General features: G+C 66.8%; 383 protein-coding genes, 6 tRNA genes and 4 pseudogenes (2 of these 393 running past the window's edge). 182 read left to right on the top strand and 211 right to left on the bottom strand.

The annotated features are described in order from the left end of the window. Positions 1-1,581, top strand: partial view of a protein kinase gene (locus LZC94_04950; protein ID WXB16626.1) — the 3' portion only. It extends 768 nt beyond the left edge of the window; 1,581 of the gene's 2,349 nt are visible here — the last part of the coding sequence; its start codon lies beyond the left edge, outside the window; the stop codon is at positions 1,579-1,581. Next, positions 1,572-2,318, top strand: a complete 747-nt coding sequence (locus LZC94_04955; GenBank protein ID WXB16627.1) for a hypothetical protein — start codon at positions 1,572-1,574, stop codon at positions 2,316-2,318. Before LZC94_04950 ends, LZC94_04955 begins: the two co-directional genes overlap by 10 nt. A 50-nt stretch (positions 2,319-2,368) precedes the next feature. Here LZC94_04955 and LZC94_04960 read toward each other — a convergent pair whose 3' ends face one another. Genes LZC94_04960 through LZC94_04970 form a run of 3 tightly spaced genes read right to left on the bottom strand, consistent with a single transcriptional unit; the run spans position 2,369 to position 6,568 of the window. Next, positions 2,369-3,235 carry a S1-like domain-containing RNA-binding protein gene (locus tag LZC94_04960; GenBank protein ID WXB16628.1) on the bottom strand — a complete coding sequence of 289 codons (867 nt, stop codon included), beginning with the start codon at positions 3,233-3,235 and terminating at the stop codon, positions 2,369-2,371. A gap of 10 nt (positions 3,236-3,245) precedes the next feature. Beyond that, positions 3,246-5,135: a HAMP domain-containing histidine kinase gene (locus LZC94_04965; GenBank protein WXB16629.1), complete on the bottom strand. Its 1,890-nt coding sequence runs from the start codon at positions 5,133-5,135 to the stop codon at positions 3,246-3,248. Beyond that, on the bottom strand, positions 5,132-6,568 hold the full coding sequence (locus LZC94_04970; GenBank protein WXB16630.1) for a HAMP domain-containing histidine kinase: 1,437 nt from the start codon (positions 6,566-6,568) through the stop codon (positions 5,132-5,134). Before LZC94_04970 ends, LZC94_04965 begins: the two co-directional genes overlap by 4 nt. A gap of 765 nt (positions 6,569-7,333) precedes the next feature. Between LZC94_04970 and LZC94_04975 the strand changes: the two genes are divergently transcribed. After that, positions 7,334-7,999 (top strand): hypothetical protein, encoded by a 666-nt coding sequence (locus LZC94_04975; GenBank protein ID WXB16631.1) that lies wholly within the window; start codon positions 7,334-7,336, stop codon positions 7,997-7,999. A gap of 906 nt (positions 8,000-8,905) precedes the next feature. Here the strand turns inward: LZC94_04975 and LZC94_04980 are convergent. Then, positions 8,906-10,099: an acetyl-CoA C-acetyltransferase gene (locus LZC94_04980; GenBank protein ID WXB16632.1), complete on the bottom strand. Its 1,194-nt coding sequence runs from the start codon at positions 10,097-10,099 to the stop codon at positions 8,906-8,908. A 59-nt stretch (positions 10,100-10,158) separates the two neighbouring features. Next, complete coding sequence (locus tag LZC94_04985) at positions 10,159-11,007, bottom strand: MaoC family protein (protein WXB16633.1); 849 nt, start codon at positions 11,005-11,007, stop codon at positions 10,159-10,161. A gap of 78 nt (positions 11,008-11,085) precedes the next feature. Between LZC94_04985 and LZC94_04990 the strand changes: the two genes are divergently transcribed. The 4 genes from LZC94_04990 (at position 11,086) to LZC94_05005 (ending at position 14,833) form a co-directional block, all read left to right on the top strand. Continuing rightward, positions 11,086-11,865: a flagellar biosynthetic protein FliR gene (locus tag LZC94_04990; protein WXB16634.1), complete on the top strand. Its 780-nt coding sequence runs from the start codon at positions 11,086-11,088 to the stop codon at positions 11,863-11,865. A 26-nt stretch (positions 11,866-11,891) separates the two neighbouring features. Further along, complete coding sequence (locus LZC94_04995; protein ID WXB16635.1) at positions 11,892-12,572, top strand: hypothetical protein; 681 nt, start codon at positions 11,892-11,894, stop codon at positions 12,570-12,572. A 108-nt stretch (positions 12,573-12,680) separates the two neighbouring features. Beyond that, positions 12,681-13,736 (top strand): cytochrome c, encoded by a 1,056-nt coding sequence (locus LZC94_05000; GenBank protein WXB16636.1) that lies wholly within the window; start codon positions 12,681-12,683, stop codon positions 13,734-13,736. A gap of 11 nt (positions 13,737-13,747) precedes the next feature. After that, the gene (locus tag LZC94_05005) at positions 13,748-14,833 is read left to right on the top strand and encodes a hypothetical protein (GenBank protein WXB16637.1); all 1,086 of its coding nucleotides are present in this window, start codon (positions 13,748-13,750) and stop codon (positions 14,831-14,833) included. A 34-nt stretch (positions 14,834-14,867) separates the two neighbouring features. Here the strand turns inward: LZC94_05005 and LZC94_05010 are convergent, their stop codons facing one another. After that, a complete protein-coding gene (locus tag LZC94_05010; protein ID WXB16638.1) occupies positions 14,868-15,809 on the bottom strand; it encodes a LysR family transcriptional regulator in 942 nt (313 codons plus the stop codon). Positions 15,810-15,913: 104 nt separating this feature from the next. Here LZC94_05010 and LZC94_05015 point away from each other — a divergent pair, with 104 nt between their 5' ends. After that, positions 15,914-16,786, top strand: coding sequence for an NmrA family NAD(P)-binding protein (locus LZC94_05015; protein ID WXB16639.1), 873 nt, complete (start codon positions 15,914-15,916; stop codon positions 16,784-16,786). Positions 16,787-16,927: 141 nt separating this feature from the next. Here the strand turns inward: LZC94_05015 and LZC94_05020 are convergent, their stop codons facing one another. Together LZC94_05020 and LZC94_05025 are read right to left on the bottom strand one after the other, a co-directional pair. Next, on the bottom strand, positions 16,928-17,317 hold the full coding sequence (locus LZC94_05020) for a Rid family detoxifying hydrolase (GenBank protein ID WXB16640.1): 390 nt from the start codon (positions 17,315-17,317) through the stop codon (positions 16,928-16,930). Between the two features lie 103 nt (positions 17,318-17,420). After that, positions 17,421-18,311 (bottom strand): LysR family transcriptional regulator, encoded by an 891-nt coding sequence (locus LZC94_05025; protein ID WXB16641.1) that lies wholly within the window; start codon positions 18,309-18,311, stop codon positions 17,421-17,423. Positions 18,312-18,386: 75 nt separating this feature from the next. Here LZC94_05025 and LZC94_05030 point away from each other — a divergent pair, with 75 nt between their 5' ends. The 3 genes from LZC94_05030 to LZC94_05040 all read left to right on the top strand — a co-directional run bounded on the left by LZC94_05030 (position 18,387) and on the right by LZC94_05040 (position 21,859). Next, complete coding sequence (locus tag LZC94_05030; protein ID WXB16642.1) at positions 18,387-19,334, top strand: VOC family protein; 948 nt, start codon at positions 18,387-18,389, stop codon at positions 19,332-19,334. Positions 19,335-19,426: 92 nt separating this feature from the next. Next, complete coding sequence (locus tag LZC94_05035) at positions 19,427-19,930, top strand: ester cyclase (GenBank protein ID WXB16643.1); 504 nt, start codon at positions 19,427-19,429, stop codon at positions 19,928-19,930. Positions 19,931-20,125: 195 nt separating this feature from the next. After that, complete coding sequence (locus LZC94_05040) at positions 20,126-21,859, top strand: hypothetical protein (protein WXB16644.1); 1,734 nt, start codon at positions 20,126-20,128, stop codon at positions 21,857-21,859. Positions 21,860-21,882: 23 nt separating this feature from the next. On the opposite strand, the gene LZC94_05045 is transcribed toward LZC94_05040, so the two are convergent. From LZC94_05045 to LZC94_05055, 3 genes and pseudogenes are all read right to left on the bottom strand, one after another. After that, the gene (locus tag LZC94_05045) at positions 21,883-23,331 is read right to left on the bottom strand and encodes an anthranilate synthase component I family protein (GenBank protein WXB16645.1); all 1,449 of its coding nucleotides are present in this window, start codon (positions 23,329-23,331) and stop codon (positions 21,883-21,885) included. Then, entirely contained in the window at positions 23,328-24,230 is a 903-nt protein-coding gene (locus LZC94_05050) for a 3-keto-5-aminohexanoate cleavage protein (protein WXB20346.1), read from the bottom strand. Before LZC94_05050 ends, LZC94_05045 begins: the two co-directional genes overlap by 4 nt. Positions 24,231-24,239: 9 nt before the next feature. Beyond that, a pseudogene (locus LZC94_05055) lies at positions 24,240-24,638 on the bottom strand (hotdog fold thioesterase). A gap of 214 nt (positions 24,639-24,852) precedes the next feature. On the opposite strand from LZC94_05055, the gene uppS reads away from it, so the two are divergent. Both uppS and LZC94_05065 read left to right on the top strand, forming a co-directional pair. Further along, entirely contained in the window at positions 24,853-25,659 is an 807-nt protein-coding gene (gene uppS, locus LZC94_05060; protein WXB16646.1) for a polyprenyl diphosphate synthase, read from the top strand. A 12-nt stretch (positions 25,660-25,671) separates the two neighbouring features. Then, positions 25,672-26,499 carry a phosphatidate cytidylyltransferase gene (locus LZC94_05065; protein ID WXB16647.1) on the top strand — a complete coding sequence of 276 codons (828 nt, stop codon included), beginning with the start codon at positions 25,672-25,674 and terminating at the stop codon, positions 26,497-26,499. A gap of 123 nt (positions 26,500-26,622) precedes the next feature. Here LZC94_05065 and rpsD read toward each other — a convergent pair whose 3' ends face one another. Further along, positions 26,623-27,234 (bottom strand): 30S ribosomal protein S4, encoded by a 612-nt coding sequence (rpsD, locus tag LZC94_05070; GenBank protein ID WXB16648.1) that lies wholly within the window; start codon positions 27,232-27,234, stop codon positions 26,623-26,625. Between the two features lie 91 nt (positions 27,235-27,325). Continuing rightward, entirely contained in the window at positions 27,326-27,772 is a 447-nt protein-coding gene (locus tag LZC94_05075) for a hypothetical protein (GenBank protein ID WXB16649.1), read from the bottom strand. 601 nt (positions 27,773-28,373) lie between these two features. Between LZC94_05075 and LZC94_05080 the strand changes: the two genes are divergently transcribed. Next, positions 28,374-29,645, top strand: a complete 1,272-nt coding sequence (locus LZC94_05080) for a Glu/Leu/Phe/Val dehydrogenase (GenBank protein ID WXB16650.1) — start codon at positions 28,374-28,376, stop codon at positions 29,643-29,645. A gap of 494 nt (positions 29,646-30,139) precedes the next feature. On the opposite strand, the gene LZC94_05085 is transcribed toward LZC94_05080, so the two are convergent. Further along, positions 30,140-30,526, bottom strand: coding sequence for a type II toxin-antitoxin system VapC family toxin (locus LZC94_05085; GenBank protein ID WXB16651.1), 387 nt, complete (start codon positions 30,524-30,526; stop codon positions 30,140-30,142). Next, positions 30,523-30,753, bottom strand: a complete 231-nt coding sequence (locus LZC94_05090; protein ID WXB16652.1) for a type II toxin-antitoxin system Phd/YefM family antitoxin — start codon at positions 30,751-30,753, stop codon at positions 30,523-30,525. The genes LZC94_05085 and LZC94_05090 overlap by 4 nt, the downstream gene beginning before the upstream one ends. A 121-nt stretch (positions 30,754-30,874) precedes the next feature. Here LZC94_05090 and LZC94_05095 point away from each other — a divergent pair, with 121 nt between their 5' ends. Further along, positions 30,875-31,630, top strand: a complete 756-nt coding sequence (locus tag LZC94_05095; protein ID WXB16653.1) for an alpha/beta fold hydrolase — start codon at positions 30,875-30,877, stop codon at positions 31,628-31,630. Positions 31,631-31,635: 5 nt separating this feature from the next. On the opposite strand, the gene LZC94_05100 is transcribed toward LZC94_05095, so the two are convergent. The 6 genes from LZC94_05100 to LZC94_05125 all read right to left on the bottom strand — a co-directional run bounded on the left by LZC94_05100 (position 31,636) and on the right by LZC94_05125 (position 37,939). Further along, entirely contained in the window at positions 31,636-32,136 is a 501-nt protein-coding gene (locus tag LZC94_05100; protein WXB16654.1) for a DUF3943 domain-containing protein, read from the bottom strand. A 328-nt stretch (positions 32,137-32,464) separates the two neighbouring features. Then, positions 32,465-33,958 (bottom strand): hypothetical protein, encoded by a 1,494-nt coding sequence (locus LZC94_05105; GenBank protein ID WXB16655.1) that lies wholly within the window; start codon positions 33,956-33,958, stop codon positions 32,465-32,467. A gap of 38 nt (positions 33,959-33,996) precedes the next feature. Beyond that, positions 33,997-35,316: a Stp1/IreP family PP2C-type Ser/Thr phosphatase gene (locus tag LZC94_05110; protein WXB16656.1), complete on the bottom strand. Its 1,320-nt coding sequence runs from the start codon at positions 35,314-35,316 to the stop codon at positions 33,997-33,999. 171 nt (positions 35,317-35,487) lie between these two features. Continuing rightward, on the bottom strand, positions 35,488-36,240 hold the full coding sequence (locus tag LZC94_05115; GenBank protein WXB16657.1) for an RES family NAD+ phosphorylase: 753 nt from the start codon (positions 36,238-36,240) through the stop codon (positions 35,488-35,490). Positions 36,241-36,330: 90 nt separating this feature from the next. Next, a complete protein-coding gene (locus LZC94_05120; GenBank protein WXB16658.1) occupies positions 36,331-36,699 on the bottom strand; it encodes a DUF2384 domain-containing protein in 369 nt (122 codons plus the stop codon). Between the two features lie 100 nt (positions 36,700-36,799). After that, a complete protein-coding gene (locus tag LZC94_05125) occupies positions 36,800-37,939 on the bottom strand; it encodes a low temperature requirement protein A (GenBank protein WXB16659.1) in 1,140 nt (379 codons plus the stop codon). A 433-nt stretch (positions 37,940-38,372) separates the two neighbouring features. On the opposite strand from LZC94_05125, the gene LZC94_05130 reads away from it, so the two are divergent. Together LZC94_05130 and LZC94_05135 are read left to right on the top strand one after the other, a co-directional pair. Then, entirely contained in the window at positions 38,373-38,867 is a 495-nt protein-coding gene (locus LZC94_05130; protein WXB16660.1) for a CAP domain-containing protein, read from the top strand. A gap of 420 nt (positions 38,868-39,287) precedes the next feature. Further along, on the top strand, positions 39,288-40,916 hold the full coding sequence (locus LZC94_05135) for a PrsW family intramembrane metalloprotease (protein WXB16661.1): 1,629 nt from the start codon (positions 39,288-39,290) through the stop codon (positions 40,914-40,916). 24 nt (positions 40,917-40,940) lie between these two features. On the opposite strand, the gene LZC94_05140 is transcribed toward LZC94_05135, so the two are convergent. After that, positions 40,941-41,510, bottom strand: a complete 570-nt coding sequence (locus LZC94_05140) for a hypothetical protein (protein WXB16662.1) — start codon at positions 41,508-41,510, stop codon at positions 40,941-40,943. 224 nt (positions 41,511-41,734) lie between these two features. Further along, a complete protein-coding gene (locus tag LZC94_05145) occupies positions 41,735-43,120 on the bottom strand; it encodes a sigma-54 dependent transcriptional regulator (protein ID WXB16663.1) in 1,386 nt (461 codons plus the stop codon). 57 nt (positions 43,121-43,177) lie between these two features. On the opposite strand from LZC94_05145, the gene LZC94_05150 reads away from it, so the two are divergent. Both LZC94_05150 and LZC94_05155 read left to right on the top strand, forming a co-directional pair. After that, a complete protein-coding gene (locus LZC94_05150) occupies positions 43,178-45,364 on the top strand; it encodes a hypothetical protein (protein WXB16664.1) in 2,187 nt (728 codons plus the stop codon). 10 nt (positions 45,365-45,374) lie between these two features. Beyond that, positions 45,375-46,283: a DUF58 domain-containing protein gene (locus LZC94_05155; protein WXB16665.1), complete on the top strand. Its 909-nt coding sequence runs from the start codon at positions 45,375-45,377 to the stop codon at positions 46,281-46,283. A gap of 61 nt (positions 46,284-46,344) precedes the next feature. Here LZC94_05155 and LZC94_05160 read toward each other — a convergent pair whose 3' ends face one another. Continuing rightward, positions 46,345-47,760: a cyclic nucleotide-binding domain-containing protein gene (locus LZC94_05160; GenBank protein ID WXB16666.1), complete on the bottom strand. Its 1,416-nt coding sequence runs from the start codon at positions 47,758-47,760 to the stop codon at positions 46,345-46,347. 12 nt (positions 47,761-47,772) lie between these two features. Continuing rightward, a complete protein-coding gene (locus LZC94_05165; GenBank protein ID WXB16667.1) occupies positions 47,773-49,218 on the bottom strand; it encodes a cyclic nucleotide-binding domain-containing protein in 1,446 nt (481 codons plus the stop codon). A gap of 946 nt (positions 49,219-50,164) precedes the next feature. Here LZC94_05165 and LZC94_05170 point away from each other — a divergent pair. The 5 genes from LZC94_05170 to LZC94_05190 all read left to right on the top strand — a co-directional run bounded on the left by LZC94_05170 (position 50,165) and on the right by LZC94_05190 (position 56,350). Then, entirely contained in the window at positions 50,165-51,091 is a 927-nt protein-coding gene (locus LZC94_05170; GenBank protein ID WXB16668.1) for a hypothetical protein, read from the top strand. Further along, the gene (locus tag LZC94_05175) at positions 51,078-53,459 is read left to right on the top strand and encodes a SufS family cysteine desulfurase (GenBank protein ID WXB16669.1); all 2,382 of its coding nucleotides are present in this window, start codon (positions 51,078-51,080) and stop codon (positions 53,457-53,459) included. Before LZC94_05170 ends, LZC94_05175 begins: the two co-directional genes overlap by 14 nt. A gap of 605 nt (positions 53,460-54,064) precedes the next feature. Beyond that, on the top strand, positions 54,065-54,394 hold the full coding sequence (locus tag LZC94_05180) for a rhodanese-like domain-containing protein (protein ID WXB16670.1): 330 nt from the start codon (positions 54,065-54,067) through the stop codon (positions 54,392-54,394). 169 nt (positions 54,395-54,563) lie between these two features. Next, positions 54,564-55,661, top strand: a complete 1,098-nt coding sequence (locus tag LZC94_05185; protein WXB16671.1) for a TIGR03364 family FAD-dependent oxidoreductase — start codon at positions 54,564-54,566, stop codon at positions 55,659-55,661. After that, positions 55,658-56,350, top strand: a complete 693-nt coding sequence (locus LZC94_05190) for a phosphonatase-like hydrolase (protein ID WXB16672.1) — start codon at positions 55,658-55,660, stop codon at positions 56,348-56,350. The genes LZC94_05185 and LZC94_05190 overlap by 4 nt, the downstream gene beginning before the upstream one ends. Here LZC94_05190 and LZC94_05195 read toward each other — a convergent pair. After that, on the bottom strand, positions 56,313-57,680 hold the full coding sequence (locus tag LZC94_05195) for an MFS transporter (protein WXB16673.1): 1,368 nt from the start codon (positions 57,678-57,680) through the stop codon (positions 56,313-56,315). The genes LZC94_05190 and LZC94_05195 overlap by 38 nt on opposite strands. A gap of 206 nt (positions 57,681-57,886) precedes the next feature. Here LZC94_05195 and LZC94_05200 point away from each other — a divergent pair, with 206 nt between their 5' ends. After that, entirely contained in the window at positions 57,887-59,809 is a 1,923-nt protein-coding gene (locus LZC94_05200) for a phospholipase C, phosphocholine-specific (GenBank protein ID WXB16674.1), read from the top strand. A 48-nt stretch (positions 59,810-59,857) separates the two neighbouring features. Here LZC94_05200 and LZC94_05205 read toward each other — a convergent pair whose 3' ends face one another. The 5 genes from LZC94_05205 to LZC94_05225 all read right to left on the bottom strand — a co-directional run bounded on the left by LZC94_05205 (position 59,858) and on the right by LZC94_05225 (position 66,212). After that, positions 59,858-61,438, bottom strand: a complete 1,581-nt coding sequence (locus LZC94_05205; GenBank protein WXB16675.1) for a hypothetical protein — start codon at positions 61,436-61,438, stop codon at positions 59,858-59,860. A 205-nt stretch (positions 61,439-61,643) separates the two neighbouring features. Further along, on the bottom strand, positions 61,644-62,801 hold the full coding sequence (locus LZC94_05210) for a formimidoylglutamate deiminase (GenBank protein WXB16676.1): 1,158 nt from the start codon (positions 62,799-62,801) through the stop codon (positions 61,644-61,646). Beyond that, positions 62,798-63,358, bottom strand: coding sequence for a hypothetical protein (locus tag LZC94_05215; protein WXB16677.1), 561 nt, complete (start codon positions 63,356-63,358; stop codon positions 62,798-62,800). Before LZC94_05215 ends, LZC94_05210 begins: the two co-directional genes overlap by 4 nt. 12 nt (positions 63,359-63,370) lie before the next feature. Then, positions 63,371-65,344: a BatA and WFA domain-containing protein gene (locus LZC94_05220; protein WXB16678.1), complete on the bottom strand. Its 1,974-nt coding sequence runs from the start codon at positions 65,342-65,344 to the stop codon at positions 63,371-63,373. Between the two features lie 46 nt (positions 65,345-65,390). Continuing rightward, complete coding sequence (locus LZC94_05225; protein WXB16679.1) at positions 65,391-66,212, bottom strand: NAD(P)-dependent oxidoreductase; 822 nt, start codon at positions 66,210-66,212, stop codon at positions 65,391-65,393. 233 nt (positions 66,213-66,445) lie between these two features. Between LZC94_05225 and uvrB the strand changes: the two genes are divergently transcribed. Beyond that, positions 66,446-68,608, top strand: coding sequence for an excinuclease ABC subunit UvrB (gene uvrB, locus LZC94_05230; protein ID WXB16680.1), 2,163 nt, complete (start codon positions 66,446-66,448; stop codon positions 68,606-68,608). Positions 68,609-68,838: 230 nt separating this feature from the next. Here the strand turns inward: uvrB and LZC94_05235 are convergent, their stop codons facing one another. From LZC94_05235 to LZC94_05245, 3 genes are all read right to left on the bottom strand, one after another. Next, positions 68,839-69,978 (bottom strand): NTP transferase domain-containing protein, encoded by a 1,140-nt coding sequence (locus LZC94_05235; protein WXB16681.1) that lies wholly within the window; start codon positions 69,976-69,978, stop codon positions 68,839-68,841. 60 nt (positions 69,979-70,038) lie between these two features. After that, positions 70,039-70,845 (bottom strand): undecaprenyl-diphosphate phosphatase, encoded by an 807-nt coding sequence (locus LZC94_05240; GenBank protein ID WXB16682.1) that lies wholly within the window; start codon positions 70,843-70,845, stop codon positions 70,039-70,041. A gap of 91 nt (positions 70,846-70,936) precedes the next feature. After that, positions 70,937-71,563, bottom strand: coding sequence for a hypothetical protein (locus LZC94_05245; protein WXB16683.1), 627 nt, complete (start codon positions 71,561-71,563; stop codon positions 70,937-70,939). An 82-nt stretch (positions 71,564-71,645) separates the two neighbouring features. Here LZC94_05245 and LZC94_05250 point away from each other — a divergent pair, with 82 nt between their 5' ends. The 3 genes from LZC94_05250 to LZC94_05260 all read left to right on the top strand — a co-directional run bounded on the left by LZC94_05250 (position 71,646) and on the right by LZC94_05260 (position 75,340). Beyond that, on the top strand, positions 71,646-72,578 hold the full coding sequence (locus tag LZC94_05250) for a LysR substrate-binding domain-containing protein (protein WXB16684.1): 933 nt from the start codon (positions 71,646-71,648) through the stop codon (positions 72,576-72,578). 41 nt (positions 72,579-72,619) lie between these two features. Further along, positions 72,620-74,461 (top strand): NADH-quinone oxidoreductase subunit H, encoded by a 1,842-nt coding sequence (locus tag LZC94_05255; GenBank protein ID WXB16685.1) that lies wholly within the window; start codon positions 72,620-72,622, stop codon positions 74,459-74,461. A 117-nt stretch (positions 74,462-74,578) separates the two neighbouring features. Then, positions 74,579-75,340: a HAMP domain-containing histidine kinase gene (locus tag LZC94_05260; protein ID WXB16686.1), complete on the top strand. Its 762-nt coding sequence runs from the start codon at positions 74,579-74,581 to the stop codon at positions 75,338-75,340. Between the two features lie 81 nt (positions 75,341-75,421). Here the strand turns inward: LZC94_05260 and atpG are convergent, their stop codons facing one another. The 8 genes from atpG to LZC94_05300 all read right to left on the bottom strand — a co-directional run bounded on the left by atpG (position 75,422) and on the right by LZC94_05300 (position 86,740). Then, positions 75,422-76,366, bottom strand: a complete 945-nt coding sequence (gene atpG, locus LZC94_05265) for an ATP synthase F1 subunit gamma (GenBank protein WXB16687.1) — start codon at positions 76,364-76,366, stop codon at positions 75,422-75,424. After that, on the bottom strand, positions 76,366-78,024 hold the full coding sequence (gene atpA / locus LZC94_05270; GenBank protein WXB16688.1) for a F0F1 ATP synthase subunit alpha: 1,659 nt from the start codon (positions 78,022-78,024) through the stop codon (positions 76,366-76,368). Before atpA ends, atpG begins: the two co-directional genes overlap by 1 nt. 32 nt (positions 78,025-78,056) lie before the next feature. Continuing rightward, positions 78,057-78,650, bottom strand: a complete 594-nt coding sequence (atpH, locus tag LZC94_05275; protein WXB16689.1) for an ATP synthase F1 subunit delta — start codon at positions 78,648-78,650, stop codon at positions 78,057-78,059. Continuing rightward, the gene (locus tag LZC94_05280; GenBank protein WXB16690.1) at positions 78,651-79,499 is read right to left on the bottom strand and encodes an ATP synthase F0 subunit B; all 849 of its coding nucleotides are present in this window, start codon (positions 79,497-79,499) and stop codon (positions 78,651-78,653) included. A 5-nt stretch (positions 79,500-79,504) separates the two neighbouring features. After that, complete coding sequence (locus LZC94_05285; protein ID WXB16691.1) at positions 79,505-79,999, bottom strand: H(+)-transporting ATPase; 495 nt, start codon at positions 79,997-79,999, stop codon at positions 79,505-79,507. Positions 80,000-80,184: 185 nt separating this feature from the next. After that, a complete protein-coding gene (locus LZC94_05290) occupies positions 80,185-80,853 on the bottom strand; it encodes a peroxiredoxin (GenBank protein WXB16692.1) in 669 nt (222 codons plus the stop codon). 207 nt (positions 80,854-81,060) lie between these two features. Beyond that, positions 81,061-85,677 carry a sigma 54-interacting transcriptional regulator gene (locus LZC94_05295; GenBank protein ID WXB16693.1) on the bottom strand — a complete coding sequence of 1,539 codons (4,617 nt, stop codon included), beginning with the start codon at positions 85,675-85,677 and terminating at the stop codon, positions 81,061-81,063. Positions 85,678-85,819: 142 nt separating this feature from the next. Then, complete coding sequence (locus tag LZC94_05300) at positions 85,820-86,740, bottom strand: hypothetical protein (protein ID WXB16694.1); 921 nt, start codon at positions 86,738-86,740, stop codon at positions 85,820-85,822. A 479-nt stretch (positions 86,741-87,219) separates the two neighbouring features. On the opposite strand from LZC94_05300, the gene LZC94_05305 reads away from it, so the two are divergent. Beyond that, positions 87,220-88,242 carry an alpha/beta hydrolase gene (locus LZC94_05305; GenBank protein WXB16695.1) on the top strand — a complete coding sequence of 341 codons (1,023 nt, stop codon included), beginning with the start codon at positions 87,220-87,222 and terminating at the stop codon, positions 88,240-88,242. A gap of 180 nt (positions 88,243-88,422) precedes the next feature. Here LZC94_05305 and LZC94_05310 read toward each other — a convergent pair whose 3' ends face one another. The 16 genes and pseudogenes from LZC94_05310 to LZC94_05385 all read right to left on the bottom strand — a co-directional run bounded on the left by LZC94_05310 (position 88,423) and on the right by LZC94_05385 (position 110,605). Continuing rightward, positions 88,423-89,358 (bottom strand): glyoxylate/hydroxypyruvate reductase A, encoded by a 936-nt coding sequence (locus LZC94_05310; GenBank protein WXB16696.1) that lies wholly within the window; start codon positions 89,356-89,358, stop codon positions 88,423-88,425. 100 nt (positions 89,359-89,458) lie between these two features. Then, positions 89,459-92,572 (bottom strand): D-alanyl-D-alanine carboxypeptidase family protein, encoded by a 3,114-nt coding sequence (locus LZC94_05315; GenBank protein ID WXB16697.1) that lies wholly within the window; start codon positions 92,570-92,572, stop codon positions 89,459-89,461. A gap of 19 nt (positions 92,573-92,591) precedes the next feature. Further along, entirely contained in the window at positions 92,592-95,543 is a 2,952-nt protein-coding gene (locus tag LZC94_05320) for a hypothetical protein (GenBank protein ID WXB20387.1), read from the bottom strand. Beyond that, entirely contained in the window at positions 95,501-96,445 is a 945-nt protein-coding gene (locus LZC94_05325; GenBank protein ID WXB16698.1) for a hypothetical protein, read from the bottom strand. The genes LZC94_05320 and LZC94_05325 overlap by 43 nt, the downstream gene beginning before the upstream one ends. Before the next feature lie 3 nt (positions 96,446-96,448). Next, on the bottom strand, positions 96,449-97,672 hold the full coding sequence (locus LZC94_05330; GenBank protein ID WXB16699.1) for a hypothetical protein: 1,224 nt from the start codon (positions 97,670-97,672) through the stop codon (positions 96,449-96,451). Beyond that, a complete protein-coding gene (locus LZC94_05335) occupies positions 97,660-98,721 on the bottom strand; it encodes a hypothetical protein (protein ID WXB16700.1) in 1,062 nt (353 codons plus the stop codon). Before LZC94_05335 ends, LZC94_05330 begins: the two co-directional genes overlap by 13 nt. Positions 98,722-98,734: 13 nt before the next feature. After that, on the bottom strand, positions 98,735-100,684 hold the full coding sequence (locus LZC94_05340; GenBank protein ID WXB16701.1) for a hypothetical protein: 1,950 nt from the start codon (positions 100,682-100,684) through the stop codon (positions 98,735-98,737). Further along, positions 100,681-102,084 (bottom strand): S8 family serine peptidase, encoded by a 1,404-nt coding sequence (locus LZC94_05345; GenBank protein ID WXB16702.1) that lies wholly within the window; start codon positions 102,082-102,084, stop codon positions 100,681-100,683. The genes LZC94_05340 and LZC94_05345 overlap by 4 nt, the downstream gene beginning before the upstream one ends. Continuing rightward, positions 102,081-103,064 (bottom strand): hypothetical protein, encoded by a 984-nt coding sequence (locus LZC94_05350; GenBank protein WXB16703.1) that lies wholly within the window; start codon positions 103,062-103,064, stop codon positions 102,081-102,083. The genes LZC94_05345 and LZC94_05350 overlap by 4 nt, the downstream gene beginning before the upstream one ends. Beyond that, positions 103,057-103,341 carry a hypothetical protein gene (locus LZC94_05355; GenBank protein WXB16704.1) on the bottom strand — a complete coding sequence of 95 codons (285 nt, stop codon included), beginning with the start codon at positions 103,339-103,341 and terminating at the stop codon, positions 103,057-103,059. The genes LZC94_05350 and LZC94_05355 overlap by 8 nt, the downstream gene beginning before the upstream one ends. Positions 103,342-103,344: 3 nt before the next feature. Continuing rightward, entirely contained in the window at positions 103,345-104,655 is a 1,311-nt protein-coding gene (locus tag LZC94_05360; protein ID WXB16705.1) for a hypothetical protein, read from the bottom strand. A gap of 7 nt (positions 104,656-104,662) precedes the next feature. Beyond that, positions 104,663-106,720: a hypothetical protein gene (locus LZC94_05365; protein WXB16706.1), complete on the bottom strand. Its 2,058-nt coding sequence runs from the start codon at positions 106,718-106,720 to the stop codon at positions 104,663-104,665. Between the two features lie 186 nt (positions 106,721-106,906). Then, positions 106,907-107,164: a hypothetical protein gene (locus tag LZC94_05370; GenBank protein WXB16707.1), complete on the bottom strand. Its 258-nt coding sequence runs from the start codon at positions 107,162-107,164 to the stop codon at positions 106,907-106,909. A gap of 193 nt (positions 107,165-107,357) precedes the next feature. Then, positions 107,358-107,906: pseudogene (locus tag LZC94_05375) on the bottom strand (response regulator transcription factor). Positions 107,907-108,100: 194 nt separating this feature from the next. Beyond that, complete coding sequence (locus tag LZC94_05380; protein WXB16708.1) at positions 108,101-108,430, bottom strand: hypothetical protein; 330 nt, start codon at positions 108,428-108,430, stop codon at positions 108,101-108,103. 111 nt (positions 108,431-108,541) lie between these two features. Further along, positions 108,542-110,605 (bottom strand): serine protein kinase, encoded by a 2,064-nt coding sequence (locus tag LZC94_05385; protein WXB16709.1) that lies wholly within the window; start codon positions 110,603-110,605, stop codon positions 108,542-108,544. Between the two features lie 422 nt (positions 110,606-111,027). Here LZC94_05385 and LZC94_05390 point away from each other — a divergent pair, with 422 nt between their 5' ends. Genes LZC94_05390 through folK form a run of 3 tightly spaced genes read left to right on the top strand, consistent with a single transcriptional unit; the run spans position 111,028 to position 113,707 of the window. After that, on the top strand, positions 111,028-112,521 hold the full coding sequence (locus LZC94_05390) for a hypothetical protein (protein ID WXB16710.1): 1,494 nt from the start codon (positions 111,028-111,030) through the stop codon (positions 112,519-112,521). A 27-nt stretch (positions 112,522-112,548) separates the two neighbouring features. Beyond that, positions 112,549-113,214, top strand: coding sequence for a hypothetical protein (locus LZC94_05395; protein ID WXB16711.1), 666 nt, complete (start codon positions 112,549-112,551; stop codon positions 113,212-113,214). 1 nt (position 113,215) lies between these two features. Then, positions 113,216-113,707, top strand: a complete 492-nt coding sequence (gene folK / locus LZC94_05400; GenBank protein ID WXB16712.1) for a 2-amino-4-hydroxy-6-hydroxymethyldihydropteridine diphosphokinase — start codon at positions 113,216-113,218, stop codon at positions 113,705-113,707. A gap of 127 nt (positions 113,708-113,834) precedes the next feature. Here folK and LZC94_05405 read toward each other — a convergent pair whose 3' ends face one another. From LZC94_05405 to LZC94_05425, 5 genes are all read right to left on the bottom strand, one after another. Beyond that, positions 113,835-115,781 carry a sigma 54-interacting transcriptional regulator gene (locus LZC94_05405; protein WXB16713.1) on the bottom strand — a complete coding sequence of 649 codons (1,947 nt, stop codon included), beginning with the start codon at positions 115,779-115,781 and terminating at the stop codon, positions 113,835-113,837. A 66-nt stretch (positions 115,782-115,847) separates the two neighbouring features. Continuing rightward, positions 115,848-117,593: a hypothetical protein gene (locus tag LZC94_05410; protein WXB16714.1), complete on the bottom strand. Its 1,746-nt coding sequence runs from the start codon at positions 117,591-117,593 to the stop codon at positions 115,848-115,850. 38 nt (positions 117,594-117,631) lie between these two features. After that, positions 117,632-118,891 (bottom strand): FAD-binding oxidoreductase, encoded by a 1,260-nt coding sequence (locus LZC94_05415; protein ID WXB16715.1) that lies wholly within the window; start codon positions 118,889-118,891, stop codon positions 117,632-117,634. Continuing rightward, complete coding sequence (locus tag LZC94_05420) at positions 118,888-119,748, bottom strand: 3'(2'),5'-bisphosphate nucleotidase CysQ (protein ID WXB16716.1); 861 nt, start codon at positions 119,746-119,748, stop codon at positions 118,888-118,890. Before LZC94_05420 ends, LZC94_05415 begins: the two co-directional genes overlap by 4 nt. Then, positions 119,748-120,707: an aldo/keto reductase gene (locus LZC94_05425; protein ID WXB16717.1), complete on the bottom strand. Its 960-nt coding sequence runs from the start codon at positions 120,705-120,707 to the stop codon at positions 119,748-119,750. Before LZC94_05425 ends, LZC94_05420 begins: the two co-directional genes overlap by 1 nt. A 194-nt stretch (positions 120,708-120,901) precedes the next feature. Here LZC94_05425 and LZC94_05430 point away from each other — a divergent pair, with 194 nt between their 5' ends. Then, a complete protein-coding gene (locus tag LZC94_05430; protein ID WXB16718.1) occupies positions 120,902-122,095 on the top strand; it encodes an ester cyclase in 1,194 nt (397 codons plus the stop codon). 126 nt (positions 122,096-122,221) lie between these two features. On the opposite strand, the gene LZC94_05435 is transcribed toward LZC94_05430, so the two are convergent. After that, positions 122,222-122,932 carry an SDR family oxidoreductase gene (locus LZC94_05435; GenBank protein WXB16719.1) on the bottom strand — a complete coding sequence of 237 codons (711 nt, stop codon included), beginning with the start codon at positions 122,930-122,932 and terminating at the stop codon, positions 122,222-122,224. Positions 122,933-122,983: 51 nt separating this feature from the next. Between LZC94_05435 and LZC94_05440 the strand changes: the two genes are divergently transcribed. Next, positions 122,984-124,042, top strand: a complete 1,059-nt coding sequence (locus tag LZC94_05440) for an AraC family transcriptional regulator (GenBank protein ID WXB16720.1) — start codon at positions 122,984-122,986, stop codon at positions 124,040-124,042. Here LZC94_05440 and LZC94_05445 read toward each other — a convergent pair. The 5 genes from LZC94_05445 to LZC94_05465 all read right to left on the bottom strand — a co-directional run bounded on the left by LZC94_05445 (position 124,018) and on the right by LZC94_05465 (position 129,083). Continuing rightward, the gene (locus tag LZC94_05445) at positions 124,018-126,090 is read right to left on the bottom strand and encodes a hypothetical protein (GenBank protein WXB16721.1); all 2,073 of its coding nucleotides are present in this window, start codon (positions 126,088-126,090) and stop codon (positions 124,018-124,020) included. The genes LZC94_05440 and LZC94_05445 overlap by 25 nt on opposite strands. A gap of 250 nt (positions 126,091-126,340) precedes the next feature. Continuing rightward, a complete protein-coding gene (locus LZC94_05450; protein WXB16722.1) occupies positions 126,341-126,760 on the bottom strand; it encodes a hypothetical protein in 420 nt (139 codons plus the stop codon). Between the two features lie 45 nt (positions 126,761-126,805). Beyond that, entirely contained in the window at positions 126,806-127,756 is a 951-nt protein-coding gene (locus LZC94_05455; protein WXB16723.1) for a DUF4097 domain-containing protein, read from the bottom strand. Further along, entirely contained in the window at positions 127,756-128,505 is a 750-nt protein-coding gene (locus LZC94_05460; protein ID WXB16724.1) for a zf-HC2 domain-containing protein, read from the bottom strand. The genes LZC94_05455 and LZC94_05460 overlap by 1 nt, the downstream gene beginning before the upstream one ends. Then, on the bottom strand, positions 128,502-129,083 hold the full coding sequence (locus LZC94_05465) for an RNA polymerase sigma factor (protein ID WXB16725.1): 582 nt from the start codon (positions 129,081-129,083) through the stop codon (positions 128,502-128,504). The genes LZC94_05460 and LZC94_05465 overlap by 4 nt, the downstream gene beginning before the upstream one ends. A gap of 290 nt (positions 129,084-129,373) precedes the next feature. On the opposite strand from LZC94_05465, the gene LZC94_05470 reads away from it, so the two are divergent. The 3 genes from LZC94_05470 (at position 129,374) to LZC94_05480 (ending at position 132,273) form a co-directional block, all read left to right on the top strand. Further along, the gene (locus LZC94_05470; GenBank protein ID WXB16726.1) at positions 129,374-129,967 is read left to right on the top strand and encodes a tRNA (guanine-N7)-methyltransferase; all 594 of its coding nucleotides are present in this window, start codon (positions 129,374-129,376) and stop codon (positions 129,965-129,967) included. A gap of 186 nt (positions 129,968-130,153) precedes the next feature. Continuing rightward, positions 130,154-130,792: a hypothetical protein gene (locus LZC94_05475; protein WXB16727.1), complete on the top strand. Its 639-nt coding sequence runs from the start codon at positions 130,154-130,156 to the stop codon at positions 130,790-130,792. A 17-nt stretch (positions 130,793-130,809) separates the two neighbouring features. After that, positions 130,810-132,273 carry a hypothetical protein gene (locus tag LZC94_05480; protein WXB16728.1) on the top strand — a complete coding sequence of 488 codons (1,464 nt, stop codon included), beginning with the start codon at positions 130,810-130,812 and terminating at the stop codon, positions 132,271-132,273. 279 nt (positions 132,274-132,552) lie between these two features. Here LZC94_05480 and speA read toward each other — a convergent pair whose 3' ends face one another. The 5 genes from speA to LZC94_05505 all read right to left on the bottom strand — a co-directional run bounded on the left by speA (position 132,553) and on the right by LZC94_05505 (position 138,566). After that, the gene (gene speA / locus LZC94_05485; GenBank protein WXB20347.1) at positions 132,553-134,484 is read right to left on the bottom strand and encodes a biosynthetic arginine decarboxylase; all 1,932 of its coding nucleotides are present in this window, start codon (positions 134,482-134,484) and stop codon (positions 132,553-132,555) included. A 316-nt stretch (positions 134,485-134,800) separates the two neighbouring features. Further along, positions 134,801-135,364 (bottom strand): hypothetical protein, encoded by a 564-nt coding sequence (locus LZC94_05490; GenBank protein ID WXB16729.1) that lies wholly within the window; start codon positions 135,362-135,364, stop codon positions 134,801-134,803. Beyond that, positions 135,361-136,473 carry an AAA family ATPase gene (locus tag LZC94_05495; GenBank protein ID WXB16730.1) on the bottom strand — a complete coding sequence of 371 codons (1,113 nt, stop codon included), beginning with the start codon at positions 136,471-136,473 and terminating at the stop codon, positions 135,361-135,363. The genes LZC94_05490 and LZC94_05495 overlap by 4 nt, the downstream gene beginning before the upstream one ends. A 96-nt stretch (positions 136,474-136,569) precedes the next feature. After that, a complete protein-coding gene (locus tag LZC94_05500; GenBank protein ID WXB16731.1) occupies positions 136,570-138,252 on the bottom strand; it encodes a protein kinase in 1,683 nt (560 codons plus the stop codon). Between the two features lie 128 nt (positions 138,253-138,380). After that, the gene (locus LZC94_05505; GenBank protein ID WXB16732.1) at positions 138,381-138,566 is read right to left on the bottom strand and encodes a YdcH family protein; all 186 of its coding nucleotides are present in this window, start codon (positions 138,564-138,566) and stop codon (positions 138,381-138,383) included. A 189-nt stretch (positions 138,567-138,755) separates the two neighbouring features. Between LZC94_05505 and LZC94_05510 the strand changes: the two genes are divergently transcribed. After that, a complete protein-coding gene (locus LZC94_05510) occupies positions 138,756-139,970 on the top strand; it encodes a hypothetical protein (protein WXB16733.1) in 1,215 nt (404 codons plus the stop codon). A 3-nt stretch (positions 139,971-139,973) separates the two neighbouring features. Here LZC94_05510 and LZC94_05515 read toward each other — a convergent pair whose 3' ends face one another. The 4 genes from LZC94_05515 to LZC94_05530 all read right to left on the bottom strand — a co-directional run bounded on the left by LZC94_05515 (position 139,974) and on the right by LZC94_05530 (position 143,601). Next, entirely contained in the window at positions 139,974-140,489 is a 516-nt protein-coding gene (locus tag LZC94_05515) for a barstar family protein (GenBank protein WXB16734.1), read from the bottom strand. A 13-nt stretch (positions 140,490-140,502) separates the two neighbouring features. Further along, the gene (locus LZC94_05520; protein ID WXB20348.1) at positions 140,503-140,757 is read right to left on the bottom strand and encodes a hypothetical protein; all 255 of its coding nucleotides are present in this window, start codon (positions 140,755-140,757) and stop codon (positions 140,503-140,505) included. 515 nt (positions 140,758-141,272) lie between these two features. Then, complete coding sequence (locus LZC94_05525) at positions 141,273-142,286, bottom strand: HINT domain-containing protein (protein WXB16735.1); 1,014 nt, start codon at positions 142,284-142,286, stop codon at positions 141,273-141,275. Between the two features lie 352 nt (positions 142,287-142,638). Further along, the gene (locus tag LZC94_05530) at positions 142,639-143,601 is read right to left on the bottom strand and encodes a DUF1003 domain-containing protein (GenBank protein ID WXB16736.1); all 963 of its coding nucleotides are present in this window, start codon (positions 143,599-143,601) and stop codon (positions 142,639-142,641) included. Positions 143,602-143,657: 56 nt separating this feature from the next. On the opposite strand from LZC94_05530, the gene LZC94_05535 reads away from it, so the two are divergent. From LZC94_05535 to LZC94_05545, 3 genes are all read left to right on the top strand, one after another. Beyond that, positions 143,658-145,076: an MFS transporter gene (locus LZC94_05535; GenBank protein WXB16737.1), complete on the top strand. Its 1,419-nt coding sequence runs from the start codon at positions 143,658-143,660 to the stop codon at positions 145,074-145,076. A gap of 130 nt (positions 145,077-145,206) precedes the next feature. Next, positions 145,207-146,013, top strand: coding sequence for a hypothetical protein (locus LZC94_05540; protein ID WXB16738.1), 807 nt, complete (start codon positions 145,207-145,209; stop codon positions 146,011-146,013). A 366-nt stretch (positions 146,014-146,379) separates the two neighbouring features. Beyond that, positions 146,380-147,243, top strand: a complete 864-nt coding sequence (locus LZC94_05545; GenBank protein ID WXB16739.1) for a hypothetical protein — start codon at positions 146,380-146,382, stop codon at positions 147,241-147,243. An 11-nt stretch (positions 147,244-147,254) separates the two neighbouring features. Here the strand turns inward: LZC94_05545 and LZC94_05550 are convergent, their stop codons facing one another. From LZC94_05550 to LZC94_05565, 4 genes are read right to left on the bottom strand one after another with little or no spacing between them, the layout of a single operon-like run. Next, positions 147,255-147,542: a hypothetical protein gene (locus tag LZC94_05550; protein ID WXB16740.1), complete on the bottom strand. Its 288-nt coding sequence runs from the start codon at positions 147,540-147,542 to the stop codon at positions 147,255-147,257. Between the two features lie 18 nt (positions 147,543-147,560). Next, entirely contained in the window at positions 147,561-148,769 is a 1,209-nt protein-coding gene (locus tag LZC94_05555) for a hypothetical protein (protein ID WXB16741.1), read from the bottom strand. Continuing rightward, positions 148,766-149,557, bottom strand: a complete 792-nt coding sequence (locus tag LZC94_05560) for a CpsD/CapB family tyrosine-protein kinase (GenBank protein WXB16742.1) — start codon at positions 149,555-149,557, stop codon at positions 148,766-148,768. The genes LZC94_05555 and LZC94_05560 overlap by 4 nt, the downstream gene beginning before the upstream one ends. Continuing rightward, complete coding sequence (locus tag LZC94_05565; GenBank protein ID WXB16743.1) at positions 149,551-151,275, bottom strand: hypothetical protein; 1,725 nt, start codon at positions 151,273-151,275, stop codon at positions 149,551-149,553. The genes LZC94_05560 and LZC94_05565 overlap by 7 nt, the downstream gene beginning before the upstream one ends. Before the next feature lie 291 nt (positions 151,276-151,566). Between LZC94_05565 and LZC94_05570 the strand changes: the two genes are divergently transcribed. From LZC94_05570 to LZC94_05580, 3 genes are all read left to right on the top strand, one after another. Then, the gene (locus tag LZC94_05570) at positions 151,567-152,517 is read left to right on the top strand and encodes an SDR family oxidoreductase (protein ID WXB16744.1); all 951 of its coding nucleotides are present in this window, start codon (positions 151,567-151,569) and stop codon (positions 152,515-152,517) included. Positions 152,518-152,579: 62 nt separating this feature from the next. Further along, the gene (locus LZC94_05575) at positions 152,580-152,801 is read left to right on the top strand and encodes a hypothetical protein (GenBank protein WXB16745.1); all 222 of its coding nucleotides are present in this window, start codon (positions 152,580-152,582) and stop codon (positions 152,799-152,801) included. Continuing rightward, a complete protein-coding gene (locus LZC94_05580; protein WXB16746.1) occupies positions 152,798-153,103 on the top strand; it encodes a type II toxin-antitoxin system RelE/ParE family toxin in 306 nt (101 codons plus the stop codon). The genes LZC94_05575 and LZC94_05580 overlap by 4 nt, the downstream gene beginning before the upstream one ends. Before the next feature lie 10 nt (positions 153,104-153,113). Here LZC94_05580 and LZC94_05585 read toward each other — a convergent pair whose 3' ends face one another. The 3 genes from LZC94_05585 to LZC94_05595 form a co-directional block, all read right to left on the bottom strand. Continuing rightward, a complete protein-coding gene (locus LZC94_05585; protein ID WXB16747.1) occupies positions 153,114-154,421 on the bottom strand; it encodes an inositol-3-phosphate synthase in 1,308 nt (435 codons plus the stop codon). Between the two features lie 127 nt (positions 154,422-154,548). Further along, entirely contained in the window at positions 154,549-156,138 is a 1,590-nt protein-coding gene (locus LZC94_05590) for a DHA2 family efflux MFS transporter permease subunit (protein ID WXB16748.1), read from the bottom strand. A 17-nt stretch (positions 156,139-156,155) separates the two neighbouring features. Then, positions 156,156-157,289, bottom strand: a complete 1,134-nt coding sequence (locus LZC94_05595; GenBank protein WXB16749.1) for an HlyD family secretion protein — start codon at positions 157,287-157,289, stop codon at positions 156,156-156,158. Positions 157,290-157,618: 329 nt separating this feature from the next. On the opposite strand from LZC94_05595, the gene LZC94_05600 reads away from it, so the two are divergent. Together LZC94_05600 and LZC94_05605 are read left to right on the top strand one after the other, a co-directional pair. Continuing rightward, entirely contained in the window at positions 157,619-158,206 is a 588-nt protein-coding gene (locus LZC94_05600; protein WXB16750.1) for a TetR/AcrR family transcriptional regulator, read from the top strand. 250 nt (positions 158,207-158,456) lie between these two features. Continuing rightward, positions 158,457-160,031 (top strand): YifB family Mg chelatase-like AAA ATPase, encoded by a 1,575-nt coding sequence (locus LZC94_05605; protein ID WXB16751.1) that lies wholly within the window; start codon positions 158,457-158,459, stop codon positions 160,029-160,031. Between the two features lie 4 nt (positions 160,032-160,035). Here the strand turns inward: LZC94_05605 and LZC94_05610 are convergent, their stop codons facing one another. Beyond that, complete coding sequence (locus tag LZC94_05610; protein ID WXB16752.1) at positions 160,036-161,598, bottom strand: DUF1906 domain-containing protein; 1,563 nt, start codon at positions 161,596-161,598, stop codon at positions 160,036-160,038. Positions 161,599-161,777: 179 nt separating this feature from the next. On the opposite strand from LZC94_05610, the gene LZC94_05615 reads away from it, so the two are divergent. Continuing rightward, a complete protein-coding gene (locus LZC94_05615) occupies positions 161,778-161,969 on the top strand; it encodes a hypothetical protein (GenBank protein ID WXB16753.1) in 192 nt (63 codons plus the stop codon). 283 nt (positions 161,970-162,252) lie between these two features. On the opposite strand, the gene LZC94_05620 is transcribed toward LZC94_05615, so the two are convergent. The 5 genes from LZC94_05620 to LZC94_05640 all read right to left on the bottom strand — a co-directional run bounded on the left by LZC94_05620 (position 162,253) and on the right by LZC94_05640 (position 170,971). Continuing rightward, positions 162,253-162,999 (bottom strand): helix-turn-helix transcriptional regulator, encoded by a 747-nt coding sequence (locus LZC94_05620; GenBank protein WXB16754.1) that lies wholly within the window; start codon positions 162,997-162,999, stop codon positions 162,253-162,255. 190 nt (positions 163,000-163,189) lie between these two features. Further along, the gene (gene recA, locus LZC94_05625; protein WXB20349.1) at positions 163,190-164,212 is read right to left on the bottom strand and encodes a recombinase RecA; all 1,023 of its coding nucleotides are present in this window, start codon (positions 164,210-164,212) and stop codon (positions 163,190-163,192) included. Positions 164,213-165,045: 833 nt separating this feature from the next. Continuing rightward, the gene (locus LZC94_05630) at positions 165,046-166,164 is read right to left on the bottom strand and encodes a hypothetical protein (protein ID WXB16755.1); all 1,119 of its coding nucleotides are present in this window, start codon (positions 166,162-166,164) and stop codon (positions 165,046-165,048) included. A 598-nt stretch (positions 166,165-166,762) separates the two neighbouring features. Further along, positions 166,763-169,348 carry a DUF4855 domain-containing protein gene (locus LZC94_05635; GenBank protein ID WXB16756.1) on the bottom strand — a complete coding sequence of 862 codons (2,586 nt, stop codon included), beginning with the start codon at positions 169,346-169,348 and terminating at the stop codon, positions 166,763-166,765. A 12-nt stretch (positions 169,349-169,360) separates the two neighbouring features. Then, on the bottom strand, positions 169,361-170,971 hold the full coding sequence (locus LZC94_05640) for a lipopolysaccharide biosynthesis protein (protein WXB16757.1): 1,611 nt from the start codon (positions 170,969-170,971) through the stop codon (positions 169,361-169,363). 39 nt (positions 170,972-171,010) lie between these two features. Here LZC94_05640 and LZC94_05645 point away from each other — a divergent pair, with 39 nt between their 5' ends. Then, positions 171,011-172,210: a hypothetical protein gene (locus LZC94_05645; GenBank protein ID WXB16758.1), complete on the top strand. Its 1,200-nt coding sequence runs from the start codon at positions 171,011-171,013 to the stop codon at positions 172,208-172,210. Here the strand turns inward: LZC94_05645 and LZC94_05650 are convergent. Beyond that, on the bottom strand, positions 172,200-173,084 hold the full coding sequence (locus LZC94_05650) for a hypothetical protein (GenBank protein ID WXB16759.1): 885 nt from the start codon (positions 173,082-173,084) through the stop codon (positions 172,200-172,202). The two genes, LZC94_05645 and LZC94_05650, sit on opposite strands and share 11 nt — an antisense overlap. Positions 173,085-173,414: 330 nt before the next feature. Between LZC94_05650 and LZC94_05655 the strand changes: the two genes are divergently transcribed. After that, positions 173,415-173,777 carry a TraR/DksA C4-type zinc finger protein gene (locus LZC94_05655; protein WXB16760.1) on the top strand — a complete coding sequence of 121 codons (363 nt, stop codon included), beginning with the start codon at positions 173,415-173,417 and terminating at the stop codon, positions 173,775-173,777. A 74-nt stretch (positions 173,778-173,851) separates the two neighbouring features. Here LZC94_05655 and LZC94_05660 read toward each other — a convergent pair whose 3' ends face one another. The 4 genes from LZC94_05660 to LZC94_05675 form a co-directional block, all read right to left on the bottom strand. Next, on the bottom strand, positions 173,852-174,577 hold the full coding sequence (locus LZC94_05660) for an amino acid racemase (GenBank protein ID WXB16761.1): 726 nt from the start codon (positions 174,575-174,577) through the stop codon (positions 173,852-173,854). Positions 174,578-174,652: 75 nt separating this feature from the next. Further along, positions 174,653-175,420, bottom strand: coding sequence for an AAC(3) family N-acetyltransferase (locus tag LZC94_05665; GenBank protein ID WXB16762.1), 768 nt, complete (start codon positions 175,418-175,420; stop codon positions 174,653-174,655). A 5-nt stretch (positions 175,421-175,425) separates the two neighbouring features. Then, complete coding sequence (locus tag LZC94_05670) at positions 175,426-176,916, bottom strand: DUF362 domain-containing protein (protein ID WXB16763.1); 1,491 nt, start codon at positions 176,914-176,916, stop codon at positions 175,426-175,428. 192 nt (positions 176,917-177,108) lie between these two features. Continuing rightward, positions 177,109-178,476 carry a sulfatase-like hydrolase/transferase gene (locus LZC94_05675; protein ID WXB16764.1) on the bottom strand — a complete coding sequence of 456 codons (1,368 nt, stop codon included), beginning with the start codon at positions 178,474-178,476 and terminating at the stop codon, positions 177,109-177,111. A gap of 150 nt (positions 178,477-178,626) precedes the next feature. Between LZC94_05675 and LZC94_05680 the strand changes: the two genes are divergently transcribed. Then, the gene (locus LZC94_05680) at positions 178,627-179,094 is read left to right on the top strand and encodes a DoxX family protein (GenBank protein ID WXB16765.1); all 468 of its coding nucleotides are present in this window, start codon (positions 178,627-178,629) and stop codon (positions 179,092-179,094) included. A gap of 115 nt (positions 179,095-179,209) precedes the next feature. After that, the gene (locus LZC94_05685; GenBank protein WXB16766.1) at positions 179,210-180,805 is read left to right on the top strand and encodes a hypothetical protein; all 1,596 of its coding nucleotides are present in this window, start codon (positions 179,210-179,212) and stop codon (positions 180,803-180,805) included. Here LZC94_05685 and LZC94_05690 read toward each other — a convergent pair. From LZC94_05690 to LZC94_05705, 4 genes are read right to left on the bottom strand one after another with little or no spacing between them, the layout of a single operon-like run. Continuing rightward, complete coding sequence (locus LZC94_05690) at positions 180,795-182,042, bottom strand: 2-hydroxychromene-2-carboxylate isomerase (GenBank protein ID WXB16767.1); 1,248 nt, start codon at positions 182,040-182,042, stop codon at positions 180,795-180,797. The genes LZC94_05685 and LZC94_05690 overlap by 11 nt on opposite strands. A 41-nt stretch (positions 182,043-182,083) precedes the next feature. After that, positions 182,084-182,833 (bottom strand): hypothetical protein, encoded by a 750-nt coding sequence (locus tag LZC94_05695; GenBank protein WXB16768.1) that lies wholly within the window; start codon positions 182,831-182,833, stop codon positions 182,084-182,086. 20 nt (positions 182,834-182,853) lie between these two features. After that, positions 182,854-183,987 (bottom strand): metallophosphoesterase, encoded by a 1,134-nt coding sequence (locus LZC94_05700; protein ID WXB16769.1) that lies wholly within the window; start codon positions 183,985-183,987, stop codon positions 182,854-182,856. Between the two features lie 12 nt (positions 183,988-183,999). Continuing rightward, positions 184,000-185,415: a cytochrome-c peroxidase gene (locus tag LZC94_05705; GenBank protein WXB16770.1), complete on the bottom strand. Its 1,416-nt coding sequence runs from the start codon at positions 185,413-185,415 to the stop codon at positions 184,000-184,002. Positions 185,416-185,525: 110 nt separating this feature from the next. On the opposite strand from LZC94_05705, the gene LZC94_05710 reads away from it, so the two are divergent. After that, on the top strand, positions 185,526-186,503 hold the full coding sequence (locus LZC94_05710; GenBank protein ID WXB16771.1) for a hydrogen peroxide-inducible genes activator: 978 nt from the start codon (positions 185,526-185,528) through the stop codon (positions 186,501-186,503). Here the strand turns inward: LZC94_05710 and uvrA (LZC94_05715) are convergent. Beyond that, positions 186,463-189,468: an excinuclease ABC subunit UvrA gene (gene uvrA / locus LZC94_05715; protein ID WXB16772.1), complete on the bottom strand. Its 3,006-nt coding sequence runs from the start codon at positions 189,466-189,468 to the stop codon at positions 186,463-186,465. The genes LZC94_05710 and uvrA (LZC94_05715) overlap by 41 nt on opposite strands. A gap of 121 nt (positions 189,469-189,589) precedes the next feature. After that, positions 189,590-190,522, bottom strand: a complete 933-nt coding sequence (locus LZC94_05720) for a DMT family transporter (GenBank protein WXB16773.1) — start codon at positions 190,520-190,522, stop codon at positions 189,590-189,592. 267 nt (positions 190,523-190,789) lie between these two features. Between LZC94_05720 and LZC94_05725 the strand changes: the two genes are divergently transcribed. Together LZC94_05725 and LZC94_05730 are read left to right on the top strand one after the other, a co-directional pair. Beyond that, positions 190,790-191,725 (top strand): diguanylate cyclase, encoded by a 936-nt coding sequence (locus LZC94_05725; GenBank protein ID WXB16774.1) that lies wholly within the window; start codon positions 190,790-190,792, stop codon positions 191,723-191,725. 35 nt (positions 191,726-191,760) lie between these two features. Continuing rightward, on the top strand, positions 191,761-195,987 hold the full coding sequence (locus tag LZC94_05730) for a zinc-ribbon domain-containing protein (protein ID WXB16775.1): 4,227 nt from the start codon (positions 191,761-191,763) through the stop codon (positions 195,985-195,987). Positions 195,988-196,026: 39 nt separating this feature from the next. On the opposite strand, the gene rsmA is transcribed toward LZC94_05730, so the two are convergent. Together rsmA and LZC94_05740 are read right to left on the bottom strand one after the other, a co-directional pair. Continuing rightward, a complete protein-coding gene (gene rsmA, locus LZC94_05735) occupies positions 196,027-196,878 on the bottom strand; it encodes a 16S rRNA (adenine(1518)-N(6)/adenine(1519)-N(6))-dimethyltransferase RsmA (GenBank protein WXB16776.1) in 852 nt (283 codons plus the stop codon). After that, positions 196,875-198,449: a DUF58 domain-containing protein gene (locus LZC94_05740; protein ID WXB16777.1), complete on the bottom strand. Its 1,575-nt coding sequence runs from the start codon at positions 198,447-198,449 to the stop codon at positions 196,875-196,877. Before LZC94_05740 ends, rsmA begins: the two co-directional genes overlap by 4 nt. Positions 198,450-198,593: 144 nt before the next feature. On the opposite strand from LZC94_05740, the gene LZC94_05745 reads away from it, so the two are divergent. The 14 genes from LZC94_05745 (at position 198,594) to LZC94_05810 (ending at position 216,660) form a co-directional block, all read left to right on the top strand. Then, positions 198,594-199,643, top strand: a complete 1,050-nt coding sequence (locus LZC94_05745) for a trypsin-like serine protease (protein WXB16778.1) — start codon at positions 198,594-198,596, stop codon at positions 199,641-199,643. 162 nt (positions 199,644-199,805) lie between these two features. After that, positions 199,806-200,948, top strand: a complete 1,143-nt coding sequence (locus tag LZC94_05750) for an acyl-CoA dehydrogenase (GenBank protein WXB16779.1) — start codon at positions 199,806-199,808, stop codon at positions 200,946-200,948. A gap of 1,052 nt (positions 200,949-202,000) precedes the next feature. Beyond that, the gene (gene mraZ / locus LZC94_05755) at positions 202,001-202,444 is read left to right on the top strand and encodes a division/cell wall cluster transcriptional repressor MraZ (GenBank protein WXB16780.1); all 444 of its coding nucleotides are present in this window, start codon (positions 202,001-202,003) and stop codon (positions 202,442-202,444) included. 152 nt (positions 202,445-202,596) lie between these two features. Further along, positions 202,597-203,526, top strand: coding sequence for a 16S rRNA (cytosine(1402)-N(4))-methyltransferase RsmH (gene rsmH, locus LZC94_05760; GenBank protein WXB20350.1), 930 nt, complete (start codon positions 202,597-202,599; stop codon positions 203,524-203,526). After that, on the top strand, positions 203,523-203,948 hold the full coding sequence (locus LZC94_05765) for a hypothetical protein (GenBank protein WXB16781.1): 426 nt from the start codon (positions 203,523-203,525) through the stop codon (positions 203,946-203,948). The genes rsmH and LZC94_05765 overlap by 4 nt, the downstream gene beginning before the upstream one ends. 41 nt (positions 203,949-203,989) lie before the next feature. After that, on the top strand, positions 203,990-206,098 hold the full coding sequence (locus LZC94_05770) for a transpeptidase family protein (GenBank protein ID WXB16782.1): 2,109 nt from the start codon (positions 203,990-203,992) through the stop codon (positions 206,096-206,098). Beyond that, positions 206,095-207,687, top strand: coding sequence for a UDP-N-acetylmuramoyl-L-alanyl-D-glutamate--2,6-diaminopimelate ligase (locus LZC94_05775; protein WXB16783.1), 1,593 nt, complete (start codon positions 206,095-206,097; stop codon positions 207,685-207,687). The genes LZC94_05770 and LZC94_05775 overlap by 4 nt, the downstream gene beginning before the upstream one ends. 2 nt (positions 207,688-207,689) lie before the next feature. Continuing rightward, positions 207,690-209,264, top strand: coding sequence for a UDP-N-acetylmuramoyl-tripeptide--D-alanyl-D-alanine ligase (locus tag LZC94_05780; protein WXB16784.1), 1,575 nt, complete (start codon positions 207,690-207,692; stop codon positions 209,262-209,264). After that, positions 209,261-210,409, top strand: a complete 1,149-nt coding sequence (mraY, locus tag LZC94_05785) for a phospho-N-acetylmuramoyl-pentapeptide-transferase (protein ID WXB16785.1) — start codon at positions 209,261-209,263, stop codon at positions 210,407-210,409. The genes LZC94_05780 and mraY overlap by 4 nt, the downstream gene beginning before the upstream one ends. 10 nt (positions 210,410-210,419) lie before the next feature. Further along, on the top strand, positions 210,420-211,793 hold the full coding sequence (gene murD, locus LZC94_05790) for a UDP-N-acetylmuramoyl-L-alanine--D-glutamate ligase (GenBank protein WXB16786.1): 1,374 nt from the start codon (positions 210,420-210,422) through the stop codon (positions 211,791-211,793). Beyond that, the gene (gene ftsW / locus LZC94_05795) at positions 211,790-213,010 is read left to right on the top strand and encodes a putative lipid II flippase FtsW (protein WXB16787.1); all 1,221 of its coding nucleotides are present in this window, start codon (positions 211,790-211,792) and stop codon (positions 213,008-213,010) included. The genes murD and ftsW overlap by 4 nt, the downstream gene beginning before the upstream one ends. Then, positions 213,000-214,232, top strand: a complete 1,233-nt coding sequence (gene murG / locus LZC94_05800; GenBank protein ID WXB16788.1) for an undecaprenyldiphospho-muramoylpentapeptide beta-N-acetylglucosaminyltransferase — start codon at positions 213,000-213,002, stop codon at positions 214,230-214,232. The genes ftsW and murG overlap by 11 nt, the downstream gene beginning before the upstream one ends. Before the next feature lie 3 nt (positions 214,233-214,235). Next, positions 214,236-215,657 carry a UDP-N-acetylmuramate--L-alanine ligase gene (murC, locus tag LZC94_05805; GenBank protein ID WXB16789.1) on the top strand — a complete coding sequence of 474 codons (1,422 nt, stop codon included), beginning with the start codon at positions 214,236-214,238 and terminating at the stop codon, positions 215,655-215,657. Between the two features lie 58 nt (positions 215,658-215,715). Beyond that, the gene (locus LZC94_05810) at positions 215,716-216,660 is read left to right on the top strand and encodes an FtsQ-type POTRA domain-containing protein (protein WXB16790.1); all 945 of its coding nucleotides are present in this window, start codon (positions 215,716-215,718) and stop codon (positions 216,658-216,660) included. Between the two features lie 21 nt (positions 216,661-216,681). On the opposite strand, the gene LZC94_05815 is transcribed toward LZC94_05810, so the two are convergent. Continuing rightward, on the bottom strand, positions 216,682-217,089 hold the full coding sequence (locus LZC94_05815; GenBank protein ID WXB16791.1) for a hypothetical protein: 408 nt from the start codon (positions 217,087-217,089) through the stop codon (positions 216,682-216,684). Positions 217,090-217,236: 147 nt separating this feature from the next. Here LZC94_05815 and ftsA point away from each other — a divergent pair, with 147 nt between their 5' ends. Together ftsA and ftsZ are read left to right on the top strand one after the other, a co-directional pair. After that, a complete protein-coding gene (gene ftsA / locus LZC94_05820) occupies positions 217,237-218,541 on the top strand; it encodes a cell division protein FtsA (GenBank protein ID WXB16792.1) in 1,305 nt (434 codons plus the stop codon). A gap of 190 nt (positions 218,542-218,731) precedes the next feature. Then, positions 218,732-220,045, top strand: a complete 1,314-nt coding sequence (gene ftsZ / locus LZC94_05825; protein WXB16793.1) for a cell division protein FtsZ — start codon at positions 218,732-218,734, stop codon at positions 220,043-220,045. Positions 220,046-220,097: 52 nt separating this feature from the next. Here ftsZ and LZC94_05830 read toward each other — a convergent pair whose 3' ends face one another. After that, positions 220,098-221,039 carry a glycosyltransferase gene (locus tag LZC94_05830; protein ID WXB16794.1) on the bottom strand — a complete coding sequence of 314 codons (942 nt, stop codon included), beginning with the start codon at positions 221,037-221,039 and terminating at the stop codon, positions 220,098-220,100. A 35-nt stretch (positions 221,040-221,074) separates the two neighbouring features. Here LZC94_05830 and LZC94_05835 point away from each other — a divergent pair, with 35 nt between their 5' ends. The 9 genes from LZC94_05835 to LZC94_05875 all read left to right on the top strand — a co-directional run bounded on the left by LZC94_05835 (position 221,075) and on the right by LZC94_05875 (position 230,142). Further along, positions 221,075-223,087 carry a 3-isopropylmalate dehydratase gene (locus LZC94_05835; GenBank protein WXB16795.1) on the top strand — a complete coding sequence of 671 codons (2,013 nt, stop codon included), beginning with the start codon at positions 221,075-221,077 and terminating at the stop codon, positions 223,085-223,087. 38 nt (positions 223,088-223,125) lie between these two features. Continuing rightward, on the top strand, positions 223,126-224,694 hold the full coding sequence (locus LZC94_05840) for a serine/threonine protein kinase (protein WXB16796.1): 1,569 nt from the start codon (positions 223,126-223,128) through the stop codon (positions 224,692-224,694). A gap of 50 nt (positions 224,695-224,744) precedes the next feature. Next, the gene (locus LZC94_05845; protein ID WXB16797.1) at positions 224,745-225,440 is read left to right on the top strand and encodes a peptidylprolyl isomerase; all 696 of its coding nucleotides are present in this window, start codon (positions 224,745-224,747) and stop codon (positions 225,438-225,440) included. A gap of 100 nt (positions 225,441-225,540) precedes the next feature. Then, entirely contained in the window at positions 225,541-226,227 is a 687-nt protein-coding gene (locus tag LZC94_05850; protein ID WXB16798.1) for a hypothetical protein, read from the top strand. Further along, positions 226,224-226,493 (top strand): DUF1844 domain-containing protein, encoded by a 270-nt coding sequence (locus tag LZC94_05855; protein ID WXB16799.1) that lies wholly within the window; start codon positions 226,224-226,226, stop codon positions 226,491-226,493. Before LZC94_05850 ends, LZC94_05855 begins: the two co-directional genes overlap by 4 nt. 299 nt (positions 226,494-226,792) lie before the next feature. After that, complete coding sequence (locus tag LZC94_05860) at positions 226,793-227,977, top strand: trypsin-like peptidase domain-containing protein (GenBank protein WXB16800.1); 1,185 nt, start codon at positions 226,793-226,795, stop codon at positions 227,975-227,977. 121 nt (positions 227,978-228,098) lie between these two features. Then, positions 228,099-228,950 carry a sigma-70 family RNA polymerase sigma factor gene (locus tag LZC94_05865; protein WXB16801.1) on the top strand — a complete coding sequence of 284 codons (852 nt, stop codon included), beginning with the start codon at positions 228,099-228,101 and terminating at the stop codon, positions 228,948-228,950. Continuing rightward, positions 228,947-229,615, top strand: a complete 669-nt coding sequence (locus LZC94_05870) for a hypothetical protein (protein ID WXB16802.1) — start codon at positions 228,947-228,949, stop codon at positions 229,613-229,615. The genes LZC94_05865 and LZC94_05870 overlap by 4 nt, the downstream gene beginning before the upstream one ends. Continuing rightward, entirely contained in the window at positions 229,612-230,142 is a 531-nt protein-coding gene (locus LZC94_05875) for a hypothetical protein (GenBank protein ID WXB16803.1), read from the top strand. Before LZC94_05870 ends, LZC94_05875 begins: the two co-directional genes overlap by 4 nt. A gap of 63 nt (positions 230,143-230,205) precedes the next feature. Here the strand turns inward: LZC94_05875 and LZC94_05880 are convergent, their stop codons facing one another. From LZC94_05880 to LZC94_05915, 8 genes are all read right to left on the bottom strand, one after another. Continuing rightward, entirely contained in the window at positions 230,206-231,192 is a 987-nt protein-coding gene (locus LZC94_05880; protein WXB16804.1) for a hypothetical protein, read from the bottom strand. Between the two features lie 107 nt (positions 231,193-231,299). Next, positions 231,300-231,620 carry an exodeoxyribonuclease VII small subunit gene (gene xseB, locus LZC94_05885; GenBank protein WXB16805.1) on the bottom strand — a complete coding sequence of 107 codons (321 nt, stop codon included), beginning with the start codon at positions 231,618-231,620 and terminating at the stop codon, positions 231,300-231,302. Then, the gene (locus LZC94_05890) at positions 231,617-233,758 is read right to left on the bottom strand and encodes a HEAT repeat domain-containing protein (protein WXB16806.1); all 2,142 of its coding nucleotides are present in this window, start codon (positions 233,756-233,758) and stop codon (positions 231,617-231,619) included. Before LZC94_05890 ends, xseB begins: the two co-directional genes overlap by 4 nt. Before the next feature lie 218 nt (positions 233,759-233,976). Next, complete coding sequence (locus LZC94_05895; GenBank protein ID WXB16807.1) at positions 233,977-235,191, bottom strand: thrombospondin type 3 repeat-containing protein; 1,215 nt, start codon at positions 235,189-235,191, stop codon at positions 233,977-233,979. Between the two features lie 13 nt (positions 235,192-235,204). Then, on the bottom strand, positions 235,205-237,331 hold the full coding sequence (locus LZC94_05900) for an ATP-grasp domain-containing protein (protein WXB16808.1): 2,127 nt from the start codon (positions 237,329-237,331) through the stop codon (positions 235,205-235,207). 85 nt (positions 237,332-237,416) lie between these two features. Next, positions 237,417-238,073 (bottom strand): GTP cyclohydrolase II, encoded by a 657-nt coding sequence (gene ribA, locus LZC94_05905; GenBank protein WXB16809.1) that lies wholly within the window; start codon positions 238,071-238,073, stop codon positions 237,417-237,419. 233 nt (positions 238,074-238,306) lie between these two features. Further along, positions 238,307-239,386, bottom strand: coding sequence for a DNA polymerase III subunit delta (gene holA, locus LZC94_05910; protein ID WXB16810.1), 1,080 nt, complete (start codon positions 239,384-239,386; stop codon positions 238,307-238,309). Continuing rightward, positions 239,383-240,204, bottom strand: coding sequence for a hypothetical protein (locus tag LZC94_05915; protein WXB16811.1), 822 nt, complete (start codon positions 240,202-240,204; stop codon positions 239,383-239,385). Before LZC94_05915 ends, holA begins: the two co-directional genes overlap by 4 nt. Before the next feature lie 58 nt (positions 240,205-240,262). Here LZC94_05915 and LZC94_05920 point away from each other — a divergent pair, with 58 nt between their 5' ends. The 3 genes from LZC94_05920 to LZC94_05930 are packed head-to-tail and all read left to right on the top strand — an operon-like array spanning position 240,263 to position 244,579. Further along, the gene (locus tag LZC94_05920) at positions 240,263-241,279 is read left to right on the top strand and encodes a bifunctional riboflavin kinase/FAD synthetase (GenBank protein WXB16812.1); all 1,017 of its coding nucleotides are present in this window, start codon (positions 240,263-240,265) and stop codon (positions 241,277-241,279) included. Between the two features lie 37 nt (positions 241,280-241,316). Further along, a complete protein-coding gene (locus LZC94_05925) occupies positions 241,317-242,579 on the top strand; it encodes a DUF4912 domain-containing protein (GenBank protein ID WXB16813.1) in 1,263 nt (420 codons plus the stop codon). A gap of 38 nt (positions 242,580-242,617) precedes the next feature. Further along, the gene (locus LZC94_05930) at positions 242,618-244,579 is read left to right on the top strand and encodes a zinc-ribbon domain-containing transport protein (GenBank protein WXB16814.1); all 1,962 of its coding nucleotides are present in this window, start codon (positions 242,618-242,620) and stop codon (positions 244,577-244,579) included. Between the two features lie 301 nt (positions 244,580-244,880). On the opposite strand, the gene LZC94_05935 is transcribed toward LZC94_05930, so the two are convergent. From LZC94_05935 to LZC94_05945, 3 genes are all read right to left on the bottom strand, one after another. Further along, complete coding sequence (locus tag LZC94_05935; protein WXB16815.1) at positions 244,881-245,021, bottom strand: hypothetical protein; 141 nt, start codon at positions 245,019-245,021, stop codon at positions 244,881-244,883. A gap of 272 nt (positions 245,022-245,293) precedes the next feature. Further along, positions 245,294-246,994, bottom strand: coding sequence for an acyl-CoA dehydrogenase family protein (locus tag LZC94_05940; protein WXB16816.1), 1,701 nt, complete (start codon positions 246,992-246,994; stop codon positions 245,294-245,296). Positions 246,995-247,039: 45 nt separating this feature from the next. Next, a complete protein-coding gene (locus LZC94_05945) occupies positions 247,040-248,782 on the bottom strand; it encodes an HDIG domain-containing protein (protein WXB16817.1) in 1,743 nt (580 codons plus the stop codon). Positions 248,783-249,014: 232 nt separating this feature from the next. Between LZC94_05945 and folP the strand changes: the two genes are divergently transcribed. Genes folP through LZC94_05960 form a run of 3 tightly spaced genes read left to right on the top strand, consistent with a single transcriptional unit; the run spans position 249,015 to position 251,930 of the window. Further along, positions 249,015-249,857 (top strand): dihydropteroate synthase, encoded by an 843-nt coding sequence (gene folP, locus LZC94_05950; protein WXB16818.1) that lies wholly within the window; start codon positions 249,015-249,017, stop codon positions 249,855-249,857. Further along, positions 249,850-250,995, top strand: a complete 1,146-nt coding sequence (gene cdaA / locus LZC94_05955; GenBank protein ID WXB16819.1) for a diadenylate cyclase CdaA — start codon at positions 249,850-249,852, stop codon at positions 250,993-250,995. The genes folP and cdaA overlap by 8 nt, the downstream gene beginning before the upstream one ends. A gap of 2 nt (positions 250,996-250,997) precedes the next feature. Continuing rightward, positions 250,998-251,930 (top strand): YbbR-like domain-containing protein, encoded by a 933-nt coding sequence (locus LZC94_05960; protein WXB16820.1) that lies wholly within the window; start codon positions 250,998-251,000, stop codon positions 251,928-251,930. Positions 251,931-252,333: 403 nt separating this feature from the next. Here the strand turns inward: LZC94_05960 and LZC94_05965 are convergent, their stop codons facing one another. Further along, entirely contained in the window at positions 252,334-252,801 is a 468-nt protein-coding gene (locus tag LZC94_05965; protein ID WXB16821.1) for a hypothetical protein, read from the bottom strand. A 247-nt stretch (positions 252,802-253,048) separates the two neighbouring features. Here LZC94_05965 and LZC94_05970 point away from each other — a divergent pair, with 247 nt between their 5' ends. Continuing rightward, positions 253,049-253,660, top strand: a complete 612-nt coding sequence (locus LZC94_05970) for a response regulator (protein ID WXB16822.1) — start codon at positions 253,049-253,051, stop codon at positions 253,658-253,660. Between the two features lie 106 nt (positions 253,661-253,766). Here the strand turns inward: LZC94_05970 and LZC94_05975 are convergent, their stop codons facing one another. The 3 genes from LZC94_05975 to LZC94_05985 form a co-directional block, all read right to left on the bottom strand. Beyond that, positions 253,767-255,614 carry a serine/threonine protein kinase gene (locus LZC94_05975; GenBank protein ID WXB16823.1) on the bottom strand — a complete coding sequence of 616 codons (1,848 nt, stop codon included), beginning with the start codon at positions 255,612-255,614 and terminating at the stop codon, positions 253,767-253,769. Between the two features lie 41 nt (positions 255,615-255,655). Continuing rightward, positions 255,656-256,741: a hypothetical protein gene (locus tag LZC94_05980; GenBank protein ID WXB16824.1), complete on the bottom strand. Its 1,086-nt coding sequence runs from the start codon at positions 256,739-256,741 to the stop codon at positions 255,656-255,658. A gap of 202 nt (positions 256,742-256,943) precedes the next feature. After that, the gene (locus tag LZC94_05985) at positions 256,944-258,281 is read right to left on the bottom strand and encodes a sigma 54-interacting transcriptional regulator (protein WXB16825.1); all 1,338 of its coding nucleotides are present in this window, start codon (positions 258,279-258,281) and stop codon (positions 256,944-256,946) included. 469 nt (positions 258,282-258,750) lie between these two features. Between LZC94_05985 and LZC94_05990 the strand changes: the two genes are divergently transcribed. Further along, positions 258,751-259,035, top strand: a complete 285-nt coding sequence (locus tag LZC94_05990; GenBank protein ID WXB16826.1) for a hypothetical protein — start codon at positions 258,751-258,753, stop codon at positions 259,033-259,035. Between the two features lie 7 nt (positions 259,036-259,042). Here LZC94_05990 and LZC94_05995 read toward each other — a convergent pair whose 3' ends face one another. The 12 genes from LZC94_05995 to LZC94_06050 form a co-directional block, all read right to left on the bottom strand. Next, complete coding sequence (locus LZC94_05995) at positions 259,043-259,717, bottom strand: ABC transporter ATP-binding protein (protein WXB20351.1); 675 nt, start codon at positions 259,715-259,717, stop codon at positions 259,043-259,045. Between the two features lie 67 nt (positions 259,718-259,784). Next, complete coding sequence (locus LZC94_06000) at positions 259,785-262,058, bottom strand: ABC transporter permease (GenBank protein WXB16827.1); 2,274 nt, start codon at positions 262,056-262,058, stop codon at positions 259,785-259,787. Between the two features lie 6 nt (positions 262,059-262,064). Then, positions 262,065-263,711 (bottom strand): lysine--tRNA ligase, encoded by a 1,647-nt coding sequence (locus LZC94_06005; GenBank protein WXB16828.1) that lies wholly within the window; start codon positions 263,709-263,711, stop codon positions 262,065-262,067. Positions 263,712-263,867: 156 nt separating this feature from the next. Further along, a protein-coding gene (gene prfB / locus LZC94_06010; GenBank protein WXB16829.1) for a peptide chain release factor 2 occupies positions 263,868-265,014 on the bottom strand; the annotation gives its coding sequence in 2 pieces (ribosomal slippage) (positions 263,868-264,944 and positions 264,946-265,014; 1,146 coding nt in all). An 87-nt stretch (positions 265,015-265,101) separates the two neighbouring features. Then, positions 265,102-267,114, bottom strand: a complete 2,013-nt coding sequence (locus tag LZC94_06015; protein WXB16830.1) for an ATP-binding protein — start codon at positions 267,112-267,114, stop codon at positions 265,102-265,104. Between the two features lie 418 nt (positions 267,115-267,532). Further along, on the bottom strand, positions 267,533-270,424 hold the full coding sequence (locus tag LZC94_06020) for a hypothetical protein (GenBank protein WXB16831.1): 2,892 nt from the start codon (positions 270,422-270,424) through the stop codon (positions 267,533-267,535). Positions 270,425-271,882: 1,458 nt separating this feature from the next. Then, a complete protein-coding gene (locus tag LZC94_06025; protein WXB16832.1) occupies positions 271,883-272,938 on the bottom strand; it encodes a hemin-degrading factor in 1,056 nt (351 codons plus the stop codon). Continuing rightward, the gene (locus tag LZC94_06030; GenBank protein ID WXB16833.1) at positions 272,935-273,813 is read right to left on the bottom strand and encodes a heme ABC transporter ATP-binding protein; all 879 of its coding nucleotides are present in this window, start codon (positions 273,811-273,813) and stop codon (positions 272,935-272,937) included. The genes LZC94_06025 and LZC94_06030 overlap by 4 nt, the downstream gene beginning before the upstream one ends. Further along, positions 273,810-275,324: a hypothetical protein gene (locus tag LZC94_06035; protein ID WXB16834.1), complete on the bottom strand. Its 1,515-nt coding sequence runs from the start codon at positions 275,322-275,324 to the stop codon at positions 273,810-273,812. The genes LZC94_06030 and LZC94_06035 overlap by 4 nt, the downstream gene beginning before the upstream one ends. Before the next feature lie 15 nt (positions 275,325-275,339). Next, positions 275,340-276,122, bottom strand: coding sequence for an HmuY family protein (locus LZC94_06040; protein ID WXB16835.1), 783 nt, complete (start codon positions 276,120-276,122; stop codon positions 275,340-275,342). Positions 276,123-276,127: 5 nt separating this feature from the next. Continuing rightward, entirely contained in the window at positions 276,128-277,258 is a 1,131-nt protein-coding gene (locus LZC94_06045) for an HmuY family protein (protein WXB16836.1), read from the bottom strand. Further along, entirely contained in the window at positions 277,239-279,095 is a 1,857-nt protein-coding gene (locus LZC94_06050; protein ID WXB16837.1) for a TonB-dependent receptor, read from the bottom strand. Before LZC94_06050 ends, LZC94_06045 begins: the two co-directional genes overlap by 20 nt. 37 nt (positions 279,096-279,132) lie before the next feature. On the opposite strand from LZC94_06050, the gene LZC94_06055 reads away from it, so the two are divergent. Together LZC94_06055 and LZC94_06060 are read left to right on the top strand one after the other, a co-directional pair. Then, positions 279,133-279,333, top strand: coding sequence for a hypothetical protein (locus LZC94_06055; GenBank protein WXB16838.1), 201 nt, complete (start codon positions 279,133-279,135; stop codon positions 279,331-279,333). Positions 279,334-279,463: 130 nt separating this feature from the next. Next, the gene (locus LZC94_06060; GenBank protein WXB16839.1) at positions 279,464-280,414 is read left to right on the top strand and encodes an NADPH:quinone reductase; all 951 of its coding nucleotides are present in this window, start codon (positions 279,464-279,466) and stop codon (positions 280,412-280,414) included. On the opposite strand, the gene LZC94_06065 is transcribed toward LZC94_06060, so the two are convergent. Both LZC94_06065 and LZC94_06070 read right to left on the bottom strand, forming a co-directional pair. Next, on the bottom strand, positions 280,401-281,792 hold the full coding sequence (locus LZC94_06065; GenBank protein WXB16840.1) for an L-serine ammonia-lyase: 1,392 nt from the start codon (positions 281,790-281,792) through the stop codon (positions 280,401-280,403). The genes LZC94_06060 and LZC94_06065 overlap by 14 nt on opposite strands. Before the next feature lie 83 nt (positions 281,793-281,875). Beyond that, the gene (locus tag LZC94_06070) at positions 281,876-282,121 is read right to left on the bottom strand and encodes a hypothetical protein (GenBank protein ID WXB16841.1); all 246 of its coding nucleotides are present in this window, start codon (positions 282,119-282,121) and stop codon (positions 281,876-281,878) included. 102 nt (positions 282,122-282,223) lie between these two features. On the opposite strand from LZC94_06070, the gene LZC94_06075 reads away from it, so the two are divergent. Next, entirely contained in the window at positions 282,224-282,985 is a 762-nt protein-coding gene (locus LZC94_06075; protein WXB16842.1) for a M15 family metallopeptidase, read from the top strand. Between the two features lie 128 nt (positions 282,986-283,113). Here the strand turns inward: LZC94_06075 and LZC94_06080 are convergent, their stop codons facing one another. The 4 genes from LZC94_06080 to serS form a co-directional block, all read right to left on the bottom strand. Next, positions 283,114-283,665, bottom strand: coding sequence for a hypothetical protein (locus LZC94_06080; GenBank protein ID WXB16843.1), 552 nt, complete (start codon positions 283,663-283,665; stop codon positions 283,114-283,116). Beyond that, entirely contained in the window at positions 283,662-283,919 is a 258-nt protein-coding gene (locus tag LZC94_06085) for a hypothetical protein (protein WXB16844.1), read from the bottom strand. Before LZC94_06085 ends, LZC94_06080 begins: the two co-directional genes overlap by 4 nt. Before the next feature lie 197 nt (positions 283,920-284,116). Next, positions 284,117-284,188: transfer RNA gene (locus LZC94_06090), tRNA-Cys, on the bottom strand. Between the two features lie 114 nt (positions 284,189-284,302). Beyond that, the gene (serS, locus tag LZC94_06095; protein WXB16845.1) at positions 284,303-285,577 is read right to left on the bottom strand and encodes a serine--tRNA ligase; all 1,275 of its coding nucleotides are present in this window, start codon (positions 285,575-285,577) and stop codon (positions 284,303-284,305) included. Between the two features lie 64 nt (positions 285,578-285,641). On the opposite strand from serS, the gene LZC94_06100 reads away from it, so the two are divergent. Then, on the top strand, positions 285,642-286,715 hold the full coding sequence (locus tag LZC94_06100) for a trypsin-like serine protease (protein WXB16846.1): 1,074 nt from the start codon (positions 285,642-285,644) through the stop codon (positions 286,713-286,715). A gap of 166 nt (positions 286,716-286,881) precedes the next feature. Beyond that, the gene (locus LZC94_06105) at positions 286,882-287,802 is read left to right on the top strand and encodes a fibro-slime domain-containing protein (protein ID WXB16847.1); all 921 of its coding nucleotides are present in this window, start codon (positions 286,882-286,884) and stop codon (positions 287,800-287,802) included. 93 nt (positions 287,803-287,895) lie between these two features. On the opposite strand, the gene LZC94_06110 is transcribed toward LZC94_06105, so the two are convergent. Further along, positions 287,896-288,696 (bottom strand): helix-turn-helix transcriptional regulator, encoded by an 801-nt coding sequence (locus LZC94_06110; GenBank protein ID WXB16848.1) that lies wholly within the window; start codon positions 288,694-288,696, stop codon positions 287,896-287,898. A gap of 407 nt (positions 288,697-289,103) precedes the next feature. Between LZC94_06110 and LZC94_06115 the strand changes: the two are divergent. Then, positions 289,104-290,357, top strand: a pseudogene (locus LZC94_06115) (cation:proton antiporter). Between the two features lie 893 nt (positions 290,358-291,250). On the opposite strand, the gene LZC94_06120 reads toward LZC94_06115, so the two are convergent. From LZC94_06120 to LZC94_06140, 5 genes are read right to left on the bottom strand one after another with little or no spacing between them, the layout of a single operon-like run. Then, positions 291,251-292,375 carry an ABC transporter permease gene (locus tag LZC94_06120; GenBank protein ID WXB16849.1) on the bottom strand — a complete coding sequence of 375 codons (1,125 nt, stop codon included), beginning with the start codon at positions 292,373-292,375 and terminating at the stop codon, positions 291,251-291,253. After that, complete coding sequence (locus LZC94_06125; protein ID WXB16850.1) at positions 292,372-293,502, bottom strand: ABC transporter permease; 1,131 nt, start codon at positions 293,500-293,502, stop codon at positions 292,372-292,374. Before LZC94_06125 ends, LZC94_06120 begins: the two co-directional genes overlap by 4 nt. Then, a complete protein-coding gene (locus LZC94_06130) occupies positions 293,499-294,422 on the bottom strand; it encodes an ABC transporter ATP-binding protein (protein WXB16851.1) in 924 nt (307 codons plus the stop codon). The genes LZC94_06125 and LZC94_06130 overlap by 4 nt, the downstream gene beginning before the upstream one ends. Continuing rightward, complete coding sequence (locus tag LZC94_06135) at positions 294,419-295,357, bottom strand: ABC transporter ATP-binding protein (GenBank protein WXB16852.1); 939 nt, start codon at positions 295,355-295,357, stop codon at positions 294,419-294,421. The genes LZC94_06130 and LZC94_06135 overlap by 4 nt, the downstream gene beginning before the upstream one ends. Then, on the bottom strand, positions 295,354-296,385 hold the full coding sequence (locus tag LZC94_06140) for an HlyD family efflux transporter periplasmic adaptor subunit (GenBank protein ID WXB20352.1): 1,032 nt from the start codon (positions 296,383-296,385) through the stop codon (positions 295,354-295,356). Before LZC94_06140 ends, LZC94_06135 begins: the two co-directional genes overlap by 4 nt. Before the next feature lie 107 nt (positions 296,386-296,492). Between LZC94_06140 and LZC94_06145 the strand changes: the two genes are divergently transcribed. From LZC94_06145 to rpoC, 16 genes are all read left to right on the top strand, one after another. Continuing rightward, positions 296,493-297,320 (top strand): TetR family transcriptional regulator, encoded by an 828-nt coding sequence (locus tag LZC94_06145; GenBank protein ID WXB16853.1) that lies wholly within the window; start codon positions 296,493-296,495, stop codon positions 297,318-297,320. Positions 297,321-297,572: 252 nt separating this feature from the next. After that, positions 297,573-297,644, top strand: a tRNA-Thr gene (locus tag LZC94_06150). An 81-nt stretch (positions 297,645-297,725) separates the two neighbouring features. Continuing rightward, positions 297,726-297,807, top strand: a tRNA-Tyr gene (locus LZC94_06155). A 51-nt stretch (positions 297,808-297,858) separates the two neighbouring features. After that, a tRNA-Gly gene (locus LZC94_06160) sits at positions 297,859-297,934 on the top strand. Positions 297,935-298,060: 126 nt separating this feature from the next. Continuing rightward, positions 298,061-298,132: transfer RNA gene (locus tag LZC94_06165), tRNA-Thr, on the top strand. 37 nt (positions 298,133-298,169) lie between these two features. Next, complete coding sequence (gene tuf / locus LZC94_06170; protein WXB16854.1) at positions 298,170-299,360, top strand: elongation factor Tu; 1,191 nt, start codon at positions 298,170-298,172, stop codon at positions 299,358-299,360. A gap of 19 nt (positions 299,361-299,379) precedes the next feature. Continuing rightward, entirely contained in the window at positions 299,380-299,532 is a 153-nt protein-coding gene (rpmG, locus tag LZC94_06175) for a 50S ribosomal protein L33 (GenBank protein ID WXB16855.1), read from the top strand. Between the two features lie 66 nt (positions 299,533-299,598). Next, a tRNA-Trp gene (locus LZC94_06180) sits at positions 299,599-299,674 on the top strand. 130 nt (positions 299,675-299,804) lie between these two features. After that, positions 299,805-300,419: a preprotein translocase subunit SecE gene (gene secE / locus LZC94_06185; GenBank protein WXB16856.1), complete on the top strand. Its 615-nt coding sequence runs from the start codon at positions 299,805-299,807 to the stop codon at positions 300,417-300,419. Between the two features lie 97 nt (positions 300,420-300,516). Beyond that, entirely contained in the window at positions 300,517-301,050 is a 534-nt protein-coding gene (nusG, locus tag LZC94_06190; protein ID WXB16857.1) for a transcription termination/antitermination protein NusG, read from the top strand. Between the two features lie 215 nt (positions 301,051-301,265). Continuing rightward, the gene (rplK, locus tag LZC94_06195; protein ID WXB16858.1) at positions 301,266-301,703 is read left to right on the top strand and encodes a 50S ribosomal protein L11; all 438 of its coding nucleotides are present in this window, start codon (positions 301,266-301,268) and stop codon (positions 301,701-301,703) included. A 73-nt stretch (positions 301,704-301,776) separates the two neighbouring features. Further along, positions 301,777-302,487: a 50S ribosomal protein L1 gene (gene rplA / locus LZC94_06200; protein ID WXB16859.1), complete on the top strand. Its 711-nt coding sequence runs from the start codon at positions 301,777-301,779 to the stop codon at positions 302,485-302,487. Between the two features lie 2 nt (positions 302,488-302,489). After that, positions 302,490-303,062 (top strand): 50S ribosomal protein L10, encoded by a 573-nt coding sequence (gene rplJ / locus LZC94_06205; GenBank protein WXB16860.1) that lies wholly within the window; start codon positions 302,490-302,492, stop codon positions 303,060-303,062. A 95-nt stretch (positions 303,063-303,157) separates the two neighbouring features. After that, entirely contained in the window at positions 303,158-303,544 is a 387-nt protein-coding gene (gene rplL, locus LZC94_06210; protein WXB16861.1) for a 50S ribosomal protein L7/L12, read from the top strand. Positions 303,545-303,795: 251 nt separating this feature from the next. After that, a complete protein-coding gene (gene rpoB / locus LZC94_06215; GenBank protein WXB16862.1) occupies positions 303,796-307,935 on the top strand; it encodes a DNA-directed RNA polymerase subunit beta in 4,140 nt (1,379 codons plus the stop codon). A 160-nt stretch (positions 307,936-308,095) separates the two neighbouring features. After that, entirely contained in the window at positions 308,096-312,349 is a 4,254-nt protein-coding gene (gene rpoC / locus LZC94_06220; GenBank protein ID WXB16863.1) for a DNA-directed RNA polymerase subunit beta', read from the top strand. A gap of 201 nt (positions 312,350-312,550) precedes the next feature. Here the strand turns inward: rpoC and LZC94_06225 are convergent, their stop codons facing one another. Together LZC94_06225 and LZC94_06230 are read right to left on the bottom strand one after the other, a co-directional pair. Continuing rightward, positions 312,551-313,105, bottom strand: a complete 555-nt coding sequence (locus LZC94_06225; protein WXB16864.1) for a hypothetical protein — start codon at positions 313,103-313,105, stop codon at positions 312,551-312,553. A 132-nt stretch (positions 313,106-313,237) separates the two neighbouring features. Beyond that, positions 313,238-314,119 carry a hypothetical protein gene (locus LZC94_06230; protein ID WXB16865.1) on the bottom strand — a complete coding sequence of 294 codons (882 nt, stop codon included), beginning with the start codon at positions 314,117-314,119 and terminating at the stop codon, positions 313,238-313,240. Between LZC94_06230 and LZC94_06235 the strand changes: the two genes are divergently transcribed. Further along, positions 314,093-314,389: a hypothetical protein gene (locus LZC94_06235; protein WXB16866.1), complete on the top strand. Its 297-nt coding sequence runs from the start codon at positions 314,093-314,095 to the stop codon at positions 314,387-314,389. The two genes, LZC94_06230 and LZC94_06235, sit on opposite strands and share 27 nt — an antisense overlap. A gap of 86 nt (positions 314,390-314,475) precedes the next feature. On the opposite strand, the gene LZC94_06240 is transcribed toward LZC94_06235, so the two are convergent. Both LZC94_06240 and LZC94_06245 read right to left on the bottom strand, forming a co-directional pair. Further along, entirely contained in the window at positions 314,476-315,165 is a 690-nt protein-coding gene (locus tag LZC94_06240; GenBank protein WXB16867.1) for a TetR/AcrR family transcriptional regulator, read from the bottom strand. A gap of 312 nt (positions 315,166-315,477) precedes the next feature. Continuing rightward, the gene (locus LZC94_06245) at positions 315,478-316,335 is read right to left on the bottom strand and encodes an N-acyl homoserine lactonase family protein (GenBank protein WXB16868.1); all 858 of its coding nucleotides are present in this window, start codon (positions 316,333-316,335) and stop codon (positions 315,478-315,480) included. A 261-nt stretch (positions 316,336-316,596) separates the two neighbouring features. Between LZC94_06245 and LZC94_06250 the strand changes: the two genes are divergently transcribed. Genes LZC94_06250 through LZC94_06265 form a run of 4 tightly spaced genes read left to right on the top strand, consistent with a single transcriptional unit; the run spans position 316,597 to position 320,625 of the window. After that, entirely contained in the window at positions 316,597-317,139 is a 543-nt protein-coding gene (locus LZC94_06250; protein ID WXB16869.1) for a hypothetical protein, read from the top strand. Between the two features lie 5 nt (positions 317,140-317,144). Further along, the gene (locus tag LZC94_06255) at positions 317,145-318,989 is read left to right on the top strand and encodes an OmpA family protein (protein ID WXB16870.1); all 1,845 of its coding nucleotides are present in this window, start codon (positions 317,145-317,147) and stop codon (positions 318,987-318,989) included. Continuing rightward, on the top strand, positions 318,989-319,513 hold the full coding sequence (locus tag LZC94_06260; GenBank protein WXB16871.1) for a GTP-binding protein: 525 nt from the start codon (positions 318,989-318,991) through the stop codon (positions 319,511-319,513). Before LZC94_06255 ends, LZC94_06260 begins: the two co-directional genes overlap by 1 nt. Further along, the gene (locus LZC94_06265) at positions 319,510-320,625 is read left to right on the top strand and encodes a HAMP domain-containing histidine kinase (protein WXB16872.1); all 1,116 of its coding nucleotides are present in this window, start codon (positions 319,510-319,512) and stop codon (positions 320,623-320,625) included. The genes LZC94_06260 and LZC94_06265 overlap by 4 nt, the downstream gene beginning before the upstream one ends. A 13-nt stretch (positions 320,626-320,638) precedes the next feature. On the opposite strand, the gene LZC94_06270 is transcribed toward LZC94_06265, so the two are convergent. From LZC94_06270 to LZC94_06325, 12 genes are all read right to left on the bottom strand, one after another. Next, positions 320,639-321,613 (bottom strand): nitronate monooxygenase, encoded by a 975-nt coding sequence (locus LZC94_06270; GenBank protein ID WXB16873.1) that lies wholly within the window; start codon positions 321,611-321,613, stop codon positions 320,639-320,641. 37 nt (positions 321,614-321,650) lie between these two features. Beyond that, entirely contained in the window at positions 321,651-323,069 is a 1,419-nt protein-coding gene (locus tag LZC94_06275) for an MATE family efflux transporter (GenBank protein WXB16874.1), read from the bottom strand. Next, entirely contained in the window at positions 323,066-325,399 is a 2,334-nt protein-coding gene (locus LZC94_06280; GenBank protein ID WXB20353.1) for a M20/M25/M40 family metallo-hydrolase, read from the bottom strand. The genes LZC94_06275 and LZC94_06280 overlap by 4 nt, the downstream gene beginning before the upstream one ends. Further along, positions 325,399-326,031 (bottom strand): GNAT family N-acetyltransferase, encoded by a 633-nt coding sequence (locus LZC94_06285; protein WXB16875.1) that lies wholly within the window; start codon positions 326,029-326,031, stop codon positions 325,399-325,401. The genes LZC94_06280 and LZC94_06285 overlap by 1 nt, the downstream gene beginning before the upstream one ends. Positions 326,032-326,063: 32 nt before the next feature. Continuing rightward, on the bottom strand, positions 326,064-327,473 hold the full coding sequence (locus tag LZC94_06290; protein WXB16876.1) for a hypothetical protein: 1,410 nt from the start codon (positions 327,471-327,473) through the stop codon (positions 326,064-326,066). 7 nt (positions 327,474-327,480) lie between these two features. Then, positions 327,481-328,560 (bottom strand): hypothetical protein, encoded by a 1,080-nt coding sequence (locus LZC94_06295; protein ID WXB16877.1) that lies wholly within the window; start codon positions 328,558-328,560, stop codon positions 327,481-327,483. Positions 328,561-328,936: 376 nt separating this feature from the next. Next, positions 328,937-330,166 (bottom strand): hypothetical protein, encoded by a 1,230-nt coding sequence (locus LZC94_06300; GenBank protein ID WXB16878.1) that lies wholly within the window; start codon positions 330,164-330,166, stop codon positions 328,937-328,939. A 41-nt stretch (positions 330,167-330,207) separates the two neighbouring features. After that, entirely contained in the window at positions 330,208-331,077 is an 870-nt protein-coding gene (locus LZC94_06305; GenBank protein ID WXB16879.1) for a DUF3865 domain-containing protein, read from the bottom strand. Positions 331,078-331,140: 63 nt separating this feature from the next. Next, complete coding sequence (locus LZC94_06310; GenBank protein ID WXB16880.1) at positions 331,141-332,676, bottom strand: B12-binding domain-containing radical SAM protein; 1,536 nt, start codon at positions 332,674-332,676, stop codon at positions 331,141-331,143. A 122-nt stretch (positions 332,677-332,798) separates the two neighbouring features. Further along, positions 332,799-333,155 (bottom strand): (2Fe-2S) ferredoxin domain-containing protein, encoded by a 357-nt coding sequence (locus LZC94_06315; protein WXB16881.1) that lies wholly within the window; start codon positions 333,153-333,155, stop codon positions 332,799-332,801. A 19-nt stretch (positions 333,156-333,174) separates the two neighbouring features. Beyond that, positions 333,175-335,739 (bottom strand): carbohydrate binding family 9 domain-containing protein, encoded by a 2,565-nt coding sequence (locus LZC94_06320; protein ID WXB16882.1) that lies wholly within the window; start codon positions 335,737-335,739, stop codon positions 333,175-333,177. A gap of 301 nt (positions 335,740-336,040) precedes the next feature. Then, positions 336,041-337,906: a sigma 54-interacting transcriptional regulator gene (locus tag LZC94_06325; GenBank protein ID WXB16883.1), complete on the bottom strand. Its 1,866-nt coding sequence runs from the start codon at positions 337,904-337,906 to the stop codon at positions 336,041-336,043. Between the two features lie 132 nt (positions 337,907-338,038). Between LZC94_06325 and LZC94_06330 the strand changes: the two genes are divergently transcribed. After that, positions 338,039-339,280, top strand: coding sequence for a serine/threonine protein kinase (locus LZC94_06330; GenBank protein WXB16884.1), 1,242 nt, complete (start codon positions 338,039-338,041; stop codon positions 339,278-339,280). Here the strand turns inward: LZC94_06330 and LZC94_06335 are convergent. The 9 genes from LZC94_06335 to LZC94_06375 form a co-directional block, all read right to left on the bottom strand. After that, positions 339,242-341,332 (bottom strand): prolyl oligopeptidase family serine peptidase, encoded by a 2,091-nt coding sequence (locus tag LZC94_06335; protein WXB16885.1) that lies wholly within the window; start codon positions 341,330-341,332, stop codon positions 339,242-339,244. The two genes, LZC94_06330 and LZC94_06335, sit on opposite strands and share 39 nt — an antisense overlap. Before the next feature lie 241 nt (positions 341,333-341,573). Beyond that, positions 341,574-342,446, bottom strand: coding sequence for a trypsin-like peptidase domain-containing protein (locus tag LZC94_06340; GenBank protein ID WXB16886.1), 873 nt, complete (start codon positions 342,444-342,446; stop codon positions 341,574-341,576). 50 nt (positions 342,447-342,496) lie between these two features. After that, positions 342,497-343,402: a M12 family metallopeptidase gene (locus LZC94_06345; GenBank protein WXB16887.1), complete on the bottom strand. Its 906-nt coding sequence runs from the start codon at positions 343,400-343,402 to the stop codon at positions 342,497-342,499. An 88-nt stretch (positions 343,403-343,490) separates the two neighbouring features. Next, complete coding sequence (locus tag LZC94_06350; protein ID WXB16888.1) at positions 343,491-344,399, bottom strand: hypothetical protein; 909 nt, start codon at positions 344,397-344,399, stop codon at positions 343,491-343,493. Positions 344,400-345,085: 686 nt separating this feature from the next. Continuing rightward, on the bottom strand, positions 345,086-345,772 hold the full coding sequence (locus LZC94_06355) for a hypothetical protein (protein WXB16889.1): 687 nt from the start codon (positions 345,770-345,772) through the stop codon (positions 345,086-345,088). Beyond that, positions 345,769-346,356 (bottom strand): hypothetical protein, encoded by a 588-nt coding sequence (locus LZC94_06360; protein WXB16890.1) that lies wholly within the window; start codon positions 346,354-346,356, stop codon positions 345,769-345,771. The genes LZC94_06355 and LZC94_06360 overlap by 4 nt, the downstream gene beginning before the upstream one ends. A 421-nt stretch (positions 346,357-346,777) precedes the next feature. Continuing rightward, positions 346,778-347,113 carry a hypothetical protein gene (locus LZC94_06365; GenBank protein ID WXB16891.1) on the bottom strand — a complete coding sequence of 112 codons (336 nt, stop codon included), beginning with the start codon at positions 347,111-347,113 and terminating at the stop codon, positions 346,778-346,780. 55 nt (positions 347,114-347,168) lie between these two features. Continuing rightward, positions 347,169-347,696, bottom strand: a complete 528-nt coding sequence (locus LZC94_06370) for a hypothetical protein (GenBank protein ID WXB16892.1) — start codon at positions 347,694-347,696, stop codon at positions 347,169-347,171. A gap of 74 nt (positions 347,697-347,770) precedes the next feature. Next, complete coding sequence (locus LZC94_06375; GenBank protein WXB16893.1) at positions 347,771-348,283, bottom strand: TrmH family RNA methyltransferase; 513 nt, start codon at positions 348,281-348,283, stop codon at positions 347,771-347,773. 217 nt (positions 348,284-348,500) lie between these two features. On the opposite strand from LZC94_06375, the gene rpsL reads away from it, so the two are divergent. The 11 genes from rpsL (at position 348,501) to LZC94_06430 (ending at position 362,192) form a co-directional block, all read left to right on the top strand. Beyond that, the gene (gene rpsL / locus LZC94_06380) at positions 348,501-348,899 is read left to right on the top strand and encodes a 30S ribosomal protein S12 (protein ID WXB16894.1); all 399 of its coding nucleotides are present in this window, start codon (positions 348,501-348,503) and stop codon (positions 348,897-348,899) included. A gap of 12 nt (positions 348,900-348,911) precedes the next feature. Next, positions 348,912-349,382: a 30S ribosomal protein S7 gene (gene rpsG, locus LZC94_06385; GenBank protein ID WXB16895.1), complete on the top strand. Its 471-nt coding sequence runs from the start codon at positions 348,912-348,914 to the stop codon at positions 349,380-349,382. Positions 349,383-349,865: 483 nt separating this feature from the next. Further along, on the top strand, positions 349,866-351,935 hold the full coding sequence (gene fusA / locus LZC94_06390) for an elongation factor G (GenBank protein ID WXB16896.1): 2,070 nt from the start codon (positions 349,866-349,868) through the stop codon (positions 351,933-351,935). A gap of 69 nt (positions 351,936-352,004) precedes the next feature. Beyond that, on the top strand, positions 352,005-353,195 hold the full coding sequence (gene tuf, locus LZC94_06395) for an elongation factor Tu (GenBank protein WXB16897.1): 1,191 nt from the start codon (positions 352,005-352,007) through the stop codon (positions 353,193-353,195). 17 nt (positions 353,196-353,212) lie between these two features. Next, the gene (locus tag LZC94_06400) at positions 353,213-353,485 is read left to right on the top strand and encodes a hypothetical protein (protein WXB16898.1); all 273 of its coding nucleotides are present in this window, start codon (positions 353,213-353,215) and stop codon (positions 353,483-353,485) included. A gap of 101 nt (positions 353,486-353,586) precedes the next feature. After that, positions 353,587-353,898, top strand: coding sequence for a 30S ribosomal protein S10 (gene rpsJ / locus LZC94_06405; GenBank protein WXB16899.1), 312 nt, complete (start codon positions 353,587-353,589; stop codon positions 353,896-353,898). Between the two features lie 17 nt (positions 353,899-353,915). After that, entirely contained in the window at positions 353,916-354,572 is a 657-nt protein-coding gene (gene rplD / locus LZC94_06410; protein WXB16900.1) for a 50S ribosomal protein L4, read from the top strand. Then, on the top strand, positions 354,569-354,859 hold the full coding sequence (locus tag LZC94_06415; GenBank protein ID WXB16901.1) for a 50S ribosomal protein L23: 291 nt from the start codon (positions 354,569-354,571) through the stop codon (positions 354,857-354,859). Before rplD ends, LZC94_06415 begins: the two co-directional genes overlap by 4 nt. Positions 354,860-354,862: 3 nt before the next feature. Next, on the top strand, positions 354,863-355,696 hold the full coding sequence (gene rplB / locus LZC94_06420; GenBank protein ID WXB16902.1) for a 50S ribosomal protein L2: 834 nt from the start codon (positions 354,863-354,865) through the stop codon (positions 355,694-355,696). Between the two features lie 19 nt (positions 355,697-355,715). Further along, complete coding sequence (rpsS, locus tag LZC94_06425; protein ID WXB16903.1) at positions 355,716-356,024, top strand: 30S ribosomal protein S19; 309 nt, start codon at positions 355,716-355,718, stop codon at positions 356,022-356,024. Positions 356,025-356,108: 84 nt separating this feature from the next. Beyond that, positions 356,109-362,192: an MG2 domain-containing protein gene (locus LZC94_06430; protein ID WXB16904.1), complete on the top strand. Its 6,084-nt coding sequence runs from the start codon at positions 356,109-356,111 to the stop codon at positions 362,190-362,192. Between the two features lie 4 nt (positions 362,193-362,196). Here LZC94_06430 and LZC94_06435 read toward each other — a convergent pair whose 3' ends face one another. Together LZC94_06435 and LZC94_06440 are read right to left on the bottom strand one after the other, a co-directional pair. Continuing rightward, complete coding sequence (locus LZC94_06435) at positions 362,197-362,481, bottom strand: hypothetical protein (protein ID WXB16905.1); 285 nt, start codon at positions 362,479-362,481, stop codon at positions 362,197-362,199. Positions 362,482-362,489: 8 nt separating this feature from the next. Then, complete coding sequence (locus tag LZC94_06440) at positions 362,490-364,076, bottom strand: DUF4331 domain-containing protein (GenBank protein ID WXB16906.1); 1,587 nt, start codon at positions 364,074-364,076, stop codon at positions 362,490-362,492. A gap of 147 nt (positions 364,077-364,223) precedes the next feature. On the opposite strand from LZC94_06440, the gene LZC94_06445 reads away from it, so the two are divergent. The 25 genes from LZC94_06445 to rpsK all read left to right on the top strand — a co-directional run bounded on the left by LZC94_06445 (position 364,224) and on the right by rpsK (position 378,627). Next, positions 364,224-364,808 (top strand): hypothetical protein, encoded by a 585-nt coding sequence (locus tag LZC94_06445; protein WXB16907.1) that lies wholly within the window; start codon positions 364,224-364,226, stop codon positions 364,806-364,808. A gap of 12 nt (positions 364,809-364,820) precedes the next feature. Then, the gene (locus LZC94_06450; GenBank protein ID WXB16908.1) at positions 364,821-366,050 is read left to right on the top strand and encodes a hypothetical protein; all 1,230 of its coding nucleotides are present in this window, start codon (positions 364,821-364,823) and stop codon (positions 366,048-366,050) included. Then, a complete protein-coding gene (locus LZC94_06455) occupies positions 366,047-367,270 on the top strand; it encodes a HupE/UreJ family protein (GenBank protein WXB16909.1) in 1,224 nt (407 codons plus the stop codon). Before LZC94_06450 ends, LZC94_06455 begins: the two co-directional genes overlap by 4 nt. Positions 367,271-367,342: 72 nt before the next feature. Beyond that, the gene (locus LZC94_06460; protein ID WXB16910.1) at positions 367,343-368,689 is read left to right on the top strand and encodes a CAP domain-containing protein; all 1,347 of its coding nucleotides are present in this window, start codon (positions 367,343-367,345) and stop codon (positions 368,687-368,689) included. 418 nt (positions 368,690-369,107) lie between these two features. Next, the gene (gene rplV / locus LZC94_06465; protein ID WXB16911.1) at positions 369,108-369,452 is read left to right on the top strand and encodes a 50S ribosomal protein L22; all 345 of its coding nucleotides are present in this window, start codon (positions 369,108-369,110) and stop codon (positions 369,450-369,452) included. A 46-nt stretch (positions 369,453-369,498) separates the two neighbouring features. Then, entirely contained in the window at positions 369,499-370,191 is a 693-nt protein-coding gene (gene rpsC, locus LZC94_06470) for a 30S ribosomal protein S3 (protein WXB16912.1), read from the top strand. Positions 370,192-370,214: 23 nt separating this feature from the next. After that, positions 370,215-370,628 carry a 50S ribosomal protein L16 gene (gene rplP, locus LZC94_06475; protein WXB16913.1) on the top strand — a complete coding sequence of 138 codons (414 nt, stop codon included), beginning with the start codon at positions 370,215-370,217 and terminating at the stop codon, positions 370,626-370,628. Positions 370,629-370,633: 5 nt separating this feature from the next. Next, positions 370,634-370,855, top strand: a complete 222-nt coding sequence (gene rpmC, locus LZC94_06480) for a 50S ribosomal protein L29 (protein ID WXB20354.1) — start codon at positions 370,634-370,636, stop codon at positions 370,853-370,855. A gap of 3 nt (positions 370,856-370,858) precedes the next feature. Then, the gene (gene rpsQ, locus LZC94_06485; GenBank protein ID WXB16914.1) at positions 370,859-371,188 is read left to right on the top strand and encodes a 30S ribosomal protein S17; all 330 of its coding nucleotides are present in this window, start codon (positions 370,859-370,861) and stop codon (positions 371,186-371,188) included. Positions 371,189-371,208: 20 nt separating this feature from the next. Continuing rightward, positions 371,209-371,577 (top strand): 50S ribosomal protein L14, encoded by a 369-nt coding sequence (gene rplN / locus LZC94_06490; protein ID WXB16915.1) that lies wholly within the window; start codon positions 371,209-371,211, stop codon positions 371,575-371,577. Further along, positions 371,577-371,912, top strand: a complete 336-nt coding sequence (rplX, locus tag LZC94_06495; GenBank protein ID WXB16916.1) for a 50S ribosomal protein L24 — start codon at positions 371,577-371,579, stop codon at positions 371,910-371,912. The genes rplN and rplX overlap by 1 nt, the downstream gene beginning before the upstream one ends. Next, entirely contained in the window at positions 371,912-372,550 is a 639-nt protein-coding gene (gene rplE, locus LZC94_06500) for a 50S ribosomal protein L5 (GenBank protein ID WXB16917.1), read from the top strand. Before rplX ends, rplE begins: the two co-directional genes overlap by 1 nt. Before the next feature lie 15 nt (positions 372,551-372,565). Then, positions 372,566-372,751 (top strand): type Z 30S ribosomal protein S14, encoded by a 186-nt coding sequence (locus LZC94_06505; protein WXB16918.1) that lies wholly within the window; start codon positions 372,566-372,568, stop codon positions 372,749-372,751. A 4-nt stretch (positions 372,752-372,755) separates the two neighbouring features. Further along, positions 372,756-373,160 (top strand): 30S ribosomal protein S8, encoded by a 405-nt coding sequence (gene rpsH / locus LZC94_06510; GenBank protein ID WXB16919.1) that lies wholly within the window; start codon positions 372,756-372,758, stop codon positions 373,158-373,160. Then, complete coding sequence (gene rplF, locus LZC94_06515) at positions 373,160-373,768, top strand: 50S ribosomal protein L6 (protein WXB16920.1); 609 nt, start codon at positions 373,160-373,162, stop codon at positions 373,766-373,768. The genes rpsH and rplF overlap by 1 nt, the downstream gene beginning before the upstream one ends. A 13-nt stretch (positions 373,769-373,781) precedes the next feature. Beyond that, on the top strand, positions 373,782-374,135 hold the full coding sequence (gene rplR / locus LZC94_06520; protein WXB16921.1) for a 50S ribosomal protein L18: 354 nt from the start codon (positions 373,782-373,784) through the stop codon (positions 374,133-374,135). Positions 374,136-374,150: 15 nt separating this feature from the next. Further along, positions 374,151-374,702 (top strand): 30S ribosomal protein S5, encoded by a 552-nt coding sequence (gene rpsE, locus LZC94_06525; GenBank protein ID WXB16922.1) that lies wholly within the window; start codon positions 374,151-374,153, stop codon positions 374,700-374,702. An 11-nt stretch (positions 374,703-374,713) separates the two neighbouring features. Continuing rightward, on the top strand, positions 374,714-374,902 hold the full coding sequence (rpmD, locus tag LZC94_06530) for a 50S ribosomal protein L30 (protein WXB16923.1): 189 nt from the start codon (positions 374,714-374,716) through the stop codon (positions 374,900-374,902). Then, positions 374,895-375,359, top strand: a complete 465-nt coding sequence (rplO, locus tag LZC94_06535) for a 50S ribosomal protein L15 (GenBank protein WXB16924.1) — start codon at positions 374,895-374,897, stop codon at positions 375,357-375,359. Before rpmD ends, rplO begins: the two co-directional genes overlap by 8 nt. Before the next feature lie 23 nt (positions 375,360-375,382). Next, positions 375,383-376,726 (top strand): preprotein translocase subunit SecY, encoded by a 1,344-nt coding sequence (gene secY / locus LZC94_06540; GenBank protein WXB16925.1) that lies wholly within the window; start codon positions 375,383-375,385, stop codon positions 376,724-376,726. Positions 376,727-376,728: 2 nt separating this feature from the next. After that, positions 376,729-377,379: an adenylate kinase gene (locus LZC94_06545; GenBank protein ID WXB16926.1), complete on the top strand. Its 651-nt coding sequence runs from the start codon at positions 376,729-376,731 to the stop codon at positions 377,377-377,379. After that, the gene (infA, locus tag LZC94_06550) at positions 377,376-377,618 is read left to right on the top strand and encodes a translation initiation factor IF-1 (GenBank protein ID WXB16927.1); all 243 of its coding nucleotides are present in this window, start codon (positions 377,376-377,378) and stop codon (positions 377,616-377,618) included. Before LZC94_06545 ends, infA begins: the two co-directional genes overlap by 4 nt. A 43-nt stretch (positions 377,619-377,661) precedes the next feature. Then, positions 377,662-377,775: a 50S ribosomal protein L36 gene (rpmJ, locus tag LZC94_06555; GenBank protein ID WXB16928.1), complete on the top strand. Its 114-nt coding sequence runs from the start codon at positions 377,662-377,664 to the stop codon at positions 377,773-377,775. 9 nt (positions 377,776-377,784) lie between these two features. Further along, positions 377,785-378,162, top strand: coding sequence for a 30S ribosomal protein S13 (gene rpsM, locus LZC94_06560; protein WXB16929.1), 378 nt, complete (start codon positions 377,785-377,787; stop codon positions 378,160-378,162). Between the two features lie 39 nt (positions 378,163-378,201). Continuing rightward, positions 378,202-378,627: a 30S ribosomal protein S11 gene (gene rpsK / locus LZC94_06565; protein WXB16930.1), complete on the top strand. Its 426-nt coding sequence runs from the start codon at positions 378,202-378,204 to the stop codon at positions 378,625-378,627. A 406-nt stretch (positions 378,628-379,033) separates the two neighbouring features. Here rpsK and LZC94_06570 read toward each other — a convergent pair whose 3' ends face one another. The 4 genes from LZC94_06570 to LZC94_06585 form a co-directional block, all read right to left on the bottom strand. Further along, complete coding sequence (locus LZC94_06570) at positions 379,034-380,071, bottom strand: hypothetical protein (protein WXB16931.1); 1,038 nt, start codon at positions 380,069-380,071, stop codon at positions 379,034-379,036. Positions 380,072-380,157: 86 nt separating this feature from the next. After that, positions 380,158-380,412: a hypothetical protein gene (locus LZC94_06575; protein ID WXB16932.1), complete on the bottom strand. Its 255-nt coding sequence runs from the start codon at positions 380,410-380,412 to the stop codon at positions 380,158-380,160. An 87-nt stretch (positions 380,413-380,499) separates the two neighbouring features. Further along, entirely contained in the window at positions 380,500-381,813 is a 1,314-nt protein-coding gene (locus LZC94_06580; protein WXB16933.1) for a cytochrome c3 family protein, read from the bottom strand. Next, the gene (locus tag LZC94_06585; protein ID WXB16934.1) at positions 381,810-383,348 is read right to left on the bottom strand and encodes a hypothetical protein; all 1,539 of its coding nucleotides are present in this window, start codon (positions 383,346-383,348) and stop codon (positions 381,810-381,812) included. The genes LZC94_06580 and LZC94_06585 overlap by 4 nt, the downstream gene beginning before the upstream one ends. A 272-nt stretch (positions 383,349-383,620) precedes the next feature. On the opposite strand from LZC94_06585, the gene LZC94_06590 reads away from it, so the two are divergent. Together LZC94_06590 and LZC94_06595 are read left to right on the top strand one after the other, a co-directional pair. Then, positions 383,621-385,258, top strand: coding sequence for a serine/threonine protein kinase (locus LZC94_06590; GenBank protein ID WXB16935.1), 1,638 nt, complete (start codon positions 383,621-383,623; stop codon positions 385,256-385,258). Between the two features lie 77 nt (positions 385,259-385,335). Next, complete coding sequence (locus LZC94_06595; protein WXB16936.1) at positions 385,336-386,373, top strand: enoyl-[acyl-carrier-protein] reductase; 1,038 nt, start codon at positions 385,336-385,338, stop codon at positions 386,371-386,373. A 22-nt stretch (positions 386,374-386,395) separates the two neighbouring features. Here the strand turns inward: LZC94_06595 and LZC94_06600 are convergent, their stop codons facing one another. Beyond that, on the bottom strand, positions 386,396-387,688 hold the full coding sequence (locus tag LZC94_06600) for a M18 family aminopeptidase (protein WXB16937.1): 1,293 nt from the start codon (positions 387,686-387,688) through the stop codon (positions 386,396-386,398). Positions 387,689-387,837: 149 nt separating this feature from the next. Here LZC94_06600 and LZC94_06605 point away from each other — a divergent pair, with 149 nt between their 5' ends. The 3 genes from LZC94_06605 to LZC94_06615 are packed head-to-tail and all read left to right on the top strand — an operon-like array spanning position 387,838 to position 392,462. Then, a complete protein-coding gene (locus LZC94_06605; GenBank protein WXB16938.1) occupies positions 387,838-390,537 on the top strand; it encodes an SDR family NAD(P)-dependent oxidoreductase in 2,700 nt (899 codons plus the stop codon). A gap of 34 nt (positions 390,538-390,571) precedes the next feature. Next, positions 390,572-391,747 carry a lipid-transfer protein gene (locus tag LZC94_06610; protein WXB16939.1) on the top strand — a complete coding sequence of 392 codons (1,176 nt, stop codon included), beginning with the start codon at positions 390,572-390,574 and terminating at the stop codon, positions 391,745-391,747. A 4-nt stretch (positions 391,748-391,751) separates the two neighbouring features. After that, positions 391,752-392,462 (top strand): enoyl-CoA hydratase/isomerase family protein, encoded by a 711-nt coding sequence (locus tag LZC94_06615; protein ID WXB16940.1) that lies wholly within the window; start codon positions 391,752-391,754, stop codon positions 392,460-392,462. Positions 392,463-392,648: 186 nt separating this feature from the next. Here LZC94_06615 and LZC94_06620 read toward each other — a convergent pair whose 3' ends face one another. Genes LZC94_06620 through LZC94_06635 form a run of 4 tightly spaced genes read right to left on the bottom strand, consistent with a single transcriptional unit; the run spans position 392,649 to position 399,727 of the window. Beyond that, the gene (locus LZC94_06620) at positions 392,649-394,982 is read right to left on the bottom strand and encodes a heparinase II/III family protein (GenBank protein ID WXB16941.1); all 2,334 of its coding nucleotides are present in this window, start codon (positions 394,980-394,982) and stop codon (positions 392,649-392,651) included. Continuing rightward, positions 394,979-396,385, bottom strand: a complete 1,407-nt coding sequence (locus LZC94_06625) for an O-antigen ligase family protein (GenBank protein WXB16942.1) — start codon at positions 396,383-396,385, stop codon at positions 394,979-394,981. The genes LZC94_06620 and LZC94_06625 overlap by 4 nt, the downstream gene beginning before the upstream one ends. A gap of 12 nt (positions 396,386-396,397) precedes the next feature. After that, a complete protein-coding gene (locus tag LZC94_06630) occupies positions 396,398-397,471 on the bottom strand; it encodes a glycosyltransferase family 2 protein (GenBank protein WXB16943.1) in 1,074 nt (357 codons plus the stop codon). Positions 397,472-397,501: 30 nt separating this feature from the next. Next, positions 397,502-399,727 carry a hypothetical protein gene (locus LZC94_06635; GenBank protein ID WXB16944.1) on the bottom strand — a complete coding sequence of 742 codons (2,226 nt, stop codon included), beginning with the start codon at positions 399,725-399,727 and terminating at the stop codon, positions 397,502-397,504. Positions 399,728-399,969: 242 nt separating this feature from the next. Here LZC94_06635 and LZC94_06640 point away from each other — a divergent pair, with 242 nt between their 5' ends. From LZC94_06640 to LZC94_06655, 4 genes are all read left to right on the top strand, one after another. After that, entirely contained in the window at positions 399,970-401,346 is a 1,377-nt protein-coding gene (locus LZC94_06640) for a glycosyltransferase (protein WXB16945.1), read from the top strand. A gap of 27 nt (positions 401,347-401,373) precedes the next feature. Then, complete coding sequence (locus LZC94_06645; protein ID WXB16946.1) at positions 401,374-402,981, top strand: hypothetical protein; 1,608 nt, start codon at positions 401,374-401,376, stop codon at positions 402,979-402,981. 168 nt (positions 402,982-403,149) lie between these two features. Beyond that, positions 403,150-403,686, top strand: a complete 537-nt coding sequence (locus LZC94_06650; GenBank protein ID WXB16947.1) for a polysaccharide biosynthesis/export family protein — start codon at positions 403,150-403,152, stop codon at positions 403,684-403,686. 127 nt (positions 403,687-403,813) lie between these two features. Then, positions 403,814-405,124, top strand: a complete 1,311-nt coding sequence (locus LZC94_06655) for a TIGR03013 family PEP-CTERM/XrtA system glycosyltransferase (protein WXB16948.1) — start codon at positions 403,814-403,816, stop codon at positions 405,122-405,124. Positions 405,125-405,303: 179 nt separating this feature from the next. Here LZC94_06655 and LZC94_06660 read toward each other — a convergent pair whose 3' ends face one another. Then, on the bottom strand, positions 405,304-407,724 hold the full coding sequence (locus LZC94_06660; GenBank protein WXB16949.1) for an RNA-binding transcriptional accessory protein: 2,421 nt from the start codon (positions 407,722-407,724) through the stop codon (positions 405,304-405,306). Between the two features lie 311 nt (positions 407,725-408,035). On the opposite strand from LZC94_06660, the gene LZC94_06665 reads away from it, so the two are divergent. Continuing rightward, a complete protein-coding gene (locus LZC94_06665) occupies positions 408,036-408,632 on the top strand; it encodes a GNAT family N-acetyltransferase (protein ID WXB16950.1) in 597 nt (198 codons plus the stop codon). Here the strand turns inward: LZC94_06665 and LZC94_06670 are convergent. Then, positions 408,629-409,555: a PhzF family phenazine biosynthesis protein gene (locus LZC94_06670; GenBank protein ID WXB16951.1), complete on the bottom strand. Its 927-nt coding sequence runs from the start codon at positions 409,553-409,555 to the stop codon at positions 408,629-408,631. The two genes, LZC94_06665 and LZC94_06670, sit on opposite strands and share 4 nt — an antisense overlap. Before the next feature lie 186 nt (positions 409,556-409,741). Between LZC94_06670 and LZC94_06675 the strand changes: the two genes are divergently transcribed. After that, the gene (locus tag LZC94_06675) at positions 409,742-410,488 is read left to right on the top strand and encodes an N-acetylmuramoyl-L-alanine amidase (GenBank protein ID WXB16952.1); all 747 of its coding nucleotides are present in this window, start codon (positions 409,742-409,744) and stop codon (positions 410,486-410,488) included. 403 nt (positions 410,489-410,891) lie between these two features. Further along, a complete protein-coding gene (locus LZC94_06680; GenBank protein WXB16953.1) occupies positions 410,892-411,572 on the top strand; it encodes a hypothetical protein in 681 nt (226 codons plus the stop codon). 67 nt (positions 411,573-411,639) lie between these two features. Here LZC94_06680 and LZC94_06685 read toward each other — a convergent pair whose 3' ends face one another. Together LZC94_06685 and LZC94_06690 are read right to left on the bottom strand one after the other, a co-directional pair. Continuing rightward, the gene (locus tag LZC94_06685) at positions 411,640-412,242 is read right to left on the bottom strand and encodes a molybdenum cofactor guanylyltransferase (GenBank protein WXB16954.1); all 603 of its coding nucleotides are present in this window, start codon (positions 412,240-412,242) and stop codon (positions 411,640-411,642) included. After that, entirely contained in the window at positions 412,239-412,733 is a 495-nt protein-coding gene (locus LZC94_06690) for a nitrate reductase associated protein (GenBank protein ID WXB16955.1), read from the bottom strand. The genes LZC94_06685 and LZC94_06690 overlap by 4 nt, the downstream gene beginning before the upstream one ends. Before the next feature lie 23 nt (positions 412,734-412,756). Between LZC94_06690 and LZC94_06695 the strand changes: the two genes are divergently transcribed. From LZC94_06695 to LZC94_06710, 4 genes are read left to right on the top strand one after another with little or no spacing between them, the layout of a single operon-like run. After that, positions 412,757-413,410 carry a TetR/AcrR family transcriptional regulator gene (locus tag LZC94_06695; GenBank protein ID WXB16956.1) on the top strand — a complete coding sequence of 218 codons (654 nt, stop codon included), beginning with the start codon at positions 412,757-412,759 and terminating at the stop codon, positions 413,408-413,410. Positions 413,411-413,432: 22 nt separating this feature from the next. After that, positions 413,433-415,715, top strand: a complete 2,283-nt coding sequence (locus LZC94_06700; protein ID WXB16957.1) for a molybdopterin-dependent oxidoreductase — start codon at positions 413,433-413,435, stop codon at positions 415,713-415,715. Between the two features lie 9 nt (positions 415,716-415,724). After that, entirely contained in the window at positions 415,725-416,393 is a 669-nt protein-coding gene (locus LZC94_06705) for a DUF4412 domain-containing protein (GenBank protein ID WXB16958.1), read from the top strand. Continuing rightward, the gene (locus LZC94_06710) at positions 416,390-417,454 is read left to right on the top strand and encodes an esterase-like activity of phytase family protein (GenBank protein ID WXB16959.1); all 1,065 of its coding nucleotides are present in this window, start codon (positions 416,390-416,392) and stop codon (positions 417,452-417,454) included. The genes LZC94_06705 and LZC94_06710 overlap by 4 nt, the downstream gene beginning before the upstream one ends. On the opposite strand, the gene LZC94_06715 is transcribed toward LZC94_06710, so the two are convergent. The 4 genes from LZC94_06715 to LZC94_06730 form a co-directional block, all read right to left on the bottom strand. Beyond that, positions 417,451-417,756 carry a type II toxin-antitoxin system RelE/ParE family toxin gene (locus LZC94_06715; GenBank protein WXB16960.1) on the bottom strand — a complete coding sequence of 102 codons (306 nt, stop codon included), beginning with the start codon at positions 417,754-417,756 and terminating at the stop codon, positions 417,451-417,453. The genes LZC94_06710 and LZC94_06715 overlap by 4 nt on opposite strands. After that, positions 417,753-417,938, bottom strand: a complete 186-nt coding sequence (locus tag LZC94_06720; GenBank protein WXB16961.1) for a hypothetical protein — start codon at positions 417,936-417,938, stop codon at positions 417,753-417,755. The genes LZC94_06715 and LZC94_06720 overlap by 4 nt, the downstream gene beginning before the upstream one ends. Positions 417,939-418,001: 63 nt before the next feature. Next, the gene (locus LZC94_06725; GenBank protein ID WXB16962.1) at positions 418,002-418,799 is read right to left on the bottom strand and encodes a 5'-methylthioadenosine/S-adenosylhomocysteine nucleosidase; all 798 of its coding nucleotides are present in this window, start codon (positions 418,797-418,799) and stop codon (positions 418,002-418,004) included. A gap of 65 nt (positions 418,800-418,864) precedes the next feature. Further along, positions 418,865-419,500 carry a flavodoxin family protein gene (locus tag LZC94_06730; protein WXB16963.1) on the bottom strand — a complete coding sequence of 212 codons (636 nt, stop codon included), beginning with the start codon at positions 419,498-419,500 and terminating at the stop codon, positions 418,865-418,867. Positions 419,501-419,559: 59 nt separating this feature from the next. Here LZC94_06730 and LZC94_06735 point away from each other — a divergent pair, with 59 nt between their 5' ends. Then, a complete protein-coding gene (locus LZC94_06735) occupies positions 419,560-419,928 on the top strand; it encodes a helix-turn-helix transcriptional regulator (protein ID WXB16964.1) in 369 nt (122 codons plus the stop codon). Here LZC94_06735 and LZC94_06740 read toward each other — a convergent pair. Beyond that, positions 419,925-420,431 (bottom strand): NlpC/P60 family protein, encoded by a 507-nt coding sequence (locus tag LZC94_06740; protein ID WXB16965.1) that lies wholly within the window; start codon positions 420,429-420,431, stop codon positions 419,925-419,927. The genes LZC94_06735 and LZC94_06740 overlap by 4 nt on opposite strands. Before the next feature lie 143 nt (positions 420,432-420,574). On the opposite strand from LZC94_06740, the gene LZC94_06745 reads away from it, so the two are divergent. Together LZC94_06745 and LZC94_06750 are read left to right on the top strand one after the other, a co-directional pair. Then, complete coding sequence (locus tag LZC94_06745) at positions 420,575-420,913, top strand: hypothetical protein (GenBank protein ID WXB16966.1); 339 nt, start codon at positions 420,575-420,577, stop codon at positions 420,911-420,913. Next, the gene (locus tag LZC94_06750) at positions 420,877-422,187 is read left to right on the top strand and encodes an MFS transporter (protein WXB16967.1); all 1,311 of its coding nucleotides are present in this window, start codon (positions 420,877-420,879) and stop codon (positions 422,185-422,187) included. The genes LZC94_06745 and LZC94_06750 overlap by 37 nt, the downstream gene beginning before the upstream one ends. 142 nt (positions 422,188-422,329) lie before the next feature. Here LZC94_06750 and LZC94_06755 read toward each other — a convergent pair. The 5 genes and pseudogenes from LZC94_06755 to LZC94_06775 all read right to left on the bottom strand — a co-directional run bounded on the left by LZC94_06755 (position 422,330) and on the right by LZC94_06775 (position 429,041). Further along, positions 422,330-422,965 (bottom strand): annotated as a pseudogene (locus LZC94_06755) (hypothetical protein). 95 nt (positions 422,966-423,060) lie between these two features. Continuing rightward, a complete protein-coding gene (locus tag LZC94_06760; protein ID WXB16968.1) occupies positions 423,061-425,013 on the bottom strand; it encodes a glycoside hydrolase family 3 protein in 1,953 nt (650 codons plus the stop codon). 308 nt (positions 425,014-425,321) lie between these two features. Continuing rightward, a complete protein-coding gene (locus tag LZC94_06765) occupies positions 425,322-426,110 on the bottom strand; it encodes a crotonase/enoyl-CoA hydratase family protein (protein ID WXB16969.1) in 789 nt (262 codons plus the stop codon). 382 nt (positions 426,111-426,492) lie between these two features. Beyond that, entirely contained in the window at positions 426,493-427,800 is a 1,308-nt protein-coding gene (locus tag LZC94_06770; protein WXB16970.1) for a hypothetical protein, read from the bottom strand. A 113-nt stretch (positions 427,801-427,913) separates the two neighbouring features. Beyond that, on the bottom strand, positions 427,914-429,041 hold the full coding sequence (locus LZC94_06775; GenBank protein WXB16971.1) for a glycosyltransferase: 1,128 nt from the start codon (positions 429,039-429,041) through the stop codon (positions 427,914-427,916). A gap of 30 nt (positions 429,042-429,071) precedes the next feature. Between LZC94_06775 and LZC94_06780 the strand changes: the two genes are divergently transcribed. Together LZC94_06780 and LZC94_06785 are read left to right on the top strand one after the other, a co-directional pair. Next, positions 429,072-430,244: a glycosyltransferase gene (locus LZC94_06780; GenBank protein ID WXB16972.1), complete on the top strand. Its 1,173-nt coding sequence runs from the start codon at positions 429,072-429,074 to the stop codon at positions 430,242-430,244. A gap of 350 nt (positions 430,245-430,594) precedes the next feature. Beyond that, on the top strand, positions 430,595-431,734 hold the full coding sequence (locus LZC94_06785; GenBank protein ID WXB16973.1) for a hypothetical protein: 1,140 nt from the start codon (positions 430,595-430,597) through the stop codon (positions 431,732-431,734). Between the two features lie 335 nt (positions 431,735-432,069). Here the strand turns inward: LZC94_06785 and rplS are convergent, their stop codons facing one another. Next, positions 432,070-432,426: a 50S ribosomal protein L19 gene (rplS, locus tag LZC94_06790; GenBank protein ID WXB16974.1), complete on the bottom strand. Its 357-nt coding sequence runs from the start codon at positions 432,424-432,426 to the stop codon at positions 432,070-432,072. A gap of 205 nt (positions 432,427-432,631) precedes the next feature. On the opposite strand from rplS, the gene LZC94_06795 reads away from it, so the two are divergent. From LZC94_06795 to uvrA (LZC94_06810), 4 genes are all read left to right on the top strand, one after another. Then, positions 432,632-433,138, top strand: coding sequence for a peroxiredoxin (locus LZC94_06795; protein WXB16975.1), 507 nt, complete (start codon positions 432,632-432,634; stop codon positions 433,136-433,138). Positions 433,139-433,243: 105 nt separating this feature from the next. Continuing rightward, complete coding sequence (locus LZC94_06800; protein ID WXB16976.1) at positions 433,244-433,894, top strand: RlmE family RNA methyltransferase; 651 nt, start codon at positions 433,244-433,246, stop codon at positions 433,892-433,894. 13 nt (positions 433,895-433,907) lie between these two features. Next, complete coding sequence (locus LZC94_06805; protein WXB16977.1) at positions 433,908-437,864, top strand: protein kinase; 3,957 nt, start codon at positions 433,908-433,910, stop codon at positions 437,862-437,864. Between the two features lie 2 nt (positions 437,865-437,866). After that, the gene (uvrA, locus tag LZC94_06810; protein WXB16978.1) at positions 437,867-440,776 is read left to right on the top strand and encodes an excinuclease ABC subunit UvrA; all 2,910 of its coding nucleotides are present in this window, start codon (positions 437,867-437,869) and stop codon (positions 440,774-440,776) included. Positions 440,777-440,884: 108 nt separating this feature from the next. Here the strand turns inward: uvrA (LZC94_06810) and LZC94_06815 are convergent, their stop codons facing one another. Then, positions 440,885-441,457, bottom strand: a complete 573-nt coding sequence (locus LZC94_06815; GenBank protein WXB16979.1) for a hypothetical protein — start codon at positions 441,455-441,457, stop codon at positions 440,885-440,887. Positions 441,458-442,299: 842 nt separating this feature from the next. Here LZC94_06815 and LZC94_06820 point away from each other — a divergent pair. Beyond that, entirely contained in the window at positions 442,300-442,470 is a 171-nt protein-coding gene (locus tag LZC94_06820; protein WXB16980.1) for a hypothetical protein, read from the top strand. 101 nt (positions 442,471-442,571) lie between these two features. Here the strand turns inward: LZC94_06820 and LZC94_06825 are convergent, their stop codons facing one another. From LZC94_06825 to LZC94_06850, 6 genes are all read right to left on the bottom strand, one after another. Beyond that, a complete protein-coding gene (locus LZC94_06825) occupies positions 442,572-443,054 on the bottom strand; it encodes a hypothetical protein (GenBank protein ID WXB16981.1) in 483 nt (160 codons plus the stop codon). 144 nt (positions 443,055-443,198) lie between these two features. Beyond that, positions 443,199-444,221, bottom strand: coding sequence for a trypsin-like serine protease (locus LZC94_06830; GenBank protein ID WXB16982.1), 1,023 nt, complete (start codon positions 444,219-444,221; stop codon positions 443,199-443,201). A 190-nt stretch (positions 444,222-444,411) separates the two neighbouring features. Beyond that, positions 444,412-445,266, bottom strand: coding sequence for an ester cyclase (locus tag LZC94_06835; protein ID WXB16983.1), 855 nt, complete (start codon positions 445,264-445,266; stop codon positions 444,412-444,414). Next, the gene (locus tag LZC94_06840; GenBank protein ID WXB16984.1) at positions 445,184-445,426 is read right to left on the bottom strand and encodes a hypothetical protein; all 243 of its coding nucleotides are present in this window, start codon (positions 445,424-445,426) and stop codon (positions 445,184-445,186) included. Before LZC94_06840 ends, LZC94_06835 begins: the two co-directional genes overlap by 83 nt. 450 nt (positions 445,427-445,876) lie before the next feature. Beyond that, positions 445,877-446,740, bottom strand: a complete 864-nt coding sequence (locus tag LZC94_06845) for a hypothetical protein (GenBank protein WXB16985.1) — start codon at positions 446,738-446,740, stop codon at positions 445,877-445,879. 670 nt (positions 446,741-447,410) lie between these two features. Further along, positions 447,411-448,919, bottom strand: coding sequence for a serine/threonine protein kinase (locus tag LZC94_06850; GenBank protein WXB16986.1), 1,509 nt, complete (start codon positions 448,917-448,919; stop codon positions 447,411-447,413). Between the two features lie 11 nt (positions 448,920-448,930). On the opposite strand from LZC94_06850, the gene LZC94_06855 reads away from it, so the two are divergent. Next, positions 448,931-449,197: a hypothetical protein gene (locus LZC94_06855; GenBank protein ID WXB16987.1), complete on the top strand. Its 267-nt coding sequence runs from the start codon at positions 448,931-448,933 to the stop codon at positions 449,195-449,197. A 171-nt stretch (positions 449,198-449,368) separates the two neighbouring features. On the opposite strand, the gene LZC94_06860 is transcribed toward LZC94_06855, so the two are convergent. Beyond that, a complete protein-coding gene (locus LZC94_06860; protein WXB16988.1) occupies positions 449,369-449,779 on the bottom strand; it encodes a hypothetical protein in 411 nt (136 codons plus the stop codon). Positions 449,780-449,808: 29 nt separating this feature from the next. Between LZC94_06860 and LZC94_06865 the strand changes: the two genes are divergently transcribed. Further along, positions 449,809-450,732, top strand: coding sequence for a DUF4919 domain-containing protein (locus LZC94_06865; GenBank protein WXB16989.1), 924 nt, complete (start codon positions 449,809-449,811; stop codon positions 450,730-450,732). Here the strand turns inward: LZC94_06865 and LZC94_06870 are convergent. Both LZC94_06870 and LZC94_06875 read right to left on the bottom strand, forming a co-directional pair. Then, positions 450,729-451,238 carry a hypothetical protein gene (locus LZC94_06870; GenBank protein WXB16990.1) on the bottom strand — a complete coding sequence of 170 codons (510 nt, stop codon included), beginning with the start codon at positions 451,236-451,238 and terminating at the stop codon, positions 450,729-450,731. The two genes, LZC94_06865 and LZC94_06870, sit on opposite strands and share 4 nt — an antisense overlap. A 512-nt stretch (positions 451,239-451,750) precedes the next feature. Then, positions 451,751-452,899 carry an acyl-CoA dehydrogenase family protein gene (locus LZC94_06875; protein ID WXB16991.1) on the bottom strand — a complete coding sequence of 383 codons (1,149 nt, stop codon included), beginning with the start codon at positions 452,897-452,899 and terminating at the stop codon, positions 451,751-451,753. A gap of 505 nt (positions 452,900-453,404) precedes the next feature. Between LZC94_06875 and LZC94_06880 the strand changes: the two genes are divergently transcribed. Next, positions 453,405-453,863, top strand: coding sequence for a hypothetical protein (locus tag LZC94_06880; GenBank protein WXB16992.1), 459 nt, complete (start codon positions 453,405-453,407; stop codon positions 453,861-453,863). A gap of 192 nt (positions 453,864-454,055) precedes the next feature. Here LZC94_06880 and LZC94_06885 read toward each other — a convergent pair whose 3' ends face one another. From LZC94_06885 to LZC94_06900, 4 genes are read right to left on the bottom strand one after another with little or no spacing between them, the layout of a single operon-like run. After that, entirely contained in the window at positions 454,056-454,388 is a 333-nt protein-coding gene (locus tag LZC94_06885) for a hypothetical protein (protein WXB16993.1), read from the bottom strand. Next, positions 454,385-455,215, bottom strand: coding sequence for a cytochrome c biogenesis protein (locus tag LZC94_06890; protein ID WXB16994.1), 831 nt, complete (start codon positions 455,213-455,215; stop codon positions 454,385-454,387). Before LZC94_06890 ends, LZC94_06885 begins: the two co-directional genes overlap by 4 nt. Positions 455,216-455,229: 14 nt before the next feature. Next, a complete protein-coding gene (locus tag LZC94_06895) occupies positions 455,230-455,814 on the bottom strand; it encodes a hypothetical protein (GenBank protein ID WXB16995.1) in 585 nt (194 codons plus the stop codon). Then, positions 455,814-460,487, bottom strand: coding sequence for a DEAD/DEAH box helicase (locus LZC94_06900; protein ID WXB16996.1), 4,674 nt, complete (start codon positions 460,485-460,487; stop codon positions 455,814-455,816). The genes LZC94_06895 and LZC94_06900 overlap by 1 nt, the downstream gene beginning before the upstream one ends. A 23-nt stretch (positions 460,488-460,510) precedes the next feature. Between LZC94_06900 and LZC94_06905 the strand changes: the two genes are divergently transcribed. Continuing rightward, positions 460,511-461,038: an OsmC family protein gene (locus LZC94_06905; GenBank protein WXB16997.1), complete on the top strand. Its 528-nt coding sequence runs from the start codon at positions 460,511-460,513 to the stop codon at positions 461,036-461,038. Positions 461,039-461,091: 53 nt separating this feature from the next. On the opposite strand, the gene fmt is transcribed toward LZC94_06905, so the two are convergent. Further along, a protein-coding gene (gene fmt / locus LZC94_06910) for a methionyl-tRNA formyltransferase (protein ID WXB16998.1) crosses the window boundary here: on the bottom strand, positions 461,092-461,373 show its 3' end. The gene runs 663 nt beyond the window's last position; the window shows 282 of its 945 coding nt (coding positions 664-945); the start codon falls outside the window, past its right edge; the stop codon is at positions 461,092-461,094.

Genomic DNA, 461,373 nt, shown 5'->3' on the forward strand with positions numbered 1-461,373 from the left:
GCCATCGCCACCTTGCTCTATCAAATGCTGGCCGGGCGCACGCCCTTCGAGGGCGAGCAGGCCGTCGGCATCTTGATCCAGCAGATCCACGATGCGCCGTCGCCGCTCAAGTCGCACCCGCTCGCGGCGTCCGTGCCCGACCCGCTCGCGGACGTGATCATGCAGAACCTCGCGAAGGACCGCAACGCCCGCGCCCCCGACGCGCGCGCGTTCGGCCGCGCGCTCCTCGACGTGATGCGCGTCTCGGGATCGTCGCCGCGCATCTCCGGGGCGTCGTTTCCATCGGTTCCCTCGCTCGACGTTCCGATGCTCCCGGGCGCGGCCACCACGCGCTGGACTCCGCCGGTCGCCATCCAGGCGCAGCTCGCGCTCGCGGCCGAAAATTTTCTGCGCGAGAAAGAGCCCACGCCGGCGCCGCTCGCGGCCACCATCGACGATCCCGAGAGCGCCCAGCCCGTGCGCGTGCCGGCGGTCACGCCCTCGGCGCCCGCGACCTTGGCGTCGACCGTGCGCATCCCGCCGCCGCCCTCGTTTCCGCCCGCGGAGCCCTGGCGAGGGTCGTCGCCGTCCACCATCGAATCACCGAGCGCCCCGCCCTCGAAGCCGCGATCCAGCGTCGAGGTGACCTTGAACGACGCGGACGGGTCCCGCCCGCCCGCGAGCGAAGCGTCCCGCCCGCAGCGCCGGCTCGTCCGGTTCTTCGCGCTGTTCTTCATCCTCTTTCTCGTGGGCAGCGGCGCGGCGGCGCTCGCCGCGTACCACCTCGGCTACCTCTCGCCCCGCGCGGGCGCGACCAACTTGGACGACATCCTGGTGCGCGCGCGCATGGCGCTGGCCGACGGCCGCTGGGACTCGCCCCCGGGCGACAACGTCTTGGATCTCACCACCGAGGGCTTGGTCCTCTGGCCCGGCGAGCCGCGGCTGCTCGACATTCGCGCGCGCGCCAGCGAGGAGCTGATGAAGCTCGCCATCGCCGCCAAGGCCTCGGGCGACGTGCAGCAAGCGGTCCGCGACGCGCGCCTCGCCACCCGGTTCGACCCCAGCGACGCCAGCAAGCGCGCCCTGGTGCACGAGTACGAGAGCGACATCGCGCAAGGCACGGGCACCGATCCGCTGCTCCACCTGGCCGACGCCGGCTCGGGATCGCCCATCGCCAAAGGCCCGCGCGCCTTCCTGGAGACGTCGCCGCCCAAGCCCCGCATCGGCCAGCAGGTCGATTTCGCGGCCAAGGTCGGCGGCGACAACGGAAAGAACGTGACCGACGCGCGCTTCGTCGTGGCGGGCAATGGTCTGGGCACCGGCGCGCGCCTCACGGCGGTGGTCGACGGCGGCGTGTATCGGGCGGGGTTCACCTTCCTCGAGGCGGGGCGCTTCGAGGTGACGTTCTCGGCCAAAATCGATGGTTCGACCGTCCGCGGCGCGCGGCTCGTCATCGTCGAGGGCGCGAAGACCGAGGCGCCGACGGCGAAGGGGGCGCCGCCGGCAGCCAGCAGCGAGGCTTCGGCCCCGCCCGCGGCCTCCACGACCGGGCCCGCCCCCAGCGCAGCTCCCGCGCCGAGTGGTAGCGCCAAATGGCTTTGAAACGAATCGCGGTCTTCACGTCGAGCGTCCTCGCATCGTGTCTCCTCGGCGGGATCGCGCACGCCGAGAACACGCGGGTCGTGAACACGACCTCCGAAGGGATCTTCGACCGGCCTCACACCATCGCCGAGATCGAGGCGGGGATCATCACGCTCCCCAACGCCCCCATCTCCTCCTCGCAGCGCGGCGGGGAGACCCCCTTTGGGACCATCGGAAAAGGCGACGCGACGGTGCTCGTGGGCCTGCACCTGCTCTACCGTGCCTCGAAGGAGTTCGCGTTCGGCGCCGGTTTTCTCCTGGGTCCGCAGCCGACCTCCGACTCGCAATACGGCGGCGCCATCGGGCTCAAACGCTCCCACGCGCGCAGCTACCTGCTCCTCGGGACCGAGCTCCGGTACATCCCCATTCGCTCCAAGACCTTGGAGGGCTGGTTGGGCCTCACGGCCGGCGGCGTCATCATCGCCGATCGCTTCTCCACCGAGACGCCCGAAAAAGTACCGGCCATCCTCGGCACCCCCGATGTCACCGTCCGCACCGAGGGCTTCACCATCGGCGCCGAGCTCGGCGGCAGCTGGATGTTCGCCGATCGCTGGGCGCTGGGCGCCATCTTGCGCACGGACCGCTGGATCCTCCCCAATTCCCAACAATGCACCGCCATCGGCGATTGTGGCACCCTCACGGGGACGGTGTCGTCGGTCCAATTTGGATTGACGATTGGATATCGAATACCGCTTTGAGCGTCCAATCGATCCGCGGCGCGCGGCGCGCGAGCCGCGGCCGACACCGATTAGCGGCGCGAGCCGGCGGCAATTCGCAAAAAGCCATCGCGATCGATGGCCACCGATCGCTCTTTGAGCAGCCGTCCGGCCGCGCGCTTGAAGGCCTTTTTGCTCAGCCCGAAGGCCGCGCGGATCTCCTCCGGGGACGATTTGTCGCCGATGCGCCGATCCGGATTGCGCATCAGCGAATCGAGGATTCGTCGGGCGTCGCCCTCCAGCTCTTCGTGCGCGTGCCCGCGCAGCGATAATTCGATTTTGCCGTCGGGCAAAACGTTGCTCACCCGAAAGCGGCGCGCCTCGCCGCGGGTGAGCGCGTGGGGTTCGCCCGCCGGCACCAAGCCCACGAAGGAGCGCTCCACGATGACGAAGGTGCCAATCTGCGGATCGTGGCGCCAGGCTTCGCCGTCTACCCACTCGTCGAGCTCGAATCGCCCCTTGTCGCGCAGCATTTCGCTCACGCGCATGGTGCCGGCGAAGCGCTTGCCCTCGTCGAGGTAGAGGCCTATGGGGTGGCGCGCGCCCACGGCGAGCTCGGTGGTCTGCTCCGCGAAGGGGACCAGCAGCTCTTTGGCCAGGCCCCAATCGACGAAGGCCCCGAAGTTCGTGAGCGCCTTCACCTCGAGAAACGCCACCTCGCCGAGCTCGAGCTTGGGCATCCGCCGGGTGGCGAGGGGGCGGCCCTCCGAGTCGAGGTAGACGAAGACCTCCACCGTGTCGCCCGTCTCGGCGCCCTCGGGGATCTCGCTCCCCAGCAGGAGCAACGTCGGCGCATCGCGCCGTTTGTCGTCGGGATCGACCGCCAGAAAGGCGCCGGGCGAGCCAAAGCGGCGGATGGGTAGGGTGACGGTGCGGCCGAGCAGATCCTCCACGGGCATGGCGCGCAGTCTACGATATGCGCGCCGAAATGGCGCTCGGACGCGCCGATGCCGGATCGGAAATGGTGGGCAGTATGATCTGGAACACCATGCCCCCGCCCTCCATGGTCGCCACGTCGATGGTGCCGTTGTGGACCTCGATGATCGAGCGCGCCAGCGACAATCCCAGGCCCAGCGCGCCATGCCTGCGCGCCTTGTCCGCGTACTTGAAGGCCTCGAAGATCTTTTCGCGTTCTTCTTCCGGCAGCGCCCGCCCGGGGGTCTCCACGTCGATGTACAGCCGATCGCCGCGGAAGGTGGCGCGCACCAGCACCGAGCCCTCCTCGTGCGTGAAGCGGACGGCGCTGGTGATGATGCCCGTGAGCGCCTGCACGATGCGCAGCGAATCGAGCTGCAGCTTGGGGATGCCGGGCTGCACCTCGCCGATGACCTGCACGCTGCTGTCGGCCATGAGATCGCGCGCGTCGAGCACCGCGCTCATGACCACGTCATCGACCACCGTCCACTCGGGGGTGACCAGAAAGGCACCCGCCTCGACCCGGGCCGCGTCGAGGATGGTTTGAATCAAATGGAGCAGCTCGCGCCCGCGCTGCTCGATGATGGCGAGGCTCTCGCGCTGCCCGTCGGTCAATTGGGCGCGCGACGCCAAGGTGGCAAATCCCAAAATGGCATTGAGCGGCGCCTTCAAATCGTGGCTCATCGAGGCCAGAAAGAGCCCGCGCATCCGCTCCGTGGCCTCGCGCGCGTGCGTGGCTTGCTCGTGCGCCGCGGCAAATTCTCGAAAGATGTCGCCAAGTTGATCGATGGAGTCCATCATGGCGCCCACCGAGACGAAGCGCGCCATGCGCACCATGCGCGTCCCGCGAATGATGTCCGCCACACCGGTGGTGCGCACGCTATGCGTGACCAGGCGCAGGTCCTCGCAGAACCGGGTGCCCACCCGCCAGGCGAGCAGCGCGGCCAGCACCACCCCGGTGGTGGCGAGGAGGGCATAGATGAACGTGATGGTATCGAGGCGGGCGGCGTCGAAGTGCACCGCCGCGTAGGTGTCGGCCAGGGGCACCACCACGGTGCTCTCCTCGTCGGGCCGCACGCCCAAGGCCGACGGCGACACGGGGTTCGCCGTGAGCTCGGTGCGGTAGCCGAGGGTCTCGGCGGCCATGATCGCCTGCTCCCGTCCGCGATCCGTCCCGCGGACCTGGTCGAAGACGCCGCGCGCGATCTCGTTGGCGATGCTGGCGCGGGCCTGGCTCTCGAAGGCCCGCGTATGGGCATAGACCAGCAGCGATGCGCCGAGCGCCACGAAGGCCACGGGCCCCGCCACGGCCGCCAAGAGACGGGTTCGCGCCCGCATGGCGGTGCGCGGGTTGGCGGCGACCAGGAACACGGCGTCTTGTGCCGCGCTCTCGGGCGCGCTCTCCAGCACCCGGGCCACGATGCTGCGCAGGCGCACATACAGCGGCAGCGCGCCCGCCATGATGATGGTCGTGTAGAGCAGGATGAGCGCGACCTGGTTGTACAAGTCGTTCGTGAAAGGCCGGTAGCTCGGCAGGAGGGTGGCGGTGGACGCCGCCAAGGACACGAACACCTGCGAGGTGGCGATGCGCGCCGGCAAGGCGTAAATCGCCAGCAGATCCTCGGGCGGGATGGGGCTCGTCCCCTGCGCCAGCGCGCGCAACGTGGGCGTGAGCCGGCGCGTCATGATGAGCGTAATGAGCGCGCTGCAGATGGCCGACACGCCAAAGACCCAGGCCGCCGTGGGGAGGGTGGCCATGAGCACGTGCTGGTCCAGCAAAAGGAGACGGGGCGCGAAGGCGAGGGCCACCAGATCGCTGAAGGCCGCCACCAGGAGCTGCATCCCCAGCAACCGCGGCACGAAGCGGAGGATGGAGCGCGTCATGCGAGCCTCGCGCGCGGCGCCTTGAGGGGCAGGAGCACATTGAAGGTGGACCCCCGCCCTAGCTGGCTCTCGACATAGATGGCCCCACCGTGCAGCAGCACCAGCCTCCGTGCGATGGCCAACCCCAACCCCGTCCCGCGTTTGCGGCGATGCTCGTCGCCCGCTTGCCGGTAGTCCTCGAAGATGAGCGCGCGCTCGGTGTCGCCGATGCCTGGTCCCGTGTCGCGAACACTCACCTTGGCGTAAGCGCCTTGCAGCGCCACACCGACGACCACTTCACCCTTTTGGGTAAACTTGATCGCATTGGCCACCAAGTTGGTGAGAATTTGACGCACCCGCTTCGGATCGGCCTCGATGACGAGACGCGATGCGCCCTCGCGTCCCACCACGATGGGGCGCCCTTGCAGGATGCCCGCCGCCTCGCGAAGCACTTCGCTGGCGAGGAGCACCAGATCCACCGGATCGCGCGAGAGCCGCAATTGCCCGCTCTCCAGGGCCGAAAATTCCAGAATGTCGTTGATCAACTCCAGCAAGTGCGCGCCCGACGCGCGGATCTGTTCCACCTCTTCGAGGGCATCGGGCGAGAGCGGTCCATCGACCCCCTGAACGAGAATATCGGCAAATCCCAAAATGGCATTGAGCGGACTGCGGAGCTCGTGGCTCACGGCCGCCAGAAACGCGGCCCGATCGCGGTCCGCCGCGCGCGCCCGCGCCAACGCAGCGCGGTAGCCTTTTTCGGCCTCCACGAAGCGCGCCACTAGCTGATTGAACGCGCTGGTGAGGGCGCCCACTTCATCGAGCGAGCGCACGGGCACGGGCTCGCCCGAGGGTTCGCTCGGCACCTGGATCATGGCCCGGACCCGCTCGGTCAAAAATTCGACATCGATGTTCGCTTCACGCGCCACGGCATACGCAAATGCTGCGGCCACGCCGACCAGTAAGACGGTGAGCGCAATCAGCGCCGCGACCAGCGCGGGGCCTGCTTCGGATTGATCGGGCGCCCGCACGAACGCGAGCACGAACCCCTCGTCGGAGGTGTGCCCGAGCTGCTGCACGGCAAATCGCGTGCGACCCAGCGAGGTTGTCGCCTCGCCCCTTTTCGCAGTGATGAACTTTCGAATCATCGGGGCGGGCGGTGGCCCCAGGCTGGCGTCGCAGAGGATGCCCCCTTCGGTCTCGACGATGAGAATTTCCGCCTGCGTTCTGCGGGCAGCGAGCTGGATCGCCTCCATGCGGCCGGAGTGCGTGAGCCATGGCAAGCGGGCCCCGAGGGTCTTTGCGAGGAGCTCCGCGCGCTCGGCCGCAAGGTCGTCGCTTTCACGACCGAGGTGGTCCAATCCCGTCAATCCAATGGCGATCGCAACGGCCAAGCTGACGAAAATGACGATTGCAGGGGCGAGCGGATGCAGCGGCCAGAGCCGACGAAAGCTCACGCCGGCCGACGTATACGTGGGGAGCGAGCCTCGTGAACCGATCGACACTTGGGGCCTGATCATACCGCGGTCGGGGTACTTTGTGCCTACGAGCTCGGAAGGGTACCTGCTCGTTGCCTCTTACACGTCACGAAAGGGTCGCGCGCATGCGATACGGGGCCCGTATTCATGCTCACCGCTCGAGGCGGCGGGACCTCCAATGCCAAGGGCTCGCATCCGCAGAAAAATCCGTGCTCCGACGTTTCGAACCGCGAACTGCTCCGACGCAAAAAAAAGTGCTCCACGATATCGAGTTGATCTGGCCATCTTGAATCAGAGAGTTACCCTCGAGGGAGACCACGCGTCGCTCCCGTGGGTCGGACCCCGATGGACGGTCCACGAAAAGAGGTCCTTCGCCCCGTGCCAGGACCCGTCAAGCTTTATCCGGTCACCGAGCTTTGACCGTGCGAACTGCACGCCTGCACAACCCGAGAGGCATCCGTGAACGGTTCCGCTAGCGCGCCCCAGATTTCTGAATGTTTACACCTAAAGATTCTCGGTCGAATTTTCGACGCGAATCTTGGCCGTTTTCGTGCGACTGTGCGCGGCCCGCAGGTGTTTGTTTCGGGGCTCGATCGCGCGGGCAACGGTCGAGAATATTTCCAGGCGGTTTCAGTTTCCTTCGCAAATTTGACGACGCAGCGCGTCTCCGATTTTTAATGGCCGTTGTCCCTTTACGGCGCTACGTCTTGGACAGATAACATCATCGAAGTACCGAAGTTCCCGATGCGCAAACTATCCCGACTCTTCGCCACCAAGGAAGCCTCCCGAGGCGCGGCACCGCGTCGTCGGCGCAAGGTCGCCCTTGCGGGCGCTGCCGAAAGCAGCGCCAAGTTGAGGGCCGCGGCTCCGGTCGATGTCGATGCGAGCCTCGCGGACGACGGCGTCGATGGCGCAGACGGCGTACAGGCGTTGGAGCTCGAAGAGCGGATCCTCGCCGAGCGCGCGCGCTACGCGGGCCATGCGTTGCCAAACCTGGCGGGCTTCGCGGCCACCCCGCGCCCCCTCGATTCGGGAATAGATGTGACCCAGCAAGGGTTGTTGGACACGAACGGCAGCGACGACGCCGGCGAGGCAGGGGACGCAGGAGACCTTGCGCCGCCGTCGCGTCTATCCCCCATCCCCTTCGACTCGGGTATCTACGTGAGCTCTCGCTTTACCAACGCCGACCCGAATCTCGTCCGTCAAGTGACGCTCGTGGTCTACGAGTGGCACAACGTGGAGCCTGGCACGCTATCCTGGGTCTTCCCGAGCGTCCAAGCCGCCCTCGCCGCCGCCCGAGCCATGCGAAACGCCGTCAAATGGGCCATCGTCGCCGGCCGCCGCACCGCCAAGGTCGACGTCGACAGCGAACGCGCCAGCGGCTTCGTGTTGGCGGAGCAAGCGGGCTAAGGTCTGTTTTCGCCTTCCCACGCGCTATGTGGCGAATTGGGGGCTAGGACGTAACGGCCCGGCGGGCCCTTGCGACGTGACGCGCTGCGGCTGCAGAGGCGTTGCGCGCTTGCAGCGGGCTTGGTGGTTCGGCGTTGACTCGATGCATCCGTGCGGATGCTCGTCGAGTGATGTCGCGGCGCGTGTGCTCTGTGAGCGAAGCATCCGCCTGGACGCTAGCGCGAGGTGTTGTGGGGTATGTCGTTTCGGCGCGGGAGCGAAGAAGAAACCGCCAGGGCGCGAGGAGCGCCAGGATTTACCGGGTTTGGTACGCCTTCTCGCGCGAACCCACCCGAACGGGGAGCCCAGGGGAGTTTCGGAAGGCCGCCGCCTGACGGCGAGACCCGATCGGAAACCGTAAGGACGCAAGGAACGCCAGGGTTACGGGTTTAGTCCGCCCTCCAGCGTGAACCCACTGGAACGGGGAGCCCAGGGACTCTTCCCCCTTGCGGCCCTTGCGCCCTTGCGGTTTTCCTCCCTCGGACGGCCGCCGCCCTACGGCAAGAGCCCCCATTCGGAAACCGCAAGGACGCAAGGAACGCCAGGTTACAGGTTTAGTCGGCCCTCCAGCGTGAACCCACCGGAAGGAGGGCGCAGGGACCTTCTCTTTTTGCGGCCCTTGCGCCCTTGCGGTTTTCCTCTCTCAGACAGCCGCCGCCCTACGGCAAGAGCCCCGATTCGGAAACCGCAAGGACGCAAGGAACGCCAGGGGTACGCCTTTTTGATACGCCTCCGGCGCGAACCCACCGGACGGAGGGCGCAGGGACTCTCCCCCTTGCACCCTCGCGCCCTTGCGGTTTTCCTCTCTCGGACGCCCGACGCCCTACGGCAAGAGCCCCGATTCGAAAATCGGTGCCCGCGCGCGCGTTAGACGCGCTCCAAAATGACGGCCATGCCCTGTCCCCCACCGATGCAAGCACTGCCCGCGGCGAAGCGGCCATGCCGGCGTGCAAGCTCGTAGACGAGGTGGGTGGTGATGCGGGCGCCGCTGGCGCCCAAGGGGTGGCCGAGGGAGATGGCCCCGCCATTGACGTTGGTCTTCTTGCGGTCGAGGCCGAGCTCTTTTTCGACGGCCAAATACTGCGGTGCGAAGGCTTCGTTGACCTCGACCAGGTCCAGATCGGAGAGCTTCAAGTCGGTGCGGGCGAGCGCCCTTTGGAGGGCAGGGACGGGGCCGATGCCCATGATTTCGGGCTCCACCCCGGCGACGCCCCACCCGATCAGACGGGCCAGCGGTGTGAGGCCCCGCTGCTGGGCGAATTCTTCGGTGGTGAGCACCAAGGCTGCGGCCCCATCGCAGATGCCGGAAGCATTGCCGGCCGTAACGACGCCGTCTTTTTTGAAGACGGGGCCGAGCTTGGCCAGCGCCTCGCGCGTGGTCTGCGGACGCGGGTGCTCGTCGACCTCGAAGGTGATCGTGCCCTTCTTCTGTTTGATCTCGATGGGCGTGATCTCGTCCTTGAAGCGACCGGCTTCGTGCGCGGCGGCCCAGCGTTGCTGGCTGGTGAGCGCGAAATCATCGCATGCCTCGCGGTTGATACCGTATTTGGTGGCCAGGTTTTCGGCTGTGACGGCCATCGGCAGGTTGCAGTAGCTGTCGGTGAGACAGGTCCACAAAGAGTCTTCGAGCGGGGGCGCCTTGCCGAAGGCGAAACCCTCGCGCGCGCCGCGGATCACGTGGGGTGCCTGCGTCATGTTCTCGGTTCCACCGACCAGGACCGCGCTCGCGTCGCCTAGCAGAATCTGCTCGGCGCCGCTGACGATGGCTTGAAAGCCCGACCCGCAGAGCCGATTGACGGTGAGCGCCGGCGTGGTGATCGGGGTGCCCGCCTTGAGCCCCACGTGGCGGGCGCAATAGATCGCATCCGCGCTCGACTGCAGCACATTGCCGATCACCACGTGATCGATGGCGTCCGCCGGTACGCGCGATTGCGCAAGAGCTGCTTTTGCCGCCACGACGCCGAGATCATTGGCGCTGATTCCCTTGAGCGCGCCTTGCATGGTCCCGAACGCAGTGCGCTTGGCGCCCACGATGACGATCGATTTGGATAGCTTGGCCATGGATTCCTCTTCTTCGTTCTTCTTCTCGGATCGCGAGGGTATCGCGTCTTGGATTTTTCTCAGGCCGCGAACTCGGCCCACGCATTGGAGAGCACGGTCTCGTCGCGCTCTTTGACGGACACGCTGAGCGCAATCTTACCGGGCGAGACCAGCCACCCCTCGGTGACCAGCGTATCGCCGGGCCAAACGGCGCGCCGGAACTGGGCTCCGAACGCGGTCAGCTTGGTGGCGTCGCCGCCCAGCGCGCCCTTGGCGGCGTGCCGGACCATGTACCCGAAGGTGCAAAGCCCGTGCAAAATAGGCCCCTTGTCGAAGCCGACGTTCTTGGCGAACTCCGGATCGGCGTGGAGCGGGTTGAAGTCGCCGGAGAGCCGGTAAAGCAGCGCCTGCTCCTGCGACGTGGTCTGCTCGATCCGAAAATCGGCCTCGCGATCCTTGGGGACCGCGACCGGTACGGCCTCCTTTGGCGGAGCCGTGCCACCAAAGCCGCCCGCCTCACGAATGAGGAGGCTCGACGTGGTTTGGCAGACGACCTCCTCTTGTTCGTTCTTCGATTCCATGTCGACGATCACCGACGCGAATTTGCGCATGTCGTAGATGCCGCGCACCGTCGCCGTGGTGTACAGGGTCCCCGACGCGTCGAAGGGACGGAGGATCTGCACCTTCTCGGAGCCGTGCACGACCATGGCCATGTTGCCGCCCGTCTTCGCGAGCTGGTCGAGCATGGGCTTGAACTTCGGCACCACCGCGAAGCTCGGGTAAACCTTGGGCCCGCGTCCCTCGTAGAGGTAGTCCAGCTCGTCCTTCGTCGAACCGATGCCGAGCGCGTACAAAACGGTGTCCTCCCAGCTGTAGATCCGCTTTTCAGGGGAGGAGGGCTTTCCGACGAGGCTAAGGTCGAGCGTCATGGCCCGAGAGGATCGGTTCTCCGCTCGCATCGGTCAAGGCTTGCCGGCCCGGGCGCGAATACGCGAGAGTCTTTTGTCGTGAGCGCCTCGGGTTTCCTCTTCGGCCATGCCGCGTTCGCACCGCCCACGAGCGTGGCAGGTTTGCTCGGCGCCGTGATCCAAGCCTTCACGGGCGCAGGCGTCGATCTCCCCGCCTTGGGCCTCGCATGGGCACGCGTGCTCCCGACCGTCCTGATCGTGCCCGCCTTTGGCTTGCGTGCGCTTCCGACACCGCTGCGCGCCATCCTCGGGGCAATGCTTGCATTATGCATCTTTCCTGCGGTCGTCGCAGACGCTGGCGCGCACGCACGCGAACCATGGCCGCTCCTGCTCCTCGAAAATTTTCTGCACGGCCTGCCCGTCGCGCTTGCCGCCGCCATCCCCTTGTGGGCGGCCACCATGGCCGGAAACCTGGTCGACACCCTTCGCGGCGCCCGCGACGCTTGGAACGCGGACACCGTGGAGGGAAAAGCGAGCCACCTCGGCATCGCCTTTGCGCTGCTCGCCTCCACGCTTTTTCTTCAGAGCGGCGGCCCCTCGCGCATCGCCCTGGCCCTCGCGACCACCGACTTTCCCGCGCACCCGCTGCTCGCGGCCGTGCGCGATCTCTCCGCCGGCATCACCTTGGCCGTGGCCCTCGGCGGGCCTCTCCTCGCGGCCTCCATCGTGCTCGAGGTGGCGGTGGCCTTGGTCGCGCGCGCATCCTTTCCCGCCCAGATTTATGCCGTGTTTCCACCCTTACGGGCGCTCGGATTGCTCGTGGTGATGGCGCTCGTCTTCGAGCGCATCGCGTTCGTCCTGGCGCGCGCCATCCGCTGAACGCGCAAACGCGATAGTCTGGAGCGATGTACGCGGGACATTTTGCCATTGGCGTGGCCCTCTCGTCGCGATTTCGCGATGTACCCGCATGGATTCCCCTATTTGGCGTGGCATGGCTCGACTTGGTCCATGCGGTGCTGGTGGCGGTTGGCGTCGAACGGGTGACTTCGGGGCTGCCCGCCAACGGTTACTTGCATATGAAACTCGATTTCATCGATTGGGACCATTCGCTCGCGATGGCCATCGTGTGGTCGATGTTGGCGGGCCTCGCCATTTGGCGCGGTAAGTCCATTTGGGCGCTGTCGGCGGTGGTCGGGACGGTGGCGGTCTTCTCGCATTTTCTCGCGGACGCGCTGGTGCACGATCCGGATCTGGCATTGTGGCCTCATTCACCGATCCACGTGGGCTTTGGTCTGTGGAGCTCGCTGCCCGTGGCCTCGTGGTTTCTCGAGGTCGGGTTCGTTGTTGCTTTGGCCTGGTACGGTGCGCGCGTTCATCCTCGAAAATGGGATGCGCTCCAATATCCATTGGCGCTGATGTTCTTTCTTGCTCTTCAATTGACACCATGGTGGTCGCTCATCCAATTGGCGGGGAGCTCACCCTTGACGAGCTCGCCAATCGTTCATGGCGTTTTCTTATTGGTGGGCTTTATTTTACCGGCCGGGCTGATGTCCTGGCTCCTCCGGCGTCCACCGGTTATTCCGTAATGAAGCACATCGATTTGATGTGAAGTGTTAACCCGTATTAATAAAGAATGAATCGCTCGAGCATTGACCTCGAGCGCATCCTGTATCTAAGTGACAGCCGGAGGCGAAATGCGGCAGACGATTTGGTCCTTGATCTTTGCGGCGGCAGCGACGCCGGCGCTTTTGGTGGGTGCGTGTGGAGGTGACGATACGTCGGTACGGCCGGCGACGGACGGCGGCCTCCCGGATACGAGCACGAAGCCCGACGCGGCGGTGGATCCGCTCGCGCGCGGCAAATACATCGTCGATACGCTCGCCTCGTGCGGCGATTGCCACACCCCGCGCAAGAGCGATGGCTCGCCGGACATGACGAAGTATTTGGCGGGCAACAGCTGCTTCATCGGCACCGACAAGAGCGGCGATGCGGGTGGTCCCGGGCCGGGTTGTCTGAGCGCCCCCAACTTGACGAATCACGCGGACGGGTTGAAGAACGTCACCGTCGATCAAGAAATCAAGGACATGTTTCAACACGGCAAGCGCCCGGACGGCAAATTCCTCAATTCGCCGATGCCGTATTGGGTTTACGCCAACATGACCGATGCCGACGCCAACGCCGTCGTCGCCTATCTGCGGACGGTCCCCGGGGTCGCGAACCGGCCCACCCCGAACCAACCTCCGTGGACCAACGTGCCCGCGCCCACGCCCCCGATCGATTTGAACACGGTGCCGGCGCCCGAAAAAGAAGGCAATCCCGACTACGAGAGCCAGATGCGCGGTCGCTACCTGGCGGCGGTCGCGTCGGCGTGCATCGAGTGCCACACCCCCGAGAAGGAGGGCGCGCCGCCCGGGCAAGTCGACCGCTCGAAATGGTTCGCGGGCAAGCGCGCGTACGACTCCAAGTCCCTCGGGCTGCCTCAAGACAAATTCCCGGCGCAGATCTTCTCCGCCAACCTCACGTCCGACCTGTCGACGGGGCTCGGTGGCTATTCGCTCGAGCAGATCGTCCGGGTGATCAAGCAAGGGCAGGACAAAGATGGCAAAGGCATTTGTCCCCCGATGCCCGCGGGGCCGCGCGGCTCGTACGTCAATATGTCGGATGACGACGCGAGGGATATCGCGCGGTACTTGAAGTCGCTGCCGCCCATCGTCAACGCGCGCACCGACTGCGTCGCCCCCGGCCCGTGAGGATCCTCCGTATGCGCGTCCTTCCGAGAGCCCCGCTCGCGGCGACGGTCGTCGTCGCGGCGGCCGCCGTTTTTTCCGCGTGCGGCTCGTCCTCGTCCGACCCGGGGCCCCCCGTTTCGGCCGACGCCGGCCCGCAAGCCGACGTCGTGACCTTGCCGGATGCTTCCCCGGGGCCCCAGCCGCAGCACCTCTCCGAGGCGGGGCTCTACGCGAATTTGGCCACGAAGCAAACGTCGCCCGAGGCGCTCGCGTACGTGCCGTCGTATGCGCTCTGGTCCGATGCGGCGGACAAGAAGCGTTGGATCGTCCTTCCGGCCGGCGCGAAGATCGATACGTCCGACATGGATCACTGGCAGTTCCCGATTGGGACGAAGCTCTTCAAAGAGTTCGCCCGGGGCGGGCGCCGGCTCGAGACACGGCTGATCGAGCGCATCGCCAACACCGGCAAGACCGAGACCGACTACCGCGCCTCGACCTTCGTCTGGCGCGACGACGATTCGGACGCCGATCTCGTCACGGAGGGCGCTACCAATGTGCGGGGAACCGATCACGACGTCCCCACGCGGGTGCAGTGCTTCACCTGCCACAGCGGTGAGCCTGGCAAGATCCTCGGCTTTTCGGCCGTGCAGCTCGCCCGCACGACCGCGGGGACCGATCCTGCGTCCGCCGTGACCTTGAAGTGGCTCGCCGAGCAGGGAAAGCTGACCCATCCCCCTGCGCCCGGCGCCGACTTCTCCGCGCCGGGCGACGCCACGACGGCTGGAGCGCTGGGCTACCTCCACGCCAACTGCGGCAATTGCCACAACGAAAATGGTGGGGCCTGGCGCTACACGAAGATGGTCTTGCGCCTGTCGGGCACGGAGCGCGCGCCGAACAAGACGGAGCTCTACAAGACCACCGTCGGCGTTGCCATGGACCGCCGCGAGAACTCACCGTACCCGAACCGCATCGAGGCCGGTCATCCCGACAAGAGCGCGCTCCTGTACCGCATGTCCAAACGCGACGGCACGCCCGAGGCGATGCCGCCGCTCGCCAGCAAAAAAACGGACGCAACGGGCACCGCAACCGTGACGTCCTGGATCCAGGGCTTGAAGTAATCCGGACGCGAGCTCGTGCGCTCGAGCGAGCGCGTCAAATCCCCTTTGAAACCTCGATGATTCGCGCACGCAACCACGCGTGCGCGAGGTCCATGCGTTTGTGCTCGTGCCAGAGCATGGTCATGGTGAAGCCCGGGAGCTCCAGCGGTGGCTTGACCATCACCAAGTTCAAGCTGGGGACGAAGGTCTTGGCGACGCGCTCGGCCAGGGTGAGCACCACGTCTGTTTCTTGGACGACATAGGGGGCCACGAGGAAGTGCGGAATTTCGATGGCCACCCGGCGGCGCCGGCCGACTTTTTGGAGGGCCGTGTCGACGATGGAGCCGCGGTCGCCGCGCGGGGAGATGAGGGCGTGCGGCAAGGACGCGAAGGTGTCGAGATCGAGGCGGCGGCGCGCGCTGGGGTGACCCTTGCGCATGACGCATACGAAGCGCTCGCGAAAGAGGCTCTGTACGATGAGGCCGCGGGCGCCGTCGAGGCGGTGGTCGGGCACCTCGAGGAGCGGTAGGCCGAGCACCGTGTCCACCTTGCCCTCGGCGAGCGCCCCGGGGATGGAGGCGGGGCCGGGGACGACGCGAAGGTCGATGCCCGGCGCCTCCGACCAAATGCGCGGCGCGAGCTTCGGCAGGAGCACGAACTCCATGTAGTCGGCGGTGGCCAGGGTGAAGCGATCCCTCGCCTTGGCCGGCTCGAACGGGGACGGCGTGGCCACGAGGGCGGCGATGCTGGCCAGCGCTTGCTCCAAGGGCTCGAGCATCGCTTGCGCGCGCGGCGAGGGGACCATGCCTTTGCCCGTCCGCACCAACAAAGGATCGCGCAGGTGGGCGCGCAGGCGCGCGAGCGCATGGCTGGTGGCCGACTGCGTGAGGCCTAGACGCTCGGCGGCGCGCGTGACGTGGCGCTCGACCAAGAGCGCGTGCAGCGCGCGCACCAAGTTCAAATCCAGGCTCGCGAAGGCGCCGTCCGAAAGATGCATGCCATGCATGTAGACTATGTACTCCATCGATTGGATACATATTTTGTCGCCACCTAGATTCTCCTCGTCCCGAGCGCCGACGCGCCGGGCAGGAGGTTTCCGACATGTTCGTGGTCGCAGGAGTGACGGGGAATACGGGCGCGGTGGTGGCCGATACGCTGCTCGCGCGCGGCAAGAAGGTGCGCGTGGTGGTGCGCGATGCCTCGAAGGGCGAGCGATTCCAGGCGCGCGGCGCCGAGGTGGCCGTCGTCTCGGTCGACGACGATGTGGCGCTGGCGAAGGCGCTCTCGGGGGCCGAAGGCGCTTACCTTCTCTCGCCGCCGGACCTCACGGCCGACGACTTCCTCGCGAGCCGGAGGATCGTCGCGGACGCGGCGGCGCGCGCGATCGACGCGAGCCAGGTGCCGCACGTGGTGTTCCTCTCCTCGCTGGGCGCGCATCTTCCCGAGCGGACCGGTGTGGTGCGCTCGCTGCACTACGCCGAGCAGCGCTTGGCGCGCACCCCGGCCAAGCTCACCTTCCTTCGCCCGAGCTACTTCTTCGAAAATTGGATCGGTCCGCTCACGGCGGCGGCCTCCAGCGGCAAGCTCCCGACCTTCATCGAGGTCGACCGGGCCATCAGCATGATTTCGTCGCGCGACATCGGCGTCTTCGCGGCGCAGGCGCTGCTCGAGGGGCCCGCGGCGGAGCGCATCTCCGTGATCAACCTGGAGGCGCCGCGCGACTATACGCCGCGCGACATCGCCAACGCGGCCGCGCGCGCGCTGGAGCGCCCGGTGGAGCCCGAGTTCGTGCCCGAGCCGGCCATCGAAGGAGCGTTCCGCAGCTTTGGCCGCTCGGCGGACGTCGCGCGCCTGATGCGCGAGCTCCTCATCGCCACCAACGACGGAACCATGCGCTTCGAGAACGCGGGCGAGCGTTCTTGGCGCGGCACCACGGACGCCGATACGGCCGTGCGCGGGCTGCTCGCGAAGTAGCGTCCTACGGATCGCGCGAAATCGGGGCGAGCGACGTCTCGTCGCGCGAAATCGGATGGAGTGACGTCTCGTCGCGCGAATCGGGGCGAGCGACGTCTGGTCGCGCGACGTTTCGTCGAGCAGCCCGGGGTGAGGGCGAGATCAGGAGCGCTTGGCGATCAGCTCGATTTCGACGCGCGCGCCCAGCGGTAGAGCGGCCACGCCGATGGTGGTGCGGGCCGGGAAGGGCTCGCTGAATTGCTGGGCATAGACTTCGTTCATGGCGGCGAAGTCGGCCATGTTGGTGAGGTAAACGTTGCACTTGACGACGTGCTCCGGGCCGAGCCCTCCGGCCTTGAGCACCTCGAAGAGATTGGCGAAGGTCTGGCGCGTTTGATCGCCAATCGAGCCCTCGATGAGGCGGCCGGTCGCGGGATCGATCGGCGTCTGCCCCGACAGATAGACGTAGGGATCCGTGTCGACGGCGTGCGAATACGGACCGGCTTTGACGGCGTTGGGCGAGTTGATGGCTTTGCGTGTCATGTTGCGCATGCTCACACCGCGGGGCCCTTGGCCGCAACGGTCAAGATGCCGCCGCCGGGTGGGCCACCCGCGCGCGCCTCGCCGCGCCGAAGGGGTCACCCGGGTCCGCGGCTTACGTCCGACCGAACCGTTCGACGACGAAGTCCACGAAGGTGCGTAGCCTCGGCGAGACGGGCTTCTGCGGCGGGTAAAGGATGTGCATGGGAACCTCGGGCAGCCGATGATCGGGCAGCACGCGCACCAGTTTGCCGCTCGCGAGATCGTCCTCCACTTGAAACTCGGGCTGCAAGATGATCCCCATCCCGCGCAGCGCGGCGATGCGCAGCCCCTCGCCGCTGTTGATCTTGAGGCTGCACCGAATCTTGATGGGATGAACCTGGCCGCCCGCATCCACGATGGGCCACTCGCGGCCCCAATCGCCATACGGATGGCCCAGGCACGCGTGGCCCCGCAAATCCTCCGGGCGCTTGGGCGCGCCGCGCGCGGCCAGGTAGCTCGGCGACGCGGCCAGAAAGAAGCGCACGCTTCGAAGGCGCCGCGCCACCAGATGCGAGGGCGCGAGCGGGCCCAGGCGCACGGCCGCGTCGTATTCGTTCTCCACGATATCGGCGAAGCGGTCGCTCAAGAGGAGCTCGACCCGCACCTCGGGGTAACGCGTAAAGTAATCGGCCAGGGCGGGCGCCAGGCGGTGTGCGCCGAAGGAGGTGGTGGTCGTGACACGAAGGAGGCCGCGCGGGGCCGCGCGCAGCTCGTCGGCGCTTCGGTCCATCGCGTCGATCTCGGCCAGGACGCGGGTGCATCGCTCGTAATACAAGCGCCCGAACGCCGTGAGCGTCTGCTTTCGCGTCGTTCGCTGCAAGAGCTGCGCGCCGGCTCTCTCCTCGAGCGCGCGGACATGGCGGCCCACCATCGCCGGGGTGAGCTGAAACTCGCGCGCCGCCTCCGCAAAGCTCCCCCGATCCACCGCGCGCACGAAGAGGGTCATGCCCAAGAGTCGGTCCATTCGATCATCAGGGTATCGAATATCGATACCGTCGGGCCAATTATCCCATCCGGTGCAGGGATCTACGGTGGTGGCATGTTCTTCACCCCAACACCTGCGCACCTGGCGCTCGGCCTCGCCTTCGTGCTGGGCGCGTGCGCGCGGACCGATTCCGCGCCGGCCTCCCACTCGTCCAGCTCGTCCAACCCGCCGATCGCCGCAGGTTCTTCCGGAGCGACCATGAAACCCAACCCCGTTCACGAGATGCGCGTCGCGCTCACGGTCGACGCGTACGATGCGGCCTTTCGTTTTTACCGCGATGGTCTGAAGTTCAAGGTGCTCGAGTCGTGGGAGCGACCCGACGGAAAGGGCGTCATCCTCGATGCGCACCGCGCCACGTTGGAGATCGTGTCCACGGCGCAGGCCGACACCATCGATCGTCTGGAGGTCGGCAAGCGCATCGCGGGCCCCGTGCGGCTCGGGCTGGACGTGGAGAGCACGGAGGCCATGGCGCAGGCCTTCGTCGCCGCCGGCGGAGAGCGGATCGCCGGGCCGGTGGCGACGCCTTGGTCGCCCAAGACGTTTCGGCTGCGGGCGCCCGATGGAATGCAGTACACCCTGTTTACCGACCAGGGGGCGAAGTCGGGCGGCGAGCCCGCGCGGCAGCTGCGGATGGCGCTCACGGTGGAGAAGTTCGAGGAGGCGCTCCGCTTCTACCGCGACACCTTCGGTCTGCCGGTGATCACGTCGTGGAGCGAGCCCTCGGGCAGCGGCGCCATCTTCGATGCGGGGCACGCGACCCTCGAGCTGCTCTCGAAGGACATGGCCGAGTCGGTGGACCGCATCGAGGTCGGCCGGCGTGTTGCGGGACCGGTGCGCGTGGCGCTCGACGTGAAGGACTCTGCGGCCGTGGGAGAGCTGCTCACCAACGGCGGCGCGCAGCTCCTCGGCGGCCCCGTGCTGACGCCGTGGAAGGACAAGAACGTTCGCGTTCGCGCGCCCGACGGGATGCAGTACACGCTGTTTACGAAGCACGCGCCATAACGCGCGACCGCCCGATGGCCGCGACGGCCACGTTGGACACGATGGCGGCGATTGACACGATGGAGGCGACGCCCGCGCGATAAGATGCGCGCATGGAAACCGAGGAACGAACCGCGACGCTCCGCGCGCGTCGTGAGGCGCTCGTGCGCGCGCACATGCAGGACGAGAACACGCGCGACTTCGACAAGGTGCTCGCGACCTTCCCGCACCCGCACTACGAGATCATCGCGACGGGCGCGGTCTACGATGGTCGCGACGAGGTCCGCGCCTACTACCGCGACTCGCGCACGGCCTTCCCCGATCAGCGCAACGAGCTGATCTCGCTGCGCCACACGGACGACGCCGTCGTCGTGGAGTTCTGGTTGCGCGGCACCCACCAGGGACCCTTTCGCGCCTTGCCGCCGACGGGGCAGACCATCGAGGTGCGCATGACGGCGTTCTTCATCTTCGAGGGCGAGCGCTTGATGGTCGAGCGGGTCTATTTCGATTCGTTGACCTTGCTCAAGCAGCTGCTACGCGGCGTGAGCCCGAAGAACCCGGCGAGCTTGCTCCTCTTGATCCGCACCTTGCTCGGCGTGGCGCGTGGGCTGCGCTGAGCGCCCGTCGCGGCGCGCGGTCACCCTCTCGGCGCGGCTTGGACCTCGAGGTGCCCGCCGGGGCATGGCGCGGCATCGATGTGCCTTGGAATACAGCGCTCCGCGCGCGGTGTGAGCCGAACGAGGCAGCGTGAGCCGAACGAGGTAGCTCGTGGCCCTTTGCGGGAAAGCAGCAGCAACCGAAGGAGCACCTCCATGCGAAGGGCCACGATTGCCATCTTGTTCTTGTTGGGCTGCTCGGGCGCGCACGACGACTCCGCATCGTCGGAAGACCGTGAACCGAGCCGGCTCGCACGTTCGTTGCAGAACGGCGCGCGCGACACGTTGCAGAGCGACGCGCGCGACACGTTGCAGAGCGGCGCACGCGACACGTTGCAGAGCGGCGCAACCTCCGACGAGGTCGCGAATCCAACGCTGACGTTGCAGCTGATCGATCGCGATGGGAACCCGCCGACGTCGTCGTTCGTCGCGGTCACCGATTTGAACACGGCGCGAAATGTGTTCGAGCGCAATGTGTCCGGCGGCACCCTCGAAATCCCATTGCCCGAGGGCCGCTACGGCGTGGCCGTGTTCATCACCACACCGGGACCGGGCGGCGCCAAGTCGGGCACGTACGCCAATCTTCCGAGCCTCGCGATCCACGCGAACACGGCGCGCACCCTCGACGCGCGGCTCGGCAAGCGCGTATCGGTGTCCCTCGACGAGCCCTCGGCCAAGCAAAAGAGCGCCACCGTGTTCTTGGCGCAGCCGACCGCGCGTGGAAACGTGCAATTTCCAAGCTTTCCGTCGCCCCTCGACAGCTTGGACAAGGACGCCATCTACGCCGTCCCCTCCGAGCCGGCCAAGGGGTTCGCCTTTTACGTGCAGACCGTGTGGACCCGGGGCGGCCAAGAAGAGAGCCCGTACGTCTATCATCTGCTCTCGAGCACGGCCGATCGCGTCCCCGAGCAGCCCGCCTACCGCGTTCGCAAATTCGAGCTGGCGCGCGTGCGCGTCAACCTCGCGGCGCAAGGCGTCGATTGGAAGGACGAAATCGCGTACGCCCTGTCGACGCCCGTGCTCGAGCTCACGGGGCTGCGCGTGTCCATGGGCGACGGCGCGCGCGTGACCTTCCCCGGGACGCGCACGGATTATTTTACGCCGGGCGCCTGGAGCTTCGCCGTGCACCAAGGCGCTTCCGGGGTGGCGTCGACCTCCGTCGCGGAAGCGGTGTACGCAAGGCCGGGCGAGTACCGGCAAACGTGGAACACCGCGCCGCTGGGGCCATCGTTCCCTGGAGCGAGCCCCTATTACGCACCGGTCGTGCGCGAGGGCGACATCTTGAACGTGAGCATCCCCATGTATTCGGAGGCGGAGCCCGGGCACATCAACGACCCGTACGTGACGGTCACCGGCTCGATGATCCTGCGGCGCGGAGACGAGGTGATCGCGCAGAGCGACGACGTCGGTAGCTTATTTCGCAAGGGGAGCCCGGTGACCGTGCCCCCCGAGCGCGCCACCTACGAGCTCACGTCGCACGGCGTTCGAAATGTGCCGTGGTCGCTCTATGCCACCGAGCAAACCGTCACCTGGCGTTTCGCGTCGGAGCACACGAGCGCGCGCGCGGCGCTGCCGCTCATGGCCGTTCGGTACGCGCCCAAGCTCGATGCTTACGGACGCGCGCCCGCCGGGCGACGCGCGACCTTCGACATTCGGGTCGAGCACAACGCGGGAGCCTCCGCCAAGGTGGCGACCTTGCGGATCTTCGTTTCGCACGACGACGGCGCGCGATGGGAGCCGGCGGACGTCTGGCGGTGCGCCGATGGGTGGCGCGCTTCCGTGCGCCACCCGGCCGACGCCGACTTCGTCTCCTTGCGCGCCGAGGCCGTGGACCTCGATGGCAACGCGGTCGAGCAGACGCTCATCCGCGCGCACGGCTTGAGTCACTGAGTCATGAACCGCGCCGGCGCAGCTCAGTCCACGCCCTGCGGCGCGGCCTCGATGGCCGCCAGGACGGCCTGCGCCTTGTTGCGGGTCTCGGTGGCTTCGGCGTAGGGCATGCTGGCTTCGACGATGCCGGCGCCTGCGGTGACGTCGAAGTGATCGCCGCGGCATACGGCGGTGCGGATGGCGATGGCAAAGTCGAAGTCGCCGCTGCGCGTCAGGTAGCCCACCGCGCCGCCGTAGATGCCGCGCGGGCGCGTCTCCAGCTCGCGGATGATCTGCATCGCGCGCAGCTTGGGCGCGCCCGAGAGCGTGCCGGCGGGAAACGCCGCGCGAAACGCCTCGAGCGGCGGGACGCGCGCGGGATCGACGCGCCCTTCCACCTCGCTCACGATGTGCATCACGTGCGAGTAGCGCTCGATTTCCATGTTTCGCAGGAGGCGTACGCTGCCCACCTCCGCCACCCTCCCCACGTCGTTGCGGCCCAAGTCGATCAGCATCACGTGCTCGGCGCGCTCTTTGGGATCGCCCATCAGCTCCGCCTCGCGCGCCGCGTCTTCCTCCGGCGTGCGGCCGCGCGGCCGGGTCCCGGCGATGGGGCGCACCGTCATGACGCCGCCCTCCAGGCGCACCAGGGTCTCCGGGCTCGCGCCTGCGATTTGCGTGCGGGTGGTCTCGCCCGGCGCCGGGGGAAAATCGAGGAAATACATATACGGCGACGGGTTGAGCACCCGCATGGCCCGGTACGCATCGAATGGATCGCGCCCCACGCGCGGCACTCGGAAATTGCGCGCCAGCACGATTTGGAACGCGTCGCCCGCGGCGATGTACTCCTTCGCGCGGCGCACGATGCGCTCGTAGTCCGCGTCGTTCATGCTCGCGTCGAACTTGGGCAGGCGCGTGCGATCGGGGAGCGCGATGCGCCGGAGGCTCGCCGGGCCGATGGACGCGCGCACCGCGCCCGTCTGCGCCAGATCGTGCTCGGCGCGATCCACCTCGTCCTGCGTGTAGGCGGCGATGGTGAAGGTCTGCGCGAAGTTGTCGAACACCACCACCGTGCTCCCGCCCATGAAGCGCGCGAGCGGGGGTTGAGCACCGGGCCACCGCTCGACCTTGTCGATGGCGTGCACCAAGTCCCAGCCGAAGTACCCGACGTGCGCGCCCGCGAGCCTCTCGGTCGGGGTGGTGACGGACGGATCGCTCTGAAAGATGGCCCGGGCGAGCGAGATGGGATCGCCGCCCGCGAGCGGACCTTTAATAGGCGCATCGCCGCTCAGACGCCATTCGCCGTCGGCGAGCAAGGTTGCCTCGTAGCGCGGCCTGTACCCGAGCACGGACAGGCGCCCCCAGCGCTCGCCCGCCACGACGCTCTCGAGGAGAAACGATGCGCTCCCCTCGGCGGCCTGGCGCAAGAGCCCATACGCGCGCACCGGGGTCAGCCCGTCGGCGACCAAGGTCTTCGTGACGAACCCGCTCATGTTGCTCCGCCGGCCTGCGCGGCCTTGGCCCCGACCCCGAGGAGCTTGCGCGCCGTGGCCGGATCGGCCGGGGTGCGCCCGATCGAGCGCGCGTACTGCGCGGCGCGAAGCACCAGCGGCGCGCTCCCCTCGGACAGGACGCCCTTCGACAGGTAAATGTTGTCCTCCAGGCCCACGCGCGCGTGCCCGCCCAGGCGCATGGCCAGCTCGGTCATCGGCTGCTGATGCCGGCCCACGGCCGCGACCGCCCACGACGCTTCGGCTGGAACCAAGCTTCGCATGAACCGCACGTGCTCCTCGCGCGCGCCGATGGCGCCTGGAACGCCCAGGACGAACTGGAAGTGCAGCGGCCCGGTGAGCGTTCCTTCCTTCACCAAAAGGAGAGCTTCCTCGATATGCCCAACCTCGTAGCACTCGAGCTCCGGCACGCTCCCCGCCTTGCGGATGCGCGCGGCCAGGTCTCGGATTTCGCGGCGCGTGTTGACGAAGACGTCATCGCCGAAGTTGATGGTGCCGCAGTTGAGGGTGGCCATTTCCGGCCGGCAGGCGAGGGGGCCCGAGCGCTCCTCGATCGACATGCCCACGGCGCCGCCGGTGGTTACTTGTATGATACAATCCGTCTTGGCCCGGATGGCCTCGATGGCGGCGGCGAAGCGGTCGGCCGATTGGGTGGAGGAGCCATCGTCGTTGCGCACATGGAGGTGAATCACCGCGGCGCCGGCCTCGCGGCAGCGGGCCGCCTCGTCGGCGATTTCCTGCGGGGTGATGGGCAAATACGGCGTTTGCGCCCGGGTGACCTCGGCGCCCACGATGGCGGCCGTCAGCACGATTTCGGGCGGCGGGGCAGGGGTGACGATCGGATCGGCATCCGGGGCGGGGCCCGCGGGGAGGGCCGGCATGTACAGCTCGCGCGGCCGGCGCTGGAGCGGCTTGGGGACCACGCAGGTGCCGGTGGCGCGGCATACGACCACCTGGGGCTCCAGCATGTCCGCCGCGCTGGGCGCGAAGCCCGACTCGCGCAGATTGGCGATGACCTTGCGCGCCTCGAAGCGGATTTGGCGGCTGCTGTTCCCGACCGACAGGAGCTCGCCCGTGGCCTCGATGAAGTCGCCGGCAAAGACCGGCGCCAGGAATTCGACCGAATCGTACGCGCGAAAGAGCCCTTCATCGCCGTCGAGGCGAATGAGAAGCTCGGTGGCGACGTCCCCAAAGAGCGCGAGCATCCTGGCCCCATCGACCAGCTCGCCGGCATAGTGCGCGTCATGCGAAGACATCCGAAGGCGCAGCGTGACCTTCAACCCAACCATGGCTCCTTAGTATCATGCCCTGCGCCGCCGACCCATCTCGTATGCCGCGTAAGCCAGGACTTCGTTGCCCGCGGGGTCACCTCGTGATACCTAGCGCATCCTTCCCGCTTTTCTCGTTCGCGTTCGCCCTCGCGTTTCTCCTCTCGTTTGCCGTAGCGTTAGTCGTCGCCTTCGCCGCGTTTCCGCGCCGATTGCGCAGTTTCTGGTACGCTTCATGACGCTTGTCGAAGCACGAAATCTACCATCCCACGTCGGCATCATCATGGATGGCAATGGCCGTTGGGCGCACCAGCGCAATCTCAGTCGGGTGCGCGGCCACAAGGAGGGCTCCCACGCTGCCCGCCGGGTCATCCGTGCCGCCCGTCGCCTCGGGCTTCGGGCGTTGACATTGTACGCTTTCAGCGAGCAGAACTGGGGCCGTCCCGAGGACGAAGTGGACGCGCTCATGGAGCTCCTGCGGGAGTTTCTGCTGTCCGAGCGGGAGGAAATCCTCGAGAACGGCATCCGCCTCAACGCCATCGGTAACCTGGGCCGCCTGCCCGCGATCGTCCGGGCCGTGCTCGAGCCGCTGCGCCGCGAGAGCTCGGACAACGAGGCGATGACCTTGACCTTGGCCCTCAGCTACGGCGGTCGCGAAGAGATCGTGCATGCTGCACGCGAGCTCGCCCGCTCGGTGGCCGCTGGGACCTTGAAGCCCGAGGACGTGACGGAGCAAGCGCTCCACGGCTTGATGCCGAGCCTCGCGGTGGGCGATCCGGATCTGATCATCCGCACCTCGGGCGAGCACCGCATCTCGAACTTCCTCCTCTACGGCCTGGCCTACTCGGAGCTTCACTTCGCCGACGTGCTCTGGCCCGATTTTTCGGCCGAAGATTTCTACGCCGCCATCGCGAGCTACCAAGCGCGCGAGCGCCGCTATGGGCTCACCGGTGGGCAAATCGAATCGCAGCAGCATGCGCTGGCAAACGGCGTCTCCCTGCGAACCGCGGATCGGGTGGAGGCGGCGCGCATCGCCGTCTAGAACGAAGGAGCGATGGCCGTAACCAAGTCGAACCTGGCCATGCGCCTCCTGACCGCGGCGGTCGCCGTCCCGGTCATTCTGTACCTCCTCTACGGGTGTCCGCCGATCGCCTTCTACTGCCTCGCGTTCCCGGCGGCGGTGATCGGGAGCCACGAACTGTTCGCGATGACTCACCCGGGCGATCGCGTCTCGCAGATCCTCGGCGTGCTCCTCTCGGCGGCGTCCTCGCTGCTCGTCTACTTTTGCGGCCACGATCCGCGGGTGCTCCTGACCTTGCTCGTGGCGATCCCGCTCCTCGGTCCGCTCCTCACCTTGATCCGCGTGGGCGACATCTCGAGCGCGGCGCTCCGGGCGTGCGCGATGGGCTTCGGTCCCATCTTCGTGGCGGTGCCCATGACGATGCTCGCGATGCTCCGCCGCGACATGGGCGACGACGGTCCGGGCTATGTGCTCGTCACGCTCATGTTCGCGTGGCTCGCCGACACCGGTGGCTATTTCGCGGGGCGCTTCCTGGGGAAGCACAAACTCTACGAGCTGGTCTCGCCGAAGAAGACGATCGAAGGCTCCATCGGCGGTCTGCTCGGCTCCGTGGCGGGCGCGCTGCTCGCGAGCCTCTGGTACCTGCCCGCCTTTCCGCTCGCGCACTCGGTCCCGCTGGCGCTCGTCGCCAGCGCCTTCGGTCAAGCGGGGGACTTGGGCGAATCGCTCCTCAAGCGATCCACGGGGGTCAAAGACTCGGGGTCCCTCGTCCCGGGCCACGGCGGCATCCTCGACCGCATCGATGCGCTGCTTCTGACGAGCACCATCGTGTACGTGTACACGATGTGGGTACAGCGCTAGCTCCCTTCAGCCCGTACACATACACGCTCCCGTACACGTACCCGATCCCGCTCGACGTCGCGGTTGCGGGGGCAGAGATCGGGAACGGGGACGTGTACGGAAAGGCGTACGGGCGGAGTCGAGCTACATCTTCTGCGAGTAGAACTCGACGACCAGCTGCACGCGCAGCGGGAAGAGGACGGCGCCCTCGTCCGGCAGGGTGGAGACGGTGGCCTGGCGCTTGGTGCGATCGACCTCGAGCCACGGGGTCTGGAAGCTGTCGGCGATCGGGAAGGCCGCCTCGACCTGCGCAACGACCTTCTTGCGATCGCGAACGGTGACCACGTCGCCCTTGAGCACGCGGTACGAGGCGATGTCGACGCGCTTGCCGTTGACGAGGATGTGGCCGTGGTTGACGAGCTGGCGGGCCGACGGGATCGTGCGCGCGAAGCCGGCGCGGAACACGACGTTGTCGAGGCGGCGCTCGAGGAGCTCGATGAGCTTCGGGCCCGTGTTACCGGAGGTCGTCTTGGCCTCGTGCATCAGGTGGCGAAGCTGGCGCTCGCTGACGCCGTAGTTCATGCGAACCTTCTGCTTCTCCATCAAGCGCACGGCGTACTCGGAGAGCTTCTTGCGCGCCTGACCGTGTTGCCCCGGGGGATAGGGTCGGCGTTCGGTTTTCTTCGGCGAAAGCCCCGGCAGCTCGGTGCCGAGCTTGCGCATGATCTTCACGCGCGGACCCGTATAACGACTCATGTTTCAGATACCTCCAACCATAGTTTCGACGGTGCAATCCGGCAGAGACCGCCGGAACTAGAAATTGCGGCTGCGCAAAATACACCTTTGCTCAGGAAAGGAGAGCACTTTTGGCGCGGACAACGTCGTCCACGAGCGCTTTTTCCAAACGAGCGACCTCGGCCTGGCTGGGCATCCGGATTTCGTGCATCCCTTCGACGAGCTGAACAAGACTTCGGTAGTCGGGCGCTTGAGCTTTCCAGTTGGCCACGGGGAATGTCTCGTAAAAACCGGAGGTTAGACGTGAAGGCGTCAGGATGGAAATGCGCCCCACGGGGTGCCAGAGCTGCAGATGCCAGAACCCACGCGTCACGAAATACTGGAATTTGCGGCCGCCAAAGAGCCGGACCTCCCATTCTTCGAGCATGAGGGCCAAATCGCGTTCGCGCGGATCATGAGGAGGGGGCGGCCAATGCGGTGCCTCCAAGCGTTCGCGGCTGCCTTCGTCCAGGGAGATCGAGAACGGGCGCTCCAAGACCACGGTCGTGCGGTTGCTCATTTTCCTCCGAACATGAAATTGAAAATCATATTCATGATCTGGAATGCATCTGAGCGATGATGCGGTTTGCTGTCAAGGCAAATGGGATAAGCGTGAAGCTCGGCTCACTTCGTTCTTGCGTTTCGCGCCCAACCGTGTCGCACCGACCGCTCGCGTCGACTGCGTCGACTGTGTCGGGTCGCGCCGGTCACGTCGATCGCGTCAGCCGCGTCGAGCTGCGTCGCGATCGGATCGTAGGTCGAGCGCGTTACCCCGACCGCATCGTGCGTCGAGCGCGTTACACCGGTGAGGCGTGCGTCGTGCTGCATTGCGCACCGACCGCGGCGCGCGGTTCACGCGCGCGGCGCCGGATTCATGTCTGGCGGTTTCGCGTCTGCTTCTTATTGTTGAAACATACGTCGGACGAATGCACGACATGACGATCCCGCTGGCGAAAGCGGAGAAGCGCGCCTAGAACGTGCCGCGACACTCCTCGAAACATTTCTGAAACCTACGGCCTGAACGCGATTGAGGCGACGCGATGCGTCGAAAACGAACGATGACCACAGCAGCTGATACGGATTCCAAAGTTGTTCCCGCTCCCCCGCCATCACGCTCGCAATTGCCCGCGTCGAAGAAGGAATACGACTTCTTTGGCGCCGTCCAGGACTACCTCGACGAGGCAGCGGCCGTCGCGAAGTTGGAGCTGTTCGTTCGAACGATCCTGAGCCAGCCGAAGAACGAGATCATCGTCAACTTCCCCGTTCGCATGGACAACGGTGAGGTCCGACTCTTCAAGGGATACCGCGTTCAGCACAACAACCTGCTTGGCCCGTTCAAGGGCGGCATGCGCTTCCACCCCGAGGTCAGCCTCGACGACGTGAAGGCGCTCGCGGCGATGATGACCTGGAAGAGCGCGCTGATGCGCATTCCGTTCGGCGGCGGCAAGGGCGGCATCAAGGTCGACCCGCAGAGCGTCACCCCGCACGAGCTCCAGAAGATCACGCGCCGCTTCACGCACGCTTTGGGCATGAACATCGGCCCCGACTACGACATCCCCGCGCCCGACGTCGGCACCAACAGCCAGACCATGGCGTGGATGATGGACACGTACTCGAACATGATCGGCAGCTACCAGAAGCAGAGCGTCAAGGGCGTGGTGACCGGCAAGCCGGTGGCCAGCGGCGGTACGCTCGGACGCACCAAGGCCACCGCGCAGGGCATGGTGTTCTGCCTCATCGAGTGGGCGAAGGAGCACAACTTCACGCTCGAGGGCAAGACGATGACCGTGCAGGGCTTCGGCAACGTCGGCTCGCACACGGCGGTCATCCTGTCGCGCCTGGGCGTGTCGACGGTCGCGGTCGGCGATCACACGGGCTACCTGTTCAACCCCGAGGGCTTCAACGCGCACAAGCTGCAGGACTACGTGGCGCACCACGGCTCCATCGCGGGCTACCCGGGCGGCAAGCCGATCTCGCGCGAAGAGTTCTTCAGCATGAAGACGGACATCTTCGCCCCGTGCGCGCTCGAGAACCAGATCAAGGATCCCGAGGCGCGTCAGCTTCAGTGCAGCATCATCATCGAAGGCGCCAACGGCCCCACGAACCCCTCGGCCGAGAAGATCCTGGAGGAGCGCAACATCGTGATCCTCCCCGACGTCCTCGCCAACTCGGGCGGCGTGACCGTCAGCTACTACGAGTGGGTGCAGAACAAGCGCTCCGAGAGCTGGACCGAGGAAGAGGTCGACGAGAAGCTCGAGCTCGCCATGCAGCGCGCCTACCGCGAGGTGAGCGACTACGCCCGCAACAAGAAGGTGAGCTACCGCATCGCGGCCTACGCCATCGCGCTGTCCCGCATCGAAGCCGTCTACAAGGAACGCGAGATCTTCCCGTAGTCGACGCGGGGCAATTCGCGGGAGCGAATTGCAGGGAGCGACGACCGCAGGGGAGGGCGCGGCGCGGAGCCTCGAAGGCTCATCTCCTGCGCGGCGCGCATGGCGTGAGAATCAACGTCATGGGATAGCGCTCTAGGGGCGAAGGACTTCGACGTCGTAGGCTGCGAATGCAGGATCGACGGTGACGATGGGGAGTCCTTCGCACTGGGCCGCGCGCATGGCGTGAGAATCAACGTCATGGGAAAGCGTTCTAGGGGCGAAGGACTTCGACGTCGTAGGCTGCGAATGCAGGATCGACGGTGACGATGGGGAGTCCTTCGCACTGGGCCGCGCGCATGGCGTGAGAATCAACGTCATGGGAAAGCGCTCTAGGGCAATGCTGTTCGCTTAGGATTCTCTCACTCTCGTACCCGTACACGTTTCCCGTTCCCCTTCCCGATCTTCTCTCCCCGAAACCTTCGGGAACGGGAACGGGTTAAGTGAACGGCATCGCTCTAGGGGCGAAGGACTTCGACGTCGTAGGCTGCGAATGCAGGATCGACGGTGACGATGGGGAGTCCTTCGCACTGGGCTTGTGCGATGAGCAGTCGATCGAATGGATCGGCGTGGTGGTGAGGTAGGGTGCTGACGTGCAGCGCGTGGGCGTGATGAACCGGTAGGCCGAGGGTGCCGCTCGATCGCATGCGGCTCGGAACGTACTCGGCCGGTGGGAGCGGTAGCGGGAGCTTGCCCAGCGCATACTTGATCGAGATTTCCCAGGCGCTTGCGGCGGAGAGCAGGAGCTCGTTGGCCGGGTCCGAGAAACGTTCGATCATGGAAGCGAGGCGCTTGCGGTTGCTCTGCAGCCAGAGCCAACAGTGCGTATCCAGGAGATACTTCATCGCGAAAACGCCGCGAGGACGTCTTGCGGCAGCGGTGCATCGAAATCGTCCGGAACATCGAAGACGCCCTCGTCGATGCCGAAGATGCGCTGCGGAGTCTCGCGATAGGGGACGATTTTGGCGATGGGCCGTCCACCTCGTGCGATCACGATTTCTTCTCCAGCGCTCACGCGCTGCAAGAGGCGCGAAAGGTGCGTTTTCGCCTCGTGAACGTTGACTTCCTTCATGGCTCCATCTTGACTTAGTCCACTGCTTAGTCAACATTTGGGCGTGTACGTCACCACTCGATTGGGCCGTTGGTTTTACGATGAGCGTGGCGCGGCGCGGCGGCCGAATGATCCGGCCATCGTGTTGCTGCATGGGTTGCTCTTCGATGGGGCCATGTGGGACGAGCAAGTGGGGCCCCTTGCAGAGCTGGGGCGCGTGGTGGTGATTGACGCGCCAGGGCACGGCAAGAGTGAGGTCCCGCCGCCATTTTCGCTCGATGATCATGCGCGGGCGCTGGTGGATGCGCTCGATGCGCTCGGGATCTTCAAGGCGTTGCTCATCGGGCTCTCGTGGGGAGGCATGATCGCCATGCGCGCGGCGCTCGATAACCCCATGCGCATCGTGGCGCTGGGGTTGCTCGATACCAGCGCGGAGACCGAGGGGCGCGTGCAGCGGATCAAGAACCGTGTGCTCAACGGCATGTACCGCAACGTGGGGATGCCGCCGGCGCTCTTTGCGACCCAGGTGGCGCCGCTGCTCTTTGGACAGAAGACCTTGCGCGAGCGGCCGGAGTTGGTGGAGCGGGCGTACACCCACTTGAGCGGGTTTCCGCGGCTCGGTGTGAGCCGTGCGGTGAAGGCCGTGTCGGTGGAGCGGCCGAGCATCCTCGACAAAGTGCGGGCCATCAGCTGTCCGACCCTCATTTTGTGCGGCCGGGAGGACACGGCGACGCCGCCCGCGCGCTCGGAGGCCATCGCCAACCGCGTGCCGCGCGCCACGTTGAAGTACATCGACAACGCGGGCCACTCGAGCACCATCGAGCAGCCGGCCGCCGTGACGGCCGCGTTGGTGCCCTTCGTGCGCGAGCACCTCGCGAACGCGCAGCCCAGCGCGTAAGCTCGTCAGCAGGGGCTCGCCATCGCGTGGCGTTCGAGCTCTCCGAAGGGATCGACCAGCGCCGAGAGGATCGAGCGCGCGAGCGGGGATTGGAGGGACTGCGCGCCGCGGAAGGCGAGGTAGCGCGCTTCGCCGATCAGCGCTCCGCCGAGGGGCGTGTAGACGAGATCGAGCGCCGAGGGGCGCACGCCGTTTCCTTCGAAGAGGTACTCCCAGGTCACGGTGCCGCCGATGGCGAAGGCGAGGGAGCCCGCCCAGCCGAAATGGCAGGTGCGCGCGCGGAGATAAAGCTCGCTGCCCATCAAGCCATGGCCGACGACATTGATGGCCAAAGGATCGCCGTCCCACCGGAAGAACGGCTTGTCCGAGTCGAAGATGGGCGGCTTGGTAAAGGTATCGCGGTACCGCTCGAAGATGTGCTCCGGTTTGCCGTCCGCAAAAGGCTCGGGATACAGGTACACCTCCGCGAAGCGCACCCCGATGAGCAACGCGCTGGCGTGCGCCAAAGGCGGCCCCCATCGTGCGCGTTCCTCCACACGCACCGGCGCCTGCGCCGCGCCCGACGCAATGCTCGGCGCCGCCGCGCCTGACGCAATGCTCGGCGCCGCCGCGCCTGACGCAATGCTCGGCGCCGCCGCGCCCGACGCAACGCTCGGCGCTGCTGCGCCTGACGCAACGCTCGGCGCCGCTGCGCCCGACGCAACGCTCGGCGCCGCCGCGCCTGACGCAATGCTCGGCGCCGCCGCGCTCGACGCAACGGCCAACGGTGCCGTCGCGCCATGTGGCGGCGTCAAAAGTTGGGCGCTGAGGACGAGTGCGAGCGCCGAGCCCATTTCAGAAGCGGCCCGTGATCCCCACGCCATAGGCGGGAACGGCGCCCGTGGGGGTGGCGGAGCTGCCGATGACGCCGCCCATGGGGCTGAGGCTCCGCGCGAACGAGGGCGCATGCCCCGCCGTTTCGCGGGCCATGTTGCGGGTGAGGAACCATGCGAGGGTTCCGCCCACCACGGTGCCCGCGCCGGTGATGAGCGCAAAGGCGCGTGCCTTGTTTTCGCTCACGTTCTCGAAGAGCAGCGGGCTCGCCGAGGCGGCGGCCGCGAGCGCGCCCACCCCCAGCCCGAGATCGATCAGCATGACCCGCGACGGTGAGACGCGCACCAGCGCGGCCACCACGCCCGCGCCCACCACGCCGACGGCGCTGCCGATGCCCGCGCCGTAGTTGGGGGTGACGTCGGGCTTCGTGCCGCGGTAGGCGAGCTCGCCCAGGCCGCCCAAGAACAGACCGGCGGCGCCGCCGGAGACCGTGAGCATCGCGTCGCCTTCGTCGGCCTTGCCGCGGGTGAGCGCGATGGTCGCGAGGCTCAACCCAATGAGGCCCCCGCCCGCCCCCCACGTGTAGCGATCGGAGAACGGCTGCACGTCGCGCCCGTTGGCGATGAGCAGGCCCGCGGCCGCGCCCCACCACGCGCCACCCGCGAGGTACCAGGCGTCGCCCGTTCCAATGTCCCACTCGTCGCTCACCAAGAGCGCGCTCCCGATGCCCACGCCCGTGCCCAGCGCGAGCAGCGGATAGAGCACGCGCGGATCGTCGCTGCCGCTCGCGCGCTGCACGCTGAACGCCACGTATGCGCCAAAGAGCGCGCCGTTCACGGCCAGCACCGCGCGGCCTTGCGATCGCAAGGTGGGGGTCAGCCGCGCGCGCGCCGACTCGTCCACGCGCTCGCGTTCGCGCTCGAGCGCCGCCGCGTGCGCCGCCGCCGCGGGCGAGAGCAGATCGCGCAGCATGACCAGACCGCGCACCGCCACGTCTTGGCCCTTCACGGTGTCGACGCGCACGCGCAGCTCGCGCGATTTGGGCGCCACCGCCACGATGCGCACGATGAACGTGTTGTCGCCCGTGTACTCGAGGCGCGGGCTCACCACCCAGGTGCCGGCCTCGGGGCCCGCGGCGCCCGCGTGCGCGGCCCGGTGAATCAAGTCGCTGTCGCGCAGCTTTCCGGGCACCGGGCCCGTGTCGGTGACGTGCAACGTGTAGCCGAGATCCTGCGCGGCGTCGCGCAAGGTGGCGTCGAGCTCTTGCGCCCGCGCATACACGCCTTGCTCCGACTCCTGCGGCGCGTGCAGCGGCAACGACGAGGGCTGATCGCCGGCCGGCGTCATCGTGGGCCACATCACCACGGAGCCGCCCGAGCTCACCGCGCCGGTCGCACCCGGCGAACCCCCCGGACCCGGGGGCGGCTCGGCGGCTTCGGCCGAAGATTCACCCGCCGCGAAGGCGAGCGCCAACGCAATCGCAAGGGCGGACGGCAGCCGAGTTCGAAGAGGCATGCGGGACGGAGCGACGCTATCGGCCCGTGCTCCAGCCGTCAACGTACCGGAAATGGCGAGGTGGGATGCTCCACGACGGCGAAGATATCGGCCGTGATGTCCTCGGCCGACAGCTCCTCGCGCGCGTGGCGGAGCTCGCTGCTCGTTTGATCGAGTCGATCCGCGAGCACGCCCAAAAACTGCCAGAGGAGCTTGACCGCGAGCTCGTGCTCCTTGCGCAAGATCTCGAAGAAGTCCATGCGCCGGATGGCAATGAGCTCCGCCGGCCCGCCCGCCGCGGTGACCGTCGCCGAGCGGGGCACGCTGCGAATGAGCGCCATCTCGCCCACGTGCTCACCCGGCCCCAAGTGGGTCAGCGTGGCCTCGCCGCGCGAGACGCGCACGCGCCCTTCGAGCACGATGAACAGCTCGTCGCCGCGGTCGCCCTCTTGGATGACCACATCGCCCTCGACATACGAGCGAACCTCCACCGCTTGCATCACGCGCAAAAGCTCGCGCTCGGTGAGCCGCGCAAAGAGCGGCATGCGCGCCAAGACGTCGCGCTTGAGGGCGAGGCGGCGGGCTCGCTCGTCGTCGCTGGCGCCTTCTTCGCCGAGCTTGACGATGATGAGGGTGATGTTGTCCTTGCCGCCGCGCTCATTGGCCAAGTCGACCAGCGCTTTGGCGGCGACGTCGCCCTCCTTCTTCAGGTGCTCCGAGAGCTCTTGGACGCTCTGCAGGTACCCGGTGAGCCCATCGCTCGCGAGCACGAAGGTGTCGCTCGGGAGCAGCTCGACCACCAAGGTGTCGACCTCCACCCGCTCGTAGACGCCCACCGCGCGGGTGATGGCGTTTTTATGCGCGACTTTCTCGATCTGCTCGCGCGAGAGCTTGCCGCGTTTGATGAGCTCGTTGTGCACCGTATGGTCTTCGGTGACCTGGTGCACCTCGTCGCCGCGCATCATGTAGATGCGGCTGTCGCCCACGTGGGCGATGAAGGCTTGGTGCCCGAGCACGATGATGGCGCTCAGGGTGGTGCCCATCCCGCGCTTGTCGGTGTCGCCCTGCGCTTCCTCGTGGATCTTGGCGCAGGCGCGCTGCACCGCGTGCTCGAGCAAGGCGATAATGTCTTTTTGCGTCACCTTTTGCGCGCCGGTGGCGCCGGAGACGTAGTCCTCGATCAGGTCTTTCTCGCGCTTGATCTCCTCGTGCAGGGTGCGCACGGCGATGGCGCTGGCTACCTCGCCGGCGGCGTGCCCGCCCATGCCATCGGCCACGACGAAGAGCGCGAGCTTCTTGTCGACGAGGAAGTTGTCCTCGTTGTGCTCGCGGACCCTCCCGACATCGGTGGCGGCGAAGAAGCGTATCGAGTCGATCATCCTTTATGCCATCATGCCATGGATCGAGGCGCCCGCACCACGGCACGGGCGAGCTGGCTCATCCCAGGAATTCGAGATGGATTGAAAAACATCCGGCCATTTGGAATGCCCGCTAGGGTCGCTGGCGACCTCGTGGGGGTGCAGCCGCTCCCCGCAAGCCGCCACCCACGGCTACGCGCAGACGGGAAATGCACCATCGACTTCGAAGTCGGTGCGCGGAAAAACGAGGGACTCGCCGGCCTTGGTGAGCGGGTGGGCGATGGTCTTCCGGGCGACTTCGACTTTGTCGCGGCTGGTCGTGCATGTCCAAGTTTGATATTTGGTCTGCGCCGGCTTCTTGCTCGCGAACACCGGGTCGAAGAGCCCCACATTGACCCCGCGCATCGGGCTCGACTCCGTGCGCTCGGTGGTGGTGCGCGCGGACGCGAAGAGAAACGCCTGCACGCCGGCGGCCCGCATGTCGCGCCCCAGCGGCTGGGCCGTGGCATACGACGTCTTGGACGAAATGAGATGTTGATGCGCCTGAAAGGGCGGCTTCAAAAGATCGACGCCGCGCTCGGCCGCGATGTTGGCGAGGAAGGTGGTGAGCTCGATGCTCACGATCCCCAGATCGGCGCTCGTCCCCTCGAGAAAGAGCAGCCGGTAATAGGCCACTTCGGCAAAGCAGGTTTCGACGTCCCCCGATCCGTACCACATGCCTCGCTCGGCCCGCGTTCCGAAGCGGGAGCCCCAGCGCAAGGGCGGATGGCGAAAGGGGGTATAAAGCAGATAATGCAGCCCCCGAAAATCCGCTCCATTCGGTACGGGCGGTTTCACCGTATCGATGAGCTCTTCCAAGAGTTGCTGCTCGGCGTCGGAGTCGACGAGCTTGCGGGTCGATGTGACATGCTGCGACTCGACCGCGCGATAAGCATCCAGTACCAATCGACCAAGGTGCTTCGGACCTTGGCATGCTACCCATAAGCGTCCTGGCTTTGCAGGTGCATCCTTTCGAAGACTCACGCAAAAGCGAGGCTACACGTGGCCGCGCATCGCGTCGAGATAAGTGGCAACTTCCACCAACCCTTCCACCGTCATGACCCTCTCGGCGGGTATCCCGCCCACGTGGGCATTGGGAGCATGAAACCAGGCTTGAACTTTCCGCTCATCACCCCCCACGAGCGAATCGAGCCCGCGGAAGACGCGCACCAAGAGCAGCGCCAGCTCGCCTTCTTTTTTGTGCGGCGAAATCATGGTGCTGGTGAGGAGCCTCGACACCGTGGCCTCGCTCACACCCAGGATGCGTGCAAGATCACGTTGGGAGAGGCCGAGGGCCTCCGCGACGCGGAGAACCGCCTTCGTAAGAACGATCCCCTCCTCGGGGCTGGGCGCGACTTGGTTCATTTCACATGAAAACCTAACCCACAAGTTTTTCACGTGCAAAATGAATTGATGCGCTCTCGAGGGTGACACGGGTCGAGAGGCCTGAAATCGCGTTCAGTGGTCATGATTTGGTCCTCCCCGTAAAGAACACCAAAGTTGCGAGAATTGCTGCGGAAATGTGGATTGGCGCCGGTGAGAAGGAGACGGCAAGAACCGCCAGCGCGCTCACCGGAAAGGCGTAACTCGCCGGGCCCGTCCGCAGGTGGCGGATGATGAGGAGCCACACGGCGAGCAAGTAAATCGCCACCGGCACGGTGAGGGCCAGGGCAGCGGCGACCGGGCCGAGGGAGGTCTTCCCCGTATCGAAATCGATCGCCACCTCGATGCCGGCGCCCACCATGGCGGCCGCCGCGAAGATCACGATGTGCCCGAAGCCAAAGGCAATGGCGCGCCCGAAGCTCGTGAGCACGTGGTGCGCCGGGTGATCGAAATACAGCGACCACATGGAAAAGACGATGACGAGGCCCGCCGCCGCGAGCCCGATCATGGGGAGCACATGCCCGGAGTGGCCTCCCGCGGCATCGCCGATGGCGGCGGTCGATGCGGTTATGACCTCACCGAGCACGATGATGTTGAAGAGCCCATAGCGCTCGGTGATGTGATGGCGATGCCACGGGGTCTGTCCCGCGTTTTCGGCCACCACGGGCACGGCCCCTTCGCCCAGTGCGAGCACGGCAAACGCCGCCAGCGCCATGGGGCCGTGCGGGATCCACAACCAGAGCAGCCAGCCGATCTGCACGAGGACGATGCCGATCGCATACCGCATGGCGGTGGGGCGAAGCTCGGGGCAACTCTTGGCGACCCGCAGCCACTGCGAGACCATGGCCAGCCGCATGATGACGTAGCCCATGACGGGCACCGTAAAGTCGAGCGCCTCGAACGCGGCCGGCACGCCCGCGGCGAGGACGAGCACCCCACCGATTTGGACGAGGGTGGTGAATCGGAACATCCCATCGTCGGTGTCGAACGCGGACGCGAACCAAGTGAAATTCAGCCACGCCCAGAAGATGGCGTAAAACACCAAGGCGTAACCGAGCAGGCCATGCCCGATGTGCGGCGCAACATGGTGCGCGGCATCCCCCGAGAGCGCATGATGCAGCTGCGCGGCCGCTTGCGCGACGGCGACCACGAAGCAGAGATCGAACAGCAGCTCGAGCGCGCTGGCGATCCTTCCTTCCTCGTGGGGATCGCGCGCGCTCATGGGCCGGTACCATGGGCGCAATGCGTTGAACGTCGGCCGCCCCGAGTGCGTCATGCTTGCTCGCTCCTAGCTGGTGTTGGTTTGCTCGTGCCCGCGTTTTTGCGGTCTTTGCTGCTATTTTCTGCTCGTTCGGCAACGATACCCCGAGGCGGCCGAATCCGCGCAATCGGGGTTCGAGGCCCCAAAACGCGGGGAATCACCCCCGTGGCGCAGGGCGCAAAGTCCGCTCGGTCGCGCGCGTTTTTTCCTCGATGTCGATTCGGTTCAGTTCTTGCGGACGGCGCCCGATATGAAACCGAATCTTCGAAGCAAGAAGCACCCGAAGGTCGGAGCAAACATGACACTCTGTGTGCTCCTGTGTTTGCCACTTTACGTGGCCTGCAGTGGAAGCGAGGACGGCAATCCTGGCGATCGTGAAGGAGGCAAGACGCCTGTGACCGACGACAACGGCACGCGCAGCGATGCCGGGATCGGTGGAAGCGCGGGCGGGCGAGACGGCGGCGGTGGTGGAAATGGCAAAGACAGCGGCACGAACCCGCCGCCGACGCAACCTCCGCCTCCAACGGGCAGCGATGCGACGAGCATCTGCGTCGACAAGATCAACGCCTACCGCGCAACCTTGGGCCTCCCGCCCTACGCGCGCTGGAGCGACAAAGAGGTATGCGCCAGCGGCCAAGCCAAGAGCGACTCCGAAACGAGCAAGCCGCACGGCGCCTTTGGCAAATGCAGCGAGTGGGCACAAAACGAGTGTCCAGGCTGGCCTGGCCCGGCCGAAAAGATGATCCCCGGTTGCCTCGAGATGATGTGGGGCGAAGGCCCGGGCGGTGGCCACTACGACAACATGAGCAGCAAAAAATACACGAAGGTCGCGTGCGGCTTCTACACGATGCCCAACGGCAAAGTCTGGGCGGTGCAAGACTTCCAATGACGCTCGCCGCAACCGGCGGTTAGCCCCGGGCCCTCCCGCGCGCATCGAGGAGGGCCTTCATTTGCGGAACCCGCCGGTCGCGAAAGGCTTCGGGCAACCCGGGGATCGTCGACGATCGCCTCGGCGGGATCGATACGATGCGTTCGATGAAGCTCCTTCGCGTGCCGGTCGCGCATGCAGAAGCGAAAGATGCGCTCGTCGAGCTTCAATCGGGGGGCACGGTCACGGTCTCATGATCAAAATGGGAGCACTGGCCGGCCCGTGCAACTTGTGCAGCGGAAAGGATGAGTCTGCTGTCCTGCCGGCATGATGTCGAACGGGGGTGGTGGCGTTCGAAAAGAGGCTTGCGGTCATGAAGACGCTGCGAGGGCGTCGTGGCCGGTCGAACGGCAACACGCAGAGTGCTATTTCCGCCTGTGCATGTTGAAGAGGCTCTTCGTTTCGAGATCGGGGCACGAGCGGTTGCTGGTCCCCGCGTTGGCGGCCTTCATCGTGACCCTCGCGGTAGGCTTTGCCATCGGCTCGTATGCGAGCCTCCACGCCTCTTCGGAGGAAGAGCGCGCGTCGTCGCTGACGGCCAGCGGTAAGTTTGCGGCGGCCGAGGCCATTTACGTGCAGCTCCTGCACGAGCGGCCGAACATGGCCATCGTGCTCGCCTTCTTGGACAATCATGCGCGCGCCATCACCGACCGCATCCGCCGGAGGCTGCAGTCGCAGTCGTTCGACGATCCCATGCAGAAGAGCGAAGGGGCGATCCTCGACGAGGAGGCCATCGACGCCATGCTGGCGCATGATCTGCCGCCCGATGTGTCGCTCCTCGGGCGCTTCTGGCGCGGGGTGGAGAAGGACGCGGTGTCTCGGGCCGTGCGCGATCAGGTGCTGGCGGGCGCGAAGCGTGAGCCGCCGCTGCCTTGGCACAATCATCTGCTCGGTCGCGAGGCGGAGCAGTCGGGCGCGCTGCTCGATGCGGCGGGGTACTACGAGCGCGAGGGCATGACCTTTCCGGAGCGGGCGTCCGATGTGGATGGTGCGCTCAACCTTTGGATGAACGTGGATGCGTGGGACCACGTGCGGGGGCGGTTGCAAGATGCACGCGTCTGGGCGGCCGCCGGCAACCTCACCAAGTATCGGTTCGCCGTGCACGAGCGCGATTGGAAGGCGGCCGTGTGGGAGCTCACGCTCAGCTGGAAGAAGCGATGGCATGGCGCGGGCCTCTGGATGAGCGCCGTTTCGGCGCTCGCGTGGGCCTTCATGTGCGCTCGGTTGGGGAAGCTGGGCGAGCGCCCGAAGTTTCGGATCCCGCTCTACGTGGTGGCCTTCGGGCTCGGCGTCGCCAGCGTGATCCCGACCATGTTCCTCATCGCGGTGGAGGAGTCGCGCCTCAAGCTGATCGAAACCGGTGACGTCGTGCGCGATATGCTCTTTTACGTCTTTGGCGTGGGGCTGCGCGAGGAAGCGTCCAAGGCGCTTTTGTTTCTGCCGCTCGTTCCCATCTTGCGAAGATGGGGGGACAAGCTGGACGTGCTGGTCGCCGGCGCCATGGTGGGCCTCGGGTTCGCGGCGGAGGAGAACATCGACTACGTGGCGCAGGGCGCGCTCCATAGCGGGCTCGCGCGCTTTCTGACCGCCAACTTCCTCCATATGGCGATGACGGGGATCTTCGCCACCGCGCTCTACGAGTTCCTCTCCGACCGCGAACGCTACGCCGCGCACTTCCTCCGCGTCTCCCTGTTCGTGGTGGGGCTGCACGGCGCGTACGACTTTTTTCTTTCGCACGAGGAGCTCGGCGGCTCCTACTTCGCGATGACCGTCTTCCTCTTTCTCACCAAGCCGTTCCTCGACGCCGTCGACGCCGCCCGCCGCCGCGCCGACAAGGGGATCTCGGTGCTGCAAGCCTTCGTCTTGGCCATCGCCGTGGTGACGGGGGTGACCTTCGTCTATGCGACCCACGCCGTGGGGCCGCAGCAGGCCGCGCTCATGATGACGCAGGGCCTGGTCGGCGTCGCCATTTTGCTGTTCTTCTTCGTGCGCTCGCTGCGGGCGATGTAGCTTCTCTCCCCCGCAGGCTCGCGCTCAACGGTGCTCGCAGTAGGTCGTGGCGCCCGTGAACACGTCCGGGTAGGTCTTGCATCGGGTGCCGCCCTGGCGCTGGTAGCGCTCCTCGTCGGCGAGATGGTTCAGCGCGCGGCCCAGGTCGCGCACGCCCTCCCACGTCTTGCGTTGGTACTCGGCCTGCGCGCGCTCGCGCGCCTCCTCGATGGCGCTCTCCTCCCTCGCGAACCGCTCCTGCACGTGTTGGTTGTGCGATTGGAGGAGGTACCGCTCGTAGTTCTTGGGGTCGTCGCACTCCGTGGGGTGCAGATCGCACGTGGTCACGACGGCGTTTACGTCGGCGGCGAAGTAGCGCCGGGATAGCTCGGCCTCGAACAGCCGCTGGAAGAGGGTTTGGCACTGCTCGTCGGTGCGCCCCTCGCAGAACTTGTCGCGGAATTTGTCGCGGAAGTCGGGCTCGGCGAGCTTTCGCGCGACCAAACCGCAGGTTGGACCGAACTTCGTTTCGTCGCCGCAGCTGCTGAACAAGATCTGCTGGGTGGCGCGTTCGCGAGCGACCGTGCGTTGAAAGTTGGCCTGGTCGTCGATCATTTGACTGCGGCAACCCATCGACAGTGTGGTGAAAACGAAGACGCCAAGCGTGAAGAAAGAATTACGAAAGGACATGGTGAGCACGAAGAATTGCAGCCCTCGTGCCGCGCGCCGTCTCGGCCATCCGCCACGGCATCACCGTGCTCCAGCGCTTCTCGATCCGCGACACGTCTCGCAACGCGCGACTACGACCACGTAGCGATCATCCGCACCGCGGCGCGATGTCACCCTTCGTCGTCGCTATCGCCTTTGTCGCCGCGCAGGCCGAGCGCGCGCGACTTCTTGTAAAGGTGGCTTCGCTCCAGATCGAGCGCGCGCGCCGTCGCGGCCATCTGACCGCCGTGGTGGGCGATGGCCTCGGACAAGATCGTCCGCTCGGCCTCTTCGACGAGCACCCGGAAGGGCGTCCCGGGGCGATAGAGGCCGGCGGTCTTCGGCGAGCCGCCGCCGGGGAGGCACGTTCGGACGTCGTCCCCCACGATGACGTCGTCCGGGGTGAGGATCACCAGGCGCTCGATCAAATTGCGGAGCTCGCGAACGTTGCCGGGGAAGCTGTACGCCGAGAGGACCCCGAGCGCATCGTCCGTCATGCGCATGTCGCGCCGATCGTTGGTGCGCGCCGCGAGCTCCAGAAAGTGACGGGCCAAGAGCGGAATGTCTTCACGCCGCGCACGAAGAGGAGGAAGGGCCAGCGGAACGACGTTCAGCCGATCGTAGAGATCGGGCCGGAACTCGCCCTTGTCGCAGGCGGCGACCAGGTCGCGGTTGGTGGCGGCGACCACGCGCGTGTCGACCTTGATGGTCTCGTTGCCGCCGATGCGCTCGATCTCGCGCTCCTGCAGCACCCGCAGGAGCTTGGCCTGCATGGGCAGCGGCATATCCCCCACCTCGTCGAGGAAGAGGGTGCCGCCGCTGGCGCGCTCGAACTTCCCGCGGCGCTGCTTGGTGGCGCCCGTGAAGGCGCCGGCCTCGTGGCCAAAGAGCTCGCTCTCGATGAGCTCACTGGGCAAAGCCGCGCAATTGAGCTTCTCGAGCGGCCCCTTGGCGCGCGGCGACATTTGATGGATGGCCCGGGCGACCAGCTCCTTGCCGGTGCCCCGCTCCCCGGTGACCAGCACGCTCGCATGGCTCCGCGCCGCGCGGCCGATCTGCTCCATGAGCTTCTTGATGGCGGGGCTCTCGCCGACCAGATCGGAGCCGGCGCCGCTCGCCAGGCGCAGGGCCCGGGCCTCGGCCTCCGCGCGATCGAGGCGCAGGGCGGTTTCGACCGCGATGAGCAGCGCATCGGTGTTGATGGGCTTCTCCAGGAAATTGAGCGCGCCCAAACGGGTGGCCCGGACCGCGGTGTCGATGGTCGCGTGGCCGCTCATCATGATGACCGGGATCTCCACCTTGGCGGTGCGAAGGCGCTGCAGGAGCTCCAGGCCGTCGCCGTCCGGCAGCATGACATCGAAGAGGCAGAGGTCGTAGCTGCGCTTCTTCAGCTTTTCGTCGGCGACGCGGACCCCGCCCGCGACATCGACAGCATAGCCTTCCAGTGAGAGGGCTTTTTGTAGGGTGGTCAGGATGGAAGGCTCGTCGTCCACGACGAGAAGGTGCCCGCGCGCCATCGTTTTAAACAGTGTACACTCGTCGCGATGCGAAGAGCGCTCATCGTTGGCACAGGCTTGCTTCTGTCCGCTCTGCTCGTGGGCTGTGGCGCCGGTTCGGGTGAAGGTGCCCGTTCACCCCAGGGGGAGCGCGTCACGGCACCCGGCCTGGCGGTCACCGACGAGGCTTTTGCCGGCGCCGTGCGCGATTTGCTGAAGAGCGAGCCCGCCTCCAAAGAGCGAGGCATGCGCCTGGCCGGGGTCGAAGCGCGGCAAATGGCGCGCGCCGCCGCGCGATTTCGAGCCCATGCCCCGGCCCGGGGCGTCTCCGCGCTCGCCGGCGGGCTCTATCTGGTGCGGACCGGTGAGCTGACCGTCGGCATTTTGGGCCCGCACGGCAAGGAGGCCATCGGCTCCGCGGCCAAAGAGTACGCCAACCGAGGGGACGAAGGGCGAGCCCTGGCCCTGTACTCGCTGTTGTTCCGCATCGCGCCGGACAACGAGAAGAAGGAGGTGCAGGCCCACCTCGATGCCCTCGGAGCCTGGATCCGCGACGCCGGCGCCAAATACGGCCCGGTTCGCAATGCGCACGAGCTGCAGGCCATTGCCGCCGGCCGTCGCTTGCTCGAGCCGACCGAGGCGGCGCATCAAGAGGCGTCGACGCGCACGGTGCAGTGGGTGCAAGCCGCGCTCTCGCTCCGAAACTCGCTCCGTGACAAGCGGGTCCCGCCCTCGCGCGAAGAGGGGATGGAGGCCTTTGGCGCCTTGCAGACCGGCGGGCGGACCTTGGTGGCGCTTCACCTGCTCGCCGCCGACGCCAAAGGGGCGCTCGCGGCGCTCGACCGCGCCTCGGCCCGCGAGCTGGTGAGGCCCGATCTGTTGGTGGCCCTCGAACGGGTGGCCGAGAGGCCCGACGGCGTGCGCTGGCTCGATGTGCTGCACGCGCTTCGTCCACCGTCGTCGCGCGAAAATCACGAAGACGAGGCGATGTTCGAGGACCACGAGCTCTTTCGCGCCGCCTCGTGGGTGGTGGCCATGGAGGCTTACCGTCTCGAGCCGTCGCTCCCGGAGGCCGCGGGCGCCGTGGCCTCCGGCCTTCAAGAGTACGGCATGGCCGAGGCGAGCGCCGCGGTGGTGGTCGAGGCCGCGCGCGCCCACCCCGAGCCGCGCACCCTCGGCGGCGCGCTCGCGATCGTGATGCGGGCGATGGCCCTGGAGGCGGAGGGCGAAGACGTATCGGCGGCTCGCCGCACCTACAAAGCCTCGGCGCCCCTTTTGGCGCTGGCCGATGCGGCCAAGTCGCGGACGGATCCGAGCCCGGGCCAAGTGCGCGCCATGATGGGCGAGTTCGAGCTGCGCGAGGGGCGGGTGCCCGAAGCGCGCGATTTGCTCCGGCAGGCGTCGCAAGCCGATAAATCGGGCGGCGTGCTGGCCACGTTGGCGCGCATCGAGCGCTTCGATGGGCAGCTCCAGGTGGCGGCCTCGCACTTGAAGGAGGCGCTCGCGACCCCCGATGTGGGGCGCGATCTGGCCCTCAAAGGTGACATTCAGCTGATGCTCGGCGACATCGCGCTGGAGCAAGGAAATGCCACGGCCGCCCGCGCCGCCTACACCGATGCGCTCAAGGAGCTGGCGCGCGCCCGCACGCAAGGCGAGCCGGAAGATCGGGCGCGGGTGGAGCGGGTGCTGGCGCGCGTGCTGGATCGCTTTGGCGCGGCGCAGCCTGCGCGCAAGGCGCTCGAGCGCGCGTACGACAACGCGCCGCGCGACAAGCAGCAGGTCTCGGCGACCTTGGGGCTCGTGGTGGGGCAGGCGCTGGTGCACAGCGATCTCCCGCGGGCGCGCGAGGGGTTGCGGCGCGCGCTGGGGGCCGATCTCGATCAGGAGGACGTGGTGTACCTGGCGCTTTGGGTTCGCTTGCTCGAGCGGCAGCTCAAGGTGCAGCCCGATGGCTCGGCGGAGAAGGTGTTCTCCTCGATCTTCGACGATGGCCGCTGGATCGGGCGCTTGGCGGCCTTCGGCGGCGGGCGCATCAAGGCCGAGGAGCTGATCGGCAGCGCCAAAACACCGGCGCAAAAGACGGAGGCGCTCTTCTATGCCGCCATGGATCGACGGGTCACCGGCGATCAGCGCGGCGCGGAGGCGGGCTTGCGCCAGGTGCTGAAGACCGGCGGCATCGATCTGATGGAGGTGGCGCTCACGCGCGACATCTTGAACAGCGGTCGCGCGCCCCTCGGGCCGCTGCCGGAGGTCGTGCTTCCGTAAAGGCCACGCCGTGTCCAGCGCCCAAGGGATCCGTCAAAAGCTCGACTGGGGAAAGATCGCCCCGCTTCGCCTGCGTTCGCGCCTGGTGGCCGAAGGCGTGTACGCAGGAGGGCACAGGAGCGCCCGGCGCGGCGCGGGGGTGGAGTTCGGCGGGCATCGGGCCTACACACCGGGCGACGATCTGCGGTGGCTCGATCGGCGCTCGCTGCTGCTCCACGATCGGCTCCTGGTTCGGCAGTTCGAGACGGAGACGGATCGCGCGCTTCGGTTGGTGGTCGATCGCACCGCCTCCATGGGCTACCGCGGCTCGCGCGCCCCGGGCGCAAAGCTGGCGTGGAGCGCGCTGGTGGCGGCCGCGCTGGGGCGCGTGGCGATCGAGAGCGGAGATCCGGTGGGGCTCACCTTGTTCGGCGGGCTCGATGGGATGCGCAATTTGCCGGTGTCGGGCGGGCGCGAGTCGTTCGAGCGCCTCATCGCCACCTTGGAGCTGCTGGACGCGCAAGGCGACGCGCTGGCCGACGCGCGCATGCTGGATCGCGCCCTCGGCGGCATCGCACGCGCGGCCCGGCGCGGCTCGGTGATCGTCTTTTTGAGCGATCTGCTCGACCTGCCGGAGGGCGCGATGGAGCTGGTGGCGGGCATGGCGGCGCGCGGCCGGGTGCTGGTCGTCGTGCAAACGCTCGATCCCGACGAGGCCACGCTCCCCTTCGAAGGAACCGTGCGCCTTCGCGGTCTCGAGGGCGGCACCGTGGTCGAGACGGACGTGGAAACGACCCGCCAAGCCTACTTGGCCGCCCTCGGGGAGCTCGGCGAACGCTGGGAGCGCGGCTTGCTCGCCCGCGGAGGGCGCTTCGTGCGCGCCCTCACCACGGACGATCCGGTGCGCGTGGTGCGCTCCATCATCGAAGCCGCGCACTGAGCGACATGCGCGCGCCGCCCGCGCGAACCGCCTGCGTTCGCGTGTTGCGCGTTGCGTGTGCTCAACGCCCGAGCTGGACGTTCTCCAGGATGCCGAGCGCGTCGGGGATGAGCACCGCCACCGAATAGTAGGCGCTGACGAGGTACGACTGGATGCCCTTGGCGTCGAGCCCCATGAAGCGCACGTTCAGGCTCGGCTGGTACTCGTCGGGCAGCCCCGTTTGGTGCAGGCCGATGACGCCTTGGTCCTTGTCGCCCGTGCGCATGGCCAAGATGGACGTCGTGCCATCTTCGCCGATGGGGATCTTGTTGCACGGTAGAATGGGCACGCCGCGCCAGGCGCGCACGGAGCGCCCTTCGACCTCGACCTGGGTCGGGTAGATCCTGCGCTTGTTGCACTCCCGCCCGAAGGCGGCGATGGCGAGGGGGTGGGCGAGGAAGAACCGCGTTTTTCGGCGGCGCGAGAGCAGATCGTCCATGTCGTCGGGGGTGACGGGCCCGCTGCGCGTATGGAGGCGCTGGGAGAGATCGGCGTTGTACAGCAAGCCGATTTCACGGTTGTTGATCAGCTCGTGCTCCTGGCGCTCGCGCAGCTCCTCGACGGTGAGCCGGAGCTGCTGATCGAGCTGGTTCATCGGCCCGTTGTACAAATCGGAGACACGGGAGTGGAGCCGGAGCACGGTCTGCGCTACGTGCAGCTCGTATTCACGTGGCGCGAGCTCGTAGTCGACGAACGTACCCGGCAGGATGGGCTCCCCCACGTGACCGGCGGCGAGATCGATGGCGGCCTGGCCGTGCTTGTCCTGCCGCTGGGCGAGGCGGAGCTTGTACTGCTCCACGTGCGCCCGCAACGCATCCGAACGCCCGAGCAGCTCGTCGAAGACGCGCTGCGGGAGCTCCAACACCGTACATGGAGTGAGCGCCTTGACGGTGAAGTCCCAGCTGTCCTTCGACTCCACCACCGCGCGATCGCCGAAGTAGTCGCCGTCGGCGAGCACGCCGAGCACGCTCTCCGTACCGTATTTTCCCGGACCGAGCTTGTTCGCTTTGCCGTGCGCCAGGAGATACACGTGCTCCGCCGGCTTGCCCAGCTCCACGATCACCTCGCCGGCCTTGTACTCCTTCTGAACGAAGCGGCTGGCCAAGGTGGAGAGCACCTCGTCGTCCTCGACCCCGCGCAGGAGCGGCAGCTCGCGGAGCTCCTGGGGAATGACCTGCACCTTGGTGGCGGTGCTGGTGAAGGTCACGCGCCCATCGCCCACGGCAAACGTCAAACGACGGTTGACGCGGTAGGTGCCGCCGCGGGTCTCCACCCAGGGCAGCATGTGCAAGAGCCACCGCGAGGTGATCCCTTGCATCTGGGGCGCGGACTTGGTCGTGTTGGCCAGCTTGTGGGCGGCGGCCGTGCCCAAGGCCGTCTGCGACGGTGTTCCGGGCGCCCCCGTGGTGGGGTCGAAGCCTTCCACTGTGTTTGCCATGGAAGGTCTCCGCTAGTCCTGAACGCGACCGATTTGAATGTTCTCGAGGACACCGAGGGCGTCGGGGATGAGCACGGCCGCGGAGTAGTACGCGCTGACCAAGTACGAGATGATGGCCTTCTCGTTGATGCCCATGAAACGAACCGACAGGCCCGGTTGGTACTCGTCGGGGATGCCCGTTTGATGAAGGCCGATGACCCCTTGGTTCTTCTCGCCGGTGCGCATCAAAAGAATGGAGCTGGTGCGGGTCTCCGAGATGGGGAGCTTGTTGCACGGGAAGATGGGGATGCCGCGCCACGCGGGGACTTGGTGACCATTGACGTCCACGCTCTGCGGGTAGAGGCCGACCCGGCTGCACTCGTGACCGAACGCCGCGATGGTGCGCGGGTGCGCAAGGAAAAACTCCGGATCTTTCCAGACGGTGGCGAGAAGATTGTCGAGGTCGTCCGGGGTGGGCGGGCCCCCGAGGGTCTGGATGCGTTGCGAGAGATCGGCGTTGTGCAGCAGGCCGAACTCGCGGTTGTTGATCATCTCGTCTTCTTGGCGCTCGCGCAGGGCCTCGATCGTCAGCCGCAGCTGCTGCTCGACCTGGTCCATCGGCTCGTTGTACAGGTCGGCCACGCGGGTGTGCACTTGGAGCACGGTCTGCGCCACGCTCAACTCGTACTCGCGGGGGGCGACCTCGTAATCGACGTAGGTGGCAGGCAACACCGGCTCGCCCGAGTGGCCCGCGGCCAGCTCGATGGCGTGCTGTCCCAGCTCGTCTTGCGGGCGGCGCCGGAGCTCCTTGAACGCCTCGACGTGGCTGCGCAGCGAGGGCGTCTGGTTGATCAGCTCTTCGAAGGTCTTTTGCGGGAGGGTCAGCGCAATGACGGGGGTCGCCGCCGTGAGGGTGAAGGCCCAGGTGTCGTGTTCGTCCACGAGTATGCGGTCACCGATGTAGTCGCCGTCGGCGAGCACGCCGAGCACGGTTTCTGCGCCATATTTTCCGGCGCCGATCTTGTTCACTTTACCGTGCGCGATGAGGAAAAGATGCTCGGCGGCCTGGCCCAACTTCGCCAGATCTTCACCCGGCTTGAACTCGCGCTGCACGAACCGGCTGGCCAGCGCGGCGAGCACCTCGTCGTCGTCGAAGCCGCGCAGGAGCGGCAGCTCGTGGAGCTCCTGCGGAATGACCTGCACTTTTGCGCCGGTGCTCGTGAAGGTGACCCGCCCATCGCCCACGGCGTAGCTCAAACGGCGGTTGACGCGGTACACACCGCCGGCCGTCTGGATCCAAGGGAGTTGCCGCAAAAGCCAGCGCGACGTGATGCCCTGCATCTGCGGCACGGACTTGGTCGTCGTGGCCAGCTTTCGCGCGGCCGCCGTACCGAGGCTCGTTTGCGAGGGGGACCCGCCGTTCGCGCCGTGCGCGCCATTCGCACCGTTGGAGCCGTTACCCGGTTTGACAATGTTCATCGTCCTTCACCTTTCGTTCCGAATCGAACCGATATGCGCGGCCGACGTATCCATTTCCAAAGGGGCGCGGAGATACCGCTGCCCCCGCTCGCAATATCTACTTCGGACGGTCGTGACGAACGCCGCCCCTGCTCGTTCCTCGGCGAACGAGCCATTTGAACAGCCTCCCCGTAGCGCGATGACCGCCGACGAACCGCGCGCACTCTATCTTGGTAATTGCGATTAGGGCTATAGGAAAACGACCGCGCAGCGTCGTTCATCGAACGGGAACACGCGAGTCGCGCGCGTGACCAAGGCGTCACGCCACTGCGTCAAAATCTCGCATGTTTTTCGCGCTCGCAGGGCCCGTCGGAGGTTTGGTTGGGGTGTGAACGTTGTTGAAATGACAGTAACCGTCGTGGTGGCGAGCCGCTGCTGCCGGGCGACCCAGTCATGACGAGTCGAGTCGTGCGGAATACTCATTAACGATAACGATCACCGTGTGTATACCGTCGCCAAAGTGGTCCTCGCCGCTGCGCGCATCGGCGGCATCGCGTCGAATGGCGCCCCGCCGGCGCGATCGAATCGCGTGGACGCCGACGCGGTGTTGCCATGAACGGAGCACCGGCCGCATGACGGAACGTGCGTGTTGGCGATCATGCTCCGAAGTCGAAGCGACAACATGCGTCTAGCCCTTCGTACGGAAAGCAAAAAGGCAAGAGGAGACGGAGTAGCTGATCCACCCCGTTCCACCCCCCGGGGATCCGCTTGATTGGTCGCGCGTCCGCTCCATCGGAGGAAAGAGACGCGCGGGCGGGTTCCAGCCGCTTCGGCACCTCCTGTCGCATTGCAGATCGGGGGAGGCGCCCATAGAGTCGCGATGCGCTCACCTTCGGGCGCGTGTCCCGACTTCGGGTCCAACGGCCGCTCGGCCGGATGGATACAGCCTCCCTTGGAGCAAGCTCACATGACGACGAACGCCCCTCAGACTCTTGGCGCGACGGCCGCGCGACAACTTGCGAACACCACAAAGACCCCGCCGCAATGGGTGGGGGTTACTCCGCGGTGGCTAGTCAGCCTCCTGCCGTGGACGCCGGTGGAAGCCGGCACCTACCGTGTCAACCAGGTCAAAGAAGGCGGCGACGCGCACCAAGCGGGCATCGGCATCGAGTGCAGCCCCAGCGACGCCGACGACTTGCCCACCGCCCTCGTGGACTACGAGGAGCTGCCGCGTGAATACACCCTGAGCACCGTCACCACGACGATCCAGGTCCAGACGCGCATCTCGGACCTGTACCGCAGCCCGATGGACCAAGTTCGCGAGCAGCTCGGCGTCCTCATCGAACGGGTGAAGGAGCGCCAGGAGAGTGAGCTCATTAACAACCCGAACTACGGTCTGCTCAACAGCGCCGCCCCCAACATGAGGGTCGTGACGCGCGCCGGCGCCCCCACCCCCGACGATCTCGACGAGCTCATCGCCAAGGTCTGGAAGGAGCCCGCCTTTTTCCTCGCGCACCCGCGGGCCATCGCGGCCTTCGGGCGCGAGTGCACGCGCCGCGGTGTTCCGCCGGCAACCGTCAGCCTCTTTGGCTCGCCGTTCATCACGTGGCGCGGCATCCCCATCATCCCGTCGGACAAGCTCGGGATCACGGACAACAAGACCAGCATCCTGCTCCTGCGCACCGGCGAGAAGAAGCGCGGCGTCGTGGGCTTGTTCCAGCCCGGCCTCCCCGGCGAGGTGAGCCCGAGCCTGTCGGTCCGTCTGACGCACATCAATCAGCGGGGCGCGGCTTCCTACCTCGTTTCGCTGTATTGCTCGGCGGCGGTCCTCACCGAAGACGCCCTCGGCGTTCTCGAAAACGTGGCTGTCGACCGTTACCATGAGTACAAGTAACCGCGGCGCCGACCTCGTGCCCGCCGCAGGTGCCGGCGGTGCCTCGGTCGATACGTCCGAAGGCGATCTCGCCGTCTCCGTGGCGCGCGAGATCGAGCGTCTCGCGAACCAATTCTTTTCGCATGGCCCCCTGGGTGCTGCCGGCCCGGCGGTGAACGCGGCGGAGCCCGCGCTGGCCACGGCGCAACTCGCACCCGCCGCGCCGCCCGCGCCCATTGCGCCTCCGAGGGTCGGTCCGCACGCCATGAACGTCGGCGGCGGCGGCCTTTCACCGGGCTCCGGAAACCTTCCGCCCGTGCCGGGGTTCGTGCATCGACCCCCGCTGGCGGCATCGCCCCCGCCCACCGAGCGCGAGTTCCGCGCGGTGCCAACGTTGCTCGCAGAGAACGTGGGCACGCCAGGCCCCGTCGAGCTCGCGAGCTTGGGCGCGCAGAGCCCCAAGGGTCCCCAGGAGCCGGCCACACCGTATTTTCTCCAGCTCGCGGGGCTTCCCGCGTCGTCCAGCGCCATCACGCCCAACGCTCCGGTGCCGGGTGCTTCCGCGCCCAGCGCGCCCGTTCCGGTGTCCTCGAAGCTGGGGGTGGGCGATGCGTTCTTCGTCCCTGCGGTGCCGGCGCTGGCGTCCGGTGTCGGAGCGGGCGAGCCTCGCGCGGTCGCCACCACCGAGGTGCCGGCCGTGGCCAGCGCGCAGGGGATCGACGCGCCCTCCGCGTCGGTTCCTCCTTATTACCTGCAGCACGCGGGGCTCCCTGCGTCGGCGGCGGCCGCGCCCACGGCGAGCGCGAAGGCTCCCGCCGCTCCGGCGGTTTCGGCGCCTGCGGTCCCGAGCGCGGGCGCGCCGGATCTGTCGGGCGTGACGTTCGACATTCCGTTCCAGGTGGGGGAGACGTTCTTCGTTCCGACCGTTTCCACCGTGCCGTCGGTTCCATCGGCGCCGTCCGTGCCATCCGTTCCGTTCGCTCCCGAGGCATCGGCGGTCCCTGCGGTTCCGACCTCGTTCGCTTCGGCGCTGGCCGGTGCCGATCCTCTGACGGCCGAGGTCCTGGCGCCATCCGTTCCCAAGGGTGCCACGCCCGGGCAGCGGTACGAGTTCAGCCCCGAGGTGGTGGCGCAGCCTCGCGCTCCGGCGGCGCCCGGGCTCTTCGATGCGAACGTCGTCAAGCGCGACTTTCCCATCCTCGAGGAGCGCGTGCATGGCCGCCGTCTGGTCTGGCTCGACAACGCGGCCACCACGCAAAAGCCGCAGGCGGTCATCGACCGGCTCGCGTACTACTACGAGCACGAGAACTCGAACGTGCACCGCGCAGCGCACGCCTTGGCCGCACGGGCGACCGACGCGTACGAGGCGGCGCGCGACAAGGTCCGCCGCTTCTTGAACGCGCCCTCGCCGAAGAACATCATCTTCGTGCGCGGCGCGACCGAGGGCATCAACCTGGTGGCGCAGAGCTGGGGGCGGCGGAACATCGCGGCCGGCGACGAGATCGTCATCACCTGGCTCGAGCACCACGCCAACATCGTTCCCTGGCAGCAGCTCTGCGCCGAGAAGGGCGCGCGTTTGCGCGTGGCGCCCGTGAATGACCGCGGCGAGGTCATTCTCGAGGAGTACGAGCGGCTGCTCGGTCCCAAGACGCGCTTGGTGTCGTTCACGCAGGTCTCCAACGCGCTCGGCACCATCACGCCCGCGCGCGAGATGGTGGACATGGCGCACCGTTACGGTGCGCGGGTTCACGTGGACGGCGCCCAAGCGGTCTCGCACATGCCGGTCGACGTGCAGCAGCTCGGGTGCGAGTTCTACACGTTCTCCGGTCACAAGATCTTCGCGCCCACCGGCATCGGCGTCGTCTACGGCTCGACCGACGAGCTGGAGATCATGCCGCCCTGGCAAGGCGGCGGCAACATGATCGCCGATGTCACCTTCGAGAAGACCACCTACGGGCCGCCCCCGAGCCGCTTCGAGGCCGGCACCGGAAACATCGCCGACGCCGTGGGCCTCGGGGCTGCGCTCGACTATGTCAGCTCCCTCGGCCTGGTGAACATCCAGCGCTACGAGCACGAGCTGCGCCTCTACGCCGAAGAGCGCCTCGCGCGCGTGCCGGGGCTGCGCATGATCGGCACCTCGCCGGAGAAGGCGGGCGTGCTCTCCTTCGTGCTCGACGGCCTTCGCACCGAGGACGTCGGCGGCCTGCTCGATCAGGAGGGCATCGCCGTGCGCTCCGGTCACCACTGCGCCCAGCCGATCCTCAGGCGCTTCGGCGTCGAGAGCACGGTGCGCGCATCGCTCGCTCCGTACAACACCTACGAGGACATCGACGCGCTCGTCGCCGCCTTGCTGCGGCTTCAAGCGGGGCGCTCTTCGCGCGGCATCTGACGAAGCGTTGCCCTTCGGGGTGAAACGCTTCGCCGCGGCCAGCTCCGGGCTCCAGGTTTCCAGGACGTCGTTCCTGGGGTCTGGGGCCTTCGTCGTTTGTGGAGCCTTCGTCGTTTGTGGAGCCTTCGTCGTTTGTGGAGCCTTCAGCGTTTGTGGAGCCTTCAGCGTTTGTGGAGCCTTCAGCGTTTGTGGAGCCTTCAGCGTTTGTGGAGCCTTCGTCGTTTGTGGAGCCTTCGTCGTTTGTGGAGCCTTCGTCGTTTGTGGAGCCTTCGTCGTTTGTGGAGCCTTCGTCGTTTGTGGAGCCTTCAGCGTTTGTGGAGCCTTCGTCGTTTCAAGAGACGGGGCGTCGAGCAACGGCGTCGCCATAACGGTCTCTTCCTTAGGCGTCCGAGGGCCGAAAGCGCGTAGGCCGGCGGTTTTATAGGGAAAAGGGCCGGATGATGATTTTTTGACGCGATCCGTTATAGCGACGATGCGGTCATTCTGCGGAACGAACTCGGCGGCTGGCGCACGCGGCGGCTGCGCTCCATGTGCTCGTCTTGCATGGGGAAAAAAGATGGATGATGTCCGCTTGAAGGTCTGAAGATGTTCGTTATAGTAGACGTATGGTTCGTTCTGTTAGTCCGCAGCAAGCCAACGAGCTCATTTCCCGCGGTGAAGTCGAAGTCATCGACGTTCGCGACGCAAACGAGTGGTCCACGGGACATCTTGCCGGCGCGCGTCTCGTTCCGCTCGATCAGTTCCGAGCGAACCCCAAGGCGGCGCTTCCGCGTGACGGTGTGCTCTTCGTGTGCGCGGCGGGCGTGCGCAGCCAAACGGCAGCTCGGGTTGCTGCGTCCTTGGGATTCACCAAGATCTACAATCTGAACAGCGGAACGCGCGGCTGGGCAAAGGCCGGTTTGCCGCTGGTTCAGGATCTGAGCGTCGCCGTCTGACGGACGAGGGGATTCGCCGCGGCGTGCGCGCATAGGGTTGCGAGGGCCGAGGTAAGGCGCGCGCGTAGCAGCCATCGTCTCGATGGGCACGGTGCCACGAAAAAGTCACGCGTAGGTCGCGTCCTTGTGCGCCGCATGCCCCGGCGCACGGCGTAAGAACGCCTCGAACATGAATATCGTCGTCGTGGGCGGCGGCATCGTGGGCACGATGCACGCTTTCTTTGCGGTGCAGCGCGGATTTCGCGTGACCCATATCGAGCGGGAAGACGAAGCGCGCGGCGCATCGGTGCGCAACTTCGGGCTCGTGTGGATCAGCGGACGCGCGCCCGGCGGTGATTTGGAGCTGGCGCTGCGGGCTCGTCACCTCTGGGAGAAGGTCGCGGCCGATGTGCCCGACGTGGGCTTCCGACCCAATGGTTCGCTGACGGTGGCGCGCACCAGCGCCGAGGTCGCCGTGCTCGAAGAAGTGGCGCGCGCGCCAGAGGCCGATCGACGCGGCGTGAGGCTGCTCGATCGCCGGGAGGCGCAGCGGGTGAATCCTGCGCTGCACGGCGAGTTCTCGGCCGCGCTCCACTGCGTTCAAGATGGCGCCGTCGAGCCTCGCAAGGCGGTGCGAGCCATCCAGACCTGGCTGCGCCGCCGCGAGACATACACGTGGCTGCCGGGCCGCGAGGTGGTCGCTGTCTCCGATCATGCCGCCACCGACGATCGCGGCGAGACGCATCGTGGGGATCGGGTGGTGCTGACCACCGGCGCTTGGCACCGCGGCATGCTGGCCCGGCACACGGCCGGCGTTCGCCGCGTTCGGCTGCAGATGCTGGAGACGGAGCCTTACGGCGAAACGCTGACCACCTCGTTTGCCGACGGCGACTCCCTTCGCTACTACCCGGCCTTCGACGTTCCCGCCCTGAAGGGCCTCGGCGCCCAGGCGCTCATCGCGCGCCAGCACCATATGCAGCTCCTGGTCGTGCAGCGGCTCGATGGCTCGCTCACCATCGGCGATACCCACGCCTACGACGAGCCGTTCGACTTCGACCTGGACGAGCAGCCCTACGCGCACTTGCTGGCGACCGCGGAGCAGATCCTGGGCCGCCGGCTTCCGCCCGTGCGCCGTCGCTGGGCTGGCGTCTACAGCCAACTGCGACCCGGCGCCTCCGGCCTTTACCATCGCACCACGGTGGCGCCGGGCGTCGTTCTCGTGACCGGCCCGGGCGGGCGCGGCATGACGTGCTCGCCCGCCATCGCCGAAGAGACGTTGGCGCCGTGACCATCAAACGAAAGTGGCAATTGGCCTGCCTCGATATGGCCGGTACGACCGTTCGTGACGATGGTCTCGTCGAAGAGGCCTTCACCGCCGCCATCGCGGCGGAAGAGGGCATGGCCCCGGGCTCGCCGGGCTACGAGGAGGCGCTGCGGTTCGTGCGCGACACGATGGGGCAGAGCAAGATCGACGTCTTTCGTGCCCTCTTGGCCGATGAACCCAAGGCGCAGGCGGCCAACCTTCGCTTCGAGGACGCGTACGCGGCGCTCGTCCGCGCCGGGCGCATCGCGCCCATCGAGGGCGCGGTCGAGGCCATCGAGCAGCTGCGCGAGGCGGGGATCCAGGTGGCGCTGACCACCGGCTTTGCGCGCCCCACGCAGGATGCCATCCTCGATGCGCTCGGCTGGCGCAAGCTCGTGAGCCTCGCCTTGTGCCCCGGCGACGCGGGACGAGGGCGTCCCTATCCCGATATGATCCTCACGGCGATCCTTCGCCTGGGCGTCTCGGACGTTCGCGCGGTCGCCGTCGCGGGCGATACGCCGTCCGACATTCGGAGCGGATCGTGCGCGGGGGCGAGCGTGGTGGCGGGCGTGCTCACCGGGGCGAGCAAGCGCGACGCGCTGCTCTCCGCGGGCGCGACCCACGTGCTCGATGCGATCACGGCGCTGCCCGGGCTCCTTCGCGCGGCGCCGTAGCCGTCGCCGCGCCGGTAGGCGCCGGGGTGGCGCGCCGCCCGAAGGCATACGGGACGAGCGCCAGCGAGCACGCGAACGCCAGCCCGATGAACAGATGAAAGACGCGGTCCCACCCGTAGTGGGTCGCCACCAGCGCGGTGATCGTGCCTTGCGCGATGGCGCCCACCGAGCCGATGCCGTTGATCACGCCCGAGGTGGAGCCCGACGCGGAGGGCCCCCCGAGCTCCTGCGCCATGGCCCCCGAGATGAGCGCATCGGGGCCGAACAGCATGAACCCGACGATGGCCATGGCGCCGAAGTTCACGGCGATCCCCCACGCGGCCACCTTCGTGTAGAGCACCAAGGCGAGGCCGAGGCCGAACGTCATCACCAGGATCAAGTGCCTGCGCCGATGATAGAGCCGATCGAAGAGCAGCCCGCTGCCAATGGTCCCGACGATCCCGCCCGCCTCGAACGAAATGGAGGAGTAACCGGCTTGCCCGGTGGAATATCCAAGTTGCTTCTCCAGGTAAAACGGTAGCCAGAAGAGCAGGCTGTATCGTATCAGCTTGAATCCAAAATAGATGAAGCCGAGATACCACACTTCCATCTGACGCAAGACATGGCGCGGACTCGGCGCGCGGTCGGCGGCGCCGCCGGCGGCGCCAGCGCGGGTGGCTCCGCGGCCGGTGGCGCTCGCGTTCGCGCTGGCATTCGCGTTTGCGTGGTGCGCGTCGACGCCATGCGCGTTTGCCTGGCGGGCCTCGGGCAATCGAAGCAGCACCCATGCACCGACCACGGTCATCCAGAGCGCGGGCACCCAAAACGCCATTCGCCACCCCCAGCGGACGAGCAGCGCCGTGGCGATGGCGGTGGCTGCAATGCCGCCCACTTGGTAGCAGGTGGACCACCATCCCATGACTTTGCCGCGCTCCGAGGACGACCACCACGGGGTCATGGCTTTGATCGTTCCGGGCCATCCGGTCGATTGCGCGAATCCATTGGCGGTGAAGGCCAACGCAAACCACGTCGTCGCGTTGGAGAAGCCAAAGGCCGCGACGGCCGCCGCCGAGGCCATCATCCCGAACCCCACCAGCCGGCGAGGCCCGATCCGATCGCAGAGCACCCCGGAGGCGAACATTCCCAGCGAATAGGCCACCAAATAACCGGTATCGATGTTTCCGAGCGCGGTGGTGCCGAGATGGTACTGCGACGCCATGCTGGCCTTGGAGACCGCGAATTGTTTTCGACCGATGTAGTACGATGCATACGCCAGCCAACTGAGCGCAAAAACACCGACTCGAACGCGGCGCGCGCCGCGGGACGAAAGATGGCTCGCCGCGTGGACCATGGGCGCATCGAACACCACGCCGGTGTCATCGAAGCAGCGGATCCGTCACACCGAGGTGGCTCTTGCGTCGGTTCGGTGTCGAGGATCGCTCGCGCTCGAAAACTCCGCGTGAACGTAGCTCGTTCTTCGCTCTTACGACGGTAATTTGATATTCACGCTCGCACTCACGATCAACTGCGTCCTTCATTCAACGGGAGACACGTGCGATGGATCGCCGACGATTTCTGAAGCTCACCGCCGCTTCCGCCGGCGGCGCCGCGGCCATGAACCTCTTGCCGAAGCACCTGCGAAAGGCTCTGGCTGCCCAGGTGCAGTCCCTTCGCTCGTTCGATGCCATCGAGCATGTCGTGATTTTCATGCAAGAGAATCGGTCGTTCGACCATTACTTCGGCACCCTGCGCGGCGCGCGCGGGTTCTCCGATCGAAGCGCCTTGCAATTGCAATCGGGAAAGTCGGTTTTTTACCAGCCGAATGGTTCGTCGACCCTGCTGCCGTTTCGAACCACCGAGCAGTACATGAACGGCACACCGCACGCGTGGGGCGACGCGCACGGCGCGTGGAATGGTGGATTGTGCGACGATTGGGTCAAGCACAAGACTTTGCTCACCATGGCGCACTACGAGCGCAGCGATCTCGAATTCTATTATGCGCTGGCCGATCATTTCACGATTTGCGACGCTTACCACTGCTCGGTGATGAGCTCGACGAACCCCAATCGCCTCTATTTGTGGAGCGGTACGATCGATCCGCGGGGCACGGGCGGCGGGCCGGTCACCAACAACGACGAGTCGAAGGCGCGCACGTGGACGACCTATCCGGAGCGGTTGGAGGCCGCCGGCGTCAGCTGGAAGGTGTACCAGGAGAAGGACAACTTCGACGACAACGCGCTGGCGTGGTTCAAACAGTACCGCGAGGCGAAGCCCGGTAATCCGCTTTACGATCGCGGCATGGCCGTGGTGGACGACCTGGTGGGGGCCTTCAAGGCGGACATTCAAGCGAACAAGCTGCCCAAGGTCTCGTGGCTGGTGGCGCGAACGGCGTGGAGCGAGCACTCGACCAACGGCCCGGTCCGCGGGATCGCGCTCACCAGCCGGTTGCTCGACGCGCTGGCCGCCTCGCCCGACGTCTGGGCCAAGACCGTGTTCATTCTGACGTACGACGAGAACGATGGGTTCTTCGATCACGTGCCCGCGCCCATTCCCCCCGACGGCACGGCGGATGAATTCGTGAACGGCGAAGCCATCGGCCTGGGCGCGCGCGTTCCCTGTCTGGTGGTCTCGCCGTTCAGCCGCGGCGGGTTCGTGTGCTCCGAGACGTTCGACCACACGTCCATTTTGCGGTTCTTGGAGGTGGTGACGGGGGTGAAGGAGCCCAACATCTCGGCCTGGCGCCGCGCGGTCTGCGGCGATCTGACGCGCACCCTCGATCTGGCGAGCCCCGTGGTGGGCTGGCCCTCGGCGCTGAAGCCCATCCCCGACTCCGCGCCGGGGCGCGTGGTGACCGTTCGGCCTCCGAAGAACCAGCGCATGCCCGTCCAGGAGCGCGGTACGCGGCCCGCGCGGGCGCTCCCGTACCAGCCCAACGCCACCCTGCGCGCCGACGTGGCGGGCGGGAAGGTGTGGATCGATATGTCCAATGCCGGCGCCTCCACCGTGCACTTTTCGGCTTATGCGAACAGGTACCGCACGGACGGGCCCTGGCAATACGACGTGGCACGAACGCCCATCTCGGATTCGTTCAACGCCCGCGCGTTCGGGGGCGGCAAATACGATCTCTCCGTGTATGGTCCGAACCGATTCCTCCGAAGGTTCGCGGGCGATCTGGGGGCCGCGGGGAAGACCTTCGCGGTCGCCTCGCACGTGACCACCGAGCAAGGAGGGACCGTGGAGCTGACCTTCACCAACGAAGGCAGCTCCCAGGTGACCGTCACCGTCACCGCCAACAACTACCGGACCGACGGCCCGTGGACCTTCGCGGTGGCGCCCGGCCAGAGCCTCTCCGATACATGGCGCGTCGGCATTTACGGGAGCGGTTGGTACGATCTGACGGTCACCCTCTCCTCCGACCCGAGCTTCGTTCAGCGGCTGGTCGGCCACGTCGAGACGGGCGCCGTGAGCGTGAGCGGGTAGCTCGCGGTGCTGGGGCTGCCGCGCCTTTCTAGGATGGGGCGCGGCGGCTCACCCATTTCGAGACTCCACGGGAAGAAGGTATTCGCGCGCTTGGCCGGGGGCGAGGCTTCGATGAAGTTGGAACAGAGCGAAGAGCGCTCCCGCGAGGACCAATAAGCTCACGAGGAACGCAGCCCTCGGAGGGATGGCGTGCGTGCGCTCGGCCAGGCGCACGAGCCACCAATAAACGGTGTTGTAATCGGATGACGCGAGCACTTGCGCGTGGGTCAGCGCGGCGCCGTCCTCGAACGAGGGAAATCGCGCGCCGCTCCACACCGCCTCCACCGCACGAACCGTCCATGGGAGCCGGAGGCAGAGCGGGGTGCACCCGCAGACCCATGGCGTGCAGGTGCCTGCGCTGGCCTCGTTCATGACCGCGAATCGGTAGTTCTCCGCGCCCGCCGCCACCATGACGGAGAGCATCTGGACGAACCCGGAGAAGGCGAGCCATGGATAGAGCCGCACGCCGTTCGCGAACACGGCCGCGAACAAGGGGGCCAGCAGCACCAGCGGCGCCACCAGGAAACGGGGCCCCCAGGCGAACCCCGCGTCCCAAACCGTATACGTACCGAAGAACAGGAGGCTCGCGCACCACGCGCAAAGGGCATAACCGCCCGCGCGGCGCGTGATCCCGCGCAAGGGCGTTTCGAGGAGCGCGGCGAGGATCACCAGCGAAGGACAATACCAAAGCAGCCCCCGGTGAGGGCTGAAGAGCAGGGCTGTTATGCGCGGCAGCATGTCGTGCGTATCGAACAACGACATATGGAGCTCGCGAAATGCGATGCCGTAACCCGTCTCCAGAGGGTCGCCAAAGCGATACGTGTTGTAGAGCAGGAGCAGCGCGACCACGGCCCCCAGGAGGGCGGCCGATGGGACGAGGCAGCGTATCCAGGGTTGAAAGCGGTCTTCACCGCGCACGCGGCGCATCGTTTGCAAAGTTCTCCACGTGCGCACGGTCTCCACGGCGATCGCCACGCCCAAGACGCCGAGGACGGGGCCCGTCGCCAAACGGGTGGCGATGGCGGTGGAGGCCCCGGCGGCCGCCCAGAACAATCCGCGCGGATCGGCCGCGTGAATGCGGACCAAGCCGTGAAGGACCATGACCCACGCGAGCGCGACCAGGTTTTCTTCTTGTCCCGTGCGGGAGTAGTGCCATAAGGGCGTGCAGAGCCCCATCACCATCGTGGTGAAGAGCGCGATGCGCGGCGCGAACTCCATACGGAGCAGCAACGTAAAGAGCAGAAGCAATGTGAGCGCGGAGATGGCGGGGGTAATGACCAATGCGATGGCGAGCTTCGCCGCCCGATCCGGCGATGCGTGCAGGAGAAGCACGCGCGAGGTGGCGATGGCGGGGAGCATCAAGACGGATTGGAGCGGTCCGTAATACGAGAATCGACGGCCTTGCGTGCCCTGCGCGCCCTCGCGGGGGCCTGCGATGTATTGGAGATCGCCGCCGTGTCCTTCGAACCACGACACCGCAGTTTGATAGCGCTGTCCTCCATCCGAGATCTCGAAGCTGCCGGAGGACGTGATCATGAATACGACGTAAAAGGCACAGAAGATCCGTGCCGCGACGGAGCGGGTGATCATGACGTTCACTCGGGCCGGCGAGCCCATAGGGTGTGGACGTAATTCGCCTTTCGGGCGTGGAGCCTTCTCGAGTGAATTGGCGCCTACCCGATCCTTCCGTCACTCTGCGGGCGTATTTTTCTAAAGACGCGCGCCAATCCGCGGAGGCGGCGGCGCCGTCCACGGTGGGTTGCCAGGTTCGACCTGCGGCTACGGCGTCGCGCGGCTACGGCGTTGCGGCGCGCGGTGCAGGCTCGAGGCGCTCGACCAGGGCGGGGCCTCCACCGAAGACGATGGCGTCGAGGACGTGCTCGTCGGACACCAGCTCGAGCGAGGGGTGGTCGCGACGCAAGACGACGTCTCCGCCCGGATCCGGGAAGCCGCACGCCGCGGCGCCTTCGAGCGAAGCTTCGCGCCAGAGTTGCTCCGCGGGCGAGACGCCGTCGGGCGAGAAGGTGACCCGGCTCTGGGTGCGCAGGCGCTCGAGCGTCTCGAGCGAGCGCATATCCTCGAAGGGATCGGTCATCACATGGCTGTCGACCCCCGTGCAGAGCCGCACCTGCGCTGCGCGCAAGGCCGAAATGGACGGGAGGCCGTCGCCGAGATCGCGCTCGGTGGTCGCGCAGATGCAGGCGAAGGAGCGCTGCGCGCCGAGGAGCTTTGCTTCGGTGTCGGTCAGGTGGGTGGCGTGCACGGCGACGAACTCGGGCGAGAGAACCCCGAGGTGGTCCAAGAGCTCGATGGGGCGCCGCCCGGTTTCGGCCACGCACTCGTCGATCTCGCGCGTCTGCTCCGCTACGTGCATGTGAAAGGGGAGGCGGTGGCGCCTGGCGTATTCGGCGAGCGGGCCGAGCCACGAGGGCGGCACCGCGCGCACCGAGTGGGGCGCCAGGCCGACGCGCACGTCGGGATCGTTCTTGTATTTTGCACGCAATGCGTCGACGTCGGAGAGAACGGCGTCGACGCTCGGATCGCAGAAGCGCGCCTGGAACGGCTCGGCGGGCTTGCCGGCACCGGCGCGATGGTACGCGACCCGCAGCAGCGCGATGCGGAGCCCTTCGGCCTTGGCGGCCTCGATGACCGTGTCCGAGAGCAAGGTGCGCTGGGCGTACGGTGTGCCGTCGGGCTGATGGTGCACGTAGTGGAACTCGCCCACCGTGCGGACGCCGGAGAGGCGCAGCTCGCGAAAGGCCACGCGGCTGATTCGGGCGATCGACTCGGGGGTGAGCGCGTTCGCCAGCTGGTACATGGTGCCGCGCCACGTCCAAAAGTCGTCCTCGCCTCGGAGGCCGCGGCGTTGGGCGCCGCCGCGCATGCCGCGTTGAAAGGCGTGGGAGTGAGCGGTCGCGAGGGCGGGGAAGGTGAGAAGGAGCGGGGTGGTCATGGGCGCGTCTCGTCGAGGTTGGCGCGGGTGACGTATTGGCCTCGGGGCCAGTGGCGGTAGTAGTCGGCGCGCAGGATGGGGCCTCCGTCGCCCGCGTCGACGTCTTGCCCGAAGGTGCCGATCACGCGGACGAGGGAGCCCGCGCCCAGCGCCTGGGTGCCCATGTCGTCCTCGGGCTTGAGCCGCACCAGCGCGTGCACCGCCCCGAAGTCGCGATCGGTGACCGTGACCCGGCATGTGTCGTCCGAGCCGGCGCGCTCGCAGCGGTTCTTGGGCTCCAAGCGGCGAACGGTGACCGTGACATAGGTCGCGCCGCCCGCGCCGGGCGCGCGCGCGGTGACCACGCCAAAGAGCGAGCTTTTGTGCTTCCGCCAGCCCCCGGGATCGCGCGCGTACGAGAGGGGATCGTAGTCGCGCACCCCGGCCGCGGCCGACTCTTCCTCGGCCAGCGGAGCGTACGTGGCGGAGTGGCCATAAGGGCCCGCGCTCGCGCAGCCGCTTAGAATGACGGCGGCGGCGATCATCCGCGGTGGAGGTGCGCACCTCGAGACGAGCATGCCGTCAGTATCTCACGGTTCCACCGGCGCCGCGGTGGACGAAAAGACGCGCAGCCCCAGCTCGCACGCCGTGAGAAAGAGGAGGACCAGCGCCACGGCCCACGACACGTCGACCTGCGCGTGGGTGTCGCCGAAGTCGCGCCCGAGGGCGCTCTTGGCCACCGCGCGCGGACGGAAATCGAGCTCGCGCACGTCGGGGGTCGCCACGCGGATCTCGTGCTTTCCATCGCCTCCCGCCACCTGGTACGTGCCGATGAGCGGGGGGCTCGCGCGCCACGTGTTTCCCTCGCGCTGCACCTCGATGGGGCCCTTGGGCCCGCGGATGGTTACGTGCGAGACGCCCGCGAACACCCAGGGCACGCCGACCCCGCCGCGCCTCGGGGACGCGTGCACGCGCGCCCGCTCGACCCACACGTCGAGCAGCGAGAGGAAGCCGGGGCGCAAGGTCAGGTCGCTGCTGTCCACGCTGAAGGGCAAGGTGACGACCCACGCTTCGCCTCGTCCAGAGGAGCGCTCGGCCACCAGGGGCGCGCCATCCTTCCACGTGAGCAGCTTGCCGAGCGACCCCACGTCCTCGAGGTCGAGCACCGCGCGGCGGCTCGCGTCGAGATCGAGCAAGGTCGTCGACGCCTCTTCGAGGCCGCCGCGCGCGCTCCCCGGATCGGCGCCTGCGACATTCGGGGGCACCGCCTCCCAGCGTACGGCGTGCGCCAGAACGGGCTCGAGCGACGCGCCCAGGGGCGCGACGGCCGCGCGCGGACCGAGCGCGAGGAGCACCACGCCGCCGTTGCCCATGAAGTCGCCCAGCGCCCGCCGCTGCTCGGGGGTGAGGCCGGGGGGATCGTCGAGCACGATGCCCACGAAGGCCGCCAGATCCTCCGCCCGCTCGGGGAACACCGGGATGGGGCGCACGCCAATCTCGAGCTTGAGCGCCGCGAGCGCCTGCTCGATGAGCGGCGCGCCGCCCGTGGCCGCCGATTCGGCCGCCGTATCGCCGATGACCGCGATGGCGCCCGGTCCGCTCTCGGTCATTACCGTGGCCACGTCGTCGCTCGCGATGGCGTCGGTGCCCGTCAGGTGCGCGTGCAGCTCGCCGGCGGGCTCCGCGGGGAGCATCAACACGGCGTCGCCGGGCGTCGTCTGGGGCGCGGCGACCTTGGCCACCACCTTGTCGCCGTCCGTCAGGGTGACCTCGCGGCCCGCCGCGCCCGAAGCTTGGCTGCACGCGACCCGCGCCCGCACCCGCAGGCCCGCGCGATCGGCCGAGACCAGCGCGCAATCGTTGCCCGAGGCGCGGAGCTCCGGGAGCGCGACCCACACGGGCATGTCGCTCCCTTCACCGAGCGGCGGCCGGTCCGAGTGCCCGTCGGCCAGATCGCTCAGCACCACCACGCGCTTGTCGACCTGCGGCAGCTGCCCCACCAAGGCGCGCGCCATGGCGACGGCGCCCTCCAGATCCGTGGCGCGATCGCTCTCCGCGAGCCCGTCGAGCGCCGCCTGCGCCGCGCGCAAATCCGTGGTCGCCGCCAAGGCCACGCGCGCCGGCTCGCCCGCGGCCACGATGGCCACCGCGTCGCCTTCGCGCGCCGAGGCCAGGAGCTCGCGCGCACCTTGCCGCGCGCGCTCGAACCGCGAGGTGCCGCGCTGCGGATCGCCCTCGGCGCTGGCGCGCATGCTCATCGAGTCGTCGAGCACGATGGCCAGCGCGACCGACGCGCCGCTCGAGCGCGAGAGTGAGAGGCGCGAGCAGCGCACCAGCGGCGAGGCGCCCAAGAGCGCGAGGGCCAGCACGGACAGCGCGCGGGTGGCGAAGAGCGCCCGGTCCTCCAGGCTCGAGCGCCTTCGCGCCCGCGGCGGCGCCGGCGGGACCAGGTGCGCGGCCGCGAAGGGGCGATCGTCGGCGCGTTTGCGTCGCAGGCGGTGCGCCAAGTAGGGCGCGACCACCAGGACACCGACGAAGAGGGCGAGGGCGGCGACGAACGACACGAGGCCACGGACACTAGCGTGTTTCGCCCGAAGGGCGAAGCGTCGGTCACAAGTCCCGGTAGTACTTCTCGAGGGCGAAGAGGTCTTCGGGGCCGAGCCCTTCTTCTACGGCCTGCTCCACGGCTCGCAGCGCTTCCCGCAGGACGGGCAAGGGGAGCCCCACCTCTTGCTGGAGGTCCACGTTGAGGAGCGCGTCCTTCAAGGTGAAGTCGAGGGTGAACTCGGGCGAGTAGTCCTTCGCCAGCAGCTTGTCCTTCTTGGCCACGTAGAAGGGGGACGCGAAGGCGCCGAGCGAGAGCGCTTCGATGATGGTGCGCCGCGCGATGCCGGCGCGCTCCCCCAGCACCAGCATGCTCGCGTACGCTACCAGCTGGTGCAGCCCCACGCCGCCCACGAGCATCTTGAGCGCTTGCCCGTGCCCGACGTCGCCGGCGTGCACGACCCGCTTGCACATGGTGAGGATCACGGGCTGCGCGCGCGACACATCGTTCAAGCGCCCGCCGGCGAAGGCGATGAGATCGCCGCGCTCGGCCAGGCCGACCGACCCGGTGACCGGGGCGTCCACGAAGCGCCCGCCCGCGTCCTTCACCATGGCCGCCGCCCTCAGCGCACCTGCACGCCCGATGGTGGACATGTCGACCACCACCGCGTCCTTCTCCATCCCCGAAAGCACGCCATCAGGGCGACTCAGCACGCTGAGCAGCGCGGCCTCGTCGCGGAGCATGGTGACGATGATGCGTGCGTTCGCAACACATTCGGCGGGGGTGGATCGGACTTTTCCCCCCAACGCGGTCAGGGTGTGCGCCCGCTCGTGGTGGCGGTTCCAGACCTGCAGCGGGAAACCTTTTCGCGCAACGTTTGCCGCCATGGGGGTGCCCATGGCGCCCGTGCCCAGGAATGCCACGGGGGCGGCGATGGCGGGCAACGCCGAGGTTCGGGGCGGCGGAGGCGGCCTTGACGGGGGCGTCGTAGGCGGCGGAGAGCCGCCGGCAGCAGGGGGGGCACCGGGTGGACGGGATGGCGGTGTCGGCGGGCTACTCATCTGGGGCGAGCTTATCGTGACTTGCGCGAAGCAAGGCGGCGTTCAATGATGCGGGATCCATGTCCGGAGTATTCCAACTTGCTACACCTTTCGAGCCAAAAGGCGACCAACCCGCCGCCATCGCAGAACTGGTGGAGGGCGTACGGCGAGGTGAACGGCACCAGGTGCTTCTGGGGATCACGGGATCCGGCAAGACCTTCACCATCGCCAACGTCATCGCGCAAAGTCAAAAACCGGCGCTGATCCTGGCGCCAAACAAGACATTGGCCGCGCAGCTCTATGGCGAGATGAAGGAGCTCTTCCCGAACAACGCGGTCGAATACTTCGTTAGTTATTACGATTATTACCAACCCGAGGCGTACGTCCCGTCGAGCGACACCTACATCGACAAGGACGCCATCGTGAACGACGCCATCGACCGCATGCGCCACTCGGCCACGCGGGCGCTGCTCTCGCGGCGCGATGTGATCATCGTGGCGTCGGTGAGCTGTATCTACGGCATCGGCAGCGCCGAGACGTACCACGGGCTGCTCATCGACTTGAAGACGGGCGAGGAGTTCCGGCGCGACACCTTGCTGCGCATGCTGGTCGACATTCAATACGAGCGCAACGACGTCGACTTTCACCGAAGCACGTTTCGTGTGCGCGGCGACATCGTGGAGGTCTTTCCGGCATACGAGCAGGACACGGCCATCCGCGTGGAGTTCTTCGGCGACACCATCGAGGCCATCCGCGAGGTCGACCCGCTGCGCGGCAAGATCAAGGGCTCGCTCGATCGCTACGCCATCTACCCGGGCTCGCACTACGTGACGCCGCAGGAGCAGATGCGCCGCGCCATCTCCAGCATCCGCGACGAGCTCCGCGGCCGGCTGGAGTTCTTCGACAAGGAGGGGCGCTTTCTGGAGAAGCAGCGGCTCGAGCAGCGAACGCAGTACGACATCGAGATGATGGAGCAGATGGGCTTCTGCACCGGCATCGAGAACTATTCGCGGCACCTCTCCGGCCGCAGCGCGGGCGATCCGCCGCCGACGTTGCTCGATTACTTCCGCGAGAGCTTCCTCATCGTCGTGGACGAGTCGCACCAAACGGTGCCCCAGCTCTCGGCCATGTACCGCGGTGACCGCGCGCGCAAAGAGACTCTGTCGGAGTACGGCTTTCGTCTGCCGAGCGCCCTCGACAACCGGCCGCTCAAATTCGAGGAGTTCGAAGAGCGCGTGCGCCAGGCCATTTACGTCTCGGCCACCCCCGGCGAATACGAAATACAGAAGACGCAGGGCGTGGTGGTGCAGCAGGTCATCCGCCCCACCGGCCTCACCGATCCGCAGGTCGAGGTGCGGCCGGTATCGGGCCAAGTCGACGATCTGCTCACGGAGATCCGCGAGCGCGCGGCCAAGAACGAGCGCGTCCTCTGCACGACCTTGACCAAGCGCATGGCCGAGGATTTGACCGACTACTACCGCGAGCTCAAGGTGCGTATTCGGTATTTGCACTCCGATATCGATACGCTCGAGCGGATCGATATCCTCCGGGATCTGCGGCTGGGCGAGTTCGATGTTTTGGTCGGCATCAACCTTTTGCGCGAGGGGCTCGACCTGCCGGAGGTGAGCCTGGTCGCCATCTTCGACGCCGACAAGGAGGGCTTTCTGCGCAGCCCGCGCTCGCTCATTCAGACCATCGGGCGCGCGGCGCGCAACGTGAATGGCCGGGTCATCATGTACGCCGACCACGTCACGCCGGCCATGAAGCAAGCCTTGGAGGAGACGAGCCGCCGCCGGGCGATCCAAGAGGCGTACAACGAGGAGCACGGCATCACGCCGCAGACGGTCGTGCGCGCGGTGATGAACGTGAACCCCGCGGCCGGCACCATCGACTACTTGAACGTGCCCAAGCTGGGGCGCGGCGGGAAAGCCGAGAGCGCGGCCGAGGCCGACGATTTGGCCGAAAAGATCGCGCAGCTGCGGCTGGACATGTTCGCCGCCGCGGAGAACCTGGAGTTCGAGACGGCCGCGCGCCTGCGCGACGAGCTCAAACGCCTCGAGGGTTTGGCCGGCACCAACGCCGACGCCCCGCCCGCCAGCGGTGTCTCCTATGAACCCTACGCCAACAAGCGCGGCAAGCGAACCGCGCGCGGCGCCGCCAAAGGCGGAAAGCCAGGCGAAAAGGGGAGGAGCAGCACCGCCGCCCCCAGCGCCTCCAAGCGCCCCGCGCGCAAGTACCGCTGATCGGTCGCCTCTCGCCCGTACCCGTGTACCGATGATCGGCGCCCTCTCGCGCGTACCCGTTCCCGTACCCGTTCCCGATCGTCGTCCCCGAGCTTTCGGGAGCGGGAACGGGTACGTGTACGTGTACCGGTGATCGGCCCCCCTCTCGCGCGTACCCGTTCCCGATCGTCGTCCCCGAGCTTTCGGGAGCGGGAACGGGAACGGGTACGTGTACGGGCGAAAAGGTGACGCTAGATTCGGCCCTTGTCTCCGCGGGAGCGCAGGGTTTCGACCACGGTGCGCACGTCTTGGGCGCGCTCGCGCGGGATGACGAGGAAGGCGTCGTCGGTCTCGACCAGGACGAGATCGTTCACGCCGACCAGCGCGTAGACCTTCTTCTCGCCTCGGGCGTCCGTTCGGAGATCGCGCACCAAGTTGCGGTGGGCGTCGACGGCGATGGCGCCCTCGGGGAGCGCATTGCCCTCGGCGTCTTTGGTGGCCAGCTCCCAGGCGCTCTCCCAGCTGCCGACGTCGTTCCAGCCGAAATCGCCGTGGGTGACCGCCAGATCCGACGCTTTTTCCATGACGCCATGGTCGATGGAAATGCTGGGCAAGTTGGGGAACACCTCGGCCAGCGCTGCCACCTCGCGGCCCTCCTTGGCGGCGAGGTCGAGCCGGTCGAGGCCCTCGGCCAGCGCCGGCAGGTGCGCCTCGATGGCCTTGCGCATGGCGCTGGCGCGGAAGAAGAACATGCCCGCGTTCCAGAGGTGCTTTTTGCCATTCACGTACTCTTCGGCGCGCGCGCGGTTCGGCTTCTCGACGAAGCGCACCACCGAGGAGAGCCCGGGCCCCAGATCGCCGCCGATCTCGATGTAGCCGTAGCCCGTCTCCGGGCGCGTGGGGACGATGCCGATGGTGCTGATGTGCCCCCGTCGGGCGCCGTCGAGCGCGCACGCCAAGGTCGCGCGAAACGCGGGCTCGTCGACGATGAAGTGATCGCTCGGCAGCACCGCGATGAGCGCCTCCGGATCGCGCCGGGCGATCGTCGCCGCGGCCCAGCCGATGCACGGCGCGGTGTTGCGCGGCACGGGCTCCGCCAGGATTTGTGCGCGCGGCACGTCCGGAACCGCGGCCGCCGTGGCCTCGATCAAATGCGCACCAGTTGCAATATACACGCGATCGGGGGTGATGAGCGGCGCGAGCCGCCGCACCGTGGCCGCGAGCAGCGACTCGTTCGCGTGTGCCGCGTTGGCCGCGCTCGACGCATTCGACGCGCTCGAGCCGCCGCCCGCCAGGTGGAGCAGCTGCTTGGGCCGATGGTTTCGCGACGCGGGCCAGAATCGGGTTCCCGCACCGCCTGCCATGATCACCGCATAGATATTCGACGCCATAGCGGCGCTTTTAGCACAGGCTCGCCCGGCGCCTAGAGCAGGGGCTACCAGGGCTGGAGGCTAAGGGCGCGCGTAGCCCCAGGCGACGGTCGCGACGGCGAGCGGCACCAGATAGACGGTGAAATACGCGAGCTTACCGCCGACGAGCACGCGCCGCAGCGCGAGGAGCGCGAGGATGCCCACGCCAAAGGACACGAGGGTGCCGAGGAGGAGCGCGCCCCCTCCGCCCGCGCTGTCGAAACCATGGCGGCCCTCGAGCACGATCGCTCCGAACACGGCCGGGAGCGACATGAGGAACGACAGCTCGAACGCGCGATCGGCGCGCACCCCCAGCCACAAGAGGCTGGCGATGGTCATGGCGCTCCGGCTCAGACCCGGCAAGACCGCCGCGCCTTGCGCGAAGCCCACGAGCACCGCCCCGAGGGGGCTCGGCACCAGCTCCTGACCGCGGGGCGCGACGTGCGTGGAGCCGACCGCCACCGCCGAGAGGAGCAGGCACACCCCCACGATGGTCGGGGAGCTCGACCACTCTTCGACCGGCTTCTTCAAGGTGAGCGCCACCAGCGCGGTGGGGATGCTGGCGAGGATGACCACGAACGCATCGCGGCCGCCGGGTGTTTCGCGCATCAACGAGGGTTGAAGGAGACCGCGCACCCCTTCGCGAACCGCCGCCGCGACCCGCTTGCGCAGCACCAGCAAGGTGGCGGCGAACGTTCCGAGGTGCAGAACGACGGTCGTGGCCAAGTCGGCTTCGCCCCCGAAGAGGAGCTGCGCCAGCGCAAGGTGGCCATCGCTCGAGATCGGGAGAAACTCCGTGATCCCCTGAACGACGCCGAGGAGGATGGCCAGGGCGACGGGAAGATGCATCGGCGACCGTCCCTATCACAGATGACGGGGACTTGCCTCCCGGAGGCGCGCGCCTCGACGTGCCCGACGTTCCGCGCAGAGGCGCGCGGCTTCAGCGGCGGACGAGCTCGATCCCGAGATCGTTGCGGATGAAGATCTCGATGTAGCCCGGCAGATACGGATCGGCGGCCTGCTTCCGGAACGGCGCGAGCAACGCGTCGTCGGGGGCATCGGTGAGGTGGACGATGAACCAGGTGTTGAGCGGGCGATCTTCCTCGCCGATCACGCCGTGCACCACGTGGAAGATGGGCTGCTCGGCGGTCACCCGCAAGGTCTGCCCGTCTCGATCGGGGTACTCGGCGGCGCCGATGAAGGTGACCTTCTGCTCCACGTGATTGAGCCGCGTCTGCTCGATCACCAATGTGTACTTCTCGGGCATGGTCCAGAGGCGCTGTTGCGACTTGCGCACGAAGATGTCGGCGCCGTCGGGGGCTTGGTGATCGTCCCACGCATCGGCGCTCCCTTCGGCGACGACATAGGGGATGTACAGGTCCGGCCGCCGTGCCTTGCGCGTCTCCATCGTCCACAGCATGGTGCGCGTGAAGAGCAGCGGCTTTCCAAGGCGGTAGCGCTCGGAGAGCACGCGGTTCACGTCGAGCGCGGGGAGCTCGTAGCGGGTGTTGCGGGGGTCGGCCCAGGCCTCGGCGAAGGCCTTTTCATGAAAGAGGGTGTTCATCACGCACGAGAACCTAAGCGCCCCCCGGCGCCCGGGAAATCGCGCGGACTTGAACGCATCGTTCCATCGGTGAAACGATGGGGCGATGACCCTCGCCCCTTCGGCCTTGGACCTCAACGCGCTGCACTACTTCGTGCAGATCGTCGATCGACGGAGCTACACCGCGGCCGCGCGTGCCTTGGGCTTGCCCAAATCGACCCTGAGCCGGCGCATCGGTGAGCTGGAAGCCACCTTGGGCGCGCGCTTGATCCAGCGGACGTCGCGAAAGTTCGTGGTGACGGAGGTCGGCCTGGATGTGTACCGCCACGCGCAAGCCATGCTGGAGGAGGCCCGCGCCGTGGAGCACGCCGTGAAGCAGCGGCTGGCCGAGCCCGCGGGCGTGGTCCGGTTGTCGTGCGCCCAGGGCGTCGCGCAGTTTGCGCTCTCGCGGCTCCTGCCGCGCTTCATGGAGCGGTTTCCGAAGATCGACGTGGTCCTGCACACCACGAACCGCCGGGTCGACTTGGTGGAGGAGGGCTTCGATCTGGCGGTGCGTGCGCACGCGCTGCCGCTGCCCGACTCCAGCTTGGTCCAGCGGCCGCTGGCGCACGTCACGTGGGCGCTCTTCGCCGCGCCTGCTTATGTGGAGCGGGCCGGCACCCCGGCCGCACCCGCCGACCTTCGGACGCACGCGGTCATCGTGCAAGGACGCGATCCGCTCTGGCGGCTGCAGCACGCGCACCACCCCACCGTGACCTTGCCGCTCGCGCCGCGGCTGCAGAGCGACAGTATGGGGGTGGTGAAGGACTTGGTCCTCGCCGGCTCGGGCATCGCGGCGCTGCCGGCGTACACCTGCCGGCTCGAGCTCGCGGGCGGCGCCGTGCAGCGCGTGCTCCACGAGTGGACGGCCGGCCAAGCCACCTTGACCTTGCTCTCGCCCTCGCGCCGGGGGCAGCTGCCGTCCGTGCGCGCCTTCGCGGATTTTCTGATGGCGGAGTTTCCAGCCGTCGTGTCGTTCGCAGGAATTTCGACCGATTGAGCAGGGTCAATTATACGACATAAGAACACCTCGACCCACGCATGCCCAACCGATCCATCCTTGCGCTGCTTTTTTCGCTGTTGTGCGTCTTTGCGCTCGCGCTTCTCGGCTGCGATTCCGAGCAGGCGCCGCAGCTCATTTCGGTGACCGAGCTCACCCCGCGCGAGGCGGAGGTGGGCGATCGACTCGAGATCAATGGCTCGGGTTTTCCGCAGGGAAAGCCGGCGCGCGTCACCTTTCGGGGCGCGCTCTATCGACCGGGCGAGCGCCCCGCGCACGGCGCGGTGGTGGACGCCGAGGGGCTGGTGGTCGGGCGCGATGTCATCGAGATCCTCTACACGGAGGCGCTCGACGCGGAGTTTTGCGGCATCGGGGAGCGCCGGCGCCATACGACCTTCGAGGGCGATGTGGAGGTCTCGTTTGCGGCCGCCGCCCCGGGTGCGCCGCCGGTGACCACGGTGCTTCACCAGGTCACGCTCGACCTTCGCCCGCCGGAGGACTCGCCGCAGGTGCTGGCGGAGCGCGCGGAAGAAGGGGAGCGCACCTTGGCCGCGCTCGGCATTCACCCGGGCGAGCCGCTGCCCGAGCGCGGCATTCTGGTGAAGTCGGTCGACGCGGGCTCGCGGGCCGAGGAGGCGGGCATCCTGGCCGAGGATGTACTGGTGGCCTTTGCGGGCGTTCGCATCGGCAAGCTGGCCGACGTGCTGGTGCCGGGGAGCGTGCGCGACATCGAGGTGACCCTTCGCCGCGGGGCCACCGCACGCGAGGAAAGGCGCACCATCCGAACCCTGGGCATCGACCGCACCGTGCCCACGGACATCTTCGGCGCGGCGTTCATCGCCATCGTGGCGGCCTTCGTGGTGCTCCTGTTCTTTACGCCGTCGCTGGGGCCGGTCCTCTGGCTCGAGAAGCGCTTTGCCATGGCGCGGCGCGCGTCGGGCGCGGCCCAGGTGCGCAGCGCCGCGCGGTCCAAGGATCGCGCGATGATCGCCATCGTGACCTCGCTCTTCCTCGCGCTGCTCTCGTTGGTTCAGCGCTCGCTCGTCGCGGAGCTGGACGCGCCCGCGGTGGCCGTCGTTCTCGCGATCTCGATGGCGGCGCTGGCCTTGGCGAGCGGCTCGCTCCCCGCGACGCGGGTCGGGCACGGTCCGCCGCGCGCGCCCGGGCGCCTTCGTGGGGTGCTCTCGGTGGTGACGTTCGAGCTCCCGGTCATGCTCGCGCTGGTGGGCGCCGTGAGCGCGGCCGGCTCCCTTCGTCTGCGCGACATCGTCGCGGTGCAGGGCGGCTGGCCGTGGGAGTGGCTGGCCTTTCGTTCGCCGCCGCATTTTCTGTTGTTCCTCGCGTTCTTCGCGGCCGCGTGCAAAGAGCGGCTCGCGGGGGCGGGGAGCGCGGGCAGCGCAGGGGCGGGGAGCGTTGCGAGCGGCTTGCGTAGCCTCGCGGCCGCCGAGCACTTTCATCTGCTCGCGCTCGCGGGCCTGTGCGTCACGCTCTTCTTGGGCGGCTGGACGCTCCCCGTGCTCGCGCCGGGCGTGCAGCACGCGGAGGCGATTTGGGCCGCGGCCGGGAGCGTGCTCTTTCTGGCCAAGGTGCATGGCTTGGTTCACCTCTTCGAGCGTGGACGGCGTGCGCTGGTGGGGGTCGATGCGCAGCTCCTGGTGCGCGTGTATTGGCGGTGGGTGCTTCCGATGACGGCTCTGGCGCTGGGGGCGAGCTTGGTGTGGGGCTATCTCCGGATCCATCCGGAGATTCAGGCGTTGGTGGCCGCCATCGACGTGGTGCTGATGGCGCTCCTCCTCTTGCGCGTGGCGCTGCGCACGGTGCGCGTGGTGCGGCATGGCGAGCTAAAAGGTGCGCCTGAGCCTCACCTCAATCCGTTTCTTTGAGACTTGCGCAATCAATCGCACGGTGGGGGCTAAACTTTTGATCAGATCGAGCCGTCATTCTTTGTAGAGGGACCCGCGCATGCAGCACGGGGCCTCGCCTACGAGCTCGGGAGGACGATGGCTGCCAAATCTCTTTCCGCCACGCGCACCGTGACCGGTCCTGGTTCGACGTCACGCACCTTCGGAGACATCGCGCCGGTGTTGGTCCATGACTTCAAGGGACCGCTGTCGGCCGTTGCGCTCAACCTCGATTTCGTGCTGGAGCAGCTCCCGCCGGATTCCTCGTTCGACAGCGTTCGTGGCGCGCTCTCCGAGTGCCGCCACGCCAGCGATCGCATCTTCCGGGTGATCGCGAACCTGATCGACGTCTCGCGGTGGGAGGAGGGGAGACTCGCCCTCCGATGCGGCTCCGTCGTGCTCCCCGAGCTGTTCCGCCGGGTGGTGGCCTCGCACGAGGTGGAGCTCGCGCAAAGCAAGGTCGACATGCGCATCGAGGTCCGGGACGATCTCCCCGCCATCGACGCCGACGCCGATCTGCTCGCGCGCGTGCTGCACAACCTGATCGACAACGCCCTGCGCAACGCGAAGCCGCACGGAACCATCGTGCTCTCCGCCCACGTCAGCGCCACCCGCGACGTCATCGAGCTCGGCATCAAAAACGACGGCCCGCCCGTCCCCCACGCCACCCGCGCCGCGCTCTTCGTCCGTGCCGTGGGCACCACGGAGGCGGACGGCCTCGGGCTCAATCGGGGGCTCGGTCTTTACTTCTGCAAGCTCGCGCTCGAAGCCCTGGGCGCCACCATCGCGCTCTCGGAAGAGCCGGGCTTTCCCGTCGCCTTCGTGATCCGCTACCCGATGCCAGTGCGGCCTTCGCGCTGACAAAATGAAAACGCCGGCTCGCGCCGGCGTGGATTGCCTAGGTGGGCGTTTGGGCGTTGGGGTCGAGCGCGACCGGGGTCGCTACTCTTTCAGCGCCTCGGCGCCGCCGATGATCTCCATCAGCTCCTTGGTGATGGCCGCCTGGCGCGCGCGGTTGTACTGCAGCGACAAGCGCGCGATCACGTCCTTGGCGTTGCGGGTGGCGGCGTCCATCGCGGTCATCTGCGCGCCGAAGAAGCCGGCCTGGCTCTCCAAGAGCGCGCGGTAGATCGAGATGTCGATGTACATCGGCACCAGCCGCTCGAGCAGCGCGCGCGGGTTGGGCTCGTAGAGGAACTCCGACTTGAGCGCGTCTTTGCCGCTGTCGCCCTTGCCGTTGTCGCTCTTGCCGTTGCCTGGGATCGGCAGCAGCTGCTCCACCGTCACCTTTTGCGAGATGGCGCTCTTGAACTCGTTGTACACGAGGTACACCGCGTCGCACTCGCCGCTCTCGAAGCGGGAGACGACGAAGTGCGAGACCTGCCGCGCCTTCTCGATGTTGAGACCATCGTAGAGGTGCGGAAAGTCTTGAACGATGGTGCCGCCGCGGCGGTTGATGTACTCGCGCCCTTTGCGGCCGATGGTCGCGAACTCCACCTCGGCGGTGCGCTCGCCGGCCTTGCGCTCTTTCCACTCACGCTCGCTCGCCTTGTTAACGTTGGCGTTGAAGCCACCGCACAGGCCGCGATCGCCGGTCATGACGATGTAGAGGACCTTGTTCTCCTGCCGGATGGCCAGGAGCGGGTGAAAGAGCTCGTCCGGATTGTGCGGATCGACCCTGGCCGCGTCGTCCTCGGCCTTCTCACGCATCGATTGCGCGACGCTCTGGAGCACGTCCTGTGTCTTGAGCGCGTAGGGCCGCAGCGCCAAAATGCGCTGCTGGGCGCGATTCAGGCGCGCACCGGCCACCATCTTCATGGCGCGCGTGATCTTTTGCGTCGCCTTGACGGAGGTGATGCGCTTTCGAATGGCCTTTAGGCTGGGCATTACTTGCTGCCTTTACCGAAAGCCTTCCCGAACTTGTCGAGCGCCTTCTTGAGGTCTTCCTCGATCTCCTTGTCGAGGGCCTTCTTCGTACGGATTCGCTCGAAGATGTCCGCGTGGTTCGCCTCGATGAAGGAGTAGAGCTCCGACTCGTACGACCCCAGGCGGTCCTTCGGCAGACCGTCCACATAGCCCTTGGTGGCCGCGTAGATCAGCACGATCTGCTTCTCGACCGGCAGCGGCACATACTGACCTTGCTTGAGCACCTCGGTCAGACGCACGCCGCGCTCGAGCATGTCGCGGGTGACCTTGTCCAGATCGCTCGCGAACTGGCTGAAGGCCGCCTTCTCGCGGTACTGCGCGAGGTCGAGCTTCAAGGTACCGGCGACGCTCTTCATCGCCTTGATCTGCGCGTTGCCACCGACGCGGCTCACGGAGATACCGACGTTGATGGCCGGGCGGACGCCGGAGTAGAAGAGGTCCGTCTCGAGGAAGATCTGGCCGTCGGTGATGGAGATGACGTTCGTCGGAATGTAGGCCGACACGTCACCGCCCTGCGTCTCGATGATCGGGAGCGCCGTGAGCGAGCCGCCGGAGTGCGGGTTCTTGAGGACCGTGTGGCCCGCGCCCTTCTCCTTGGCTTCCTTCTCCGCCTCGCCCTTGCCCTCGCCGCCGCGGTGGATGTGCGTTCCCGGCGGGACCGCCTTCCAGTCCGTGGTGCCGCTCGGCACCACCGCGAACTCCTCGGCCATCTTGGCCGCGCGCTCAAGCAGGCGGGAGTGGATGTAGAAGACGTCGCCCGGGTAAGCCTCGCGTCCCGGCGGACGGCGGAGGAGCAGCGACAGCTGGCGGTAGGCCACGGCTTGCTTCGACAGGTCGTCGTAGATGCAGAGCGCGTGGCGGCCGGTGTCGCGGAAGTACTCGGCCATCGTCACGCCGGTGTACGGCGCGATGAACTGCAGCGGCGCCGACTCGCTCGCGCCGGCCACGACCACCGTGGTGTACTCCATGGCGCCGAACTGGGTCAGCTTGTCGACGACGGCGGCCACCGTGGACTGCTTCTGCCCGACGGCGACATAGAAGCAGTAAACGCCCAGGCCCTTCTGGTTGATGATCGTGTCGATGGCGACGGCGGTCTTGCCCGTCTGGCGGTCACCGATGATGAGCTCGCGCTGGCCGCGGCCGATGGGGACCATGGCGTCGATGGCCTTGATGCCCGTCTGCAGCGGCTCCTTGACCGGCTGGCGCGCCAAGATGCCGGGCGCCTTCACCTCGACGCGGCGGCGGTGCGGCGACTCGATGGGGCCCTTGCCGTCGAGCGGCTGGCCGAGCGAGTTGACGACGCGGCCGACCAGCGCCTCGCCCACCGGCACCTCCATGATGCGGCCGGTGCGCTTGACGATCGAGCCTTCCTTGATGGTGCTCGTGTCGCCGAAGATGGCGGAGCCCACGTTGTCCGATTCGAGATTGAGCACCAGGCCCATCAAGTTCCCGGGGAACTCGAGCAGCTCACCGGCCATCGAGCCCTCGAGGCCGTAGATGCGCGCGATACCGTCACCCACGCTGAGAACCGTGCCGGTCTCCATCGTGTGCGCGGCGCGCTCGTAGTTCTGGATTTGCTTTTTGATGATCTGCGAAATCTCTTCGGCGCGAAGCTGCATGGTATTCGTCTCTTTGGGGTGCGGGCGGTCAACTAGACTGCTGCGGCGGGAGCTTGTGCGCCTTCGCCTCGCGAGTCGCGGGAGTCTGAGGCGATGAGCGCAAGTTTCATTTCTTGGAGTTGCGTGCGGACCGAGCCGTCGATCACGGTGTCGCCGATGCGCGCGATCACGCCGGCGATGATCGAGGGATCCTCGCGCCGCTCGAGCACGACGCGCTTGCCGGTCATCTTCTCGAGCTCGGCTTGCAGCTTGCCGTAGTACGCCTCGCTGAGGCGCACGGCGGTGGTCACCACGGCGCGAACGAGGCCGCGCTCGAGATCCGTCTTCTCTTTGAGCTGCTGCGCGATGTCGGGGATGACCCGCATGCGGCGGCGGTCGTTCAAGAGCAGCAGCGTGTTCTTCGCCGTCTGCCCGAGACCGAGCTGGGTGGCGATGTCGAGCAGGATGGCCCGCTTGGCATCGTACGAGACCAGCGGGTTCTCCAGCGCATTGCGGAGCTCCGCGCTCGCTTGGTAGTTCTGCGCGAAGAAGACGATCTCCTCGACCAAGGCGCCGAGGTTCCCCGTCTCACGGCCAATCTCGAGGATGGCCGTCGCATAGCGGCGTGCAACGTTGGTATTGACCATCTACTCCGAGCCTCCCGTGGGCAGGCTGGTGTTGGGGGGAAAAGGAACGGGCGCGTTGGCGCCGTTCGGGTTGGGAGAGGTAACGGCGCGGGGCGGTACGCTGGCCGGGCGCGGAAGGACCGGCGGACGGGCCGAGCCCCCGCCTGCACCGCTGGGGCCGCGCGTTCCAGACGCGGGCGACGTCGGCTTGTCCTTGGCGTTGCGCGCGGCGAGATCCTGCAGGAACTCCTCGGCCAGGCGCTCGTGATCCGAGGCGGTGATGCGGGCGCGGACCAACTCTTCGGCCGCCGTCATCGCCATTTCCACCGTCTCGCGCGACAAGTCTTGCTTGAGCTGCGCGATCTCGCTGGCGAGCAGCGCCTTGGCGTCGCGCTCCATGCGGCCGGCTGCCGCCTCGGCCTCGCGCAGGATGCGCTCCTTGTCGGCGTTTCCGGCGATGACGAGGGCCTTTTGTGCCTCGTCCTTCTCGGCCTCGAGGTTCTCGAGGTTCTTCTGGTACTTCTTGGCGCGCTCTTTGGCCTCGCGCTTGATGCGCTGCGCTTCGTCGATCTTCTGCTTGATGTCCTCGCGGCGGCGCGAGAGCGCCTTGGCGATGGGCTCGCGGCCGAACCGCCAGAAGACCCACACCAGGATCGCGAAGTTGATCAGGTTCGCAATGAGCGGCGGCTGCTTGGGGTTGCCGAACGTAAACCAGTTGATGTCGCCCGGGCCGTGATGACCCTCATGGGCGCCCTGGCCGTGGCCTCCGCCCTCGCCATGCTCGGCTTCGTCGCCGCCGGCCGTGTGCGCGCCGTGGCCGGACTCAGCCGCACCGTGCCCTTGCTGTTGACCGTGTTGCTCGTGCTGCATGGCGCTCATCCTTCGACCTCCCGCCCGAGCACGCGGGTCGCAATGTCACGCGCCAGAACCTTGGACTGGTCGCGGAGGGCGGCGCGGACCTGCGTCGCCTCGTTCTCGGCTTGCTTGCGGCCTTCCTCGAGGGTCTTGGCCGTGCTGGCCCGAACGCGGGCCAAAATTTCGTTCTCCGACTTGATCGCCTCGGCGCGGAGCTTCTCGCGATCCAGGTTTCCGGCCGCGCGGGCCGCCTGCATTTCGCTCTCGTACTTGGCCTGCGCCTCGGCAGACTTCTGGTCCTCCCGGTGGCCTTCTTGAATCGCCCCCTCGATCCGGACCTCACGCGCTTCGAAGAGCTTGAGCATCGGGTCGAACAGGAGCGGCTTCAGCACCGCCATGAGGATCAAAAACAGGACGACTTGCCCCAACATAGTGAGGTCGAAATCCACGTCGACCGCGCCCTGCGCCGCGCGCATGAGGCTCGAGTCGACCGCGCCCATCATCACGAGTGACATAGATCCGTCCCTAGGTCCTTCCAGAGTCCGACCGAAACGCCTTGGGTTTCCGAAGAGGGCCACAAAACCCAGGAAAAACCGGAGCGATTCGGCGGGGAATTTCGCTTGAAAAAGCAGGGAGCCACTACCACTACGGCAGGCGTCTGTCTACGTCTTCCTGCCTGGGCTGCGTGGCCCCCGGCCTTCTACCCGAGGTCTTGTTGGATCTCCTGGGCGTGCTTGGTCACGTCCACGGTGCGGTAGATTTTTTTCACGTTCCCATCCGCGCCGATGACGAACGTTTGGCGGGCGGTGAAGCCCTTGAACGGGACACCAAAGGACTTGGCGATGCTGCCGTCGGGGTCGCTAACCAGAAGGAAGGGGAGCTTGTGGTGCTCGGCGAACTTCTTGTGCGAGGCCTCGTCGTCGGCCGAAATGCCAATGAGAACCACATTTTTCTTGCCGAGCTGAACCCAGGCATCGCGGAAGGAGCACGCTTCCTTGGTGCAGCCGGGGGTCTCGTCCTTCGGGTAGAAGTACACGACCACGGATTTGCCCTTGAGGGCCGCCAGGTGAAGGTTGGTGCCGTCGTGGGCCTTGGCCGAGAAGTCGGGCGCGGGCTTGCCCACCTCGAGCTCGGCGGCGCTGCCGGCAGCAGCGGCCACGGGGGCCGGTGCGGCCTCGGCGGGCTTGGCGGCGGGTGAGTTGGCGGCAGGGGTCGCGGCGGCGGGGCTGGCAGCCGCCGGCTCGGTGGCGGCCGTGGTCGTGTTGGCGCCGGCGCCGGCGGGCGGGGTGGCGTCTCGGCTGCAGCCGAAGAGCGCGACGGAGAGAACGGCTGCGAGGGATGCGAGACCGCGAGCAGATGTGCACGCCATGAGGAGCCTCCTTAAAATGTGGGCAAGATGTAGCACCGAGGTGAAGGTCGGGTGCGCAAAAGCGCCGACCTCGGGCCGGACCACAGGTCCGGCGCCGGTACTGCCCAGTACGCGCGCAAAGGTCCCCGGTTCCGCGCGATTCCGCGATTCTACGCGCCGACGCACGATTCGACGCGTTCCTACGCGGCGATACGCGGCCATCCGTGACTAGATGATCCCGAACTCTTTCAAGCGGCGATAGAACGTGCGGCGCGGGACCCCGACCAAGCGGGCCGCCTGCACGCGGTTCCAATTGCACTCGGCGAGGGCATCGAGGATGCGTTGGCGCTCGGTGTCCTTGAACTCGGCCTTGGTGCGCGCGACCAAGCGCGGTTGGCTGGCCGATGTCGGCACGGTGGATGTCCGGGCCACGCTGGAAGGATCGGGGAGCTCGAAGTCCTCGAGCTGCAGCTCCTTGGCGTCGCTCATGAGCCATGCGTTCAGCAGCACGTGCTCCAGCTGGCGAACGTTGCCCGGCCAGTCGTACGCGGAGAGGCGGCGGAGCGCCTCGCGGCCGACCGATTTTCGCTCGCGCCGGTGGCGGGCGGCGAACAGGGAGAGGAAGTGGTCGATGAGCGGAAGGATGTCGTCGATGCGCTCCCGGAGCGGGGGAATGCGGACCTCCACGACGTGCAGCCGGTAGTACAGGTCTTCGCGGAAGGTGCCGTCGGTCACCATCTGCGCCAGATCGCGGTTGGTGGCCGCGATGACCCGCACATCGCACGGCTCCTCTTTTTCGCCGCCTACCGGGCGCACGGAGCGCTCCTGCAGCACCCGCAAAAGGCCCGCCTGCATCTTGAACGGGATGTCGCCGATCTCGTCGAGCAAGATGGTCCCGTGCTCGGCCTCGCGAAAGAGCCCTTTGCGATCGCGATCGGCCCCCGTGAAGGCGCCGCGCACATGGCCAAAGAGCTCGCTCTCGAGGAGGTTCGCGGGGATGGCGCCGCAGTTGACCCCGATGAACGTCCTCTTGGCGCGCGCGCCCGACGCATGGATGGCCTTCGCGACCACTTCTTTGCCGGTGCCGCTCTCGCCCGTCACCAGCACGGGGACGTCGGTGTCCTTGATGCGCTCGATGACCGCGTACACCTTGCGCATGGCGGCGCTGGTGCCGACCAAGCCCGCGTACCCGAAGTGGCTTCGAATCTGCGCGCGCACCTCTTTCAAGTTGCGGCGGGTGAGCTCCAGCTGCTCGGTGCGGCGCCCGAGCAGCTCCGACACCTTGGCGTGCGCCTCCTCGAGCTCGCGGTTGGTGCGCGCCAGCTCCTCGGCGCGCTGCCGGTTTTCGGCGATGAGGCGCGTGTTGGCGATGGCGATGGCTGCTTGATCGGCGAAGGCGGCCAGGGTGGGCAGCTCGTCGTTGAAGCGCGCGCCCGGCCGGAGCCGGGTCTCGAGGTAGAGCGCGCCGATGGTCTTGCGCGGCGCTTCGGCCCGAGCGCCGCCAGGGGTCTCCGGCGCGAGCTCGCCGCCGTTTTGCCCCGCTTGCCCCATTTGAAGCGCGGCGATGGGCACGCACGCGATCGACTGGATCATGAGCTGGTGCACGCTCACGGCTTGCGCCAGCCGCGCGTCGTCGCGCGCGCTGATGGCGATGACCGGCTCCCCCGTCTGCACCACCTTTTCGGCCACCGAGTGCGAGAACTGCGCGTGCGGATCGTCGCCCTTGCGGTCGCGCGACGTGTGCGTGGTGAGCTCGCCGTGCTCGTTGGCCAGAACGACGAACCCCCGCTCGGCCCCGAGCAGCGCCATCGCATGATCGGTCACCTTGGCGAGCAGCCGGCCGATGTCGTGGATGCTGGCCAGCTCGCGCGTGATCTCCAAGATGCGCACCAGGCGGTCCTCGGCCAGGAGCGGCCTTCCGATCCACGAGGTGGTGCGCGGCGTGGCTTGCGACGTGGTGGTGGACTCCTGCACCTCCATCGCCCCCGCCGCGTGGGCCGGGGGCTCCACCATGGCGGGTAGCCGTACCTGCAGCTCCGCGATCCGGGTGCTGGGGACGGCGGTGGTGCTCCCATGCGCTTGCTGGAGCGCGCGCCTTCGCGGATCGTTCCAGAAGACCTCGCGCAGATCGCGCGGCAGCTTGGCCGCCGTCTCCTCCAAGATGGCCAGCGCCGACTCGATGTCGCGCCGCGCCAGCGCCTTGTTGCCCTGGGCGGCCGAGAGCCGCGCGCGCGCCTCCAAGCTGCGCCACTGCCACTCGCGCCGCCCCGCCTGCGCGGCTTGTTCGTGCGCGCGATCCAGCGCTTGCCGCGCGGAGCCCTCCTCGCCGGAGAGCAAGGCGATGGTGCCGGCCACGATGCCCGCCAGGGCCTCGTGCTCGCCGAACCCCGACTCGCCGAGCCCCGCGCGCACCTTGTCGAGGTGCAGCGCGAGCTCTGCGGTGTCGGCGCCCGGCGCGTCGGCGCGCGCGAGCAAGCCTTCGAGCCGCGACTCGGCGGCGTCGCGGTGGCTGCCGGTCGCGTCCCAGGCCCGCGCCGACTCCTCGTAGAGGGCCGACGCGCGCGGTACGTCGCCCGTGCGGGCCGCGAGCTCCGCCTCCAGCCCCAGCAAGGTGGCCAGGTGAATGGGCGAGAGCGACGCGCGCTCCTCGGCCAACGAGTCGATCGAGGCGCGCGCCCGGGCGTAGCGGCCCAAGTACGAATCGAGGTTCGCCAGATGCAAGAGCGCGCCCCGCACCGCCAAGAGGCCCCCCGCGCGCCGGCCCATGTCGACGGCCGCCTCGAGGTGGGTGAGCGCGAGCGCGAGATCGCCCTCGGCCCGCGCGAGCCCCGCCAGGTTCAAGCGGGTGAGCGCCACGGTGCCCGCGTCGCGCGCGGCCTCGGCGGCGGCCAGCGACTGCTCGTACGATTCGCGCGCCTTGGCGTTTTGCCCTGCGCGCTGGTGCACGATGGCGACGGCGCCGAGCGCCACCGCCTCCAGCCGCCGATCGCCGATGTCGCGCGCCACGTCGAGCGCGCGCGCGAGCGCCTCGCGGCCCGCGGCGTCGTCGCCGGTGAAGGCGAGCGCGATCCCGTGCACGCACAGCGCGTCGGCCGAGAGCGCGTCGTCGTCGGCGCCCGCGGTGACCGCCTCGGCCGCGAGCTCGGCGGCCGCCGGGTAAGCGCCCAGCCGCAAGTGCGCCCGCGCGCGCGCCACCTTCCACGCGCGCGCCAGATCGCCGTCCTCCGGATCGGGGAGCTCGCCGTGCACGAGGTCGAGCTTCGCCGCCGCGCCGGCCGGATCGCCGCGACCGAGCGATGCGCGCGCGTACGCCACCGCCAGGCGAACCCGCTCGCCCGCGTCGCGCCCTTCGCCGAGCTGCCCCAGCTCCTTCTCCGCCTCGTCGATGCGCCCCGTGTCGAGGAACCGCTCGCCGCGCGCGAAGCGATCCCCGCGCGCCAAGGAGGGCGGCGGCGCGGCCGGCGCTCTGCGCTCGTGGTGCAACATGGCGTCGATCTCGTCGGCCGAGACGATGGGCCGGCCCGCGAGCGCGCGGATGGCCGCGCGAAGCGGCCCGGGAGCACGGTGCGCTTTGCCGATCAAGTGGCTCACTAGCGCCTTGGGCAGCGAGGGCATGGCCCGGAGCACCAGCTCCTCGGCGGCGCGCGGCTCCAGGTGCGGGACCTCGAACAGCCGCGTCTCGCCATCGCAGAGGAGCGCCACGTCGTCCAGCGCGCCCACGCCGACCATGCGCGCGCCCTGGCGCGAGGCCCGGAGCAGCGCGGCGCGCGCCTCGCTGTTGAGCAGCGCCACGTCGTCCACGATCACCACCGCGGAGGCCATCTCCGACTCGGGCACCGCGCCCAGCTCGAGCTCGACCACCTCGGCCAGGGAGAGCCCCCCGCGCGGCGGATCGATGCGGGCCACCGTGCGGCCCTCGATGCCCAAGGTCCACGCGAGCCGCAGGGCCAGGGTCGTGCGCCCCGAGCCCCGCGAGCCGGCGATGGCGAGCGCGTCGCCGGGGAGGAGCGCGGCGACCTCCTGGCTCAGCGACTGCGCCACCCCCTCGATGCCGACCACCGGCCAGCTCTCGTCGTCGTTGCCGCTCGCGCCATTGCCCTCGCCGAACTGCGAGGGCGCCAGCCGCGCCGCGTGACGCAAGGCGCTCGCCAGCTCGTCGACGCTCGGGTAGCGCGCGTCGGGATCCTCGGCCATCGCGCGCGCGGCGATCGCACCCAGCGCCTCGCGGTCCAGATCCCAGGGCGCGCGGGCGCGCTTGAGCACCTCGGCCATGGTGGCGCCCAAGGAGTACACTTCGGCGCGCACGGTCAGCGGCTCGCCGCGAAAGAGCTCCGGCGCTGCAAAGTGCGGCGTGAGGCCCTCGGCTTGCGTCCCCGCGCGGGCGCGCCAGGAGACCGACAGCCCGAGGTCGACCCACGTGGCCTTTCCCGCAGGGTCGACGATGATGTTCGCCGGCTTGATGTCGCCGTGCAAAAGCCCCGCGCGGTGAATCACCGTCAGCTTCTGGCTCGCGTGGGCGATGGCCAGCAGAAGCTCGCGCGGATCGCGTGTCTCGATCGCATCCTCCAAGCTCTCGCCGGGGACGAGCTCTCGCACCATGTAACGCCTCCCATTCTCCGGCAGCGCGCCAAAGGCCATGACCCGCGGCACCCCGAGCCCCTGCAGGCCCGATAGCGCCATCGCCTCGCGAACCAACGCCAAGCGCTCGTCCACGCCTGCGCCGGTGGCGAGCGCTTTCAGTGCGAGCATGCGACCGGTGACCCGATCGCGCACCGCCCAAACTTCTCCTCCTCCCCCCTTCCCCAGTGGATGCTTGGCTTCGTATCTCGGTGGAAGTGCAACCATATCGAATAACGCCCGTTTATGACATGGAAGGAACCGGCCGGTCAGACCTCTTGCCCGGTTTCGTACCGGCCGTGCCACGTTTCGGCACCAGCCGTGCCAGGTTTGGTACCGGCGGGCAGCCTCGCGCGCCGCGAAAAGGCGGCTAGGGCTTGGTGGACTTCTTTTCCAGCGCCTTCTCGAGGCCGTAGTTGGCACTCAGCCCAAAGAAAATGCCGGTTGTGGAGATGCCGACGTTCAGCCTCGTCTGCAGCTCCTTGATCGGTTTGACACGCAAGGCCACCTGCGGCGCCACATACGGCCAAAAATTGAACAGCGAGCCCCCGCCGAACCAGGTGGGCTCCTCGTAGTGATTGACCTTCGCCTTGTCCGAGTTGGAGTGGGACCTTCGGTCGCAGGGCTTGTCGTTGCCGCCGTCGGCCTCCGTGATGCACGGCGAGAAGCGGCGGCCCGAGTCGGGGTCTTTGTACGGGCCGTTCGGATCGTCGTAGACCCAGCTGTTCTCCAGCGAGCCAAAGACGGTGCTGATGCCCACGCCGATGCCGTATTCGAAGTCGACGTTCGGGTGCAGCTTCTTCGACCAGAGGAAGTCCGCCGTGAGGTTGACCACCTTGATGCTCGAATTGATGTTCGACCAATTGTTGGCGGTAGCGGGCTTCCCCTTCTCGAGAAAAAGAACGTCCCCGCCGCTGCCATATTCGGCATACGAAATGGCCAGGACGCGCGACAGTCCATCCTTCCGAATATCGAACTCGATTCCAACGCTGTTCGAATAAAACGTCTGCCCTTTATCGATGAACCAATTGAGGACGAACTGGGGAAGAACGTTCCCGCGGTAGCGCGCGCCGATGAAGTAATACGTCTTGCTCGGATCCTCGTAGACGTCGGTGCTCCGGCTCTCCTCGGACGGCGGAGGGACGACGGGCGCCGCCGAAGCACCGGTCGCCGAGGCGGCGGAGGCCGCGGGTGTCGCGGGTGTCGTTGGGGCCGTGGATGTCGCGGGGGCAGCGGTCGACGAGGCTCCCGGTGTCGTCGGGGCAGCGGCCCCGGATGTCGCTGGGGGCACGGTCGCAGGGGTTGCGGTTGCGGGGGGCGCGGCAGCGGTGGAGCTCGAGGATTTGGAGGAGCTCGAGGAGCCGGGAGACTTGGTGGCGGACGTTGGCGCCGCGGTGGGGGCTTTCGGTGGCGGGACACGCTGAGCGTGGCTGGTCGCGGAAAAAAACGTTGCGCTGGAAGCAAGAGCCAATGCGTTGATGAAAGAACGACGCAGGCGATGAGCTCTCATGAGGCCTCGTGGGGTCACTGGCATCGAACCCCGAGCCTACACCACCAAGACACAGCGCGGCACGCTCTCCGGCGCCATGGGATGGGCCGATTGCAGGGCCGAGCGAGCTTTCGAGCGAGCGCGTACTACATCCGCCGCACAGGGCTTACTTGGGCCGCAATCTGCGTGACGCTGCGCATAAAGGGCCATCGGATTTTCGCTCCAGCCGAATCGGATGGTAAGCTGAAGGACATCGGAAGGGTGGGAGGAGTAAGTCGCACTTGATTCTCCACGGACGTGTCACCGAGCAGGCGATTGATCGCAACCAGATCGGCACGTTTCACAAAGAGCTGGTGGTTACCTCGGGGCGCGTCCCCCTCGCCATGGTGCGAAAGCGCTGGGCCGCCAACGATGGAGGCACCCGCTCCCCCGTGCTGCTCGTGCACGGCTTCGGGCAAAACCGCTACGCGTGGCACCTCCCGTCGCGCAGCTTGGCCAACCACCTGGCGCGCGCGGGCTTCGACGTCTTCAACGTCGATTTGCGCGGGCACGGCCGCACGCGCCAGCTCACGCGCGTCGGCTCCGCGGGCATCGACGACTACGTGCGCGAGGACATCCCGGCGGCGGTGGAGGAAGCGTCCCGCATCAGCGGCAACCGGCGCGTCTTCTTGGTGGGGCACTCGCTCGGAGGGCTCGTCTCGTACGCGGCGGCGCCCGAGCTCTCGGGGCTGATCGCGGGCGTGGTCAGCATCGGCAGCCCGTATCACTTTACGAACGGCTCGTGGTCGCTCTCGGCGCTCGCCCTGTTCGTGAAGGCCCTCGCGGCGGTGGGCGTCCGCCCGTGGAACCTGCCGATGACCATCCGCCCCATCGGCTCCCTGATGCGCACCTTTCGCCGGGTCGCGGAGAGCCCGTTCTACCCCATTCCGGTGCGCGGCTGGCACGCGGGCGCCCTCGAGCCCCACGTGCTCGACGAGCACCTGCGTCTCGCCTTCGATCGGGCCATGCTTCACGATTTGATCAACATGTTCGAGTGGGCGAACGACCGGCGCTTCGGCGGCTCCGCCCTCGACTACTCCGAGCGCTTCGAGAAGCACGACTCGCCGCTCTTGATCATCTCGGGCCAGCGCGACGATCTCGCGCCGCCCGCCAGCGTTCGCCCCGCCTTTCTGCGGAGCCGCTCCCGCGACAAGACCTACCGCGCCCTCCCGTTCGGCCACATCGATCTGCTCATGGGCCGCGACGCGCCGCTCAGCACCTGGTCGCTGGTGCACGCGTGGCTCGACAAGCGCGCCGCCGCGTAAGCTCCCGCGCGCCGCGGGCGTAAGCTCCCGCGCGCCGCGGGCGGCCGTGGGGTCGTGACGTCGCGGTTTTTGGATGTGCGCCGCGCCCACGGGTGCCAGCCCCTTCCTAGTGGCATATCGATATAGGCCATCGTCCATCATCGGATGAACCGCTATTTCGTTATGCGAATGCCTCGTACGTCAACGCCCGACGAGGTTGGTGAGCGGGCGGCCGGCGCGGAAGGCGAGGATCGTCTCGACGGCCCGCTCGGCGGCGGTCGCGGGATCGGTGGGGCCCGCGACATGGGGGAACACGTCGATGCGCGGGTGCGCCCACGATGGGTGATGCTCGGGGAGCGGCTCCGTCGCGTGCACGTCGAGCACCGCGTGCCGGAGGTGGCCGCTGTCGAGCAGCGCCAAGAGGTCGCGCTCCACCAGATGCGCGCCGCGCGCAACGTTGATGACGACGGCGCCTTGCGGCAGCTGCGACAGGGTTTCGCGGCAAAGGATGCCGCGGGTGGTGGGGGTGAGCGGCAGCAGGTTGACCAAAATGTCGGCGCGCTCGAGCAGGGCGCGAAGGCCGTCGTCGCCCGTTCGAACCTCGATGTCCGGCACGTCGTGGTGGGTGCGGCTCCATCCGTGAACCTGAAATCCCACGGCGCGGAGCGCGTGCGCGGCCGCCGTGCCCAAGGTGCCCAAGCCCAGCACGCCCACCACGCGGTCCGAGACCAGCGGCTGCCGGCGGGGAGCCCACCGCTTCTCGCCCTGCGCGCGCCGGTAAACGTCATGTTGGCGGTGGGCTGCGAGCACATGGGCCAGGACGGCTTCCACCATGGCGGCCGTCAGGTTGGCATCGACCAGGCGCGTGACCAGGGCGTGGGGCGGCAAATCGGGATCGGTGAGGAGATGGTCGACGCCCGCCCAAAGCGAGACCACCAGCCGAAGCCCGGGAAATGCCTTGAGCGCGCCCGGGAAGGGCCCATCGCTGACCACGATGTCGACGGCGCTCGGATCGGTGATGACGTTCGCGGCCTCGATGCGCTCCTCGGGGAGGCCCGAGGCGAGGATGGGGACCACGACGGTCAGGTTCTTGTCGGCGACGACGGCGATGGTTCCGCGACCGGGAGAAGAGCTCATCGATCCGGGACGTTAGGGCCAGTGCCGCCTGCTCCGAAAGGGCCGGCGCGCGCGATCGCAGAAGGCCAATGAGCGGCCGCGGCCTTTGAAGGGCGCGATTTCAGCTCGCGGGCGGGTTGTGCTCCCAGTGCCAAGGCTCGCGGTTGTACGGGAAATACCCGTAGGTCGACGCATTGCAGACGAGCCACTGGAACCACGGTCGCTGGCGCTGCCATGCCACGTTGGTGGCGTTGGAGCTGGTGGCGCGAAAGCCCGTGGCGCTTCCCAGATAGAGATCGGCCGCGCGGCCGGTGTGGTGCGGGCTCGCCCCGGGCGGTGCCACCGTTTGACGGCCGATGCGCACGGCGAGCTCCACGGGATCGAGGGTGCCGGTGGAGGGCACGGGCTGGTGTTCGGCGGCGGCGGCCGCGCGCATGCGGGCCGGATCGCAGCCGGCGGGCGAGATCCCCGCGTTGGCGAGCTCGGTGCGGAATCGGGTGAGCCAGGTGCCGGCGGCGTAAGGCGGGGGTGTGCTGGCGAGGGCGGTGTTGGTCGCGTCGACCACGGTCGAGAGGGCGGTCCAGTTGGTGCAGCCAAAGGCGTCGAAGACCCCGCGCAGGCGCGTGCGCCAAATGCCGGTTTGGCTCGCGTAGTCGCGGTAGCCCGAGAGCAGCTTGAGGTAATGGTCCGCCGACGTGATCACGCCGGCTGCGATGGCCGCCAGCCGCATGCGAACGAGCGCGTCGCTCGCGGCATCCGTGAGATCGGCGTGGGCCGCGCCTCCGTACACGTGCGCGGTCGGTACGTGCACCAAATGGCCGGCGGCGCCGCGCACCCGTCGTTCGGTGGCCGTGCAGGTGCCGCATTGGATGTTCGCGCCCGAGATGCTGCACGCCACATCGAGGCCGTAGCTCGCCTCGCCCTCGTAGCCGTCGTCCTCGTCGTGACCGTTCTCGTAGCCGTAAGAGCGCGCTCGCGCAGGCGTGGACTCCTCGGGCGGTACGAACCAGTCGTCGGAGGCCGACGTCGCGGAGGCGGGTGCCGCCGTGGGGCGCGGCGGTGGAGGCGCGTTGCCCCCGGGTTTCTGCGGCGGATTGGTGAGCCAGTCGTTGTTTGCCACGCAAACGGGGCGGGTGCTCGCGGCGGGCGCGGGCGAGGCGCCGGGCGCGTTGGCCGCGATGTCGTCGAGGAGGGGCGGGGTGTAGCGCGCGGGAATGTCGCCGTGGCGCACCGAGGTGCGCTCCACCCGAAAGCGCGCACCGAGCGATGCCGCCGCGCCGCTCGAGGCGACGGCGAGGTCGATGGCGTCCTTGAGCCTTCGTGAGGACACCTCTGTGGTGATGAGCCGCCATACGCCGCTCCGGAATGTCCACGAGCCGGGGCTGCGGTACACCCACCTCCGGCTCTGCGCCGGACCCTCCGCGGCCCACTCCCCCGCGGGGTGCGCGGCCGACGGTCCGCTGCATCCTGTGTAGAATGCACGCAATCCGCTGGATGCGGCGCGCGGGGACGCGAGGCGGGCGAGCGCCCAGGTGCGGATGGGGGCTTCGCCGCCGTACATCGAGTCGAAGCACACCACCTCGTCGGGATCGACGCCGGCGCGCAAGAGCGCGCTCAACCCGGCGCCGCCGCCCGAGTGGGCCATCAAGGTGCACCGCCCTTGCCGCAGCGTCGATCCCGGCGGCAAGCGCAGCACGCTCGACGCCAGGTGCGCGAGCCCCGCGTCGACCAGGGCTTGAAAGGCGCGCGTGTCCGGCAAATTGTCGAAGAGCCACGTGCTGCCGCGGGTGTAGCGCCCCCGCGGTACCAGCGCCAACGTGGGGCGCGCCGTACGCACATTGGCGTTGCCGGATGCATCGACCATCAGCACCCCGGCCGCGCGCGCCTTGTCGGCCAGAAACGTCGCCGATGGCGTGCCATAGCCGTGCAGGTGAACGACGATGTCGATGGTGGCGTTGGCCGCGGTCCCGGCGGGAACGTTCCAGCGCAGCTCGACATTGTCACCCGGATCGCCGCCCAGCGGGGCATGGCGCATCGCCCCGCGTCCGCCGCCGGGCACCGGTCCGCTCGCCGCGCGCGCCGTCGTCTCCCTCCCCCGCACGGGGAGGTTCGGCGCGGGGGATCCGGAGACCGCGGCGCGCGGCGCACCGATTCCGAGCGGATCGTCCTCGAACGAGGCCATGTGCGCCGTGATGTTACGCAAATCCGAGATCCCTGGCTTGATGAGATCCATGGCGCCGCGAAAGATGGGCCGGTACGCGCGGATGTAGTGGGCGAACCGAATGGCGTTGGTGCGTGCTTGCGCATATTCGTTTGCGCGCGGATGGGTGTGCAGGGCCCACTGCTCGATGGAGATGGGCTGTCCATTCACGAGGAAGGCCGGCTCGCGGCGGTGTCCATCGGCGGAGCGGAGGAAGGTGCGAAAGCTCGCCTCGCCCATGTTCCAGAGCATGTAGCCGAGCTCCTCGCCCACCGTGGGGAGCTCGGGGAACGTCATGCGTAGAAAGCGCGCGAACACCGCGTCGACCAAGAGGAGTGACAAGGCGTAGAAGCGCACCGAGGGCTGCACCGCATACGTGCCGCCGCTGGAGGTCACCGTCAGCTCCGCGTTCACGCGCGCCGCGATGTCCTCGGCCAGGACCCCTCCGCGCACCAGCTCCGCCACCCGCGCGGCGAAGTGGGTTTCTTGGGCGGCGGCGCCCGAATCGGTCTCGTCGAGGACGTTGTCGCCGTGCGGATCGGGCCTTCGCGTCACCGTGAGCCAATCGACGCCGAGCTGCCGGTAGTAGATCGAGCTTCGCAAGAGCGTTCGGGCGTTGGCCGCGGTGCTGGCCTGGGTGACCGCTTGGGCGCCGGTGGTCATCCGCGTGCTGCCCTCCTTCGCCCACTTGGCGAGGAGCACCTCGGGCATCGCGCGCGCATGAAACGCCGCGCGGATCACGGCCTCCAGCTTGTCGCGCGTGATGCCGTGGTACGGGTTGGCGTCGACGTCGACCCCCGTCTCCCGCCGCACCAGCTCCCGGCTCGCGTGCGCGGGGTTGTCGGCATTGGCGATGGTGCCCGTGAGGCGCGTCACCGCTTGCGCGCACGCATCGATGGCCGCCGTGAGGAGAGGAGGCGGATCGAGGAGGGACAGACCGTAGGTGAAGCTGGGGGTGTGCGGGTGCATGTCCAATGCCGCGGCCCCGCATCCGCATCCGTTGGTCCGCTCGCCCGGAACGTCGTTCATGGTCATGATGGCTCTCCCTCGCGGCTCATGCTTGCGCGCCCTTCGAACCGCCGGGCCCTGCGGTCGATTGGCCGGCCGGCGCGTTGGCTACAGGGTTGGCGGTGTTTTGCTGAATCTGGGCGATGACCCCCGTTTGCGCGAATCGCTCGAGCGGGAAGTAATCGCTCTTGAACTTGAGATTGACCTCGGCGGTGAGGTCGGTGTTGACCTGAATCTCGTCGGTGCTGTTCTTCTTGGTGGTCGACACGTACGCGATGCTGGTGCGCTGGCTGGCGCGCGGCCCTCCGAACAGGCTCCCGAGGCCGCCGCCAAAGCCGGTTTGGTTCTCGTGGTGGAAGTCGAACTCCGTGGCCGAGCCCGATTGTCCGGTGTCCTTCGCTTGAAGGTGAAAGCCCATCTTGGCGGCGATCGTCCCGCTGGTGATGACGATGCGGTTGATGCCCATGAGCATCATGGTCGAGAGCATCTGCAGTCGGCTCTCGGCCAACCTGCGGCGCGCGGCCGGCACGAACTTGGACTCGGCGCTGTCGTCGTCGAGCGCGGCGTTCTCGGGCATGCCGAGCATGCGCTGAAAGTCCGGCCGCGCGACATCCGTGTCCCGCGCCTTGACGCGCGGTCCGCCCTCGCCCTGCAAATCGAGCTGAAAGTGCTCGGGGAACGACTGCGCCAGGTAGTCGCGGGCCTGGTTGTCCGTGATGTTGTCGGCCATGAACTGGTCGACCGTCTTGGCCACGTTGGCCAGCAGCTTTCCGTAAGCTTCCATCTGCTGGATGGAGGCATCGACCACGGCGTTGAAGGTGCCTTTGATCAGGTCCGCGACGAAGACGGGGAACTGAATGGCGTTGAGCGTGTCCTTGGTGATCGTGGCGCCGGCGCCGGCGGCGCGGGTGTGGAACTCGTCGGAGGGCGGGGGAGGTGGCGGCGGCTGGCGCGATGCGGTGGCTTTGGTGGCGGCCGCGGATGCCGTGGGGGCAGCGGGGGCGCCGGATATTCGCAGGACGGGGACTTGGTCGAGCTTCTTCGCTTGGGCAAATTGGTCGCGTAGGAGGGCGGCGTTGTAGGAGGAGACTTTGACCAAGTTGTGTGCGAGCGCGCGCTGCTCGGGGGGCGATAGCTTCGAGAAGGAGGGCGCGGCGAGCAGCATGTCCTTGACCTGCGCTCGTACCAGCGACATCACCGCGGGCGATGGGCGGATCCCGTTGGGATCGGGCGGGCCGCCAAAGGGGCCCGGGAGGACTTCGGGCTTGTTCATTGGTGGCTCATGGGGTGGGGTCCTCGGGTGCGGGGTCAGGGTCGGGATCGGGTGCGGGGTCGGGTGCGGGGCTGGGGTTGGGGAAGGGCTGGGGCTGGGGCTGGGCGAAGCGGTCGCGGGTGCGGGGCTGGGGGATGCGGGGGGCGCCGTTTGGGGAGAGGGGCGCGTGGGGGGAGTCGGTGCTGTCGGTGGTGCGGGCGGTGGGGGGAGCTCGCCGAGCGGGCGTTGCGGAGGGGGCGGTGCTGCGGCGGTTCGACGGGAGCGCGGTGAGCGGTACCCCACGGCGGCGGCGGGCGCCGTGGCCGCGGGGCCGTCGGATGGCGGGGCGGGGTTGCCCGTCACCGATGTATTTTCCTCGGGGACGGCGGTCGCCGATTGAATGCGCTGGATCCCCTGGCGATCGACGAAGCGCTCCAGCGGAAAGTAGTCGCTCTTGAAGCGGAGCTCGACCTCGCTCGTCAGATCGGCGTCGACATTCATTTCGTTCGTCTGCTGGCTGCGGTTCGAGGTGACATAGGCCACCGATGTCGAGAGCGATGCCGACCAAGGCCCGAATCCAAAGCTCCCCGACGCGGCCACGCGCACGTCCAGATCGGTGGCGTGCTGCTCGGCCAGGCGATCCGTCGTGTCGATGTGAAAGCCCATGGTGGCCTTGATGCGACCGCCCGTGACCACGATGCGCTGCAGCCCCATGAGCACCATGGTGGCCAGCATGCGGTGCCGCGTTTGGGCGAGCCTGCGCCGGGCGGCCGGCACCAGGGTCGACTCGATGGAGTCCTCGTCGAGCGAGACCTCGGCGAGGCCCAGCTCACCCTGGAAATTCGGCGGCGGGCGCTCGTCGGAACCCTCGCGCGGCGCGGCCACCGCCGTGTCGCCCGAGCGTCGAACCGTGATGTGCTCGGGGTAGGTCGCCGCGAGCCAGTCGCGCGCCTGGTTGTCCGAGATGTTGTCGGCCATGAATTGGTCGACCGTCTTGGCCACGTTCGCCAGCAGCTGCCCGAACGCTTCCATCTGCTGAATGGACGCGTTCACCACCGCGTTGAACGTGCCTCGAATCAAATCGGCGACGAACGTCGGAAAGGAGAGGGCCTGCAAGGTCTCCCGCGTCACCCGCCCGATGTTGTTCGCCGCGCTCGGCTCGAATGCCGCCTGCTTCACGACGCCCGCTGTCCCCGCCCGTTTCGTTGGCCCGGTTTGCCCCGTTGGCCCATTTTGCGCCGTTTGCCGGGTTTGCGCCGTCGGCTCGATGGGTCCCATTTCGTGCTCACGCACCCGCAGCATCGGCCGCTGCCCGATCTGCAGCGCATGGTAAAAATCGTCTCGCACGAGCTCCGCCGCGTAGCTCGCGACGTGCCCGAGATCGCGCCGCAGCTCCGCGCGAAGCGGTAAATCCAGCTTCAAGAACGCCGGGCTCGCGTGGAGCAGCGCGTCGACCTGCGCCCCCACCAGCGCCCTCGTCGCCTCGCTCGGAAGCACCGCGTGGTGCGAAGGTTGGGACCGATATGGCCCCGGGAGCACCGCCTCCACGACCTCCGCCGGCGATCCCGCCGCCCGCCTCGGCGCCGCCCGCCTCGGCGCCGTTTGCCGTGCCGCCGTTTGCCGTGACGCCACCGGCCTCGGCGCCGCCGCCCGCGCGCCGCTTGCCGGTCGCCCCGGCGCCTGCTCCCGCACCGCCGGGGCCATCACGCCGCCCCCAAAGGCGCCACGCCGCTGTCGGCCAGCCACGCGGCGCACGCTTGCACGAGCGGATCGTTCGCCTCGAACGAAGGCCGCACAGCGAGCCTCCCCGCGGCCACGAGGACGCGCTGCCCCGCCAGCCCGCGCCGCTGCGCCGCACCGAGGCTTCCCCCCTCGGTGCCCACGATGGCTTGCACCACCGCGCCCACGCTTCGCGCACCGAAGTACGACAGCACGCCTTGGAGCTCCAAGATCGCGATGGCCCGCGCCAGCACATCGTGGATCCGCTGCGACACGCGCATGGCATCGGCGCCCGCATGTTGCCCGAGCCCCTCGAGCAGCCGCTCCGCCGCCACCCCCAAGGGCGCAAAGGCACCCGCGCTCGGCGCGGGCCTCGCCACGCGCATCCGCTCGGAGAGGCGCAAGACCTCGGTGCACACCGCGGCCATCGCCGGCTGAAACCCATGGTTCCCGGAGCCATCCAGCGACGCCCGCCCGCCTTGTCCAAACATCCGCGCATACACGGCCTCGCGCGACGCGCGGCTCGGAAATCCCCGCGCATCGAACGCGAACTTGTCGAGCTCCTCGGCCGCGCGATCGTCCTTTAGCGCGAGCTCGCCCCGCGCCTCGACCAGGGCCTCCACCGCCACGATCACGCCCGCGCCATCCAGCTGCGAAAAAAGATAGAGCGCGCCGATGTGGGTCAGCGCCGCGGGGGTCAGCTCGCCGGAGACCACCGGCGGCAAATCGATCGACAGCGGGTGACGATCGCGCTCCACATGGGGTCGCGCAGGCGCCGTCTGCATCCCCGGCGCCGTGGGTAGCGCCGGCGCCGCGGGTAGCGCCGGCGTCGACCTGGCAAACGCAGGGTGCGGCAAGCCACACGCCCTCGCGAGCGCGAAGCCCGCGTGCGAGACCACGGTACGGAGCGGGATCGCGAGCGAAGTCATGGATCAGCGAGGGGAGGAGCCAATCGGTGGAAGGGGAGGGAGCGCCGGCGGAGGTGGCGGCGGCGCGCCGGGGGCTTGCGGCGCGGCGGCACCGGCGGGGGTGTTGCCTTGGATTTTCGCCCGCAGATCGGGCTGAATCATCTCGGCCATCTTGTCGAGCGGGAACGTCTCGCTGCGGAAGCGCAGGTTGACCTCACCCGCCAGGTTGTTGCGCGACTCGACGGACGACGTCGACATAGCGTTCGTGTCGTGGGCGCTCTGCACCGTGAACTCGGTGGTGTTGTCGCTCGACGTGTAGCCCGAGAACCAGCCGAAGATGCCCGGGTGCGAGCGGGTGTTGGTGGTGCTCGTCAGGTTGGTATCGACGTGGGTGGCGCGCCGGCGGGTGGAGATGTCCTTGGCCTTGAAGTCGAACATGACGCTCGCCTTGAGCGAGCCGTCGGTCACGATGAGCCGGTTCACGCCCATCAGCACCATGGTGGCGAGCATCTGCTGGCGATCCATGGCCAGCCTCCGCCGCGCCGCCGGCACCAGCTGATTCTCGATGGTCTCGCCGTCCACCGAGCCCATACCCCCCATGGGCGATGGCAGCCCCAAGTCCGCGAAGAAGTTGGGCATGGTGCTCTCGTCCACGCCTTGCTTGGGCACGACGCTGGGCCTGTCGCTGCCGAGATCGAGCTCCAGGTGGTTCGGGTACTGATCGACCAGGTAATCGCGCGCCTGATTCTCCGTGACGTTGTCCTTCATGTACTCGTCCACCGACTTGGCCACGTTCTTCACCAGGTCCGCGTACGCCTGCATCTGCTTGATCGACGAGTCCACGATGGCGGCGAACACGCCGTGCACCAGATCGGAGACGAACTTGGGAAAGTCGACCTGCCGAACCGCGTCGGCGAAGGCGGAGACGGCCTCGCGGGTGGCGGCGGCGCCCGAGTCCTTCATGTCCTGGCTGGCCGTGTCCGTGCGAACGGGCGCCGGCTGCTGCTGCACGGTGCGCGAGGGGGCCCCCGCGAGGCCGCTCGAAAACTGCGCCACGTTGGGGGTCGAGTCGCCGCGCTCGCCCGCCGCGATGTACGTGGCGATCTTCACCATGTTGTGCGCGAGCTCTTTGCGCTGCTCCGGCGGGAGCTTTCGGAAGGCGTCGGTCGACGTGAGGAGCCCCTGGATGCGCGCGCGCGCGATCGCCAGGACCTCGGGGTTCGGTGCTCTCGGGGCTAGCTGTCCCACGGTGAGGCCTCGTCGGGGTGATGCAGCTCGTGGCGCGGTCGGGTGCGGCTCGGCGCGCGCTCGGGCTGGGTGGCAAGGGCCGCGGGCCGTAGGTAGAGCGCGACCCGGGCGGGAACATCGTGGCGCGCCCACACGCTGAGCACCGTGAAGTCGCCGGCGCTGGGGAACCCCTCGGGGGTGAAGGCCGAGAGCCAGCGATCGAGCGTGCGGAGGGAGCGCGGTCTTTCGGTCATCAAGAGGCGCAGAAGCGAGAGCATCTGCGGCGGAGGATCGTCGATGGCCTCCAGCATCACGTCGAGCCGCATCTCCACCCCGCCGCGCACGGGCCGCAAGGTGAGCTGCGCGGTGTTCGGAGGGAGGGTAAAGCGCGCGCCCAGGAGAAATGCCGTGGCGCTGACCATCGAGCCATGTTGATGCCCCAGGCCGAGCTCGTGCATCAGCGGCTTCAAGTCGCCCAGCGCCAGCGGCTGCTCGATGTCGAAGGTGATTTGCTGCGTCCCGGCCGTGCGTCCGCAGCGCACCATGGTGAAGGTCGGACGGAGCCCCGGGAGGGCGCTCATGGCCATCCGCCCCAGCCGGTGAAGTGCGGGCACCAGCGAATCGATGAGCGAACCGGTCAGGTTGAAGCCCACGACCGACTCGGCCACCCCGAAGCGATCGAAGCTCGAGCCAAAGGTCCCGCCGCCCCGCTCGGGACGGTAATCGCGCGCCACCGCCGGCTCCACCCGGCCTTCGAGCCATTTGCGCGCATCGCGCCCGAGGTGCTGGTCGATCACGCGGCGGGCCGCGAGGATGGATGTCTCGACCCGATCGCGCGGCGAAGCGTGGACACCGCCGGGTCGAAAGAGGAGGGAGAGCGCGCCGGGCGCGTTCTCTGCGAAGTGCGGGGTGATCGCCTCGCCCGAGGCCATGGGATCGCTCGCATCGTCACCGTCGAAGGATTGAGCGACGACGTCGCCGACGACGGGGTTGGGGTCGACCGTCTCCAGATGTTTCGCCGCCGCCGAGAGCAAACGACGAACGCGCAACGTGGAATCGTCCGCGGGCATGATGTCCTCCCGCTCAGTTCACGAGCAGGTGCTGGAGTTGATCGAGGCTCGGGGTCTGCCCCGCGGAGATCATGCTGCGGATCTGGTTGAGGGCGCCGTTCGAGCTGGCCGATGCGCCGCCCATGGTGGGCAGGCTGGGCACGTTGACCATGTCCACGTTCTGCGACAGCTGGTCGAGCGAGCTGTCGGTCACGCCGTTGACGGTGAGCCAGTAGCGCGCGTTGCCCAGCAAGATATCCTTGTCCGGCCCCAGCGCCTCGAACACGTCTTTGTCGGCCGATTTCCAGACCTGCGGGTTGCGCGCGATGACGTCGACGATCTTCTTCCCCGCGTCCGCCATCGTGCGGTACTTGACGATGTTGGGCGTCACCCGCAGCTCCTGCTGGCAGACCCGCTCCACCACGTGCCACACGTTGGACGCACCAAAGGCCTGCTGCACCTGCGTCATGCCGAGGATGTTCAGCGCCTGCTTGATATGCTGATTCAAGCGCCGCGCGACGGTGTGGGCCGATCCCCAGCCATAGAGCGACAGGTTGGCCGCGAGCTCGCGCCCCGACTTGCGAACGTGCTCGCTGGTGATGGCGCCCGGCCGCGCGCCGCCCGGCCCTCCGTTGCCCTGGCCCCATGTCTGCGCCAGATCGCGAACCCGCTCGTACTCGGCCACCGTGGAGGCAAACCGCATCAACAACGTATCGAACTGCGTATTGGGCTGCACCGTCTTGGGCACGTCGGCGCCCTTCATCCCAAAGAGCCGCGCAAAGTGAAAGGCGCGCTTGGCCGCGCTGATGCGCTGGTATTCGTTGAACCGGTAATCGTCGAGCGCCTGGCCGGCGTCGTCGTAGACGATGGGGATGAGCCCATCGTCGTAGAGATCCGAGATCATATCGAGCACCGGGATCAGCTTGGCCATCTCGAGCTGGTAGGCGGCGTACATCATGCCGCAGGCCTGAATGTTCTCCGGGACGATCTCCGTGTCCGTGTCGGTCTCCAGGCTCGGCAGATCGAGATCCTCGTAACCCACCGCGCCCGACGCATAGTCGAGGATGGCGCTCTGCACGCGGGCTGGAAAATTGGGGTCGCCGAGCGGGACGCGGTCGATCGTCTTCAGCACCTCCTCGCCCACGAACGAGAAGAGCTGGTAGCTGATCTGGGTCCCCGAGCCGTTGGTGGAGGCCGCGGCGGCGCTGGTGCCGTGGCCGTGGCCATTGGTGGAGGTCGCGTTCTTCTGCATGACCGCGGCGATGGCTTGATAGACCTGCTCACCGGTAAAGTGCGTGCCCGTCGGCGAGGTCCTTTGGATGAGCAGGTTCTCCGTGATCTTCTGGACGAAGAGCGGAATGGACCCGCTGTTCGGATCGAATTGCCCCGAGCGGAGCAAGCTGCCGATGACGGCGCCGACCAGCTCGGGGTGTTTGTCGGTCTCCGTGCCGCGGAGCTCGAGGACGGCTTTGATCCCGTTCACATAGGCCGTCTGTTTTTCGGGCTTGGTGGCAAGGTCCCGAGGGATGTTGCGAAGATCGAATGTGAAAACGATGGCCATGACGGAATCCTTTCTCGGCGGTTGATTCGAGTCGGGTGGGCTCGTAGGTCTCGATGGGCCTTCCGCGCCTCGGTCGGGCGTGAGGAGCGAATCGACTGCCGCGCGCAACCCGTCCGCGCCCGACGCGTCGAAGGCATGAAGAAGCACCACGGCCGCGTGTTCACCGCTGCCGCGCAAGGCCACCTCGCGCAGCGCCTCTCGGCGCACATCGTCGGGCTCCGACCCGACCATGGTCGCGTAGATGTGCGCGAGAACCACCGCCTGCCCGTTGCGGCGCTCGTCCGCGTCGAGGGGGCTGCCGTGGGACTGCGCGACGTCGCGCAAGCTCGGATCGCTGCCGAGCCCCGGCAAGAGGTGGGCGATCCGGTCGTGCGTGCGCGGATCGAGCCCCGGGAACAGCTTGGAAAAGACGTCCGGCTTCACCCGCGCACCTCCCCCCAAGGCTCCCCCGGCCGCCGCGCGCGCGCGGCGTTTCGCTTGCCCGGATCGCGCGCCAGCTCGTCGCGCAGCAAGGCGAAGGCGGCGCCGACATCGAGGACGCCGTGCCCGATCGCATCGTCGGGGCCGTCTTTGGGGCGCGCTTGTGCGCTGGTGGTGAGCAGCCGCCGGATGTCGCGCCCGTCCAAATCGACGCCGCGGCTCCGCGCGTAGGCAACCAGCCGCGCGGCGGCGCCGCTCACGAAGGGGGCAGCGTGCGATGTCCCCGAGCTGCAGCGGTATCCGTGCAGGTCGAGCGAGTAAATGCGGTCGCCCGGCGCCGCCAGCGCGCAGTGCTTGCCGCGCGTGGAGAACGCGCACGGGCGCAGCTCGCCGTCGACGGCGCCCACGGCGATCACATCGGGGTGCGCGGCCGGGTAGAGTCGCTCGCTGTCCCCGGTGTTGCCCATGGCCGCCACCAGGATGACGCCGAGGGAGACGGCGTAGTCGATCACCTCGCGGTGCGGCGGCGGCGCGTCGGGATCGAGGCTTCGCTCGCCGGTGCCGAAGCTCATGTTGATCACCTTGGCGCCGAGATCGCAGGCGACCTTGAGGCCACAATCGATGTCCGACAATCCGCCGATGCCGACGGGTCGCGTGGCGTGCGGGCCCATGGCCGCCGCGAGGACGCGCAGCGGCAAGATCAGGGAGCGGCCTGCGATCCCGCGCGGAACCCGAAACCCTTGCGCGCCGATCACACCGGCCACGTGGGAGCCATGGCCCACTTCGTCGCGGGGGTTGAAGTCGTGTCCGCGGCTGTTGCCGATCAGCTCGAGATCGCCGACGCGTCCCCAGCCGAGATCCACGGTGTCGTAGCCTGCGAGGAGCTTTCGCTGCAGCTCCGGGTGCCCCATGGCCACCCCGCTGTCGACGATCGCGACGATGACCCGCTCATCTCCGTAGGGGAGCGCGCGGTGGGCGCGCACCAGCTCGTGTCCGGGCACCGGTGTGCAAGGCGTCGTGAGCGCCATCGGCGCCGGCGTTCGTCCGAGCGTCTCGGGGCGCGCAAACTCGACGGCGCGAAGGTCGCGCAGCGCGGCGAGCGCGTCGCGCACGTGCGAGCCGTCGCGCAGGCGAATCCGTACGGTGCGCGAGAGGCCGTGCAGGTGCTCCCGATCGTCGTACCCGGCGTTCTGCGCGCCGACGCGTCCCAGCGCCCCGCGCGCCGGAAATGCGCTGGTTACGCGAAACGCGCCCGCCCACTTCGAGAGCGCCCGATCGATGGGGCCACCGTCGACCCGCTCGGCCGCGCGGTTCGCGCCCACCAGCTGATCGACGTGCGCCGGGATGTGCGCAGGCATCTCGCCCGCGCGCAAGGTGACTTGCAGTCCGAGGGCCAAGGTCATGATGCACCTCCGCCCCAGTAGTCGTCGTCCGGCGTGGCGATGCCGTTGGTTTCGTGGGAGGTGCTGGCTTCGTACGAGCCGGTCGCCTCGTGGGCGTCGCTCGTTTCGTGAGGGCCTGCGCTCGGGTCGGTCTCGAAGCTCACGTCGAAGGCGCGCACATCCTCGTCGCTGAAGGCGATCTCCAACGTCCCGGCGGCCGGCGCATCCGGCGGCACCTGGAGGACGATCTCCGTATCCGTGGCATGCGCGATATCGACGGGCCGATCCCCAAAGCGCGCCCGCTGCACATCGGGAAAGAAGGTCCCGCCAATGCGCACCTGCCGCGGAGGCACCGCCACGTTCCCAGGCGGTGCGACCCTCGGCGCCGCGGGCGGCGGCGCCTTCGGTGCGATCGGAGGCGCGACCCTCGGCACCACCGGCGCGGCAACCTTCGGCGCCGCGGGCACCGCAGGCGGCGCAACCTTCGGCGCCGTAGGCGCAACGCTCGGCCCCACCTGCACCCGATTCACGGTTGGCCGCGCCCGTCGAAGCGCATCCTGCAGACGCATCGACGGCACCGAGGCCCAGCGCGAAACGGTGGAGGCCCCCGCGGCCCGCTGCAGCCGATCGAGCTGCGCCGTCGTCCGAACCCCCAGCCCCTCGAGCCTTCGCACCTCCTCGGGAGCGAGCCCCATCTCCTCCAGCGAGGGGCTCTTCGTCGCCGCCATCGACACCGTGTTCTCCTCGATCATCGGTTTGGTGATGGTCGTGAACCCGAGGCGGAGCGTGCTCGCCCCCGTCTCGTTCGCGGCCGCCGGTCGAAAGCGCACGGTCCCCGCGCTGTCGAGATCCGCGAAGACGTGAAAGTCGATGGCAAAGTCCTTCAACGCATAGGTGAGCGGCCGATTGACGGCCTTCAAGCGCAGCGCATCTTGCACGCGATCGAGCTGCACCAGGATCGACTGAATGAAGTCTTCGACATTGAAGAAGCTCTCACCCATCGTCCACCTCGAGGCGGGCGGCCGGGCGCGGCGCGCGGTGCACCTCCGGCATCAGCTCGATGTGGAGGTGCGCCGTGTGCACGGGCGGAAGGAACCCGCTGACCCAGCGCGTATGCGGGACGCCTGCGCGCACCACCAGCTCTCCGTGCTCGTCGCCGAACGTCGCCTCCAGTGGAATGGTCATGTCCACCTCGGTCACCACGATCCCCGAAGGCTCCGGAGGGTCCACGGCGCCGAGAAGGGCGAGCAAGGTCTCGTCGAGGGTCGGTGTCGCCATGGCCTACCTGCTCTCCCCCCAGAGGTCATCGCCCCATGACTGGGCTCGGGGCGTGGCCGGTGCGGGCGCGCCCGGCGCGGGCGCGGGGGCCAAGGATGGAGGCGTCGTCACCGCGGGAGGCGGCGGCGCGCCCGCGCCGGGTTGCGGTCCCTGGGCTTGGGGCGATGAGGGCGAAGCTTGGGCAGGTGCAGGTACTTTGGCTCGGGAGTTGATGAGTTGAATGGCGGCCGAGTCGGCGAATCGCTCGAGCGGAAAGGTCTCGCTCCGGAATCGCACGACCACATTCCCGACGAGATCCGCGCGCACGTTGAGCGCGCTCTGCGCGTTCACGCTGGCGGTGTTCACCATGATGCCTTGCGCGCTGAACGGATTGCGCCCCGCCGTCCCCGAGAGGTTCATCCCCGAGGTCTTCTGCTGGTCGAAGCGCATCTGCGTCGTTTCGCTGGCGTCCACGTGGAACTGGAGCTTGGCGGAGATCTCGCCGTCGCTGACCACGACCCGGTTGATCCCCATGAGCACCATGGTCGCCAGGGTCTGCTGGCGCTGCTCGGCCAGCATCCGCCGCGTCGCGGGGACGACCTTCTGCTCCACCGTGTCATCGTCGAGCGCGCCCAGCGAGTCGAGCCCGAGCCCCTTGAAGAACGACGGGATCTCGCCGCCGTCGCCGGCCCCGCCGTCGCGCACGCGCAGCCTCGGCGAAGTCCCCTGCGTGTCGCGCTGAAAGACGCCCTCGAAGCGGTCGGCCAGGTAATCGCGCGCCGTGCCATCGGTCACGTTGTCGCTCATGAACTGATCGACCGTGAGCGCCGCGTTCTTCAGCAGCTGCGCGTACGCCTCCATCTGCTGAATCGAGGCATCGACGATGGCCTGAAAGGTCCCTTGAATGAGCGACGCCACGAAGCTCGGGAAATCGATCGCGCTCAAGGTCGCCTTCGTCACGTCGCCGACCCGCCCCGTCGCACCGACGGACCCACCGGGGGCCGCCGCGGGGACTCCACCCGCCACCGGCGCTCCACCCGCGGGCGCACCGCCCGGCGCACCCGTGGGCGCTTGGGCCGGAGCCTGGCCGCCGCCATCGCGGCGAAGGCTCGAGAGATCCGGCGCGAGCTGCCGCGCCGCGGCGCTGCGCCCGTGCGGCGCGCCGAGGTATCCCGCGATTTTGGCGAACGACTCCGCCAGCTCACGCTGCGCCTCGGGCTCGAGCTGCGCGAACGCCGACGACGCGCGCAGCGCACCGTTCACGTTGGCCGCGTTTGCCACGCTCGCCATGTCGTCCGTGCCATCGACGTTTCGCGAAAAAGGATCCGTGATCATGCGCGCCTCACCGCGCCGCATCGGCCAAGCTGCGATCCTCGATCAACGACGCGAGCTTGCGCCCGAGCCCCGTGCGCCCGGCGTGCCTTCGGATCGCCTCGAGCATCTGCGCCAAGGTGAGCACCGGCGTGGGCGAGGCCGTCCCCGCTGCACGAAGCGCGCGCGTGAGCGCCGCCTTGGTGTCCGGATCGAGCTGCCCCGACGCGGCGAGCCCCGCATCCCGCTGAAACGACGCCAGATCCGGCGCACCCAGCACGGCCAGCGCCCGATCCAGCTGCGCCCCCGTGTGCACGGGCGCCAGCCGTTCGGTGAGCCAATCGCACGCCGAAGGCACCCCCATTTGAATGCCGAGCACGATGGCGACGGCCACCGCCCGCTCGCTGACGAGCCCCAGACCATGGAGGATGCGCCACATCGGCGCGAGCACCGTGGTCGCGACCAGCTCGTTCTGCACGGCCACGAACGGCGCATGCGCCCCCGAGGCCTCGAACCGCGCGATCCACGCGGCGTCGGTGAGCGGCTTGCCTCCGACATCGGCCATCCGCGCATCGGGGGTGCGCGCGTTGGTCACCGCGAGCAGCGCATCGGCCGCGTCCCCGAAGAAGTGCGCGAACGCCGCGGCATCCGCCGTCTTCATGTGCGCGAGCAACCTGCCGAGGGCGCCCGAGCGGGAATCGAACGCACCGAGCCCGAACCGAAGCGCACCATCCGGCGCGCGCCGCGCGATCGTGTACAGCGCGTGACCATCGAATGTCGCGGCCACCCGCCCGAGCGCATTCCGAAGCTGCGCACCCGTCGGTGGCGGCGCCGCCGCCACGGCCCATGACGGCGCGGGCACCGGCGCCCCAACCGCCGAAGGCGCCCCAATCGCCGAAGGCGCCCCAATCGCCGAAGGCGCCCCAACCGCCGAAGGCGCCCCGTTCATCGGCGCTCCATTCACGCCCGCCCCATTCATCGCCGGCGCTCCATGGGCGCCTGGCGCCCCATTCATCGCCGGAGCCGTAGGGGCCGCAAAGCTCGCCGCGTGGGCCGGGCGTTCATCGGCCTCGTCGCCATAAGCCGCCCCTTCGTCATCCGCGTCCGCGAGCTCCGCCGGCTCGGCGCGCACCGGCCGATCGTCGTCGCCGAATCCATCATCGTAATCGAACGACGACGCCAGCTCGCTCGCCGCCGCGCCATCCTGGTATGCCCCATTCGAATACGCGCCATTCGGATCGCCCCCATCCGGATACCCATCGCCTTCGTCGTACGCCGCCGCCGCCGATGTCGCCGCTGCTGCCGGTGCGGCCGCCGGCGCATCGTCCCGATCGAAGCCATCGGCATCCAGCTCCAAGGCGACCATGCCGCGCGCGAGCTCCTCCTCGTCCTCGTGCCACGCGGGCGCCGCTTCCTGGTGCGCCGCTTCTTGCCAACCCCGCGCCGCGCCCCCCGACCACGCCCGCGCCGCGCCCCCCGACCACGCCTGCGCCGCGCCCCCCGACCACGCCCGCGCCGCGCCCCCCGACCACGAAGCGTCGCTCGCATCCGAATACGCGGGCGCCGGGCGCTGCCCCTCGTGGCGCACCAGCCGATCGAGCGCCATCCCAAACGATCGCGAGAGCCCCTGCACGGAGAAGTCGCTGGCGACGGCCACCGAAGGCGCCTGCGTCACCAAGGCGGGGACCGGCTGCGCGAGCACCGGGTTTCGACCCGATTCATCGTCGTAGGCGATGGCCGTAAAGAAGATCTCACGCGGCCTCGGCCGCGCCTCCAAAAAGGCGCGCAGGGTGGCGGTCGGCACGATGTACGTCGCGCCTTCGCCGCTCACGTGGGTCAAGCCGAAGTGCCGGCTGGCGAAGAAGTCGTGCGCGGTCCTCCGCGACGCGTTCGCGGGATCGAACAACGCGCGATCCGTCGCCAGGATCACCTCCACGAACGGCTTGCGCGTGGTGATCGTGAACGACAGATTCGGTGCCTCGCGATCCAATCGTTTCCGGTTGGATGCGATGGTGGGCGTGTCTCCGCCGGCCGGAGAAACGTCCATGCCATGGGACCAGCGCCTTTCGCGCGCCATCACGCTCGTCATCGAGACCTCCCTCGCCGCCGACTGTTCGCGGAGCGTTCCTAAGGTGAACGCACGCGACGAGCGATCGTCAACGTGGAGGGCACATCATTCGACTCGATGAAAGAGCCTCACGAACCCGCCCCCGCCCTTCACGAACCCGCATCATGACCGCCGCGCGATGACGCCGCGCGAGCCTCCGCTCTCCTTTCACGAACCCGCATCATCGACCGCCACCCGAGGATGCCCCGAGCGCGCATCGGCCGTCGCCGCATGCACGATGTCATCCACGTCATCGAGACAGCGCACCAGCGCCGCGCGGTACGCCAGGAGCGAGCGCTCCTTCCGCAGACACACCTCCAGCCGCAACTTCAAGCGCGCGAGCGCATGGAGCAGCGCCTCGCCGCGTTCACCCGGCTCACGCGCGGAATCGCCGTACGCGTCAGCCGATTGCGTCCTCTCGTTCATCGGTTCGTTCCCCCCCGTCCGCCCCGTGCCCGTCGTTCACCCCGTGCTCGCCATTCACCCCATTCGCCCCGTGCCCGCCATTCGCCCCATCCGCGCCCCCCGCCACGGATCCCGATTCGCTTCGTGACGAAATCACATATCCGACCCCCCGCACCGTACGCAGCTGCGCCCCCGCCTTTCCCAGCTTCGAGCGAAGATGATTCACGTGCGCGACCACCGCGTTGCTCACCGGCGCCCGCTGCCCCCAAACCAAGCTGGCGAGCTCCGTCAAGGTCACCGCCCGATCGCGGCGGCGCGCCAGGTGCGTCAGCAGCGCGAGCTCCCGCTCCGTGAGCGGAATCGCCTCTCCGAAGGCCCGCGCTTGCCGCCGCTCGATCTCGATGGCCCCGATGCGGATCACGTCCTCGCCCTCGGCCGCCGACTGCCAGCGGCGCACCAGCGCCTGCACGCGCAGCAGCAGCTCGTCGAGATCGAACGGCTTTCGCACCACGTCGTCGGCGCCCGACTCGAAGATGGTGCGCAATCGATCGCGCGTTGGGCTGGTCGACATCACCATCAGCCCCGGCACCCCACACTTTCGAAGCCCCATGCATAGCTCGCGACCCTCGCGCGCCCGCTGCGGCCAATCGAGCAGCACCACCTCCGGGCGAACCGCGCGCGTCTGCTCCAGCGCCCGCTCTCCCCGCGTGGTCCGAACCGCGTGCCCCTCGTCCGACAGCGCCGCTTGGAGAAGCGACGCCATCTCCGCATCGTCTTCGACGACTAGAACTCGAGCCCCCACAGAACCCGAGAATACACGACCGCGGAAGATGCGAAACGTACACCAATTGGGTGACAGATCGTCACCCAGGCAACGTCAGCGCCGCGCCGGGCCGCCGAAGGTGAGGCGCGCAGACCCCACGCGCATCTCACCGGATGAGCGGCAACTCCTCGGTACTACTTCTTTTTTGCGCGATCGTTCGGCTGCGAATCCCGCGTCTCGCGACCGTCGCGCGCATCGCGTTGAAGTCGCGCCACCTCTTCCTCGAGGCGCCGCACGGTGCGCTTCAAATCCTTCACCTCGTCCTCGGTGGCCAGCGCCATCGCCTTGGCGATGCGCTCCGCCTGCTCTTGGGTGAAGCTCTGCACCTTGCCGGGCATGCTCATGGCGGCCATCACGGCCTTCATGACCCGCTCGTCCTGCATCAGCTTCATGACGCGGGGGTCGCCCATCAACTTCATGCCCTGCTTCATCAGGGTCTTTCGCAAGCTAGCCATGTTCGTCATCGAATCTCACCGCCATGCTCCATCTCGTTCACCCCATCTCGCGATCGAGAGGGCGGACCGAGAGTGAGCACGGCGGTATATCTGGAAGAGGGCGTGCTGGAAACGGCCTAATTAATCCTTCGCGTCCCCGCGGGCGAAAATCGAGGCCACGTAGTTGAGCACGTCGGTGGCGCTCACCTCGTTGTAGCCGAAATTCTTGATGAGGCGCGATTTGATGATGTCGATCTTCTCCTGCGTATCCTTGTCGACGACGGCGGCGACCAGGGTCTTCAGCTTGATCGAGTCCTTCTGATCCTCGAACAGTTTGAGCTCGAGGGCCCGGCGCAGACGGTCGTTGGTCGACCATTGGAACTTCTTCCCCTCGACCGCGAGGGCGCCGATGAAGTTCATGATCTCCCGGCGGAAGTCGTCCTTTCGATTCTCCGCGATGTCGACCTTCTCCTCGATCGACCGCATCAAACGCTCATCGGGCTCCTCGTCCTGTCCCGTGTAGCGGTTCTTGACCTTCTCCTTGAGCGTGTACGCCTTGATGTTGTCGATGTAGTTCGCGGCCAGCTTCGCGATCGCGTCCTCGTCGGCGCTGATGGCGCGCTGCACCTCGTTCTTCACGATCTCCTCGTACTCGCGCTTCACCATGCTGATGATCTCGCCGTAGCGCTTTCGCTGCTCGTCGTTGGTGATGAGCGAGTGGTGACGCAGGCCCTTCTCGAGCTCGTTCATCACCATGAACGGGTTGATCGTGCCCTCGCCGGAGTCGTTCACCAGCGCGTTGGAGATCTTGTCCTGCACGTAGCGCGGGCTGATGCCCTCCATGCCTTCGCGCTTCGACTCCTTGCGCAGCTCCTTCACCGTGTCCTGCGTGTAGCCCGGGAGCACGCGGCCGTCGTACAGCTTCATCTTCTGCACGAGCGACAGATTGTGCTTCTTCGGGTCCTCCAGGCGGGTCAAGACCGCCCACATGGCTGCGACCTCCAAGGTGTGCGGCGCGATGTGCTTGTTCTTGATCTTCTTGGTGCTGAAGTCCTTCTCGTAGATCTTGATCTCTTCGTTGAGCTTCGTGATGTACGGTATGTCGATCTTGATGGTTCGATCGCGCAAGGCTTCCATGAACTCGTTGTTCAGGAGCTTCTTGTACTCGGCCTCGTTCGTGTGCCCGAGGATCACCTCGTCGATGTCCGTCTGCGCGAACTTCTTCGGCTTGATCTTGTGCTCTTGCGAGGCGCCGAGCAGATCGTAGAGGAAGGCCACGTCGAGCTTGAGCACCTCGATGAACTCGACGATGCCGCGGTTGGCGATGTTGAACTCACCGTCGAAGTTGAACGCGCGGGGATCCGAGTCGGAGCCGTACTCGGCGATCTTGCGGTAGTTGATGTCGCCCGTGAGCTCGGTGGAGTCCTGGTTCTTCTCGTCCTTCGGCTGGAAGGTGCCGATGCCCACGCGGTCCTTCTCCGAGAGCACCAGGCGGCGCACGCGAATGTGATTCGCGATCATCTTCGCCCAGTTGCCCTCGTACTTCGCGATCAAGTGCTTGAACACGAAGCGGCTGGCCGGGTCGAGATCTCCTTCGCAGCGCACCTTGAATTGGTCGTTCGAGAGTCCCAGCTCGTTGATGACCCGCGCGCGCCACTCCGGCGGAATGAGGCGCAGAGGCTCCTCGTTCATCGGGCTCGGGAACGCATCGGCGTCGGCGCCTGCCAGGCCGGTGCCGGCGAGGTTCACCCAGTCGAACGAGTAGAGCGCGCCGTCCACCGTGCGCGAGTAGGCCTCGAGGCCCTGCTTGAGCAGCCGGGCGATGGTGCTCTTCGACGAGCCGACCGGGCCGTGGAGCAGGATGACGCGCTTCTCGGGACCGTAGCCTTCCGACGCGGCCTTGAGCACGTGCACCAGCCGCATGAGCGGGATGTCGAGCCCGTAGATGGCGTTGGCGCCGTTATTCAGCTCGTCCTTGAAGAAGTTGTACCGAACGAGCTTCTTCTTGTTGTCGATGTACTCTTCCGTGCCGTAGCTGATGATCATGTCGTAAACGCGCTGATACGCGTTCCGCGTGACCTGCGGCCTTTGCCGTACGACTTCCAAGTACTCCTCGAACGACCCCTCCCAATGGAGCTCACGGTACAGGGCGTAGTCCTGCATCGCTGCGATTCGCTCAGTCATCGACGTGCGTGTTTCGGGCATCCGAATCTCCTCTGGTCTTTGTCGCTCGTGTCGGCTGTATCGCTCGTGCCGTTCGTATCGTGCGCTGTTTCTGCTCGTATGCTCGTAGCTCGTATCAGCAGCTTGGACGGTTACAGGATAACACGGCGGGGAACGAACGGCCTGGACGTTGCTGGGCTTCTACCAAGGTCGCACCTTGCGGGATGGAAAGCACCCTCCCGTTTGTTGAGCGTGCGGCAGCTCGGCATCTTTCAGGATCTCTGATGGATCGATGAATCAAATGGCGCGCTCGTCCTGATTGCTGCCACCAAAGACGAGTTGTGCCATGGCGTTAATTTCAGGGTGCTGCATAAAGAGTCAGAACATGGGAAAATACTTGGGTCCGGGCGAACCGTAACGCCACGTGGTAAGCGGGTAAGCCTGGGAAATCTCGGGAGAGAGCCATGAAGGTCGGTTGGTTCCGCATCGCGAGTGGATCGATTGCACCGCTTGCGCTGCTCCTCGTGGGCTGTGCTGAACGGTACGAAGAAGCCGAGTACCCGCGTCAGCCTGCGCAAGCTGCGACCGAGCCGATTCACACATCGTCGACGGGCGCGACCCTGGAGGGCACGGCCCCCGGCAAGCGCGACCCCAATGAGATCGCCATTGGCGTCGACGAAAGAGCGTACGCCGACACCGATCCCACCGCGCTCACGGAGTTTCGCGCCACCTTGGAACCTTACGGGACCTGGAGCGACGATCCGAGCTACGGGACCGTCTGGGTGCCATCCATCGCCACCGTGGGGCCCGACTTCGCACCCTATGTCTCCGCCGGTCACTGGGTGTACGACGACGATTGGATCTGGGTCTCCGACTATTCGTGGGGCTGGGCGCCCTTTCACTATGGGCGCTGGGTGAACATCCCCGGGCGTGGATGGGCTTGGATCCCCGGTCGCACGTACCGCGGTGCGTGGGTCACGTGGCGCGTGGGGTACGGACCGTACGATTACGTCGGCTGGTCGGCCATGCCGCCTACATGGTATTGGCGAGGCGGCTACGCCGTGGGCTTCTACGTCGCTCCACCACCAACGTATTATTACTGCCCGCACCGCGATATTTTCAGCCCCGCCGTCGGAACGCGCATCGTCCCGCCGGCGCGCATCCCGGCCATCGCCGCCGCCACCAAGCCGTACATGCCGGCCGATCCGGCGGTCGCCAACGGGCGCGTGGTGACCGTTCCGGGGGCCAGCGCGGACGCGAGCGGCCGTACGCCGGCGCAGCCCGGGGTTGGCGGGATGGGTCGAAGTGGCGGATATGGTCCGCCGCCCTCGGCGCTTGGCATTCCGGAGAGCGCGGTGGTGCATCCCGGTAGCCGTGACAGCGGGCTAGACCGCGCGCGCGCCATGGCGGTTCCGTCCACCGCGGTCGCCGTGGGTGCGCGGCCTCCGCAGGGATTTGCGCACGTCGAGGGGCCGAGCGGCGCGGGGCGCGTGGTGACGGGGCCGCAGCTGCTGCCCTCCATGCCCGATGGGCGAGGCGCCCGCATGGGTCCCAACGGGCCCGTCGCGAGCGGGCCGATTCGGCTCCCGGATCATGGCGGGGGGCCCATCTACGTCGGTCCGCACGGGCGCGCGATTCCGCCCAGCCCGGGCAGCCCCCCGTACATCGGTCCGAACGCCTATGCGCTCCCGCCGAGCGCGGGCTCGCACTACGTCCCCCCGCGTTCACCCTACGCGCTCCCGCCGTTTCCCTCGTCGGGGCCGACGTTTCCCTCGTCCGCGATCCGGCCGGGTGTCGTCATCAGCAACCCCTACCAGGCGCCGACGTACGTGCCCCCGGCCCCGCCCGTTTTTCATACCCCGCCGTCCATGCCCATGTTCCAGGGCGGCGGCGGAATGCACATGGGCGGCTCGCCGAGCGTCGGCGCAGGGCCGGGACAAGTCATCACCCGGCCCTAACGATTTCTCGATAACCTGGAGCTTCGGATGGTTCGAAATCACAGCGTGACGTCTCCTTTGCCCCTTCGCCCCCGTCTTGCGCTTGCGCGCCTCGCGCGCCCCGCGTTGTGCGCCGTCGCGCTGGCCAGCGCGGCCTGTGTCGTCGACGACGATCGCGATCACCAACCTTATTCGTATGGCTACTGGGGCGATCCGTCGTACGGCGACGGCGCGAACCCCGGCAAGAATGGCTCGAGCACGCCGCTCTTGGTGGAGGTGGACACCGATCAAACGCTCAACGCGAAGCCCGGCGAGGGCGTGGGGATTTACTCCGAGTACTCCTCCGGCGGCCACTGGTACATCTGGTGGACGTGCGACACCAACCGTGACCGGGCGCACCGCCCCTGTCGGATCGAGGTCGGCGTGCACGCCGAATCGGGCAAGCTGTCCAATGTGCGGGGCGCCAAGCTGCTCGCCTCCGATACGGTGGTGGCCAACAGCAACGGCACCGACGCGAGCGCGAGCACCACGACCACGACCAACGTGGCCGGCATCCTGTTCGACACCGATCCCGGCGCCATCATTACGCTCACGGCCTTCGTCGATGGACGACTCGAGCCTGCGTATCTGTTCTTCGTGCAGGCCGGCCAGGTGAACGGCGGCTACCCGGGGCGGCTCACGGATCCTTTGCGCCTCCAAGGATCGAAGCCTTGACATGACGCGGGTCGTCCTTGGCTTGGGCGCGAACCTGGGCGATCGCCGAGCGACCCTGAGCGAGGCCGCGCGCCGCATCGCCTCGAACATTGCGCCTATCGAGGCCGCCTCGTGGGTCTACGAGACCGCGCCGGTGGGACCGCCGCAGCCGCACTACCTCAACGCCGCGGTCCTTCTCCGATGGCCCGACGATGATCTTCGCGGCTTGCTCGCGCGCTTGCTGGAGGTCGAGCTCTCCCTCGGCCGCGTGCGCGCGGAGCGCTGGGGACCGCGCACCATCGATGTCGACATTCTCTGGGCCGACGAGGTGGCCCTCGCATCGCCTGAGCTGACGGTGCCGCACCCCCGCCTGCACGAGCGCGCCTTCGCCGTTCTCCCGCTGCTCGACGTGGCCCCCGACGCACCTTACCGCGTCCCACCGACGCCCCCGGGCGAAGTCGAACGCTTCGCGCCCCCGAGCGACTGGTTCATCGTGCCCGCCGTCGCGCAATAACGCGCAGGCCCTTCACGCTCCCTCTCTCCCGTACACGTTCCCGTTCCCGTTCTTCACTCTGGAAAGACTCGGGAACGTGTACCGGCACGGGAACGTGAACGGGCGCGGAAACGCGTACGGGAACGGCCTATAGCCCGAACGAACGCAGCTTCTTGTGAAGCCCTTCGCGCGTGATCCCCAGCGCCTTGGCGGCGGCGGTTTTGTTGTTCTGGTGCTCGCGCAGCGCCTCGATGAGCAGCCAGCGCTCCAGCTGGTCCATCATCTCTTTGAGGGTGCCCTTGGTCGGCCGCACGCGCTCGATCACGCCTTCGACTTGGCGCAGGCGCGGAGAGAGGAGCTCGGGGGTCACGAAGCCGCCCGGATCGATTTGAATGACCAAGCGCTGCACTTCGTTTTGCAGCTCGCGCACATTGCCCGGCCAGTCGTAGCTCTGGAAGAGCTCCATGGCCTGTTGCGAGAAGCCCGCGGCGGCCTTGCCCATCTCGGCGGAGAAGCGCTGGAGGAAGTGTGTGGCCAGGAGCGGAATGTCCTCCCGGCGCTCGCGCAGCGGGGGAACGCGGATGGGGAAGACCTTGAGGCGGTAGTAAAGGTCCTCGCGGAAGCGCCCCTCGGAGACTTCCTTCTCCAGGTTGCGGTTGGTCGCGGCCACGATGCGTACATTGATGCGGCGCTCTTGCGTCGCGCCGATGGGGCGAATTTCGCCCTCCTGCAGCACGCGGAGGAGCTTCGACTGGAGCGACAGCGGCATCTCCGTCACTTCGTCCAAAAACAAGGTGCCGCCGTCGGCGATCTCGAAGAGCCCCTTCTTCTCCTCGTGCGCTCCCGTAAAGGCGCCCTTCTTGTGCCCAAAGAGCTCGCTCTCGAGCAGGTTCTCCGGCATCGCTGCGCAGTTTTGGCCGACGAAGAGCTTGTCCCGCCTCCGCGAGCGGTAGTGCACCGCCGCCGCGATCAGCTCCTTGCCGGTGCCGGTCTCGCCCTCGATGAGCACCGTCACCCGCGTATCGACGACCTTGTCGAGCTGCTGGAGCAGCACGCGCATCGCCCCCGCCTGGCCGATGATCTCCTGCTGTCCTCCGCGCCCGCCCGTGCGTCGCGTCTCCTCGCGGCCCTTGAGGAACGCGTTCTCCTTCTTGAGCCGCTCCTCGGCCGCGCGCAGCCGCTTCACCAGGCGCGCGTTGGCCACCGCCAGCGACGCGTTGTGCGCGAGCAGGCCCACGATCTCCAGATCGCCGCTGGTGAAGACCCCCGCGCTCTCGCGGTTGTCCATCTGCAGCACGCCCAGGATCTCCTCGCCCTTCCAGAGCGGCACGCCCAAGGTCGAGCGGATGCGCGCCCCGATGAGCGACTCCGTCTGCCCCACCTCGTTGGTGGCGTCGGCGGCCAGCACCGCGGCGCGCTCGCTCACCACCTTGCGAAACACGCTTCGGGTGATGGGGATCGGCCCGCTGCCCGCGCCCTCTTGCCCGCGCAGCCGCGTGATCACCGGCACATAACCGGCGCTCCCGGCGCGCGCGCCCTCTTCGTCGTCGTCGCGCAGGATGATGGTGGTATGCGTGGCCCGCGGCACGAGCTCGAACACCGCGTCGCAGATGGCCAGGAGCACCTCGGTCAGCTCGCCGGCGGCGCCGATGCGGGTCTGCGCTTGGTAGAGCGCATCGAGGCGAGGGCCGTGGCGCTCGACGTGGCTCCCCGCCGCCGTCATCTCCTCGATGCGCCGCACGGCGACCACCCGCGCGTCGTCCGGATCGTCCTCCAAGACGACACCGAGCGAGACCGCGTGATCGCCGCTCCCCAGCTCGATCACGTCGCCGGTGGCCAGGGTCGTCTCGTAGTTGTTGCCGGCGTCGAGCGCGAGGCGCTCCGCCTGACGCACGATGGCGGTGCCGTTGGTGGAGCGCTGATCCGTGAGGACGTAATGATCGGCGGCGTAGACGATTTTGGCGTGCTGACCCGACACCAGCCCGTCGGCCAGGACCAGATCGTTGTCGTCGGCACGCCCGATGCGGAGCACATCCGCCGAGGACTCGAGGTGCTTGCCTGCCGACGCTCCGCTTTTGACCTCGAGCCTAATCATTCGAGTCTTCAGTCTTCCGCGACAACCGCGTACGCCTGCAGCTTTACAACAAAATGCTCCGCCGCGTCACGGCAAGGCGCGTGCACGGAGGCGGTTTGCCACTTTAACGACCGCGTCGTCGCCGGAAATCAGATCTTTGTTGCCGCTCGCCACGTCGCTCGCCACGATTTTATCCAGGACATCGGCCGCGGCCGTGTCCCCCTTGGGCGAGAGGTAGTCGATGGCCTCGACCAAGGCCAGCCGAGATTGGGCGTCCTTGATCTTGTCGACCTTGTCCAAGAGCGCCTTCTTCGTGTCGTCGCGGCCATACGTTGCAGCCATTCGCGCCGATTTAATGGCCTTCATGCGCCCGGCGGGGGTGGATGCCACCGGCTCATCGAACACCGCCACGTAACAGCTCGCGGTGTTCCCACATTTTTCCGTGATGTTGGCGGCACCCGTGAAGAGCTCCTTCTCCTGCGCCGTCCAATACTTGGTCACCATTTCGCCGACCGACCGCACCCGCGGCTTATCCATCAGCTTGAGGCCCGCCTCGAGCCCTTTGGCCTGCATCGAGGAGCCCTCGTCGCCCTTGGAGCCCGAGACCTCGCGAAGCACCCAATCGGTCAGCGCCGGATCGTAGAAGGCCGAGCTCACCTGCACGAGCACCGGGCGCGCAAACGGTTCATCGCTGGTCTTCAGCTTCGAGCCTGCCGACAGCTTCCGATAGGAGCCCATGAACGCATCCTTGATGCGCGCATCGGGCGGGAAGCGGGTGAGGCATTGTGTAATGACCGTGCGGTTCGTGTCGTTGTCGGCTTTGTCCAGCGCGGTGAGCAATGCGTCACGGCCGGCGGGGCGAGAGATCCACGAGATGGCGTCGGCCAGGATCGAGGGGCCGAGCTTCTCCGGGATCTCGCTCGCGAGCTTGCCAAGCTCCGCATCCGTCCCTTGCAAGGCGCCGAGGAGGGTCTTCTCCGCGTCCGCGGGGATGACCATCAAGGCCGCGTTCACGGTGGGCCGCAGATCGCCCTTGGTGGGGGTGAGCAGCACCTTCACCAGCGGCTTGACGGCCGGCGCGTACTTCAGCTCCTTGATCAGTTGGACGGAGGTCTTCTGCCAGAATTGAAGCTGATCGAGCACCGCGTCGCGGTTGTTCACGTCGACGGGGGCGCTCAGCTTTTCGGTCGCCTTGGGGCCGTAGCTCGGGTGTTTGACGTCGAGCACCGCGTCGTGGAGGTCGGCGATCAAGTTGAACGACTTCGACTTCGACTGCGACGGTTGGAACTTGGCAAAGCAGGTCCAGAGCGCGTCGATGACCGCCGAATCGGTCATCTTTCCTTGGGAGGCGAGGCCGCTCGTCCACTGCGAGGCGAACTTCACGTCCTCCTCGTTCTTGCCCGGCTCGTAGTCGTTGAAGGCCTTGGCCATGGCGGGGGCCGCGCGCGGCTCGCGCATGTCGGCGAGGGACTTGATGAGCTCCCGCCGGGTTTTGTCATCGAGGTTGCCGGCCGTGTAGACCTTGGTCATCGGCTCCACGATGACGCCGAGGAGCTCGATCACCTCGGGGGCTTCGCGGTTCTTGTTGGTCTTCGTCATCGTGTCTTCGAAGAACTGCGCCAGCCGCTTGACCGCCGCCGAACGCTGCGCCGGATCATCGAGCCGCTTCACCCACGTCTTGGGGTCGTTCTCGTCTGCACACGCCATGAGCGTCGTCGCGGCGCCCACACACACCGTCGCGATCCCCAACCCCTGGGTGGCCCCCCACGCCATGCGCGCGATTTGAGCCGAAAGCCCCCAGACCAGCCCGATGCTTCTCGATTTGTTGCTCACTTGTACCTCTCTCGCCAAGTGCAGCGTTTTTCTCGAACCTAACCGATGATCATCGCTTCGGACAAGAGTTTGCCCTCGCGAAAGCGGCGCAGGTTCCAGCGTTCGAACATGTTTTGGTCGACCACGGAGGGCGGCGCGCCTTCGCCTCCGCGGGCGCGGCCCACCTTGGACACGCCGGGGCGGTTTGCATTTGCCGCTCGGTCGATGATGTATTCGGCAATGAGCTTGCCCATGATGGGCGCCATCATGAAGCCGTGGCCCATGAAGCCCGACGCCTGGTAGAAATTTTCTACCTCGTCGACGTCGCCCACGATGGGGTTCGCGTCCGGCGTAATGTCGTAACAGCCGGACCACTGCCGCAGCACCTTCACGTGCCCGAGGATGGGACACGTGCGCACCAGCGATCGCGCATAGCGCCCGAGGAAGGCGTGCGAGCTGTCTTGGTTGATGCCGTGCGGGACGTGCTCCTGCCCCACGCCGCCCACGATTTCGCCGCGCGTCGATTGGCTGAAATAGAGGCCGTCGGTGAGATCGGCCACCAGCGGTTTGAGCCAGGGCTTCAGCGGCTCGGTTGAACAAATCTCGTGGCGGTGCGGTCGGTTCGGGAGCTCCACGCCCAGGAGGCGCGCGATCTCGGGCGACCATGCGCCGGCCGCGTTCACGACCTTGTGGGTGCGGATGATGTGCTCGTCGCGGGCCGCCGGGCCCTTGCCCGAGCGCGGCAGCGCGCGCGTGACCACGCCGTCGATGCGCGAGCCCTTGGTGCGAAAGCCCGTGACCTCGCGGAAGGTCTCCACCGTGACCCCGAGCTTGCGGGCCCCTTGCGCGAAGCCCCACACGAAGGGCCACGGGAAGACCACGCCGTCGTCGGGGTTGTAGCTGGCGGCGGTGATGCCGTCGATGTCGAGCTCGGGCACGATGCCCTGCGCCTCTTTGGGCGAGAGCATGCGCGTGGCGAGGCCGCACTCGGACTGCAGCTTGACGCTCGCCTCGAGGGCGCGCCGCTTGTCCTCGGTGCGCGTGAGAAAGAGGTAGCCGCCTTGGCGCAGCCACACGTTGATCTTCATCTCGCTGGCGAAGTCCTGGCACATGCGGATGCTCTCGAGCATGAGCCGGATGTTCGCTTCGCTCGACCACTGGGCGCGCACGCCGCCGCCGTTTCGGCCGCTGGCGCCCCCGCAGAGGTAACCCTTGTCGAGCACCACCACGTCGGTCACGCCGCGGCGCGCGAGGTGGTACGCGATGGCCAGGCCCATGATGCCTGCGCCGATGATGACGACTTCGGCGTGGTCTTTCATCCGCTGTTTCCTTTTCGTTCGGCCCGCACGCGCGCCAGCGCGGTGAGCAAGGGCTCGTGGAGGTGCCCGTTGGACATGAGAAGCCCGCTGCTGTTCAGCAGCGACGGCGCGCGGTAGTCGATGGGATCGCCGTACGCGTCCGTGGTCGTTCCCCCCGCGGCGCGCACGATGGCCTCCGGCGCGCACGTGTCCCAGCGCCACCCGGCGTTCCCCAGGTGCGCATAAAGCTCGGCCTCGCCCGAGGCGATGGCCACCGCCTTGATGCCCGCGCTCCCCAGCGGCGAGACGTTGCCCACGCCCAAGTGCTCGGCCACCTCCACCAGTTCCTCCGAGGGCCGCGATCGCGAGGCCACCAGCCGCGCCGCGGCCATGGTCGCGATTTGGCTGACGCCAAGGGGTCTTCGGGTTCCATCGGCGAGCTGCTCGAAGGCGGCGATCCCATCGCCGCCGGCCCAGCGCCGATCCGTGGCCGGCGCGTGGATGACGCCGAGCTTCGCGCGTCCGTTCTCGGCGAGGCCGATCATCACGGCGAACTCGCCGTTCTTTTTCACGAAGTCGCGGGTGCCGTCGAGCGGGTCCACGAAGAAGACGGACGATGCATCGCGCCATCCTGCATAGGTCGCGGGATCGCTCTCCTCGGCCACCACCGGCACGCCGGGGAAGGCCTTTGCGAGCTCCTCGCAGATGATGCCGTTGGCCTCGCGATCGGCCACCGTGACCGGATCGTGGGCCGCTTTGTAGTCGACCGCGAAATCCGTCGCGTACACGCGCGCGATGGCCTTGGAGGCACGGGCGGCGATCCGGAGAAGCTCCTCGACGATTTGCAGGTTGGTTGCGGTTCGTTCGTCTTCGCTCATCACATCATGATTCCGACTTTGGCCAGGGTTCGCGGAAGGACGGCCATATCCGCGTCGGGAAGGTAGATGGGGCCACCGCCCGTTTCGCGCACGAGTTCTACTAGCTGATCCACGGTTCGAGGGCCGAGGATCGCGCACGATACCAGGTGGTTGGCCAGCACGAAGCGAATCGCGGCCGCGCGGAGCGAGCGCACGTTCCCTTTGACGAGGAAGCGCATGGCATCGAGCTGAGCAACGCGCCTTGCGAGCTCGTGCTTTTCCCAGCGCCTTTCCCGATGGTCCCCGGGCAAAAATGTCCGATCCTGGGTCCACGCATCGGAGAGCAGTCCGTAGGCGAGGGGAGAATGGGCGAGCACGCCGGCGCCGTACACCATGATTTCACCGGCCACGCGGTGCAGATCGGCCGAGTGAACGAGGTTGTACGACATGGAGATGACCTCGGCGCCCCGATCGAGCGCGGTCATCGCCGCCTCGGACTCGCCGGCGGACACGCCGATGTGGCCGATTTTTCCGTCGCGCTTCAAGGTCACCAGGGTGTCGAGGGCCTCGCCTGCGAGGAGGCACTCGACGCTGGGGTTGTGGAGCAAGTAGACGTCGAGGCGCTCGCGCCCGAGCCGCTTGAGCGAGCGCTCGACCGAATCGACCAGATAGGCGCGGTCGAAGCGCTTTCGGGGCGGGATGGTGCTGCGGTCGGTCCCGCCTTTGGTGACGACGACGAGGTCTCTGCTTTTGTAGGACCCCAGCGATTTCAAGGCCTTACCTAGCAGATGCTCCATGTGCCCGCCGCCGTAGGAGTCGGCGGTGTCGATCAAGGTGATCCCCACGTCGATGGCGCGGTGAATCACCCGCTCCGCGTCCGTGGGCTCCACGGGGCCGTAGGCTTCGCCCGCCAGGCCCCAGGTGCCGATTCCCATCTCCGAGACGAATAGCCCGGTCTTTCCAAGCGCCCGTTTTCGCACGATTAGCCCATCTCACACTTCCGTTCGACTTTCCAATCCGGGTTGAAGGTCCAGCCCACACCGGAAGGCTGGGTGCGGTAAACCCGGGCCGGGGGGCTTGACGGGAGGCTAGAAAACGAGCGATTTGAGCCCCCACCGGGAAAAGAGAACGGGACCAACTTAGAAACGAGGGGAGACCTTCGGGAGGCTGAACGATGCGAAAAGGACATGTGGCGCTGATTTTCGGGTTTCTCGTGAGCGCGTGCGGTGGGGGTGAGGAGGCAGCGCCGCCCCCGCAGACGCCGCCGCCCGCACCCGCCCCGGCGCCCGCGCCGGAGGCCCCCAAGGCCGAAGCCCCCAAGCCGGAAGTGAAGCCGGGTCTGGGCGAGCTCGAAGCCGCGACCAACAAGGCACTGGTCGAGGCGCTCAACGCCCACGACGCGAAGAAGGTCGCTTCGCTCTACGCGGAAGATGCCGTCATCACCATACCGGGCGTCTGGATCAACCACGGCCAGACGCAGGGCCGCGCGGACATCGAGAAGAGCACGCAGGCGTTCTTCGACGCCTTCAAGGACGTGAAGTTCTGGGTGAGCCGCGCGTGGGTGAAGCAGGACGTGGCTGCGCTCGAGTTCGGCTGGAGCGGAACGCACTCGGGTGACTACCTGGGCGTGAAGGCGAGCGACAAGCCGGCCGGCGCCGTCGGCGTGAGCCTCGTCACGTACGACAACGATGGGCACATCAAGCAAGAGAACCGCTACTCGGATCTCAACACGGTGTTCACCCAGATCGGCCTCGTGAAGGGCAAGGCCCGTCCGGTGCCGACCGCCGCGGCGTCGACCGAGGTGGTCATCGCCAAGGGCACGCCGGAAGAGGACAAGAACCTGGCGACGGTCAAGGGCCTCAACGGCGCCTTCGAGTCGAAGAAGGAAGCCGACTTCCTGACGCCGCTCGCGGACGACGTGGACTGGACCGACTACTCGCAGCCCGAGTCCACCAAGGGCAAGGACTCGGCGAAGAAGTTCTTCCAGGGCTTCGTGAAGACGTTCCCGGACGCGAAGAGCGATCAGACGGCCGCCTTCGGCGTGGGCGACTTCGTCATCCAGGAGACGAGCTTCGTCGGCACGCAGAAGGGCGCGCTCGGCCCCATCAAGGCGACGAACAAGCAGGTGAACCTGCACTCCGTCGACGTGATCCAGTTCAAGGACGGCAAGATCACCAAGGGCTGGTCGTTCGGCAACAGCATCGAGCTCGTGGGCCAGCTCGGCGTCTTCAAGCCGCCGGCACCGGCCGCCGCCAAGCCCGGCGCGGGCGCGAAGCCGGCCGACAAGGCCGCGAACGGCGCCGTCGGTGCCAAGGGCTCGAGCGCACCGGCTGCCGCGCCGAAGGCACCGGCCGCCCCCAAGAAGTAAGCGCGTTCGAAGCACGCAAAGCGGCGCCGTCTCACCCCCGTGGGCGGCGCCGGTTTCGTTTTGTGGCGCGAGCTGCCCGGCGTTTTTTGGGCGCGCGGCGCCTGGCGAGCTTGGGCGCCCGGGCGGCTAGGACGCGAGGAGGCCGCCGTCGAGCACGAGGGTGTGCCCGGTGACGTACGGGTTGGTCATGAGAAAGACGATCCCCTCGGCGATGTCCTCCGGCTGTCCGAAGTGGCGCGCGGGCAGCGACTCGGCGAAGGCGCGGATGGTCTCGCGCTGGTGCGTGTGGATGCGCGTGTCGACCACGCCGGGCATCACCACGTTCACGCGCACGGGGGCGAGCTCCAACGCCAGGGTCTTGCCGAAGCTCACCACCGACGCCGCCTCGGCCGCCAAGAGCGACATCCGCGGGATCGGCTTGGCCGCCGACGCGCCCGAGAGGAACGTGATCGAGCCACGCTCCTGCAAATGAGGGACGGCCGCCCGCGTGACATTCACGAAGCCTCGAAGCTTGTCGAAGCTGCGTTCGACCTGCTCCGGGGTGAGCTTCGTGATGTCCCCGGCGCGCGCGAGCTCGTCGGCCACCGCGGTGAGCACCAGATGATCGAGGGTACCGAGCCCGCCAAAGACGCGAAGGGCAGCCTCCGGATCCAGCATGTCCAACGCCACCGCGCGCGCCTCGCCCCCCACGCTCGTCGCGGCCTCGTCCACCTTGGCCTGCGAGCGACTCAGGAGGATCACCTTGGCGCCCCGCGCGGCCGCCGCCTTGGCCGTCGCCAGTCCGATCCCCGAGCTTCCTCCGACGATGGCCACCGTTCGATTCGTCAATTCGGTCATGCACGGACTTTGAGGGTGGCGCGCCGGACATTCCATGACACTTTATGCCAAATGCATGACCGTTCATCCGACGCGCCGCTGCCCCCCGATCCGCTGAGCGAGGTGCTCCAGGATTTGCGCCTCTCGGGCGTGGCGTATGGGCGATGCGAGCTGACCCGTCCATGGGGCATCGACTTTCCGCCCCAGCGCTCGGCGCGCTTTCACTTCGTGGCGAGCGGCGAGTGCTGGCTGCGCCCGCCGGCCTCTGCGCTGCCCACCGCGGGCGGCGGCGGCGCCAAGCGCGGACGCATCCGGCTCGGCCCCGGCGATGTGGCGCTCCTTCCGCTGGGCGCCGGGCACGAGCTCACCGACACCAGCCGGGGCGGCGGCACGAAGAGCATCGACGACCTTCCGCTCGAGGAGATCGGCGACCGGACGTACGTATTGCGCGAGGGCGGCGGTGGGGCGGAGACGCTCCTTTTCTGCGGCAGCGTCAACTTCGAAGAGCCGGCGGTGCACCCGCTGCTGGAGCTGATGCCCAAGGTGCTCTTGGTGCGCGACGCCGCGAAGAGCGACGCGACCCTCCCCGTGCTGCTCGAGACGATGGCGAGCGAAGTGCGCACCTTGCGCGTGGGCGCCGCCACTGTGCTCACGCGCCTGACGGAGGTGGTCATCACCCGGGTGATCCGCGCCTGGGTAGAGGGCCGCAGCGAGGACGCCACCGGCTGGCTCGCCGCCATCCGCGATCCGAAGATCGGGCTGGCGCTGGCGGCCATTCACCGGCACCCGGGCCGCCCGTGGTCGGTGGAGTCGCTCGCGGACGTGGCGCAGACGTCGCGCTCGATGTTCTCCGAGCGGTTCACCGCGGTGGTCGGCACCTCGCCCGCGCGCTACCTGGCGCGCTGGCGGATGCACGTGGCGAGCGGCTGGCTGCGCAGCGAGCGGCTCACGGTGTCGGAGGCCGCGTCACGTCTCGGCTACGACTCCGAGGCGTCGTTCAGCCGCGCGTTCAAGCGCGTCCTCGGGGTACCGCCGAGCGAGCTTCGCCGCATCGGGCGCGAAGATCGCGCGGGCGTCGCGCGCACGCTCCACGCGCGCGCCGAGCATCACGGCGAAGCAAATGCCCAATAGTGGTAGGCCGCAAAGGGCTGCGCGGCGCTGATTTCGACGGGGGTCTCGGCCTTCACTGCGTCCGGCGGGATCTCCAGCACCGTCTCCGTCCAGCTCGCGCTGGCCGCGAGGGTGACGGGCGGGAGCTCGCGCCCGGAGACCCGCACGCGCAGCACGTTGGCCGCCGCGCTCTCGAGCCGCGCCACCACCCGAACCTTGGCGCCGTCGCGCAGGTGCAGGACGAAGCGCTCCACGCGGCGGCCCGTGCGTCCTCCGTCGACGACGGTGGCCGGCCGTTCGCTCTCGGCCACGGCGTCCGAGCGAACGAGGTTCTGCCCGTCGCGCGCGCCCGCGAGATCGTAGGCGTGCTCCGCCTCGCTCGCGACGTCGGCCACGTCGAGCGCGTCCATGCGCTGCGCGTCGTCGAGCCCCGAGGTCCACGGCCGCTCGCCCGATCCGAGCAGCCGCCAATCGGCGAGGTAGGCGCGCATGGTGGTGCCGCCCAGCACCGTGGAGTCGAGGACCACCGCCTCGGTGAGCATCGCGCCCAGGACCGGATCGCACGCCATCCACTCGGGGTAGACGATGAAGTGCGTGGGGAGCCGCTTGGGATCGAGGGCGGCGAGCCGCTCGTAGTGCTCGAACCGTGAGCCGGGGCCGGCCACCCAATGACGGCCCTCTCCTGGCGTGGTGAGGCCGACCACGTCGAAGGTGGGCCGCTCGCTGAAATACGCGATGGCGCCCGTATCGTTGAGGCCAATGCGAACATCGCGCGGCAGGTTGGCCTTGGCCCAGCGCCCGAGCTTCACTTGCTGCCGATCGATGCCGCTCGCGCAATTGGCGATGTCGTCCAAGGTGCCGGAGAGCTTCGACGCAAAGAGCCCCACGAAGGTCCCGCCCAGGATGGGGGTGACGATGCGCCATCGGGGGCGAATGCGCGCGAGCCCATCGCCCGCGAGGCGCGCCAAGCACGCGAGCCCCACGAACCACCCGCTGGCAAACGGCCAGAGGTAACGAAGCCGGTTCCACAAAAACGACACGTAAAAACATGGAATGGCGATGCCCACCGCCAAGAGCACGATGAGCAGCGCGCGCCATCGCTGCTGCTCGCGCCACCCCAAAAAGGCGATGGACGCGAGCCCGAGGAGCCCCACCACCGCGCCCCCAGCCGGGATGAACTCGGCCGACCAAATCTTTCCGTTCAGGAGCGTGTCGTACAGGAGCTTGACGTTGTACTCCACCGCACCCCAGAGGGCGCCCCCGCCGTAATACGGATTGCCGACGAGCAGCTTCACGTGCGCCGTGGACGTGAGCACGCTCCCCGACACCAGCCGCAACCCCAGCGCCACGAACCCCGGCACCGCCAGGGGGAGCAGCGCCCGGGCCCGCGCTCCGAGGCCCGGCCCCGACGGAAAGACGAGCAGGGTCGCGGTCGCGATCAGCGTGTAGAAGGCGCCCTCGGGTCGCAGCAAAAAGGCCGCCCACGCGAAGGCGACCAGCTCCCCGAGATGCCGGCGCCTCCGCGCATCGGTAGATGGATCCCTGTCGCGGGCCACCTCCGGCCAGTCCGCGCACAGGCGGATGGTCCGGGCGATGGCCCACGCGAACGGCACCGCCTCCATGCCGCTGGCGGCGCACCATACGAGGCCGCCAAAGGCCGGAACCATGGCCGCCGCCGAAATGGCCGCGGCCTGTCCGGCCAGCGGACGCGTAAGCCGGTAGACCTCGCGGGCGAGCATGGCCAGCGCGGCGAACGACAGGAGCCACGCCGGCCAGAGGATGGCCAGATCGCGGAACCCGAGCAGGTAAAATGGCGCGAGGAGCAGGGGCCAGAGCAGGCTCGTGGCCCCGGTGGAGATGGGCTCGCCCGGCTGAAACCGCAGCGGGTGCCCTTCGGCGAAGGAGCGCGCGTATTGAAAGTGGATGAACGAGTCATCCAAGGTCGCGCCCGGGTGGCCGAGCTTCGCCAGAACGCCGCCGATGGCCCAGTATGCGAGGCACGCGGTCACCAGCACCGCCGGCGCGATCGACGGCCACGAAGATGCCGCGCGTGCCCTCCATACCGCCATCTGCCCTTCCCATCCGTGTGCGTCCCGGTCCATGTCTGGGGCGGCACACTAATACGGCGTGGCCGCTTCGCGCAGCAGCCGTACGGTGTGGCAGTTCGCGCAGCGGCCGCGGCGACGTCGCCGCTTGGCGCAGCGGCGGTGGCGACGTCGGCGGTGACGGGCTCACGTGGCGCCCGAGGCGCGCAGGGTGGCGCCGCAGGGGACGAGCACGTCGCGATCAGCCGCCCGCGTGACGCCGGAGGTGACGGATTTAGGTGGTGCTCGATGCGCGCAGGGTGACCCCGTCGGGGACGACCACGTCGAGGTCGACCACCGGCGCGTGGCGATCGGGCCAATCGCCGTCGGTGGTCGGACAGGAGCCGGAGCGCGCGCCGGTGGTCGTCGGGGCCACGCAGACCACGACCCCTCGGCCTTGTGTGATGGCGCGCAGCACGAACAGGGCGTGCTCGCCGGGCTCGCGGGCGCGGGCGCGGACCTCGATTTGGTCACGCGCGGTCGAACGAAGATGCACCTTCCCGTGGCTCGTTCGAACGTCGAGCAATTGGGCGCGTCCGTGCCACTCGTTCTCCTGTGGCGAGTTGCGGCACAGATCGCCGGTGCTGCCGGAGCAGGTGGCGATGGTGCTCAAGACGGCCGTCAAAGCTTGCAGGTGCAACGTCACTAGATTCATGGAGGCATCCCAGGGGGCTGTGTGGTCTCGCGTCGAATCGTCGTACTATTTTCCGGGCTGGTTTGGCTGGGGTTGGGGTTGAGGTGGAGACGGTGGCTTTGGTGGTGCGGGCGGCGCGGGCGGCGCTGGGGGTGGCGCGGGCGAAGATGCCCCGCGCGGCGCGATGTGGATATCGCCGCTGAAGGTCTGAACGCGGACGACGGCGCCGCCGCTTCCGGCTTTGAACTCGAGCGATCCGTTTCCCGTTCGCACGCCGCCGAGCTGGCTCGAGATGGAGCCGCGGAAGCTTCGAAGCTCGAAATTCCCATTGGTGGACGCGGGCACCAGGAACGACACGTCGCCGCTATGGCTGCGCACATCGAACGAGCCTTGGCCGGCGAGCTGGCCGTCGAAGGTCAAGTCGCCCGACGTGCTCCGCATGTCCACGTGCTGAAAGGTGCCGCCGCTCAAGGTGCACTCGCCGCTCACGCTCTCGATCGACGCGGTCCCTCGCGCGCCGCGCACGCGAATGTCGCCGTTGATGGTGCGCACGGTGGTCTGCGCGCTGGTGGTGTCGATGCTCACGCTGCCGCTGGCCGTTCGGGCCGAAATGGACGTGGGCGCGCCCGACACCGCAATATCGCCCGAGGCCGTGTCCACCCGCACCGCGCCCGTCACGTCGCGGATCGTGATGTCGATGTTCGTGCCGCGCACCTCCAGCGCGCTGGCGGCCGGAACACGCACCTCCAAGGTGGCCGATCGCGCTCGAATCTGCGTGCGATCGCCTTGAACCGAGAACTGCGTGTCCCCATCGGCCGAGGACTTGACGTCGACCTCCGAGCGCCCCCAGCCGATCACCTTGACCGAGCCGCTGATTGTCTCGATGGTCACGACCCCGTGGGTGGCCGCCGGGCGTGTATCGAGCGGCTCGTCGGGCCTCGCCTGCGCCACGGGCGCTGCCAGGCTGGCGCACGCGAGCGAAGCCAGTGCGAGGACGATGGAAAGCTTGGTGCGCATCAGATCCTCGCCGCCAGATCGATGACGTCGCTCTCGACGTGGATCTTCTGCTGGTAAATGTCCGCGAGCTGCGACCTCAAATCGAGGTTGTCCGGCTGCGCCATCAGCGCGCCACGCATGGTGTCGATGGCGGCATCCAGAATGTTCAAATTCTGCTCGACCTCCCGCGCCGCGGCCGGTGGTAGCGCATTCTTGCCGTTCACGAAGTCCGCCTCCAATGCCGCGAGGGCGGCGAGATAGGGTTGCTCCTCGAGGTTGGCAACGGGTTGCTCCTTCTTCGGCGTCCCGTCTTGCTTCGTCGCGCTGTCTTGCGCTTGCGGCAGAGGCAGATCGCTCGGCGCGGTGCTTGGAGCGAGGGCCACGCCCGTACCCGCAGGAGCCCACGGTCGCGTCGCCGCGAGCGCCAGCACGGCCGCCGCCGCGAGCGCGAAGCCCGCCCCCACCGCGACCCGGCGGCCCACCGCGACCCGTCGGCCTTTGGGCTCGCGCACCCGCTGCACGGTGGCATCGGGCCCCGCTGCGCCAAGGCGTGCTTCGATGGCACGCCACACGTCGGGACCCGGCACGATGGTGCGCGGCAACTCGGCCACGCGCGCCGCCAGCGCGCGCTCCCCCGCCAAGAACTGCGCACATTGGGGGCACGCGCGCGCGTGCGCGTCGATGGCGCGGGCCTGCTCGGGCGCGAGCTCACCGTCCGCCAGCTCTTGCAGCTCGATTTCCGTGTAGGCCGTGCACGTGGGATCGCTCATCGCAGCCCCTCCTTCAACAGCGTGCGGGCCCGGTGCAGGTGCGCCTTGGACGTGCCCTCCGCGATGCCGAGCAAATCGCCAATCTCGCGGTGCTGATACCCCTCCACGTCGTGCAGCACGAACACGGTGCGGGGGCCCTCGGGCAGCTTGGCGAGGGCGCGCTCCAGATCGAGCCCCACATCGTCGCGGCGGGCGCCCGACGCGGATCCGAGCACCGCATCGTCCCCCGTCGGCATGATGCGCCGTGTGCGCCGGGCCGTCGCGCGGCGCTCTTCGAGCACCACATTGACAGCCACATGGCGCAACCAGGTGGCAAAGGCGCTCTCGCCGCGAAAGCTCTTCAACCGCTCCCACGCCCGCACGAACGTATCTTGCGTGAGCTGCTCGGCGAGGGCCGCATCGGCCACCAGGCGCAGGCACAGCGCGTGGACCCGCCCGACGTGGGTCCGATAGAGCTGCTCGAACGCGCCCACATCGCCCGCGCAGGCTGCGTGCACCAAAGGGTCGCCCGATTCGTGGAGCGCGCCGGCGAAGAAGGTCCCCCATCGGGGTAAAGCGGGTAAGGCAAACTCGGTCATCGGAGGTTCGGTTCCTAGATGCCGCTCAGAGCGCGCGGGTTTAGGCGAAGTTCCACGGCCGGTACCGCGGCGGGCGATTTTCTCAAGGAACAGGTCGCTTGCGAAGCCGATTTGCTTCGGAGTAAGGGGCGTGCGGGAGGACGTCTCCCGACGGGGATAGCCTCCGTTTCCACCCTCGTTCCGCCCATAACCCGGACCGCCGTTCAAACATGCCCATGTCCGAGCCCCGCCGACCTCGCCCGTATGCCGATGCCCCCCGATTGTCGCCTGCAGCACCGAACGATTCGGAGGTGGGGGGCACGAGCCGCGAAGACGGGCCCGTCGATGTCCGGTCGTTGGTTCAAGGCGAGTGGCTCGAGCTGGAGATTGGCCCCGGTCGCGGAGGCTTCGTCTTCGAGCGCGCCGCCGCCGCGCCCGCGGGGCTCATCGGTCTGGAGGTGCGGCGAAAGTGGGCCACCATCGTCGATCAGCGCCTGGCGAAGGCGGGGCTTGGCGCGCGCGCCCGCGTCTTTGCCGAGGACGCAGGCTTGGCGCTGCCGCGCCTCGGCCCCGATGGCTCGATCCGCCGTATCTTTCTGCACTTCCCCGATCCCTGGTGGAAGAAGCGCCACGCCAAGCGGCTCGTCATCGTCAAACAAGGCTTCGTGGCCGAGATGGCGCGCCTGCTCGAGCCGGGCGGTGAGCTCTTCGTCCAAACCGACGTGGAGGAGCGCGCCGCGCTCTACGAGGCCGAAATCCGCGCATGTCCGCTCTTCGTCCCCTTTGGCGACGAAGGTGGGAGCCCGGCCCTCGCCAACAATCCGTACAACGCGGAGAGCCCGCGCGAAAAGCGGGCCATCGTGGATGGTCTTCCCGTCCATCGCTTGCGCTTCCGTCGCGTTTGAAGCTCGGCGGATGGTTCGTCTTTGACTCGGCGGATGGCTCGTCTTTGACTCGGCGGATGGTTCGTTTTTGACTCGGCCATTGACGCGCGTTGTTGCGCGGGTTGATTCGACGCGTCTGCCTCTTTTAATGCGTTTCACGCTCCCCGTGGGCTCGACGCGACGGGGTCGCGGGGGTACGACCAGAGGATGCGACGTTCCATTCTTGCGCCGTTGGCGTGCATCATCTTCGGTGTGGGCTGCGCATCGGCGGGTTCCGGGGGTGCTCCGAACGCGGCCGGGCAGAACGCGGCGGGAACACCGCGCGAGGGGCTCCTCCTTTGGGTGGCGAACGGCGATGCGATCACGGCGGAAGTTCGCGACGGCGAGCTTTTCGGCGCCGCGGTGCGCTTGCAGCTATCGCGCGCCGGCGAGCCCCGCGAAGATGCGATGCGCGGCGAGATCGGGGCGCTCGAGCCCGGGCAGAGGGCGCAGCTTCAAGGTTCGGTGTTCGAGCGACCCGTGAGCGTGGTGTTCGAGCAGGGGAGGGCAAGCGGTGTTTTCGACAATGCGCCCTTCAACCTTTCGCTCGAGGAGGCACCGAAGGGGGTGACGCACGCGCGCGGGCTCGTGGGCGGCGAGCTCTCGGACTACGCGTGGGGCGCCGATCAGTGGAGCGGTCACGTGGGCCGCTGCGGCTACGAGCTGCGGGGGGGCGGAGGCTCCTTCGAGGGCTACCGCAGCTGCGGCGGGGGGCGCGAGCGCGTGCGCCTCGAGATCGGAAGTCGGCTCTCGGCTTGGGGCCCGATCGAACGGGCCACCGTTCTTGCGCTCCTTTTGCGCTCATAGCTCGCTGGGGGTGGGGGGTGAGCCGGCTCGTCGTCCACGTGTCGAGGCTCGTGGGCTCCTGGCTCGCGGTTTCGTTCGCGTTCGTGTTTGCGCTCGCGATGGCAGGTTGCGTCGACTTTACGCCGCCCCTCGTTCCGCCGGGGCGTGGCGGTCCACCGTGGACGGAGCTCACCTCGCAGCACTTCATCCTTTTGACGGATCTCAAGGGGTCCGAGGCGCGCCGCACTTTGTCGGAGTTCGAGACGTATTACCGCGTGCTCGTCGACCACGCCCTCACCACCGATCCGTTCGCGGGTCCACGCATCCAAATCGTCTTGCTGGAGCGCGCCATCGATTTTCGTCGCTTCAGCGGTGAGGGCATCCAAGGCTTTTCGCTGGGCAAGCTCCCCAACGATCCGGAGCCGGTGCCCACCTTGGCGCTCTACGGCGACTTCACGGAGTCGACGCGCACCGTCTTTCTGCACGAGCTGACGCACCATGTGCTGCAGCAGAATTTCCGCGCCCGGCCCGTGTGGCTCGACGAGGGCCTCGCCCTTTACTACTCGACCCTCGTCCTCGACGGCGACATCGTCTCCGTGGGCCTCCCGGTTCCGACCCTGCCGCTCTACGGCATGCTGGCGCGGACCGAGGGGGCGCGGATGGGACGGCGTTTGGTTCCGGTCACCGTGACGGGGCAGCTTCGGGTGCGCATGCCGCCCGCGTCGCAGCTGATTCGCATGGACCGCGAGGCCTTCTACGACGCCCGCACCCCGTCGCACCACGATCGCATGCGCACCGAAACCGGCAACTACGCGGCGGCCTGGGCGCTCGTCCACATGCTGCACCACGGCCCCGCCCCTTACCGTGCGCGCTACGGCGCCTTTTTGAGCGGCATCCGGCAAGGCTTATCGATGCCGGAAGCTTGGGCCCGAGCCTTCCGCGATGTGCCCGCCGCCGAGCTCGATCGCGCCCTCCTCGAGTACGTCTCGGCCCCCTCCGCGCCCTACGAGGAGCGCATTTATCGGGTGCTCCCGCCCAAGGGCGCGGTCGAGCGTCAGCGGTCCATGTCCAACGCCGAGGTGCTCCTCTTGTGGGCGCGCCTTCGCGATTGGAGCGCCCCACTCGGAAGCGAAGATGCGCGCAAGGACATCGACGCGGCGGTCGCCAGCGATCCCCGCTCCCCGGAGCCTCTCTTTTGGCGCGCGTTGTACCGCGCCCGCGCGTCACAGTTTGGCAGCGCGGAGCGGGACTTTTCCGCCGTTCTCATGCGCGAGCCCAACGATCCGCGCTACCTCCTCGGCTACGGTCTGGCGCTCGACGCCGAGCTCGAAAAGCTACAAAAGGCGGCCGGCGCGTCTCAGTCTCCGTCCGAGCCACGCCGCGCCCAGCGCGCCAGGCAGCTCGCCGACGTGGTCGAGCGCCTGCGGCAGACCGCGACGAGCCGCTACCAGCGCGACTTCGTGTCGGCGCATGAGCCCAAGGGGCAAGATCTTTCGTTTTGAGCCTAGGACTAGGGCTCTTCTCCGTGGAGAACCTGCGGCAAACCGCGACGCGCCACTACCCGCGCGCGTTCGTCTCGGCGCATCGTCACCGGAGGACATTCGTCCCCGGTCGGAGCCTTCGCCTCTGGGCGGGCATTCGTCCTCGGTCGGAGCCTTTCGCCTCTGGGCATTGGTCGCCGGTCGGAGCCTTCGCCTCCTGCGGGCATTGGTCCCCGAGCGAAGCCTTCGTCTCCCCCCACCCAGGCCACCCTGGGGGGAGGGAGGTGAAAGATGATGCGGCTAGGGGAAGCTGAGGTACGTCTGGTCGGCGAGGCCGCGTTCGAAGTCGGCGAGCAGCCGCATGCCCTCGGTGGGGCGAAGACGGTCTTGCTTGATCGCGGCATCGACCTGGGCCTTCAGCTTGGCGACCATTTCGCGGGCCTCGTATTGGGTCATGCTGAGGACTTCGCGGATGCTGTTCCCCTCGATGGTCTCCTCGAGGTAGTAGCCGCACTCCTCGTCGTCATCGAGGAAGACGTGGACCTCGTTTACGCGGCCGAATAGGTTGTGAATGTCGCCCATGATGTCCTGATATGCACCGGTCAGGAACACCCCGAGGAAGTACGGCTTGTCGTCCAAGGTGTGGAGCGGCAATGTGTCGCGCACATCGCTTAGGTCGATGAACTTGGAGACCTTGCCGTCCGAGTCGCACGTGATGTCGACCAGGGTGCTCTGCTGCGTCGGTCGCTCGTTCAGCCGGTGAATCGGGACGATGGGGAACAATCCGCCGAGGGCCCAGTGGTCCAGGAGCGACTGAAAGACCGAGAAGTTGCAAATGTGCTGGTCGACCAGCTGCTTGCCGAGCTCGGTGATATCGTCCGGCACCTCGCTCGCATCGAGCTGGGAGGCGAGCTTTTGCATCCGCTCGGCGGTCTGCCAGAAGAGCGTCTCGACCCGCGCCTTCACATCGAGGTTGAGCAGCCCCAGCTCGAACATCTTCTGGGACTCCTCCTTGACCTGCAGAATGTCGTGGCACGACTCGCTGAGGTTCTCCAGCGCCAGGTTTTCGAGGGTGTACAGCAGGTTTTTGACCAGCTTGTGATCGTCGTGGGCGCGCTCCAGCGGTCCCGGGGCTACCTTTTCGATGGAGCCAAAGGCCTGGATGACCAGCACCGAGTGGTGCGCCACCGTGGCGCGGCCCGATTCGGTCACGATGTCCGGGTGCGGGACCTTCTCGTCGTCGCACACGTCCATGATGTTGTAGACGATGTCGCGCGCGTACTCCTCGACGGAGTAGTTCATCGACGAGTGGAACGTGGAGCGCGAGCCGTCGTAGTCGATGGCCAGGCCTCCGCCCACGTCGAGGTACTCGATGGGGTGGCCCATCTTGCGCAGCTTCGCGTAGTGCCGCGCGGCCTCGCGAACGGCGCGCTTGATGATCAAAATATCCGGGATCTGCGAGCCCACGTGGAAGTGAAGCAGCTTGAACGCCGACGTTTTACCGGCTTGCTTCATCATCTCCGTGGCGGCCAGGATCTCGGCCGTCGAGAGCCCGAACTTCGCGTTCTCACCGCCCGATTCAGCCCACCGTCCACCGCCCTTGGTGCTCAGGCGCACGCGCAGCCCGATGAGCGGGTCGACGTTCATCTCGGCCGAAATGCGCAAAATGGATCGCACCTCCGAGAGCTTCTCGGCGATGAGAATGACCTTCTTGCCGAGCTTTCGGCCCAGCATGGCCATGCGGATGTACGCATCGTCCTTGTAACCGTTGCAGACGATGAGCGAGTCGTTGTCGGTGTGGACGGACAACCCCGCAAAAATCTCCGGCTTGGAGCCGACCTCGATCCCATGGTGAAACGACCGGCCGGCGTCGAGGATCTCCTCGACCACCTCGCGCAGCTGGTTCACCTTGATCGGAAACACGCCGCGGTAGACGCCGCGGTATTTGTTCTCGGCCACCGCCGAGGCGAAGGCCAGATTCAGGGTGCGCACACGGTGGTGCAGAAGGTCCTGAAAACGGATGAGCAGCGGTGTGCGCAAGCCTTGCTCGCGCGCGTCCCTGACCACGTCGGCCAATGCAATTTTGCGGCCCCGCTCCTGGAGCGGCGCCACGGTCATGTTCCCTTCGTCGTTGACGTCGAAGTAGCCCGCGCCCCATCGGTCGATGAGGTAAAGCTCCTTCGCATCGTCATTGCTCCAGACGTCGGGTGGCGGCGGGGACTCTCGCGACACGTCGTTCAATGGCTACTCCTCTGGGCGCTGGGGCGTTATCTTTACGGCGCTGAACTTCTTTGCTCGCGCGGAGGCCGCCGATTGCAAGTCGCCTTCAACTATTCGCGGTTACTACGCTACGCGGGCCAGCCGTTCAAGAACTGAATGCCCCTCCGGCTGCGCTTTTTATCTGTCACGAACGCGTGGCGACGCCATGGCGGTGTCTTCATTGCAACGGCCCTCCCGCCAACCGCCGCGCTCCTTTCCGCGCGGAAAGGTCCGAGGTGCCGGCGCGGCTCCCTCACCAGGTGCGGGGACCCGTCTTTTTCGCACCTTTTCAGCTCCTGTTGGCCATGTACCACGCTCGAACTGTGTCCTCGAAATCGCGCAACTCGACGCAAGTATCGCGCAAGCTCCGCCAGGCGCCCGAGATTTTGCGCATCGCCTTCTTTCGGCCGCGGCCTGGACCATCCCCGCCCAGCTCCTTCAGCAGCAGGGCCGCCCAAAGCTCTTTCGGGTCGCATTCCGCGCGCACCGTCGTAAACGGCACGCTCAAGGTGTCCTTGTAGAGTGCAAGCATCCAGACTTCGATTTCCTGTATGGCAACGCAGGCGACCAGCCTGCCTGGATGTTCAGCCTGCCGTGCGAGCGCCTTCGCCGTGTTGCTCGCGCGATCGCAGTCCCGGTCCACGACCAGAAGAAACAAGTCGATCATCGGATTGTTCCGGATGATGTCTGCGATCATCGTTGGATCGAGGGCATCGCTCGAGCCCCGCAAACGCGGCTCCGGGAGGACGTCGATGCGGGCTCGGATTTCCAGGTCTTGGAACATGGCTTCGACCACCGGTTTGACGATGTAGCGATCGAGCTCTTGGTCCTCTGGAATGACGAGGACCTTCATAGTGCCCGCTCCAGCCAACCGGTGGAGACGAGATGCTCGAGGTCCTTGGCGTCGCGGAGCGTCGCGAAGTGCGGCAGGTCCTTCAGGCGTGAGCAGACCGTGGTCCCTTCGGCCTGGTCCCGCCCGAAGGCGATGACGTTTCCGAGCGCCTCGGGGGAGAGGTGCGCCAGCAAGGTCGGGGAGTGGGTGGTGGCCACGACCTGGATATTTCGCTCCGCGGTTACCCGTTCGAGGAGCTCGGCGAGCAGCCGGATGCGCGATGGATGGAGGCCGACATCAGGTTCCTCCAATACCACCAGGGATCCTTCCGGGCAGGTGAGCAACGCCACGAGCTCTCCCAGGAAGCGGAGGGTTCCATCGGAGGCGCTTCGGGCCGAGATCGTTCGGCCGCTGCGCTCGACGAGGAGCATCATGACTTCGCGCAGCCGGGTGCGATCGAACTCGATGCGCTCGATCTCGGGCGCGCAGAGCTCGGATAGCCATTCGACGATGTCCTCGAGACGTCCCGGGGTGCGGCCCAAGGCTTCGAGCACCGGCGAGATGTTCTCTCCGGATGTGCCAAGGTGCGCGCCGTTTTCGGGCCGGTAGTCGCGCATGAGGGACGGTTGAATGTCCAGGAAAACGGCCTGGCGAAGGGCCGTACGAACCTCGCTCTCCGTCTGTCCGAGGAGCTGTCGCAAACCTCCCCCGTGGCTGTGAAACCGAGCGACGACATCGCCACCTTCATCGACATTGGAAGGCTCGAAGAGGCCTTCGCCGGCGATCTGGACCCCTTCGCCCGTGTCGACGATGAGGTAGTACTCGAGCTCGCGGGAACCGAACGACCATTTTGCCACCAGCGTGAAACGGCTGGACCCTTGGCGTGCCGCCTCCACGATGCCACCCCGAATGGGGGGCCAAATCTGACGCTGTCCTTCCCAGCGGCCGCCGAGGACATGGTCCACGGGATAACCGAGGGCGCACCCCTGCAAGAACCGTAGGGCGTCGAGCGCGTTGCTCTTCCCGCTGGCATTGGGCCCGACGAGCAAGGTCAATGGCGCAAACGGAAGCCGGCTTCGCGACCCCTTTCCGAAGCTTTTCCAGTCGCACAGTTCGAGTGAGCTCAACATGTCGCTGTTTCTCTTAAAGAAACATACGCTCCCTCGTCTCGAACCGCTCGCGCCGTGTGGCTGCTCCCAACGCGTACCGGCGCCTCATTTCAGGCCTCAAAGCGCAAACCGATGCCGCACGGCACCCGCCGCCGGCACCTGGATCGTCGCCGATTGCGTCTTGCCGCCTAGAGCGGTGCAAGCGACTTCGTGCGCCCCCGCCGGTAGCTCGATGGCCGAGAGGGGCGTCGGTCCGAACGCCTTGCCGTCGATGGCCACGGTGCACGTGCCCCCCGCCGCGGCGACGTCGAGCTTACCGGTCGCGGGCGCCGCGGCGCGCGCGAAACCGGAGGCGCGCGCGGGGACGCCGGCGGGCTGGGGCGACTCGGACACGACAGCCGGTGTCGATGGGGCGCCTACGCCCGCGGCCGGCGATTCGGATACCGTTGCGGTGGGAGGTGGCGCGCCCCGCTTCGCGTGGTTCGCGTAGAACGCTGCGCCGAAGAGGACCACCAGCATGGCGGTTCCCGCGGTGCCCGCAAAGGCCCATGGGAACGCGCGACCGATGCCCGGAAGGGAGCTCGTGACGGTGTGCGAGGCGGCGGGCATGCTGAGGTGTGCGCCGCCGAACTCCTTCTCGTTTCGATCGTTCCGATCCGTGCGATCGCTCGCGGGGCCCTCGCCCCCCGGCTCGATGGCCTCGGCCAGCTGCCGGCCGTAGAGGAGGGCTTCTTTTTGGGAGACCAGCTTCTCGGCGAACAGCGTGTGCATGAAGTGCGCGAGCCCGATGGGGCTCACCACCAGCTGTTCGCTCCGCACGAAATCTTCGAGCGCCGCCTGCAGCGCACGCGCCGTGGGAAAGCGGCCTTCCCGGTCGCGGCAGAGGGCGCGCATCACGATGGCCTCGAGCGCCGGTGGGTAGCCGGCGACGAGATCGGACGGCCTTGGGTAATCGCGCTCGCAGATGGCCCGGAGCGTTTCGTATTCGCTCGACGTCTTGAAGAGGCGGTGTCCGGTGGTGAGCTCGAACAGGATCACGCCGGTCGAGAAAATGTCGCTCCGTGCATCGAGCGGCTCGCCGCGTGCTTGCTCCGGTGACATGTAGGGAACCTTCCCTCGAAGCTTCCCGGTGGTGTCGGCGTGCAGCGCGCGCTCGCTCTTGGCGATTCCGAAGTCGATGATTTTGATGTCGCCCGAAAATGTGACCAGCACGTTTTGAGGGGAGACATCGCAGTGCACGATGTTGAGCGCCGTTCCATCGAGGTCGCGCTTTTCGTGCGCATAGGAGAGCCCCGCGCAGATCCCGAGCACGATGCGGAGCGCGTGCTCGCGGGAAAATTCGCGGGGCTTTCCTGGCTCTCCTGAAGGAGCGCTCGTTCGACGCATCTGGCGGGCGATGGAGCGAATGTCCTCGCCGTGGACGTGCTCCATGGCGATGAAATAGGTTCCATCGACCTGACCGAGGTCGAAAACGTGGACGATGTTCGGGTGCGAGAGCGTGGCCACGACCCGCGCCTCGTGCAGAAGCATCTCGATGAACGCGCGATCCTGGTTCAGTCGCGGCAGGATCCGCTTGATGACGACGAGTTTCTCGAACCCCGCAACGCTCCTCTGGAGGGCCAGAAAGAGCTCGGCCATGCCGCCGGTGGCGAGCTTGCGAAGCAGTGTGTACTTCCCAAAACGTTGCGGGCGCCCAAAACTTGCAGCCGCATCTCCACCGGGCGCCGCGCGCACAGACGACGCTGCACCGGGCGAGGGTGTAGGCGAGAGCTGCGATTCTGGTGGCAAGGGCGTTTTCAACGTGTGTGGTCTCCTCAAGCCAACGGAGCCGACGAGACACAAGCTTTCAAGCGACGCACAACGTTAATCTGCAACCCTCGCCCCGGTCAATTCAGGGCTGATGTCGGCAAATTCGTGGGCTACTGCGACTACTCAGGGCGGAGCGAGGCGAGTCGATCCTTGTTGGCTAGCCGAAGCTTCTTGAGCCGTGACGCCTGCTCCTGCTCCATGGGGGTCATATGAAAACCCCTGCGCTCGAGCTTGTGGATCTGATGCTCGAGGTCGCGCGTTTGTGCTTCCAAATCGCTCACGGAGCTCTGAACCATTCGCTTCATGGGTCCTCCTGGCGGTGATTCTAAAACGCTAAGACAATCTCGCGCGACGTCAACAGACGACGGCGGTCGCGCTTTGCGTCATCATCACCGTAGTAACTGGATGACGCGGACCACCCGACCTGTATTCCCATGCAAACACTGCTGATTTCCCGAGCTCCCACACGCAGCATGCTGCAGCTGGCGTCTGCCTTGCTGAGTCCTTTTTTTCTCGTTTCTTTTCTGTTTCTTACGCTGCTGGCCTCGTTCGGGTGCAGCGCCCACGCGCCAACCCCCGCAAAAGAGGCCGTTTCGCCGCCGCTTCGTGTTCGCGTCCCCACCCAAGTCGTCACGCCCACCCTCGATGGCTCGGAAAAAGAGCTGTTCGAGCGCGGCGAGCGCGCCCTCCTCGGCCAGCGATGGCGCGAGGCCGCCGATATCTTCGAGACCTTGATCCGGCTACCGCCCGAGGACGCTTTGCACCCCGCCGTGCTCTTCGATCTGGGGAGCGCCTACGAGGGCCTCGAGGTGCGCGATCGCGCCCGCGACTCGTTCTCCGAGCTCGCGCGGCGCTTTCCGCGTGACAAGCTGGCGCGCCCCGCGCTGCTCCGCGGGCTCGCGCTCTCCGTCTACCTCGAAGAGTGGAAGGCCCTCGGCGATGGCGCGGAGGTCCTGCTCGCACGCGACGATCTCGATCCGGTCGACCGTATGACCGGTCTCGGGGCACGCGGTCTCGCCCGCATCGAACAAGGCGACGATGCGCGCGCGATGATCGATGTGCAGAACGGTCTCGACCTGGTCGAAGAACACCGCTACGGCATGACCGGCCGCCTCCCCACCGCCGCATCGCAGCTCAAATTCGCGCTCGGCGAAATCCGCCGCGTCCGATCCGAGCGGGTTCAATTCGTCAATCCGCTTCCGAGCGGTGAGCTTCCAAGCGCGGCCGCCGTCTCCCCGGACTTCCTCTCCAAGATGGAAGCGCGCTGCCAAGGGTTGCTCGACGCGCAAGCCGCCTACGGCGATGCCATGCGATCCATCGATGCCCACTGGATCGCCATGAGCGGCTACCGGGTGGGCGAGATGTACCGAAGGCTCCACCACGATTTGATGCTCATCCCGCCGACCTTGCTGACCAAGACGGACAAGCAAAAGTCGATCTTCTACGCCATCATGCACCTTCGCTACCGCGTGCTCCTCGAGAAGGGGCTCGAGATGACGAAGCGCACATTGGTCATCGGGGAAAAACAGCTCGACTCCTCCGCTTGGGTGCGCCGCGCCGAGGAGATGAAGCGTCAGATCGAGCAGGCCCTCGAGGAGGAGAAGGCGGTGTTTGCGGGGTTCCCGTTCACCGAGGCCGAGGTGCAGGGGGCGCTGGACATCATGAAGAAGAAGGCAGAGAAGCAGCGGGCGAGCGGGAAGGTGCGTTAGCCGCTACGAAGCATCCCGAAGCTCCAGCACCGGGATCGCGGGGGCGTGGCGCGTGAGCTTGGCGCGCAGCTCGGGAGCTCGTTCGGCCGTGGTCTGCAGGATGATGTGGAAAGGGGTGGGCGGGCTGAGATCGTCGCCTTGCTCCCAGGCCTCGGCCGCCTCGGTGAGGATCTGGAGAAGGGTGTCGAGCTCGCCGGCATCCGCATCCGCCAAGACATCCGCCGCGTCGAAGACGACGAGCACGAAGCCGCTCGCACGGAGCCAATCGAGATCGCGCATGCAGTCGAGGAACGCGTCCCAGTTTTCGCCGAAGTACGTGGGGAACTGCAGCAACGCGCCGAACTGGTCGAAGACGCCTTGGCGGGTTCGCATGCGCTTTCCGCGCAAGGTGCCGATGAAGGTGCGCGCGGCCGCGGTCTCGCCACGAAGCTTCCAGATCGCGGTGCTCACGGTGTCGGGGGGCGCGATCCACTGGGCGATGGATGGCGGACCTGGCTTCAGCAAGTCGGATGTACTCATTGCATGTAGTGCATCACATTTTGGTGAAGGTGCTGTAGTGGTCGTTGGTGTACCACTTTCGGCCATCGCTTCCGATGACGACCCGTTCGGCGCCTCGGTTGACGCCCTTCTTGTGCGGATGAATATCGTACTCGGTATAGGTCACCGGGTTGCCACTCCCGTCGGTCGTCGGTAGCACGCCCCCGTTGTTCTTGAACTTGGTCCCGCCAACCGTGTTCGAGTTGTAATACGTAAACTTTCCGTGCTTCGTCGTGCCGCTCGTGTTCATGCCCGCCGCAGCGCTCACCGCGGCGGGAGGTATCGTTACGGCTGCTGCGCCGGGCGGTGATGTGACGGGCAGCACCGGTCCCGTCGTTCCGCCGCCCGATCCACCTGCGCCGGATCCGCCTGCACCCGCGCCGGAACCGCCCGCGCCGCTGCCCGATCCGCCTGCGCCGGTTCCACCACCGGAACCGCCCGCGCTGCTGCCCGATCCGCCCGCACCGGCTCCACCACCGGAACCGCCCGCGCCGCTGCCGGCTCCACCACCGGAACCGCCCGAGCCTCCACCCGCGCTGCCGCCGGAACCGCCCGCGCCGCTGCCGGCTCCACCACCGGAACCGCCCGAGCCTCCACCCGCGCTGCCTCCGGAACCGCCCGCGCCGGAGCCGGAGCCACCTGCGCCGCTGCCGGCTCCACCGCCGGAACCGCCCGAGCCCCCACCCGCGCTGCCGCCGGAACCGCCGGAGCCACCGCCGCCGCCCACGGTGGAACCGCCACCCCCGCCCGATCCACCCCCGCCACCTACGACAGAGCCACCGCCGCCGGAGCCGCCGGCCCCGCCGCCCACAGTGGAACCGCCCCCCGCCGAGCCACCGCCGCCGGAGCCGCCGCCCCCACCGCCCACGGTGGAACCGCCCCCCGCCGAGCCGCCGCCCCCACCACCGCCAGTGGAACCGCCACCACCAGTGGAACCGCCCCCGCCCCCCCAGTGGAACCGCCCCCGCCAGTGGAACCGCCCGAGCCGCCACCGCCGGTGGAGCCGCCCCCGCCGCCACCCCCGCACGACTGATTGTGCACCCAGACCGCCGTGCGCCCCACGAAGTACGTGTGATCGCCCTCGACCTCGAGGTTGTAGACGGCCGCCTCCTGCGCAACGGGCACCAATTTCGTCACGCGAACTTCGCGCGCTTCGGCATCGACGAGCGTCTCGCCGATGGCGAGATCTTCGGCGCGGAGCCACCCGCGCTCTTGCGAAAAGTACAGGTGCTCCGGGGTGGAGCGAACGCTCTCGCGCGCACCGTCGACCGTCTCGACGTGGACGTCGAGCAACGATGGGGCGCCGCGGAGGAAGGTCTGCACGATGGGCCGCGCCCGCGTGACGTTGTCGTTCTCGCCGCGTGCAAGAACGAGCTCGCCCGCCTTCAGGCTCTCGATCGGCCGCGCACCCGACGGCGTGGCCACCAGGGTCCCCGCCACGAAACATGCACCCGGCGCGCTGCACCCGCGCCCGTCGCACACGGTGCCGTCGCCGCCGCCTCCTCCGCCCGCGCCACCACCACCTCCGCCCGAGGGAGGCAACCCCGCACCCCCTTTGAGCGTCGCCTCCGCCACGCGGACGGTGCCGCTCGTACTCTGGGCGAGCAGTCGAAGGCCGCCGGCCACCGCGAGCACGATGGCAAATAAAATCAGCGCATATTCGACCGTCGTGACGCCGCGTCGATCCTGGAAAAGGCGCGCGAATCCACGAACGAAATTGGAAAAGACCCCCACGTTGCGGCGATGCGTTGCCGCCGTCGACGGTTTCTCGTTTGGCATGTCTCGATGGTCCTCTTTAGCATTTTACGGAACCGAAATGACACCGATTACCTTCGGCCAAACACATTGTTTCCTGTTGGACACACCGCCCGCACGGGATCGGCTCCGTCCATGACGAAATGCGCCCTCACATCGAGGCTTGTTCGCAATTGTCGATTACGACGATGGGGTGGCTCCCCTGAACGCCACGATTGCCATGAACCCCGTCGCCACCGGTGAAATGTCCCACCGGACCAGCCCCCGCAGGAGAAACGTCCGCCAGAGAAATGCTCGCCGTAAGCAAATACCGAATGGCTGAATGGGCTGAATAGCCGAATGACGGAATAACCGAACCGCCGAACCGCCAATCAAGCTAGCCGTCGCGCGTCCCTTCGGGGCTCGGCACTTTGGAGCGCGCATCGCTTGGATCGGCAACCCACGAACCGCCCGGTGGGTTGGGTGCGTTCTTGTTGGGAAGCTCGGCGCGAATGCGCTCGCTGCGGGCGAGGCGCTCCAGATATTCGAGGCGTTTCGCGGTTTCGCTGCGGAAGACGCTGAGCTCGCGGATAAGTCGCTCGATGCCCAACTCGTTCTTCAAGTTGACGCGATAATCGGTTTCGGCCTGTTTGCGGTCTTTCAGGGTTTGCCGATTTTGGCTCATGACGATGAGCGGCCCTTGCAGCGCAACGAGAATGGCCAGGAACAAGTTGTAGAATTGAAAGGGGTATTCATCGAATGGCCTGCCCGGCAGGCTGGGGGAGTTGAACACCGCCCACCCGATGGTGAGGAACATCAGAAAGAGGATGAACGCCCAGCTTCCATTGAGGTCGGCCACCTTGTCGGCCAGCCTCTCGCCCCAGGTCAGGTTCTCCTCGATCTCCTTCACCACGTCCTTGGCCGCGCGCTGACCCAAGAGCTCATTGGTCTCGCGCAGCCGCGCCGCCATGTCGCTCAAGATCGCGATGGCGGCGTTTTTGGACTTCATCAGGTGCTCGCCCAGGTGCTCGCGCGTGAGCTCCAGCAGCACCGCGTCCTCGATGGCCTCCACGCTCGCCGAGCGCGGCTTGTCGTCGAAGAGGGCGAGCTCTCCGAAGTACTCGCCAAAGCCATAGTCCTTGAGCACGATGCGCGGTGCGTCGGCCGATTCGGCTGGAAGGAAGATTTGGACCTGCCCCGAGAGGACGATGAACATGCTCGAGCCGCGATCGCCTTTGGCGAACACGACCTTGCCGCGTTCGTAGCTCCGTTCGGTCAGTCGCTGGGCCAGTCCTTCGCGGTCCCCATCGGAGAGCCCCTCGAAAAGGGGAATTTGGGCCAGCAGCTCGGCATGCAGCATCGGGACGTAGGGTCGCGCGAGCGGGGAGGGACGCGCAAGAGGTAGTATGCCACCCGATGCCATCCTGGGTGACCGAGCTCGCGCCCATTGCGATCCTTCTCGCGGTCATCGGGGTCGTCTCGCTCCGCTTGCCACGGGTGGATTTGGCGGGCGAAGGTGGCGCGCACGCGGGCCTTCGGCACTCGCCTGCCTTCGTGCGCCGGCGGTTCCTCAATTGGTTCCCGGTTGGGCTGACATACGCGTTCCTCTACATGGGCCGGTACAACCTGACCGTCTGCAAGAACGCGCTTGGACAGGTCATGTCCAAGGAAGACTTCGGTACGATCTTCTCGATCGGTACCGTGGTCTACGGCTTTGCCTTTGTACTGAACGGCCCGCTAACCGACAAATGGGGCGGGCGGCGCACCATCCTTTTGTCCGCCGTGGGGGCCGCGCTCGCGAACCTCGGCATGGGCTGGGTCCTCCTCTCCGGGCGACGCCATGACTTACCCGGTGTTTTCGCGCCGCTGTATGCGCTCAACATGTACTTCCAGAGCTTTGGCGCGGTGTCGATCGTCAAGGTGAACGCCGCCTGGTTCCATGTGCGGGAGCGCGGGACCTTCGGGGGCGTCTTTGGCATCCTGATCTCGCTCGGCATCTATTTCGCGTACGACTGGGGCCAGTTCATCGTCGACCACGCGGAGCTGCACTGGGTCTTCTTCGTTCCAGCGCTCTTGCTGCTGGCGTGTGCGGTCTTCGATGCTGCGTGGGTGCGCGATACCCCGGGCCAGGCCGGGCACCTCGATTTCGATACCGCCGACAGCTCCTCGGGCGATACCGGCCCCGCGCTCACCGTGTTCGAGGTGGGGAGGCGGATGCTCCGGCACCCCGTCATCATGACCATCGCCCTGGTGGAGTTTTGCAGCGGCTACCTGCGCAACGCGATCATGCAGTGGTATCCGATCATGGCCAAGGAGACCGGCATCGCGAAGACCTTCATCCCCGCTCACTGGGGCATGATGACCTGCATCGCCGGCATCCTCGGCGGCGTCTTCGCCGGCCTGATCTCGGACCGCATCTTTCACTCGCGCCGCGGTCCGGTCTCCGCCGTGCTCTACGGCGCCATGCTGGCCGGCACCGCCGCGATGTTTGCCGCGCTCGCGACCCCGCTCCTCGGATGGCTGGTGGTCTTTCTCTCCCTTTGCATCATCGGCGTGCACGGGATGCTTTCGGGCACGGCCAGCATGGACTTCGGCGGCAAAAAGAACGTGGGCGTGGCGGTCGGATTGATCGATGGCTTCGTCTACCTGGGCACCGCCGTGCAAGCCTATGTGCTCGGTCGCGTGCTCCCCAAGGGCCAGGACGCGCGCAGCCCCGAGACCTGGTGGCAGTGGCCGCTGGTGATGGTGCCCGCTGCGCTCGCAGGCTTTCTGCTCGCGACCCGCGTGTGGAATGCGAAACCCAAGCCGCGCGAGTTTGCCGCGCAAGATGGGTAGACCCTCGACGGATGGGTAGCGCAAGCGCACGTGCGCGCGATATGGTGGGGGCATGTCTCGCGCGGGACGACGCGGAAGGATCGCGGTCCATCTCGTTAAGTTCGTTGGTTGGGTCGGGCTCGTTGGGCCCATGGGGCTCATCGCGGTGGGTGCCTGTGGTGGCGATACGTTCACCAACGATCCGGCGCTCGGCGGCGATGGGGGAGGGGATGCGGGCGCCGCGGGCGATGCTCGAGGCACGGGCGACGCACGGGACGAAGGGTGCGCGCCGGGCCTCTCGAAGGGCGCCTTCTGCTCCAACTTCGACGATCCCACCATGCAGTTCCAGCGGGATGGGTGGACCGGCTACTACCAACCGCCCCAGAGCACGCCCTCGCTCACGGTCTCTCGCGCGACCACCACCGGCGCCACGTCGGGGGCCAACGTTCTCTTCGTCGCCAACAACGACGCGCAAGGCGCGTACGTGTGGATCAAGCGCCCCAACAAGCCGAAGCACGTTCGATTCGCGTTCGATCTTCGCAGCCTCATCTTGGGCAGCCGCCCGCTCGTGCCCGCAGGCGTCGCCATCTGCGCGTCGCGCGACTCGTCGAATTGTTACGTGCTCCAGCTCCGCTTTGGGACGGGGAGCGATCGCCTCAAGCCCGTCTTCTTCGAGGAGCGCTCGGACACGGGCTCCGCGCAGCGTCAGCTCCCAGGGGTGGACACGGGGGTCATCGAGGGCACGTGGTCGCGCGTGGTGCTGGAGGCGCACCTCGAAGGCGACGCCAAGGTGCTGGTGACATTTGGCTCGAAGCATACGTTCGGCATTCGGCCCCCGAGCGATATCGTCGATCGCATCGACCACGTCGAGCTCAGTCTGGGCGCCGTGGAGGCGTCCCCGAACGATGACTACCGGCTCCTTTACGATACGGTGACATTCGATCCGGAGCCGCTGTAAACGGCGTCGCGGGTATCGCGACGAGCGGCGTTGCGCGCGAGACGAATGGCGCTGCGGTGTCGAAACGAGTGGCGCTGCGGTGTCGAAACGAGTGGCGCTGCGGTGTCGAAACGAGTGGCGCTGCGGTGTCGAAACGAGTGGCGCTGCGGTGTCGAAACGAGTGGCGCTGCGGTGTCGAAACGAGTGGCGCTGCGGTGTCGAAACGAGTGGCACTGCGGTGTCGTGACCGTCGTGTCGCGGGTGTTGCGACCTTGCGACGACCTGTCCGGGACAGGGCATGAGCTGTCCGGGACAGGGGCGGTGCGGCGAATTTACGGAGATTTTCGCATCGAATGGTCGGCACGCCGCGTGTTCTTGCGGGCGGGCATGGAACCTCACACCGCCCCCGAAGCACTTCGCATTGCCATTTTGCTGATGGTCGTCGTGGCCTTCCTCTCGCCGCGCACGGTCTTCGCGCAGTCGTTCTTCTCCCCCAACGATCCGGACATCGATCCCGATCGCCTCGAGCGGATGGAGTTCGGACGCCGCGGCTCGAGCTGGTTTTCGGTCGCAGGATACACGCAAAATCGCGACGGCCAGACGCGCGACGTCGGTGCCATTGCTTCCCTGGAGCTGCCGCTCGACCGGCTCGCGTTCCACCAGGCCGCGCGCCCGCTCGTGAAGGGCGCGCTGGCAACGGCTCCCTCCGTGCCGACCGGCACGTTCTCGGCGACGAGCCTGCCCGTCACACGCGACGTCGCACGCAGCGCGGTCACCGCCGCATGGCACGCCGCCGGCCTCGGCGCAAACGACGCCAAGGTCGATGCGCTCGCGTCCCGGGCGCGCTGGAGCGCCTTGTTTCCCGAGACGCGCTTGCGCATGGCGCGGCAGATCGATGAAACCGCGCGCATCGACTCGAACGCCGCTGGCCCGCGCACCACCGACAGCGCAGGCGCCAACCTATGGCTCGAGGCGCGCCTCGCGTGGCGGCTCGACAAGATCCTCTACGCGGACGACGAGCCAGCCTTCGAGCGCATGCGGTTCGAGCGCCACGACGCCCGCACGCGCTTGGCGGCGCGTGTTCTCACCTTGCTCGGGCAATGGCAGCGCGCATGGGTGGACGCACGCCTCTCCGCGCCCGACTCCTCCGAGTCGCTCGAGACGGGCTTGCGCCTGAGCGACGCCGAAGCGGCGCTCGACGTGATCACGGGCTCGTGGTTCGGACGCTGGCGCGCGTCCTTGGACAAATGAAGATGCTGCGGCTACGCCCGTCGATCGCTCTCGCGCCGATCGGGCGCGAAGGCCTGGGACAGCGCGGAGGCCAGCTCGTCGGGGTTGGCCGCGCGCCGGTCGGCCGACTTTCGGCGCTCGGAGACGAGGGCGCGGAGCTCTTCGATGCTCCGTGCGGTGCGGCCAACGCGGCGGTGCATCAATTCGTGCGTGCCGCACACGACGACCGGCTCGCCGCCGGCAAGACGCAAAGAGGTGAGCGCACGCGCATCGCGCTCACCGCATACCGCGCACGTAGAACCGGTTCCGAAGGCTTGCATCCCTCGACCCTCCCCCATTCAGGGGGCGTGGGCCAACTTCGTGGCGCTCGCCGCGGCGCGCGCGCGGGCGGGGGGCGGAATTTCGTAATCGAAATAGAGAGATGGCGAGCCGGTCTGGCCATCCATGGCCGCGCGCGCCACGTTGTACATCTCGCGCGCGGTGGCGTAGTGGAGCTGCCAGCGGATGCCGTCGTTGTAGTGCTCGCGCAGCGCGGTGTGCAGCGCGGCCATGTTCTCGCCGAGCACCGCCTCCGCGTTGCCCTCGGGCGCGCCGTGGGTGTGCACCTTGACGAAGACCCAATCGGGCCGTCCGGCGATGGTCACGTTCTGCCGCACCCAGTGGTGAAGGCGGGCGGGGGTCGGCGGATCTTTTGCGTCGAGCGCGCCCCCTTCGATGCGGACCTTCGCCTTGCCCGGCCGCCGGGTGATCGCCAGCGGGCCCTGAATCATGAGCAGCCGATCGCGGCGCACCATGCCCACGTGCGCCAGCTCGCCGTCCTCGTAAGCGCGGCGCCGTCGAATGTCGCCGCGCGGGTAGTAGATGGAGTTGACGATGTGGGGCTGGCAGGGATCCGGCGCGCTGGGGAATGTCAGATCGGCGTAGCACCCGAGCTCGTAGAGGAGCTCCATCTCGTCGTCCACGCCGCACCAGCGTCCATCGGCGCGCGCGTTGGCCAGGCACCAATTGCCGTGGATGAAGGCCCACGCCGGTTGCCCTCGATACTGCGCGATCACGCCGTGGCTCCCCAGATCGCGCAAGGTCTGTTGCAAGGCCGCGCGCAGGGTTTCGCGTGTGTCGCCATCGTGGTGGAGATGAACCTCGACCTCGCCGAGCCCCAGCTCGCACATCTCGGCCAGAGGCTCGATGAAGCGCGGATCGTACTGCTCGCCCGGGAAAAAATAGGAGTGACGCGGCGGCCGCCCGTTCGCGTCGGCGAAGCGGCGCGCCAACTCCGGGTACCGCCGGCGCCACCGCACCACCCGCTCGAGACCTTGCTCGAACGAGACGTTCCCGTGCAAAGGTTCATAATGATCGCAGACGGCAAAGACGAGGTGCCGCAGTCCGTCCGGCTGTCTGGGGATCTGGAGAGGGACCTGGAGAGGCACCTGGAGACGGCGGAGCGAGGCGCGCGCCCTTTGTACCGCCCACCCCGGGACCCAACGATGCAGCTCTTTCGCTTTGAGCGCTTGGAGTGCTCTCAGCTTGGTCCGCACGCGCGCGATCACAGGGGTGCAATGCTCTTTCGACTACCGCCGTTGTTCTTCACGTGCTGGGCATCCCAGAGCACGACGCCCACCGCTTTGCGCGGTCCGAGCTGCTTCACGCCCTCGCGCACGTCCACGCCACGGGAGACGGCGCTCTGCGCGACCACGATGACCCCGTCGACCGCGTTCTCGACCACGTTCGCGTCGCCCGAGCCGAGGATGCTCGGCCCATCGACCACCACGTAGTCGTAACCGCGGCCCAGGAAGCCGACCACGTTCTGGAAGTGGGTGGAGTGCAAGGTCTCCGGGAAGGTGTGCGCGCCCGTCTCCTCGGCCAGCACGTGGAGCGATGGCCCCAGGGCGACCACGGTCCACGGGTCCATGCTGCCGCGCATCTTGCGCGCGAGCTGCGTGGAGAATCCGTGCCCTTCGGGGACGCGAAAGCCCAGGATCTTGGCGATGGTCGGCCGCTGGAAGTTGGCCTCCATGAGCAGAACACGCGCACGCTGCGATTCGCTCAGGACGAGCGCCAGCTGCGTGGAGAAGGTGCTCTTGCCCTCGCCGTCGCGCGGGCTGGTGACGCCGAAGACCCACATGCCGTCGGAGCGGCGTTGCTCGAGCCGGTGGCGGATGACGCGAAGCGCGGCGGCCGCCTCGGGGGCCGTCTCGCCGAGCATGATCAGAACGTGTGTATCGGGCGGGGTCGCCCAAGCTGGAACGATGCGAACCGGCGACTCTGCGCCGTGCACCGCCTGAGCAATTTCATTTCGCGACAAGACCAAGGTTCGGGGGGGATCGTCAATCAGCATGAGTTACCTCCTCCGTTCGAGACATCCGCCGGAATCGAGGAGTTCCTCGGGGCCGGCGTGTCCGAACGGACTGAGTTTCTTGGAGGTGGTTCGGGTGAGTTCGTGGAGTTCGTGGAATTCGTGGAGTTGGAAGAGTTGGCCGCGTTGGCGGGTGATGGTGGAAGTTTGGGGATGGTGCCGAGTACCGGGATGAGCCGCAGCAGCTCGACGTCGTGGGCATCGATGAGCGTATCGTTGGTCGCTACACGTGCAAACGCGTAGCCAACGGCCACGAACATGGTCAGACCGAGGCCAAGCAAGGCGGCGTTGGTTCGGCCACCGCGCGCGGGGCGCGTCGGACGATAAGCGGGGTCGATAATCTCCATCTGCGCATCGCCGGTGGCCTCCGCGGCGCTTGCGCGAAGACTAGCGCGATCCATCCGTCGCGCCAGATCGTCGTGCGAGGATTTCGCGTCGCTCGTTGCACGAAGCAACCGTTGCCACTCGGTCTCGAGGAGCACGAGTGGGTTCATCGGCTCTTGCGACGGCACGGGCTTGGCGCTGGTGTCGGCCGCGGGCGCCGCCGCGTTGTTCGCGCCGCGCTTGGCCACTTCCGCCTGGCGCTGCGCGATCTGGCGTTGAACGTCCTCGAGTCGCTTCTGCAGATCGGGGGCGACTTGAGCGTTGTCGACTTGGCTCTTGTCGCCGCCATGCTTTGCAGCCTCGAGCTGCGCCTCGGCGGTTTGAAGCGTCTTGCCCGCCGCATCGACCTGCGCCCGTGCGGCGATGACATCGGGGTGCTGCTCGGTGAAGTGCGTAATCTTGTCGGCCAAGTCGGCTTGCGCCTGCGCGGCCCGCCGTGCGGCTTCGTCGCGCGCCTTGGCCAAATTTGCCACGCTGTCGTTCACCGCAGGCGCCGCACCTTGCGTCTGGCGCGCGCGGACCTCGTTGTCGAGCCGCGCCTTCTGCCGGTAGAGCGACGCGAGCTGCGGATCGGTGGAGTGCTGCGCGGCCACGATGCCGGGCATGAGCGGCGGCGCCTGGCCAAACGGGGCGCCGGCACCCTGGCCGCTAAAGTTACCTTGCCGCGTCTCGGCGGCGAACTCCGGGTGGATGGAAAGGAATGTGGCCAGCTGCCGGTTGGCGGCTTCCAGCGCCTCCTCGGCGCGTTTCTCCTCGACGGCGAGGAACTCGGCCTGCTGCTTCGACGTGCTCAAATTTCCTTTTCGAAACTCCTCCATCGTCGACTCGGCGAGCTTCTGCGTGACCGAGCGCGTGCGGTCCGGGTCCGCGTCCTCGAAGGAGATGACGAACGTCTCGCTGTCGCGCCCGCGGAACCCGACGTGCAGCCGCATCTCTTCGACCGCGTCGATCATGCCTTTCGACTCGACCGTCTTCGGGTAGAGATTGAACTCGCGGATGACGGGCTCGAGGCGCGTACGCGTCAGCAGGGTATCTTTCAACTTCGGCGCGAGCTTCATGGCGCGCTCGGAGGGCGACTCGTCACGGTCATCTGTCTTGATGGCCGGTCGGACGAGGACCACACATTCCGATCGATAGATGCGCGTCAGATTCATGGCGACGGCGATCGAGATGCCTGCACCTAAAACGAACAAGGCGAGGGCGCTCTTCCAGTAGTGCGTGGCGCGCTTCGCGATGACACGCGCGCGCTCCATGCGCTCACGCGGGGTAAGCTCACGCGGCGCAATGGCTGCGAACTGGCCGGAAGCCGCAGACACGCGAAAGGCTTGCTTAAGGGCTCCGAAGAGTCCGGACGGATCTTCGGGAGGGGGATTGGGCATGCATGTGTAGATGCTGGATTCGGCGCCGCGGATCTCGTCTTTTTTCGCGATAAAAGGGCGTGATATCGTGCTCTGCCTGATGGTTGCGCTTCGAAAATTCGGAAGGTTTTACGGCTGAGCCGTGCCGAAAACCGCAGAAAATTCGTGATGGAAACGTAACCACGGTCATCCAAATGGCGCCGCAAAAAGAGCAAGCGGACCCAAGTATACCGGGAGCCACGGAAAAAAATGCCAACTTATCTGGTCACCGGAGGAGCCGGCTTCATTGGCTCATCAATCGCTGAAGCCCTGCTCGCACGCGGGGAGACCGTCCGCGTGCTGGACGACTTCTCGTCGGGGCGCCGTGTCAATTTGGAAACTCTTCCCAATAAGGGCGGCAAGCTCGAAGTCACCGAGGGAACCATCCTCGACCCCGACACGGTGACGCGCTGCATGCGTGGGGTCGACGTGGTTTTTCATGAGGCCGCCATTCCCTCCGTGGTTCGCTCGGTCGAAGATCCCCAGCGGACGACTTTGGCCAATGTGCAGGGCACCACCGTCGTGCTGGACATAGCCCGCAAGGAAAAGGTCAAGCGCGTCATCTATGCGGCGAGCTCGTCGGCCTACGGCAACACGAAAACGTTGCCCAAGGTGGAGACGATGACGCCGTCCCCGCTCTCGCCGTACGCCATCGCCAAGCACGCAGGCGAGCAGATGATGCGGGTCTTCGCGAGCCTGTACGGGATCGAAACGTTGAGCCTCCGTTACTTCAACGTGTTCGGCCCGCGGCAGGATCGCAAGAGTCAGTACGCGGCCGTCATTCCGAACTTCATCAGCGCGGCGCTCTCGGGCCAGCGCCCCATCGTCTTTGGCGATGGCGAGCAGACCCGCGACTTCTGCTTCATCGACAACGTCGTGCGCGCCAACCTCCTCGCCGCCGACAGCCCCAACCCGCTCAGGGGCGAGGTCGTGAACATCGCCTGCGGCGAGCGCACCTCGCTCAACGCGCTCGTCAAATACGTCGCCGAAGAAGTCGGCGTCCGTCTCGACATCGACTACCGCCCCGAGCGCGCCGGCGACGTCCGCGACTCCCTCGCCGACACCTCGGCGGCCCGCGCGCTCATCGGCTACGAGCCACTCGTCGACATCCGCGAGGGCCTGCGCCGCACCATCGCGGCGTTCCGTGCGACCCAGGCGTAGGTGTCTTCTCCTCCGGGGGGAGACAAGTCCTGGAAACGTGGTAGTCTCGAGGGACGATGACGATGGTCGTTCGCGGGCGTATTCGAGCGGGGCGGGTGGAGCTCGAAGAGCAGCTGCCGGAAGGGGCGGAGGTCGTCGTGATTTCGGCGGATGAAGCGGACGAGCGGGACGTGTTCGTCCTGAGCGCTGCGGATGCGGCCGAGTTGGACGCGCGTGCCGAAGCCGACGACGATGCCTTCGAGTCGGTCGAGGAACTCATGCGGCGTCTGCAGTCGCACCAATGAAAGGGCCTCTCGGCGTGCGCATCGAAAAGCGCGCGTCGCGAGAGGCCGAGCGAATCGATCGGTGGTGGCGGGAGAATCGGCCTGCCGCGCCTACCATGTTCGTGGATGAATTAAAAGGCGCCTTGGGGGTGATCGTATCGGCGCCGACCATCGCCCCGCGAGCTGTGGGGGCGCGCCGGGAAGGCGTGCGCCGGTTCGTGTTACAGCGCACGCGGTATGCCTTGTACTACGTCGTTGTCGACGACGTGCTTTCGGTCCTCGCGATCTGGCACTGCTCGCGAGGATCCGAACCGACCTTGTGACGAGCGGTCTCTACTCGTCGTGCTCCGCCAAGTGCGTCAGCGGTTGCTCGCCGGCCATGACGCGAAGGGTGTTCTTCAAGCGCAGGTGTTGCAAGAACAGATCGTGCTCTTGCACGTGCCCGCGCTCGACGTGGGGGCTCTTGAAGTAGAACGACAGCCACTCCTGCACGCCGCTGCGGCCTGCGCGGCCCGCGAGGTCGAGGAGGAGCGCCAGATCGAGCACCACCGGGGCGGCGAGGATCGAGTCGCGGCAGAGGAAGTCGATCTTCATCTGCATCGGGTAGCCCATCCAGCCCGTGATATCGATGTTGTCCCAGCCCTCTTTCTCGTCGCCGCGCGGAGGGTAGTAGTGGATGCGAATACGGTGGAAGAGATCCCCGTAAAGCTCGGGGTACACCTCGGGCTGCAGGATCGTATCGAGCACGCCCGACTTGGTGACCTCCTTCGCCTTGAAGCTCTCCGGATCGTCGAGCACCTCGCCGTCGCGGTTGCCGAGGAGGTTCGTCGAGAACCAGCCGCGCACGCCCAAGGAGCGCGCCTTCAGGCCGGGGGCGAGCACGGTCTTGACCAAGGTCTGCCCCGTCTTGAAGTCCTTGCCGGCGATGGGGACGTTGCGGTCGCGCGCCAGATCCTCCAGGGCCGGGAAGTCGGCCGAGAGGTTCGGGGCGCCGTTGGCGTAGGGGACGCCTTCTTGAATGGCGGCGTAGGCGTAGAGCTGCGAGGGCGAGATGGCCGGATCGTTGGCGCGCAGGCCCGCCTCGAAGGCTTCGATGGAGCGATGGCAGTCGGCCGGCTCCAGGTAGATCTCGGTCGACCCACACCACACCATGACCGCGCGATCGGCCTTCGACTCCGCGATGGCGTTGCGGATGTCTTGGCGGAGCTCCTCGGCGAGCTCGAACTTGGTCTTCGCCGTCTTCACGTTGGGACCATCGAGCCGCTTCACGTAGTCGCGGCTGAAGGCGGCCTTCATCGGCTTGATCGAGTGAAGGAAGTCCTTGTGCGTCTCCAGATCGTGGCGGCGAAGGACCTCCGCGCGGGAAGCCGCTTCGAAGGCGTCGTCGGGGAACACGTCCCACCCGGCGAAGGTGAGGCTCTCCAGCGGCGCGAGGGGGACGAAGTCACGAATCAGCGGGTTGCGATTCGCCGAGCGCGGACCGATGCGGATGGTCTGCATCTGCGTGACCGATCCGATAGGGCGCGCGGTGCCGCGTCGGACCGCCTCCACCCCCGCGAAGAACGTGGTCGCAACCGCGCCCATGCCCGGCGTTAGAACGAGTAATTTGCCCTTGGAGTCTTGGATCGGCCGCTGCGTCATATTGGTTGGTCTGCGTTTGTGGGAAGGTTTGTTGCTTCGAACAGGGCCTCGTGCGAAGTGCGCGCGCCCTTTCGAGCGGATCGGCGGCGGAGCCTATCCTATCTTTCCCTGCTGTCCAACGGACCCGTCAGTGGCCCGCGGATACCTTTGCACCCTTGGGTGGCTTGCCGAGCAGGAGGATAAGCGGCAGAAAGACCACGAGCAGCGCCGCAGTTGCCCAGAACGTATCGGAGAAGGACAGCACCGCCGCCTGCTTGTTCACGGTGGCGTCGAGCAGCCCCAGCGCCTTTTGCCGCGCTTCCTCGAGGACCATGCCCTTGCCCATCAGCATGCGGGTCAACTGGTCGACCCGCTCGGTGGTGAAGGTGTCGCTCGGAATCACGTGCTCGACCAACATGGCGCGGTGGTATTGCTGCCTTCGGCTGAGCATCGTGCTCAGGAGCGCCACGCCGATGCTTCCGCCGAGTTGACGCGTCAAGTTGAAGAAGCCGGTGGCGGTGCCGATGTCCTTCGTCGGCACGGGGCCGAGGGTCGCCGTGTTGAGCGGCATGAACATGAACACCGTGCCGAACGAGCGCAGGATCAGCGGCCAGAAAAGGTCGTGTCCACCGGTGTCTGGGGTCAGGCTCGCCAGCCAGAGCACCGCGCCGATGAGGACCATCGACCCACCCGCGAGCGCGATCCGCGGATCCACTTTGCCGAGGATCTTCGAAATGATGACCATGGCGACCGCCGACGCGATGGCGCCCGGCAAGAGCAGCATGCCCGTCTGTTGCGACGAGTACTGCATGATGCTCTGCGCAAAGATGGGGATCGCGAAGAGCGCACCGTAGAGGGTCATGCCGAGCACGATGGAGAGCAGGCTCCCCGACCAGAGCGACCGATACCGCAGCACCCGCAGATCGACCACCGGGTGGTCGGAGCGAAGCGAGCGCACGGTGAAGGCCACGAGCCCCACGACCGCCATCACCATCCCGAAGACGATGGCGCTCGACTCGAACCAGTCTTCGTCGTTGCCCTCCTCGAGCACGGCCTGGAGCGCGCCCAGCCCGATGGCGAGCAAGCCGATGGCCGTCCAGTCGATCTTCGACGTGACCCGATCTTCGGCCCGGTCCGGCGGCAAGAAGTACATGGTCAGCGCCACCGCCACGGCCCCCACGGGCACGTTGACGAAGAAGATCCAGCGCCAATCGACGTTGGTCACTAGATAGCCGCCGAGGGTGGGGCCGATGGCGGGCCCCGAGATGACGATCAAGCCGAAGACCGACTGCGCGAGCATCTGTTCCTCTTTGGGGAACGTCTCGAACAGGATGGCTTGCGCCTTCGCCATCAAGCCTCCGCCCGTGAGCCCTTGGAGGATGCGGGCGGCGATGAGCATCGGCAGGGTGGTGGAGAACCCGCAAAGGACGGACGCGAAGGTGAAGCCCAGGAGCGAGAAGAGAAAATACTGCTTCTTCCCGAAGCGGTGCCCGAGCCACGCCGTGAGCGGCAGGATGATGACGTTGGCGATGGCGTAGCTCGAGACCACCCAGCTCACTTGGCTGAGGGTGGCGCCGAGCGTGGCCTGCATGTCGCTCAGCGCGACGTTGACGATGCTGGTGTCGATGAGCTCCAGGAGCGCGCCCAGCGAAACCGCCGCAGCGACGCCCCACTTGTTCACGGTGCGGGCGGGCGCAACCTGCGTCAGCGGACCCGCGTTCGAAACGGCGGCGGTCATGTTCTTCCCCTCGATGCTTACTTGCGGGTGTCGACGGTGACGTCGACGCTCATGCCAGGACGGAGCACGATGCCATCGGGCGCCGCGTGCAGCTTGATGCGAACCGGCAGGCGCTGGACGATCTTGGTGAAGTTGCCCGTCGCGTTGTCGGGCGGGAGCAGGGTGAAGCGCGAGCCGGTCGCGCCCGAGAGGCTCTCGACCTCGCCCTCGAGCTCGCGCCCGGGGAAGGCGTCGACCTTGAAGTGCGCGGGCTGCCCCACGTGCATGTTGGTGACCTGCGTCTCTTTGAAGTTGCCCGTGAGGTAAATCTCCGGGGTCACCAGCTGCACGATGGTCTGACCGAGGGCGACGTTCTGGCCCTCGTTGATGGTCTTCTTCGACACCACGCCGTCGTGCGGCGCGAGGATCTTCGTATAGGAGAAGTCGAGCGCGGCCAGATCGCGCTGGGCTTGCGCCATCTGCACCTGAGCGTGCGCTTGCGCGGCCTTCGCGCGCGCCTGGCGAACGAGCACGGGGACGTTGTTGGCTTGCTTCGCCTTGGCGTCGGCCTCGGCGACCTTGCTTCGCGTCTGCGTGACCGTGAGCTTCTCGGTGGTGAGCCGCGAGCGCGCGGCGTCGAGATCGGCGCTGGCGCGGTTGAAGGCGGTGTCGGCTTGGTCGAACACGGATTTGGCGACCGCGCCGCTGTCGAAGAGGGCCTTGGCGCGATCGCGATCGAGCTTGGCCTGCGCCAGCGCCGCCTCGGCCGATTGAACCTGCGCCTCGCGCTCCTTGATTTGATCCTGCGTGGTGGCCACGCCGGCCCGCGCGGTCTGCAGGCTGGCGTCGGCGAACGACTTGTTTCCGATGGCGTTGCTCTCGGCCACCACCGCGTCGGCGTCGGCGGCGTCGGCCGATGCGATCGCGGAGGCGAGGGTGGCCTCGGCTTGCGCCAAGCGCGCCTTGGTGGGCGCGTCGTCCAGCTCGGCGAGCACGTCGCCCGCGTGCACCTTCTGGTTTTCGACGAAGAGGATGTGCGCGACCGTCCCCGCCGTTCGTGCAGGCACGGCCACGATGTTGGCGTCGATCTGCGCGTTGTCCGTCGTCTCCAGCCCGCGGTGCGCCAGGTACCAGCCGGCGGCGCCGGCGACGGCCAGGGCGGCGGCTCCCATGACGAAGAAACGACGTCGCTGGGGTTGTTCGGCGGCTGCCAGCGGTGTTGCGGCCGGCGTTGCGTCGGTTAGGGTTGAGCTTTGGAGATCGTTGTCGAGGCTTGCAGAGCTGGTTGTCATCGCGACTTTTCCATTTGGCAACTGGACGTTGCCATAGTGAGGTCGCGGGGTTGCGTTGGCAACTCTTGGTTGCCATATTTTTGGGATAGAAAGGGATACCGACACGATCGCTAGACCGGGGGTAACCAATGACGGACGAAAACCGACATACCGACGAAGTTCGACCTCGACTCCGAAACGCGAGCCGCAACACGCGGCGAACCGAAGGGGTGCGCCTGCAGGGCCGCAGCGCGGAAATTGTCGAGCTCGTATTGGAAAATACGGCGGAGGAGTTTGGCCGGAGTGGTTACGCCGGTCTGCGTGTGGATGAAATCGCAGCGCGGTCCGGCGTGAACAAGACAACGATCTATCGTCGCTGGCCGACGAAGGATGATCTCGTCTTGGCCGCGCTCCATTGGATCAGCCCCTACAAGCATCCACCGAACACGGGCTCGATGCGGGAAGATCTTCTCGCGATGCTGCGCGGTATGGCGGAGGCCGCCTCTACACCGAAGGGCCTCGCCATCTATCGCGCGATCCAAATCGAGCGCGCGCAGCCCGCCTTCGAGCCGCTCCTGGCGCGGCTCAAGGTCGAACTGCTCGCCAGCCGTCAGGCCATCTTCGACCGCGCCATGGAACGCGGAGAGCTCCCCTCGTGGACCGACGGTGCGTTGGTGGGCGAGGTTTGCTTTGCCGCAGCGTTCCTGCGCATCGTGACAGTTGGACAAAAGTTGGATGAGTCGTTCATGCAGGCTCTGGTCGATCTGATCATTGCAGGCGCAAAGAACGTGACGCCTCGTCCCAAAGACGGCGCTTAGGCGCGCGTGAACGCTTCGAGCTTTGTGTGTGCTCGAAGGCGTTCGGGGGGCGGGTCGGAGCGTTTCGACTCGGAGCGTGCGCGAAGCGTTTCGGGGTGGGGGCGTTCGACGCGAAGCGTGAGGGCGCGCGAAGGTGCGCGAGGGGTGTCCCGGACGGGAGGTGAAACTGTCCCGGACACCTGCCGCGGTGCGAATTTGTGAATGATTTCACGTAGGGGAAGCCGGCACGGTGCTCGCTCTTCGGAGGGGCATGCTTGCGACCACGCTCAGTGCCACATTGATTGGACTTCAAGCCCAGCTCGTACGGGTCGAGGTGGAGGTGACGCGCGGGGTGCCCTCCTTCGAGTTGGTGGGCCTCGCGGAGGCGACGGTTCGCGAGAGCCGCGTTCGCGTCAAGAGCGCCTTGGCGCACTTGGGCGTGGACCTCTCCGAGTACCGCATCGTCATGAACCTCGCCCCAGCCGATCTGCCCAAGACCGGCAGCGCCTTCGATCTGGCCATCGCGGTCGCCACCTTGGGCGCCCTCGGCGTGGTCGACGAAGAGTCGTTCGCCGACACCTTGCTCCTCGGCGAGCTCTCGCTCGCGGGCACCGTGCAGTCCATCCGCGGAGCCCTCGCGCTGCTGATTGGCGTTCGATCGTGCGGCGTGACGAAGGTCATCGTCCCCGCGTGCAACGAAGGCGAGGCGGGGCTCGTTCCGGGCATCGAGGTGCGCGCGGCCAGGACACTTCAGCACGTGGTCGCGGGCCTATGCGGCGACGAGATCCTCCCCTTGGCCAGACCGGCGTGGGACGAAACGCAGCCCCAAGCGCCCGACGATTTGAGCGACGTTCGCGGTCAGCTCCACGCGCGCCGCGCCCTGGAGATCGCGGCCGCGGGCGGACACAATTTGCTCATGGTCGGGAGCCCGGGCGCAGGCAAGACCATGCTCGCGCGCCGGTTGCCGAGCGTCTTGCCCGCGCTGTCGGTCGACGAAGCGCTGGAGGTCACGGCCATCCATAGCGTCGCCCGTGCGATGGGCGATTTCGGTTTGCTCGGGCAAGCGCGCGGACCGCTCTCCTCGATGCGCCCCTTTCGAGCGCCGCACCATACGGTCAGCGAGGTCGGCATGGTGGGCGGCGGCGGCGAGGTGCGGCCGGGGGAGGTGAGCCTCGCCCATCACGGCGTGCTGTTTCTCGACGAGCTACCCGAGTTTCGTCGCGCGGCGCTGGAAGCGCTTCGGCAGCCGTTGGAAGACGGTGTGGTGAGCATCACACGCGCCCATGCCACGGCCACGTACCCTGCGCGTCCGCTGGTGGTCGCCGCGATGAACGCATGCCCCTGCGGCTACTATGGCGATGGGACGAGCCGCTGCTCCTGCACCCTCGAACGCATCCGCACCTATCGCGGGCGCGTGAGCGGCCCGCTGCTCGATCGCATGGACGTGCAAGTGGCCCTGCCGCCCGTGCACGTGCCGTCGTTGACCTCCGCCAAGCCGGGCGAATCGTCGACGGTCGTGGCGGCCCGGGTGCGCGCGGCGAGGGCCGTTCAATCCGAGCGCATGCTCCGAGGCGAAACGAGCATGCCCACCAACGCGACCCTTCATGCATCGGAGCTCGCGCGGGTGGCGGGTACATCGGCCGAGAGCATCTCCCTCTTGACCAAGGCGGCCACCAAGTACGGTCTCTCGGCGCGCGCCTACGGGAAGATCCTTCGCGTGGCGCGCACCGTCGCCGATCTCGCGGGGGCCACGGCGGTATCGCGCGAGCACATCTTGGAAGCGATCCAGCTACGCCTTCTGGATCGCTTCCACGTGGCGAATCACGTCGATACGAGCGCGGCGTGAGCCGTCAATTGCATCGGCGCAGCCCGCGGGCGCTGGGATCGGCGTCGAAGGAGTCGGGGGTGTTGAGATCGACGCCGGGGACCCATCCCCAGTTCGCGTTGTCATCGCCTTGGGTGTGGTACCAGGTGGTGTTGCCGCCGTTGTGGCGCTCGCCGGTGCCCCAGCAATCGAACCAGCTGTAGCCGGTGCGCAAACGGTTCACGACGCTGCTCCCGTAGTTGGTCGACGCGTGCATCGCGGCGCCGCTCGTGTTGGTGCAATAGAGCTTGCCGTCGCCGTGCACGGAGCAGTCGGCGGACTGGCCGCCGCATTGACGAAGGCCGTGGGCGCTGGGGTTGGCGTCGAAGGAGTCGGGGGTGCTGAGATCGACGCCGGGGACCCATCCCCAATTGCCATTGTCGTCACCGAGGGTGTGGTACCAGGTGGTGTTGCCGCCGTTGTGGCGCTCGCCGGTACCCCAGCAGTCGAACCAGCTGTAGCCGGTGCGCAGATGGTTGACGACGGAGCTCGAGTAGTTGAGCGACGCGCGCATCGCGGCGCCCTGGGTGTTCTTGCAATAGAGCTTGCCGTCGCCGCGCACCGAGCAATCCGAGGAGGGAGGCGGCGGTCCACCGCATTGACGAAGGCCGTGGGCGCTGGGGTTGGCATCGAAGGAGTCGGGGGTGCTGAGGTTGACGCCGGGGACCCATCCCCAATTGCCATTGTCGTCGCCGAGGGTGTGGTACCAGGTGGTGTTGCCGCCGTTGTGGCGCTCGCCGGTGCCCCAGCAATCGAACCAGCTGTAGCCAGTTCGCAGATGATTGACGACGCTGCTCGAGGCGCTCATGCCCGATCGGATCGCGGCGCCGGGCGTGTTGTTGCAATAGAGCTTGCCGTCACCGCGCACCGCGCAGTCGCCTCCTCCCGTGGGGGGCTGCGGAGTGCCCCCGCCGGAGCCGTGCCACTGTCCGAAGTCGTTGGCCACTGCATAATTGAGGTCGCAGCAGTTGGGGTTGCCCGCGGCCGTGATGCCATTCTGGACTTGGCGCAGTTGGGCGCGTGCATCCCACTGACCGCCGGACCATGCGTAGGTCTGCCAGCCGAAGGCAATCTTGCCGGCATCGAACAGGCGCTTGATGACGTAGTAACCACCGTAGGCGCCAATGCGACCTCGCCCGAGGACGGCGGCGGCGCCGTCGAAATACGAATTGATGACCCCTTGCTGATCGGCGCGCGCATCGAAGTCGACGGCGAAGTAAATCGGCCGGCCCGCGGGGATGCCGAGGCCGTTCGCCTGGCGGAGCGCTTCGTTGGCATCGCGGACGCCACCGTTGTAGCCGTCCAGGGCATCTCCGGTGTCGAACTCCCAGACCGTCACCACGTCGAGGCCTGCGTTGGCGAGCGCGGAGAGCTCGCCGCCCGAGAGCACCTTCCCATTGGGCAGCCAACTGAAATAGCGCGCTGCGAAGGTGTAGCCCTCGCCCCTGAGACCTCCGGGCGAAGGTCTGGCCCACGCATAGTCGACCCCCTTCTGGAGGTATTCGACCCCATCGCTGGATACGCCGAGCGACTCTGGGTCATCGCTCACGGCGCAGCCACCCATCGCGCATGCCGTGAGGAATAGTAGTAATCCTAGGAGAACATGAATCGGGCGCCTGGACATGGTTCGGTCCTCGATTTCGAGTTGTACGAGTGGAGGCTAGCGAATGAACGAGCTTCGTGCGCCGTACGTGAGAGACTTCCACCCAGCGCTCGATAAGGATTCAAGTGTCCACCGATGCGATTGCGTGGAATGCAACTTCCATTATCATGTCGATCGGTAGAGTCCAATGGCAAATGCTTAAAATATCGATATCGTGGCGTAGCGGTATCAAAATCGGCACGGGTCGTAATGCACGCGCAGCGATTGCCTATCGCGAGCAAACATCGCTCACGGCTGCGCAAACCCTGCTCGAGTGAAACCTGACGCGATCGAGCGTGCACCCGCTCAGGTCCAGGTCGCGAATCTCGTCGCGAATCCATCGCGAATGCCCGCGAATTCGATTACGAAAATGTGATGCGGGGTCGCTCGGTGTGGGTGCGTGCGCCTGCACGGAACTGCTGCGTCGAGCGCGCGACGAGAAAACGATAAACGAAGGATAAGGCGCGCCTCGATCGTACCGATTGCGCCGCGACCGCCGCGGGCGTGTTCGCGGCATCGGGCGCGGCGCGCCGTATTCGTGTCTTTTGGTTCGAAAATTCTTTATTGGCCTGATTGGATTTGCGGTTCGATATCGTTTTGCGGCTCGTCGCTCATTCGGGGCAGCACGCGCTGTTTTTGCGCTGCGGCGGCGGACTGCGGCGATTTCGGATACTGCACGTCATTGGCCGGCTCCATGGGCGGCGGCATGGATGGTCCGAAGCTTTCGCGCAAACGGAAGCGATTGCGCCGCGGACGGCCAGCGGCGGCGGGCGTTTCGCCGGGGGAGGGGGTGGTTGGCTCCGGCGGGAGCTGCGCGGCCAGAACGGCGGTGCCGGGGGCGATGCGGGCGCCGGGGCCCGCGTGAACGGTGACGTTGTCGAGTCGAAGCACATCGCCGCAGACGTTGCAGACCACCTCCGCTTGCGTGGCTTCCCCGCAAGGGACATGGCGAAGCTTGACGGGGGCTCCTTCGGGCTCGCTGGTCCAGGCGTCGCCCCATCGCAGGAGGCTGAGGACGACGGGAAAGAGGTCGGCGCCTTTGGTGGTCGGACGATACTCGTAACGCACGGGGTGATCGCGGTACGGCGCGCGCTCGAGAATGCCCTTTGCGACCAATGCCTCCAGCCGCGCCGTGAGGGTGTTGGTGGCAATACCGAGATCTTTGCAGAGGCCATCGAAGCGGCGCAGTCCAAAGAACACGTCGCGCAGGATCAACGGTGTCCACGAGGGTTCGAGCTGCTCCAGGGTGCGCGCGATGGAGCAATGAAATTTCGCAAAAGGATGCGGAGCGATGGTCGAATGTTTCATGTCGTAGCCGCCTATCGGTGTTGCAGTCAATTCGGTGGCGCGCGGGAGATCGTTTCCCGACGAGAGCGTCGCAATCGGAGAGGTCGAAGCCATCCCATGCATCGGTGCGTGCACGGAACGAATCTGGCGCTCGAGAGAATGAAGGAACGAGCGAGGACCCGCGACGCCGGATCCTCGCTCGTACCGCGCGCTACGCGTCGGCGGTGCGGCGCCCTGGCTTGCTCGGCCCGGTGGCGACGATCGCCTGCCGCAACGTGCTCCGAAGATCGGGGCTCTCGAGCAAGGCCTCGCGCGATCGCTCGCGCCCGTTGCCGAGCGCCGTGCCCGCGAACGACAAATGACTGCCGCTTTTGTCGACGACCCCGCGCGCGACGCCCAGATCGAGCAGCTCCGAGATGGGATCCACGCCGTGGCCCCAGCGGATTTCGAACTCCGCCTCGGCGAACGGGGGCGCGCATTTGTTCTTCTTCACCGAGACCCGCGTTTTGCCGCCGATGATCTCGTCGTTGACCTTCACTTGCCCGATGCGGCGGACGTCGAGGCGCATGGATGCATAGAACTTGAGCGCATTGCCGCCGGTGGTCGTTTCGGGCGAGCCGAAGGTGGTGCCGATTTTGTGCCGCAGCTGGTTGATGAACATCAAGGTGGTGCCCGTGCGGTGGGTGACCGCGGTGAGCTTTCGGAGGGCTTGGCTCATGAGGCGCGCTTGCAGCCCCATGTGCTGATCGCCCATGTCCCCTTCGATCTCCGCCTTGGGCGTGAGCGCCGCGACGGAATCGATCACGATGAGATCGACCGAGCCAGAGCGCACGAGCGCCTCCACGATCTCGAGCGCCTGCTCCCCCGTATCCGGCTGCGAGACGAGCAGCCCCTCGGTCTCCACCCCGATGCCGCGCGCATAGACCACGTCGAGCGCGTGCTCGGCGTCGATGAACGCGCAGACGCCGCCCGCTCTCTGCGCTTCGGCGATGGCGTGCAGGGCCAAGGTGGTCTTTCCGCTGGACTCGGGCCCGAAGATTTCGACGACGCGGCCGCGCGGGTAACCTCCCACGCCGGTGGCGAGATCGAGCGCCAGAGACCCGGTGCTGATGGTGGCCACGGGCTCGGGCTCGTATTCGTCGCCCAGGGCCATGAGGGTGCCCTTTCCGAATTGTTTCTCCATCGAATGCACGACGCTCTTCAGCGTCTTCAGTTTGTCTGCAATCAGCTGCATCATGGTCGTCTGCCTTTGGTGCGCCCCATGGATCGCTCCCGTCGCGCCGTGGGGTAGCGCACGCGCGGGCGAGGTCGTTGGCTCGACGCGCGTAAGACCGCGCCATCGATGCCGCATGCCTCGCCCTCATAGCGAGCGGCGTACCCGGGCTTTCGACGCGAATTTCTCGAAGAATTGACGATGACTGGGGTGTCCCGGACAGAAAAGCGGGTGTCTCGGACACGCCCCGCCGGTGCTCGATTTACTGGGACATCGAAACGGGGGCGCGCGTCGTGAGCCGGGGGAGCGGATGGATCGCCGGCTGGGTCTCCGCGCCCCCTGGGCACCGCAGGGCTATGTGCCGCGATCGCGCGGTCTTCGCCGAGACGCTTCGCGGTTCGTTGCCCAGCGCTTCAGCACCACATCGTACGAGCAACCGGACGATCCGGTACTTCTCGTGTACGGTGCTACCCACGCGCGCCTCGGCCCCTTGGGTGAGCGGCTCGTCCGAAAACGACGGATGCGTCTCTTCGCGAAGGGCATCCGGCGGGCCGGTCGTTACGGGCGGCTCGTGGCTCAAGAACGACTCCTCCGCGCGCCGCGTGGCTGGTGCTTCATCTGGTCTTCGCTCACCGTGCCACCCGCAGAAGTGCTCGAGGAGTTTGCCTGCTCCTCGAGTGAAATCGACGAAATTTCGACTCAGCCGTTTCGATGCTGAAGATCGTTCAGGATTCCGCTGCCCTCGCGCTCCGGCGTGAGTACGAGGCGAGAGAGATGTCGATTTGTCTTCGTGGCACGGCAGCGAGCGTTCGCCTGGCGCAGCGGCATCACCGTGCGCGAACGGGGGCGACGATTTACCGCGAAAACGAAGCGATGAACGGTGTGGCGGCGGCGCCGGTGAGCTGGAATTTGCCGGCTTTGAGGGAGGTGTCGAAGGTGCCGGTCAGGATGGGATTGCCGGAAGGGTCGGCGGTGAGCGCGGAGGTTCGCGCGGCAGGGCCATGCAGGCCGTTGGCCCAGATGGTCGAGCCGTCGGTTGCGAGCCGGGAGACGAAGGTGGCGCAGTCGTTTCCGGGGAGATCGAGGCAGCTCCCTTCCGTGGTCTCTCCGGCGATGAGGATGGTGCGGGCGCGGGACGTGATGTGCCGTGCGCGGATTCCGTCGAGCTTTCGCACCCACAAGGGGTTGCCGCTCGCATCGAGGTTGGCGACGAAAGGGCGCTCGTCGGCGTCGCCCGTGACCGGTGCGGTCGCGAAGGCGCCTGCTCCAGCGACCAGCAAGGTGCCGTCTGGCGCAAAGGCCATGTCGTAGGCGAACTCCAGTTGATTGCCGGTGCCGTAGTAGCGGCGGTTGAATGCGACGGTGCCGTCGGCCGCGAGCTGTGTGAGGAACGAGCGGGAGCCGGTGGCCCACTGCGTATAGACATAGGTGCGCTGATCGGGCGCGGTCAGCACCTTGACGTCCTCGCGATCGGAGCCGCCCGGCAGCGCCGTTGCCCACTGGGTGCGGCCCGCGGCATCGAGGTGCGCGGCCCACCCGCCGATTTGGCCGGTGATGATCTTGCCGCCAAAGTCGATGCGGCCATCCATGTAGCCCACCAAGGTGGTCTCACCCCGCTGGTCGGTGGTGGCATCGGCGACGGTGACGATATCTTCTCCGGGCGTGCCGGCGAGCACCCGCGACCAGACGTCGGCCGTGGCGTTTGAGGTGAGGCGGGCTGCGAACACGCCGGGGCCTTGCAAGGAGCTGCGGCCGAAGACGAGTGAGCCCGCGAAGTGGCCGGTCACCACCGGATCGCCCGAGGGCGAGATGGCGAGCGCCTTCATCGTTTGCGCGGCCGAATCGCCGAAGCGCCGCGCCCAGAGGGGCTCGCCGCACGCGCCCCAGGAGGCCACGAAGAGGTCGGAGTCGCCGGCGCTGGTGAGCGGACCCGTTCCGAAGTCGATGGTCCCTTTGAAATCGCCGGCAGCCACGATCCGGCCACGTTGGGTCGTCGCGATGCCGGCCAAATGAAGATCCGATCCGCTCGCGGCGAGGACGCGCGCGAAACGGGCCGTGCCGCTTGCTCCGTGCGCACAGTGAGGCGCTGTGGTCGGATCCTCCGCGCGCTCCGAGGATAAGGCGTTCGTCTCCTCGGCGTTGGCGCCATCCAAAGACTCCCCCGCTCCGCAACCAACGAGCAGGCTGATGACGCTCGCTGAAATAAGTGAATGGCGACGCATTCGATAGACTCCTTTCGGTACGCTCCCGAATGGCTTCGAACGGTGAACGTTGGCGTACATTTCGCCATCGCTGGGATAAAAACCCGAGCTCGGTTCTACCCGAAGACGGTCTCGAGCGGTTTATCGAAACGAGCACAAGACCGATGGAGGGAGCACCGCAGTGCGTAGCAAGGACCGAACCTGCCGCATCCGTGCGGAGGAAGCCCCCCATCGCGCCTCGTGTTCATCATGCGCGCGCGGTGCACCATACCGGGTTGCCCGCCCAACGCAGTGCTGCCCGCCCAACGCAGTGCTCCCGCGTCAACGCAGTGTTGCCAGCGTCAACGCGGCGCGTTCATTGGCGATTCAGCTACCGCACATCGATTTCGCTCAACATGGTCCAACGGTCCGCACCGCTGTGGGCCGGTACCGAGATGCGCACGCGGCGCGCGGGGACCGGTGGGGTGGAGCGAACGCGGTAGCCGCGCGCGCCCTCGAGAACCACGGCGCTCGCGGCTTTGGCTTCGCCGAGCAACGAGAAGGTGCCGCCGTCGCCGGCGACCTCGATGCGCACGGTGGCCGGAGGGTCGATCCCGTAGCTGCCGAGCGATTGGCTCCAGACCGTGACCTCCTGGAGCGGGGTCGCGCCGGTGAGGTTGACGTCGACTTGGACGTTGGTGGCGGCGGACCATCCGGATAGAAGCGCGGGGATGAACGATGTTGCGACGGTGCCGTCGGTGAGCTTCCGCCCATTGTCCATGTAGTCGGGCGCGACCTCGGGGCTCGGAAACGTGCGGATTGTGTAGGGAACGTTGGCCATGGACATGCCGTCGGCCTCGATTTGCACCTCGTTCAACATGACCCAACCCTTCGCCTCGGTGAACACCGTGACATAGCGGGTTCGAATGGGCCCCGGCGGCGCGACATCGATGTAGCCGTCGAGATTCGTGCAGAATGCAAACGCATCGGCCGGCGTGCAATGGGGCCCGTGCTTGCCCGTGACCACCGGCTCGCTGCCGGCAAGCGCTGCGAAATCAGGGGGAAGCGCGCCGATGCCGTTGGGGGCCACGCGCGCCGCGTCGATTGCGAGGAGGAGGGCCGGGTTGAGCGGCCAGTTGACAGCGGCGTCGCTCCCGCCGTGTGTCCAGATCTTGGCCCGCGTGAACGCGCGGACTTGCCCGAGATCGAAGACGACCGCCAGCTCGCCGGGATCGCCCCGCCACCCGATGTTGCGCCCGGAGTTCCACCCGCCCTCGGAGACGAGGCCGTCCGTCAGCTTGGGGCGCGTCCCCGGGGCGCTGTCCGGCAGCATGGAGGCGGGCGGTCCGGGGCGGGTGACATACTCGGCGCCGCGGGCGAGCGGTGCGTCGCTTTGCGGCGGAAAGTCCGAGTCGAGCGCGATATGCGCGTTCATGGGGGCGCGCGCTGCGGGCGAGCTCTTGGCGGTGACCAGATCGAGCGCCAGCTCCGCGATCGGCGCCAAACCCGCCGACGCGAGGGGGATCGTCAGCGATTGCCAGCGCGTCGTGCCGCTCACACGATCGGGCGCCGTGCGCAGCGCCCACCCTGCGGGCTCCCAGCTGCTCGAGCCGGCGCGCCGGACGCGCACATGGGCGGTGCCGAGCCAGGTGCCGGATGCGGGCGGCTCGTCCAAGTCGATATGCAGAGCCCTCACGTCGAGCGGGCGCGCGAGGCGGGCTTGCGCCGAGGTGGTGCGGCCGTCTTGGCTCGCCGTCCAGGCAAAGGTCGACGCGGGATCGGGATCGGCGAGGGTGGCCCCGCGCACGTAGGCGGCCAGGTCTTCGTACGCCGCGTGCGCGTCCGGATCGGTGGTCGATTTTTCGACGATGTCGTCGCCTAAAAAGTAGACGGTGGCGCCCTGCTGGTAGCCGCGTCGCGCGCGGGCGCCGTCGGCGAGGTACTGCCTCAGCATGGTTCGCTCGGCGGGGATGCTCGTTGTTCCGCGCACCTCCACCTCGACGCCCAGGCCCTTGGTGCGCGCAAAGTCCGCGGCCGCCGCCAAACGGCTGCGCGTGACCCGGCCACCGTCGATCCACGAGCGGAATGCGTAGCTCGGTTGCAGAATGGCCACGTCGAAGCCGAGGCCCCGCCAGGCGTCCCAACCCGGCGCCGCGTAGTAGGGGATGAAGAGCATGCGCAGCCCTTCGCCGTGAACCGCACGGGTCACGGACGGGAGGCTCACCGCGTCCTCGTGGACGATGTCCTCGCGCATGAAATACAGCCCCCACGATTCCACGTGGGCGTAGTGGCGCGCGCGAAATCGCTCCCGCACCTGGGCCGCGTACCATTTGGCGACGCGGGCGCGGTCCTCGCTTCGTGCCAGATTTTCACGCGTCCCATCGCCGTCGACGTCGCCGAAGTCGGTGACCTCGGGGTTCATCCACGGCATGGCAAGGGCGATCCGGCGCGGGCCCGGAGGTGCGCCCATGATGCGGCCTTCGTCGCTCGTCGCGGCCGCGGTGGCGGAAATGGCATCGTCGAGGGCGCCGATTTCACCGCGTGCGCCCGAGTCGCGGGGGCCCAACCACGCATCGAGCAACGCTTCCCAATCGGCTTGGGTGCTCGCCCCGTAATCGAGCGCCACGCCGCTCGGCGCCTTGAAGGCGAGAAAGACGAAGGCGTCGAAGAGCCACTGCCCCGCGCGCGGCCTTCCGTCTTTTTGCCACGCCACATAGGGAACGAAGTCGCTGCTCCGGCGGTCCTGCGCCCTTTTGTAGACGAGGGCGAGGTGGTGGAATCCCGCGGCCTCGGGCGAGGGATAACCGAGATCGGCGCCGGCGTCGGCGGCCCATGGATGGGGGCCGCCATCGGCGCCCGGCGCGGCCGCCGGATCCGTCGTGCTCTCGGATTGGGTGCACGCGCACGAAAGGCCGGCACACAAAAAGCCGACGACAAAAAGAGCGGAACGCGCGAGCGCGTAGCTTTTTTCAAACATGGCGTAATTGAATTAGCGTGACGTATTGCGGCGGCGTGAAACGAGCGAAACGAGCATGGCGCGATCCGCACCTTTCAATTCACCCGTGACGATGAGGAATACAATATACGCAATGGCCACCGCCAGCGCGACGAACGGCGTGAGGAGCAAACCGAAACGGGGTAGGGCGAGGCCCGCGACGTATGCGAGCGCCACGCCCCCCGCGGCACGCGCGAAGGTGGCCAGCGGGATGAACGTGCCCGAGTAGCGCCGCACGGCTAGCGACATGGCCACCAGGCCCACGCTCAACGTGGCGCTCGTCGACCAGGCGGTGGCGCGAAGCTGCGCTTCGCCGTAGGTCGCGCCCGAGCTGGCGACCCAAACGGCGCCCGTGAGAAAGACCAATAAGACGAAGCTCAATGTGGCCGAGAGGCGCTCTTTGCCAAGGCTCGCCAGCACCGTGGTGCCAATGCCAAATAACGTGAAGGCGCCTTGGCCCAACACCAAGATGCGCAACGTCGATGCTCCGCGCTCCGCCACCACCGCGCCGCCCGCGACCCCCAGCACCGAGGCCGGGATCACCACGATGACGGCGACCACCAGCCCGCACGCCAGCGCGGCGATGCGCGCGCCGCGCTGCACGTAGCGGTGGACGGCCTCGCGGTCGTTCTCCGCGTGCGCGCGCGCCACCATGGGAAAGAGCACCTGCGCGACGCTCAAGACGAGCTGGTACGGCAAGAACGCAAAGAGCTGGCAAAAGCGGTACACGCCGACCCACTCGTCCGCGCTTCGTGCGGCGCCTTCGCCGGTGAGCCCGCTCGCGAGGGCGCCCGAGGAGACGAAGCGGCCGAGCACCGCGATGTCCGCTTGCATCAAGCCATTGGCAAAGAGCTGCGCCAGGGCGAGCGGCAAGAGCTGCGCGAGGTAGGCCGTGGGGCGGGGGATCGCCGCGACGGGCGGCGCGTGCGGATCGGGGGCGCGGCCGGTGCCGCTCCAGACCAGCGCCAGGGGAAGGATGAGGAGCGTCGCCAGAACGAAGCCGGTGACCGAGCCTTCCACCCCCGCACCTCCGTAGCGCTGGAAGAGCAGCCCCACGCCGATGAGCCCCAGGGTGCGAAGGGTGGCGAAGATGGTGTCGAGGGCGGCCTGGCGCGTGAAGAGCGCCCGCCCGTTGAGGGAGCCGACCAGCGGCGCGTAGACGCCGTAGATGGCGACCACGCACGCGAGGATGCGCAAGGGCGTGACGATGTGGGGCGAGCCTTGGAACGAGGCATAGGCGGGGGCGAGGAGCGCGAACAGGATCGCCAGAACGAGGGCCAGCGGCGCATGGACGCGCAAGGTGGCGCGGAAGGCTTGCTCGCGATGCTCACCGCCGCCGGCGACCGCGCGGCTCACCCCTTGAATGGAGCTGGTGACGGTGACGTTGTTGATGATGTTCGCCGGCGCCAGCACCCGCGATAGAGCTCCGTAGCCCGCCATGCCGATGGCTTGCTTCAGCGCGATCTGCTGCACGAATCCGAGCAGGACGAAGTAGGCTTTGGCCCCCAGAACCGCGAGACCGCCGCGTCCAACCGCGCGGGCGGTGCTCTGTCCAGGCTGAGCAGCCTGCTCTGCTTGCTCCGAATCGTTTTCAGCGGTCGCCACGGGACGGTGTTCTACACGGGTGTGATAGAGGACGGAACCATGGTGAAGGTCTCGTCTCGTCCAGGTTCCGCCCTTCCGCTCGCTCTTCTCGCGCTTCTTCCCATGTTGGGGGCGGGCGCGGGCGGCTTTGGCTGCAGCAAGAACGAAAAGCCCGAGGAGCGCGGCGCGCCACCGCCCCCGGTGGTGGAGACGGCCAAGCCCGGCGCCTGTGCAGCCGGCGGCGGCACGGTGGACGATCCCGTGCAGGGCGAGTTCTTCGTGCGCACCGCGGGGAGCTACTGCCTCGAGCCGCAAGGCGACACCAAGACGTACGGCGATCGCGGCAAGCTCACCATGGACCAAGTGTGCACGACCGCGGTGGACGGGGAGTGCGAGGTCTACAAGTCGTACGGTCTGAAGCGCGCGGTCATCGTGCGCTATGTCGACGGCGGCGGCGGGGGTGGAAGCGTGGAGGTGATCCTGTCGACCTTCGGCGATCCGGGCGGCGCCTACGGCATGTTCTCCAAACGGGTCATCGCCGACGCCGATCCCGCCGATCCCAGGGCGCCGCGCGCGATCGCAGCCGGCGGCGCCGGCGCCCTCGGCAACGGGCGCGGCTACGTGTGGAAGGGGCCGTACTTGGCCGAGCTCACGTACTTGAACGAGCAGGAGTCGCCCGAGCAGATCGCCAAGTCGAGCGCCTCCGTGCTCACGGCCATCGCCGAGGGCTTGGGCGGAAAGCTCCCGGGATCGCCCGACAAGCCGGCGGCGGCCAAGGCGCTGCCCACGGCCAACTTGGTGCCCAACGGCATTCAATATTTCCCCAAGGAGATGCTGGGGGTCGCGCGGCTCGGCGCGGGCGCGGTGGGGTACTACAAAGAGGGCGCCAAGCGGTACCGCGTGGTCTCGCTGGTGCGCGACGACGCCGACATGGCCAAGGACGCGATGAAGCTCCTGCGCCAGCGCCCGGGCACCCTCCCCGTGGCGCAGCTCGCGGACGAGGCGCTGCACCTGGTCGTGCAGGATTCACCGGATCGTCCGAAGAGCGAGTACGTGGTGGCCCGCAAGGGAGCGAGCATCCTCGGCATCGGCGACGAAGATCTGGCGCTCAAGCCGGGCGAGCCCGCCGAGAAACAAGCCGAGGTGCGCCTCACCAAGGACGAGAAGGTCACGCGCGTGCGCGGCTGGCTCGTGGCGGCGGCCGGTGCTGGCGGCGCGCCGGCGGCCGGTGCGGCCGACGCGGGCAAGCCTACTCGTTGAGCGCGCGCCGCTCGAAGCAGCTGTCGGGCAGACCGCGCTTGCGGCGGAGCAGCGCGCTCTGCGCGATGAAGCGGGTGGTCACCGGATCGTGGTAGCCGCTGGCCATCGGGAGCGAATCATCGACCTCCCGGTGGTAGCGCACCACGCGCAGCATCATCAGATCGCGCACCCACTTGCCCACCAGCGAGGCCATGCCCACCAAGAGGTGCGTCTCGTCGGCGTCGCGCACGAACGCGATGCGGCCCACCCCCGGAAATTGATACTCGCTGCGCGCGCGGCCCTCGCACAGGATGGCGTGAAGGCGCCCGCCGAGCGGCCCGAAGTGCTCGCTGTAGCGGTTGTACCCCCCGACCTTGCCGCACGCGGCGACGACGTCGGCGTCCACGCTGGCGCGCGCGGAGAGCACCAGCCGCTCCATGGCATGAAGATCGACCACGAACCGCGACAGCCCTTTTTCGATGGCGCGGTTGATGGCGTCGTTGCAGATGAGCGCCACCTCCACGCGGACGATCGCGACCCCTCTCTTCGCGAGCCGATCCAGATCGCGACGCACCTTCGTCACCATTTCGTCTTCGGCGATGAAGGCTTCGCCCTCGCGTCCCCAGCACTGGCGCTCGTGCGCGCTCGGGCAATGCGCGCGCAGCGACGAGCGCGGATCGAGCGAGAGCGCCTCGAAGAGCGCATCGGGGTGGGCGAGGTCGTGCCCTCGGCCGGTGCGCTCGGCCAGCGCACGCGCCCACGCTTCACCAAGCGCAGAATCGCCGTAGGCGACCAGACCTTTCGAGTCTCCGAGCCTGGCCGAGAACGCGCGGCCAGGCCGTCCGAACGCGACCTTGACCCCGTCGTCCGCGCATTTGGCGGTGACGGCGGTCACGATGAGTGGGCCCAAGCGAGGGCCGAGTCCGTTTTCGTCGACTGCCACCAAGTAGCTCATGCCGCGTGGCGGCGAGGTTACCAGGTGCAACGCGATGATTGAACCGCCAGGCGGGCCATACGTCGCAGCGCGTTTTCTCCTGTTGGCAAAATCCGGCCCCAGCCTCGGTCCACTAGGGGTTGACGAAAAATGGCTACGTGCTTACCGTCTCCCGCCCTCGAATTCGGGACATGCCTTAGAATTGTGAAAACCCGAGCCCAAAGTGAACGGAACTGCGTACGGAATGCGGTGCCGTCCATGGAGGTTGCGTAGCGAAGCGGAGCAACCGAAGTGAATAAGACCCAGCTCAAGAAGTTCAAAACGCTCCTCACGGAAAAGCGCGACGAGATCATCAAGAAGGCCAAGCAGACGTTGGAGGAGGACATGACCCTCGACGCCAACGATCTGCCGGACGAGATGGATCTCGCCTCCAGTGAGTACCTTCAATCCTTCACCTTCCGCCTCCGCGGCCGAGAAAAGGCCTTCCTAGACAAGATCAACAAGGCGCTGGCGAAGATCGAGGACGGCAGCTTCGGCGTGTGCGAAGAGTGCGGGGAGGAGATCTCGCTCAAGCGCCTGGAGGCGCGTCCCGAGACGAACCTCTGCATCCGCTGCAAAGAAGATCAAGAGCGCATGGAGAAGGACTACTCCTAGTCGATCGTCGCGATGGCCCGCGAGAGCGGCGCTCGTTCGAGATCACACCGTGATCCGAGCCCGCTCTCGCCGTCTCAACCCCGAAGGCCCCCGTACCAGCGGGGCAGCTCCACGTTCCCCACCGCGACCTGAAAGGCCGCACCGGCGAGCAGCCGCGTGGAGTCGAGGACCGGCAGCGGGGAGGCGTCCTGCGGGACCAGCAGCGGGATCTCCGTGCAGACCAGCGCCACTGTGTCGCAGCCTTGCTCGGCGAGCCGCCGGATGATGCCCACGAAGGCGTCGCGCGCGCGGTCCGTGAAGACGCCCTCGACGAGCTCCTCGAAGATGGTCGTGTGGACGACGTCGCGATCGCGGTCGTTCGGGATCGCCGAATCGATGCCCTCGCGGGCGAAGGCGGCCGGGTACATGGGATCGCCCATCGTGTAGCGGGTGCCGAGGATCCCGACCTTGCGCCGCCCATCGCGTCGCGCCGTTTGGGCCACGACATCGGCGATGTGAAGACCGGGCAAGGCGAGCGCCTCGCCGGGATGGCCGAGCGCGATGTGCGCCGTGTTGTCGGGGCACACGAAGAACTCGGCGCCCGCGCGGTGCAGCCTTCGGACGCTCTCGGCCAAGATTTGCCGGATGGACGCGTGATCGCCCGCATCCCAGGCGGGCATGCTTCGCCCCATGGCGATGCAGTCGAGCGTGACGTCGGGGTGTTGATGCGGGCCGAGGGCGCTGAAGCCATGCTGGCAAAACGTGCGCAGGCACAGCGCCGCGCCTTCGACGCTATGGGCCAAAATGCCGAGGTGTTTCATGGACGGTGCAGGTGCGGTAGGCATATTTGACATCGTCAATCGTATCGTTGACGGCGTCAAATGAATTTGCGGCGTCTACGGCACCGGGATGCTCGCCCAGGCCGAGTCGCACTCTTCGCAGCCGGCGCCACGCGGGTGCAGGAACGCGCACGGGTCCTTTTGCAACGCGGTGATGGCGGCGTGCACGACATCGGTTGAACGCGCGAGCCGCGCGATGGCGTGGCCCACACGGCCTTCGCGCTGGAGCGCGCGGCGGCGCAGCTCGCCGTCGATGCGGTTGAAGTTTTGGCAGCAGTGATCCGTCTCGTCGTAGTCGACGCGCACGGGCTGGCCGCCCTCGAGCACCGTGCAGTACTTGCGGGCGCGGTAGGGGACGCGGGCCATGGACTCGGCGAGGTGAATGGTGGTGTTCGCCGAGTGATCGACGCCCAGCAAGAGCACGAAGCCGCCGAGCGCCGCCACCCTTCCCACGGGACTGTCGATGCCATGCGGAGGCTCGATGGGGTGCGGCGCGACGAAGGCAGGCGCAAGAGGCCCTATGGCCGCGAACGACGCCGGGTTATCGCTTCGAAGCACCCCGGGCAGGCGCCAGAACGTATCGGCCACCACGCCCATGTTGGCGCGGCACGAGGCGGCGCGGGGATCGAACGGGACGTCGTCGTCGTCGCTCATGGCCGGCATGACCAAGGTTCCGTCGGGGCCGAGCACCGCGCGGAGCGCGTCGATGAGCTCGCGCGGGCCGCCTTGCTCCGAGCCCACCGCCTTGAACGACGTGTGCACGATCGCGATTGACGCTGCCGGGAGCCCCAGCGCGCGCAGCTGTTCCAGCCATGCCGTCGGCATAGGTTCTAATCGACCTCGGGTCTCGCGCGACCGCGTTCGGTGGCGCCCCGAATTTGATAGGGCTGGCCCCGCATCCTTTGCCAGGCCGCGTGCCCGCGCCAGGCGAGGTACGAGCGGTTGAAGCCGACCACCTGGCGTTTGTCGAAGTAGGGGTTCTGAATGTTGCCCAGCTCGGCGAGCAAGAGGACCAGCTCTCCGATGCTCACCGGGCAGCCCTCGAGCCGCACATAGGGCTTGTGGCGGAACTCGCGCAGCTTGTTCGCCATCTTCAGCATGCGCCCGTAAACGTCTTTGTGCTTCACCGAGTAGGGATCGATGGTCGAGCGATCCTTGTAGAGGTTCTCGATCCGCACCACGTCGTTGCCCAGCTTGCCCTCCCACTGGCAGCAGTCGCCCACGAAGATGACCTTCTCGCCGTACTGGATGTCGAGCGGCCCTTTGTAGTTGCCGAACACCATGTGCAGGCGCGGGAGCTTCTGATCGCACTTCTCGTCGTAGAGGCGCAGCACCTCGATGACCTCTTCCATGACCCCGGGGCACCCTCCCCAGCAATAGCCGTCGTCGCCGTGGCCGGGCGGCGGGCCCGAGTAGCCGAAGATGTTGGTGCCTTCGAAGTACTTCTCGACCCGCACCAGGCCGACCTGAAAGCCCTTGGCGCGCTCCTTCATCTCCTCGAGGGTCACGTCGCCCGAGAGCTTCGCCTCGAGGGGGCCGAAGCCGCGCTCGTACGCCAGGCGGATATGCTCGACCTCCATGGGGTCGACGCCGATGATGCGGCAGCAGACGGCGTCGAGAGCGACCTGGTTGTTCCCCATGACGATGAGCCCCAGCTCACGGGGGATGGGGGTGAGCATCCGGCCCTCGCCGGCGATGATGGCGTCGACCGCGCAGAACTGCGGCTGGATGATGTACTGAAGGTCGGCCACCTTTCGATTGAGCGCATGATCGTGGTCGATGAGACGGTGGCGATCGTCTTGGATCCCGATGTAGTTCTTCATCGAGAAGGTGACGGTGGTCCACGGGTGCGCCTTGAACTTGGGGCAGTTGACGAAGAAGTCGGCCTTGGCCACGGGCTCCGGCGTAAAGACGTAGTCGCGCAGCCTCCCTTCGTGCCGCAAGGGGATCTCCACCTGCGGCTCCTCCTCGAAGCAGTAGCGCTTGACCCCGACCCGCTCGATGACCTCGTTGTACTTCGCCTCCTGGTACATGTAGCGGGTCGGGATGGTGATGCCGCAGCGCTCGCCCACCGCCAGCTCCGTCATCGCCCCATCGTCGCGATCCTGAAGCGCGCGGAGCACGCCCTCCGCGAACTCCGGGCGCGTGTGCGCGTGCTCGAAGAGCTCACCCGCCGCCACCAAATTCGGTTTGACGAGCGTGCGTCCAAAGGGACGGAGCCCGAGCTCCTCGAGACCTTCGCGCACGATGGCGCGGATCATAGGGACGTCGTACCGGTTCGCGCGGCGAAGGATGACGCGTGCGTCGTGGTTCGGGTGCATCCCCGAATCGTAGCTCTCCAGGGGCCGATGGCGATAAAATATGAGGCGAGCCTCGGATTACGGGACACCCCGGTCGGGCCAGCGCCCTAACTCCACTTGCCTACATGGGGCGGGGATGAACGAATATCGACGAACGCGGTCGATGAGACGCAAAAGGCTTGAATCGAATCGAGTCGATTCGAGCTACGGGGGTCAGTCTTTATGGCGGATGCCGCCGATGGGGGCCAAATCGGCAATCCCGTGGGAGGCTTCTTTGTAACGGGTCATCATATCGCGCGTCATTGCGCGGTCTTTGCCGAAGAGGTCCTTCTCTTCGCGGGGATCGCTCGCGAGGTCGAAGAGCTCGAAGCTCTGGTCGTTGCCGTGGGCGATGAGCTTCCAGTCGTCGTGGCGGAAGGAGCGGCGGCGCTGATTGAACTCGTCCTCCGGGAGATCGCACACGATGTCGTGCGAAGGGGCGGGCGGGGCCCCGAGGAGCTCCGCGGCGAAGCTCTTTCCGTGCAGGGCGGGCTCCAAGGGCTTTGCGCCGAGCAGATCCATCATGGTGGGCGTGAGATCGAGGTGGCTGCGGGTGGACGCGATGCGCCGCGCCGGTTGCCCGGGGAGGAACACCATCAACGGTACGTGGACCAGCTCTTCGTACACCTCGTGGGCGTGTTTGATGCGCCCGTGCTCCCCGAACGCCTCTCCATGGTCGGCGCTGACGATGATGGCCGTGCGCGCGGCCCATGGCTTTTGGGCGACCTCGTCGAGGAGCTTGCCGATCCAGAGATCGGTGTAGAACACCTCTTCGTCGTAGAGATCGCGCGGGCGGGTGCCCCAGTGCGGCGACTCCTCGTGGCCTTGGTATTTGTCGTGCGGGTCCATGTAGTGGAACCACGCGAAGAACGGGCGGGTGCCATCGCCGATGGTGGGGGATCCGAGCAGCTCGAGGGCCAGTGGGGTGAGCTTCTGGCTCGTCACGTGGGGATCGGTGTTGTAGTCGAAGGTGATTTTGGGCACGAGCCGCCATGCGGCAAAGCCGCGATCGATGCCGGCGTAGCCTTTGTCGAGGTAGGCGTGCGCTTGTCCGGCCACGCACGGGATGGACTCCTTCGCCAGCGACTCGCACATGAACGGTGGGTTGTCGCGGTACCGCGTGAAGAACACGCCCGTGCGCGCGAGCTCCGAGGGGTAGCGGCCGCTCAAAAAGCCGACCAAGCTCTTCGACGTGAACGACGAAGTGGCGTACGCCTGCGTGTACACCGTGGATCGGCCCGCGAGCTCCGTCAGGCGTGGGGCGATGGGGCGCTTGTAGCCCATCCACGGCATGTCCGCGCGCAGGCTGTCCACTGTGATGAGGAGCACGTTGAACGGCGGGCGCGGCGCGCCGGTTGCCGATGCTGCCGATGCGTCGGCGATCGGCGCTTCGGAGCGTGCCGCCGGTTGGGTGGCGGCGGCGCCGGAGGCTGCGGGGGGCGGCGGGCTGGCATCGCTTCGGGAGCAGGAGCACGCAAGGGACACCAGGGTGGCAAGGACTAGGTAGGAGCCAGCGGACGCGGCAACGAATCGAGAACGCACGTGCTGCTCCCTAGCACGAATGTCACAAAGCCATGAAATCCCGGTGTCCTACATGGGGTGCAGGGAGCCAACGCGGGCTCGAAAAAAAATGTCGGCGCCTTGTCGATCCCCGTCCGTGTCGGGCGACGCCTGCATGAAGGAGACACGAACATGAACCACGTCGCGGAAGTCGAATCGGTCGAAGCTGTCGTTGCAACCAAAGGTCGCGTCAAGTCGTTCACCCGCTATCTGCCCGCCACGGCCCGCGTGGTCCTGGGCCTTCTACTCGGGGTGACGGGGGTAAACTTCTTTTTGCAGTTCATACCACAACCGGCCACCATGCCTGACGACGTCGTGGCGTTCAGCGTTGGTTTGATGAAATCGGGTTATATCTTTCCGCTCATCGGCATTACGCAAACGGTCGTGGCGGCGCTGCTCTTGGCCAATCGATTCGTGCCACTGGCACTTGCCCTCGTCGCACCGGTGATCGTCAACATCGTTGGGCTCCACTCCTCCATCGATCCGTCGGGTTTACCGATGGCCATCTTCGTGCTGGTGCTCGAGGTTTACTTGGCTTGGACATACCGCAGCGCGTTCCGTCCCATGTTGGCGGCGCGCGTCACCGCGGGCGCGCAGTAATCCGTAATTCGAAATGAAGACCTTGGGTGGTGCGCGCACAGTCTTCCGCGTATGGTGCGCGCAAAGAGGTCTTGCGATGAAATACCGATTGATGACAACTCGACAACGTCGAGATATGCAACGACGGTCGATCTTTTTTGCCCTCTCGACCGCGGCAACCATCGCGTTGTCGGCATGCAGTGACCAGACCGGCGGGAGCGCATCGTCCGTCGCGTCGAATCTGCGCGCGGGCGACAACGATGTGCCGGAAATGGGGCTCGAGCAGCTCGGACGAGAAGGTCTCGAAGGTCGAGAAGGAGTTGCCGGAGAAGGCGCCCGCCCCGATTTCGAAGCGCGAAGGAGCTGCACCCCGGGCGACGATTTGGAGAATGCGCCGCCGGTGGTGGACGTCGACGGCTTGCGCGCGGTGCCCATCGACATTCGGCGGCTCGACGCCACCGTGGTGCTCGACGCCAAGACGCGCACGGCGGCCGTGGAGGTCACCTTGCAGTTCCGAATGGGCGCGACGAGCGGTTATCCCATCTTCGATTTGCGCCAGGATATCGGCGAGGCGTTTCTGAATGGCACCCGTTTGGACCCTGCGAAGCTCGGCCAGCACGATTTCGGCGGAGGCGCCGGCGCCTCGCTTCGCGTCATCGAGAAACGCCTTCCGGCCTGTAGTCGCAACGAGCTTACGCTCGTGTACGCGCTGAACAAACCCTCGGCCGCCAACTCGAAGGCCATCGGCTGGGCGGCCGACTCGTCGCGCGTCACCTGGGACTTCTGGCTCAGCGATCTGTACGCCGGTCGCTATTTGGAGCAGTGGTTCCCCGCCAATCTCATTTATGACAAATTTGCATTCGATTTGGATTTGAAGCTGGAAAACTCGGAGCTCCCGCACTCGGTGGTGACCAACGGCGAGGCCTTGAAGGTGGGCGATGCGCACTGGCTCATCGCGTACCCCAAACGGTTTACGGCCATCTCGCCCATGCTGGTGCTCACCCCCAACGACGCCGTCAGCACCTACGACACCACCTTGGAGCTGGCGAGCGGCCGATCGCTCGAGCTCGCCCTGGTCAAAGAAAACGGCATCACCGCGGATCTTCCGGCGCTCGCGGCGCAGATCAAAGGGTGGGTCGACGAATTCACCGCGTCCACTGGCGAGTATGCGCACGGCGATCGCCTCACGGTTTACGTGTGGAACAACTCCAGTCGATCCATGGAGTACGACGGCGCCACCACGAGCAACCTCCGCTCCCTCGAGCACGAGCTCTTTCACAGCTGGTACGCGCGCGGGGTCAAGCCCGCGGGGCAGAACGACGGCTGGATCGACGAGGCTTGGACCGTCTACAACACCGACGGCGTGGTGGCGTTCGAGGTGAAGGCGCTCGATCCCCAGGCGCCGCCCGTTCTGCTCGCGTCGGCGAACCCATGGAACCGCATCACCGCGGGCGCCTCGTATGGCGCGGGGCAAAAGCTCTTTGCGGGGTTGGCGGCCGAAATGGGGCTCGATCCCTTGCGCCGGGCGATGAAGCGCTTTTACGGGCGCCATGCGCTGGACGTGATCACCACGCAGGAGCTCGAGCGGTTCCTCTATTGCACGTCGAGGAACGAGGCCGTCCCCGCCGCGTTCCATCGCTTCGTGTACGGCCGCTCGGACGCGGCGCCGGCCCCCGATCCCAGGGTCTGCCGGCGCGGGCGCGGAGCCGACGAGCTCGCGGCTACGCCGTGAGCGCGCGCTCCACGAGCGGCAGTCGATCCTGGCCCCAGTAGAGATCTTTTCCATCGACGACCCAGGTCGGCGCGCCGAAGACCCCACGGTCGACGGCGCGCTGGGTCGCCGATAGGAGCTCCTGCTTGATCTCGGGGGCGCTGATGCGTGCCAGCACCTCGCCCGCGCCTTCGCCGATGAGATCGCGGAGCACCTCGTCGCTGGAGATGTCGCGATCCTCGGCCCAGTACGCGCGGAAGGTCTTTTCGCGGAACTCACGGCGGCGCGCCTCGGGCAGGACGAGGTAGACGCGCAGCGCCTTCACCGTGACCATCGGGAAGCGGGTGGGGAAGTTGAACGGGACGCCCCAGTAATCGGCCCAGCGCTGCATGTCTTGGAGCGCGTGCCGCCGTTTGGATTCGCTGAATGTGTCGATGGGGGCGTCGGCTTGGCCGATGCTCTTGAACAGGCCTCCCAGCAGCATCGGGTGCCAGGTGAGCGTGGCGCCGGTGCGGGCGGCCAGCGCATCGGCTTGCGTCGAGCCCAAGTAGGCGAACGGCGAGGAGAAGTCCCAATACAAATCGAGCGTGTGCGCCATCTGCGCGGTCCTTTCGTACGTGCGCGGTGCGAAGCCTTTGCCCTCGACCAGGTCCATGCGATCCTGGCCCCAGTACATCCGTTCGCGGCGCTGCGAAGAAGAAGAAGAGCCGCTCGCCGCGAGCGGATCATCGGTCACCACGTACGAGGGCGCGCCGAAGATGCCGCGCCCGACGGCGCGCTCCGTGCGGGCGCGAAGATCGTCTTTGACCTTGGGCTCCAGCATGCGCGCCAGCACCGCGGCCGGATCGTGGCCCGCGGCGCGGAGCACGTCGCGCAAGGTCTCGGGGTTGGACACTTGCCGCCCGTGCACCCAATAGGCGCGAAAGAACCCGTGCACCACGGCCGGATCGATGCCGGTCACCAAGGTCGCGCGCAGCGCCTCCACCGTGCGCATCGGGTGCAGCACGGGCACCTCCAGCGGCACGTCGTACAGCTTTGCCCAGCGCAGCATATCGAGCGCGTTGTGCTGCGCTTTGGCGGGCGAGAGCTCGTCCATACTATTTTGGGGCGTGCCGTTGGCCTTGAACACGCCCCCGAGCAGCATCGGCTCGTAGGTGAGCTCCGCGCCCATCCGCTGGGCGAGCGCCTCCACCTGCGTCGAGCCGAGGTACGCGTACGGACAGGAGTAGTCGAACCAGAATTGGAGGGAGCGCGGCACGGGGCAAGGATGCCACGTGTCCTCGCCCCCGGCGAAGAAGATCAGTGGCGGCCGTAGTCGAGCGCTTTTCCTTTTCGCTGCGCGTAAATGTACGCTTCCATCGCGCGCATGCGCGGATCGTCCGCGGACATCGGCTTGGCCCGCACGGGGTGCTCGAGGCACCAGTTGATCATATCGCGCAAGAGCGCGACACGGCCGAGTTGCGCTTGGAACTTCGGATAGGTCTCGGGGTGGGTGTTGGCGGCGTGCGGATGGCACATGTCGCACGAAACGGCGATGGTGCTCCCGAGCTCGTCCGCGTTGTGGAAGACGCGCGAGCCCGCGGTGGCGAGCCGCTCGGATTCGGCCTTCCAGAGCGCCACGTCTTGCTCGGTGACCCGGCCGTACGTCTGCGCTTGCCCGGTGAGCACCGGCGCGGGGGTGACGAGCTTCGAGTTGTCGGCGGCCGGCACCAGCTTGTGCCGCTCCTTCTCCTCCGCCTCCCAGTTGCTGTTCGGGTTCTTGCGGAGCCACTGCGCCATGAGCGCGCCGGCGATGGCCGTCCCCGGTGTGCCCTCGGGCACCACGGTGGTGGTCTTGCCGTCACAGAGCAGCACTTCGATCCCGCCCTGCCCCGACGCGGTCTTTTCGCCCTGCGCCGGCGCAGGCGAGGTCGAGCCCGCAGACGCGGGCGGCTTCTCCGAGGCCGACTTGGGAGGTTCTTGGGCCGAGCCGCCGCACGACCAGACGCCGAGGGACAAGAGCGCCGCGAGCGCCGGCCGTGCCATGATGAAACGGTTTTTCAGGGACATGTCTGCGATCTCCTGGCGGCTCAAAAGCTGGTGAGGACGGCGTTGGCCGGTTTGTCTTTGTTCCCGCGGCTCGTCAGGTAGCTGGCGCGCACGGTGACCGGGTTGCGGTTCCAGAGGTTGTAGACTTTGTCGGCGAGGCCCGCGGCCAGCACCTGCACCGAGCCATCGCCGCAGCCATCTTGCGGATTGAAGGGATCCGGGCGCCCCATCTGAACGGTGAGCTCCGGCAAACCCTCCGGCGCGTACGGCCACGGCCACGCCGTGGAGAGAAAGCCGTGGAAGGAGATGTTGCCGATGCGGTTGGTGAGCACTTGGTGCGTGTGCCCGTGGAAGACGGTGACGTTCTGGAACTTGCGCAAGAGGGCTTGCACCTGCTCGGCGTCGTCCGTCCAGAAGTTCCACGGCTTGTACAGCTTGTAGAGCGGGGAGTGCGAGAACACGATGAGCGGCGTGGTGGCCGGGACCTTCGCCAAGTCCTTCTGCAGCCACGCGCGGCCCTCGTCGCCCACGCTGAAGGGGCTCTGCACGCCGTTGTCGAGCCCCGCCACCGTCTTCATGCGATCCATGGGCGAGAGCTTGCGCGCGGTCCAGAAGTCCTTCTCGACCACGCTGTTGAGCACCACGCAGTGCACGCCTTTGTGATCGAACGAGTACTGCGGCGGGCCGAAGAGCTCGCGCCACTTCTCGCCCAGATCGAAGTACCAATCGTGCTCGCCCACCATGATGCGCATCGGCGCCTTCAGATTCTTCAGGATCTGCGCCCCCAGCTCGAGCTCCTTCGGCTGCCCGAGCTGCGCCAGGTCGCCGCCGTAGAAGACGAAGTCCGGCTGCGGATCCATGGCGTTCACGTCGTCCACCGCGCGCAGGAGCGCGTTGACGAAGCGGTCGTTCAGCTTTCGCTCGTAGAGGTGCGAATCGGAGATGTACGCGAAGCGGAAGCCGCCTTTTTGGCCGCCCGTCTGCCCATAGGCCACCTTCACCGGCTGAAAGGAGTGGGGCGTGACGAGCCCCTGGCCCAAGGCCGCGCCGGCGGCGGCGGCCGAGACCTTGAGGAACATGCGCCGATCGAGCTTGCCGAGGCTTCGAATCAGGCTCTCGCGCTCCTCCATGTACTTCGTTTCGACGCTCTTGAATCCGGATCGTTTCGTCGTCATGGGGCGCCTCGCTTACTTTTGGGGCTCGAAGGGGAGTCGTTTTCGATTCGCGAGCGCATCGTCGCGGAAGGGGCGGTTCTTCCTGGAGACGGCGCGCTGGCGCTCCATTTCGCTGGCGTTCTGCTCGGCGAAACGCTTGTCGGTCAAGGTGAACAAGAACGCCACGAGCTGGTCGACCTCGCGCTCGGAGAGGGCCAAGGGCTCGATGCCTCCATCGAGGTACGGGTTGGCCTCGCCGCCTTTGTTGTAGTGATCGACCACGTCCCAGAGCGTCTGCATGGACCCGTCGTGCATGTACGGCGACGTGATGCCCACGTTGCGCACCTGCGACGTCTTGAAGCCTCCGATGTCCGAGCGGTTGCGGGTGACCACGAAGCGACCGAGCTCGCTCAGATCGGTCTCGAGCGCCATCTGGTCCATCGTCTCTTTGGTGTTGCTCTTCTCGAGCGACGCCAGCGCCCGGTTGGCGAGCTTTCCGAAATCCTGGTGCCGCGCCGATACACCGATGTTGTGAAATTTGTTGTTGGTGCCAATCGGGCTATTGGAGCTGAGTTGATGGCACGTCGCGCAGCGCGCTTTGCCGTTGTAGAGCGCGAAGCCCGATTTGGCGTCGTCGGAGATGGCGGACGCGTCGCCCAGGCTGAATCGATCGAACGGCGAATCGAGGAACACCAGGGTTCGCTCGAAGGTGGCGATCGCGCGGCCGATGTCCTCGTAGCTGACGGGCCGCCCGTATGCGGCCGCGAAGTCGCGTTGGTATTCGGGGATGGCGCCCACCGCTTTGGCGACCGCGGCCCCATCGGGCTGCCCCATCTCGATGGGGTTCACGATGGGCAGACGCGCTTGCTCCTCGAGGGTGGCGGCGCGGCCGTCGAGGAACAGAGACGTGAAGAACATGGCGTTCATCGACGTGGGCGCGTTGCGGCGCCCGAGCTTGCCGTCGATGCCCTCGGAGGTGGGGCGCCGATCGGTGAAGCCGCGGCTCACGTCATGACAGGTGGCGCACGAGACGGTGCCGTCGCGCGAGAGGCGCGGATCGAAGTAGAGCTTTTTTCCAAGGGCGATGCGCTTGGCATCGATGGCGTTATCGGTCGGGACCAGCACGCGCCAGAACGCTTCGTTGACCCCGGCGGGCGCGTTCGCGTCCGGCTCCTTTGGAAAGAGCGACGCGACGCGCGAGAGCTGTTCATTGGACGGCATGGCGCCGTGCGGTCCGTTTCCAAGCACGATGGGCGGTGCTTGCGCGGCGGCGGACGTAGGTTGTGCGGGTTGCGCGGGCGCGGGCGGCGGAGCCGGTTTGGCGCGATCGGGCTGAGCGGCAACGGCAAAAGCCGTCGTCGCCATGAGGAGCGTCACGGCAACGAAGCTCGCGCGCGGCCCTTTGTGCCACCGGCCGGCGCTGGGATTCTCGATGAATATTCGTCGCATGGCGACCACCTCCAGAAACGGACTTTCGGCGGAAACGCGTAAAGCATCCAATCGAACACGGTTATGATCTGATAGTCTTTTCTTATCGGGCTGGGGTCGGAGACGACGCGATGGACTTATCCGGGCTGACCTTGACGCAATTGCGCTATCTGCTCGCGGTGGACGAGCATCGCTCGTTCCGTGGTGCGGCCGAGAGCTGCCATGTATCCCAACCGGCGCTGAGCATGCAGATCCGCCGGCTCGAGGAAATCCTGGGTGTGCGCTTGTTCGACCGGGAGACCTCGCCGGTGGTGACCACCGATGTGGGCACCCGGGTGGTGACCCAAGCGCGCCTGGTGCTGCGCGAGTGTGCGCGGTTCCCCGACGTGGCGCAATCGTTCGATATGGTGTCGGGATCGTATCGTTTGGGGGTGATCCCGACATTGGCCCGTACCTTGATCCCGCGCTTGGTCACGTCATTTACGAAAGCTTATCCGCGCGTACATTTGGTTATCGAGGAGCTACCGACCGATTTGCTCGTTCGTCGTTTGCTCGAAGATACGATGGATGGCGGCCTCGCCGTGACGCCGCTCGGTATTCCGGCGATTCACGAGCGCCACTTGGGCTTCGAGCGATTCTTCGTTTACCTTTCACCCAAGCATGCGCTGACGAAGCTGACCGAAATTCGGCAGAGCGATCTCGTCGAGTACAAGCCTTGGCTGCTCTCGGAGGAGCACTGCTTTCGCACGCAGATCCTTCATTTGTGCAGCGTGGACATGCGCCCGGAGCCCGCCGATGGCGGCATTCGCTTCGAGGCGGGGAGCTTGGACACCTTGGTCGACATCGTCGACACCGGACATGGGCTTACGCTGTTGCCCGAGCTGGTCGCCGCGCGGATCGCGCCAGAGCGCAAATCGCAACTTCGTCCTTTTGCGCCACCGGTGCCGGTGCGGCGAATCAGCTTGATTCACTCGCGGCAGCAGGAGCGCCGTCCGCTCACGGACGCCTTGCTCTCCACGCTGAGCGAGCGGCTCCCCGCGTCACTGCGGCGGCGCGCGACCGATGCGGTCATTCCGCCGACTCTGCCCGCGCCGCGCCGAAAGCGGTAGGCGCGGAGGCGCGCTCCAGCACCTCGCGCAAGTAGTGGCTCGTGTGGGCGATCCCGCTCTTGGCGACTTGCTCGGGCGTGCCCACGGCCACGATCTGGCCGCCGCCTTCGCCGCCCTCGGGGCCGAGATCGACCACCCAATCCGCGCACGCCACCACGTCGAGGTTGTGCTCGATGATGACGATGGTGTTCCCCTGATCGCGCAGATCGAGCAGGGCGGTGAGCAGCACCTCGATGTCCGAGAAGTGAAGGCCGGTGGTCGGCTCGTCGAGCACGTACAAAGTGCGCCCGGTGGCCTTGCGCGCCAGCTCGCGCGCGAGCTTGACCCTCTGGGCTTCGCCGCCGGAGAGGGTGGTGGCCGATTGGCCGAGGGTCAAATAGCCGAGGCCCACCTTGCGCAGGGCCTCGAGGCGCTCGGACACGCGCGGGATGGCGTCGAACGTCTGGCTCGCCTGCTCGACGGTGAGCTCGAGCGCGTCGGCGATCGAGAGGCCGCGGTAGTGGATCTCCAGGGTCTCGCGGTTGTACCGCTTGCCGCCGCAGGTGTCGCAGGTGACGAAGATGTCGGGCAGAAAGTGCATCTCCACCCGCAAAAGCCCGTCGCCTTGGCACGCTTCGCAGCGGCCGCCTTTGACATTGAACGAGAAGCGCCCCGGCTTGTAGCCGCGCGCGCGGGCGTCGGGGAGGCCGGCGTAGAGATCGCGCAGCTGGGCGAACACGCCGGTGTAGGTGGCGGGGTTGGAGCGCGGGGTGCGGCCGAGCGGCGCTTGGTCGATGGAGATGACTTTGTCGATGTGCTCGAGGCCTTCGACGCCGTCGCACTCGCCCACCGGCGCGGTGGCCAGATAGAGCTTGCTGCGCGCGGCGGGCAGCAGGGTGTCGACGATGAGGCTCGATTTGCCGCTGCCGGAGACGCCGGTGATGCACGTAAAGAGGCCGATGGGGATCTCGGCCGTGACATTTCGAAGGTTGTGCGCGCGGGCGCCCACCACGCGGACCTCGCCCTTGCCGGGCTTCTGGCGGTTGCGCAAAATGGGGAGGCTTCGCGCGCCGGAGAGGTAAGGGCCGGTGAGGGATTTGGGGTCGGCCATGACCTCGGCCGGTGTGCCTTGGCTGATGACGGTGCCGCCGTGCACGCCGGCGCCGGGGCCCATGTCGACCACGTGATCGGCGGCGAGGATGGCCTCGCGATCGTGCTCCACCACGAGCACGGTGTTTCCGAGATCGCGCAGGCGCGCTTGGGCGTCGATGAGCCGGGCGTTGTCGCGCGCGTGGAGGCCCACGGAAGGTTCGTCGAGCACGTACATCACGCCCACGAGCGCCGCGCCGATTTGCGTGGCCAGGCGGATGCGCTGCCCTTCGCCGCTCGACAAGGTCTGCGCGCTTCGATCGAGCGACAGATAGTCGAGGCCCACGTCGACGAGGAAGCCGAGGCGGGCGGTGACCGCGTTGATGAGCGGATCGGCGATGGCGCGCTCGCGGGCGGCCAGGGCATCGCCGCCCATCTCGGGCTCGAGGGCGCTGAGGCGCTCGAGGAAGGTGCCGAGGTGGCGGAGCGGCATGGTGCCGAGCTCGGAGATGTCCTTGCCTCCGAGCTTGACGGCGAGCGCCTCGGGCCGAAGACGCCGGCCATGGCACGCGTCGCAGGTGCGGGTGGCGAGGAAGCGCCCGAGCTCGTCCTCGCCGATGGCGCCCTCGCTGGCGTCGGGATCGTCGTCGCCGAACTCGTCGCCGCTGGCGCCGTCGGTGGCCTGCATGGTGGCGGTGAGGCGCGGGACGATGCCCTCGTAGTGGGCGGAGGACTTCTTCTTTCCGCGTTTGGGCTTGGCGGCGCGCTCGCGCTCGCGCTCGGATGGTGGCGGCGGCGGCGGTTGCGATGCGGAGGTGGACGCGGATGCCGAGGCCGCGAGCATCTCGCTGTTGCCGAAGAGGATGGCCTTGCGCTGCGCCTCTTTGAGCTTGGACCACGGCTGGTCGGGATCGACGCTGAGCACTTCCACCGCGCGCGCCACCTCGGTGGCCAGGGCGACGGATCCGCGGCGGCCCCACGCGAGGACCACGCCCTCGCGCAAGGTGCGTTTGGGATCGCCGATGACCCGCTCGGGGTCGACCACCACGCGCGCGCCCAAGCCGTCGCACGCGGGGCAGGCTCCGTGCGGGCCATTGAAGGAGAAGATGCGGGGCTCGATGGGCGGGAGGGAGATGCCGCAGTCGATGCACGCAAAGCGCTCGGAGAGCCAGAAGGGCTCCTGACCTTCGACCGCCACCAAGAGCCGGCCCTCGCCCAGCTTGAGCGCGAGCTCCACGCTGTCGGTGAGGCGGCCTTTGAGGCCGTCCTTGAGGACGATGCGATCGACCACCACGTCCAGATCGTGCGCCTTGCGGCCGTCGAGCTGGATCTCGTCGCCCAAGTCCACCACCGAGTCGTCGATGCGGACGCGGACGAAGCCCTCGCGCCGGAGCCTCTCGAGCTCGAGTTTCAGCTCACCGCGGCGCGCGCGGCAGATGGGGGCGAGGATGGAGAGCCGGGTGCCGTCGGCCAAGGACAGCACATGGTCGACGATCTGCTGGACGGTCTGCGCCTCGATGCGCTTGCCGCAGTTGGGACAGTGGGGAACGCCGACCCGCGCAAAGAGGAGGCGCAGGTAGTCGGCGATCTCGGTCACCGTGCCCACGGTGGATCGCGGCGACTTGGCGAGGGGGCGCTGTTCGATGGCGATGGCGGGGGAGAGGCCGTCGATGCGCTGCACATCGGGCTTGGCGAGCTGCTCGAGGAACTGCCGCGCGTACGCGCTGAGCGACTCCACGTACCTTCGCTGGCCCTCGGCATAAATCGTATCGAACGCGAGCGATGACTTGCCCGATCCGCTCGGCCCCGTGAACACCACGAGCTTGCCGCGCGGGAGCGACAGCGAAACGTTCTTCAAATTGTGCTGTCGGGCACCGACAACAACGAGACGATCCATCAATTCTCCCCTGCCTAGCACGAACTGTCGCGCAAGATGGGCCGGCGGTGGGGCCTTTTTACCCCTTTCCAGACTTTTTCTTCGTTTTTTTTCGTTTGGCTTCGTCGGGGCGGGAAATTTCTCAGGCCCGCAGGCGCTGCTCGCGAAGGCTTACGATGCTCACGAAAACGCCTCCTGCGATGACCAGGAGCATGCCGACGAAGGTGAGGGCGTCCGGCCATTGGGCGAGGGCCACTGCACCCAAGAGCGATCCGATGACGACCTGCAGGTAGCCGAACGGGCTCACCCGCGCCGCGAACTCCAGTGCGTACGCACGGGTCATCGCGAGCTGCGCGAAGCCGGCGCACAGCCCGGCCGCCAGCATGATGGCGAGATCGTGGGCGGCGGGGACGGTGAGCTTGGGGATGGACAGCACGAACATGACCGCGGCAGCGGTGAGCGAGAAGTGCGCGGCGATGGCCTCGGGGCCCACGCGATCGCTGACCTGGCGCAGCATGATCATCGCGAGGCTGGCGAAGAAGGAGCCCCCGATGGCGGCCACCGCGGGCAAGAGCATCCTGCCGTTGGCGACCTCGTGGCCAAAGAAGATGGCCGGGCGGACGATGCAGACGACCCCGGCCAAGGAGAGGGGGATGGCCACCGCCACCCGCCGTCCCGAGCGCTCGCCGAGCATGAGGGGAGCCAAGACGGCGATGATGACGGGGCCGAGGTTCGCCAGGGTGATGGCGTCGCCGAGCGCGAGATCCGGTGAGCCGGTCGCATAGAAGGTGCAGAGGAGCGAGGCGGTGCCAAAGAGGCTGCGCAGCCACATTTGCCGGCTGCCTTTGCCCTCGGGCAGCACGGGCACCCCGCGCATTTTTCCAACGCCGATGGCGACCATCGCCCCAACGCCGGCGCGCGCCGTGGCCACCATGGTCCACGGCACACGGTGGCTGGCCAGGTGCGCGAAAAAGTACATGCCTGCGAAAAGGGATGCGCTGAGCGCCATCCATCCGTACGCCGCCAAGCTTCGGGTGCGGGGGGAGCCTGCGGGCTCGGCGGATGTGCCTGTCACCGCGTGGGTGGCATCGGCAGGAATCGTAGGAGCGGCAGCAGCGGCAGAATCGGTGCTCGGGCGTCGCTCGGGAATGTCGAGGTCGGAGCGTTCGGGAAGCTCAGGGAGGTCGGAAAGCTCGGGAAGCGAATGCGAAATACGGATTGCGCCTGCACTCGTTGGCGACGCGGACGATGATGGCATCGAAAAATTGGCTCCGGGCATGTCCTAGGGCCGATTCGAGGAATTGTAAGAAGACGAGGGCTCCTGTGATAGCCTGGTGAGCGCATGCCCGAAGACGACTCAAAGGGCGGGTCGAGGGTCCGGAAAGCTCACCTTCGGACCAAGCCTCTGGAGGACAGCAACTCGTTTCGCGAGGCGCTTCAAGCCGAGCTGCGAAAGCACGCGCGCCCCACCTTGATGGTCGTTGCCGGGCCCGACGTGGGGATGCGCCTTCGACTGGATCGCTCGGTCGAGGTCGGGCGCGATCCGCAGGCGAGCTTACCGCTGCGCGACGAGAGCGTCTCCTGGCGCCACGTGCGCATCGAGGATCGCGGGGCGGGCGAGTGGGCGGTGGTGGATCTGTCGAGCACCAACGGCACCTTGCTCAACAGCGTGCGGGTGAGCGACTCGTCGCTCAAGCCGGGCGATCGCATCTTCGTGGGCAAGACGATCCTGGAGTTTCAAGAGCAGGACGCGATCCGCGAAGGCTTCAACGCCGAGGTCGAGCGTCTCTTGAGCGAGGACGAGCTGAGCGGGCTGTGGGTCAAGCGCCGCTTCGACGCGCAGCTGGCCACCACGGTGTCGGCGGTCGACATCGGGAGCGTGGCGATGGTGAGCTGCATCGTGATGGATCTCGATGGCGTCAAAGGCATCAACGACACGCACGGCCACGACATGGGCGCGTACGTGATTGGTGAGTCCGGTCACGTCATCGGTCGTGTGATCGGAAACCGCGGCTTTGCCACGCGCTTCGGCGGGGACGAGTTCGCGGCCGCGCTGCCCGGCGTCTCCAAAGACGAAGCGCTGCGCATCGCCGATGACATCCGGGTGGCGATTCGGGCTCACGTGTTCCAGCGCAACGGTGTGGTGGTGCATCCGGGCATCAGCTTGGGTGTGGCATCGCTTCCGGAAGACGCAGGCGACGCCGAGTCGCTCTTTCGAGCTGCCGACCAAGCGATGTATCGCGCGAAGCGTGGAGGAAAGAACCGCGTCGCGATATAGAGCACCGTACGGATCGTCCACCGGTGGGAGCCGGAATGCTCAGAGTCGAGTGCGAGAAGTGCAACACGTCGTACCAAGTCGACGAGCGGCGGGTCCCCGAAACGGGCCTGCCGATGCGATGCACGAAGTGCAACCATACATTTACCGTATCGGGCGATAAAGCCGCCGCCGCGCGATTGCGTCGCGCAGGAAAAAATACGCTCATCGCGTTTGGCACCGTCGACGAGCACGGTCGCGTGACCCTGACATCCTCGCCGCCACGCAACACGCCGCTCCTCGATCGCAGCACGCCGCTGTTGGAGGCGAAGAGGGATGCGGCCGTTGGTCGGGGGTCGGAGTTGCCGGCGGCGGGGAGGGGGTCGGAGTTGCCGCCGGTGGGGAGGGGGTCGGAGTTGCCGCCGGTGGGGAGGGGGTCGGAGTTGCCGGCGGTGGGTCGGGGGTCGGAGTTGCCGCCGGCGGGGAGGGGGTCGGAGTTGCCGCCGGTGGCGGTTGCGCCAGAGCTGCATGCGATGCGTGCGCAGGCCGAGAGTGTGGCGGAAGTTGGGCCGCTCGATCGCGAGTGGTTCGAGAGGGATCAGCCGGTGGTGCCGCCGCCGGGGCCCTCCGAGGAGGAGATCCTTCACGAGCTGGATTGGGACGTCGAACCGGCGATTCCGCAGATCCTGACCGAGACGCAGAAGAAAGAAGAGCAGGAGCGGGTGTCGCCCGCCATGCCGGCTTCTGCGGTGCCGGTCGGGCCTGCGGGTAATGAGGTGCACGTTTCTTCGGCGGGCGAGGTGGTGACGTCTGCGGAGATGCGGGTGCCCGATGCGGTGCACGTTACTCCGGAAAAACTGCGTCCTTTTGCTCCGGCGCAGAAGCCTGATGAGGTACAGCCGACCGAAGTCTCGGAGGGTGACTTGGTGGCCGCTTCGGAAGAGGTGGACGAAGCCGAGTTGATGACCGCGGACGATGCGGAGATCGCGGGCCAAGCGGAGATCGCAGGCGCCACCGCGGATGCAGAAATTGCGAACGCTGCGGACGATGCGTGGACTGCGGCGGAGGATGCGCGAAGCGCAAGCGCCGCGGACGATGCAGAGGTCGCAAGCGCTGCGGAGGATGCGCGGAGCGAAAGCGTCGCCGACGATGCTGCGGTCGCAAGCGCACCAGGCGATGCATGGAGTGCGGCGGCGGATGTGCGAGGCGTAAGCGCCAAGGCTGATACAGAAATTGCGAACGTTGGGGACGATGCGTGGACCGCGGCGGAGGATGCGCGAAGCGCAAGCGCCGCGGACGATGCAGAGGTCGCAAGCGCTGCGGATGATGCGTGGAGCGAAAGCGTCGCCGACGATGCGGTCGCGCGCACAGCGGACGATGCGGGGATCGCACGCACGACGGACGATGCGAGGACTTCGCGCACGGCGGACGATGCGGGGATCGCGCGCACGGCCGATGATGCGAGGACGGCGCGCACGGCCGATGATGCGAGGACTTCGCGCACGGCGGACGATGCGGAGCGCGTAGACGCCGCAAACGAAACGGAGTTGGTGAGCGCCGCCGACGACGCGGATACCGCAGACGACGCGGAGAGCGCAGGCGTCGTGGACGATGCGGAGGTCGCAAGCCGCGCAAGCCGTACGACGAAGCCGCCGGCCGCAAAGCCGCCGCGCATCGAGAATGAACCGCGACCCGACGAGGCCGTAGCGGCCCGCACGCCCGAGTTGCAGCAGGCGATGGCGCCGTCGCACGAAGCGTTGCGGAGCGAAATTCGCAAAGAGCTGGAGGCCAACCCCGTCGTCGCCCGCGCGAAAGCGATCGCCGTGGCCCAGTCGAGCCCTGCGCTGTCGCCGAAGGTGCCCGCGCAACCGGAGCCCGAGCGCACCGATGCCCCTACCCCCGTGAACGTACCGGCGGTCGCACGCAGCGATGGCGCGACCGCGGAGAAGATCGTACCCAAGAAGCGCTCGAAGGCCCTATGGCTCGCAGCCGCCGTGGTGCTGGCGGGCGGCGCGCTCGAGGCGACGCCTTATGGAGCCTTCGGGCGCGTGCCCATCGGCGATCGATTGCACGCGGACGAGTACGCGCGGCTCGCGGCCGAGGCCGCGGAGAAGGCTCGAAGCAAGATGGCCGCCGACGTGTTTCCCGACACGACGAAGGCCATCGAGGCGCTCGCCCGCGCGCAAGCCGAGACACCGCGCGCGCCCGGGTTCGCGACCTACCGCGCGATTACGGAGTCGGCGGCCCGCCTACGGTTCACGGGCGGCGGCCCGCGCGACGTGGAGGACGCGCAGCGCGCCCTCGCCGCCGATCCGGCGCGCGCGAGCGACGAGGACGCGCTCGTCCTGCGCGGCGAGATCGAGCTGGGAACGAAGCACCCGCAAGCGGCCGCCGACGCATTTCGAGGTGCGCTGGGCAAGCGCCCGAGCGCGCGCGCGCACTTTGGATTGGCGCGGGCCCATCGGCAGGCGGACGACCTCGAGGCGTCGGCCAAAGAAGTGGAGGCCACGTTGTCGGCGTCGCCCCGGCACGCGGGCGCCCGCGTCCTTCGCGCAAACCTGCTATGGGAGCGCACGCGCAACGAAGCGGCGGTGAGCGAGGACCTCGCCGCCATTTTGGAGGGGCCCTCCAAGGAGGTGGCCTCGCCGCGCGAGCTGGCCAGCGCCTGGGCCCTGCGCGGCCGGATCGAGCTCGAGCGCCATCGCACATCGGAGGCGCGCACCGCCTTCGAGGAGGCGCGAAAGCGCGAGCCCCGGGAGCCGTCCACCTTGGTGGGGCAGGGGGAGCTCCTGCTCCGCGAAGGTCGCTACACGGAGGCGCTCGCGCGCTTCGATGCGGCCATGGAGATCGAGCCCGCGGCCACCTCGAGCCTCGGGAGCGCCAAGGCCAAGCTCTTTCTCGAGCGCCCGGCCGACGCCAAAACGCAGCTCGCCACCTTGGAGAAGGATCACCCGAGGGACGCGCGCATCACCCACTGGCTCGCCCGGACCGAAGAAGCGCTGGGCAACCCCGATCTCGCCGAGCGCAAGTACGCCGAGGCCATCGCCCGCGCGCGCTCGAACGACCGCGACGCCATCGCTTCGTACGCCGATTGGGCGATGCTCCTCGCCCGCCGCGGACGCGCCAAAGATGCGGATCAAAAGCTGGAGGAGGCGCGCGGAAAGTTCCCCGGCGCCACCTCGCTCGCGCGCGCCTTCGGCGATCTCGCCGCGCTCGAAGGGCTCTACGAGGCCGCCCTCGCGCACTACCAAGCCGCCCTCGGGCAAGAGCCCGCCGATGTGCTCACGCGCTTTCGCAAGGCCTCGACCTTGCGGCGCATGGGAACCGCAGATCAAGCGTCCGCGGAGCTCGACAAGGTGGCCGAAGCCGACAAGGACTACCCCGGCCTCGCCCTCGAGCGCGCCTTCTTGGCCGCCCAGTCGGGCGATCCCGATCGCGGCGCCGCGCTCCTTCGCGATATTTTGGGCAGAACGCCGGACGATCCCGATGTGCAGCGCCGCATCGGCGCGGCCTACGCGACCATCGGACGCCCGGCCGAGGCCGTGACCCTCTTGCGCGGCGCCCTCGCCAAACCAAACGCCAGCGCGGGCGCCAACTACGACTTGGCGCGCGCCCTCTTCCTGCTTCAAGGAGGCCCCGCCGAGATCGAAGCCCCGCGCCTCTTCAAGAAGGCCGTGGAGCTCGACCCGCACCGCGCCGCGTACCACGCCGGCGTCGCCTGGGTCGCCAACGAGGGAACCTCCGCGCAGCCCGACGTGGCGAAAGAGCACATCGAGAAAGCGCTGGCCCTCGATGCATACCTGGCCGACGGCTATTGGCAGCGCGGCGTGCTCGAACGAAAGCTGGGGCTGCTCACCGAGTCCATCCGCGACTTGAAGCGCGCCCTCGAGCTTTACCCGACCTACGCCGCCGTCCATGCCGCGCTGGCGGAGGCCTTCGAGCAGAAGAACGACGCGCCCTCCGCGCAAGCGTCGTGGCAGAAGGCGCTCAGCTTGAATCCGCAGCGGCCGTATTGGAAATACCGGTACGGGCGCCTCTTGCTCGCGCGCGGCAGCGCGGGCGAGGCAGCGAAGCACATGGTCTTCGCGGTCACCGAGGCGAAGAAGGTCGATCCGCTCCCGGCCTGGAGCATGCACGCCGAGCTGACGTGCGCGCAAGCCTTGCAAAAGGCCGGACGCTCGGCCGAGGCCATCGAGCACTACCGGCGCTTCTTGGATCTCTCGCCGCAGACGTCCTCCGATCGCACCGTCGTGCACGCGGCCCTCGCATCGCTCGGCGCCAAGTAGCCGAGCCCCTGCGATCTCCAGCCGTTCGCAGCGAGAACGCTACGCCGCGTCGGTCGCGTCGAACGCCGAGGTCATGCGCGCGAACGCCGCGACGTCGAGCGTCTCGCCGCGCGCGCCCAGATCGATGCCGGCCGACTCCGCCGCGCGCGCGATGCGCTCGCTCCCGAGGGAGCTCCACGCGTTGCGCAAGGTCTTTCGGCGCGCAGAGAAGGCGCCCTTGACCAGCGCACGAAAGGTGTCGGTCTCCGCGGCATGGGGAGGGCGGCAGGGCACGAGCTCCACCACCGTGCTCGTGACCTCCGGCGCCGGGTGGAAGCAACCGCGGCCCACGTGAAGCACCCGGTGCACGTCGAAGGCGGCGCGCGTGAAGACGGTGAGCGCCCCGTACTCCTTGGTGGACGGCAACGCCAAGAGGCGATCGGCCACCTCGCGCTGCACCATGAAGACGGCCCGATCGAGGAAGGCCGCGCTCTGCACCGCCCGCTCGAGCAGCGCCCCCGTGATCTGGTACGGAAGGTTTCCGCAGAGGACGCGCGCCTCGCCCTCGCGCGCCGTTTGGAAGACGCTCTCCAGATCGACGGTCTTGGCGTCCGCCTCGCGGATGGCGAGCGCGCCTTGCTCGACGGCGCCGGCCAGAAGGTTCGCCAGCACCGGCACCAGATCGCGATCGCGCTCGACGGCGACCACATGCCGCGAACGCGCGATCAGCTCGCCCGTGAGCGCGCCCAGCCCGGCCCCCAGCTCCACCACCACCGCGCGCCCCACCTCGGCATCGGGCACGGCGGCGCGCGCGATGGCCTGCACGGCGTGGGCGTCGACCAGAAAGTTTTGCCCGAAGCTCTTCTTGGGCGCGAGCCCCGCTTCGCGCAGCAAGGTGCGAGAGTCTTTCATCCTGCGATCCGCCGTTCCGTGACCCTCGGGCGCACCCCCAAGCGCCGCAGGATCTTCTCCGCGCGGGTCCGGGCGGCGACCGCCCGAAGCCACACGGCCTCGTCCACCACCTCGCGAACGCGGGTCGGCGTCACGCCCGCCTCGGGCGGCGTTACGGCGCGCTCGAAGGGGGGAAGCGACCAGCGCACGTCCACGTGCCGCGCCCGCAGACGCCGGATGACGCCGAGGATGTCGCTGGTCGGCGCGGGGGCGGGCGAAAAGATGTACAGCACGCTCGCCCGCGCCTTCTTGTCGTTGAAGATCATGTCCAGCGCGCCCGCCATGGTCGCATGCGTCTTGTCGCGCTCCCCTTCGACCCGCGGGGGCACCTCGATGCCAAACGCCGCGACGTAGTGCCGCAGCTGCTGCTCGCGCGACGTGGTGGCAAAGGGAACGCGCGGCGCGAACGGCGCGCGCGCCCGCAGCGCCTGGGCGCGCGTGGCCAAGAGATCCAGGTTCGACTTGGGGATGTCGTGCAGCCCCCGCGGATCGAGCGGCCGCGCGTGCTCCGACACCCGCTGCGCGATCTCCCACTCGTCGAGCTCGCACCGATCGACGTCGATCATGCTCGCGGCGCTCGCCAGCGCCGCGGCGATCTTCACCGCGTGCGAGGCCCCGGCGGCGGGCGTGAGCCAGGTTCGCGGGCGCGAGGCCAGCACCGCCAGGCCCACCCGATCGCCGCGCGCGAGGTGCCGTGCGGCCAGCGCGGAGACCTCGTCGACCATGTCGTCCAGCGGGGCGCGGCCTTCGGGGCCGGCCCAGAGCTCCACGGAGGCGTCCAGCATGAGCCACACCACGTCGCGCTCCTCGCGCTCCATGTCGCGCACGATGAGCCGGCCCCGCCGGGCGCTGGCCTTCCAGGCGATGCGCTTGAACGGATCGCCCGGCACGTGCTCGCGCAGCTCGCGGATCTCGTCGCCTTCGCCCAGCGCGGGCGCGGCCCGGCCAGCTTCGGCCGCCCGCCGCGAACGTCCGCCGCGCGGGGAGGTGACCAGCGCGTGCAAGGCGCGCGGGAAGACCTCGACGCCAAAGGGGTTGGCGAACATCAGCGGCACCTCGTACAGCGCTTCGCCGCCCGCGGGGATGCCCCGCACCTCGAGCGCCATCCCATGCACGCCCCAGCGCCCGACCCGCTTGGCGAGCACCGAGACTTGGACCTCCAGGCGCGAGTTGGGGAGCAAGTCCACCGTCTCCGGCTCGACCTTGGCCTCCAGCATGCTCGATGCAATGGCGCGCAGCGAGATCCCGCGCATCTCGTCGCCGCTGCGGTTGCGCAGCTCGGCGCCGAAGGTGACCGTCTCCCCGCGCGCCACCCGGAGCACGCGCTTCGACGTGCTCCACACCATCTCGAACCCGGCGGCCCGAAGCCGGGTGACCGCCGACAGCGCAAACGCGCGCCCGACCGCCACCGCCAGGATCATCGCCCCGCCAAAGGCCACCACCGCCCCCAAGCGCAAGGCCACCCCCATCGACGCGACGGCGGCGCCGGCCAGCGCCACATGGAAGGTTGCTCGGGTGGGGTGCAGCCGCACGGCGCGGAGCGTAGCATCGATCGGGGGTGTCCCGGACAGCCCGAGGACAGGCTGGGACGGGGAAAGGACGCGAAAGACGCGCTCGCCTCTCGGGAAATGGAGGGGTCTTGGCCGTGGCACGGCCATCGCTAACTCCCGCGCACCATGCTCCTTCGCCCCACCGCCCTTCCTCTTCTCGTCCGGTACCTTCTACTGGCGACGCTCGCCACGGCGTGCGGCAGCAACGACGTGCGCGCCTCCGCCATCCGAGCCGCCGACGCGGGCACCCGCACCCTCGATCACGCGCTGGACGCCTTCTCCCCTGCGGCCGGCGCCCCGGATCGCGATCGCGATCCCGCCGCCTTGGCCCTCGATGCGGCCGGCCAAACCCTCTGCACGGCCGCCGCCATCGCCTCGAACCTCCTTCTCACCGCCCGCCGCTGCGTGATGGTCGACGCCGTCGCATGCACGGAGGTCCGCGCGCCGTCCACCCTCACCGCGTACGGGGGCGACGATCCCGCCGCGCACCACGTCCTTGCGCGTGGACGCGAGGTGATCGTGGCCAGCGGCGCCCCCTCGTGCGACGCGGAGCTTGCCCTGGTGGTGCTCGACCGCGATCTGGCCGATCGCACACCGCTGCCCGTGCGGACCGAGGCCGTGGAAAAAGGCGAGCGGATCCGCACGGTCTCCTTTGGCCAGCGCGCGCTCGAAGGGTACCCCGACGAAGCACCCGGCAAACTCGTCCGCGAGCATGTGCCGGTGGTCGATGTTTCTCCGACGCAATTTCATGTGTCGGAGGCTGCTTGCCAGGTGGGCGGAGGTCCCGCCCTCGACGAGGGCACCGGCGAGGTCCTGGGGATCGTGACGCAAAGCGGCACCATGTGCACCGGTCCCGACGCCCACAACATCTATGCGCGGGTCGATGTTCATCGCGCGCTCATCGACCGCGCGATCGCGCGCGCCAAACAGCTGCGCAGCGAGGAGCGCGAAACGGCGGACGGGGGCTTACCGAAGCCGAAAAATCCGAAGAAAACAAGACCGCCGACCGATGTCGGGCAACCTTGCCACTCCGCGGCCGACTGCGCGACGGGCCTCTGCGTGCGCGAGGACGACGGCGGCTACTGCTCGCGCTCCTGCGGCAGCGGCGACCGTTGCAACGGGGGCTACCATTGCAAGGACGTGACGAGCATCAAGGCTTGCATCGCAGCACCGTGACCCGCGTTCGCGCGCAGATCGTTCGCGCTCGACATGAGGGCCGAAGCCCACAAGAGCGGTCCTCGCGAAAGCCCGACGGAGTCCGGCTTACGGTTTGGGGTCGAAGATCCCAACCGTCATCTAGCCGGGGGGAAGATGCAGTGGTATGGGAGGGCCGCCATCATGGATTTCTCTTTCTCCGAGCACCACGCTTTGCTTCGTCAGTCGGTCCGTGACTTCGTGCAGGCGGAGGTTCGTCCGCGCGCGCGCGAGTGGGACCGAGAGGAAAGGTTTCCCCACGAAATCATTCCGAAACTTGCCGAGATGGGTCTGCTCGGCATCCGCATCCCAGAGGAGTACGGCGGCTCGGGCATGGACACCGTGAGCTACGCCATCTGCGTGGAGGAGACTGCACGCATCGATGGGTCGCTGGCCCTCACGGTGGCCTCACACAACGGCCTGGGCACCGGGCACATTCTCAACTTCGGCTCCGAGGAGCAAAAGCAGCGCTATCTGCCGAAGGCGGCGCGGGGCGAGTGGCTCGCCGCGTGGGCGCTCACCGAGCCGGGGAGCGGAAGCGATTCGGCCTCCCTCCGAACCACCGCGCGCCGCGATGGCAACGACTGGGTCATCAACGGCACGAAGATGTTCATCACCCAGGGCAGCGTGGGTGGCTTCTGCGTCGTGCTCGCCCGCACCAACCCCGACGCCGCCAAGCAAAAGGGCATCACCGCCTTCATCGTGGATCGAGGCACCAAGGGGTTCTCGGCGTCCAAGCACCTCGAAAAGCTCGGCTGCCGTTCGAGCGATACGGTCGAGCTCACATTCGAGGAGGTGCGTGTCCCGGATTCGCAGCGGGTCGGTGAGGTCGACTGCGGATTTTCGGACACGATGCAAATTCTCGACCGCGGCCGTGTTTCGATTGCCGCCATGGCGCTCGGCCTTGGTTATGGGGCGCTCGACATGGCGATTGCGTATGCCAAGGATCGGAAACAATTCGGCAATCCCATCTCCGATTTTCAGGCAATCAAATGGATGCTCGCCGATAGCAAGACCGAGCTCGATGCCGCCTCGCTCCTGACCTATCGCGCCGCATGGCTCGCCGATCAAAAGCGCCCCTACAGCAAAGAGGCCTCCATGGCCAAATTGTTTGCAAGCGAGGCGGCGACCCGCGCCTGCAATCGCTCCCTCCAGATTCACGGCGGATACGGCTATACGCGTGAATTCGACGTCGAGCGCCATCTCCGCGACGCCAAAATCTGCGAAATCGGCGAGGGCACGAGCGAAGTGCAACGCATGGTGATTGCGAAGCATTTGCTCGTGTAATTCCGATTCCACGGTCCATCGAGCCATCGAATGAACGAGGCGTCGCGTCCACGCGGCGCCTCGTTTCGTTTGTGACATTTGCCACTTCGTGATGGGGTGAGGCGCCTTCGGCGCGATTCCTCGTTTGTTCGTGAATTTCGAACGGGTTCGCGCAAGGCACGGTGCGCCTTCGTCGCGTGGAAGGCGAGCTGCTTCGGCGCCTGGCACGAGGTGCGCTTTCGGCGCGATTCCTCGATTGTTCGTAAATTTCGAACGGGTTCGAGGAAGGCACGGTGCGCGTTTGTCGCGATGCTTCGTCGCGTGGAAGGCGAGCTGCTTCGGCGATGGCACGAGGTGCGCTTTCGGCGCGATTCCTCGATTGTTCGTAAATTTCGAACGGGTTCGAGGAAGGCACGGTGCGCCTTGGTCGCGATGCTTCGTCGTGTGGAAGGCGAGCTGCTTCGGCGCCTGGCACGAGGTGCGCTTTCGGCGCGATTCCTCGATTGTTCGTAAATTTCGAACGGGGTTCGAGGAAGGCACGGTGCGCCTTGGTCGCGATGCTTCGTCGTGTGGAAGGCGAGCTGCTCGGCGACGGCACGAGGTGCGCCTTCGGGTGGCGGCTCGTTTCGTTTGGGACATGCGCGATGCGCGGTGATGTCGCGCCCGCGTGACACGGGCTGTGTGCGGACGAATTGGCGTTCATGCGCGCGGCGCGCGTTGGTGTGCCGCGTGCGCCGTTTGTGTCCATGTCGCGACGTGAGCGCGTGCCGTCGCGACCATCGCGCATGGTTGCGTTCGTGCGCTGCCGCGAGCGTGCATCGTTACAGTCTCGGCGAAGTCACAAGTTCTCCAGATGAAGTCACAAGTTATCCACAACCTGTGGACTGTTCATCTGTCCATCGACCGTACGGAGGACCCGTTAAGCCCGTGTGAAACTGGAGCTCAACATGCGGTGATTTATTGACAGTCCGGCGTCGTCTCCATACGGTGGCGTTTGCACGTGGGAAGAAGTGGCAAGAAGTGCCAAGCCTTCCCTCTCCTCGTCCAAGGGTGATCGTTTTGAGGCGCGCCGGATGTTTCGCGGTCGTTATGAGCACAGCATCGACGCGAAGGGTCGAACGAGCCTTCCGGCTCGGTACCGCGATCACCTCGCTGCGCTCGGAGAGCGACGCATCGTGCTGACCAGCGCGCTCGATCCCTGCTTGGTCGCCTATGCGATGCCGGAGTGGACGGCCTTCGAGGAGAAGATTTCGAAGCTGCCGCAGTTCGACCGCGCGGTTCAAAAATTGAAGCGCATTTATGTGTCGGGCGCGGTCGAGTGCGAGGTCGACGATTCGGGCCGCATTTTGGTGCCGCCCACCTTGCGCGAGCACGCCTCGCTCCAGAAGGACGTGCTCTGGGCCGGTGCGGGCAAGTACGCGGAACTTTGGGACAAGGCCGCGTGGAAGCAGGCGTTCGAAACCACCGAAGACGAGCGGCGCGATATCAGCGCGCGGCTCGCGGAGCTCGGGCTATGAGCGGTCCCGGCCGAGCTGGAATCGGCGCTGGCGCCGAAACGATCGATCCGCAACTCTCACTCCCGGGGCTGGTCGAGCAGAACGTCGAGTGGGTTTGGGCGGAGGACGAAGGAGAGGTCAACGTCGTGGAACACTTCGTCCATGCCACCGTCATGCGTGACGAAGTGGCGCAGGTCCTCGCCCCCCGCAACGGTGGCATTTACGTGGACGTCACCCTTGGCGGCGGCGGCCATGCGGAGGCCATCCTCGAGGGCGCGCCCGGCGCCCGGGTGATCGGCTTCGATCGCGACCCCGAAGCCATTCGCGCCACGGAGACCCGCTTGGAGCGTTTCGAGGACCGCATCGAGATCGTGCGCTCCAATTTCGGCCGGGTGCGCGAGGAGCTCGAGGCCATGGGGCTCGCCCGGGTCGATGGGGTGTGCGCCGATCTGGGGGTGAGCTCGCCCCAGCTGGACGATCCCCTGCGAGGGATGAGCTTCCGCAGCGAAGGCCCGCTCGACATGCGGATGGATCCCGAGGACGAGGAGACGGCGCTCGATCTCATCGCGCGCCTCAAAGACGACGAGCTGGCCGACGTGATCTACCGCTACGGCGACGAACGGCGCTCGCGTCGCATCGCCCGCAGCATCAAGCGCGCGCTCGACGAAGGGGATCTGGCGACCACCCTCGATCTGCGCCGCGCGATCGTTCGGGCGGTGGGCCCGGTGCGCGTGGGCGGGGTCGACCCGGCGACGCGAACGTTTCAAGCGCTGCGCATCGCCGTCAACCGCGAGCTCGACGAGCTGTCCGAGCTCTTGGCCTCGCTGAGCGAGCTTCTCGTTCCGGGCGGGGTGGCGGCGGTCATCAGCTTCCATTCGTTGGAAGATCGCCTGGTGAAGAAGGCGTTCTCGGTACGGGATGCTTGGGAGCCCATCTGGAAGAAGCCGCTCATGGCCAGCGAGGAAGAGCGCGCCGCCAACCCGCGCGCGCGAAGCGCCAAGCTTCGCGCCGCGCGCCGCATTTCCCCGGCTGCGGGTGGACCCGTGAGCAGGAGCCGCCCGGCGGGCGAGGGGGGGCCGACCTCCGAGGAGGTGGCGCGGTGACCTTCGCCACGATCGTTGCAGCGCTCACCGGGCGCGATGCGCGCGGCGCCTCGCCAAAGCAGCGGGTGGCGGCTTTCGTCACCGTGTGGACCCTCGCCATCGTGGCGACCGTGCTGGCGTTCATCCTGCATCTCGCGCTGCGCGGCCGCACCGTGGCCCTGGGCTACGAGCTGGGTCGCGCGCGGGCCGAGCAGGCGCGCCTGCGCGAGGTCAAACGCGTGCTCGAGGTGGAGGCGGCCAGCTACAAAACGCCGGAGCGCGTGGACATCGTGGCTCGGACCTTGCTCGGCATGGAGCCCCCCACCGCGGATCGCATGATCGTGCTCCCCGCGTTGCAGGAGCGGGCACCCTCTTCCACGCCCAATAACGGCGGCGCCGATGCCGGGGCATCCGGCCCGGGGACGGTCGTGGCCAGCGAATGAAGAACCTCGATCCCGCACGCGCACGTTGGATTCGCCGACGCATGGGGATGCTGGTCGGCCTGATCGGCCTCGCCCTGGGCGGTTTGGTCGCAGGCGCCTACCGCGTGCAGGTCGAAGACGGACCGCTCTGGAAAGAAATGGCGGAAAAGCAGCGCCAACGCCGCCTTCACATCGAGCCCAAGCGCGGCACCATCTACGACCGCAACGGGACGGCGTTGGCCGTGAGCGTCGAGGTGCCGAGCCTCAGCGCCGACGTGGTGGAGATGCTGCGCGGCGTGGAGGCGCCCGACGCACAAGACGCCGCCTTGCGCGACATCTCCTCCCGCCTGGCCGCGGGGCTGAACCTCAAGGCCGACGAGCTGTATGCCAAGCTGCTTCCCAAGAAGCGCTTCACCTGGATCAAGCGGCGCATCACCGGCGACGAGGCGGCCTTCATCCGCGAGCTGGGCGACGCCAAGCGGCAATCGCACCCGGTGCGCGGGCTCAACATCGAGGGGGAAGGGCATCGTTATTACCCGGGCCGCGAGGTCGCCGGGCCCATGCTCGGCTTCGTAGCCCCCGACGGCTTTGGCAAAGAGGGCATCGAGCTGAGCATCGACGAAGAGCTTCGCGGGCGCACGGAGGAGGTCAGCGGCCTGCGCGATCGCAGCGGACGCCTTCTCTTCTCGAACGGCGCCAAAGGTGGCGACGCCCTCACCGGTCGCGACGTGCACCTCACCATCGACGAGGGCATCCAGCACGTGGCCGAGCGCGAGCTGGGCGCCGCGCAGGGAACGTACGAGACCAAGGGCGGCGCGCTGGTGGCCGTGGATCCCAACACGGGCGAGATCCTCGCGCTGGCATCGACCCCCGGCTACAACCCCAACGACTACGGCGAGTCCGAGGGTGACGCACGGCGCAATCGCGCGGTCACCGATCGGTTCGAGCCGGGCTCCGTCATGAAGGTTTTCACCATCGCTGGAGCGCTGGCGGCGGGAACCTTGAAGCCCACCGAGTCCATCTACTGCGAGCACGGCTCGTTGAAGATCGGGCCGGTCACCATCCACGACACCCATCAGAACGACTGGCTCACCCCCACGCAAATCATGGCGAAGAGCTCCAACATCGGCGCCGCCAAGATCGCGTTCAACATGGGCGAGGCGGGCCTTTATTCGACGTATCGGCGCTTTGGCTTTGGCGAGCCGACCGGCTTGCCGCTGCCCGGCGAGGCCTCGGGCGTGCTCCGACCGCGCGGCCGGCCGTGGTTCGAGGTGGAAACCGCCAACGCCTCGTTCGGTCAGGGCGTGAGCACCACCACGGTTCAATTGGCCATGGCCATGGCCGCCATCGCCAACGGCGGACGCTTGCTCGAGCCCGTGCTCGTTCGAAAAGTGACGGATGCGCGCGGTGAGCTGGTGCGCGAGGGGGTTACCCACGTCCGGCGGGAGGTGATACCTCCCGGGGTCGCACGTATGATCACCGAGATGTTGACCGCGGTAACCGAAGACGGCGGAACCGGCGAAGAAGCGAGCATCGCCGGGTTCCGCGTGGCCGGAAAGACGTCGACCGCGCAGAAGGTCGACCCGGCCACCGGCAAAATGTCGATGCAGCTGTTCACCTCTTCGTTCGTCGGCTTCGTCCCCGCCGATCGGCCGCGCCTGGTGATTGCCATCATGCTCGACGAGCCGATCCTCGGGCACCTGGGCGGCTCGCTGGCCGGCCCCGTCTTCCGCCGTACCGCCGAAGCAGCGCTACGCTATCTGGGCGTGACCCCTAACTCCGCCAGCGCCAAGCTGACCAATGTGAGCCGCGAAGGCGATCCGGCCGACACCTTCATGGCCGCAATGAAGGCCGGTGCCGCCGGCGCCTCCAACCCGCCCGGCGCGTCCGGCGCCGCCAACGCGTCCGGCGCCCCGCAAGGCGATCCCGCCGCTCCAGGCGGGGGAGCCGCCCCCGAACCCGCGGTCCCCACGATCCCGAATGGCGCCATTCCGGTGCGCGTCCCCGACACGACGGGTATGGCCGCGCGCGACGCCGTCAAGTCGATGCTCGCCGCGGGGCTCGTTCCACAAATCGAGGGCCATGGGCGCATGATTCGCCAAAGCCCGGCGCCCGGCGTCACGGCGGCCAAGGGGAGCGCGGTTCGTTTGGTGTTCGAGCCGGCCTCATGATCCCGGTGCACGATCGCTCGGACGAAGGCTTGCGCCTCGCCGAAATGGCCCGCGAAATCCCTGGGCAGGTCGACATCGTCGGCGATCCCGAGGTGCGCGTCTACGGCGTGCGCCATGACTCGCGCCGGGTCGAGCCGGGGGATCTCTTCGTGGCGCGCCACGGTGCGCACGCCGACGGCACCCGCTTCATCCCGCAGGCCGAAGAGCGCGGCGCCGCCGCCATCATGGTCGAGCGCAGGCACGTGGACGCGGACGCGGGCAGCATCGCCAATGTCCCGCACATCCTCGTCGACGATGCGGCCGACGCCTTGGCCTTCGCCTCCGCCGCCGTGTACGGCCACCCCACGTTTACCCTCGACGTCGTCGGCATCACGGGCACCAACGGCAAGACCACCACGAGCCACCTCGTTCGCGCGGCCATCGACGGCGTCTGCGGCCGGGAGGGGCAGCCCGCCTGCGGCATGATCGGCACCGTGGGGCACATCTTCGGCGACACCAAAATCGTGGCGGAGCACACCACCCCCGAGGCCGACGAGCTGGCGCGCGTCATGGCCGGGATGCGCCGGATGGGGGCGACCTATGTGGCGATGGAGGTCTCGTCGGTGGCGCTCTCCCTCGGCCGCGTCCGCGCGGTGCGCTTTCGCGTGGCCGCCTTCACCAACTTTACGCAGGATCACCTCGACTTTCACGGGACGATGGAGGCGTACGCCGCCGCCAAAGAGAGCCTGTTTCTCGAAATGGGCCCCGGCAGCGCCGTCGTGCACGTGGACGATCCGCTCGGCCAACGCATCGCCCAGAAGGTCCGCGCGCCGCTCTTGCGCGTGAGCGCCCGCGCGGACGCCACCGTGCACGAGGCGGAGATCGCGCCGCTCGAGGCCACCCTCTCCGCGCGCGGCATCGACGCGCTCCTTCGCACCCCGCGCGGGACGCACCGGGTGCGCTCGCGGCTGGTCGGGCGCCACAACCTGGAGAACATCGTGGTCGCCGTGGGCGTTGCCTGCGCGCTGCAGCTCGACATGGAGCGCGCGTGCGCCGCCATCGGCGAGGAGTGCGGCGTCCCCGGCCGCCTGGAGCGCTGCGACGGCGAGGCCGACGATGTAACTGTGCTCGTCGACTACGCGCACACCCCCGACGCCCTTGCCCGCGTGCTGGAGAGCGTGCGCGTGGTCAGCCAGGGCCGCCGGCTTCTGTGCGTCTTTGGCTGCGGCGGCGATCGCGATCCGGTCAAACGCGGACCCATGGGCAAAGCCGCCGCCGAGGGCTCGGACGTGCCCATCATCACCAGCGACAACCCGCGCACCGAGGATCCGGCGGACATCGCCCGCCCGGTCGAGGACGCGGTGCGCGCCACCGGCCTCGCCCGCGCCGAGAATTTGCACGCGATCGGGGAGGGGGCGCGCGGCTACCTGGTGGAGCTGGATCGCGCGGTGGCCATTCGCGCCGCGGTGCTGGGGGCCCGCCCGGGCGACATCGTGATCATCGCCGGCAAAGGGCACGAAGATTACCAGGTGATCGGGACCGAAAAGCGCCCCTTCGACGATCGCATCGAGGCGCGCCGAGCTCTCGCCGAACGGCGCGGAGGTGTGTGATCGTGGCTACGCCCATTCCGAAGAATCGGATCGCGCGAACCAGCTCGGCGATCGCCGCCGCGACGGGCGGCACCCTCGTTCGAGGTGACGGCGCGCGCGCCCACACGAGCATCACCACCGATAGCCGCGAGGTCGCCCAGGGCGGGATGTTCCTCGCGCTGCGCGGCGAGAACTTCGACGGTCACGCGTTCGTCGCCGCCGCGGCACGGGCCGGTGCGACCTTGCTGATCGTGGAGCGCGCCGCGCGGGTCCTGGAGAGCGCCGAAGCGGCGGCGATCGCCGATGCGGACGTGGTCGAGGTCGACGACACCTTGGTGGCCTGGGGCGCCCTTGCGCGCGATCACCTGCAGCGCTGGCGCGCGGCCACCTCGGGAAAGCTCGTGGCCATCACGGGCAGCGCGGGCAAGACCACGACCAAAGCGCTCCTGGCCGCCCTCCTCGGCGAAATGGGCGAGACCTTGGCCACGGTTGGAAACCTCAACAACCGCATCGGCGTCCCCGCGACCCTCTTTTGCGTCGAGCCGCACCATCGCTTCGTCGCCCTCGAAGTCGGCACCAGCGTGCCCGGTGAAATCGCGGCGCTCGGCGCGATCTCCGCGCCCGATGCGGCCATCCTCACCAATGTGGGCCTCGCCCACGCCGAGCACCTCGGCGGCACCCGCGCCGATGTAGGCCGCGAAAAAGGCGCCCTCTACGCGGCCCTGCCGGAAGATGGTTGCGCCGTGGTCAACCTCGACGACGACGAAGTCCTTCGCCAAGCAAGCCGCTCGCGCGCGCGCACCACCGTGCACTTCGGCCGGGCGGAGGGCGCCGGCTACCGCCTCTTGCAGCGCCGCCGCCCCACGGAGACCGGCGCGCGCCTGGTCTTCACCCGCCCCGCGGGCGAGCACCTCGAGCTCGACTTTCCGCTCGCCGGCGAGGCGGCCGCCATCGACTTCCTCGCCGCGCTGGCCGCCGCGGAGTTCCTCGCCGGCCGCCCGCTCGAGCCCGACGTGCTCGCCCGCGCCCTCGGCAAGCTGGCGCCCGTGGCCGGGCGCGCCCAGATTCATCTGCTCCCATCGGGGACCACCGTCATCGACGACAGCTACAACGCGAACCCCTCGAGCATGATGGCCGCGCTCGATCTGGCCTCGGAGCTCGCGCGCCCGGCGGCCACCGCGCGCTCGGGCCCCGCGCGCCGCCGCATCGTCGCCGTGCTCGGCGAAATGCGCGAGCTCGGAAGCGCCTCGTACGAGGCCCACGCGGAGCTCGGCGATCACCTCGCCCGCGTCCGGGTCGACCTGGCCATCGGCTGCGGGGGCGCCATCGACCTCACCTTGGCGCGCGCCTCCCAAGCCGGGGTGGTCGTTCTCCCGGGCGCCAACACCGACGAGGCCCTGGCGCTCGCCCGCGCGCACATCGAGGTGGGCGACGTCGTCCTCGTCAAAGGCTCGCGCGGTGTGCGCACCGAGCGGGTGGTCGCAGGCCTGCTCGCCGGCGGCGACGCGAAGGCGTCGAAGAAGCCCGAAAAGCCAGAAAAGCCAGAAAAGCCAGAAAAGCAAGAGAAGGCAGCGAAGGCGGAGAAGAAGACGCCGTGATCCTCGAATTTCTCTTCCCCCTGCGCCACGACGCCCCCTGGCTCTCCTGGCTCAACGTCCTTCGCTACGTTCCGTTCCGCATCATCGCGGCCGCGGCCTCGGCCATGTTCATCTCGTTCTTCCTCTCCCCGTGGTTCATCCGGGAGCTGCAGCGGAAGCAAATCGGCCAGGTCGTGCGCGCCGATGGCCCCGAGAGCCACCATGTGAAGTCCGGCACGCCCACCATGGGCGGCGCCCTCATTCTTCTATCGGTGCTCCTGCCCACCATCCTCTGGTGCGACTTGAGCAACGTCTTCGTCTGGGCCACCACCGCGGTCACCGCCGGCTACGGCGTCATCGGCTACCTCGACGACTACCTCAAGATCAAAGCGAAGAACTCCCGCGGCGTTCCCGGTCGCTACAAAATGCTGGGTCAGCTTTTGATCGCGGGCGCGGTCATGACCTACGTCTTCTTCGCCGAGCGCCATGTGCCCCCGGATTGGTGGGAGATCCGCACCCGGCTGGCGGTGCCGTTCGTGGCCTTTGCCAAGCACCCGATCACCCTCCCCATCGCCCTCTACATCCCGTTCGCCGTTCTGGTGGTGGTCGCCATGTCGAACGCCGTGAACCTCACGGACGGCCTCGATGGATTGGCCATCGGCCCGGTCATCATCAACGGCGCGACCTACCTGCTCTGGTGCTATTTGGCGGGCGCCACCTTCGGTATCGCCAATGTCTCGCAGCGCTTCATCGTGGCGCGCTACCTCGATATCCCGGGCATCGCCAGCGTGGGCGAATTGTCGGTTTATTGCGGTGCCGTGGTCGGGGCTGGTATTGGATTCCTTTGGTACAACACCTATCCGGCCCAGGTGTTCATGGGCGACGTGGGCTCGCTCGCCTTGGGCGGCGGTCTGGGCATGTGCGCCGTCTTCACCAAGAACGAGCTCCTCTCGATCATTCTCGGGGGAATCTTCTTCTTGGAGGCGGTGAGCGTCATCGTGCAGGTCACGAGTTTTCGCCTCACTGGAAAGCGCATCTTTCTGATGGCGCCCATCCACCACCACTACGAAAAGAAGGGGTGGCCAGAGCCAAAGATCATCGTGCGGTTCTGGATCATTTCCATTTTGCTCGCGCTTATTTCGCTTTCCAGCCTGAAGCTGCGATAACTCGTTCGCTGTGCTCGATTTATCCGGAAAGCATGTCGCCATCTTGGGATTGGGGGTGAGCGGTTGCGCCGCCGCCCGCCTTTGCCTCGCGCGCGGCGCGGGGGTCACCGCCTTCGACGCCAAGTCGTGGGAGCAGCTCTCGGACGATGCCCGGGGCCTCAAGACGAAAGGGGTCCGCGTCTTGGCCGGCGGCCACCCGTCCGCGGCGCTCAAGCACGTCGACCTGGTGGTCACGTCCCCGGGGTTTCCCTCGTTTCCCGAGCTCGAGAGCTCCGGGGTGCGCGTCATCGCCGAGATCGAGCTGGCGGTGCAGGCGCTTCCGCCGAGCATCCCCATCGTGGCCGTCGGCGGCACCAACGGCAAGAGCACCACCACCTCGCTCATCGGCGCCCTCTTCGAGGCCCACGGCAAGCACCCCTTCGTCGGCGGAAACTTCGGCGAGCCCGTGAGCGACTACGTGGGGCACCCGTTCGACGTGATGGTGCTGGAGGTGTCGAGCTTCCAGCTGGAGCGCCTGGAGACGTTCAAGCCCAAGGTGTCCATCCTCCTCAATGTCACCCCCGACCACCTCGATCGCTACCCCACCTTCGACGATTACGCCCACACCAAGGGCAACGCCTTCGAGCGCCAGACCGAGGGCGATCTGGCCGTGGTCCCCTTCGACGATGCCATTTGCGAGGCCCAAGCCCGTCGCGGCAAGGCCCCCGTCACCACCTTCGGACCCGGCGGCGACGTGGACGTCACCCCCGAGGCCATCGTCGACCGCGCCCTTGGCCATACGTACGCGCGCCGCGAAATGGCCTTGGTCGGGAGCCACAATGCGCTGAACATCGCGGCCGCCATCGCCGCCGTGCGCCCCTTTGGCGTCCCCGCGGAGGCCATCCGGAGCACCCTCCGAACCTTCCGCGGGCTGGCGCATCGCACGGCGTTCGTGGCCGATATCCACGGCGTGCGCGTGTACGACGACTCCAAAGGCACCAATGTCGGCGCCTCCGTCACGGCCTTGCGCGGTGTTCCCCAGGAAAAAGTGGTGCTCATCGCCGGCGGCCGCGAGAAGGGTGGGAGCTACGAGCCGTTGATCTCCGTGCTTCGCACCAAAGGCCGCGGCGTCGTGGTCCTCGGCGAGGCCGCGGGCACGATCGCCCGCGCGGTGGGCTCGCTCCTGCCCATTCGCCGCATCGCGACCTCTCCTGCCGAAGATGCGGACGAGCGCCTTGCCCGCACGATGGATGACGTGGTGCGCGCGGCCTTCGAGCTCGCGCAGCCGGGCGATGCGGTGCTCCTGTCGCCGGCCTGCTCGAGCCTGGACATGTTCCGCGACTACAAGCATCGCGGCGAGGCGTTCGTTTCGGCCGTGGAGCGATTTGCCAAGGAGCGACCATGAGCATGATCGTGGAGGCCGGCGCCCACCGCAGCGCATCACCCCCGGCCAACCTGCGCACGCGCATCCAAGCCCAGCTCGCGGCCCCGCTCGACGCCATCCCCAACGCCGTCAAGGCCTCGGGGCCGATGGATCCCGTGCTGGCCGCCGTGGTGGTGGCCCTCATCGGCTTTGGCGTCGTCATGGTCTACAGCGCCTCGGCGGTGCAGGCGACGGTCGACTACAAGAACCCGCAGTTCTTCTTGGCCAAGCAAGGCACGTACGCCATCGCATCCCTGGCCGTGCTCTTCGTGACCAGCCGCATCGACTACCACCGCCTTTACAAGCTCACCTACCCGGTGCTCGCCCTGGTCGGCATCCTACTGACCATGTGCGTCGTCGGCTTCGGACACCGCGGCGGCGGCGCGGCCCGCTGGCTCACCTTGGGGCCCGTGCACGTTCAGCCGGCGGAGATGGCCAAGCTCGCCCTGGTCACCTGGCTCGCCTACTCGCTCGCCAAGAAAGCCGACCGGGTGAAGACGTTCACGGTGGGCTTCCTGCCGCACCTGCTCATCTCCGGGTTGTTCATGCTCCTCTGCATGAAGCAGCCGGACTTCGGCAGCGCCGTGGTGCTCTTGCTCCTCACGTTCACCCTGCTCTTCGTGGCCGGGGCCAAGGTCGGCTACATCCTGGGCGCCTCGATCCTGGGCGCCTTGTTTGGCGTGGCCGCCATTCGATTCAGCCCCTACCGGTACGTTCGCTACCTGGCGTGGGAGAACATGGAGCAGCACCGGCAGGACCTGGCCTACCAGCCTTACCAGTCGGTCATGTCCTTTGGCTCCGGCGAAATGTGGGGCCTTGGGCTGGGCCGCGGCCTGCAGACCTTGTACTTGCCGGAAGCGCACACGGACTTCGTGGCGGCCATCGTGGGCGAAGAGCTGGGTTTCGTGGGCATCGCCGTGCTCTGCGCGGCTTATTTGCTGCTGGTCTTGCGGGGGATCCGGGCGGCGTTGCGGGCGCCCGACGACTACGGGGCTTATCTGGCGTTTGGCATCGCGGCCATGTTCGGCATCCAGGTGCTGGTGAATCTTTCGGTGGCGCTTGCCATCCTGCCGACCAAGGGCCTAGCGCTGCCGTTCGTGAGCTATGGTGGTTCCTCGCTTTTGGTGAATGCGGCGGCGGCGGGCATCCTGCTAAGCGTGTCGCGCCAAGGTGACCGAGGTGACCGAGATGCCGTCTGAGTCGTCCAATGCGCCCAAGCCCCGCATCGTCATCGCCGGCGGAGGAACGGGCGGACACGTGTTCCCAGGGTTTGCCATCGCCGCCGCCGCCAGCGAGCTCGCCGACGTGGAGGTGACCTTCGTGGGCACCGCGCGCGGTCTGGAGGCGCGCACGCCCATTCCAGCCGGGCACCGTCTGGAGCTGCTCGACGTGCAGCCCATCAAAGGCGGCGGCGTGACCCGCGCCCTTCGCGGCACGGGGGTGGCCGCCCGGGCCACCGTGCGTGCCCTCGCGCTCCTGCGCCGTCTTTCGCCGCGGGTGGTGCTCAGCGTGGGCGGCTACGCCTCGGGCCCGGTGGCCCTCGCGGCCGCGATGCGCGGCGTTCCGCTGGCCATCTTCGAGCCCAACGCGGCCATGGGGCTGGCGAACAAGGTGGTGGCCCCCTTCGCGCAGCGCGCGTATCTGGCGCTGGTCGAGTCGGAGGGCGGGCTGTTGAAGATCCCCACCACGGTGCGCTCGTCCAGCGTGCGCATCCTGGGCGTTCCGTTGCGCAAGGCCTTTCGTCCTTCGCCGTACCGTCCCTCGCCGTCGTTTCGGGTGCTGGTCCTCGGCGGTAGCCAAGGCGCCGCGGCCTTCAACGAGCGCATGCCGGAGGCGATCGCGCGGCTCTTGCAGACCACACAAGCGCTCCAGGGCAAGCTCGAGGTGCTCCACCAATCGGGCCGCGACCGCGAAACGGTGGTGCGAAACGCCTACGAGCGCGAGCGCGTCAGCTGCGCGACCGTGACGGAGTTCATCGAGGACACGGCGGAGGCCATCGCGCGGGCCGATGTCGTCGTGGGCCGCGCGGGCGCGGGCGCGGTGGCCGAGATCGCGGCCGTGGGGCGCGCGGCCATCCTCGTACCGTTTCCGTTTGCCGCCGACGATCACCAGGCGAAGAACGCGGCCGTCTTCGTGCGCGCGGGCGGCGGCATCACCATCCGCCAAGAGGCGGCCGACTCCGTGCGGCTCGCCGCCGAGCTCGCGCGCCTCTTCACCGACGAGGAGGGGCGGGTCGCGATGGCCGACGCCGCGCGCAGCTTCGGCCGGCCCGACGCCGCGCACAACGTGGCCGAGGACCTCCTGCGGCTGGCGCGCTTTCACGTGGAGGCGCACACCAAGCGCGTCGATGTGGTCACCAACGGCGCCGGGCACGGGCCGGGCACGAACGGCCACTACCGGCGCATCCCGGAGACGAGCTGATCCATGTTTCGCGGACGCGTACGGCGCATTCACTTCGTGGGCATCGGCGGCATCGGCATGAGCGGCCTCGCCGAGATCGTGCGGACCATGGAGTTCGAGGTCTCGGGCTCCGATCGCAAGCCGAACGAGATCACGCACCGCTTGGAGACCTTGGGGGTGACCTTCCGCGAGGGGCACGCGGCGGAGAACGTGGAGGGGGCCGACGTGGTGGTGTACTCGAGCGCCATCCGCTTCGACAACCCCGAGCTCACCCACGCCCGCGCGCTGGAAATTCCCATCATTTCCCGGGGCGAGCTCTTGGCGGAGCTGATGCGTGTAAAATACACGGTCGCCATCGCCGGCTCGCACGGCAAGACCACGACCACGTCGATGGTGGCCACGGTGCTGCGGGCGGCGGGCCTCGATCCCACGGTGGTGGTGGGCGGTAAGGTGAACGCGCTGGGCTCGAACGCGCGCCTCGGCGCGGGGGACTTGTTCGTGGCGGAGGCCGACGAGAGCGACGGCTCGTTCTTGCGTCTGGCGCCGACCATCGGGGTGGTGACCAACATCGACCCCGAGCACCTCGACCACTACGGCACCTTCGACAAGGTCAAGGCGGCGTTCGTGGAGTTCGCGAACCGCACCCCGTTCTACGGCCTGTCGGTGCTCTGCCTCGACCATCCGCACGTCCAAGAGGTGCTCCCCAGCATCTCGCGCCGGCACGTCACCTACGGCGTCTCGCGGCAGGCCGACTACCGGGCCAGCAATGTGCGCTACGAGGGCCTGGCGACCCGGTTCGAGTGCCAGCGGCGCGGGCAGCCGCTGGGGGAGTTCACGGTGCGGATGCCGGGGGCGCACAATGTCCTCAACGCGCTCGCCGTCATCGCGGTGGCCGACGAGCTGGAGATCCCGCTCGACGTCACCCGCGACGCCATCGCCTCGTTCCATGGTGTGCAGCGGCGCTTTACGGTGCTGGGCGTGCCGGAGGTGGTGAAGGACGATCGGCGCGGCGACGTGATGATCGTGGACGACTACGGGCACCACCCGGCTGAAATCGAGGCCACCCTCGACGCCGCGCAGCGCGGCTTCGATCGCCGGGTCGTCGTAGCCTTCCAGCCGCACCGCTACACGCGGACGCACGTCCTCTTCGAAGAGTTCACGCGGGCCTTCAACAAGGCGGACGTGCTCCTGGTCACCGAGGTCTACCCCGCGGGCGAATCGCCCATCGAGGGCGCCTCCGGCGAATCCTTGGCGCACGCCATCCGCGCCCACGGCCACCACGCCGTCCGCTACGTGGCGGACAAGAAGGACATGGCCGCCGAGCTCCGCGAGGTGATCGAGCCGGGCGATCTCGTCATCGCCCTGGGGGCGGGGGACATCAACGCGAGCGCGCGCGAGCTCTGCGCGATGCTTTCGGAGGGGAGTAGCGCCGGGAGGCCGGAGTGAGCCGAACGCCCGTGTCGAACCCGTTCTGCAGGAGGCCCACGACGGCCGGGAGGCCGGAGTGAACCCTACGAACCGGCGTGTGGGCAAGCCGCAGCTCTTGCCCGATGTGATGGACATGCACGCGCACGAGGAGGGCGGCGGCGAGGAAGGTGCGGCGCTGCCCTCGACCGGGGAGCCTGCGGGGCGCGGGGCAGGGGAGTCGCTCGGGGGAGCGGGGTCGCCCGCGGCGGCGGGGGGAAAGAGGGCGCCCGGGCCGGCGATGCGGGCCTTGCAGGCGGTGCTGGGATTTGCGCTGGTGGTCGGGGTGTCCGTCTCGGTCGCGTGGGCGGCGCGGCATTACGTGACCCACAGTCCGCGCTTTGCGGTGAGCGAAATCGAGGTTCGCGGGGCCAAGATGCGCCCGAGCGAGGCGCTGGCGGAGGAGGCGGGCATCGCCAAAGGGCAGAACGTCTTTTCGGTCGACCTCGACGAAGCGCGCGCGCGGCTCGGCAAAGATCCGTGGGTGCGCGAGGTCACCTTGGCGCGGCGTCTCCCCGGCACCGTGATCATCCAAGTCGCGGAGCGCGAGGCGGTGGCCATCGTGGCGCTGGGCGATCTCTACCTCGCCTCGCACACCGGCGAAATTTTCAAGCGCATCGAGCCGGGCGATCCCAGCGATCTTCCGATCATCACCGGCATCACCCCCGAGGCGGTCGCCGACGATCGCGACGGCGTGGCCCAGTCGATCCGGCGGGCCCTCGATCTCGCGGGCGACTACGAGCACGGCCCGCTCGCCCAGCGCGCGCGCCTGCAGGAGATTCACCTGGCGCGCGATGGCTCCACCACCCTCGTCGTCGGCGGAAAGAGCCCCATCCAGCTCTCCTTGGGCGAGCCTCCCTTCCGCAAAAAGCTCGATCAAGCCGTGCGCGTCATGGCCGAGCTCGACCGCCGGGGTGCCAAAGCCGAGGCCATCATGCTCGACAACGACACACGCCCCGATCGCGTGGTCGTGCGCATGCGGTAGCGCCCGCCCGGGAAACGTCGGTCAGCTGGCGAGCTTCTGTTCGAGGCGCTCCACGCGCTCTTCCAGGGCTGCGATCCGGGCTTGATTGTCGCGCGCCTCCATGTCGGCCCGAAGTCGCCGCACGTCTTCCTGCAGCTGTCGAATTTCTTTGGAGTGGTGCATCACGGCGGCCTCGAGCAGCTCGATGCGCTGTTCCACGCGGTCGAGCCTTTTCTCGATGCTGTCGAGTCTTTTCTCGATGGTGTCGAATCGCTTGTCCACGCCATCGAACCGCCTGTCGATGGCGTCGAACCGACGGTCGGACTCCTCCTTCCAGGAGGTCAACGCCTCAATCATCACCTTGTACTGCGAGCGCACTTCTTCCAAGAGCACGTTCGTGTAGTGCAGGGCCTCGTTCTTGGGGGTGCTCGAACGCTTGCGGGTGGCCATGATGGGAGCATCCCAGCATGCGTGGCAGAGGGCCGCAACGCACAACGAAACTTGCTCAAGAAAAGCGTGCCCGGCGGCTTTCCACATGGCCGGCAAGACCAAAAAATTTGGCCCAAACACCGGGTCCATGATGAAGCAACGGGTGTCATGAGCACCCCGCTTTCCAACGGAGAGATCGTCGTCGGCTTGGACGTTGGCACCACCAAGGTCTGCGCCGTCGTGGGCGAGGTGGCCGAGGACGGCATCACCATCCTCGGTGTTGGCTCCGTTCCTTGCCGCGGCCTTCGCAAAGGCATCGTCTCCAACATCGACTGGACCGTCCGGTCCATCAAGGACGCCATCGAGAGCGCCCAGACGATGGCCGGCGTGGAGATCCGCACGGTGTACGCCGGCGTCGCCGGCAGCCACATTCGCTCCCAAGTCTCCGACGGCGTGGCCGCCATCGCCGGCGGGGAGGTCACCCGCGCCGATGTCGAACGCGTGCTGGAAGGCGCCCGCGCCATCCCCGTCGACGCCGATCGCCAGATCCTCCATGTGCTGCCCCGCGAGTACTTGGTCGACACCCAGGACGGCATCCGCGATCCCATCGGGATGAGCGGCGTGCGGCTCGGCGTTAAGGTCAACCTGGTCACCGCCGCCACCACCTGCGTCCAAAACGTCATCCGCTGCGCCGAGCGCTGCAACCTCGCCGTGGCCGACGTGGTCCTCGAGCCGCTGGCCAGCGCCGAGTCGGTCTTGTCCGACGACGAAAAGGAAATCGGCGCCGCGGTCATCGACATCGGCGGCGGCACCACGGACATTTTGCTCTACGTCGACGGCGGCATCGCCCACACCAGCGTAATCCCGGTCGGCGGCAACAACATCACCAACGACATCGCCGCGGGACTGCGCACCCCCATGGCCGAGGCCGACCGACTCAAGCGCCTCTCCGGCTGCGCGCTGGGCCGCATGGTCGCCGACGACGAGGAAATCGAGGTCCCCGGCGTGGGCGGCCATCCGCCGCGCCGATGCCCGCGCCGCGTTCTTTCGGACATCATCGAGCCGCGCGTGGAGGAAATTTTCGCGGTGGTGCGCAAGCGCATCGAGGACACGGGGCTCATCGAGCAGCTCTCGGCCGGCGCCATCCTCACGGGCGGCGCGGTGCTCCTCGAGGGCATGGCGGAGTTCGCGGAGGAGATTTTGGGCATGCCGGTGCGCATCGGGCACCCCGTGGGCGTGCGCGGCCTCACCCAGCTCATCGCCGGACCGCAGTATGCGACCGGCGTGGGGCTGGTGAAGTACGGGGCGCAGATCATGAGCGAGGCCCAGGCCCGCGAGGCGGCCCCGCCGGCGCAGTCGATGATCCGCGTGCAGTCCAGCGCGTCGGGCAAGATCCCCAAGGACGCCGCGGTGATGACCTTGCCGAGGGCGGAGAAGTCCAAGCTCTGGGAGTGGATCAAGCAGGCTTTTTAGCGGCCTGAATGAACAAATAAGCATCAGGAATTTGCAACGATTCGGAATCATTTCTTAGATTGAAAAAATCAGGACTCCGGCGGTGGCCGAGAAGAGGCGCTCGACACCGCACACGGACGGAATTACCGCTTGGGGCCGCGTATGGCCCACGGATGACGTCCCCCACGAGCGGGGACCCGGGAGGACGGCGATGAGTTTCTCGATCGAGTTCGCGGACGAGCAGCAGGAATACCAAGCGCGCATCAAGGTGATCGGCTGCGGCGGCTCCGGCGGGAACGCGGTCAACACCATGATCAACTTCGGCCTGGAAGGGGTCGAGTTCATCGTGGTCAACACCGACGCGCAGGCACTCAATGCCAATTTCGCGCCGACCAAGTTGAATATCGGCGGCAATGTCACCAAGGGCCTGGGCGCAGGCGCCGATCCCGAGCGCGGGCGCAAAGCCGCGCTGGAGGACGTGCAGCGCATCAAGGAGCTCATCAGCGGCGCCGACATGGTGTTCGTGACCGCCGGTATGGGCGGCGGCACCGGCACGGGCGCGGCCCCGGTCATCGCGCAGCTGGCGCGCGAAGAGGGCGCCCTCACCGTGGGCGTGGTGACCAAGCCGTTCATCTTCGAAGGCCGCCAGCGCGCCCGCCGCGCCGAGGTAGGGCTCTCGGCGCTGGCCGAGCACGTCGATACCTTGATTACGATCCCCAATCAGAAGCTGCTCCTGCTCGGCGACGACGATCTCACCTTCGTCGACGCGTTCCGCAAGGCGGACGAGGTCCTGTACCAAGCGGTCAAAGGCATCAGCGACTTGATCACGCAGAACGGCATCGTCAATGTCGACTTCGCCGACGTGAAGACGGTGATGAGCGAGCGCGGTCGCGCGCTGATGGGGAGCGGCGTGGCCAAGGGCCAGAACCGCGCGCGCATGGCGGCCGAAATGGCCATCACCTCGCCGCTGCTCGACGATATCTCGGTCGAGGGCGCGACCGGCATCCTCATCAACATCGTGGGCGGTCCGGATCTGAAGATGCGCGAGATCCAGGAGGCCGCCTCGCTGGTGCAGGAGCAGGCGCACGAGGACGCCAACATCATCTTCGGCTCCAGCATCGACGAATCCCTGGGCGAGAACGTCAAGGTCACGGTCATCGCCACCGGCTTCGACGTGGCCGATCGCGCGCTGCTCCAGGAGGCCGCCGCCCGCGGCCAAGTGGCCCCCCAGCCGATCCCGGCCCACCAGCTCCGCGGCGACTCGAGCTACACCTCCTCGCGCGCGCCGGCCTACCCCGGCATGCGCCCGCAGGCCCCCACCTATCAGCCCGAGCACCACGTGCCGGCCGTGGCCCGCCGCAGCGCCCCCCCGTCGTACCAACAGGCATCCGCCCCGCCGCAAGGCCGCCTTCCGCTGCGCGAAACGCAGGAGCGCGCGCCCGTCCGCAGCGAGCGCGCCTCGAGCTTCCCCAACTTCGAGACGGACTGGGACGTCCCCGCCTTCCAGCGCAAACACGGCGGTTGACCTCGGGCCCGCGGGCCGCGGCTCTGCGCCGAGCCCGCGGGGCTTCACGGAGTCAGCGCCGCGCCCACGGAGGGCCGACGATCGGGGTGCCGAGGGCCTCGGCTTCACGGACGACCGTGGAGAGGCCCTCCGCTTCCGAAGCGTGCACCACGGCGTCGGCCACCGCGATCCACGCCAAGGTCTCGCGCCGCGGGCGCACGCCGAGGAACTGCACCTTCGCGCCGCGTGCGCGCGCGCCACGGGCCAGCGCCTCCAAACGCGGCCGCTCGGGCCCGTCCCCGACGATGACCAAGTGCGCCCGTTGCGCCGCGGCATGCTCGATCGCCCAGTCCACGCGCTTGCTCGGGATGAGCCGCGCAGCGCACACCCAGAGCGGCGGTGAGCCCGAACCCGCCGCGCTCTCGGTGCGACCCAGGCTCGGATTCGCGCGACGAAGCGCCTCCACCTCGCGCGCGATCTCCGGCATGTGAAACGAAGGCGGCACCACCCGCGCGATGCGATCCAAGGCGCGCGCCTGATCCGCCGGCAGCGACGACGCCAAGTCCGCGCGCAGCGAGTCCGATGCAAATCGCCAGCACTGCGCGCGGCGCAACATCGCATCGACCGCGGCGCGCCGCACGGGGTGCGGGAGCGCCCGAAGGAGCCGCACATCGCCGCCGTGGGACACGATCTCCAGCGCCCCGCCCTGCCGCGCGACCTGCGCAAGCGGCAGCGCGCTTGGAATGGCAAAGTGCGCGATGGTGCGATCGAAGGGCCCGGCCGCGCGAAGCCTTCGCGCCAGGTGGGCCATGGCCACCGGAATGCTCAGCGCACGAAGCGGCTGCTCGCGGATGCGCGCGGCCACGCCAGGCCAGCCGAAGGCCGCGCCGCGCGGCACGAACACCTCGACCGAAGCGCCACCGTGCGTGAGCTCCTGAACCTCGGCATGCACGAAATGCCCCGATGCGTCATCGTGGCTCTCCGGATAGCTGGTGGTCAAAACGGCGATGCGCACCACGCGGGGTGGGCGGGATGCTAAAAGATCGATCCATGGTTCTGCATGCCCAATCGGTTCGAATCGACGGCAAAATCCTGCAGCTCACCGAAGACCCCGCCCTCTTGGCCGCCCAGCTCGCCGGTGGCGATCTCGATTGGGATCCCGAGCGCGCCCTGCTCGGAAACATCTCGACCGACGAGCTCACCCCCGGATGGGTTTGTTACTACTACGACGAGACGCTCGCGCGCTATTGCCTGGTGGGCCTGCGCGGCGGCGTGGTGGGGCGCGATCAGATCAAGAACGGCGGCTTTGGCGTGATCGTCAGCGGCATCTCCAAAGGGTGCGGCTCCTCGCGCGAGACCGCGCCCTACAGCGAGTTGAAGGCGGGCGTGAAGCTCGTCATCGCCAAGAGCATCGAGAAGATTTATCGCCAGAACGCGCAGAACATCGGGCTGCTCACCAGCACCGACTTCGGGCTCGTCCCCCGCATCGCGCGCGGCGAAGAAATTCCCATGGAGGAGTTTACGCGCGGGCTCGATCCCATCAGCGCCGCGGTCGTGGAGCACGGAGGACTCTTCGCCTACAACCGCGCCCGCATGGCCGGCCGCACCACGCCCCCCGCCATCACCACCGCGCCCCGCCCCATGACCTTGGCGGAGAAGATCCTCGCCGCGCACGCCATCGTCGATGCGAGCCGCGGCACCCTCGGCGTGGCGGCCGTGAAGCCGGGTGATGCGTTCTTTGCGCGCACGGATGTTCGCTTTTCGCACGAGTACGTCACCCCCATGGCCGACGCCATCTTTCGCGCCGAGCTGGGGGACGACGCCAAGGTGGTCGAGCCCGAGAGCGTCTACGCCTTTCGCGATCACCTCACGTTCCTCGATCGGGTCATGTCGAACGCCCACCGCGATATGGGCCTCGACGCGCAAGCGCGGGAGCTGGCCACCGTGCAGGAGACCTTTAGCCAGCGCCACCGGGTCAAGCTTTACGGCGAGGTGCGGCGCGATGGGGAGCTCGTGGGCTCGGAGGCCATTTGCCACAACAAGGTCATCGAGGAGATCGCCCTCCCCGGGCAGCTCGTCGCCGGAACCGACTCGCACACCTGCATGGCGGGCGCGCTCGGGTGCTTTGCCTTTGGCGTCGGCTCCACCGATATGGCCAACGCATGGTTCACGAAAGACGTGCGGGTCACCGTCCCAGAAACGGCGCGCTTCGTGCTGCGCGGCGCGCTCCCCGCGGGCGTGTGCGCCAAGGACGTGATGCTCCACGTCTTGAGCCAGCCCTTCTTCAAGACCGGGCAGGGGATCGGCAAGGTGCTGGAGTTCGCCGGCGATGGCGTCGCCGCGCTCCCGCTCGACGAGCGCGCCACCCTGACCAACATGGCCGTGGAGGCGGGCGGCTTCACCGGGATCATCGAGGCCGACGAGACGGTCGTGAGCTACCTCGCCGCGCAGCGCGGCCTCGATCCGGAGAGCGTTCGCGCCCGCATCGTCAAGGCCGATCCCGGCGCCAGCTATGTGGCCACCTTCGAGATCGACCTCGCATCGCTCACCCCCATGGTCGCCACCCCCGGCGATCCCCGCAACGGCGTTCCCATCGACAGCTTGCACGAGGGCGTGACGATCGACATTGCCTACGGGGGCTCGTGCACCGGCGGCAAGAAGGCCGACATGGATATGTACGCCGCCGTTCTCCAGTCCGCCGTGGAGCGAGGGCAGCGCGTGGCCGAGGGCGTGCACCTCTACATTCAATTCGGCTCCCAAGACATTCGCCGCTACGCCGAGAGCCGCGGCTACCTCGATATCTTCCGCCGCGCCGGCGCCGAGCTGGTCGACCCTTCGTGCGGCGCGTGCATCAAAGCCGGACCGGGGGTGAGCGACTCGCCCCATCAAATCACGGTGAGCTCGCAAAATCGGAATTTCCCCGGCCGGAGCGGGCCGGGAAAGGTGTATCTTGCAAGTCCACTGGTGGTGGCGGCCAGCGCCATCGCGGGCCGCATCGTGCATCCCGGCGCCCTTGGCCGCGCGGGGAATCCCAGCGCCCCGGGCGGGCCATCGCACCCGTAGCGGAACGTGCGCGGCAGCATTATGTCATTCGTTGACCCATGACGGACGAGCAACTCCCCTCTTCCCTGCGCGACGGCCGCTACGCGATTGTGCGCATGCTGGGCGAAGGGGGGCAGGCGGCCTCGCTCGAAGCCGTCGACAAGCGCGAGGGCAAGCTCGTCGTCCTCAAGCGCTTTCGATTGCAAGGCGCCAAGAGCTGGAAGGAGGTCGAGCTGGCCGAACGCGAGGCGTCCGTGCTTTCGTCGCTCGATCATCCGCGGCTGCCCCGGTATGTGGAGCACTTCGAAGAGGGCGGCGCCTTTTACCTCGTCACCGAGAAGATCGAGGGCGAGAGCTTGGCCGAGCTCCGGCGCCGCGGGGTGCCGATGGATGAAGCCTTCGCGCTGCAGCTGCTGCGCGACACCGCCGAGGTGCTCGCGTACCTGCACGGGCGCACCCCGCCCATCGTGCACCGCGACATCAAGCCGGGGAACGTCATTCGAAGGCCCGACGGCTCCTTTGCGCTCATCGACTTCGGCGCCGTGCTCCATCGCTTGAAACCCGGCGGCGGCAGCACGGTGGTCGGCACCTTCGGCTACATGGCGCCGGAGCAATTCCAAGGTCGCGCCATGCCCGTCTCCGATGTGTATGCCGTCGCGGCCACCGCGTTGAGCGTGCTCACCGGCCGCGAGCCCGAAGATCTGCCGCACCGCGGCCTCGGCATCGATGTGGAGCGCGCGCTCTCGGGCCTTCGCATCGGTGGCCCATTGCGGCGCGCGCTCGCGTCGATGCTGGAGCCGGATCCCGATCGCAGGGCGAAGCGGATTTTTCCAGTGGCCGCCGAGGGGCCCAAGTCCGACAAAAAGCGGCAAGAGCGGGGAGCGCAGGGGAAAAAAGACGATTGGAGCGGCCCCTGGGACGATTGGAAAGAGTGGGCACGCATCGAGAAGCAGGCGAAGAAAGAGCGCTGGGACGCGCTCCGCAAGCTGCAGGCGTGGCAAGTCTGGGAGGCCAATCGACGCCGCGCCGCGCTGTCCCGAAAGGAACGCAAACGCGAAGAGCACATTCGGCGCCGGCTCGAGCACTCCGTCCAACGCGCGGAGTGGCAAGCGCGCGCCTGGCAGATGCGGTCCGCCCAGTTGGAAGCGCGCCGCGCCCGCGGGCACCACCATGGGCTGCCATTTCCGGTGCAGGCGCTCTTTCTCGTGGGCCTGACCATCGCGCAGGTGGCGGTGACCTTGGCGCTGCGTCTGGTCGTGCCCGTGGTGCTCCTGCTTCTTTCGCTCCTCTTCGGGGATGCCCTGCGCAGGGCCGCCCGCGCGGTCCGGGCGTCCGGCAAGCACGCCGTTTTTGCGCTGGCGCGCGCAAAAGACGCGACAAGCGGCGCGACCCGCGGCCTCGCAGCGGGTGACGGCGGGCGTGAGCGGGCGCGCGAGCACGGGCAGGGGGCGGAAGAACCGCAAAAATCGCCATCGTTCGCGCGCGCTCGGGTCGAGCCGGCCGCGTTTCCGGAGCAAGACCGGGTTGCGCGGGCGGCATTCGATGACGAAGAAGAGATCGAAGCCCGTCTCGACGCCGACAAGGACCCGTGGACCGACGAGGAGCAGCGGGCCGAGCGGCGGAGCTAGCCGCGAAACCTCTGGCGGGCTGCACCACTTTACGCTACGAGTCCGCCCCAATGGCAGCTACCATCCAGGCCAACAGCTACGCGACCGTGGCTTACACCCTCCGCACGCCGAGTGGCGAGATCATCGATGGGAGCACCGTCGAGGGGGGAGAGCCAATCCAATACGTCCACGGCTACGGAACGCTCGTCCCAGGTCTGGAGGCGGCGCTCGCCGGCCTCAAGGTGGGCGACGCCAAGGACATCGTGATCCCCGCCGAAGAGGGCTTCGGCGAGCGCGACGAAGAGCTCGTGCTCATGATCGATCGGAGCGAGTTCCCCGATCCCGCCGCTGTCGCCATCGGTGACGAGTTCGTCGCCGAGTTCCCCCAGGGGGAAGAGCTCGCGATGCGCGTGGTGGAGATTCAGAAAGACGTCGTCCGGGTCGATGCCAATCACCCCCTGGCGGGCGTCGACCTTCATTATTCCATCAAGGTCGAGGGCGTACGCGACGCCACGCCGGAAGAGATCGAACAGGCTCGAGCGGAGCAGGAAGCCGCCGAGGACGACGACGACCATGATCACGACCATGATCATGACCACGACCATGATCATGACCACGATCACGATCATGACGATGACGACGAGGACGACGAAGACCTCGAGGAGGACGACGAAGACGCGGACGGCGACGAGGACGATGACGACGATGATGGCGGCAGCGATCCATCGCCGGAGAAGCTGGTTACACTTGGCCGCAAGACGCCCTGACGATGACCGCGGCGCGCCGCGGGATTTCCCAAGCTACGGGCCGGCATAAAAGGCCCCCCTGATTCGTTTTTGAGAACGGCCCCTGCTTTTAGGAAAATTCATGAGCAATAACAAAGTCATCAACTCTTGGGATTGGGACATCCGCGTTCGCGAGCGCAACCTCCGCAATGGCGTTCTGACCGAGAAAGACATCGAAAAGCACCTCACGGGCCTCTCCGATCAGTCCGACAACGCCGAGCCCGTCGCCCTTTCGCAGCCCGCCCTCGCCGGCGAGCCCGCGCCGCCGCCCTCGTTCGTGGCGCCCGAGCGGCTGGCCCCCGCGCACGAGCCGCCTGCCAGCACCCGCATTGCGGCGCCGCCTCCGCCCCCGGCTCCCCCGCCCGTAGCACCGGCCCCCGTGTCCCCCGTGTCATCGGCTCCCGTGTCGGCCCCGGTGGTTCAAGAGGCCGCCCCGGCACCTGCGGCACCTGCGCCCGCGCCCGCGGCTGCCCCGGCACCTGCCCCCGTTGCGGCCGCCCCCAGCCCGGCGCCCGCACCTTCTGCACCCGCCGCCCCCGCTCCGTCGGCCCCCGCGCCGGTGCAAGCGTCGGCGCCCGCGGTGGCCAGTGGAGCCGCGCCGGTGGTCGAATCGGCAACGACGCCGGCCGCGGAGGACGACGAAGAAGAAGACGATGAGGAGGACGAGGACGAGGACGAAGCTTCCGAGGAGGTCGCGAAGGAGACCGACGGCGGCGACGAGAACGATAGCGACAGCGACACCAACGAAGACGCGGGCGAGCCGTCGTGAGCCAGAAGCCGCCCGAGGAGCTGCCGAGCATCGATTTTTCGACGTTCGTGCTGTCGCTCAGCCACTCCGCGCTTCTCCACCTGGGGGAAGCGCCGCATCCGGATACGAAGCGGCTGGAAAAGAACCTGCCCCTCGCCCGGCAGACCATCGATTTGATTGCGCTCATCGAAGAAAAGACGAAGGGCAATCTGACGGGGGACGAGGAACGCCTCCTTCATCAGATTCTCTTCGACCTTCGCATGCGCTTCGTGGAGCTCTCGAAATGACGCTTTGGGCTCTCCTCCGAGCCCAATCCGAGCTCAAAGCTGAGCCAAGCCCCGTGTAATCGTTATGGTGGCTTTCATTTCGGCCGTCTTGTGGGGCTGTGCCCCCTCGAATCTGTGGTTCGAGCCTCCCCCTTCGCCTTCGGCGAGCTCGTGCGGTTGCACGAGGGTGCTTCGCACTGGATGAAGAAGAAGAGAAGGAAGAGAAGAGAGATGGGTGTGCGGAAATGAACGGTGATTTCCAATCGTTACGTGGGTTTCTTCCGGCTCGAGCCGGGCGCTCGCGGGTGTTCGTGCTCGCCATGGCCGCCGCCGCTATGTTCACGCTCACGATGACGGGATGCGGCAAAAAGAGCGCCGGCGGTGCCTCCGCGGAGGCGCTGCCCTCGGGCGCGGTGCCGGTGCCGAGTGGGGTCGTGGCCGTGCCCAAGCCGGCGGCAGCGAGCGGGGTGGAGCTCGTGAAGAGCGGGCCGCTCAGCTTTGCGCCGATCGCCAAACAGGCCGATCCCAGCGTGGTGACCATCGCCACCATCGGCGAGGAGGTCGAGTCGTTTCCGGGCTTCTCGATGCGCGGCCGCCGGCGCGAGACCAAAGGCCTCGGCACGGGTTTCATCATCGACAAAGACGGCACGCTCCTCACGAACAACCATGTCATCGAGGGCGCGGACGTCATCAATGTGCGCCTCGCGGACAACCGGGAGTACCCGGGCAAGCTCGTGGGCCGCGATCCGCGGACCGATGTCGCGGTGCTTCGCCTGGAGGCCAAGGACAAGCCGGTGTTTCAGCCGCTGCCGCTGGGCGACTCGGACAGCACCGAGGTGGGGGATTGGACGGTGGCCATCGGCAACCCGTTCGGTCTTTCGCACACGGTGAGCGCGGGAATCATCAGCGCCAAGGGCCGCACGCGCGACGATGTGCCCCTCGATCCGGCCGGCTATTACAACTTTCTGCAGACCGACGCGTCGATCAACCCGGGCAACTCGGGCGGGCCGCTGCTCAATTTGCGCGGCGAGGTCGTGGGCGTGAACACCGCCATCCGCGGCGGCGGCGCGCAAGGGATTGGGTTTGCGATCCCCATCAACATGGTCAAGCAGCTGCTTCCGATGTTGCTTCGAGACGGCCGGGTCACCCGCAGCGCCATCGGCGTGCGCATCCGCGATGTGCACGATCTGGCCCCGGAGGACCGCACGGAGCTCAAACTGACCGACGACAAGGGCGCCATCATCGAGTACGTGATGCCCAACGGTCCGGCCGACAAAGCCGATTTGAAGCCGGGCGATGTCATCGTGGCCTTCGACGGCCAGCCGATCGAGCGCGGCTCGCTGCTCACATGGTTGGCCAGCACGGCGGGGGTCGGCAAAACGGTCACCCTTCGCGTGCTCCGCCAGGGGCAAGCCTTCGACTTGAAGGTGACCCTCATCGAGCTGCAGGACAAAGAGCTCGGCAAGCAGCAGCGTCGGTTCGCGCCCGCGCCGAATCTGCCGTAGTCGCGGTGTTCGCATGATTCGCGTCATTCCCGTTTATTCGCGTTGATCACGGCGGTTTGCGCCTTCTGCCGGACGCCGCAGGCTCTTGTGCCTTTCGGCGGGCGAAACTATGGGTAGAGGGGTGAGTGTTCACCCGTCGTCGGAGTCCCGGCCGTCGCTCGCCCTGAACGAGGGGCACGAGGAGGCCGAGGAGCAGGAGCGCGTCGTTTCCGATGTGCCGGCAGCAAAACCTTTGGATGGCCCACGGGCAAGGTCGGCGGCGGCGGTGAATATGCGCGGGATAGCGGCGTCCAACAAGGAGCAGAGGGCAAAAGAAGCAGAGGAGGACCGCGAACTCATCGCCAGGGCACAAGCAGGTGACATGGCCTCGTTCCGACAGCTCGTGGAACGGCATCAACGGCGCGCATTCGCCATCGCGCTTGCCCTCGTCCGCGACGAAAACGACGCCCGGGAGCTCGTTCAGGACGCCTTTCTGCGCGTCTTCAAGAGCCTGCATAGCTTCCAGGGTTCCTCGAGCTTCTTTACCTGGCTTTACCGCATCATCACCAACCTCAGCATCGACCTTCTCCGGAAACCTGGCCACAAGGCCAGCGATGTCGACGAAGGGCGTCACGAGGAGGAGGATCAGGAGGCGCTGTTTCCGTTCGTGAGCCGTGTGGAAGGGGCCGATCCGGTCGACGTCGTACGCCGCCGTGAAATTGGAGCGCGATTGCAGCAAGCGCTCGAAGCGCTGCCGCCCTACCACCGGGGTGTCATCGTGATGCGAGAAGTCGAAGGTCTGAGCTACGAAGAAATGGCGCAGGCCATGGGAGTTTCAAAAGGTACGATCATGAGCCGCCTATTTCACGCACGCCAGAAGCTCCAGCGAGCCTTGGCGGACTGCTATGCGGAGCAGGTGGGTGCGCCACCCGAAAACGCCGCGGGGCCCGCCGCCGCCGAGCACGATGAATCCGAGGGGGGAACGCCGTCATGAACGAAGCACGGAGCGGCGCGCCCCTGGGGCAAGAAGCGCTCTTCGATCTCATGGCCTACGCCGACGGTGAGCTCCAGGGCGAGGCCGCCGAGCGGGTCGAAGCTTGGATCGCCTCCGATCCGGAGGCCGCGCGCCTGGTCGACGAGTTCCGAACGCTCTCGGACTGCGTGGCCATCTCGGAGAAAGCGCGTCCCGTTCCGAAGAGCGTGGATGGCATCGTCGATTCGGTGATGGCGCAGGCCGCGCGCATCGATCCCGATCGGGTGGCCAACGTGCCCAAAGCCGTCCGGATCCGAAGGGCCATCGCCGCGGGCAGCGTCTCCGCCGTGATCGCCATGGCGGCCGTCTGGTTTCTCTTCTTCCGTCCCGTGCCGAAGTTCGACGACGAGCCGTCCGCGACCCAGACGGCGCTCGCGCCGCCCATCGAGCCATCCGCCGCACCCACGCCGGCCGAGAGCACCGATCCGGCGCTGGCGGCGGCGAGCCCCTCGGTCGAGAGCAAGGGCGAGGGCGACGTCGAGGTCACGTCCAGCGGGGTCGAGCTCGAGCAAGTGGAGTCGCCGCAGCGCGAGATTTCCGTCTTCTACGTTCCCTCCGTCTCGGCCCCGACGGCATCGAGTATCGTGGTGTGGATCGGCGACAACAAGCCAGGAACCTCCAAGTGATGCGCTCTCGCACGTTCACCGCGCTGTCCGTTTCGGTGGCCTCCGTTTCGCTCGCGGCGTTCGTTGCCGGCGCGGTGGCGATGACCTCCACATCGGTGGCCTCGGCGCAGACCGCGGACACCCAGGCCGACGAAACGGCCAAGACCGAAATTCTGGTGCTGCACGCCACGCAGCAGCCGGGCGGCGGCATCATCGACCCGAGCATCGGGAACCTGCCGCAGCTCAAAAAGCCGCCTTTCAGCTCGTACAACACCTACCGGCTCTTGGACCGCAAGTCGGCGTCCTTGAAGAAGGGGGCGCCCCTCGAGTACCCGCTGGTCGACGGTCGAAAGCTCGAGCTCTCGTTCATCGAGAAGACCGCCAAGCCGACCCGCTACCGGCTGGCCGCGAGCATCGGCGGCCCCAAAGGCGAGACGTTCCTCAAGAAGATCGAGGTCACGGCGTCGCCCAACGAGCCGTTCTTCGTCGCCGGGCAGAGCCACCAAGGGGGCATTTTGGTCCTTGGGATTACGGTCAAGGACAAGTAGCGCGGCGCCCTCGAAGCAGCGCATCCCGAGGAGCGCGCTGCCTCGAACCGCGCCCCGCCGGCGTCACTTGCCGATGGCGGCGCGGTAGAGCCAACCTTCGGATCCGAACGAATCGCCGTATTTGACCTGGAACCAGCCGTCCTGCCCGGGGCCGACCCGCACGGCGCTGCCGCGCGGAAGCCGCGCGACCACTTGGCCCGTGCGCGGGCGGTCGCGGACGATGGCCACCTCCCACACGATCTGCGCCGAGTCGGGCGCGCCCACGGAGCTCGCGGGCCGGGCCGGGGTGCCGGGCGCGGTCGACGCCGGGGGTGCGTTGATCGAGGGCGCGGCGGCCGATGCGGTGCGGCCCGCGGGGATGCGGGGCGGTGAGAAGTGTGCGTTGTACAAGAGCGCGTACGTCGGGTGCTCGTGTGCGATCGCGGAGAGCGACACCGACTCGAAGCTCTGTTTCAGGCAGGCGATGAGCCCCTCGGAGTCTTTGACATTCGACGAGCGGCCGATGGAGAACGTCGTTCGGTTGGACCGGAAGTCCAAGTTGAAGATGACCCCGAGCTTGCCCTCGGCGCCTTGCGCGGCGGCGCACTGCGACAGGTGCTTGATGCGCGGCTGCGCGATCCCGTCGAACGCAATCGGCCCGCACCCGAGCCCCTTGATGGACTCCCCGCTGTCCGTCCGGCACGCGAGCAAAACGCCGTTCTTGACGAGCACCTCGGGACCGGGCGCCGCCGCCGCGGGCGCCTGCGCGTTCAATGCGGCAGCAGGGGTGGCCGCGCCTGCTGCGCCTGGCGCACCCGCAGCCGGGGCGCCGGCCGAAGCCGAGGAAGCGGCGCTGGCTGCCTCCGCCGCTTGGGCGCGGCTGGCAGCGGCGGCCGTGGCCTCGGCGGGCGCGTTGGGCCCGATGCGCACGCCCATCACCTTCGGCCATGTCACGCCGACGGCGAAGCAAACGATGGCGATGCCGCCGATTCCAAGCCACGACGGTTGATCGCTTTTCCCCTTGGGAATCTCGACAGCAAACGGCGGACCTTGGCGCTTGTTACTTTCCACGGGAGAAGAACGCGTTGTAGCACGGTGCTCCTCCCGGACGAAAAACCCGGCGATCTCTCTGCTCAGGTGCCCAGGTTCCGAGGCGTGCGCCCACGTCCCGAGGTGCCTCAGGTGTCGCCGCTGGTATCGAACGGCGCCGTGCGGGCCCGGCCGGATTCATCCACGTGAAGGAGCTCTTCCACGCGCTTTTGCGCCCGGTCGAGCCTTCGCTGCGAGATGGCCGAGAGGCGCACGCCTTGCTCGAAGAGGGCCACCGACTCTTCCAGCGGAAGATCGCCCCGTTCCAGCTTTTGCACGATCTCCGTGAGCTGACGGACCGCTTGCTCGAACGAAGGCTCGGAGCTCCCCGATACAGGAGGCGTAGGCGGCGGCTCGCCCCCCGATTTCAACGCGGAGGTGGGCGGCGGGCCTTCGGATGCTGCGCTCATGGGCGAGCAGCCTCGTACGACGGGAGCCGCGGCGCAAGGATCAAACGCCCCGTGCCCGCGGGGACCCCGGGCACCAGCGCATAGCCCTCGTCGTCGAAGACGATGGGGAGCGCGAGCCCATCGGCGCGCACCAAGGTAGCGAGCATCTCGGGCGGCGGCTTTCCGCCGTCGGCCCCGGTGGCGCGCAGCCAGCTCACATCGCTGGGGGTGGCGGGCCGAGGCGGCGGCGCACCTTGAAGCGTCCGCGCGGCAAGATCGCGCACGGCGTCGTCCGGATCGAGGCGCGACGCCGTCCGCAGGGTCTCCCGGCGCGCCGGGGCCTCCAGGTCGCGTCCGGTGCGCGAGGCGATGGCGAGCAGCATCGCGTAGCGCGCGCCCGGATCGGGCTCGTAGGCATACGCGGCGGCGAGCCTCCCCACGGCATCGGGCGCGGCCGACGTCCCAAGGCCCCGCGCCGCGTGCGCGCGCAGCAGCGGATCCGACGACCCGAGGAGCGCGTTCACATTGGCGTCCTCCTTGGCGTCGCCCCGCTGGGCCAGCACCAGGGCGGCGAGCGGCGCATCGGGCTCCTTCGCCTCGGCCCGCGCGCGCAGCTCCAACGTCGTCACCCGCCCCGCGTCGTCGCCAAAGGCGAGCCCCGCGAGGAGCGCCGTCCGGGTCGCCGGATCGCGCTCGCGGGCGAAGCGCTCCAGCACGTGCTCGCGCGCGCCCCGCTGCGCGTCCGAGAGCGACGCCAGGACCGCCGCCCTTCGGACCCGCGGATCCGGATCGGCGAGCCCTTTCTCGAGCGAGCCCTCACCCAAGGTGAGGCGCGCAAACACGCCCAGCGCCCGCTCGGCGCCATCCCGCGCCTCGGCCATTTGCGCGATGGTGCGCGAAAAAACGCCCGTCCGCTCCCGATCGCCGCGCACCAAGACGCGCACCAGCGCCGCGCGAACACCGAGGCGCCGGGTCGCGGGATCCGCCAGCGCCTTGTCGATGGCGCTTCGCGCCTCGCGCATCGGGGAGCGCGCGAGGGCATGCGCCGCATCGCCCGCGAGCAGCGGCGTGGCGAGCCATGCGCCGAGGGCCGACAGCGCCTGCGTCGCGTGACTTGCGCACCCCAGGGCCGCCACCGCGGCGCGCTTCGCGTCGACGTCGATGGGCGAGTCGATCCGCACCAGGAGCTGCTTGGACACGGCGTCGTCCTGCGCGCTGCGGGCGAGCTCGATCCCTTGCGCCAAGGTCGCATCGTCGCCGATCAGCTTCTTCACGGCCGCGAACCGCTCGGGCGCGTCCAGCAGCACCAGCGCCTTGGCCGAGGCGGCGCGCACCCGCGGATCGCCATCGCCCATGCCGGCGAGCGCCACCGCCGCACCGCGCCCGTCCCCCATTTCGCCCAGCCCTGCGATGCCTGCCGCGCGCGTGAGCGGATCCATCGAGCGGGCCGCCTGGCGAAGCGCATCGAGGCTCCGCAAATCGCCGGTGCGGACCGCGAGCCGGATGATGGCCGGCGTGACCAGCGATGCATCGAGCAGCGCCGCGCCCTTCGGCGGATACGCCGCGAGCGCCGACAGCGCCGCCTTTTGCCCCGCGCCGCCCGTGCGGACGATGGTGAACAGATCTTTCTCGGCCAGCGCATCGCCCGTCGCCGCCAGCGCCAGGGCGGCCGTTCCCCGCGCCATCTCCAAGCGCGCCAGCTGGTCGGCATCGCCGGCGCCCGAGGCATCGTCGGCCCGCGACGACGAAACGCGGTTCGATGTGGACGGATTCGGCGCGTTCACCAAATTGACCAGCGCCGCGCGCGCGGCCGGGCGATCGGCGAACGGCGCGAGCGCCCGCGCAATCTCCACCATGGCGCGCGAGTCCGTCCGCGACGGCCCCGACGTGTCGGCCGCATCGACGAGCCGCGCCATCGCCTCCGGCGTTCCCAAGGTCTCGGCGCGCAGAATGCCGCGCAGCCGATCATCGGCGTCGGGCGAGCGCAAAAGGCGCTCCACCAGATCGAGCCCGAAGTGCGCCTTCAAATCCGCCGTCGGCTCCAGCCCGCGCGCCTCCGCCGTCGCCGGCCGCGCGCGGCCCCCACCCGCCGGCCGCGGCGTCTTCCGCTGCGCCCCCGCGCTCCCGCTCAACGCCAGCACCGCCAAAACGAGCAGCACGACCCCCACACCGCGCGCACACGACGCCCGCGCAAGGCGACGCAATCGCGAAACGCGACGCTCCCGCGCAAGCCGACCCGCCCGCGCCCGCGCAAGCCGACCCGCCCGCGCAAGCCGACCCGCCCGCGCCCGCGCAAGCCGACCCGCCCGCGCAAGCCGACCCGCCCGCGCCCGCGCAATCCGGCGCACCCCCGCAAGCCGGCCCACCCGCGCCCCCATCACTTCCCCTCGCCAGGTGGCACACCCTCCGGCGCGCCCTTCTCCAGCGGGCAACCATTCTTGCTCCCCGGCTGCGCCACCCCCGCCACCCTCGGGCATTTGTCCTCGGCATCGACGATCCCATCGTCATCGTCGTCAATCTCCGGGCACCCATCGCCGTCCTCGAACCCATCGCGGTCCTCGGGGATCTCCGGGCACTGATCGACGTCGTCGGGCACCCCGTCGCGATCCTGATCGTGCTCGCGCGGCGCCCAGCTGAGGCCGACGATCCCGCGCACCGTGGGGACGCCGATGGCCGCGGTGAGCCCGATGTCGACCCCGCCGATGAGCGAGATATCGCGATCGCGCCCGATCGCCACCCGATCGGACAAGGCGAGCATCATGGGGCTCAAGAGCGCGCTGCCCGGATCCCCCGCCCCGAACGGCCCCACCGGCGATACCGGCAAGGAGCCGTGAAGCGCGATCTCCCAGAGCTGCCGATTGTCGCCATCCAGCCCGAAAATGCCCGGACGCAGCAAGGTGCCCACCGTCCATGGCACGCTGGAGCCGAAGCGAACGGGCCCCGTCCTCGGATCGTTCCAGACCCGCTCGGCCGTGCGAAAATCGAAGCCCAGGCTCGCTTGGAAGCCGATGATCAAAAGTGTGTATTCTGCAAGCAGTCGCACCCCCACGCGCGTGCTGCCATCGCCCTGCAAGCCGTTGCGAGCCCCCGTTGGAAGGAGCGCCGTTCCGATGGCGGCCAGCCCGAAGCCGCCTTGATCGTTGGGGACCAAGGCCGCCTTGCCGTAAAGGCCCACGTCCCCCATGACCGTCTTGGGCAAGGACGACGCTCCCGAGGCCGCGCTCTGGCCGCTCTGGTAAAGCACCACCGGCACCAGCGCGCCCACGGACGCGATCTTGCCCAGGCCGATGTTCAAGGTGACGTCGGTGGCAACCGCGTGCTCGACGGGCCGCAGCTTGTCGTCGGAGCCGGGGACCTTGAGCTCGACGGGGTTCAGCGCGTAGTGAAACCACGCCCCGGCGTTCCAGTTCCAGGGACCGGGGGTGAGCACCGGCTCGAGCACCAGGTTGGCGGAAGGATCGGTCGAGGGTCGCCAGCTTCGCGTATCGACGGAGATGTCGTCGGCGGCTCGTGCATCGCGTGCATCTACGGTTGAGCCGAGCAACGCCAGGACGCCGGCCAAGGCCGACAAGAAAGTGCGCGGGGCAAGCATGTGCCGCGCAAGGTTACGCGTCTTGTGTGGCCAATGTCGATGTCGTGCCTCGCACGGCGACCGCCGCGTCGCGCATTTCATCGTCCGCGGTGCGCGGCTGCGCCGGCTCGCCCGTGGCCGGGTGCCGTTCGCGCCATCGCTTGATCCCGTAGCTGAGGATCTCGCCAATGAGCAGCCGGTACTCGACGTGCGCCGCGTTGGCGATGAGGCACAGATCGCTGTAGTTCGGCGTGAGCCCCGGCAGGGGGTTCACCTCGATGACATAGATTTGCCCCTCGCGGGTCATGCGCAAATCGATGCGGGCCACGTCCCGGCAGCCCAGGGTGGTGAAGGTGGTGCGGCAGACCTTTTCCATGGCCCGCAGCTCGTCTTTCGTGAGCGAAGGCGGGCACTCGTAGCGCACGTGCTTCTCCCAGTCTTGCTTCATCGCGTAGCCGTACACGGCCCGATCCGAAGGCTGCAGAAAGACGATTTCCATCGGCGGGAGCACCCGCGGCCTCCGCTCCCCCAAGAGCCCCACCGTGAACTCGCGCCCGCGGATGTACTCCTCCACGATGGCCGGCTGCCCGTAGCGCTCGATGATCTCGCGCGCCACCTCGCGCACGCGCGCCTCGCCGTCGACGACGCTCTTGCCGTTGATGCCCTTGCTGGTCCCCTCGGCGTTGGGCTTGACGATCACCGGATAACGAAAGGCCCGCAGCTTCTCGCGCCCGGTGAACAGCACCTGGAACTCCGGGGTGAGCACGCGCTCGGTGCCGGCGGCGAGCATCCGCTTGGCCAGCGCCTTGTCGAGGCAGATGCTCAAGGTGGCCGCGTCGCTCCCCGTGTACGGAACCCCCAGCAGCTCGCACAAATTGGGGACCTGCGCCTCGCGGTTGCGCCCGCTGATCCCCTCGGCGATGTTGAAGACCAAATCGACGTTGGAGGCCATGAGCACGCGCGGAAAATCCACGGTGGCCTCGAGCGGCACCACCGTATGGCCGTAGCTCTCGATGGCCCGCGTGATCGCGTGGATCGTCTTGGGGCTGTCGAACTCGGCCTCGCGATCGTCGTCCGTCGAGTCGATGCGCTTCATGTTGAAGGCGAGCCCCACCCGGAGCACGGGCCGCTTGCCCGCGCTGCCGTTGCCGTTGGGGCGCCGGGGCTTGGTCGAGTCGAAGAGCGCCCCGAGCCCCGCGCGCTTGGTCGCCGCGCGCAGGATGGCGAGGATGGTGGCGTCGTAGTCGAGCCCTACGAACCGGGTGGCCGCGAAGAGGGGCGCGGCGGGCTCGAAGCTGGGGAGGCAGGTCGCGCTGAGGAAGTACACCTGGCCATCGAGCCCGACGCGAAAGTCGAGCGAGCCCACGTCGCGCACGCCCAGCGCCGAAAAGACGCGATCGGAGAGCTCGCCCACCCGCTCCAGCACGGCGGGCGGCAGGTGCGCCGGCACCCGCGTGGAGACGAAGGTCGCGTCCTTGTGCTTGAGCGCGTAGTCGAGCAGATCGAAGCGCCTTCGGTACGCGGGGTCGACCACGATCTCGACCGGCGGGAGCGGCGGCAGTCCATCGATGCGCGCCACCCGCAGATCGGTCCCTGCGATGTAGCGCTCGAGCACCACCCCGTCCGGGTAGCGTGAGAGCAGGCGATCGAGCGCTTGCCCCAGCTCGATGGGATCCTCCACCACGTTCGCCTGCGCCACGCCCTTGGACGAGCCCTCGAAGTTCGGCTTGACCAGGACGGGGAAGGGGAGATCGTCGAGCCCTCCGTCTTTGAGCGAGGCGCGCGTGAACATGCGCCCGCGCGGGCTCGGCACGCCGTAGCCGGCGAGGATCCGCTTGGTCAGCGTTTTGTCGAGGGTCACGCAGAGCGCGTACGCGTCGCTGCCCGTGACCGGGATGCCCAGCTCCTCGAAGAGGGCCGGGTAAAATCCGCGCCGCATCTTGCCGCGCCGTCCCTCGGCGCTGTTGAAGATGATGTCCGGCGCGTACGCTTCGAGCCGCGCCACCAGCCGCGAGGCAGGCCCCGAGACCTCCATGCGCTCGACGTGGTGCCCCGCGCGCGCGAGCGCACCGGTCACGGCCTCGATCGTTTCTGGGCTATCGAATTCCGCTTCCTCTTCCGAGGCGCTCAACTTCAAGTTGTGCGTGAGGGCAATCCGCATGTCCCTTCACGCTATCAAAAGCGCGCGGCCGGTATAATGTTCCACCGGCCCACCCAAATCGATGTAACGCGCTTGTGACGAACCGTTACTCGGCGTCGCCGGCGGCGGTGGCGAGGCGCGGGAGCTTGTGCGCCATGCGGCGGCGCTTCGTATCGAGGTAGCCGGCGCTGTAGGGGTTTGGCTCGATGATCACGGGCAGACGCCCGATCACCTCGACCCCCAGGCCCCGGAGCGCGTCGACCTTCTCCGGGTTGTTGGTGAGCAAATGGATGCTCTTGACGCCGAAAAACTCCAAAATATCCGCGGCGATGTCGTACTTGCGCGCATCGTCGGGGAGGCCGAGGAGGCGGTTGGCGTCGACCGTGTCATGGCCTTGCGCCTGCAGTCCGTATGCGCGGATCTTGTTGGTCAGCCCGATGCCGCGCCCTTCCTGCCGCAGGTAGATCACGGCCCCCCGCCCGGCGCGTGCGACGGCGGCGAGCGCGTATTCGAGCTGCTCTTTGCAGTCGCACTTGAGGGAGCCGAAGACCTCGCTGGTCATGCACTCCGAGTGCACGCGGACGGGAATGGCTTGCGCCCCGTCGATGTCACCAAAAACGAGGGCCACATGTTCCTTGTCGGCGCCACCTTCTGCGCCCTGGTCCAAAAATACGTGCGCCGTAAACTCGCCGTGTTTCGTTGGAAGAGGACTCGAAGCTACCCAATGAAGTTGAGGCCGGATCACCCGAACGGGGACGTGCATCTCAGCTTTCTCCTGTTTCATCGTCGCGTCGTCACTGGTAGTGGGTCGCACAGCCGCGGATGCGGTCTGTCGCCGCACGCCAACTTAGGGCTGGCATAGGCGAGCGTCAAACGCTGTAACCCGCGCCAAACGCCAACTTACCGATGGCCGACGCCGCAGGAGGTTCCCGCTTGCGGTGGCGGATGTTGCACACGGGCATCCAACGGGGTCGAAGCAGGCTCAGTTGCGCTTCGTCAGCTGTGTCCCGTTTGAGCGCGTCCTCGGGGCCCTGCCGCGGTGCATAAGCGGGTGAGCATGTCCTCCAAGATGGCTTGCGGAGGCCTTCGGGAGCCTTTCAACGCAAGATCCGTCTCGGCGAGCACGAGCAGCCAGCGATCCATCTCCTTGGGGCGAAGGGCCTTGGCGCGCTGGGCGAGCTCTCGAGCTCGGAACGGTTGGTAGACACCTGCGCGCCGGGCTGCCTCGTCCGTGGAGGCGCCCGATTCCGTTGCCGCCTGAAATCGCGCCAGCTGCCGGATGGACCACGCGAGCGCACCGAGCAGCGGCAGCCCGCGATCGCGCGGATCGTACGCGTCCGCCAGCGCGGCCAGCGCCCCTTTGAGATCGCGCGCGCCCACCTTGGCCACGAGATCCCACGTATCGGCGGTGCGCACGCGCGCCACGCACGCGCTCACGGCGTCCTCGGTGATCGGCTTTCCCTCGCCGGCGTAGAGCGCCAGCCGCTCCACCGCGTCGTTCACATGGGCGAGCTCCGGCCCCGCGATCTCCGCCAGCAGCTCGGCGACGTCGGGATCGATGGGGTTGCCCCGCGCGCTCGCGCGATCGCGGATCCACCCGGGGAGCTCGCGTCCGCCGAGGACATCGCACACGACCAGAAAGCCCTGCTTCTTGGCGATGGCCGAGAGCCGCTTTCGCCCGTCGATCTTTTGCCCCGTGAGCACCAAGCACGTGGAGTCGATGGGCGCGCCCGCGTACTCGGCGAAGCGATCGAGCGGCGCGAGCTTCTTCACGCTGCTGGCATCGCTGCCGCCCTCCGAGTCGCTGCCCGAGTCCCAGCGCTCGATGCCGCGCACCAGCACGAAGCGCTTGGGCGCCATCATGGGAACGGTGCGCGCGGCGCCCACCACCGCCTCGGCGTCGACCTCGCCGGCCGTGAACTTGTCCTCGTTGAAGGCGGCGACCCCGTTGCCGAGGGCCGCGGTGCGAAGGGCGGCCACCACCTCGTCGCGGAGAAAGCGCTCTTCGCCGACGACGACGTACAGGGCCAGGAGGCGCCCGTTCTTCGCCTGCCCGATGGCTTCGTTCGGTGTCACGGCTTGGAGCGGCGGCGGCGCAGGCCGGCGATGGTCGCCAGGACCCCGGCGAGCGCCAGCGCGCGCAGGGGGATCGAGCTGGTCGAGCGGCCGGAGAGCCCGGGAACCGCGCAGCCGCAGCCCTTGGGGTTCTCCTTCACTTTTTCTTCCTCGGTGGGATCGTAGGCCGACTTCGGCACGAAGGGCTCCGAGGTGCCCGTCGGGGTCACATCGCCCGTGTAGTTGGCGGCGGGGGCATCGGTCGCCGGTTTCGAGGGCGCGCCCGCGTCGTCGCCGACCTTGGTCATGCCCTTCTTCTTCGCCTCGAAGGTGATGCTCCGCCGGTCGACGACCGGGTTGTCACCTTTGAGCACGAGGCGCATGGGGCCACCGATGTCGACGCCGTCGGCCGTGCGGATCTGCAAGCTGTACTCACCGGCCTCGTAGCCGCGGATGCGGGTCAGGCCGAAGTCGAAATTCGTGCCCTTGAAGATTTTTCCTTGCGGGTTGGCAAAGTCGACGTCGAGCGCCTCCGCGGTGGGCTGCTGGTTCTGCAAGGCTTGCCGATTCACCACGGGGTCTTTGCTGTTGTCGGTCAGAGATCGTTCGTACACGGCGGTCTTCGTGAAAACGAAGCGCATGGGCACGTGCGGGATCGGCGGCGCCTTTGGGAGCTCGACGGTGACGAAGATATGCCAGGCCCCGGAAACCTCTTGGACTTCAGGGGTCTTGAGCTTTGCGCTTCCGGCCGCGCTCGCGTCGGTCGGTGTGAGAATCGAGCCCACGAACGCGACCAGAAAGCCAATCAGCGCAAAAAGCGAGACCTTGCGGGCAAACATGACTTTGGCACGCTACCAGAGAACATGTGCCCCTGGCACGTGCTATAGAGCCGCGGTCGTGGCGAAAGGCTTGCCGTACGAGCGGCTCGACGAAACGTCCCTCGTCGTGGGTCCCGCAGAATCAGGGAGCAAGGAGCGCGGGGTCCGTCCGAGCGCGGCTGCCGCGGGCGCAGGCTCGATGGTCGTCATCGGGAACTTGGACGGGGTGCATCGCGGTCATGCCGCGGTCCTCGAGGCCTCCGTCGAGCGCGCCACGCGCAATGGGCTCGCACCCTACGTTCTCACGTTCGATCCGCACCCCAGCGTGGTCTTGGGCCGCCCGGAGCCGCCGCGCCTGGCCACCTTGGAGCGCCGCGCGGAGCTGGCGAAGAGCTTCGGCATCGAGCGCGTGTTCGTGCGTACCTTCGACAAAGACTTCGCCGCGTGGTCGCCCGAGCGCTTCGCCGAGGAGCTCCTGGTGGGCCAGCTGCACGCGCACGAGATCAGCATCGGGCAGAATTTTCGATTCGGCGCGGGCGCGGAGGGTGACTTTGCCAAGATGGTCACCCTGGGCGAGTCGCTCGGCTTCATGACCACCGCACACGCCCTGGTGGGCGACGAGCACGGCCCCTTTTCGAGCTCGCGCGCCCGCGTGGCCATCGCGGCCGGCGACATGGAGGAGGCGGAGCGCATCCTCGGCCGGCCCCACGCTTTGTCGGGGGTGGTGGAGCGGGGGAGGCAGCTGGGCCGCACCCTTGGATACCCCACCGCCAACCTGGGCAGCGTGCCCGAGATGCTCCCGCCCGACGGCGTCTACGCCGTGCTCGTCGACCAAGTCTTCGACGATTCCGTGCGCTCGCTGGCGCTCGGCGCGATGAGCATCGGCATCCGGCCCACCGTGGGCGAGGGCCTCGCGCGCACCGTCGAAGTCTACCTGCTCGACTTCGATGCCGACTTGTACGATACGCTCCTCCGCGTCCACGTGGTGGCGCGCCTCCGCGGCGAAGAGCGATTCCCCGACCTCGAGGCGCTCAAGGTCAAGATTGCGCAAGACGTGGTCGAGACCCGCCGCATTCTCGCGACCCGGAACTTTTGACTGGCGCTCGGCGCGCGCGACAGGCAAAACCGCGGGTATGGATCGCGTAGAGCTCGAGCGTCTCGATCGAGAGAACCTCATTTCCCGCGCGGAGGACCTGGGCGTGGTGCGCGCCAACGTGCTCACCCGTCCGGAGCTGGTCGACGAGATCCTCCTGCGCACCGCCCGCCAAGCCACGGATCCGGCGTCGGTCGCCCGCGCCCGGGGATGGTTCGGCCGCGCGCGCGATCTTTTGGCCCGCGTCATCGAGCGCGGTCTGCACCTGCCCGACGCTGCCGAGCGGGTCCGCGCGCTAGCCCCGCCGGTGAATCGCGGGCGTTCGGCCCCCACCACGGTGCCCACCGTCACCTTGGCCGAGATCTACGCGGCGCAAGGGCACAAGGAAAAGGCGCTGGAGACCTTGCGGCGCGTGCTCAAGGAAGAGCCGGAGCACGCGGCCGCGCGCGCCCTTTTGAACCAGCTGCAGAAGACCGATCTCCCGCCGCCGCCGCTGCCGCCCGAAGAAGAGGCGGAGGCCTCCGCCAACGGCGTCCCGCAGAACGGCGCGCCCCCCGCGGCCTCCGACTCCGACAAGCGCGCCGACGACCCCGAGAAGCCCGCGGCCCCCGCGGAGCCGTTCGGCATGCTCGACGATCAGCCGCTCCCGCCGAAGTACGACGTCGACGAGTGCGTGGCCATCCCCGTCGATCCCCGCACCATGTTCGTCTACTGGGAGGTGCGCGACGACACCTTGGCGTACCTGAAGCGCACCCACCGCGACGGGCAAATCGCGTTGCGGGTGCTCATCATCGAGCCCACCTGGGACGGCCCGCGCACCTATGTGCGCGATCACGTGGTCAACGCCCAAGTCGGCGACTACTTCATCCGCGATTTGCCGCTCGGCTGCGTGGTCCGCGCCGGCCTTGGGTGGCGCGAGGGCGACGCCTTCGTCTCCGTGGCCCACTCACCGACCCTCGAGGTCCCGCCGGGCGCCGCCTCGCCCATTTTGGCCGAGAGCCTGGTGCGCTGGACCACGCAGGGAATCTTCGCCGTGGATCCCGACGAAGAAGGCGCCGAGAGCATCCGCCGCGCCATGGGCCGCGCGCACCACCAGGTGCAGCGGGCGCGTGTCCGCGGTGATTTTCCGCGCGGGGCCGCCGGCGCGGAGTTCTTCTACGATGGCGCGCTCGACGAGGGTGACGAGGGCGCCGAGGGGGCCGAGCGCGCCGCCGAGCGGCCCCTCGGCTCGTCTGAAAATGCGCTGCGCAAGCGTGGTGCCGGCGGCCGCGCCGAGACGTCCTCCGAGTCGATGCTCCGTTAGATTCGGTCACGTCGGTTACGTTTGCTACGTTGGACGTCGTGTGTTCGTCCCGTTGCTCCATGCTGCGTGCGCTGCGACTGGCCGCGATGGCCATCGCCTTTCTTTTCACGGCGGCGCCGCTCGTCGCCGATGCCGCGTCGCGGCCGGGCGGCGGCGGTAGCTACTCGAGCGGCGGTCGATCGAGCGGCTCCAGCGGAGGAAGCCGTTCCAGCGGCTCCAGCGGAGGCTCGCGCAGCTCGGGTGGGGGCTCCTTCTCCGGCGGCCGCGGTTACTCTTCGAGTGGCGGTGGGACCTACTCGAGCCGGGGAGGCTACAGCAGCTCCAGCGATGGGACGTCGTTCGCCTTCGCCTTTGCGTTCATCGGCATCCTGGTGGCGGTCGCCGTCGTGGTGTTCGTGCTCTGGCTCGTGCGCGGCGGAACGCAGCGAAAGCGGCGCGCCATCCTGGAGGCTCAGTACGCGCCGCCCGCGCAGCCGCCGCGGAGCGCGTCGCTCGAGCCGCTGCGCGCGCGCGATCCGGCGTTGACGGTGGAGAGCATCGTGGGGCGCGTGCAGCACATGAGCGTCATCCTGCGGGAGGCATGGTGCGCGGGCGATATGCGCCCTGCGCGCCCCTTCCTCTCCGACGGCGTGTTGAGCCGTTTTCAGGTGCAGCTCGAGCTGATGCGCGCCGAGGGCGTGCGCAACGTGATGAGCGACGCCTCGATCCTCTACACGACCATCGAGGGCGTCGACTCCCACCCGCCGGTCGACGTCGTGCACGTTCGCTTCACCGCGCGAGCGCGCGATCGCAACGTGCCGTACACCGCCACCCCGGAGCAGGCGGCCAAGGCGCTCGCCGACGCATCCATCGAGCCGTACACGGAGATCTGGACGTTGGTGCGCAAGCAGGGCGCGGTGACCAAGCTCGCGCCCGAGCAGGTGGGCAAAGCGTGCCCGCAGTGCGGCGCGCCCCTCGATCCGCAGGCGGAGATGATTCAATGCAAATACTGCGGCGCGCTCGCCTGTTCCGCCGAGCACGACTGGGTGCTCTCGGAGATCACGCAGCTGTCCGAGTGGTACCCCGAGTCGTACAGCGAGGTGCCCGGCCTGGCCGCGCTCCGCGAGACCGATCCGCTGGTCGCCCGCGAGCCCCTGGAGGACCGCGCCTCGTACTTGTTCTGGAAGTGGATCGAGTCGGCCCGAAAGCGCTCGCCCGCGCCCCTCCGCAAGTGCGCGACCCCGGACTTCATCGCGACGCGCGCCAACGTGGGCCCGCTGGCCAATGTCCGCGACGTGGCCATCGGCGCCGCCGACTGCATCCTCTGCGATCCCGGCCCCGAGGACGACTTCGATCACGTTTACGTCAAGATCTACTGGTCGGCGCGCATGCAGCCGAACCAGGAGCCCACGCCCATCCAGACCATCGCCCGCCTCTCCCGCCGCGCCGGAGTCCACGCCAAGTTCTCGATGACCGCGGTGGTCTGCCCCAACTGCGGCGCACCGCTCACCGAGAGCGACACCACCCGCTGCGATCACTGCAGCACCGAAATCGCCGCCGGCGATCGCGCGTGGGTCCTCGACGCGATGCTCCCGCCCGACGAGGTCCGCTCGCGCGCCATCCCCGATCAGCCGCTGCCCGACTGGATCGTCCCCAACATCGCCGATCCACGCGAGCGCAGCGTGCTCTTCGCCCAGATGGCCCTCTTGATGTCCCACGATGGAAAGCTCGACAAGCAGGAGAAGAAGCTCCTGCGCACCTGCGGCCGCCGCTGGGTGATCCCCGAAGAAACCGTGGCCCACGTCATGTCGAACCCCCACGCCGCTGCCACCATGCCCCTCGTGAGCGCCTCGCCCCAATGGTTCCTCGCCGGCCTCGTCTCCGCCGCCCTCATCGACGGAAAGCTCGACACCCAAGAACGCGCCCTCCTCGACCGCGCCCGCGCCGCCCTCTCTCTCCCCCACGAAGAACTCGAGCGCCAAATTCAAACGCTGAAACAGCGCCTCGGCGTGGCCGCTTAGCCGCTCGGGGGAGATTCAACCGCCAGGACGCTAGGGCCGCCGGGGCGGATTAACCGCCAGGGCGCTAGCTAGGGCCGCCGGGAAGATTAACCGCCAGGGCGCTAGCTAGGGCCGCCGGGGAAGATTAACCGCCAGGGCGCTAGGGCCGCTAAGAGAGGAGAGAGAATTCAGGATGGATTGAGGGTCAAAAAAATCCCCCACTCTTCCTCTGTGGCGACCCTAGCGCCCTTGCGGTTGAAAAATCTCTTTCCGTCCCTTGCGGCAGAAAGCTTTCTATCCGTCCTTTGCGGTAGCCCACCGTTCACACGATATCGAACGGGTAGCCTCCGTCGTTGTACGCCCGGTCCGCAATCGCCTTGCGCAGCTCGTCGTCGTTCTTCTCGAACGCCGCCACATTTTCGGCCAGCCGCCTCTCGGCTGCCGCCACGAAGGTGGTCGTCAAATCGATCTCGCGCCGCGCCCTAGCCGCCGGGGGAGATTCAACCGCCAGGACGCTAGGGCCGCCGGGGAAGATTAACCACCAGGGCGCTAGGGCCGCTAAGAGAGGAAAGAGAATTCAGGATGGATTGAGGTCAAAAAAATCCCCCACTCTTCCTCTGTGGCGACCCTAGCGCCCTTGCGGTTGAAAAATCTCTTTCCGTCCCTTTGCGGTAGAAAGTTTTTGTCCGTCCCTTGCGGTAGAATCCCGCCGCGCCTCGGGCGGTAGCCCACCGTTCACACGATGTCGAACGGGTACCCGCCGTCGTTGTACGCCCGGTCCGCAATTGCCTTGCGCAGCTCGTCGTCGTTCTTCTCGAACGCCGCCACATTTTCGGCCAGCCGCCTCTCGGCTGCCGCCACGAAGATGGTCGTCAAATCGATCTCGCGCCGCGCACCTTCTTCGCCGCGCTGCTCCAGCGCGCGCGTGGTCCGCGATAGCACGGCCGCGATGGCGAAGAGATCGATGGCCACGTCGGCCACCCGCTTTTGCGTGTACTGCATCTCGGCGATGTCCTTGCCGAACTTGCGCAGCGCCTTGTCGACGTTCTTTGCCAGCTCGGTCGTGTATTCCTCGAAGACCACCGCCTCGCGGTTCAAAATCGGATGAATCCGCGTAAAGCGCTCGCGCCCCAGCGCCGTCCGCGCCTTGCGGATCGCAAAGTCGCTGAGGAGCCCGAAGCCCTTGATCGGCTCGCGCATCGCCCGCGCCACCTCGACCAGCTGCCTCCCCGGACCTTGCATGCCGCTCAGCGCGATGAAGCAGCGCAGGATTTCGTTGGTCCCCTCGAAGATCAAGTTGATGCGCGCGTCGCGCAGATGGCGCTCGTACGGAAAGTCCTGCATGTACCCGATGCCGGCCGCGATTTGCAGCGACTCGTTGACGATGCGCCAGAGCGCCTCCGACCCGTACACCTTGCAGATCGCGCTCTCCACCGAGTAATCGGCCACATTGGCGTCGATGAGCCCCGTGGTCAGGTACGTCATGCTCTCGAGCGCGAACGTGTCCGCCATCATCGTCGCGATCTTGTCCTTGATGAGCCCGAACTCACCGATGGGCCGCCCGAACGCCTTGCGCTCGCGCGCGCGCTCCACCGACAATTTGATGAGCCGCTTCGCGAGGCCGATCCCTCCGCTGGCCACCCCCAGGCGCCCGTTGTTGAGCACCTCCATGGCCACCTTGAAGCCGCGCCCCGGCTCGCCCAGCACGTTCTCGGCGGGCACCTTCACGTCGTCGAAGAACACCTCGGTCGTGGAGCTCCCCCGGATCCCCAGCTTGTGCTCGTTGGGCCCCGTACGGACCCCCATCCCCCGCTCCACCACGAACGCCGTGATGCGCGGCTTCGCCCCGTGCTCCGCCGGCGACGTGCGCGCGAACACCGTGAAAAGATCGGCGAAGCCGCCGTTGGAGATCCAGATCTTCGACCCGTTCAGGGTGTAGTACCGCCCGTCGGGGCTCTCCTCGGCGCGGGTCTGAATGGCCGCCGCGTCGCTCCCGGCGTTGGGCTCCGTCAGGGCGAAGGCCGCGACCAGTTCACCGGTGGCCAGGCGCGGAAGGTACTTCTGCTTCAGCTCCTCGCTGGCGAAGAGCAGGATGCCCTTCATGCCAATCGACTGGTGTGCGCCCAAAGTCACCGCGAGCGAGCCCTCGAGGCCGCTCACCTCCTGCATGATGCGCGCATAGCCGGTGGCGGAGAGACCGATGCCGCCGTAGTCGTTGGGCACCAGGAGACCGAAGAGCCCGAGCTCTTTGATCCCGCGCAGCACATGCTCGGGCACCATCGCCTCGCGGTCGATCTTTTGGGCGTCGACGTGCTGCGCGAAGTACTTGCGCACGCTGTCGAGCATGATGTGCAGGCTGGCCGTCTCCGCCGGCAACGGTTCGGGGTACGGCACGATCAGGTTGTCCGCGATCACACCGTGGAACAACGACTTCATGAACGACTGCTCGATCATTCGGTTCTCGCTTCGATTTTTCGTCAATCAGTTCGGTTTCGAAGAGCCCTTGCCCGACTCGCCGCTGCCGCTGCCACCCGACGTCGGCGGCTTCGAGAGCGGAGCCGCCGCCACCAGCGCACCCTTGCTCGCGCGCCGGCCGCCGGAGCGCTCGTCTTTCTCCTGCCAGGGGTACTTGATGCGGCCGTGGTACATCGCCACCAACGTATCGGCCATCTTCACGATGAGGATCTTCAGATCCTCCACCGTGAGCCCCGACTCGTCCAGCTGGCCCGTTTTCAGCTTGGTGAAGAGGATGCGCTGGATCATCTCTTCGAATTTGGCCTTTTCGGGGGGCTGAATCGTGCGGCTCGCCGCCTCGATCGAGTCGACGAGCATCAAAATGGCCGTCTCTTTGGTCTGCGGCCGCATGCCGGGGTAGCGAAAGAAATCCTCGGTGAGGTTCTTGGCATTTCCGCGCGATTTGCACTTGTGCCAGAAGTACTCGATCACCTGCGTGCCATGGTGCGTATAGGCAAACTCCACCACCGGCTCGGGGATGCCCCGATCGCGCAAAAGCTTCGTCCCCTGAACCACGTGCGCCATGATGGCGTCGGCGCTCACCTCGGGCTCCAGATCCTCGTGCGGCGAGCGCTCCCCCGGCCCCAGGTTTTCCACGAAGTACTTGGGCTGAATCGTCTTTCCCAGGTCGTGGTAGTAGGCGCCCACCCGCGTGAGGAGCGCATCGGCCCCGATGGCCGCCGCCGCCGCCTCGGCCAGGTTGGCCATGGCCCGCGCATGCTCCCAGGAGCCCGGCGCCTCCTCGGCCATCTTGCGCAAAAGCGGGTGCTCCAAGTCGGTCAGATCCATCAGCCGATCGCGCCCCACGCTGCCCACCGCCCGAACGGCGGTCTGACGCAAAAGGTGCGCGAGGATGCCCGCCAGCAAGCCGCCGCCCACGATGCCCAGCACCGGCGACTCCAGCCCGATGTAGAGCTCCCGCTCGGGGGAGAATCGCCCTTCGAACACCGTCATGATGGCCGCGTACATGGTGGCCGCGATCAAGCCGCCGCCCAGGCCCGAGAGCATCATTTGCCGCGGGTGCTTGCGGTTCAGAAAGAGCAGGCTCGCGGCGAGGCCCCGCGTGACCAGCACCGCCAGAAAGGGGAGGTCGAAGAGCAGCAGGGCCGAGGCCATGAAGCCCATCATCATGTTGATGAGGAACGCCGTCCGCCGCTCGAAGGCGAAGGTGCACCAGAGTGGGACCGTGGCAACGGGAATCCAAAATTCGCTCAGCGGCGTAAAGACCAGGATCGTCTTGGCGACGATGAAGGCGGCCGCCATGGTCCCAAAAAGGCCCAGCTGGGTGCGCAAGAGCCGCGTGCGTGTCGGTCCGAAGCGGCGAAGGTAGGCGGAGACCAGCAAAAGCAAGGTCAGATGAATGATGAACATCGCCGCCGTGCGAATCGTGCGCGCGGGGCGGCGGGTCATCTCGAACGCGTAGCCGATGCGGTGCAGATCGTTGGTGCCGTCGAGCACCGTTCCGCGCGGGATGATGACGCGCGCGTGCTCGTAGGCGATGAGCGACGCGGCGTCTTCGACGGCGGGCGCGTTTTTTTGGATGAACGACGCGTACGGAACGCGGATGGTCGTCGGTGTGGGGGCGCCGAAACGCGGGGCGAGCTGGGGGATCAACGCATCGCCAACCTGCGCGAACGTGATGATTACGGCGAACCCGAGGCTCATGACCACCCCGGCGATCGCCCCCGCTCGGACCCTCGTTCGCAGCATTCTTGGAGGCTCGTATCAGCCTGCCGGACCGCAAGCCGAGGATCGTGAGGCTACTCTGCCGGGAATTGTCGTGGCAAGGCCACGAAACCTTGCTCAACGGTATGGGTATTGCTAGGTGGTTAAGTCGTCGCGGGCTCCTCGGCGCGAGCGCGTGGAAGGCGGGTCGGTGAATCGGGCGAGATCTTTCTTTGCGAATATTCAGCGGGCGGCGTCGACCCGGGGCACCGCCGTCATGGGTATCTGCAACGTCACACCCGATTCGTTCAGTGATGGTGGCCAGGCCTACGAAGAGAAAGACGCGCGCAACAAGATCGATACGCTCCTGCGCGAAGGGGCCGACATCCTCGACATCGGCGGCGAGTCCACCCGCCCTCGGGCCCCGCTCGTTCCCCCCGACGTTCAGCTCGCCCGGGTGCTCCCCGTGGTTCGCTACGCCGTCGAAAAGGCCGCCGAAGCCGGCGCGTGCGTCTCCGTCGATACATCGAGCGCCGAGGTCGCCCGCGTCTGTCTCGAGGCCGGCGCTTGGGCCATCAACGACGTCTCGTGCCTGCGCGAAGACGCCCTCGCCTCGGAAATCGCACGGGCCGGCGCGGCGTTCATCCTGATGCATGCGCGCGGAAGCCAGGCCGAAATGCACGGGTTCAGCGACTACCGCGGCGCCTACGGCGACGTGGTGACCGACGTCGTGACCGAGTGGCGCGCGGCCGCCGATCGCGCCGTCGCCCGCGGCGTGCCGCGCGACGCGCTCTGGATGGACCCGGGCCTCGGCTTCGCCAAAACGGCGGCGCAAAGCTTGGAGCTTTTGAGGCGCCTTCCGGAAATCGAACGCGGCGCTTCGGCGCCCGTCGTCATCGGCGCGAGCCGCAAATCCTTCCTCAAGGTGGCCGACGCCCAGGCCGAGCCCCAAGAGCGCCTCGGCGCCTCCCTGGCCGCGGCCATCCATGCTGCGGCCCAGGGCGCGCGCGTGGTCCGCGTGCACGACGTGCGCGCCACCCGCCAAGCGTTGGAGCTGATGACCAAGCTCGGCGCGCCCTTCGTCCACGCCCAAACGGGGAGGAGGCCGGCCGATGCTTGAGGGGCTCCTTCACCTGTTCTCCGCGCGCCCGGCGCGCGACATCCTGATCGACATCGTCGATCTGCTGGTGGTGACGTACGTCATCTACCGCGCGCTCATCGTCATGCGCGGCACGCGGGCGATGCAGATGGGGACGGGCCTCGGGGTCATCTTCATCGTCTACGTGGTCGCGCGGTGGCTCAACATCGTCACCCTGTACAACCTGCTCTCGTCGCTGCTCTCGTCGATCATCTTGGTGGTGGTCGTCGTCTTCCAGAACGACATTCGCCGCGCGCTCATGCGGGTGGGCGCGCGCGCCTTCCTCGGCGGCATCTCGCGGCAGCAGGAGTCGCGGGTCATCGACGAGGTGGTCTCCGCCGCCACCGAGCTGGCGCGCCACCGCATCGGCGCCCTCATTTGCTTCGAGCAGGACGCCAACCTCGACGAGTTCGTGGTGGGGCAGGGCACGCTCATCGACGCGCAGGTCCAGCGCGAGCTGCTGGTGGGCATCTTCCTCCCCGAGAGCTTGAACAAGCTGCACGACGGCTCGGTGGTCATCCGAAACCTGCGCATCGCCAAGGCGGGCGTGTTCTTCCCGATGCCCGACACCAAGGTGCTCGACAAGTCCCTGGGCTCGCGCCACCGCGCCGCGCTCGGCATCACCGAGGAGACCGACGCCGTGGTGGTGGTCGTCTCCGAGGAGCGCGGCACCATCAGCTTCTGCTTCAACGGAAACATCATCTCGAACCTGGACGGCGCCTCCTTGCGCCAGGCCTTGCTCGGCCTGTTCGGCCAGCGCGCGCGGCAGAAGAAGAAGGCCCCGGTGAAGAAAGGCGACCGGCAGACCACCGGCTCCTACCGTTTCACCGTTCCTCCTTCGAGCCACGCCCCGCAGTCGAGCGAGCGCGTTCCCCCCGTGGGAAAAGCGGCGGCCGCGAGCGCCGGACCTCCGTCCACCGAACGCGGCGCGGATCGCGCGACCGATCGCGGTGTCGATCGCTCCATCGCGCGGGACTCCTTCGACGACGAGGCCATCAACTCGCGCCCCGATCCTTCGCCCCCGCGAAGGCTCGCCCCCGCCAAGCCGATCGAAACGCCCCAGCCGGCTCCGAGCGCCCTCCAAGGGCCCCCCACGTCGTCGAACGAGACCGATAAGTAACCATGGCACTCGACATCGGCGAAAAGGTCAAAGCCGCCTTCACGGAGAACCTGAACCTCAAGTTCATCGCGTTCGCCCTGTCGCTCGTCCTCTATTCGCTCTTTCATGGAGCGCAGGACGCGCAGCGGACCATGTCGGTGAACCTGGTGGCGCTGATGCCGCCCGAGAGCGCGAGCCGCGTGCTCGTGAGCCCTCTGCCGCAGTCGGTCCACCTGGTGCTGCGCGGCTCGCGCTCGGCGCTCGACGATCTACACTCCGACGAAATTGGGTATTTGCAGATCGATATCCACCTCGGCTCCGAGCGCCGCGTGACCTTGGATCCCTCGATGGTGCACGTGCCGCCCAGCGTGCGGGTGGAGCAGATCGATCCCCCCACCATCGACTTGGTGTGGGAGGACCAGGTGGTGCGCGACGTTCCCATCCAGGTCAGCGTGGTGGGGACACCTGCGCCGGGCTATGTGGTAAAGGGCGTCCCCGTCGCGGAGCCGCCCACGATGCGGGTGCGCGGGCCCAAGAGCGAAGTGCTGGTCCTGCAGCACGTGCGCGCCGATCCTTTCGATGTCTCGGGCCTCACCGAGGGGAGCTTTCGCCGGCACCTCGCCATCGATCGCCCCACCGGCCGGGTGCAGCCGGAGCTGGCCGCACCCAGCGTCTTGGTCACGGCCGAGATCACGCGCGAGGTGGTCGAGCGACCCTTCATCAAGATCCCCGTGGCCGTGGTGGGGCAGGCCAAGGGGAAGAGCCAGCCGACCGAGGTCGATGTGCGCCTCGTCTGTCCGCCCGAGATCCTTCGCGCGCTTCGGCCCGAGCAGGTCGTCCCCAAGGCCACCGTGCACTCCAGCGCGCCCAACGGCAGCGAGTCGATTGCCGTCGAGGTCAATGTCGAAGGCTGCGAGGCGCACACGACGCCCAACGCCGTGGTCGTGCGCTGGTAGCACTTGGCGCAAATCGCATCGCCTCGCGGCGCGAATGGCATCACGGCGCAAATCGTTGTCGCGAACGTCACCGCGAGGCGAACCGTTGCCGTGAACGTCGGCGCGGCGCGGATCGTACGTTGGCGTGAATCGCGCCGCTGCGCGAACGTCACGCGGCGCAAGCCGTTGGCGCGACGTCGGCGCGGCGCGAATCGTACGTTGGCGTGAATCGCGTCGCTGCGCGAACGTAACCGCGGGGCGAATCGTTGCCGTAAATGTCGGCGCGGCGCAAGCCGTTGGTCCGACGTCGGCGCGGCGCGGATCGTACGTTGGCGTGAATCGCGTCGCTGGGCGAACGTCACCGCGGCGCGAACCGTTGGCGTGAGCGCGCCTTAATCGTTCGCTTACCTAAGGCGAATCGTCCCTAGAGCGAACAGTCGACCCAGCTGCCGCCGCCGTGCACCTCGATGCACCTGCCACCGAGGCATTGCTGGTCGAGCTTGCACGAGCAGTTTGCGGCGCTGCAGCCGTTGAACGGCCGACACGCGAAGTCCTTGGCGGCGAGCAACCCCGTGACCAAGCAGTACTCCTGACCCACGAGGCACTTGGTGGTACCGCAGGCGAAGTATGGCTGAGAGTCCGGCGGGCACGCGTCGGGCGAGTCGTCGATGCCCGCGCGATGCGCCTCGCAGGTCATCGTGTAGCGCTTCCCGTCGCAGCCGCATTGTGGGGCGGCGGCCTCGGTGCACGTCTCGGGGCGAGGTTTGCATATGCCATCTGCGCCGTTTCCACACTTCCCGTCGGCGTAGTCGCAATACTCGTCGAAATAGCAGCTTTGGGTCCGCGAGCACACGCGTGTAGGTCCGTTGGGGCCGCCATCGTCCGAGCTCATTTGGCTTCCATCGCCGCCGTCGCGTTGGTTCCGATCATTGCGCATGTCGGGCACCGCCCAGTCCAGCCCACACGCTGCGCTCACTGCTCCCAGCGCGAGCATGAGCGCCACGCGCGCGGGACGGCGAAGTACTCCGGTTTGGTACCCTACCGCGCGAGATGTGATAGTTAGACAGTGGGCTGTCGTCCGCTGGCATCGCGGAATATCGGTTTTCGGTTTGGCCAAGTGTGAGTCGCTATCACGAGTCATGATGACTTCTCGGGAGGGGTTCTTGATCGTCGCCGACGATCCCATCGTCGCGAGGGATGTTGCTTCGCTGGTCAAGCGATTCGGCCCAGCTCACGTGGTGCACGACGCCCCGACGGCAAAAGAAGCGATTTTGCGCTGGATGTGGAACGGAATGGTGGTCGACGAACAGCTGGGCACCGACTCCGGAATGGACCTGGCCGAGCTCGCACGCGAGCGCGATCCATCCATCCCTGTCGCCGTCATCACGGGTGTGCTCGACGGCGCGGTGGTCAATCGCGCGGCACGGCTGGGCGCTATCTTCATTTGCAAACCGTGCGGTGCGGAGGAGCTGACCCCCTTCGTGCGCCAATCGCTCATTCGCGAAGTGGGATCGCCGCAGGTAGGACCGATTCTGATGCGTATTTCGGAGGCGTATTCGCTCTCCCCGCGCGAATCCCAAATTCTCGCCAGCGTGCTGGCCGGCGTCGCGCGCGAACGATTCTTGTCTGATCAGGATATGTCGCCGAACACGTATAAGACCCACGTAAAGTCCCTTCTGCGAAAGACGAATTTTCTCAACCTCAGCGCGCTCACCGCCTTCATCCTCCGGCAGGCCGCCACCGAACGTTGATGAAGCATGCTTCGTTCCGTGACGGGGCTTACGGCGAAATGAAGTCGGTGCGTGTCGTCGCATGTCGCGCCGCACCCCCGGGAGACGATCCCCGGGAGGCGAAGCGTTAGGGCGTACGGCCCTTGTACGGATTGGGCGGGGCGCGGTTGAATTCAGTCGCAGGCTCGGGGGGATTGGTGACCGGGGACTTCACGGGGGTCGAAGGCGGCTGCGTACCCTGGGCGTTGGTGCTTCGCGGACGCGGTCGCGATGCGCGGTGGCCGGCGCTCGAGGTCGCGCTGGATGCGTTGCCCGCGCTCGCCGCATCGGCGCGCGGCGCAGGCTCGGTGCGCGCAGCGCTCTCGGCGCGCGGCGCAGGCTCGGTGGCCGGCGCCGCCGGAGCAGGCGCCGTGGCCGGAGCCGGTGCGGCGGCCGCCGTTCCGTCGTTCGCGCCCTTCGCATCGTTCGCGGCCGCCGGATCGGTCGCGTTCTTGGCGTCGGGATGATCGGCGCGCGCGGGCAAACCTGCCGACACGGGCGACGCGGCTGCAGGCACCGTGGAAAGATGGCGCTCGGCGCGAACGATTCGCTCCAAGCCCTCGTGCCCGGGCCGCATCGACAGCTCACCGTGGATGCCCACACCCGCCACCACGAACACGGAGGCCACGGCCGCGAGCTGCGCGATCCGCGAGACCGACCAGCGCGCCGCGCGCACCGGCATCGACGTGATGTGCCGCGAAGAGTTGAAGCTCTCCACCTCCGAGCACGAGCGGCTGCCCGTGTGGCACATGGCGCCTTCTTCGGGGTTCGACACGGCGCGCGCGCGGTGATCGGGGAGCGCGCCCGTCCCATGAGCCGGCGTGGGCTCCACCCCTTGCGGGCGCTCGGCGCTGCTGCTGGCGGGGACGAGCATCGAGCGCGGGCAGAAGGTGTCGAACGCGCTCGTCATGCGGAGCGAGCTCATGGTCTCGCGGAAGAGCGCGCGTCGCTTCTCGAGCGCCTCGTGCGCGAGATCTTCGACCCAAGCGCCGGTGCGCGCGGCGCTGGCCACGTCGTGATCTTTTCGCGCGGCCGTCTCCAGCGCTTCCGCGAGCTCGAGCGCGGTCTTGTAGCGCTCCTTCGGGTTGCGCGCGAGCGCCTTGAGGACCACCTCGTCGAGCGCCTCACCCACTTGCGAGTTCACGGACGACGGAACCGGAATCGGCCCGCGGAGCACCGCGCGCAACGTGCGGATGGCATCGCCCGCGCGGAAGAGACGGCGGCCGCACACCATTTCCCAGAGGATGACGCCGAGCGCGAACACATCGGCTTGGGGCGTGACGATCGAGTCGCTCACGTACTCGGGGGCCATGTAGCCCAGCTTGCCCTTGCGCGCGCCGTCGGTCGTCCCTTCGATCTGGGTCATCTGGGGCGTGAGCGCCGTGGCCTTCGCGATGCCGAAGTCGACCACGCGCGCCATGCCGTCGAGTCCGACGAGCACGTTCTGTGGCGATACGTCACGGTGCACGATCCCGAGGGGCTGACCCAGCTCGTCGCACGTCGTATGAGCCGCATGAAGCCCCGCAGCCGCGTCGAGCACGATGCGGAACGCGATCGGCAGAGGAATGCTCTCGTTCTTGCGCGCGGAGCCGCGCACGAGGTCCGAGAGGGCGAGCCCTTCGACGTAATCCATCACCAGAAGCAGCTCGTCATCGAACTCTTCGACGTCGATCACGCCCGCCACATTGGGGTGATGGATATGCGACGCGAGCCGCGCTTCCGCGAGCAGCATGCCGCGAAAGGCCGCGCTCTCGAGGAGGTGCGGATGCGCACGCTTGATCGCCACGACCCGGGAGAATCCCTTCGCGCCGCGCGCCCGACCGAGGTAAACGGTCGCCATGCCACCCGCGGCAATCTTCGTGACCACTTCGTAGCGCGAATGGCTCAGCACCTCCGCTCGATCGGATATGAAACTGGCCTGTTCCGCGTGGTTCATTAGGTTCCCTCTGCAAGACCGACCCGATAGGTCTTCATGGGCTAGTAGGTCGTCGTGAGAGTTAAGCAACTCCCGAGCCCCAACGTCGTGCGCGGCGTCGAAGCGCGACCCGGTGTTCGATGATGCGACCAATCAACGAAGAAGATGGCCAGTGTGGCGCTTGCGACCGCGCCGATGGCAGTGAGACCGAGAAGCACGTTCGTGCGCGTTTGTGCCCCACGACCTTCGCTCGCGCGATCGGCAGTGCGGTTCAACTCGAACTCATTGTGCTTCGCGTTCGTGTCAATCCCCGATGCAATTGCCAGCCCTCCTAGGACCGCAGTAGCTGAAACTCCTACCCAAAACCACGTTGGCGACATGCTTCGCGAACTCTTCGAATTCTGCTGATTTATAGCCGGATTTCCTTGTGTGACTGGGTACGATATTGTGTTCTTTGATGAAGGTGTTTGTGCGACATTGGGCGAGGGCTCCGGTTTCAGCTCGATCGACTCGCGGGGTAGGATCACGAAGTCGCGGTGCTCCTCACGACCATCGATTCGCATGCTGAGAACGTGACGTCCCACACCGATCCACGTGCGGGAGTTGACGGGCCAAATGCGATCGTCGACGCGCGCGGTGCACACACGCGGCGCCGGACATTGGATGGTGAGCGTGCCCGCGCGTTCCTCGAACTCCGCGTGCGCGCGCGCGACGAGGGCCGTGAGCGCCGGGATGCGCTCGCCCGTCGCGTTGGCGCCGCCCGTGCGCGGGGCGGCGAGGCGGGCTTCTGCGCGGGCGGTGAGATCCATCACCATGGCCGCGCGGCCCGCGCGCATCGCCGAGTCGAGCGCGAGTTGAAGAGCGAGGGTGTTGGGCGCAAGCGTATCGGCGCGCGAGAACTCGTCGGCCGCGCGGACGTAATCTTTCGCGTCGAAGGCAGCAGCGCCGCGATCGTAGGCCACGGCGGCCAGCTCGTTGGGTGCACTCTGCATGGATCCCATCGAGGCCGTGGTGTTGTTGCTGGTGGTGCTGCTGATGCTGCTGGTGCCCTTGGTCTTGCCGTCTTCCGCGCGAGCGCTCTGGCTCGCGAGGATCAGCAAGACGAAGGCTGCGCCCACACGCGCATGATGGCTATTCCCCCTCAGCATTATGCCCTCATTCGATAGTTACGGACGGCTCCCCTCGGACTCAATTCGCCCTTTGGGGTGATGGGACCCGTCCCCAGGTCGGGACCCCTTGTCGCGGGGATCCTTGGGCGATCACTCGAAATCGGAGCAGTGATCGCTCTCGGTTCCACCCCGCGCTCGAAAGCGCCATTCCTGCGCTCGAACGCGAGGTGTCCGCATGCGATTAGCGTTTCCCGAGGCCGTGTCTTGCGAGAAGCCTGCCGAGGTACGTGCGATCCAAACCGGAGATCCGAGCCGCAGCCGATTGGTTCCCCTGCGTGCGCGAAAGCAATGCGCGCAAGTACACGGTCGTGAATTCTTCTACCAGTGCCTCTTTTTGCGCGAGGAAAGGCCGGTCGAGGTCGACGTAGGCCGACAGCGCTGCCGCAAGGGCACCCTCGCTCGCGGCTGCTTTGTCCCCGGGCAAATAACCGAGCGCAGCGTAGGCCTGCACCACGTTGCGGAGCTCGCGCACGTTGCCGCGGAACGTTCGCGATTTGAGCTGCTCGATGATCTGCGGCGGCAGCGACTTCACACCTGCTTGCTCGGCCAAGCGGCGCGCGATGGGCTCGATATCCTCGGGCCGTTCGCGCAGCGGTGGGATGCGCACACGCACGACGGCCAGGCGATAAAAGAGATCCTCGCGGAAGCGCCCGGCCTCGACTTCCTCTTCGAGCATACGGTGGGTGGCGGCCACGACACGCACGCGCACGCGGCGCACGCCATCGGCGCCGACCGCGCGAAGCTCTCCCGTTTCCAGCACGCGCAAGAGCATGGGCTGAACGTCGAGCGGGAGCTCACCAATCTCGTCCAAGAAGAGGGTGCCGCCATCGGCGCTCTCGAACGCACCCTTGCGCGCCTCCACCGCACCGGTGAACGCTCCACGGCGGTGGCCGAACAATTCGCTCGCCACCAAATCCCGCGGAATGGCACCGCAGTTGACCACGACCAGAGGGCCAGCGAACACTTCGGAGCCCTCGTGCAGGGCGCGCGCGATGAGCTCCTTACCGACGCCGGACTCACCCTCCACCAAAACCGTAACGAGCGAGCCCTCGAGGCGCTCCAATGTCGCGAAGATGCGGCGCATGGCGTACGAGGCACCCACGATGTTGCGGTACTCGTCGTCCGGATAGGCCGCGCCCTCTTCGAGCGACTCGGTGTCGGCGTCGATGGCGATTTCGGCCGCGCCCACCTTGATGCGCGAGCCGAGCGACAGAACGGCGCGCTCGATGCGCTGTCCGAGGTAGTGGGTGCCGTTGCGGCTCCCGAGATCGGCTACGCGCACGCCGTCGGGGACGAGCTCGAGCTCGACGTGTGTGCGCGAAACGGTGGGGTGGGCGACGACGAAATTCGACGTCGGCGCCGAGCCGATGATGCATTTGCCTGAGGCCAAGCGATGCGGCTTCAGGCCCGCAGGCTCGATAACGCGCAGCATTGCGCCGAGCGGTTTAAGGTCGGGCAGCTCGTGAATGAGCGTCGACGTTGCCGAGTCGAGGCCGTCGTCCGAGGGATCGTGCGCCATGTGGAGGGGAGCTTATGTTAGCGAACTTGCGGCTTACAGACTGCTGTGCGTGCGGCCGCGACCGCGCACTTTCGTCAGCTTCGCCGTTCGTAACGGTCTAGATGTCAACGGAACCACTCCGATAAGCGTACGCAACTCCTTCGAAAGATCCAAAAGTGCCATTTTCGTTCCGCTCCAGGTAGCGATCCCACCCGACGGCACGTGGGTTGCTCAAAGGGAGGTCAGTCCTGGCAGCGGGCAGTGCCAGCGCCGGGACGAAGACTGTGGGCCCGGGGGGGTGCCACCAAGGGAGGGGAGTAGGCAGGAGAGAAGTGGCCCGCGCGCGCGACTGGCTGGAGCGCGCGCGGGCCCGTGCGGGGTCACCGCGATCTTCGCGGACGCTTGGATGATGCTGGACCCGTGCGCGATGCGCCGCCTCCGGGCGCGCGGCCGCGACGCAGGGAACCCTGGATCCCGAAAGGGAAACGAGATGAGCGGGATAGAGCTCGTGCACGACGACGACGATGAACATGCCGAAGCGTCTGCGCAGCTGCGCGTCGGGTACCGCGATCTGACCCTGACCGTCAACGGCGTCCCCGTCGCCGATCCCCAGCGGGCCCTCATGGCGTGCCGCGGAAAGGTCCGCGACGTTCAAATGTTCGTCTTCGGCGATCGGGTCGAGTTCTTCATGATGGTGAACTTCGAGTGCGAGGCCGATACGTTGCGCGTGCCGCCGGAGTTCGTGCGGGCTTTGTCGGGGACGGACGACGTCTGAGGCGGCTCTAGGCCGTCGCCGACTCGACCAGGGCGTTCGGTGCGCTCTTGCGATCGTCGCGTTCGACGCGCCCATCCTTGAGCGTAATCACGCGGGGCATGCTCGCGGCGAGGGCGAGGTTGTGCGTGACCACGACGATGGTGGTGCCGCGTTGCTTGTTGATGGCGAAGAAGAGCTCGTGGATCTGCTGACTCGTCGACGAGTCCAGGTTGCCGCTGGGCTCATCGGCCAGGAGCAGCTTGGGCTCGAGGACCAGGGCGCGCGCGAGCGCCACGCGTTGCTGCTCGCCGCCGGACAGCTCGCCCGGACGGTGAAGGGCGCGGTCTTTCAGGCCCACCTCTTCGAGCAGGGCGCGCGCGCGCGGCTCGAGATCGCGGCGGGAGCGGCCTTGGATGAGGCCCGGCATCATCACGTTCTCGAGCGCGTTGAACTCGGGCAGCAAGTGGTGGAACTGGAACACGAAGCCGATGGCGCGGTTGCGAATGTCCGCGAGGCGCGCGCTGGGGAGCGACGTGAGCTCTTCGCCCCCGAGGCGCAGCGAGCCGCTGGTGGGGATGTCGAGGGTGCCCACGCAGTGGAGGAAGGTCGATTTGCCCGCGCCGGACTGCCCGACGATGCCCACGACCTCTCCCTCGTGGATCGACAGGTCGATCCCGCGCAAGACTTCCAACGTGCGCCCCATGTGATGGAACGACTTCTTGACGTTTTCGGCGATGACCAACGCGTTGGGCACGACTATCCAGTTCCTTTCACTCGTAACGCAGGCCATCCATCGGACGCAGGGTCGAGGCGGCGTAGGCTGGGTAGACGGTGGCCAAGGTGCAGATGACCATGGCCGCCACGCCCACCGAGAGAAAATCGAGCGCGTCCACGTTGATGGGCAACCGATCGATGTAATACACGTCCGGATCCAGCCGCAGGCCGAACCACTTGAGGCCGGTGCAGAGCGAGAGCGCGGAGGCCAGGCCGAAGGTGGTGCCGATGGCGCCGATGATGATCCCCTCGGTCATGAAGGTCTGCATGATCGATCGATCGCGCGCCCCTAGCGCCTTCAAGATGGCGATTTCTTTGCCTTTTTCGGTGACCATCAGCAGCAAGGTGCAGATGATGCCGAAGCTCGCCACGATGATGGCGATCGAGAGGATGATGAAGGTGGCGAACCTCTCGAGCTTGAGCGCCGAGAAGAGGTTCCGGTTGATCTCGCGCCAGTCGCGCACGCGCAGCTCGGGCCGGGCCATGGCATCGGTGATGGGGCCCGTGAACGCGTCCGCGCGCTCCGCGTTCTCCACCTTCACGTCGATGGCGTGCACCTTGTTGCCGAGGGCGAAGTACTCGTCGGCCACGTCGAGCGTGGTGTACACGTGGCTCGCGTCGTACTCGTACATGCCGCTGAAGAAGATGGCGGCGATGCGGAATTTCCGGGTGCGCGGCATGATGCCCATGGGCCCCAGATCGCCCAGCGCCGACACCAAGGTGACCTCGTCGCCCACGTAGACGTGGAGCGTCTTGGCCAGCTCGCGCCCGATGATGATGCCGGGGCGGACGGGCTTGGCCATGATGGCGTCGCGGACCTGCGGATCGATGTCGTCGGGCAGCCCGAGCTCCGTGCCCTTGAGGAACTGCTCGCCGTGCGAGCCGAGGCCGATCACCTCGTCGGGGGCCAGGTGGGCGAGCTTCTCCGGGTGCTCCAAGTACTCGAACTTGCCGACCTCGATGTTGTTCGGCAGCTCGATCACGCCCCCGATGGTGCCCGGATCCACGCCGCGCACGATCACGCCGGACAAGTTCGAGGGGCTCGAGATCATGCCCTCGCCGTGCACCACCGGAGTGGCCCCCGTGACCCCGGGCACCAAGCGGACCTTGGTGAGCACGTCATCGTAGCCCTCCCAGGTGGACTGGCTGGTCATGTCGATGACGATGTGCGCGTTGTTGCCGAGGATCTTGCGTTTGAGATCCTGCCCGAAGCCGCCCATCACATTGACCACGCTGGAGAGCGAGCACGATGACAGCGCCACCCCGCAGATGGCCAAGGCCGAAATCACCGTCAAAAACCCGCTCTTTTGCGCGCGAATGTGCCGCGCGCCCACGAACGACGAGAACCCTCGGCGCTCGAGCCGATCGAGCACATATGGCAAGAGCAGCGCCAGGCCGATGAGGATGGCGGTCACGCTGCTCACGATGGCGCCCGCGCGCAGGATGGTGTCCTTGAGCGACCACGCGGAGCCGCGCAGGGTGGGCAAGGTGCGGATCCACGCGGTGAGCACGGCGAACACCGCGAGCAAGGTCACGAAGATGATGCGCAGGTACCGGCGAACGATCTTGGCCGCGTAATCGGGCTTCTGCCACGGCAGCTCGTTGCGCCCGGTGGCGCGCGCGTACCCGTAGGCGTGGCCGAGGCGCTCCAGGCCGAGCGAGAGCGTGCTCCCCACGATGGGGACCAGGCCGAGCGCGTAAATCGGCAGCAGCATCACGTCGTAGAAGAAGATGGAGACCATGCACGTGGACGTGGCCTTCCAGCTTCGTCGCATGGCCTCGAAGAGCGGCCGATCGTCCTCCACGATGAAGAACGGCGTAAAGGCGAACTTCAGCCGAAACGCCAGGCCCACCGCCAGCGCGGGCAGCGCGCTCGTGTACTCCCAGGGCGAGAACACCCCCGCGAGCGCGCACGTCCCGAAGACGAGGCCCGGCAGGAGCAACACCGCCAGCGCGGTCAGGATGCGAAAGCCCGCGAGCCGGAGCGCCCGCACGAGCAAGCGCCCGAAGCTGCGCGGGGGCAGCGGGGCATCGCGCACGGCGGCGAGGGCGCCCTCCGCGAGCAAGGCATCGAAGATGGGGAACAGGGGCAGGAGGAAGGTCGCGAGGTAGAGCCCCAAGGTCCGCAGGAGCATCGAGCCGAAGTGCCGCTTCAGCGCGCCGCCCGCGACCCCGAGACCCTCGCCCGGCGTCCACGGCTGCTCGATGTCCTCGCCGGCCCAGCGCGCCGGCTCCTGCACGTGGTTGCTCATCGCGACGTCGTTGCTCATCGCGTGCTACGCCCCCGACTCGGCCCGGAGCAGCGGAAAGAGGATGACGTCGCGGATGGACGGCGCGTTGGTGAGGAGCATCGTCAGCCGATCGATGCCCATCCCGAGCCCCGCGGCCGGCGGCATGGCATGCTCCAGCGCGCGCACGTAGTCCTCGTCGAAGTCCATGGTCTCCTCGGCGCCCCGCGCCTTGAGCGCGACCTGCGCGCGGAAGCGGTCCGCTTGGTCTTCCGGATCGTTGAGCTCACTGAAGGCGTTGCACAGCTCGCGGCCCTGGACGAACAGCTCGAAGCGGTCGACCAGCTCGGGGCGCACGTCGTTCCTGCGCGAGAGGGGCGAGGTCTCGTAGGGGTGATCTTTGACGAACACCGGGAGGCTCTTGGTGCCGTCTTGGGAGCGGTAGTCCTCCACCAGGAACGGCTCGGCGATGTACTCGTAGAGCGCGAAGAGGCGCTCGCCGTCGTTCTCGCACTTGGCGAGCCCTTTGCGCAGGTTGCCCCAGTCGAGCCCTTTGGCGCGCGGGGAGCTCTTCGACCACTCCTTGATGCGCTCCACGAAGTCCGTGCGAAGCAGCGCCACCAGGCCCGCACCGCCCACCGGGGCCGCCACGGCGCTCTGCCAATCGGCGATGCCGGTCTTCTCCGCTGCCAGCGCCACCGCCGACTCCATCGGCACGCGGGCAAAGGGCTCGTCGAGGGTAAAGGAGCGCGCCGAGAGCCACGCGCGATGCGCCTCGGGCATCGTGCGCGCAAGATGGCCGTCGATGTGCCGGAGCATCGTCTCGGTGAAGTCCATGAGCGTCTCGTAAGTCGCGTACGCCCAGTAATATTCCAGCATGGTGAACTCGGGATTGTGCCGCGTGCTGATCCCTTCGTTCCGGTAACAGCGGCCAATCTCGTAGACGCGCTCCAGCCCTCCGACCACCAGGCGCTTCAAATAGAGCTCGGGCGCGATCCGCAGGTACAGATCCATGTCGAGCGCGTTGTGGTGCGTATTGAACGGCCGCGCGGCGGCGCCGCCGATGAGCGAGTTGAGGGTGGGCGTCTCCACCTCGAGGAAGTCGGCCTCGTCGAGCGCCGCGCGCGTGGCGCGGACGATGTGGCTGCGCGCGCGAAACACGTTGGCCACGTCGGGGTTGGCGATGAGATCGACGTAGCGCTGACGGTAGCGCGTCTCGACGTCGGAGAGGCCGTGCCACTTCTCGGGCAAGGGCCGCAGGGCCTTGGTCAAGAGACGGATGCGGGCTGGCTCGATCGAGAGCTCGCCGCGCTTGGACGCGGTGAGGGTGCCCTCGGCCTCGAGGATGTCGCCGATATCGAGATCGTCGAGCCGGCCGTACGCCTCGCCCAGCGCCGCTTGGCTCACCAGGAGCTGAATCTCGCCCGTGCGGTCGCGCAAGCGAAGGAAGGAGAGCCCGCCCGCGGAGCGAAAGGCCACGATGCGGCCGTGCACATGAAACGTGCGCCCCTCCGTGAGCTTCTTGACCGCCTCCTCGCCGTACTTACCGCCTTCGAGCGCACCCTGCGCCGCCTCGCGCACGGCCCCGATGTCTTTCGTCTCGGAGCCGGGCAAGCGGGGGACGACGTCGTTGGCAAAGGGATTCTCCCCGCGCGCGCGCACCCGCTGCGCCTTGTTCTTTCGTGCTTCGAGCAAGGCCTGCTCGGCCGATCCCCCAGCACCCTGCGACGGGGCGGGTGAAGCCGAGGCGCCGGGCGCGCCAGAGGAGCCGGCGGCGCCGGAGGAACGAGCGGATTTCGAGGGCGAGTTCGGAGTTGACCCTTGGTCGGACATCGTGGTGGGCAGGGTTTATCACGCCAATTCGGCTGAGTCCTCCGTGGAAACGCCCTTTTTGAGGTCGCCTCCTGCTGCCGCCAGCAAATAGGCCTCGAGGAAGGCGTCCAAATCGCCGTCGAGCACCGCATCGACGTTGCTCTCTTCGTAGGCGGTGCGCGTGTCCTTTACGAGCCTGTACGGTTGGAGCACGTAATTGCGAATCTGGCTGCCGAAGTTGATGGCGCTCTTGGTGGCCTGGTATGCCGCGTTGGCCTGCTCGCGCTTCTGCAGCTCCAGCTCGTAGAGCTTGGCCTTGAGCATTTTCATGGCCATGGCGCGGTTCTGATGCTGCGAGCGCTCCGCCCGACAGACGATGTTCAACCCGGTCGGTAAATGCCGCAGCCGGACCGCCGTCTCCACCTTGTTGACGTTCTGCCCGCCCTTGCCTCCGGCGCGCATGGTGGTGATCTCGATGTCCTTGTCCTGCACCTCGATCTGAATGTCGTCGTCCAGATCGGGCGTGACCTCGACCGCGGCGAACGCCGTCTGGCGCGTGTGATCGGCGTTGAAGGGGCTCATGCGCACCAGCCGATGCACACCATTTTCGGACCGGAGGTAGCCGTAGGCGGAGTCGCCCGACACGGTGAAGGAAATGGCGTCGATGCCTGCCTCGTCACCCTCTTGGTAGTCGATGACCTCCGTCTTGTACCCGCGCCGCTCGCACCAGCGGAGGTACATGCGCGAGAGCATCTGGGCCCAGTCCTTGGCGTCGGTGCCTCCCGCGCCGGGGTGGATGCTCACGATGGCGCCCGAGCGGTCCGCCGGGCCCGAGAGCATGCGCGCCAGCTCCGTTTGCCGCACGCGCTGCTCCAAGGCGGGCACGCCTTTGGCGACCTCCGCGATGGTCTCCTCGTCGCGCTCTTGGGCGCCGAGCTCGAGGAGAACGGCGGCGTCCTCCACGTCCTGCGCGAGCTTCTCGAAGCTCGTGACGGTCTGCTCGATCATCGAGCGCTTGCGGGTGAGGGCGAGGGCCTTGTTCTGATCGTCCCAAAAGCCGGGTGCCAGGGTCTGCTCGCCGAGGCGATCGAGCTCGCGCTTCAGTCGAGCGACGTCAAAGATGCCCCCTTAGCGCCGTGAGGCGCCTTTTGAGGTCTTGGAGCGTGTCGCGGGATTCGGTCAACATGATGTGCGGCTTAGCACATCTAATGCCGGGTGGGGGACTGGCGGTGCGGCGGGCGCACGGGGTGGCGGGTTTCGCAGCTTCGCCGGATTAGCGATCGAGCACTTCTCGGATTTTGCGGGCGAGTTCGTCGGGGAGGAACGGTTTGACCAAGAGGGTGGCGCCTGCTTCGAAGAGGGTGCCGTGGATGGCGGCATCGGGTGCGTAGCCGGACATGAAGAGGATGCGGATGCGCGGCCGGGTGGCCATGACCCGTTGGGCCAGCTCGCCGCCGCCCATTTTCGGCATGATCACATCGGTGATCAAGAGGTCGATGGTCTCCGGATTCTGCTCGGCCATCGCCAGCGCCTCCTCGGGGCTGCGCGCCTCCAGGACCCGGTAGCCGCACTCCCGAAGCACCTCGGCCACCCCGCGCCGGAGCTCCCGCTCGTCCTCGGCCAGGAGCACCGTTTCGGTGCCGGTCATCCAGCGGGGAGGGGAGACCACCGTGCGCGGGGGCTTCTCCTGCGGCTCGACGGCCGGGAGATAAATGGCAAACGTGGTCCCGCGTCCCGGGGTGCTGGCCACGTCGATGCCGCCGCGCGACTGCTGAACGGCGCCGTACACGGTGGAGAGGCCGAGCCCCGTTCCCTTGCCCGGCGGCTTGGTGGTGAAGAACGGGTCGAAGATCTGCGAGAGGATCTCTTCGCTCATCCCATCGCCGGTGTCGCTGAGCGTCAGCACGTTGTACCTCCCGGCGCGAAGCTCCCCGGTGCTGAGACGCGCGGCATCGGAGAGCTCCACGGCGGCCGTCTCGATGGTGAGCGAGCCGCCACTCGGCATGGCGTCGCGCGCATTGACGACCACGTTCATCATCGCTTGTTCGATCTGCCCGCGGTCGGCATACACATAGAGGCGCTCGGCCGAGAGCTTCGGAACGAGGATGACGTCCTCGCCGACCAGGGGCACCATCGTGCGCGCGAGATCGCCCACCACGTCGTTGAGCTCGAGGGTCTCGTGGCGGAGCACCTGCGCGCGCCCAAAGGCAAGGAGCTGCCGCGTAAGCTTCGCAGCGCGCTCGCTGGCCTTTTTGATCTCGTCGACATCGGCGATGGCCTCCGCGAGCTTCGCGGTCTGCTCCAGCCGCCCGAGCCGGCGCAAAAGCAAATCCGTACGGGTCAGGATCACCGCGAGCAAATTGTTGAAGTCGTGCGCGATGCCGCCGCTCAACCGTCCAATGGCCTCCATCTTGGCCGCTTGTCGCAGCTTGCGCTCCACCTGCGCGCGCTCGGCCATCTCCTGCTTGAGGAGCTCATTGGAGGTGGTGAGCTCCTGCGTGCGTAGCCGCACCCGATCCTCGAGCTCGTCGTGCGCCTCCCGGAGCTCGTCCTCCATGCGCTTGCGGGCGAACAGATCGGGCACCGCATAGTTCTTCATGGTGGGCGCCAACTGAGGCTGCCGTTGCATGTAGTTTGCAATATGCTCTTCGATCTGCGACGGGTGCGCCATGATGAAGCGGCACGTCGCGTCCCCCTTGGCGCGGCAGAGGATCTCGCTGGCGACGAGCTTCAGGCCGAAGCACTCCTCGCACCATCCGGCCGAATACCCGGCGTTCATGATGCAAACGGGGAAGTCGATCGGCGTACGCCCGGCGCGGGCCCACGCGTCGGCCTCGAAGGAGACGGGGTGATCGTAGACCGAGAAAAACCGCTCCGGATCGGCTTCGCTGACGGACTCGGGGAAGAGCTCCACGTCGGCCCATCCCGTATGGGCGAAGTGGGCGGGACCGGCCGCCATGCGCGCGATGGGGTCGGTGAGCTTCAACTTGGCTTGCAGAATGTGCGCGTCGGACTTTCCAAAGGCGTGCGCCAAGTCGAAGAGGATATTGCGCGCAAAGTCGTCCGCCTCGCAACGGCGCTCGGGCCCGTAGAGATCGCGGACCAAATCGAAGAACTCGACGGAGAGCGCGCCCGCTCGGATGAGGACGTAGCGCTCCCCGGATATTTCGATGATTCCGCGCCCGGGCTCCCCACGGCACTCCTGAAAATAGCGTGAGACGGCCGCTTCGGCTTTGGCGAGGGCTTCTTCCAGCTCCGGGGATAAGTGCCCGCCTTTTGGGGTCATGGCAACAAGGAGTACCTTGTGCCGAGGTTCGCGTCGAGCGGGGGCCTGCTCGCGCACCTCGCGCGGGGTGGGGCAGCGTTCACACGATCTGGACCGCGGAAGGCGCACGGTACCGTCCTACGCGCCCGGCCGTCGAGTCCAACTCTGCCGTGCATCGAAGAGCCGCGCGTGCCGTCATGCAATCCAAAGTCGATATTCGCGCCTTTGGGCTGTAAATCGTATTTGGGTCTACTTTGAATCGCACGAAGCTTTATTGCGTGATGCGTGTCGTTGATTGGTCGGAATTGGAAGATTCGTATCCGTGCAACTGGCGACCCTCGGCAGCGCGCGGGCTCGACCCGCACAAAACACGAAGACCGCGTGTCCGTCTCCGGAGCACGCGGTCTTCGAGGGATGCGCCCTCAGCGACTAGCGCGGATCAGTCGATCTTCGGATGTCCGCACTTGAAGGCGACGCCGCCGCCGCCGCAGGTGTCGCCTGGGATCGGGCAGCCGCCGCAATCGAGTTGACCGCCGCAACCGTCGCCGGCGGGGCCGCACTCGGCGCCCATTTGTTGGCAGGTGAGCGGGCTGCAGCCGCCGCACTTGCTCGGGGTGCCGCCGCCGCCGCACGTTTGGCCCGGTTGGTTGCAGGGGCCGCAATTGACCGTGCCGCCGCAGCCGTCGCCGATGGGACCGCAGGTCGCGCCGACGTCTTCGCATGTGCGCGGTTTGCAGCTTCCCGGACCGCACTGGTTCGGGGTGCCGCCGCCGCCGCACGTCCCTTGGGTTCGATCGCACACGCCGCATTGGACGACGCCGCCGCAGCCGTCGGCGATCGGACCGCACTTTGCTCCGATATCGGCGCATGTACGGGGTTTGCAGTTGCTGTTGCCGCACTGGCCCGGCGAGCCGCCGCCGCCGCAGAACTGACCTGTCTCGCAGGCGCCGCATTGAACGACGCCGCCGCAGCCATCGCCCATGGGGCCGCAGGTGACCCGCGCCTTGTCGCACGTGAGGGGGACGCAGCTCGGGCTGCCGCACTTGTTGGGGATACCGCCGCCACCGCAGGTCTTACCCGTGGGGCAATCGCCGCAGTAGATCTCGCCGCCGCAGCCGTCGCCGATGGGGCCGCACTCGACCCCGGCTTGTTGGCACGTGCGCGGCGTGCACGAGGTCCCACCGCATTGGCTGGGGATACCGCCGCCGCCGCACGTCTGGGGAGGCGTGCATCGGCCGCAGTCGATTTGTCCGCCGCAGCCATCGCCCATCGGTCCGCACTTGATTTCGGGCGGGCAGGTGGTGCGGGGGGTGCAGGTCGGATCGGGCTTCGGCTTGTCGGGCTCGATGCATGCGCCGAGGTCGAACAGCATGAAGAGGAGCATCTTCTCCTGCGCCGACAGCTCGTCGTTGTTGCACTCCGTCGGGAACGTAGCCTCGTTGATGCGCGAGTCGGTCACGTGGAAGTCGCTGAAGATGACGCGACCGCACTGGTCCTTCTCTGCCGCACCGACCGGTGTGTTGAACGTGAAGTGTTCGATGATGCTGGGATCGTCCTTCGCGTAGATCCACCGTTGCGCCGGCGCGATGACGGCGTCCAGGTCGCGGCGGGGATCGACGATGCTGACCTCTCGGCGCGCGGGATCCGGATCGTTCACGCTCAGACCGCCCACCGCAGCCAACCAGTCGGAGAAGGCGCGGCCCTTGGTGAAGCTGAGATCGATGACGGACGTGAGCGGGCTCGAGGGATTGCCTTGCTCCACGTGCCAGTTGGCCGTGTTGGAGAAGGGCTCCTGCTTGTGGAGCCACGCGTAGCTGTAGTGCGTGGTGAAGATACGACCGCCAATGCTGGTGTAGTCACGCACGTTCTGGGTGTAGCGCTCGTCCTCGTTAACCTGGTTGCCCTCGCACGCGAAGATGACCTGATCGTATGTCTTCAAGGTGTCGAGTCGGTTGACGAGGTAATCCTCCGACGTGGCGGTCCCATTCGGGGGACGCGCACCCCGCGAGCGACCGTTTGCCCATCGGTCGCCTTGGTACATGCGAATGCGCCCGTCGCCGGTCGGATGGGTGAACTCGCTGTCCGAGACGCCGGCCTTGCGAAGGACGCACTCCAAGGCGTCGACGCTGCCCGTGGAGATCGCGGTGAGGGGGATATCCGCCTTGTTGCCGTCGCCGTCCCGCTTGTTCTTCGGCAACCGGGTCATATTGCGATCGGTCAGCTCGGTGGTCGCGCACGCGGGGACGTTGGGGATGGTGATCTTGCGGCGCCAGCGTCCCATCTGAACGACCAGCGGGATGTTCGCGCCCGCGGGCACGTTCTTCAGGGTGAACGAGCCGTCGGTGCCGCTGAAGGTTTTCACCAGCGGTTGGCCCGATACCTCGGATCCGCACTGGGTGCACTGGACACCGGGCTTGAACGCTTCGAGGTCCGCGTTGGGAACGTAGACGACCGCGTTGTAGAGCGGCGTCTTGCCGTTGGGCGCGTACACCTTGCCGGTCAAGGTGGTGGTGGTTCCACCATCGCACTTGACTTGCCGCGGGCAAAGGTTGGTGCAGCCCGCGTCGGGCAGACTCACGCTTCCATCGCCGCACATGCTCGGCTTGCCGCCGCCGCCGCAGATCTCGGGCGCATTGCACGTTCCGCAGTTCATGAGACCGCCGCAGCCATCGGCTACGGGACCGCAGTTGGCGCCCGCTTGATCGCACGTCCGCTTGATGCACGGCGCCGAGTAGCCTCCGCACACGCTGGGCGTTCCTCCGCCACCGCACGTTTGCGGCGCGTCGCACTTTCCGCAATCGAGCTTTCCACCGCACCCATCGCCCACGGGACCGCAGTTGGCGTTGAGCTGTTTGCACGTCTTCGGAATGCACGCGCTCGTGCCGCCGCAGACGCTGGGGTTGCCGCCGCCGCCGCAGGTCGCGGGGGCGTTGCACACGCCGCACTGGAGGAGCCCGCCGCAGCCATCGCCCACGGGACCGCAGTCTTTCCCCAGCTCGTTGCACGTCTTCGGCGTGCAGTTGTTCGTGCCGCCGTCGACCACTTGTCCGCCGCATTGGCCAAGCTTGCCGCCGCCGCCGCACGCTTGCCCGGTTGGACACGTGCCGCACTCCAGGACTCCGCCGCACCCGTCGCCCGCAAGTCCACAGGTGAACCCTTGGTCGGCGCAGGTTTGCGGCTTGCACTTGGGATCGCGGCCGCACTTGCTGGGCACACCGGCGCCGCCGCAGGTTTCTCCCGGCACGTTGCACTCACCGCAATCGATGAGGCCTCCGCAGCCATCGCCCACGGGGCCGCACGAGGCCCCCACGTCGGCACAGGTCTTGGGCACGCACCGGCTACCGCCCCCGCAGGTGCTGTGTTTCCCGCCACCTCCACAGGTATCCGTTCCCGTGCAAGTGCCGCACTGGAGGACCCCACCACACCCGTCTCCGGCGGGCCCGCAGAAGACCCCCGCTTCCACACACGTGCGTGGCTTGCAGTTGGTCTTCCCGCCCGTGGAGCTGTCGCCGCGACTGAAGCCGCCGGTGTCGGGATTGGCATTGCCTCCGTCTTTAATGTCCCCATTATCGGGGGGATCGAAAAAACTCTGCTCCGTGCTCCCACAAGCGGCCGCCGTCATCGCGACAACCGCTATGAGCACCGATATCTTGGCGCCAATGCGCATCTGACCTACCTCCGGTAAACCGACTAATTGCCGCGGCGACTGGGACTTCGTGCGAAACTTTCAAAATCGAGCAATTCCGATTTTGCTTCTTAATTGCGTACACCGTGACGCACGAATTCCATCAGCCGCTTGCGGCCTTGTCCTCGTTCGACGTCGGGTGAGGGATCCCCGTGCATCGCGCGATGGCGCGGTGCCTGTGATGCCAGCGGGTGCCCGGTGTGTACTCTCGGGTCCAACGTGGGTGAATGAACGTAGTGCAGTGCCAACGCCTTGGCGGACTGGTCGTCGTTGTCGGTTGGAGATGGTGCCCGTGGTGCCAGGTGGATGTCCGTTAAAACGGATTCGTTGCAAATCTCCGCAAATTGTGTAGGTGCGCGAGGTCAGCTGAAGCTTCTTCGAACGATGGCGGCGCGCTCACTAGCACGACCGTCGTGAAACACCGCGCTCTTTCCGCGCCCACCGCCCCGCGCCGGCGACACGACGTTGCCCATCGTCGTCCGTCCGCCGCGTAGCGTGTCTCAGAACGTCCATTTCCCGGGTCGAAGCGCGCCTCGCGGCCATGCTTCGCGACGCGCCCCCGCCGCGCGCGGCCGCCACCGCCGCACGCGCAAATGCCGGCGCACGCACGAAAACGGATGCCGCAAAGCGACCAAATTAAAAAGCGACGCCGGCAATGATGCCGGCGTCGCGCGGGGAGATAAGTCGTTGCCAGGTGCTTCCCGTGGCTTGGGGATCCCCGTCGGTTTTCAACGGGGTCTTTGAATATCGAATATGATTTTCAATCCAGACTGATACCTCCTGGTGGAGCCGCTTACATAAGGTAAACGGCTTGTACGAAGGCTCGTTTCGGCACCCAGCGACCCTCTCTCCGCAAAGACAGTCCCATCCGTTTCGCGCGTAAACACAACACAGCAAACACAAACAGAACGGGTGAAAACACAGCGCTTTCGACGGCAACCGGTGGGCTCCTCTTCGCCACCATCACGTCAGAACGTCACGCAGAACCTGCGCGTAGTTAATTAGAACCACGGCATTCGGTGCGCGCAAGAGAAATCAAAATAATTGCGACGGGACGGTGACGTTTTCACACCTGGTCGGCTGAGACGGGTGGGCGAATCGGGGCTAAGCGGACCCCGCTCGCGGGAGCGTTTCGAGCGTGTTGCGCCAGGATTCGTTCTCTTTTTGCCCGGGTTTTCGCTGGCCGACGAGGAGTGCGATTTGGTCGCCTTCGGCCGTGTAGAGCTCGAGCGATGTGACGTTGCCGTCCTTGGTTGGTTTGCGGACGATCCAGGCCGAGTCGATGAGATCGCGTCTTACATGCAGGTTGAAGGCGGGATCGAGAATGTTGATCCAGCTATCCATCGGGACCAGCTTGCCCACCGGACCCGAATAAATCTGGATGATCCCGGGGTTGCCGACGAAGACCATGATCGGCAGCGCCGATGACGCACTGCTCTCGAGGACGCGCTCCAGGCTGTCCAGCGCGACGGGATAGGCCAGATCGCTGCCGCCGAGGCGCAGCGCTTGGGTCCGAGTGACGTTGAAGCGCTGCAGAAGACCGAAGAACTCGTGCGTGTCGCTCATCGCCAACCACGCTTTGCGGAGTTCTTCCGCGTCGATGTCGCGGTCCGGGAGCGGCGCCCGGGGTGGGGTGGGGTGCTCGACGACTTGCGTCGTGGTTTGATCGGCGGCGCGGTATTTCTCGATCAGCTCGGAGAACACCTCACGGTTGGTCTCCGGCCGCACATACAACTTGTGAATGGCCCGCCCCGTGGCGTCGAAGAACTGCAGGCTCTCGGAAATGCCGCGTGCGGTTTCCTCCTTGATGTAAAACGCGTGGCGCCATACGCGAAGGAAGATACGCAGGTCGATCGAGCCCACGCTCTGGCCCATGAGGCCGAAGAACTCGACCCGGTCGTAGCTCCCCTCGATTTCGATGACCGCCGAAGGGTTGCGCGTGATGGTTTTCACCTTTCCCAGCTTGGGCAAGGTCAGGAGCAGCTCGCTCCAGTCGGAGACGCCCAGCCGCACGGCGGCGGGCGAGCCCGCGGCGCCGCAGGCGGAGGCGACCAGCTCGCACTCGGTGACATTCAAACGGGTCGCGGCGTCGACGGCAAATAAGCGTTTCTCGGAGGCCCGAAGGGCGAGCCACCGCTCGTACAGATCCTCTCGACTCATGATGGACCTCTTTCTTTGCAACGCGCTTCGCTGTCCGAAGACGTGAAGGACGGGGCGGGACGTAACGTAGATGCCAGGCCCCGCGTGACGATCAGGGGGCAGGCAAGCTCGGGGTGCGGCAGCACCGTCGCCTCGACGTCGAAGACCTCGCGCAAAAGCTCGGCGTTCAGCACGGCCTGCGGCGGCCCGGATGCGATGCAGCGGCCGCGGCGAAGCACGGCGATTCGGTCGGCGCACTGCGCGGCCAGGTTGAGATCGTGCAGCACCGCCACCACCGCGACCCCGTCGGCCGCCATTTTTCGGGCCCAGTGCAGCACGGTGTGCTGATGGCGGAGATCCAGGTCGTTCGTGGGCTGGTCCAGCAAGAGTGCGCGCGGGTGCGCGAGCGGGCCCGTGTTCGACTCGGGGCTCTCCCAGATCTGGGCGAGCGCGCGCGCCAGCTGAATGCGCTGGCGCTCGCCGCCCGAGAGCGTCAGGTAGGTGCGGTCCTCGAAGGCGAGCGTGTCGGTGGCGGTCATGGCCAGCCGCGCGATGGCGCGATCGCGCATCGATTCGGTCCCTGCGATGTGGGGCGACCGCCCGAGCAGGACCACGTCGAAGCCGCTGAACGCGAAGCGCAGATCCTCGGGCTGCGCAAGAAAGGCCCGCACCTTGGCGCGGTCGCGCAAAGACCACTCGGTGAGCGATTTTCCACCCATGCGCACCTCGCCGGAGCTGGGGGAGACCTCGCCGGAGAGCAGCTTCAAGAGCGTGGACTTGCCGGCGCCGTTGGGGCCCACCAGCGCCACCACCTCGCCGGGGGCAACGGCGAGTGAAATGTCGTCGACGAGCCGGATGCCGCCGGTGCGGTAGCTCACATGCACGGCTTCGATCAACCGAGCCTCCTTCGCTCCCGAATCCGCCGAGCCATGAAGCCCGGCCCGGTCACGGGTACGATGCGCGCCGGGGGGCTCGATGCTGCCTTGGCGCGGGGCTCGCTCTTGGCGCTCGGTTCATGGGCGGACGAGGAGCGGCTGCGCGCGCCCGAAAACAGCGCCAGCGCGAGCAGGATCGCCCAAGGTGAGAATGAAGCGGCGGGTTCGCCCCGCCCCGAGACCGAACAGCCGCCGCCGTCCGCGGTTGCGCCCGCGGGGGGCGCGGGATCGGGCTCCTTCGCCGGCGGCGGTGCGCTCAAGGTGAGCGCGAAGGGTGCGTCGACCTTGCTCGTCGTGGTTCCGTTGACCACGAGGATCGACTCTCCATCGACCTTGGCCGGAATGCTCCCAGGGGAGAGCGCGACGGTGCGGTCGATGCGCGCGGTGGCGCCTTCGACGGGGATCACGGCGGCGGCGACGCGCGCAGGATCGGCGTCGAGCGCGATGTGCATCGCCGAATCGAGCTTCAGTCGGTAATAGAACGCGCCGAGGCCCGAGAGGATACCTCGGGCGCCGCCCTTCGGAAGGTCGGTCAGGTCGACCATGGGGTAGTCCTTTGCGTCGCGGTATCCGGCCTGGCCGGCGCGCGCTCCGGTGGCCGCGTTCCAAATGGCGAAGCGCGTGTACTCCGAGGCCAGGCTCGATTTCAGGGTCGTGCGCAAGACGGCATCGGTCGCGGCGAGGGCGGACGCGCCGCCGGCGCCTTGCGCTTCCAGGATGGATCGCACGATGCCTTCGCCGTGGGTTTGCGTCAGGTAGACGGGCCAGATGGCCGACCCATACAGGTAGGCGCCCGTGACGCTGCCCGGCGGTACGTCGAGCGCGCGCGATGGCTCGCGGAAGAACGCGGGGAGGAATCGCTCCAGATCGGTGAGGGACGGCGCGAGCGTCTCGGCGGCCCACTGCGCCGTTCCCTCGGCCCAGAAGCGATCCATATTGGCGTCGTAGCCGTTTTGCACGGCGTGAAAGACCTCGTGCGGAAGGACCGTACGGATCCCTTCGTCGGCCGTGGGGTAGCGGCCGGCGAAGTTGCTCTCCGCCAGGATGAAGCTCGCGCAGCGGTGGGCATCGCCGCGCTTCGTGCAGCGTTCGGGCACCGCGGTGCCGTCGGCCGAGGTGAAGTCGACGAGGTACACATCGAGCCGGCCATCTCCGCCGTTGGAGCCGCACGCGGTGTCTTCGTCGGTGGGCGGCGCGCGGTAGCCCATGGCGGCATACCGCGCGAGCGCGTCTTCGGTCACCGCCGCCGTGTGCGCGACGTCATCGGGCACGCCGTCCGGGCGCGTGCTGCTCGCGGCGACCCGATGCCGGCCTTCGAGCACGTACCAAATGCGAACATGAGGTTCATCGAAGGAAAGCGCGGGGGCGGAGCCGTAGGCGTAACCGGCATATCCGGCCGCGTCGGTGGGGCGGCTGCACGTCTCCGCCGCTCGCGCGTCGGCCGATGCGAGCAAAAGGAGCATACTGGCCACGACCCCGCGCATGGCTCAAAGCGCCTGGACCTTCAGCGAGTACTGCGCGCTGGCCGCGGCACCGGCGTCGGGCTTTTGCGTCTTGTACGAGAGGATTTGCACCTTGAAGAGCTTTGCGCCCGCGGTCTTGACGAGGAACACGCCGGGCTTGGGGCCCGTGATCTGGTGCGTCGCCTCGTCGTAGACGTACCAACCGGAGAACGTGGTCTTGAGCGCCTGCCGTTCATCGAGCTTGGCCTTGCACTCGAGGTCGAAGAAGCTCTCCTTGGGGAAATCTTTGCCCTGCGCGTCGGCGGCCGTCACGTCGTCGAACCCCTTGCCCTCGAGGAACAGCGCGCTTCCATTGGCGGGACCGCCGTCGCCGTTGTTCACGAAGAGGATGTCGCGCTTGAGCGCCAGGTCCCACGCGCTCGACGTCTCCGCGGATCGATCGGTGACGCTCACCTTGGCCGCCGTCTCCAGGTTCACGTAAACGCGCGGGTTCTTCGCGGCGTTCGCGATTCCGCCCGCGCTCGCGTCGACGTAAATCGTCTTGGAGAGCCCCACCGAAGGAAGGACCGCGACCTCGCCCTCCGACACGGAGTCGATCGGCTTGAGCAACGTCTCTTTGGCCGCCGTGCACGATCCCCCGTCCAGCTTCGTGCCGGAGTCCTGCGGCGTGCCCGTCCCCGTGTCGCGGACGTTGCCGCCGTCTTGGGGCAAGGGGACCGACGAATCGTCCGAGCTGCAGCCGCCGGCCGAGGCGGCGAAGGGAAGCGCGAGGAGCGGAAGAAGAATCGACAATCCAAGCTTTTTCATTGTGCTCATCCTTTGAACGGTTTGATGCGGACGACGACCGTCCCCGGGGATTTCGCCGTGGCGTGCTCGAAGCCGGTGAACCCGAGGAAGTACTTCTGCGCGCCGCTGGCGCTGCTCACCACCCACGCCCCCGGCGCCGGCGTGCGGGTGGCGGAGGCCGGATCCAGCCAGGTGTCGCCGAACGCGCTCACGATGCGATCGCCGCGCGGGTTCTTCGACTCGAACGAGGCGTAGGTGATGGCGTCGAAGCGCGCCTTCTCGCCCGCCTCCGTTCGCGTCATGACTTGCTGCAAGGTCTCGCCCGCCGTCTTGGCCCCGTCGAAGTCGATGGCGCCCACGCCGCGCGGCCCACCCAGCTCGCCGTTGACGGAGATGGCATCGCGGCGAAAACAAAGGTGCCACGCCGGCGAGGTGCGCGCGGCGGCCGGGGTGAGCATGGTGCGCGCACCCGTCCCGAGATCGAGGCACTCGCTGGGGGTCGATGGATCGGCGCTGGCGTCGCCCGCGGTGCCGTCGAGATCCGCGATCTCCACGGCGTTGCCCGCGCGATCGGCGAACAGCTCCGCGGCGCGAATGCGGTAGAGCGCGCTGATCGGCGCGCCTTGGCGCTCGCCGTAATACGTTTGCACTTGGACCTTCCAGCGGCGCGCGCCGTCTTGAATGCCCAGCACGTGAAAGCGGCTATAGAGCTTGTGCGCCTCGCCGTCGTACGCGTACCACCGGAGGAACGCGCCGCCGGTGGTGTCGGCCGTGATGCGGGGGATGGCGGGCGGCGGGTTCTCGTTGTACGACGCGGCCTCGAGGGGACCGAACGCTCCCCCTTTGCCGGCGCCGGACGGGCCGCTGTTGGTGAACACCTCGAACCCCTCGAACGCCAGATCCCACTCGCCCGATGCTCTGGGATCCCCCGCCACGTTCACCACCCCGGGCGCGTTCAAGCGAACGAAGACGCGACCGCGCTCGGGGACGTCGAACCGAAGCTCGGTGCCGGTGGCAAACGGGTCGGGATCGCCCCCCGCGTCGCCCTTGCCCGGCTTGGCGCTGCTGCCATCGCTGCACGCCATGCACGTGACCATGGCGATGGCCAAACGAGGGACGGTGAGCTGGTGAATCGTGCTACGGGTGCGCGCGCGCATCTTCATCCTCCCAGGGAAGCTCGGCCCGAAGGCCCAGGTAGATCACGCGGCCGAGCGGCGGGCGCGTATCGCCCACCCGCCCGACGTCCTGGTGCGCATCGAGCAAATTGAGAACGCCGACATAGGCCTGCGACTTCGGCCACACCTCGCGACCGAGGCGAAAATCGAGCATCGAGTACGCGGGCGAGCGCGAGTCCTCCGTGAGGAACGCGTCGGTGGTCATGCGCCACCGGCCGTACACCTCGAACTTCTCCGGCAAGCGCGCGAGCACCGACACCGTCACCGTGTGCGGCGGCTTCCCCGCGAGCGGGCGATCGCTCGAGTCGTCGCGCGTCCAGAGGTACGAGTAGCTCACGTCGGCGCGCAGCCGATCGCTCCAGAGACGAAGGGTGGCGAGGGCGTCGGCCCCGAAGGTGCGCGCCTTGCCGAAGTTCGTATAGCGGTAGTCGACCACCGTGCCGCGCGTGATCCCGTTGGCCAGATCGATGTCGATCAGGCTGTCGACCCAGTTCATGAACGACGCACCCCGCAAGGTCACCGCGCGATCGGGCTGCCACGTCACATCGGCGTTCACGCCCCACGACGTCTCCGGCACCAGCTCCGCATTGCCGAGCACGCGGTAACCGTAATACGAATGATCGAAGACGAACCCCAGCTCCTTGGCGCTGGGCGCGCGAAAGCCGCGACCCGAGGAGACGCGCAGCCCGAGCTCCTTCGCCGGCCGGTACGCCAGCGCCAGCCGCGGCGCCAGCGCGCTCCCGTAGCGCGTGTGCCCCTCGAAGCGCACCCCCGGCAGCACCGTGAGCTTCCCGAGCCGCCACTCCATCTGCCCGTAGATCGCGGCGTTGCCGAAGCTCTGAGGCACCACCTCTTCTTGCCGCCGGGTCACCACACCGCTGGCGACGCTCTCGGACTTGGTCAGGTACTGCGAGAACGTCTCGGCCTCCGCGCGCCCGCCGAAGACCCAGGTGCGCGGGCCGTCGGCCAGGGTCGCCACCGCCTCGATGCTGTGCATCCGTTGATGCCGATCGCGGATTTGATCGATGGGCGAGTTGCGACGATCGTCGGCCGTCTCGTTGTCGCTCCACTGGCGGCCCAAGGTGATGCGAAGGTTCGAGCCCTTCCCCAAATCGATCGACTCGATGACGTGGAGGGTATACCGATGCGTCTCCTCCGGAAGATCGATGAGGTAGCGCCCCAGCCCCGGCGCCTGCTCCGAGCGCAGCCCGTCCAGCCGATCGTGGAGCCACCGCGCGCGCACCCGAAGATCGATCCGCTTCGAGAGCGCGGTGCCGGCGCGCAGCCCCACCATGTGCCGCGCGGTATCGGGCAGCTGCCGATCGGGGAGCTCGGCCACCCGCGCGAGCCCATCCTGACGAAACAGGTTCAAGTCGAGCGCCGCCCATGTTTTGCCCGACCGATACGCCCCATTGGCTTGCACCAGGACCGCCCGCTGGCTTCGCCCTTCGAGGCGCACGCGACCGCTCGGCCCCTCGAAGCGCGGCGGCGCGGTCACCAGGTTCACCACGCCGCCCAGCGCGCTGGAGCCGTAGAGTGAGCTCGAAGGCCCGCTCACGATCTCGATGCGCGAAAGATCCCCGGTGGGAAGGGTGGCCAGATCGATGGCGCCGCCCACGTCCCCCGTCATCCGCTCGCCGTCTTCGAGAATGAGCACGCGATTGCGATCGAAGCCCTGAATCTGAATGGCGCTGACATTCCCCAGGTAGCCGTAGGCACCCGGGTCCACCCGCACCCCCGGTTGCGAGGTGAGGGCCTCGGCCACGTTGGTGGCTCCCCGGCGATCCATCTCCTCGGAGGTCACGACATCGGTTTTCACGGTGGCGCGCTGTGAGCGCTCCGGCGTTCGGGTGCCTGTGACAACGACGGTATCCGCGGGCTCCGCGCTGGAAGCCCGCGGCGGCGCGGCCTTTGGCGCTTCGGCGGCTTGCCCCGATGGCGGCTGCGCGCGGTCCTCGGCGCGGGCCCGGCGCGTGCAGGTCGTGCACGTCGCCGACGCAGACGCCGATGCGAGCGTCACAGCCATCATGAGCGTGAGCCTTCCGTTCACGGGGTAAATGTGAAAATGAAAACCGTTATCATCAACTTAGCGGAAGATGCTTGATGGGCGAAAGACGGTCAAGGCTAAAGTGAAATATGCGAGCCGCATGGTACGAGCAAAGGGGCGAGGCCGCGAAGGTCTTGATAATGGGACGAATGCCCCCGCCGGATCCGGCCCCCGGCGAGGTGCGGGTGCGCGTTCATGCATCGGGCATCAACCCGGGTGACGTCAAGAAACGCGCACCTTGGCTCGACATGCCCATGGCATATCCGCGCATCGTTCCGCATAGCGATGGGGCAGGGGTGATCGACGCAGTTGGCCCCGGCATTTCCGCCTCCCGCATCGGCGAGCGCGTGTGGTGTTTCGGAGCCCAATCGTATCGACCGTTTGGCACCGCCGCGGAGCTCACCTGCGTCCCATCCGAGCAAGCCGTCACCCTCCCGGACGACGTCAGTTACGTGCAAGGTGCATGTTTCGGGATCCCCGGGATGACGGGGCACCGCGCCGTCTTCGCCGACGGCCCCGTGAATGGTCGCACCGTCCTCGTTCGCGGTGCCCTCGGCGCGGTGGCGCGCGCCGCCATCGTGCTCGCCGTGCGCGGCGGCGCCACCGTCGTCGCCACCGTGCGCTCCGCATCCGAAGCCGCCTCCGCGCGCGCGACCGGCGCGCACCATATCGTCGTGCAGAGCGAGCCGGACTTCGCCGCGCGCATCCTCGAGCTCACGGGCGGACGCGGTGTCGATCGCATCGTCGAGGTGGCTTTCGACGCCAACATCCGCTCCGATCACGATGTGATCGCGCTGGGCGGCACCATCGCGGCGTACGCGACCTTGCAGCCCGAGCCGGCGCTTCCCTTTTGGCCACTCTTGTTCAAAGACGTCACGATCCGACTCCTCGGGAGCGACGACTTTCCGCCCGCGGCCAAGCTCGATGCCGCCCGCGACATCACCGCCGCCGCCTCGGCTCTGGTCTACCCCATCGCCGCGCGCTTTCCCCTGGAGTCCATCGCCGAAGCGCACCTCGCCGTGGAACGCGGCGCCCGCGGCCGCGTCGTGCTCGATGTGCTCGATGTGCTCGATGTGCTCAGCACTCGATGACGTTGACCGCCAGCCCGCCGCGCGATGTCTCTTTGTATTTGTCCTTCATGTCCTCGCCGGTCTCGCGCATGGTCTTGATGACCTTGTCGAGCGACACGAAGTGCGTGCCATCGCCCCGCAGGGCCATGCGCGCCGCGTTGATCGCCTTCACCGCCGCGATGGCGTTTCGCTCGATGCACGGCACCTGAACGAGGCCGCCCACCGGATCGCAGGTGAGCCCCAGGTTGTGCTCCATCCCAATCTCGGCCGCGTTCTCGACCTGGCGCGGTGAGCCCCCGAGCACCTCGGTCAGCCCCGCGGCGGCCATGGAGCACGCCGAGCCCACCTCGCCCTGGCAGCCGACCTCCGCGCCCGAGATGGACGCGCACTCCTTGTAAATGACACCGATTGCCCCTGCGGTGAGCAAGTAGCGAACGATGCCCTCGTCGTTGGCCCCCGGCACATGGTTGGCGTAGTAGTGCATCACCGCTGGGATCACCCCGGCCGCGCCATTGGTGGGCGCCGTCACCACGCGCCCGCCGGCGGCGTTCTCCTCGTTCACCGCCAGCGCATACAGGTTCACCCAATCCATGACCACGAACGGATCGGACGGATCCGGGCGGGTGGTGAGCTTGCGATACAGCTCGGCCGAGCGCCGTTTGACCTTGAGGCCGCCCGGGAGCACCCCCTCGCGCAAAAAGCCGTTCTGCACGCACTCCTTCATGACCGACCAAATCTCGAGCAGCCCCTGCCGAATGGCGGCTGCGCCCACGTGGCCGCTCTCCTTGCCGAGCGCCTTCTCGTTCTCCAGCATGATGCGGCTGATGGAGAGCCCCGTTTCATCCGCCAGCGCCAGCAGCTCGGCCCCCGTGCGAAAAGGGTGGGGGACTTGCGTATCCGACGCCTTGATCCGATCGGCGCCCGCCGCCTGTTCGTCGACCACGAACCCGCCCCCCACGGAGTAGTACGTACGGCTCCGGAGCACGACCCCTTCGGCATCGTAGGCGTGCAGCATCATGCCGTTGGGGTGGAACGGCAGCGACTTCAATCGATGCATCACGATGTCTTCGCGTGGATCGAAGGCCACCTCGCGCTGCCCGAAGAGCCGAATCTTGGCCGTGGCCCGAATCTCCGCCTCGCGATCGTGCGCGGCGTAGGGGTCGATCTTCGCCGGGTGGTTGCCCTCGAGCCCCAGCATCACCGCCTTGTCGCTGCCGTGCCCGCGCCCCGTTGCCCCGAGCGACCCATAGAGATCCGCCTTCACCGCGGCCGTTCGCGCCAGAAGGCCGTCCGCCTCGAGCCCGGTGACGAACATGAGCGCGGCACGCATGGGACCTACTGTGTGCGAGCTCGAAGGGCCAATTCCGATCTTGAACAGATCGAAGACGCTGACGGGCATGGTGGGTCTTCCCTTATCACAGTCACGTAGGCCCGGGCGCCTCACGCGATCGCGGGCGTGGCGACCACGGTTTTCCCATCATGTCACATGGCCACCTTCCCATGATCGACCCACCAGGTTCGGGGGTCTTCCAAGTAGAAACGAAACACCTGCTGCCGCTCGTCGTGCCATACAAGCTGGGCAGGCAGCTCGTCGGACCATGACGTCGCTTCGAGCTTCCAAACATGCTCGCTTTCCGCGAGATCCTGCGCCGCGGCCGTCTCACGAAAACGTGCGAGGGCATGACGCGCTCCGTCGCTGAGGTGATCTTCCGAAGGCCATCGAATCATGCCGTCCAACGATGCAACGCAGAGGCCATCGGCCTTTTTTTGGCGCACTGGGCACGACCCGATCCCTCGCCTCCGGTGCCGGGAGGAGCTAGCGTGCTCTTCATGCGACCGACCTTCCGCCTTGCACTGGCCCTAGCATTCACCACCATCGCCACCACGGCCCTCGCCGACACCCCCGAGGAGCACGGCCAACCGGTCCTCGATCCGTCTGCGGCTGGCACCTCGCTCCCGACCCTCGATCTCGAAGCCGATGCCGAACGCGGTATCGACATCAACGTTCGCTTTCCCTTCCTCGCCTTCGTCCACACCATCGACCCGTGGACGGAGCAGTCGATGATGAACGTCTCCTGGCACCCCGGCTGTCCCGTGCCCATCTCCGATCTCCGCGCCGTCGACATGACCTACTGGGGCTTCGATAAGCGCCCGCACTGGGGCCGGCTCATCGTCCACCACGATGTCAGCGCCTCGGTCGTTCGGGCCTTCAAGGCGATGTACACCGCCCGTTTCCCCATCCGCCGCATGGAACCGGTCGACCGCTACGGCGGCAGCGACGACGCTTCGATGCTGGCCGACAACACCTCCGCCTTCAACTGCCGCGCCAAAACCGGCGGGACCACCTTTTCCATCCACTCCTACGGGCGCGCCATCGACATCAATACGGTCGAGAACCCCTATGTCAAAGGCGCCCTCGTGCTCCCCTCCACCGGCGCTCCCTTTGCCGATCGCACCAACATCCGTCCCGGCATGATCCTCGAAGGCGACCTCGTCACCCGCGCCTTCGACCTCGAAGGCTTCGACTGGGGCGGCCGCTGGACCTCGCTCAAAGACTACCAACACTTCGAAATCGTCCCCCCGACCAACTAACCGCCGTTCGACTCCGACTTACCCCGCTCGCGCACCTCGATCGCGCGCAGCGGGCCGCGCGCGGCAGTCTCCCCCATGGCTCGGCGTCTACGGCGCTCCGCAGGGGAGACTCCCCGGTGGGGGGGCGGCTAGGCGCGGACGCGGTTCCACAGTTCGCGGACGCCGAGCTCGTCGAGCCAGCGTTCGATGTAGACGACGTCGAGGGCCTCACCTTGCACATCGAGGATGCCGCGCACATCGCGGAGCTGCCGCTCGGACTCGCCGAGCTTGGCCCATTCGAGCTTGGCGAGCACGGTGTCTTCCGCGGATGCGACGTAAACTTGGAGCCCGAGCACCTTGGCGGGGACGCGTCGGGCAAGCTCTTCGTGGCTGAATCCTCGGGCTTTGCGAAAGATGACGTCGACCTTCCACATGGTCTTGCCCGAAATCACGTTGAACTGCCCACGCCGTCGAAACTCGTCGCGGGCCACGTCCGGGTCGACGTAAACCTGGTCGCTCGAAAGACTCGCGAGGAATCGATCGAGGGAAGCCCACGTTGGGTCGATGACGAGATCGATGTCCTGGGTCGTGCGCGGCGCCCCGTGATGGGAGCTCGCAAATGAACCTGCGAGCATGTACGGAATGGCCGCCGCGTCGAGAGCACCGACGACGAGCGCCAGAAACGTCGCTGCATCCGTCACGGCAGCGGTATCTTGGCGTTTGGCCAAACTCGTGCGGCCACGTCCCGCCCGTAGAGCAGGCCGACGAGCGCCTGCCGAACATCCATGGCCGAATAGTCTGGATGGCGCGAACGGATCCCTTCCGCCGTCACCTGGCGAATATCATCGCTCATCCGAAGAGCGAGCTCCGAGCGTTCACTCGCGCTCATCCCACGATAAAGCCGCAACTGCATCTCGTGCGCATCCGCATGGGTATCGCGAGGCCGCATCATCACCTCTTCACTCTACACACCCCAAGCCGCACACGCCCGCTTCCCCAAGCGGCCACCGCGCCCAAACGCGCAAATCGACCCGACCACCACGCCACACGCGCGAAAGCAGGCACAATTCGAGAGCTCAGGCACGTCCGCAGGACACAGCCGAGCGCGCTCCCAAGAGCACCTGCGCCTGCTGGTCGCAAAGCGACCAGCAGAGGCGTGGATGGGATTCGAACCCACGTATGATGGTTTTGCAAACCATTGCCTAACCACTTGGCTACCACGCCGTTGCGTCTCGTCGGAAGCGGACGCACCGTATCAGCATCTCTCCCCCATGCGAAGCACCATTCGCCGGGGCAGACGGAAAAGCCGAAAATGGCAGGCGGGCGAGGCCGAAACCGTTACGCCTTGGGGGTCAGGACGGTCGTGCCCCCCATGTACGGCACCAGCGCCTTGGGCACGGTCACCGAACCGTCGGGGTTCTGATGGTTCTCGAGCAGCGGAATGAGGATGCGCGGGCTCGCGATGGCCGTGTTGTTCAGGGTGTACGGGTAGACGAGCGATCCGTTGGCGAGGCGCAGGCGGATGTTCGAGCGGCGGGCTTGGAAGTCGCCCATGGTGGAGCATGAGTGCGTCTCGGAGTAGGTGCCGCGCCCCGGCATCCAGGACTCCACCTCGTGCTTGCGCGTTTGCCCCAGCCCAATCTCGCCCGTGCATGCGAGCGCCACCCGGTAGGGGATCTCCAGCGCCGTCAGGATGGCCTCGGCGTTGTCCAAGAGCCGGTAGTGCTCTTTTTCGGCGATCTCCTCGTCGGGTAGACAAAAGACGACCTGCTCGACCTTGGTGAACTGGTGCACCCGGTACAGACCGCGCGTGTCCTTGCCGTGCGCACCGGCCTCGCGGCGGAAGCACGGGGAGAGGCCGGCGTAGCGGATGGGCAGCTGGGCCTCGTCCAGGGTGTCGTCCGCGTGGAGCGAGACCAGCGGGACCTCGCTGGTGCCGATGAGGAAAAGCTCGTCGGCCGTGATCGCGTACGCGTCTTCTTTTCCGATGGGGAAGAAGCCGGTGCCCTGCATCGCGCGCTCTTTCACCATCACCGGCGGGATGACCATCGTCAGACCGCGCTGCACCAAAAGGTCGATGACGAACCGGGTGACCGCCAGCTCCAAGAGCGCGCCGTTGCCGATGAGCGCGTACGAGCGCGCCCCCGCATAGCGACGCGGGCCCTCCGTGTTGACCAAGCCGAGCTTGTCCATCAGCTCCACGTGATCGAGCGGCTTGAAGTCGAACCGGCGCGGCGTTCCCACCTTGCGGATCTCGACGTTGTCTTCCTCACCCTGGCCGACCGGGACCTCGGGCCGTGGCACGCTTGGCACCAGCAGCATCAAGCCCTCGTAGCGGCGGGTGATCTCGGCCAGCTCCGGCTCGAGCTTCTCGATGGCGGCCTTGATCTCTTTTCCCTCCTCCACCAGCTTCGGCCGCTCTTCCTTGGGCGCCTTGGGGATGGCGGCGGCGACCTGATTCTTTCGCGCGCGCTTCTCGTCGAGCACGGTGATGGCCTCGCGGCGTTGCTTATCGACGGAGAAAAGTTCATCCAAATCGAGGTCGAAGCGCTTGTTCTTGATGGCCGCGCGAACAAGCTCGGCGTTCTGGCGGATAAAGGCGATGTCGAGCATGAGAGCGTTTTCTTCTATACCACTTGCGGGCATCGGTCAGAGCTTGTGCTACGCAAATCAGCACATGAAGAAGTCGCTTCTTTCCGTCTTACTCGTGGCCTCCATGACCGCCGCTTGTTCTTTCAGCTCCCCCTCGGATTCGAGCGCGGGGGAGGACACCGACTCGGCCTCCCAGCCCATCATCTCCGGCAAGGCATCCGACTCCAGCCAAGACTCGGTCGTTCTGCTCGTCCACACGCAGGACCAGTCCCACTTTTCGGTATGCACGGGGACCCTCGTAGCCTCCAATTTGGTGCTGACCGCGCGGCACTGCCTTTCGGTGACGTCCGATGGCGCCTTCGGCTGCGACGACAAAGGAAACCTGAGCCCCGGAAGCAAGGGCGGGAATGTCGGCGCCGACTACCGGCCGGGCGACATCTCCGTCTACACGGGCGCCGTCCGCCCCGATGTCGAGAAGGGCGGCCCGCAAGTCGTTCCAGCCAATGCGATGGGCAAAAAGATCTTCCATGACACCGGGAAGGTCATCTGCAGCCACGACCTCGGGCTCCTCCAGCTCGATCGCGAGCTACCGCAGGCCAAGATCACCCCCATCCGGCTCGACTCGTCCGTGAAGAAGGGGGAGAAGTTCACGGCCATCGGCTGGGGCGTCACCCTGGATGCGGGCTTCCCCAAGCAACGCCAGGCGCGCACCGGAATCGTCGTGACGGAGGTCGGCCCGTACGCGGGGAGCAAGACCGAGGATCCCGTGCCCCCCAACGACTTCCAAGTCGGCGAGGCCACCTGCCAAGGCGACAGCGGCGGTCCCGCCTTCTCCGAGGTGACCGGCGCCGTCATCGGCGTCGTCTCCCGCGGAGGCAACGGCGCCGATGATTCGTCGGGGCCATCCGCCGGGTGTATCAAAGCCTCCAACGACTACACGCAGACGTCGCCCTTCAAGTCGCTCATCCTGCAAACCTTCCAGGCCGTGGGCCGCGAACCGCGGATTGAAGAGCCCATCAACCCGGGCAGCTCCGGCGGCGAATCGAAGAGCGGGTGCTCGGTGGGAGCGGCCGGCTCGTCCTCCACCCCCGCGGGCGCCGGCGCGATGGTCGCATTGGGCATCGCCCTCGCGGCGATTCGTCGCCGCAGACACGGATAGGCATATGGCGCACGCGCGCCTGGGCACACGGCACTTCACGCCAATGTGCCCTCGCGTGCTCGCCCTACATTTCGGCCTGATCTCCGCGGCGGAATGCAAATTTTCGATGATGATGGTCGTACGCATTACCGCTTGTTGATCCCGCTGCGCGCGATACCGTGTCGGGATGCGATCTACTTTCTTCCTGGTTTTGCTCGTCGCGGCGTGCGGTAGTAGCGGTTCGGGGTTCGACCACAATGGCGGGGATGGGGGAGGCGGCCGCGGCAATCCGGGTGGCGATTTCGGACCGGGCGGCGATGGTGGACGGGGTGGGGGAGGTGGCGGCGACCAATGCAACCACGTCATCAAAGCGACCATCCGCGACTTCAAGCCGTGCACGGCCCGTCACAACGAGAACAACGAGCAGGATATGGAGGATTGCAAGGAGGGCTCTCGGGTGGGCCATCCGGACTTCGAGCACTACCAAGGCAACGAGCCCACGCCGGGGATCGTCGAAGCGAGGCTCGGCTCCGATGACAAGCCGGTCTACGTGGGCGATGGGCCTCACCATTATCCCAACAATCCGGACAAGCCCGAGACGACCAGCAAAGACGCGTTCTCGTACTGGTACCACGACAAGCCCGGCGACGGCTCGATGAACAACAAGACGCTCACCCGCGATATCCCCCTCGCGCCCACGACGGGGGCGGACGGCAAACAACATTTCGTTTACGACAACGACGCCTTCTTCCCCGCCGACAATGCGGGATTTGGCAATGGCCCGACGTTCGGCGGCAACGCCACGCACAACTTCGCCTTCACGACCGAAGTGCACCTGAAGTTCACGTACAAGGGCGGCGAAGTCTTTCGGTTCATCGGCGACGACGATCTCTGGCTCTTCATCGACAAGAAGCTGGCCCTCGATCTCGGCGGCCTGCACCCCGAGGTCGGCAAGGAAGACCAATACCTCGTCAGCCTGGACCGACTGGGCCTGGTGCAAGGTCAAACGTACGCTATGGATCTCTTCCACGCCGAGCGCCACACCGCGGCCTCGCACTTCCGAATCGACACGACCATCGATTGCATCGAGAACGTGCCCATTCATTGACGGGCGCACGTTGCACCGCCGAGCGCGAGGGCTCACGATCGTCGTGAGCCCTCGGCGCACAAACCACCAAGGCCCGCCCGCGGCGGCCGCGATTCAACTCCCGGCGAGGATCGCCGACAACGCCTCCCGCGCCCGCGCGTCGGCCGGAAAGAGCGTTTCGATTCGCAGCTCCTGAAGTGTGATATCCAGCGGCGTACCCAATGTCGTGATGGTCGTAAAAAGATCGACCACCACCTCGCCCCGCTGCATGGTCATAGGAACCAACACCGACGGAGGCCGCGTCGGCGCACCCGCCGCGCGCCGCAGCTCGGGCTCGGCGGCCACCAGCTCCTGCAGGAGCGCCTCGTCGGCCGCATCGCGCGACGGGCTCGCCGCGAGCTCACTTCGCGTTCGGTGCACCACGTGCGTGGTCACCTCGTTCCAGTTTCGAAGCGCGGGCCGCAGCCCATCATGGGACAGGAGCATACGCGCCACATTGGGGGAACCACGCCACGACGGCGCAAAAAATCCCACCAGCCGTCGCGCAGCCTCGTTCGTCATGAGAATGTCGTAGCGACGATTGACCACCAGGGTCGGATTGGGTTGGCTTGCACGCAAAATATGCTCGAGCGCATCGCGCACATCGGCCATGGCCGGCGCATCGAGCGGCGTCTCGCGGTAAATGGCAGCGTACCCTGCGGCCGTCAGCAGCGCATTTCGCTCGCGCAAAGGGACCTCCAACGTCTCGGCCAGGGTGAGCACCATTTCGCGGCTTGGGCTGGAGCGTCCCGTCTCCACGAAGCTCAGATGCCTCGACGAAATACCCGCCTCGAGCGCGAGTGTGAGCTGACTTTTCCCCCTCGCCGTTCGCCATGCTCGAAGGAGCGCGCCCACCGAGCTTTCTTCACCCGACATCGTCATTACCGCGAACGTACCCTCCTTGGCGGGGTGTCGCCATGACCTCGGAGGTCATGGTGCTCCCGGGCTCACGACGTGCGCACGATGACCCCGGCTCGAGCATCCACGCGCCCCGTGCCGCCGCGCCTACCGAGCACCATCCGTCCGGCACCGCACCGCGGCTCCGCCTCGAGCACCCTCGCGCCGACCCAACACGCTGCACGCCCAAATGCGCCGGGGGATCCGACTCTCCTGTCCGACGCGTCAATTTGCCAAATGCGCGCCCGGCGCGATCCGTCCAAGGAATAAATTATTTCATCAATGGATATCGTGATTCGGCATCGGCGGCTCATCGATTCACGCACTGCGCTGGCGAGGGGTTTCAATCCTTGCTAAGGGACCCTACTGGATCGGAGAGGGTACCCATGTCGACTTTACTCGAAGGGCCGTTGCCTCTCTTCGTCGTACAAGCCATCCTCGTGATCGTCACGTCGCGCGCGCTGGGCGCGGTCGCGCGGCGTTTCGGGCAGCCGATGGTCGTCGCCGAGATCGTCGCCGGCATCGTCCTGGGGCCTTCGCTCCTCGGTTGGCTTCTGCCGGGATTCGAGGCCGCGGTGTTTCCCGCCAAATCGATGCAGCTCTTGGGGCTCTTGAGCCAGATAGGGCTCATCCTGTTCATGTTCTTGGTCGGCCTGGAGTTCGACCCGAAGATGCTCAAGGGAAGGACCCGCTCCTCCGTAGCCATCAGCCACACGAGCATCGTCGTGCCCTTTGCGCTGGGCGCGCTGCTCGCATGGCACCTTCACGGGGAATACGCACCATCGGGCGTACCATTGACATCGTTTACTTTGTTCATGGGAACGGCCATGAGCATAACTGCATTTCCGGTGCTTGCTCGCATTTTGACCGAGCGCAACTTGTTGCGTTCCCGAGTCGGCACGATTGCAATTACGTGCGCGGCGGTCGACGACATCACGGCGTGGTGCATCCTGGCCTTCGTCGTCGCCATCGCCCGCTCCGCCACCTTGACGGGCGCCGTCCGCACCTCGGCGCTAACGCTACTCTACATCACCGTCATGTTTCTCGCCGCCCGCCCGCTCCTTCGCCGCTGGTTGGAACGGATTCACGTGGGATTGACGCAAAACCTCATTGCCGTCGCTCTGGTCCTGCTCCTGCTCTCGAGCTGGGTCACCGAGCTCATTGGCATCCATGCTTTGTTCGGGGCGTTTCTATTTGGCGCGATTCTGCCAAAGGAGGGAAATTTTGCCGCGAACATTGCGCACAAGCTCGGCGATCTGGTCGTCGTTCTCATGCTTCCGCTCTTCTTCGCTTACAGCGGACTGCGCACCCAACTTGGACTGCTCTCCGGGACGAAGGACTGGATCGTGTGCGCGGGCATCGTCGTCCTCGCGTGCATCGGCAAATTCGGTGGCAGTACGGTGGCAGCCCGCCTGACGGGCCTCCCCTGGCGTGAATCGAGCGCAATCGGGACCTTGATGAACACGCGTGGCCTGATGGAGCTCGTGGTCCTCAACATCGGTCTGGACCTAGGTGTCCTCTCGCCCGTGCTCTTCACCATGATGGTCATCATGGCGTTGGTCACGACGTTGCTCACCACGCCCGTGCTTCAATCCATTTATCCAGTAGAGTTGCTACGTGAAAGTGTGATTCCAACACCGGATCGTACTTATCCCGCTGCTGAGCCGCCGTAGCCGAACTCGCCATTCCGTCATTTGCTTTCGCCCCGGCTTTGCCGGGTCAAAGAATGAGCGCCCTCGTCCGAAAGTCCGAAGAGCGCATGCAGGGCCTCGTGAGCGCAAGCGGCGCGCATGCGTTTGTATCGCCGTGAGCTAGCGTAGCTCGGTGAACCACTCATCGATTTACGCCTCACGCTGGCGAACATCTCCAATCCTTGCCGGTGCTTCACGTATCTACCCACGGGACGAGCTGGTCCGCGAGGGCGCGACCCGACACCGGATGGCGCGCATCCGCCGCGGGACGCGCAATTGGTACGATTTCATCTCGGTTTATTACCGGTTGAACGTCCTCTTCACGTACTACATCCGCGATCCGCGTTACCGCCTCGACGTGCTGAAGCTCCTTCAGGGGTTGACCCAGCTCGCGCTCCCCACCCTCAAGAAACGCCCGGAGGGATGCTCGTTTACGTGGCGTCGCTCGCCAGCTTCGTGCAAGTTCCGTATCAATCTTTCTATTGCGCGTCGAAACACGCATTGCACGGATTCGCAACGCCCGTCAGGCGGGAGTTGCGGGGCACCAACGTCAAGATGGTGACCATCTATCCAGGAAATGTGAACTCCGAGCTTCTATCGGATGTGGTCTGGACGCGAAGTCGAAACGTAATGAATTCGAGAAAATCATGGACGACGCAGCACCTGATTGGCGCGCGCTCGTATGGCCATGAGACCCGCGGTGACATGAAATGGTTCGTGTCGCATCAGCTCGGAGAAGCACCCATGAAGGTATGAGAAGAAGTGCTCGGAATCGACGAGGCCAAGCATCCGAATACGCTCGCGGAGAGCGGCAGTTCGTCATTGTCTGGAAGGGGTGAGCGCTACTTAATCTGCCTCCGAAACTGCCACGACGCCGCCGCCAGCAGCGCCGCTCCAATGACCGTCAGCGCGCCCAGCGACCCGAGAACGTCGCGCAGTCCGGCGTGCCGTAGGAGGACCGAGCGCGAGATCTCCACGAAATAGCGCATCGGGTCGATCCAGGTGAGCGGTTGGATCCATGCGGGCATGGAATCCACCGACGTGAGAAAGCCCGACAGGAGGACGGCGGGGAGGAGAATGAAGAACCCCGCCATGATCGCTTGTTGCTGCGTCTTGGCAAAGGTGGCGACGAAGAGCCCTATCCCCAACGTCGAGGTCAGGTACGCGGTCGTGGCCAAAAAAATGACCCCGAGGCTGCGGATCGGGACGTCGAAGAGCAGATTGCCGGCAAGCAGAATGACCGTTTCGTCCACGAGCCCGAACATCGCGTAGGGGATCGTCTTGCCGACCATCAAGGTGGCGCTCGACATCGGGGTAACCAAGAGCTGCTCCATGGTCCCGACCTCCCGCTCGCGGGTCAGCCCCATGGCGGTGACGATGGCGGTGACGACGATCAGCACCGCGGCGGCGGTTCCGGGGACCATGAACAGGCGACTCTTGAGGCCCGGGTTGAACAGGAGGCGCGGCTCGGCGATCACCGAGGGCACCGCCGCGATCGCCCTCGCCGGCGCGGGCTCGAGGCTCAGCGCGTGCGCGCGCATGGCAATGAATTGCTCGAACGCGGCGAGCGCGGATTGCGCTTGCGACGGATCGGAGCCGTCGAGCAGGATCTGCACCGTCGCCGTGTCCTCTGCGCCCAGATGGCGCGAAAAGTCCCGCGGGATCACCAGCGCGGCGGTCGCCGTCCCATCGCGGAGCGCCTCCTCTGCGTCGCGAACACTCGGGACGTAGCGCATGTGGAACGTGTGCTCGGCCACCAGCGCCTCGGCGAGCTCGTGGCTCTGTCGGGTGTGGTTCTCGTCGACCACCACCGTCCGCACCAGGGTCAGCTCGAGGTTGGCCGCGTAGCCAAAGACCGTGACCTGCACGATCGGAACGACGAGCATGACGGCCAGCATCCGTTTGTCGCGGGAGACTTGGAGGAGCTCCTTCCGGATCAAGGCTGCGAGCGTGAGCAGGTTGATCATGCGACCACCTTCGGGAATTTTTTGGTGGAGGCCGCGATCATCACCAGCGCGAAGAGCGCCAGCGCCGCGGTGTCGGGCAACGTGGAGGGGGGCGAGGCGTCGCGAAGGAGAACTCCGCGCAGCGCGCTCACGAAGTGCCGCGCGGGGAGGATCTGCGTGAAGATCTGCAGGATCCGCGGCATGTTGTCGATGGGGATGATCAGACCGCTGAGCAACGCGGCCGGGAGCATCGACGTGACCGCCGCGATCTGCGTCGCGAGCATCTGGTTTCGGGTGACCACGCTGATGAGCAATCCCTGACCAAGGCACGCCACGAGAAAGAGCGACGAAATGCCGAAGAGGAGCAAGAGCGAGCCCCGGATGGGAACGTCGAAGAGCCAGGTCCCCGCCGTGAGCACGATGAGCACCTGCGTCAGACCCACACCGAAGTAGGGGAGGAGCTTGCCCACGATGATCTCGAGCCGCCCCACCGGGGTCGCGAAGAGCTGCTCCATGCTCCCGCGCTCCCATTCACGCGCGACGGTCAACGCTGTGAGGAGCACGCCCATCATCGATTGAATGAACGCGATCAGCCCCGGCACGAGGAAGATGGTCGAGCGCAGCTCGGGGTTGTAGAGTGCACGCATTCGCGCGTCGAGCCGCTCCGAGGTCGAGCCGAGCAGCTCCTTCACCCGAATGCGGTTGGTACTGCTCATGAACCCCGACATGTACGACAGCGTGGTGCCCGCCGTGATGTTGTCCGCCGCGTCGACCAAGACCTGCACCTTCGCGACCTCACCCCGCCCGAGCGAGGCACCGAACCCCTTGGGAATGACCAAGGCCACCACCGCCTCACGGCGCCGGAAGACGTGCTCCACGTCTTCTTCGCGCTCGAGCTGTCCCGCGAGCTCGAACGTCGGCCCCGAAAAGAGACGCTGCACCAGCTCTCGGCTCTCGCGGGAATGGTCGTGGTCCACGATGCTCGTGCGGATGTGGTCGAGCTCGAACGAGAGCGCATAACCGAACAGCACCAGCAAAATCACGGGCATCGCGAGTGCAAAGTAGAGCGTCGCCGGATCGCGACTGATGTGCATCCATTCTTTGCGCGCCATGGCGCCGACGCGCCGGAGCCCTCCGCCGCGGCTCATGCGGGTGCCTTTCGAGTCACCACCGCCAAAAAGACGTCTTCGAGGGTGGGCTGAATCGACTCGACCGATACGCCTCGCGCCCCCACCTTTCCGAGCTCGTTCTCGATAGCCTCTTTGCACAAGGTGTCGTCTCCGCCGACGTGAAGCCCGGTACCGAACGGTTCGATCCGGGTGACGCCCGGCAGATGGCGCAGCCATTTCGGTGTGATCCGCTCGCCGCGAACTTCGTAGGTCACACCCGGCACGTACGTCTCCTTGAGACGGGAAGGGGTGTCGAGGGCCACCAGCGCGCCGTCGACCATCAGCCCCACCCGGTTGCAGTACTCGGCCTCGTCCATGTAATGCGTCGTCACGAAGATGGTGACCCCTGCGTCCGCGACGCGGCGGATGGTTCGCCAGAAGACGCGCCGCGCCACCGGGTCGACCCCCGCCGTGGGCTCGTCGAGGAACACGATGCGCGGTTCGTGAAGCAGCGCCGCCGCGAGCGCGACCCGCTGGCGCATGCCCCCCGGCATCGCCGCGGTGAGCGCGCGGTCGTCGGGATCGAGCCCGACTTCGATCATGAGCTCGCGCGCACGCCTGCGGCGGGGCGCCCTCTGCAGGCGGTAGGCGCCGCCGAAAAAGTCGAGGTTCTCGAACGCCGTGAGATCGGGGTAGAGCGAGAATTTTTGCGACATGTAGCCCACCGAGAGCCGTACGCCCTCCGAGTCCGTGCCCACGTCGTGCCCAGCCACCGTGGCCTTGCCGCCCGAGGGCGGAAGGAGCCCGCACAAAATGCGGATGGTGGTCGACTTGCCGGCCCCATTGGCGCCGAGGTAGCCGAAAATCTCGCCCTGCTCGACGTGGAACGATACACCGCGCACGGCTTTGAACGCGCCGAAGTGGCGCTCCAGCCCTTCGACGTCGATGGCGTGCGTCATGACGCTCCTCCGGCCTGCGGGCGGTCCACCAAGGCTAGGTACAAATCTTCGAAGTCGGGCCGAGCATCGCGGACGCGAACGCCGCGCAGCGAGCGCCGCACGTCATCCGCATGCTCACGTCGGAGCACGGCGCGCAGGTGCTGGCCCGCCGGCGTCACCGAGAGGACGCCCCGGTGCTCTTCGAGCGAAGAGACCACGCGGCTTCGCTCGTGGCTCGGCACGTCGAGCTCGATCACCGGATGCGCGAGCGCGGCGACCAGCGTCGCCGGCTCCCCCTCGGCGAGCACCTTGCCCTGCGCGAGGAGAACAACGCGCCCGCAGCGGGCCGCCTCGTCCATGTAGGGGGTCGCGAGGAGCACGCCCATTCCATCGGCCACGAACTCGTAGAGCAGCACCCAGAGCTCGCGCCGGCTCACCGGGTCCACGCCGTTCGTCGGCTCGTCGAGCACCAGGGCGCGCGGCCGATGCAAGAGCGCACACGCGACCGCGAGCTTCTTGTACATGCCGCCCGAGAGCGCGCCGGCGGGCCTGTCGCGCGCGGATTGGAGCTGCGCCATGCCCAGGAGCTTCTCGCGACGCTCCTCGAACACCTTGCGCTTCAAACCGAACAAGGAGGCGAAGAAGGTGAGGTTCTCGTCCACCGAGAGATCGGGGTAGAGGCTGTACTGCTGCGGCATATACCCCAAGGCCTCGCGTCCCGAAGGCCCGGTCTCTTTCCAAGAGCGACCGTCCACGCGAACGGTGCCACCGTCCACCTCGATGAGGCCCACCAGCGCGCGAATGAGCGACGTCTTGCCGGCGCCGTCGGCCCCGACCAGCCCGACGAGCTCCCCCGGACCAAGACGCAGCGAGGCACCCGCGAGCGCCTTCACCTCGCCGAACGCCTTGGTGACGTTCTGCGCTTCGAGCAGGGGGATGGAGGCGTCGTCCGTCACGGCACCGACTCCGGCAGAACGATGTCGGCGGGCATCCCCGCCCGCAGCGCCGTGTCGGGATTGTCGACGTGCACCTCGACGGCGTACACGAGCCGATCGCGGTCCTCCCGCGTCTGCACATTGCGCGGGGTAAACTCGGCTTCGCTGGCGATACGCTGCACGCGGCCTTGAAAAACGCGCCCGGGGTAGGCATCGACCCGCACCTCGGCGCGCGCACCGATTCCGGCGCGCCCGAGCTCGGCGTTGGGCAGGAAAAAGACGAGCTTGGCCGTGGAAAGATCGATGGTCTGAACGACCCGCGTCCCCTGTCCGACCACCGCGCCGGGTTCGAGCAACCGGTCCGTGACGATCGCATCGCGTGGTGCGAGGAGGGTGCACTCGCTCACATGGATCTCGGCCCGCGCCAGCTCGGCTTTGGCCGTGTCCACGGCAGCCTTCGCCGCATCCACCTTCGTTTTCGCCGCTGCCGCGGCGCTCTCGGCGCTTCGTGCCGAGAGCATCGTGGTCTGGAGCGCTGCGAGCGCGGCCTTGTGTTGTGCCTCGGTCTGCCGGCGCTGCGTATCGGTTTTTTCCCACTCCACCGCGGCGACCGCGCCTTCGTTCCGCAGTCGAAAGGTCCGATCCGCCTCGCGCGCGGCCTGTTCGTTCGCGGCCTCGACCGAAAGCCCCTCCGCGCGCGCCGATGCCGTGCGCGATGCCGCAACCGCAGCGTTGTTGCGAGCATCGACCGATTGTGCCTCTGCCACTCCGACCTGAGACAGCGCGACCTGAAGTTGCGCTTGAGCAGCGCGAAGGTTAGCCTCCTGGTCCATGCAATCGAGTCGCGCGATCACCTGCGAACGCCTTACGCGGTCGCCCGACTGCACGGTTACCTCACGGATGCGTCCGGCGATCTTGGTGCTGACCTCGACCTCGATTCCCTCGACGGTCGCGGAACCTCCAGAGGGTCGCTGAAGTGCCGCCTTTTGCGCATGCACCCGCCATGCAAGCGCCCCGATGAGTGCGACCGCTCCTAATGCTGCCACCATCACGCGCACGGCGCGCTTCGGCGGTGCGGATCGACCTGCTTTACCCATTTCTCCGCCTCCAACGGTAAGTACTTACTTCCCGCGGACCCTCTGTCAAGATTGACGCAGTGAACTCCATCAACGAGACCCGTCAGCGCATTCTCGCCGCCGCCCTCGAGCTCTTTGCGGAGCGCGGTTTTACGGCCACCACCACCGCCGCGCTCGCGCAGCGCGCGGGGGTCGCCGAAAAGACCTTGTTCTCACAATTCAAAAGTAAGGAGCGTCTCTTCGAGGAGACGCTCAGCCCCGCGGTGCTCGAGATGGTGGCGCCGGAGATCTTCTCGAGCCTCACGGAGACCATCTCCGTCCCTTGGGAGCGCCTCGACGACTTCTTGCGCGCGGTCATGGCCAATCGGGTGGAGTTCGCGAAGCTGCATCGCAGCAAGCTGAAACTGATCTTCCAGGAGCTGCTCCTGCGCCCCGAGCTCTTTCAGCGGTTCCTCGAGCGGGGCCAGCGCGATCTCTTTCCGAAGTTCGTTCAATTGGCCGAGCACTTCGAACGGCTGGGCGAGCTTCGTCCCATGCCCAAAGGGCCGTTGCTGCGCATGATCATCTCGATGATGGCCGGCTACTTGGCCACGCGCAGCATCCTGATGCCCGAGGACACGTGGGACGATGCGAGCGAGATCGGCATGATGGTCGCGGTCCTCACCGACGGCCTGCGCCCGCGCGTGCGCCCCAAGGCCGGCGAACGCCTCGCCACCCCTGCGCCCTCGCGCGCCGAGCGGATCCCCACGCCCCCACCGATGCGCGCGGAGCGCATCGCGACCCCTGCGCCCTCGCGCGCGGAGCGGATCCCGACGCCCCCGCCGATGCGCGCGGAACGCATCGCGACCCCTGCGCCATCGCGTGCGGACCGAATCGTCACCCCACCGCCATCGAAGCGACGTCGCTAGACGGTCGGTCGGAGCGTCCGGCGCGAAAAAAAACGAAAAAAGGTTCGCGCGCCCGCTACCCGAATTTATCGAAGATTTTCGCGGTTTCCGCGCTTCGGAGCGGCAACGGGCTCGCAGGGCGCTATACTCTTACTTGACACGGCGCGGCCTACGCGCTACCGGTGCGCACCCTGTCAGAAGTCATCTGGCGCCCGTCTTGCTTGCCGACTCTCGACTCATGAGCTACCCTTCGCCGCCCGTTTCCTCTTACGTGCTGACGTAGCTCAATGGTAGAGCACCTGTTTTGTAAACAGGTGGTTAGGGGTTCAACTCCCCTCGTCAGCTCTGGTTAAGCAGCACGAAGCACCCCGCATCAACGAGAGGCTTGTTCGAAAGAAGTATATCGCGTAAATCACCAAAAATTCTGGAGGGTTGCCCGAGCGGCCAAAGGGAGCAGACTGTAAATCTGCCGGCTATGCCTTCGATGGTTCGAATCCATCACCCTCCACTCCCGTATAAGTCGATCGTTGCTGTCGTTGGCCGTTTGTTGTTGTATCTCGCGGGAGTAGCTCAGTTGGTAGAGCGTCAGCCTTCCAAGCTGAACGTCGCCGGTTCGAACCCGGTCTCCCGCTCCAACTGAATCCTGGAAAAAATCGGCCTCGCCTTTCTTCGGTTTCTCTTCTTTCTTCGTCTTCTTCCGGCTGCACCCCCCTCGCTTTTCACCCTTTGCTTTTCCCTCGAAGGACCGACCCCACCAACAGGCCCACCTAGCTCAGTGGTAGAGCACTTCCTTGGTAAGGAAGAGGTCACGGGTTCAAGCCCCGTGGTGGGCTCCGGGTTTGTCCGCATCGCTTCTCAGGAGACACGCTCATGGCGAAAGAGAAATTCAACCGAAGCAAGCCCCACGTGAACGTCGGTACGATCGGCCACATCGACCACGGCAAGACGACTTTGACTGCCGCGCTCGTCAAGGTTCAGTCGACGAAGGGTCTGGCCAAGGTCATCAGCTACGCCGACATCGCCAAGGGCGGCACGGTTCGCGACGCGACGAAGACGGTGACCATCGCCGCCTCGCACGTCGAGTACGAGAGCGCCACGCGCCACTACGCCCACGTCGACTGTCCCGGCCACGCCGACTACATCAAGAACATGATCACGGGCGCCGCGCAGATGGACGGCGCGATCCTGGTGGTCAGCGCGTTGGACTCGGTCATGCCGCAGACGCGTGAGCACGTCCTTCTGGCCCGCCAGGTCGGTTTGAACCACATCGTCGTGGCGCTCAACAAGTGCGACGCGGTCGACGACCCCGAAATGCTCGACCTGGTCGAGATGGAAGTCCGCGAGCTTCTGACGAAGAACAAGTTCGACGGCGACAACGCGGCGGTCGTGAAAGTTGCTTCGTTCCCGGCCCTCAATGGCGAGCAGAAGTGGGTCGATTCGATCGGCGAGCTGATCGATGCCTTGGACAAGCAGATCCCGGAGCCGGTCCGCGACACGGACAAGCCGTTCCTGCTCGCGGTCGAGGACGTGTTCTCGATCAAGGGGCGCGGCACGGTGGCCACGGGCCGCATCGAGCGCGGGGTGATCAAGGTCGGCGAGAACGTCGAAATCATCGGCTTCCGCGACTCGCGCACGGTGGCGGTCACCGGCGTCGAGATGTTCCGTAAGCTGCTCGATCAAGGGCAAGCCGGCGATAACGTTGGGCTTTTGCTGCGCGGCATCGAGCGCAACGAGATCGAGCGCGGGCAGATTCTCTGCAAGCCGGGCTCGGTGACGCCGCACAAGAAGTTCATGGGCGAGGTGTACGTCCTGAAGAAGGAAGAGGGCGGCCGTCACACGCCGTTCTTCACCAACTACCGCCCGCAGTTCTACATGCGCACCACGGACGTCACGGGCACCTGCGAGTTGCCCGAAGGTACCAAGATGGTCATGCCGGGTGACAATGTCACCATGAGCATCAGCCTCATCACGCCGGTTGGTCTCGAAGAGCAAATGCGCTTCGCCATCCGCGAAGGCGGCCGTACCGTTGGGGCCGGTATCGTCACAAAGATCATCGAGTAGTGTAGAAAGGAATCATCCGATGGGGGCGCGCGTCACCGTGACGCTCGTTTGCACGGAGTGTTCGTCTCGAAATTACCGAACGAGCCGCAGGGTGGAGCACAAGGGGCAGATTGAGCTGAAAAAATTCTGCCCCTCGTGCAAGCGGCACACGGTTCATAAAGAAACGAAGTAGCCGTTTAGCAGACTCACGCAAACGAACATCATTCGCAGCAGAGCTCGGAAATAATCTCGAGCATTTAGGGGTTTAGCTCAGCTGGTAGAGCAGCGGATTCCAAATCCGCAGGTCGTGGGTTCGAATCCCCCAGCCCCTGCCACACTGGCGCTTCGGGAAACTTGTGCTATCGCACGCTCCCCGCAAGATCCAAACCGACTCTCGCCTCTCCCCGTCCGATGCGGGGCCCTCTCTCGAGTGGGGAGGGTGCTCTTTGAAACCGCCAGTCAACCATGTCCATCACGCAAAAATACAAGAAAGAGGAAGGCGAGTCCGGCGAAGAAGGCTCGGGCGCCCTCCTCGAAGATGAGCAGGGGGAACCGGGGGAGGGTGCGCCACTTGCGCGCCCGACAGGGACTGGTGCGCTCGTAAAAGCGGATGACCCGGCCAACGCGCGGGCGGCGGAAGCTTCGGTCAACGAAGAAGACGACGAGGAGTACGAGGACGAAGACGCTGCGCCGGCTCAGTTCGGTACAAAGCGGTTCGTCTATGCCGCCTATTTTGGTGGTGCGATTGGCATCGCGTTTCTGGTCTCCAAGCTCCTCCACTTCGCCTGGGGCAAGCTGTCCCAGTATCAGCCGGTCGTGGGCGAGCCCCACGATGAAGCGGTGATGCCGATTGCGGCAGCGGTCGGCTTGGCCGCCGCCATCTACTATTGGAAGCGGACCCGCGCGCGGGAGCTTGCGGAAGAGGTTGCCGACGAGCTGTCCAAGGTTACTTGGCCGAGCAAGCAGGAGGTAACGAACGGAACGGCGGTCGTGCTGGTAACCACGGCCTTGGCCACCATCTTTTTTGCTCTGATGGATCGCTTTTGGGGCTTCGTCACCAACCTCGTTTATGGCTCGTAAGAAGAAGGAGTCGTAACGGATGGGGTCGGCAGCTCGATCAGCTTCTCTCAGGTCCGAGGGGTCGCAAGAGGCCTCCAGTCATGCGAAGGCATTTGCCATGTCCAAGAAGTGGTACGTCATTCAGACCTACTCCGGCTACGAGAACAAGGTCCGCGAAGCTCTGCTCCAACGCATCAAGGAGCATGGGAAGGAGGCTCAGTTCGGTGAGATCCTGATTCCGACCGAGACCGTCCAGGAGCAGCGCGCCGGTGGCAAAGCCCGCGTCCGCCAGAAGAACAGCTTTCCGGGTTACATCTTCGTTGAAATGGAGATGAGCGAGGAAGCCTGGCACTTGGTCAAGGATACCCCCAAGGTCACTGGCTTCATCGGCAACCAGCGCCCGCAAGAGGTGAAGCCCCCGCAGATCGACGACCTGCGCAAGATCATCGTGGAGGGTGCGGTCAAACCCAAGCCGCGCGTCTCCTTCGAAGCAGGCGACGAGATTCGAGTCATCGACGGCGCATTCGCCAACTTCAGCGGCACCGTCGAAGAGGTCAAACCGGACAAGCAAAAGCTGAAGGTGAAGGTTTCGATTTTCGGTCGCGCAACCCCGGTCGAGCTCGATTTTAGTCAGGTCGAAAAGCGCGTTTGAGCGTCTCTTCGTCCTAGTCGTTTTTGCATCTCTGCTTCTCTGCTCTCTGCCTGCTTTTGCGCCTCTGCGTCACGTCTCGTCGGCTCGTCGCACCGCGCCTCTCCCTCTCTCTTCCGTCGTTTCCCATCAACCCGGAGCCGCCCACGCGGCTCCTATGCGCACTACGGCCTCCCGCATTTCGGAACCCACCGTAGGAGCAAACGAAGAGTCATCCCATGGCGAAGAAGGTCACTGGACAAATCAAATTGCAGCTCCCGGCGGGGAAGGCCAACCCGGCACCCCCGGTCGGCCCTGCGCTCGGCTCCCACGGTGTGAACATCATGCAGTTCTGCAAGGAGTTCAACGCCAAAACGGCGGGCGGCGACATGATCATCCCCGTGGTGATCACGGTGTACTCGGACCGCTCGTTCTCCTTCATCCTGCGCACGCCGCCCGCGAGCGTGTTGCTCAAGAAGGCTGCCGGTCTGGCCACCGCCAAGAAGCCGGGCAGCGGTTCCAAGGAGCCGAACAAGAACAAGGTCGGCAAGGTGACCCGCGCGCAGGTCAAGGAGCTCGCCCAGCAGAAGATGGGCGACATGAACTGCACGAACCTCGAAGCCGCCGAGCGCACGATCATGGGAACGGCGCGCTCGATGGGGATCGACGTCGTCTGAGATTTCAACAAACCACCGCGCACCGATGCTCGGGGCCAACGGTGGGAGGTCAGAAAGACCGCAAAGGAGGAAAATGCCCAAGGTACCCAAGAACCGCGCAAAGGCTGAGTCGGTAGTCGACCGGTCGCGCAAATATACGACGAGCGAGGCGTGCGCCCTGGTCAAACAGGCCAAGTTCGCCAAGTTCGACGAGACGGTCGACCTCGCCGTCAGGCTCGGTGTGAATCCAAAGCACGCCGACCAGATGGTGCGAGGCGCGATCGTTCTTCCCCACGGCACGGGGCAAAGCGTCCGCGTGCTCGTCTTCGCGAAAGGCGACAAGGAGCGTGAGGCCCGCGAGGCCGGCGCCGATTTCGTCGGCAGCGATGACATGGTGGCGAAGGTCTCCGAAGGCTTCATGGACTTCGATCGCGTGATCGCGACGCCCGACATGATGGGCGCCGTCGGCAAGCTCGGTCGTATCCTCGGCCCGCGGGGGCTCATGCCGAACCCCAAGGTCGGCACCGTCACCTTCGATGTTGGCAACGCCGTTCGGGAGGCCAAGGGCGGCAAGATCGAGTATCGCGTCGAGAAGGCGGGCATCGTGCACGCGCGCATCGGCAAGGTCTCGTTCAAGGAAGAAGCCCTGGCGGACAACGCGGCGGCCCTCATCAACGCGCTCGTGCGGCAGAAGCCGTCGACCGCCAAGGGGACGTACCTTCGGAGCATCTCGGTCTCCTCGACCATGGGCCCCGGAATCAAGATCGACCCGGCTCAATACATCGGCCGGACGGAGGAGGCGTGACCATGTCCGAAGCCTCGGGTACCACCACCGCCGTGAAGCCTCAGATCGCCGCCAAGAACGCGGAGATCGCCGAGGTTCGCGCGCGCTTCGACAAAATGACGGCCGCTGTCTTCCTCGACTACAAGGGGATGACGGTCGAGCACGTGACCCGGCTCCGCGCGGCCTTCCGCAAAGCGGGCGTCGAGTACAAGGTCGTCAAGAACACGCTGGTCAAGCAGGCGTTGAAGGATGCTGCCTTCAGCGACAAGCTCGACTCCGTCCTCGTGGGGATGACCGGCGTCGCATGGAGCTACGAAGAACCCGGCGCCGCCGCCAAGGTGGTGAAGGCTTTCCGCAAGGAAGGCCCCGACGGGGAGAAGCTCAAGATCAAGGCGGGCCTCATCGAAGGTTCGGTCATCGACGGCACCGCGGTCGAGAACGAGCTCGCGACGATGCCCGGCAAAGACGAGCTCCGCGCCAAGCTGCTCGCGACGCTCCAAGCGCCGCTCCAGCAGTTCGTCGCGCTGCTCAACGCCCCTGCGCAGAACTTCGTCTACCTGCTCGCGGCCAAGGAGCGGGAAGCCGAGGGCAAGTAAGCCGGCGGCTCCTCACGGATTCGGCCTCGCCATTCGGGCGGGCCAAAGTTTTTCAAAATTTTTTGATGCGAATAGCGAATACGGAGAATTGAAAAATGGCAGATCTCACCAAAGAGCAGGTCGTTGACTACCTCTCGCAACTGCCCGTCATCCAGATTGCAGACCTGATCAAGACCCTCGAAGAGAAGTGGGGCGTCAAGGCTGCTCCGGTCGCGGTTGCCGGTCCGGCGGTCGCCGGTGGCGCTGCTGCGGCGGCTCCCGTCGAGGAGAAGACGGAGTTCACCGTCGAGCTGAAGGAAGCGGGCGCGAGCAAGATCAACGTGATCAAGGTCGTCCGCGAGATCACCGGGCTCGGCCTGAAGGAAGCCAAGGACCTGGTCGAAGCCGCGCCCAAGCCCCTAAAGGAAGGCGTGTCCAAGGCCGAGGCCGAGGAATTCAAGAAGAAGCTCGAGGAAGCTGGCGCAAAGGTCGAGCTCAAGTAATTGATTGCCATCATTTTTTGCGACTAGTGCCCGACCCATGGGACGGTGCGGTGGGAGAGATCCCGCCGCACGCGTCCCTGTCGGCATTTCCCCAGCTTAGTTGACCACGTGCCCGTACCCGTGCCCGCCCCCGTCCCGAGCAAGAATCTTCGGTCACGGCCCGCGGGCAGGGGCAGGGGCACGGGGGAGATGAAGAGACCGTCTCTTCTTATCTTAGTGGCCTCCAGGTAGTCACCCGGCAAGGAGCAGCGATGGCGAACGCTATCCAATCCAACTTCCGCATCCGTAAAGACCTCGGGCGCGTCCAGCGCATCATCGAGGTGCCCAACCTCATCGACATTCAGAAGTCATCGTACGACAAGTTCCTGCAGGCAACCGTGCCGCAGTCCGATCGTGTCGAGGTGGGACTCCAGGCGGTCTTCCGCAGTGTTTTTCCCATCAAGGACTTCAACGGGACGAGCGAGCTCGTCTTCGTCAGCTACAACCTGGAGAAGCCGAAGTACGACGTCGAGGAGTGCCGGCAGCGCGGCATGACCTTCGCGGCGCCGATCAAGGTGACCACCCAGCTCATGATTTACGATACGCGCGACGGCGGCGATCGCATCGTGCGCGACATCAAGGAGCAGGAGGTCTACTTCGGTGAGATCCCGCTGATGACCGACACCGGTACCTTCATCATCAACGGTACCGAGCGCGTCGTCGTCAGCCAGCTTCACCGCAGCCCGGGCGTCTTCTTCGACCACGACAAGGGAAAGACGCACTCCAGCGGCAAGCTCTTGTACTCGGCCCGCGTGATCCCGTACCGCGGCTCGTGGCTCGACTTCGAGTTCGACCCGAAGGACATCATTTACGTGCGCATCGACCGTCGCCGAAAGATGCACGCGACGGTGCTCCTGCGCGCGCTCGGCTACTCGACGCAGGACCTCCTCAATTACTTCTACAACACCGAGACGGTGTACCTCGACAAGGGCGGCAAGCTCGCCAAGAGCGTCGAGTACGAGCTCTTGCCGGGCCAGCGCGCCACGCGCGACATCAAGGTCGGCAACGATGTCATCGTCAAGAAGAACACCAAGTACACCAAGGCCGCCATCCGCAAGCTGCGCGAGGCCAAGGTGGACCGGCTCCCGGTCGACGTCGAGGAGATCGTCGGCAAGGTCGCCGCGCACGACATCGTCGACAAGGAGACCGGCGAGGTCCTCATCGAGGTGAACGAAGAGGTCACCGAGGGCAAGCTCGAGAAGCTCCGCGAGGCGGGCATCGAGTCCTTCCGCGTGCTCTTCATCGACGGTCTGAATGTCGGCTCGTACCTGCGCGACACGCTCCTGGCCGAGAAGGTGAAGACGAACGAGGACGCGATCATGGAGATCTACCGGCGCCTGCGCCCCGGGGATCCGCCCACCCTCGAGACGGCGAAGACGCTGTTCAACAACCTGTTCTTCAACCCCGAGCGCTACGACCTGTCGAAGGTCGGCCGCCTCAAGTTGAACTACAAGTTCTACCGCGACCTCCCCGAGGACCAGCGCCCCGCGCTCGACACGCAGGTGCTCACCGCCCAGGACATCCTCGAGACGGTTCGCCACCTCATCGAGCTGAAGAACGGCCGCGGCTCGGTCGACGACATCGACCACTTGGGCAACCGCCGCGTGCGCGCCGTCGGCGAGCTGATGGAGAATCAGTACCGCATCGGCCTCGTGCGCATGGAGCGCGCGATCAAGGAGCGCATGTCGATGTCGCAAGAGATCGACACGCTCATGCCGCACGACCTCATCAACGCCAAGCCGGTCAGCGCGGTGGTGAAGGAGTACTTCGGCTCCTCGCAGCTCTCGCAGTTCATGGACCAGACGAACCCGCTCAGCGAGGTCACGCACAAGCGCCGTCTGTCCGCGCTCGGCCCGGGCGGTCTCACACGCGAGCGTGCGGGCTTCGAGGTCCGCGACGTTCACCCCACGCACTACGGCCGTATCTGCCCGATCGAGACGCCGGAAGGTCCGAACATCGGCCTCATCGCGTCGCTCTCGACGTTCGCCCGCGTGAACGAGTTCGGGTTCGTCGAGACGCCGTACCGCAAGGTCTCCGAGGGTCGGGTCACCGACGAGGTGGCCTGGTACTCGGCGCTCGAGGAGGAGGGCAAGTACATCGCCCAGGCCTCGGCCGAAGTGGACGAGAAGGGGCGCTTCAAGGAGACCTTGGTCTCGGCCCGTTTGAACGGTGACTTCCACTTGGTGACGCCGGACATGGTCCAGCTCATCGACGTGTCGCCGAACCAGATGGTGTCGGTCGCCGCCGCCCTCGTCCCGTTCCTCGAGCACGACGACGCGAACCGCGCGCTCATGGGCGCCAACATGCAGCGTCAGGCCGTTCCGCTGATCCGCTCGCACGCGCCGTATGTCGGCACGGGCATGGAAGGTAAGCTGGCGCGCGACTCGGGCGTGTGCATCGTGGCCAAGCGCGACGGCATCATCGAGAGCGTCGACGCGACGCGCATCGTGGTCCGCGCCGAGGGCGACAAGGCGGAGATCCCCGATATCTACCACCTGAACAAGTTCCAGCGCTCCAACCAGTCCACGTGCTTCAACCAGACCCCCATCGTCCGCGCGGGCGAGCGGGTGAAGGTGGGCGACGTGCTCGCCGACGGTCCGTCGTGCGACATGGGCGAGCTCGCGCTCGGCCAGAACGTGCTCGTCGCGTTCATGCCGTGGCAGGGCTACAACTTCGAGGACTCGATCCTCGTGTCGGAGCGCATCGCCAAGGACGACGTGTTCACCTCGATCCACATCGAGGAGTTCGAGTGCGTGGCCCGCGACACGAAGCTCGGCAAAGAAGAGGTGACGCGCGACATCCCCAACGTCGGCGAGGAGGCCCTCAAGGACCTCGACGAGTCGGGCATCGTGCGCATCGGCGCCGAGGTGAAGCCGGGCGACATCCTCGTCGGCAAGATCACGCCGAAGGGCGAGACGCAGCTCTCCCCCGAGGAGAAGCTGCTCCGCGCCATCTTCGGTGAGAAGGCCGGCGACGTGCGCGACAGCTCGCTGCGCGTCCCCCCGGGCGTGGGCGGCATCGTCATCAACGCCCGCATCTTCAGCCGCAAGGGCACGGAGAAGGACGAGCGCGCCAAGGACATCGAGGACCACGAGCGCCAGCGCCTGGAGCGGACGCGCGACGAGGAGATCAAGATCCTCCGCGACTCGTTCTTCCGCCAGATCAAGCGCCAGCTCATCGGCCAGACGACCAACGGCAAGCTGGTCGACGACAAGGGCAAGGTGCTCCTGCAGAAGGGCGCCGTGCTCGACGAGGCGCTGCTCGCCGAGATCCCCCAGAAGTACTGGGGCGAGCTGCCGGTCGACGGCGCCGAGGAGCTGGCGGAGAAGCTGCGCGGTCTGGAGGAGATCATCCAGGTTCGCGAAGAGCACTTCCGCGACAAGATCGATCGCCTCTCCAAGGGCGACGAGCTCCCGCCGGGCGTGATCAAGATGGTGAAGGTCTACATCGCCATCAAGCGCAAGCTGCAGGTCGGCGACAAGATGGCCGGACGCCACGGAAACAAGGGCGTCATCTCCCGCATCATGGCGGAAGAGGACATGCCGTATCTGCAAGACGGCCGCCCGGTGGACATCGTCCTCAACCCGCTCGGCGTTCCCTCGCGTATGAACGTCGGCCAGATCCTGGAGACGCACCTCGGCTGGGGCGCGCGCGTCCTGGGCTGGCAGTTCCAGTACATGCTGGAGGCCAAGTTCGGCCCGCAGGCCATCCGCGAGCACATCCTGCGCATCTTCGAGGGCGACGCGGCGCTGCACAAGTGGCTGAGCAAGCTGTCCGACGACGAGATGAAGAAGGTCGCGCAGAAGCTCCGCGGCGGCGTTCACTACGCCAGCCCGGTGTTCGACGGTGCGCCCGAGCGGGCCATCAAGGACACCTTGGCCCTCTCGGGTCTCCCGGAGAGCGGTCAGGCGGTGCTCTTCGACGGGCGCACCGGTGAAGCCTTCGACCAAGAGGTGACGGTGGGCGTGATGTACATGCTCAAGCTGCACCACCTGGTCGACGACAAGATCCACGCGCGCTCCATCGGTCCCTACTCGCTCGTCACCCAGCAGCCGCTCGGTGGCAAGGCGCAGTTCGGAGGTCAGCGTCTCGGCGAAATGGAAGTGTGGGCCATGGAAGCGTACGGCACCGCCTACGCGCTTCAGGAGTTCCTCACGGTCAAGAGCGACGACGTCATGGGTCGTACGCGCATGTACGAAGCGATTGTCAAAGGCGAGCACACCCTCGAGCCGGGACTCCCCGAGAGCTTCAACGTTCTCATCAAGGAGCTCCAGGCCCTGTGCCTCAACGTCGAACTCGTCGAACCGGGTGCGCTCACCCGCGGCGCGAGCGACCACGCGGCGGAGGAGTGATCCGGAGAACCGCCAGGACGCAAACGAGCGCCACGAAGCAGAAGTAAAACACCTGCTTCTTTTTGGCGCTCCTGGTGCCCTGGCGGTTTCTCTCTCCTCCCGCTCTCGCGCCCCCAATCAAGATTCCCGTCCGAAGTAGTTTCAGAAAAAAGGAACCCAAATGCGCGACATTTTCAGCTTCTTCGAGAAGCCCAAGGATCCGCTTTCATTCAGCGCGATTCGCATTTCGCTCGCGTCGCCCGAGAAGATTCGTGAGTGGTCTCACGGCGAGGTCAAGAAGCCGGAGACGATCAATTACCGCACGTTCAAGCCGGAACGAGATGGTCTCTTCTGCGCGAAGATCTTTGGACCGGTGAAGGACTACGAGTGCAACTGCGGCAAGTACAAGCGCATGAAGCACCGCGGCATCGTGTGCGAGAAGTGCGGCGTCGAGGTCATCCAGAGCAAGGTGCGCCGCGAGAGGCTCGGGCACATCAACCTGGCCACGCCGGTCGCGCACATCTGGTTCTTGAAGAGCTTGCCGAGCCGCATCGGCAACATGCTCGACATCACCTTGAAGGATCTCGAGAAGGTCCTCTACTGCGAGGCGTACATCGTCATCGACCCGAAGGAGACCGGCCTGGCGCGCGGTGACCTTCTGAGCGAAGAGCGCTACTTGCAACTGCTCGAGGAGTACGGGGACGACAAGTTCGCGGCCGGCATGGGCGGCGAGGCGGTCCTCGAGATGCTCAAGCAGGTCGACGTGCACAAGCTCTCCGAGGAGCTGCGCCAGGAGATGCGCGCGGCCACCAGCGAGGCGAAGCGCAAGAAGATCGTCAAGCGGCTCAAGGTCTGCGAGGCGTTCCGCGAGAGCGGAAACCGTCCGGAGTGGATGATGCTGACCGTGATCCCGGTGCTCCCGCCGGATCTGCGTCCGCTCGTTCCCCTCGACGGCGGCCGCTTCGCCACCAGCGACTTGAACGATCTGTACCGCCGGGTCATCAACCGCAACAACCGTCTCAAGCGCCTGCTCGAGCTGAACGCGCCCGAGATCATCATCCGCAACGAGCGGCGCATGCTGCAAGAGGCGGTGGACGCGCTCTTCGACAACGGCCGCCGCGGCAAGACCATCACGGGCCCGAACAAGCGCCCGCTCAAGTCGCTGTCCGACATGCTCAAGGGCAAGCAGGGCCGCTTCCGTCAGAACCTGCTCGGCAAGCGCGTCGACTACTCGGGCCGTTCGGTCATCGTCGTCGGCCCGCAGCTGCGCCTGCACCAGTGCGGCCTGCCGAACAAGATGGCGCTCGAGCTCTTCAAGCCGTTCATCTACAACAAGCTGGAAGAGCGCGGGTACGTCAACACCATCAAGAGCGCCAAGAAGATGGTGGAGAAGGAGCGCCCGGAGGTCTGGGACATCCTCGAAGAGGTCATCAGCGAGCACCCGGTGTTGTTGAACCGCGCTCCGACCCTCCACCGCCTCGGCATCCAGGCCTTCGAGCCGGTCCTCATCGAGGGCAAGGCCATCCAGCTCCACCCGCTGGTGTGCGCCGCCTTCAACGCCGACTTCGACGGCGACCAGATGGCCGTTCACGTGCCGCTGTCGGTCGAGGCGCAGATGGAAGCGCGCGTGCTCATGATGAGCACGAACAACATCCTGTCGCCCGCCAACGGCAAGCCGATCATCAACCCGACGCAGGACATCGTGCTCGGGCTCTACTACGCGACCCGCGAGCGCAAGTACGCCAAGGGGAGCTACCGCGAGGGCGGCCTGCACCTCGACAAGAAGAACGAGCACTTCGAGGGGTATCTGCGCGGCGTGTACTCGTCGCCGGAAGAAGTGCGCATGGCCTACGACAACGACGAGGTCACCATCCACACGGGCATCCGCGTGCGCGTGATCGACCCCGAGACCCAGCAGCGCCGCGTGGTGAACACCACCGTGGGCCGCTGCCTCATCTCGGAGATCCTGCCCGAGGGTCTCAGCTTCGACCTCGTGAACAAGACGCTCGACAAGAAGGCCCTCTCGGCCCTCATCGACGCGTGCTACCGAAAGCACCGCAACAAGGCCACGGTCCTCTTGGCCGACCGCCTGCGCTCGCTCGGCTTCGAGTACGCCACCCGCGCCGGCGTGTCGATCTGCATGGATCACATGGTCATCCCGGACGCGAAGCACGTGCTCCTCGGGGAGGCGCAGGCCGAAGTGCAGCGCGTCATCGATCAGTACCAGGAAGGTCTGATCACGGACGGTGAGCGCTACAACAAGATCGTCGACATCTGGGCAGGCGTGGCCGACAAGGTCACGCAGGTCATGATGCAGGAGATCGGCAAGGAAAAAGTCGTCGATCCGGAGACCGGCAAGGAGTCGATCGAGCCGAGCTTCAATCCGATTTACATCATGGCCGACTCCGGCGCCCGCGGTTCGACCCAGCAGATCCGCCAGCTCGCCGCCATGCGCGGTCTCATGGCCAAGCCCTCGGGCGAGATCATCGAGACCCCCATCACGGCGAACTTCCGCGAAGGTCTCAGCGTGCTCCAGTACTTCGTCTCGACGCACGGCGCCCGCAAGGGTCTCGCCGACACCGCGCTCAAGACGGCGAACTCCGGTTACCTCACGCGCCGCCTGGTCGACGTCGCGCAGGACGCGATCATCTCCGACTTCGACTGCGGGACGCTCGACGGCATCCGCGTGACGAAGCTGGAGGACGCGGGCGAGGTCATCCAGCCGCTCGGCGACCGTATCCTCGGCCGCGTCGCGCTGGAGGACATCGTCGACCCGCTCACGGGCGAGATCCTCGTCCCGGCGAACACCGAGCTCGAAGAGTCGACGGTCATGTCGATCGAGGAAGCGGGCATCGAGGAGGTCGTGATCCGCTCGGTGCTCACGTGCCAGAGCAAGCGCGGCGTGTGCGCCAAGTGCTACGGGCGTGACCTCGCCCGCGGCTACAAGGTCAACATCGGTGAGGCGGTCGGCATCATCGCCTCGCAGTCCATCGGCGAGCCCGGAACGCAGCTCACGATGCGCACGTTCCACATCGGTGGCGCCGCGGCGCGCGGCAAGATCGAGCAGAGCTCGGTCGAAGCGCGCAGCGACGGCTTCGTGCGCATCCGCAACGCGAACCTGGCGCGCAAGCACGACGGCATCACCACCGTCATGAACCGCCACGGCGAAATCGTGGTCGTGGACGACACGGGCCGCGAGCGCGAGCACCACCGCCTGGTGTACGGCGCCGTCCTCAAGATCAACGAGGGCGACAAGGTCAAGGCGGGGCAGCTGCTCGCCGAGTGGGACGCGTTCGCGATGCCGATCCTCACCGAGCGCTCCGGCGTGGTGAAGTTCGGCGACATCGTCGAAGGCGTGACGATGGTGGAGAAGCTCGACGAGGTCACCGGCCTCTCGCGCAAGGTCATCATCGAGTCGCGCGCGGCCGATCTCCGCCCGCGCGTCACCATCAAGGACCCGAAGACGGGTGAGACGCTCAAGCTGCCGAACAGCCAGCTCGAGGCGCGCTACCTGCTCCCGGTCGGCGCCAACATCGTCGTGCAGGACGGCGACATCATCGACGCGGGCGAGGTCCTCGCCAAGATCCCGCGCGAGACCACGAAGACGCAGGACATCACCGGCGGTCTGCCGCGCGTGGCCGAGCTCTTCGAGGCGCGCAAGCCCAAGGACCACGCGATCATCGCGGAGGTCGACGGCGAGGTGTCGTTCGGCAAGGACACCAAGGGCAAGCGCAAGGTGCTCATCACCCCGTTCGGGCCCGACGGCATCGCGCAGAGCGATCAGTCGCGCGAGTACCTGATCGCCAAGGGCAAGCACATCCAGGTTCAGCCGGGCGACCGCGTTCGCGCGGGCGAGCCGCTGATGGACGGGCCCGCGAACCCCCACGACATCCTTCGCGTCAAAGGCGAGAAGGAGCTCGCGGCGTACTTGGTCAACGAGATCCAGCAGGTCTACCGGCTGCAGGGCGTTGCCATCAACGACAAGCACATCGAGGTCATCGTTCGCCAGATGCTCCGCCGCGTTCGCGTAAAGGACGTGGGCGACACGAACTTCCTCATCGACGAGCAGATCGAGAAGCACATCTTCGAGAAAGAGAATCAGCGCGTCATCGAGCGCGGCGGCCGTCCCGCCATCGCCGAGCCGCTGCTCCTCGGCATCACGAAGGCGTCGCTCTCGACCGAGTCCTTCATCAGCGCGAGCTCCTTCCAGGAAACGACGAAGGTGCTCACGGAGGCCGCCATCTCCGGAAAGACCGACCATCTGCGCGGTCTCAAAGAGAACGTCATCATGGGCCGCCTGATCCCGGCCGGCACCGGTCTGCCGGCCTACAAGCAGCTCCACGTGGTGATCGAGGGCGAGGCGGAGCACCGCCAGCCGCCCGCGGCCCGTCCGGTTCCGGAGGCGCCGCTCTCCTCGGCGGTGAACGAGGAGTAAGCGAGGCTCTCATCGCCTCCTGACGAATCGAAAGCGGCGCGCCCTTCGGGGACGCGCCGCTTTTCGTTTTGTCGTGACGAAGCTCGCCGCTGCGGGGCGGAGCTCGAAGCTGGGCGGGCTCGGGGCTCCGCGAGCTAGGAGGAGCTGGGCGGGCTCGGGGCTCCGCGAGCTAGGAGCTGGGCGGGCTCGGAGCTCCGCGAGCTAGAATGTGCCCGATGCGCCAAAGAGCGCGCCGCCGGGCACCGGAGAAATACTCGCGGTCACGCTCGGCGCCGAGGGCGCGAAGGGCACGGTTTCGCGCGCGAGCGCCGTGCCGTCGATGAGGATCGCGAGGCCCGCGCCGATCGATGCGCCAAACGCCGTGGTGAGGCCTTTGCCCAATCCCTCCCACTCGCAGCCGCTTCCATCGCGCTTCGTGGTGCAGCTCCCGGCGGCGGCATAGGCGAGCCCGCCCCCGGCCGCGGGCAAACCCAAGCGCAGTAGCAACGAGATGGCGCCCGTGGCGTATCGCCCATGGATGGCATGCACGACGGGGCCGCCGAAGATGTATCCTCCGACCCCGAACACGGCGGGCCCCCCATCCTTCGTGGCGCCTGCAGCGATCACCATGCCCACGGAGGCAAGGTCGACGAGCAGCGTTTGATACCCGTACCAGCGGACCCGTGTCGGTGGTTGCTCGCTTGGCGCGGCGGCCAAGCTCGGGGTGGAGAACACGAAGGCCATCGAAAGAACCGCGGCGGAGGCGAACTTGCGCATGCCTCCGTGTTACGGGGCCGTTCGAGCGCTCTCAAATGACAGCAGCTGACACCTTCTGCGCTGCACCCGCGCGTTGCAAGCTGCGAGCTGCGCGTGGTGCGTCGTATCGTGCCGGCCGCACCACGCGCGCCGTCAAGCGGCGTTTTCGACCAAGCCGAACGCGGCGACGCCGCGGCGGCGAAGCTCTCTCTTGAGCCAATCGAATTTGGCGGGGACGCCCAGGATGCGCGCGAGGAAATCGGCGGACCACTCGTCGAAGGTGCGCGAGCCGCACTTGGAGAAATCGCCCCCGTCGCCCGCGAGCACGCGGCGCCATTCGGCGGTCACGCGGAGGAAGGCCGCGGTGGCCAAGAGCTCCTCGCCCTCGACGCGCGCGATGTTGGCCTCCGCGAGTGCCGCTCCGGCGGAGGAAGGAAAGGCGAGACGCGGCGCGTGTCCTTCGCTGAGAAACGTACGAATGGCCTCCAAGCCGACCAAAATGCTCGCGCTCTCCGCCGCCGCGACCAGCGCGCGCAGCCACCCCTCGAAGGGATCCACCGACAGGAGCGCCGCCGTCGCAGTCTGCGCCACGGCCAACGTCGTAGGCACCGCCTTAGCAGTTGCAGGCGCAGGCGCCACCACCGCGGACGTCGCCGTCACCGCAGGTGCCACCGCCACCGCCGGCGTTGCCGTCACCGCCGGCACGACCGCTGCCACCGCCGGCGTTGCCGTCACCGCCGGCGCCGCCGTCACCGCCGGCGCCGCCGTCACCGCCGGCACGACCGCTGCCACCGCCGGCGTCACCGCCACCGCGGGCGCCGCCGTCACCGACGGTTCCGCCTGAAAATCCACCGACACATCGAATCCATCCAGATCCGACATGCTGTCGAGCGCAATGGTCTCCGGCTCGTCGCCCTCGACGACCATCGCAACGGGCGCATCGATCCACGTGGCATCGTTGCCCGAGTACAGCACGCGCGGCGCGTCATCCTCCGAGCCGGCAACGGCATGCGCGCCATTGCCCAAGTACAGCACGCGCGGCGCGTCATCCTCCAAGCCGGCAACGGCATGCGCGCCAATACCCGAGTACAGCACCCGCGGCGCATCACCCTCCGAGCCGGCAACAGCATGCGCGTCATCGCGCCGGCCGCCACCCACCCGCGCAACATCGCAGTCACGCTGTTCACGTCCAGCGCACGGATCGTCGTTCCGCCAAACCAGCGAGTCGACCAAATGAGCCTCGAGCACGCGGGCGAAGTCGAAGCTTCGATCGAGCTCGTCCTCGTCATCAAAAGATTCCGCTGAAGAGGTAAGAGGAACACGCGTCGTCATGGCCCGTGATCATTCGGGATCGGAACGAGACGGGCCAAGAACTTGACGAGTTGTATAAGTCAGCTGCTTTCGCCAGGCGCAGGCGGCGTCGATGGCGATGGCACCTGCGGCTCGAACGCCCGCGCGACCAGCCGCACCAACTCTTCGCGCATCGGTGCGAGCATCGGCAGCGACGCCATGGCAATCAAAGGAACGATGACGCGCGCCGCGTCGTCGACCAGGTGCCGCGTGCGGATCTGGCCGGGCGATTGGTCGTGCGCGAAATAGAGGAGCATCCCCACGTGCAGGAGCCACATCGCTTTGGGCAAGAGGGCCCGAATGTCCTCGGGCATGGGCTCGTCGCCGACCGCTTCGTCGAAGATGGCGACCGACTGCTGACGCACCCCGCCGGTGGACGAAGCGAACGCCGAGAGGGCGCTCTCGGGATCGACCGCCGTGCGAAATATCGCCCCCAGCAAGTGCCGATCGTCGGCCACCACGTCCAGCTTGGAGTGCAGCACCCCACGCACCCGCTCCTCGAGGCCGTTCGCACCCCGAAATGCCGCGCGGGCCGCCTTGTCGTGCGCGAGCTGCATGTCTTCGTAATAAGAGAGGACCAGCGCGTCCTTCGAAGGAAAATAGTAATACGCGGCCCCCAGGGAGACCTTCGCCGCGCGCGCAATATCGCGCATGGTGGTTCGCTCGAAGCCGCGCTTGCGAAAGAGGGCGAGCGCCTTTTTCCGAATCCGTGCTCCCGTTTCGTCGCTCATCGATACGCCCGCGCCGGCCGTCGCGACGTCGTAAGCCCATACGGTGTCATCGGCTTACCTCCCCTTGAACGTGTTCAATTCCTATGACGGTTATGCGTCCCTCTCGAAGCTTGGTCAAGGACGAATTCGAACGCGTTCAACTCCCATCACGCGAACTGCCCCGCGCACGCGCTCGCGCCTCCTGTGCTGGAAATCCAGCGGGAAGGCGCGTTCACGGTGCATCGGAAGAATGGGTTCAGCTCACTCGTTCAACCTCGGCTCACACCCACCGCAGCGGTCGCGCGCACGACGTTGTTTCACGCGCGCGATCGTTCACTCGTAAAACGCCGGCGCGTGCCGCAAGGTTTGATTCTGCTCGTAATCGTGCTGAATCCAGAGGGTAGCGTGGTTCGCCTCGAGGAATTTGGCCGTATCGTTCATCGCCTTGACGCTCTGTTCTTTGTTGAAGTTGAACACCGGCACCCCGCGCTTCTGCCAATTCTCCGTGAAGTGCACCAAGTCCCCCGAGAGCAGAATATTTCCGGTCTTGGGCAGCTTCACGAACAATGTCTGGTGCCCGGGCGTGTGCCCCACCGCGCGTTTCACCACCACCGAGCCATCGCCGAACACATCGAGGTCGCCCTCGAGCTTCTTCACGGGGTTCGACTTGAGGGTCGGATAGTTGGATGGATCGAAGCCGAACTTCGACGGATCCGCCCCGAAGGCCGCCTCGTATTCTTCTTTTTGCATCAAGAGCGTGGCGCGCGGAAACAGGTTCGCATTTCCGTTGTGGTCGGAGTGCATATGCGAAATGCCGAGGAACCCGACGGACGCGGGGTCGACGCCAATTTCTTTGTATTGCGACGCGAGCGTCTTGGGCATGCGCTCCACGGCAAAGTCGTCCTTCTTGCCCGCGGGGCTCTTCGCCAATTCATCGGGTAACCCCGTATCCCAAGCGAGGCTGCCCTTGGGGTGCACGACGAGGTAGCAGGACGCCCCGAGCCTCTTCTTTTCACCTTGGCCGGTGCCGGGGTGGAAAATGGAGACATCGAGGATGTCGATGTCCCCGCAGGCGAAGATATAAAGGCGGAGCCCCTGCTCCGCGGGCTTGTTTCCCGAGGCTTGCGCCGACGTGGACTCGGGTTGGGCGGGGGGTTTTTGCTCACTTGCGCAGCCCGTCAAAGCAGACACGACAGCGGCGGTGCATCCAAGAAGGGTCAGGTGTCTCATGGGGGTGAGACGATGTGCTCGCCGCGGCAGATGGCAAGCACAAACATGGGATCTTCTGCCTCATCGGCGCGCACATGCCACACCATCCACCTGGACCGCTTCGATACCTCTTTAGGGTAGCCCCTGGGGAAAAGGCCGGGCTCCGCCGGGCGGGAGTGCGGCAGGGCTGCGCATTGTTCTTGCGTACGGTCCCGAACCAACATGGCAGCAAACGCAAATGGATTGAGCGATCGCGACTACGACCTGAAAAACGGCAGAGTGCAGGGACAACAGGTGTCGAGCAGTCTGGAGCAGGTTCGAGAGATTCTCTTTGGGGGCCCATTTCGCGAATTGGAGCGAAAACTGGCTCGTGTGGATGCGCACCTCGCGACCGAGGCCGAGGAATTGCGAAAAGAAATGCGCCGTCGCCTCGATGTCCTCGAAGGTCACGTGCAACGCGAGGCGGAGGCGCTCGTCGCCCGTTTCGAGTCGGAGCGGATTGCCCACGCCGAGTCGCTCGCAAAAGCGAACCGCGAGTCGCGCGAAATCATCGGCGCACTTGAGCAGCGCATGACGCGGTTGGAAGAATCGCTCGCGCGGGCGCAACGTGAATTGCGTCAGCAGATCCTCGATCAAGCCAAGGCCTTCCTCGACGAGACGCGGCAGGCGCGCGACGAGATGGCCGCGACCGTCGAACGCGAGCTCGTGGCGCTCACCGAGCCCCACGATTCGGAGAACGAGCGATTCAGTAGCACCTTGGTGCGTGCGCAACTGCCGGATCACTAGAACGCGTGCAGCAGGAGAAACGAAGCAACGGTGGGACGTCCACCTTGCCCGCTCTCCAGGGGCGGCGTTTGCGACGTCCCATTGCACGGGGTGGCTCGGGGGGACCTCCTCTCGGGCCCGACGCTTCGCCCGAGGAGCGGGAGGCGCGCGAACGCGCGAAGTTGAACGAGCTTCGGCAGATCCTCCTCGGTCCCGACCAGGAGCGGCTCGCCAAGATCGAAGAACAGTTCACGCCGGACGCCCTGGGGAAGGCGCTCCCGGAGGCGGCGGTCGCCAGTCAAAAGCAAGGCGAAGATCTCACGTGGGCCCTGCGCCCGACCGTGATGTCCGCCATCCGCGACGCCGTCAAAAACGATCCGCAGATCTTCGTCGACGCGCTGGTGCCCGTCATGGGCCCCGCGATCCGAAAAGCCGCGATGCAGGCGCTGCGCTCCTTGGTGCAGCAGTTGAACGAGACCTTGGCGCACGGCTTTTCGCTGCGCGGTCTTCGCTGGCGACTGGAGGCCGCGCGCACGGGGCGGCCCTTCGCCGAGATCGTGCTCTTGCGCAGCTTGGTCTACCGCGTGGAGCAGGTGTTCCTGGTGCACCGCGAGAGCGGCCTCGTTCTCCATCACTTGGTCGCGCCGGGCACCCCGCAACAAGATCCCGATCAGGTCGCGGCGATGCTCAGCGCCATCGACGCCTTCGTGCACGACGCCTTTCGCGAGGAGGCGCGGCTCGCGCGCTTTCACGTGGGCGAGCTGGTGGGCTGGGTGGAGCACGGCCCGCTCGCGGTCTTGGTCGCCGTGGTGCGGGGCACGGCGCCGAACCACTTCGGCGACGTTCTCCACGAGGTGCAGGAGCGCATTCATCTGCAGTTCCGGCAAGATCTCTCGTCCTTCAGCGGCGAGGTCGATCTGTTCGTGCGCACCGAGTCGCTCTTGCAACGTTGTCTGCAGAGCGAGGTGGTCCCGCAAGCCAAATCGCGAACACGCTTTTACGCGGCGGCGGGCGCGCTGCTCACGGCGGTGGTCTGCCTCGCCGCGTGGAACGCGCACCGCAATCACGTCGAGGAGAAGCGCTTTACCCAGTACGTCGATGTGCTCCGGCGCGAGCCGGGCCTGATGCTCACGTCGGCGCGGCGGGACGGCGATCGCTTCTCCTTCGAAGGGCTGCGCGATCCGCTTGCGCCGTCGCCTGCATCGCTTCTGATGCCCCTCGGCGCGCAGGAGAACAATACCTCGTTCCGGTTTGGCTCCTTCTATTCGCTCGATCCCCGGTTGACGGAGCAGCGCGCAATGCAGATCTTGCAGCCTCCGGCAGGGGTCACCTTGAGCGTGGAGAACGGCAATACACTGGTGGCGCGCGGACGTGCGCCGCGCGCGTGGATCGCATCGGCCCGCATCCTCGGACCGAGCCTGCCTGCGGTGGCTCGCTTCGATACGACGGGTCTGTACGATATGGACATGGATAAAGAGCTGTCCGATGCCGCCGCATCGGTCACGAAGGCGATGATCGTCTTTCCGTTGGGCTCGTCCGACATCACCATCGACCAGCGGGGCCCGCTCGAAGAGGTGGCGAGGGCGACCTTGCGGATGCTCACGATCGCGCCCGACACGGGCAAAGCGGTTACGCTGACCCTCATGGGGCACACCGATCCACGCGGCCCCGAGGCGCAGAATCAGTCGCTGAGCGCGCAGCGCGCCGACCGCATCCAGCGCGAGCTCGTCGATCTCGGCGTACCCGCCTCCGTCCTTCGAACGCGCGGCGAGGGGATCGCCCTCGTATCCGAGTCCGAAGCTTGCGTGGGCAGCCGCTACCGCGGCTCGGCGTGCGCGCGGCGCGTCGATTTCCGAGTCGAGCTCCAGTAATGGCACGCAAGCAGAAGATCTGCATGCTGGGCGCGACCGGCGTGGGCAAAACCAGCCTCGTCGCCCGGTTCGTGCATAGCATCTTCTCCGACGTGTACCGAACCACCGTGGGCGTGACCATCGACAAGACGCGGGTGCACGTCGCCGGGCACGACGTCGACCTGGTGATGTGGGACTTGAGCGGCGAGGACGAGTTCCAGAGCGTCCAGCTCTCCTATTTGCGCGGCGCCGCCGGCTACCTGCTGGTGGCCGACGGCACGCGGCGCGATACGGTGTCGACCGCGCTGTCCTTGCAAGAGTCGGCGGTGGCGGTGGTGGGGAACATCCCGCTCGTCCTCGTCTTGAACAAGGCCGACGTGGCGAGCTCCTGGGACATTGGCGACGACATCGGCGATCGCCTGGCCGAAAAGGGATGGCCCATCGTCAAGACCAGCGCCAAGAGCGGCGACGGCGTGGAGCGCGCCTTCGTCGGCCTGACCCACGCCATCCTCGCGGCGGACGGGGTCATCGAGGCGCGCACATGATCCTGGACGCGAGCATCCTCCCGGCGCTCGACATTCTGGTCCTCGAGCGCCGCGAAGGCCCATGGTTCGTGCCCCGCGGCGCGCTGCCCGCGTGGTGCGAGTGGCTCGACGAGGGCACCATCCGCGTGGGCGTTCCCTTCATCGCCTCCGACGTGTTTCCATTTTTTGCGCTCTTCATCTCCGACGCCGAGGCCACATGGGCCGGCGAGGGGCCCTCGCGCCTCGACTCCGGCGGCTTCACCCAAATCGTCGACGGCGGGCGCGAATTGCATTTGGCGGCCACCGCGCTCTTCGTACAAGGCAGCGCGCTCTTGGTGGTGGCCGAGAGCGAGCGCATTTTCCGAGAGGAGCGCACCATGCTCCAGCGCGCCCGCGAGCTCCGGCTCGCCCACGACGCGCTCTCGCGCGAGGTGGAGCAAAAAGAGGTGCTCGCGCACTGCATCGTGCACGACCTTCGAAATCCGCTCGGCAGCATCCTGGGCGCGCTGGTCTTGCTCGAGAAGCAGCCGCTCGAGAAGGCCGACTCCAAGCTGGTCGAGGTGGCCCTCCGCGCCGCCAACCGCCAGGACGAGCTGATTCGCGAAATCCTCGGCGTCTTCGCGGCCGAGCACGACGTCTCGAGCAACCCGCTCGACGCGCCGCACGCCGACGTTTGCTCGGTGGTGATGCAAATCGCCAGCGTCATGGCGCCCAAAGCCCGCGCGCGCCGCGTGGATCTGGTCCCCCATTTGCGCGTGGTCCACGGCCCCGTCCACGTTCGCGGCGACGAGCTCCGCCTCTTTCGCGTCGTCGGCAACCTCGTTCAAAACGCGCTGCAATACAGCCCCCACGACGGCGCCGTGCGCCTCACCGTCCACCTCGACGCGGACGCGCCCACCTTCATCCGCGTCGACGTCGAAGACGACGGCGCCGGCGTTCCCCCCGCGCTCCTTCCGCACCTCTTTCGCAAATTCGCCCGCGCCGGCGATGGCACGCCGGGCACGGGGCTGGGGCTCTATTTCTGCCGCATCACCGTCGAGCGCTGGGGCGGCGCCATCGGCTACGAGCCCCGTCCCGAAGGCGGTTCGCGCTTTTGGTTTCGCCTGCCGAAGTGGTCTCCGCGCACGACGTGATTCGTTGCCTAGGCTACGAAGTCGCGAGCCCCGCGGCCAGCTCCTCGACGATGTCGGCGGCGGAGCGAACGGCGCGCACCAGGCCGACGCCCTGGCCCGCATAATGCGCCATCGCCTCCGTTTCGCCGGTGGCGAGCCGCGTCGGTGAGCCGAAGTCGTAGCGGAGCATGTCGGCGCCGCTCGCGCGCTTGCCGATGATTTGGCCTTCGCCCGGGCGATGGGGCGAAAGCGGTCTTCCGGCTTCTTCCCAGGCGCGCACCGTGCTGTTTCGAAGGGTTCGGAGCGGGGCGTTGGGCCAGCCGATGTCGAAGAGCTCCGAGTAGACTGTGTCCTCCTCGGAGGCGGAGACGATGCGCTCTTGGTAGACGGGGTGAATGTCCGCCTCGGTGGAGGCGAGAAAGCGCGTTCCCACCCAGACGCCGGCGGCGCCGAGCGCCAGAGCAGCCCGCACGCCGCGCGCATCGGCGATGCCGCCCGCGGCGAGGACGGGGATGTCGCCGACGGCATCGACCACGCGCGGAACGAGGATGAAGGTGGAGACATTGCTGCGAACGTGTCCGCCTGCCTCGTAGCCTTGTGCGACGATGGCGTCGGCGCCGGCCTTGGCCGCGAGGATGGCTTCGTTCACGGAGCCCACGGTTTGAAGGGCGAGCCCCCCTGCGAGGTGAACGCGCGCGATGTGCTCTTCGGAGACGCCCCAGAAGAACGAGACCACGGGGACACCGCGATCGAGCGCGAGGGCGAGCTTTTCCTCGATGGGGAAGTCGAGCACGAAGTTGACGGCGAACGGCCCTTTGGCCAACGCGCGCGTCGCATCGATGCGCGCGCGGAGATCGTCGGGGGAGTCCCAGGTACAGGCGAGCTGCCCCAGCCCGCCCGCGCGCGTGACGGCGGAGGCGAGCTCCGGGGAGGCCACCCTTCCGATGGGGGCTTGGACGATGGGAAGTCGTATTCCAAAGCGACGGCAGAGTTTTTCGGACGGGCTCATGGCCAAGGTCGTAAGGCCATTCGCAGGGGGCGGCCAGCTAAACCCGCTGCGCCTTCCACCGGCCACCCCGAAACAGAACGGCGGCTACCACGGAGAAGAGCGAAAAGGCGGCGGCGATGGAGACGAAGACGCCTTTGGGGCCCATTCCGAGGTGGTGGGTCAGCACATAGGCCGTTGGGATCTCGAAGAGCCAGAAGCACCCGAGGTTGATGCAGGTGGGCGTCCAGATATCGCCGGCGCCGTTGAAGGCTTGTTCGAGGATGATCCCAAAGGCGTAAAAGAGGAGACCGTAGGTGCCGATGCGAAGGCAATCGGTGCCGTAGCCGATGACATCGAGCTCGCTCGTGAAGAGACGAATGATGGGATCCGTGAATGTCAAAAACACGACGCCGACGGTGCCGAGCAGCAGCATGTTGAAGAAGCTCGTCACCCACACGCTGCGCTCGGCGCGCTCCGGCTTTCGCGCGCCGAGGTTTTGCCCCACCAGGGTGGCGGCGGCGTTGCCCAATCCGACCGACGGGAAAAGCGCAAAGACGATGAGGCGAATACCAATGGTATATCCGGCGACGGCCGCGCTGCCGAAGGTGGTGATGATTCGCACCAATCCAATCCAACTGGCGGTGCTGATCCCCACCTGCAGCGCGCCGCTGGCGCCCAGCCGCAGCAGGTTCGACATGGCCCGCGGGTGCACGCGCACATGCGCGCGGCGAATCCGGATTCGCTCCGAGCCGCGCGCCAGAAGAATGAATTGAAGCAAAATGCCACTACCGCGGCCGATATTCGTCGCGATGGCGGCACCATTCACCCCCAGCTCGGGGAAGGGGCCCCAGCCGAATATGAAACAGGGACATAAAACGATATTGGCCAGATTGGCGAGCCAGAGCACGCGCATGGCCACCGCGGCATCGCCCACGCCGCGAAAGATGGCGTTGATCAAATAAAGAAGAAGGATGGTGACATTGCCGCCCAGCATGATCGACGCGTAGGCGGAGCCGGCGCGCACCACCGCGCCGGAGGCGCCCAGCAGCCCCAGGAGCTCGGGCGCCAGCACGGCGCCGCCCACGCCGAGGACGGCCGCGACCGCGAGGCCGAGCGCAATGGATTGAACGGCGGCCACCGCGGCGCCATCGGGATCTTTCTCGCCAACGCGGCGCGCGACGGTGGCCGCGCTGGCCATGGCGAGGCCCAGCGCTACGGCGTAAAAGAGGATGAGAATGGATTCGGTGATGCCGACCACCGCCACCGCATCGGCGCCGAGCTTGGAGACGAAGAAGATGTCGACCAGCGCGAAGACCGACTCCATGATCATCTCGGCCACCATGGGGACCGCGAGGAGGAACACCGCGCGTCCAATGGAGCCCTCCGTAAAGTCTTGCTCGCTGCCGCGCAGAGCCTCGACAAAGGCGCTCCAGAGCGTTTGTGCGCGCGCGGGCGCGCGGGCCTCGGTGTCCATCATGGTTCGAGCTCTTCGAGCTGGGCGCGGGCGGTTCGCGGTAGGATGACGTTGCGGGTGACGAAGGTGCTGTCGGCGTCGTCGACGGTGACCTCGCTGGCGGTCCTGGCCTGCGCGGGAGAATTCCCCGCGGGAAGACCGGGGGTCCGATCGGCGACGATCAGCCGCGTGTCGGCGTCGCCCTCGAGGACGAGCTCCACCGTCGCGCCCTCCGGACCCGAGCCCTGTACCGTGAGCGCGAGCCAGCCCTCGGCCGTTCGTGCGCGCGCGTCGCGGGTTGGGACGGTCGTCCCTTGGACGGACATCGATGCAATGGATGCGGAGGGCGCAGCGTAGAGCGCCAGCTCGCGCGCCCCGCGGGCCGAGGCGATGTGCAAGGAGACGCGCTGGCGGTGGCCTTCGAGGTGCCGATCGACGATGGTGACGGCGGGCGGCGGAAGGTGCGTTTGCATTTGCGCGGGGGCGTCCGCCACGAAGGCGCGACGGGTGGACCAGGGAAACGGGTTTTCGGCGCGCGGACCAAACGGCGCCGCGCTTCGAATGGCCGATGCGAGCCGATCGTCCGACTCGGGGGCGACCAGCCAGCGTGCGCGCCCCGTGTCGCCGTCCTCGTGCCATGTGACCAGGACCGACTCGGGGGCAGCCGGCGATTCATGCGGAAGCACGGCGGCCACCACGGCCGCCGCCACGCTCGCACCCAGCGCACCGGCGGCGGCGATGCGCGCAGTAGGTTGCGCGAGCCCTGCGGCGAGCATGGCGGCCGGCGCGAGCACGAAGGCGACGCCGCACGCGATGGCCGCGCCCGCGGGGGTGCCCAGCGCGTCGTAGAGGACGAGCAGCACTGGGAACCACGCGAGCCCCGCCGCCAGGACCGGCGCCGCGATCGCCGTCGTGGGCCAGCGGTGAATGGCGCCGCGGGTCGCGAGCGCCACACACGCTGCGGCGGCCGCAGGAAGGGCGAAAAGGTAGCTCGCGCCCGGCAGCGCCACGGAAACCGCGACGGCCAGCGCCGAAGCCCCCATCGCCGCACCCCACCACGAGGACGCGGTTTGCGCGCCCTCGGCGCTCGGCGCACCGTCCTCCGCGGCCCGGAAAAGAGCGCGCGCCGCCACGAAGGGCGAAGCCATCCCCAACACCACCGACCCGACCAAAAACGGCGCCGGGTGCGCATCCCACAGGCGCGGCGCCACCCCGCACATCGCGAGCGCGCCCGCGGCGAGCGGCGCGCCGAGCACGCCGGCTACCCACGCGAGCGCCCCCCGCCCGAGATCGCCTTTGCGCACGCTCCCCTTGCGCAGCGCGAGCCCCGCGCCGAGCGCCGTCGCCAGCGCAACGACGCCCGAGAGCGGCAGCGCCCACCGCTGCGGCCAGGCGATCACGTACGTCCCCAGCACGTCGAAGAACACGGCCGCCGACGCGGGCGGCGCCTCGAGATCCGCCTCGGCGAGCGCGCGCAGCATCGAGAGCCCATTGTCGCCGTGGTGCTGCAAGCTCGCGACGTCGAGGTGGGCGAGATCGTCGAGCGGCGTATGATAGCGGGTCGGCTCCCCGATGATTCCAAAGTTGACGCCGGGTATTCCCTTGGCCGCAAATACCGTTAAATCGGTATCATTGGGGAGGAGCTCGTAAATGGCAGCGAACAGCGAGCTCGTTCGAGGCCGCCGCGCGCGCCGGTACGAATCGGCGAGCCACCCCGAGCCGCCGCGCATCTCGAACAAAAGACTCGCCCCCGACGTCCCGCGCGCCTCGAAGTTGACGACCGCCCCCACGTCGCGCGCGCGCGCGTCGTGATCGACGAACGCCTGCGCGCCGAGCAGACCGTCTTCCTCACCCTCGTCGAAGAGGAACAGCACCGGCCGCCGGGGCGCGGGCCCCACCCGAACCGCCCGCGCGATCTCCAGCATGGCGGCCACACCCGCCCCGTCGTCGGCCGCGCCGGGGGCGGCGTCCTCCGAATCGTAATGGGATGCGAGCATCACCGCTTTACCGGTTTCACGCCCCTCGAGCCGCGCCACCACGTTGCGGACGGTCGCGCACGAGCGAAACTTCCCGCAAACGAAGCGCGCCGTCACCTCCGGCGCATATCCAAGCTGCGTGAGCTCCGCGACGATGGCCTCGCGCACCCGCGCATTGGCCTCGCTCCCCGTGGGGTGCGGCACGCCATTTCCGACGAGCCGCTCGAGCACCGCCCGCGCGCGCATCGCGGAGAAGTCCGCGGCCGGCGCGTCCTCGGCCACCGGCGCCGGAGGCCGCGCCGAGACCCACACCGCGGCCAGCAAGACGCCCAGCGCCAGCGCGACCACCCACGCCCTCGGTCGCGCGGCGGCGCCCATCACGCGTGCTTTTCCACCGCGCCGTTCTCGCGCGCGGGCGAGGGGGCGGTCACCGGCGGTACCTGCGCGAGCTCGTGCGGGCGCGCGTGCTGCGAGAGGATCACCACGTCGGCGTATTGGCCCGGGCCGAGCTTCACGTCGTGGTGAAGGCGCGCCTCCTCCACGAACCCCATCTTCTTGCAGAGCCCGAGGGAGCGCGTGTTTGTGTGCAATACATGCATGTACACCTTTTCGATGAGCGGGTTGTTCTGCACCCACCGCCAGCCCGAGATCCCCAGGGCCGTGCCCAGATCACGGCTGCGCATATCCCGCAAAATCGAGATCCACACGGTGCCGCGGTGCTTCATCCGCTGACGGTAGTCGTTCTCGAACTCGAGCACGGCCACGACCACGCCGTCTTTTTCGGCGACCAGCATCAGCTTGCCGGGGTCGTCGATGAACTTTTGAATCCACGCCTGCTGCTCCTCTTCGGTTCCTTTGAAATCGTCGGGGACCGAGAGGTGGTAGTCGCGCTCCTCGAAGACGTCTTTCATCACGTGGATGATGCCCGCCGCGTCGTCCGGCGCCGCCGTTCGCACGAGGACCGACTCGTTGCTCGAAAGTGTGTAGGTACACGGATCCACTGAGCCCATGGCTTCTCCTCTTGCGCGTCATCCTGCGCGCGTCAGGCGTCGACTAGAAAAATCGGGGTTTGCGAGCCAACACCCGCGGATACGTTGGTGATGGCGCTGGTCGACAAGCGCACCGAGCACCCGTGTGCCCACTCGTCGTTCCAGATGAAGGGGTTGACGTCCGAAATGCGGGTTTGGAAGCGGAGCTCGCCGCTCATGGCGTCCGGATAATCCTCCCACGGGGAGGTCACGCGCTCTTGCACGACATACGGCTCGGCGATGGCGCGTTTCAGCGCGCGGCGGAAGCTCTCCTCGTCGGTCTCCCACCCGAGGACCACGTCCTTTCCGCCATATTGATCGGCGGGCTTCAGCACCAGCCGCTCGCGCGCCTCGGCGATGAACGGGATCAAATCGACGGTGCGATCCTCGAACGACGTCTTGCCCGCGCGGACCCGGCGCGTCCAGGGCACATGGCGCGCGAGCGCTTCCGTCACCTCGGGGTCGAACAGGTGCGCGTGCGCCGGATCGCTCAAGATGGTAAAGACGCTCTTGCTCCCCCGCACGATGGCCGTCGCCGCCGAGTTGATGATCCACGCGCCACCGCTTCGAATGGCGCCCCAGAACGGCGCATCGGCGGGGACGGTTCGCAGAAAGCTCGGCCAATCGGCGATGAGCACCGCGTCGATTGAAAAGTCGCCCGCGCAAAGCCGCCCGGCCTCGACGCGCATCTCCGCCGGATCCAGCATGCGAATGGTGACGCCGTTCTCGATGAGCGCATCCAGCACCTTGATCATCTCCGGAATACCGAGCAGCGAATCCTCGGATGGCTGCGCGTCGCTCGATTTTCCGTCCGTTCCATGACCGTTGGGATCCCGCTGCGCGTGGAGCACCGCCACATTGGGGCACCCTTTGCCGCCTTTGCGCGCGTGGGTCGACCGGAGCGCCTCCCCGATGAGGTGCCGTGTGCGCGGCACGCTGCGCATTGGATGCCGTTGCGACAGGGTGCGCATGATGGGCATTTCGGCGAACGTCTCGCAGAGCTCCTCGGTCTCGATCACCCCGGCCGGCACCGGATTGTATTCGACGAAGCGAATCACCCCATCGGCCCCGATGAACCCATCGAGCCGGCCCAAAAGCTCGGTCGGCTCCCCCGGATCGAGCTGCACCAGCGCCTCCTCCTCCGGGGTGAGCGCGAGCAGCTCTCGAAACGCCGCATCTTTCGCGAGACGGCGCGCGACCACCGTGAGCCCCCGCGCGACGAGGGTGGCCGCGCGCATCACCTGGGCATAGAGCGCGCTGGTCATGAAGAAGGGCCGCAGGACGTTGCACACCGGGCGGCCGCGAAAGAGGAGTGAGCGTTCGATGGTTTTGCGCGCGAGGTGCTCCTCGGTGCTCGCGCGGTGCGCATGGACCAAGAGCTCGTCGTAATTGTCGATGAGGGCGCGGGGTACGCGGGAGAGCATGGGCGGCTCACGATCCGGAGTACGAGTGCGCGAGCGGTCCGTCTTCCGTGCCGTAGAAGTCGGCGATTTGTTGGTGCTGCAGCGCGTGCGTGCGCACCGACGCCATCACGTAACGGTAAATGGCGTCTTGGCGATGGCCGGGGATGTCGCCCTCGTCCACGAAGGGCTCGGCGCCCAACGTCTCGTGCTCGTCTTCGAAGTCGAGCACGGCGTGCTCGCGCGACGGCAAAAGGACCTCGGCCGGCACCAAGGTCCCCAGCTGATCGTACATCTTGGAGAACGCCACCGCGCCCTTGTCGTCGCCACCCTCCATGACCGAGAGCCAAACGGAATAGGCGAGGGGATCCGTCCGCGAGCTCTCGCGCATCAAGTTGATCACCGCCAACGTCGCCGGCAGCGGATCGGCCGCCCCGATTTGCTCTTCGGTGAGGCCCGCGGCCAGCAACCCCTTTTTGAGCAGCAGGCAATGCCAATATTCGCCGCTCATGTAATCGCTGAACATCATGCGAAGGCGCTCGGTCTGCGCGCCCGCGACCATGGGGCTGATGTGGCTCGCCGCCGACGCCACCAGATGGTACTCCTCGACCAAATACCCAACGACGAGCCGCTCGGTGAGCGTCCCCGCGAGCATGCGCGCCACCAGCGGCGAGCCCACGAGCTCGTGCAACGTCTCCCGCCGTCCGATATTGACCATATGCCGATAAAACGAGAGCGCCGGCGCCGGCCTTCGCGCCATATCCCGCAGCACGCCGAGCTCGTACAGCCCCTGAACCAGGCCCGCACACTCCTCCACGTTCCAATCGAGCTTCGCGGCCAGAGCGCCCACGGTGTGCGTACCATCCAAAAACGGCTGGAGCCGCGCGAGCCGCTCTCGATTCCTGCCCTCCACCGGAACGACCGCCTCGGTCGCCATCAAGCTCGGATCGAGGTCGCCCGCATCCATCGTCCGAATGCCTGCAATGCCCGCACCCTCGCGCACCCACGAAACGCCGGCCACCGGGGCAGGTCGAAACCCCAACGCAATCGACCCCACCCGCGCACTTTTCGCACGGGGCTCCCACGTCTTTCCAACCACCGAATTCGACATTGCAAGCTCCTTATCGATTAAAATAGAGGGACGCCACCGCGTCCGTACCCGGCGGCCACGCCGCTGCGCGCGGGCGACCCCTCCCAAATCGCCACTCTGCTGCGCAGCGCTCGAACCGCCGCCGCGACCGCACCGCACCGCCGTTCGAAATGTCGCTGCTCCAACGTCGCCGCGACCGCACCGCGCCACTGCTCGAACCGCCGCCGCGACCGCACCGCGCCACTGCTCGAACCGCCGCCGCGACCGCACCGCGCCACTGCTCGAACCGTCGCCGCGACCGCACCGCGCCGCTGTTCGAAATGTCGCTGCTCCAACGTCGCCGCGACCGCACCGCGCCACTGCTCGAACCGTCGCCGCGACCGCACCGCGCCGCTGCTCAAAACGCCGCGGCGAACTCCCCGCGATCCGTCTCGATTCGCAAGGAGCGGACATCGTTTTCGACATCTGTGCGGAAGCCGCTGGCGATGCCGATCCACGCATAATTGTCGCTGCCCATCGCCGGAACGAGCTCGCCTTCGTCGAGGATCACCGTGTTCATGCTCGCGAATTCCGCCGGCTTCTGCACCCCATGAAAACGCGCTTTCACGGGAATGCCGTACATGATCGACGCCGTGTCCTTCTTCGACCTTCGCGAGAAATTGGGCGCCGGCGCATCGCCTTCGAGCGCCAGATTCAGCACGTGCGCGTGCAGCGCCACCGGCGTAATCCCGTGGGCAAGCGCGATTTGCTGCCCCAGGCCGCCGCCGCCGATGCGGCCCATGTTCGCGTCGATCACGAACGCATCGTCGTGGGTCATCATGAACTCCACGTGGAAGTACCCCGACGCGAGCCCCGCCCGCCGCACCAGCGCCGTGACCGCCTCGCGCGCCCTCGCCTTGGCCTTGTGCGAGACGTGATCGTCCCACGGAAAGAGGATCATCGCCTCGGACATTCCGACCTTTTTTCTCCCGGAGAACCCGAGAAACGTCGGCTCGCCCTGGGCCACGAAGCCCTCGAGGCTCACCAGATCGCCCTGGATCGCGACCTGCGCGAGCCACAAATCCGGTGCCAGATGGTTGGGAATGCCTGCATTCTGCACGAATTGCGGCAGCTCGTCGGCTTGCGCCGGCTTCGTCAGGTACTTGGCCCCGAGCCCGCCCGAGCTCCTTCGACCTTTGACGATGACATTGCCGCGCGTTCGAACGAATTGACGAATCTCGTCGACGGGGATGGCGTTGGCCTCGAACGCCATGGTCGAGGGGCTGTAGTCGAGAATGAGCTGCTGCACCTCCCATTTGTCCTTCAGCCGCTCGAGCACCGCGGGCTGGCCGCGAACGGAGAGCGCCTGCGCGAGGCGGACGGCGTTCATGATGTACGTGTCGCAGAAGGACACCGCCGCCTCGATCCCGTCCACCCCGGCCAGTGCGGACGCCATGGTCTCCACGGACGATGTATCGCACTCGATGCAGGTGTAGCGCTGCATCTGCGCGCGCGTATCGCCCTGACTGCCCGCTTTGCTGCTCAGGTAAATCGGTTGATAGCCCGCTTGGATGGCCGCTCTTCCCATGTAATCGGCGCCCACGCAGGAGCTCTCGACGATGACGAGCTTTCGTATATCGCGGTTCATGACGCTCTCCGCTCCATCGCTCATGTTTGGTGGCCGGTGGGTCAGCTGGCCTCCGCGAAGACGCGGAAGGGATCGAAACGCTGGGGATCTTTCAAGACGAGCCGCTCCTCGATCATGCGGTGGTGCGCCTCGATGGCCAGGTGCTCCCACCACATGCTGAGGTTCATGGTCACCGCGTAGAACCCTCGGATGAAGCGCGGCAGGTTCGCGGCATCGATGTATTCGCCGATGGCGTTGCGCATCCCCGCGTAGTGATCGGCCTCGGGATCGTTGTCGTCGTGGGTCACGTGGCCCGCGATGTAGATGTCGGTGAGCGAGCCTTTCCGGATTTCGCCGCCGGTGGCGCTCTTGTAGGCGCGCAGGAACTTGTCGACGATGCGGAACTCGTCGACCGCCGTGGCCTCGAAGGCCAGCAGGCACCCGCCGAGGAAGGCGTTGTCGTCGCTTCGAAAGAGCTTGTTCATGCGCTCGACGAAGCCCTTGGTCGACGGCGAAGGCTCCACCCCGTCGGTCTCCAGGCCCAGATCGTAGCGGTGGCCGAAGCGCATCAGCTCCAGGTGCGGCACCCGCTTGGTGAGCACGCCCATCTCTTCTTCCACGTTGCGCACGATCTCGGCATCGAGCTTCTCCCAGTGGTTGCGGATGCGCGCGTCCAAGAACATATGAATGGCCGCGTTCGTGAATACGGAGTACTCCACGATCACGAAGCCGATTTGCGCGGGCCTCCAGTGGGGGATGCTGTTCAGGATCGGGCTCGTTTTCGGGCTCAGCGCCGGGAAGTAGTCCTTGATCGAGCGCTCGAGCGCGAGCACGCACGACTTGTAATCGGGCAGGTCGCTCTCGAGCACCGAGGCGATCAGTCGGTCGATGTTGGTATAAGGCGAGAGTGCAAACGTCGTGGCCGCGGTCATGGGTGAGGCTCCTTCGAGTTGGAAATGTCGAGACTTTGGAAAGAAGCGTTCGAAAAGAGACGTTCAAACGTGGGACGATTCCCAGAACGCTCCAAACGCGGCGCGCGAACCTTGAATGGTGTCCGCGCCGAAGTACGGCCGGCAGGACATCGCCTGACCGAGCTGCGCCACCCCGTCGAGGAAGACTTGGTAGGTCTGCTCGGCCGTCGCGTGCTCGGTGTCGAACACGGGGAGCATGTCCTCGTGGTAATATCGAAAATCGTGGTGCCGTAGCCGCAATCCGGATTTTTCGGGCTCTTCGTAGAGCTCGCTCCCGGGATAGGGCACCAGCCCGAAGAGGTACGAGGCTTGGAGCAAGCCATCGGAGATGAGCCCGCACACCCAATCGAGGGAGCGGCGCATGTCGTCGATGGTCTGATTGGGAAAGCCGTTCACCATGAACGAGCACACGGGGATCCCGAAGTCGCGCACCCGCGCCAGGGCGTCGCGCGTGGAGCCGATCTTCACGCGCTGCTTGAAGAGATCTTGGCTCTCTTGGTCGGCCGTCTCCAGGCCGATCTCCAGCCAGCGGCACCCGCTTCGGTGGAGCGCACGCAGCACCCGGTCGTCCTGGAGGAGATTGAGGCGCGTCTGGCAGTCGTACATGACGTTCCCTTCGTCCTCCAGGGCCTGGCAGATCTTGAGGGTGCGCTCCGCGTGGGTGGTGAAGGTCTCGTCGCCAAAGTAAATATTATGGTGCTCGCCGTAGTGCTTTCGATAGGCGCGAATCTCGGAGATGACCCGTTCGACGGGGAAGTACGAGGGTTTTTGCCCGATGGTCTGAATGGTGCAAAACGAGCATTTGTAGGGGCAGCCCAGCGCATAGACTTGCCGGATGTAGCGAATGTCCTTACCGGCCGACGATGGGAACAAATCCACCTTGGGGAAGGGGAGCTCCTCGACGGGGATGCTCGGGTATTCCCAGCTGCTGGTGAAGATTTCGCCGTCATCCATTCGAAAGCACATATTTCCCAGCGCGGTGACGTCGCCGCCCGCCTCGATGGTTTCGAGCAGCGCCGGGAGCGCGTACTCCGCGCGCTCGAACACCACGTAGTCGACGCTGGGGTGCGCCGCGAGCTTTTGGCGCTGCGGGGTGGCCACCACGCCCCCGAAGATGGTCTTGGCGTGGGGGTACATCTCCTTGATGAGATCCGCGATCTCCAGCGCGAAGAAGAGATTGGGCGTCATCGGTGAGAACAGGTAAATGTCGCCCGGGTGGCGCGCGAGCGAGGCGCGCACCTTGGCCACGTCGATGCCGGTGATTTGCGTCTCGGAGCTGTAGAAGTCGAGCGGCTCCATGGATTCGAAGCCCGTGTGCTGGAGCACCCCGCCCAACCAAGTCATCCAATGCGGCAGCTCCCAGAGTACGTTTTCCATGTGCTGCAGCCCTGGATGCGTCGCGTGGTAGCGGACGTCGAAGTTTTGCCAAAACTCGCGCCGCTGGTCGACCTTGAAGGTCGACATCGGCGTGTGTACGAACACGATATGGAGGTTGCTCTTTCGCCGGCGGAGGTACTTGGCCGAATCATGTCGGAGGACTTGCAGCGGTCGAACTGGCATTGGGGCACCCGTCCTCCCATTCAGCAATGGGTGTGCCGGGCCGCCCGACGATTGCAATCGCGTATTTCTACGTGGTTCGCGAGGTTGGATTGGAAATCAAAATTGTTAATTTCGAAATATACTCACGGGCCCTGTCGATTTTTCGAATCGGCCGCCTCCTTCGTACCGGCGCCGCCCACCACCAGCCGCTCCACCACCTCGCCGCGCGCGCTGGCCTCCACGATGGACTCCAAGTCGTCCTCGGTGACGTGTCCATAGACGACGTGTTCCGGTTCTTGCAGGATGGTGATCCCGGTCTCGCACATGTCGAGGCAGCTCGACGTGCACGCGCGCACCGCGCGGGCGGCGCCCTTGCTCTTGAGCAGCGATTTCAGCTTCTTTGCGAGCTCCTCGGAGCCCTTTTGCGCGCACGAACCGCGGGGGTTCGCGTCATCGCGGCGGTTGGTGCAGACGAAGAGGTAGTGTTCTCGTTGGGGCATGTGCGGTCCTCGAGTTATTTCATCCGAGCCAGTAGGTGAGCTTCACCATGAAGAGATCGACGGCCGGCGTCCGTCCCGACGTTTCGCCCGAGTTCACCGCGACGCCGGGCGATTGCGTGCGGGAATAGACTAAGTACAAGGTCGAACCGAGTTTGTACTCCCAACGGAGGACGACGTTGGTATTGACCGCCCACTCTTTCCAATCCGCCTCCGGATCGGGCCCGGTGAACGGCACCAGCGACGACAATGGGACTTTGCCACCGGGGGGGAGCACCGACATCGACAAATCGCCGTAGTGACCGCTCGAACGAAAGAACTGGCCGTAACTGACCAGGTCGAGACGCGGCGTGAAGGTATATGCGGCGCGGACGATGGCCCCCACGCTGCTGGCCGAGAGCCGCCCGTAAACGTGGGCTCCGGTGGCGGCGTCGTCGGCGGCCCAGCGCGGCTCCCCGGCCGTGTGGGTGATGTTGGGGATCAGCTCTACATCGAACTGGGGCAGCACGCGTAGCTTTACGTTGGCCTTGGCGCTGATGGCAAAACCATTGAAGACGAAATCCGTGGTGGTGGCGAGCGAGCCCACGATGCGCTTGGTCGGGTTGGTGCCGAGGGTGAATTCGTGCTCGATGGCCCCCGCGCGCTCGAGGGCGGTTCCATCGCCGACCTCACGGTCGTCGTAGCGGGCGGGGAGGTAGTGGATCGATGAAAAGGCGTTCCAGAAGTTCGCGAAGCGTCCCCACGTCTTGAGCTGGAAGTCGCGCCCGATATCGAGAAAATCCGTATTCTGGCGGATGTAGGCCTCCAGGCGCAGGTGGGACTCGAGCAGAGGCCCCCAGGGGGAGAGCTCGCGGAACTCCAAGCCGCCGTCGAACATGGCCTGATTGGAGCGCTGCGCAAAGCCCATGTCGTTGATGTCGAGCTTGCGGCTGGAATAGGCGAGGGCACCGTCCCACAGCCAATGCGTGCCGCCTTCTTTTCCGAAGTAGAAGAGGGCGCCCGCGCCGATGTCGCCGGAGCGGACGAGCGTTCCATCGAGCGCCATGCGCGGCGGTCCGTTCTGGAGCATCGAGCCATAGATTTGACCGTCGGTCACGTAATCGCCGTTCGCCGATCGCCATCGCCAGTCGAGCCCCGCCACCACCGCATCATTGAAGCAGCGTCCGCCCTGCACCACAATCGCGCCGTGCGGGCAGAGGACTTGCGCGATCGATCCAAGCGCCCGCGCCGGGGGCGGTGTTCCGGCCACGGGGGCGGGCAGGGAGCTGGGGACGGCGAGGGGATAGCTCCCCGCGTCCTCGGCGCGCCCCGTCAGGGTGACCGTTGCCCCCACGCTGGCATTTTCTCCCATGGCGCGCGTTAGCCGGAATGCGTTGTAGAGCGTCGTGGGCGTGAGGAGGCGGCGGGTGCGGGTGCCATTGCTCGCGACATCGACGTGGTTGGCGCCGGTGAGCGCGGTCAATGTGCCCACCGACCAATGGTCATCGAGCTTTCCCACCAGCTTTCCCGCGCCGAGCAGCGAGGACGCGGTGGTCGCGCCGGCGACGTGCTCGTTGAACGGCGCCTCCGTTCGCAGGTTGGGGGTGAAGGGCGAGAGGGGGTTGTGCCCGATGCGGCGCGTATAAACGAGCTGATAGGGGAGGGAGAAGATATCGAGGCCTTCGAGGAAGAAGGGGCGCTTTTCGGGGTAGTAAACCTCGTAGTTGGTCAGGTTCAAGGTCAGCTGGTCCGCCTCCACCTGCGCAAAGTCCGGGTGGATGGTGGCGTCGAGCGTGAGGCGAGGGGTCACGTGCCATTTCACGTCGGCCCCCGCGGAGGCCGACAAGGTGGTCTCGCTCGGATCGGATTCGACGGCGGCGTCCTGCCGTACGAGCCGCCCGAGCACGAACGGGCGCGCTTCGATTTGCGAGGGGCGCGGGAGATCGCGCAGCCCGGAGAGCAGCCCGTAGCGCGACACCTCGCCCCCGCCGCTGCGCGGGATGAAGGCCCACTCGTCCGTCTCCTGCCGCTCCGAGGTGTAGCGGCGGACTTGGAAGCGCCACGTCTGGGTCGGCAGAATGGCGTAGCGGAGGATCTTGAAGGGGATGCGGTATTCGGCTTGCCAGCCGCGGGCCGAGATGGTGGTGCGCGCCTCCCAGTTCTCGTCCCACTCGAGCGATGTTTCGGTATCGCGGTACCGCAGCATGTCCGTCTGCACGCCGGCCGCGTTGACGGTAAATTCGAACGCCGTCACCCCGTCGCCGGCCGTGCCGAGGGCCACCGAGACCCAATCCGCCTCGACTTGAACGTCGCGGCGCGCGAGGCGGGCCGTGATCCGGCCATCGCGCTGCTGGCAATCGACGGCCACATAGAGCGCGGTGTCGTCGTAGGCGACGCGCACGATGGTGCGCTCGCGGGGAGGGCTCCGCTCGTTCGGGAACTTCTGCGTGAACGCGTCGGTGCCGGGGACCGCGCGCCAGGCATCGTCGTCGAGACGGCCGTCGAGCACGGGGGCCTCGGTCACGCGAACGGCGCCCAGGTTGGGCGCCGCCGCGCGCGCGTCGATCGAATCCGCGAAGACGAGCGCGGAAGCGAGTGCAAAATACATTGGCCCCGGCTAGGCAAGTCGTGCGCCACGTACGACGTGAAAAAGGTCCCATGCTTCGAGCTCGACTCCATCCGCGAAAGCTGCGAATGGTCGGAATTTCGGGATCGCGAATTCGGCGGCGAATTTCGAAATACGACTTTGGAATTTCGAGCCGCCCGGAAACGGCGAACCTGGAGACTCCGAAACGGCGAACCCGGAGACCCGGAAACGGCGAACCCCGGAGACCCGGAAACGGCGAACCCGGAGACCCGGAAACGGCGAACCCCGGCGATCCGAAAACGGCGAATCCCGCGGCGACGGGTCAGCGATCGGTGGCGCCGGGGGCGGCGGCGTTCTGTCGCAGCTTGTAATAAAGTATGGCCGGCTTGATTCCGAGCAATGCCGCGGCGCGTATGCGGTTGCCGCCCGCCACGCGGAGCGCTGCGTCGATGGACTTTTGCTCGAGCCACTCCAGGTTGGCGGGGAGCCGGATCAGATCCGAGCCCTCCGAGGTGGCCGAGTGGGTGTCGTGCACCACACCGTGCACCACGGCCGGAAAGTCGGTGGGCTCGATGAGGCGCCCGTCGCCCAGGACGAGCGCGTGCTCGATGGCGTTGCGCAGCTCGCGCACATTGCCCGGCCACGAGTAGCGGCTGATGGCGTCGAGCGCCTCCCGCGAGAACCCATCGATGCGGCGGGCGGCGGTGGGCGCGAGATCGGTGAGCATCTGCTTGGCGAGCATGGCCAGATCGCTGCCCCGCTCGCGCAGCGGCGGGACGAGCGCCTTGACCACCGAAATGCGAAAGAACAAATCGCTGCGGAAGGTCCCGGCGGTGACCATGGCCTCGAGATCGCGGTTGGTGGCCGCGATGATGCGCGCCTGCAAGGTCAGCGAGCGATTGGAGCCGATGCGCTCGAAGCGCTTGTCCTCGAGCACGCGCAAAAGCTTGGCCTGGCTGGCCAGCGGCAGCTCGCCAATTTCGTCGAGCACCAAGGTGCCGCGGCCCGCCGCCTCGAAGGCGCCGGCTTGCGCGGCCACCGCCCCGGTGAACGCGCCCCGCTCGTGCCCGAATAGCTCGCTCTCGATCAGGTTCTCCGGGATCGACGCGCAATTGATGATGCGCAGCGGCTCGTCCTTGCGGGCGCCCGATTCATGAATGAGCCGCGCGACGAAGGTCTTGCCCACCCCCGTCTCGCCCGTGAGCAGCACGGTGACCGGCGAGGCCGCGAGCCTGGGGATCATGCGAACGAGCTGCTGCGCCGCCGCCGACTCGCCCAGGAAGGCATGCGCGCTGCCTACCGCCTGCCGCCGAAACGACTCGCGCTCTTCCTTGACGGCCAAGAGCGCCGAGAGCTGCCCGAGCCTCGATGCGCAAATGCGACCAGCAATCACGAATAGGCGCCGGAGCGAATCGGTCACCCGATCGGAGGACAGCTTGGTTGTAAATGCCAACCATCCCGGTCTCGGGCCATGCAGCGGCACCGCGACCTTGGCCTTCCAATCGGCAGTTATGCTCTCCAACACGTCCCCGCCGATGGGGCTCGGACCCGCCGCAAACGGGGCAAATGGGCTCGGTGGGCTTGGTGGGCTTGGTGTTCGGGCTGCCTCGACCGCGCCGGTCAGCTCTTGATCGGATGTTACTTGATCATCGGTCACGGCTATCCACTCGACCGTATCGCACTCGGCGTGCGTTTTCGCCCACGTTGCAACTGCGGATTCCACGGCGGGTAAGTCGTTTGCCGCGCTAAGCGCCTCATCGAGGGCAAAAACGGCCGCCAAACCTCGGACGTCCGCCGCAACACCGGTCAAAAGGGCGCGGACGCTGGTGGTGGTGGTCGGCAACGTGGCGCCGAACGAGGTGGAGCTTGGAGGGGGGTGGACCGACGGTGACGGCGATGACGTCGGTGGGACGTCATCCAGCTCCGGCGTATCGGTGAGGACGAGAACCGTGTCGCCGACGACGATGGATTCGCCGACCTTGACCACGGCTTGGCGGATTTCACGGCCCGCATGCAGGAGCGGCGCCGCGCCGTCGCAAACGTGGATTCGGGCGCCTTCTTCGGTGGCTACGACGTGAAAGTGGTGCCGGGACACTGCTCGGTCGTGCAGCACCAAGTTTGCATCTGGCGCGCGACCGACCATCTTCACGTGTTCGTCCAGCTTGAGGTGGATGGATCGTCGGGACATGCGAGCATGTGGCCCGCCCGGAACTTGTCCACCCGAGACTTGTCCACCTGGCACTTGACCGGAGGCTTGTCCCCCGGGCGACACCTGTGGCGACATAACGAGAAAACGAGGCGCAGCGAGACGGTTGGTCGGTTGACCCATCGCGAAGTTCTTGGGTGTAGCACAAATGAGGATGAATGCGTATTAGCGATTGGCGCTAACCGGCTTGACGTCGAAGGACCCGGTGTGCAACATCGCTCACTCTGGGGGCATATGTTCCAGACATCGATTTTGCGAGCATCGGTTTCGGAACGTGCTTTGGCGCGGCTAGGCACGGTGGTTCAACAAAAATATCGGATAGTCCGCTTGCTCGGCGTAGGTGGCATGGCTGCGGTCTACGCGGCGACCCACCGCAATGGTCATCGGGTTGCCATCAAGTTTCTGCTCGAGCGTTTCTCGAACGATCCGGACATCTGCCATTTCTTCAGCCGCGAGGCGTGCGTTGCCAATCAAGTAGGCCATCCCGGCGCCGTGCCCGTGCTCGACGACGACGTCGACGAGGAGGGGTGCGCGTTTCTGATCATGCCGCTGCTCGAGGGCCAAACGCTCCGAACCCGCTGGGATCGCGCCAACAAGCGCCTACCGATCGACGAGGCCTCGGTCTTGATGCTGGACGTGCTGGACGTGCTCGCGAGCGCCCATGGCAACGGCATTGTCCATCGGGATATCAAGCCGGAGAACCTCTTCGTCACCGCCAAAGCCAACGTTTGCGTGCTCGATTTCGGCATCGCACGCTACGACACGAGTCGGCCGCCGCGCGCGGGTGACCTCCGGACGAGTCGTCTCGCGCGCGCGGGTGAACTGCGCGCACCCGCCGAGCTGGATCCGCAGGTCAGCACGGTGAGGCACCTGTTCGGTACCCCGGCGTTCATGCCCCCGGAGCAGGCCCTCGGCGAGCTGACCGCCATCGGGCCGCATAGCGATTGCTGGGCCGCGGGCGCGACCCTCTTTACATTGCTCTCGGGCCAGTTCGTCCACCGCGCGTCGTCCGGCGGCGGGCCCGAAGCGGCGCTGCACGCGGCCACGCGCCCGGCGCGGTCCTTGGCCGATACGGGCGCCGAGACGGTGGCCAAGGTCCCCGAAGCGATGATTCGATTCATCGACAAATCCCTGGCCTACGATCCACGCAACCGCTGGCCTTCGGCACGCGAAATGCGCGCCGGCTTGTTGCAAGCGCTGGAGGACTGCTTGGACGAGCCGGTGGCCCACGCCATTCAACGAATCCGCGCAGAGCTGGTCGCCGAGCTGTCGCCCGAGGAGACCCTGCCGGGCGACCGCTTGCGCCACTATGCCCGTTTATTTACTGCCCAACAGATGCTCCGTAAAGAACCGTAAAATGTGTCCGAACTGAAGGACGCGGTTGTCGCGTTTCTGGGCACCATGCCCTTCGTCGGCAAATACGATGAGCTGCGAGGGCACCTTTTTTCGCTGCAGCACGTCGTGGATCTGCAGCGCTTCACCGACCGGCACGCGCGGATCCGTCGCACCTTGCAGGACCAGTAGCGGGGACGAAACCCGGTCCACGTAGGTAATGGGCGACAGCTTGAGGAGCGCTTCGCGATCGCGTTCGGGATCGCCATACCAGTTGATCCGCAAGATGCGCCGGTACGGGGCCGTATTTTCGAGGAAGGTGAGCAGATTGCCAATGCCGACCACCGAGGCGCCCGCGTCGTAGGCGCCCGCGAACATGGTCATGGCGATCAAGGTGGAATACCCACCGTAGCTTCCGCCCCAAACGCCAATCTTGGGAGCTTTTCCGCCCTCGGTCCAATTGGCACGTATGTACTTCGATACGTCTTCGATATCGGTGATGACGTCGAGCCGCTTGGGCCCATCGGCCGCGTGGAGCCACTTCTTCCCGTATCCCTTGCTCCCGCGGACGTTGGGATCGACCAGGATGAACCCCGCGTCGACGAACGCCTGCTTGACGGGCGAAAACCCGGGCAGCTCTTGCGATTCCGGGCCGCCGTGGAAGTGGACGAGCACGGGGCAAGGGTGCGCGGCGCACTTCGAGGGGTCGGGCCTACGCACGAACATGGGAATGGGGGTTCCATCCCGCGCCGGGTAGGTCTCCAGTTTGGCCATTGCAAACTTCGATGTGTCGATCTCGGGCGTGCTCGGCACGTGCCAGCTGGTGAGGGAGCCCGTCTTCCAATCGTAGACGTAGCTGGTCTGCGGGGCTTTGCCGGTATCGACGCCCAGCGCGAGAAACCGTCCATCGCGGGTCGATGCGCCGAAGCGGACGTGATCGCCGGCGAGCTTGGCGATGGCGGGCGGGGTCACGTCCTTGTAGGTGCGCGCATCGAGGATCTTGATCCGCGTATACCCGTTGTCGTTGATGGAATACGCGATGTGCGTTTTGGAACGATCGATGCCAAAGGCAAACACGTCGTGGGGTATTTCGGGGACGATCGGGGTGAGCTTCCTCTGGGCGGAGTCCCACCGATACAAGCGCTGGAACTCGCCCAGGTGCGGCGTCCGGACGATGATTTCACCGTCTTTGGCGCCGTACGCGGCGTCGTAGTCTTCTCTCTCTCCTTGGCCGAAGAGGGGAGTCAGCGCCTTCTTCGCCGTATCCCACTCGTAGAACTCGGACATGTCGCCCCCCACTTCCTTTTGGAGGAGGAGCTTCGAATCGGGCGACTTGGGGCCGAGAGGTCGGTAGTCGGCAATCGCCCAAATCCCTTCTTGGTCGAAAACGACCTCGCGCTCGTTCTTGGTGCGGTCGTATCGGTAGAGCACATACGAATTGGGCTTGACGTCGTTGGCGCGGAAATAAATGAAACGTCCGTCGTCGCTCACGAACTGGAGCTCGGATTGAACGCCGGGTTTATGGGAGACGGTGGTGAGCTTTCCGCCCTTCGCATCTTGCAAATAGAGCCCGGGGTTCTCCTCGCCTTTGCGATCGCGCGACAGCACGAGGAAGCTGCCGTCGGGGGCGATCTCCCGGAGGATGGTGGGATCCTCACCCCCGGTCATCTGCGTGGGGAAGCGCTGCGGCCCATCGAGCCTCCAGAGCTGGTTGCTCCCGGTCACGTTCCACGTCAGGTACATGATCTTCCCATCGGGGCTGAGACGCCCGCTCGATGGAGCGCGCACGTCGAGCATCGACTGAAAGGTGCGCGACACATCCTCCGGAAGCGGCGGCGGCGCGAACTTGGCGATCACCTCCTTGGGCACGCTCCCCGCACCGTGGCCCGAATAAGGTCGGTCGGGGGCCCCCGCGTCCTTGGCCTCGCCGGCCTTGGCGCCGAGCGCGTCGCGCAGGGCGCCGGTGAGCGGCTGGCGGGGATGCGGCGACTCCGCCGGGGGGGCTTCACCGCCGCATGCTGCGGCCAAGGTGACAAAAGGGAGCGCGAGGAGCGCGAGGAGCCCGGGGAGCGACATTGGCGAGCGACGGCGGTGCATTTCGAGCAAAAGCTACCGCGCCGGTGGCTCGGGCTGCGTAAAATTCGTGCGCACCAATCATCCGTTGAACCCGGACCTCCGGGTCCCGAGCGCCTCTTCAGGCCGTGACGCTCTGGGCCCTCATCGGAGGCCAGTCGCAACATGGAAATGCGAACGGCCCCGGGAGGCGTCGGACGAATCCGGCGCACCACCCGGGGCCATGATCACGAATCGGAGAGACTCAGTTGATGACGGCGGAAGCCGCCGCGATCTTCGACATGCGGGTGCCGCTGTTGTTTCCACCGCTGGCCGTGCAGCCGCCGTTGGTGTGAACGCCGACCAGCTGGCCGTTGGCGTTCAGGATGCCGGAGCCGGAGCTTCCGCCCTGCGTGTCGATGTTTCCGTAGTAGTGGTAGTTGCCGCTCGAGCTCGCGAGGGTGCCCGCCTCGATTTGCTTGGCCCTGCGCGCCGGGTGCTGAATGATCGCCAGGGTGGAGTTGGTCGCGGGATCGGTGGCGTTGGTGGCGCGGGTGCCGTACTTGGTGCCCGGCGTCCCCTCGAGCCGCACGATGGCGTAATCGAGGCCGCCGAGGGAGTCTTCGACGATGGCCGAGATGCGGACGTGCTCCTCGGGCAAGAGCTCCGTGGAGTTGGCCTTGCGCTCGTAGTTGAAGGAGACGAAGTCGCCCACCGTGCTGCTATCCACGCAGTGGCCGGCCGTGAGGAACAGGTTGCTGCCAATCAAGGTCCCCGAGCAGTACTTGGCGTTCGCTCCGGCCGTGGCCGTGCTCTCCATCGCGCCCACCGCCGGCTTGTACGTATTGACGTAATCCTTGGAGACGCCCAGGTTGCCCGTGTACGAGTTGACGTATTGCGCGTCGTCGGTGGCGCCGCAGGTGCTGAGCACCGATTTGCCCGCGCCCGGGTTCCGGTTGACCACGTAGTGCGCCGGATCGGCCATCTTCCGGAGGAAGTCCGGGTGGTCCTGCGACTCCACCGCGCCTTGATCGGGGCTTTGCAGATCCTCTCCCGGGTTCGATGCAGCGCTCTCTCCCCCGCTGCAGGCCATCAGAAACAACCCCGATACTGCTACGAGTGCGGCGATCTTTTTCATGGTTGGGAGCCTTTCACGATACGTCGATTGGAATATGTAAACTACATTGTTTACGGATAAAGGATTTTTACCGCGTTGAGATCTCCGGTGCTCAAGCCCGTGCGCTGCCCGATGGCTTGACCGTTCTTCGTCACGATCGTGGGCTGGCCGTTCTTGGAGAAGGCCGTCTTGCCGTAGTGCATGATCGAGTTGAAGTCGTAGGCGCCCAGATCGTCTCCGTCGGAGACGTGCCGGTCGAAATTGTGCTCCATGCCCGCTTCGATGTTTTCCCACTTGATGGTCACGTACGTGTCGCGGTCCTCGCGGGACTGCTCGTGCCAGAGGCCCACGGCGTGGCCGATCTCGTGGATGGCGGCGCCCGTGCTGCAGCCATCGGCCAGGTTGATGACCTGCTTCCCGCCGGATCGCCCGACGGCCGAGCTGCAGCCGCTCCCTTTGACGAAGGTGACATAATCGGGATAGCTGCTCGCGTTGGCCGACGTGCGCTGGACGAACTCGATGTCCGTCTTGTCCCTCCAGTGCTGGATGGCGCTGGTGACCCGCGCCTGATTGGGGAGCCCCGAATCGATGGTGTATGCCACCGTCTTCTTCGCCCACCGGCGGCGGCCGGCCGGGAGCCCCACGCCGAGCGGCGCGACGTCCCCGCTTCCGCGTTTGGCCGCTGCGCCCTCGGAGACCGCCTCGACCTCCGAGACGTGCCCCAGGATGATGTCGCCCTCGAAGACGGCGAGATCGCCCACCACCGAATAGGCGATGGGTTGCACCCGCTCTTCGTTGCCGACCGCGAAGTATCCATTCTTCACCGGGGCGTCCTTGGTCATGGCGCTCTCGAGCGCGATGGCCTCGGCGGTCGTTGCGCTGTCGTCTCCATGGGGTGCAGGCACCTCGCTGGTTTCGCCCGCGCACGCGGGTGCTCCGAGGGCAAGAACTCCAATCAACGGCAGAAAGTAACGCATGGTAAAGCCTCCAGGTTTTGCGTTGTTGTCGTGAATGCCCGGGCCCGTCCTCGCGGATCGGACCCGGGCCGAGGTTCGATCGCGAGGATCAGTTCGCGTAGCGGAGCGTGTGCTGGGCCGAGCCGATGTCGACGCCGAAGCCGCACGCCGGGGAGACCGAGAACACGCGCTGGCGGTACGCCGGGTTGAGGGTGGTGGTGTCTTTGCGGACCACGATGGACGAGAAGACGATGCCGCTGTCGCCCGGGTACTGCCCGCAGCTACTCAGGCCGTAGGCCTCCATGACGCCGCCTTGCGCTTGGGTGTACGCGCGGCTGCCCGCGCGGGTGTTGAGCACCGTCGAGGCCCCGGTGTTCACGTCGGTGGCCGTGATCTTCCACGTGCACACGCCGGCGGAGGTGCAGGCCGTGCCCTCCATGATGCCGTCGATGACGTCGCCCGAGGAGACCGCGCGGAGCGTGCTGTGCTGCGCGTTGCCCGCGTTGTCCACGTACCACGAGGCGATGCCCCAGGATCGGCCGCCGCCCGCGGGGCTCGTGCCCCACTGCAGCACCGGCTGGACGATCGCCGAGCCATTGCTCGGCTCCAGGCTGGGGAAGAAGTAGAGCAATTGGCTCGACTGGGTGCGCGGGGCCGCCGGGACCTTGAATTGCGCGCGCATGTAGTTCGCCGGCGTGGTCAATCCGCCCCACGAAGCCTCCACCCAGCCATTGGTGGCGGGCGGCGGCGGTTTGTTCCCGAACGAACGATCCACGTCGGATCGTTGGACGCGCGGGTACGCGCATGGCGCGAGAGGCTCCGCGATGGACGCTTCATCGCTCACCTCGTGGATGCAGCTCGGGTGAATGAGGCCGAACGGTGTGCGCGCATAGCCCGCCTCCAGGGCTTGCTCCTCGCTGATGCCAACATTTTCGTCGTCGCTCGGGGCAACCTCTCCACTGCAACCGAGCGCGCCGACGACAGCCAAACCCACGAAGGAAATAGGCAAACGTTTCATATCGGCTCTCCGTTGAACGTAAAGTTGTATCGCCAAGGACATGCCCTTGGCGTGTCCTCTGCTACCTTCGGAACATCGAAAACGGATTCACATGTGCAGAAACGACGAGAGAGATGCAGCGGATGCAAATGCATGCAACCGGATGCATACGACGCAAACGATGAACGGATACCCATCTTGTTGCGGCACGATTCGAACGACGCGATACACGATACGAGGGGACGGCGAGGAGCACCCGGAAGGTTGCCTGAGCCAAACCCCGCTCCGGTTCTTTCGGGCTTTCGTACGTGCGTCCCGCAAGGGCATTCGCAGCGTTTCTCGACGCGAGCCCCGCGCCGCTGCAAACCCACTCATCCGAAACGACCTCACCGTCAATACCATGTCTGCCGATCGGATCATCCACAAACGACGGCTGGAAAATTTTTTCGGGACGGATGTTCGCCTGCTATGTCCCGTTATCCGCGGTCCGAAGTTGCACATGCATGCACGCGTCGTGAGCGCCCGACCGAATCCCCGCAGCCATTCGGCGTCCGCAGGGTCGGTAGGGCCGTCGGGAGCTCACGTTTGACGCGCCGTGTATGGAGGTTTTGTATCGATATGTGTGCGCGGTGCGTGGGCCTTCATTCGGTGTGCGTGGACTTCACGTGTGCCTGCACGGGTACGAGCGACGAAGTCCACGCCGCCGCTCACTGCGGAGGATGGATGTCGACCTCCCGCGCGAGCGGCACCAGCGCCTCGAAGACGTCGGCGGCCTTCTCGGAGCGCCCGGCCAAAAGCTTCGTATCATCGATGTCCTGCAGCGGCGTCAGAACGAGCTCGCCCTCTTCGTCGCGCCCCAGGAACTTGGCGTGAAGCGCCGGGACGTCGACGAGGACGAGGTTCTTCAGCGGCCGCGCGGCGGCGAGCTCGCGCTGCGTGGCGTGAAGTGCCTTGATCGAATGGACCCCGCCGAAGCGCGATGGAACCCATTGGCCATCCCGCAGCGCCATGACGACCGACGTGCGCGGGTCGCCGCCCACCGTCACCGGATACATGAACGCGCCGCGATCCACGAGGAGCCCGCGCGGATCGTCGCCCGGCCGGTACGCGCGCAGCGCATCGAGCCGCACCATGCGCATGGGGACGCCGTCGCCCACTCGCGCGCCAACGAGCCCGGCCGAAGCCGGCTCCGCCACGGGGCCCACCGTCTTTTGATTGTCCATCACCTGCCGCAGGGTCTCGAGGGAGGCGTGCGCGGCTTGGTCGCGCGCGGCGGCCACCGCTCGGGATTCCTGCGGGGTGGTCGTCTCCGCCAGTGGATCGGGCGACGACGACGCGCAGCCAGCGATTGCGAGGATCAGCGCTGCCATCAACGAAGTCGTTGCTTTCATCATTGTGCTCCTCGAACGTTGTAATAATCGCGCCAGTGAACGTGGTTGTACTGCGGGCCGCCCACGTATTCGCCGTAGGAGATCGTGTACTCGTCGCCCTCGCGGGGCGGCCACGGGTTCTTCACGGTGACGTAGAAGTTTCCGTTGGCATCGACGGAATAACCGGAGGCCACCATCATATGACCGCCGCCGCCGTCCCAGCCCCACGAGAAGCCCCAGGGCGTCTTGCGGACGTCGACTTGATTCTTGATCTCCGCCTTGGAGATCGCTTGATCGTTGGTGACGTTGTAGTCGTAGCCCCACGCATTGAAGACCGGCCAGCCCGGCCGGTTGCAGTTCTTGGAGCTCGGATAATTGCAGCAGTCGGTTCGGTTCAAACGTTGGTTGGCCTGCTGGCATTGGCTCGGCGTCTGCCCCTTGCCGTTGGCCTTGGCGACGTAGTTCATGATCATCTGGCCGCTGGCCGCCCAACACCATTGACTCTGCTGTTGGGCGATGAGCGGCACGGTCAGGTTGCCGTCGGCCGCCGCGTGCTGGGCGAACGACAGCGCCGGAACGGCTGCCAGGACGAAAATCAATTTTCGCATTTCTTCCTCGCGGTTGGAGTTTTCAATGTAGGAATAGCCATTAGCGATCGGATGGCGTCCAATCGCTCATGCGCTACCCGGCACGAACACCCGCTCCGCAAGCGATCTCGCAGCGCACCGGCGCCTTGCATCGCCTCGCTGCGAACCCTCTCATCCGGAGTGTTTAACGCCTATCACTTCGGTGCGCGGGCGCGCGTGAATTTATGACCCGAAGCGCGTTTAATTTCTCGCCGCCGCGTTGACGCGTCGCGATGGTTGCGCACGCATGTAGAATTACGATGTAGCGAAGAAAATAGCGACCGCTTGTGATCATGAATTCAGCAAGCGAGATGGACGTGCACGTACATGCAGATACAACAAAACGAAAATGGGCACGGCGGTGTTGCCGTGCCCATGTGGGATCGTATGCCCTGCGAGGGCCTCAGCGAGGCAGCAGGCCTTCCATCCGGATGGCCACCGGTGCGAGCGCCGGAAAGGCGTCGGCGGCTCTCGCCGGGGTCCCTGCGCGGAGCTTGGCGTCTTCCACGTCTTGAAGTGGTGTCAGAAAGAGCGCGCCGCTCTCGTCGCGCCCGAGGAACGCCGTGTGGAGCGCCGGAATGTCGATCAGCAGGACGCTCCGAACGCCTCGGGCCGAGGCGAGGGCTTCGCGGTGGGTTTGCACCAGCTCGATCAAGGCGCTGTTGCCGAAGCTCGCGGGGGCCCAGTCTCCGCCCTTCTCGCGCATGACCACCACGTGCACGCGCCCTCCCGCGCTCACCGGGTGAGCGCGGCCAAGAGCGAGCTTTTCGATTTCATCGTCTTCACCGCCTCGGTCATTGCATCGACCAAATGTTGTAGTAGTCGCGGTAATGGGTGTATCCGCGGTCGCCGCCGCCGTCGTAATCACCATACGTGATCCAGGCCCAGGTCCCCTGGCCGACCGGCCATGGATCGTATTCGAGGACGTAGCCGACCCCGTTCACGACCTCCCATCCGGCCGCCACCATCATGTGACCTCCGCCGCCGTTCCACTTCCAGGAGAAGGCGACCGGATAGCCATGGTTGATCTGATTCAAGAGGGTATCCCAATAAAGAATGTTACCGTCCGCGGTCCAGTCGGCGTGATAGCCGTAGTAATGAAAATCGGGCCAGCCGGGGTAATTGCACGCGTTGCCGTTGGAGCAGCAGTCGCTCCTGCCCAAGGCATGGTTGGCCTCCTCGCATTGGGTCGGGTCGTACCCGCCGGGGAGGGCGGCCATGATCATTTCCCCGCTGGCCGCCCAACACCAAGACGCGAGCTGCATATTGCCCTTCGACAGCGCGACGGCAAGCCGCGGACAGGCATATCGAGGAGAATTCATAACGAGTCACGCGGTGTGCGCACCGACATGAAGGTCGATGCGTCGCGGCAAGAACCAGCGAGCGCCACGGAGGGTCAACGCGCGCTGTAGTGCTGCCGCGCCCACTCGTTCATCACCATGCCGGTCGCCACGGCGAGCGGGAAAGAGTGATTGACCCCGTACATCGGAATACCGATCACGTCGGCCGCGCGCGCGATGAACTCCGCGGACAGACCTCCGCGCTCGCTCCCGAATGCCAACACCACCCCGCGCGGGAAGCCGGCCACGTCGTAGAGACTGCGGCGCGCGTGGTCTTTTTCGATGGCCCACACCGGGCGCCCCGCGACATGTGCGAAGAAGGCGTCGTCGTCGGGCACCGAGACGATGGTCTCGTACTTCTCCATACCCATGGAGGCCTTCTCGTAGTAGGGCGCGTTGCCGATCAAGATGATCTCGCGCACGAGAAAGCTATGCGCCACCCGGATCACGGCGCCGACCGCGAAGGCATTGCCCGCGGTGTGCAGGGCGACCGAAAAGTCGTTGCGGAGGGGGCGGAGCGCGTCGCGGACCTCTTCGGGGGAGGCGTCGAGGGGAGGGAAGAGGGCCACGTTGGGGCCTCCTTATAGTACAGGGGTCGCCGCCGGCTCATGGGGTTGGCCCAGGCCGAGAATCCCCTCGGGCGGGTCCTCGACCGGGGGTCATGGAAAGAACCGCGCCACGATCGTGTTTGCACGCTTGACAGAGGCGGGTCTGCGGGTAAAGTGCGCGCTCCCCTACGGGCCATGATCTGCCCGTCGCGTACGAGATTTCCGAGGATCTAATAACGTGCCGACCATCAATCAGCTCATCAACCAGGGCCGCGAAGCTGCCCGGTTCAAGACGGCGTCTCCCGCGCTGAAGGCCTGCCCGCAGAAGCGTGGCGTTTGCGTTCGCGTCTACACCACGACGCCGAAGAAACCGAACTCCGCGCTCCGCAAGGTCTGCCGTGTTCGCCTGACCAATGGGATGGAGGTCACCTCCTACATTCCGGGTGAGGGGCACAATCTGCAGGAGCACTCGGTCGTTCTCATTCGTGGCGGCCGCGTCAAGGACCTGCCCGGCGTGCGCTACCACGTCGTCCGCGGCACGCTCGACGCCTCGGGCGCCATCGGCCCGTCGTCGACCAACAAAGTGAATCGCAATCGCAAGCGCTCGAAGTACGGCGTCAAGCGTCCGAAAGGTTGATCGAGGAATACCATGCCCCGTCGTCGTGAAGTCCCCAAGCGCCGGATCATTCCGGACCCGAAGTACAAGGACAAGCTCGTCTCCAAGTTCACCAACACGCTGATGTACGGCGGCAAGAAGGCGACGGCCGAGGGAATCCTCTACGGCGCTTTCGGCATCGTGACCGAGCGTTTCAAGGAGGATCCGATCGAGGTCTTCCGCAAGGCCCTCGACAACGTCAAGCCGAAGCTGGAAGTGAAGAGCCGCCGCGTCGGTGGCGCCACCTACCAGGTCCCGGTCGAAGTCCGCCCCGAGCGCCGCGTTGCTTTGGCGATGCGCTGGCTCGTGAACTACGCGCGCGACCGCGGCGAGAAGACCATGCGCGAGCGTCTCGCGGCTGAGTTCGTCGATGCGGCGAACGGCCGTGGCAACGCCGTGAAGAAGAAGGACGACACGCACAAAATGGCGGAAGCCAACAAGGCCTTCGCGCATTACCGCTGGTGATCGCCTGCTGATCCAGCGGCGAACGCTGGTCGATCGCGGCCAGGCTCGTCGAGTTTTACGGGTCGAACTTTCTCGGAAGATGCATGGCGCTGGCATAAAATCAGCGCCGTTGACACGGTCCGCTGGAAATGTGGGCCGTGCCGCGCTAGTAAGTTCCCGTTTTTCGCCTTCCTGTAGGAGCACGCATTCGGAGATGACGAATCTGACATAAGGACCGGGTTGCTCGAATGGGCCCCGCTACGGCGGACCCAAACAATTCAGGCGCACCCCGGCACCCTCTCTGGACTCACCGGTCAACTCCACCGAAAGGAGGCGTTGCCGGTCCCTTCCAAAACGCGGAAGGGGTGGCCAGAGGGGGTTTCGTGCATCTAAAGCACGATCTGTCACCGCATCGTAAACCGTGCGATTTCCGTTTCGCCCTCGACTAGGAGAAGTTCCGTGGCCCGCGAATATTCACTCGAACGAACTCGCAATATCGGCATCATGGCCCACATCGACGCGGGCAAGACGACGACCACGGAACGCGTCCTTTATTACACCGGCGTCAACTACAAGATCGGTGAGGTCCACGAGGGCGCCGCGACCATGGACTACATGGTCCAGGAGCAGGAGCGCGGCATCACCATCACGTCCGCCGCCACGAACTGCTTCTGGCAGCCGGCCGAAGGGCCGCACGCGGGCGTTCGCCACCGCATCAACATCATCGACACCCCCGGCCACGTGGACTTCACCATCGAGGTCGAGCGCAGCCTTCGCGTCCTCGACGGCGCGGTGGCGGTCCTCGACGGCGGCAACGGCGTCGAGCCGCAGACCGAGACGGTGTGGCGTCAGGCCGACAAGTTCCGCGTCCCCCGCATCGTGTTCGTCAACAAGATGGACAAGATCGGCGCCGACTTCGAGATGAACGTCAACTCGATCCGCGAGCGCCTAGGGGTCACGCCGGTCGCCATCCAGTGGCCGGTCGGCGAGGAAGATCAGCACAAGGGCGTGGTCGACCTCATCACCATGAAGGCCGCCATCTTCGACGAGGAGTCGAAGGGCCAGAAGTACACCTGGGTCGAGATCCCGGAGAACCTGGTCGAGAAGTGCAAGGCCGCGCGCGAGAAGATGATCGAGGCGTGTGCCGACGTGAGCGAGGCCATCATGGCCAAGTTCCTCGACGGCCAGTCCGACTCCATCACGGAGGCGGAGATCGTCGCGGCGCTGCGCGTGGGGTGCACCTCGTTCAAGTTCTTCCCGGTCCTCTGCGGCTCGGCCTTCAAGAACAAGGGCGTGCAGCTCCTGCTCGACGCGGTCGTCAACTACCTCCCGTCGCCGCTGGACATCCCGCCCGTCAAGGGCGTGAACCCGGACAAGGACGAAGAGGAGCTCGAGCGAAAGGCCGACGACAAGGAGCCGTTCGCGGGCTACGCGTTCAAGATCATCAACGACCCGCACGGGAACCTCACGTTCTTCCGCGTGTACTCGGGCACCATCAACTCCGGCACCATGGTCCTCAACAGCACGCGCGGCAAGCGCGAGAGGATCGGCCGCATCCTGCGCATGCACGCCAACAAGCGTGAGGAGCTCACGGAGGCCGACGCCGGCAACATTTACGCGGCCGTGGGTCTGAAGGACACGCGCACCGGAGACACGCTCTGCGACGAGAAGCAGCCCATTCTGCTCGAGCGCATGGTCTTCCCCGAGCCGGTCATCTCGATCGCCATCGAGCCGAAGACCAAGAGCGACGTGGAGAAGCTCGGCGTGGGCCTGCAGAAGCTCGCGGCCGAAGACCCCTCCTTCCGCATGCACACGGACGAGGAGAGCGGCCAGACGATCATCAGCGGCATGGGCGAGCTGCACCTCGACATCATCGTCGACCGCCTCCGCCGCGAGTTCAAGGTCGAGTCGAACGTCGGCAAGCCCGAGGTCGCGTACCGCGAGGCCATCGGCAAGAAGGTGGCGTGCGAGTACAAGTACGCCAAGCAGTCCGGCGGCCGCGGTCAGTACGGCCACGTGCTCATGGAGATCGAGCCGGGCGAGCGCGGCACGGGCTTCGTCTTCGAGAACGGCATCGTGGGCGGCGTCATCCCGAAGGAGTTCATCCCGGCGGTGGAGAAGGGCGTTCGCGAGGCCATGGAGCGCGGCGTGCTCGCCGGCTACCCGCTGGTCGACATGAAGGCCCGCCTGTACGACGGCACGTACCACGAGGTCGACTCCAGCGCGCAGGCGTTCGAGATCGCGGCCTCTCTCTGCTTCCAAGATGGGGCGAAGCGCGCGAACCTGCACCTGCTCGAGCCCATCATGAAGAACGAAGTCGTCGTCCCCGAGCAGTACATGGGCGACGTCATCGGCGACATCAACTCGCGCCGCGGGAAGATCCTCGCCATGGGCCAGCGCGGCAACGCGCAGGTCATCGACTCCGAAGTTCCCCTGGCGACCATGTTCGGCTACGTGACCGATCTGCGTTCGATGACGCAGGGCCGTGCGACGTCGTCGCTTCACTTCTCGCATTACGCACCGGTTCCGGTGGCGATCCAGGAAGAGATCGTCGCCAAAGTAAAGGGCCGCTGAAACTAGGAAACTAGCGGCGCCGAAGCACCTGGATGTTTCATTCCTGATCGAGCCCCCTCGGAGAAAGTCATGGCGAAAGAGAAATTCAACCGAAGCAAGCCCCACGTGAACGTCGGTACGATCGGCCACATCGACCACGGCAAGACGACCTTGACCGCCGCGCTGGTGAAGGTTCAGTCGAAGAAGGGTCTGGCGAAGGTGATCAGCTATGCCGATATCGCCAAGGGCGGCACGGTTCGCGACGCCACGAAGACGGTGACCATCGCCGCCTCGCACGTCGAGTACGAGAGCGCCACGCGCCACTACGCCCACGTCGACTGCCCCGGCCACGCCGACTACATCAAGAACATGATCACGGGCGCCGCGCAGATGGACGGCGCGATCCTGGTGGTCAGCGCGCTGGACTCGGTCATGCCGCAGACCCGCGAGCACGTCCTTCTGGCCCGCCAGGTCGGCTTGAACCACATCGTCGTGGCGCTCAACAAGTGCGACGCGGTCGATGACAAAGAGATGCTCGACCTCGTGGAGATGGAAGTCCGCGAGCTCCTCTCGAAGAACAAGTTCGACGGCGACAACGCCCCGGTCGTCCAGGTGGCGTCGTTCCCCGCGCTCAACGGCGAGCCGCAGTGGGAGGAGTCGATCGGCAAGCTGATCGACGCGCTGGACAGCTACATCCCGGAGCCCGTGCGCGACACGGACAAGCCGTTCCTGATGGCGATCGAGGACGTGTTCTCGATCAAGGGCCGCGGCACCGTGGTCACCGGCCGCGTGGAGCGCGGGATCGTGAAGACGGGCGAAGAGGTCGAGATCATCGGCTTCCGCGACTCGCGCAAGACGGTCGTGACGGGCGTGGAGATGTTCCGCAAGCTGCTCGACCAGGGCCAGGCTGGCGACAACATCGGCGTTCTCTTACGCGGCATCGAGAAGAACGACGTGGAGCGCGGGCAGATCCTCTGCAAGCCGGGCTCGGTGACGCCGCACAAGAAGTTCGTGGGCGAGGTGTACGTCCTGAAGAAGGAAGAGGGCGGCCGCCACACGCCGTTCTTCACCAACTACCGTCCGCAGTTCTACATGCGCACCACGGACGTCACCGGGACGTGTGAGCTTCCGGAAGGCACCAAGATGGTCATGCCGGGTGACAACATCACCATGACCATCAGCCTCATCACGCCGGTCGGTTTGGAGGAGCAGATGCGCTTCGCCATCCGCGAAGGTGGCCGCACCGTCGGCGCGGGCATCGTCACCAAGGTGATCGAGTAAGAAGGAACGACGGCGAGGTGGTTCGGACGTCCTACGTTTTCGGCACCGTGGCGCCGCTCGCGCTCCTGAGCGCGTGCGGTGCCAGCGTCTACGAAACGGCAGCGCATCAAAGGGCGGCGAGCGACTTTGGATGCCCCGACAACCTGGTGAAGCTCACCAGTGTCGGGGAAAAGCAGTACCACGCAACAGGGTGCGGAAAATCCGACGTCTACAAATGCCTGAAGACGGGCGCGAACGAGTCGGACGTCGCCTGCGAACCTCAAGACGTGCAGTCCGGCTCTCCCCCCTAGCTCCTAGTCTGTCTCTCCCCAAGTACCGAGCGCCCCTCGCTCCGACTCCATAGAATTTCGTACCGCGCCCGAAAGAGAGCGGTGTCAAAAGAAGGTAGAACATGGCCAGTGCCACCAAAATTCGTATTCGCCTGAAGGCGTTCGATCACCAGCTTCTCGATAAGTCGGCGAGTGACATCGTGGAGACGGCGAAGAGGACGGGCGCCCGTGTCGCGGGGCCCATCCCGCTCCCCACGCACATCTCGCGCTACACCGTCCTGCGCGGACCCCACGTCGACAAGAAGTCGCGTGAACAATTCGAAATTCGCACGCACAAGCGCCTGCTCGACATCCTCGAGCCGACGCAGCAGACGCTCGACGCTCTGATGAAGCTCGATCTGTCGGCCGGTGTGGACGTCGAAATCAAGTCGTAGAGCTTAGGAGTTTTCACATGGCAACCGTCGACGTCTACAACATGAAGCGCGAAAAGGTCGGCTCGCTCGACCTCGCGGACGAAGTGTTCGGCGCAGAAATAAAGGAGCACCTCTTTTGGGAGGTGGTCAAAGCGCAGCTCGCTTCTCGCCGTCAGGGCACGGCCTCCGCGAAAGAACGCTCCGCGGTGAGCGGCAGCACCAAGAAGCTGTACAAGCAAAAGGGAACCGGGCGCGCCCGCCACGGTTCGATCCGCGCCCCGATTTACGTGGGCGGCGGTCAAGCGCACCCGCCGCGTCCGCGCGACTGGAGCTACCGCCCGCCGCAGAAGGTCCGCGCGTCCGCGCTGCGCAGCGCGCTCTCCAAGTTCGTGAAGGAAGGACGATTCGTCGTCGTCGACCGGATCGACCTGCCGGAGATCAAGACCAAGGGCCTGCTCTCCGCGCTCGGCACCCTCAAGGCGGAGAAGAAGACCCTGGTGGTCGACCACCGGAGCAACGAGAACCTCGTTCTCTCGATCCGCAACTGCAAAGACCATCAATTCCTGCCGCCGGAAGGGGTCAACGTCTACGACCTCCTTCGCCACGACACCCTCGTTCTGTCGAAGGACGCGGTGAAGGCCCTCGAGCAACGCCTCGTCTTGACGGGATCGAAATCGGACGGAGACGCAGAATGAATCCGGAGCAAGTGATTCGTCGGCCGATCGTGCTGACGGAGAAGTCCAACCTCCTGCGTGCGCAGAACCAAGTCATCTTCGAGGTCTCGCGCAACGCCAACAAAATCCAGATCCGCAACGCGGTGGAAAAGCTTTTCAACGTGAACGTCGTCAGCGTGAACACGCTCGTCGTGCGCGGCAAAGAGCGGCGCATGGGGCGCGGCCACGCCAGGATGCAAAATTGGAAGAAGGCCATGGTCACCCTGAAAGAGGGCGAGACCATCGATTTCTTCGACTCGAGCGAGTAAGCCATGGGCATCAAGAGCTATAAGCCGACATCTCCCGCGCGGCGTTTCTACTCCGGCTCCGATTTCAAGGAGCTCACCAAGGGCGCCGAGGCGCCGAAGCACCTCACCGAGCACCAGACGTCGACCGGCGGGCGCAACGCGCACGGCCGCATCACGTCCCGCTTCCGTGGCGGTGGACACAAGCAGCGGTACCGCATCATCGACTGGAAGCGAAACAAGATTGGCGTCCCCGCCAAGGTCGCGACCATCGAGTACGATCCGAACCGCACGGCGCGCATCGCGCTCATCCACTACGCGGACGGCGACAAGCGCTACATCCTCGCCCCCGAGGGGCTCAAGGTCGGTGACCCGATCATCTCGAGCCGCCACGCCGACATCAAGCCCGGCAACTCGATGATGCTGCGCTACATCCCGCTCGGCACCGTCATCCACAACATCGAGCTGAAGAAGGGCAAGGGCGGGCAGATCGTTCGCTCCGCCGGCTCCGGCGCGGCCCTCATGGCCAAGGACGGCGACTACGCGCAGGTTCGTCTGCCGTCGGGCGAAGTCCGCATGGTGCACCTCGATTGCCACGCCACCGTCGGTCAGGTGTCGAACATCGAGCACGCGAACATCTCGCTCGGAAAAGCCGGTCGCTCGCGCTGGCTCGGCCGCCGCCCGCACAACCGCGGCGTCACCATGAACCCCGTCGACCATCCGATGGGCGGTGGTGAGGGACGCACCTCGGGTGGACGTCACCCGTGCTCGCCGTGGGGTCAGCTCTCCAAGGGGCTGAAGACCCGCAACAACAAACGCACCGACGGCATGATCGTGAAGCGCCGCGGGCAAAAAGGTTAACTGGGCTTAGGAGTTTACGATGGCTCGTTCGATTAAGAAGGGTCCGTTCGTCGACGGGCACCTCGCCGAGAAAATCGCTGCTGCCGGTGCCACGCAGAGCAAAAAGGTCATCAAGACCTGGTCGCGCCGCAGCACCATCACCCCGGACGCCGTGGGCCTCACCTTCGCCGTGCACAACGGTCGCAAGTTCGTGCCGGTGTTCGTGACCGAGTACATGGTCGGCCACAAGCTGGGCGAGTTCGCCCCGACCCGCACCTTCCACGGCCACTCTGGCGACAAGAAGGGCAAGGTCAAGGGCGGAGGCCCCGGCGGGGCCGCGAAGAAGTAGTCACTCTTCTTCGAACTTCGTCGTCCTCGAAAAGCGCGAGTCGCGTACAACGTTTTCAACTTCTGCACGTCAGGAGGGGAGAACATGTACGCTCGACTCGCGCTCGTCGTTTGTCTCGCATTCGTCGTTTTGGGCTGCCCCGGTGAATCGAAGGTCCCGTCCAGCCCGGGCAAGAGCGACCGACCCGTCGCGTCGTGGAAGCCCTCGAAGTCGGGCGCCGGCTTTCGATTGAGCAACGCCGAGGCGAGCGAGGATCGCGTCGCCACCCCCGCGGCCAAGTCGGACCCGCTCTCCGAGGCCGACACCCGCAAGGTGCTGGACCGGCTGCCGAAGCTCGCGGCCTTGCCCGACGATGCCAAAGACTTCGCGCTACGCGCAGGCACCATGCCCGCACCGCGCACGGGTAAGACGGTGAGCGAGCCCTTTCCGCCGCCGGCCCCGCCCGCCGCTGCGCCCCAAGTTGCGTCGGGGCCGCTCCGGGTTTTGCGCCATGCGCCCGAGGGCGCGGTGGACCTGGCGTCGCACTTGGAGGTGACGTTTTCGGCGCCAATGGTACCAATTACGTCACAAGGCGAGTTGGCGGCCGCGAACCCTCCGGTCCGGATCACGCCGCAGCCTCCGGGGACGTGGCGCTGGGTGGGGACGCAGACGCTTTTGTTCGAGCCCGCGTCGCGCGCCAAGCCGAAGCCGGGCGAGGACGATGGATCGCGACCTTCGGCGGGCGCCTTTCCCATGGCGACCGACTACGAGGTGGAGATCCCGGCCGGAACGCGCGCCGCGAACGGGGCGACATTGGCGGCGGCCGAGCGCTGGAAGTTCTCCACGCCGGCGCCGAAGGTCACGGCGTCGTACCCGAGCAGCCCTCCGCCCACCCGCTTCGATCCGCTGCTGTTCGTCGCGTTCAACCAAGCCATCGATCCGCAGGCGGTGCTCAAGTCGATCGAGCTCGCGGGCAATCCGCGGCCGGTGGGCGTGCGCTTGGCGACCAGCGAAGAGGTCGACGCGGACCGCGAGCTCGCGCAGCGGGTGAAGGACGCCATGCCGGGGCGGTGGCTGGCCCTTCGGCCGAGCGAGCGGCTCGCGCCGGACGCGGCCATCACCGTGAAGGTCAAGGCGGGGGCGCCATCGCTCGAGGGGCCCAAGAGGACGCCGCAGGATCAGACCTTTGCGTTTCGCACCCACGGAGCTCTCCGGATCACCGAGCACCGGTGCGGGTGGGACAAGACGTGCCGGCCGGGCATGCCGTTTCGGATCGAGCTCTCCAACTCGCTCGACCCCGCGCGCTTCGATAAGAACGTGGTGCGCGTGGAGCCGCCCATCGCGCAGGTGAAGGTGGGCACCTCGGGGGGGACCATCACGATCAGCGGGCGCACGCGCGGAAAGACCACGTACAAGGTCACGGTGGGCGCGGGCCTGCGCGACGAGTTCGAGCAGACCCTCGGGCGCGACGAGACGGTGTCGTTCACCACCGACCGCAGCGAGCCCATGCTCTTCCCCGAGCAGGAGGAGATGACGGTCCTGGAGCCGTCCAGCGGTGGAAAGCTCCCCGTCTACAGCGTGAACCATACGTCCCTGTCCGTGCAGCTCTATGCGGTTCGCCCCGACGATTGGGCGAAGTACATCCAGTGGCGCGGGGCGTGGGACCGCGATCGGCAGAAGAAAATGCCGGTGGGCAAGCTCGTGGCCTCGCGCACGGTAACCCCCGCCAACAAGCCGGACGATTTGACCGAAACCCTGATCGATCTCGCGCCCGCGCTCTCGGGCGGGCTGGGGCAGGTGGTCGTCGTGGTGGAGCCCACCGGGGCGCCGCCGCCGCATCGCTCCAAGCCGACCTTGCGCACCTGGGTGCAAGCCACGAACATGGCGCTCACCACCACCAGCGATGCGCAGGAGCTGGTCACCTTGACGACCGCCCTCGCGACGGGCGCGCCGCTCGCAGGGGTCGATGTCTCGCTCGTTTCGGGCGGTGCGGCGGTCAAGACGGGGGCGGATGGCCTTGCGCGGACCTCGCTGGGGACGGCGTCGGTGGGCGTGGTGGCGCGGAAGGGCAACGACCTCGCATTTCTGCCGGCTCGGTATGGCTCCTCGTTCCGGGGCCTGGAGAGCAAGGACATGGTGCGCTGGTTCGTCTTCGACGATCGGCGCACGTACAAGCCCGGCGAAGAGGTGCGGGTCAAAGGGTGGGTGCGCCGCGCGGGCATGGGCAAGGGCGGCGATATCGCGTTCGTCGATGGCGCGACCCACGTCGATTGGGCGGTGCGCGACGCGCGCGGAAATGAGTTCAAAAAGGGCGTCGCCCCCTTGGACAAAACGGGCGGGCTCGATCTGGCGTTCAAGATCCCGGACTCCGTCAACCTGGGGCACGCCAGCGTCCGGCTCTCGCTCCAGGGCGCGCGCGGCGTGGAGAACGTCGAGGCGCACCATGGCTTCGTGGTTCAGGAGTTCCGCCGCCCCGAGTTCGAGGTGTCGGCCCAGGCGAGCGAAGGGCCCCACTTCGTGGGCGACCACGCGGTGACCACCATGACGGCCGCGTACTACGCGGGCGGCGGCCTCGCGAACACGGAGGTGAATTGGTCGGTCACCCGCCAAGATGCGGTGTTCAACCCGCCCAACCGGGCCGATTACATCTTCGGGCGCGCGCCGGAGTTTCCCTGGCTTCGCGGCGGCGGCGGCGATGTCGTGGGATGGGGCGGAGGAGGCCGAGGCGGCCGCTTTCACCCCGAGCCGCCGTTCCCGACCGAGACATGGAAGGGGGTCACGGACCGCGATGGCAAGCACCGGCTGCGCATCGACTTCGACCCCGTCGATCCCTCGTACCCGATGGAGTTGCGGGTCGAGTCCAGCGTGCAAGACGTCAACCGTCAGACCTTCGCCGGGAGCACGAACATCCTGGTGCACCCCGGTACGGTCTATGTCGGCATCCGCCGCCCGCGCAGCTTCGTGCGGGCGGGCCAGGTGATCGAAGCACAGACCCTCGCCACCGACATCGATGGTCGCGCGGTGCGCGGCCGCCCGGTGACGGTGACGAGCGCGCGCCTCGATTGGGAGCAGCAAGGCACGGAGTACGTGGAGGTCGACAAGGACGTGCGCTCGTGCACCGTCACCTCGGGCGAGGACGCCGTGAGCTGCTCGCTGCCCACCACCGTGGGCGGCCGCTACCGGGTGACCGCGGTGGTGACCGATCCGCAAGGCCGCCGCAACCAGAGCGAGACGGTGCTCTGGGTGGTCGGCGACACCCACCCGGCCGACAAGGGCGTGGCCGAAGAGTCGATCACGTTGGTCCCCGACAAGGACGAGTACCAGCCGGGTGACGTGGCGGAGGTGCTCATCGTGTCGCCGTTCTCACCCGGCGAGGCGGTGGTCAGCGTGGGGCGCCAGGGCATCCTGAACGTGCAGCGCGTGACGCTGAGCAAGCCCAGCGCGACGGTGCGCATCCCCATCGATGCGAGCTTTACGCCCAACGTGTATGCGCGCGTGCAAATCGCAGGGCTCGCGCCGCGCAAGAACGGCATGGGCGAGATCGATCCGCGCCTGGCGAAGCGCCCGGCGTACGCGGAAGAGACCGTTCTGCTCAAGGTCGCGCCGCGCGATCGGAAGCTCACGATCGCCGTCAAACCCCGGGCGAGCAAGCTGGAGCCCGGCGGCAGCACGGTGGTGGATCTGGACGTGCGCGACGCCAAGGATAGGCCCGCGCCGGGGAGCGATCTCACGGTGGTGGTGGTGGACGAAGCCATCCTCGCGCTCTCCGACTACAAGCTCCCCAACCCGCTCGAGGTCTTCTATGCGCCGCGCGGCGAGGGGGTGAGCGGATTGAGCTCGCTCGGGTTCGTCTTGCTCGGCGAAGGAAAAGAGAAGGTGCGGGACGCGGCCGAGGCCGTGTTCGACAATGCCAAGGGCGGGGCAGCTCTCGAAAGGATGCCCGTACCCGTCGCGGAGCCGGCCCCGCCGGCTCCTCCGCCACCTCCCGGAATGGCCCAGGGCAGGCTCGCCGGGCAGGCCGGCGCGGACGCCATCGCGGTGCGAACCGACTTTACGCCGCTGGCCGCGTTCTTCCCGCGGGTCACGACCGACGCGGCGGGGCGCGCGAGCGTGACGGTGAAGCTGCCCGACAGCCTGACGCGCTACCGGGTGATGGCCATCGCCGCGGAGGGCGCGACCCGCTTCGGGGCAGGGGAGTCGACCATCACGGCGCGGCTGCCTTTGATGGTGCGCCCTTCGGCGCCGCGCTTCCTCAACTTCGGCGATCGCTTCGAGCTGCCCATCGTGCTGCAGAACCAGACGGACCAAGCGATGACCGTCGACGTGGCCGCGCGCGGCACCAACGCCGATGTGAGCGGCACGGGAAAGCGCGTGAGTGTGCCGGCCAACGACCGGGTCGAGGTGCGCCTCCTGGCGGCCGCGCGCCGCGCGGGGACGGCGCGCTTTCAAGTCGGCGCCGCGTCGGGGCGCTGGGCCGACGCGAGCCAGATCGAGCTCCCCGTGTGGACACCGGCCACCACCGAGGCGTTCGCGACCTACGGGCAGATCGACCAAGGCGCGATCGCGCAGCCGGTGAAGGTGCCGGGCGGCATCGTGAAGGAGTACGGCAGCCTCTCGGTCAGCACCTCGTCGACCGCGCTGCAGGCGCTCACCGACGCGGTGATTTACCTGGTCGGCTACCCCTTCGAGTGCAACGAGCAGATCGCCTCGCGCGTGGTGGCCATCGCCTCGCTCAAGGACGTGCTGGCGGCCTTTCAGGTGAAGGACTTGCCGCCGCCCGCCCAGCTGGTGGAGACGGTTCAGCGCGATCTCGAGCGGCTCCGTCGGTTCCAGCACCAGGACGGCGGGTGGAGCTTCTGGACCAACGAGGGCGAGGTCTGGCCGTACTTGAGCATCCACGTGGCGCACGCCTTGGTCCGCGCCAAGGACAAAGGCTTCGCCGTCGACAAGGGCATGCTCGAGCGCTCGCAAAACTATCTGCGCACCATCGCGGCGCGCATCCCCGCGGGCTACTCGACCGAGGCGCGCCGCGAGCTGACGGCGTATGCGCTCTTCGTCCGTCATCTGATGGGCGACTCGGATCGCGCGGCGGCGCGGCGGCTCATCGCGGAGGCGGGAGGCGCCGCCAAGCTGCACATCGAGGCAAACGGCTGGCTCCTGCGCGTGCTCACGGGCGACGCGGGCTCGCAGGCGGAGGTGGCCGCCATCCGCCGCGCGCTGGAGAACCGGGTCACGGAGACGGCGGGCGCCGCGCACTTCGTCGCGCAGTACGAAGACGGGGCGCACTTGCTGCTCGCCTCCGATCGCCGCGCCGACGCGGTCATCCTGGAGAGCCTGATCGTCGATCAGCCCAAGAGCGATCTCATCGCGAAGATCGTGGCCGGGCTCTTGGCGCATCGAACGGCGGGCCACTGGGCGAGCACCCAGGAGAACGCGTTCGTGCTGATCGCCCTCGACCGCTACTTCCGCGCGTACGAGGGCACGACGCCGGACTTCGTCGCGCGGGCCTGGCTCGGCGACAAGCTGGCGAGCGAGCACACCTTCCGCGGTCGCTCCACGGACCGCGCCAGCACGGACATCCCGATGCAGACCTTGGCGGCCCTGGGGAGCGATCCCTCGGCCGCCAAGGTGACCTTGGCCAAAGACGGCCCGGGCCGCCTCTATTTCCGCATCGGGATGACGTACGCGCCGGCGGATCTCAAGCCGCCGCCGGTGGACCACGGCTTCACCGTGTCGCGCACCTACGAGGCGGTGGATCGCCCCGAGGACGTGCGCCGCGATCCGGACGGCACGGTCCACGTCAAGGCGGGCGCGCGGGTGCGTGTGCGTCTGAACATGGTCGCGCCCACGCGGCGCTACCATGTGGCGTTGGTCGACTCGCTCCCGGCGGGCCTGGAGCCGCTCAACGCGGCGCTGGCCGTGACCGAGTCGATCCCCTCGGATCCGAAGGAGGTCGCCTCGCGCGGTCCGCTTTGGTTCTGGCTGCGCACGTGGGTGGAGCACCAGAACATGCGCGACAACCGGGTCGAGGCCTTTGCGTCGTTGGTGTGGGAGGGCGTTCACCCGTACACCTATGTCGCGCGCGCCACGACCCCCGGCACCTTCGTCGTGCCCCCGCCCAAGGCCGAGGAGATGTACAACCCGGAGACATTCGGCCGCGGGCCGGGAGATCGTCTCATCGTGGAGTGAGCGGCTACGGAAAGAACGACGGAGGAAATGCGTTCGGATCCATGCTGTCGACGAACGCCTTGTCCTCCGTCGCCGCCGGCCGGTTGTTCTCCTTCGTCTCCGTTTCGATCAGCTGCCGGGCGAAGGCGGTAAGCTCCAGCGGCCCGCCCGCGTCGCCTCCACCGCCGTCGATCGTGGTCCCGCCGTCGGGGGTTGTCGGGGTGGACCCGTCATCGCCTCCGCAGCCGATGGCGAGCGCACCCGCCGTCAGCACGAACGCGGTCATGGCCGAGAGCCAGTACGTTCCCATCGCCCACCTCACGTTCCACCGAGCGGCGCCTTGAGGTACGGAAACGCCGTATCGAACTGCGTCGGATCCTGAAGGACCGCGTCGTGCAGCGCGGCCCCGCCCGCGGGCGCCTCGGAGGCGTTGAGCAGCACCCCTTCGACCACGCGCAGCGCGATGTCGATCGTATCGTCGCCCGGACGGCGCCCGTTGGGGTAGCCGGCCGGATCGCAGTTGGCCGCCTTGGTGTCGAGGGTCGGGCGGGCGGTGGCCGATCGACCCGTGAAGCACCCGAGCGCGCCCAGGTTGTTCTGCGAGCCCGGCACATGCCCCGCGTAGCTGCCGGGCGCGCTGGTGTTGGGCGCGATGGTCGTCGTCGCCGGGATGGCCGTGTTCAGCCTCAGATATTCGGCCGTGGCCCCGTTGGCGTTGACGCCCTCCACGCCCGTCGCGAACGCCGCCACCAAGTCGGCCCGCGGGAACACGGTGGGCGCGGGGACATTGGCCGCACCGAAGATGATCTCGAGCAGCTTGGGCAAGGTGGGGTTGGTCACGTACTTCACGTACGCCCCATCGTCTTTGGGCTCGCTGGCGTTCCAGCCATCTTTGTCGGCGAGGCCGATCACCACCTCGTTGACCAGGGGATTGCCCAAACGCGACACCTGCGCCCACGCGCCGCCCTCGCGCGCCGGCGTGGTGTACGTGGCGTGCGGGTTGATGACCCGCGCCTGCCGGACGCTGGCCGTCGTCCACCCGCCGAGCACCGCTTGCCTGCCGCTGCTTCCCTTGCGCAAGCAGTCGGCCGCCACCTCGAGCGCCAAGGCCGTGATGTTCTTTCCGCCGATGGGGTTGGGCAAGAGATTGCGCTTGGTGGGATCGGTGATGAGGCTGGCCGGCGCGTTCACCAAGTCGAAGATCGTCCCCAGGTTCACGGCGAACGACTCCGCGCGCTGCCCCACGAAGAGCTTCGCCGGGGTGCTGCACCCGGGGATGTTCACGCCGTATTTGTATTGATCGGCGTACTTGGTATACGCGCCGCCGAACGTCTTGGCGCCGATGTTGTCGAGGGGCTTCTTGAACGTGGCCGAGCCCCCCGCGAGGTTGGTGACCGACGCGGCCATGCCCGAGCGCCGATCGCCGCGGACCACGGTCACCGTGTACGTTTCGTTCTCGTTGATGGTCGCCGCATCGTCGCCGCTCACGCCGCCCGCGGTGCGGAGCGGAATGCCGACGTCCTGCGGTGGTTTCCCGATGGGGAGCGTAATGCCTTTTCCGCCGTTGGCGAGCGTGTTCTTGAAGCGGAACTGGAAGGTCAGATCTTCCTTGGCGTCGCCGTCGTTGTCGATATGGATCTCGTAGAGCGCCTCCGGATCCATGGTGTAGTAATTCGGTCCACCGATGGGATCCTGGAGCGGCTGATAGTTCGCGATGAGCGTGACGAAGCCGGTGCGTCCGCTCTCGTAGCTGTTGAACATATAAAAGTCGGTGCCGTCGACCTTGGGATTCTTCGTAATGAACGGAGCTTCCTTGTGGCTCGACGCCCCGGCGTCGCCGGGGATTGCGAGCAAAGCGAGACCCGCCGCCATCGCGCAGACGGATCCCAGGATGGGTCGTTTCATGTTTCTTCTCTTTCCGGGCAGCATTCCTGCCGCGCACCGTTCTACGAATGGCTCCAAAGGTCGGATCGAAGCCTTCGCGGCGCGGCCGCGAAAAATCCGTGAGCTCGGAGCGATCCGTTCCTCCCTGCCCGGCGTAGGACGGAAAGAATGTGCCCGCGATATGTCCTCGTCGTGGCGGCCCTGGTGATCCTCGGGGGCTGCAGCAAATCGTCGGTTCGCGCCGACCCGGTTCCATCCGATCCTGCCGCGCAGGTGAACGCGCCGGCCGTCGCGCCGCCATCTTCGGTGCCGCCTTCTGCGGTGTCCGAAGAAGGCGGCGAGCGAGCTGCCCTGGCGGCCCTCGCCAGCCTCGGGCTCGGCGCGAAGCTGGAGATGGAGGCGCAGCATCGCCCGCCCGATGCGTTGAAGGCCGAGGACGTGTATGCGGCGCTCGAGCGGGCAGGGTTCGCGGTGACCGAGAAACGGCAGCACGTGGCGTCGATCTTCGGGGCGGATTTTTGCCTCGGGGCAAAGGGCCCGGACGATCTGGCGTTCAGCGTCTGCGAGTTCGCCACCGACGAGGCGGCGAAGAAGGCGCGCCGCGCCTCGCAGGAGAGGCTCTCCAAGGTGGTGCCCAACCGCGAATCGTTTCTTCGCAAGAAGAGCATGCTCACCATCCGGCAGCCGCCCACCAAGACCGCCGCCAGCGAAGCCGCCGCCGGCAAGGCGGCCCAGATCTTCGCAGCCCTCTAGGAGGAGATCGCCGTGCGCCGCGCCCTGATGGTCCTTCTGTGTATCGGCCCGATCCTGGTCGCCGCGTGGCTCGGTCTCGGGCGGGGGACCGCGCCCGCCCAGGCGTATGTGCCGCGCGACGATGCGGAGGTCCTCGCGCCGTCGCCGGCGTGGGGCCCGCGTGAAGCACGTGCGCAGCTCGCGCGCGATCCCACGAACGTGGCCTTGGCCACGGAGCTGGCCAAACGAGACATCGAGGAGGCGCGGGTCACCTCGGATCCGCGCTACCTGGGGCACGCCCAAGCCGCGCTGGCGCCTTGGTGGAACGATGTCGCGCCGCCCCCAGAGGTTCTGCTGCTCCGCGCGACCATCCGCCAAAGCCAGCACGCGTTCGACGAAGCGCTGCTCGATTTGAACGAGCTCCTCCGCCGCACCCCCGGGGACGCGCAAGCGTGGCTCACGCGCTCCGTCGTTCTGTCCGTCCGCGGCGAGTACGCCGCCTCGCGCGCCAGCTGCGCACCCCTTCGCGCGCTGGCGGGCGATCTCGTGTCCGCGCAGTGCCTTGCAGCCGTCGATAGCCTCTCGGGCCGCGCCCGCGAAGCTTACGCCTACCTTGGTTCGGCGCTCCGTGCGGCCGAAGAGCGCGCGACCCTCGCGAAGACGCCGCTCCGCCCGGCGGAGCGCGCGTGGATCCTCGCGACATTGGGCGAGATCGCCGTGCGGGCTGGCGACGATGCCGCCGCCGAGGCGCACCACCGAGCCGCGCTCGACGCGGATCCATCCGACGCCTACACCCGCGCCGCCTACGCCGATCTTCTCCTCGACCAAGACCGCCCCGCGGAGGTCCTCTCCTGGCTGCACGGTCCGGGTCGCGAGAACGACGACAACCTTCTCCTTCGCCTCGCCATCGCGGAAGCCGCATCGAACCACCCCGCGGCCGAATCCCACCGCGAGCTGCTGCGCGCCCGCTACCTGGCCAGCCAAGAGCGCGGCGACGTCGTGCACCGCCGGGAGCAAGCGCGCTTTCACCTGGTGCTCCTCCACGATCCGAGCACCGCCCTGGAGCTGGCCAAGGCGAACTGGCAGGTCCAGCGCGAACCGGCCGACGCCCGCGTCTTTCTGGAATCGGCCCTCGCCGCGCGCAGTCCCGCCGAGGCGATGCCCGTCCTCACGTTCCTCGAGGCCAACCGCGCCGAAGAACCAAGGCTCGTCGCGCTTCGATCGCGCGTCCGCGAGCTCCTCCCCGCGAGACCCACACCATGATGCGCCGCGCGTTCGTCGTTCTGATCGCCTTTGCGTTTCACCTCTTGCGCGCGGCCCCTGCGCAAGCGCACAAACCCAGCGACGCGTATTTGACCTTGAACGCGCCCGCGGACCGCTCGTCTGCCGCGTCCACGTCCACGTCCACGTCCACGTCCGCGTCTACGTCTGCCCCCGCCCTCGAGCTCGATGGCCGCTGGGACATCGCGTTGCGCGATCTCACCTACGCGATGCACCTCGACGCCAACGACGACGGCAACCTCACATGGGGCGAGCTCCGAACCCACCGCGCGCAGCTCGAGGCCTACGCCTTCGCGCACCTCACGGTGGCGGCCGGCGACCGCCCATGCCAAACCATCCCCGGCGAGCTGCGCATCGTGCCCCACTCCGACGGCAACTACGCCGTTCTCCTCTTTCGCCTCGCGTGCGATCGCGCACCCGGCGCTGCATCATCCGGTTCGACGGCGGCCGCCGACATACATGTAAATTACAGCATTTTCTTCGACATCGACCCCCAGCACCACGGCCTCCTCCGATTCCGCAACCCCGAAGGCGAGCGCGCCGCCATCTTCACGGCCGCCGCACCCTCCCAGCGCTTCGCATGGACCGCGCCGCCCCCCGCACAATCGTTTCGCGACGCCGTCGCGGAGGGCGTTGGCCACATCGCATCGGGCATCGACCACCTCCTCTTTCTCCTCGCGCTTCTTCTGCCGTCCGTCCTCCGCCGTGAGGGCCGCACATGGCGCCCCGTCTCCGACTTTCGCGCCGCGTTTCGGGACGTCCTTGGAATCGTCACCGCCTTTACCGTGGCCCACTCGATCACCTTGAGCCTCGCGGCCCTGGACGTCGTCCGGCTGCCCTCCCGCGTGGTGGAGTCGGGGATCGCCGCGTCGGTGGTGCTGGCCGCGTTGAACAACCTCGTCCCCGTTCTTCGCGGCGAGCGTTGGGCGGCGGCCTTTGCCCTCGGCCTCCTGCACGGCTTTGGCTTCTCCGCGGTCCTGGTCGATCTCGGGCTGGCCCGCGCAGAGCTCGTCCGTGTTCTTCTCGGCTTCAACCTTGGGGTCGAGCTCGGACAATGCGCCGTCGTGGCCGCGTTTCTTCCGCTCGCCTATGCCGCGCGCGCCAAGCCGCTCTACCACCGCATGGCCCTGCTCGGTGGCTCTGCCGCCATTGCTGCGATCGCCGTCGTGTGGCTGGTCGAACGCGCCTTCATCGCCACGTAAGACGCGCCCGACGCCGAAGAAGCAACCGCCTCATGCCGCGGGTCGATACAGTGGTCACGAGGATTCACGACCATGCAACACCCCCGCGCCCCCACGGCGGCGCCCTTCGTTTCCGCTTTCTTCGCGCTCTCCTCCGTTTTCGTCTCCGCCTGCTTTCAAACCACGTACACGCCCGCCGGGCGCGGCGCCCCGCGCTCGTACGCCGCGGAGTTTCACGAGATCGTTCCGCCCAGCGCCGCGACCTACGCGAGCGAGCCCGCAGGTCCCGCAGCTCCCACAACCCCCGCACCGTCCCCCGCGCCCCGCACGGACACGGCCGGCGCCGGCATGACGGCCCTCGCCGATGCCAGCTTCGTGCGCGTCTTTCGCCAGCGGGGCGATACGTTTCGCGCCGATCCCCGGCTGACGCAGCTTGCATCGTGGATCGCCTCGCGCGGTGAAGCCCCGAAGGACGCCCTCGCCGTCGATGTCATGTCACGCCGGCTCGGTTACGTCGGGCCGGCGCCCTGGCTGCTTTACATCGAAGGATCGAGCCTCTCCGAGGCCGACATCGAGGCACGCCTCGCGCGGGTCATCGAGAGCATCCCGCGCAACATGCCCATCACCCGCTACGGCATCGGTACGGCGGGGGCAGGGGCGGCGGAGTCGCTGGCCATCGCCTTCGCGTCGGTCGAGGTCGAGCTCGAGCCGGTGCCCAAGCACCTGGCGCGCGGCCAGACCTTGCACCTCGCGGGCAAGGTCGGCGATCGCTTTGCGCGGGTCGACTTGGCCATCACCCGGCCCGACGGCGTGGTGCGCACCTTTCGCAACGGCGATCGCTCCTACCGCGGCGATCTCACCCTCACCGATCCCGGCGTTCACAAAGTCGAGCTCCTGGGCGATGGTGCGACGGGCCCCGTCGTCCTCGCGAACTTCCCCATTTACGTCGACGTCGACGAGCCCGAGCCCCCCAAGCGTTTCGGCGCCGAGCGCGCGTCCGCCGAAGCCAGCGCGCCCCTCACCCCGGCGCTCGCCGAGCAGCGCATGCTCGCCTTGCTCGCCCGCACCCGCGAGGGCGCCCGCCTTCCACCCCTGGCCGAGGACGACGAGCTCGCGGCGCTCGCCCGCGTTCACTGCGAGGACATGGCCGACCACGCGTTCTTCGGCCATGTGTCCCCCACCACCGGCACCACCGAGGACCGCTTCCGCCGCGCCAACCTGCTCTTTCCGCTCTATGGGGAGAACGTCGCCCGCGGCTCCTCACCCGAGAGCGCCCACGAGATGCTCATGGATAGCCCCGGCCACCGCGCCAACATGATCAACGCCGAGTTCACGCACGTCGGCATCGGCGCGGTGGTCCGCCCGCAGCCAAGCGGAGGGCGCGATGTGTTTGTCACGCTTCTGTTCGCCAAACGCCCCGGCGGAAAGCGCGCGCCGTGAGGGGCGTCTTTAAGAGCTGGCAAGGGCTGGCCGTCGCCCACCGCCGGGCTCGAGCGGTGTAAAAGCCCCTTGCGGCACCCGTCGGAGCCCCGGCCGCGCTTCGATTTCCTGTTTTTCCCTTGCCAAGGCCGCGCCCACGCGTAAAGTACGCGCCTCCTCGACCCCCAAGGCCGAGGAGGATCCAACCCGGATCTGTTTCTCTTCTCGCGGTCGTAACGGCCATCTCGGATTCGCCCGAGGCTTTTTCGCTCCCGATAGGGTACAGGAAGCCAGGCAACGAGACGGTACGACGAAGCACTCAAACTGTTTCGCCACGTTGCAGCTCGCAGGTCCCACGGGTTTCCGGTTCCGGGAATCATGGGGCGTCCGTCTCGGTCTCAAGTTGGCATCAGGTACGAAAGGCGTCTAAAGGTCCACCATGGTCAGCAAAGCGATAGCCCGCTTCGCGCGGATTTCCCCGCGCAAGGCCCGAGTCATCGTGAACCTCGTTCGGGGCAGGCAAGCCGGTGAGGCTCTCCAGCTCCTCGAGTTCACGCAGAAGGCTGGGGCTCCGTACCTCAAGAAGGTCATCGAGAGCGCCGTGGCCAATGCGCGTACCCGAGCTCCGGGTGTCGATGTCGATGCTCTCTTCGTCGAGACCGCTTTCGTCGACAAGGCCCCGAACAAGTTCATGCGTCGCTGGCGTCCCCGCGCCATGGGACGGGCCACCCGCATTCAAAAGGGGATGAGCCACATCACCGTGATTCTCGGGGAGCGCGCCTAGAAGGCTCGCCCGCCGCCAACATCAACACGAAAGAGCGCGTTCTTCCATGGGTCAGAAAGTCCATCCCTACGGCTTCCGCCTCGGCGTCATCAAGACTTGGAACTCGAAGTGGTTCGAGGACAAGTCGTACGCCAAGTGGCTCCACGAGGACATCCGCATCAAGCGGGCGGTCAAAGACTACTTGATGAACGCCAACATCGCGTCCGTCGAGGTCGAGCGGGCCGCGAACAAGGCCAAGGTCATCGTCTACACCGCGCGCCCCGGCATGGTCATCGGCAAGGGCGGCAAGGGGATCGAGACCTTGAAGGTCGGCAACGTGAAGACCGCCGCCAAGGGCGAGACCGTCTTCGCCGGCGTCCAGTCGTTCACCGACAACGAAGTGTTCATCGACGTGCAGGAGATCCGCAAGGCGGAGACCAGCGCGCAGCTCGTGGCCGAGAACGTCGGCACGCAGCTCGAGCGTCGCGTTGCCTTCCGTCGCGCGATGAAGAAGGCCGTCTCCACGGCCATGAAGTTCGGCGCCAAGGGCATTCGTATCCGCTGCTCCGGCCGTCTGGGCGGCAGCGAAATGAGCCGCGTCGAGACCTACCGCGAGGGCCGCGTTCCTCTGCACACCCTGCGCGCCGACATCGAGTTCGGCATCGCCGAAGCCCGGACCAAGTACGGCATCATCGGTATCAAGTGCTGGATCTTCAAGGGTGAGGTCCTCCAACGCCGCGTTCGACGGCCGATTCCCTAACGTGACGACGTAGAGAGAACACCATGCTTTCCCCCAAGCGAACCAAGTTCCGAAAGATGCAGAAGGGCCACAATCGTGGCGTCGCGCACCGCGGCTCCGATGTGAGCTTTGGTGACTTCGGCATGCAAGCCGTCGAACCGGGCCGCCTGACGGCCCGTCAGATCGAAGCAGCCCGTATGGCGATCACCCGCCACGTCAAGCGCGCGGGCAAGCTCTGGATCCGTATCTTCCCCGACCGCCCCGTCACCAAGAAGCCGCTCGAAGTTCGAATGGGTGGAGGCAAGGGCGGCGTCGAGGAGTGGGCGGCCGATATCCTCCCGGGTCGCGTCATGTACGAGATCTCCGGGATCGACGAGAAGATGGCGCGCGAAGCCTTCCGCCTCGCCGGTCACAAGCTCCCCGTCGGTTACAAGTTCATTGCCCGCGGAGTGCTCTGATCATGCTGAAGGCAAAAGACTTGAACGAGCGCTCGCTCGAGGACCTCAAAGAGCTCGAAAAGAGCCTGCGGTCGGATCTCTTCCAGAACCGCCTCAAGAACTTCACGAACCGGCTCGACGACACGAGCAACATTCGCAAGACGCGCCGCGACCTGGCGCGCGTCCTCACTGTCCTCAAGTCCCGCGGCGCGGCTCCCGAAGCCCAAGCCTCGACGAAGGAAGGCTAACCGATGGCTTCTGAGAACAATGTCGTCCCGGCACCGGCGCATTCGACCCACTCCACCGTGGCCGTCGAGCGCAAGTCGCACGGATTCCGCCGCAAGATGGTCGGCCGGGTCATCCGCGACAAGATGGACAAGACCGTCGTCGTCGAGGTCGTGAACGCCCGCCGCGATCCGCTTTACGGCAAGTACGTTCGCACGCGCTCCCGCTTCAAGGCGCATGACGAGAAGAACGAATTTCGAATCGGCGACCAAGTCGAAATTCAAGAACACAGCCCGATCTCGCGCGACAAGCGCTTCAAGGTCGTGCGCCTCGTCAAGAAGTTCGTCGAAGAGTAGGCCGGGAAGAGGACAACGTCATGATTCAGATGCGAACCATACTGGAGGTCGCCGATAACTCCGGCGCCAAACGCGTCCAGTGCATCAAGGTACTCGGCGGATCCCGCCGTCGCTATGCGAGCGTCGGAGACATCATCGTCGTCTCCATCAAGGAAGCACTCCCGGGCACCAAGGTGAAGAAGGGTGATACGGCCAAGGCCGTGGTCGTCCGCACCACCCGCGAGCAGTCCCGTCCCGACGGCAGCTACATCAAGTTCGACGAGAACAGCGCAGTTCTCATCAACGCCCAGTTCGAGCCCATCGGCACCCGTATCTTTGGACCGGTCGCGCGCGAACTCCGCGGCAAGAAGTTCATGAAGATCATCTCGCTCGCTCCGGAGGTTTTGTAATGGCGGCGCGGCTCCACACCGGCGACACGGTTGTCGTGATCACCGGTAAAGACAAGGGAAAGAAGGGCAAGATCGCCCGTATTTTCCGCGAAGAGAACCGGGTGTTGGTCGAAGGCGTGAACCTCGTCCACCGCCACACGCGCCCCACGCCCCGTAATCCCAACGGCGGGATCATCGAGCGCGAGCAACCCATCCATGCGTCGAATGTGATGCTGATCGACCCCAGCACCGGCAAGCCGACGCGCGTTCATTTTAAGACGGACGACAAGGGGAACAAGATCCGCGTCGCCAAGAGCGGTGAGGAAATCGCCACTCCGAAGCGGGAGAAGAAGTGATGGCCAGCAAGAAAGACAAGAAAGAGCAGAAGGGCAAGCCTTCCGCCGCGGCCGCCGAAGCCCGCGAGCAAGTCGTGTCGACGACCGAGATCGTCGCCCCGCGCTTTGCTGCCAAGTACCAGAAGGAAGTCATTCCGGCCCTCATCAAGGAGTTCGGGTACAAGAATCCGATGCAGGTCCCCCGCCTGCAGAAGATCATCGTGAACATGGGCCTCGGCGCCGCCGTGACCAACCCGAAGATCGTCGACGCCGCCGTCGAAGAGATCCGCGCCATCACCGGGCAGAAGCCGGTGGTCACCCGCGCCCGGAAGGCCATCGCGAGCTTCAAGCTGCGCGCCGGCATCCCCATCGGCGCCATGGTCACCCTCCGCAGCGCCACCATGTGGGAGTTCCTCGACCGCCTCATCACGATCGCCCTCCCGCGTACCCGCGACTTCCGCGGCGTGTCGCGCAAGGCGTTCGACGGCAAGGGGAACTACACGCTCGGCCTGCGCGAGCAAATCATCTTCCCCGAAATCAACTACGACCGGATCGACGTCATCAAGGGGCTCAACATCTCCTTCGTGACGACGGCCACGACCGACGAAGAGGGGCGCGCCCTTCTCAAAAACCTGGGCATGCCTTTCCGGGCAGCATAGTCGAGGACAGACCAAATGGCTCGTGCGTCTCAATTCGCGAAGCTCAATCGCGCTCCCAAGTTCTCGGTACGCGTCCGCAATCGTTGCAAGGTGTGTGGCCGCGCCCGCGGTTACTACCGCAAGTTCGAACTTTGCCGTGTGTGTCTCCGCCTGTTTGCTCTGCGTGGCGAGATCCCCGGCGTGATCAAGGCTAGCTGGTGATCTCATGATGACCGATCCGATCGCCGATATGCTCACCCGTATCCGCAACGGCGCCCTCGCGCGGCACGACCGCGTGGAGATGCCGCACTCGCGCCTCAAGGAGCACCTCGGACAGGTGCTCAAGGCCGAAGGTTTCCTCGACGACGTTCGCGTCAGCGAGCCCGATGACCCGGCGGCGCCCCGCACCCTCACGCTCGTCCTCCGCTACGGGCGCGATCGCCAGAGCGCGATCGACGGCCTCCGTCGCGTTTCTTCGCCTGGCCGTCGTGTGTACGTTCGCCATGACCGCATCCCGCGCGTCCGCTCGGGCCTCGGCGTGTCGATCCTCAGCACGAGCCGCGGCGTCATGACCGACCGCGATGCGCGCAAGCAGCGCGTAGGCGGCGAGCTCCTTTGCGAGGTTTGGTGATGACTCAGCAAGCGATTCAAGCTGCTTCTGGCACGATCGAAGGACTTCGTCAGTCCCGGATCGGCAAGCGCACGGTGGACATCCCCAAGGGCGTCACCGTCACCATCAAGGACGGCACCGTCGACGTCAAAGGCCCGAAGGGTCAGCTGTCGCGCGCCCTCCCGCAGAACGTCTCCGTCAAGATCGAGGGCGCAGCGCTCACCGTGCTGCCGACCATCCCCGGTCGCGACGGCGCGCGCTTCCAGGGCCTCGCTCGCGCCCTCATCAATACGATGGTGGTGGGTACGAGCACGGGCTACACGAAGACCCTGCAGCTGGTCGGCACCGGTTACCGTGCGGAGTTGAAGGGGCAGGTCCTCAACCTGTCGCTCGGCTTCTCGCACCCGGTCAACTTCCCGATCCCGGCCGGCATCAAGGTCGAGATCCCGGGCGACTCCAAGGGCACCTTGGTCGTGCTCACGGGCGCCGACAAAGAAAAAATGGGCGAGACGGCGGCCAAGATCCGTGGTTTTCGTCCGCCGGAGCCTTACGGTGGCAAAGGCGTTCGTTACCAGGGCGAGAAGGTTCGCGAGAAGGCCGGTAAGGCCGGCGCCAAGGGCGGAAAGTAAGAGGAACTGAATCATGGCCATGCAGATTGTCGGACGGGAGCGCCGCAAGCTCCGTATCCGCCGAAAAATCAGCGGCACCTCCGAGCGTCCGCGCCTCACCGTCTTCCGAAGCGCGAAGCACATCTACGCCCAGGCCGTCGACGACGCGACGGGCAACACGGTTGCCCACGTGTCCACCTTGGCCAAGGGGCTCAAGGGCGCCGAGGGCACCAAGATCGACGACGCAAAGCGGGTCGGACAAGCGGTCGCCAAGGCGCTCCTCGCCAAGGGAATCGCCAAGGTCGTCTTCGACCGCAACGGTTATCTCTACCACGGGCGTGTTCGCGCTCTCGCCGATGGGGCCCGCGAGGGCGGCCTCGAGTTCTAAGAGCAGGAAACCAACATGGCTTTCGATCAAATCGACGAAGACAAGCTCAAAGAGCGCATCATCCACATCAACCGCGTGGCGAAGGTCGTCAAAGGCGGCCGGCGATTCTCGTTCGCGGCGCTCGTCGTCGTCGGAGACGAATCGGGTCACGTGGGCGTGGGCCTCGGCAAGGCGAACGAAGTTCCCGAGGCCATCCGCAAGGGGAACGATCAGGCCCGCAAGAACATCTTCAAGGTGCCGCTGACCGGCGTCACCATTCCGCATGAGACCCTCGGCCACTTCGGCGCGGGTCGCGTCTTCCTCCGTCCCGCCACGGCGGGAACCGGCGTTATCGCCGGCGGCGCGGTGCGCGCGGTGGTGGAGAGCGCGGGCATCCACGACATCCTCACCAAGTGCATCGGCAGCGCGAACCCGCACAACGTGGTGCGCGCCACCGTGAAGGCGCTCAAGTCGCTCAAGAGCGCTGAGCAGATCGCGCGCAAGCGCGGCAAAGAAGTCAACGACATCTACCAGTCCGACCGTAAGTCCACGACCAACGTGGCGGCAGCGGTCGCCGGCGAAGGCTGAAGGTAAGCGCGATGAAAGCGAATCTCGTCGTTCGCCAGACCCACAGCGTCATCGGTCAATCCGAGACGATGCGTCTGACGATCAAGGGGCTCGGCCTTCGGGGACCCGGCTCCAGTGTGACGGTGAAGAACACGCCGTCGTTCCGCGGGGCGATCAAGAAGGTGATGCACCTCGTGACGGTGGAGGAAGTCGATGGCTGATACACTCTCCAAGCTCGTCAAGCCCGTCGGCGCGAGCCGCCCGAAGACCCGCAAGGGTCGCGGCGTAGGCTCCGGCCTCGGCAAGACCGCAGGCCGCGGCCAGAAGGGCCAGTACGCGCGCAACGGCATCAAGCACGGCTTCGAAGGCGGCCAGACGCCGCTCGCGCGCCGCTTGCCGAAGCGCGGCTTCAACCCGCCCTTCCCCGTGAAGACGGCGGAGATCAACGTGAGCGATCTCGAAGTGTTCGCGGCAGGCGCCAAGGTCGACGAGACCGCGCTGCGCGACCGTGGCCTCATCAAGGGCCCCGTCGATCGCATCAAGATCCTCGGTGATGGAGAGCTCTCGAAGTCGGTCTTCGTGACGGCTCACCGGTTCTCCAAGAGCGCAGCAGAGAAGATCGAAAAGGCGGGGGGCAAGGCGATCGTTCTCGGCGCCGAGGCCTCTGTCTCGGCATAGCCGGCAGACCGAAAGCTCCTTCTATGGCACTCTTTTCCGGTTTCGCGAACATCGGCAAGGTACCCGAGCTGCGCAAACGGCTCCTTTTTACCTTGGTCATGCTCGCGGTGTACCGGATCGGTGTTTTCGTCACCATCCCGGGCGTCGACCGGAACGTGATGCAGGCCGTCGTGAACAAGCAGGGCGGTGGCCTGCTCGGCATGCTCAACATGTTCAGCGGCGGGGCGCTCGGGAACCTCTCGATCTTCGCGCTCGGCATCATGCCTTACGTCAGCGCGAGCATCGTGCTCCAGCTCCTCGCCATGGTCTTCAAGCCGCTCGAAGAGCTGCGGAAGGAAGGCGAGCAAGGCCAGCGCAAGATCAACCAGTACACGCGCTACGGCACGATCGTTCTGTCGGTCGTGCAGGCCTTCAGCATCGCCATGAGCCTCGAGGCGCTCAACAACCAGGACCTGTCCGACAGCGCTCGGGTGGGTGACGTGGTGGTGCACGCCGGCTGGGGCTTCCGCATCATGAGCGTGATCACGCTCACCACCGGCACCGCGTTCATGATGTGGGTCGGCGAGCAGATCACCGAGCGGGGCATCGGCAACGGCATCTCGCTCATCATCTTCGCGGGCATCGTCGACGGCATCCCGAGCGGCCTGTTTCAGTACTTCGCGACGAACAAGGGCAACATCCAGCCGCTGAACCTGGCGGCGGTCGCCGCGGTCGTCTTGGCCACGGTGGCCACCATCGTGTTCTTCGAGCGCGGGCAACGCCGCATCCCCATCTTTTACGCGCGCCGCACCGTGGGTCGGCGGGTGTACGGGGGCCAGACGGCGCACTTGCCGCTGCGCGTGAACACGGCGGGAACGATTCCGCCGATCTTCGCCTCGTCGCTGCTGATGTTCCCGGCCACCCTCGCGAACTTCAAGATCCCCGGCATGGCGCAGCTCCAGACGGCGCTCCAACGCGGCGACTGGGTGTTCAACGTCTTCTATGTCGGGCTGATCATCTTCTTCTGCTACTTCTACACCGCCATCACCTTCCAGCCGGTCGATGTGGCGGACAATCTGAAGAAGCAGCAGGCCTTTATCCCCAGCATCCGCCAGGGAAAGCAAACGGCCGATTACATCGACCACGTCATGTCGCGGCTCACCTTCGGTGGCTCGCTCTACGTGGCGGCGGTCTGCATCGTACCGTCGATCATCAGCGAAGCATTTCACGTTCCGTTTCGTTGGGGTGGGACCTCGATCATGATCGTGGTGGGCGTCGCCATCGACACCGTGAACCAGATCGAAGCGCACCTCATCACGCGCAACTACGAAGGGCTGTCGGGTTCGGGCGGCAAGGCCACCCGCATCCGCGGCAGAAGGGACGTCTAATCATGCGACTCGTGTTGGTTGGACCTCCGGGCGCGGGTAAAGGCACCCAAGCGAAAATCATCTGCGCGAACCAAGGTATCCCGCAGATTTCGACGGGCGACATGCTTCGCGCGGCCAAGGCGGCCGGCAAGCTGCCGAAGGATTTGGTCGAGAAGATGGCGGCGGGCGGCCTGGTGCCGGACGAAGTCGTCCTCGATCTGGTGGATGCGCGGGTGGAAGAGCCCGACTGCAAGCCCGGATTCCTCCTCGACGGTTTTCCGCGCACGGCGCCCCAGGCGACCGGCCTCGACAAGGTGCTCGGCAAGCACGACACCGAGCTCGACGTGGTTCTGGCCATCGACGTGCCGTCCGAGCTCCTCCAAGAGCGCGCTGTGTTGCGCCGCACGGATAAACGCACTGGACAGATTTACCATTTGAAGTACAACCCCCCTCCCGCCGGGGCGGAGCTCGAGCACCGTCCCGACGATCAGGAAGAAGTCGTCGTCAAGCGCCTCAGCACCTATGAGGCCATGACTGCCGAGCTCCTTCCGTTCTACGAGAAGCGCGGGAAGTTGAAGCGGGTCAGCGGAGTGGGGACGGTCGAAGAAGTCACCGAACGAGTGTTTGCAGCGTTGGGAATCTCACTGGATAAAGGACGAGCCGAACGAGCATGAGTGAAAGACGCGAGCGCAAGGAGCCCAAGGGCGACAAGCTCGAGTTCGACGGCGTCGTTCAAGAGGCGCTGCCGAACGCGATGTTTCGTGTGAAGTGTGATAACGGGCTCGTCGTACTTGCGACCATCAGCGGTCGTATGCGGCAGTTTTACATCCGAATTTTGCCCGGTGACCGCGTCACCGTGGAAGTCAGTCCGTACGACCCCAGCCGGGGACGGATCACGTACCGACACAAGTGATCATTCATCCTGTCCCGAAGGAACGAGATAAAAGGTTTTCGCCATGAAGGTTCGTCCGAGCGTCAAGAAAATTTGCGATAAGTGCAAGGTCGTGCGCCGCAAAGGTGTCGTGCGAATCATTTGCGAAAATCCCCGTCACAAGCAGCGTCAAGGCTAAGGAACACACATGGCTCGTATCGCCGGAGTCGACCTCCCCCGTCACAAGCAGATCGCGTTTGCTCTCCCGTACCTCTATGGCGTGGGCCATGCGCTCGCGCGCGTCATCTGCACGCGGGCCAACATCCCGCCGAACAAGAAGACCGAGGAGCTGACGGAAGCCGAGATCAAGCGCATCCGCGAGCTGCTCGAGACCGACTACAAGGTAGAAGGCGACCTCCGTCGCGAGGTGCAGACGAACATCAAGCGGCTGATGGACATCGGCTGCTACCGCGGGCTGCGCCATCGCAAGGGGCTGCCGGTTCACGGACAGCGCACGCACACCAACGCCCGCACCCGCAAGGGCCCGCGCAAGGGCGTCCTGTCCCGCGCGCGTAAGACGAGCTGATTCACGTTCCCTCATCCAGCTAGCGAGTAAGAAGACGTCATGGCCACTGCGAAGAGCACGAATACACAGGCCGCCTCGGGTCCCAAAGCCAAGGGCACCAAGCGCAAGGTGAAGAAGAACGTCGCGACGGGGATTGCGCACATCCAGTCGACGTTCAACAACACCGTCGTCACCATCACCGACGTGAACGGCAACGCCATTGCCTGGTCCAGCGCCGGCTCCCGCGGCTTCAAGGGCTCGCGCAAGTCGACCCCCTTCGCCGCGCAGCTCGCGGCGGAAGAAGCGGCGCGCCGCGCCATGGATCACGGCATGCGCTCCATCGCCGTCTTCGTCAAGGGACCGGGTGCAGGTCGCGAAAGCGCGCTTCGTGCGCTGCAGACGGCCGGCTTCAAGGTCACCCTCATCCGCGACGTCACGCCCGTTCCGCACAACGGCTGCCGTCCGCCCAAGCGTCGCCGCGTCTAAGTGGCGTTCGCGCTCGAGACGAGCGCGGTTCGTTGCGACGTAACGAGAAAGCCTGGATTTTATCCGGGCTTTTCGTTTTGGTGCGGTTCGAATTTGGCGCTGGCGCCGCGATTGTGGTTGCGGTGGTTTCGCTGCGGTGAGCGGTGCGTGGTGCGTTGTGAGTGCGGGAGTTAACCGCCAGGGCGCAAGGGCCGCCAGGGTGCAGTCGTTTTGGTGCCGTTCGAGGTTGGCGCCGGCGCCGCGATTCGTGGTTGCGATGATCCGCCGTGGGCCGTGCGGGCTGCGTTGTGAGTGCGGGAATTAACCGCCAGGGCGCAAGGGACGCCAGGGGTGCAAAGGCTCGATGGATCCTCCGGATCTTCGAGCGGGCGGACCGGTCAGGATTGGAGTCTCGTTCGAGCGACGGCTACTTCTCGCACGCGCATTTTTGGAGCACCGCGCCCTGATCGATCCAGCCGCTGATTCGCTGCAGCTCGTCGAATGAGAGGTTCTCGCTGCGGTCGCCGGTGCCGGGGTTCGGTGGGTAGGGCATGACATTGCCTCCCACGAATTCGGATAGGCGTGCGCGCTCGTCGTCGGAGAGATCGGCGATGGGGACGGGCGGAGGGACGTGGCCTTGCGGAGCGGTTCCCGGGCTGCCGTCGCATTTGAGGCGGTGGCTCGCCGGAGTGCCCGGGGGCGGGGGAGGCGCGATCAGCAGTTTGTAGAGGAGCCAGCTGTTGCCGGGTGCGCGCGGATCGACCAACGGAACGTCGACCCCGAACTGCCGGCCTGGAGCACGAGGACGACCGCGCGGTCCGGTGTTGGAGGTCACGGCCACGATGCGGCTCGTGTGGCCGATGGCCGTCGCCTCGACCCCGACCGGGGTGTCCAGCACGAGCCCGGTAGCAGCACGGAGCCCGCGACCGTCCGCCCCCGACCCATGGCACTGCGATGCCGAGCAGTGACGTTGGAAGATGGGGAGCACGTCGGTGCAAAAATCGTAGCGGGGTGTATTGGGCAGACCTTCGGGCGTGTCGCTCACGAAGAACGAGATCACGCGCTGCGACGTGGGATCGAGCGGGGCGCGGTCGATGGCGCGCACGCCGTTCGTGTCCTCGTTGCCGTTGGGAATGGCCAGGACCAGCTTGTAGGGCTGGCTTCGCACCAACCATTCGCCTTGGGTCGGGGGGCCCAAGGTGACGATGCGCGTGACCGGATCGTACTGCACCGTCGGGGAGAGCGCGTCGCCGAAGGCATCGATGATGAAGATCGACTGCCGGATCACCGTCGAGGGCAGCAGCAGCCGGTCGAACGACAGGAGCACCGCACCATCGGGGGGCAGCTTCTTCTCGGGGCTACCGTTGAACGAGCCCACATTGGTTGCGACCAGGTGCACGTACGGCCCTGCCGTCGGCTGATCGCTTTGATGGCCCTGATCGCAAGCAGCCGCGGCGAACGCCACGGCCAGCGCGGGGACGCCTGCTCGAAATGCTCGAGCTGCTCGAAAGAAAGCGCGAACTCGACCTCGAACGAGATGACGCGGCGGTCTCAGCTCTCCGAATAGAGGGACAATTGCTCGCGGACGGTCTGCTCGTTGATGCCGGTGCGGATGTGTTCTTTCAGACAGTCGGCCAAGGTGATCAGCAAATCGTCGACCCCTTTGTCCTCGATGAGCTTCGCCAAGAGCTGCTTGGCCTCCCGGCTCTCGTCGCCGCGGAGAAACTGGCGGACCGTGTCCAAGGTGATTTCCCCTTGGAAATCGAGGTAGAGATTCTCGAGTAGGTACCGCACAAGCTCTTTCACGTGGCTCCTCCTTCGACCTAACCCGGCCCCCGGACATGTCGCTATACGCTGCCCACAGCAGCCGACGCAAGGAAAAGAGCAGCGTTCTCAGCGGCATGGGGCAAGGACTCCATCGTCGGGCAGATGGCAAACGAAGCAAGGGCGCGGGTTTCTGCGCATCTGCGTCGCGCACCCTCCTGAAAACCCATTCCTGTGCGGGTTGAAACCACCTCCGATGCCCGCCCCGCCGTGGCATACGACGCAGTCCCGCTCCACGTGGCAGCTCACGCACGCGTTCAGGTTCCGCTCGGCCTCGAACGAATGATGGCCCGGTTTTCGCGGGGCATCGCTCCAGATCCCCTTGGGCGGATGGAAGCGGCCGAGCTCCCGGGTCGCCAGCGGACCAGTCATGCTCACCCCCACCCGCTGATGGCATCCGAGGCAGAAGCTTTGCTCGTTGTGGCAGCTCGTGCATCGCAATGTTGCCTGACGCGCCTCGATGGGGTGCATCGCGATGTAATCGCTGGGGTGGATGCTCTTGGGCCGCACCCGCCCATCGTGGCAACCGACGCAGAAGTCCTCCTGGTGGCAGTTCGCGCAGAACTGCGAATCATTGCCCGCCACGTATTTGTGCCGCTCGATGAAATCCGGGGTGTGCGCCGCGTTGTGAAGCCAGCGCGGTGGCTCGAGCACGCCCGATGCGAACACGGTACGGATGCGCCCCGAGGGATTGTCGGCGCGAACGGCTGCGTTGCGCGCCGGCGCCGCGGGGTTGCGCGGATTGGCTGCAATATGGCAGGTCGTGCAATCGCTCTTGGCATCGCCCCGCGCGGCCGAATCGGGCATTTGATGGCACTTGAAGCAACCGCGCATCCGCGGCAGCTGGTCCCGCGTGGCCATCTCCACTTGGTCGACCGCCCCATGGCATTGGCCGCACTGGATGTTGCGCGCGAGGTGCTTCTGATGGTCGAACACCATATTGGCGCGGGGCATCACCATCCGCGCGACCGTGTTGCCGTCCGACTCTTTGTAGCCGATGTGGCAGAAGGCGCATTGGCCCGTAAGGTCATCCCCGGGCCGGACCTTGTTCAAATCCGCGTGGTCCGAGCGATGGCATGCGTCGCACGTCGCGCCCTTGGGCAGCAGATGGTCCTGGACCGACGCGCTGGTGAGCGCCCGCGCGTGGCACGTCTTGCAAGTGGCGCCTTGCGCCAGGTGCAGCTTGTGATTGAAGCGAATCGTGAGCTGCTGCGGCGGAAAGATCACCCGGCTCGGGCCGGGATCGTTGGCCACGCTTCCGGGCGGCAGCCACGCGTCCCGCGTTCGCGAAGGCCCTCCCGCCATGGCCACCGTGGCCGCCAGCAGCAGAAAGACGGCCAGAAGCCAGGCGCCGCCCAAGGGTCGCGCGGGTCTCGTGATCACCGGGTCACCGCCACGGTGAGCCAGATCATGGCGCGGCTGCGCACGCCGGACAGGCGATTGACATCGGCTTGGTACTCGAACAGCACCTTGGAGCGCGGCGCCATGCGGTAGCCCACGGCGGCCACGAAGCCATAGCTGGTGGCGTCCCGATCGGGCCGCAGTCGATCGTCCCAGTGCCAGATGGAGCCGCGCCCCTCGAACAGATAACGGCCGTCGTACACGCGGTTCACGAACAGATCGCCGCCCATCCGATTGCCTTCTTTTCCGAAGTTTCCATTGGCGCGCAGGCCGTGCACGTTCTCGCCTTGCTTCTGGGTCACCGACAAATAACCGCCTTCGTCGAAGGTGGCGCCGCTGGATGGATAGTCATTGGCGTCGGCGCTCGGGTTGATGTTGGGCGAGCTGTTCGCATGGAAGCTCGACGTCTGCGTCTGGAATACACGCACATTGAAGCGCCCGGCCACCGCCAGATCGTCGCGAATGTCCCAGCTGGCGCGCGCCGCGATGTCGTTGGTCGGCGAGCCGGCGAAGAAGTTCCAGATCGAGTCGGCGTCGTAGGTGGGCGAGTAGTAGTCGTAGTCGAGGCTGAGGGTGAGCCGGGGGGTGACGAACGCGTCGATCGAGCCGAAAATGTTCGCCATTTTGGCCATGTAAAGGTCGTACGCGAACCCCGCGCGCGCGCCGCCCACGTTGGGCAAGGTGCCGTCGACGCCGTAGCCGATTCGCTCCTGCGAGATGCGCGTCTCATCGTAGTCGACCGGCGGCCGTAGCCCGCTGGTGAACTGGGAGACGCTGGATCCACCTGTATTGTACACCCTTCGATACGTGAACCGGCCGTGGAGCCAGGTAAAGCCGGTGCTCTCCAGCGCAAAGCCCATGGCAGGCGCGATCTGCGCCGGCTGAAAGGCGGGGTACAGCGAAGGATCGTAGCCGCCCCGATCGCCGCGCCAGACACCGGCGCCCTCGAAGCGCGGGCTCGAGAGCGGCATACCTCCCCGCACCTCGAAGCCCCCGTAGCCCTCGAGCGCGAAATAGAAAGGTGTGGTCACCCGGACCAAGCCGCCGTCGAAGGACCACCAACCCAGCGAATCCACCACGTACTGCCGCCCCAGCTTGAAGCCGAGCCACCCTCCCGCGAACTTTCGCCCCTCGATGTACGCGTACATCAAGTCGACGGGCCCGCGCGAAAAGCCGGGCACCAAGAGGTCGTTGTTGTTCGGATCCTCGCTCCCGCCGCCCGGTCCGTAGTCGGCGTCGTAGCGGAGGCGGGCGCGAAACGTGAGCTCGGGGAGCGGTTTTTTGCCGAGGCGGTCGGGGGAAGCCTGGTTTCCCAGCAGATCGTAGGCGCCGACGCCCAGGGTGGTGGTCAGCCGGCGCCGCGCGACGATGGTCTGCCCCGTAGGACTGCGCACATCGTAGAACTGCGCGGACGTATCGCTGGTGACCTCGGGCTCCAGGGCGAGAGCCCGCGAGGCCGCGCCCAAAAGCGCAACGTTTACGGCAAGAAAGGCGAAAAGTCGGGGAAGTGGGCGCATCCACGCCGCGTTGGAGGGAGGCCGCCGCAAGCGGACCTCCGGTCGCTTCCGTTGGGCGTACCAGCCGCCGCACCAAACGGACAAGGATCTTTTCGCGCGAATCATTTGCGGGCGCGAGCACGCTCGAGGACCGGTTCCACGCGGGCGCCCGGGGTGGGCGGGGGTTTCGCGGGGCGGGGATCGAAAACGGAACGGGCGAGCAGGATGGGCCTTTAAACCGAGTTGGCAGCGCTTGACCCTCGGTCCCTGCGGATGGCACGCTATCAAGGAGCATGTCGGATTCGGCACAACGCTATCGCGTCATCGAGAAGCTCGAGTCAGGCGGGATGGCGGAAGTCTTCCGTGCAGAGAGCGAGGGCTTGCAAGGCTTCAAGAAGCAAGTCGCCATCAAGCGCGTTCTGCCGCATCTGTCCGAGAAGAAGAAGTTCATCTCCATGTTCCTCGACGAGGCGCGTCTCTCGGCGCACCTCTCGCACTCGAACTGCGTGCAAGTGTTCGACATCGGCGTGGGCGACAACGCCTACTTCATCGTCATGGAGTTCGTCGACGGGGCGAACCTCAAGACCATCGCCGAGTCGCTGAAGAAGCAGGGCAAGCAGTTCCCGGTCCCCGCGGCCGTCTTCATCGCCCACGAGATCTGCAAAGGCCTCAGCTACGCGCACGAGCTCTGCGATCCCAACGGCGCGCCGCTCAACATCGTCCACCGGGACATGTCGCCGCCCAACGTGCTCATCACGAAGTACGGCGAGGTGAAGATCGTGGACTTCGGGCTGGCCAAGGCCAACTCGCAGCTCGAAAAATCCGAGCCCGGCATCATCAAGGGCAAATTCAGCTACCTGTCCCCCGAGGCCGCCCTCGGACAAGACGTGGATCACCGCACGGACATTTTCGCCGTGGGGATCATCCTCTGGGAGCTGCTCGCGGGCCAGCGTCTTTTTCTGGGCGAGACGGACTTTCAGACCGTCAAAAAAGTGCAGCAGGCGGTCATCCCGCCGGTGAGCCAATTCAATCGCTACGTGCGCCCCGATCTCGAGCGGATCGTGAACCGCATCCTCGCGCGCGATCCCTCGCTCCGCTACCAATCGGCGCGCGAGCTGGGGAGGGATCTGGCGAGCTGCATGTTCCGGCTCGCCGAGCCCGTGAGCTCCTTCGACGTCGAGACCCTGGTGGCCGTGGCCGTCCGGGACAAGCAACGGATCCGGCCGCAGCAGCCGTCGATCATCGACAAGCTCATCGAGGAGGCGCTCTTCGAGTTCACCTCGCTCAAGGACGACGACCGCAGCGCCCCCGAGTCGAAGCACGCGAGCCCCAAGGCCGCGCCGCTCAACCTGGGCGACTTCGAAGATCCTTCGCGCTGGATGAGCGAGATCGGCACCGGTGAGTTCCCCGGCAGCGCCGATCCCCTCACGGGCGCGCTCCCCGGCGACGCCTTGAGCGAGGGCAACCTCTCCGCCCTCGAAGATCTGGACGAGCCCCCGCGCCCGCCCACACCGATCCCGCGCCAGCCGCGCTACCCGCTGCAGCCGCTCCCCTCGACGCGTCCCAGCCACAACCCGAACCCCCCCGCACGCGTCTCGAGCGATCTCGGTGGGGGTGTACCGGGCGGCGGCGATCTCGGTGGCGGCAACGGTGGAAGAGGTGCCCCCGGCGGCACGATGCGCATGTCGGCACTTCCGTCGCCCGATGCCCCTCCGTCATCGATGCCCGTCGCTTCCGCCGTTCCCGGGTCCGAGCCCGCAGGCTACAACGCCGCGCACGCCCAACTCCGCCCTGCGGTCGCCGGCGCCCATGGTTCGGCGGCGGCCATGAAGAAGCCGAACAGCACCCTCACGGCCGCCGTGGTGGTGGTTCTGGCGGCGCTCGCGGCCACCGGCGTCGCGTGGGTCGCGCATCTGATCCCGCACGTGTAGTGGTTCGATGAGCCACTTCGCCGCGGCGACATCGCGCACGCGGCGGTCCGCTTTTCCCGCGTGATGTGCGGGCCTCGATGCAAGGCCGGAACGCGCGCGCCGCGCCGTCGAATTCGTCCGAAATCGAGCATGTCCTCCTTGCGCCGGGCGCGAAGTGCGGCGATACCTCGGCCATGCTCAAGATCGATCTAACGGGGCGAAGGGCGCTCGTGGCCGGGGTCGCGGACGATGGCGGATTTGGATTTGCCATCGCCAAAGCGCTGGCGGAGGCGGGCGCCAAGGTGTGCGTCGGTACATGGCCGCCTGCGCTCGGGATCTTTCAGACGCTTCTGCGGCGCGGCAAGCTCGATGCGTCGCGCAAGCTCGCCGATGGAACCCTGCTCGACTTCGAGAAGATCTATGCGCTCGACGCGGCGTTCGACACCTTCGATTTGGTGCCCGAGGACGTGCGCGAGAACAAGCGTTACCGCGAGCTGGGCGACTTTTCGATCGCGGGCTTGGCCGCGCAGCTCACGAACGACTTCGGCGCGCAGCCGCTCGACATCGTGGTGCACTCGCTGGCCAACGGCCCCGAGGTGAAGAAGTCCCTGCTCGAGACCAGCCGCCGCGGCTACCTCGACGCCATCGGCGTGAGCGCCTACTCCATGGTGTCCATGGTGCAGCGCTTCGCACCCCTGATGAAGAGAGCCGGCGCCTTCGTCTCGCTCTCGTACCTGGCCAGCCAGCGCGTGATGCCCGGCTACGGCGGCGGCATGTCGGCCGCGAAGGCCGCCCTCGAGAGCGATACGCGCGTGCTCGCCTTCGAGGCGGGGCGCAAATACGGGGTTCGCGTGAACACCATCTCGGCCGGCCCTTGGGCCTCGCGCGCCGCGAGCTCCATCGGCATCGATATCGATGCCATGGTGGACTACGCCTCCAGCAACGCCCCGCTCACCGATCCGATGACCGCCGACGAAGTCGGCAACGCCGCCGCGTTCCTGGTGAGCCCCTTGGCCTCCGGCATCACGGGCACCACCCTGTACGTCGACAAGGGCTACCACGCGATGGGCAAGGCCGTGGACCCGCGCCACACGCCCGACGGAGACCCCGGGCGCGGCGACGCCAAGACGTCTTGAGCTGCGCGAGCTCCTCGACTGCCTAGATTTCAGCCACCCCGTAGAACCGCGCGAGCACGCGGGTCATTCGCTCCGGATCCTTCGTCCCGCCCAGCTCGCGAATCGAGTGCATGCTCAGCATGGGGTTGCCGACGTCCACCGTCGCAATCCCCAGCTTGGTGGCCGTGATCGGCCCGATGGTCGAGCCACACGGAAGATCCGTGCGGTGCGCATAGCTTTGCACCGGCACATCGCTCGCGCGGCAAAGATCGGCGAACAGCGCGGCCGTCTTGGCCGAGGTCGCGTAGCGCTGCTGCGAGTTCACCTTGATCACCGGCCCGCCATTGAGCACCGGGCGATGCCGCGGCTCGTGCCGTTCCACGTAATTGGGGTGCACCGCGTGGGCCATATCTGCCGAGACGCACATCGATCCGGCAAAGGCGCGGTGCACATCGTCTTGCGATTTGCCCGAGCCCAGCACGATGCGCTCGAGCACCCGCGGCAAGAACGCCGAGCCCGCGCCCGTCGCGCTCTGGCTCCCCACCTCCTCGTGATCGAAGAGCGCGGCCAAGGGCACCACGTCCGAGGAGTCCGCGCGCGCCGCCGCGTCGATGAGCGCCAGAATGGCCGCGTGGCACATGGCCTGGTTGTCGAGCCGCGCAGAGAAGAGGAACTCCCCGTCGGCGCCGCCCACCGTGGGCGCCACGATGTCGTAGAGCATTAAGTCGGTGGACACGATGTGCGCGCGGTCCACGTGGAGCTCGCGCGCACAGAGCCCGACCACGTCGGCCGAGCCATCGGCCAGCCCCAGGATGGGCGCGAGGTGCTCTTGCTTGTTGAGCACCAGCCCTTTGTCGCTCACGTCGCGATCGAGGTGGATCGCGAGCTGCGGGACGCGGCACAACGCCCGATCGAAGCGCACCAGGCGCGAAACGATCGCGTCTTTTTCGCCGCGCACGAGCACGCGGCCCGCGAGGGACAAATCGCGGTCGAGCCACGAATTGAGCAGCGCGCCGCCGTAGACCTCGACCCCGAGCTGCGCGTAGCCTTCCTTCTTGTATTCGGGCTTCGGCTTGAGTCGCAGGTTGGGGCTATCGGTGTGCGCCCCCACGATGCGAAAGCCCCGCACGTTGCGGGACGAGGGAATGATGAACGCAAGGAGCGCGCTCTCCCCGTGCGACACGAAGTACTTGCCGGGCGCGAGATCGCTCCACGAATCCGTTTCGAGCAGGGGGCGAAAGCCCGCGGCCTCCAGACGGGTCACGGCGCTCTCCACCGCATGGTACGGGGTCGGCGATTGGCGCAGAAAAGCCAGCAAATCCTTCAGAACGTCCATGGAAGCAAGCCTATCACGCGTCCGCGCTCCCTCGCGCCACCGGCGCTCGTTCGAGCTGCCCAAGTCACCGCACGGGTGCCTTGACCTGCGGCCAGAATCGAATACTTTGTGTACGAAACATCCGCCTTCGAACAGTTTTGAGGAGCGCCATGGCGAACGAGCTTCGATTCGATGGGAAAGTCGTGATCATCACCGGCGCGGGCAACGGCCTGGGGCGCTCGCATGCGCTCCTATTCGGCAGCCGCGGGGCGAAGGTCGTCGTCAACGATTTGGGGGGAGGCCACACGGGCGGGGGCAAGAGCTCCGCCGCGGCCGACAAAGTGGTGGAGGAGATCAAGGCGCTCGGCGGTGAGGCCGTGGCCAACTACGACTCGGTGGAGGACGGCGCGAAGATCGTGCAGAGCGCGCTCGACCATTTCAAGCGGGTCGACGTGGTGATCAACAACGCCGGCATCCTGCGCGACGTGAGCTTCGCCAAGATGACCGAGGAGGACTGGGATCTCATCTACCGCGTGCACGTCCTCGGCGCCTTCCGCGTCACCCACGCCGCGTGGCCTCATCTGCGCGATCAGGGCTACGGGCGGGTCATCGTCACCGCCTCCGCGGCCGGCATCTACGGCAACTTCGGCCAGGCGAACTACTCGCTCGCCAAGCTGGGGCTCGTCGGCTTCGCCCAAACCTTGGCCCTCGAGGGCGCGAAGAAGAACGTGCACGTCAACGCCATCGCGCCCATCGCCGGCTCGCGCATGACGGAGACCATCCTCCCGAAGGAGCTCATCGACGCCCTCAAGCCGGAGTACGTCACCCCGCTGGTCGCCTGGCTCTGCCACGAGGACTGCAGCGAAAACGGCGGCCTCTACGAGGTCGGCGGCGGCTTCTTCGGCAAGCTTCGCTGGGAGCGCACCAAGGGAAAGACCTTCCGCGTGGGTCGCTCCATCACCCCCGAGACCTTGAAGCAGTCGTGGGACGACGTGGTCTCCTTCGAAAAGGCGGACCACCCGGCCAATGTCAACGAATCCATGGCGCCCATCCTCACCAATGTGCAGGCGGGCCCCAGCCGCGGCGGCAACGAGTTCATCGACGTGGATCTGGCGCTCGGCGCCGAGCTCCCGCCCGTCGAATCGTCGTACAACGAGCGCGACGTCGCCATCTACGCGTTGGGCGTGGGCGCGACGGGCAAAGATCCGCTCGACTCCAAGGAGCTGCAGCTCGTGTACGAGCTCCACGGCGATGGCTTCCACGCGCTGCCCACCTTCGGCGTGGCGCCGGCCTTGAGCGCGTTCTTGTCCCTGGCCAAAGAAGGAAAGCAGGGGCCGGGGTTGAACTACGGCTTCGACCGGGTGCTGCACAGCGAGCAGTACACCGAGATCAAGCGCCCGCTGCCCACCCACGCCAAGCTCGTTCACAAAGGGCGCATCAAGGACATCTTCGACAAGGGCAAGGCGGCCCTGGTCGTCACCGAGATCAAGAGCTACGACGAGAACGGCGAAGAGCTCATCGTCAACGAGCTGACCACGTTCGTGCGCGGGGCGGGCGGCTTCGGCGGCCCTCGCGGCACCAGCAGCGAGGCCAACACCCCGCCCGAGCGCGCCCCCGACGCGGTGGTCACCGAGAAGGTGCCCGAGAACCAAGCGCTCCTCTACCGCCTCTCGGGCGATTGGAACCCGCTCCACGCCGACCCCAACTTCGCGAAGGCCTTTGGCTTCGATCGCCCCATCCTGCACGGGCTCTGCACCTTCGGCTACGTGGGCCGCCACGTGATCCGCGCCTTCGCCCCCGGCGGCGATCCGCGCTACTTCCGGAGCATCAAGGTCCGCTTCGCCGAGAGCGTATTCCCCGGCGAAACGTTGGTGACCGAGATGTGGAAGGGCGAGGTCTCCGAGGCCGACCGGGCCAAGGGGATCGCGCAGAAGATCATCTTCCACTGCAAGGTGCAAGAGCGCGACAAGGTGGTCATCAGCCGCGCGGCCATCGAGCTGTTCGAGCAGATCCCGCAGCCGTTGCCCAAGGCCAAGCCGGCGCCCGCCGCCTCGGCCGAGGCCCCCGCGGCCGCGTCATCGTCGGCGGCGCCCACCAGCGCGGACGTGTTCACCGGCATCTCCAAGCACATCGAGAAGAACCCCGAGCTCGCGGCGAAGGTCAAGACGGTGTTCCGGTTCGTGCTGACCAATCCGGCGAGCAGCTGGACCCTCGATTTGAAGAACGGAGCCGGCGCCGTCGCCGCGGGCACCGAGGGCAACGCCGATTGCACCCTGGAGCTCGCCGACCTCGACTTCATGGATATGTGCACCGGCAAGGCGGACCCGCAGAAGCTGTACTTCGGCGGGAAGCTCAAGATCTCCGGCAATGTCATGGCGTCGCAGAAGCTCGAGTTCCTGAAGAAGCTCGATCCGAACCTGGTGCTCGACGCCGCGCGCGCCCGCGCAGGCGGTGGTAGCGCGCCGGCCCAAGCTTCGAACGGCGCTGCGCCAGCGGCGGCGCCCGCGGAGGCGGCGCCTGCGGCCGCGGCGCCTCCGGCGAAGCCCTCGGAGGCGGCGGGGATCTTCGACAAGCTGAACGCGCTGATCGCGAAGAACCGGTCGCTGGTCGACGAGGTGGGCGCGGTGCTGCAGTTCCAGATTCAGGAGCCCGGCGGCGCCTGGGTGGTCGATTTGAAGAACGGCGCCGGCGCGGTCAAGAGCGGCACCGATGCCTCGGCGACGACCACCTTGACCCTCACGGATGCCGACTTGGTGGCGCTGGTGAAGGGGACGGAGCAGGCCCCGTCGCTCTTCCAGCGGGGGCGCCTGCGCGTGGACGGCGATCTGCGCGCGGCGCAGAAGCTCGGTTTTTTGAAGCAGCTCGGTTGAAGCAACGCGAAGTCACAACCTCGGGAGATGGATCATGAGCAAGCGGGTCAATGTCATCGGCGTCGGGATGGTGAAGTTCGCGAAGCCGGGCGCGAGCGAAGAGTACAATGTGATGGCCTCCAAGGCGGCGCGCGCGGCCCTGGAGGACGCGAAGGTGGCCTACGACGACGTGGAGCAGGCCTTCGCCGGCTACGTCTACGGCGACAGCACGTGCGGGCAGCGCGCCATCTACGACGTGGGGCTCACGGGCATCCCCGTCTTCAACGTGAACAACAACTGCTCGACCGGCTCGACGGCGCTCATGTTGGGGCGGCAAGCCATCGAGGCCGGCGCCCACTGTGTGCTGGTCGTGGGGTTCGAGCAGATGGAGAAGGGCGCGCTCGGGTCCAAGTTCACGGACCGCGTGAACCCGCTCGAGCAGCACGCGGGCGTGATGGCCAGGGTGCAGGGCGTAAACTCCGCGCCCTTCGCGGCGCAGATGTTCGGCGGCGCCGGCCGTGAGTACCGCTGGAAGTACGGCACCAAAAAGGAGACCTTCGGCAAGGTCAGCGAGAAGGCGCGCAAGCACGCCAGCAAGAACCCGTACGCCATCTTCAACGAGGTGCTCTCGCTCGACGCGATCATGTCCTCGCAAGAGGTGTTCGATCCGCTGACGCGCTACCAGTGCTGCCCGCCCACCTGCGGCGCGGCGGCGGCCGTCCTCTGCTCGGAGGAGTTCGCGAAGAAGCACGGCATCTCGCGGCCCGTCTACATCGCGGCGCAGGCGATGACGACCGACTACGCGTCGAGCTTCGGCGACAGCATGATCAAAATGGTCGGCTACGACATGGCCGTGAAATGCGCGTCCAAGGTCTACGAGCAAGCCGGCGTGGGCCCCAAGGACGTGGACGTGGTCGAGCTGCACGACTGCTTTACGGCCAACGAGGTGCTCACGTACGAGGCGCTCGGCCTCTGCAAGGAGGGCGAGGCGGAGAAGTTCATCTGGGAAGGCCAGAACACCTACGGCGGCAAATACGTAACCAACCCGTCGGGCGGCCTTCTCTCCAAGGGTCATCCGCTGGGCGCCACCGGACTTGCACAATGCACGGAACTGGTGTGGCAGCTTCGCGGCCAAGCCGATCAGCGTCAGGTGCCGGACGCGAAGGTGGCGCTCCAGCACAACCTGGGCCTGGGCGGCGCTTGCGTGATTACGATGTATCGACGAGATTGATTCAATGGTCTTCGAGATCAAGCTCGCGCACCCGGCGAAGAACGCGATCGACACGTCGCTCATGGCGTTCGTGTTGGAGCAGCTTCGCGAGGCCGACGGTCGCCCGGTGCTCATCACCGGGAGCGACAACACCTTCTGCGCCGGGCTCAATCTCAAGACCATCACCGGCTTCGACGGACCTGCGATGCGCATGTTCCTCGACCGCCTCGATCACTTCATGTCGGCCCTGTACCTCTACCCGGGCCCCATCGCAGCCGCCATCAACGGCCACGCCATTGCCGGCGGCTGCGTCATCGCCCTCTGCTGCGACTACCGCGTCGCAGCCGCCGATCCGGCCCTCAAAATCGGCTTGAACGAGGTCGCCCTCGGCGTCCGTTTTCCACCGCGCATCCACACCATCGTGAGCCGCCGCGTCCCCGTGCAGCACCACGAGCGCGTGATCTTGGCCGCCGAGCTGGTCGATCCCGTCACGGCGCTCGATCTGGGGCTGCTCGATGCGCTGTCGGAGGATCCCGTGCAGAATGCACGCGATCGGCTGGCCAAGCTGGGGGCGTTGCCTCGAGATGCGTATGTCGCCACGAAGCGCGATCTGCGCGGCCGCGGCGAGACGGATCTCTGCCCCGACGCCGAGCATCGAAAGCGCCTCGACGAGGCCGTCGAAACGTGGATCACGGACGAGACGCGCAACCGCATGCTCGCGGCGCTCCGGCGCTGACGTGGGCGGGGCGGGGCGGCTCTCGGAGCGCGAGCAGATGATGGACCGCCAGGGGCGCAAGGGCGCTAGCAGGGTTTTTTGGGTGAGAGATGGCTCTTCCTCTCACGAAGCAAAACGAACGAATGCGCCTAGCGCTCTTGGCGCAATCTTTTTGGCGGTCCTAGCGCCCTGGCGGTGAAATCCCGCTTATTTGATCCCACACGACGCGACGGACACCACGAGAACACCCGCGTCGGACGCCTTCGCGCCTGCGCCACCCGGGTTGAGCGCGATCTTGCAGCCGCCGGCCGCGCGGGACGCCGTGGTCACATAGGCGGCACCCGGCACGAGCCCGGAGATGATGTGCCGCGTGGCGTCTTCCGGGGCGGTGTAGTCGAAGGCCGTGGGCACCGTTTGAATGGCGCTGCGGAGAAAGACGTACGCTTCGCCGTCGAGGGCGGCGCCGTCGATGGCGTCGCCGCGGAGGGGAACGGCTTGTGGGCGCGGGCTCGTGGCGCTGGTGACGGCGATGACGTGGAGGAAACGGCGGTCGGTTCCGCCGGTGGGGGAGGGGATTTCGAGCCGGGTGGAGCGAAGGTTCTTCGCCGGTGCGTTGTTCGTCCAGAAGCTGTCGTTCTTTTCGGGATCGGGCTCGTGGACCAGGCGCGCCTTGGGTTCGGCGGGGGCGATGGTCGTGATGTGCGCGGCGGATTCGCCCACGGCGAAGCGGGTGGTCGCGCCCGCGATGTCGGCGTTGCCGGCCGTGTGTGCGGCCCATGTCACCGCGAAGGTCGGCTTGGTGACCGAGACCCTGTCGTACACGACGAGCCGGGCGGACGCGTTTGCCCCGCCCACGGGCGACCGTGAAAAGACGATCTCGCGCTCGGCGTGGGTGACGGAGCGCTTGCCGTCGTCCTGGAAGTGCGGCGGCTCGTAGGCAGACGTGAAGTCGCCGAGGGCGTGCACGAAGGTGCCCGCGTCGGAGAAGCGGGTGATCGAGGCGCGCGAGACGGGCACCTGGTTCGGCGCATAGACGAGCGTCTCTTTGCTGTCGTCGATCAGGAGCGTGTTGTGGCTGGCGGACGAGCCCGATCCGTAAGCGCTGGGATCGATGAGGAGCGCGTCGGCGCCGCGCGTCAGCTCGAAGTGCCCCTGGTCGAGGTGCTGATGGTCCGAGAGGTGCGGGCCGCTCTGGAACGAGGCCCATACGGCGTCGGGGGACCATGCCGTGCGGGCGAAGAGGGTGCCCGTTCCGGCCGCGAGGTAGCTCGTCGGGCCCCGGCGCGGATCTTCTTCGGACGACTTGGCTTGGGGGGTGGCGTCGTCGGTGAGGGCGGTCACCCAGCCGAACGGATCGTCGCGGCGGCGGGTCGTCTTGGTCGTCAAGGCGTGCGCTTGTTTGACGAGGCCCGGGGTCGATCCATCGGCGGCGACGGCGGCCGCGGCCTCCTCGCCCGGCGCGCGGTCGAAGGCCAGCGCCACGGCGTCGAGCTCCGCCGCGCCGGCCACCGCGGGCTTCTCGCTCCAATCGCCGTTGTCGTAGATGTGCAGGCCATCGGGCTGCAGCGCGTGCGTTCGATACGGGACGATTTGCGTGAGCCACGGCAGCTTCACGTGCTCCGTGGCCGTGTAGATCGCCATGGTGATGGCGGGGCCGGCGCCGTATTGCCAGCTCTCCGGCCACTGCCCGCCCTCGATGCGCGCGAACGCGGGGACCACCTCGCGCAGAAACATGCGCTGCGCCTGGGCGCGAAGCTTGGTGGCGCGCGGATCGTCGCCGTCGGCGGCGATGCCGGCCATGGACACGGCGCCGAAGTACCCCGCGTAGTAGTTGGCGACGGGCTTGTCGCGCATATAGCCCTCGCGCCCGTACCAGTCGATCCAGGACGCGAAGCGGTCGACCATGTGATTTCGAAGCTCGGCGTCGACGCCGGGCGCGTCGTGCAGCCAGTCGTAGGCGAGGGCGCCGAGGAAGCCGCGCGTGCGGATCGAGTAGCCTTGGTCGTGCCGGACGACCGTGTCGCCGCCTTGACCGTCGCCCACCTTGGCCTTGTCGTCGGCCAGCGCGCGCAGATAAATGACCCCGGTGCGCGCGGCCGACTCGTCGCCCTCGACATAGGCGACCAGCGCGCACGCCAGCGCGGCGTTGGTCCAGTCCCACCCCTCGTAGCCGCTCGGGATGCGTTTGGCGCTGGCCTCCTCGCAAAGATGCACCTGACGCGTCCACGCGGGGGCGTGTTGGGCGGCGAGCCGCTTCATGCGCGCGCGGCGGGCCGGGGTGAGGAGGATGCGCGGATGGCCCCCGAGCCGGGCCAGCGCCGGGAGCGGCACCAACTCCGGCAGGTCTTTGCCGGACGCCGCGCCGGCGGCCGCCGCCGAGTCCGAAGCGGTGGTGCTCGACGTGCTGCTGGCACCCGGGGCCGGCGCGGGCTTGATGCCATCGCCGCGGATGCACCCTTTCACCACGCGTTTGCAAGCGCCGATGGGGCCGAGCGAGAGGCCCAAGCAAATCGCGCCGACGAAGAGCCGTGCAGCGTTCATGGTGCTCCTTTGATGCGCGTGTAGACGAAGAGGAACGACATGATCGCCACGTCTGCCGTGAGTACGGCCAGGTACTCCTTCCACGACACCTTGATGCGGAACTCGTGGCTGGTCTGTTTGACCGCGCCATAGAGCGCGCCCGCCAGCCCGAGATAGATGAAGAGCATCGCGTGGTAGCAGAACGACAAGAACGTGATGCCGATGAGGATGCCCACGAACGCCACGAACAGCGAGAGCGCAAAGGGCCGCAGGCGCTCGTCCAGATCGTCGACCCAGTGAAAGGCGACCACGTACGGGATCTTCATCGATACGTACAGGAGCATGCTGAAGAGGAACAACCCGGGGAGGCCCAGCTCCGCGGCCGCGAGCAGGTAGGAGTTGTGCGCGGTGATGAAGTAGTTCTCCACGAACTGCCCTTGCCCCACGCCAAAGATGGGCGACGCGCGGAACATGTCGACGCCCTCGTAGAGCGCGCCGAGGCGCTCCAGCGAAGACGACTCGGCCTCCTCGCCCCCGCGCCCGCCGAACATGATGAGCGGAAGGGCCATCGACACCCCGGCGAAGGCGCCTTTGTACCCGTAGCGCCGGATGAAATAGGCACCGAGCACCGCCGCGAGCACCAGCACCCCGCCGCGCGACTGCGTTTGAATCACGCAAAACGCCGCCAGGCCCAGCACCCCGAGGAAGAACGCATGGCGCATCTTCGTTTCGAGGGAGCTGTAGAGCGCAAAGCAAAAGGCGAAGGCCGCGCCGATGGCCAGCGCCAGCTCGTTGGGATCCGCGAGCACCCCGCGCCAGCGCACGCGCCCGTGGCCGATGGTGAAGGTGTGGAAGGGGCCGGGCTTTTCACAGAGAAACTCGGAGCCCTCGCCCATGTCCATGCCATCGCGGCGCGCGTCCTCGTCGCACTCGCGCGGGCTGAGCACGCAGCTTCGCCCGGTGGGCGTGCCCGTGCTCTTGTCGCCGGCGGCCAGATCTTCGCCCGAGATGATGATGCACTCGAACTCGCCCTGCGACTGCACGATGCCAAAGGACGACAGCGCCACGGCGATGCCCACCAGGGTCACGGCCATGACGGCAAATCGATGGTAGCCGCGGGTGGCGTACGCGATCACCAGCATGAAAATGGTGGAGAACGCCACCGTGTTGACGGTGTGCATCAGCTCCCCGCGGCCCGTCTTCACCAAGGTGCAGAGAAAGCACCAGATGGCGAAGGCGAGCAGATACGGGAGCTGGGGAGTCCACGCCGAGCGCGTTCGACCGGAGGCGAACTCGATGATGATGCCGAGCACCGCCAGGCCGGTGACGATGTTGAGAAAGCCGAGCCCCTGCAGGAAGGGAAAGACCTCCTGCGGCCGGAGAAAGATGGTTACGACGAGTAAGACGGCTCCGACGAGACCCAAGCCATTTCGGGGTTAGCGCGCCGCCGCCATCCCCGCTCCGTTCGCGTTGGGGGCCCACGTGGTATCGGCATCGTTCACGGGGCCATTGGAATTGAGATGTTCGACCGGGCCCCAATCCGGTTTCAACCCATATCGAACGAGCCCCACCGCAAACCCCACGCCGTGCGACACGTGAAGAACGGGGAAGATCGCCCAGACGACGGGCACCGCCAGCGCGCCCGCCTTTCGACCCACGCGCACGGCCTCCGCCAAGGTGGCGAGGGCGTAGCTTCCGAAGGCCACCGGTGTCCACGGGTGCAGGTGCGACGTCAGGAGCAACGCCGTGCCGCCCACGAGCGAAAGAAAAGGCAGCGCCGGGCGCACCGTGAGGAACTTTTTGTGCTTCCACAAGGTGCGCGCGCGCCCCTGGCCATAGCGAAAATACTGGCGGGCCAGCGCCTTCATCGATTCGCGCGGGTAGTAGTGCACCAGGATGCGCCGGCTGAGGTACACCTTGCCGCCCATGGCGTGGATCCGCTGGTTGATCTCCGCGTCCTCGTTGGTGATGGCCTTGGAGTCGAAGAGCCCCACCGTCTCGAAGACGCGACGCGGAAAGGCCCCCGGAAACACCGTGTCGACGAAGCCCTCCGCGTCGGCCTGGCGGAATTTGGAGTTCCCGATGCCGAGGGGGCTCTCGAGCGCCGCCGCCAGCGCCCGCTGGAAGAAGCTGCGTGCGCGCGGACGGGCAGCGCCGCCGGCGTTGTCGGCGCCCGTCTCCTGGAGCACCGCCACGCACTGACGGACGAAGTCCGCGCTGTACTCGGCGTGCACGTCCATGCGGACGATGATGTCGCCCTTGGAGGCCCGGATGGCGGCGTTGAGGCCCGCGGCCTGGATGCGATCCGGATTGTCGATCAGCCGCACGCGCGCGTCCTCGGAGGCCACGTGCTCCAGGATTTCCCGGGTCTTGTCGATGCTCATGCCATCGGCGACCAGGATCTCCATGCGGTCTTTGGGGTAGTCCTGCTCCAAGAGCGAGCGCAGGCACTCCTCGAGGTAGGCTTCTTCGTTGAGGCAGGGGATGACGATGCTGACGAACGGGTCCATGGGCTTGTGCTTCCGCTTAGATGCCGCAGCCTACGGCACCGGCTCGATCTTTCCATCGCCCGACGTGCGGAAAGCGGCGATGCCTTGCGCGCTCGCCCGAACCGTGGTCCCGCCGCCGCCGCCGTCGGGTACGATGCGCACCGTCGTGCCGTGCACGGTCACGGCGTAGCTGGCGCCGGGCGGCCCATCCGAAAGCACGTGAAGCGCCGGGGCAGGGGCCGAATAGGCGACCGCGCCCTCGAGGCGGTTCGACTCGTCCGGTCCCGCGAGCAGCACGTACGAGGCGCTCCGCCCGCGCGCAAGAACGCCGCGCGCCTTGCCCTCGGTGATACCGAGCAGGGAAACGGCGGTCGCTTGCGGGGGCGACGCCGAAGCGTCGAAGGCGGTGAGCCATCGCTGGCGGCGCTCGCGCTCGCGCGACGGACGTGACGGGTGCGACTGCGGCGCCCGGATTTCGGCCCGCCACACCTTGCCGGCGCCGAACACGTCCACCACCGTGGGCTTGACGCCCTGCGGGAGGAGCGGAAAGAGGGCGCCTGCAGAATCCGCCTCCTCGCTCCCTTGCCGCGCGCGAAATACGGGCGGCCGCGCCAGGTGGAACGCGAGCCACGACGCGGCGTGGGGATCGGCGGGCTCGGTGCGGTCGTCGATGACGAAGAGCGCGGGGCGGAAGAAGGTGATCTGCCGCGTCCACGAGGCCACGGTGCCCGGGCGGTACGCTTCCTCCAGCTTATCGCCGCGCACGACCACGAAGGCGTCGCGGTCCTCGAAGCGGCCCACCGCGGTTTTGGCCGAGGTGTTGGCGATCTGACCGTACTTGGTCACATGGCCCGGCTTGGCGTAATACACGTTGAAGAGCCCGCGCTCGGCCTTCTCGCCGAAGAGCGTCGCGTACACCTGGTTTTCGATGCGGGTCCCCTCGGACGTCTCGCGGTTCTTTCCGCCCAGGCCCCGCACCAGGTGCGTGGGGGCATAGACCATGAGCGGCCGATCGCCGCGCACGATGGAGAGCGCGCCTTGATCGAAGAGCATCTCGCCCGAGTCGGGGTTGTTCACGTAAGGCCCCGCGGTGAACGAGGCCCACACGGCGTCTTTGCCCCACGAGGAGCGCATGGCCACCGCCTGCGAGCCCTTCGCCACGTACGAGCGCGGCGACGTATCGAACGGCGCGTCGGGGGCGCTCTCGTCCCAGAGCAGCATGGCCACCCAAGGCTCGACCTGCGAAGCGCCCGACGCCTCCTTCACCTCGCGCGCGTACGCGTGAAACGCAGGGGCGATGGGATCGCTCCACAGGTTGGCAAAACCCCACGTGGCGTAGGCGAGCATGGGGTCGAACGCCGAGCCGCCGCCGTTGGCGTGGATGGTTCCGCGGTCGTCGAGCGTCTTGCGACTGGGCCACGCGAAGTGCAGGAGGTACTTCGCTTGGTCGATCGGGTACGTGTAGTCCGGCTTGCCCTCGCGGATCAGATCGATGCCCTTGGCCGTTCGCGCGGCCCACGCGGGCCAGGCCATGTTCAACGCGGCCAAGGTGCCGTAACCCCAGCCCTCGGGCCAGCCGCCGCCCGCCAGGTGCGACGCATAGAAGGGCGCGACCATGCCCTTGTGCACCTTGGTCAGAAACTCGCGCCAGTGGCCGGCCCCGCGCGAATTGTCTCCCTCGGTCGCCAGCGCACCGAGCGCCTTGGCCGCGTAGTAGCCCGCGAAGTAATTGCCCTGCGGGTGATCGCGCCCGAACCCCTCTTTCTCGTAGGCATCGATCCAGCGGTCGATGGCCTCGTAGACCTTTTGGCGCTCGCTCGGGCTCATGACCGAATGCAGCCAGTCGTAGGCGATGGCCATCCCCACGCCATAAAAGCGAATGCCATACACCGAGTCATGCTCCGGGCGCGGCGCATGGGAGCCCTCCTTCTCCGTCATCTTCTGGAGGACCTCGATCCCCTTGCGCGCGTACCCCGAAGCCGCGCCCGCGTCGAGGGTGCGTCCAATCTGATAACAAAGCGACAGCTCGACCAGCGGACCAAAATACCCTTGGCCTTGGTAGCCCTCGCCGATGCTGCCCCGGCCGGGGTAGTCGGCGCCATCCGGGTACTCGACCCGCCCCCCGGCATATTCGTCACAGCGCGACCGTAGCGCGGTCCAGGTCGATGCGTTGCCGCGCGCGCGCGTGCGCAAGCCCTCGAGCACGTCGGGCGATAAGAAAATCCGCGGATGTCCGCCGTCGATGCCCGAGGCCCCCGCGCTTGCCGAAGCCGCCACGCCGGCGTCCGCGCGCGGTGCGCGTTCGGCCACCCAGCCCGGTGTGGACGGCGCAGCCGGTGTGGAAGCAGGCGGGGGCGCTCCCCAATCGCTCGCCGGGCAAGCCGCTAAGACGGGCACGAATGAAACGAGGAGAAGAACGCCAGAGACGGGCCACGCGCGAAGCACGCGACGAAACTGTAGCACGCGTGTTGCGTGCTACGAGCGCGACGTAGGTTGCATCGCATGATAGGAAAATAGCTGTGCCGTTCACCAACGAGCAAACGACCACGAACGTTCCTGCCAACTCGCCGGAGGCGGATCGGGATCGCCTTCGCACATTGCTTGTATCCTACAGCTTTCCGCCGGTGGGAGGTGCCGGCGTGCAGCGGATGCTCAAGCTCGCGAAGTACCTGCCCGAGCACGGCGTTCTGCCCACCGTCTTGACGGTGGCGAACCCCTCGGTGCCGCTCACGGACGAATCGCTCTTGCGCGAGCTTCCACCGGGCATCGACGTGCTGCGCGCGCGCACGTTCGAGCCGGGGTACGCGGTCAAGCGCGCGGCGTGGAGCCGCACGGCGAGCCATCGAAAGAGCCGGCTGGGGGCCATCGCCAAGGAGCTGCTCGTCCCCGATCCGCAGATCCTCTGGCAGCCGGCGGCGCAGGCGGCCATGCTGCGGCAGCTCTATTTTTCGCCCCGCCCGCCCGACGTCGTGCTCATCAGCGGCCCGCCGTTCTCGCAGTTTCTTCTGGCGCCGCTGGCGCGACTCCGCGGCAAGACCGGGGTCGTCCTCGACTACCGCGACGAGTGGAGCACCTACCGCACCACCTACGAAATGATGGGCGGCCGCCTGGCGTCCAAGATCGGCGATCCGCTGGAGTCGGCGCTCCTCCGGGCCGCGCACGTGGTCATCACGGCGACCGAAGAGTTCCGCGACAACCTGCTCGGCCACTTTCGCTTTTTGCAGCCGTCGCGCGTCTACGCCATCCCGAACGGCTACGACGCCGAGGATTTTCCCTCCGAGCTCCCTTCGCCCCCGCGCGATAAGTTCGTCATCGGCTACGCCGGCACCATCTTCAAGCTCACCAGCGTGCGCGGGTTCCTCGGCGCCGTGCGCCTCTTTCACGAGCGCTCGCCGGAGCTGGCGCGCTACCTGAGCGTGCGCTTCATCGGCCGCATCGTGGACACCGAGCTCGATGCCTTCGAGGGAACGGAGGCGCTGGGGGTCGAGCGGGTCGGGTACTTGGAGCACGCCCAGTCGCTCTCGGAGCTCGCGCGCTGCCACCTCGTTTTGTGCACCCTCGACGAGGTACCCGGGGTCGAGCGCATCTACCCCGCGAAGATCTTCGAGCTGATGTACCTGGGCCGCCCTTGCCTCACGCTCTCCCCGCCCGGCGCGCTGACCCGCCTCGTCTCCCGCCATGGCCTGGGCGACGTGCTTCCCCCTCGCGACGAAGCGCGCATCTGCACCTACTTGGAGACGCGCATCCGCGCCTTCCGCGGCGGCAACGGGCACGCGCACACCGACGAAAATGGCGCTCCCTCGTTTGCGCCGCTCGGCATCGAGCGCTACGCCCGGCGCGCGCTCGCGGGCGAGTTCGCCGCCGCCATGCGCGAGGCGGCCAAGCTTGCGGAGTAAAACCGCCTGGGTTACGAGCGACGATCGATGTCGCAGGCAAAATCAGCGGTAGACCACGGCGCGCGGATCCGCCTCGCGGCGCTCGGTGCGCTGTGGGCGCTGTTCGCGGTCACCTTTGCCATCTGCCGCGCGCGAACCGGCGGCACCTTCATCTACCCGCTCGACGACAGCTACATCCACCTGGCGCTGGCCAGGACCATCTCCGAGCACGGGATCTACGGCGTCACCCCGTACGAATTTACGCCGACCTCGTCGTCGATCGTGTGGCCGCTGCTCTTGGTCGGCGCGCGGCTCCTGAGCACGAGCGATCTCGTTCCACTCCTCCTCAATGCCTCCCTGGCGTCGGCGCTGGTGCTCGTTGTGGATCGAACACTGGAGCGCGAGGGATACCGCGGAAAGGGAAGGCTTTTGGGATGCGCCGGCATTCTGTTCGCCATCCCCATCGTGCCGTTGGTGTTCATCGGCATGGAGCACACGCTCCACGTCGTGGCGGTGATCCTTCTCGTGCAAGCTTGCGTTGCCGCGCTCGCCGACGACGGCAACGAAGAGGATGAAACGGACAAAGATGACAAAGGTGACAAAGATAAGGAGGAGCGGTCGCCGAACCGTGCAACTGCTACCCACGTTGCGCGCGTAGCGATCTTCGCATCGCTGGCCATGGGGGCGCGCTACGAGACCCTCTTTGTCGTGGCCCCGCTCGGTGTTCTGGCGCTGGTGCGAGGTCGCCTTGGAGTTGCCATCGCCCTTGGGTTGGGCGCCGCGGTTCCCCTGGTGGGCTATGCCGCGTTCTCGGTGGCGAAGGGAGGCCCCGTCTTTCCGATCTCCGTCCTCCTTAAACGAAACGACATTGGCGTGGCGATGTGGCTTCCGACCTTGGGCCGGCGGCTGATCGAAAATCCGCACCTCCTGGCGCTTCTCACCTTACTTTCGCTCGATTACGTCGAAACGCGCGCGCGCGGAATCGGGCACCGGCGCCGTTCGATGCTTCTCGTGGCGGCCGGCGCCCTCGTGCTTCACACCCTCTTTGCGCAAACGGGGTGGCTCTTTCGCTACGAGGCGTACGTGGTTGCCCTGGCGTTGGTGGCGCTTTCGGGGTCGCTCATCGAACATCGTTCCCGCCCGCTCCGGCTGCTCCTGCCGCTTGCCCTGGCCCTGCTTCCCGTTTTCGTCCGAGGCATGGGCGGGCTGCGTGCGGTGCCCAAGGCCAGCGCCAACATTTATGAGCAACAAGTGCAGATGGCGCGTTTTTTGGCGCAGTATTACCGAGGTGGGCGGGTGGTGGTGCAGGACATTGGCGCCGTGAGCTATTGGGCGGATGTTCGCATCGTGGATCTCATCGGGCTCGGCAGCCTCGATGTGGCGACCTTGCAGTTGAAAGGCGCCCTCGATGGCGCCGCGATCGAGCGCCTTACGCGCGACGCGTCCATCGCCATCGTCGATGAGGGCTACACCCCCCCGCCGCACTGGCGCAAGGTGGGGCTCTGGCGAAACTCGCAAAACACGGTTTGCCGTGACGACGCCGTGTCCCTTTATGTCATCCATGCTGATGAGGAGGCTCGCCTCACCGCCTCGCTGCGTGAATTCTCGCCGCAGCTTCCCGCAGGCATCGAGCAGTCGGGACCGTACACGCGTTGAGCTGAAAGAATTGTCGCGCCCGTGGGCGAAACACGGAAGCGATAGCGGATGTTCGAGCATCGAAGGGGTGGTACAGGTCCGCCCTCCATGCGCCGATCCCCTATGACTTTGCCCTCGTGGCCGCTTGCCGTAGCACTTCTCCTCGGTACCGTCACAGCCGGGGCATTCGTGTCGGCATGCTCCCCATCCCCCACGTACAACTGGCCCGCCGAAAGTGCGCTTGGTTACAAGGTCGGGCCCGGCGACGTGCTCAAAATCAACGTCTGGAAGCACGATGAGCTGAGTCAACAGGTCACCGTGCGACCCGACGGGGCGTTTTCGCTGCCCCTTCTTGGTGACCTCCCGGCGAGCGGTCGCACGGTCACGGAAATCACGAACGACATCCAGTCGAAATTGAAGCAATTTTTTCAAGAGCAACCCCCGGCGAACGTGCAAGTCGCCGAGGTGCACTCGTATCGAATCTATGTCGTGGGCGAAGTTCAACGTGGGGGTGAATTCACCCCAAGTGGCGAGGTCACGGTTTTGCACGGTCTCGCCCTCGCGGGTGGCTTCACCCGCTTCGCCAACCCTGCACGCATCGTCATCGTCCGACGCGATGCGCGTGGAGAGCGACGCATCCCCTTCGATTTCTCCGCCGTCGTCGAGAAGGGGGAGCTTCAGCAGAACCTAGCCCTACAGTCGGGCGACACCGTGATTGTTCCCTAGAAGACAGAACCTCTGGCAATTAGCTGCAAAGGAGTTCGCTGCGCCAGAGCAGCGGATCATCGAAGCGATGGTCGAGCTTTTACGTTCACCAAGGCGTCTCCTTCTCTTCGCGTTCGAAGGAGTTCTCGTGGCGGTCGTCTTGATCGTCGCGGCGTGCGTCCGTCTTGGAATCCACGACGGCCTCACGTATCCCCATATTGCGAAGAAGGCCCTCCTGGTCGGTTTGATCGTCCAGGGAGCTGCCTACTACGCCGGCATGTACGAGCTTCACGGGCTTCAGAGCGCCCGTGCCGTGTTCGGGGGCATGCTCAAGACATTGGCGCTCGCGAGCGTCATCTTGTGGGGGCTCTTCTACGCGGTGCGCCCGCTGGAAATTGGCCGCGGCATCTTTTTGCCGGCCATCGCCTGCATGGCGGTCATCATTCCGAGCTGGCGGCTGCTCTACAACCGCATCTCGTCCAACGCCGGCTTCCTGAGGCGCACCCTCATCCTCGGAAATGGGGACCTGGCACGTGAAATTGCCATGCTCATCCGCGAGGGCCCCGACTTTGGGCTGGAGCTGGTTGGCATGCTTTCGCGCGATCGCGCGTCGTCGCCCGAGCGCGATTCGGGTGTGATCGGCACGTACTCGGAGCTGCGCGAGATCGTGGAGCGGCAAGATATCCGCTTCGTCATCGTGGCCTACCCGGATCGGCGCGGCACCTTGCCCGTCGAGCAGCTGCTCGAGGTGAAGTTCCGCGGGGTGGAGGTCGAAGAGGGGGTCAGCTTCTACGAGCGCATCGCGGGCAAAATCTTCGTGCGCGAGCTCAAACCGAGCCAGCTGATTTTCGCCGAGGGCTTTACCTCCCGGCCCACGACGCGCCGCCTCAAGAGGATTTTCGACGTGATCGTGGCCACCATCGGCATCGTGCTCTCTGCGCCGCTGATGATCCTGACGGCCATTGCCATCAAGCTCGATTCACCGGGTCCAATTCTCTATACGCAAGAGCGCGCGGGGGAATTTGGTCGCCTGTTCACAATTTTGAAATTTCGCTCGATGCGCACCGACGCCGAGAAAAACGGCGCCCAGTTCGCGAAGGAAAACGACGACCGGGTCACCATGGTCGGCCGCTTCATTCGCAAGACGCGCCTCGACGAGCTCCCGCAGCTCTGGAACGTGCTGCGCGGCGACATGAGCATGGTCGGCCCGCGCCCCGAACGCCCGGTGTTTATCGAACAACTCGATCAACAAGTGCCGTTCTTCAAGCAGCGTCTCTATGTCAAACCCGGCGTCACGGGCCACGCTCAAGTGCGCTGCAAATACGGCGCAACGGCCGACGACATGATCGAGAAGCTCCAGTACGACCTTTATTACATCAAGAGCTATTCCTTGCTGTTCGATCTGTCGATCATGCTCGACACGATCAAGGTCGTCCTGCTGCGCATCGGCGCACGTTGATTGGCGTCACTTCGTGACGCCGTTGCGTCTATTTTGGACGCGCGCCGCCGCCTGTCGGGGACGCGCGTCGCCGTGACGGTCGGAGGCGTGCGTCGCCGTGACGGTCGGAGGCGTGCGTCGCCGTGACGGTCGGAGGCGTGCGTCGCCGTGACGGTCGGAGGCGCGTGCGTCGCCGAGACCTATGACTTCTTGAGGAGCTTTTCGAATGGATTGTTCGAGAAGCTCTTCTCCTGCGGACGTTGCCCGCCCGGACCCCGCTGCGGTCCGCGGTTCGCACCCGGCGGCGGTCCACCGCGCCCCTGTTGCGGACGCGGACCCGCGTTGTGCGGTGGGCGATTTCCGCCACCTTTGCCCTGCGCGCCGCCGCCGCCGCCACCACCCGCGTGCGCCCCCTCTTTGCGGGCAGTCAGCGAGATACGCTGGCGGACGAGATCGACCTCCAGAACGCGGACCTTGAGCTTGTCGCCGACTTTGACGACTTCGTTCGGATCTTTGACGAAGCGGTCGGTCAGCTTGGAGACGTGCACCAAACCATCCTGGTGCACCCCGATATCGACGAAGGCCCCGAATGCGGTGACATTGGTGACGACGCCCTCGAGCTCCATGTCGGGGCGGAGATCCTCCATGGTGCGCACGTCGTCGCGGAATTTGGGCGGCTCGAAGGTGGCGCGCGGATCGCGGCCCGGTTTTTTGAGCTCGCTCAGGATGTCTTGGAGCGTAAAGCTGCCGACGTCGCCCTCTTGGTAGCGTTTGGGGTTGATCTTATCGACCAGCTCCGCGCGCCCCACCAGTGAGCCGACCGGCACCCCGATGTCCGCGGCCATGCGCTCCACCAGCGCGTAGCGTTCGGGGTGCACCGCGCTGGCGTCGAGCGGATTTTCACCGCCGTGGATGCGCAAGAACCCCGCCGCTTGTTCGAAGGTGCGCGGGCCCACCCCCGGCACGTCCAGCAGCGCGCGCCGGTGCTTGAACGCGCCGCGTGTATGGCGATAGTCGACGATCTTCTTCGCCAGCGAGCCCCCGATGCCGGCCACCCGCGCCAACAGCGGCGCGCTGGCGGTGTTCAGCTCCACCCCCACCCGGTTCACGCAGCTCTCCACCACGTCGTCGAGCTTTCGCGCCAGCAAGGTTTGCTGCACGTCGTGCTGGTACTGCCCCACGCCGATGCTCTTGGGGTCGATCTTGACCAGCTCCGCCAGCGGATCTTGCAGCCGCCGCGCGATGCTGATGGCGCCGCGGATCGTCAAGTCCAGATCGGGGAACTCTTCGCGCGCGATATCGCTTGCAGAATACACGCTTGCGCCGGCCTCGCTCACCGAGACGCACGGCACCTCCTGGAGGCCCTCGGCCACCAAGAGCTCGCGCGCGAACAACTCGGTCTCGCGACCGTGGGTGCCGTTTCCGACCGCGACCGCGCTGGGCTGGTGCTTTCGGACCAGCTCGCGCAGCACCTTCTTGGCCCGCTCGGTCGCCTCGGCGCCCTGCACCAAGTAGATGGTCTCGTGCGCGAGCAGCTTCCCGGTCGTGTCGACCACGGCGCATTTGCAGCCGGTGCGCTGCCCCGGATCGATGGCCAGCACCGTGCGCGGGCCGAAGGGCGCGGCCAACAAGAGCTCCCGGAGGTTCTGCGCGAACACGTCCACGGCCGCCCGATCGGAGCGGAGCTTCAGCTCGACCCGCACGTCCACCTGGGTGCTCGGCACGATCAGCCGCTTGTAGGCATCCTGCGCGGCTTGGGTCAGCTCGCCGGCGAAGGGCGAGGCGGGGACGATGCCCGCGGCGCGCTCGATCTTGGGCAGCACCGCCTCGGGCGCGAGGTCGATCGAGGCGCGCAGCACACCCTCGTTCTCGCCGCGGCGAATGGCCAAAAAGCGATGCGATGGGATGCTCGACACCGGCTCTTCGAAGCTTGCATACGCATCGAATTTGGTGGTCTTGTCGGCGAACTCCTTCGTCTTTCCCACCACCATGGCCGCGTGCTGGGTGAAGGCTTCACGCACCAGCTTGCGCACCTCTGCGTGCTCCGCGATGCGCTCCGCGCAGATGTCGCGCGCACCGGCCAAAGCGGCGGCCACGTCGGGCACCTCTTTCTTCGCGTCCACGAAGGACAGGGCGCTGGTCTTGGGATCGCCCTGTTTCGGCTGCGACCAGATGGTGTTGGCCAGAGGCTCGAGCCCGCGCTCCTTGGCGATGGTGGCGCGGGTGCGGCGCTTTGGCTTGTAGGGAAGGTAGAGATCCTCGAGCTCCGCTTTGGTCTTCGCGGCCTCGATCTTGGCTTTGAGCTCCGGCGTCAATTTCCCTTGCGACGCGATCTCTCCCAAAATGGCCGTCCGCCGCTCGTGCAGCTCGAGGAGGTACGTTCGCCGCTCCTCGATGGTGCGGATCTGCACTTCGTCCAGCCCGCCCGTGGCTTCTTTTCGGTAGCGCGCGATGAACGGAACGGTTGCCCCTTCGGCGAGCAACTTGACCACCGCCCGCACGGCGGCCGGCGCCAGCGCGAGCTCTTCGGCAATGGCCGGAACGGGATCGAAAGCACCCTCGACGGTGCCTTCGGCCAGCGTGTGGTCCGTGGATTGAACGGTTGCTTCGGGGGTGCTCATGGGTCGGCTCTTAGTACTCAAAGCGTACGTTCGGCGTCCACTGGTTCGAGGGCATGGAGCGGGGCGGTGGCGGCTCGGGCAGGCGCCGTCCGCTTGGGGCTCGCGGCGCCCGCCAACGTCTTCGACGCGGAGCATGCGCCGATTGTTTCATGTTGATGCATGGCGTCTTTCGTCTTGGGACCTGCGACGATTGACTTGGAATCTCTGGGAAGACGAGCGACGCTTGGATCGCACGCAGCATCGATCTTCGCTGGAGCTTTTGCGAGGTCCGCGGGGCAACATGGCGGTTTGCAGCGCGGAGGAGGGTTCGAATGACACGATGGGAGCTCGGTCCGGTTCCTCCGGTTTCGACGGGCGCGGCGAGGGCGTGGAGCCTTGCCCGCGCGGAGTCACACGATCGCGGCGCGCTGATCACATTGCTCGGCGCGCAATTCTTGGAGCATGACATCCGGCTCACGCCGGAGCAGCTCGCCGTCTCGGTGGACGGCGTGCTCTCCGATCCGACGCGCGGTCTGTTCATCGTGGCGCGGGTAGGAGGAAACACGGAGCCGCCGTCGGAGCGCCCGCCGGCGCCGTATCCTGGCGCACCCGTTCCGCCGGCGCCCAGCTCGCCTTCGAGCACCATCGTGGTCGGGATCGCCTTTCTCTCCTTTATGTGGACCCTCGAGCACGGGGGCGTCTCCGCTTGGCTCGACGTTCTCTATGTCGTGCCGGCCCACCGCAGCCAGGGCATCGGGCGCGCGCTCCTTACGTCGGCACTGGAAGCCTCGCAGCAGCGGGGGTGCGTCGCCGTCGACTTGGAGATCGAGGCATCGCACGCGCGGGCCGCGAACCTGTATTTGCGTTTGGGGTTTCGCCCGCACGCGCGCACCCGATGGGTCAAGCCGCTCAAGGGCAACATGTTCTAACCGCGCACGGCGTGCGGCTGCGGCTCGAGGTCGGCGACCAGGCCGGTGAGCCAACACTGCGTCGGGCCGTCCCTTCCGATTTCGAACGAGACGACGAGCTCCGAGGGCTGCCCCATGGCCCGGCCCTGAATGACGCGGATGGGACGCTCGTCCGCGGCGACGACGCCGCCTTCGAGGAGCGCAAACGCCAGCGCGGTAACGGCGACGCCCGTGGCCGCGTCCTCCGGGTAGCCGACCTCTTTTGGAAATTGGCGCGCCTCGACGATGCGCGCTTCGCGATCCACGATGGCATACGGGTAAAGGCCGGTGGAGCCGATGTCCTCGCAGAGCGCCTCCATGCGCGTGAAATCGGGCCTCAGCGCGTTGACGGCGGCGGCCGACGTCAAGGGAACGAGCGTCTTGATCCGGCTCGTCGACGCATTGACGATGGGCTCCGCCGCGCGCTCCGCGTCCGTCACCCCGAGGACCTCGGCGATGCGTGCCGCGTGCGCGATCGGATCCGGCAGCGCCCAAATGCGCCCCTTGGGCTGCGAGACGGCGACGCGCTCGGCTGGGGTACCGGCATGGAGGAGGCGGCCGTGAACGGGGCCGCTCTTGGTCCAAACGGTGACATCGGTTTTGCCTTTGGGCCACCGGCCGAGCCGGCGCAAAACCCAAAGCGTGCCGACGGTGGCATGACCGCACATCTCCATTTCGAAGTTCGGCGCGAAAAATCGAAATGCGAAATCGAACGTTCCATCGGGGGGCGCGAGGACGAAGGCGCTCTCGTGGCCCAAGCGCTCCGCCACCGCTTGCAGCTCCGCGTCCGATAATCCGTCCGCGTCGAGGGTCACCGTGGCTGGATTCCCACCGGTGCCGGCATCGAGCGCGGGATCGGAGGGCGTGAACACGCGGACGGTTCGAGAGAGCTCGGGGTGGTTCATGTTGGTCGATTGGATACTCGCATGAATCGACCACCGTCGTCTGGATTGGCGACAGGACACCGTCCGGTCCCGTGGCCACGATCATTTGTCGAAGCCATGTCCGGATTGATTCTCGATGGCTCGGCGGAGCCCGTACCAGGTCTTACGTGCACATCCTGGTACGACGATCGTGCACTGCGTCTCCGAATGGGTGAAGACGGTGCGCGCCGGCCGCCTGGGACCTGGATTCGGGCGCTCGTCCTCCACACCACGCGCGGCATCCCCGGGGGACGCGATCTCCGTCCGCAAAAGATCCTCCCCGGGCTGGGGCCCGCGCGACGAACCGCGCGCGCGACCAACCAATGGTGGTCCTCGAACGGAACGTGCGCAGGCGCGCATCTGCTCGTCGACTTCGACGGTACGGTGGCCTGCTTCGCCGATCTGGTGACCGAGATGACCTACCACGCCACCAGCGTGAACGCGCACACCATCGGCATCGAGATCGCGCAGGGGCCGAACGCGGAGCTCTGGGAAGGCCAGCTCGATGCGGTGGTGCACCTGGTCGACTGGCTCACCGCGCGCTTCGATATCCAACGTCAGATCCCCGATCTGTACCGCGGTTCGCTGGCTCGTTTGCGCGAGGGCGGCCGCGATGTGGTGGGGGTCTACGGGCACCGCGATCAGAGCGCGATGCGCGGCGAGGGCGATCCGGGCAACGAAGTCTTTCGCCGTTTGGGCGACGTGGGCTACGAGCCGTTCGATTTCGGCAGCGGCGCCGATCGCATGGCATGGCGCCCCCGTCAACGGCTCCTGGGGGTGGCCGACGATGGCGTCGCGGGGCCCATGACGTGCAACGCCATCCGCGCGTTCCAACGAAACCACGAGCTCCCCGAGACGGGCCTCGCCGACGCGGCAACGCGCGCCATTCTCGAGCGGGTCGACGAGCCGGTGTAGCGAAGTCGATCGTGTCGGCTGCGCGATTCGAGCACCGACCGCGGACGAACGCCGCCATGGGCGCCGGCGATTCGTAGCGCCGGTTCCGTAGCTCCACGCAGCGGTTCCATCGCCCGCGGCGCGACGGGCGAATGCGCTGTCGCCAATCGACCACGGTGCGGGGCCGGAACATGTCGTTCTCGGCGCACGCGTGTGAATGGTGGACTTCACCCGTGCGCGATGCATCGCGAAATCGCATCGGGCGCAGATGCGATCGCGCACGACGCGCCTGGCGCGCTACTTGCGAAGCTTCATGAAAGGGGGCGGATAGAAGCGGCTTGGTTTGTCTTGGAGATTGTCGACCTAAATGAATACCCGTTCGCGTGCACGTCGTTTCCTTGCTCTTTCGATTTTGCCTGGCTCGTTGATTCTTACGTCCTCCTCGTTCGCGTCGGCCGAAGACTACGGCGGCAGCAGCTGGCGGCGTTCGCCGTCCGTGAGCATCGCGCTCGAACGGGTGGGCGGCGGCAGCTACTCGAAGCTGGCCTCGAGCGACCATGATGATCAGTCGGCGTCGCTGAGCGCTTTTGGAATTGGCAGCGTCAATGTCAATCCTTATACGGCGCCGCGCTTGGGCGTCGACTACATCACGCCCGTGGGGGTGACGGTCGGCGGCGGGCTCGGATTTGGCCGCTTTGCGCTCTCGTCCAAATCGGGTAACCGCTCCACCGACGATGGCTCGCTCTTCATCTATACGTTGACCCCGCGGGTGGGCTACCGCATTCCCCTCGGCCCCCGCTTCGATCTCACGCCGCGCGCCGGGGTCACCTTGGCGGGTGGCTCGGCCGACGCGGGCGATCATAGCAACGAGAGCCTCGGCGTCTTTGCCGTGGCGCTCTCGGGCGAGGTGGCGGGCGCCATCCGTTTGACCCCCTCGTTCAATTTGCTGGTGGGCGCCGGGTTCGATCACACCGTGCACGCCAACAGCTCGCGCGAGTGGAAGACGACGTCCTCGGGCGGATCGACCACCACGAAGCGGTCGGAGGATATCAAAGGTTCTTTGTGGACCGCCCAAGGCTGGATTGGAATCGGAGGTTATCTCTAGCCGCGCCCGCCGCGCTCCGGCGCATCGCGCCCCCGGCGCACCCTGCTCCGGCGCGCCGCGTGCAGCATCAACGGCGAGCCCAATCCGGTAGATCCTCGGGGGTATCCCAATCGTTCCACGCGGCCTGCTCCTCGGGCGCGAGCGGCCACTCGGCCGCCCCGCACGCGGCGAAGAGCTGCTGAAACGAGCGCACCCCCGCGCCGATTCGTTCGGCCAGCACCGGCTCGACGCGCGCCGTGTCGTAGCGGGCGAGAAACGGTTCGAAGGGCCCATCGGGCGTGCGCCGCGCGGCCACGATGGGCGCGCTCATGGGAGCATCCCGAAGGCGCGTGACGAGCGCCTCCGTGACGAAGGGCATATCGCACGCGACCGCGAGGGCCGGCTCACGGCGCGCGTGCGCCAAGAGCGCCGCCAGGCCGCCCAATGGGCCGATGCCCGCGGGCGAATCGGCCAACACCACGACGTGCGGAGCCACCCCCGCATACGATGCCGCGTCGCCCACCAGCGCGGCCTCGAGATCGCACGCGTGCGCCAATCGGACCATGCGCTCCACGATGGTCTCCCCCGAGGCCGACACCGGCAAAAGCCCCTTTGGAAATCCGCCCATGCGCCGGGCGCGCCCGCCGACGAAGATCCCGAGAACGGGCCGGCGGCGGGCCCCCGCCGTCATCCCCGCGCGCCGGGTGCGGGCTCGTTGGCGGCCGGCGGCAGAAGCCCGAGCTCCTGGAGCACCCACCCAAACTTGCGTGGATCGCGCTTTGGCTCCGCCATTTTGACCAGCGCATAGCGCCCTTCCTCCTCGAGCCCTGCCCACGTCTCCGGAGGCAGCACACACCCGAGCGCATCGAGCCTCTCTTGCACCGGCGGCGGCGGACGCGGCGTATTCCAGCGCGCGCGCTCCGTTTGGTCGTGTGCGAGCGGCGAGAGAGGAACGTTGGCGCGCTCCGCGAAGCGTTGGAACACTTCGCGGTACACCGAGAGCTCCCACCCTTCTTCGACGGGAAGGTGGCAAAGCGCCAGGCGCTCCTCGCGAGGCAGCGCTTGCCAGCCTGCTAGTGAAATCTTCAATCCCACCAGATCCAATTTGCGACGCACAGAGAGCGGCACGCACGCCAGCGTGTCGTGGACGTCGCCTTCGAACACAAAGCGTTTGTACGTCATAGAATTATACGTATCATACAAAGATGTCGCGGTGGCAACCGGAGCGCAAAGAAGTGACACGCCAGCGCATCCTCGAGGCGGCCGCTCATCTCTTCCGGGAGCGCGGCTATGCCAACACCTCCGTGTCGGATGTCATGCACCGCCTGGGGCTCACGGTGGGTGGATTTTATTCGCATTTCGAGTCGAAGGAAGCGCTGCTCTCCGAGGTGATCGCCGATGGAATGGATCGGATGCGTAGCCTTCTGCTCCTTGGAATGGAACAAGCCGAAGGCTCCGATTTCATTCGCGAAGTCGCAAAAAGGTACTTGAGCCGCTTTCACCGCGATCACCCGGAGCAGGGGTGCATTCTGCCGGCATTGGCTGCCGAGGTCGGCCGTCACGGTTCGGCGCCGCGAAGCGCGATTGAGCTTTACCTGCGTGAAATTACGTCGTTTTTTGCAAAGAAGTTTGCATCGGGCCGGACCGCACCGCCGAAGGCGCGGGGCGACGGTGATGACGAAACCGCATCAAAGGGGGATGTGTTCGCCGCAGACGAGTTGGCGCTAGCGCTCACGGCCTTGTCCGTTGGAGGCGTCTTGCTCGCGCGTGCGGTCGAAGACCGGTCGTTGTCGGACTCCATCCTCCGGATTTGCCGACGTTTCGCCAACCACTACGCGCGGCGTGCCGAGCGTACGTAGTCCACCTCGAGGTATGTCGTAAATGAGAACGGACAAAACGGCCTGTATTCTTTGTTCACGCAATTGCGGTCTCGAAGTCGAAATCGATGAAGGGCGCCTGACCCGCATCCGCGGCGATCGCGAGCATCCCCTCTCGGAAGGCTATATTTGCCAAAAGGCCGCCCGGCTCGATCATTATCAAAATCACGAAGATCGTTTGAGCCATCCGCTCCGTCGCAAGAGCGATGGAACGTTCGAGCGCGTGACGTGGGACGAGGCGCTGAGCGATATCGCGCGCCGCCTGCTCGCCATTCGCGAAGCGCACGGCGGGCGAGCGTTTGCTTTTTATGGCGGGGGAGGGCAGGGCAATCACCTCGGCGGCAGCTATGGGTTGCAGCTGCTCAGGGCCATGCGCAGCCGCTTTTATTACAACGCGCTCGGGCAGGAGAAGACGGGGGACTTCTGGGTCAACGGGCGCCTCTTCGGCGATCAGCGGTGCCATATCACCGAGGACATCGACCACGCCGATTTCGTCTTGTTCATCGGCACCAACCCCTGGCAAGCGCACGGCATCCGCAACGCGCGCGACGCCATCAAGACCCTGAGCGACGATCCGCGGCGCACCATGGTGGTCATCGATCCCCGCCGCACCGAAACGGCGGAGCGGGCGGACATTCACCTGGCGCTGCGCCCCGGCACCGACGCGTTTCTCATGGCGGCCATGCTCGCCATCCTCGTGCGCGACGATCTGGTCGACCGCCGCTTTTTGGCCGAGCGCACCAGCGGCTACGATGAGCTCGAGCGCGCGCTCCGCCAGGTCCCCATCGAGGAGTTCGTCCGCCGCGCCGATGTGCCGATGGAGGACGTGATGAAGGTGGTGCGCGGCCTCGCCAGCGCCCGCAAGGCCTGCGTCCGGGTCGACCTCGGCATCCAGCAGAGCTTGCATAGTACACTCAATTCGTACCTCGAGAAGCTCCTGTTCCTGCTCACGGGCAACTTTGGAAAGGAGGGCGGGAACAACCTGCACACGGCGCTGATCCCGCTCATCGGGCACTCCAGCGAGCGCTCCCCGAGCAATTGGCGCACGAGCCACCATGGGATGTTCGGCATCGGCAAGATTTACCCGCCCAACATCCTCCCGGCGGAGATCGACCAGGCGAACGACGATCGGATCCGCGCCCTCATCGTCGATAGCTCCAACCCGGTGATGACCGGCGCCGACTCGCAGGCCTTCGAGCGCGCCTTCTCCAAGCTGGAGCTCTTGGTCGTGGTGGACGTGGCGATGACGGAGACGGCGCGCCTCGCGCACTACGTGCTGCCGGCGTCCTCGCAGCTCGAAAAGTGGGAGATGACCGGCTTCAATCTGGAGTTCCCGGAGCAAGTCTTCCACCTGCGGCACCCGCTCTTCCCCGCGCACGGCGAGACCCTCCCGGAGCCCGAGATCTACACGCGCCTTTTGGAGCACATGGGCGAGCTCCCGAAGCGCTATCCGTGGCTCGAGAGGGTGGCGCGCCTCGATCGCAAGCGGCCCGGGCTCGGGCTCTACTTTGCTGCGCTCGGGCTGGTGACCGCCGGGCACCGCAAGCTATGGCCGCGGACGAAGTGGCTCGCCGCCTCGTCGTACGCGCCCTCGATCCTGTATCGGACCTTGGGGCCGCTGCTCCCCGAGGGGGCGGCCGCGGCGGCGCTGCTCTTGCCGCTCGCGCACCTCTATGCGCTCCAGCATCGCAAGGCGGTCGAGCGCGCGGGGCATCGCGGCAAGGGGCTGGCCTTGGGCGAGTCGCTCTTTCAAGCCATCTTGAACCAGCGGTCGGGCGTCGCGATCAGCCGCCACCGCAGCGAGGATGCGTTCGCGCTGATCCGCCACCGGGACCGCCGCGTTCACCTGGCCATCCCCGAAATGCTCGAGGCGCTCGGGACGCTTCGGGCGGAGAGCGACGCGCTCGGGAGCGAGTTCCCGTTCGTGCTCATCGCGGGCGAGCGGCGCGCGTACAACGCGAACACGATTTACCGCGCCCCGAGCTGGCGGCGTCAGGATCCGGATGGCGCTCTTCGCATTCACCCGGAGGACGCCAAAGGCCTCGGTCTGGCGAACGGAGCGCGGGCGCGCTGCCGCTCGTCGCGCGGAGAGGTCGAGGTGACGATTGCCCACTACGACGCCATCCGGCGCGGGGTGGTGACCCTGCCGCACGGTTATGGGCTGCGCTATCAAGGGGGCCCAGCGGTGGGACCGGCCGTCAACCGGCTGACGTCGGCCAACCACTGCGATCCGGTGGCGCGCACGCCTTTCCACAAGTTCGTGCCCGTGAGCATCACGAAATTGTAACCTGGAAGCATGGTCCAATCGCTCCTGCGCACCCTGTGCGTTCCTCTCGTTCTACTGGGTGCGTTCGGTTGCAAAAAGAGCGGCGCGGATTTCGAGGGCGAGATCGCCCTCCAGATCCAAAGGCCCAACAGCAGCGGGTCGGAGATGGTCTTCTCCACGTCCGGGGGGCGCGTTCGGCTCGACTCGTCGGTCGATGGAAAGCACTCGCACGCCATCGTCAGGCCGGGGGGCAAGGCGTTGCTGGTGATGGACGAGGCGCAGTCGTGGCTCGAAATGGACATGCAAAAGGCGGCCGCCGCGATGGCCACCGCCGATCCCAACGGGGCGCCGGGGGTTCGCAAGACGGGCGAGAAGGAGACCATCGCCGGGCGTGAGTGCGAAATCTGGAAGATCCAGCACGCGAACGGCAAGCGCACCGAGACGTGCATCACCGAGGGCCTGGCCGCGTTCGACTTCGGCGCGCTGCTCCCCGGGGCTTCGCTCTTGCGGCCGCCGGCCAGCACCCCGGAGGCCGCGAACGAGGTGCGCACCAAGAAGATGTTCCCTCTGCGGTCCATCGAGTTCGACCCGTTCGGGAAAGAGCTATCGCGGATGGTGGTCACCCGCATCGAGGCCAAGAAGATCGACGACAGCAAGTTCGAGGTCCCTGCGAACTACAAGAAATTCGAACGCCCTTGATCAAGACCGTCGCGGCGTTGATGTTGGTCGCCTCGGGGTGCTCCCACGGGTGCTCGCGGGCGCCGAGCCCGCAGGCGTACGCGTGCGAGGGCGCGTCCCTCGCGACGGAGCGAACGGGCGCGCCCGCGGTGAGCGCGTATGCGGTGGTGGATTTTCCGCGCGGCACCGGGACCCACGAGCTCTCGGGCACCGCCTTCGACGAGGCCACGCGGACGCTCTATGCCATCGAGGACAAGGCGCCCAAGATCGTATCGTTCGTGGCGAGCCCGGATTATCGCTCCTGGTCGGCGGGCACGCCCATTTTGCTCTCGGGCTACCTCGAAGACCGCTGGGACGGCGAAGGCTTGGTGCGCCTGCCCGATGGCAGCTTTTACGTCGTCGCCAACGAGAGCGAGCCGGTGCTGGCCCACTTCGACGCGCGGGGCGCGTTCATTCAGACCATGAACGTCCCTTCGGACTACGCGAAGCAAATCTCCAACAAAGGCCTGGAGAGCCTGACCCTCTCGCCCGACGGCCGCTACTTGTTCAGCGCCAACGAGGCCGCCCTGGCATCCGACGGTCCGGGCGCCACCAAAGCGCTGGGCACCGTCGTGCGCATCTGGCGGCACGATCTCACCACGGCCAAGGACGAGGAGTTCGCCTACCGCACCGAGCCCCTGGGCGCTGGCGGCGGCGGCGGCGACATGGGCGTCTCGGAGCTGGCCGCCCTCTCCGCCGACGAGCTCTTGGTGCTGGAGCGCGGCTTCCAACACGGCTACGGCAACACCGTGCGCATCTTCCGCATCGACCTCACCGGCGCGAAGAACGTCGCAGGCGTCCCCTCCCTCGACGATACCACCGCCGTGCGCGACAAAATCCTCGTGGCCGATCTGGGCAACCTCACGTGCGCGGGCGTGACCCACAAGGGCCCGCAGCCCAACCCCATCCTCGAAAACTACGAAGCTCTCACCGTCGGCCCCCTCCTCCCCGACGGCCGCCGCCTCCTCTTCCTCGCCTCCGACGACAACGGCCGCTCCGACCAAGTCGCCCGCCTCCTCGTCCTTGCGGTGACTTCGCTCTAGCGGGGACCGCGCTCCAGCGGCTGTCGCGCGGCGTGGTAAAGCCGCACCACGTAAAACACGTCACCTCGGCGCTCGTAATACAGATGAAAGGGATGCGCGATCCACCGGTGAACGCGTCGCTCTCCGCGTTCGCTTTGGAGGACGATCATTCGGCCATCGGTTGGAAGGGAAGCGTAGTCGGAGAGCACGCGGTGGATGCGCGCGCGCTCCCGTTCGGCCACCATGGGATCGGCGGTCGCCGCGACGTAAAAAAGGTACGCGCGGAGATCGCGTTGCGCGCGTGGCGAGAGAAGGATCTTCATCCGGTGCGGCGGCGCACGCGAACTTCCTCGAGCGCTTGCAGCTCCTCTCGGAGCTCGGCCATCACATTTTCGAGGGGCAAAGCTTCCCCGCGATCGATCTCTTCGAGCGCAAGACGGATCCCGTCGACCTCTTCGGGCGTCGGTTCGAGCTCGTCGTTGGACTCGTCGGGGGGAGAACTCATCGAGGTATTCTACCAGCGGGCACGCCGCCACGCACGGACCAACGGCGAGGTCGCTTGCGGCGGTTACTTCCCCATGAACGAGTCAATCAGCCAATCCACGATGCACGCTGCGTTCTCGGCGGCGCGTTGTTGGGAGGCGAGGTAGTCTTGCGCGATCGAGGAGCGTGGGTTGACGCGATCGGCGATGGATTTGATGGCGAGGAAGGGGAGGGCGAGCTTCTGGGCGATCTGCGCGACGCCGGCGGTTTCCATGTCGATGGCGAGCGCGCCGGGGTGCTTGCGCGCCAAGGCGATTTTGCGCGCGGGATCGGCGCAGAATTCGCTGCCCGACAAGAGGGTGCCGCTGTAGAGGCTGCGGCCGGGTTGCCGTTTTAGCCCGTCGCAGATGGCCTGACGAAGGGTCGCGTCGGGGATGAAGGGAGGGGGCGGGCGCTGATCTTTGGGCAGGGAGACGTGCAGCTGTCCGGGCGCCATCAACTCTTCACCCTCCGGGGTGGAGCAGATGGCGTCGTGTTGAAGCACTTGCTCCGCGATCACCAGATCACCGATTTCGAGCTCGGGGCGCAGGGAGCCGGCGACGCCGAGGGAGAGGACCACGTGAATCGGGTAGTGGCACGCGATCAGCGCGGTGTGGAGCCCCGCGTACACGAGACCGACTCCGCTTCGGGCGACCACGATCGAGTGGGCTCCGAAGGTGGCCGCTGCCACCAGCACACCGAGTCGCGAGTTCACCGCGATGATGCGGCGGTCCGGCAGGCGGCTCAAGATCGCTTGCTCCTCGATCTCCATGGCCACCAGGATCAGCCAGGTGGGAAACGACGCGACCACGCGCACCTCCGCGTTGAAAATCGGGTGCGGCAAGCCGCACGCCGCTGCGTTGAACGGAGGGGGCGGCGAGCCGCGCGCCTCCGTGTGTGCGAGTCATATCATTTTTCCAGGCTCCAGACCGTGGGGCTGCGCGGCGTCTCGAGGTAGTAGTCCGAATATTTTCGGATGAAGATCTCGCGTCCGAGCCGTTCGGCGGCCAAGGTTGGGCCGCTGGGATCGTGGACGACCTCGCCGCGGCGGTTGCCCGAGCCGCGCACCACGCCCACGAAGTCGGAGCGCGTATAGCGCGAGAACTCTTGAATCTGATGCACGATACCGAGCTCCGCGCCCGGGTACGTCTCCTCCGAGGCGAGCACCAGGCCGATCCGTTTGCGCGCCATCTTCGCGAGCGCCTCGGCGGAGCGCGGGTGGGACGCCGCGTAGTAGCAAAACGTGCGATCGAAGAACGCCTTGGTCTGCGCGGAGAGGCCGTACCAGTAGATGGGCGAGCAGAAGACGACGCCGTCACACGCCAGGAAATCGTCGAAGAGATCGCGGAAGCCATCGGCGATGGAGCACTCGCCGTTCGGCAGACGGCACGTGCGGCAGTCGCGTAGGAAGCTCCCGATATGGTCGTCGAGGAAGCGAAGGGTCACGTCGGTCCCTGCGGATTCGGCGCCGCGGCGAACGGATTCGGCGAGCACGGCCGAGTTGCCCGCGCGCCGCGGGCTGCCCACGAGTACGAGAAGTTTCATGCGCGTGGATGTTGCGCTCGGGCACCGGCATGTAAAGTAGGCACGCGAGAGTAACCACGATGACCCACTCGACCCATGGCCGCTCGCAGTGCCCGACGGACCTCCTGCTCGCCACCCTGTCCGGCCCCTGGACGATGCACATCGTGTGGACTCTGTTCGAGGTGGGCCCCGGCCGGTTCGGCGCCCTCAAACGCCGCATCCCGGGGATCTCGTCGCGCCTCTTGACCGAGCGCCTCCGCATGCTGGAAGCGCAGGGCTTCGTCCATCGCCACGAAGAGAAGACGGTGCCGCCGCAAGTAACGTATGCCGCGACGGAGCGCTTGCAGCGCTTATGCAGCGCCCTCGAAGCGCTCGGCCACGTGGCCGACGAGTGGTACGCGGCGACACCCCGGCCCGCCGCCCGTCGCGAGCCTCCTTCCGCGACCTAGGGCCAGCGGGCGATGTCGCGCGGCGCGAACACCGGGCGAAACGCGCGGCGCGGCGGATAGGAGCGCGTCGGGCGGCGCACCACGCCCCGGCGTGAGTTGAAGGCCTCGATCATCCACCCGTTCCCCTCGTAGATGGCGACGTGGCCGGGCCACCAGAGGAGGTCGCCGGCGCGCAGTTCGTCCATGGCCACCTCCGGCAACGATCGCGCGATATCATGCGACGTTCGGGGAATGCGCACCCCGGCGCGGCTCCATGCCATTTGCGCGAGGCCCGCGCAATCGAAGCACCGGGGGCCTTCGCCTCCCCAGCAATAAGGTTTTCCGACTTGCGCCTCCGCATACGTAATCACTTCGGAAATGCGGGTGGAGGCTTCGGGCGATGCGGGCTCCGCATCGGCGACCGGCGGCGCGAGGGCCGCATTGGGCGCCCATCGCCTGTGTCCCGAGCTCGAGCAGCCAGTGAGGATGAGCATGGCACCGAGGGTTGGGACGAGTATTCGCATGTGCGTTATCGTGGCCTGCTCCCGCGGGCGGGGCCGAGTTTTTGGCAAATGAAAGAGTCCTCGTCGAGCTTGGCGCGATGGCGATGCGGTAAAGCCAATGACAGGCTACGGGCCAATGGGCGCGACCTCCTCGAGGGCTTTCGATGGCCTGGTGGTGGCCGGTCGGCGCCAGACAGGTCACGGTGGCCGCGGCGGCCGTGCTCTCCGAGCTTCGAGGCGCGCATCCCGGCGGCCCTGGCCTCACGCTGCACGGGCGGCCCGGTGCTCCGCCGCACGTATGGATTCGTGGGCTCTCGGAGGAGGACCTCCTGGCGCGCGGCCTGGTGAGCGCCGAGTCGCTCGACCCCTTCGAGGCGCGCATTCTTTTGCAGCTGCTCCCGGCGCGGGCCGAGGACGCGGTGACGAGATCCGGGCGGTGTTCGCCCATTTCGTGTAAATGGCGGGCGTGCCCCGCCGCATCGACGACCGCAACATTTGGGTGATCAACGGCGCGGTCCTGCTCCTCGGGATCGCCTACGGCGTCTCGATCGCCGTGCTGGCCATTCATCTGAGCGCCCACGGCATCCCCAAGCTGGCGATGGGCGCGCTGTCGGCCTCGTTCGCGGTGGGCATCGCGGGGCTCTCGATCCCGGCCGGGTGGCTCATCGCCCGCGCCGGCGCCAAGAAGACGATGCTCGGCGCGCTGCTCGGATATGCGGTCTGCGTCTCGGCGTTTCCGTTTCTCACCACCGTCGCCGGGTTGAGCCTCGTGCGCTTCTTCGACGGCGCCTTCTCCGTGGGCATTTGGGTCGCGGCCGAGACCGCGCTGCTCTCGCGATCGTCGCCGTCGAACAAGGCGTACGTCATGAGCCTGTACGCCATCGCGCTCGCCATCGGCTATGTGGTCGGGCCGCTCTTGGCCCGCGCCGTCGTCTCGGTGTTTCCAACCAGCGCCGCCTTCATCGCCGCCGCCATCCTCGCGTGCGCGGCCGCCGCCGTCATCTTCGCCCTGCTCGACGAACGCGCCCCGCGCGCCTCCGAGGCCAGCGGCGAGCCGCCCGCGCCGGCTACGGAATCGAGCCGCGCGGCCAGCGTCTTCTGGCGCATCAAGACGTCGTGCTTGGCCACCTTCTCGTATGGCTATTTTCAAGCGTCGGTCGTTTTGTTTTTGCCGCTCTACCTGGTGGAGAGCAAAGGCATCGAGGAGAAGCAGACCATCTACATCACGGCCTTCTTCGCGCTGGGCATGCTCAGCGCGGCCACGTGGATGGGGCGCCTCGGCGATCGCTACGGCCACCTCCTGGTGATGCGCGTCTTGGGCGCCCTGGGGGGGACCATGGTCGCGAGCTTCGTCCTGCTCCCCTCGTTCGCCTCGATGTGCGCGGCGGTTTTCGTTGCTGGGGCAACATTGGCCTCGATTTCGCCGGTGAGCCTCGCGCTGCAAGGCGTGGTGACACCGTCCGCCGATTTGGGCCGCGCCAATGGCTTTTACAATGCCTCGTACGCGGTGGGCATGCTCATCGGCCCGCCCCTCTCCGGCGTGCTGTTCACGCGCATCGGCGGTGTGGCGATGCTGCTGCACCTCGCGGCGTTGTGGGCGTTCTTCGTCTTTTTTACGGCTCTCTTTGCCTCGGACGATCCCCGTCGCGCGCGCCGGATGCGCGGGGCGCCCCGTGGGCCTGAAACCACTGGACCATGGCGTCCGGCGCCGCCGCGATCCATTCATGCCCCGCCCGGGCATCCGCGATCAAGCGGCTCTCGACCCGAGCCGCCGTGAGCGCATCGCGGTAGCGCTCCGCGGTCACCATGGGCACGAGCGCATCGGCCGCGCCATGCAAGAAGAGCGTCGGAGGGTGGGCCGCGTCGAGCGCGGGGATCGAGCACGCGAGCCCCGCGCAGGTGGCGTACGAGCCCGAGTGCACCGCCAGCGCGGCAAATCGCCCCGGGTAGGCGATGGCCATGCGGCTCGTCATATAGCCTCCGCTGGAGATGCCCGCCGCGTAAAGGCGTTTGCCGTCGAGCGGCCCGAAGGTGCCATCGTCGATGGCGGAGAAGATATCCAGCATGAACGCGTGATCGGGCGCGCACTCCCAATTTTCCGAGAACGGCACGATGTTCGTATCCCAAAACGTGAGCCCGCCAACTCGGGTTTCGGGGGTCAGCACCGCAAATCCATGGTCGAGCAGCTGCTTGATCGTCCGTGTTTGGTAATACGACGAAAAAGCGGTATTTCGGTCGGCGTCCCAGGCCCACTCGGCGCTGAAGAACGAGCCCTGGAACAAGAGCACCACGGGAAAGCCGCCCTCCGGAGGCAGACCGTCGGGAACTTGCCAATGCACCTGGCGCAGCCGAACGCGCGTCGATTCCCTGGAGCAACGCACCCGCTCGTCCGTCTCGCTGCAGCGCGATGCGCGAGGCGCTTCTGCTGGCGGCGCCTGCGAGGCCCCCGTGAGCCCGTCGCGCGCCGCCGCGAAATCATTTCGTTCGGCCGAGCAAGCCGCTTGTGGAACGGATAGGCACAGCAGCGCGAGCCCCCAAAGGCCCGCCCATTTCATCGTCATGGCCCCACCCCCGAGACATATCGAAACGAACGCCTCGGAACCTGTGGGGCCTACGATGGATTGTCACGCGCGGAGCTTCGATATCCTCGTTAGTATTTCAAACCAAAGCCGTATGCAAACAGCGGATCGTAGCCCGGATCCTCCGGGTGGCTCGGGAGCTGCGACGCGGATTTGGGCCACGAAATGGGCAGCTTCCCCACGAAGTTTTTGCGCCCGAAGAGCACATCGGCCACACCTTGGCCCTCCGTTCCCGGCAGCCACGCCGCGACCAGCGCGCCCATTTTTCCGATGCGATCCGTCACGATGATCGGTCGCCCGGAGACCACCACGACGACGCATTTGGTGACCCCGCACACATTGTCGATGGCGCTTCGATCGGCCGCGTCGAGGGGCATATCGCGGCGGTCGCCAACGCCCTCCGCATAGGGGGTTTCGCCGACCACCACGACGGCGGCGTCGTAGCCTTTTGCCTGATCCGCGGTGGGCGCGGGCACGTAATCCACCTTGCTCCGGCGATCGACGCTGGCGCGCAGCCCTTCCAGAATGGTGGTTCCAACCGTCTGGCGGCCGCTGCTCCCTTGCCACGTGATGGTCCATCCGCCGGTTTGGTTGCCAAGATCGTTGGCATTGCTTCCGGCAACGAGGATCTTGGTCCCCGTTCGATCGAGCGGCAGGACGCGCCCTTCGTTCTTCAGGAGCACCAGCGACTCCTGAACGGCCTTGCGGGCCAGCGCGCGGTGCGCCTTGCCGCCGAAGCTGCGATCGAAGCGCGCATTCGAGAAGGGGTGCTCGAAGATGCCGAACCGGAACTTCTCCCGCAGGATGCGCGAGACCGCGTCGTCGATGCGCGCGACGGTGACATTTCCGGCCGCCACCTCCGCCTTGAGCGTGGTGATGAAGCGCTTGTAGTCGAACGGGACCATGACCATATCGACGCCGGCGTTGATGCCCGTGCGGACGGCGTGCGCATAATCGCCGGGGATCTGATCGATGCCCGCCCAGTCGGAGATGACGAACCCCTTGAAGCCGAGCTCCTTCTTCAACACGTCGGTGACCAAGTAGTGGTGCCCGTGCAGCTTGGTGCCGTTCCAGCTGGAGAACGAGGTCATCACCGTGGAGACTCCGCGCGCGATGGCCGCCTTGAACGGCACCAGGTGCGTGGCGCGCAGCTCGGCCTCGCTCACCCGCGTATCGCCTTGGTCGAGCAAGTAGCTGCCGCTGGTGCTGCTGCCGAACGCGGTGCCGCCGTCGCCCACGTAATGTTTGGCGGTGGCGAGGATGCTGCCCGGCCTCCCGGCGACGCCCTGGTACCCATCGACGATCGTCGAGAGCGCGCTGGCGATCTCCGGATTTTCGCCGAAGCTCTCGTAGGTTCGTCCCCAGCGCTCGTCGCGCGCCACGCAGAGGCAAGGGCTGAATGTCCAGTGCGCGCCGGTGGCCGCGACCTCCTCCGCGGTGGCCCGCCCGATGCGCCGCGCCAGCCCCGGATTGCGGGAGGCGCCGAGGCCGATGTTGTGCGGAAAAATGGTTGCACCATACACATTGTTGTGGCCGTGCACGGCGTCCACGCCATAAATGAGCGGGATCCCCAGCCGGCTTTGGAGCGCGAGCTTCTGGAAGTCGTCGATCATCTTGCGCCAATCGGCCGGTGTGTTTCCGGGCGGTGTGCTCCCGCCGCCGGAGAGCAAGCTCCCCAGCCCGAGATCGCGAATGTCAGTGACGGGGGTGCCGTGCGCCGGATCGAAGGCCAGGCGTTCGGCCTGGGTCATCTGGCCGATCTTCTCGTCGAGCGTCATGCGCGCGAGGAGGTCTCGAACGCGCGATTCGACGCGGGCTTCGGCGGCGAGGGCTTCGGCTTCGCCCTGCGCGAGCGCCTCGTCCTCGCCGGGATTTTCGTCGGGGTCGAGCGCCTCGTCGCCGAGTCGAAGCTCGGACGACGCGGGCTCGGGCGCCCCCGAGGCTACGGGTGACTCCGAATCACAGGCTACGACCGATGCCATCGTGGCTGCCGCCACGAGCAAGCTGCGGGTGATGGTGCGCATGAGCGATCCTCCAAGGATGTGGGTTCGGATGCGCGGGTCACGATGGCAGACGAGTCGATCGGGTCAATCGTGAACGTCGGCCATCTCGGCGGAACGCTCACGCAAAATCGTAATTCGATGCAAAAAAGGATTTGCAATCATCGCGCGCTGTCGTTTCGACGCATTGCAACATCGACATCGATCCAATGCGATGCACGGCGGCGGTGAAAGTGGACTTCTTCGAGCGCGTCGTGAAGTCCGAAGTATCGCAGCGGGTGGATCCATGATGCGCCGAGGACCACGTCCATCGCGGTCGAGCTCGGCCGGCCTCATTCGAACGTACCGTGCCGACCGGTGCCGCGCGTAAAACGGGTGGCGCCGGAGAGCGCTTCGCCGGCGCTGAGCGAATCCATCCCCTTCGAAAACTCGTTTTCGAGGGCGGCATGGGGAGAGAGTCCCCATTGCTCGTAGGCGCTCAGGCGATCGCCGCGCATGCAACGCTGTGGAAAGGCCGCGAGTTGGAGCGCGAGCTGCTCGGCCTCGACCATCACGTCGCTCACCAGGCGATTGACCAAACCGATTTCGAAGGCCTCCCGTGCCCCGACTGCGCGGCCGGTGAGGATCATATCGAGCGCGCGGCTCATGCCGATGGCCCTCGGCAATCGCACGGTCCCTCCATCGATCAACGGGACGCCGAAGCGCCGGCAGAAGACCCCGAAAACGGCGCTCTCGTCGGCCACGCGGAGGTCGCACCAGAGCGCGAGCTCGAGCCCTCCGGCGACGCAATAGCCCGACACGGCGGCGATGACGGGCTTCGAGAGCCGAAACCGGGTCGGTCCCATCGGTCCATGGCCGAGCGCATCGTCGGTTGGCGGTTCGAGCAGGTGCAGCCGTTCGGCCTCGCCGCTGGCCACCGCCTTGAGATCGGCGCCCGCGCAAAAGTGCCCGCCAGCCCCCGTGAGAATGGCGACCGAGAGCTCATCGTCGGCCTCGAAGCGACGAAATGCCTCGGCCAGCGCCAGCGACGTCGGACCGTCGACGGCGTTGCGAACTTCCGGGCGGCGGATCGTGACACGCAGGAGGGGCGGGCGACGCTCGACATCGACAAGAGGGCTCATGAGGACTCTCCGTGGCCACGGATTATTACATCATGATGACGAATTCGTCCATTCGTGTAATGTTGCAGTCTGCAAATGATCGAACGCGCGAACGGGGCCGCGTTGCCGAGCCTCTCGTTCTGCTGCGCCTACGCTCTGAACGGGGCCGCGTTGCCGAGTTTCTCGTTCTGCTGCGCCTACGCTCTGCGTGTACGTATGCGGGGAGCCCGACATGAGGGAGCTCTCCACATTGGCCATCGCCGTTGACGTCGGCGGAGCGCTCCACGGAGCACGTGGGCCGCGCTGCATGCGCTCATCGCCCGGAAAGGGGGTTGGCGTTATCGCGCTACGCGTCGGCGGTCGATATTCGATTCGAATCGTAAGGCTCTTGCGGAGCCATCGATCAACCCGCGGGGCGGAAGGGCGAATTCAGGAGCTGCAAGACGGGAATCGTGCCGTCCGTGGTGAAGTAAGCGGAGAGGCCCACGAAGACGATTTGGCGGAAGAAGGGGACGGCGTCGGAGCCGGTGGTTTGGATGGTGGAGAGGCGGACGTCGTAGCCTGCGCTGATGCCGAGGCCTTTGGTGAGCGGGTAGCGGGCCTCGATCGAGCCGCCGACGGCGTTGATGGTGGTCGACGCCGAGCCCGAGGCTTGAAGGCTCGCGCGCGTGGCCGTGGCTTGCGCGGTCATCATCATGTTTCGGAATTTGCCCGTGGGGTACGGGGTGCCGACCAGGGAGGCCTGCAAGCCGAGGGTGGGGCCGGAGCCAAGGCGCGGGGTCACGCTGCCGTAGGAGAAGTTGGTGACGCCGATGAAGGCCCAGCGCTCGTTCGTAAAGTGAATCTCCTCGGTGAACACCGGGAGGATGATGGGCTTTTTATCGTCGCTGAAGTTGGGCGCCGACGAGATGCTCAAGCCGACCCGGACGAGGTTGAGCCAGTCGGGGGTGAAGAGATGCGAGAGCCCCACGTCGGGGATCACTTGATGAATGCGCTGGGGCCCGGCCGCGCGCGGCGGCGACGAGGTGAAATCGAGCGAGTAAGGCGAGTACGTGTAGCGGTAGGTGACCGAGAGATCGCCCGTGTTTCGCGGGGTGATGTCGTGGAGCACGCCCACCGTGCCGTAAGGCTGGAGACCGTCGAGGCCGCGCCGATCCAGCTCTTGCCCGCCGGCCAGAATGAAGGGTGGCGCCGAGATGGTGCTGGTGACGAGCAATCCTCCGCCCTCGCGGACGCGCCATCGCGGCGAGAGCTCGTGCAGCAGGGTGAAGGCGCCCTGGACCAAGGTGAAGGTCGACTGCGTGGTGCTCGGGTCGATGGTGAAGAGGAGCGTGCCGTCGCCCACGCGGGCCGAGGTGAGGGCGGTGATGGTGCCGGAGGCGGAGACTGTGAGGGTCGAGAATTTGCCGAGGGTGACGGAGCTCGCATACGACGCTTGCGCCGTTCCATCGGGATCGTTGACCCGGTAGCCGTCGAGCGTCTGGTAATACTGGCCGCGCACGCGGAGCCGGAGGCCGTGAACGTCGGTATCGGGCTCGGTGATGCGAAAGGTGAGGGTCGACTCCAGGCCCGTGAACGCGGCCGGGTGCCGATCGACGTCATTGCGCGAGTCGGTCGTCTGGATGACGTTGTCGTTGATCCCCTGGGTGATGGCCGCGGTCGCCGCGACGTCGCTCACGTTGCCGGCGGCGTAGATCGGGAGGGCGAACATGGTAAGAGCGCGCGGGAAAGGGGAAGCGGGGAAAAAAGGAGGAGAGGCGGGCGGGCGAGGACGGGAGAGCGGGCCGAGAACGGAACGGCGCCGGGAGCGGGAAAACGGCTGGACTATGCGATCGATGCTAGCGTTTGCTCTTTCGTCGCGCGCGATCGCACACCTCGGTAGAGGGATTCGTAACGATCGGTCATTTCCTCGATGGAAAAGCGCTGGTGCGCGTAGGCGCAAGCGGCCTCGCCCATGCGCTTGCGTCGCTCGGGATCGTCGCGAAGCGCGGCCATGGCGGCGGTGAGGCCGGGGGCATCGCCATAGGGTGCCAAAATTCCGACCTGGTTCGAGACGATGCTGGGGAGCCCGCCCACGGCGGTGGCCACGATCGGCAATGCGGTGGCCATGGCCTCCGGGATCACCAGCGGCAGCCCTTCCGTTTGCGACGTCAAGCTGAACACGTCGAAGGCGGTCAGCAAATCGGGCACATCGTTTCGCGAGCCCGTAAGGATGCACCATGCACGCTTCGGCTCGGGCAGGGCCTCGATCGCCCGCTCGATATCGCGCTGCGAAGGGCCGCTGCCGACCAGGACCAGCCGGACATTTGGGCCCAGCACCTCGCTCATGGCGCGAACCAGGAGCGGGTAGTCCTTTTCGGGGGCGAGCCGGCCCACCGATCCCACCACGTACGCATCCTCGGGGATGCCCAGCTCGCGGCGCACCCGGGCGCGGGTCTCGGGGTTGGGGCCGAAGCTGGCAAGGGGGATGCCGTTGGGGATCACATGGAGCAAGGACGGCGGCACCCGCTCCTTCACGCGCGCCGCGTCGGCGGTGCCCTCGGAGACGGCCACGAAGGCGGTGGTGAACCGCGCGACCACCCGCGCCGCGTGGAGGGAGCGTTTTCCGTAGATGTTGGCGCCGTGCTTGGTGTGCACGATGCTCTTGATGCGCAAAAGCCGGGCGGCGGGCACGGCGTAGAACATGGGGGAGGGGTTGTGGGTGTGGATGGCGTCGGGCTCGAAGTCGGCCAGGGCCTTGGCCATCCGCGCGATCATCATGGCGTCGAAGCCGTGCTGCCGCGGCACGTCGATGACCGTGATCCCCTCGAACTCGCGCCGCAAAACGCCGCCCAGGGTCAGCGACGCGACCCCCACCTGATGCCCGCGGGCCATGAGCGCCCGGGCGAGGTGCAAGATGAGCCGCTCTTGCCCTCCCATGTCCAACGATTGAACGACGTGAAGGATGCGCATCGCAGTATCGTGACTACCACCGGATCGACGATGCGCGTCCTAGCCATCACCAAGATTTTCCCAAATAGCCTCGAACCGCTGAGCTCACCGTTCAACCGGCAGCAGTTCGGTGAGCTCGCCAAGCTCTGCGATTTAACCGTGCTTGCGGCCATCCCCTACGTTCCGCTGGCGCAGCGTACGGGCCTGCCGGAGCGCGCGGCCAAGCTGGCGGTGCTCCCCGAGCGCGAGGTGGTGGCGGGCATCGAGACGCACTACGTGCGGCAACTCTATGTGCCGCGGGTCGGGATCCCGGTGGCGTTGCCGCTGTATCTGGCGTCGCTCTGGCCGTTTCGGACCCTTGCCAAGCAAAGCGACATCGTCCTAGGGACGTGGGCGTACCCCGATGGGTGCGCGGCCACCGTGTTTGCCCGCTCCCTGGGCAAGCCGAGCGTGGTGAAGGTGCACGGCTCGGACTTGAACGTGGTCGCCAAGATGCCCGCCGCGCGGAGCTACATGCGCCGCATCCTGCCGCGCACGGACGCGTTGGTTTCGGTGGCGCGCCCGCTCTCACAGCTGCTCGAGGGGCTGGGGGCTCGGCCCGGATCCATCCACCTCGTTCGAAATGGGGTGGACACGTCGCTGTTCCGTCCGCGCGATCGCGGCGCGTGCCGCGACGAGCTGGGCATCGGGCGCGAGGGCTCGCTCATCGTCTTTTGCGGGCGGCTGGAGCCGCAAAAAGGTTTGGCGGAGCTCCTCGCGGCCTTCGATCAGGTGCGCGCGGTGCGGAGCGATGTGCGCTTGGCGCTCCTGGGAGACGGCGTTTCGCGCGACGAGGTGCGCGAACGCGTTTCGCGGATGAATGGGGCGCTGATCGCTCCGGGCGCGCGGCCTTTGCGTGAAATTGCGACATGGGTTGGCGCGTGCGATCTGTTCACCTTGCCGAGCCACAACGAAGGGACGCCCAACGTGGTCCTCGAGGCGCTGGCCAGCGGCCGCCCCGTGGTGGGAAGCGATGTCGGCGGCATCCCCGACTGCCTCGCCGATCCATGCTCGGGCCTGGTGGTCCCCGCGCGCGACGCCGGTGCGCTCGCACGGGCGCTGCTCGAGGCGCTCGATCGCACGTGGGATCCCGATGCGATCGTGCGCGCGGGGCCGGGCAGCTGGAAAGAGAGCGCGCGTGCGCTGCACGATGTGCTCGTGAGCACGGTGAACGCACGCCGATAACGCCAGATCTGGCGCATTGGTGACTACGATTTTTGCGTGAACGAAGGGGGGATTCGTTCCCGCCGTGCGTACTATCGACCAATCGAAGTTCGGATAGGACGCGTGGCTTCGAATCCGAAATATTTTCATCGAACCCGTCGAGAGGTTCGCCCCACCATGAACGCCAAGCTCGACCAGAACACGATATCCGCGCGGTGATCTTCGGCGCCAGCGCGGCGAAGTACGACACGAGGACGGGCTCGTTCCATGGGGCGACGTGCCGGGCGCCTCGTGGCCGTGACCTTGGAGTAGCAACCTTCGAATCCTTCGATTCGATTGGCCAATAACCCCTTAGTGAGGTTTTTCATTTCATGAACATTAAATTTGCTTTGATGACGATGCTCGCGACCCTGGCTCCCGCGGCCCTCGTGGGCTGCGCCAGCGCCGACGCGAGCGAGGGCGGCGCCCCCGAGGCGGTGGAGTTGGCGCAGGAAGCGCTGGCCGCCGGCATTCAAACGGTCAACCTGTATGCGAGCGCGCTGGGGCTGGGCGCCGCGCAAGGTCAAGACAGCGCCTCCCCGGTGGCGACGTTCAAGTTCGCCAAGGGCAACGTGAAATTCGAGACGTTCACCGGCACGCTCACCGAGGTGAATGTCACCGGCTCGCAGGGCGTCCGTTTGTCCAAGGACGTGGCCGATCTGGCCGTTCTCCTGAAGCTCGGCGCGTTCGTGTCCTTCGATGCCGGCGCGGGGAGCGGCTACTACGTGTTCGCCAACGGCAACGTGCGCATCGCGCTCGAAACGGGCAGTGTCCGCGACGTCACCTTCAAGAGCGCGTCCTCCGCCGTGTCGGGTGAGGCGGCGCTGGCGGCTGCGCGCAGCCGGCTCGGGACGTTCGTGCGCATCAGCGACTCCGGCAACTACCGCACCGCGACCTTCACCGCGGGCGCGGTGAAGTACAACAACCAGACGGGGCTCCTCGAGGACGTGACCCTCACCGGCGTGGCGGGGGCTTCGCAAAATGCAGCGGCCGCGTTGGGGCTGGGGGCTTACGTTCGCGGCACCCACGAGCGCGGCGTCGATCACGACTTCTTCGCCAAGGGCCGGGTCGACTTCAACACGTTCACGGGCAAGCTCCTCCACGTGGAGGTCAGCAATCAAAACACCCTTCCGCCCTATGTGGTGGAGCTGGCCGTCGGCCTGAAGCTGGGGAGCCACGTGGGCTCCGATGGCGCGCTGGGGACCCAAACCGAGACGTTCCAAAAGGGCGAGATCGTCTGGAACAACCATGAAGGCGGGCCGGACGGCGTTCTCAAGCAGGTCACCGTGACCACCACGGGCGGTGCGTCCGTGGAGCTTCCGCTTCCCGTCGCCCAAGCCGCGGCCGCGAACGTCTTCGGCACCTTGGTGTCGATCGAGGGCGCCGCCGGTAGCGCATACTACTCCTATGCGGATGGCGTGATCCGCTGGAGCAATGTCACCCAGACCCTCGCCGGGGTGACGTTGAAGTAGCGCCCGACGCCGCGACGGGGAGCGTCGACGTCGCGACGGGGAGCATCGACGTTGCGACACGTAGCGTCGACGTTGCGACACGTAGCGTCGACGTCGCGGCGAGAGCGTCCAACGAAACAGGCCCACTTCTTCCGCGTCTCGGGTCCACGGCGCGCAAAGAGGTGGGCCTTTTTGCGTTCACGCCCGGACGCGCGAGGGTTCAGGCCCATGCCGCCGGCGCGACACCGCGGCATGCGCAAGGACCTTAAATGCCACCAGCCCGAACCATCGGTCCGGGCTGGGATATGCTCGTTCGACGTACGCGATCGCGCGACGTGACGCGAGAGCGCGGACGCTCAGGCGTCCTTCTGATCGCGCACGCGGGCGGCCTTGCCCTGCAGGTCGCGGAGGTAGAAGAGGCGCCCGCGGCGGACGATGCCCTTGGAGACCACTTCGACCTTGTCGATGCGGGGCGAGTGGCTCAGGAAGACGCGCTCGACGCCCACGTTGAAGCTGACTTTGCGCACGGTGAAGGTGCTCCGTGCGCCGGCGCGGTGACGCTTGAGGACGACGCCTTGGAAGACCTGGATGCGGTCTTTGTCGCCTTCGACGATCCGGTAGTGAACACGGACCGTGTCACCCACGCGGAAATCGGGGAGCCCGGTGCGGAGCTGGCTCGACTCGATTTCGGCGATTTTCGGGTGCGTATTCATGACTTGGCCTTCTTTCGGAGCTCACAAACGAGCCGGAAAAACGAGACAAACGAGACAGAGACAAACGAGACGGGAACAACGGGACGCGGGCCGAGACGAAAACGTCGTTCATGACGATGCCAGTCCCGGGAAGCAGGGTGCGGCCTTAAAGCATTTGGAAATGACTCTGTCAACGCGCCCGGGTGGCTGATAGACCATGGAGACCATGACCGGCGCAAATCAGGAAATAGTCAAAACTCGCCGCGATGCAGCGCTCGCGGTCGGCGACGAAGCTCCCGATTTCGAAGCGAAAGATACCAAGGGGGAGTCCTTTCGTCTTTCGGACTACCGCGGGAAGAAAAACATCGTTCTCTACTTTTACCCCGGCGATTTTACCCCGGTCTGCACCCGCGAAGCGTGCGGTTTCCGTGATTTGTACGAGGAGCTTCGGGGAAACGATACCGAGGTCATCGGTGTCTCATCCGATACCGAGGCGAGCCATCGGGACTTCGCCGCCCGGCACCACCTTCCATTTCCGCTGGTCAGCGATCCGGAGAAGGCGATCGTGCGGCTCTACGGGGCCGAAGGGTCCATTTTCGGCCTGCTCGAACGAACCAAGCGACTGACCTTCGTCATCGACAAGAAAGGCCGTATCAGCCGAATTTTCTCCGCCGAGCTCCGCGCAGGGGTCCACTTGAACGGCGTCAAAGAGGCGCTCGCGACACTACGTTGACAGGCCGCTGACGTCTTGCTGACAGATTCTTGTTAAAGAGGCCACTTCCCTGGGGCGTAAGGAGCCGTGGACAGGATGTGATGTCCTGTTGACGACGCGGGTTTCATGCGAGGAAAAAATCCCTACAAAAAGCCGGACCACTTTACCAAGGCAGCGAAATCATCAGGGTTTCCGGCGCGCAGCGTTTACAAGCTCGAGGAGATCGATCACCGGGTGCGGCTGCTCCGGTCGGGCATGCGGGTGCTGGACCTCGGGGCCGCGCCCGGGAGCTGGGCGCTCTATGCCGCTCAAAAGATCGGTCCGAACGGTAAGCTGCTCGCGGTCGATCTCAAGCCGCTCGACGTGGGTCTGCCGCCGCAGGCATCGTTTTTCGTTGGCGATGCACTGGAGCTCGGAAACGAAGCGCTCGCGCTTCATGCGCCCTACGACGTGGTGTTGAGCGATATGGCGCCCAACACGAGCGGCAATCGCTTCGCCGATCAAGCGCGAAGCTTCGAGCTTTTCATGCGCGCGCTTGCCGTTGCAGCTAATCTGTTGAAAGTGGGCGGTGCTTTCGTCGGAAAGATCTTCATGGGGGAGGACCTGCCGGTGGCGCGTACGGAGCTTCGAAAACACTTTGCGGGCGAGCGCTTGATCCGGCCCGAGGGCACACGAACCGTGAGCTACGAGGTCTTCATCATCGGCACCGGCCGCCGCGCCGAGACGAGCGAGACGCCGGCGCCCGCGCACGAAGAGCCCGAGGAGGAAGAACATTGAGGAGGCGCCCGTCGTGATTCCGACGCCTCTTTCATCGGTCGTGGGGGAGCGGTTCGAGATCGAGCGCGAGGTCGGGCGCGGCGGCGTGGGGATCGTGTACCGCGCGTTCGATCGCGTGTCGCGCTCGTGGGTCGCCCTCAAGGTGATCGCCATCCCCGGGGTGGACGCGGGCGAAGAGGCGCGCTTCTACCGCGAGGGGCGCGTGCTCGCAGGGCTGGTGCACCCGTCCATCGTGCGGCTCGTCGCCTTTGGGCAGCTCGACGAGGGGCAGCCCTATGTGGCCATGGAGTGGCTGCAAGGCGAGGACATCTCCCAGCGGCAAAAGCGAAGCCCGCTCAGCATCGGCCAGTGTCTCGAGGTCGCCGCGCAAATCGCCGATGCGCTCTCGGCCGCGCACGCCGCGGGGATCATCCACCGCGACGTCAAGCCGTCGAACGTGATCCTGCTCGGGAGCGGCCCCGGAAAGAACGTGCCGCTGGTCGCCAAGCTCGTCGATTTCGGCGTGGCCTCGGCCGAAGACGCCAAGCTGACCCGCACCGGCGCCATCGTGGGAACCCCCGCGTACATGGCGCCCGAGCAAGCGCGCGGCGACAGCGACATCAGCGCCGCGGCAGACCTCTACGGCCTCGGCGCCACCTTGTTCGAGATGATCGCCAACCGGCCGCCGCACGTGGGCCCCACCCCGGTGGCCATCCTGGCGCGCCTGGTGACGACGCAGGCGCCGCGCCTCTCGGAGGTGGTGGCGCAGGTGCCGGTGGCGCTCGACGAGCTGATGTGGCAGCTGCTTCAAACGGTGCCGATGGATCGCCCGCAGGACGCGGAGGCGGTGGCCCGCGAGCTGCGCAAATTGGCCTCGGAGCTCGTGCTCCACAACGAGCGGGTCGAGCGCGTGGTGCCGGACGACACCGGGACGAGCACCATCACCACACCGCCCTCGAGCGGCATCTCGACCCCCTCGTTCGGCGGCTCGCGCCTGGTCACCTCGATCCTGGCGACCCACGTCCCCAAGGGCGCGCCGCGCGCGCGGCTCCTGTCGAATTTGCGGGCGCGGGGGGCCGACGCCACCGAGCTCGGGGGCGACGCGGTGGTGGCGCACCTCGGTGTGCGCAAGGCGCTGGGCGATGAAGCGGCGCGCGCGCTCGACCTGGCCATGCGCCTCTCGCGCGCCAACTCGGCGGTGGGCGTGGCCACGGGGCGCACGCGCATCGATCGCACGCGGCCCATGGGCGAGGTGGTCGACCGTGCCGCGGCGCTCGCGCGCGACGCCAAACGCGGGCAAGTACTTGCAGATACAACGACCACCGAGCTGGCGCGCGGCCGCTTCGGATTTTTGCTGCGGCCCGATGGCTCGGCCCTGGTGGGCGAGCCGGTGCCCGGCAAGTTCGAGGGCGTGGGCGGCGCACCGTTCGTCGGACGCGAGGCGGAGCTCGGGCAAGTGCTGGCCGCCTTCGAGCGCTGCGTCGATGACGCGACGCCGGTGGTGACCACCATGACCGGCGCCCCCGGCATGGGCAAGACCCGCCTGCGGCAAGAGGCGCTCTTGCGCGTGTCGTCGCACGTCTCGGGGCCGCGCGTGGTGCTCGTTCGCAGCGAGACGTTCTCCAGCACGCACGCGCTGGGCATCGCCGCCGGCATCGCACGCGGGCTCGCCGGCGTCTCCAATCGGGTGACGCAAGAAGAGGCGGCGACGGCCGTGAAGGAGCTGGTGGGCGATCACGACGGCCGCGACGGCCGCGATCTCCTCGCGCGGCTGATGGCCAACGATCCGCTCCCGGCCCTGGCCGATGCGCGCGCCGCGCGCGACGCCTTGTGGATGGCCTTCACCCAGCTGGGCATGTCGGTCGCGCGGCAAAGGCCGCTGGTGATCGGCATCGAGGACATGCAGTGGGTGGATGGCGAGAGCCTCTCGCTGCTCGATCACTTGATCGGGCGGTCGATGGGCCTACCGCTCTGGGTGTTCGCCACCACGCGCCCGGGCCTCTGGCGCGAGAACCCGGATCTCTTCGTGGGGCGCGAGCACGTCCGGGTCGAGCTGCGCCCGCTGTCGAAGAAGAGCGTGCGCACCATCGCCCGGGCGCTGCTCGGGGAGTCGGTCACCGACGCCGAAAAGACGGAGAAGGTGATCGACACCATCGTGGCGCAGGCGAGCGGCTCGCCGCTGTTCACCGAGGAGCTGGCGCGCCTCCACGCCAAGGGCCAGGACGCCACCGCCGCGCCCACCATCGAGGCCGCGATGCAGGTGCACCTCGACGCGCTGGACGACGCCGTTCGCGAGACGGCCGTGAAGCTCTCGGTCTTCGGCTTCACCGGCTGGGAGACCGGGCTCACCGCGCTCGCCGTGCCGCACGCGTCCGACAGCCTGCGCGCGCTGGCGGCCGCCGACATCGTCCGCGAGCAGGCCGTGAGCCGCTTTCACGGCACCGGCGAGTGGGCGTTCAAGCACGCCCTCATGCGCGAGGTGGCCTACGCGTCCATCGGCGAAGATCTGCTGAAGGAGCTCCACGCCCACGCCGCGAGCTGGCTCGCCAAGATGGGCGAGGACGACGCGATCGTGGCGCGGCACTTCGAGCTGGGCGGCCGCAGCGTGGAGGCCGCCGCCTACCTCGAAAAGGCCGCCGCCCGCGCGCTCGCGGCCAACGCGCTGGCCGACGCCGTCTCCATGGCCGAAAAATCGCTGGTCTTCGCCGAGGAGAAGCCGGTCGCGTTCGCGCGCGCGCAGATCCTGGACGAAGCGTGGAGCCGCCTCGATGCGCGCGCCGGCGAGCGCGACACCGCCGTGCGGGCCATGGAGGAGAACGTCTACGACGCGGCCAGCGAGATCCGCACCCGCGGCGCGCGCCTTCGGTACGAGGACGCGTGCGGCGGCGGCCAGGACACGAGCGCGCGGCTCGAGCAAGTGCGGCGCGAGGCCTGCGCCGCGGGCTTGAGCGACGAAGAGGCCCGCTCGGCGGCCGCCCTGGCCGCGCGCTACGCCTACGCGGGCGAGCTCGATCGCGCGGCGGAGGTCGCCGATCGTCTCCTGGTCATCGCACAAGAGCACGCGATCCCGGCCGCCGCCGTCGACGCATGGCAAACCTTCGCCGTGGTGGCGCAGGCGCGCGGCGAGGTGGGCGAAGCGCTCGACGCGCGAAGGTCCGCCGCGCGCGCCGCCAGCGCCGCGGGGCTGCGCACGCGCGAAGCGACCCTGACGATCAATGTCGGCTTTGCGCTCACCACCGTGGGCGCACGCGACGAGGCGCGCGCCGAAATCGAGGCCGGTATCTCGGTGGCGCAAGCCATCGGCTCCCCCGGAACGGTGCGCCACGGGCAAATGAACCTGCTGGGCTGGACCGCCACCTTTGGCGCCGATCCCAAGCTCAATCGCCTTTTGGAGGAGCCGCGATCCATTGCGGAGGGAGCGCTCACCGGGAGCTGGGTTCCCCACGACCGCGCCACCTTGGGTGTCCTCTACTACCGCGGCCTGGAGTTCCTCCGTCTGGACGACGCCACCAACGCGGGCCTTCACGCGCGCGTGCGCACGGACTACGCGGAGCACGCGCGGACCCTTTTGCGCATCGCCGCCCAGGGCTACCAGGCGACCAAGATGCTCGATGTCGTACCTGTAGCGCTCGGCTTTTTGGCGGAGGCCGAGCGCCGCTGCGGTGCGCACGCCCGAGCCTACGAGCTGGCGAAGCACGCCTCGTCCTTGGTCGAAAAGGGCTCGCCCAGCCTGCTCAACGAGACGCCTATTTTTATCGCACTTCACCGTATTTCCAGCGATTTGGGGCGGGACGATGAAGCGCGCGAGGCGATCGTGCGGGGCGTCCCGCGTCTGTTGACGCGCATGCGGGCCCTTGCGAAAACGCCATACGCTCCTAGCTATTTGCGCGAGCTGCCGACCAATGTGGAGCTGCTCCGGGTCGCCGAAGGCTTCGGCCTGGTCCCCGAGGAAATCCGCCAGGTACTCGCCACCCCGTACGACACGCCCTAATTATGTTGAAACATCGAACGAAGAGCGCCAAAGAGCCGGATTTCGTCCAGGTCATCGGTGCGCGCGAACACAACCTCAAGATCGATGAAATCGCCGTCCCCAAGCGCAAGCTGGTCGTCTTTACCGGCCCCAGTGGGTCGGGCAAATCGAGCCTCGCCTTCGACACCCTCTACGCCGAGGGCCAGCGCCGCTACATCGAGACCCTGAGCGCCTACGCCCGGCAATTTTTGGGTCAGCTGGAACGCCCCAAGGTCGATCACCTGCGCGGCCTCTCGCCCACGATTGCCATCGAGCAAAAGAGCGCCTCGTCCAATCCGCGCTCCACGGTGGGCACCATCACCGAGGTGTACGACTACCTCCGCGTCCTCTACGCCAAGCTGGGCGATCAGCACTGCCCCAAGTGCGGAAAGAAGGTCGCCGCCCAGGGCGCGCAGGCCATTACCCGCGAGATCCTGGCCCTCCCCGAGGGCACCAGCGTGACCCTGTACGCGCCGCAAGCCACCCACCGCAAAGGCGAATACCGCGAGCTCTTCGAAGACCTTCGCGCCCGCGGTTTCGTGCGCGTGCGCATCGACGGCAAAATCGAGCGCCTCGAGGACGTCACCGCGCTCGACAAAAAGAAGAAGCACTCCATCGACCTGGTGATCGACCGCATCGTGCTCAAGGCGGAAGACCGGGCGCGCATCGCCGAGGGCGTCGAGCTCGGGCTCCGCGAAGGAAAAGGGGAGCTCCGCGTCGACACCGGCAAAGGCGAGGTCCTCTTCAGCGAATCGCGTTCGTGCTGCGGCATCGCCTTCCCCGAGCTCTCGCCGCAGAGCTTCTCCTTCAACTCGCCCCTCGGCATGTGCCCCTCGTGCAACGGCTTGGGCATGCGCGACGAGGTCGACCCGGCGCTCATCATCCCGGACCCCTCGCTCTCGATCCGCGACGGCGCCATCGCCCCGTGGGCCACGGCCATGGCGCGCGGGGAGGGCTGGACCGCGCGCATCATCAACGGCGTGGCCAAGGCCTTCGGCGTCAACCTCGACATCCCGTGGAAGAAGATCCCCAAGGCCAAGCAACACGCCATCCTCTACGGGGGAGGCGAGGAGCGCATCGCCATCCGCTGGGGCAAGGAGGGCTCCACCAGCCACGGCACCTGGGCGATGAAGTACGAGGGCGTCGTCCCCAACATCGAGCGCAAGTTCCGCGAGACGGCCTCCGACTCCGCGCGCGAGCTGTACCGCCGCTACTTGCGTGAGCGCCCTTGCGATGCGTGCGGCGGCAAGCGGCTGCGGCCCGAGAGCCTGTTCGTTTTGGTGGCCGGCAAGGGCATCACGGAGATCACGGAGAAGACGATCGCGGAGGTCGCGGCGCACTTCGAGTCGATGGTGCTCCCGCCCTCGGATCGGCAGATCAGCGCGGGCGCGCTGCTCGAGATCCGCAGCCGTCTGCGCTTCTTGCTCGACGTGGGGCTGGACTACATCACCTTGGATCGCAAAGCGACCACCTTGAGCGGCGGCGAGGCGCAGCGCATTCGCCTGGCGAGCCAGCTGGGGAGCGAGCTATCCGGCGTCATGTACGTGCTCGACGAGCCGAGCATCGGGCTGCACGCGCGCGACAATTCGCATTTGATCGCGACCTTGCACCGCTTGCGCGATCTGGGCAACAGCGTCATTGTCGTGGAGCACGACGCCGAGACGATCATGGCCTCGGATCACGTGGTCGACTTCGGCCCCGGCGCGGGCCTCCTGGGCGGCAGCGTGACCTTCAGCGGGACCCCGGACGAGCTGATGGCGAGCGAGAGCCTCACGGGCTTGTACCTCTCGGGCAAGCGCCGCATCGAGGTCCCCAAGGATCGGCGCACACCGCGCGCATGGCTGGAGGTCAAGGGCGCACGCGAGCACAACCTGCGCGGAATCGACGTGAAAATTCCGGTGGGCGTGCTCACGGCGGTCACGGGGGTGAGCGGCGCGGGCAAGAGCTCGCTCGTGAACGGCATTTTGCTACCGGCGCTGGCGCACGCGCTCCACGACAGCGCCGATCCCATCGGCGCGCACGAGGCGATCCTGGGCTTGGACGCCTTCGACAAAGTGATCGCCATCGATCAAAAGCCGATCGGGCGGACCCCGCGCTCCAACCCCGGCACGTACACCAAGGCGTTCGACATGATCCGCGAGATCTTCGCCGAGCTGCCCGACGCTCGCGCGCGCGGCTATGGCGCCGGGCGATTCAGCTTCAATGTAAAGGGCGGGCGCTGCGAGTCCTGCGGCGGCGACGGCATGGTCAAAGTGGAGATGCACTTTTTGGCCGACGTCTATGTGCCGTGCTCGGCCTGCGACACGAAGCGCTACAACGCGGAGACGTTGCAAGTGCGATTCAAGGGAAAGTCGATCCACGACGTCCTCGAGTCGAGCATCGAAGAGTGCCGCGAGCACTTCCAGGCGTTTCCCGCGCTGACGCGCGTGCTCGACAAATTGGTCGAGGTGGGGCTCGGGTATATGAAGCTCGGGCAACAGGCGACCACGTTGAGCGGCGGCGAGGCGCAGCGCGTGAAGTTGAGCCGCGAGCTCGGCAAAGTGCAGACCGGGCGCACGCTCTACGTGCTGGACGAGCCGACCACGGGGCTCCATTTCGACGATATTCAGAAGCTCTTGGCCGTGTTGCAGCGGCTCGTCGATGCGGGGAACACGGTGGTCGTGATCGAGCACAATCTGGACGTCATCAAGTGCGCGGATTGGCTGATCGACCTCGGGCCGGAAGGCGGGGCTCGGGGGGGGACGTTGCTCGCCGAGGGAACGCCGGAGGCGGTCGCGCGGGTGGCGGCGTCGTATACGGGGCGGTACTTGGCGCCGTTGCTCGAGACGCGCAAGGCGCGCGTGAAAAGGGCGGTGCGGGCGGAGAATGGCGCGCCGGTGGCGGGCGAGGCGTAAAAGCGCGCGGCGCGAGGCGTGGGGGGCGTGGGCGCGCGGGGTGGGATGCAGATATCGCCGCCCAAGCCCGAGGGGCATTCGCTCGTGTTCGAGGTCGCTCGTACCGACTCAGCGCGACGATGGCCGCTCGTGGCGTGCGCGGCTCAGCATGATCTGAATCATTGCGTACAAACCGAATCCCACATCGACGATGGCGCAGGCGGCCGCGTACCAAGCAGGAACCATCGTTGCCGGTTGGTAGTGCCACGTGTCCCAAAGTAGACCGTGGGCGAAGATGCCTCCGACGGTAAACCACGGCGAGTACCGCAGGCCGAGCACGGCGAGGGTAGCAAACAGCGCCAAGCCGAGAAACTCGACGGGCAGTCCAGAAAGCTGTCCGCTTTGGACGCCACTCGCCAGGTACACGAGCGGCATTCCGGAGAGGAACATTGCAAGGAGGATCTGTTCGGCTCGCGACCAGCGCAGACCATGGATTCGAAGAATCGTGATGAGCGCGACGACGATTCCAGCGGATGCAATGGCAAGGTACGCCGGGTCCGTAAAATGGGACCAAGCCGAATCCGGCAGAAGAACGAGAGCCGCTACACCTTGCCCGTAGAGGCACACGAAGGCAAAAGCATCGCACGCCCGCGCATACCGTGGCGCCCCCGCCGATGCGCTCGTCCGAAGGTCTTCCGCCATCGCCGCGCGTGAGCGTAGCAGCGACTTGGAGGCTGGAACATGACCACGAAAATGGAACTCACCGTGGAAGCCGTTCGAGCACCTCCTTGCGCAGCTCGGCGACCCCCTCGTCACTCGGATCTACCTCGCGGCCGGATCGGGATCCCCACGGGCGCGGGATTGGCACTTACCTCGCGGCCGGATCGGGATCCCCCACGGGCGCGGGATTGGCATTTGCGTCGCGGCCGGATGGGGGTCCCCGCGGGCGCGGGATTGGCATTTACGTCGCGGCCGGATCGGATCCCCACACGCCGCCGTTCGCAGCCTGCGGCATGCTGGACCGGGCGCAACCACCGGATCTGGTCGAGAAGGCTGGGAGCGCGCTGGGATCGGATCTCGGCGCGCTCGGCGGCCGGTTGCCATAGGGCTACCGGGCGAGTCCCTCGCCGCCGTTGCTCGAGGCCGCAAGGCGCGGGCGAGGGGCAAAGGGGCAGTGCGGACGCAAAATGGGGCGCCGGTGGCAGGGGAAGGCGCGGCGTTGGTCGCCCTGGCGCGCGTTGACCAAAGCGATGGAATCGAATCGCAGGTCCGGTCAATGAACGCGAGGAGGTCCAGCTCGAACGAACGAATTTCGTTTTCGTCCGAAATGGGTCTTGAGGCAAAATAGTAATTATTTCGAATGGTTACGTCGCTGGTGCGCTCGCTGCGCCCGGCGGCTCGATGCCACGAAACGGCTGGCACGGAGCGTGTAATAGACCTTTTCGAACGACGCGACACGGTGAAGAGCCGAGCGCACGTTCCCCAAAGTTTACCGTCCCAAAAAGACGCCCCCCCAACGAACGCCAACAACCAGGAGAATTCCTATGAAGAACACCACCGACATCATGAAGCTCGTCAAGGACGAAAAAGGCGCGACGACGGTCGAGTACGGACTGCTCCTCGTTGCGATCCTCCTGATCGTCGCGGGCGCGTTCAAGGCGCTCGGCGCTGCGGTTGCCGCGGGCGCGACGAAGGCTGCTGCCGCCGTCAAGTAGTACGCTCCGACGCACGCCGCCTTTGCGGCGCTCGTGAAAGCTCGCAGGTAGGTCCAATGGGCCGGAAGGGTTTTTCCCTTCCGGCCTTTTTCCATTTCAAACTAGCGAGCTTGAAGCCAATCCGTTGCCCGAGCCACTAAATGTCGATCCCGCATCGTCGCGAATACGCGCGCATCTCGCTCGGCCGTTTCGGGGTCGACGAAGTATGCGGCATCGACGCGGGTACAGCTCTCGTTCTCGTTGCCCGACCATTCCAGCACGGCCCATTGCAGGGGTAGCCCGGCCATGAGCTGATGATCCCAGGGATACGCGAAGTGCCGGGAGGGGACCTCTTTGTGCGCGACGGCGTTCAGCAAATTACGCAGCTCATCGTCGAGCACTCCGCCGCGTTCGCGGTTCTTGAAGTCCGCAAAACATCTCGCATCATCGGCTGCCGTCTGCCGATGGACGAAATAGGCGACATCATGTCGAGGCGACACGGCAATTGGCCCGCCGCATTTGCGTGCCAAGTGGTCGCACTCCACGACGATCCATCGAATTTGCGGTTGGAATAGAGCATGATCGAACTCCAATGCAGCGAACATGCGTACCTCGCTGAGCTGGTGACGAGGGCAGAGCTCCGCCGCCGTAAATCCCCCGCCTGTTGAACTTCGCAATCACGGCGGCCATAGGGTGCGTTCGTTCTATGAGACCGTTCGCACGTGGGCGCAACGGCGACCGTTCATGTGTTACGGCCGATCGTCGAGGGCCGTTTCGTCCGTGCCGTCTGTGCCGTCCGCACAGTCACGCGCCCAGCGCGGCGCCCGATAGTGGCCCGCGCGCGCCGCCTCACGTGCGGCGCGGGCGATCCATTCGCGGTGCGGATGCAGGGCGATGCCCACGCTATGCACGGGAAAGCCCTTCTCGGTCCGGAGGGAAATGGTGGAGACACCGACGACGGTGGGCCGCGTGTCGAACGATTCGTTCAAGAGCACGCCCGATCCCGAATCCCCTCCGAGGAGGCCGGCGCCAAAGGCGATCATCCCGTCGCGAATCTGGAGGGAGAGCGTCTGCCCGTCGAACGGATAACGAAGCTCGCATGGCGCTTTTGCGCACGTGAAGCTCATATCGCGCTGATATCGCCGCAGCAATCCGCCCAGGTCCGTCGGTGCGACCGCCCCACGCCCCACGACCGCCAGCTTACCATCGCGCGGCGGCGACGTGCCCAGGTCGTGCCGGAGATCGACCCACGCGGGCTCGACGTCCCAAATGTCGTGGTCGAGCTGAAGGAGCGCGAGATCATCGGTACACCCGAAGTTGCCCGCGGGCTCGATGATCTTTTCCACTTTGATCCAAGTGGGTTGATCGACGATCGTGGAGTGGGTCGTCGTAATGCGAATTCCGTCTTCGGGGAACCACATGGCGCCGAGCCCGTAGCTGCAGTCGAAGGGGGTGGGCGGCGGCGGCTCAAGCTTTCGAAACGCGTGGCGCGCGGTCAGCACCAGGTTGGGCGCCACCAATGTGCCGCTCGCTCGGATATTGAATCCGCCCGGTACGCCCAGCCCGGGGCCGGCGCAGGAGCCGATCTCGCCATATTTCGGATCGGTATTCAACCTTCCGGCACACACCCCAACGTCGAAGGGGTGATCGGTATCGATGGGCGCATTGTAGAGCGGGCTCGTCTGAACCGCGGTGCCCTCACCCGCGCCATCGCTGCAGCCTGCTGCGCCGAGAGCGGCGGCAAAGAACACGAGTAGCGATTTTCCTAGCATTGTTTGCATGGTTTCTGTCATTCGTCGTTTGCCGCGGGATCGCCAAGCTCGATTTGACGAGTCGCGCGAACGGCGTGACCGTTCGCGGTCTTTGGCGCCCGACCCGCCGGCGCCGGCTCGCAGAGGGCGCGAGCGCGAGCGCCGCCACCACCGCGGCGCAGCCCACGCTCTTTGCCTCCATTCGCATCCGTCAAAACGGATTCCAGGCGAGCGCCTTGATGGCCTCGTGGTACGTGCGGCTCGAGCGCACACGCGCGCCACAGGTCAATCGGATCTCGTATTCGCCGTGGCGGATGGCCCGGAGCTCCCCGATGCGTGCCGTGCGTACAATGGCCGACCGATGAACGCGAATGAACGCCGCGGGGTCGAGCGCCTTTTCGAGGGTGCCGATGGGCGCGTGCAAGAGGTGCACGGTGGGGCCGACATGGATATGGACGTAGTTTTCGGCCGCCTCGATCCAGTCGATCGCATCCACGTCAACGAAGGTGACGCGGCCGGCGGCGGCGCGGATGGCGATACGGCGCATGCCGCCGGCGCCCGTTTTCGAGGTCGGCAGGGGCGCGGCCGGCGGCGGTGGCGGTGGCCGCGAGAATGGGCGGAGTTCTTCGCCGAGCTGCTTTTTGAGCGCATCGATATCGCCGAGCAGTCGAATCTTCGTGATCCGTTGCTCATCCATCGAAAAAAACGCGCTCCCGGGCCAATGGAGTTTGCGACCGGTCGGCGGCACGCCGAGAAAGACGCCACGATGAACCGCGGTGAGCGTCACCTTCACCGCCGCGCGCTCCGCCGTGGCGACCATTTCGTCAATGGTGCACGCGCACTCGCCGAGCACCGTGTGAATGGCGCGCATGTACGCGAAAAAGCTCTCATGGCCCGTGCGCGGCGCCCCGCGCGAGGCCTGAAAGACAACGTCGGTATGCAAGATCGCGCGGGCCGCATCTTCATCGGCCGCGTTCCATGCCTCATAAAAGCGCTCGACCAGCCTCCGCGCGGACGACGTCACCCGGAGCTCTTGCCAGCTCGTTATCACATTTACTGCCGTCATCACTCGCCGCCAGCGCAAACTTTACGACGATGCCGGTGGCGTGCAACGCCAAATGTGTTTTCATCGCGCCGATCTGTGGCGTGATTTGCTGCGCGGCGGCAGCTGCACCCGCGACGTTCCACGCCAATTCGAGGTTCTTGGATCGATCGAAGGCGATCACGGTCGTGTTCGTACCGGGGCTCGAGCATGGGTCCCGAGTGCCCGCGGGATTGCCGATACGGACACAAAGCATCCTCGACGATTCAAAGTCGCCGCCCGCTCGTGCGTCAGCTTCGCGGGGCTGCCATCATCGGCGGGTCCGTCAGCTAGGCAGCGGACGTTCAAACGTCCGCGCGGACGATGGACGATCGTCCGCTCAGACTTCTATTTCTACGCGTTCGCCTGGCGAATGGGGCTGATAGTTCTTTCCGCATCGTCCAGCGCAGCCAACATCATCGTCGTGCTCGAGCAGCCCGCGAATGCCCAGCGCCGCGCGCCTGGCCGGGGAGGAGAGGCAGGGCGGCAGGGCGTGGAGCTAGCTTGGCGTTTGGAACGACGAGCAGCTCCAGCGGCCCACGGAGAGATGATATTTGGTGCGCCGGCGCGTTTATGCGCTCGATGCGCTACATCGTCACGTGGTGATGCACACCACGCCGGCGGCGGCGCGTGCCACCTTGAGGTCGATGACGTCGAGCACGGTGATTTGGAGCGCCGCCGCGTCGATGCGCGCGCCGCCCTCGCTCTTCTCTTGGGCGTTGATGACGATTTTGGCGATGCCGAGATCGATTGTCTGGTTCGGCTCCTGGGTGACCAAGATGGGTCGGCCGTTGACGCTCAGGTTGAGGATCTTCACCCCCGCGGACGAGTGGGCTCGGTTTTTGGCGTCGCACCACGCTCGCGCGTCCTCCTCCACGACATCGGCGCGGATGCCCAATTCGAGCAGACCGCCCTTGCCGAAGAGTTGATTCACGGTGTCCGACACGCCCAGATCGCTCAAGAGCTGACGCAGGTCGATGCTCACCGTTCCACCATGTCCGCTATCGCCGAGCACATCGCCGAGCAGGCCGCCCGAGTACCCGCCGAAGAGGGCCGCGTTGGCGACCGACGCCCGCGAGAGCGTGCCCCACCTCGTGCTCTTGGTCGACGCGTTGGCGACGCCCGCCTTGAGCAGATCACCCAAATTCGCCGTCACGAGGCTCTCCGCCAAGTCTCCGCCTGCGGAGGGAAGCGGAGTGGTGTCGGAGACGAAGAGGTTCTCGGCGTAATCGGCGAGCCCATTGGGCTTACCAATTTTGAGTGTCGCGGCAATGGCGCGGCCCGAATGAGCCGACGCCGATGAGAAATCCCCGGTTGCGCTGGGATCTTGTGTGATTTGATCGCCTTGCAGCTCGTCGCTCGAGGAGCTCCCCGAGTCCCCCGAAGCACAACCCGCGACCCCGAATGACATGGCAAAGAGCCCGAGAATACCCGCACGAACGAAATTCGATTTCATCATGGTTCCCCCTCACATTCGACGCGCGCTTCTACAGTCGCGCGTTTCGCTCATTCTGATGTAAGGTGAGTAAATGTCGCGTCGCCCGATGCGTTCGAATCGCGCGTGAGCTGCCTTTATCGATATTGGGCCATAACCGGCGACGTGGCTCGATGTTGCGCCGTCACCAACGCTTCTTATGGTCCTTTCCCCCTACCTGGCGGCATCGGCCGCGACGAGACGCTTCACGTCGCGCTCGAAGAAGGCCGTCTCTGGGCTCCCCGTCATCGCGTAATCGGAGCCACGCGAACCCCGGCCCCCACGATCGGGAACGTATCCCATCTTCGATGGATGTAATTGGTCATTTGGCGAGGGCGCTGAGGGCGAAAGCCGTCCATACCCTCAGCGGTCACCGCGCCAATTCCGAACTTCGACACCCTGCGCTCGTCCGCACCGCGCCCCAGGAAACGGCGGCCACCATCGCCGCCGACGAGCAGGACGCCAACAAAAACAACAGCACCTGGAGCGTTTTTTCAAGTGTCCCCGCTGCGCCCCGGTCAACCATGGTCCGGCCTCGGCCGCGATCACGATGGCGTCCGATGCACCAGCGGCATCCCGGGCGTCACGCACCATGCCCCCGAGAAGCGCGTGCAGTTTGCGTTTTTTCAATCTAAGACCGAAGACTGATTCGAATTTATTTTTCGGGGTGTTCTTGCGGTCCAGGTCGAAGCACCGGCGACGCGCTGGGTAGCATCTTCAGCGTGGGGATTCCTGGACCCGAATCGGCAGCTTCTGGGCGGGCCCGCTCAAGGTTCGACGGTTCGTCCCACCGAGAAGAATCTCGCTCGGCCGGAGATTCCGCTGCTTTGGGCCTGGCCTTGCGAAAGCGGACTTCAGGGTCTCTGGTAAATGCAGGCCAGTCATGAATCAGCCGGTACCAGGTATTGTCGTACCCCCCGTCCACGCCCCCTTTGGGACCCTGCCCGAAGATGCTCACGCTTGCGCAGCTTCCTGCGACGAGCAGGCTCACACCGACGAGAACCCATGCAAACGTGCTCGAGGCTCGCACGGCGACGACCGCGCCACCGCGCTTTGGTGCCGGCGCGGTCGGAGCCGGTGTCGCGCGTAGCACTGGCGTCGTGTAATCGATCCGGCACGTCCTCTGATACGGAAGCTGCGTTTCGTGCGGTACCCGTACGGTCGAATCCGCGAGCCACTGGAGCGCATCGAGATCGTGCGGCGTGACGCTGCCCCGCTCCACCTCGGAAACGAGCTTTCGCCGTGCGACGAGCGCGGTCCCCAGGGTGTTTTCCACCCATTGGCCGACTTTCATCGATGACGGCAAATCCATGCATTCATCGATGTCCTCCGCCATGTGACGGGCGGTGGCGTACCGCTCGTTCACATTTGCTGCGAGCGCCTTCAGCACGATCCGATCGACCTCCGGCGGTACGTCGGGGTTGATGGCTGATGGAGGCGGAAAGTCGGATGTCAAGATCGCCTGAAAGAGGGCGAGCTCGTGCTCCTGGCAGAACAAACGCCGGCATGTGAGCGTCTCCCAGAGCACGACACCCGCCGAGTAGATGTCGGATTGCCGGGTCACCGAGCCTGCGATTTGATCGGGTGCCATATAAGGGATCTTCCCTTTGAGCTGACCCTGGCTCGTACTTTCTTGAATGCGCCTCGAGGCTTTGGCCACACCAAAGTCGACCACGCGCGCGACACCATCGGCGCCAATGAGCACGTTTTGAGGTGACATATCACGATGGACGATGTCCAGCGGACGCCCGAGCTCGTCCGTGGCCTCGTGGGCAGCATGCAGTCCGTTGAGCATCCCCAGGGTCAGGGAAAGGGTGATGGGAATGGGAATCAATTGATTCCGGCGCGCGGACGCACGAAGCAGCGCCGCCAACGAGTCGCCCTGCACGTATTCGAGAACGAGAAAGATTTCCCCGTTCTGCTCGACGACGTCGAGGGTCGGCACCACGTTGGGGTGCTGTACCCGTGCCACCAAACGTGCCTCGTCGATGAAACTCGAAACGAATTTGGGATCACGCGCAAAATGAGCGTGAAGGCGTTTGATCGCGACCGTGCGTCCAAATCCGGCCGCACCATGCGCGCGCCCCAAATACACGGTGGCCATGCCGCCGGACGCGAGCTCGACGAGGAGCGAATAGCGGCCAACTTGGAGCGGCTCCCGCATCGGTCGTCATTATGTTCAATGCAGCACCCGGACGCAAAACGTTCAATGGTCGCCAGCATCGCGTGTTTATCGTTGGCAGAGCTGCGCTCGATGTGCACCGGCCAGCACGCCGGCCGAAAGCGGTTGAAGCGTCACTCGAAAACGAGCCAAGTGCCCATGCAAGTGCCCATGGGGGAAGCGGCACGAAGCGGGTCGGCTTCTTCCGCATTCATGGTGCGCGGTTCGTCGCGTTTCTGGCCGAATACATCCTCGGCCAAATCGTGTCGTGTGTCGTGTAAAGGATGGTGTCCAGCTCGAAACGCCTGAGCTCGCGCGCGTGATTCGATCGCGGCGCCGCCTACGGGCGAAATCGCGCTTGGGGTTGCGCTGTATGCCGGTTGCTCTGTTTTGGAGTGGGATATCGAGCCGGGTATCGCGCCCGCAGCGGTATCGGCGGCGTATCACCCAATCTACTTCGACGAGGATGCGTCAATGCCACGCTGTATACGATCCGTATGATGAACAACGGCAAAGTTACGCAATGTTTCGATGGATTCCAGCACCTCTCGAACGATACGGGCGGCTAAAAGATTTATTTCGATAGCATTTCCCAACAGGTAGTGCGGCCGCGTACCCGCGGTTCGAGTGGCACCTTCCAGTTTTGCAGCAATTACCACGCGGGCGTCCGGACGTCTCAGGCGCCGCTCGTCGTAGGCCAAGCGTCGGGGTTTGAAAACGGCGAGCCGGCCAATCGATCTGGCCCGTAGACCAGGTGGCGCGCGGCGGATCGCGAAACGCTCGCCGCCGATGAGGGACGTATGTTGCCCTCGTCTGCAGGCGAAGAATCGCGTTGGTGGCCAGGCCGACATCGATTGAATCATGGACTCGCGATAAAGGGAGATCGGATGAGTTGCAATATCGTGTTTTGCGATGTCGTAAGGTGACTGATCGTACGCGTGGCCATGGTGGTTGCCGGGTAGTGAATGTGGGCGCTCTTTTTTGCCTGCAGGCACCGTTTGCGCGACGCATACTTGGTCGGGCGTCGCCGCAATCGGCGGCGTTCGTGTGCGCGGAGAGAACCATGCGCCTCCACCTCGTTCATCCGTTGTGCTTTATTTTGCTCGTCCATTGCGATGCTGCGAAATCGCATGCTCCCCGAGCCGAGAACGGGGTGCCTCCTCCGGCCGCGGCGGTATCCGTTGCGCCTGGCGCCGTCGCGACGGGGCCATCCGCGTTGGCAATTCGGGGGACGACGTATGAGACGTACGAGGAAAGGGTGGCCCGTATTCGCGCGGGTGATCGCAACGTGGACTTCAGGGAGCTTCGCGTCGCATATCTGAGGAGCGCGAGCTATCCGAAGAGCAAGCGGGACGTGGACGAGCTGTCGGTGCTCGAGAAGGAGATGCTCGCGGCCGTGAAGAAAGGCGACGCGGAGACCATCATCGCTCGATGCGATGCATTCATCGAACGGGACTTCATCGACCTCGGCGCGCATCGGCTGTTGAAACATGCTCACAAGCAGCTCGGCCACCGCGACTTGGCCGAGTTTCATCGGTTCGTCGAGCTCGGCCTGCTGTCGTCGATCACGGCAGGGCACGATGGCAAGAGCCCAGCCACGGCTTGGCACGTCGTCAGGATCAAGGAGGAGTACTTCATTCTTCGTATGCTCGGCGCGGAGCCTCAGCTACAGCGCCTTCAGTTCATCGACGGTCATAACTACGACGTCATGGAGACGATCGACGAAAAAACGAAGCAGAACGCGACCTACTACTTCAATATCGATATTCACATCGAGGCTCTCGCCGGAAGACTCTCTCCCGGCACGAACCTCTAAGGCCCCCACGCCGCCTCCAGCGCAATACCCCGCTGGAGGCTCCCCGCGTCGGGGTTCGAGGCTGGAAATGTCAGGCTCTTGATGGGCGCAATGAAGCACAAAATGGCGTTTGCAGCCACGTCCGCACCCGGCGCCACCTTCACCTGCAACCCCGTCAGGTTCCCGTCGGCTCCAATCAACGCCACCACCCGCGCGGCTCCGCGTACGAGCTTGCGCTGCGGAACCAAATCCGACGCACAGCGCTGAAGCGCATCGGCCACTGTATTGGTCGCCCGCTCGGCAAGATCGCGCGATAGCCCACGCCCCTCGGCCAGTGCGACGCTGGCGAGCGGGCGGCGTGCGACGAACTCATATCCGTCTTTCGGCGCCTGCGGCGCAGGCGCATCGTGCGGATCCACGCCGCGCACGTCGCGCGATTCGGCCACCACATCGCGCGCGCTCCCGCCGCAGCCCGCCGCCATCATCATCGTCGCCGCCGCCGCGGTCATCGTCATCGCCGCGGCCATCGCGGAAGCCCCTGAACCCGCAGAACACGAGGCGCCCGTGCGTACGCGGAACAACCGTGCGAGCGCCAAACCCCCAGCTCGAGCCGAAGAAAGACGCATCGCACGGAAGAACGCACACCCCACTGATGCGACACGTGCCGCCGGTTCTACGCGTGCCGCCGGTTCTACGCGCACCGCCGATGCGACGCGTGCCGCCGGTTCGACGCGTGCCGCCGATGCGACGCGCCCCGCCGATGCGACGCGAGCCGCCGATGCGACGCGAGCCGCCGATGCGACACGCCCCACCGATGCGACGCGTGCCGCCGGTTCGACGCGCCCCGCTGATTCGGCGCGCCCCACCGGTTCGACGCGTGCCGCCGATGCGACGCGCCCCGCTGATTTGACGCGTGCCGCCGGTTCGACGCGCCCCGCTGGTTCGACGCGCCCCACCGATGCGACGCGCCCCGTCGGTTCGACGCGCCCCACCGATGCGACGCGTGCCGCCGATGCGACGCGTGCCGCCGATGCGGCCATCAACCGCCGCCGAGTGCGTGACGGGCGATGATGATGCGCTGGATTTGGCTCGTGCCCTCGTAGATTTGAAGGACCTTCGCGTCGCGCATCAGTTTTTCGACGGGGTAATCCTTTACGTAGCCGTTGCCGCCGAAGATTTGGACGGCGTCGAGCGCGCATTGCATGGCGGCGTCGGCGCCGAAGGCCTTGGCGTAGCTGGAGACGATGGGGTTGCGGATGCCCTTGTCGAGGTTCCAGGCTCCCTTGCGCACGAGGAGGCTCGTCGCCTCGATGCGGATGGCCATCTCCGCGATCATGGCTTGCACCATCTGGTGTTGCGCGATGGGCACGCCGAAGGTCTTGCGCTCTTTGGCGTAAGCGACGCTTTCGTCCAGGCAGCGGCGCATCAGGCCGACGGCGATGGCACCGATGTCGGGGCGCGTCTGGTTGAAGGTCTCCATCGCCAGCTTGAAGCCGTGGCCGGGGGCCGCCAGCACTTGCGCGGCCGGCACCCGCACGTCTTCGAGCACCACCTGGCAGGTGTCGCTCGCGCGCTGACCCATCTTGTCCTCGTGCTTGCCGATGCTCAGCCCCGGCGCGTCGCGGTGGACGATGAAGGCGCCGATGCCCTTGTGGCGCAGGTCGGGGTTCTCCGTGGCGAAGATGGTGTAGAAGCTCGCGAGCGATGCGTTGGTGATCCAGCACTTGGTGCCATTGAGGACATAGCCGCCGGCCGAGTCCTTCACCGCGCGCGTCTGGATCCCGGCGACGTCGCTCCCTGCGGCCGGCTCCGTGGTGGCGTAGCTGGCCAAGATTTGTTCGGAGGCGAGCCAGCCGAGGTACTTCTTCTTCTGCTCCTCCGTGCCGCCAAGCTTGATGGGCGTGAGGGCGAGGGTGTTCGCCGTCATGCTCGTCTGGATGCCCGTGCACGCGTACGCGAGCTCCTCGGTGATGAACGAGGAGTCCACGTCGGAGAGACCCTGTCCGCCGTACTCGCTCGGAAGCGTCGGGTTGACCAGCCCGATCTTCCACGCCTCCTCGAAGATGGGACGTGGGAAGTGCGCTTCGCGATCACACTCGGCTACAACCGGGATGATGCGCTCGCGGGCAAAACGACGCGCGGTGTCAATCAGGGCGCGCTGTTCTTCGGTCAGCTCGAAATCGATCATGCTTCGCTCCTCCGTCTCGTGTCGCTCGTGTCGCTCGTGTCGCTCGTGTCGCTCGTGTCGCTCGTGTCGCTCGTGTCGTCGTCGTGGTGACGTCGTCGTCGTGGTGCGTGGGGCTCGCGCTTCTTTCGACTTCCTTCGCGTTCTTTCGTGGTTACTCGCGTGCGCGTTGGCGTCGGCGTTCCATGTCTGCGCGGGCTGCGCGTACGCCGAACATGTACCCGAGCACGATTCCGATGAGGAGAACGCCGGGGATGAAAATGAGGTGGTCAGGGGTCATGAAATTTTTGTCTCATGTCTGGAACGATGTGCGCCTGGTTGCAACGGATGTACGCGTGGTCCAAGAGAGGGCCACGTTAGAAGGTTTGCGCTCCGGCCGGTCGTGGGCTTCGGTCAGGCGTTCCGATTTGCACGCGCACTTTAAGACCACTGGGAGGCGTCACTTCGGAAATGGCTGAATTCACGTAAATGTCATCTTGGATCGTTTCTCGCAGTTCCTTGGACTGCGATGTCCGAAGGCCACTTCGACTCTGTCGACTTGCTCCCACCTACTCTCACTGCCACCGCCCTCGCCGAGGAACTGGCGGAGTATGAGGCCGCTCTCGCGGCCGTCCACTTCGACGGTCATTTCGACGAAGTACCGAGCTACGAGCCTTTCGATTCCCAACCGGTCCTTTCGGAGCCCGTCAGCTCCCGAGCGACCTTGCCGTTCCCGCCCGCTACGACTGCGAGCAGCGCGACGTCCGGCACCTTCGACATCGGCGGCTTTACCTCGCATGTGGACCTCGTGAGCGCGGCGGGGTTCTTGGCCGAGGAAGAGGACGAAGAGGTCCCTCCGACCATGCGGTCGCCGTCCAGCACGCACCTCATCACGGTGAGCGAGCGCCCTGTTCGGGTCACCATGGAGGAATCCCCGGGCTCGGGGCGTCAGTCGACCGAGATCCTGACCACCGTCAAGGTCGCCTGAGCCGACGAGCTCGCCGATCGGAGCCGCACAACCGCCGACAACGTTCACAGGAGGGGGGGAAGGCGGGAAGATTTCTCGGGGTTTCCCGTAACTTCCCGCCTCGAGGAACTCTCTCTCTTCCCGTCTTCCCACCTTCCTGTGGGTTTCATCTTCCGTCGACGCGCGACGTCGGCGATGCCCCGGCCGCTGCTTCTACGACGCCGTAGAGCCTGCGGCCGGTTTCGATTTGGCCTTCAGATTGGCGGCCGCCTTGTCGAGGACGCGGTCCAAGTCGTCGAGGCGTGCATTCAGCGACGCCTGCTTTCGCCAGAGCAGCAGAAGCCATCCCATGAGGATGACCCAGAGCACCGTGTAGGCCTCCACGAGCAGCGTTTCGCCGCTGCGCGTTTCGCCGCCGCCATCGACGGCTTGAAACTGCGTGCCGTGCGTGTCGGCTGTGTCTTTTGCGCCCGCGCTGGGGGCCGAGCTGTGGTCCGAGGTGGGTGCGTTCGGAGCGCCCTGCGCGCTCTGGGATTGCTCGATCATGCTTCGGTCCTGGCAGCCGGTTTCTCAGAAGATTCGGAAGAAGACGCGGAGGAAGAGGCCGCGTTCGACGTGTGGGCGTATGGTTCGGCGTCGGCATCGTCACGATCGTCGAGGCCGAGATCGATGGCGTCTTCCTCGCAGCGGGCGAGGCGATTTTTGGCGACTTCGAGTCGGACCCTTGCCCACAAAAGGGCAATCGCAAACAGGGTGAAGGCGAGAAAGCTCAACATGAGCGCGAGCTTCATGTTCGGATCGGCCAGCCCGCCGCCCTTGCCCGTGATGACCGCCGGGTGCTGCCCGCTCCACTTCTGCACGCTGAAGTGGATGATCGGCAAATTGGCCGCGCCAAGGATGCCGAGAGCGGCTGCAAACCGGCGCTCGCCTTCGCCGTCGCCCGTGAAGGCGCGAAGGACCAAGTATGCGACATAAATAAGCACGGAGAGCAGCGACGTCGTGAGCCGCGGGTCCCACGTCCAGTAGTAGCCCCACGCCTTGGCCGCCCAGAGCGGGCCGGTGGTCAGCACGATGGCGCCGAAGACGACCGCGAGCTCCGCGCCCGCGCGCGCGAGGGCGTCGCGTCCGTCGGTGGGGCGAATGAGATAGGCCGCCGAGCCGAGGAAGCAGGCGAAGGCGCCGATGTACATCGAGTAGGCGCTGGGGACGTGGAAGTAGAAGATCTTCTGCACGATGCCCATGGTCTTCTCGACCGGCGCGCGCATGAACACGACGTGGATGGTCGCGATGAAGAGGAGCGTGGCCACGCCCACCAGCGCGAGAAAGACGACGTTGGCGCCGCCTTGGTTACGCGATCTTCGAGCTGCCGACATCGGAAGCTCGTACGCTAGCAAGAACCGCTGGACTCGGCCGCCAAATCCGCGATGACTTCGTCGAACCAGCGGCCGACCATGCGGCGGAAGGGCCACATCCAGCCGTAGTCCGGACCGACGAACCGGTCGACGATGTGCTTTCGTAGCAGCTTGGCGGACGGCAACCCAAAGACTTCATAAGTAGCCCGAATCGTCTCGGTATAAGCCTCCCACTCGATGCGTGCGCGTCCATAGGCAAGACCGAGCGGGAAGAAGGGAATCAGATAGACGAACGCCATGGTGATGTCCCCCATGCGTGCCCGCTGCCTGAGGTGGACTCGCTCATGGCGGAGCAGGATGTAGCGATCGGCATCGCTCATCGTGTCGAAGCTATCTGGTACCCACAGTTTTCCGAAGAGAACGGTATGGTATTGTGTCAGGTAGGTTCGCATCCGGCCCAGTGTGAGGACCAGGAGCGCGCGGTGGATGGCGCGCTGCAGCCGGTTATGACGCTTCTTCAAAATTTCAAAGGTGGGAAACTCCGCCTTCATCTCGTCGATGAGCGTCTCGGCGCGCGAACCGCCCGCGATCGGCTTCCCCGGAGGGGATCCGTTGCCCATCAGGCGTTCTCCTCGCCGTCGACCTCGAGGGTGCGGCGGCGCATGAAGCCAAGGCCCGTAAAACGAAAGCCGGCGCGGGTGAAGGCGCTCGCCATCGGGCTGGCGTTGGCCGACGCTCCGTCGATGGTCGTGATGAACAGCACCTTGCGCTGCCCGGAATCGACCAAGCGCCCCAGCCCCTCGACCAGCGCGCGCTCGGCCGCGCCGCGCAAGGGTTCGTGCGACGGGAGGAATGTCATCAACGAGTCGGCGCTGCGCGCGAGGTAGCCCACCAGCTTTCCGTCGTACACGATCACGTACGCGCCCGCGATCCTCTTGGGGCTCGTCCGATTGTCGGCCGTGTCGGGCGCGGCCGGCCAGGGCAGGATGGCGCCATAGGGGTTGCTCGGATCGGTGGCCGCCAGGATGAAGCAGCGCGGCTCGTCCTCGGTCGCGCGAAAGCTGCGGAGGCGATCGTCGGCGCCGGGCAGGGCAAACTGGGTCGCGCCTTGCCCGGCGATGAAGTAGCCGCGGCGGATCTTGCCCGCCTCCTCCATGGCCTTGAACACGTCGTAGACGGCGGAGAAGCCGCCCGTGATGCGCTCGGCTTGCACCGCCTCGCGGGTGACCACGCCGTAGCGTTCGAGCAGGGCGCGGGCGAGGGCGACGCGCCTCGCGGTGTCGGGCGCGGACGAGGTGCGCAAGGACCAGCGGCCTTCGGTGCCGGGGGTGCCGCCGAAGGAGCCGCGGCGGTGGCGGTGGCGCTCCTCGGAGGCGCGTGCATTCTGCAAGCTTCGCAGCGGCTCGAGGGTGTCGTTGGTGATCTCGCCCGCCCACACCATGTCCCACAAAGCGTCTTTGAGCTCCGTGGGGAAGCCGCCGAGCTCGCGCGCGATGTCCTTGAAGAAGACGGCGCCGCGGCGGTTCAAATAGTCGCGGATGCGCTGGTGCACCTTGCCCTCGCAGGGCGTGCGCGCGAGGGCGAGCAAGGGCTCGTTCTCGGCCAAATACAGGGCGATGCGGCCGTCGTTTGCGCCGAGCGACTCCACGCCGGCCCACGTGACCTCGCCCGAGGCGCAGAGGGCGTCGAGATCCCAGGGGCGAAAGCCCTCGACCCGCGCCGGGAGGATTTCGCTCTCGAGCACGGAGGCCGGGATGGGGCACCCTTCGAGCTGCGCGATGGCCGAGAGCAGCGCTTCGGGGCCGCGGCGCCGGCGGCCGACCCCTTGCCACGCGGGGAGAAAGCGCCCGAGCGCGTCGGCGTCGACCGGCTCCACCTCGCGCCGCAGACGCGCGAGCGCCTTGCGCCGCAGGGCGCGCAGCACCTCGGCGTCGCAGTACTCGGAGATCTCCTCGCGGCCCACGGTGAAGGCGCCCTGCACCACCCGGCCCTCGCCGATGAGGCGCTCCAACGTCACGATGGCCACCGCGGGGCCCCAACCGAAGCGCTCGGCCACCGCATCGGCGGTGAACGGGCCGTGGGTGCGCGCGTAGCGGGCCACCAGATCGCCGACCGGATCGGCCACCGGGTCGAGCAGCTCGAAGGCGATGCCGCGCGGGAGCGCCACGCCGACGGCATCGCGCAAGCGCGACGCGTCCTCGATGGCCGCGTAGCGCTTCTGGCCCGCGATCTCCACGGCGATGATGCGGCGGCTGTTCACCAGCTCCTCGAGCCACGCGCGAACGGTGTCGGCGTCGATGCTGGAGTCGACCCTGGCGTGCACTTCGCTCAAGGTCAGATCGCCCACCGCGAGGAAGAGATCGTGCAGCCCGTCCAGGTGGCGCGCGGGGTAGGTGAGGTGCTGCAGGTACTGCTCGTGCTCGCGCACCAGCTCGGGGTCGAGCAGCTTGCGGAGCTCGTCCTCGCCGAGCAGTTCGCGCAGCTGCACATGGTCGATGGTGAGCGCCTGCGCGCGGCGCTCGGCCAGCGGCGCGTCGTTCTCGTACATGAAGTTGCCGACGAACATGAACAAGAGCGACGCCGCGAACGGGGAGGGGCGATCGGTGTCGATGGTCACCACGCGCATCTTTCGCGTCTCGATGCGCTGGAGCACGTCGATGAGGCCCGGCAAGTCGAAGACGTCGCGCAGGCACTCCCGGTACGTCTCGAGCAAAATGGGGAAGCTCGGGAAGCGCGCGGCCACGCTGAGCAGATCGCGCGCGCGGCGGCGCTGCGCCCAGAGCGGGGTGCGCTTGCCGATCTGGCGCCGCGGCAGCAAGAGGGCGCGCGCGGCGTTCTCGCGGAAGCGCGCCGCGAAGAGGGCGCTCTGGCCGAGCGCGCCGGTGATCAGCTCCTCGACGCTCTCGGAGGGCGGCAGAAAGAGCTCGCTCTTCGGCGGCTCGTGGGTGCCGGTCACGCGAAAGACGATGCCGTCGTCGTTGTAGATGACGTCGGCCTCGCCGGCGTGCTCGGCGCGCAGGCGCGCGATGACGCACGTGGCCCACGGCGCGTGTACGCGCGAGCCGAAGGGGCTCAAAATGGAGATGCGGAAGTCGCCCACCTCGTCGACGAAGCGCTCGATGACCAGCGCTTTGTCGCTCGGGACCTCGCCGGCGAAGTCGAGCTGATCGCGCACGTACTGCACGCAGGCCTGGGCGGCCGCCGTGTCGAGCCCGTGCTTCTTCTCCAGGCGCAGGGCGGCCGCGTCGGGCGCGAGCTTGGCCATGAGGCGGGTCAGCTCGCCGATGGCCGCGCCGAACGCGTGCGATCGGCCCGCGCGATCGCCGCGCCAGAAGGGCATCTTTCCGGGGTGGCCGGCGGCGGGCGAGACCAGCACTTTGTCGGTGGTGATCTCGTCCACCCGCCACGAGGAGGCGCCGAGGAGGAACACGTCGCCCAGGCGAAGCTCGAAGACCATCTCCTCATCGAGCTCGCCGACCCGCCGTCCGGCGCCTTCGCCGCCGTTCAGGAACACGCCGTACAGGCCGCGGTCGGGGATCGTCCCGGCGTTGGCGATGGCCAGCGCATGCGCGCCCGTCCGCGCGGAGATCTTGCCGCTCTTGCGGTCCCACGTGAGCCGCGGGCGAAGGCCGGCAAACTCGTCGGAGGGGTAGCGCCCGGAGAGCATGTCGAGCACGCCGTCGAAGGCCGAGCGCGGCAGGTCCGCGTACGGCGCCGCCCTTCGCACCAGCGCATAGAGCGCGCCCTCGGTGGTCGGCTCGAGGGCGACGATGGCCACGATCTGCTGCGCGAGCACGTCGAGGGGCGAGCGCGGGTAGAAGGTCTCCTCCACCTCGCCCGCGCGCATGGCGGCGCTGGCGGCGGCGCAGGCGAGGAGATCGGCGCGGTGCTTGGGGATGAGCACGCCGGTCGAGGTGCCCGCGACGGTGTGCCCCGCGCGGCCCACGCGCTGGATGCCCGACGCGATGGATGGCGGCGCCTCGATTTGCACGACCAAGTCGACCGCGCCCATGTCGATGCCCAGCTCGAGCGACGAGGTGGCCACGATGGCGGGCAGCTCGCCGTACTTGAGGCGGTCCTCGATGGCGGTGCGCTTCTCCAGCGCCAGCGATCCATGGTGCGCCAGCGCGATCTCCGCCCCCGCGCGCTCGTTGAGGGCGGCGGCCAGTCGCTCGGCGAGGCGGCGGCTGTTGACGAACACCATGGTGGAGCGATGCTGCGCGATCAACCCGAGCAGGCGCTCGTGCACCTCGGGCCAGACCGTCTGCGGTCCGCTGCTGGCGGCGGACTTGTGGCCCGGAGGTCCACCGTTTGCGTGTTCGGATTTGGACGCCGACTTGGAGCCGTTGGCGCTCGGTGATTTGTACTCGCCGACGCCATTGGAGCTCGCGATATGAGGCATTTGCGGCGCCTCGACCCGAAGCTCGATTCGCTTCGGCTCGCTGGCATCGACGATGGTGACCGGGCGCGGCTTGCCGTCGTGCAATCCACCGAGCAGCCGCGACACCTCATCGAGCGGGCGCTGCGTGGCCGAGAGGCCGATGCGCTGCACGGGCGTCTTCTTCTCGCGCAGCACCTCGAGGCGCTCGAGGGAGAGCGCCAGGTGCGCGCCGCGCTTGGTCGGGACCAGCTGGTGGATCTCGTCGAGGATGACCGTCTCGACATCGGCCAGCATGCTGCGCGCGGCCGACGTGAGCATCAAGTAGAGCGACTCCGGCGTGGTGATGAGGATGTCGGGCGGCGTCCTGCGCATTTGCGCGCGCTCTTTGGGCGGCGTATCGCCGGTGCGCACGAGCACCGTGGGCTCGTGGACGACCGTTTCCCGCTCCCGAGCGATGCCGAGCACCCCCGAGAGCGGCGTTCGTAGATTTTTCTGAACGTCGACGGCGAGCGCCTTGAGCGGAGAAATATAGAGCACGCGTATGCCGCGTCGCGGCGATGGTGCCAGCCCGTTGGCCGGCGCGCGCACGATGCTCCGCTTGCCGGACTTTGGCGGTGAAGGCGGTGTCGTCCACATCAGCGCGTCGATGGCCCAGAGAAAGGCTGCCAAGGTCTTTCCCGAGCCGGTCGGCGCCAGGAGCAAGGTGGACTCGCCGCGCGCGATGGGGGCCCACGCCAGGACCTGCGCCCGAGTTGGCTTGCCGAGCGCGCCCTCGAACCACGTGCGCACCGGCTCGTGGAACGCGGAGAGCGGATTTCCGCCGTCGTCGCGGATGGCGCGGCGCGCGGGGAGCACGCTGGCATCGGCGATGGAAGAGGGGGCGGATTCGAGGCGCGACGTTCGCTTCGGCACGGCCGCAACAGGTTGGAGCCTTTGTGGCCATCGCGCCAGAGAGAAGCCGCAAGCTACGTCATCAGGTGTGCGCGCGTGCGATGAGCGGTTGTGTTCTGCCGGGTCACCCGGGCAGATGCGCTCTGGCTCTTGGACGGCCGATTGCGGCCCCCTATATTCGGCGTATGCGTCCTGTGAACGTCTTCGGCGATTCGGCGAAGTTCCGACAGAACATCGAAATCGGCCCGCACCTCCTTCATGCCGACGAACCGACCGAACTCGGTGGAGAGGACGCCGGCCCCGAGCCGCACGAGTTCCTCCTCGCCGCGCTCGGTGCCTGCACCTCCATGACCGTCAAAATGTACGCCGAGCGCAAAAACGTGCCCCTGCGCAACATCCGGGTCGAGCTGCGCGGCGACAAAACCGCCGACGGTTTCATCATCCACCGCGAGCTTTTCCTCGACGGCGACTTGAGCGAAGCCGAACGCACCCGCCTCCTCGAAATCGCCGAAAAGTGCCCCGTGCACAAAACCCTGAGCGGCACCATTCGCATCAGCAGCAAACTGGGTTAGCGCCGCACGACCCCGCGCGTGCCGTCGCGCGGGACGCGCACGCGAGCGCTCGGTTATCCGAGCACGTCGTTCTCCGCGACCCCGCGGCCGAGGAACCAGTCGGTGGCGCGCACCGCTTTGCGGCCCTCGAGCTGCACGGTGACCAGCTCCACGGCGCCCTCGCCGCAGGCCACCACGACGTGTGTCTTGTCGGCCAGAATGACGGTGCCGGGCGGTGCGCCTTCGCGGGACGCGGGGGAGACGCGCGTGGCGTGGATCTTCACGGTCTTGCCGCCTTCTCCGTCGCGCAGCTTGGTGAAGGCCCCCGGCCATGGATTGACGCCGCGTACGTGATC

Source organism: Sorangiineae bacterium MSr11954 (assembly GCA_037157815.1).
In the GTDB taxonomy this organism is placed as follows: domain Bacteria; phylum Myxococcota_A; class Polyangia; order Polyangiales; family Polyangiaceae; genus Pendulispora; species Pendulispora albinea.

Excerpts from the sequence above, each read along its gene's own strand:
- LZC94_05530 (WXB16736.1), bottom strand. The coding sequence starts at position 143,601 with ATGCTGCATGCCGAGCTGCTGGCCCAAATTCCCCTTTTCGAGGGGCTC.
- LZC94_05315 (WXB16697.1), bottom strand. The coding sequence starts at position 92,572 with ATGACCATGAACGACGTTCCGGGCGAGCGGACCAACGGATGCGGATGC.
- LZC94_05725 (WXB16774.1), top strand. The coding sequence starts at position 190,790 with ATGCCCGAAGACGACTCAAAGGGCGGGTCGAGGGTCCGGAAAGCTCAC.
- rplF (WXB16920.1), top strand. The coding sequence starts at position 373,160 with ATGACTCAGCAAGCGATTCAAGCTGCTTCTGGCACGATCGAAGGACTT.
- LZC94_06800 (WXB16976.1), top strand. The coding sequence starts at position 433,244 with ATGCGAGGAAAAAATCCCTACAAAAAGCCGGACCACTTTACCAAGGCA.
- LZC94_06455 (WXB16909.1), top strand. The coding sequence starts at position 366,047 with ATGATGCGCCGCGCGTTCGTCGTTCTGATCGCCTTTGCGTTTCACCTC.
- LZC94_05895 (WXB16807.1), bottom strand. The coding sequence starts at position 235,191 with ATGCTTGCCCCGCGCACTTTCTTGTCGGCCTTGGCCGGCGTCCTGGCG.
- rplK (WXB16858.1), top strand. The coding sequence starts at position 301,266 with ATGGCGAAGAAGGTCACTGGACAAATCAAATTGCAGCTCCCGGCGGGG.
- murC (WXB16789.1), top strand. The coding sequence starts at position 214,236 with ATGTTTCGCGGACGCGTACGGCGCATTCACTTCGTGGGCATCGGCGGC.
- LZC94_05035 (WXB16643.1), top strand. The coding sequence starts at position 19,427 with ATGGAAACCGAGGAACGAACCGCGACGCTCCGCGCGCGTCGTGAGGCG.
- cdaA (WXB16819.1), top strand. The coding sequence starts at position 249,850 with ATGCTTGAGGGGCTCCTTCACCTGTTCTCCGCGCGCCCGGCGCGCGAC.
- LZC94_05520 (WXB20348.1), bottom strand. The coding sequence starts at position 140,757 with ATGAACACGAGCGGCACGACGAAGCACGGAAAGTTTACGTATTACAAC.
- LZC94_05430 (WXB16718.1), top strand. The coding sequence starts at position 120,902 with ATGCGAAAAGGACATGTGGCGCTGATTTTCGGGTTTCTCGTGAGCGCG.
- LZC94_05940 (WXB16816.1), bottom strand. The coding sequence starts at position 246,994 with ATGAAGTCGTTGTTCCACGGTGTGATCGCGGACAACCTGATCGTGCCG.
- LZC94_06275 (WXB16874.1), bottom strand. The coding sequence starts at position 323,069 with ATGATGGACACCGAGGCCCGCGCGCCCGCGCGCGCACAAACGCTCTGG.
- LZC94_05240 (WXB16682.1), bottom strand. The coding sequence starts at position 70,845 with ATGCATCTTCCCGTCGCCCTGGCCATCCTCCTCGGCGTCGTTCAGGGG.
- LZC94_06350 (WXB16888.1), bottom strand. The coding sequence starts at position 344,399 with ATGAAACGTTTGCCTATTTCCTTCGTGGGTTTGGCTGTCGTCGGCGCG.
- LZC94_05325 (WXB16698.1), bottom strand. The coding sequence starts at position 96,445 with ATGACTTCGCTCGCGATCCCGCTCCGTACCGTGGTCTCGCACGCGGGC.
- rpmJ (WXB16928.1), top strand. The coding sequence starts at position 377,662 with ATGAAGGTTCGTCCGAGCGTCAAGAAAATTTGCGATAAGTGCAAGGTC.
- LZC94_06295 (WXB16877.1), bottom strand. The coding sequence starts at position 328,560 with ATGTCGAATTCGGTGGTTGGAAAGACGTGGGAGCCCCGTGCGAAAAGT.
- LZC94_06130 (WXB16851.1), bottom strand. The coding sequence starts at position 294,422 with ATGACGCACGCCATCGACGTCGAAGGGCTGGAGCGCCACTTCGGCGCG.
- LZC94_05025 (WXB16641.1), bottom strand. The coding sequence starts at position 18,311 with ATGGACCGACTCTTGGGCATGACCCTCTTCGTGCGCGCGGTGGATCGG.
- LZC94_06270 (WXB16873.1), bottom strand. The coding sequence starts at position 321,613 with ATGAGCCCGTCCGAAAAACTCTGCCGTCGCTTTGGAATACGACTTCCC.
- secE (WXB16856.1), top strand. The coding sequence starts at position 299,805 with ATGTCCATCACGCAAAAATACAAGAAAGAGGAAGGCGAGTCCGGCGAA.
- LZC94_06040 (WXB16835.1), bottom strand. The coding sequence starts at position 276,122 with ATGAAAAAGCTTGGATTGTCGATTCTTCTTCCGCTCCTCGCGCTTCCC.
- LZC94_06850 (WXB16986.1), bottom strand. The coding sequence starts at position 448,919 with ATGCGGGAGCCGCTCCAAGTTGGCCGCTATTCGCTCCTCGTCGAGCTC.
- LZC94_06345 (WXB16887.1), bottom strand. The coding sequence starts at position 343,402 with ATGCGTTACTTTCTGCCGTTGATTGGAGTTCTTGCCCTCGGAGCACCC.
- LZC94_05975 (WXB16823.1), bottom strand. The coding sequence starts at position 255,614 with ATGAACCACGCGGAACAGGCCAGTTTCATATCCGATCGAGCGGAGGTG.
- LZC94_05515 (WXB16734.1), bottom strand. The coding sequence starts at position 140,489 with ATGAGTACATCCGACTTGCTGAAGCCAGGTCCGCCATCCATCGCCCAG.
- rplA (WXB16859.1), top strand. The coding sequence starts at position 301,777 with ATGCCCAAGGTACCCAAGAACCGCGCAAAGGCTGAGTCGGTAGTCGAC.
- LZC94_06340 (WXB16886.1), bottom strand. The coding sequence starts at position 342,446 with ATGAAAAAGATCGCCGCACTCGTAGCAGTATCGGGGTTGTTTCTGATG.
- ribA (WXB16809.1), bottom strand. The coding sequence starts at position 238,073 with ATGCACGTCCCCGTTCGGGTGATCCGGCCTCAACTTCATTGGGTAGCT.
- infA (WXB16927.1), top strand. The coding sequence starts at position 377,376 with ATGAGTGAAAGACGCGAGCGCAAGGAGCCCAAGGGCGACAAGCTCGAG.
- rpsG (WXB16895.1), top strand. The coding sequence starts at position 348,912 with ATGCCCCGTCGTCGTGAAGTCCCCAAGCGCCGGATCATTCCGGACCCG.
- LZC94_05045 (WXB16645.1), bottom strand. The coding sequence starts at position 23,331 with ATGAGCGGGTTCGTCACGAAGACCTTGGTCGCCGACGGGCTGACCCCG.
- LZC94_05845 (WXB16797.1), top strand. The coding sequence starts at position 224,745 with ATGGCAGCTACCATCCAGGCCAACAGCTACGCGACCGTGGCTTACACC.
- LZC94_06825 (WXB16981.1), bottom strand. The coding sequence starts at position 443,054 with ATGTTCGCTGCATTGGAGTTCGATCATGCTCTATTCCAACCGCAAATT.
- LZC94_06780 (WXB16972.1), top strand. The coding sequence starts at position 429,072 with ATGCGCGTCCTAGCCATCACCAAGATTTTCCCAAATAGCCTCGAACCG.
- LZC94_06605 (WXB16938.1), top strand. The coding sequence starts at position 387,838 with ATGGCGAACGAGCTTCGATTCGATGGGAAAGTCGTGATCATCACCGGC.
- rplJ (WXB16860.1), top strand. The coding sequence starts at position 302,490 with ATGTCCGAAGCCTCGGGTACCACCACCGCCGTGAAGCCTCAGATCGCC.
- LZC94_05090 (WXB16652.1), bottom strand. The coding sequence starts at position 30,753 with ATGAAGGAAGTCAACGTTCACGAGGCGAAAACGCACCTTTCGCGCCTC.
- LZC94_05000 (WXB16636.1), top strand. The coding sequence starts at position 12,681 with ATGCGGCAGACGATTTGGTCCTTGATCTTTGCGGCGGCAGCGACGCCG.
- rsmH (WXB20350.1), top strand. The coding sequence starts at position 202,597 with ATGCGTGACGAAGTGGCGCAGGTCCTCGCCCCCCGCAACGGTGGCATT.
- LZC94_06740 (WXB16965.1), bottom strand. The coding sequence starts at position 420,431 with ATGCGAATACTCGTCCCAACCCTCGGTGCCATGCTCATCCTCACTGGC.
- LZC94_06315 (WXB16881.1), bottom strand. The coding sequence starts at position 333,155 with ATGCCCCAACGAGAACACTACCTCTTCGTCTGCACCAACCGCCGCGAT.
- LZC94_05135 (WXB16661.1), top strand. The coding sequence starts at position 39,288 with ATGTTGAAGAGGCTCTTCGTTTCGAGATCGGGGCACGAGCGGTTGCTG.
- LZC94_06060 (WXB16839.1), top strand. The coding sequence starts at position 279,464 with ATGGGACGAATGCCCCCGCCGGATCCGGCCCCCGGCGAGGTGCGGGTG.
- LZC94_05850 (WXB16798.1), top strand. The coding sequence starts at position 225,541 with ATGAGCAATAACAAAGTCATCAACTCTTGGGATTGGGACATCCGCGTT.
- LZC94_06140 (WXB20352.1), bottom strand. The coding sequence starts at position 296,385 with ATGGTGGCAGCATTAGGAGCGGTCGCACTCATCGGGGCGCTTGCATGG.
- LZC94_06265 (WXB16872.1), top strand. The coding sequence starts at position 319,510 with ATGATCCTGGACGCGAGCATCCTCCCGGCGCTCGACATTCTGGTCCTC.
- LZC94_06235 (WXB16866.1), top strand. The coding sequence starts at position 314,093 with ATGCGCGCCATTGCCCAAGTACAGCACGCGCGGCGCGTCATCCTCCAA.
- LZC94_05260 (WXB16686.1), top strand. The coding sequence starts at position 74,579 with ATGGCTGCCAAATCTCTTTCCGCCACGCGCACCGTGACCGGTCCTGGT.
- LZC94_05285 (WXB16691.1), bottom strand. The coding sequence starts at position 79,999 with ATGTCACTCGTGATGATGGGCGCGGTCGACTCGAGCCTCATGCGCGCG.
- LZC94_06855 (WXB16987.1), top strand. The coding sequence starts at position 448,931 with ATGTTCAATGCAGCACCCGGACGCAAAACGTTCAATGGTCGCCAGCAT.
- LZC94_05205 (WXB16675.1), bottom strand. The coding sequence starts at position 61,438 with ATGATCACCCGCTCCGTCGCGGCACGGATCTTCTGTGCCTTTTACGTC.
- uvrB (WXB16680.1), top strand. The coding sequence starts at position 66,446 with ATGTCCGGAGTATTCCAACTTGCTACACCTTTCGAGCCAAAAGGCGAC.
- LZC94_05445 (WXB16721.1), bottom strand. The coding sequence starts at position 126,090 with ATGGCGGTATGGAGGGCACGCGCGGCATCTTCGTGGCCGTCGATCGCG.
- LZC94_05435 (WXB16719.1), bottom strand. The coding sequence starts at position 122,932 with ATGACCGAATTGACGAATCGAACGGTGGCCATCGTCGGAGGAAGCTCG.
- LZC94_05450 (WXB16722.1), bottom strand. The coding sequence starts at position 126,760 with ATGAATCTAGTGACGTTGCACCTGCAAGCTTTGACGGCCGTCTTGAGC.
- rplO (WXB16924.1), top strand. The coding sequence starts at position 374,895 with ATGGCTGATACACTCTCCAAGCTCGTCAAGCCCGTCGGCGCGAGCCGC.
- LZC94_05775 (WXB16783.1), top strand. The coding sequence starts at position 206,095 with ATGATCCCGGTGCACGATCGCTCGGACGAAGGCTTGCGCCTCGCCGAA.
- LZC94_05015 (WXB16639.1), top strand. The coding sequence starts at position 15,914 with ATGTTCGTGGTCGCAGGAGTGACGGGGAATACGGGCGCGGTGGTGGCC.
- LZC94_05010 (WXB16638.1), bottom strand. The coding sequence starts at position 15,809 with ATGCATCTTTCGGACGGCGCCTTCGCGAGCCTGGATTTGAACTTGGTG.
- LZC94_06610 (WXB16939.1), top strand. The coding sequence starts at position 390,572 with ATGAGCAAGCGGGTCAATGTCATCGGCGTCGGGATGGTGAAGTTCGCG.
- folP (WXB16818.1), top strand. The coding sequence starts at position 249,015 with ATGGGTATCTGCAACGTCACACCCGATTCGTTCAGTGATGGTGGCCAG.
- rpsE (WXB16922.1), top strand. The coding sequence starts at position 374,151 with ATGGCTTTCGATCAAATCGACGAAGACAAGCTCAAAGAGCGCATCATC.
- xseB (WXB16805.1), bottom strand. The coding sequence starts at position 231,620 with ATGAGCGCAGCATCCGAAGGCCCGCCGCCCACCTCCGCGTTGAAATCG.
- LZC94_06715 (WXB16960.1), bottom strand. The coding sequence starts at position 417,756 with ATGAAGATCCTTCTCTCGCCACGCGCGCAACGCGATCTCCGCGCGTAC.
- LZC94_06845 (WXB16985.1), bottom strand. The coding sequence starts at position 446,740 with ATGATGAAATCGAATTTCGTTCGTGCGGGTATTCTCGGGCTCTTTGCC.
- LZC94_06075 (WXB16842.1), top strand. The coding sequence starts at position 282,224 with ATGCGACCGACCTTCCGCCTTGCACTGGCCCTAGCATTCACCACCATC.
- LZC94_06705 (WXB16958.1), top strand. The coding sequence starts at position 415,725 with ATGGTCCAATCGCTCCTGCGCACCCTGTGCGTTCCTCTCGTTCTACTG.
- LZC94_05535 (WXB16737.1), top strand. The coding sequence starts at position 143,658 with ATGCCATCCTGGGTGACCGAGCTCGCGCCCATTGCGATCCTTCTCGCG.
- murG (WXB16788.1), top strand. The coding sequence starts at position 213,000 with ATGCCGTCTGAGTCGTCCAATGCGCCCAAGCCCCGCATCGTCATCGCC.
- LZC94_04960 (WXB16628.1), bottom strand. The coding sequence starts at position 3,235 with ATGCCCGTGGAGGATCTGCTCGGCCGCACCGTCACCCTACCCATCCGC.
- LZC94_06460 (WXB16910.1), top strand. The coding sequence starts at position 367,343 with ATGCAACACCCCCGCGCCCCCACGGCGGCGCCCTTCGTTTCCGCTTTC.
- rplN (WXB16915.1), top strand. The coding sequence starts at position 371,209 with ATGATTCAGATGCGAACCATACTGGAGGTCGCCGATAACTCCGGCGCC.
- LZC94_05475 (WXB16727.1), top strand. The coding sequence starts at position 130,154 with ATGCGACGTTCCATTCTTGCGCCGTTGGCGTGCATCATCTTCGGTGTG.
- LZC94_06370 (WXB16892.1), bottom strand. The coding sequence starts at position 347,696 with ATGAATTCTCCTCGATATGCCTGTCCGCGGCTTGCCGTCGCGCTGTCG.
- LZC94_06120 (WXB16849.1), bottom strand. The coding sequence starts at position 292,375 with ATGATCAACCTGCTCACGCTCGCAGCCTTGATCCGGAAGGAGCTCCTC.
- LZC94_06105 (WXB16847.1), top strand. The coding sequence starts at position 286,882 with ATGCGATCTACTTTCTTCCTGGTTTTGCTCGTCGCGGCGTGCGGTAGT.
- LZC94_06070 (WXB16841.1), bottom strand. The coding sequence starts at position 282,121 with ATGATTCGATGGCCTTCGGAAGATCACCTCAGCGACGGAGCGCGTCAT.
- LZC94_06690 (WXB16955.1), bottom strand. The coding sequence starts at position 412,733 with ATGACGTACAAACGCTTTGTGTTCGAAGGCGACGTCCACGACACGCTG.
- LZC94_05195 (WXB16673.1), bottom strand. The coding sequence starts at position 57,680 with ATGGTCCACGCGGCGAGCCATCTTTCGTCCCGCGGCGCGCGCCGCGTT.
- rpoB (WXB16862.1), top strand. The coding sequence starts at position 303,796 with ATGGCGAACGCTATCCAATCCAACTTCCGCATCCGTAAAGACCTCGGG.
- LZC94_05705 (WXB16770.1), bottom strand. The coding sequence starts at position 185,415 with ATGCGACGAATATTCATCGAGAATCCCAGCGCCGGCCGGTGGCACAAA.
- LZC94_06665 (WXB16950.1), top strand. The coding sequence starts at position 408,036 with ATGACACGATGGGAGCTCGGTCCGGTTCCTCCGGTTTCGACGGGCGCG.
- LZC94_06320 (WXB16882.1), bottom strand. The coding sequence starts at position 335,739 with ATGTATTTTGCACTCGCTTCCGCGCTCGTCTTCGCGGATTCGATCGAC.
- LZC94_04985 (WXB16633.1), bottom strand. The coding sequence starts at position 11,007 with ATGACGCTCGACCTTAGCCTCGTCGGAAAGCCCTCCTCCCCTGAAAAG.
- LZC94_06880 (WXB16992.1), top strand. The coding sequence starts at position 453,405 with ATGTCCGAAGGCCACTTCGACTCTGTCGACTTGCTCCCACCTACTCTC.
- LZC94_05295 (WXB16693.1), bottom strand. The coding sequence starts at position 85,677 with ATGGTTGCACTTCCACCGAGATACGAAGCCAAGCATCCACTGGGGAAG.
- LZC94_05030 (WXB16642.1), top strand. The coding sequence starts at position 18,387 with ATGTTCTTCACCCCAACACCTGCGCACCTGGCGCTCGGCCTCGCCTTC.
- LZC94_05840 (WXB16796.1), top strand. The coding sequence starts at position 223,126 with ATGACGGACGAGCAACTCCCCTCTTCCCTGCGCGACGGCCGCTACGCG.
- LZC94_05505 (WXB16732.1), bottom strand. The coding sequence starts at position 138,566 with ATGAAGCGAATGGTTCAGAGCTCCGTGAGCGATTTGGAAGCACAAACG.
- LZC94_05660 (WXB16761.1), bottom strand. The coding sequence starts at position 174,577 with ATGAAACACCTCGGCATTTTGGCCCATAGCGTCGAAGGCGCGGCGCTG.
- LZC94_06620 (WXB16941.1), bottom strand. The coding sequence starts at position 394,982 with ATGAACGCTGCACGGCTCTTCGTCGGCGCGATTTGCTTGGGCCTCTCG.
- LZC94_05815 (WXB16791.1), bottom strand. The coding sequence starts at position 217,089 with ATGGCCACCCGCAAGCGTTCGAGCACCCCCAAGAACGAGGCCCTGCAC.
- LZC94_05595 (WXB16749.1), bottom strand. The coding sequence starts at position 157,289 with ATGGGAGCCGCCGCCCTGGCCGTCGCCGGCGCCGCCGGCTGGTACCTG.
- rplE (WXB16917.1), top strand. The coding sequence starts at position 371,912 with ATGGCCAGCAAGAAAGACAAGAAAGAGCAGAAGGGCAAGCCTTCCGCC.
- LZC94_05065 (WXB16647.1), top strand. The coding sequence starts at position 25,672 with ATGGCCGTAACCAAGTCGAACCTGGCCATGCGCCTCCTGACCGCGGCG.
- rpsM (WXB16929.1), top strand. The coding sequence starts at position 377,785 with ATGGCTCGTATCGCCGGAGTCGACCTCCCCCGTCACAAGCAGATCGCG.
- LZC94_05575 (WXB16745.1), top strand. The coding sequence starts at position 152,580 with ATGGTCGTTCGCGGGCGTATTCGAGCGGGGCGGGTGGAGCTCGAAGAG.
- LZC94_06065 (WXB16840.1), bottom strand. The coding sequence starts at position 281,792 with ATGCCCGTCAGCGTCTTCGATCTGTTCAAGATCGGAATTGGCCCTTCG.
- LZC94_05605 (WXB16751.1), top strand. The coding sequence starts at position 158,457 with ATGCTTGCGACCACGCTCAGTGCCACATTGATTGGACTTCAAGCCCAG.
- LZC94_05460 (WXB16724.1), bottom strand. The coding sequence starts at position 128,505 with ATGAGCGATCCCACGTGCACGGCCTACACGGAAATCGAGCTGCAAGAG.
- LZC94_04965 (WXB16629.1), bottom strand. The coding sequence starts at position 5,135 with ATGACGCGCTCCATCCTCCGCTTCGTGCCGCGGTTGCTGGGGATGCAG.
- LZC94_05125 (WXB16659.1), bottom strand. The coding sequence starts at position 37,939 with ATGAGCGCGCGCGATCCCCACGAGGAAGGAAGGATCGCCAGCGCGCTC.
- rsmA (WXB16776.1), bottom strand. The coding sequence starts at position 196,878 with ATGAAAGACTCTCGCACCTTGCTGCGCGAAGCGGGGCTCGCGCCCAAG.
- LZC94_05405 (WXB16713.1), bottom strand. The coding sequence starts at position 115,781 with ATGATTAGGCTCGAGGTCAAAAGCGGAGCGTCGGCAGGCAAGCACCTC.
- LZC94_05085 (WXB16651.1), bottom strand. The coding sequence starts at position 30,526 with ATGAAGTATCTCCTGGATACGCACTGTTGGCTCTGGCTGCAGAGCAAC.
- LZC94_05685 (WXB16766.1), top strand. The coding sequence starts at position 179,210 with ATGCAACGACGGTCGATCTTTTTTGCCCTCTCGACCGCGGCAACCATC.
- LZC94_05255 (WXB16685.1), top strand. The coding sequence starts at position 72,620 with ATGCCCAACCGATCCATCCTTGCGCTGCTTTTTTCGCTGTTGTGCGTC.
- LZC94_05235 (WXB16681.1), bottom strand. The coding sequence starts at position 69,978 with ATGGCGTCGAATATCTATGCGGTGATCATGGCAGGCGGTGCGGGAACC.
- LZC94_06890 (WXB16994.1), bottom strand. The coding sequence starts at position 455,215 with ATGTCGGCAGCTCGAAGATCGCGTAACCAAGGCGGCGCCAACGTCGTC.
- LZC94_05215 (WXB16677.1), bottom strand. The coding sequence starts at position 63,358 with ATGCTCGTCTCGAGGTGCGCACCTCCACCGCGGATGATCGCCGCCGCC.
- LZC94_04980 (WXB16632.1), bottom strand. The coding sequence starts at position 10,099 with ATGGCCAAGCTATCCAAATCGATCGTCATCGTGGGCGCCAAGCGCACT.
- LZC94_06305 (WXB16879.1), bottom strand. The coding sequence starts at position 331,077 with ATGACCGCGGCCACGACGTTTGCACTCTCGCCTTATACCAACATCGAC.
- LZC94_06505 (WXB16918.1), top strand. The coding sequence starts at position 372,566 with ATGGCTCGTGCGTCTCAATTCGCGAAGCTCAATCGCGCTCCCAAGTTC.
- LZC94_04995 (WXB16635.1), top strand. The coding sequence starts at position 11,892 with ATGTACGCGGGACATTTTGCCATTGGCGTGGCCCTCTCGTCGCGATTT.
- LZC94_05105 (WXB16655.1), bottom strand. The coding sequence starts at position 33,958 with ATGCCTCTTCGAACTCGGCTGCCGTCCGCCCTTGCGATTGCGTTGGCG.
- LZC94_06645 (WXB16946.1), top strand. The coding sequence starts at position 401,374 with ATGTCGCAGGCAAAATCAGCGGTAGACCACGGCGCGCGGATCCGCCTC.
- LZC94_06670 (WXB16951.1), bottom strand. The coding sequence starts at position 409,555 with ATGAACCACCCCGAGCTCTCTCGAACCGTCCGCGTGTTCACGCCCTCC.
- LZC94_05590 (WXB16748.1), bottom strand. The coding sequence starts at position 156,138 with ATGACCGCCGCCGTTTCGAACGCGGGTCCGCTGACGCAGGTTGCGCCC.
- rpmD (WXB16923.1), top strand. The coding sequence starts at position 374,714 with ATGAAAGCGAATCTCGTCGTTCGCCAGACCCACAGCGTCATCGGTCAA.
- LZC94_05995 (WXB20351.1), bottom strand. The coding sequence starts at position 259,717 with ATGGGGCGCACGTTGGAAGTCTTGCGCGGGATCGACCTGTCGATCCAC.
- uvrA (WXB16978.1), top strand. The coding sequence starts at position 437,867 with ATGTTGAAACATCGAACGAAGAGCGCCAAAGAGCCGGATTTCGTCCAG.
- LZC94_06110 (WXB16848.1), bottom strand. The coding sequence starts at position 288,696 with ATGTCGGGTGAAGAAAGCTCGGTGGGCGCGCTCCTTCGAGCATGGCGA.
- LZC94_06290 (WXB16876.1), bottom strand. The coding sequence starts at position 327,473 with ATGCTCTCCCGCGTACCCCGCGCCCTCATCGACAATTACGACGAGCTC.
- LZC94_06770 (WXB16970.1), bottom strand. The coding sequence starts at position 427,800 with ATGTTCGCCCTCCCGATCTACGCCGCCGGCAACGTGAGCGACGTCGCG.
- LZC94_06730 (WXB16963.1), bottom strand. The coding sequence starts at position 419,500 with ATGAAACTTCTCGTACTCGTGGGCAGCCCGCGGCGCGCGGGCAACTCG.
- LZC94_05960 (WXB16820.1), top strand. The coding sequence starts at position 250,998 with ATGGCACTCGACATCGGCGAAAAGGTCAAAGCCGCCTTCACGGAGAAC.
- LZC94_05210 (WXB16676.1), bottom strand. The coding sequence starts at position 62,801 with ATGACCACCCCGCTCCTTCTCACCTTCCCCGCCCTCGCGACCGCTCAC.
- LZC94_05040 (WXB16644.1), top strand. The coding sequence starts at position 20,126 with ATGCGAAGGGCCACGATTGCCATCTTGTTCTTGTTGGGCTGCTCGGGC.
- rplP (WXB16913.1), top strand. The coding sequence starts at position 370,215 with ATGCTTTCCCCCAAGCGAACCAAGTTCCGAAAGATGCAGAAGGGCCAC.
- LZC94_06860 (WXB16988.1), bottom strand. The coding sequence starts at position 449,779 with ATGATTCAATCGATGTCGGCCTGGCCACCAACGCGATTCTTCGCCTGC.
- LZC94_05225 (WXB16679.1), bottom strand. The coding sequence starts at position 66,212 with ATGGCGGCAAACGTTGCGCGAAAAGGTTTCCCGCTGCAGGTCTGGAAC.
- rpsJ (WXB16899.1), top strand. The coding sequence starts at position 353,587 with ATGGCCAGTGCCACCAAAATTCGTATTCGCCTGAAGGCGTTCGATCAC.
- LZC94_05970 (WXB16822.1), top strand. The coding sequence starts at position 253,049 with ATGATGACTTCTCGGGAGGGGTTCTTGATCGTCGCCGACGATCCCATC.
- LZC94_06700 (WXB16957.1), top strand. The coding sequence starts at position 413,433 with ATGAGAACGGACAAAACGGCCTGTATTCTTTGTTCACGCAATTGCGGT.
- LZC94_05540 (WXB16738.1), top strand. The coding sequence starts at position 145,207 with ATGGGGCTCATCGCGGTGGGTGCCTGTGGTGGCGATACGTTCACCAAC.
- LZC94_05415 (WXB16715.1), bottom strand. The coding sequence starts at position 118,891 with ATGAAAGACCACGCCGAAGTCGTCATCATCGGCGCAGGCATCATGGGC.
- LZC94_05745 (WXB16778.1), top strand. The coding sequence starts at position 198,594 with ATGCTCCTTCGCCCCACCGCCCTTCCTCTTCTCGTCCGGTACCTTCTA.
- LZC94_05900 (WXB16808.1), bottom strand. The coding sequence starts at position 237,331 with ATGCGGATTGCCCTCACGCACAACTTGAAGTTGAGCGCCTCGGAAGAG.
- LZC94_05160 (WXB16666.1), bottom strand. The coding sequence starts at position 47,760 with ATGGCAAACACAGTGGAAGGCTTCGACCCCACCACGGGGGCGCCCGGA.
- atpA (WXB16688.1), bottom strand. The coding sequence starts at position 78,024 with ATGCAGCTTCGCGCCGAAGAGATTTCGCAGATCATCAAAAAGCAAATC.
- LZC94_06300 (WXB16878.1), bottom strand. The coding sequence starts at position 330,166 with ATGAACCGCGATATACGAAAGCTCGTCATCGTCGAGAGCTCCTGCGTG.
- LZC94_06600 (WXB16937.1), bottom strand. The coding sequence starts at position 387,688 with ATGGACGTTCTGAAGGATTTGCTGGCTTTTCTGCGCCAATCGCCGACC.
- rpsH (WXB16919.1), top strand. The coding sequence starts at position 372,756 with ATGATGACCGATCCGATCGCCGATATGCTCACCCGTATCCGCAACGGC.
- LZC94_05310 (WXB16696.1), bottom strand. The coding sequence starts at position 89,358 with ATGAGCTCTTCTCCCGGTCGCGGAACCATCGCCGTCGTCGCCGACAAG.
- LZC94_06615 (WXB16940.1), top strand. The coding sequence starts at position 391,752 with ATGGTCTTCGAGATCAAGCTCGCGCACCCGGCGAAGAACGCGATCGAC.
- LZC94_06720 (WXB16961.1), bottom strand. The coding sequence starts at position 417,938 with ATGAGTTCTCCCCCCGACGAGTCCAACGACGAGCTCGAACCGACGCCC.
- LZC94_05965 (WXB16821.1), bottom strand. The coding sequence starts at position 252,801 with ATGAGCTCGGACGATGGCGGCCCCAACGGACCTACACGCGTGTGCTCG.
- LZC94_06775 (WXB16971.1), bottom strand. The coding sequence starts at position 429,041 with ATGCGCATCCTTCACGTCGTTCAATCGTTGGACATGGGAGGGCAAGAG.
- LZC94_06695 (WXB16956.1), top strand. The coding sequence starts at position 412,757 with ATGTCGCGGTGGCAACCGGAGCGCAAAGAAGTGACACGCCAGCGCATC.
- LZC94_06895 (WXB16995.1), bottom strand. The coding sequence starts at position 455,814 with ATGGGCAACGGATCCCCTCCGGGGAAGCCGATCGCGGGCGGTTCGCGC.
- LZC94_05110 (WXB16656.1), bottom strand. The coding sequence starts at position 35,316 with ATGATCGACTCGATACGCTTCTTCGCCGCCACCGATGTCGGGAGGGTC.
- LZC94_06745 (WXB16966.1), top strand. The coding sequence starts at position 420,575 with ATGGCCTGGTGGTGGCCGGTCGGCGCCAGACAGGTCACGGTGGCCGCG.
- LZC94_06445 (WXB16907.1), top strand. The coding sequence starts at position 364,224 with ATGTGCCCGCGATATGTCCTCGTCGTGGCGGCCCTGGTGATCCTCGGG.
- rplD (WXB16900.1), top strand. The coding sequence starts at position 353,916 with ATGGCAACCGTCGACGTCTACAACATGAAGCGCGAAAAGGTCGGCTCG.
- LZC94_06285 (WXB16875.1), bottom strand. The coding sequence starts at position 326,031 with ATGGGCTCAGTGGATCCGTGTACCTACACACTTTCGAGCAACGAGTCG.
- LZC94_05580 (WXB16746.1), top strand. The coding sequence starts at position 152,798 with ATGAAAGGGCCTCTCGGCGTGCGCATCGAAAAGCGCGCGTCGCGAGAG.
- LZC94_05670 (WXB16763.1), bottom strand. The coding sequence starts at position 176,916 with ATGCACCCGAACCACGACGCACGCGTCATCCTTCGCCGCGCGAACCGG.
- LZC94_05185 (WXB16671.1), top strand. The coding sequence starts at position 54,564 with ATGAATATCGTCGTCGTGGGCGGCGGCATCGTGGGCACGATGCACGCT.
- ftsA (WXB16792.1), top strand. The coding sequence starts at position 217,237 with ATGAGCACCCCGCTTTCCAACGGAGAGATCGTCGTCGGCTTGGACGTT.
- rpoC (WXB16863.1), top strand. The coding sequence starts at position 308,096 with ATGCGCGACATTTTCAGCTTCTTCGAGAAGCCCAAGGATCCGCTTTCA.
- LZC94_05870 (WXB16802.1), top strand. The coding sequence starts at position 228,947 with ATGAACGAAGCACGGAGCGGCGCGCCCCTGGGGCAAGAAGCGCTCTTC.
- LZC94_05170 (WXB16668.1), top strand. The coding sequence starts at position 50,165 with ATGACGACGAACGCCCCTCAGACTCTTGGCGCGACGGCCGCGCGACAA.
- LZC94_05380 (WXB16708.1), bottom strand. The coding sequence starts at position 108,430 with ATGACGAACATGGCTAGCTTGCGAAAGACCCTGATGAAGCAGGGCATG.
- LZC94_05395 (WXB16711.1), top strand. The coding sequence starts at position 112,549 with ATGGTTCGAAATCACAGCGTGACGTCTCCTTTGCCCCTTCGCCCCCGT.
- LZC94_06310 (WXB16880.1), bottom strand. The coding sequence starts at position 332,676 with ATGCCAGTTCGACCGCTGCAAGTCCTCCGACATGATTCGGCCAAGTAC.
- LZC94_06260 (WXB16871.1), top strand. The coding sequence starts at position 318,989 with ATGGCACGCAAGCAGAAGATCTGCATGCTGGGCGCGACCGGCGTGGGC.
- LZC94_06360 (WXB16890.1), bottom strand. The coding sequence starts at position 346,356 with ATGCGAAAATTGATTTTCGTCCTGGCAGCCGTTCCGGCGCTGTCGTTC.
- ftsZ (WXB16793.1), top strand. The coding sequence starts at position 218,732 with ATGAGTTTCTCGATCGAGTTCGCGGACGAGCAGCAGGAATACCAAGCG.
- LZC94_05980 (WXB16824.1), bottom strand. The coding sequence starts at position 256,741 with ATGCTGAGGGGGAATAGCCATCATGCGCGTGTGGGCGCAGCCTTCGTC.
- LZC94_05620 (WXB16754.1), bottom strand. The coding sequence starts at position 162,999 with ATGAAACATTCGACCATCGCTCCGCATCCTTTTGCGAAATTTCATTGC.
- LZC94_05665 (WXB16762.1), bottom strand. The coding sequence starts at position 175,420 with ATGCCGACGGCATGGCTGGAACAGCTGCGCGCGCTGGGGCTCCCGGCA.
- LZC94_05360 (WXB16705.1), bottom strand. The coding sequence starts at position 104,655 with ATGATCACGGATCCTTTTTCGCGAAACGTCGATGGCACGGACGACATG.
- LZC94_05495 (WXB16730.1), bottom strand. The coding sequence starts at position 136,473 with ATGTTGAGCTCACTCGAACTGTGCGACTGGAAAAGCTTCGGAAAGGGG.
- LZC94_05390 (WXB16710.1), top strand. The coding sequence starts at position 111,028 with ATGAAGGTCGGTTGGTTCCGCATCGCGAGTGGATCGATTGCACCGCTT.
- rpsQ (WXB16914.1), top strand. The coding sequence starts at position 370,859 with ATGGCTTCTGAGAACAATGTCGTCCCGGCACCGGCGCATTCGACCCAC.
- LZC94_05525 (WXB16735.1), bottom strand. The coding sequence starts at position 142,286 with ATGCCAAACGAGAAACCGTCGACGGCGGCAACGCATCGCCGCAACGTG.
- LZC94_05020 (WXB16640.1), bottom strand. The coding sequence starts at position 17,317 with ATGCGCAACATGACACGCAAAGCCATCAACTCGCCCAACGCCGTCAAA.
- LZC94_06760 (WXB16968.1), bottom strand. The coding sequence starts at position 425,013 with ATGCGCACCATCACCCGCAGCTTGCTCGTGGCGGCAGCCACGATGGCA.
- LZC94_06795 (WXB16975.1), top strand. The coding sequence starts at position 432,632 with ATGACCGGCGCAAATCAGGAAATAGTCAAAACTCGCCGCGATGCAGCG.
- uppS (WXB16646.1), top strand. The coding sequence starts at position 24,853 with ATGACGCTTGTCGAAGCACGAAATCTACCATCCCACGTCGGCATCATC.
- LZC94_05290 (WXB16692.1), bottom strand. The coding sequence starts at position 80,853 with ATGGCGTGCACATCTGCTCGCGGTCTCGCATCCCTCGCAGCCGTTCTC.
- recA (WXB20349.1), bottom strand. The coding sequence starts at position 164,212 with ATGCAGCTGATTGCAGACAAACTGAAGACGCTGAAGAGCGTCGTGCAT.
- LZC94_05560 (WXB16742.1), bottom strand. The coding sequence starts at position 149,557 with ATGCTGATTGACGATCCCCCCCGAACCTTGGTCTTGTCGCGAAATGAA.
- rpsS (WXB16903.1), top strand. The coding sequence starts at position 355,716 with ATGGCTCGTTCGATTAAGAAGGGTCCGTTCGTCGACGGGCACCTCGCC.
- LZC94_05585 (WXB16747.1), bottom strand. The coding sequence starts at position 154,421 with ATGACGCAGCGGCCGATCCAAGACTCCAAGGGCAAATTACTCGTTCTA.
- folK (WXB16712.1), top strand. The coding sequence starts at position 113,216 with ATGACGCGGGTCGTCCTTGGCTTGGGCGCGAACCTGGGCGATCGCCGA.
- LZC94_06100 (WXB16846.1), top strand. The coding sequence starts at position 285,642 with ATGAAGAAGTCGCTTCTTTCCGTCTTACTCGTGGCCTCCATGACCGCC.
- LZC94_06430 (WXB16904.1), top strand. The coding sequence starts at position 356,109 with ATGTACGCTCGACTCGCGCTCGTCGTTTGTCTCGCATTCGTCGTTTTG.
- LZC94_06590 (WXB16935.1), top strand. The coding sequence starts at position 383,621 with ATGTCGGATTCGGCACAACGCTATCGCGTCATCGAGAAGCTCGAGTCA.
- LZC94_06240 (WXB16867.1), bottom strand. The coding sequence starts at position 315,165 with ATGAGCGACGAAACGGGAGCACGGATTCGGAAAAAGGCGCTCGCCCTC.
- rpsC (WXB16912.1), top strand. The coding sequence starts at position 369,499 with ATGGGTCAGAAAGTCCATCCCTACGGCTTCCGCCTCGGCGTCATCAAG.
- LZC94_06280 (WXB20353.1), bottom strand. The coding sequence starts at position 325,399 with ATGGGCGCCGCCGCGCGACCGAGGGCGTGGGTGGTCGCGCTGGCGCTG.
- LZC94_05750 (WXB16779.1), top strand. The coding sequence starts at position 199,806 with ATGGATTTCTCTTTCTCCGAGCACCACGCTTTGCTTCGTCAGTCGGTC.
- fusA (WXB16896.1), top strand. The coding sequence starts at position 349,866 with ATGGCCCACATCGACGCGGGCAAGACGACGACCACGGAACGCGTCCTT.
- atpH (WXB16689.1), bottom strand. The coding sequence starts at position 78,650 with ATGGTCAATACCAACGTTGCACGCCGCTATGCGACGGCCATCCTCGAG.
- LZC94_06045 (WXB16836.1), bottom strand. The coding sequence starts at position 277,258 with ATGCGCGCGCGCACCCGTAGCACGATTCACCAGCTCACCGTCCCTCGT.
- atpG (WXB16687.1), bottom strand. The coding sequence starts at position 76,366 with ATGCCCAGCCTAAAGGCCATTCGAAAGCGCATCACCTCCGTCAAGGCG.
- LZC94_06225 (WXB16864.1), bottom strand. The coding sequence starts at position 313,105 with ATGCGCAAGTTCGCCTCCGCCGCGGTTCTTTCGATGGCCTTCGTGTTC.
- LZC94_05545 (WXB16739.1), top strand. The coding sequence starts at position 146,380 with ATGGAACCTCACACCGCCCCCGAAGCACTTCGCATTGCCATTTTGCTG.
- LZC94_06435 (WXB16905.1), bottom strand. The coding sequence starts at position 362,481 with ATGGGAACGTACTGGCTCTCGGCCATGACCGCGTTCGTGCTGACGGCG.
- LZC94_05005 (WXB16637.1), top strand. The coding sequence starts at position 13,748 with ATGCGCGTCCTTCCGAGAGCCCCGCTCGCGGCGACGGTCGTCGTCGCG.
- LZC94_06815 (WXB16979.1), bottom strand. The coding sequence starts at position 441,457 with ATGGCGGAAGACCTTCGGACGAGCGCATCGGCGGGGGCGCCACGGTAT.
- LZC94_06125 (WXB16850.1), bottom strand. The coding sequence starts at position 293,502 with ATGAGCCGCGGCGGAGGGCTCCGGCGCGTCGGCGCCATGGCGCGCAAA.
- rplS (WXB16974.1), bottom strand. The coding sequence starts at position 432,426 with ATGAATACGCACCCGAAAATCGCCGAAATCGAGTCGAGCCAGCTCCGC.
- LZC94_06585 (WXB16934.1), bottom strand. The coding sequence starts at position 383,348 with ATGCGCCCACTTCCCCGACTTTTCGCCTTTCTTGCCGTAAACGTTGCG.
- LZC94_05140 (WXB16662.1), bottom strand. The coding sequence starts at position 41,510 with ATGATCGACGACCAGGCCAACTTTCAACGCACGGTCGCTCGCGAACGC.
- rpmG (WXB16855.1), top strand. The coding sequence starts at position 299,380 with ATGGGGGCGCGCGTCACCGTGACGCTCGTTTGCACGGAGTGTTCGTCT.
- LZC94_05420 (WXB16716.1), bottom strand. The coding sequence starts at position 119,748 with ATGAGCGAAGACGAACGAACCGCAACCAACCTGCAAATCGTCGAGGAG.
- LZC94_06685 (WXB16954.1), bottom strand. The coding sequence starts at position 412,242 with ATGACGGCGGGGGCCCGCCGCCGGCCCGTTCTCGGGATCTTCGTCGGC.
- LZC94_06325 (WXB16883.1), bottom strand. The coding sequence starts at position 337,906 with ATGTCCCGACGATCCATCCACCTCAAGCTGGACGAACACGTGAAGATG.
- rplL (WXB16861.1), top strand. The coding sequence starts at position 303,158 with ATGGCAGATCTCACCAAAGAGCAGGTCGTTGACTACCTCTCGCAACTG.
- LZC94_05700 (WXB16769.1), bottom strand. The coding sequence starts at position 183,987 with ATGACGACGAAACGATCCGGATTCAAGAGCGTCGAAACGAAGTACATG.
- LZC94_05280 (WXB16690.1), bottom strand. The coding sequence starts at position 79,499 with ATGCAGCACGAGCAACACGGTCAACAGCAAGGGCACGGTGCGGCTGAG.
- LZC94_06335 (WXB16885.1), bottom strand. The coding sequence starts at position 341,332 with ATGTCGCTCCCCGGGCTCCTCGCGCTCCTCGCGCTCCCTTTTGTCACC.
- LZC94_05860 (WXB16800.1), top strand. The coding sequence starts at position 226,793 with ATGGCCGCCGCCGCTATGTTCACGCTCACGATGACGGGATGCGGCAAA.
- LZC94_05680 (WXB16765.1), top strand. The coding sequence starts at position 178,627 with ATGAACCACGTCGCGGAAGTCGAATCGGTCGAAGCTGTCGTTGCAACC.
- LZC94_06630 (WXB16943.1), bottom strand. The coding sequence starts at position 397,471 with ATGGACCCGTTCGTCAGCATCGTCATCCCCTGCCTCAACGAAGAAGCC.
- LZC94_04975 (WXB16631.1), top strand. The coding sequence starts at position 7,334 with ATGCGCAAACTATCCCGACTCTTCGCCACCAAGGAAGCCTCCCGAGGC.
- LZC94_06835 (WXB16983.1), bottom strand. The coding sequence starts at position 445,266 with ATGACGGCAGTAAATGTGATAACGAGCTGGCAAGAGCTCCGGGTGACG.
- LZC94_06785 (WXB16973.1), top strand. The coding sequence starts at position 430,595 with ATGAACATTAAATTTGCTTTGATGACGATGCTCGCGACCCTGGCTCCC.
- LZC94_05385 (WXB16709.1), bottom strand. The coding sequence starts at position 110,605 with ATGCCCGAAACACGCACGTCGATGACTGAGCGAATCGCAGCGATGCAG.
- LZC94_05200 (WXB16674.1), top strand. The coding sequence starts at position 57,887 with ATGGATCGCCGACGATTTCTGAAGCTCACCGCCGCTTCCGCCGGCGGC.
- LZC94_05050 (WXB20346.1), bottom strand. The coding sequence starts at position 24,230 with ATGCCGGCCCTCCCCGCGGGCCCCGCCCCGGATGCCGATCCGATCGTC.
- LZC94_05710 (WXB16771.1), top strand. The coding sequence starts at position 185,526 with ATGGACTTATCCGGGCTGACCTTGACGCAATTGCGCTATCTGCTCGCG.
- rplR (WXB16921.1), top strand. The coding sequence starts at position 373,782 with ATGGCCATGCAGATTGTCGGACGGGAGCGCCGCAAGCTCCGTATCCGC.
- LZC94_05250 (WXB16684.1), top strand. The coding sequence starts at position 71,646 with ATGACCCTCGCCCCTTCGGCCTTGGACCTCAACGCGCTGCACTACTTC.
- LZC94_05635 (WXB16756.1), bottom strand. The coding sequence starts at position 169,348 with ATGTTTGAAAAAAGCTACGCGCTCGCGCGTTCCGCTCTTTTTGTCGTC.
- LZC94_06440 (WXB16906.1), bottom strand. The coding sequence starts at position 364,076 with ATGAAACGACCCATCCTGGGATCCGTCTGCGCGATGGCGGCGGGTCTC.
- LZC94_05120 (WXB16658.1), bottom strand. The coding sequence starts at position 36,699 with ATGAACCAAGTCGCGCCCAGCCCCGAGGAGGGGATCGTTCTTACGAAG.
- LZC94_05990 (WXB16826.1), top strand. The coding sequence starts at position 258,751 with ATGAGCGGGATAGAGCTCGTGCACGACGACGACGATGAACATGCCGAA.
- LZC94_06000 (WXB16827.1), bottom strand. The coding sequence starts at position 262,058 with ATGAGCAACGACGTCGCGATGAGCAACCACGTGCAGGAGCCGGCGCGC.
- LZC94_06885 (WXB16993.1), bottom strand. The coding sequence starts at position 454,388 with ATGATCGAGCAATCCCAGAGCGCGCAGGGCGCTCCGAACGCACCCACC.
- LZC94_04955 (WXB16627.1), top strand. The coding sequence starts at position 1,572 with ATGGCTTTGAAACGAATCGCGGTCTTCACGTCGAGCGTCCTCGCATCG.
- LZC94_05945 (WXB16817.1), bottom strand. The coding sequence starts at position 248,782 with ATGCTGCGAACGAGGGTCCGAGCGGGGGCGATCGCCGGGGTGGTCATG.
- LZC94_05355 (WXB16704.1), bottom strand. The coding sequence starts at position 103,341 with ATGGCGACACCGACCCTCGACGAGACCTTGCTCGCCCTTCTCGGCGCC.
- LZC94_06765 (WXB16969.1), bottom strand. The coding sequence starts at position 426,110 with ATGAGCCCTCTTGTCGATGTCGAGCGTCGCCCGCCCCTCCTGCGTGTC.
- LZC94_06025 (WXB16832.1), bottom strand. The coding sequence starts at position 272,938 with ATGAGTCGAGAGGATCTGTACGAGCGGTGGCTCGCCCTTCGGGCCTCC.
- LZC94_05370 (WXB16707.1), bottom strand. The coding sequence starts at position 107,164 with ATGAACGAGAGGACGCAATCGGCTGACGCGTACGGCGATTCCGCGCGT.
- LZC94_06415 (WXB16901.1), top strand. The coding sequence starts at position 354,569 with ATGAATCCGGAGCAAGTGATTCGTCGGCCGATCGTGCTGACGGAGAAG.
- tuf (WXB16897.1), top strand. The coding sequence starts at position 352,005 with ATGGCGAAAGAGAAATTCAACCGAAGCAAGCCCCACGTGAACGTCGGT.
- LZC94_06545 (WXB16926.1), top strand. The coding sequence starts at position 376,729 with ATGCGACTCGTGTTGGTTGGACCTCCGGGCGCGGGTAAAGGCACCCAA.
- secY (WXB16925.1), top strand. The coding sequence starts at position 375,383 with ATGGCACTCTTTTCCGGTTTCGCGAACATCGGCAAGGTACCCGAGCTG.
- LZC94_05345 (WXB16702.1), bottom strand. The coding sequence starts at position 102,084 with ATGACCTTGGCCCTCGGACTGCAAGTCACCTTGCGCGCGGGCGAGATG.
- nusG (WXB16857.1), top strand. The coding sequence starts at position 300,517 with ATGTCCAAGAAGTGGTACGTCATTCAGACCTACTCCGGCTACGAGAAC.
- LZC94_06660 (WXB16949.1), bottom strand. The coding sequence starts at position 407,724 with ATGAGCACCCCCGAAGCAACCGTTCAATCCACGGACCACACGCTGGCC.
- LZC94_05440 (WXB16720.1), top strand. The coding sequence starts at position 122,984 with ATGCATGACCGTTCATCCGACGCGCCGCTGCCCCCCGATCCGCTGAGC.
- LZC94_05985 (WXB16825.1), bottom strand. The coding sequence starts at position 258,281 with ATGGCGCACGATCCCTCGGACGACGGCCTCGACTCGGCAACGTCGACG.
- LZC94_05075 (WXB16649.1), bottom strand. The coding sequence starts at position 27,772 with ATGAGCAACCGCACGACCGTGGTCTTGGAGCGCCCGTTCTCGATCTCC.
- serS (WXB16845.1), bottom strand. The coding sequence starts at position 285,577 with ATGCTCGACATCGCCTTTATCCGCCAGAACGCCGAGCTTGTTCGCGCG.
- LZC94_05335 (WXB16700.1), bottom strand. The coding sequence starts at position 98,721 with ATGCCCGCGGACGATTCCACGTTGCGCGTTCGTCGTTTGCTCTCGGCG.
- LZC94_05465 (WXB16725.1), bottom strand. The coding sequence starts at position 129,083 with ATGACCGAGTTTGCCTTACCCGCTTTACCCCGATGGGGGACCTTCTTC.
- LZC94_06015 (WXB16830.1), bottom strand. The coding sequence starts at position 267,114 with ATGACCCCAAAAGGCGGGCACTTATCCCCGGAGCTGGAAGAAGCCCTC.
- LZC94_05770 (WXB16782.1), top strand. The coding sequence starts at position 203,990 with ATGGGGATGCTGGTCGGCCTGATCGGCCTCGCCCTGGGCGGTTTGGTC.
- LZC94_05455 (WXB16723.1), bottom strand. The coding sequence starts at position 127,756 with ATGCGCACCAAGCTTTCCATCGTCCTCGCACTGGCTTCGCTCGCGTGC.
- rplV (WXB16911.1), top strand. The coding sequence starts at position 369,108 with ATGGTCAGCAAAGCGATAGCCCGCTTCGCGCGGATTTCCCCGCGCAAG.
- LZC94_06355 (WXB16889.1), bottom strand. The coding sequence starts at position 345,772 with ATGATGAAAGCAACGACTTCGTTGATGGCAGCGCTGATCCTCGCAATC.
- LZC94_06675 (WXB16952.1), top strand. The coding sequence starts at position 409,742 with ATGGGTGAAGACGGTGCGCGCCGGCCGCCTGGGACCTGGATTCGGGCG.
- LZC94_05180 (WXB16670.1), top strand. The coding sequence starts at position 54,065 with ATGGTTCGTTCTGTTAGTCCGCAGCAAGCCAACGAGCTCATTTCCCGC.
- rplX (WXB16916.1), top strand. The coding sequence starts at position 371,577 with ATGGCGGCGCGGCTCCACACCGGCGACACGGTTGTCGTGATCACCGGT.
- rpsK (WXB16930.1), top strand. The coding sequence starts at position 378,202 with ATGGCCACTGCGAAGAGCACGAATACACAGGCCGCCTCGGGTCCCAAA.
- ftsW (WXB16787.1), top strand. The coding sequence starts at position 211,790 with ATGAGCATGATCGTGGAGGCCGGCGCCCACCGCAGCGCATCACCCCCG.
- rplB (WXB16902.1), top strand. The coding sequence starts at position 354,863 with ATGGGCATCAAGAGCTATAAGCCGACATCTCCCGCGCGGCGTTTCTAC.
- LZC94_05695 (WXB16768.1), bottom strand. The coding sequence starts at position 182,833 with ATGTCCCTGAAAAACCGTTTCATCATGGCACGGCCGGCGCTCGCGGCG.
- LZC94_06870 (WXB16990.1), bottom strand. The coding sequence starts at position 451,238 with ATGGCCGCGGCGATGACGATGACCGCGGCGGCGGCGACGATGATGATG.
- LZC94_05350 (WXB16703.1), bottom strand. The coding sequence starts at position 103,064 with ATGGGTGAGAGCTTCTTCAATGTCGAAGACTTCATTCAGTCGATCCTG.
- uvrA (WXB16772.1), bottom strand. The coding sequence starts at position 189,468 with ATGGATCGTCTCGTTGTTGTCGGTGCCCGACAGCACAATTTGAAGAAC.
- LZC94_06735 (WXB16964.1), top strand. The coding sequence starts at position 419,560 with ATGACCCACTCGACCCATGGCCGCTCGCAGTGCCCGACGGACCTCCTG.
- LZC94_06595 (WXB16936.1), top strand. The coding sequence starts at position 385,336 with ATGCAAGGCCGGAACGCGCGCGCCGCGCCGTCGAATTCGTCCGAAATC.
- LZC94_05490 (WXB16729.1), bottom strand. The coding sequence starts at position 135,364 with ATGAAGGTCCTCGTCATTCCAGAGGACCAAGAGCTCGATCGCTACATC.
- LZC94_05550 (WXB16740.1), bottom strand. The coding sequence starts at position 147,542 with ATGCAAGCCTTCGGAACCGGTTCTACGTGCGCGGTATGCGGTGAGCGC.
- LZC94_05145 (WXB16663.1), bottom strand. The coding sequence starts at position 43,120 with ATGGCGCGCGGGCACCTTCTCGTCGTGGACGACGAGCCTTCCATCCTG.
- LZC94_05730 (WXB16775.1), top strand. The coding sequence starts at position 191,761 with ATGCTCAGAGTCGAGTGCGAGAAGTGCAACACGTCGTACCAAGTCGAC.
- LZC94_05570 (WXB16744.1), top strand. The coding sequence starts at position 151,567 with ATGCCAACTTATCTGGTCACCGGAGGAGCCGGCTTCATTGGCTCATCA.
- LZC94_05175 (WXB16669.1), top strand. The coding sequence starts at position 51,078 with ATGAGTACAAGTAACCGCGGCGCCGACCTCGTGCCCGCCGCAGGTGCC.
- tuf (WXB16854.1), top strand. The coding sequence starts at position 298,170 with ATGGCGAAAGAGAAATTCAACCGAAGCAAGCCCCACGTGAACGTCGGT.
- LZC94_06820 (WXB16980.1), top strand. The coding sequence starts at position 442,300 with ATGAAGAACACCACCGACATCATGAAGCTCGTCAAGGACGAAAAAGGC.
- rpsD (WXB16648.1), bottom strand. The coding sequence starts at position 27,234 with ATGAGTCGTTATACGGGTCCGCGCGTGAAGATCATGCGCAAGCTCGGC.
- LZC94_05835 (WXB16795.1), top strand. The coding sequence starts at position 221,075 with ATGGTTCTGCATGCCCAATCGGTTCGAATCGACGGCAAAATCCTGCAG.
- LZC94_05925 (WXB16813.1), top strand. The coding sequence starts at position 241,317 with ATGGATCGCGTAGAGCTCGAGCGTCTCGATCGAGAGAACCTCATTTCC.
- LZC94_05645 (WXB16758.1), top strand. The coding sequence starts at position 171,011 with ATGGTGAAGGTCTCGTCTCGTCCAGGTTCCGCCCTTCCGCTCGCTCTT.
- LZC94_06830 (WXB16982.1), bottom strand. The coding sequence starts at position 444,221 with ATGCTAGGAAAATCGCTACTCGTGTTCTTTGCCGCCGCTCTCGGCGCA.
- LZC94_05915 (WXB16811.1), bottom strand. The coding sequence starts at position 240,204 with ATGTTTGCCCGCAAGGTCTCGCTTTTTGCGCTGATTGGCTTTCTGGTC.
- LZC94_05365 (WXB16706.1), bottom strand. The coding sequence starts at position 106,720 with ATGACGAGCGTGATGGCGCGCGAAAGGCGCTGGTCCCATGGCATGGAC.
- LZC94_06875 (WXB16991.1), bottom strand. The coding sequence starts at position 452,899 with ATGATCGATTTCGAGCTGACCGAAGAACAGCGCGCCCTGATTGACACC.
- LZC94_05165 (WXB16667.1), bottom strand. The coding sequence starts at position 49,218 with ATGAACATTGTCAAACCGGGTAACGGCTCCAACGGTGCGAATGGCGCG.
- mraZ (WXB16780.1), top strand. The coding sequence starts at position 202,001 with ATGTTTCGCGGTCGTTATGAGCACAGCATCGACGCGAAGGGTCGAACG.